This window comes from Halococcus dombrowskii (assembly GCF_022870485.1).
Lineage (GTDB): Archaea > Halobacteriota > Halobacteria > Halobacteriales > Halococcaceae > Halococcus > Halococcus morrhuae.
On the sequence record NZ_CP095005.1, the window covers coordinates 2,173,360 to 2,607,993 of the forward strand.

General features: G+C 65.3%; 481 protein-coding genes, 7 tRNA genes, 1 other RNA gene, 1 pseudogene and 1 riboswitch (2 of these 491 cut by a window edge). Of the genes and pseudogenes, 217 read left to right on the forward strand and 273 right to left on the reverse strand.

The window, feature by feature from the left end; all coding sequences use genetic code 11:
• The 3 genes in view from MUK72_RS11135 to MUK72_RS11145 are tightly spaced (at most 36 nt apart) and all read right to left on the reverse strand, a layout consistent with a single transcriptional unit that may run on beyond the window.
• A protein-coding gene (locus MUK72_RS11135; RefSeq protein ID WP_244700503.1) for an alpha/beta fold hydrolase crosses the window boundary here: on the reverse strand, positions 1-443 show its 5' portion. The gene continues 514 nt to the left of window position 1, outside the view; only the first 443 of its 957 coding nucleotides appear in the window; it begins with the start codon at positions 441-443; its stop codon lies beyond the left edge, outside the window.
• A 24-nt stretch (positions 444-467) separates the two neighbouring features.
• The gene (locus MUK72_RS11140) at positions 468-980 is read right to left on the reverse strand and encodes an NUDIX hydrolase (RefSeq protein ID WP_244700520.1); all 513 of its coding nucleotides are present in this window, start codon (positions 978-980) and stop codon (positions 468-470) included.
• Between the two features lie 36 nt (positions 981-1,016).
• Positions 1,017-1,541, reverse strand: a complete 525-nt coding sequence (locus MUK72_RS11145) for an Rrf2 family transcriptional regulator (RefSeq protein ID WP_004054755.1) — start codon at positions 1,539-1,541, stop codon at positions 1,017-1,019.
• A 135-nt stretch (positions 1,542-1,676) separates the two neighbouring features.
• Between MUK72_RS11145 and MUK72_RS11150 the strand changes: the two genes are divergently transcribed.
• From MUK72_RS11150 to MUK72_RS11160, 3 genes are all read left to right on the forward strand, one after another.
• Positions 1,677-2,594, forward strand: coding sequence for an NAD-dependent epimerase/dehydratase family protein (locus tag MUK72_RS11150; protein ID WP_244700522.1), 918 nt, complete (start codon positions 1,677-1,679; stop codon positions 2,592-2,594).
• Positions 2,595-2,635: 41 nt separating this feature from the next.
• Positions 2,636-3,532 (forward strand): arginase, encoded by an 897-nt coding sequence (gene rocF / locus MUK72_RS11155; protein ID WP_244700540.1) that lies wholly within the window; start codon positions 2,636-2,638, stop codon positions 3,530-3,532.
• A gap of 127 nt (positions 3,533-3,659) precedes the next feature.
• Positions 3,660-4,022: a HesB/IscA family protein gene (locus tag MUK72_RS11160; protein WP_004054761.1), complete on the forward strand. Its 363-nt coding sequence runs from the start codon at positions 3,660-3,662 to the stop codon at positions 4,020-4,022.
• Positions 4,023-4,358: 336 nt separating this feature from the next.
• Here the strand turns inward: MUK72_RS11160 and MUK72_RS11165 are convergent, their stop codons facing one another.
• From MUK72_RS11165 to MUK72_RS11210, 10 genes are all read right to left on the reverse strand, one after another.
• Positions 4,359-5,834, reverse strand: coding sequence for an NADH-quinone oxidoreductase subunit N (locus MUK72_RS11165; RefSeq protein ID WP_244700544.1), 1,476 nt, complete (start codon positions 5,832-5,834; stop codon positions 4,359-4,361).
• Positions 5,835-7,358, reverse strand: coding sequence for a complex I subunit 4 family protein (locus tag MUK72_RS11170; RefSeq protein ID WP_244700547.1), 1,524 nt, complete (start codon positions 7,356-7,358; stop codon positions 5,835-5,837). It lies immediately after the preceding gene.
• Positions 7,359-9,359 carry an NADH-quinone oxidoreductase subunit L gene (nuoL, locus tag MUK72_RS11175; protein WP_244700549.1) on the reverse strand — a complete coding sequence of 667 codons (2,001 nt, stop codon included), beginning with the start codon at positions 9,357-9,359 and terminating at the stop codon, positions 7,359-7,361.
• A 2-nt stretch (positions 9,360-9,361) separates the two neighbouring features.
• Positions 9,362-9,664: an NADH-quinone oxidoreductase subunit NuoK gene (nuoK, locus tag MUK72_RS11180; protein WP_004054770.1), complete on the reverse strand. Its 303-nt coding sequence runs from the start codon at positions 9,662-9,664 to the stop codon at positions 9,362-9,364.
• Complete coding sequence (locus MUK72_RS11185) at positions 9,664-10,080, reverse strand: NADH-quinone oxidoreductase subunit J (RefSeq protein WP_244700554.1); 417 nt, start codon at positions 10,078-10,080, stop codon at positions 9,664-9,666. Before MUK72_RS11185 ends, nuoK begins: the two co-directional genes overlap by 1 nt.
• Positions 10,077-10,349, reverse strand: a complete 273-nt coding sequence (locus MUK72_RS11190; protein WP_004054773.1) for an NADH-quinone oxidoreductase subunit J — start codon at positions 10,347-10,349, stop codon at positions 10,077-10,079. Before MUK72_RS11190 ends, MUK72_RS11185 begins: the two co-directional genes overlap by 4 nt.
• Positions 10,350-10,477: 128 nt before the next feature.
• Complete coding sequence (gene hisD / locus MUK72_RS11195) at positions 10,478-11,758, reverse strand: histidinol dehydrogenase (RefSeq protein WP_244700556.1); 1,281 nt, start codon at positions 11,756-11,758, stop codon at positions 10,478-10,480.
• Between the two features lie 42 nt (positions 11,759-11,800).
• The gene (locus MUK72_RS11200; RefSeq protein WP_244700558.1) at positions 11,801-12,013 is read right to left on the reverse strand and encodes a hypothetical protein; all 213 of its coding nucleotides are present in this window, start codon (positions 12,011-12,013) and stop codon (positions 11,801-11,803) included.
• Positions 12,014-12,270: 257 nt separating this feature from the next.
• Complete coding sequence (locus MUK72_RS11205) at positions 12,271-13,470, reverse strand: transposase (RefSeq protein WP_244700560.1); 1,200 nt, start codon at positions 13,468-13,470, stop codon at positions 12,271-12,273.
• Between the two features lie 860 nt (positions 13,471-14,330).
• Positions 14,331-15,677 (reverse strand): NAD(P)/FAD-dependent oxidoreductase, encoded by a 1,347-nt coding sequence (locus MUK72_RS11210; protein WP_244700562.1) that lies wholly within the window; start codon positions 15,675-15,677, stop codon positions 14,331-14,333.
• A 133-nt stretch (positions 15,678-15,810) separates the two neighbouring features.
• Here MUK72_RS11210 and MUK72_RS11215 point away from each other — a divergent pair, with 133 nt between their 5' ends.
• Positions 15,811-16,773, forward strand: coding sequence for a D-2-hydroxyacid dehydrogenase (locus tag MUK72_RS11215; protein ID WP_244700564.1), 963 nt, complete (start codon positions 15,811-15,813; stop codon positions 16,771-16,773).
• A 4-nt stretch (positions 16,774-16,777) separates the two neighbouring features.
• On the opposite strand, the gene asd is transcribed toward MUK72_RS11215, so the two are convergent.
• Genes asd through cofD form a run of 6 tightly spaced genes read right to left on the reverse strand, consistent with a single transcriptional unit; the run spans position 16,778 to position 21,282 of the window.
• Entirely contained in the window at positions 16,778-17,809 is a 1,032-nt protein-coding gene (asd, locus tag MUK72_RS11220; protein ID WP_244700566.1) for an aspartate-semialdehyde dehydrogenase, read from the reverse strand.
• Between the two features lie 55 nt (positions 17,810-17,864).
• Entirely contained in the window at positions 17,865-18,053 is a 189-nt protein-coding gene (locus tag MUK72_RS11225) for a 30S ribosomal protein S17e (RefSeq protein WP_004054784.1), read from the reverse strand.
• Between the two features lie 43 nt (positions 18,054-18,096).
• Positions 18,097-18,693: a DUF447 domain-containing protein gene (locus tag MUK72_RS11230; protein ID WP_244700569.1), complete on the reverse strand. Its 597-nt coding sequence runs from the start codon at positions 18,691-18,693 to the stop codon at positions 18,097-18,099.
• Complete coding sequence (locus MUK72_RS11235; protein ID WP_244700572.1) at positions 18,690-19,523, reverse strand: triphosphoribosyl-dephospho-CoA synthase; 834 nt, start codon at positions 19,521-19,523, stop codon at positions 18,690-18,692. Before MUK72_RS11235 ends, MUK72_RS11230 begins: the two co-directional genes overlap by 4 nt.
• Positions 19,520-20,284: a tRNA-dihydrouridine synthase gene (locus MUK72_RS11240; protein ID WP_244700575.1), complete on the reverse strand. Its 765-nt coding sequence runs from the start codon at positions 20,282-20,284 to the stop codon at positions 19,520-19,522. The genes MUK72_RS11235 and MUK72_RS11240 overlap by 4 nt, the downstream gene beginning before the upstream one ends.
• Positions 20,284-21,282, reverse strand: coding sequence for a 2-phospho-L-lactate transferase (gene cofD / locus MUK72_RS11245; RefSeq protein ID WP_244700578.1), 999 nt, complete (start codon positions 21,280-21,282; stop codon positions 20,284-20,286). Before cofD ends, MUK72_RS11240 begins: the two co-directional genes overlap by 1 nt.
• A 336-nt stretch (positions 21,283-21,618) precedes the next feature.
• Between cofD and MUK72_RS11250 the strand changes: the two genes are divergently transcribed.
• The 5 genes from MUK72_RS11250 (at position 21,619) to MUK72_RS11270 (ending at position 26,038) form a co-directional block, all read left to right on the forward strand.
• Positions 21,619-22,845, forward strand: a complete 1,227-nt coding sequence (locus MUK72_RS11250) for an HD domain-containing protein (RefSeq protein ID WP_244700581.1) — start codon at positions 21,619-21,621, stop codon at positions 22,843-22,845.
• 117 nt (positions 22,846-22,962) lie between these two features.
• Positions 22,963-23,886, forward strand: a complete 924-nt coding sequence (locus MUK72_RS11255) for a DUF1028 domain-containing protein (protein ID WP_244700584.1) — start codon at positions 22,963-22,965, stop codon at positions 23,884-23,886.
• A gap of 39 nt (positions 23,887-23,925) precedes the next feature.
• Positions 23,926-24,072: a hypothetical protein gene (locus MUK72_RS11260; protein ID WP_004054799.1), complete on the forward strand. Its 147-nt coding sequence runs from the start codon at positions 23,926-23,928 to the stop codon at positions 24,070-24,072.
• Positions 24,073-24,383: 311 nt separating this feature from the next.
• Positions 24,384-24,659: a PadR family transcriptional regulator gene (locus MUK72_RS11265; protein ID WP_004054801.1), complete on the forward strand. Its 276-nt coding sequence runs from the start codon at positions 24,384-24,386 to the stop codon at positions 24,657-24,659.
• A 56-nt stretch (positions 24,660-24,715) separates the two neighbouring features.
• Positions 24,716-26,038: an aminotransferase class III-fold pyridoxal phosphate-dependent enzyme gene (locus MUK72_RS11270; RefSeq protein ID WP_244700587.1), complete on the forward strand. Its 1,323-nt coding sequence runs from the start codon at positions 24,716-24,718 to the stop codon at positions 26,036-26,038.
• A 324-nt stretch (positions 26,039-26,362) separates the two neighbouring features.
• Here the strand turns inward: MUK72_RS11270 and MUK72_RS11275 are convergent, their stop codons facing one another.
• Positions 26,363-26,683, reverse strand: a complete 321-nt coding sequence (locus MUK72_RS11275) for a transcription factor S (RefSeq protein ID WP_004054806.1) — start codon at positions 26,681-26,683, stop codon at positions 26,363-26,365.
• 63 nt (positions 26,684-26,746) lie between these two features.
• Positions 26,747-27,514 (reverse strand): enoyl-CoA hydratase/isomerase family protein, encoded by a 768-nt coding sequence (locus MUK72_RS11280; RefSeq protein ID WP_244700590.1) that lies wholly within the window; start codon positions 27,512-27,514, stop codon positions 26,747-26,749.
• A gap of 82 nt (positions 27,515-27,596) precedes the next feature.
• Here MUK72_RS11280 and MUK72_RS11285 point away from each other — a divergent pair, with 82 nt between their 5' ends.
• Together MUK72_RS11285 and MUK72_RS11290 are read left to right on the forward strand one after the other, a co-directional pair.
• The gene (locus MUK72_RS11285) at positions 27,597-27,986 is read left to right on the forward strand and encodes a MaoC/PaaZ C-terminal domain-containing protein (protein ID WP_244700593.1); all 390 of its coding nucleotides are present in this window, start codon (positions 27,597-27,599) and stop codon (positions 27,984-27,986) included.
• A 31-nt stretch (positions 27,987-28,017) separates the two neighbouring features.
• Positions 28,018-28,239: a DUF8024 family protein gene (locus MUK72_RS11290; protein WP_244700596.1), complete on the forward strand. Its 222-nt coding sequence runs from the start codon at positions 28,018-28,020 to the stop codon at positions 28,237-28,239.
• On the opposite strand, the gene MUK72_RS11295 is transcribed toward MUK72_RS11290, so the two are convergent.
• Positions 28,193-29,173 (reverse strand): 5,10-methylenetetrahydromethanopterin reductase, encoded by a 981-nt coding sequence (locus MUK72_RS11295; protein WP_244700598.1) that lies wholly within the window; start codon positions 29,171-29,173, stop codon positions 28,193-28,195. The two genes, MUK72_RS11290 and MUK72_RS11295, sit on opposite strands and share 47 nt — an antisense overlap.
• Complete coding sequence (locus MUK72_RS11300; RefSeq protein WP_244700601.1) at positions 29,160-29,912, reverse strand: coenzyme F420-0:L-glutamate ligase; 753 nt, start codon at positions 29,910-29,912, stop codon at positions 29,160-29,162. The genes MUK72_RS11295 and MUK72_RS11300 overlap by 14 nt, the downstream gene beginning before the upstream one ends.
• Before the next feature lie 119 nt (positions 29,913-30,031).
• On the opposite strand from MUK72_RS11300, the gene MUK72_RS11305 reads away from it, so the two are divergent.
• Entirely contained in the window at positions 30,032-31,279 is a 1,248-nt protein-coding gene (locus MUK72_RS11305) for an eIF2B alpha/beta/delta subunit family protein (protein ID WP_244700604.1), read from the forward strand.
• Between the two features lie 33 nt (positions 31,280-31,312).
• On the opposite strand, the gene MUK72_RS11310 is transcribed toward MUK72_RS11305, so the two are convergent.
• From MUK72_RS11310 to MUK72_RS11335, 6 genes are all read right to left on the reverse strand, one after another.
• A complete protein-coding gene (locus tag MUK72_RS11310; protein ID WP_244700607.1) occupies positions 31,313-32,077 on the reverse strand; it encodes a TrmB family transcriptional regulator in 765 nt (254 codons plus the stop codon).
• Entirely contained in the window at positions 32,074-34,521 is a 2,448-nt protein-coding gene (locus MUK72_RS11315; protein WP_244700610.1) for an efflux RND transporter permease subunit, read from the reverse strand. Before MUK72_RS11315 ends, MUK72_RS11310 begins: the two co-directional genes overlap by 4 nt.
• Positions 34,522-37,206, reverse strand: a complete 2,685-nt coding sequence (locus MUK72_RS11320) for a hypothetical protein (protein WP_244705361.1) — start codon at positions 37,204-37,206, stop codon at positions 34,522-34,524.
• A 166-nt stretch (positions 37,207-37,372) separates the two neighbouring features.
• Positions 37,373-38,572: a methionine adenosyltransferase gene (locus MUK72_RS11325; RefSeq protein ID WP_244700613.1), complete on the reverse strand. Its 1,200-nt coding sequence runs from the start codon at positions 38,570-38,572 to the stop codon at positions 37,373-37,375.
• A gap of 68 nt (positions 38,573-38,640) precedes the next feature.
• Entirely contained in the window at positions 38,641-39,195 is a 555-nt protein-coding gene (gene cyaB, locus MUK72_RS11330; RefSeq protein WP_244700615.1) for a class IV adenylate cyclase, read from the reverse strand.
• A gap of 25 nt (positions 39,196-39,220) precedes the next feature.
• The gene (locus MUK72_RS11335; RefSeq protein ID WP_244700618.1) at positions 39,221-39,463 is read right to left on the reverse strand and encodes an amphi-Trp domain-containing protein; all 243 of its coding nucleotides are present in this window, start codon (positions 39,461-39,463) and stop codon (positions 39,221-39,223) included.
• A gap of 149 nt (positions 39,464-39,612) precedes the next feature.
• Here MUK72_RS11335 and MUK72_RS11340 point away from each other — a divergent pair, with 149 nt between their 5' ends.
• A complete protein-coding gene (locus MUK72_RS11340) occupies positions 39,613-40,575 on the forward strand; it encodes an FKBP-type peptidyl-prolyl cis-trans isomerase (RefSeq protein ID WP_244700620.1) in 963 nt (320 codons plus the stop codon).
• 17 nt (positions 40,576-40,592) lie between these two features.
• Here the strand turns inward: MUK72_RS11340 and MUK72_RS11345 are convergent, their stop codons facing one another.
• Together MUK72_RS11345 and MUK72_RS11350 are read right to left on the reverse strand one after the other, a co-directional pair.
• The gene (locus tag MUK72_RS11345; RefSeq protein ID WP_244700623.1) at positions 40,593-40,919 is read right to left on the reverse strand and encodes a DUF8064 family membrane protein; all 327 of its coding nucleotides are present in this window, start codon (positions 40,917-40,919) and stop codon (positions 40,593-40,595) included.
• 59 nt (positions 40,920-40,978) lie between these two features.
• On the reverse strand, positions 40,979-41,605 hold the full coding sequence (locus tag MUK72_RS11350; RefSeq protein ID WP_244700626.1) for an RAD55 family ATPase: 627 nt from the start codon (positions 41,603-41,605) through the stop codon (positions 40,979-40,981).
• 91 nt (positions 41,606-41,696) lie between these two features.
• Between MUK72_RS11350 and pyrB the strand changes: the two genes are divergently transcribed.
• From pyrB to MUK72_RS11430, 16 genes are all read left to right on the forward strand, one after another.
• Positions 41,697-42,614, forward strand: a complete 918-nt coding sequence (pyrB, locus tag MUK72_RS11355) for an aspartate carbamoyltransferase (RefSeq protein ID WP_244700629.1) — start codon at positions 41,697-41,699, stop codon at positions 42,612-42,614.
• Positions 42,611-43,123, forward strand: a complete 513-nt coding sequence (gene pyrI, locus MUK72_RS11360) for an aspartate carbamoyltransferase regulatory subunit (protein ID WP_244700632.1) — start codon at positions 42,611-42,613, stop codon at positions 43,121-43,123. Before pyrB ends, pyrI begins: the two co-directional genes overlap by 4 nt.
• Positions 43,124-43,206: 83 nt before the next feature.
• Positions 43,207-43,413 carry a hypothetical protein gene (locus MUK72_RS11365; RefSeq protein WP_244700636.1) on the forward strand — a complete coding sequence of 69 codons (207 nt, stop codon included), beginning with the start codon at positions 43,207-43,209 and terminating at the stop codon, positions 43,411-43,413.
• Between the two features lie 55 nt (positions 43,414-43,468).
• Positions 43,469-44,290: a hypothetical protein gene (locus MUK72_RS11370; RefSeq protein WP_244700639.1), complete on the forward strand. Its 822-nt coding sequence runs from the start codon at positions 43,469-43,471 to the stop codon at positions 44,288-44,290.
• 60 nt (positions 44,291-44,350) lie between these two features.
• On the forward strand, positions 44,351-44,893 hold the full coding sequence (locus MUK72_RS11375) for a DUF6789 family protein (protein WP_004054855.1): 543 nt from the start codon (positions 44,351-44,353) through the stop codon (positions 44,891-44,893).
• A gap of 69 nt (positions 44,894-44,962) precedes the next feature.
• On the forward strand, positions 44,963-45,142 hold the full coding sequence (locus MUK72_RS11380) for a hypothetical protein (protein WP_004054856.1): 180 nt from the start codon (positions 44,963-44,965) through the stop codon (positions 45,140-45,142).
• 31 nt (positions 45,143-45,173) lie between these two features.
• On the forward strand, positions 45,174-45,599 hold the full coding sequence (locus MUK72_RS11385) for an RNA-binding protein (protein ID WP_244700642.1): 426 nt from the start codon (positions 45,174-45,176) through the stop codon (positions 45,597-45,599).
• 1 nt (position 45,600) lies between these two features.
• Entirely contained in the window at positions 45,601-46,308 is a 708-nt protein-coding gene (locus tag MUK72_RS11390; protein ID WP_244700658.1) for an RNase P subunit p30 family protein, read from the forward strand.
• Positions 46,292-46,921 (forward strand): class I SAM-dependent methyltransferase, encoded by a 630-nt coding sequence (locus tag MUK72_RS11395; RefSeq protein WP_244700661.1) that lies wholly within the window; start codon positions 46,292-46,294, stop codon positions 46,919-46,921. Before MUK72_RS11390 ends, MUK72_RS11395 begins: the two co-directional genes overlap by 17 nt.
• 2 nt (positions 46,922-46,923) lie before the next feature.
• Positions 46,924-47,400, forward strand: a complete 477-nt coding sequence (locus MUK72_RS11400) for an Rpp14/Pop5 family protein (RefSeq protein WP_244700664.1) — start codon at positions 46,924-46,926, stop codon at positions 47,398-47,400.
• A gap of 4 nt (positions 47,401-47,404) precedes the next feature.
• Entirely contained in the window at positions 47,405-48,160 is a 756-nt protein-coding gene (gene psmA, locus MUK72_RS11405; RefSeq protein ID WP_244700667.1) for an archaeal proteasome endopeptidase complex subunit alpha, read from the forward strand.
• A gap of 70 nt (positions 48,161-48,230) precedes the next feature.
• The gene (locus tag MUK72_RS11410) at positions 48,231-48,956 is read left to right on the forward strand and encodes a ribosome assembly factor SBDS (protein ID WP_244700670.1); all 726 of its coding nucleotides are present in this window, start codon (positions 48,231-48,233) and stop codon (positions 48,954-48,956) included.
• A gap of 116 nt (positions 48,957-49,072) precedes the next feature.
• The gene (locus MUK72_RS11415) at positions 49,073-49,468 is read left to right on the forward strand and encodes a hypothetical protein (RefSeq protein WP_244700673.1); all 396 of its coding nucleotides are present in this window, start codon (positions 49,073-49,075) and stop codon (positions 49,466-49,468) included.
• 15 nt (positions 49,469-49,483) lie between these two features.
• Positions 49,484-50,404, forward strand: coding sequence for a DUF7972 family membrane protein (locus MUK72_RS11420; protein WP_244700676.1), 921 nt, complete (start codon positions 49,484-49,486; stop codon positions 50,402-50,404).
• Positions 50,405-50,520: 116 nt separating this feature from the next.
• Positions 50,521-51,813 (forward strand): GTPase HflX, encoded by a 1,293-nt coding sequence (gene hflX / locus MUK72_RS11425; RefSeq protein WP_244700679.1) that lies wholly within the window; start codon positions 50,521-50,523, stop codon positions 51,811-51,813.
• A 148-nt stretch (positions 51,814-51,961) separates the two neighbouring features.
• Positions 51,962-52,687, forward strand: coding sequence for an HNH endonuclease (locus tag MUK72_RS11430; protein WP_244700682.1), 726 nt, complete (start codon positions 51,962-51,964; stop codon positions 52,685-52,687).
• Between the two features lie 7 nt (positions 52,688-52,694).
• On the opposite strand, the gene moaC is transcribed toward MUK72_RS11430, so the two are convergent.
• Together moaC and MUK72_RS11440 are read right to left on the reverse strand one after the other, a co-directional pair.
• Positions 52,695-53,195, reverse strand: coding sequence for a cyclic pyranopterin monophosphate synthase MoaC (gene moaC / locus MUK72_RS11435; RefSeq protein ID WP_244700685.1), 501 nt, complete (start codon positions 53,193-53,195; stop codon positions 52,695-52,697).
• Positions 53,192-54,616 (reverse strand): NAD(P)H-hydrate dehydratase, encoded by a 1,425-nt coding sequence (locus MUK72_RS11440; protein ID WP_244700701.1) that lies wholly within the window; start codon positions 54,614-54,616, stop codon positions 53,192-53,194. The genes moaC and MUK72_RS11440 overlap by 4 nt, the downstream gene beginning before the upstream one ends.
• Positions 54,617-54,721: 105 nt before the next feature.
• Between MUK72_RS11440 and MUK72_RS11445 the strand changes: the two genes are divergently transcribed.
• Positions 54,722-55,126, forward strand: coding sequence for a hypothetical protein (locus tag MUK72_RS11445; protein WP_244700704.1), 405 nt, complete (start codon positions 54,722-54,724; stop codon positions 55,124-55,126).
• A gap of 9 nt (positions 55,127-55,135) precedes the next feature.
• Here MUK72_RS11445 and MUK72_RS11450 read toward each other — a convergent pair whose 3' ends face one another.
• Both MUK72_RS11450 and MUK72_RS11455 read right to left on the reverse strand, forming a co-directional pair.
• Positions 55,136-55,411, reverse strand: a complete 276-nt coding sequence (locus tag MUK72_RS11450) for an acylphosphatase (protein ID WP_244700707.1) — start codon at positions 55,409-55,411, stop codon at positions 55,136-55,138.
• A 61-nt stretch (positions 55,412-55,472) separates the two neighbouring features.
• Positions 55,473-56,381, reverse strand: coding sequence for a DNA-3-methyladenine glycosylase family protein (locus MUK72_RS11455; RefSeq protein ID WP_244700710.1), 909 nt, complete (start codon positions 56,379-56,381; stop codon positions 55,473-55,475).
• Positions 56,382-56,465: 84 nt separating this feature from the next.
• Here MUK72_RS11455 and MUK72_RS11460 point away from each other — a divergent pair, with 84 nt between their 5' ends.
• Positions 56,466-56,933 carry a DUF555 domain-containing protein gene (locus MUK72_RS11460; protein WP_244700713.1) on the forward strand — a complete coding sequence of 156 codons (468 nt, stop codon included), beginning with the start codon at positions 56,466-56,468 and terminating at the stop codon, positions 56,931-56,933.
• A gap of 59 nt (positions 56,934-56,992) precedes the next feature.
• On the opposite strand, the gene MUK72_RS11465 is transcribed toward MUK72_RS11460, so the two are convergent.
• From MUK72_RS11465 to MUK72_RS11490, 6 genes are all read right to left on the reverse strand, one after another.
• Positions 56,993-57,232 (reverse strand): UPF0058 family protein, encoded by a 240-nt coding sequence (locus MUK72_RS11465; protein WP_244700730.1) that lies wholly within the window; start codon positions 57,230-57,232, stop codon positions 56,993-56,995.
• 142 nt (positions 57,233-57,374) lie between these two features.
• Positions 57,375-57,554, reverse strand: a complete 180-nt coding sequence (locus MUK72_RS11470; protein WP_244700734.1) for a DUF7836 family putative zinc-binding protein — start codon at positions 57,552-57,554, stop codon at positions 57,375-57,377.
• A 43-nt stretch (positions 57,555-57,597) separates the two neighbouring features.
• Entirely contained in the window at positions 57,598-58,578 is a 981-nt protein-coding gene (locus MUK72_RS11475; RefSeq protein ID WP_004054891.1) for a transcription initiation factor IIB, read from the reverse strand.
• 314 nt (positions 58,579-58,892) lie between these two features.
• Positions 58,893-59,204: a DUF8036 family membrane protein gene (locus MUK72_RS11480; RefSeq protein ID WP_244700737.1), complete on the reverse strand. Its 312-nt coding sequence runs from the start codon at positions 59,202-59,204 to the stop codon at positions 58,893-58,895.
• A gap of 55 nt (positions 59,205-59,259) precedes the next feature.
• Positions 59,260-59,535, reverse strand: coding sequence for an ArsR/SmtB family transcription factor (locus tag MUK72_RS11485; RefSeq protein WP_004054896.1), 276 nt, complete (start codon positions 59,533-59,535; stop codon positions 59,260-59,262).
• A gap of 52 nt (positions 59,536-59,587) precedes the next feature.
• Complete coding sequence (locus MUK72_RS11490) at positions 59,588-59,872, reverse strand: DUF357 domain-containing protein (RefSeq protein ID WP_244700739.1); 285 nt, start codon at positions 59,870-59,872, stop codon at positions 59,588-59,590.
• Between the two features lie 77 nt (positions 59,873-59,949).
• Here MUK72_RS11490 and MUK72_RS11495 point away from each other — a divergent pair, with 77 nt between their 5' ends.
• Complete coding sequence (locus tag MUK72_RS11495) at positions 59,950-60,996, forward strand: NAD(P)/FAD-dependent oxidoreductase (RefSeq protein ID WP_244700742.1); 1,047 nt, start codon at positions 59,950-59,952, stop codon at positions 60,994-60,996.
• On the opposite strand, the gene MUK72_RS11500 is transcribed toward MUK72_RS11495, so the two are convergent.
• Positions 60,997-61,659 carry a 2,5-diamino-6-(ribosylamino)-4(3H)-pyrimidinone 5'-phosphate reductase gene (locus MUK72_RS11500; RefSeq protein WP_244700745.1) on the reverse strand — a complete coding sequence of 221 codons (663 nt, stop codon included), beginning with the start codon at positions 61,657-61,659 and terminating at the stop codon, positions 60,997-60,999.
• A 161-nt stretch (positions 61,660-61,820) separates the two neighbouring features.
• On the opposite strand from MUK72_RS11500, the gene MUK72_RS11505 reads away from it, so the two are divergent.
• The 4 genes from MUK72_RS11505 to MUK72_RS11520 are packed head-to-tail and all read left to right on the forward strand — an operon-like array spanning position 61,821 to position 66,960.
• The gene (locus MUK72_RS11505; RefSeq protein WP_244700749.1) at positions 61,821-63,227 is read left to right on the forward strand and encodes an LVIVD repeat-containing protein; all 1,407 of its coding nucleotides are present in this window, start codon (positions 61,821-61,823) and stop codon (positions 63,225-63,227) included.
• 45 nt (positions 63,228-63,272) lie between these two features.
• Positions 63,273-64,565, forward strand: a complete 1,293-nt coding sequence (locus MUK72_RS11510; protein WP_244700755.1) for a Single-stranded DNA binding protein — start codon at positions 63,273-63,275, stop codon at positions 64,563-64,565.
• Positions 64,562-66,202 (forward strand): hypothetical protein, encoded by a 1,641-nt coding sequence (locus tag MUK72_RS11515; protein WP_244700758.1) that lies wholly within the window; start codon positions 64,562-64,564, stop codon positions 66,200-66,202. Before MUK72_RS11510 ends, MUK72_RS11515 begins: the two co-directional genes overlap by 4 nt.
• Positions 66,202-66,960, forward strand: a complete 759-nt coding sequence (locus tag MUK72_RS11520; RefSeq protein ID WP_244700760.1) for a metallophosphoesterase — start codon at positions 66,202-66,204, stop codon at positions 66,958-66,960. Before MUK72_RS11515 ends, MUK72_RS11520 begins: the two co-directional genes overlap by 1 nt.
• Before the next feature lies 1 nt (position 66,961).
• Here the strand turns inward: MUK72_RS11520 and MUK72_RS11525 are convergent, their stop codons facing one another.
• A complete protein-coding gene (locus MUK72_RS11525; RefSeq protein WP_244700763.1) occupies positions 66,962-67,228 on the reverse strand; it encodes a hypothetical protein in 267 nt (88 codons plus the stop codon).
• Positions 67,229-67,332: 104 nt separating this feature from the next.
• On the reverse strand, positions 67,333-67,503 hold the full coding sequence (locus tag MUK72_RS11530) for a hypothetical protein (protein WP_244700764.1): 171 nt from the start codon (positions 67,501-67,503) through the stop codon (positions 67,333-67,335).
• 196 nt (positions 67,504-67,699) lie between these two features.
• On the opposite strand from MUK72_RS11530, the gene MUK72_RS11535 reads away from it, so the two are divergent.
• The 5 genes from MUK72_RS11535 to MUK72_RS11555 all read left to right on the forward strand — a co-directional run bounded on the left by MUK72_RS11535 (position 67,700) and on the right by MUK72_RS11555 (position 74,018).
• Positions 67,700-68,173, forward strand: a complete 474-nt coding sequence (locus MUK72_RS11535; RefSeq protein WP_244700765.1) for a PH domain-containing protein — start codon at positions 67,700-67,702, stop codon at positions 68,171-68,173.
• Positions 68,174-68,230: 57 nt separating this feature from the next.
• Complete coding sequence (locus MUK72_RS11540; RefSeq protein WP_244700766.1) at positions 68,231-71,068, forward strand: DEAD/DEAH box helicase; 2,838 nt, start codon at positions 68,231-68,233, stop codon at positions 71,066-71,068.
• 262 nt (positions 71,069-71,330) lie between these two features.
• The gene (locus tag MUK72_RS11545; RefSeq protein ID WP_244705328.1) at positions 71,331-72,734 is read left to right on the forward strand and encodes an aryl-sulfate sulfotransferase; all 1,404 of its coding nucleotides are present in this window, start codon (positions 71,331-71,333) and stop codon (positions 72,732-72,734) included.
• Between the two features lie 66 nt (positions 72,735-72,800).
• A complete protein-coding gene (locus MUK72_RS11550) occupies positions 72,801-73,682 on the forward strand; it encodes a winged helix-turn-helix domain-containing protein (RefSeq protein ID WP_244700767.1) in 882 nt (293 codons plus the stop codon).
• A 93-nt stretch (positions 73,683-73,775) separates the two neighbouring features.
• Positions 73,776-74,018 carry a hypothetical protein gene (locus tag MUK72_RS11555; protein ID WP_244700769.1) on the forward strand — a complete coding sequence of 81 codons (243 nt, stop codon included), beginning with the start codon at positions 73,776-73,778 and terminating at the stop codon, positions 74,016-74,018.
• Between the two features lie 32 nt (positions 74,019-74,050).
• Here the strand turns inward: MUK72_RS11555 and MUK72_RS11560 are convergent, their stop codons facing one another.
• Positions 74,051-76,192, reverse strand: coding sequence for a CDC48 family AAA ATPase (locus MUK72_RS11560; RefSeq protein ID WP_244700772.1), 2,142 nt, complete (start codon positions 76,190-76,192; stop codon positions 74,051-74,053).
• Between the two features lie 78 nt (positions 76,193-76,270).
• Here MUK72_RS11560 and MUK72_RS20220 point away from each other — a divergent pair, with 78 nt between their 5' ends.
• Positions 76,271-76,405, forward strand: a complete 135-nt coding sequence (locus tag MUK72_RS20220; protein ID WP_280518304.1) for a DUF7128 family protein — start codon at positions 76,271-76,273, stop codon at positions 76,403-76,405.
• Positions 76,406-76,415: 10 nt separating this feature from the next.
• Here the strand turns inward: MUK72_RS20220 and MUK72_RS11565 are convergent, their stop codons facing one another.
• Together MUK72_RS11565 and MUK72_RS11570 are read right to left on the reverse strand one after the other, a co-directional pair.
• On the reverse strand, positions 76,416-77,180 hold the full coding sequence (locus MUK72_RS11565) for an SOUL family heme-binding protein (RefSeq protein WP_244700775.1): 765 nt from the start codon (positions 77,178-77,180) through the stop codon (positions 76,416-76,418).
• 92 nt (positions 77,181-77,272) lie between these two features.
• Positions 77,273-78,118 carry an SDR family oxidoreductase gene (locus MUK72_RS11570; RefSeq protein WP_244700778.1) on the reverse strand — a complete coding sequence of 282 codons (846 nt, stop codon included), beginning with the start codon at positions 78,116-78,118 and terminating at the stop codon, positions 77,273-77,275.
• Positions 78,119-78,224: 106 nt separating this feature from the next.
• Here MUK72_RS11570 and MUK72_RS11575 point away from each other — a divergent pair, with 106 nt between their 5' ends.
• From MUK72_RS11575 to MUK72_RS11590, 4 genes are all read left to right on the forward strand, one after another.
• Positions 78,225-78,992 carry an SDR family NAD(P)-dependent oxidoreductase gene (locus MUK72_RS11575; protein WP_244700781.1) on the forward strand — a complete coding sequence of 256 codons (768 nt, stop codon included), beginning with the start codon at positions 78,225-78,227 and terminating at the stop codon, positions 78,990-78,992.
• Between the two features lie 77 nt (positions 78,993-79,069).
• Positions 79,070-80,596, forward strand: coding sequence for a class I adenylate-forming enzyme family protein (locus tag MUK72_RS11580; protein WP_244700784.1), 1,527 nt, complete (start codon positions 79,070-79,072; stop codon positions 80,594-80,596).
• A gap of 106 nt (positions 80,597-80,702) precedes the next feature.
• Positions 80,703-81,869: a thiolase C-terminal domain-containing protein gene (locus tag MUK72_RS11585; protein ID WP_244700787.1), complete on the forward strand. Its 1,167-nt coding sequence runs from the start codon at positions 80,703-80,705 to the stop codon at positions 81,867-81,869.
• Positions 81,866-82,219: a Zn-ribbon domain-containing OB-fold protein gene (locus MUK72_RS11590; protein ID WP_244700790.1), complete on the forward strand. Its 354-nt coding sequence runs from the start codon at positions 81,866-81,868 to the stop codon at positions 82,217-82,219. The genes MUK72_RS11585 and MUK72_RS11590 overlap by 4 nt, the downstream gene beginning before the upstream one ends.
• Positions 82,220-82,253: 34 nt before the next feature.
• On the opposite strand, the gene MUK72_RS11595 is transcribed toward MUK72_RS11590, so the two are convergent.
• The 6 genes from MUK72_RS11595 to paaA are packed head-to-tail and all read right to left on the reverse strand — an operon-like array spanning position 82,254 to position 86,503.
• Positions 82,254-83,771 (reverse strand): aldehyde dehydrogenase family protein, encoded by a 1,518-nt coding sequence (locus MUK72_RS11595; RefSeq protein ID WP_244700793.1) that lies wholly within the window; start codon positions 83,769-83,771, stop codon positions 82,254-82,256.
• Between the two features lie 12 nt (positions 83,772-83,783).
• Positions 83,784-83,954 (reverse strand): 1,2-phenylacetyl-CoA epoxidase subunit PaaE, encoded by a 171-nt coding sequence (gene paaE / locus MUK72_RS11600; RefSeq protein ID WP_244700796.1) that lies wholly within the window; start codon positions 83,952-83,954, stop codon positions 83,784-83,786.
• Positions 83,954-84,382: a 1,2-phenylacetyl-CoA epoxidase subunit PaaD gene (paaD, locus tag MUK72_RS11605; RefSeq protein ID WP_244700798.1), complete on the reverse strand. Its 429-nt coding sequence runs from the start codon at positions 84,380-84,382 to the stop codon at positions 83,954-83,956. Before paaD ends, paaE begins: the two co-directional genes overlap by 1 nt.
• A complete protein-coding gene (paaC, locus tag MUK72_RS11610) occupies positions 84,375-85,235 on the reverse strand; it encodes a 1,2-phenylacetyl-CoA epoxidase subunit PaaC (protein ID WP_244700801.1) in 861 nt (286 codons plus the stop codon). The genes paaD and paaC overlap by 8 nt, the downstream gene beginning before the upstream one ends.
• Entirely contained in the window at positions 85,235-85,549 is a 315-nt protein-coding gene (gene paaB, locus MUK72_RS11615) for a 1,2-phenylacetyl-CoA epoxidase subunit PaaB (RefSeq protein ID WP_244700815.1), read from the reverse strand. The genes paaC and paaB overlap by 1 nt, the downstream gene beginning before the upstream one ends.
• A 15-nt stretch (positions 85,550-85,564) precedes the next feature.
• A complete protein-coding gene (gene paaA, locus MUK72_RS11620) occupies positions 85,565-86,503 on the reverse strand; it encodes a 1,2-phenylacetyl-CoA epoxidase subunit PaaA (RefSeq protein WP_244700818.1) in 939 nt (312 codons plus the stop codon).
• Positions 86,504-86,591: 88 nt separating this feature from the next.
• Between paaA and MUK72_RS11625 the strand changes: the two genes are divergently transcribed.
• Positions 86,592-87,230, forward strand: coding sequence for a helix-turn-helix domain-containing protein (locus MUK72_RS11625; RefSeq protein ID WP_343749947.1), 639 nt, complete (start codon positions 86,592-86,594; stop codon positions 87,228-87,230).
• Here MUK72_RS11625 and paaK read toward each other — a convergent pair whose 3' ends face one another.
• Positions 87,231-88,535 (reverse strand): phenylacetate--CoA ligase PaaK, encoded by a 1,305-nt coding sequence (gene paaK / locus MUK72_RS11630; protein WP_244700824.1) that lies wholly within the window; start codon positions 88,533-88,535, stop codon positions 87,231-87,233.
• 253 nt (positions 88,536-88,788) lie between these two features.
• Here paaK and MUK72_RS11635 point away from each other — a divergent pair, with 253 nt between their 5' ends.
• A complete protein-coding gene (locus MUK72_RS11635) occupies positions 88,789-89,994 on the forward strand; it encodes an MFS transporter (RefSeq protein ID WP_244700828.1) in 1,206 nt (401 codons plus the stop codon).
• Between the two features lie 59 nt (positions 89,995-90,053).
• On the opposite strand, the gene ndk is transcribed toward MUK72_RS11635, so the two are convergent.
• The 4 genes from ndk to rpl7ae all read right to left on the reverse strand — a co-directional run bounded on the left by ndk (position 90,054) and on the right by rpl7ae (position 91,731).
• On the reverse strand, positions 90,054-90,491 hold the full coding sequence (ndk, locus tag MUK72_RS11640) for a nucleoside-diphosphate kinase (RefSeq protein WP_425311085.1): 438 nt from the start codon (positions 90,489-90,491) through the stop codon (positions 90,054-90,056).
• A 103-nt stretch (positions 90,492-90,594) separates the two neighbouring features.
• The gene (locus tag MUK72_RS11645) at positions 90,595-91,146 is read right to left on the reverse strand and encodes a 50S ribosomal protein L24e (protein ID WP_004054949.1); all 552 of its coding nucleotides are present in this window, start codon (positions 91,144-91,146) and stop codon (positions 90,595-90,597) included.
• Positions 91,146-91,364, reverse strand: coding sequence for a 30S ribosomal protein S28e (locus MUK72_RS11650; RefSeq protein WP_004054950.1), 219 nt, complete (start codon positions 91,362-91,364; stop codon positions 91,146-91,148). The genes MUK72_RS11645 and MUK72_RS11650 overlap by 1 nt, the downstream gene beginning before the upstream one ends.
• A 4-nt stretch (positions 91,365-91,368) precedes the next feature.
• Positions 91,369-91,731, reverse strand: coding sequence for a 50S ribosomal protein L7Ae (gene rpl7ae / locus MUK72_RS11655; RefSeq protein ID WP_004054951.1), 363 nt, complete (start codon positions 91,729-91,731; stop codon positions 91,369-91,371).
• Between the two features lie 249 nt (positions 91,732-91,980).
• Here rpl7ae and MUK72_RS11660 point away from each other — a divergent pair, with 249 nt between their 5' ends.
• A complete protein-coding gene (locus MUK72_RS11660; protein ID WP_244700835.1) occupies positions 91,981-92,415 on the forward strand; it encodes a hypothetical protein in 435 nt (144 codons plus the stop codon).
• Positions 92,416-92,484: 69 nt separating this feature from the next.
• On the opposite strand, the gene MUK72_RS11665 is transcribed toward MUK72_RS11660, so the two are convergent.
• Positions 92,485-92,811, reverse strand: coding sequence for a hypothetical protein (locus MUK72_RS11665; RefSeq protein ID WP_244700840.1), 327 nt, complete (start codon positions 92,809-92,811; stop codon positions 92,485-92,487).
• A 94-nt stretch (positions 92,812-92,905) separates the two neighbouring features.
• Between MUK72_RS11665 and tmcA the strand changes: the two genes are divergently transcribed.
• Entirely contained in the window at positions 92,906-95,155 is a 2,250-nt protein-coding gene (gene tmcA / locus MUK72_RS11670) for a tRNA(Met) cytidine acetyltransferase TmcA (RefSeq protein WP_244700843.1), read from the forward strand.
• A 12-nt stretch (positions 95,156-95,167) separates the two neighbouring features.
• Here tmcA and MUK72_RS11675 read toward each other — a convergent pair whose 3' ends face one another.
• The 3 genes from MUK72_RS11675 to MUK72_RS11685 all read right to left on the reverse strand — a co-directional run bounded on the left by MUK72_RS11675 (position 95,168) and on the right by MUK72_RS11685 (position 96,402).
• A complete protein-coding gene (locus tag MUK72_RS11675; protein ID WP_244700847.1) occupies positions 95,168-95,554 on the reverse strand; it encodes a MaoC family dehydratase in 387 nt (128 codons plus the stop codon).
• A gap of 102 nt (positions 95,555-95,656) precedes the next feature.
• Positions 95,657-96,016, reverse strand: coding sequence for a fluoride efflux transporter CrcB (crcB, locus tag MUK72_RS11680; RefSeq protein ID WP_244700850.1), 360 nt, complete (start codon positions 96,014-96,016; stop codon positions 95,657-95,659).
• Complete coding sequence (locus MUK72_RS11685; protein WP_244700852.1) at positions 96,013-96,402, reverse strand: CrcB family protein; 390 nt, start codon at positions 96,400-96,402, stop codon at positions 96,013-96,015. The genes crcB and MUK72_RS11685 overlap by 4 nt, the downstream gene beginning before the upstream one ends.
• Before the next feature lie 5 nt (positions 96,403-96,407).
• Positions 96,408-96,475, reverse strand: a riboswitch (Fluoride riboswitch).
• 45 nt (positions 96,476-96,520) lie between these two features.
• Between MUK72_RS11685 and MUK72_RS11690 the strand changes: the two genes are divergently transcribed.
• Both MUK72_RS11690 and MUK72_RS11695 read left to right on the forward strand, forming a co-directional pair.
• Positions 96,521-97,003, forward strand: a complete 483-nt coding sequence (locus tag MUK72_RS11690; RefSeq protein ID WP_244700855.1) for a DUF456 domain-containing protein — start codon at positions 96,521-96,523, stop codon at positions 97,001-97,003.
• 37 nt (positions 97,004-97,040) lie between these two features.
• Positions 97,041-97,205, forward strand: coding sequence for a DUF8014 family protein (locus MUK72_RS11695; protein ID WP_244700858.1), 165 nt, complete (start codon positions 97,041-97,043; stop codon positions 97,203-97,205).
• On the opposite strand, the gene MUK72_RS11700 is transcribed toward MUK72_RS11695, so the two are convergent.
• From MUK72_RS11700 to MUK72_RS11755, 12 genes are all read right to left on the reverse strand, one after another.
• Complete coding sequence (locus MUK72_RS11700) at positions 97,206-97,949, reverse strand: GNAT family N-acetyltransferase (protein WP_004054961.1); 744 nt, start codon at positions 97,947-97,949, stop codon at positions 97,206-97,208.
• Positions 97,950-98,074: 125 nt separating this feature from the next.
• A complete protein-coding gene (locus MUK72_RS11705; protein WP_244700861.1) occupies positions 98,075-98,458 on the reverse strand; it encodes a DUF8055 family protein in 384 nt (127 codons plus the stop codon).
• Positions 98,458-100,131, reverse strand: coding sequence for an FAD-dependent monooxygenase (locus MUK72_RS11710; RefSeq protein WP_244700865.1), 1,674 nt, complete (start codon positions 100,129-100,131; stop codon positions 98,458-98,460). The genes MUK72_RS11705 and MUK72_RS11710 overlap by 1 nt, the downstream gene beginning before the upstream one ends.
• Positions 100,124-102,028: an electron transfer flavoprotein subunit alpha/FixB family protein gene (locus MUK72_RS11715; RefSeq protein WP_244700868.1), complete on the reverse strand. Its 1,905-nt coding sequence runs from the start codon at positions 102,026-102,028 to the stop codon at positions 100,124-100,126. Before MUK72_RS11715 ends, MUK72_RS11710 begins: the two co-directional genes overlap by 8 nt.
• Entirely contained in the window at positions 102,025-102,882 is an 858-nt protein-coding gene (locus MUK72_RS11720; protein ID WP_244700871.1) for an electron transfer flavoprotein subunit beta/FixA family protein, read from the reverse strand. The genes MUK72_RS11715 and MUK72_RS11720 overlap by 4 nt, the downstream gene beginning before the upstream one ends.
• 91 nt (positions 102,883-102,973) lie before the next feature.
• Complete coding sequence (locus MUK72_RS11725; RefSeq protein ID WP_004054966.1) at positions 102,974-103,303, reverse strand: 4Fe-4S dicluster domain-containing protein; 330 nt, start codon at positions 103,301-103,303, stop codon at positions 102,974-102,976.
• A gap of 55 nt (positions 103,304-103,358) precedes the next feature.
• Complete coding sequence (locus MUK72_RS11730; protein WP_244700874.1) at positions 103,359-103,784, reverse strand: dCTP deaminase/dUTPase family protein; 426 nt, start codon at positions 103,782-103,784, stop codon at positions 103,359-103,361.
• A gap of 80 nt (positions 103,785-103,864) precedes the next feature.
• A complete protein-coding gene (locus MUK72_RS11735) occupies positions 103,865-105,577 on the reverse strand; it encodes a glutamate--tRNA ligase (RefSeq protein WP_244700890.1) in 1,713 nt (570 codons plus the stop codon).
• 436 nt (positions 105,578-106,013) lie between these two features.
• Complete coding sequence (gene yciH / locus MUK72_RS11740; protein WP_004054969.1) at positions 106,014-106,307, reverse strand: stress response translation initiation inhibitor YciH; 294 nt, start codon at positions 106,305-106,307, stop codon at positions 106,014-106,016.
• Between the two features lie 27 nt (positions 106,308-106,334).
• On the reverse strand, positions 106,335-108,596 hold the full coding sequence (locus tag MUK72_RS11745) for a transglutaminase TgpA family protein (protein WP_244700893.1): 2,262 nt from the start codon (positions 108,594-108,596) through the stop codon (positions 106,335-106,337).
• On the reverse strand, positions 108,593-109,567 hold the full coding sequence (locus tag MUK72_RS11750; RefSeq protein ID WP_244700896.1) for a DUF58 domain-containing protein: 975 nt from the start codon (positions 109,565-109,567) through the stop codon (positions 108,593-108,595). Before MUK72_RS11750 ends, MUK72_RS11745 begins: the two co-directional genes overlap by 4 nt.
• Entirely contained in the window at positions 109,564-110,556 is a 993-nt protein-coding gene (locus tag MUK72_RS11755; protein WP_244700899.1) for an AAA family ATPase, read from the reverse strand. Before MUK72_RS11755 ends, MUK72_RS11750 begins: the two co-directional genes overlap by 4 nt.
• Positions 110,557-110,748: 192 nt before the next feature.
• On the opposite strand from MUK72_RS11755, the gene MUK72_RS11760 reads away from it, so the two are divergent.
• The 3 genes from MUK72_RS11760 to MUK72_RS11770 all read left to right on the forward strand — a co-directional run bounded on the left by MUK72_RS11760 (position 110,749) and on the right by MUK72_RS11770 (position 112,287).
• Positions 110,749-111,234: a DUF5797 family protein gene (locus MUK72_RS11760; RefSeq protein ID WP_244700902.1), complete on the forward strand. Its 486-nt coding sequence runs from the start codon at positions 110,749-110,751 to the stop codon at positions 111,232-111,234.
• Between the two features lie 451 nt (positions 111,235-111,685).
• On the forward strand, positions 111,686-112,048 hold the full coding sequence (locus tag MUK72_RS11765) for a DUF7718 family protein (RefSeq protein ID WP_244700905.1): 363 nt from the start codon (positions 111,686-111,688) through the stop codon (positions 112,046-112,048).
• On the forward strand, positions 112,021-112,287 hold the full coding sequence (locus tag MUK72_RS11770) for a hypothetical protein (RefSeq protein ID WP_244700908.1): 267 nt from the start codon (positions 112,021-112,023) through the stop codon (positions 112,285-112,287). The genes MUK72_RS11765 and MUK72_RS11770 overlap by 28 nt, the downstream gene beginning before the upstream one ends.
• Before the next feature lie 262 nt (positions 112,288-112,549).
• On the opposite strand, the gene MUK72_RS11775 is transcribed toward MUK72_RS11770, so the two are convergent.
• Both MUK72_RS11775 and MUK72_RS11780 read right to left on the reverse strand, forming a co-directional pair.
• The gene (locus tag MUK72_RS11775; RefSeq protein ID WP_244700911.1) at positions 112,550-113,593 is read right to left on the reverse strand and encodes a DUF5787 family protein; all 1,044 of its coding nucleotides are present in this window, start codon (positions 113,591-113,593) and stop codon (positions 112,550-112,552) included.
• A 21-nt stretch (positions 113,594-113,614) separates the two neighbouring features.
• Entirely contained in the window at positions 113,615-114,040 is a 426-nt protein-coding gene (locus MUK72_RS11780; RefSeq protein WP_244700914.1) for a bis(5'-nucleosyl)-tetraphosphatase, read from the reverse strand.
• 98 nt (positions 114,041-114,138) lie between these two features.
• Between MUK72_RS11780 and MUK72_RS11785 the strand changes: the two genes are divergently transcribed.
• The gene (locus MUK72_RS11785) at positions 114,139-114,453 is read left to right on the forward strand and encodes an uS10/mL48 family ribosomal protein (protein WP_004054976.1); all 315 of its coding nucleotides are present in this window, start codon (positions 114,139-114,141) and stop codon (positions 114,451-114,453) included.
• Between the two features lie 39 nt (positions 114,454-114,492).
• On the forward strand, positions 114,493-115,770 hold the full coding sequence (locus tag MUK72_RS11790) for an amidohydrolase (RefSeq protein WP_244700917.1): 1,278 nt from the start codon (positions 114,493-114,495) through the stop codon (positions 115,768-115,770).
• 38 nt (positions 115,771-115,808) lie between these two features.
• Here MUK72_RS11790 and MUK72_RS11795 read toward each other — a convergent pair whose 3' ends face one another.
• The 11 genes from MUK72_RS11795 to MUK72_RS11845 all read right to left on the reverse strand — a co-directional run bounded on the left by MUK72_RS11795 (position 115,809) and on the right by MUK72_RS11845 (position 127,576).
• Positions 115,809-118,229 (reverse strand): heavy metal translocating P-type ATPase, encoded by a 2,421-nt coding sequence (locus tag MUK72_RS11795; protein WP_244700920.1) that lies wholly within the window; start codon positions 118,227-118,229, stop codon positions 115,809-115,811.
• Positions 118,230-119,075 (reverse strand): sulfite exporter TauE/SafE family protein, encoded by an 846-nt coding sequence (locus tag MUK72_RS11800; RefSeq protein ID WP_244700923.1) that lies wholly within the window; start codon positions 119,073-119,075, stop codon positions 118,230-118,232. It abuts the gene before it with no gap.
• 454 nt (positions 119,076-119,529) lie between these two features.
• Positions 119,530-121,800 carry a CDC48 family AAA ATPase gene (locus MUK72_RS11805; protein WP_244700926.1) on the reverse strand — a complete coding sequence of 757 codons (2,271 nt, stop codon included), beginning with the start codon at positions 121,798-121,800 and terminating at the stop codon, positions 119,530-119,532.
• Positions 121,797-122,042 (reverse strand): DUF7127 family protein, encoded by a 246-nt coding sequence (locus MUK72_RS11810; protein WP_244700929.1) that lies wholly within the window; start codon positions 122,040-122,042, stop codon positions 121,797-121,799. Before MUK72_RS11810 ends, MUK72_RS11805 begins: the two co-directional genes overlap by 4 nt.
• A gap of 222 nt (positions 122,043-122,264) precedes the next feature.
• The gene (locus MUK72_RS11815; RefSeq protein ID WP_004054982.1) at positions 122,265-122,849 is read right to left on the reverse strand and encodes a DUF7110 family protein; all 585 of its coding nucleotides are present in this window, start codon (positions 122,847-122,849) and stop codon (positions 122,265-122,267) included.
• 94 nt (positions 122,850-122,943) lie between these two features.
• On the reverse strand, positions 122,944-123,288 hold the full coding sequence (locus MUK72_RS11820) for a glutaredoxin family protein (RefSeq protein ID WP_244700932.1): 345 nt from the start codon (positions 123,286-123,288) through the stop codon (positions 122,944-122,946).
• A gap of 116 nt (positions 123,289-123,404) precedes the next feature.
• A complete protein-coding gene (locus MUK72_RS11825; RefSeq protein ID WP_244700935.1) occupies positions 123,405-125,099 on the reverse strand; it encodes an AMP-binding protein in 1,695 nt (564 codons plus the stop codon).
• A gap of 54 nt (positions 125,100-125,153) precedes the next feature.
• Positions 125,154-125,645, reverse strand: coding sequence for a SipW-dependent-type signal peptide-containing protein (locus MUK72_RS11830; protein ID WP_244700938.1), 492 nt, complete (start codon positions 125,643-125,645; stop codon positions 125,154-125,156).
• Positions 125,645-126,310 carry a signal peptidase I gene (locus MUK72_RS11835; RefSeq protein WP_244700941.1) on the reverse strand — a complete coding sequence of 222 codons (666 nt, stop codon included), beginning with the start codon at positions 126,308-126,310 and terminating at the stop codon, positions 125,645-125,647. The genes MUK72_RS11830 and MUK72_RS11835 overlap by 1 nt, the downstream gene beginning before the upstream one ends.
• 116 nt (positions 126,311-126,426) lie before the next feature.
• The gene (locus MUK72_RS11840) at positions 126,427-127,005 is read right to left on the reverse strand and encodes a TasA family protein (protein ID WP_244700944.1); all 579 of its coding nucleotides are present in this window, start codon (positions 127,003-127,005) and stop codon (positions 126,427-126,429) included.
• 7 nt (positions 127,006-127,012) lie between these two features.
• Positions 127,013-127,576, reverse strand: a complete 564-nt coding sequence (locus tag MUK72_RS11845; RefSeq protein WP_244700947.1) for a TasA family protein — start codon at positions 127,574-127,576, stop codon at positions 127,013-127,015.
• A 347-nt stretch (positions 127,577-127,923) separates the two neighbouring features.
• Here MUK72_RS11845 and MUK72_RS11850 point away from each other — a divergent pair, with 347 nt between their 5' ends.
• The 3 genes from MUK72_RS11850 (at position 127,924) to MUK72_RS11860 (ending at position 129,716) form a co-directional block, all read left to right on the forward strand.
• The gene (locus MUK72_RS11850) at positions 127,924-128,706 is read left to right on the forward strand and encodes a helix-turn-helix transcriptional regulator (RefSeq protein ID WP_004054989.1); all 783 of its coding nucleotides are present in this window, start codon (positions 127,924-127,926) and stop codon (positions 128,704-128,706) included.
• 72 nt (positions 128,707-128,778) lie between these two features.
• Positions 128,779-129,417, forward strand: a complete 639-nt coding sequence (locus MUK72_RS11855) for a DUF7344 domain-containing protein (protein ID WP_004054990.1) — start codon at positions 128,779-128,781, stop codon at positions 129,415-129,417.
• Complete coding sequence (locus MUK72_RS11860; protein WP_244700950.1) at positions 129,417-129,716, forward strand: hypothetical protein; 300 nt, start codon at positions 129,417-129,419, stop codon at positions 129,714-129,716. Before MUK72_RS11855 ends, MUK72_RS11860 begins: the two co-directional genes overlap by 1 nt.
• 3 nt (positions 129,717-129,719) lie before the next feature.
• Here the strand turns inward: MUK72_RS11860 and MUK72_RS11865 are convergent, their stop codons facing one another.
• Complete coding sequence (locus MUK72_RS11865; RefSeq protein ID WP_004054992.1) at positions 129,720-130,040, reverse strand: 2Fe-2S iron-sulfur cluster-binding protein; 321 nt, start codon at positions 130,038-130,040, stop codon at positions 129,720-129,722.
• A 106-nt stretch (positions 130,041-130,146) separates the two neighbouring features.
• On the opposite strand from MUK72_RS11865, the gene MUK72_RS11870 reads away from it, so the two are divergent.
• The gene (locus MUK72_RS11870) at positions 130,147-131,514 is read left to right on the forward strand and encodes a geranylgeranyl reductase family protein (RefSeq protein WP_244700953.1); all 1,368 of its coding nucleotides are present in this window, start codon (positions 130,147-130,149) and stop codon (positions 131,512-131,514) included.
• Here the strand turns inward: MUK72_RS11870 and MUK72_RS11875 are convergent.
• The 4 genes from MUK72_RS11875 to MUK72_RS11890 all read right to left on the reverse strand — a co-directional run bounded on the left by MUK72_RS11875 (position 131,511) and on the right by MUK72_RS11890 (position 137,448).
• Positions 131,511-132,425: a hypothetical protein gene (locus tag MUK72_RS11875; RefSeq protein ID WP_244700956.1), complete on the reverse strand. Its 915-nt coding sequence runs from the start codon at positions 132,423-132,425 to the stop codon at positions 131,511-131,513. The genes MUK72_RS11870 and MUK72_RS11875 overlap by 4 nt on opposite strands.
• The gene (priS, locus tag MUK72_RS11880) at positions 132,422-133,600 is read right to left on the reverse strand and encodes a DNA primase small subunit PriS (protein ID WP_244700959.1); all 1,179 of its coding nucleotides are present in this window, start codon (positions 133,598-133,600) and stop codon (positions 132,422-132,424) included. The genes MUK72_RS11875 and priS overlap by 4 nt, the downstream gene beginning before the upstream one ends.
• A gap of 257 nt (positions 133,601-133,857) precedes the next feature.
• On the reverse strand, positions 133,858-135,561 hold the full coding sequence (locus MUK72_RS11885; protein ID WP_244700962.1) for a glycosyltransferase family 39 protein: 1,704 nt from the start codon (positions 135,559-135,561) through the stop codon (positions 133,858-133,860).
• A 6-nt stretch (positions 135,562-135,567) separates the two neighbouring features.
• Positions 135,568-137,448 carry a phospholipid carrier-dependent glycosyltransferase gene (locus tag MUK72_RS11890; RefSeq protein WP_244700992.1) on the reverse strand — a complete coding sequence of 627 codons (1,881 nt, stop codon included), beginning with the start codon at positions 137,446-137,448 and terminating at the stop codon, positions 135,568-135,570.
• Between the two features lie 189 nt (positions 137,449-137,637).
• Between MUK72_RS11890 and MUK72_RS11895 the strand changes: the two genes are divergently transcribed.
• From MUK72_RS11895 to MUK72_RS11945, 11 genes are all read left to right on the forward strand, one after another.
• The gene (locus tag MUK72_RS11895) at positions 137,638-138,651 is read left to right on the forward strand and encodes a HEAT repeat domain-containing protein (protein WP_244700997.1); all 1,014 of its coding nucleotides are present in this window, start codon (positions 137,638-137,640) and stop codon (positions 138,649-138,651) included.
• A gap of 63 nt (positions 138,652-138,714) precedes the next feature.
• Positions 138,715-139,395 carry a hypothetical protein gene (locus MUK72_RS11900; protein WP_244701000.1) on the forward strand — a complete coding sequence of 227 codons (681 nt, stop codon included), beginning with the start codon at positions 138,715-138,717 and terminating at the stop codon, positions 139,393-139,395.
• Positions 139,383-139,997, forward strand: coding sequence for a substrate-binding domain-containing protein (locus MUK72_RS11905; protein ID WP_244701003.1), 615 nt, complete (start codon positions 139,383-139,385; stop codon positions 139,995-139,997). Before MUK72_RS11900 ends, MUK72_RS11905 begins: the two co-directional genes overlap by 13 nt.
• A gap of 2 nt (positions 139,998-139,999) precedes the next feature.
• The gene (locus tag MUK72_RS11910) at positions 140,000-140,248 is read left to right on the forward strand and encodes a hypothetical protein (RefSeq protein ID WP_244701006.1); all 249 of its coding nucleotides are present in this window, start codon (positions 140,000-140,002) and stop codon (positions 140,246-140,248) included.
• Complete coding sequence (locus MUK72_RS11915) at positions 140,241-141,131, forward strand: NAD(P)/FAD-dependent oxidoreductase (protein ID WP_244701009.1); 891 nt, start codon at positions 140,241-140,243, stop codon at positions 141,129-141,131. The genes MUK72_RS11910 and MUK72_RS11915 overlap by 8 nt, the downstream gene beginning before the upstream one ends.
• Positions 141,128-141,874 (forward strand): FAD-dependent oxidoreductase, encoded by a 747-nt coding sequence (locus tag MUK72_RS11920; protein ID WP_244701012.1) that lies wholly within the window; start codon positions 141,128-141,130, stop codon positions 141,872-141,874. The genes MUK72_RS11915 and MUK72_RS11920 overlap by 4 nt, the downstream gene beginning before the upstream one ends.
• A gap of 93 nt (positions 141,875-141,967) precedes the next feature.
• Complete coding sequence (locus tag MUK72_RS11925; RefSeq protein WP_244701015.1) at positions 141,968-142,528, forward strand: DUF7552 domain-containing protein; 561 nt, start codon at positions 141,968-141,970, stop codon at positions 142,526-142,528.
• Positions 142,525-143,316, forward strand: a complete 792-nt coding sequence (locus MUK72_RS11930; RefSeq protein ID WP_244701018.1) for a DUF7260 family protein — start codon at positions 142,525-142,527, stop codon at positions 143,314-143,316. Before MUK72_RS11925 ends, MUK72_RS11930 begins: the two co-directional genes overlap by 4 nt.
• A gap of 182 nt (positions 143,317-143,498) precedes the next feature.
• Positions 143,499-144,146: a DUF6517 family protein gene (locus MUK72_RS11935; RefSeq protein ID WP_244701021.1), complete on the forward strand. Its 648-nt coding sequence runs from the start codon at positions 143,499-143,501 to the stop codon at positions 144,144-144,146.
• A gap of 71 nt (positions 144,147-144,217) precedes the next feature.
• Positions 144,218-145,387 (forward strand): NAD-binding protein, encoded by a 1,170-nt coding sequence (locus MUK72_RS11940; protein WP_244701040.1) that lies wholly within the window; start codon positions 144,218-144,220, stop codon positions 145,385-145,387.
• Between the two features lie 61 nt (positions 145,388-145,448).
• Positions 145,449-145,898, forward strand: a complete 450-nt coding sequence (locus tag MUK72_RS11945; RefSeq protein WP_244701043.1) for a universal stress protein — start codon at positions 145,449-145,451, stop codon at positions 145,896-145,898.
• A gap of 4 nt (positions 145,899-145,902) precedes the next feature.
• Here the strand turns inward: MUK72_RS11945 and MUK72_RS11950 are convergent, their stop codons facing one another.
• From MUK72_RS11950 to MUK72_RS11960, 3 genes are all read right to left on the reverse strand, one after another.
• Positions 145,903-146,937: an LLM class flavin-dependent oxidoreductase gene (locus MUK72_RS11950; protein ID WP_244701046.1), complete on the reverse strand. Its 1,035-nt coding sequence runs from the start codon at positions 146,935-146,937 to the stop codon at positions 145,903-145,905.
• 49 nt (positions 146,938-146,986) lie between these two features.
• On the reverse strand, positions 146,987-147,535 hold the full coding sequence (locus MUK72_RS11955) for a DUF5518 domain-containing protein (protein ID WP_244701049.1): 549 nt from the start codon (positions 147,533-147,535) through the stop codon (positions 146,987-146,989).
• Between the two features lie 119 nt (positions 147,536-147,654).
• Positions 147,655-148,377 (reverse strand): AIM24 family protein, encoded by a 723-nt coding sequence (locus MUK72_RS11960; RefSeq protein WP_244701052.1) that lies wholly within the window; start codon positions 148,375-148,377, stop codon positions 147,655-147,657.
• Between the two features lie 212 nt (positions 148,378-148,589).
• Here MUK72_RS11960 and MUK72_RS11965 point away from each other — a divergent pair, with 212 nt between their 5' ends.
• The 3 genes from MUK72_RS11965 to MUK72_RS11975 all read left to right on the forward strand — a co-directional run bounded on the left by MUK72_RS11965 (position 148,590) and on the right by MUK72_RS11975 (position 151,092).
• Positions 148,590-149,024, forward strand: a complete 435-nt coding sequence (locus MUK72_RS11965) for a DUF4870 domain-containing protein (RefSeq protein WP_049916292.1) — start codon at positions 148,590-148,592, stop codon at positions 149,022-149,024.
• 118 nt (positions 149,025-149,142) lie between these two features.
• On the forward strand, positions 149,143-149,589 hold the full coding sequence (locus tag MUK72_RS11970) for a hypothetical protein (RefSeq protein ID WP_244701055.1): 447 nt from the start codon (positions 149,143-149,145) through the stop codon (positions 149,587-149,589).
• A 165-nt stretch (positions 149,590-149,754) separates the two neighbouring features.
• The gene (locus MUK72_RS11975) at positions 149,755-151,092 is read left to right on the forward strand and encodes a tryptophanase (protein WP_244701058.1); all 1,338 of its coding nucleotides are present in this window, start codon (positions 149,755-149,757) and stop codon (positions 151,090-151,092) included.
• Positions 151,093-151,110: 18 nt separating this feature from the next.
• Here MUK72_RS11975 and MUK72_RS11980 read toward each other — a convergent pair whose 3' ends face one another.
• The 4 genes from MUK72_RS11980 to MUK72_RS11995 form a co-directional block, all read right to left on the reverse strand.
• Positions 151,111-152,139 carry a sodium:calcium antiporter gene (locus tag MUK72_RS11980; RefSeq protein WP_244705330.1) on the reverse strand — a complete coding sequence of 343 codons (1,029 nt, stop codon included), beginning with the start codon at positions 152,137-152,139 and terminating at the stop codon, positions 151,111-151,113.
• A 66-nt stretch (positions 152,140-152,205) separates the two neighbouring features.
• Entirely contained in the window at positions 152,206-153,015 is an 810-nt protein-coding gene (speB, locus tag MUK72_RS11985) for an agmatinase (RefSeq protein ID WP_244701060.1), read from the reverse strand.
• Positions 153,016-153,393 (reverse strand): translation initiation factor IF-5A, encoded by a 378-nt coding sequence (locus tag MUK72_RS11990; RefSeq protein ID WP_004055387.1) that lies wholly within the window; start codon positions 153,391-153,393, stop codon positions 153,016-153,018.
• Positions 153,394-153,442: 49 nt separating this feature from the next.
• Complete coding sequence (locus MUK72_RS11995; RefSeq protein ID WP_244701063.1) at positions 153,443-154,510, reverse strand: aminotransferase class I/II-fold pyridoxal phosphate-dependent enzyme; 1,068 nt, start codon at positions 154,508-154,510, stop codon at positions 153,443-153,445.
• Between the two features lie 65 nt (positions 154,511-154,575).
• Between MUK72_RS11995 and MUK72_RS12000 the strand changes: the two genes are divergently transcribed.
• Entirely contained in the window at positions 154,576-154,947 is a 372-nt protein-coding gene (locus MUK72_RS12000; RefSeq protein ID WP_244701066.1) for an ArsR/SmtB family transcription factor, read from the forward strand.
• A 34-nt stretch (positions 154,948-154,981) separates the two neighbouring features.
• Complete coding sequence (locus tag MUK72_RS12005; RefSeq protein ID WP_244701069.1) at positions 154,982-155,707, forward strand: nucleoside phosphorylase; 726 nt, start codon at positions 154,982-154,984, stop codon at positions 155,705-155,707.
• Here MUK72_RS12005 and MUK72_RS12010 read toward each other — a convergent pair.
• The 3 genes from MUK72_RS12010 to dacZ all read right to left on the reverse strand — a co-directional run bounded on the left by MUK72_RS12010 (position 155,704) and on the right by dacZ (position 157,636).
• Positions 155,704-155,979: a ubiquitin-like small modifier protein 1 gene (locus MUK72_RS12010; RefSeq protein WP_244701072.1), complete on the reverse strand. Its 276-nt coding sequence runs from the start codon at positions 155,977-155,979 to the stop codon at positions 155,704-155,706. The genes MUK72_RS12005 and MUK72_RS12010 overlap by 4 nt on opposite strands.
• A gap of 65 nt (positions 155,980-156,044) precedes the next feature.
• Positions 156,045-156,824, reverse strand: a complete 780-nt coding sequence (locus MUK72_RS12015; RefSeq protein WP_004055392.1) for a mechanosensitive ion channel domain-containing protein — start codon at positions 156,822-156,824, stop codon at positions 156,045-156,047.
• The gene (dacZ, locus tag MUK72_RS12020) at positions 156,824-157,636 is read right to left on the reverse strand and encodes a diadenylate cyclase DacZ (protein ID WP_244701075.1); all 813 of its coding nucleotides are present in this window, start codon (positions 157,634-157,636) and stop codon (positions 156,824-156,826) included. The genes MUK72_RS12015 and dacZ overlap by 1 nt, the downstream gene beginning before the upstream one ends.
• Positions 157,637-157,774: 138 nt before the next feature.
• On the opposite strand from dacZ, the gene MUK72_RS12025 reads away from it, so the two are divergent.
• Together MUK72_RS12025 and MUK72_RS12030 are read left to right on the forward strand one after the other, a co-directional pair.
• Positions 157,775-158,257 carry an FxLYD domain-containing protein gene (locus MUK72_RS12025; RefSeq protein ID WP_244701078.1) on the forward strand — a complete coding sequence of 161 codons (483 nt, stop codon included), beginning with the start codon at positions 157,775-157,777 and terminating at the stop codon, positions 158,255-158,257.
• Positions 158,258-158,321: 64 nt separating this feature from the next.
• Positions 158,322-158,891: a hypothetical protein gene (locus MUK72_RS12030; RefSeq protein ID WP_244701081.1), complete on the forward strand. Its 570-nt coding sequence runs from the start codon at positions 158,322-158,324 to the stop codon at positions 158,889-158,891.
• 102 nt (positions 158,892-158,993) lie between these two features.
• On the opposite strand, the gene MUK72_RS12035 is transcribed toward MUK72_RS12030, so the two are convergent.
• Both MUK72_RS12035 and MUK72_RS12040 read right to left on the reverse strand, forming a co-directional pair.
• Positions 158,994-159,503, reverse strand: a complete 510-nt coding sequence (locus MUK72_RS12035; RefSeq protein ID WP_244701084.1) for a hypothetical protein — start codon at positions 159,501-159,503, stop codon at positions 158,994-158,996.
• A 54-nt stretch (positions 159,504-159,557) separates the two neighbouring features.
• Positions 159,558-159,980, reverse strand: a complete 423-nt coding sequence (locus tag MUK72_RS12040) for a DUF7994 family protein (RefSeq protein WP_244701087.1) — start codon at positions 159,978-159,980, stop codon at positions 159,558-159,560.
• Between the two features lie 990 nt (positions 159,981-160,970).
• Between MUK72_RS12040 and MUK72_RS12045 the strand changes: the two genes are divergently transcribed.
• Both MUK72_RS12045 and MUK72_RS12050 read left to right on the forward strand, forming a co-directional pair.
• Positions 160,971-162,308, forward strand: coding sequence for an ISH6 family transposase (locus tag MUK72_RS12045; RefSeq protein ID WP_244701090.1), 1,338 nt, complete (start codon positions 160,971-160,973; stop codon positions 162,306-162,308).
• A 6-nt stretch (positions 162,309-162,314) separates the two neighbouring features.
• Positions 162,315-163,445 (forward strand): hypothetical protein, encoded by a 1,131-nt coding sequence (locus MUK72_RS12050; protein WP_244701094.1) that lies wholly within the window; start codon positions 162,315-162,317, stop codon positions 163,443-163,445.
• 167 nt (positions 163,446-163,612) lie between these two features.
• Here the strand turns inward: MUK72_RS12050 and MUK72_RS12055 are convergent.
• Together MUK72_RS12055 and MUK72_RS12060 are read right to left on the reverse strand one after the other, a co-directional pair.
• A tRNA-Leu gene (locus tag MUK72_RS12055) sits at positions 163,613-163,696 on the reverse strand.
• Between the two features lie 39 nt (positions 163,697-163,735).
• Positions 163,736-164,251 carry an MOSC domain-containing protein gene (locus MUK72_RS12060; protein ID WP_244701097.1) on the reverse strand — a complete coding sequence of 172 codons (516 nt, stop codon included), beginning with the start codon at positions 164,249-164,251 and terminating at the stop codon, positions 163,736-163,738.
• Between the two features lie 125 nt (positions 164,252-164,376).
• On the opposite strand from MUK72_RS12060, the gene MUK72_RS12065 reads away from it, so the two are divergent.
• From MUK72_RS12065 to MUK72_RS12075, 3 genes are all read left to right on the forward strand, one after another.
• On the forward strand, positions 164,377-165,006 hold the full coding sequence (locus MUK72_RS12065) for a DUF8102 family protein (RefSeq protein WP_244701100.1): 630 nt from the start codon (positions 164,377-164,379) through the stop codon (positions 165,004-165,006).
• Between the two features lie 68 nt (positions 165,007-165,074).
• The gene (locus MUK72_RS12070) at positions 165,075-165,377 is read left to right on the forward strand and encodes an antibiotic biosynthesis monooxygenase family protein (RefSeq protein WP_244701103.1); all 303 of its coding nucleotides are present in this window, start codon (positions 165,075-165,077) and stop codon (positions 165,375-165,377) included.
• Between the two features lie 165 nt (positions 165,378-165,542).
• Positions 165,543-166,388, forward strand: coding sequence for an SDR family NAD(P)-dependent oxidoreductase (locus MUK72_RS12075; RefSeq protein WP_244701106.1), 846 nt, complete (start codon positions 165,543-165,545; stop codon positions 166,386-166,388).
• Here MUK72_RS12075 and tbsP (MUK72_RS12080) read toward each other — a convergent pair.
• Both tbsP (MUK72_RS12080) and MUK72_RS12085 read right to left on the reverse strand, forming a co-directional pair.
• Entirely contained in the window at positions 166,382-167,200 is an 819-nt protein-coding gene (gene tbsP / locus MUK72_RS12080; protein ID WP_244701123.1) for a transcriptional regulator TbsP, read from the reverse strand. The two genes, MUK72_RS12075 and tbsP (MUK72_RS12080), sit on opposite strands and share 7 nt — an antisense overlap.
• A gap of 107 nt (positions 167,201-167,307) precedes the next feature.
• Positions 167,308-167,712: a VOC family protein gene (locus MUK72_RS12085; protein WP_244701139.1), complete on the reverse strand. Its 405-nt coding sequence runs from the start codon at positions 167,710-167,712 to the stop codon at positions 167,308-167,310.
• Positions 167,713-167,894: 182 nt separating this feature from the next.
• Here MUK72_RS12085 and MUK72_RS12090 point away from each other — a divergent pair, with 182 nt between their 5' ends.
• The gene (locus tag MUK72_RS12090) at positions 167,895-168,323 is read left to right on the forward strand and encodes a DUF5804 family protein (protein ID WP_244705332.1); all 429 of its coding nucleotides are present in this window, start codon (positions 167,895-167,897) and stop codon (positions 168,321-168,323) included.
• 3 nt (positions 168,324-168,326) lie between these two features.
• On the opposite strand, the gene MUK72_RS12095 is transcribed toward MUK72_RS12090, so the two are convergent.
• The 18 genes from MUK72_RS12095 to MUK72_RS12180 all read right to left on the reverse strand — a co-directional run bounded on the left by MUK72_RS12095 (position 168,327) and on the right by MUK72_RS12180 (position 179,623).
• Complete coding sequence (locus MUK72_RS12095; RefSeq protein ID WP_244701142.1) at positions 168,327-168,962, reverse strand: SDR family oxidoreductase; 636 nt, start codon at positions 168,960-168,962, stop codon at positions 168,327-168,329.
• 47 nt (positions 168,963-169,009) lie between these two features.
• The gene (gene idsA3 / locus MUK72_RS12100; RefSeq protein WP_244701145.1) at positions 169,010-170,053 is read right to left on the reverse strand and encodes a geranylfarnesyl diphosphate synthase; all 1,044 of its coding nucleotides are present in this window, start codon (positions 170,051-170,053) and stop codon (positions 169,010-169,012) included.
• A complete protein-coding gene (locus tag MUK72_RS12105) occupies positions 170,050-171,396 on the reverse strand; it encodes a ribonuclease J (RefSeq protein ID WP_004055407.1) in 1,347 nt (448 codons plus the stop codon). The genes idsA3 and MUK72_RS12105 overlap by 4 nt, the downstream gene beginning before the upstream one ends.
• Positions 171,397-171,564: 168 nt before the next feature.
• A complete protein-coding gene (locus tag MUK72_RS12110) occupies positions 171,565-172,293 on the reverse strand; it encodes an isopentenyl phosphate kinase (protein WP_244701148.1) in 729 nt (242 codons plus the stop codon).
• Positions 172,294-172,462: 169 nt separating this feature from the next.
• The gene (mvk, locus tag MUK72_RS12115; protein WP_244701166.1) at positions 172,463-173,446 is read right to left on the reverse strand and encodes a mevalonate kinase; all 984 of its coding nucleotides are present in this window, start codon (positions 173,444-173,446) and stop codon (positions 172,463-172,465) included.
• 128 nt (positions 173,447-173,574) lie between these two features.
• The gene (gene rpsB, locus MUK72_RS12120) at positions 173,575-174,336 is read right to left on the reverse strand and encodes a 30S ribosomal protein S2 (RefSeq protein ID WP_244701169.1); all 762 of its coding nucleotides are present in this window, start codon (positions 174,334-174,336) and stop codon (positions 173,575-173,577) included.
• Entirely contained in the window at positions 174,333-175,532 is a 1,200-nt protein-coding gene (gene eno, locus MUK72_RS12125) for a phosphopyruvate hydratase (protein ID WP_004055411.1), read from the reverse strand. The genes rpsB and eno overlap by 4 nt, the downstream gene beginning before the upstream one ends.
• Positions 175,529-175,708, reverse strand: coding sequence for a DNA-directed RNA polymerase subunit K (locus MUK72_RS12130; RefSeq protein WP_049916348.1), 180 nt, complete (start codon positions 175,706-175,708; stop codon positions 175,529-175,531). The genes eno and MUK72_RS12130 overlap by 4 nt, the downstream gene beginning before the upstream one ends.
• A 5-nt stretch (positions 175,709-175,713) precedes the next feature.
• Positions 175,714-175,905, reverse strand: a complete 192-nt coding sequence (locus tag MUK72_RS12135) for a DNA-directed RNA polymerase subunit N (protein WP_004055413.1) — start codon at positions 175,903-175,905, stop codon at positions 175,714-175,716.
• 16 nt (positions 175,906-175,921) lie between these two features.
• Complete coding sequence (locus tag MUK72_RS12140) at positions 175,922-176,317, reverse strand: 30S ribosomal protein S9 (RefSeq protein ID WP_004055414.1); 396 nt, start codon at positions 176,315-176,317, stop codon at positions 175,922-175,924.
• Positions 176,318-176,322: 5 nt separating this feature from the next.
• Positions 176,323-176,757, reverse strand: coding sequence for a 50S ribosomal protein L13 (locus tag MUK72_RS12145; protein WP_244701171.1), 435 nt, complete (start codon positions 176,755-176,757; stop codon positions 176,323-176,325).
• A complete protein-coding gene (locus MUK72_RS12150; RefSeq protein WP_004055416.1) occupies positions 176,754-177,104 on the reverse strand; it encodes a 50S ribosomal protein L18e in 351 nt (116 codons plus the stop codon). Before MUK72_RS12150 ends, MUK72_RS12145 begins: the two co-directional genes overlap by 4 nt.
• An 18-nt stretch (positions 177,105-177,122) precedes the next feature.
• Positions 177,123-177,207: transfer RNA gene (locus tag MUK72_RS12155), tRNA-Leu, on the reverse strand.
• Positions 177,208-177,333: 126 nt separating this feature from the next.
• Complete coding sequence (locus MUK72_RS12160; protein WP_004055417.1) at positions 177,334-178,080, reverse strand: DNA-directed RNA polymerase subunit D; 747 nt, start codon at positions 178,078-178,080, stop codon at positions 177,334-177,336.
• A gap of 3 nt (positions 178,081-178,083) precedes the next feature.
• Positions 178,084-178,479, reverse strand: a complete 396-nt coding sequence (locus MUK72_RS12165; RefSeq protein WP_004055418.1) for a 30S ribosomal protein S11 — start codon at positions 178,477-178,479, stop codon at positions 178,084-178,086.
• A complete protein-coding gene (locus MUK72_RS12170) occupies positions 178,476-179,003 on the reverse strand; it encodes a 30S ribosomal protein S4 (protein ID WP_004055419.1) in 528 nt (175 codons plus the stop codon). The genes MUK72_RS12165 and MUK72_RS12170 overlap by 4 nt, the downstream gene beginning before the upstream one ends.
• 1 nt (position 179,004) lies before the next feature.
• Positions 179,005-179,523, reverse strand: coding sequence for a 30S ribosomal protein S13 (locus MUK72_RS12175; protein ID WP_004055420.1), 519 nt, complete (start codon positions 179,521-179,523; stop codon positions 179,005-179,007).
• A 15-nt stretch (positions 179,524-179,538) separates the two neighbouring features.
• Positions 179,539-179,623 (reverse strand) — tRNA-Ser (locus MUK72_RS12180).
• Positions 179,624-179,779: 156 nt separating this feature from the next.
• Here MUK72_RS12180 and MUK72_RS12185 point away from each other — a divergent pair.
• Positions 179,780-180,799 (forward strand): Mrp/NBP35 family ATP-binding protein, encoded by a 1,020-nt coding sequence (locus MUK72_RS12185; protein WP_244701173.1) that lies wholly within the window; start codon positions 179,780-179,782, stop codon positions 180,797-180,799.
• Position 180,800: 1 nt separating this feature from the next.
• Here the strand turns inward: MUK72_RS12185 and MUK72_RS12190 are convergent, their stop codons facing one another.
• Complete coding sequence (locus MUK72_RS12190; RefSeq protein ID WP_244701175.1) at positions 180,801-181,244, reverse strand: DUF7960 family protein; 444 nt, start codon at positions 181,242-181,244, stop codon at positions 180,801-180,803.
• An 85-nt stretch (positions 181,245-181,329) separates the two neighbouring features.
• On the opposite strand from MUK72_RS12190, the gene MUK72_RS12195 reads away from it, so the two are divergent.
• Positions 181,330-182,355, forward strand: a complete 1,026-nt coding sequence (locus MUK72_RS12195) for a tyrosine--tRNA ligase (protein ID WP_244701178.1) — start codon at positions 181,330-181,332, stop codon at positions 182,353-182,355.
• Between the two features lie 142 nt (positions 182,356-182,497).
• Complete coding sequence (locus MUK72_RS12200; RefSeq protein WP_244701181.1) at positions 182,498-182,806, forward strand: transcription initiation factor IIB family protein; 309 nt, start codon at positions 182,498-182,500, stop codon at positions 182,804-182,806.
• On the opposite strand, the gene MUK72_RS12205 is transcribed toward MUK72_RS12200, so the two are convergent.
• The 6 genes from MUK72_RS12205 to MUK72_RS12230 form a co-directional block, all read right to left on the reverse strand.
• Positions 182,807-183,295 (reverse strand): phosphopantetheine adenylyltransferase, encoded by a 489-nt coding sequence (locus MUK72_RS12205; RefSeq protein ID WP_244701184.1) that lies wholly within the window; start codon positions 183,293-183,295, stop codon positions 182,807-182,809.
• 40 nt (positions 183,296-183,335) lie between these two features.
• Positions 183,336-183,791 (reverse strand): helix-turn-helix domain-containing protein, encoded by a 456-nt coding sequence (locus tag MUK72_RS12210; RefSeq protein WP_004055426.1) that lies wholly within the window; start codon positions 183,789-183,791, stop codon positions 183,336-183,338.
• Positions 183,792-183,827: 36 nt separating this feature from the next.
• A complete protein-coding gene (locus tag MUK72_RS12215; RefSeq protein WP_244701187.1) occupies positions 183,828-184,937 on the reverse strand; it encodes a glutamate--cysteine ligase in 1,110 nt (369 codons plus the stop codon).
• Between the two features lie 397 nt (positions 184,938-185,334).
• Positions 185,335-186,102 carry a VOC family protein gene (locus tag MUK72_RS12220; protein ID WP_244701191.1) on the reverse strand — a complete coding sequence of 256 codons (768 nt, stop codon included), beginning with the start codon at positions 186,100-186,102 and terminating at the stop codon, positions 185,335-185,337.
• Positions 186,103-186,133: 31 nt separating this feature from the next.
• Positions 186,134-186,571 (reverse strand): TIGR04206 family protein, encoded by a 438-nt coding sequence (locus MUK72_RS12225; RefSeq protein ID WP_244701193.1) that lies wholly within the window; start codon positions 186,569-186,571, stop codon positions 186,134-186,136.
• Positions 186,571-187,680, reverse strand: coding sequence for an OBG GTPase family GTP-binding protein (locus MUK72_RS12230; protein ID WP_244705334.1), 1,110 nt, complete (start codon positions 187,678-187,680; stop codon positions 186,571-186,573). The genes MUK72_RS12225 and MUK72_RS12230 overlap by 1 nt, the downstream gene beginning before the upstream one ends.
• 186 nt (positions 187,681-187,866) lie before the next feature.
• Here MUK72_RS12230 and MUK72_RS12235 point away from each other — a divergent pair, with 186 nt between their 5' ends.
• The 6 genes from MUK72_RS12235 (at position 187,867) to MUK72_RS12260 (ending at position 192,241) form a co-directional block, all read left to right on the forward strand.
• Positions 187,867-188,346: a 50S ribosomal protein L11 gene (locus MUK72_RS12235; RefSeq protein WP_244701195.1), complete on the forward strand. Its 480-nt coding sequence runs from the start codon at positions 187,867-187,869 to the stop codon at positions 188,344-188,346.
• 145 nt (positions 188,347-188,491) lie between these two features.
• Positions 188,492-188,755: an amphi-Trp domain-containing protein gene (locus tag MUK72_RS12240; protein ID WP_004055435.1), complete on the forward strand. Its 264-nt coding sequence runs from the start codon at positions 188,492-188,494 to the stop codon at positions 188,753-188,755.
• Between the two features lie 110 nt (positions 188,756-188,865).
• Complete coding sequence (locus tag MUK72_RS12245) at positions 188,866-189,504, forward strand: 50S ribosomal protein L1 (protein ID WP_004055436.1); 639 nt, start codon at positions 188,866-188,868, stop codon at positions 189,502-189,504.
• A complete protein-coding gene (locus MUK72_RS12250) occupies positions 189,504-190,544 on the forward strand; it encodes a 50S ribosomal protein L10 (protein WP_244701198.1) in 1,041 nt (346 codons plus the stop codon). The genes MUK72_RS12245 and MUK72_RS12250 overlap by 1 nt, the downstream gene beginning before the upstream one ends.
• Before the next feature lie 20 nt (positions 190,545-190,564).
• Positions 190,565-190,906, forward strand: a complete 342-nt coding sequence (rpl12p, locus tag MUK72_RS12255; protein ID WP_244701215.1) for a 50S ribosomal protein P1 — start codon at positions 190,565-190,567, stop codon at positions 190,904-190,906.
• A gap of 93 nt (positions 190,907-190,999) precedes the next feature.
• Positions 191,000-192,241, forward strand: coding sequence for a tripartite tricarboxylate transporter permease (locus tag MUK72_RS12260; RefSeq protein ID WP_244701219.1), 1,242 nt, complete (start codon positions 191,000-191,002; stop codon positions 192,239-192,241).
• 219 nt (positions 192,242-192,460) lie between these two features.
• Here the strand turns inward: MUK72_RS12260 and MUK72_RS12265 are convergent, their stop codons facing one another.
• The 3 genes from MUK72_RS12265 to gdhB form a co-directional block, all read right to left on the reverse strand.
• A complete protein-coding gene (locus MUK72_RS12265; RefSeq protein WP_244701222.1) occupies positions 192,461-193,714 on the reverse strand; it encodes a Glu/Leu/Phe/Val family dehydrogenase in 1,254 nt (417 codons plus the stop codon).
• A 67-nt stretch (positions 193,715-193,781) separates the two neighbouring features.
• Positions 193,782-194,618, reverse strand: a complete 837-nt coding sequence (locus MUK72_RS12270; RefSeq protein ID WP_244701226.1) for an HpcH/HpaI aldolase/citrate lyase family protein — start codon at positions 194,616-194,618, stop codon at positions 193,782-193,784.
• A gap of 30 nt (positions 194,619-194,648) precedes the next feature.
• Entirely contained in the window at positions 194,649-195,929 is a 1,281-nt protein-coding gene (gene gdhB, locus MUK72_RS12275) for a glutamate dehydrogenase GdhB (protein ID WP_004055442.1), read from the reverse strand.
• A 163-nt stretch (positions 195,930-196,092) separates the two neighbouring features.
• On the opposite strand from gdhB, the gene MUK72_RS12280 reads away from it, so the two are divergent.
• Complete coding sequence (locus MUK72_RS12280) at positions 196,093-196,545, forward strand: MaoC family dehydratase (RefSeq protein WP_244701229.1); 453 nt, start codon at positions 196,093-196,095, stop codon at positions 196,543-196,545.
• Positions 196,546-196,676: 131 nt separating this feature from the next.
• Positions 196,677-198,443 (forward strand): PGF-CTERM sorting domain-containing protein, encoded by a 1,767-nt coding sequence (locus MUK72_RS12285; RefSeq protein ID WP_244701232.1) that lies wholly within the window; start codon positions 196,677-196,679, stop codon positions 198,441-198,443.
• A 65-nt stretch (positions 198,444-198,508) separates the two neighbouring features.
• Here the strand turns inward: MUK72_RS12285 and MUK72_RS12290 are convergent, their stop codons facing one another.
• A complete protein-coding gene (locus MUK72_RS12290) occupies positions 198,509-199,261 on the reverse strand; it encodes a ribonuclease H-like domain-containing protein (protein WP_244701235.1) in 753 nt (250 codons plus the stop codon).
• A gap of 102 nt (positions 199,262-199,363) precedes the next feature.
• Here MUK72_RS12290 and MUK72_RS12295 point away from each other — a divergent pair, with 102 nt between their 5' ends.
• Positions 199,364-199,681, forward strand: a complete 318-nt coding sequence (locus MUK72_RS12295) for a cupin domain-containing protein (protein ID WP_004055445.1) — start codon at positions 199,364-199,366, stop codon at positions 199,679-199,681.
• A gap of 40 nt (positions 199,682-199,721) precedes the next feature.
• A complete protein-coding gene (locus tag MUK72_RS12300) occupies positions 199,722-200,153 on the forward strand; it encodes a PaaI family thioesterase (RefSeq protein ID WP_244701238.1) in 432 nt (143 codons plus the stop codon).
• Positions 200,154-200,180: 27 nt separating this feature from the next.
• On the opposite strand, the gene MUK72_RS12305 is transcribed toward MUK72_RS12300, so the two are convergent.
• Positions 200,181-201,917, reverse strand: coding sequence for an acyl-CoA carboxylase subunit beta (locus MUK72_RS12305; protein WP_244701241.1), 1,737 nt, complete (start codon positions 201,915-201,917; stop codon positions 200,181-200,183).
• Positions 201,918-202,025: 108 nt separating this feature from the next.
• On the opposite strand from MUK72_RS12305, the gene MUK72_RS12310 reads away from it, so the two are divergent.
• Positions 202,026-202,640, forward strand: coding sequence for a class I SAM-dependent methyltransferase (locus MUK72_RS12310; protein ID WP_244701245.1), 615 nt, complete (start codon positions 202,026-202,028; stop codon positions 202,638-202,640).
• On the opposite strand, the gene MUK72_RS12315 is transcribed toward MUK72_RS12310, so the two are convergent.
• Positions 202,637-203,485, reverse strand: coding sequence for a class 1 fructose-bisphosphatase (locus MUK72_RS12315; RefSeq protein WP_244701248.1), 849 nt, complete (start codon positions 203,483-203,485; stop codon positions 202,637-202,639). The genes MUK72_RS12310 and MUK72_RS12315 overlap by 4 nt on opposite strands.
• Positions 203,485-204,279 carry a class I fructose-bisphosphate aldolase gene (locus tag MUK72_RS12320; protein WP_244701251.1) on the reverse strand — a complete coding sequence of 265 codons (795 nt, stop codon included), beginning with the start codon at positions 204,277-204,279 and terminating at the stop codon, positions 203,485-203,487. Before MUK72_RS12320 ends, MUK72_RS12315 begins: the two co-directional genes overlap by 1 nt.
• A gap of 113 nt (positions 204,280-204,392) precedes the next feature.
• On the opposite strand from MUK72_RS12320, the gene MUK72_RS12325 reads away from it, so the two are divergent.
• Positions 204,393-205,832, forward strand: a complete 1,440-nt coding sequence (locus tag MUK72_RS12325; protein WP_004055451.1) for a DHH family phosphoesterase — start codon at positions 204,393-204,395, stop codon at positions 205,830-205,832.
• A 2-nt stretch (positions 205,833-205,834) separates the two neighbouring features.
• On the opposite strand, the gene MUK72_RS12330 is transcribed toward MUK72_RS12325, so the two are convergent.
• Genes MUK72_RS12330 through MUK72_RS12340 form a run of 3 tightly spaced genes read right to left on the reverse strand, consistent with a single transcriptional unit; the run spans position 205,835 to position 206,856 of the window.
• On the reverse strand, positions 205,835-206,131 hold the full coding sequence (locus tag MUK72_RS12330; protein ID WP_004055452.1) for a PRC-barrel domain-containing protein: 297 nt from the start codon (positions 206,129-206,131) through the stop codon (positions 205,835-205,837).
• A 48-nt stretch (positions 206,132-206,179) separates the two neighbouring features.
• Positions 206,180-206,347 (reverse strand): HEWD family protein, encoded by a 168-nt coding sequence (locus MUK72_RS12335; RefSeq protein WP_004055453.1) that lies wholly within the window; start codon positions 206,345-206,347, stop codon positions 206,180-206,182.
• A gap of 53 nt (positions 206,348-206,400) precedes the next feature.
• Entirely contained in the window at positions 206,401-206,856 is a 456-nt protein-coding gene (locus MUK72_RS12340) for a DUF7992 family protein (RefSeq protein ID WP_004055454.1), read from the reverse strand.
• A 104-nt stretch (positions 206,857-206,960) separates the two neighbouring features.
• Between MUK72_RS12340 and MUK72_RS12345 the strand changes: the two genes are divergently transcribed.
• Positions 206,961-207,695: an NAD(+)/NADH kinase gene (locus MUK72_RS12345; protein ID WP_244701267.1), complete on the forward strand. Its 735-nt coding sequence runs from the start codon at positions 206,961-206,963 to the stop codon at positions 207,693-207,695.
• Positions 207,696-207,731: 36 nt separating this feature from the next.
• The gene (locus tag MUK72_RS12350) at positions 207,732-208,181 is read left to right on the forward strand and encodes a DUF7313 family protein (RefSeq protein ID WP_004055456.1); all 450 of its coding nucleotides are present in this window, start codon (positions 207,732-207,734) and stop codon (positions 208,179-208,181) included.
• Positions 208,182-208,608: 427 nt separating this feature from the next.
• On the opposite strand, the gene MUK72_RS12355 is transcribed toward MUK72_RS12350, so the two are convergent.
• The 8 genes from MUK72_RS12355 to MUK72_RS12390 are packed head-to-tail and all read right to left on the reverse strand — an operon-like array spanning position 208,609 to position 213,723.
• The gene (locus tag MUK72_RS12355) at positions 208,609-208,884 is read right to left on the reverse strand and encodes a DUF7314 family protein (protein WP_244701270.1); all 276 of its coding nucleotides are present in this window, start codon (positions 208,882-208,884) and stop codon (positions 208,609-208,611) included.
• Positions 208,877-209,221 carry a DUF7315 family membrane protein gene (locus MUK72_RS12360; protein WP_007742277.1) on the reverse strand — a complete coding sequence of 115 codons (345 nt, stop codon included), beginning with the start codon at positions 209,219-209,221 and terminating at the stop codon, positions 208,877-208,879. The genes MUK72_RS12355 and MUK72_RS12360 overlap by 8 nt, the downstream gene beginning before the upstream one ends.
• The gene (locus MUK72_RS12365) at positions 209,218-210,006 is read right to left on the reverse strand and encodes a cytochrome b family protein (RefSeq protein WP_244701273.1); all 789 of its coding nucleotides are present in this window, start codon (positions 210,004-210,006) and stop codon (positions 209,218-209,220) included. Before MUK72_RS12365 ends, MUK72_RS12360 begins: the two co-directional genes overlap by 4 nt.
• 4 nt (positions 210,007-210,010) lie before the next feature.
• Complete coding sequence (locus MUK72_RS12370; RefSeq protein ID WP_004055460.1) at positions 210,011-210,805, reverse strand: cytochrome b; 795 nt, start codon at positions 210,803-210,805, stop codon at positions 210,011-210,013.
• Positions 210,802-211,713: a hypothetical protein gene (locus MUK72_RS12375; RefSeq protein WP_004055461.1), complete on the reverse strand. Its 912-nt coding sequence runs from the start codon at positions 211,711-211,713 to the stop codon at positions 210,802-210,804. Before MUK72_RS12375 ends, MUK72_RS12370 begins: the two co-directional genes overlap by 4 nt.
• 2 nt (positions 211,714-211,715) lie before the next feature.
• Complete coding sequence (locus MUK72_RS12380) at positions 211,716-212,105, reverse strand: DUF7318 family protein (protein ID WP_004055462.1); 390 nt, start codon at positions 212,103-212,105, stop codon at positions 211,716-211,718.
• Position 212,106: 1 nt separating this feature from the next.
• Entirely contained in the window at positions 212,107-212,760 is a 654-nt protein-coding gene (locus MUK72_RS12385; RefSeq protein ID WP_004055463.1) for a plastocyanin/azurin family copper-binding protein, read from the reverse strand.
• Positions 212,761-212,817: 57 nt separating this feature from the next.
• The gene (locus MUK72_RS12390; RefSeq protein WP_244701278.1) at positions 212,818-213,723 is read right to left on the reverse strand and encodes a DUF7319 domain-containing protein; all 906 of its coding nucleotides are present in this window, start codon (positions 213,721-213,723) and stop codon (positions 212,818-212,820) included.
• Between the two features lie 92 nt (positions 213,724-213,815).
• On the opposite strand from MUK72_RS12390, the gene MUK72_RS12395 reads away from it, so the two are divergent.
• The gene (locus MUK72_RS12395) at positions 213,816-214,304 is read left to right on the forward strand and encodes a DUF7321 family protein (RefSeq protein ID WP_244701281.1); all 489 of its coding nucleotides are present in this window, start codon (positions 213,816-213,818) and stop codon (positions 214,302-214,304) included.
• Between the two features lie 148 nt (positions 214,305-214,452).
• Here the strand turns inward: MUK72_RS12395 and nth are convergent, their stop codons facing one another.
• Complete coding sequence (gene nth / locus MUK72_RS12400) at positions 214,453-215,139, reverse strand: endonuclease III (protein WP_244701284.1); 687 nt, start codon at positions 215,137-215,139, stop codon at positions 214,453-214,455.
• Positions 215,140-215,242: 103 nt separating this feature from the next.
• Here nth and mvaD point away from each other — a divergent pair, with 103 nt between their 5' ends.
• The 3 genes from mvaD (at position 215,243) to MUK72_RS12415 (ending at position 218,455) form a co-directional block, all read left to right on the forward strand.
• Positions 215,243-216,214 carry a phosphomevalonate decarboxylase MvaD gene (mvaD, locus tag MUK72_RS12405; RefSeq protein ID WP_244701287.1) on the forward strand — a complete coding sequence of 324 codons (972 nt, stop codon included), beginning with the start codon at positions 215,243-215,245 and terminating at the stop codon, positions 216,212-216,214.
• A 439-nt stretch (positions 216,215-216,653) separates the two neighbouring features.
• Positions 216,654-217,778: an NAD(P)/FAD-dependent oxidoreductase gene (locus tag MUK72_RS12410; protein ID WP_244701290.1), complete on the forward strand. Its 1,125-nt coding sequence runs from the start codon at positions 216,654-216,656 to the stop codon at positions 217,776-217,778.
• A 47-nt stretch (positions 217,779-217,825) separates the two neighbouring features.
• Positions 217,826-218,455 carry a hypothetical protein gene (locus MUK72_RS12415; RefSeq protein WP_244701293.1) on the forward strand — a complete coding sequence of 210 codons (630 nt, stop codon included), beginning with the start codon at positions 217,826-217,828 and terminating at the stop codon, positions 218,453-218,455.
• A gap of 66 nt (positions 218,456-218,521) precedes the next feature.
• On the opposite strand, the gene ffs is transcribed toward MUK72_RS12415, so the two are convergent.
• An RNA gene (ffs, locus tag MUK72_RS12420) (signal recognition particle sRNA) lies at positions 218,522-218,834 on the reverse strand.
• 226 nt (positions 218,835-219,060) lie between these two features.
• Complete coding sequence (locus MUK72_RS12425; protein ID WP_244701296.1) at positions 219,061-219,471, reverse strand: DUF7548 family protein; 411 nt, start codon at positions 219,469-219,471, stop codon at positions 219,061-219,063.
• Positions 219,472-219,555: 84 nt separating this feature from the next.
• On the opposite strand from MUK72_RS12425, the gene MUK72_RS12430 reads away from it, so the two are divergent.
• Complete coding sequence (locus MUK72_RS12430; RefSeq protein WP_004055472.1) at positions 219,556-219,873, forward strand: DUF5798 family protein; 318 nt, start codon at positions 219,556-219,558, stop codon at positions 219,871-219,873.
• 40 nt (positions 219,874-219,913) lie between these two features.
• Here MUK72_RS12430 and MUK72_RS12435 read toward each other — a convergent pair whose 3' ends face one another.
• Positions 219,914-220,321 (reverse strand): CoA-binding protein, encoded by a 408-nt coding sequence (locus MUK72_RS12435; RefSeq protein WP_244701299.1) that lies wholly within the window; start codon positions 220,319-220,321, stop codon positions 219,914-219,916.
• Positions 220,322-220,359: 38 nt separating this feature from the next.
• Positions 220,360-221,199 carry a geranylgeranylglycerol-phosphate geranylgeranyltransferase gene (locus MUK72_RS12440; RefSeq protein ID WP_244701302.1) on the reverse strand — a complete coding sequence of 280 codons (840 nt, stop codon included), beginning with the start codon at positions 221,197-221,199 and terminating at the stop codon, positions 220,360-220,362.
• 87 nt (positions 221,200-221,286) lie between these two features.
• Between MUK72_RS12440 and MUK72_RS12445 the strand changes: the two genes are divergently transcribed.
• Both MUK72_RS12445 and MUK72_RS12450 read left to right on the forward strand, forming a co-directional pair.
• A tRNA-Arg gene (locus MUK72_RS12445) sits at positions 221,287-221,361 on the forward strand.
• Positions 221,362-221,670: 309 nt separating this feature from the next.
• Positions 221,671-223,209: a glycosyltransferase family 39 protein gene (locus tag MUK72_RS12450; protein WP_244701306.1), complete on the forward strand. Its 1,539-nt coding sequence runs from the start codon at positions 221,671-221,673 to the stop codon at positions 223,207-223,209.
• A gap of 327 nt (positions 223,210-223,536) precedes the next feature.
• Here MUK72_RS12450 and xacF read toward each other — a convergent pair whose 3' ends face one another.
• On the reverse strand, positions 223,537-225,000 hold the full coding sequence (gene xacF / locus MUK72_RS12455; protein WP_244701308.1) for a 2,5-dioxovalerate dehydrogenase: 1,464 nt from the start codon (positions 224,998-225,000) through the stop codon (positions 223,537-223,539).
• Positions 225,001-225,096: 96 nt separating this feature from the next.
• Here xacF and MUK72_RS12460 point away from each other — a divergent pair, with 96 nt between their 5' ends.
• Positions 225,097-225,963 carry a fumarylacetoacetate hydrolase family protein gene (locus tag MUK72_RS12460; protein ID WP_244701322.1) on the forward strand — a complete coding sequence of 289 codons (867 nt, stop codon included), beginning with the start codon at positions 225,097-225,099 and terminating at the stop codon, positions 225,961-225,963.
• A 1-nt stretch (position 225,964) separates the two neighbouring features.
• On the opposite strand, the gene rpiA is transcribed toward MUK72_RS12460, so the two are convergent.
• The 5 genes from rpiA to aceA form a co-directional block, all read right to left on the reverse strand.
• Positions 225,965-226,834 carry a ribose-5-phosphate isomerase RpiA gene (rpiA, locus tag MUK72_RS12465; protein ID WP_244701325.1) on the reverse strand — a complete coding sequence of 290 codons (870 nt, stop codon included), beginning with the start codon at positions 226,832-226,834 and terminating at the stop codon, positions 225,965-225,967.
• A 2-nt stretch (positions 226,835-226,836) separates the two neighbouring features.
• The gene (locus MUK72_RS12470; protein ID WP_244701329.1) at positions 226,837-227,877 is read right to left on the reverse strand and encodes an NADP-dependent phosphogluconate dehydrogenase; all 1,041 of its coding nucleotides are present in this window, start codon (positions 227,875-227,877) and stop codon (positions 226,837-226,839) included.
• A 126-nt stretch (positions 227,878-228,003) separates the two neighbouring features.
• Positions 228,004-229,005: an AIR synthase family protein gene (locus tag MUK72_RS12475; protein ID WP_244701332.1), complete on the reverse strand. Its 1,002-nt coding sequence runs from the start codon at positions 229,003-229,005 to the stop codon at positions 228,004-228,006.
• A 52-nt stretch (positions 229,006-229,057) separates the two neighbouring features.
• Positions 229,058-230,374: a malate synthase AceB gene (gene aceB / locus MUK72_RS12480; RefSeq protein WP_244701336.1), complete on the reverse strand. Its 1,317-nt coding sequence runs from the start codon at positions 230,372-230,374 to the stop codon at positions 229,058-229,060.
• Between the two features lie 141 nt (positions 230,375-230,515).
• Complete coding sequence (gene aceA / locus MUK72_RS12485) at positions 230,516-231,571, reverse strand: isocitrate lyase (RefSeq protein ID WP_244701339.1); 1,056 nt, start codon at positions 231,569-231,571, stop codon at positions 230,516-230,518.
• 175 nt (positions 231,572-231,746) lie between these two features.
• On the opposite strand from aceA, the gene MUK72_RS12490 reads away from it, so the two are divergent.
• Both MUK72_RS12490 and MUK72_RS12495 read left to right on the forward strand, forming a co-directional pair.
• Positions 231,747-232,250, forward strand: coding sequence for a DUF6789 family protein (locus tag MUK72_RS12490; protein ID WP_244701342.1), 504 nt, complete (start codon positions 231,747-231,749; stop codon positions 232,248-232,250).
• A gap of 113 nt (positions 232,251-232,363) precedes the next feature.
• Positions 232,364-234,130 carry a cbb3-type cytochrome c oxidase subunit I gene (locus MUK72_RS12495; RefSeq protein ID WP_244701345.1) on the forward strand — a complete coding sequence of 589 codons (1,767 nt, stop codon included), beginning with the start codon at positions 232,364-232,366 and terminating at the stop codon, positions 234,128-234,130.
• A gap of 1 nt (position 234,131) precedes the next feature.
• On the opposite strand, the gene MUK72_RS12500 is transcribed toward MUK72_RS12495, so the two are convergent.
• From MUK72_RS12500 to MUK72_RS12515, 4 genes are all read right to left on the reverse strand, one after another.
• Complete coding sequence (locus MUK72_RS12500) at positions 234,132-235,307, reverse strand: hypothetical protein (protein ID WP_244701347.1); 1,176 nt, start codon at positions 235,305-235,307, stop codon at positions 234,132-234,134.
• Between the two features lie 54 nt (positions 235,308-235,361).
• Positions 235,362-236,192, reverse strand: coding sequence for an MBL fold metallo-hydrolase (locus MUK72_RS12505; protein WP_244701350.1), 831 nt, complete (start codon positions 236,190-236,192; stop codon positions 235,362-235,364).
• A gap of 49 nt (positions 236,193-236,241) precedes the next feature.
• Positions 236,242-236,865, reverse strand: a complete 624-nt coding sequence (locus MUK72_RS12510; protein ID WP_244701352.1) for an HAD family hydrolase — start codon at positions 236,863-236,865, stop codon at positions 236,242-236,244.
• 61 nt (positions 236,866-236,926) lie between these two features.
• Positions 236,927-237,202, reverse strand: a complete 276-nt coding sequence (locus MUK72_RS12515; RefSeq protein WP_004055486.1) for a 4a-hydroxytetrahydrobiopterin dehydratase — start codon at positions 237,200-237,202, stop codon at positions 236,927-236,929.
• 182 nt (positions 237,203-237,384) lie between these two features.
• Between MUK72_RS12515 and dnaG the strand changes: the two genes are divergently transcribed.
• Positions 237,385-238,806, forward strand: a complete 1,422-nt coding sequence (gene dnaG, locus MUK72_RS12520) for a DNA primase DnaG (protein WP_244701355.1) — start codon at positions 237,385-237,387, stop codon at positions 238,804-238,806.
• Here the strand turns inward: dnaG and MUK72_RS12525 are convergent.
• Positions 238,785-239,201 carry a GNAT family N-acetyltransferase gene (locus tag MUK72_RS12525; RefSeq protein ID WP_244701358.1) on the reverse strand — a complete coding sequence of 139 codons (417 nt, stop codon included), beginning with the start codon at positions 239,199-239,201 and terminating at the stop codon, positions 238,785-238,787. The two genes, dnaG and MUK72_RS12525, sit on opposite strands and share 22 nt — an antisense overlap.
• Positions 239,198-240,562, reverse strand: coding sequence for a DUF92 domain-containing protein (locus MUK72_RS12530; RefSeq protein ID WP_244701361.1), 1,365 nt, complete (start codon positions 240,560-240,562; stop codon positions 239,198-239,200). The genes MUK72_RS12525 and MUK72_RS12530 overlap by 4 nt, the downstream gene beginning before the upstream one ends.
• Before the next feature lie 339 nt (positions 240,563-240,901).
• Here MUK72_RS12530 and MUK72_RS12535 point away from each other — a divergent pair, with 339 nt between their 5' ends.
• Entirely contained in the window at positions 240,902-241,510 is a 609-nt protein-coding gene (locus tag MUK72_RS12535; protein WP_244701364.1) for an undecaprenyl diphosphate synthase family protein, read from the forward strand.
• A 20-nt stretch (positions 241,511-241,530) separates the two neighbouring features.
• Here the strand turns inward: MUK72_RS12535 and uppS are convergent, their stop codons facing one another.
• Positions 241,531-242,460 (reverse strand): polyprenyl diphosphate synthase, encoded by a 930-nt coding sequence (gene uppS / locus MUK72_RS12540; protein ID WP_244701367.1) that lies wholly within the window; start codon positions 242,458-242,460, stop codon positions 241,531-241,533.
• Positions 242,461-242,584: 124 nt separating this feature from the next.
• Between uppS and MUK72_RS12545 the strand changes: the two genes are divergently transcribed.
• The 8 genes from MUK72_RS12545 (at position 242,585) to MUK72_RS12580 (ending at position 248,377) form a co-directional block, all read left to right on the forward strand.
• The gene (locus MUK72_RS12545; RefSeq protein WP_004055492.1) at positions 242,585-242,779 is read left to right on the forward strand and encodes a cold-shock protein; all 195 of its coding nucleotides are present in this window, start codon (positions 242,585-242,587) and stop codon (positions 242,777-242,779) included.
• 2 nt (positions 242,780-242,781) lie between these two features.
• Positions 242,782-242,976 (forward strand): cold-shock protein, encoded by a 195-nt coding sequence (locus MUK72_RS12550; protein ID WP_004055493.1) that lies wholly within the window; start codon positions 242,782-242,784, stop codon positions 242,974-242,976.
• A 75-nt stretch (positions 242,977-243,051) separates the two neighbouring features.
• The gene (locus MUK72_RS12555; protein ID WP_244701370.1) at positions 243,052-243,447 is read left to right on the forward strand and encodes a DUF5778 family protein; all 396 of its coding nucleotides are present in this window, start codon (positions 243,052-243,054) and stop codon (positions 243,445-243,447) included.
• A 36-nt stretch (positions 243,448-243,483) separates the two neighbouring features.
• Entirely contained in the window at positions 243,484-244,614 is a 1,131-nt protein-coding gene (ahbB, locus tag MUK72_RS12560) for a siroheme decarboxylase subunit beta (protein ID WP_244701373.1), read from the forward strand.
• Between the two features lie 154 nt (positions 244,615-244,768).
• Positions 244,769-245,428 (forward strand): precorrin-2 dehydrogenase/sirohydrochlorin ferrochelatase family protein, encoded by a 660-nt coding sequence (locus tag MUK72_RS12565; RefSeq protein WP_244701376.1) that lies wholly within the window; start codon positions 244,769-244,771, stop codon positions 245,426-245,428.
• The gene (hemA, locus tag MUK72_RS12570; protein WP_244701379.1) at positions 245,425-246,759 is read left to right on the forward strand and encodes a glutamyl-tRNA reductase; all 1,335 of its coding nucleotides are present in this window, start codon (positions 245,425-245,427) and stop codon (positions 246,757-246,759) included. The genes MUK72_RS12565 and hemA overlap by 4 nt, the downstream gene beginning before the upstream one ends.
• Before the next feature lie 323 nt (positions 246,760-247,082).
• Complete coding sequence (locus MUK72_RS12575) at positions 247,083-247,424, forward strand: tRNA-binding protein (protein WP_244701382.1); 342 nt, start codon at positions 247,083-247,085, stop codon at positions 247,422-247,424.
• A 68-nt stretch (positions 247,425-247,492) separates the two neighbouring features.
• Positions 247,493-248,377 (forward strand): HFX_2341 family transcriptional regulator, encoded by an 885-nt coding sequence (locus MUK72_RS12580; protein WP_244701385.1) that lies wholly within the window; start codon positions 247,493-247,495, stop codon positions 248,375-248,377.
• 33 nt (positions 248,378-248,410) lie between these two features.
• Here MUK72_RS12580 and MUK72_RS12585 read toward each other — a convergent pair whose 3' ends face one another.
• Positions 248,411-249,460, reverse strand: a complete 1,050-nt coding sequence (locus MUK72_RS12585) for an enolase-like domain-containing protein (RefSeq protein ID WP_244701388.1) — start codon at positions 249,458-249,460, stop codon at positions 248,411-248,413.
• A 66-nt stretch (positions 249,461-249,526) separates the two neighbouring features.
• Positions 249,527-250,246, reverse strand: coding sequence for a DUF1405 domain-containing protein (locus MUK72_RS12590; RefSeq protein ID WP_244701403.1), 720 nt, complete (start codon positions 250,244-250,246; stop codon positions 249,527-249,529).
• 231 nt (positions 250,247-250,477) lie between these two features.
• Here MUK72_RS12590 and pdxS point away from each other — a divergent pair, with 231 nt between their 5' ends.
• The gene (gene pdxS / locus MUK72_RS12595; RefSeq protein WP_004055502.1) at positions 250,478-251,386 is read left to right on the forward strand and encodes a pyridoxal 5'-phosphate synthase lyase subunit PdxS; all 909 of its coding nucleotides are present in this window, start codon (positions 250,478-250,480) and stop codon (positions 251,384-251,386) included.
• A gap of 28 nt (positions 251,387-251,414) precedes the next feature.
• Here the strand turns inward: pdxS and MUK72_RS12600 are convergent, their stop codons facing one another.
• The 3 genes from MUK72_RS12600 to MUK72_RS12610 form a co-directional block, all read right to left on the reverse strand.
• Positions 251,415-252,641 carry an MFS transporter gene (locus MUK72_RS12600; RefSeq protein ID WP_244701406.1) on the reverse strand — a complete coding sequence of 409 codons (1,227 nt, stop codon included), beginning with the start codon at positions 252,639-252,641 and terminating at the stop codon, positions 251,415-251,417.
• 96 nt (positions 252,642-252,737) lie between these two features.
• Positions 252,738-253,730 (reverse strand): radical SAM protein, encoded by a 993-nt coding sequence (locus MUK72_RS12605; protein WP_244701409.1) that lies wholly within the window; start codon positions 253,728-253,730, stop codon positions 252,738-252,740.
• Positions 253,731-253,868: 138 nt separating this feature from the next.
• Positions 253,869-254,009 carry a hypothetical protein gene (locus tag MUK72_RS12610; RefSeq protein WP_244701412.1) on the reverse strand — a complete coding sequence of 47 codons (141 nt, stop codon included), beginning with the start codon at positions 254,007-254,009 and terminating at the stop codon, positions 253,869-253,871.
• Between the two features lie 179 nt (positions 254,010-254,188).
• On the opposite strand from MUK72_RS12610, the gene MUK72_RS12615 reads away from it, so the two are divergent.
• The 3 genes from MUK72_RS12615 (at position 254,189) to MUK72_RS20225 (ending at position 256,510) form a co-directional block, all read left to right on the forward strand.
• A complete protein-coding gene (locus MUK72_RS12615; RefSeq protein ID WP_244701415.1) occupies positions 254,189-255,271 on the forward strand; it encodes a DUF373 family protein in 1,083 nt (360 codons plus the stop codon).
• Between the two features lie 83 nt (positions 255,272-255,354).
• Positions 255,355-256,320 carry a nucleotidyltransferase family protein gene (locus MUK72_RS12620; protein WP_244701418.1) on the forward strand — a complete coding sequence of 322 codons (966 nt, stop codon included), beginning with the start codon at positions 255,355-255,357 and terminating at the stop codon, positions 256,318-256,320.
• Between the two features lie 61 nt (positions 256,321-256,381).
• Positions 256,382-256,510 carry a hypothetical protein gene (locus MUK72_RS20225; RefSeq protein WP_275039133.1) on the forward strand — a complete coding sequence of 43 codons (129 nt, stop codon included), beginning with the start codon at positions 256,382-256,384 and terminating at the stop codon, positions 256,508-256,510.
• A gap of 4 nt (positions 256,511-256,514) precedes the next feature.
• Here the strand turns inward: MUK72_RS20225 and MUK72_RS12625 are convergent, their stop codons facing one another.
• Positions 256,515-257,222: a diphthine--ammonia ligase gene (locus MUK72_RS12625; protein WP_244701424.1), complete on the reverse strand. Its 708-nt coding sequence runs from the start codon at positions 257,220-257,222 to the stop codon at positions 256,515-256,517.
• 94 nt (positions 257,223-257,316) lie between these two features.
• On the opposite strand from MUK72_RS12625, the gene MUK72_RS12630 reads away from it, so the two are divergent.
• Genes MUK72_RS12630 through MUK72_RS12640 form a run of 3 tightly spaced genes read left to right on the forward strand, consistent with a single transcriptional unit; the run spans position 257,317 to position 258,664 of the window.
• Entirely contained in the window at positions 257,317-257,733 is a 417-nt protein-coding gene (locus tag MUK72_RS12630) for a zinc ribbon domain-containing protein (RefSeq protein ID WP_244701427.1), read from the forward strand.
• Between the two features lie 37 nt (positions 257,734-257,770).
• Positions 257,771-258,220 (forward strand): DUF5810 domain-containing protein, encoded by a 450-nt coding sequence (locus MUK72_RS12635; protein ID WP_244701430.1) that lies wholly within the window; start codon positions 257,771-257,773, stop codon positions 258,218-258,220.
• A 24-nt stretch (positions 258,221-258,244) separates the two neighbouring features.
• Positions 258,245-258,664, forward strand: coding sequence for a DUF5809 family protein (locus MUK72_RS12640; protein WP_244701433.1), 420 nt, complete (start codon positions 258,245-258,247; stop codon positions 258,662-258,664).
• 9 nt (positions 258,665-258,673) lie between these two features.
• Here the strand turns inward: MUK72_RS12640 and MUK72_RS12645 are convergent, their stop codons facing one another.
• The 3 genes from MUK72_RS12645 to dnaK all read right to left on the reverse strand — a co-directional run bounded on the left by MUK72_RS12645 (position 258,674) and on the right by dnaK (position 261,571).
• A complete protein-coding gene (locus tag MUK72_RS12645) occupies positions 258,674-259,255 on the reverse strand; it encodes a VIT1/CCC1 transporter family protein (RefSeq protein ID WP_244701436.1) in 582 nt (193 codons plus the stop codon).
• Positions 259,255-259,542, reverse strand: a complete 288-nt coding sequence (locus tag MUK72_RS12650) for a DUF211 domain-containing protein (protein WP_244701439.1) — start codon at positions 259,540-259,542, stop codon at positions 259,255-259,257. Before MUK72_RS12650 ends, MUK72_RS12645 begins: the two co-directional genes overlap by 1 nt.
• Positions 259,543-259,648: 106 nt before the next feature.
• Complete coding sequence (gene dnaK / locus MUK72_RS12655) at positions 259,649-261,571, reverse strand: molecular chaperone DnaK (RefSeq protein ID WP_244701442.1); 1,923 nt, start codon at positions 261,569-261,571, stop codon at positions 259,649-259,651.
• Between the two features lie 196 nt (positions 261,572-261,767).
• On the opposite strand from dnaK, the pseudogene MUK72_RS12660 reads away from it, so the two are divergent.
• Positions 261,768-262,474 (forward strand): annotated as a pseudogene (locus tag MUK72_RS12660) (YqjF family protein).
• Here MUK72_RS12660 and MUK72_RS12665 read toward each other — a convergent pair.
• Complete coding sequence (locus MUK72_RS12665) at positions 262,464-263,090, reverse strand: nucleotide exchange factor GrpE (RefSeq protein ID WP_244701445.1); 627 nt, start codon at positions 263,088-263,090, stop codon at positions 262,464-262,466. The pseudogene MUK72_RS12660 and the gene MUK72_RS12665 overlap by 11 nt on opposite strands.
• A gap of 100 nt (positions 263,091-263,190) precedes the next feature.
• On the opposite strand from MUK72_RS12665, the gene MUK72_RS12670 reads away from it, so the two are divergent.
• Together MUK72_RS12670 and MUK72_RS12675 are read left to right on the forward strand one after the other, a co-directional pair.
• Positions 263,191-264,528 (forward strand): DEAD/DEAH box helicase family protein, encoded by a 1,338-nt coding sequence (locus tag MUK72_RS12670; protein ID WP_244701448.1) that lies wholly within the window; start codon positions 263,191-263,193, stop codon positions 264,526-264,528.
• Between the two features lie 39 nt (positions 264,529-264,567).
• Complete coding sequence (locus MUK72_RS12675) at positions 264,568-266,142, forward strand: DUF790 family protein (RefSeq protein WP_244701451.1); 1,575 nt, start codon at positions 264,568-264,570, stop codon at positions 266,140-266,142.
• Between the two features lie 2 nt (positions 266,143-266,144).
• Here the strand turns inward: MUK72_RS12675 and MUK72_RS12680 are convergent, their stop codons facing one another.
• The 3 genes from MUK72_RS12680 to MUK72_RS12690 form a co-directional block, all read right to left on the reverse strand.
• Complete coding sequence (locus MUK72_RS12680) at positions 266,145-266,954, reverse strand: DUF7847 domain-containing protein (RefSeq protein WP_244701454.1); 810 nt, start codon at positions 266,952-266,954, stop codon at positions 266,145-266,147.
• Positions 266,955-267,123: 169 nt separating this feature from the next.
• Positions 267,124-267,645, reverse strand: a complete 522-nt coding sequence (locus tag MUK72_RS12685) for a DUF7122 family protein (RefSeq protein WP_244701457.1) — start codon at positions 267,643-267,645, stop codon at positions 267,124-267,126.
• Positions 267,642-268,550, reverse strand: coding sequence for an RsmB/NOP family class I SAM-dependent RNA methyltransferase (locus MUK72_RS12690; RefSeq protein ID WP_244701460.1), 909 nt, complete (start codon positions 268,548-268,550; stop codon positions 267,642-267,644). Before MUK72_RS12690 ends, MUK72_RS12685 begins: the two co-directional genes overlap by 4 nt.
• A gap of 80 nt (positions 268,551-268,630) precedes the next feature.
• On the opposite strand from MUK72_RS12690, the gene MUK72_RS12695 reads away from it, so the two are divergent.
• The gene (locus MUK72_RS12695; RefSeq protein WP_244701463.1) at positions 268,631-269,368 is read left to right on the forward strand and encodes a proteasome assembly chaperone family protein; all 738 of its coding nucleotides are present in this window, start codon (positions 268,631-268,633) and stop codon (positions 269,366-269,368) included.
• Positions 269,369-269,660: 292 nt separating this feature from the next.
• Here the strand turns inward: MUK72_RS12695 and map are convergent, their stop codons facing one another.
• Positions 269,661-270,554: a type II methionyl aminopeptidase gene (map, locus tag MUK72_RS12700; RefSeq protein WP_244701466.1), complete on the reverse strand. Its 894-nt coding sequence runs from the start codon at positions 270,552-270,554 to the stop codon at positions 269,661-269,663.
• A 146-nt stretch (positions 270,555-270,700) separates the two neighbouring features.
• Positions 270,701-271,549, reverse strand: a complete 849-nt coding sequence (locus MUK72_RS12705) for an isoaspartyl peptidase/L-asparaginase (RefSeq protein ID WP_244701469.1) — start codon at positions 271,547-271,549, stop codon at positions 270,701-270,703.
• A 101-nt stretch (positions 271,550-271,650) separates the two neighbouring features.
• Between MUK72_RS12705 and icd the strand changes: the two genes are divergently transcribed.
• Positions 271,651-272,904 (forward strand): isocitrate dehydrogenase (NADP(+)), encoded by a 1,254-nt coding sequence (gene icd, locus MUK72_RS12710; RefSeq protein ID WP_244701472.1) that lies wholly within the window; start codon positions 271,651-271,653, stop codon positions 272,902-272,904.
• Between the two features lie 7 nt (positions 272,905-272,911).
• On the opposite strand, the gene MUK72_RS12715 is transcribed toward icd, so the two are convergent.
• Positions 272,912-273,142, reverse strand: a complete 231-nt coding sequence (locus tag MUK72_RS12715; protein ID WP_244701489.1) for a hypothetical protein — start codon at positions 273,140-273,142, stop codon at positions 272,912-272,914.
• A gap of 51 nt (positions 273,143-273,193) precedes the next feature.
• Positions 273,194-273,529 carry a cupin domain-containing protein gene (locus MUK72_RS12720; protein WP_244701492.1) on the reverse strand — a complete coding sequence of 112 codons (336 nt, stop codon included), beginning with the start codon at positions 273,527-273,529 and terminating at the stop codon, positions 273,194-273,196.
• A gap of 60 nt (positions 273,530-273,589) precedes the next feature.
• Between MUK72_RS12720 and MUK72_RS12725 the strand changes: the two genes are divergently transcribed.
• Positions 273,590-274,114 (forward strand): DUF5817 domain-containing protein, encoded by a 525-nt coding sequence (locus tag MUK72_RS12725; protein ID WP_244701495.1) that lies wholly within the window; start codon positions 273,590-273,592, stop codon positions 274,112-274,114.
• 3 nt (positions 274,115-274,117) lie between these two features.
• On the opposite strand, the gene MUK72_RS12730 is transcribed toward MUK72_RS12725, so the two are convergent.
• Positions 274,118-275,284, reverse strand: a complete 1,167-nt coding sequence (locus MUK72_RS12730; protein ID WP_244701498.1) for a hypothetical protein — start codon at positions 275,282-275,284, stop codon at positions 274,118-274,120.
• Positions 275,285-275,400: 116 nt separating this feature from the next.
• Between MUK72_RS12730 and MUK72_RS12735 the strand changes: the two genes are divergently transcribed.
• Together MUK72_RS12735 and MUK72_RS12740 are read left to right on the forward strand one after the other, a co-directional pair.
• Positions 275,401-276,132 (forward strand): ABC transporter ATP-binding protein, encoded by a 732-nt coding sequence (locus MUK72_RS12735; protein WP_244701501.1) that lies wholly within the window; start codon positions 275,401-275,403, stop codon positions 276,130-276,132.
• Positions 276,133-277,380 carry an ABC transporter permease gene (locus MUK72_RS12740; protein WP_244701503.1) on the forward strand — a complete coding sequence of 416 codons (1,248 nt, stop codon included), beginning with the start codon at positions 276,133-276,135 and terminating at the stop codon, positions 277,378-277,380.
• Here MUK72_RS12740 and MUK72_RS12745 read toward each other — a convergent pair whose 3' ends face one another.
• Complete coding sequence (locus MUK72_RS12745) at positions 277,381-277,749, reverse strand: hypothetical protein (RefSeq protein WP_244701506.1); 369 nt, start codon at positions 277,747-277,749, stop codon at positions 277,381-277,383.
• 52 nt (positions 277,750-277,801) lie between these two features.
• Positions 277,802-279,013 carry a hydroxymethylglutaryl-CoA reductase (NADPH) gene (hmgA, locus tag MUK72_RS12750; protein WP_244701509.1) on the reverse strand — a complete coding sequence of 404 codons (1,212 nt, stop codon included), beginning with the start codon at positions 279,011-279,013 and terminating at the stop codon, positions 277,802-277,804.
• A gap of 79 nt (positions 279,014-279,092) precedes the next feature.
• Here hmgA and MUK72_RS12755 point away from each other — a divergent pair, with 79 nt between their 5' ends.
• The 4 genes from MUK72_RS12755 to nadC all read left to right on the forward strand — a co-directional run bounded on the left by MUK72_RS12755 (position 279,093) and on the right by nadC (position 284,280).
• Positions 279,093-280,622 carry an amidohydrolase gene (locus MUK72_RS12755; protein ID WP_244701512.1) on the forward strand — a complete coding sequence of 510 codons (1,530 nt, stop codon included), beginning with the start codon at positions 279,093-279,095 and terminating at the stop codon, positions 280,620-280,622.
• Positions 280,623-280,765: 143 nt separating this feature from the next.
• Positions 280,766-281,899: a quinolinate synthase NadA gene (gene nadA, locus MUK72_RS12760; RefSeq protein WP_244701515.1), complete on the forward strand. Its 1,134-nt coding sequence runs from the start codon at positions 280,766-280,768 to the stop codon at positions 281,897-281,899.
• Between the two features lies 1 nt (position 281,900).
• Positions 281,901-283,430 (forward strand): L-aspartate oxidase, encoded by a 1,530-nt coding sequence (locus tag MUK72_RS12765; RefSeq protein ID WP_244701518.1) that lies wholly within the window; start codon positions 281,901-281,903, stop codon positions 283,428-283,430.
• Positions 283,420-284,280, forward strand: coding sequence for a carboxylating nicotinate-nucleotide diphosphorylase (gene nadC, locus MUK72_RS12770; protein WP_244701521.1), 861 nt, complete (start codon positions 283,420-283,422; stop codon positions 284,278-284,280). The genes MUK72_RS12765 and nadC overlap by 11 nt, the downstream gene beginning before the upstream one ends.
• Before the next feature lie 38 nt (positions 284,281-284,318).
• Here nadC and gpmI read toward each other — a convergent pair whose 3' ends face one another.
• Positions 284,319-285,839: a 2,3-bisphosphoglycerate-independent phosphoglycerate mutase gene (gene gpmI, locus MUK72_RS12775; RefSeq protein WP_244701524.1), complete on the reverse strand. Its 1,521-nt coding sequence runs from the start codon at positions 285,837-285,839 to the stop codon at positions 284,319-284,321.
• Between the two features lie 47 nt (positions 285,840-285,886).
• Positions 285,887-286,228, reverse strand: coding sequence for a DUF7113 family protein (locus MUK72_RS12780; protein ID WP_244701527.1), 342 nt, complete (start codon positions 286,226-286,228; stop codon positions 285,887-285,889).
• Positions 286,229-286,315: 87 nt separating this feature from the next.
• Between MUK72_RS12780 and MUK72_RS12785 the strand changes: the two genes are divergently transcribed.
• Entirely contained in the window at positions 286,316-286,750 is a 435-nt protein-coding gene (locus MUK72_RS12785) for a universal stress protein (RefSeq protein WP_244701530.1), read from the forward strand.
• A gap of 49 nt (positions 286,751-286,799) precedes the next feature.
• Here MUK72_RS12785 and MUK72_RS12790 read toward each other — a convergent pair whose 3' ends face one another.
• From MUK72_RS12790 to MUK72_RS12800, 3 genes are all read right to left on the reverse strand, one after another.
• Positions 286,800-288,323 (reverse strand): glutamate-cysteine ligase family protein, encoded by a 1,524-nt coding sequence (locus MUK72_RS12790; protein ID WP_244701533.1) that lies wholly within the window; start codon positions 288,321-288,323, stop codon positions 286,800-286,802.
• Positions 288,324-288,416: 93 nt separating this feature from the next.
• A complete protein-coding gene (locus MUK72_RS12795) occupies positions 288,417-289,517 on the reverse strand; it encodes a DNA topoisomerase IV subunit A (RefSeq protein ID WP_244701536.1) in 1,101 nt (366 codons plus the stop codon).
• Between the two features lie 10 nt (positions 289,518-289,527).
• Positions 289,528-291,909: a DNA topoisomerase VI subunit B gene (locus MUK72_RS12800; RefSeq protein ID WP_244701539.1), complete on the reverse strand. Its 2,382-nt coding sequence runs from the start codon at positions 291,907-291,909 to the stop codon at positions 289,528-289,530.
• Between the two features lie 195 nt (positions 291,910-292,104).
• Here MUK72_RS12800 and gyrB point away from each other — a divergent pair, with 195 nt between their 5' ends.
• Positions 292,105-294,033: a DNA topoisomerase (ATP-hydrolyzing) subunit B gene (gene gyrB / locus MUK72_RS12805; RefSeq protein WP_049916344.1), complete on the forward strand. Its 1,929-nt coding sequence runs from the start codon at positions 292,105-292,107 to the stop codon at positions 294,031-294,033.
• 295 nt (positions 294,034-294,328) lie between these two features.
• Positions 294,329-296,767, forward strand: a complete 2,439-nt coding sequence (gyrA, locus tag MUK72_RS12810; protein ID WP_244701542.1) for a DNA gyrase subunit A — start codon at positions 294,329-294,331, stop codon at positions 296,765-296,767.
• A gap of 1 nt (position 296,768) precedes the next feature.
• Here the strand turns inward: gyrA and MUK72_RS12815 are convergent, their stop codons facing one another.
• The 3 genes from MUK72_RS12815 to MUK72_RS12825 are packed head-to-tail and all read right to left on the reverse strand — an operon-like array spanning position 296,769 to position 299,204.
• The gene (locus tag MUK72_RS12815; protein WP_244701545.1) at positions 296,769-297,173 is read right to left on the reverse strand and encodes a hypothetical protein; all 405 of its coding nucleotides are present in this window, start codon (positions 297,171-297,173) and stop codon (positions 296,769-296,771) included.
• Positions 297,170-298,657, reverse strand: a complete 1,488-nt coding sequence (gene cysS, locus MUK72_RS12820; protein ID WP_244701548.1) for a cysteine--tRNA ligase — start codon at positions 298,655-298,657, stop codon at positions 297,170-297,172. Before cysS ends, MUK72_RS12815 begins: the two co-directional genes overlap by 4 nt.
• 25 nt (positions 298,658-298,682) lie before the next feature.
• A complete protein-coding gene (locus tag MUK72_RS12825) occupies positions 298,683-299,204 on the reverse strand; it encodes a DUF7523 family protein (protein ID WP_244701552.1) in 522 nt (173 codons plus the stop codon).
• A 336-nt stretch (positions 299,205-299,540) separates the two neighbouring features.
• Between MUK72_RS12825 and MUK72_RS12830 the strand changes: the two genes are divergently transcribed.
• Both MUK72_RS12830 and MUK72_RS12835 read left to right on the forward strand, forming a co-directional pair.
• Positions 299,541-300,413, forward strand: a complete 873-nt coding sequence (locus MUK72_RS12830) for a CbiX/SirB N-terminal domain-containing protein (protein WP_244705336.1) — start codon at positions 299,541-299,543, stop codon at positions 300,411-300,413.
• Positions 300,413-301,471 (forward strand): DR2241 family protein, encoded by a 1,059-nt coding sequence (locus tag MUK72_RS12835; RefSeq protein WP_244701556.1) that lies wholly within the window; start codon positions 300,413-300,415, stop codon positions 301,469-301,471. The genes MUK72_RS12830 and MUK72_RS12835 overlap by 1 nt, the downstream gene beginning before the upstream one ends.
• A 1-nt stretch (position 301,472) precedes the next feature.
• On the opposite strand, the gene MUK72_RS12840 is transcribed toward MUK72_RS12835, so the two are convergent.
• Both MUK72_RS12840 and MUK72_RS12845 read right to left on the reverse strand, forming a co-directional pair.
• Entirely contained in the window at positions 301,473-302,126 is a 654-nt protein-coding gene (locus tag MUK72_RS12840) for a DUF7524 family protein (RefSeq protein ID WP_244701559.1), read from the reverse strand.
• Positions 302,127-302,128: 2 nt separating this feature from the next.
• Positions 302,129-302,323 carry a methytransferase partner Trm112 gene (locus MUK72_RS12845; RefSeq protein ID WP_004055557.1) on the reverse strand — a complete coding sequence of 65 codons (195 nt, stop codon included), beginning with the start codon at positions 302,321-302,323 and terminating at the stop codon, positions 302,129-302,131.
• 40 nt (positions 302,324-302,363) lie between these two features.
• Here MUK72_RS12845 and MUK72_RS12850 point away from each other — a divergent pair, with 40 nt between their 5' ends.
• Positions 302,364-302,651, forward strand: coding sequence for a hypothetical protein (locus MUK72_RS12850; RefSeq protein WP_244701562.1), 288 nt, complete (start codon positions 302,364-302,366; stop codon positions 302,649-302,651).
• On the opposite strand, the gene MUK72_RS12855 is transcribed toward MUK72_RS12850, so the two are convergent.
• Positions 302,588-304,000, reverse strand: coding sequence for an adenylosuccinate synthase (locus MUK72_RS12855; protein ID WP_244701567.1), 1,413 nt, complete (start codon positions 303,998-304,000; stop codon positions 302,588-302,590). The two genes, MUK72_RS12850 and MUK72_RS12855, sit on opposite strands and share 64 nt — an antisense overlap.
• Positions 304,001-304,262: 262 nt before the next feature.
• On the opposite strand from MUK72_RS12855, the gene MUK72_RS12860 reads away from it, so the two are divergent.
• Positions 304,263-304,568, forward strand: coding sequence for a hypothetical protein (locus MUK72_RS12860; RefSeq protein ID WP_004055559.1), 306 nt, complete (start codon positions 304,263-304,265; stop codon positions 304,566-304,568).
• 1 nt (position 304,569) lies between these two features.
• Here MUK72_RS12860 and MUK72_RS12865 read toward each other — a convergent pair whose 3' ends face one another.
• From MUK72_RS12865 to MUK72_RS12905, 9 genes are all read right to left on the reverse strand, one after another.
• The gene (locus MUK72_RS12865; RefSeq protein ID WP_244701570.1) at positions 304,570-305,130 is read right to left on the reverse strand and encodes a GNAT family N-acetyltransferase; all 561 of its coding nucleotides are present in this window, start codon (positions 305,128-305,130) and stop codon (positions 304,570-304,572) included.
• Positions 305,131-305,189: 59 nt separating this feature from the next.
• Positions 305,190-305,894: an acyl-CoA synthetase family protein gene (locus tag MUK72_RS12870; RefSeq protein ID WP_244701573.1), complete on the reverse strand. Its 705-nt coding sequence runs from the start codon at positions 305,892-305,894 to the stop codon at positions 305,190-305,192.
• 495 nt (positions 305,895-306,389) lie between these two features.
• Complete coding sequence (gene lrpA1 / locus MUK72_RS12875) at positions 306,390-306,818, reverse strand: HTH-type transcriptional regulator LrpA1 (RefSeq protein WP_004055562.1); 429 nt, start codon at positions 306,816-306,818, stop codon at positions 306,390-306,392.
• Positions 306,819-306,876: 58 nt separating this feature from the next.
• A complete protein-coding gene (locus tag MUK72_RS12880) occupies positions 306,877-307,824 on the reverse strand; it encodes a thiamine pyrophosphate-dependent enzyme (protein ID WP_244701576.1) in 948 nt (315 codons plus the stop codon).
• A 3-nt stretch (positions 307,825-307,827) separates the two neighbouring features.
• Positions 307,828-309,723: a 2-oxoacid:acceptor oxidoreductase subunit alpha gene (locus MUK72_RS12885; protein WP_244701578.1), complete on the reverse strand. Its 1,896-nt coding sequence runs from the start codon at positions 309,721-309,723 to the stop codon at positions 307,828-307,830.
• Between the two features lie 174 nt (positions 309,724-309,897).
• On the reverse strand, positions 309,898-311,337 hold the full coding sequence (locus MUK72_RS12890; protein WP_244701580.1) for a sugar transferase: 1,440 nt from the start codon (positions 311,335-311,337) through the stop codon (positions 309,898-309,900).
• A gap of 159 nt (positions 311,338-311,496) precedes the next feature.
• Positions 311,497-311,567 (reverse strand) — tRNA-Gly (locus tag MUK72_RS12895).
• A gap of 24 nt (positions 311,568-311,591) precedes the next feature.
• Positions 311,592-312,245, reverse strand: a complete 654-nt coding sequence (locus tag MUK72_RS12900) for a class I SAM-dependent methyltransferase (RefSeq protein ID WP_244701583.1) — start codon at positions 312,243-312,245, stop codon at positions 311,592-311,594.
• Positions 312,246-312,284: 39 nt separating this feature from the next.
• Positions 312,285-312,800 (reverse strand): DUF7549 family protein, encoded by a 516-nt coding sequence (locus MUK72_RS12905; protein ID WP_244701586.1) that lies wholly within the window; start codon positions 312,798-312,800, stop codon positions 312,285-312,287.
• A 138-nt stretch (positions 312,801-312,938) separates the two neighbouring features.
• Here MUK72_RS12905 and MUK72_RS12910 point away from each other — a divergent pair, with 138 nt between their 5' ends.
• From MUK72_RS12910 to MUK72_RS12945, 8 genes are all read left to right on the forward strand, one after another.
• The gene (locus MUK72_RS12910; protein WP_244701587.1) at positions 312,939-313,397 is read left to right on the forward strand and encodes a DUF5793 family protein; all 459 of its coding nucleotides are present in this window, start codon (positions 312,939-312,941) and stop codon (positions 313,395-313,397) included.
• A gap of 38 nt (positions 313,398-313,435) precedes the next feature.
• Positions 313,436-314,788 (forward strand): phosphohexomutase domain-containing protein, encoded by a 1,353-nt coding sequence (locus tag MUK72_RS12915; protein WP_244701588.1) that lies wholly within the window; start codon positions 313,436-313,438, stop codon positions 314,786-314,788.
• Between the two features lie 46 nt (positions 314,789-314,834).
• Complete coding sequence (locus tag MUK72_RS12920; RefSeq protein ID WP_244701590.1) at positions 314,835-315,980, forward strand: BMP family lipoprotein; 1,146 nt, start codon at positions 314,835-314,837, stop codon at positions 315,978-315,980.
• Positions 315,981-316,046: 66 nt separating this feature from the next.
• The gene (locus tag MUK72_RS12925; RefSeq protein ID WP_244701592.1) at positions 316,047-317,603 is read left to right on the forward strand and encodes an ABC transporter ATP-binding protein; all 1,557 of its coding nucleotides are present in this window, start codon (positions 316,047-316,049) and stop codon (positions 317,601-317,603) included.
• Positions 317,600-318,862, forward strand: a complete 1,263-nt coding sequence (locus MUK72_RS12930) for an ABC transporter permease (RefSeq protein ID WP_244701594.1) — start codon at positions 317,600-317,602, stop codon at positions 318,860-318,862. Before MUK72_RS12925 ends, MUK72_RS12930 begins: the two co-directional genes overlap by 4 nt.
• Positions 318,859-319,947, forward strand: a complete 1,089-nt coding sequence (locus tag MUK72_RS12935) for an ABC transporter permease (RefSeq protein WP_244701596.1) — start codon at positions 318,859-318,861, stop codon at positions 319,945-319,947. Before MUK72_RS12930 ends, MUK72_RS12935 begins: the two co-directional genes overlap by 4 nt.
• A gap of 224 nt (positions 319,948-320,171) precedes the next feature.
• The gene (locus MUK72_RS12940) at positions 320,172-320,543 is read left to right on the forward strand and encodes a nuclear transport factor 2 family protein (protein WP_244701598.1); all 372 of its coding nucleotides are present in this window, start codon (positions 320,172-320,174) and stop codon (positions 320,541-320,543) included.
• Positions 320,543-320,752, forward strand: a complete 210-nt coding sequence (locus MUK72_RS12945) for a hypothetical protein (protein WP_004055575.1) — start codon at positions 320,543-320,545, stop codon at positions 320,750-320,752. Before MUK72_RS12940 ends, MUK72_RS12945 begins: the two co-directional genes overlap by 1 nt.
• Here the strand turns inward: MUK72_RS12945 and MUK72_RS12950 are convergent.
• The gene (locus MUK72_RS12950; RefSeq protein ID WP_244701600.1) at positions 320,749-321,702 is read right to left on the reverse strand and encodes a zinc-dependent metalloprotease; all 954 of its coding nucleotides are present in this window, start codon (positions 321,700-321,702) and stop codon (positions 320,749-320,751) included. The two genes, MUK72_RS12945 and MUK72_RS12950, sit on opposite strands and share 4 nt — an antisense overlap.
• A gap of 38 nt (positions 321,703-321,740) precedes the next feature.
• Positions 321,741-322,184, reverse strand: coding sequence for a hypothetical protein (locus MUK72_RS12955; protein ID WP_244701602.1), 444 nt, complete (start codon positions 322,182-322,184; stop codon positions 321,741-321,743).
• 95 nt (positions 322,185-322,279) lie between these two features.
• Between MUK72_RS12955 and MUK72_RS12960 the strand changes: the two genes are divergently transcribed.
• Genes MUK72_RS12960 through purF form a run of 4 tightly spaced genes read left to right on the forward strand, consistent with a single transcriptional unit; the run spans position 322,280 to position 325,217 of the window.
• Positions 322,280-323,338, forward strand: coding sequence for a M20/M25/M40 family metallo-hydrolase (locus MUK72_RS12960; protein WP_244701604.1), 1,059 nt, complete (start codon positions 322,280-322,282; stop codon positions 323,336-323,338).
• Between the two features lie 51 nt (positions 323,339-323,389).
• Positions 323,390-323,626, forward strand: coding sequence for an LSM domain-containing protein (locus MUK72_RS12965; RefSeq protein ID WP_244701606.1), 237 nt, complete (start codon positions 323,390-323,392; stop codon positions 323,624-323,626).
• Entirely contained in the window at positions 323,623-323,796 is a 174-nt protein-coding gene (locus MUK72_RS12970) for a 50S ribosomal protein L37e (RefSeq protein WP_004055580.1), read from the forward strand. The genes MUK72_RS12965 and MUK72_RS12970 overlap by 4 nt, the downstream gene beginning before the upstream one ends.
• Entirely contained in the window at positions 323,796-325,217 is a 1,422-nt protein-coding gene (gene purF, locus MUK72_RS12975) for an amidophosphoribosyltransferase (protein WP_244701608.1), read from the forward strand. Before MUK72_RS12970 ends, purF begins: the two co-directional genes overlap by 1 nt.
• On the opposite strand, the gene MUK72_RS12980 is transcribed toward purF, so the two are convergent.
• Positions 325,218-326,033, reverse strand: a complete 816-nt coding sequence (locus tag MUK72_RS12980) for an alpha/beta fold hydrolase (RefSeq protein WP_244701609.1) — start codon at positions 326,031-326,033, stop codon at positions 325,218-325,220.
• A gap of 123 nt (positions 326,034-326,156) precedes the next feature.
• Here MUK72_RS12980 and MUK72_RS12985 point away from each other — a divergent pair.
• A tRNA-Leu gene (locus MUK72_RS12985) sits at positions 326,157-326,241 on the forward strand.
• A 355-nt stretch (positions 326,242-326,596) separates the two neighbouring features.
• Here the strand turns inward: MUK72_RS12985 and MUK72_RS12990 are convergent.
• On the reverse strand, positions 326,597-327,661 hold the full coding sequence (locus MUK72_RS12990) for a polyprenyl synthetase family protein (RefSeq protein WP_244701611.1): 1,065 nt from the start codon (positions 327,659-327,661) through the stop codon (positions 326,597-326,599).
• Positions 327,662-327,749: 88 nt separating this feature from the next.
• Between MUK72_RS12990 and MUK72_RS12995 the strand changes: the two genes are divergently transcribed.
• The 5 genes from MUK72_RS12995 (at position 327,750) to purM (ending at position 332,746) form a co-directional block, all read left to right on the forward strand.
• A complete protein-coding gene (locus MUK72_RS12995; RefSeq protein WP_244701613.1) occupies positions 327,750-329,051 on the forward strand; it encodes a M28 family peptidase in 1,302 nt (433 codons plus the stop codon).
• Positions 329,052-329,094: 43 nt separating this feature from the next.
• Entirely contained in the window at positions 329,095-329,535 is a 441-nt protein-coding gene (locus tag MUK72_RS13000) for an acyl-CoA thioesterase (RefSeq protein ID WP_244701615.1), read from the forward strand.
• Positions 329,536-329,595: 60 nt separating this feature from the next.
• Positions 329,596-331,089 carry a TraB/GumN family protein gene (locus tag MUK72_RS13005; RefSeq protein WP_244701617.1) on the forward strand — a complete coding sequence of 498 codons (1,494 nt, stop codon included), beginning with the start codon at positions 329,596-329,598 and terminating at the stop codon, positions 331,087-331,089.
• Positions 331,086-331,712, forward strand: coding sequence for a zinc metalloprotease (locus MUK72_RS13010; RefSeq protein ID WP_244701620.1), 627 nt, complete (start codon positions 331,086-331,088; stop codon positions 331,710-331,712). Before MUK72_RS13005 ends, MUK72_RS13010 begins: the two co-directional genes overlap by 4 nt.
• 62 nt (positions 331,713-331,774) lie before the next feature.
• The gene (gene purM / locus MUK72_RS13015) at positions 331,775-332,746 is read left to right on the forward strand and encodes a phosphoribosylformylglycinamidine cyclo-ligase (RefSeq protein WP_244701623.1); all 972 of its coding nucleotides are present in this window, start codon (positions 331,775-331,777) and stop codon (positions 332,744-332,746) included.
• A 30-nt stretch (positions 332,747-332,776) separates the two neighbouring features.
• Here the strand turns inward: purM and MUK72_RS13020 are convergent, their stop codons facing one another.
• From MUK72_RS13020 to MUK72_RS13030, 3 genes are all read right to left on the reverse strand, one after another.
• Positions 332,777-333,319 (reverse strand): CBS domain-containing protein, encoded by a 543-nt coding sequence (locus MUK72_RS13020; RefSeq protein WP_244701637.1) that lies wholly within the window; start codon positions 333,317-333,319, stop codon positions 332,777-332,779.
• Between the two features lie 476 nt (positions 333,320-333,795).
• Positions 333,796-334,509: an archaeal proteasome endopeptidase complex subunit beta gene (psmB, locus tag MUK72_RS13025; protein WP_244701652.1), complete on the reverse strand. Its 714-nt coding sequence runs from the start codon at positions 334,507-334,509 to the stop codon at positions 333,796-333,798.
• A 48-nt stretch (positions 334,510-334,557) separates the two neighbouring features.
• Positions 334,558-334,731, reverse strand: coding sequence for a hypothetical protein (locus MUK72_RS13030; protein WP_004055595.1), 174 nt, complete (start codon positions 334,729-334,731; stop codon positions 334,558-334,560).
• 254 nt (positions 334,732-334,985) lie between these two features.
• Between MUK72_RS13030 and MUK72_RS13035 the strand changes: the two genes are divergently transcribed.
• Entirely contained in the window at positions 334,986-335,348 is a 363-nt protein-coding gene (locus MUK72_RS13035; protein WP_004055597.1) for a DUF555 domain-containing protein, read from the forward strand.
• On the opposite strand, the gene MUK72_RS13040 is transcribed toward MUK72_RS13035, so the two are convergent.
• Genes MUK72_RS13040 through MUK72_RS13060 form a run of 5 tightly spaced genes read right to left on the reverse strand, consistent with a single transcriptional unit; the run spans position 335,345 to position 337,583 of the window.
• Positions 335,345-336,094: a proteasome assembly chaperone family protein gene (locus tag MUK72_RS13040; RefSeq protein WP_244701656.1), complete on the reverse strand. Its 750-nt coding sequence runs from the start codon at positions 336,092-336,094 to the stop codon at positions 335,345-335,347. The two genes, MUK72_RS13035 and MUK72_RS13040, sit on opposite strands and share 4 nt — an antisense overlap.
• A gap of 3 nt (positions 336,095-336,097) precedes the next feature.
• Positions 336,098-336,280 (reverse strand): RNA-protein complex protein Nop10, encoded by a 183-nt coding sequence (locus tag MUK72_RS13045; protein ID WP_004055616.1) that lies wholly within the window; start codon positions 336,278-336,280, stop codon positions 336,098-336,100.
• A gap of 9 nt (positions 336,281-336,289) precedes the next feature.
• Entirely contained in the window at positions 336,290-337,090 is an 801-nt protein-coding gene (locus tag MUK72_RS13050; RefSeq protein ID WP_004055618.1) for a translation initiation factor IF-2 subunit alpha, read from the reverse strand.
• Positions 337,087-337,299, reverse strand: coding sequence for a 30S ribosomal protein S27e (locus MUK72_RS13055; protein WP_244701659.1), 213 nt, complete (start codon positions 337,297-337,299; stop codon positions 337,087-337,089). Before MUK72_RS13055 ends, MUK72_RS13050 begins: the two co-directional genes overlap by 4 nt.
• Before the next feature lie 2 nt (positions 337,300-337,301).
• Positions 337,302-337,583: a 50S ribosomal protein L44e gene (locus tag MUK72_RS13060; protein WP_004055622.1), complete on the reverse strand. Its 282-nt coding sequence runs from the start codon at positions 337,581-337,583 to the stop codon at positions 337,302-337,304.
• Positions 337,584-337,722: 139 nt separating this feature from the next.
• Between MUK72_RS13060 and MUK72_RS13065 the strand changes: the two genes are divergently transcribed.
• Positions 337,723-337,989: an HAH_0734 family protein gene (locus tag MUK72_RS13065; RefSeq protein ID WP_004055624.1), complete on the forward strand. Its 267-nt coding sequence runs from the start codon at positions 337,723-337,725 to the stop codon at positions 337,987-337,989.
• Between the two features lie 21 nt (positions 337,990-338,010).
• Positions 338,011-339,018: a matrixin family metalloprotease gene (locus MUK72_RS13070; RefSeq protein WP_244701662.1), complete on the forward strand. Its 1,008-nt coding sequence runs from the start codon at positions 338,011-338,013 to the stop codon at positions 339,016-339,018.
• Here MUK72_RS13070 and MUK72_RS13075 read toward each other — a convergent pair whose 3' ends face one another.
• The 4 genes from MUK72_RS13075 to MUK72_RS13090 all read right to left on the reverse strand — a co-directional run bounded on the left by MUK72_RS13075 (position 339,019) and on the right by MUK72_RS13090 (position 342,198).
• Positions 339,019-339,183 (reverse strand): FmdB family zinc ribbon protein, encoded by a 165-nt coding sequence (locus MUK72_RS13075; protein WP_004055628.1) that lies wholly within the window; start codon positions 339,181-339,183, stop codon positions 339,019-339,021.
• Positions 339,184-339,671: 488 nt separating this feature from the next.
• Complete coding sequence (thrS, locus tag MUK72_RS13080) at positions 339,672-341,594, reverse strand: threonine--tRNA ligase (protein ID WP_244701665.1); 1,923 nt, start codon at positions 341,592-341,594, stop codon at positions 339,672-339,674.
• A 61-nt stretch (positions 341,595-341,655) separates the two neighbouring features.
• Positions 341,656-342,006, reverse strand: coding sequence for a DUF5802 family protein (locus tag MUK72_RS13085; RefSeq protein ID WP_244701668.1), 351 nt, complete (start codon positions 342,004-342,006; stop codon positions 341,656-341,658).
• Positions 342,007-342,054: 48 nt separating this feature from the next.
• Positions 342,055-342,198 carry a hypothetical protein gene (locus MUK72_RS13090; RefSeq protein ID WP_169316353.1) on the reverse strand — a complete coding sequence of 48 codons (144 nt, stop codon included), beginning with the start codon at positions 342,196-342,198 and terminating at the stop codon, positions 342,055-342,057.
• A gap of 117 nt (positions 342,199-342,315) precedes the next feature.
• Here MUK72_RS13090 and MUK72_RS13095 point away from each other — a divergent pair, with 117 nt between their 5' ends.
• From MUK72_RS13095 to MUK72_RS13115, 5 genes are all read left to right on the forward strand, one after another.
• Positions 342,316-342,885: a hypothetical protein gene (locus tag MUK72_RS13095; RefSeq protein WP_244701671.1), complete on the forward strand. Its 570-nt coding sequence runs from the start codon at positions 342,316-342,318 to the stop codon at positions 342,883-342,885.
• A 37-nt stretch (positions 342,886-342,922) separates the two neighbouring features.
• A complete protein-coding gene (locus MUK72_RS13100) occupies positions 342,923-343,600 on the forward strand; it encodes an ArsR/SmtB family transcription factor (protein ID WP_244701674.1) in 678 nt (225 codons plus the stop codon).
• Between the two features lie 103 nt (positions 343,601-343,703).
• Positions 343,704-344,231: a hypothetical protein gene (locus tag MUK72_RS13105; RefSeq protein ID WP_244701676.1), complete on the forward strand. Its 528-nt coding sequence runs from the start codon at positions 343,704-343,706 to the stop codon at positions 344,229-344,231.
• 193 nt (positions 344,232-344,424) lie between these two features.
• Positions 344,425-344,748, forward strand: a complete 324-nt coding sequence (locus MUK72_RS13110; RefSeq protein ID WP_049916355.1) for a DMT family transporter — start codon at positions 344,425-344,427, stop codon at positions 344,746-344,748.
• 224 nt (positions 344,749-344,972) lie between these two features.
• Positions 344,973-345,140: a hypothetical protein gene (locus MUK72_RS13115; RefSeq protein ID WP_244701679.1), complete on the forward strand. Its 168-nt coding sequence runs from the start codon at positions 344,973-344,975 to the stop codon at positions 345,138-345,140.
• Positions 345,141-345,176: 36 nt separating this feature from the next.
• On the opposite strand, the gene MUK72_RS13120 is transcribed toward MUK72_RS13115, so the two are convergent.
• Together MUK72_RS13120 and MUK72_RS13125 are read right to left on the reverse strand one after the other, a co-directional pair.
• The gene (locus MUK72_RS13120) at positions 345,177-345,659 is read right to left on the reverse strand and encodes a hypothetical protein (RefSeq protein ID WP_244701682.1); all 483 of its coding nucleotides are present in this window, start codon (positions 345,657-345,659) and stop codon (positions 345,177-345,179) included.
• A 62-nt stretch (positions 345,660-345,721) separates the two neighbouring features.
• On the reverse strand, positions 345,722-346,612 hold the full coding sequence (locus MUK72_RS13125; protein WP_244701685.1) for a ribonucleotide-diphosphate reductase subunit beta: 891 nt from the start codon (positions 346,610-346,612) through the stop codon (positions 345,722-345,724).
• A 133-nt stretch (positions 346,613-346,745) separates the two neighbouring features.
• Here MUK72_RS13125 and gatD point away from each other — a divergent pair, with 133 nt between their 5' ends.
• Together gatD and MUK72_RS13135 are read left to right on the forward strand one after the other, a co-directional pair.
• Positions 346,746-348,014 carry a Glu-tRNA(Gln) amidotransferase subunit GatD gene (gatD, locus tag MUK72_RS13130; RefSeq protein ID WP_244701701.1) on the forward strand — a complete coding sequence of 423 codons (1,269 nt, stop codon included), beginning with the start codon at positions 346,746-346,748 and terminating at the stop codon, positions 348,012-348,014.
• A complete protein-coding gene (locus MUK72_RS13135; protein WP_244701704.1) occupies positions 348,011-348,934 on the forward strand; it encodes a GNAT family N-acetyltransferase in 924 nt (307 codons plus the stop codon). The genes gatD and MUK72_RS13135 overlap by 4 nt, the downstream gene beginning before the upstream one ends.
• A gap of 403 nt (positions 348,935-349,337) precedes the next feature.
• On the opposite strand, the gene MUK72_RS13140 is transcribed toward MUK72_RS13135, so the two are convergent.
• Complete coding sequence (locus MUK72_RS13140; RefSeq protein ID WP_244701706.1) at positions 349,338-350,225, reverse strand: 1,4-dihydroxy-2-naphthoyl-CoA synthase; 888 nt, start codon at positions 350,223-350,225, stop codon at positions 349,338-349,340.
• A 284-nt stretch (positions 350,226-350,509) separates the two neighbouring features.
• On the opposite strand from MUK72_RS13140, the gene MUK72_RS13145 reads away from it, so the two are divergent.
• From MUK72_RS13145 to MUK72_RS13160, 4 genes are read left to right on the forward strand one after another with little or no spacing between them, the layout of a single operon-like run.
• On the forward strand, positions 350,510-351,448 hold the full coding sequence (locus tag MUK72_RS13145; protein ID WP_244701709.1) for a glycine betaine ABC transporter substrate-binding protein: 939 nt from the start codon (positions 350,510-350,512) through the stop codon (positions 351,446-351,448).
• Entirely contained in the window at positions 351,445-352,158 is a 714-nt protein-coding gene (locus MUK72_RS13150) for an ABC transporter permease (RefSeq protein ID WP_004055672.1), read from the forward strand. Before MUK72_RS13145 ends, MUK72_RS13150 begins: the two co-directional genes overlap by 4 nt.
• Positions 352,155-353,168 (forward strand): ABC transporter ATP-binding protein, encoded by a 1,014-nt coding sequence (locus tag MUK72_RS13155; RefSeq protein ID WP_244701712.1) that lies wholly within the window; start codon positions 352,155-352,157, stop codon positions 353,166-353,168. The genes MUK72_RS13150 and MUK72_RS13155 overlap by 4 nt, the downstream gene beginning before the upstream one ends.
• The gene (locus MUK72_RS13160) at positions 353,165-353,842 is read left to right on the forward strand and encodes an ABC transporter permease (protein ID WP_004055676.1); all 678 of its coding nucleotides are present in this window, start codon (positions 353,165-353,167) and stop codon (positions 353,840-353,842) included. The genes MUK72_RS13155 and MUK72_RS13160 overlap by 4 nt, the downstream gene beginning before the upstream one ends.
• 2 nt (positions 353,843-353,844) lie before the next feature.
• Here MUK72_RS13160 and menD read toward each other — a convergent pair whose 3' ends face one another.
• Both menD and MUK72_RS13170 read right to left on the reverse strand, forming a co-directional pair.
• Positions 353,845-355,614, reverse strand: coding sequence for a 2-succinyl-5-enolpyruvyl-6-hydroxy-3-cyclohexene-1-carboxylic-acid synthase (menD, locus tag MUK72_RS13165; RefSeq protein ID WP_244701726.1), 1,770 nt, complete (start codon positions 355,612-355,614; stop codon positions 353,845-353,847).
• Complete coding sequence (locus tag MUK72_RS13170) at positions 355,611-356,951, reverse strand: isochorismate synthase (RefSeq protein ID WP_244701728.1); 1,341 nt, start codon at positions 356,949-356,951, stop codon at positions 355,611-355,613. The genes menD and MUK72_RS13170 overlap by 4 nt, the downstream gene beginning before the upstream one ends.
• Before the next feature lie 255 nt (positions 356,952-357,206).
• On the opposite strand from MUK72_RS13170, the gene MUK72_RS13175 reads away from it, so the two are divergent.
• The 5 genes from MUK72_RS13175 to fer all read left to right on the forward strand — a co-directional run bounded on the left by MUK72_RS13175 (position 357,207) and on the right by fer (position 359,879).
• Positions 357,207-357,422: a ribbon-helix-helix domain-containing protein gene (locus MUK72_RS13175; RefSeq protein ID WP_244701731.1), complete on the forward strand. Its 216-nt coding sequence runs from the start codon at positions 357,207-357,209 to the stop codon at positions 357,420-357,422.
• Positions 357,423-357,570: 148 nt separating this feature from the next.
• On the forward strand, positions 357,571-357,849 hold the full coding sequence (locus MUK72_RS13180) for a UPF0058 family protein (protein WP_004055685.1): 279 nt from the start codon (positions 357,571-357,573) through the stop codon (positions 357,847-357,849).
• Between the two features lie 69 nt (positions 357,850-357,918).
• Positions 357,919-358,314: a cytidine deaminase gene (gene cdd, locus MUK72_RS13185; RefSeq protein WP_244701733.1), complete on the forward strand. Its 396-nt coding sequence runs from the start codon at positions 357,919-357,921 to the stop codon at positions 358,312-358,314.
• Positions 358,311-359,138, forward strand: coding sequence for a nucleoside phosphorylase (locus MUK72_RS13190; protein ID WP_244701736.1), 828 nt, complete (start codon positions 358,311-358,313; stop codon positions 359,136-359,138). The genes cdd and MUK72_RS13190 overlap by 4 nt, the downstream gene beginning before the upstream one ends.
• 87 nt (positions 359,139-359,225) lie before the next feature.
• A complete protein-coding gene (gene fer, locus MUK72_RS13195) occupies positions 359,226-359,879 on the forward strand; it encodes a ferredoxin Fer (protein WP_244701739.1) in 654 nt (217 codons plus the stop codon).
• A gap of 47 nt (positions 359,880-359,926) precedes the next feature.
• Here fer and MUK72_RS13200 read toward each other — a convergent pair whose 3' ends face one another.
• On the reverse strand, positions 359,927-360,403 hold the full coding sequence (locus MUK72_RS13200; protein WP_244701742.1) for a GNAT family N-acetyltransferase: 477 nt from the start codon (positions 360,401-360,403) through the stop codon (positions 359,927-359,929).
• Positions 360,404-360,490: 87 nt separating this feature from the next.
• Between MUK72_RS13200 and MUK72_RS13205 the strand changes: the two genes are divergently transcribed.
• The 3 genes from MUK72_RS13205 to MUK72_RS13215 are packed head-to-tail and all read left to right on the forward strand — an operon-like array spanning position 360,491 to position 363,250.
• The gene (locus MUK72_RS13205) at positions 360,491-361,339 is read left to right on the forward strand and encodes a DUF502 domain-containing protein (RefSeq protein ID WP_244701745.1); all 849 of its coding nucleotides are present in this window, start codon (positions 360,491-360,493) and stop codon (positions 361,337-361,339) included.
• On the forward strand, positions 361,336-361,746 hold the full coding sequence (locus MUK72_RS13210; protein WP_244701747.1) for an archease: 411 nt from the start codon (positions 361,336-361,338) through the stop codon (positions 361,744-361,746). The genes MUK72_RS13205 and MUK72_RS13210 overlap by 4 nt, the downstream gene beginning before the upstream one ends.
• A 46-nt stretch (positions 361,747-361,792) precedes the next feature.
• Positions 361,793-363,250 carry an RtcB family protein gene (locus tag MUK72_RS13215; RefSeq protein ID WP_004055701.1) on the forward strand — a complete coding sequence of 486 codons (1,458 nt, stop codon included), beginning with the start codon at positions 361,793-361,795 and terminating at the stop codon, positions 363,248-363,250.
• On the opposite strand, the gene MUK72_RS13220 is transcribed toward MUK72_RS13215, so the two are convergent.
• From MUK72_RS13220 to MUK72_RS13230, 3 genes are read right to left on the reverse strand one after another with little or no spacing between them, the layout of a single operon-like run.
• Positions 363,247-363,540 carry a DUF7969 family protein gene (locus MUK72_RS13220; RefSeq protein ID WP_004055703.1) on the reverse strand — a complete coding sequence of 98 codons (294 nt, stop codon included), beginning with the start codon at positions 363,538-363,540 and terminating at the stop codon, positions 363,247-363,249. The two genes, MUK72_RS13215 and MUK72_RS13220, sit on opposite strands and share 4 nt — an antisense overlap.
• Positions 363,541-363,591: 51 nt before the next feature.
• On the reverse strand, positions 363,592-363,999 hold the full coding sequence (locus MUK72_RS13225) for a YlbF/YmcA family competence regulator (protein ID WP_004055706.1): 408 nt from the start codon (positions 363,997-363,999) through the stop codon (positions 363,592-363,594).
• 39 nt (positions 364,000-364,038) lie between these two features.
• Positions 364,039-364,698: an alpha/beta hydrolase gene (locus MUK72_RS13230; protein WP_244701762.1), complete on the reverse strand. Its 660-nt coding sequence runs from the start codon at positions 364,696-364,698 to the stop codon at positions 364,039-364,041.
• Between the two features lie 131 nt (positions 364,699-364,829).
• Between MUK72_RS13230 and dph2 the strand changes: the two genes are divergently transcribed.
• Both dph2 and MUK72_RS13240 read left to right on the forward strand, forming a co-directional pair.
• Positions 364,830-365,879 carry a diphthamide biosynthesis enzyme Dph2 gene (gene dph2, locus MUK72_RS13235; RefSeq protein WP_244701779.1) on the forward strand — a complete coding sequence of 350 codons (1,050 nt, stop codon included), beginning with the start codon at positions 364,830-364,832 and terminating at the stop codon, positions 365,877-365,879.
• Positions 365,880-365,949: 70 nt separating this feature from the next.
• Positions 365,950-366,501, forward strand: a complete 552-nt coding sequence (locus tag MUK72_RS13240) for a GNAT family N-acetyltransferase (RefSeq protein ID WP_244701782.1) — start codon at positions 365,950-365,952, stop codon at positions 366,499-366,501.
• 245 nt (positions 366,502-366,746) lie between these two features.
• Here MUK72_RS13240 and MUK72_RS13245 read toward each other — a convergent pair whose 3' ends face one another.
• The 4 genes from MUK72_RS13245 to MUK72_RS13260 all read right to left on the reverse strand — a co-directional run bounded on the left by MUK72_RS13245 (position 366,747) and on the right by MUK72_RS13260 (position 370,081).
• Positions 366,747-367,583, reverse strand: coding sequence for an aldo/keto reductase (locus MUK72_RS13245; RefSeq protein ID WP_244701784.1), 837 nt, complete (start codon positions 367,581-367,583; stop codon positions 366,747-366,749).
• Positions 367,584-367,696: 113 nt separating this feature from the next.
• Positions 367,697-368,416: a hypothetical protein gene (locus MUK72_RS13250; RefSeq protein ID WP_244701787.1), complete on the reverse strand. Its 720-nt coding sequence runs from the start codon at positions 368,414-368,416 to the stop codon at positions 367,697-367,699.
• A gap of 177 nt (positions 368,417-368,593) precedes the next feature.
• Positions 368,594-369,691, reverse strand: a complete 1,098-nt coding sequence (locus MUK72_RS13255) for an NADH:flavin oxidoreductase/NADH oxidase (RefSeq protein ID WP_244701790.1) — start codon at positions 369,689-369,691, stop codon at positions 368,594-368,596.
• Between the two features lie 108 nt (positions 369,692-369,799).
• On the reverse strand, positions 369,800-370,081 hold the full coding sequence (locus tag MUK72_RS13260) for a DUF7550 family protein (RefSeq protein WP_244701793.1): 282 nt from the start codon (positions 370,079-370,081) through the stop codon (positions 369,800-369,802).
• A gap of 87 nt (positions 370,082-370,168) precedes the next feature.
• Between MUK72_RS13260 and hisF the strand changes: the two genes are divergently transcribed.
• On the forward strand, positions 370,169-370,984 hold the full coding sequence (gene hisF, locus MUK72_RS13265) for an imidazole glycerol phosphate synthase subunit HisF (RefSeq protein ID WP_244701836.1): 816 nt from the start codon (positions 370,169-370,171) through the stop codon (positions 370,982-370,984).
• A gap of 15 nt (positions 370,985-370,999) precedes the next feature.
• Here the strand turns inward: hisF and MUK72_RS13270 are convergent, their stop codons facing one another.
• Complete coding sequence (locus MUK72_RS13270) at positions 371,000-371,227, reverse strand: DUF7860 family protein (protein ID WP_244701840.1); 228 nt, start codon at positions 371,225-371,227, stop codon at positions 371,000-371,002.
• Positions 371,228-371,314: 87 nt separating this feature from the next.
• Here MUK72_RS13270 and MUK72_RS13275 point away from each other — a divergent pair, with 87 nt between their 5' ends.
• Positions 371,315-371,551, forward strand: a complete 237-nt coding sequence (locus MUK72_RS13275) for a DUF8151 family protein (RefSeq protein ID WP_244701843.1) — start codon at positions 371,315-371,317, stop codon at positions 371,549-371,551.
• A 2-nt stretch (positions 371,552-371,553) separates the two neighbouring features.
• Here the strand turns inward: MUK72_RS13275 and MUK72_RS13280 are convergent, their stop codons facing one another.
• A complete protein-coding gene (locus MUK72_RS13280) occupies positions 371,554-371,835 on the reverse strand; it encodes a DNA-directed RNA polymerase subunit L (RefSeq protein ID WP_004055733.1) in 282 nt (93 codons plus the stop codon).
• Between the two features lie 80 nt (positions 371,836-371,915).
• Here MUK72_RS13280 and MUK72_RS13285 point away from each other — a divergent pair, with 80 nt between their 5' ends.
• The gene (locus MUK72_RS13285; RefSeq protein ID WP_244701846.1) at positions 371,916-373,583 is read left to right on the forward strand and encodes a rhomboid family intramembrane serine protease; all 1,668 of its coding nucleotides are present in this window, start codon (positions 371,916-371,918) and stop codon (positions 373,581-373,583) included.
• Between the two features lie 172 nt (positions 373,584-373,755).
• Entirely contained in the window at positions 373,756-375,000 is a 1,245-nt protein-coding gene (locus MUK72_RS13290) for a divalent metal cation transporter (RefSeq protein ID WP_343749970.1), read from the forward strand.
• Here MUK72_RS13290 and MUK72_RS13295 read toward each other — a convergent pair.
• Positions 374,997-375,620 carry an METTL5 family protein gene (locus MUK72_RS13295; RefSeq protein ID WP_244701866.1) on the reverse strand — a complete coding sequence of 208 codons (624 nt, stop codon included), beginning with the start codon at positions 375,618-375,620 and terminating at the stop codon, positions 374,997-374,999. The genes MUK72_RS13290 and MUK72_RS13295 overlap by 4 nt on opposite strands.
• Positions 375,621-375,717: 97 nt before the next feature.
• Between MUK72_RS13295 and MUK72_RS13300 the strand changes: the two genes are divergently transcribed.
• A complete protein-coding gene (locus MUK72_RS13300) occupies positions 375,718-376,659 on the forward strand; it encodes an alpha/beta hydrolase (RefSeq protein ID WP_244701870.1) in 942 nt (313 codons plus the stop codon).
• Positions 376,660-376,738: 79 nt separating this feature from the next.
• Here MUK72_RS13300 and tbsP (MUK72_RS13305) read toward each other — a convergent pair whose 3' ends face one another.
• Together tbsP (MUK72_RS13305) and MUK72_RS13310 are read right to left on the reverse strand one after the other, a co-directional pair.
• Entirely contained in the window at positions 376,739-377,569 is an 831-nt protein-coding gene (gene tbsP, locus MUK72_RS13305) for a transcriptional regulator TbsP (RefSeq protein ID WP_244701873.1), read from the reverse strand.
• A 377-nt stretch (positions 377,570-377,946) separates the two neighbouring features.
• Positions 377,947-380,010 (reverse strand): hypothetical protein, encoded by a 2,064-nt coding sequence (locus MUK72_RS13310; RefSeq protein ID WP_244701877.1) that lies wholly within the window; start codon positions 380,008-380,010, stop codon positions 377,947-377,949.
• Positions 380,011-380,277: 267 nt separating this feature from the next.
• On the opposite strand from MUK72_RS13310, the gene MUK72_RS13315 reads away from it, so the two are divergent.
• The 3 genes from MUK72_RS13315 to MUK72_RS13325 all read left to right on the forward strand — a co-directional run bounded on the left by MUK72_RS13315 (position 380,278) and on the right by MUK72_RS13325 (position 384,808).
• Positions 380,278-381,702, forward strand: coding sequence for an IS4 family transposase (locus MUK72_RS13315; protein WP_244701882.1), 1,425 nt, complete (start codon positions 380,278-380,280; stop codon positions 381,700-381,702).
• Between the two features lie 310 nt (positions 381,703-382,012).
• A complete protein-coding gene (locus tag MUK72_RS13320) occupies positions 382,013-383,293 on the forward strand; it encodes an RNA-guided endonuclease InsQ/TnpB family protein (RefSeq protein ID WP_244705338.1) in 1,281 nt (426 codons plus the stop codon).
• Between the two features lie 90 nt (positions 383,294-383,383).
• Positions 383,384-384,808: an IS4 family transposase gene (locus MUK72_RS13325; protein WP_244701885.1), complete on the forward strand. Its 1,425-nt coding sequence runs from the start codon at positions 383,384-383,386 to the stop codon at positions 384,806-384,808.
• Between the two features lie 205 nt (positions 384,809-385,013).
• On the opposite strand, the gene MUK72_RS13330 is transcribed toward MUK72_RS13325, so the two are convergent.
• Positions 385,014-385,382 (reverse strand): hypothetical protein, encoded by a 369-nt coding sequence (locus tag MUK72_RS13330; protein WP_244701888.1) that lies wholly within the window; start codon positions 385,380-385,382, stop codon positions 385,014-385,016.
• Positions 385,383-385,487: 105 nt separating this feature from the next.
• On the opposite strand from MUK72_RS13330, the gene MUK72_RS13335 reads away from it, so the two are divergent.
• On the forward strand, positions 385,488-386,219 hold the full coding sequence (locus MUK72_RS13335) for an alanyl-tRNA editing protein (RefSeq protein WP_244701904.1): 732 nt from the start codon (positions 385,488-385,490) through the stop codon (positions 386,217-386,219).
• 193 nt (positions 386,220-386,412) lie between these two features.
• A complete protein-coding gene (locus tag MUK72_RS13340; protein WP_244701907.1) occupies positions 386,413-387,300 on the forward strand; it encodes an NAD(P)H-binding protein in 888 nt (295 codons plus the stop codon).
• Here the strand turns inward: MUK72_RS13340 and purL are convergent, their stop codons facing one another.
• Positions 387,301-389,439 (reverse strand): phosphoribosylformylglycinamidine synthase subunit PurL, encoded by a 2,139-nt coding sequence (gene purL / locus MUK72_RS13345; RefSeq protein WP_244701910.1) that lies wholly within the window; start codon positions 389,437-389,439, stop codon positions 387,301-387,303.
• A 143-nt stretch (positions 389,440-389,582) separates the two neighbouring features.
• Here purL and MUK72_RS13350 point away from each other — a divergent pair, with 143 nt between their 5' ends.
• Both MUK72_RS13350 and MUK72_RS13355 read left to right on the forward strand, forming a co-directional pair.
• On the forward strand, positions 389,583-390,266 hold the full coding sequence (locus MUK72_RS13350; protein WP_244705340.1) for a PHP domain-containing protein: 684 nt from the start codon (positions 389,583-389,585) through the stop codon (positions 390,264-390,266).
• Positions 390,267-390,305: 39 nt separating this feature from the next.
• Positions 390,306-390,680, forward strand: a complete 375-nt coding sequence (locus MUK72_RS13355; protein WP_244701913.1) for a hypothetical protein — start codon at positions 390,306-390,308, stop codon at positions 390,678-390,680.
• On the opposite strand, the gene MUK72_RS13360 is transcribed toward MUK72_RS13355, so the two are convergent.
• On the reverse strand, positions 390,681-391,148 hold the full coding sequence (locus tag MUK72_RS13360; RefSeq protein ID WP_244701915.1) for an NUDIX hydrolase: 468 nt from the start codon (positions 391,146-391,148) through the stop codon (positions 390,681-390,683).
• A gap of 83 nt (positions 391,149-391,231) precedes the next feature.
• On the opposite strand from MUK72_RS13360, the gene gatC reads away from it, so the two are divergent.
• The 3 genes from gatC to MUK72_RS13375 are packed head-to-tail and all read left to right on the forward strand — an operon-like array spanning position 391,232 to position 393,381.
• Positions 391,232-391,510, forward strand: coding sequence for an Asp-tRNA(Asn)/Glu-tRNA(Gln) amidotransferase subunit GatC (gene gatC, locus MUK72_RS13365; RefSeq protein ID WP_244701918.1), 279 nt, complete (start codon positions 391,232-391,234; stop codon positions 391,508-391,510).
• Positions 391,507-392,772 carry an Asp-tRNA(Asn)/Glu-tRNA(Gln) amidotransferase subunit GatA gene (gene gatA / locus MUK72_RS13370; RefSeq protein WP_244701921.1) on the forward strand — a complete coding sequence of 422 codons (1,266 nt, stop codon included), beginning with the start codon at positions 391,507-391,509 and terminating at the stop codon, positions 392,770-392,772. Before gatC ends, gatA begins: the two co-directional genes overlap by 4 nt.
• A 60-nt stretch (positions 392,773-392,832) precedes the next feature.
• Positions 392,833-393,381 (forward strand): plastocyanin/azurin family copper-binding protein, encoded by a 549-nt coding sequence (locus tag MUK72_RS13375; protein WP_244701924.1) that lies wholly within the window; start codon positions 392,833-392,835, stop codon positions 393,379-393,381.
• A gap of 72 nt (positions 393,382-393,453) precedes the next feature.
• On the opposite strand, the gene MUK72_RS13380 is transcribed toward MUK72_RS13375, so the two are convergent.
• From MUK72_RS13380 to MUK72_RS13420, 9 genes are all read right to left on the reverse strand, one after another.
• The gene (locus MUK72_RS13380; protein WP_244701938.1) at positions 393,454-394,062 is read right to left on the reverse strand and encodes a helix-turn-helix domain-containing protein; all 609 of its coding nucleotides are present in this window, start codon (positions 394,060-394,062) and stop codon (positions 393,454-393,456) included.
• A 68-nt stretch (positions 394,063-394,130) separates the two neighbouring features.
• Positions 394,131-394,592 (reverse strand): NuoI/complex I 23 kDa subunit family protein, encoded by a 462-nt coding sequence (locus MUK72_RS13385; RefSeq protein ID WP_007739051.1) that lies wholly within the window; start codon positions 394,590-394,592, stop codon positions 394,131-394,133.
• 10 nt (positions 394,593-394,602) lie between these two features.
• Positions 394,603-395,742: a complex I subunit 1/NuoH family protein gene (locus MUK72_RS13390; RefSeq protein WP_244701942.1), complete on the reverse strand. Its 1,140-nt coding sequence runs from the start codon at positions 395,740-395,742 to the stop codon at positions 394,603-394,605.
• Complete coding sequence (locus MUK72_RS13395; RefSeq protein ID WP_244701946.1) at positions 395,739-397,415, reverse strand: NADH-quinone oxidoreductase subunit D; 1,677 nt, start codon at positions 397,413-397,415, stop codon at positions 395,739-395,741. Before MUK72_RS13395 ends, MUK72_RS13390 begins: the two co-directional genes overlap by 4 nt.
• Complete coding sequence (locus MUK72_RS13400) at positions 397,412-398,104, reverse strand: NADH-quinone oxidoreductase subunit B (RefSeq protein WP_004055795.1); 693 nt, start codon at positions 398,102-398,104, stop codon at positions 397,412-397,414. Before MUK72_RS13400 ends, MUK72_RS13395 begins: the two co-directional genes overlap by 4 nt.
• The gene (locus MUK72_RS13405; RefSeq protein ID WP_004055796.1) at positions 398,101-398,502 is read right to left on the reverse strand and encodes an NADH-quinone oxidoreductase subunit A; all 402 of its coding nucleotides are present in this window, start codon (positions 398,500-398,502) and stop codon (positions 398,101-398,103) included. The genes MUK72_RS13400 and MUK72_RS13405 overlap by 4 nt, the downstream gene beginning before the upstream one ends.
• An 84-nt stretch (positions 398,503-398,586) precedes the next feature.
• Positions 398,587-399,195, reverse strand: coding sequence for a 5-(carboxyamino)imidazole ribonucleotide mutase (gene purE, locus MUK72_RS13410; protein WP_244701949.1), 609 nt, complete (start codon positions 399,193-399,195; stop codon positions 398,587-398,589).
• Positions 399,192-400,343 (reverse strand): 5-(carboxyamino)imidazole ribonucleotide synthase, encoded by a 1,152-nt coding sequence (locus MUK72_RS13415; protein ID WP_244701964.1) that lies wholly within the window; start codon positions 400,341-400,343, stop codon positions 399,192-399,194. Before MUK72_RS13415 ends, purE begins: the two co-directional genes overlap by 4 nt.
• Before the next feature lie 36 nt (positions 400,344-400,379).
• Positions 400,380-402,098, reverse strand: coding sequence for a flippase activity-associated protein Agl23 (locus tag MUK72_RS13420; protein ID WP_244701967.1), 1,719 nt, complete (start codon positions 402,096-402,098; stop codon positions 400,380-400,382).
• Positions 402,099-402,185: 87 nt separating this feature from the next.
• On the opposite strand from MUK72_RS13420, the gene ribH reads away from it, so the two are divergent.
• Both ribH and MUK72_RS13430 read left to right on the forward strand, forming a co-directional pair.
• Positions 402,186-402,590: a 6,7-dimethyl-8-ribityllumazine synthase gene (ribH, locus tag MUK72_RS13425; protein WP_244701970.1), complete on the forward strand. Its 405-nt coding sequence runs from the start codon at positions 402,186-402,188 to the stop codon at positions 402,588-402,590.
• Positions 402,587-403,729, forward strand: coding sequence for a pyridoxal phosphate-dependent aminotransferase (locus MUK72_RS13430; protein WP_244701973.1), 1,143 nt, complete (start codon positions 402,587-402,589; stop codon positions 403,727-403,729). The genes ribH and MUK72_RS13430 overlap by 4 nt, the downstream gene beginning before the upstream one ends.
• Positions 403,730-403,749: 20 nt before the next feature.
• Here MUK72_RS13430 and MUK72_RS13435 read toward each other — a convergent pair whose 3' ends face one another.
• From MUK72_RS13435 to MUK72_RS13445, 3 genes are all read right to left on the reverse strand, one after another.
• Positions 403,750-405,042, reverse strand: coding sequence for an MFS transporter (locus tag MUK72_RS13435; RefSeq protein WP_244701976.1), 1,293 nt, complete (start codon positions 405,040-405,042; stop codon positions 403,750-403,752).
• A 458-nt stretch (positions 405,043-405,500) separates the two neighbouring features.
• On the reverse strand, positions 405,501-406,319 hold the full coding sequence (locus MUK72_RS13440) for an HD domain-containing protein (protein ID WP_244701982.1): 819 nt from the start codon (positions 406,317-406,319) through the stop codon (positions 405,501-405,503).
• A 47-nt stretch (positions 406,320-406,366) separates the two neighbouring features.
• Positions 406,367-406,846, reverse strand: coding sequence for a redoxin domain-containing protein (locus MUK72_RS13445; RefSeq protein ID WP_244701989.1), 480 nt, complete (start codon positions 406,844-406,846; stop codon positions 406,367-406,369).
• A gap of 156 nt (positions 406,847-407,002) precedes the next feature.
• Here MUK72_RS13445 and tatA point away from each other — a divergent pair, with 156 nt between their 5' ends.
• The 4 genes from tatA to MUK72_RS13465 all read left to right on the forward strand — a co-directional run bounded on the left by tatA (position 407,003) and on the right by MUK72_RS13465 (position 409,319).
• The gene (gene tatA / locus MUK72_RS13450; protein ID WP_004055804.1) at positions 407,003-407,335 is read left to right on the forward strand and encodes a twin-arginine translocase TatA/TatE family subunit; all 333 of its coding nucleotides are present in this window, start codon (positions 407,003-407,005) and stop codon (positions 407,333-407,335) included.
• A gap of 38 nt (positions 407,336-407,373) precedes the next feature.
• A tRNA-Arg gene (locus MUK72_RS13455) sits at positions 407,374-407,446 on the forward strand.
• 212 nt (positions 407,447-407,658) lie between these two features.
• The gene (gene tnpA / locus MUK72_RS13460) at positions 407,659-408,027 is read left to right on the forward strand and encodes an IS200/IS605 family transposase (protein WP_244701999.1); all 369 of its coding nucleotides are present in this window, start codon (positions 407,659-407,661) and stop codon (positions 408,025-408,027) included.
• Positions 408,024-409,319 (forward strand): RNA-guided endonuclease InsQ/TnpB family protein, encoded by a 1,296-nt coding sequence (locus tag MUK72_RS13465; protein ID WP_004055808.1) that lies wholly within the window; start codon positions 408,024-408,026, stop codon positions 409,317-409,319. Before tnpA ends, MUK72_RS13465 begins: the two co-directional genes overlap by 4 nt.
• 225 nt (positions 409,320-409,544) lie before the next feature.
• Here MUK72_RS13465 and MUK72_RS13470 read toward each other — a convergent pair whose 3' ends face one another.
• From MUK72_RS13470 to MUK72_RS13485, 4 genes are all read right to left on the reverse strand, one after another.
• Positions 409,545-410,969 carry an IS4 family transposase gene (locus MUK72_RS13470; protein WP_244701882.1) on the reverse strand — a complete coding sequence of 475 codons (1,425 nt, stop codon included), beginning with the start codon at positions 410,967-410,969 and terminating at the stop codon, positions 409,545-409,547.
• Positions 410,970-411,043: 74 nt separating this feature from the next.
• Positions 411,044-412,330 (reverse strand): RNA-guided endonuclease InsQ/TnpB family protein, encoded by a 1,287-nt coding sequence (locus MUK72_RS13475; RefSeq protein ID WP_244702001.1) that lies wholly within the window; start codon positions 412,328-412,330, stop codon positions 411,044-411,046.
• A 465-nt stretch (positions 412,331-412,795) separates the two neighbouring features.
• Positions 412,796-413,776, reverse strand: a complete 981-nt coding sequence (locus tag MUK72_RS13480) for an MBL fold metallo-hydrolase (protein WP_244702003.1) — start codon at positions 413,774-413,776, stop codon at positions 412,796-412,798.
• A gap of 103 nt (positions 413,777-413,879) precedes the next feature.
• Complete coding sequence (locus tag MUK72_RS13485) at positions 413,880-414,902, reverse strand: NAD(P)/FAD-dependent oxidoreductase (RefSeq protein ID WP_244702005.1); 1,023 nt, start codon at positions 414,900-414,902, stop codon at positions 413,880-413,882.
• Between the two features lie 137 nt (positions 414,903-415,039).
• Here MUK72_RS13485 and MUK72_RS13490 point away from each other — a divergent pair, with 137 nt between their 5' ends.
• Complete coding sequence (locus MUK72_RS13490; RefSeq protein ID WP_244702007.1) at positions 415,040-415,987, forward strand: diacylglycerol/lipid kinase family protein; 948 nt, start codon at positions 415,040-415,042, stop codon at positions 415,985-415,987.
• 43 nt (positions 415,988-416,030) lie between these two features.
• Here MUK72_RS13490 and MUK72_RS13495 read toward each other — a convergent pair whose 3' ends face one another.
• From MUK72_RS13495 to MUK72_RS13510, 4 genes are all read right to left on the reverse strand, one after another.
• Complete coding sequence (locus MUK72_RS13495) at positions 416,031-416,594, reverse strand: peroxidase-related enzyme (RefSeq protein WP_244702009.1); 564 nt, start codon at positions 416,592-416,594, stop codon at positions 416,031-416,033.
• Between the two features lie 52 nt (positions 416,595-416,646).
• On the reverse strand, positions 416,647-416,787 hold the full coding sequence (locus MUK72_RS13500) for a hypothetical protein (protein ID WP_244702011.1): 141 nt from the start codon (positions 416,785-416,787) through the stop codon (positions 416,647-416,649).
• Positions 416,788-416,844: 57 nt separating this feature from the next.
• Positions 416,845-417,096, reverse strand: coding sequence for an MTH865 family protein (locus MUK72_RS13505; protein WP_004055813.1), 252 nt, complete (start codon positions 417,094-417,096; stop codon positions 416,845-416,847).
• 81 nt (positions 417,097-417,177) lie between these two features.
• Entirely contained in the window at positions 417,178-417,954 is a 777-nt protein-coding gene (locus MUK72_RS13510) for an HAD-IIA family hydrolase (protein ID WP_244702013.1), read from the reverse strand.
• Positions 417,955-418,330: 376 nt separating this feature from the next.
• Here MUK72_RS13510 and MUK72_RS13515 point away from each other — a divergent pair, with 376 nt between their 5' ends.
• A complete protein-coding gene (locus MUK72_RS13515) occupies positions 418,331-418,624 on the forward strand; it encodes a hypothetical protein (protein ID WP_244702015.1) in 294 nt (97 codons plus the stop codon).
• A gap of 89 nt (positions 418,625-418,713) precedes the next feature.
• On the opposite strand, the gene MUK72_RS13520 is transcribed toward MUK72_RS13515, so the two are convergent.
• Positions 418,714-420,309 (reverse strand): transposase, encoded by a 1,596-nt coding sequence (locus MUK72_RS13520; protein WP_244702029.1) that lies wholly within the window; start codon positions 420,307-420,309, stop codon positions 418,714-418,716.
• 285 nt (positions 420,310-420,594) lie between these two features.
• A complete protein-coding gene (locus tag MUK72_RS13525; RefSeq protein ID WP_244702037.1) occupies positions 420,595-420,822 on the reverse strand; it encodes a hypothetical protein in 228 nt (75 codons plus the stop codon).
• A 288-nt stretch (positions 420,823-421,110) separates the two neighbouring features.
• Between MUK72_RS13525 and MUK72_RS13530 the strand changes: the two genes are divergently transcribed.
• From MUK72_RS13530 to MUK72_RS13540, 3 genes are all read left to right on the forward strand, one after another.
• Positions 421,111-421,278 carry a hypothetical protein gene (locus MUK72_RS13530; protein ID WP_244702039.1) on the forward strand — a complete coding sequence of 56 codons (168 nt, stop codon included), beginning with the start codon at positions 421,111-421,113 and terminating at the stop codon, positions 421,276-421,278.
• On the forward strand, positions 421,275-421,658 hold the full coding sequence (locus MUK72_RS13535; RefSeq protein ID WP_244702041.1) for a DUF8112 family protein: 384 nt from the start codon (positions 421,275-421,277) through the stop codon (positions 421,656-421,658). Before MUK72_RS13530 ends, MUK72_RS13535 begins: the two co-directional genes overlap by 4 nt.
• Positions 421,659-421,733: 75 nt before the next feature.
• Positions 421,734-424,556 carry a plasmid replication protein RepH gene (locus tag MUK72_RS13540; RefSeq protein ID WP_244702058.1) on the forward strand — a complete coding sequence of 941 codons (2,823 nt, stop codon included), beginning with the start codon at positions 421,734-421,736 and terminating at the stop codon, positions 424,554-424,556.
• A 296-nt stretch (positions 424,557-424,852) separates the two neighbouring features.
• Here the strand turns inward: MUK72_RS13540 and MUK72_RS13545 are convergent, their stop codons facing one another.
• Complete coding sequence (locus tag MUK72_RS13545; protein WP_244702060.1) at positions 424,853-425,836, reverse strand: GDP-mannose 4,6-dehydratase; 984 nt, start codon at positions 425,834-425,836, stop codon at positions 424,853-424,855.
• A 104-nt stretch (positions 425,837-425,940) separates the two neighbouring features.
• Here MUK72_RS13545 and MUK72_RS13550 point away from each other — a divergent pair, with 104 nt between their 5' ends.
• On the forward strand, positions 425,941-427,077 hold the full coding sequence (locus MUK72_RS13550) for a glycosyltransferase family 4 protein (RefSeq protein ID WP_244702062.1): 1,137 nt from the start codon (positions 425,941-425,943) through the stop codon (positions 427,075-427,077).
• A gap of 41 nt (positions 427,078-427,118) precedes the next feature.
• Here MUK72_RS13550 and MUK72_RS13555 read toward each other — a convergent pair whose 3' ends face one another.
• The 4 genes from MUK72_RS13555 to MUK72_RS13570 all read right to left on the reverse strand — a co-directional run.
• Positions 427,119-431,444: a S8 family serine peptidase gene (locus MUK72_RS13555; protein WP_244702064.1), complete on the reverse strand. Its 4,326-nt coding sequence runs from the start codon at positions 431,442-431,444 to the stop codon at positions 427,119-427,121.
• Positions 431,445-431,566: 122 nt separating this feature from the next.
• Positions 431,567-433,027: a sulfatase gene (locus tag MUK72_RS13560; RefSeq protein ID WP_244702066.1), complete on the reverse strand. Its 1,461-nt coding sequence runs from the start codon at positions 433,025-433,027 to the stop codon at positions 431,567-431,569.
• The gene (locus tag MUK72_RS13565; RefSeq protein WP_244702068.1) at positions 433,024-434,367 is read right to left on the reverse strand and encodes a sulfatase family protein; all 1,344 of its coding nucleotides are present in this window, start codon (positions 434,365-434,367) and stop codon (positions 433,024-433,026) included. Before MUK72_RS13565 ends, MUK72_RS13560 begins: the two co-directional genes overlap by 4 nt.
• Positions 434,368-434,550: 183 nt before the next feature.
• Positions 434,551-434,634 carry the final stretch of an O-antigen ligase family protein gene (locus MUK72_RS13570; protein ID WP_244702070.1) on the reverse strand. It continues 1,140 nt past the right edge of the window, so only the last 84 of its 1,224 coding nucleotides appear in the window; its start codon lies beyond the right edge, outside the window; its stop codon occupies positions 434,551-434,553.

Sequence of the window (434,634 nt, forward strand, 5' to 3'; positions counted from 1 at the left end):
AGTGTCGCTGCGCAGGCGGCCGCGTAGGGAGCACCGCCCGAGACACCGAGCACCGGAAACGAATCGAGTCCAAGGGCATTGGCGAGATTGGCCACGTCGGCGGGCCAGTCGGCGACCGTCCGTTCCGGCAGCGGATCCGAGAGCCCGAGACCGGGACGCTCGGGCGTGATTATTCGCAGCCCGCGCTCGCGGCCGATCCGATCGAACAGCGCGCCGAACACCCGCGAGTTCGGAAAGCCATGGCAGACGACCACCGGATCGCCGGCCGGGTCGCCACAGTCTGCATAGCCGAGCGCTCGGCCGTCCCGACAGTCGATGGTGCGTGGGGTGTCGCGGATCTCGCGGGCCACGTCGACCATCGTCAGTTCGGCGTCGTCGATCGGCTCGTCAGTACGACGCCCCGTGGAAAGGTGATCGGTGATCGTGGCGAGCGGGTTCTGCATGGGTTCACGTCGTACGTGCAACAATTAATCGTTGTTCCCGAATTCATCCGGCGGGTCGGCGAACCACTGTGCTTCGAGAATCTCTTCGTCCTCTGCGGCGGAGGCCGAGCCCTCACCGCGGGCGACGAACATCACCGTGAGCATCGGATAGGACCGCTGCTCGTCGCGGTGTTCGATGGTCGTGATCCGTGCCGAGCGGATGTCCGTTATCGTACAGCGAACGACAGTTTCCTCTCGAACTTCGCGGATCGCCGTCGCTACGAGTGACCCGTCTCCTGCTTCGTGCCCACCGCCCGGCATCGTCCACGTCTCGGGTGCAGCGGGATGGCGAACGAGCAGTGTTCGATCCCGTCGATCGCGGACGAGCGCTCCGGCGTCGGCGAGCATCCCCGTTCGGTGGACGTGATCGAGACCATGCTCGTAGAAGTCGGGATCGTTCTCGACGATCGTCTCGGTGACGTCGAACGCGCCGAAGCGCTCGTGCAGTCGGCCGAGTTCGGTATCGATCGCTCTGCGGGCGTCGTCCTCGGTCGTCATCCGATCGATTTCGCTGTGTCCGGTTCGGCGGTCGGCTCAGTCCTCGGCGGGCGCTTCCATCGTCCGCGTGTCGAGGATGATCGTGTTGTCGGTATCGACCACACCGTCGACCTTGCCCGTGATGGCGAGGCTCGATTTCGGTGTCGGGCCGACGGTGACGGTATCGCCCTCGTGGAAATCCCGGACGGAGCCCTGGATGTGGATCTCCGCGCGGCATTTCTCGGGGTGGTGGACGCTGTGGAGCTCGATTTCCTGTACGTTGGCGGTCTCGACGATATCGCCGTTGTGGCTGAGTGGGACGGATTCGGGCTCGTCCATCTCCTGGATGTCGAGCGCGCTGTAGGCGTTGGCCGTGGGCTTGTAGCCACCCTTCGGCCCCGGGACGCCCTCGACGAGCTGGAGCGCTTTCAGACTCTGCATCTGGTTGCGGATGGTGCCCGGATTCCGGTCGACCATGTCGGCGATCGCCTCGCCCTTGACCGCACTCTCGCTCTCGCGATAGAGGTCGACGAGTTCCTGCAGGATCTTCTTCTGGCTATCGGTGAGTTCGATAGATGACATCTCGTGTTATTCGGCACACCGCACCTTAAACCCGACGGCTGCCGCTTCCCAGCCCGGACGAGCCGATCGTGACTCACTGCGGGAACGCGTTCGCCTTCCGATACAAACTTGACCTCCCGCACACGCAGTTGACGCATGGATGGACATCGCGTTCTCGTCACCGGCGGGGCGGGCTTCATCGGCTCGAACCTCGCGAACCACCTCGCGGCGGACAACGACGTCATCGCCCTCGACGACGGCTATCTCGGCACGCCCGAAAACCTCGATGCCGACGTCGAGTACGTCGAAGCGAGCGTGCTCGATGACGATCTCCCGACCGACGTCGACGTCGTCTTTCACCTCGCGGCGCTCTCGTCGGGCCCGATGCACGAGGACGACCCCCAGAAGGGCGCACGGGTCAACGTCGAAGGGTTCGTCAACACCGTCGAGCAGGCGCGGAGCGACGGCTGCGAGCGAGTGGTGTACGCCTCGACTTCCTCGATCTACGGCGATCGTACCGAGCCGTCGCCCGAGGCAATGGACGTGAAAGCCCGCACCGGCTACGAGGCCTCGAAGCTCGCCCGCGAGCGCTACGGCGAATACTTCGCCCACTACTACGACATGAACGTGGCCGGCCTGCGCTTCTTCTCGGTCTACCAGGGCTACGGCGGGGCCGAAGAGCACAAAGGCGAGTTCGCCAACCTCATCGCGCAGTTCGCCGACGACATCGCCAACGGCGACTCGCCGGTGATCTACGGCGATGGCACACAGACGCGCGATTTCACCCACGTCGACGACATCGTTCGCGGGCTCGAACGCGCCGCCGAGGAACGACTGACCGGGATCTACAACCTGGGCACGGGCGAGAGCCACACCATCAACACGCTCGTCGATCGCCTCACCGACGAACTCGACGCGGCGATCGAACCGGAGTACATCGAGAACCCGATCCCCGAGCACGCCTACGTCCACGACACGATGGCGGACACTTCGAAGATGACGGAGGCAACCGGCTGGGAGCCCGCGATCGACTTCGAGGAGGGGCTCCGGCGCGTCTGCGCACAGTATCAGTAACCGATACAGCGATTTTTATATCGGCCCCTCGCAGCCCCACCATGACGATTCGGACAATCGGCGTCCCGATGGACCTCGGTGCCGATCGACGCGGCGTCGACATGGGCCCGTCGGCGATCCGCTACGCGGGACTGTCGACGACGCTCGACGACATCGACCGCTCGACGATCGACAGGGGCGACCTCACGGTGCCACACGCCGAGGAGCGCGATCCCGAGCGGGCGGCAACGAACGCCAAATACCTCCCCGAGGTCGAGGCGATCTGTACGCGGCTCGCCGACGAGGTCGACGATACACTCGCCGACGGCGCGCTCCCGCTCGTCCTCGGCGGCGATCACTCGATCGCGATCGGCACGCTCGCCGGGGCCGCCCGCGAAGCCGAAATCGGCGCGGTCTGGTTCGACGCCCACAGCGACATCAACACGCCAGCAACTACCCCCTCGGGCAACGTCCACGGCATGCCGCTGGCGGCCGCGCTCGGCCTCGGCGAGTTCGCCGATACACCGTGGGCAAACGCCCCGAACCTCTCCGAGGAGAACGTCGTGCTCGTCGGCCTGCGCAGCGTCGACGAGCACGAACGCGAGCGCATCCGCGACAGCGACGTGACCGCCTACACGATGTCTGACATCGACGAGCGCGGCGTCGTCGACGTCACCGAGGAAGCGCTCGCGGTCGCCACCGACGGCGTCGACGGCATCCACGTGAGCCTCGACATGGACTGGCTCGACCCCTCCCACGCACCCGGCGTGGGCACCCCTGTCAGAGGGGGCGTCACCTACCGCGAGGCCCACTCGGCGATGGAACTGGTCGCCGACCACGACGACGCGCTGCGCTCGCTCGAAGTCGTCGAAGTGAACCCGATCCTCGACTCGCACAACGAAACCGCCGAGCTCGCCACCGAACTCGCCGCGAGCGCACTCGGCAAACGCGTGCTGTAGCCCACCCACTGCAGTCGCCACCACACGTATCGCAACCACCATCTTCGCCGCAACTACCACACTCACCGTGACCGCCACTCACCGGTGTCGCCGTCACCGTTAACCACCTGGCGACGAATCCATACGCATGAGCACGGCAGAGACCGCCGACGCGACGCCCGAAATCGAGGTCTCGGAAACCGCCGCCGAGCAGGCGCTCGATCTCCTCGACGGTGAGGGGATGGACACCGATATCGCCGGCCTCCGCCTGTTCGTCCAACAGGGTGGCTGCGCCGGTCTCTCCTATGGGATGCGCTTCGACGGCGAACCCGAACCCGACGACGAAGTGTACGAACACCACGAGCTCCGCGTGTTCGTCGACCCCGCGAGCATGAACTACATCGGGGGCAGCCAGCTCGACTTCGAGGGCGGGCTCCAGGGGGCCGGTTTCCACGTCGAAAACCCGAACGTCGTCAGCGAATGCGGCTGCGGGGAATCCTTCCGAACATAAACCACTTTTTTACTCGTCGGGTCGCCTCCCTGCGGTCGGCCACCACTCTCGCAAAAACCTGGACTAAAAACTCCCGCTCGCGCCTGCGGCGCTCGCGGTGAACCGCGCTCACTGCGTTCGCGCGGACACGATCGCTCCACACTGCAACCACCACCGCCACAGCACCGCAGAAGCCCTCACTCGCTCCCTTTGGTCGCTCATTCGCCCTTCATCCACCAGGAGAGCTGTGCTCTCCTGAGCCTCGGCTCGTTTCACTCGCCGAGACACCAGGACCGCACCGTACAGCCGCCGCTGGCGGCAGGGTGAGAAACGAACGAAGCGAAAGCAGCAGGCGAGTTAGAACAGCGCCGCAGCCGCGTCGACCGCCGGATCGGCGACGAGGTTGAACGCCGGAATCAGCAGCACCGTGACGACCGCGGCAGCGATGACGGCGGTGTAGAGACCGAGCGGGTAGCCCTCGATCGTGCGATCGCCGTTCGACTCCTCGAACCACATCGCGCGCACCACGCGCAGATAGTAGTACAGCGAGAGCACGCTGTTGACGATCGCGATGGCCGCGAGCCACCAGAAGCCCGCGCCGACGGCCGCGCCGAACAGGAAGTACTTCGAGAGGAACCCGCCGCCGAGTGGGATGCCGGCGAGGCTCAGCATGAACACCGACATCGCGGCGCAGGCGATCGGTGCCTGCGAGCCGAGCCCGTTGTAGTCGGCGAACGTTCGGCCGATGTCCCAGTATTCGGCGAGCGCGATGAACAGGAAGGCCCCGGTGTTCATGAACCCGTAGACCAGCAGGTGGGTCATGCTCATGCCCAGCACGAGCGCATCCTGCCCGCCGCCGAGGGCGGCCAGTCCGATGAGCACGTAGCCCGCCTGACCGACCGAGGAGTACGCGAGCATCCGCTTGACGTTGTCCTGAGTCGCGGCGGCGAAGTTGCCGAGCGTCATCGTGACGACCGCGAGCACCTGGAAGGCGAGCACCCAGTCGACGCTGGAGACGATGTCGAGCCCGAACGCGACGGTAAAGACGCGGAAGGCGACGACGAACCCGGCAGCCTTCGACGCCGAGGAGAGGAACGCCGAGATGGGTCCCGGTGCGCCCTCGTAGGCTTCCGGTGCCCAGAAGTGGAACGGCACGCTCGCCATCTTGAAGGCGAACCCGCCGAGCACCATCAGCACGCCGATGCCGAGCATGCCCGTGAGACCGCTGTTCTGGATGTTCGCGGCAACCGTCTCGAACGACAAGCCGCCGGTGACGCCGTAGATGAGGCTGATACCGTAGAGCAGGATCGCCGACGACAGCGCGCCGATGAGGAGATATTTCAGACTGGCCTCGACGCTACCGCGGTTGTCTTTCAGGAACGCGACCAGCGCGTAGGAGGGCAGTGAGAGCAGTTCGAAGCTCACGAAGACGAGCGCGAGACTGCCGGCAGAGGCCATCATCGCCATCCCGGTCGTCGCGAGCATCACGAGCGCGTAGTATTCGGCCTGCTCGGTTTCGCCGGCGAGGTAGTCGTAGCTCGCGAGCGTGACGAGCGCCGCAACGCTCGTGAAGATGATCGTGAAGAACAGGCTCATCCCGTCAACGATGATCTGGCCGCCGTAGAGGGAGACGCCGCCGTTCGTTCCCGTCCCGGTGACGAGCAGTCCGACCGCCGCCGCGAGCGCCGCCAGCGTCCCCACGAGCGTCGTGCCCGCGAGCAGGTTCCGGTTCTTCGAGCGCGGGCTGATGCTGTCGATGATCAACAGTGTGATCGCCGTCAGACCGAGCAGGATGGCCGGTGCGGCCGCCGTCCAATCGGGAAGGGGAGCCATCTACAGCCCACCCCCCAGCATCGGACCGACCGCATCCGTGATCATGTCGAAGAAGATGTTCGGCGCGGTGCCGAGCACGATGACGAGCACGACCAGCACTGCCAGCGGCACGATGTCGTGGACGGCCGCCCGCCCGACAGTGTAGTCAGTTTCGAGGCGATATTCGCCGAACAGCGTCCGCTGCATCGCGTAGAGGAAGTAGCCCGCGACGATGACGATGCCGAACATCGCGACCGCCGTGAACACTATCGAGCCGGCGAAGTCGGCGGCGAACGAGCCCTGAAAGATGAAGTATTCGCCCATGAAGCCGGCCATGAACGGCAGACCCATGTAACCGAACGATCCGGCGACGAACATCCCAGTGGTAACGGGCATGCGATCGGCGAGCCCGGACATGTCGCCGACCATCCGCGTGTGCGTCGTGTTATAGATGACGCCGACGCAGGCGAACAGCAGGCCCGAGAGCAGGCCGTGCGAGAGCATCTGGAAGGTCGCCCCGCCGAGGCCGTACTCGGTGTAGGCGACCAGCCCGAGGATGACGAAGCCCATCGACGAGATCGACGAGTAGGCGACGATCCGCTTGAGATCCTGCTGGGCGAGCGCCAACATCGCGCCGTAGATGACCGAGACGACCGCCAGCAGCGCGATGAACGGGGCGAAATCGGCCGCGACGTCCGGCAGCATCGTGAAGTTGAATCGCAGCAGTGCGTAGGTGCCCATCTTCAGGAGTGCGCCAGCCAGCATCACCGAGGCGGGCGTCGGGGCCTCGACGTGAGCGTCGGGCAGCCACGTGTGGACCGGCACGATCGGCACCTTGACCGCGAAGCCGGCGAACATGGCGACGAAGGCCACGCTCTTGATCGTCCCCGGCGCGATGCCGGCGAGCGAACCGAGCTCGCCGGCGCGGATCGCCTGCGTGATCGCCGGCATGTCGAGGGTCGACACCGAGTCGCCGAGCCCGAACACGAGCGCCATGAACCCGAGGAACATCACCAGCGTCGCGAGGTTGGTGTAGACGAAGAACTTCACCGCGGCGTACTTCCGCCGGGGGCCGCCCCAGACGCCGATGAGCATGTACATCGGGACCAGCACGACCTCCCAGAAGACGAGCCACGCGAAGAAGTCGAGCGCGACGAACACGCCGAGCAGGCCCGCTTCGAGCAGCAGCATGAGCCCATAGAACTGCGAGCGTCGCTCGTCGATCGGCGTCCACGCCGTCAGGATGGCGAGCGTCGTCAGCACCGTGGCGAGAACGACCAGCGGCATGCTGATGCCGTCGACGCCGACGTGCCAGTTGATCGCGTACGGTCCCAGGGATATCCACTGGACCATCGTCTCGTAGGCCAGCTGTCCGCCTTCGAGGAAGGCGTTGCCCGAGCCGTCGAAGCCGAACCACATGACGAAACTCGTCACGAGCGGGAACAGGCTCGCGGTGAGCGCGCCGACCGGCGCGTACTCGTCGGGCAGGACGAACACCACGACTGCACCGATGAGACAGAACGCGAGCAGGAGTTCGATGATCATTCAGAACCACCCCCCGATCAGGCCGAAGACCACCAGCAGCGCGACCAGCCCGAGCGAGAGCAGCGCCGCGTAGTTGGTGACGACCCCGGTCTGCACGCGCTTGATGCGACTGCCCGAGAACAGGCTCACGCTCGAAACGCCGTTGACGACGCCGTCGATGACCCCTTGGTCGAACGTGTCGGCCGCACGCGCGACCCGTGTGGTCGCGTCCGCCAGCCAGACTTGATACTCGTCTTGGTAGTAGTTGCTCATGAGTAGCGTTTTGATACTGCCGAGTCGGTCGGTGTGTCGCTCGGGCGAGCCACCGCTATAGAAGACGTACGCCAGTCCCGCACCGGCGAGTGCGAGCCCCAGCGAGACCACAGCGGGGATCAGTGGCGAGAGCTCGGCCGCCTCGTAGCCCGCGAACTCGGAGAGGAGTTCGCCGTAGTGTTCGGAGGTGACGCCCGTGATACCGTGTTCGAGCCACTTGTGGAGGAACTCGATGTTCGCACCCGTGAGCTCGGCCACCGGCACCATGTTGATGAAGCCGGCGACGACCGCGAGCGCCCCCAGCACGGCCAGCGGGAGCTTGACGTTCCAGCCGACGCCGTGGGGGTTCTTGGCCGTCTCGCTACGCGGCTCGCCGTGGAAGGTCAGGAGGACCATCCGGAAGGTGTAGAACCCGGTGAACAGCACGGCGAGCAGCCCCATCGCGTACGCGCCGAGCAGGAGCGGATCGTTGAGGCCGTGGACGAGCGCCTCGTAGAGCACCTCGTCCTTCGACCAGAAGCCGGCGAACGGGAAGATGCCCGCGAGCGCGAGCGAGCCGGCGAGGAAGGTCCAGTAGGTGACGGGCATTTTGTCCTTCAGCCCGCCCATATCCCACATGTCCTCGTTGTGGTGCATCGCGATGATGACCGAGCCCGCACCGAGGAACAGCAGCGCCTTGAAGAAGGCGTGAGTCATCAAGTGGAAGGTCGCGGCGACGTAGCCACCGACGCCGAGCCCGAGCATCATGTAGCCGTACTGGCTGATCGTCGAGTAGGCGAGCACCTGCTTGATCTCGCGTTTGACGACCGCCATCGTCGCGGCGAAGAGGGCAGTGAACCCACCGATGAACGCGATGATCGCGAGCACGGTCGGGAGGAGCGCGTAGAAGCCGTACATCCGCGCAACGAGGTAGACACCGGCGGCGACCATCGTCGCGGCGTGGATGAGCGCCGACACGGGCGTCGGACCCTCCATCGCGTCGGGCAGCCACGTATGCAGCGGGAACTGGGCGGACTTGCCGATGACGCCGCCGAGCACGAGTAGCCCGAGGATCGCGAACCAGGTCTGGGGATCGAAACCGAAGGTGTTGACCGCGCCCACGTTGCCGGCGAGCGCCTCTTCGGCGAGTCTGACGAAGCTCTCAGAGCCGGCGTACGTCGCCGTCGAGAAGGTAACGAAGATCCCGACGACACCGACGAGGAAGAAGTAGTCACCGAAGCGCGTCACCAGGAAGGCCTTCTTCGCGGCGCTCGGCGGTGCGTCGTCGCGGAACCAGAAGCCGATGAGCAGCCACGAGCAGAGGCCGACCATCTCGAAGAACATGAACGCCATGAACAGGTTGTCGGCCAGGACGAAGCCGAGCATGCTCGCCGTGAACAGCCCAAGCCCGGCGTAGTAGCGCGGCAGGCCAGTCTCGCCCTCGTCGTTCATATATCCGAGACTGAATATGTGGACGAGGAAGGCCACGAGCGAGACGATGATGAGCATAAGCGCCGCGAGCGGGTCGACGAGAATGCCGAGATGGAGATCGAACGCTTCCGGCGAGACGAACGTGTAGAGCTCCTCGTTGTAGGTGTCGCCGCCGGCCACCGTCATCGCCATCCAGATCGAGAGCACGAGCGAGCCGCCGGTGGCGAGAATGCCCGCGAACGCACCGCGTTTGGGCATGTATTTGCCCGCAAAGAGCGCGATGACGAACGAGGCGAAGGGCAGGAGCGCGATCGCCGGCGCGTAGTCGAATGCCACCATCGTTACCACCTCATAGTCGCTGCTTCAGTCACGTCCACGCCGCGGAAGTTGCGGTAGAGGACGAGGACGATACCAATGCCGACCGCGACTTCCGCCGCGGCGAGTGCGATCGTGAACAAACTAAACACCTGTCCGGTGAGATTCCCGTGCTGGAACGAAAAGGCAACGAAGTTGATGTTGGCGGCGGTGAGCATGATCTCGACGCTCATCAGGAAGACGAGCGCGTTGCGGCGGGTGAGAATGCCGAACAGGCCGACGCAGAACAGCCCTGCCGACAGGAGGAGATAGTACTGGACGGGGACCATCAGCGACCGTCCTCCTCGACGTCACGGCCACCGTCGGCCCTGGCAGCGGTCTCGGTATCGGTATCGGTTTCGGAGTCGTCGTCGGCGTCGCGATCGGGCGAGACGAACCGCAGCGCACCGGCGATATGACCGTTCTCCTCGGTCTTCGCGAGCATCACTGCAGCCGCGAGCGCCGCCACGAGCGCGAGATCGATGATCTCGAAGGCGATCAGAAAGCCCTCGCTGGGATACGCGCCGCCGTCGAGATTGAACAGAGCGTAGCCGATCGACGCCGTCACCGAGCCGCCGCCGGGAAAGCCCACGGGGGCGTCGAACGAGCTCGTCAGGAAGACGGCGGCGAAGACGACGAACAGCGCGACCGCGATGAGCCCGGGGAGGAGATGACTGCCGAGCCGTAGACGCGGACGGGTGGTCACGACACTGCCTCCTTCGGATCGTCAACCCGTGTCAGCATGACGGCGAAGGTGATGAGGATGAGCACCCCGCCGACGTAGACGAGTATCTGCATCGCGGCGAGAAACTCGGCGCTCATCATCACGTAGTGGATGGCGACGCTCAACAGCGTCACCCCGAGCATGAGCGCCGAGTGCCAGACGTCCTCCATGAGGACGACGCCGAAAGCACCCGCGATTGTGACGAGCGCGAACAGCGCAAACGCGGCCGTCTCGTACGGTAATGCTGCCATTGTCCCCCCTCATATGGGATAGTGTTTGAAGGTTTCGAGACCCGCCCGTTAGCGGACGACGCCCGTACCGGATGCAGCCGCTGTCTCCCGACCCAACAGGGCCGAACGCTCGACGACGAACATGATCGTTATTCGTACTCCGCCCGATCGCGAACCCGAACGCTCTCGGCGTGGGCCTCCAGCCCCTCGGCCTCGGCGAGCGTCGTCACCGTATCGCCGAGCGCGGCGAGCGCGTCCGACGAGAGCCGCTGGACCGTCGTCGATCGCAGGAACGTCTCGACCGACAGCCCACCCGTGATGCGTGCGTGGCCACCGGTCGGCAGGACGTGGTTCGGCCCGGCGGCGTAATCACCCGCCGCCACCGGACTGTACGGACCGAGGAAGACGCTGCCCGCATTGCTGATCCGGTCGAGCAGCGCCTCGTCGTCGTCGGCCTGAATCGAGAGGTGCTCGGCGGCGTACTCCTCGCAGAAAAGGACCGCTTCCGGCATCGAGCGGGCGACGAACACGCCGCTAGCGTCGTTATCGAGCGCTTCCCGGATGGTTTCCTCGCGCTCACGCCCCTCGACCTGTCGATCGACGGCCGCGACGATGTTCTCGGCGAGTTCCTCGTCGTCGGTGACGGCGACGACGGATGCCGCGGGATCGTGTTCGGCCTGTGCGACGAGGTCGGCCGCGACGAACTCCGGCGTGGCGGAGTCGTCGGCGAGTACGCAGATCTCGCTCGGCCCCGCGAGGAAGTCGATCGCGCAGTCGTTTCTGACGGCGGCTTTGGCGGCCGTGACCCATCGGTTGCCCGGGCCGACGATTTTCTCGACCGGTGAGACCGTCTCGGTGCCGTAGGCGAGCGCGGCGATCGCCTGTGCACCCCCCACCTGGTGGATCGCGTCCGCGCCGGCGACGTGCAGCGCCGCGAGCGTCGCGGGACTGAGTTCGTCGGCCGGCGGCGTCGCGACCGCCACCTGCTCGACATCGGCGACGGTGGCCGGAATGACGGTCATCAGCGCACTGGAGGGGTAGGCCGCCCCGCCACCGGGGACGTACGCACCGACGCGCTCGATCGGTCGGTAACGCCGTCCGAGTTCGCGGCCGTCGAACGCTGCCCGCCAGTCCTCGGGCAGCTGGCGCTCGTGAAAGTCTTCGATGTTGTCGGCAGCGGTCTCGATCGCCTCTCCAAGATCGTCGTCGATCTCCTCGTAAGCGCGTTCGGCGGTATCGGTCACGTCGATCGTGCCGACGGTCGTGTCGTCGAACTCCTCGGCGTACTCACGCAGCGCGACGTCACCCTCCTCGCGCACGCGCTCGATGATATCGGCGACATCGCTGGCGATCGCGTCGATCCCGGCATCGCGATGGAACAGCGCTCGCCGCCGGTCGGGTGGGAGATCCGCAACGGTGTTGACATCCATGCGAGCGGCTCGGGGGCCGGTGCGAAAACGGTTTGTGGTCTCTCAGTCCTCGATCTCGACGAGGCGGAGTTTCGATAGTACCGCCCGCACGAGGAGATAACTGACCAACCCGAATCCGATTAGGGTCGTCGGCGCAGCGAGAACGCGCGCCGTGCGGTAGGGGAGGACGAGCCGCGAGAAGCCGAGGATCAGGAAACTCACCAGGATCAGCCCGAAGGCGAGAAGCGAGAGTTTCACGAAACCGTTGCGATCCATTCGGGCAGCGATACGGTGGCTTTCGATATAAATGTGCGATCGTGCGACCCTACCAAGTCTGGTGTTGTTGAGAGGGAAGACAAGGCCGTTACAGCTAGTTAGCTGATACGTGTTGCGGCCGGGAACGATACTATTGACCGATCCAATAGATGAGTAAAGTGGTTTGTGTTCATTTCTATTATTTCTGCGAAGGTATATTTACGTCACGACAGCGCAGCCGCTCCGTATGGAGCGGCTCGCGTACCTCTTCCTATCGATTAGCCTGCCTCAAGATCACGGCTCCACAGATACCGCTTCTTTGTCTCGGTGAGGAGCGGGATCACTGCCTCCATCTCGATGTCTGGAAAGAGCTCGCGCATTCGCGCGAGCGATGCCTCCCGCGAGATGTAGCCGTGTTTGACAGTCCGCACGGTCATTTGGGTCTTGAGGAACGACTGGACGCCCTCATGCGTCCGAAATCGACGCTTTACCTGCGTCGATTTCGTGTGGCTGAAGTAGCGCTCGGCGTTGTTCGATGTGCTCGGGACCCACTCATCCCGAAGATGGATGGCGAATTTGTCGAAGTTCTCCATTACCTCCTCGACATAAGTCCGGACCGCTGGCGGCAGGTGCTCGATTTTATCGAGCACCGCCTCAAACCGCCGGAAAGCCGCTGGATACGACGGAGCCGCGAACACGCTCTTGAATTCACTCCAGACGATCGTGGCGTGAAGCTTCTCCGCGTTCGAGTAGCGAACGCTCCGGAACACCTCGTTCCGGAGCTTCTTCTCGCCGTTCTTCAGGAAATGGTAGTGACACCGGTGGTGGAACGCGCCGAGATCGTCTTCCACGATCTCGGCATAATCCGAGCGTCCGTCCGTGGTCACGACGAAGACGGGTTTGTTTTCGAGAGCGGTGGTGAGAAACTCACGGACGGTGGCCTTCTCGCACCCGTCGACGACTTGTTCGGCGACGGGTGCTCCCATGAGGTCATCGTAGAGCAACAACCGGTATGCGCGCTTCCCATCGATGCGGAGATACTGCTCGTCATAGGTGTAGATGCCCGAATACGTGGGGAGATCGTTTGCGACGATCTCCCCGGTGTCTTCGGTAATCCAGTTGCGAATCTGTTCGTCGGATGGTCGAACGCCGAAATGAACGGTACAGATATCCTGAAGCCGTTCAAGGGACGCGTCGGTGAACGCGTTCACGACGCGTACCAGCCGTCTAACCTCGTCGGGGTACTGGTAGTCATCCTTGATGTAGGACAGACTCGGTGAGAACGTCCCTCCACAGATACGACACCGATACCGCTGCACCCGCACGGGCGAGTGCCCGCGCGGGTGCCTGCCGTAGGTTCCGTGTTTGTTCGCACGCTCTGACCCACACTCACAGACCAGTGTCGAGTCCTCGACGAGTGAAGGTTCATGAGGCGTGGTCTCGAATGATCCGATTGGTGCGGTGGGTCTGTGTGTCATTACAGTCACTACCGCACCAACCTTCTAAGAACATGATGTGTTGCGTCGCTGCGCCGCAGCGACGCCACGGTAATCCGAGACGACCTCTCACTATTCGAGCATAGTTGCGCTCGTCCTCACCAACACTCTACTTGGTAGGACCATCGTGCATGATCGGCAGATTTCGACCACCGTGTTGGAAGACGTCCACCGCTGGTCGGTGGCGGTGCGGTAGCGGTTCCTGGCGTCTGCGGTCGCAGTCTTGGTGGATGAAGGACGAGTAGCGAGGTTTTTCGCTCCCTCGTACCGTACGAGCGGGCCATGCGCGGTGCGTAGCGCCGCGAGTTCGAGGCGGCGAATCCGCCTCGTACGCCCGCGAGCAGACGCCCGAAGGGCGCGAGGGCTTCGGCGGAGGCGGTGCTGTGCGGTTGCGGAAAGTGTCGCATCCGCGCGAACGCAGTGAGCGCGGTTCACCGCGAACGAGCCGAAGGCGAGTGAGCGGAAGTTTTTGGTCCAGATTTTTGCGAGGGGTTGAGCGAGCCGAAGGCGAGCGATTCCCCGAAGTAAAAAGGTGGGTGGTTGTCGCCCGGAACACTAACGGCCGGCCTCATCGCGGGCGGTGTGCCGTCTCGGCCGGTAAACCCTATGCCGGGCGGGTCGTCGGCGACCATCCTTGGCCGGCGTGTGCCGGCCTCGCGTTCGGTTGCGCATGGCGCAACCCGTGTCGCCGGTCGATACCGGCTCCACGTTCGGTCGTGTGTCACACGACCCATGTCGCACGCCGGGGTTCGCCGCGCGTCATCGCGTCCGTGTGGACGTACTCGGGCGAGGACTACGGCGTGCGGTCGCGATACGGACCACGAGTATAAACCGTCCGTGACTCAGACGGCGTACTCCGACTCGCGGAGCTGGACGTAGCCGCCGTTGCGGTAGCCGAACTTCGCCTTGCTGTATCGTGCGAGCACCGAAAGCCCGGCGCGACCGGAAAACGGCATCCGGAGCGCGCTGAGACGACCGTCGTCGAGCATCCGGCCGACCGATCGGAAGGCGTTGTCCCAGTCGTCGGGCTCGAAGCCGGTGACGACGTCGGCCATCGAGACGTTCCGGAGGATCTCGTCGCCGACCGCGCGCTTCCATTCACGATTGTAGGCATCGAGCGCGCCCGCACCCGCCAGCGAGCCGGCGATCTTGCCGGTGCGCACGGCCACGTGATCGCCGCCCTCGTGGAAGGCCGAGGTCGCGCCCATCGCGCCGCCGACGATGGCGATGTTCGCGCCGGTCGGCGAGTCGATCGGGCGCGTCGAGGAGATCGGGTAGGTCTCGGTCCCGCCGCTCTTGCCCCGGTCCTCGACCAGCGGAAAGTCGTCGAGATCGTAGTCTGGATACTCGGCAGCGAGCAGTCGCTCGACGTATTCTTTCCCCGAGGGGACGGTCTCGTCGTCGGGGTCGAGCAGTCGGTAGCGTTCGGGGTTTTGCACTTCGTCGATATCGAGCCCGATGGGCATCGTCAGGCCGACGCGCGCCACGTGGCCGTCGTTCGGGAACACCCACGGATAGGCCGTGTGGCCGGGCATCGATCCCCACCAGAACGTGAGGAGATCGTCGTCGAACAGTTCGGGCGGGAATTCGCGGTACTCCTGATAGGCGATGTGGTTCGCGCGGTTCGAGGCGAGCTCCTCCAGCCGTCGCTCGGCGACGAACTCGGCGAGCACCCTGCGAGTGATCGTCCGCTGTGGCCCGTCGGCGAGGATCAGGTAGTCGGTCTCGATTTCGGTGCCGTCGCGCAGCGTGAGCGTGTGGGTTCCGCGGCGGTCGATAGCGACGTCTCTGACACTCGTACCGACGCGATAGTCCGCGCCAGCGGTCTCGCAGCGCTCGCGCAGCCAGTCGTCGAATCGCGCACGATGGAAGGTGAAGCCGAAATCGGGATACGAACTGCCCATACCTGTCTCCCGAATCGTGAGGCGCTCGGTGGGCCCGGCGAAGGTCGCCCCGTTCAGTCGTTGAAGAATCACGTCGTCGGGGATCGCTTCGGGAAGGTCCATCAGATCGACCCAGTAATCGAGCATCCCCGCAGCGTCGGTCGAGTCCGGCCCCAACTCCGCGCGGTCCTCGCGCGGGACGCCCTTTTCGAGCACGACTGTCTCGGCACCCTGTCGGGCCGCCGCCCGTCCGGCCGAGGTGCCTGCCGGACCGCCGCCGACGACCGCCACGTCAATCCGCTCCATACGGTTCCGGCCAGCGCCGCGAATAAAGGTCTCCCGCTCGGCGGTCGCCGCCCGACAGAGCGAGCGTTCGACGGGTGAAGTTAATGACGGTGGCCGTCGAACCCCCGCCCATGATCCGAGCGAGGGACGGGCGATGAGCGGCGACGAACCGGACATCGTAGTGCGCCAAGAGGGGGTTCACGGCATCCCGACCAGCGAGTACGCGGCGGCGCTGCGCGAACGCCTCCCTGAGTACGACATCCAGCTGGCACGCACGCCTGCCGAGGAGCGAGAGCTCATTCCGTACGCACGCGTCGTCGCCGGCAAGACCATCGACGAGGACCTGCTCGATCGCGCCGAGAACCTCGAACTGCTCGCCTGTTCGTTCGCGGGCTACGGCCATCTCCCGATGGACGCCATCGAGGGCCACGACGTGAGCGTGACGACCGCCTCCGGCGTGCACGGGCCGAACATCGCCGAGGACGTGCTCGGCCACCTACTCACGCTCACCCGTCGCCACCACGAGGGCTGGCGACGCCAGCAGAACCGGGTGTGGCGTGCCTACCCGACCCGTGAGTTCGCCGGCTCCACGGTGACGGTCGCCGGACTGGGCGCACTCGGCAGCGCCGTCGTCGAACGGCTGCAGGGGTTCGACGTCGACACGATCGGCATTCGCCACTCGCCCGAGAAGGGTGGCCCGACCGACGAGGTCGTGGGCCCCGATCGCCTCCACGAGGCGCTCGCCCGCACCGATCACCTCGTGCTCACGGTGCCGCTGACCGACGAGACCGAGGGGATGATCGGCGAGGCCGAGTTCACGACGCTGCCACCCGATGCGACGATCGTCAACGTCGCGCGCGGGCCGGTCGTCGACACCGCGGCGCTCGTCTCGGCAGTGCGCTCGAACGACATCGGCGGGGCGGCCCTCGACGTGACCGACCCCGAACCGCTGCCTGAGGACCACCCGCTTTGGGGATTCGAGAACGTGCTGATCACACCGCACAACGCCGGCAACACACCGAAATACTACGAGCGACTCGCGGACATCCTCGCCGAGAATCTGCGACAAGTTGCCGACACCGGTGAGTACGATGGCCTGAAAAATCAGGTCGCGTAGTCGCTCAGACCCAGCCCTGTTCGACGAGTAGTTCGCCGTTCAGAACGCTCGCACCGGCCGCCCCGCGCAGGGTGTTGTGGGCGAGACAGTTGTACTGCACACCATTGGAGGTCTCGCGGAGGCCACCGGCCGCGACGCCCATCCCGTCGCCGACCATCCGGTCGAGACGGGGCTGCGGACGATCCGGCTCCTCGAAGACCTCGATGAACTGGTCGGGCGAACTGTGCAGATCGAGCGACGGGGCCTCGCGCATGGCCGTTGCGGCGTCCTCCGCGGTGATCGCCTCGCTGGTTTCGGCCCAGACGTTTTCGAGGTGGCCGTCGAGCGTCGGTACGCGATTGCAGGAGGCGGCGACGTCGGCGTCGTGGTGGTCGAGCTCCGCGCCGTCGAAGTTCCCGAGGAGCTTGCGCGATTCGGTCTCGATCTTCTCCTCCTCGCCGCCGATGTGGGGCAGGACGTTGTCGATGATCTCCATCGAAGTCACGCCCGAGTAGCCGCCACCCGAGACCGCCTGAAGCGTGGCGACGTGGGCGGTCTCCAGGCCGAACGTGTCGAGCGCCGCGAGCGTCGGCACCGCGGTGATCGTCGAGCAGTTCGGGTTCTTCACGAGCGCGCCATCCCAACCACGCTCGTCGCGCTGGACTTCGAGCAGGTCAAGGTGGTCGTGGTTGAGCTCGGGGATCGTAAGAGGTACGTCGTCGGCCATCCGCGCGTTCGAGGAGTTCGACGAGACGACGTAGCCCGCTTCGCAGAGATCGGGTTCGACGCGCTCGCCGACCGACGAGGGCAGCGACGAGAACAGCAGGTCGATGTCGTCGGGGATCGCGTCGGGGTCGGTCTCGCGAACTTCGAGATCGGCGACGTCGTCGGGGATCGGGGTCTCGATGCGCCACTTCGCGGCATCGCGGTAGGAGCGGCCCGCGCTGTCGTCGCTCGCCGTGAGACAGGCGATTTCGAACTCGGGGTGGGGATCGAGCAGTTGGATCAGTCGCTGTCCGACGGCACCGGTCGCACCGAGAACGCCAACGTGTGTCATTGCTCGGCGTAGGACAATGCCGATGAAAACTGTTCTGGTCGACGCAATGCCCGATTCAGGCGACTGCGCCCTGCTGCTTTCGCGAGACGTAGCCCGCGATGCGGTTGCGAACGCCCTTCGAGTCGACGTTCGTCAGCGCGGTGACGCTCTCCTTGTTGTGCTCGAAATCGGTCGAGAACGCTTCCGGATACTGTTCGAGCAGCAGATTGCCCGTCTTCTTGATGTAGGCCGGTTTGATCGCCATACCACCTCTTCTTCGCCCGGCCTATAAACGACGCGCTCTTGCCTCACCCTTCTTCAGGGGCCCAGCCAGTGTGTTCGACGATCCGCTCCATCGCCGCGCGCTCGCGCGGACCACCACACGTCTCGACTACCTCGGCAAAGTAGTCGAGTCGCTCGCGGAGTTCGTCGGTGTCGTAGGCCGGGACATCGAGTCGCGATGCCGCGATGGTGGCCTCGATGACCGCGCCGTAGCCACGGTTCGTCGTCGGCACGATCCGATCCTCGATAGCGGCCTCGATCGGCGTGAGTCCCCACTCCTCCCACCTCGTGTCGCCCGATTCACCTTCGTCAATCGATTCGACCGCGACGCGCACCCACGCGTTCGCGGCAGGATGCACGAGAGAATTCCGTTCCTGAATCGTGAGCGCGCACTCGGCGAACACCAGCGGATCGTGCAGGAACTGGACGACACCCTCTCCCTCCTCGTGGAAGTTCCGCCACGTCCGCGTGCGACCCCAGGTGCGTGCCGTGACCGGCTCGCCCGCGTGAAGCCCGAGCGCAGCGAGATTCCACTTCCCGTTCGGGCCGAGCGTCGCCACCAGGGATTCGGTCACGCCACGAAGCTCGACGGGCCAGTCGACCCCGTCCTGCGAGTCGGTCATACTGTAAGTCCGTCTTCGAGCGCGATGAACAGTCCGGCAGCGACGAGATCGGCCGTCGTGCCGGGGTTCACTCCAGCGTCGACGAGCTCCTCGGCGAGCGCGTCGGGATCGGCGTCACCGCGCAGCGCCGCCCGTGCGGCCTCGGTGACTTCGCGGGCGGTCGCCTCGTCGTGGCGCTTCACGACAAACGTGTCCGGTTCGCTGGCGAGCGCTTCGAGGAAGGCGCGGGCAGCGCGATCGGGAACGCTCCCCTCGCCACTCGTGATGCGCTCGGCGATCTCGAAGCTTCGCGAGAACCGCGAGACCCACTCGCGGGCCACGCCGTCGCGCTCGACGCTCGCGGCGAGCACGTCCTCCAGGGTTAACTCGCGCGCTTCGAGCTCGGGAATCGCGTCCGCACCACGGCGCACGTCGAGCGCTTCCATCTCGTCCGGCGGGTCGTCGATGCCGACGTCGACGTGCTCGAAGGCGCGATAGAAGCCGGCGGCGTCCGCGACGGTCGTCTCTTCGACGACCTCGGCCGCGTGCTCGGGCGTCAGTTCGCCGGTCCCGCTCGCCCGGACGAGCGGGACGAGGAGGAGCAGCGCGCCGAACTGCGTGTTGCCGCCGCGCTGGTCGGCCATTCCGTCGACGGCGTGCTCGAACGACTCGCCAATGGGCTCACCCGCAGCGGCCATCCGGAGCCCTTCGCTCGCACCGACCGCGCCAGTCATGAAGTGCTCGAATCGGAGGTCGGGGTATTCGCGATCGCGGTCGACGTTGCCGGGTTTCGGCGTGGCCGTCACTTCGAGCAGTAGTGCCAACTGGGCGTTCTCTGCGGGGGTTCTCATCGACCCGCCCCCGCAGCCGGCTCCGTCTCCGTCTCGAACCAGTCGTCGACCGCTTCGCGCACGCGCTGGAGGATTGCAGGCCGGTCGCTTGGACGACCGATGCTCACCGCATCCGCACCGTATTCGAGATATTCTTGGGCGGTCTCACCATCGCGCACGCCGTTGTTGGCGATGACGAACAGTTCGGTCGCGTCCGCGACGTCCCGGATCACGGGTTCGGAATCCATCGCGTCGACGTGGATCAACTCCGCGCCCGCCGCCTCGATCCAGCGCGCGGTGTCGGCGAGCGAGACGCCGGGCACCTCCGCCCGGACCTTCACGCTCACCGTTGCCCCCGTGTCGGCGGCGGTCTCGACCTGCTCACAGAGACGGTGGGCATCCCGAAGGAGGGTCTCGCCACAGCCGACGGCGCAGAGTTCGTCCTGGCGGCAGTGGGCGTTGAGTTCGAGCATGGCATCGTTCTCGCGGCAGATTTCTGCGACCTCACGGATCGGTGCGCGCGAGCCGCTGCGGACGTTGACGCCGGCGCGGAGCGGGGCGTCGTCGAGTGCGCCGAGTTCTCGCTCGATGAACGCCAGCGGGTCGTCGGGGAGGAACTCGTCGCGATCGCGCTCGGCCATCCGTCGGGCGGCCCGTCGCGACGATTCGTCGATGGCGATGCCACCGAGAAACGCCGCGCCAGCGTGGCTCTCGGCGCTCCGCGCCCATACGGCATCGGACTCGCCGCTCAGGCTCGCCAGCGCGAGTCGTGGCGCGAACATCAGGCTGCCTCCACGAGGGCGAGCGCGTCGGCGATCGCTTCCACGACGCGCTCGGAGTCCTCCGAGCCGTCGATACCGATGTCGGTCGTGATCGTCGGACGACCCATTTCGGTAGGATCGCGCTCGTCGACGACGAACGCGTCGGCGAAGGGGTACGATTCGGCCATCCCTGCAGTGCTCGCCTCGGTATCCGTCGCTCGCATGAGCTTCGCTGCCGGTCCCGAGAAGAGATCGTCGCCGACGAACGGCGAGACGGCGATCACGGTGGTCTCGGCGAGCGCTTCGGGCACGCCGTCGAGCGCGAGCAGCGGCCCGATGCTCGTCACGGGATTCGACGGGCCGATGATCACTGGCTCGGCGAGCGCGTCGAGCACCTCCGCGGTCGGGTCGGCACGCTCGGCACCCCGGAACTCGACGTCCTCGACGACTGGCTCGCCACCGTGGGCGACCCAGAACTCCTGGAAGTGCATCACTCCGTCCGGTGTGTGGATCATCGTCGCCACCGGGTCGTCGCTCATCGGGAGCAGCGAGACGTCGAGCGAGAAGGCGTCGGCGAGCCGGTTCGTGGTCTCGGTGAGTGTGTGACCCTCGGAAAGAAGGCTCGTCCGCAGGAGGTGGACGGCCCTGTCGCGGTCACCGATGGTCATGAACTCGCCCACACCCGAAAAGCGTCGCCAGCGCGCAAGTCGCGGGCCGTCGGTCTGGTGCTCGTCGGCGAGATATCGTGGGTCTCCCTCGAAACCCGCCCGCTCGGAGAGATCGCGGAGTTCCTCGTGGGTGGTCGTGCTATCGCCGTCGATGCCCCACCAGCGATCGCGGTCGAGGACGTCACCGCGCTCGAACAGAACGGTGTCGAGATCCGGACAGATCAGCAGCCCGCCGAGTTCGATGTCGTCGCCAGTGTTTCCGACCACCGTGAGATCAGCCGAATCGAAGACCTCTCTGGCCCCGGCTAGTAGTTTCGGCGTGCCGGTGCCCCCGGAGAGAAACGTCACCATACGCCGACTCCACGACGGGCGGAGTAAACGCTTGTGCTCACCGCAGCCGACGGAATCGGTTCAGAAACAGCCAGCAGCGGTTGGCGCGCGCTTGCGCTCGCGTGCGAACGAAGTGAGCACCGAGCGCAAACACTGCGCGAGGGATGAGCGAGTGAGTGAAACGAACGAGCGAATCGGTTGGGGAGGTATGTGGGCTGTGCGGAGCGTTGTGGTCTCTCATTGTCGTCAGGAGTAGCAGTGGGAATATCGGGACGATAGATATGGAAAATCCATGCTGAGAGCTATCAATACGAGCAGGGCCGAAGTTTTTCACCGAACACGTCGAAGACGGGACCAATGAAGACGATCAAGGACAGCGTCCACGATCACATCGAGATCGCTGGCGTCGCGCAGGCTCTGCTCGACACCCCGGCCGTACAGCGCCTGCGCCACGTCCGCCAGCTCGGCACCGTCGATCTCGTCTATCCCTCGGCCAACCACACCCGATTCGAGCACAGTCTGGGGGTCTATCACCTCGCCGACCATGCCCTCTCACAGCTCGGCATCGAGGGCGTGCGGGCCGAGCGCGTCCGTGCGGCCGCGATCCTCCACGACGTCGGGCACGGGCCCTACAGCCACAACCTGGAAGCGCTGATCCACCGTCGGACGGGCAATTACCACGACGACGTGGGCGAACTCCTCGCCACTGGTGAGGTCGCCAACGTTCTCGCCACCCACGACCTCGATCCGGAACGCATCGCGGGCCTCGTAGCCGGCGAGGGCCGTCTCGGCCAACTGGTCTCGGGCGAACTCGACGTCGACCGGATGGACTACCTGGTGCGCGACGCCCTCCACACGGGCGTTCCCTACGGCACGATCGACCACGGTCGGCTCGTTCGTGAACTTCGCTTTCTCGACGGCGAGCTCGTCCTCGCCGAGGGAAACGTCCAGACGGCCGAGGCGCTGCTGCTCGCCCGCGCGCTGATGAACCCCGTCGTCTACAGCCATCCCGTCGCGCGCATCGGCAAGGCGATGCTCCGACGAGCGACCGAGCGCCTGCTCGACGGCGAGTTGAGCGGGGCAGCACTTCGACAAATGGACGATCACGACCTGCTGGTGACGCTGCGAAACGACGAGCGCACGGCAACGGACGCGGCACGGCTCGGCCGGCGCGATCTCTACAAGCGGGCGGTGTGGGCCGAGCTCCGCGACACGCCGGACGAACTCGTCGACGCCGATCACACGGCCATCCGCGAGTACGAACGTGAGATCGCCGATCGTGCCTCGGTCGCCGCCGAGAGCGTGATCCTCGACGTGCCGGCGCGCCCGCGCATGACCGAATCCTCCTCACGGGTCGTCGTGAGCGGTGAGATCCGCCCGCTCGGCCGGCAGTCGACGCTCGTCGAGGCGCTCAAAACGACTCAGCGCGACCAGTGGCGTTTCGGGATCTACGCACCGGCGGAGGCCACCGAGCAGGTCGGGACGGCGGCCGTCTCGGTGCTCGGGCTCGATATCGACGGTGCGCTCGTCTCGGACGTTCGGGCCGGCGTCAACACGACGCTCGATGATTTCGCCGCCGAGTGAACTGACCGAAACAGTATCGGCGATGGGAGTGCCTCGACGAGGGCGGACCCGGCTCTCGTCGATCGGTCTTTAACGTGGGCGAGGAACGCTTTTTGCCGGCGCGGTGCACTCGGAGGTATGCCACCACGTCCGAGCACGTTCTCCATCGTCGCGCGCGACCCGAAGCAGGACGCGATCGGCGTCGCCGTCCAGTCGAAGTTCGTCAGCGTCGGTTCGGTGGTTCCCTTCGCCAGCGCCGACGCGGGCGCGATCGCCACCCAGAGCTTCGCGAACGTCGCCTACGGCCCCGACGGGCTGGACTTGCTCCGTGAGGGAAAATCGGCGAGCGAAGTCATCGAAGCACTCACCGATGGCGACGATCAGTCGGCGGAACGCCAGGTCGGCATCGTCGGGCGGGACGGCTCGGTCGCGGCGTTCACCGGCGCGGACTGCTTCGAGTTCGCCGGCGACATCCAGGGAGAGAATTATACTGTTCAGGGCAACATCCTCGAAAACCGCGCGACGATCGAGGCGATGGCCGACACGTACGAGTCGACCGCGGGTGGCCTGCCCGAGCGACTCATCGCCGCGCTGCAGGCGGGCAACGAGGCCGGTGGGGACGTTCGTGGCGAGCAGTCGGCGGCGCTCTACGTCGTGAAACCCGAGGGTGGCTACGATGGTGGCAACGATCGCTGGATCGACGTCCGCGTCGACGATCACGAGAGCCCGATCGACGAGCTCGAACGGGTCTTTCGCGTCTACGACGTGACGCTGCTCGAACGCGAACCGCCCGACACGTTTCGAGAGCTGGATGGGGCCACTGCTGAAGCGGTCACGGAAGCGCTCGTCGAGGCGGGATTTTCCGAGGGAGCATCGAACGAATTCGACAAGGACGAACGCGCGGCGCTTGCCGATTTTCGGGACGCGAACAACTTCGAGAACCACGATCTCGATACGCTGGAGGACGCGCTCGCCCGCGGGTGGGACGACGCGGGGGGCAGCGGCGAGACGCGACTGGTCAACGCGATCTGGCACGGGATCGCCGGGCGCGAGCGTGCCTGACGGGTGAAAGTTCTTGAGGGCGCGCCCCGTCGAGCCGGTATGCGTGACGAAGCGGAGATCCGCGAGCAGTACGAGTTCCTCATCGACGAACTGGACGACGAGGAGATGAACCACGAGGGCGTCAGACAGATGTTCACCTACTATCGGCGCGCGCTCGGTTGGGCGCTCGAAGAGGAGCACATGTGACGGTCGGCCGATAAGGTTAAGTGTCACAGTCCACAGGATACGAGTGACGCTTCGCTTGGAGGGCCGAAGCGTCAGCGGGGACCAATTCAGGGCGGCGAGCGCCCAACGCGGGCTTTTCTCCCGCGTCGGGCGCTTTCCTTGATTCACGATCGACAGCCGCGGCCCCGGCTCGTCCGGCGGGCGATCAAACGGATGTTTTCAAGATGATAGCAGCGCGAAAATCACCCACGTTGTCCCGGTGCAACCGTTTCGGCAAGCGGACAGTTTCGATATACTTATACGATTCATCCACTTACCAGTAAGAGAGTACGATGCACGACCTGACAGGATTTCAGCGGGACCTTCTGTACGCCATTGTCGGCAAGGAAGAGCCACACGGGCTTGCGATCAAGGACGAACTCGAAGAGTACTACGAGACCGAAATCCATCACGGACGGCTGTATCCGAACCTCGACACGCTTGTCGACAAGGGGCTCGTCGAGAAAGGTCAGATAGACAGACGAACGAACTACTACAAGATCACTCGCCGCGGCCAGCGCGAGATCGATGCCCGTCGTGAGTGGGAAGACCAGTACGTCGACGTCTGAAAATATTGCACTAACCGAAACGAATTAGTTAAGACACCGGCCCGACGGTTTGGTTCATGGACCGGGATACCACAGCACCCCGTGTCAGCGAGCTACCGGGACCGCGCGCCCGCGAATGGGTCGAGCGCCAGCAGGACGTCGCTGCCCCGAGCACCTACGTCTACGAATTTGTCTGGGATCCGACCGCACCCGCCGAGGGACCGTTCTGTACCGATCCCGACGGCAACGTCTTCCTGGACTTCACCTGCCACGTCGGGGCCGCCCCGCTGGGCTACAACAACCCGAAGATCACCGAACCGATGGCCGAGTTCGACCTCGTCGACCCGCTGAAGACCGCGGGTCACGATTTCTACGTGGGGGCTGGTTCACCCGACGATCCCGATTTCCCCGGCCCGGCGGGGCTGATGGAGCGACTCACGGATCTGACGAGCGCGTACGACATGGACAAAGTGTTCCTCTCGAACTCGGGGGCCGAAGCGATCGAGAACGCCATCAAGATCTGCTACGACGGCGGTGGCTCCTACGGCATCACCTTCCAGGGCGCGTTCCACGGTCGGACGCTCGGCGCGCTCTCGCTCAACCGCTCGAAATCGGTCTATCGCCGGGATTACCCCGAGGTTTCGGGCATTCACGACGTGCCGTTCTGCAGTGATCGAACCTGTGAGGCCGGGGACTGTTCGTGTGGATTCTTCACCGGTGAGGGCTCGCAGCTCCGCCGAATGCTGAGTGACGAGGGATCGGTCGCGCCCGAGGAGGTCGCCTACCTCGTCATGGAGCCGATCCAGGGCGAGGGCGGCTATCGGTTCCCGAGCGACGCCTTCATGCAGGAGATCGCCGACGTCTGCGAGCAGCACGACATCACGCTGATCGCCGACGAGATCCAGGCCGGGATGGGCCGGACGGGCGAGTGGTGGGGTGCCGATCACTACCCGATCGAACCAGACGTCATCACGGCCGCGAAGGGGCTGCGCGTCGGGGCGACGATCTCGCGTTCGGACGTCTTCCCCGAGGAGAAGGGCCGCATCTCCTCGACGTGGGGTGCCGGTGACATCATCGCCTCGATGCAGGGCGCGCTCACGATCGACGCGATCCAGGAGTACGACCTGATGGACAACGCCGTCGCGCGCGGCCGGCAGTTCAAGCAACATCTGCGCGACGGGGCCCCCGAATCGGTCGTCGACGTGCGCGGGAAGGGGCTGATGCTCGCCATCGAGTTCGATACGCCGGATACCCGCGATGCAGTCCTCGAAAACGCCTTCCAGAGCGGGCTGCTCACGCTCGCCTGCGGGAACAAGACGCTCAGAATTCTCCCACCGCTCGACGTCACCGAGCGCGAGATCGACCTCGGCGCGCGCATGCTGCTCGACGCCATGGAGTGACGCCGCCGCGCGGCGGCGGTGCGGTCCCTGGCGGATGAAGGGCGAGCGACCGAACGAATGTGAGGGAGCGAGGGCTTCTGCGGTGCTGTGCGGTCGGCTGTTGCGGTGGTGTATTGAAGGCTGTCCGCGCGAACGGAGTGAGCGCGGTTCACCGCGAGCGCCTGCGGCGCTCGCGGGAGTTTTTAGTCCAGGTTTTTGGTCGGGGGTTGAGCGCGAGCGACCGATGGGAGCGAGCGCGATGTCGTTCGAAAGGCGCGAAGCGCCTTTCGTGATGACGAAACGGCTTCGCCGTTTCGAACCACCCCCGTCTAAAAAAGTGGGTGTTTAGTGATCGTCCTCGCGCCAGCGGTGTTCGCACTCCGTACAGACGAAGAATCGGGTTTCGGATTCGTCGGCCGAGCGGATCTGTTGCATATACCAGTAGGCTTCGTCGTTGCCACATTCCGAGCAGTGGACTTCGGTGGTGGGAAGGCCCCGGTTCTCGGCGTCGCTGACGTCGATGATTTCGGTCTCCTCTTGACCTTGTGTCGTCGTCATCGCCGCCTCCTTCGCATCGTCGCGCGGTTTGGTGTAGCCACAGTTGTCGCAGACCCACACGCCGTCGTCGGTCTTCATCATCGAGCCGCACTCGTCGCAGAACTCCATATCCGGTAGGTAGGCGTGCGGTCGAAGTTAAACGTCGGGATCGACCGCTGTCGGCCCGATCGGTTATTCGAAGTCGGGCTCGCGATCCTCGACGAACGCCGTCATGCCCTCACGCTGGTCGTGCGTGCCGAAGAGGCCGCTCCAGAGGCGGCGCTCGTAGGTCAACCCGGCCGTGAGGTGGGATTCGTGGACCTGATTCAGCGATTCCTTGGCCGCCCGGAGGGCATGTGCGGGCTTCGCCGCGAGGTCGGCGGCCATGCCGGCGACGTGATCGTCGAGAGCGTCGTCGGCGACGACCTCGCCGACGAGACCGATCTCGCGGGCCTCCGCTGCGTCGATGCGCTCGCCGAGGAAGATCAGCCGGCGGGCGCGCTCGTCGCCGATCAGTCGCGAAAGACGCTGCGTACCGCCCCAGCCGGGGACGATGCCCAGATCGATCTCGGTCTGGCCGAGGACGGCGCTCTCGGCAGCGACCCGGAGATCGGCCGCGAGCGCGAGTTCGCAGCCGCCGCCGAAGGCGTAGCCATTCACAGCGGCGATCACCGGCGCGGGAAACGTCTCGATCGTGTCGGTGACGCGATGGCCGAGTTCGGCGTACGCCTGCGCTTCGGCCACCGAGAGCTCCGCCATGTAGCCGATGTCCGCGCCCGCGACGAACGCGTCGTCGCCGGCCCCGGTGAGCACGAGTGTGCGGGCGTCGAGGGCCTCGTCGAGCGCCTCGGAGAGCGCGTCGAGGGTCTCGACGTTCATCGCGTTCAGCGCGTCCGGCCGGTCAATGGTGATGGTCGCTACGCCCTCGTTTCGGTCGAGATCGACGGTCTCCCACGTCATACCGCGACGACGGGCAGCGAGAGTATAATAGCTCGCCTCCGGGTGGCGAGGGAGTTATGCGCGCGGGTCGATACGAGTGATCATGGCGAGCGAGCCCGCGGACGGCGACGTCCACGTCTTCGAGCGTACCTTCACGCACGCGGACGTCGAACAGTTCGGCGAGGTGTCGGGCGACCGGCAGGCGATCCACACCGAGCCCGATTCGGAGGGCCGACTCGTCGTTCAGGGGTTGCTCACGGCGACGCTCCCGACCAAGATCGGGGGCGATCTCGGCGTGCTCGCGCGCTCGATGGAGTTCGAGTTCCTCGAACCGGTCTACACCGGCGAGTCGATCACGTGCGAGGTGACGACCGAGAGCGTCGACGAGCGCGAGGACAGATACGATATCGCCTGTGCGGTCGTCTGTCGCCGTGCGGGCGAGACGGTGCTGAACGGACGATTCGAGGGGCTCGTCTGGAAGGCGGGTCAGTAGGCACAAGTACCCCCGTCGGCAACGTGTGGACATGGCAAACGTCGTCTTCGAACTGCTCGGCAATCTCGCCGAGCTGACGAACATCGTGACCGACGTCGCGCTCGGCGACCCACTCTCGGCAGCACTGATACTGTCGAGCACCCTCATCTGGATCGTCGCGTTCGGTCTGTTCGCCTACCTCGTCATCGGCGGACTGCTCTCGGGGCTCACTCCCGATGGGTTCGGTCGCACACCGCCCCAGCAAGGTCGATAGCGCTCTCGACGTCGGGCCCGAGCGGCGAACCGATCACGATGCTGTCCGCATGTTCCAACACACCCGACAGCCGCTTCTCGACCCTATCCGGCGTGCCGGCCATGCAGAACGCGTCGATCATCGCCTCGCTCACGCGCTCGAACGCGGCGTCGAACTCGCCCGCCGAGATCGCCTCGCCGATCGCGTCCGCGCGCTCGCCGTCGAGTCCGTGGCGCTCGATGACCGGCGGTGGCGCACCGGCGGCGATGAACGCCACCGGCGGGCGGGCAGCCTCACGTGCGGCGTCGCCGTCCTCGGCGATGCTCACGCTCGCGTACGCCGTGAAATCGAACTCTCCATACTCGTCGGGTCGCTCGCCGAGACCCTGCTCGACCTGGTCGGCCGCCCACGCGATGTCGTCGGGATGCGATCCGTTGAACAGCAGTCCGTCGGCGTGTTTGGCCGCCATTCGACACATGTGTGGCCCCTCGCCGCCGACGTAGACCGGGATCTCACCGACCTCGTAGTTCAGGCCGGCGTCGTGTGCGCCGAACGTGCCGTCGTGATCGACGCGCTCGCCCGCCCAGAGCTCCTGTGCAACTTTGAACGATTCGAGGACGGACCGGAGCCCGCGGTGCTCGCCGAGAGCGAGGTTTTCGAGCGTCGAGGGGTCGCCCGGCCCGACACCGAAGACCGCCCGGCCGTCCGAGAGCTCGTCGAGCGTCGCCACGCGCGAGGCGAGCGTCACCGGATGGGTCTCGTAGGGGTTCGTCACGCCAGGGCCGAGTCGGACGTCGTCGGTGCGATCGGCGAGCAGCGTCAGGGCGGCGAAGGGATCGCGGTTGTTGTAGTGATGGCTCGCGAAGATCGTGTCGAATCCCGCCCGTTCGGCCCGCTCGCCGAGATCGACGGTGTGCCGCGTGGGTCGCTCGGGCGTGAGCTCAATGCCCTGCATACGACCACCCCCGGAGCGCCTGCCGAACGAAATCACCGTCGACCGACCGAAAGAGGTTGTCGCTGCCGTCGAACCCATCCATATCGAACCCGTCCACGACGGCGACAGGGTTCCCGCCCGCACCCTCGCCGAGCACGAGGTTCGCCGCCGCCGCGAGTTCGTCCACCACGGACTCGACCGTGACACCGAGTTCGCGGCCGTCGCGGTCGTGTTCGCCGCGCCAGTCGCGACTCGCCGGCAGTCCAGCCCAGCCGATGGCCACGCCGCGTTGGCCGTGTCGGAACGGTCGCCCGCAGGTGTCGGTGACGATCACCGGAACGCCGAGTTCATCGCTGAGCCGGCGCGCGCTCTCGCTCGGGCGTTTCGGCAACAGGAGGATATCGCTGTCGGGGACGTTCGAGCGGTCGATGCCGGCGTTCACCGAGATGTGCCCGAAGCGCGTCTCGGTCAGGAGGAACGGTTCGTCCATCAGGAGCTCGGTGCTCTCCTCCAGGACAGCCTGTGCGAACCGTGGGTCCTTCTCGTCGCCTGAGAGCTCGGCCAGTCGGTCGGCGATCTCGTGTGCGCGCGGGCCGGCCGGGAAGTCGGCGAGATCGCGCGCCCGGCCCTCGGCCTTCGAGACGACGGTGCTCGCCACGCAGACCACGTCGGCGTCGCCGTCGGCCCGCTCGGCGACGAGCGCGGCGAGATCGTCGCCGGCGCTGATTTCGGGGAGATCCGTGACGGGTGAGACGTTCATACACGGCAATCGCCGGGTAGCCACTTCCGTACTTCGGGTCGTGCCAATACTGGCGAGCGATCGAATCGGATTCCTCCTCTCCGCACTATCTTGAAACGCCACGAGTAGCTACTGGTGGTATGGACGAACCTCGTGTCGCCTGTTTCCTCCGTGATCGTGGCAAGATACTCTTGATCAGGGATGGCGACGGAATCGACCCGGATATCGATCGGTGGAGCAGCCTCATCAACAACGCTGACGACGATCCTGACGAAGCCGCACACGCGGCGATTCGTGAACGGACAGTAGACGATGCGATCTCGCTCGTCCGTGCTGGCAAGCCATTCACCGTCGAAATGGATCAGGAAACACGTTGGCGGATCCATCCATATCTGTTCGACTGTGACTCGCGGACTGTCGAGACGAACGATGAGACGACGGAATTCGAATGGACCTCGCCGGCCGAAATCCACCGTCGCGAGACGATCCCCAATCTCTGGAAATCCTACGACCGCGTCGCGCCGACGATCGAGACGATCCGAGAGGACGGCGATCACGGCTCGGCGTGGCTCTCGGTGCGCGCACTGGAGGTGCTCCGGGATCGCGCCGGCGTACTCGCAACGACAGACGGAGACGAGGCGGACGGCTGGGACGACCTCGCGGCGCTCGCACGCGATCTTCGGATGACCCGGCCGAGCATGACTGCCATCGAGAATCGCGTCAATCGAGCGATGGCGGAGGTAAACGCACGGACGCCGGCGGCTATCGAGGAGTCGGCGCGACAGGGAATTCAGCGGGCGCTCGATGCCGATTCGCGGGCCGCCAGCGAAGCGGCAGCTCGGCTCTCGGGCACCGTCCTGACGCTCTCGCGATCGGGGACGGTGCTGGAGGCGCTTCGTGAGGCAACCGTCGAGCGAGTGATCGTCGCCGAGTCGCGGCCCGCACGCGAGGGTGTCGGCGTCGCCGAAACGCTCGCGAGTGACGATGGCTTTCGGGTGACGCTCGCGGTGGATGCGGCCGCTGCGCACGTTCTCGCCGAGCACGCCGTCGATAGCGTGCTCGTCGGGGCAGACACGATCCTCCCGGACGGGAGCGTCATGAACAAGGTCGGCACGCGTGCGGTCGCCATCGCCGCCGCCCGCGAAGAGGTTCCCGTCCACGCCGTCGCCGCGGGCGACAAGATCGCTACCGACGGCGACGCACGCTTCGAGCTGGGTGATCCCGAGGCCGTCTACGACGGTGACGCCGACATCGAGGTGCTGAACCCGACGTTCGACCGCACGCCGGCCGACGTGATCACCGTCGTCACGGAGGACGGAGCGCTCAGCGAGACGATGATCGGTGAGTACGCCGAGCAGTTGGTCGGACTGGCTGCGTGGGACGACTGACGAAAACTCACCGGGCCCGGATCGAGGCTCGGATCAGGCGTCTTCGAGATACTGATCGAACCAGACGTCGAGCAGGCCGACGAGCACCGTCGCGAAGCCCGTGTGGGCGCTCCAGATGGCCGCCTCGTGATCGACGGCCGGCAGTCCGTCACCGCCGGTGACGCTGATGAGCACCGTGTCGGCATCGACGACGAGCACGCGCCCGCTCCGCTCGTCGTTCGGCGCATCGGTCGTCGCACGGAACGAGACGTCGTCGCCGAAGCGCTCGCGTGCTCGGTCGCCGTCGACGACCGTCACCGCGACGCCACGCTCGCCTGCGGCCGTCAGCGCGTCGGCGACGACGTCGTCGAACGTCCCTTCCTCGCGCGCGCCGAAGACGACGCGCTCGTCGGCGTCACCGATGAGCGTGACGACCCGATCGTCGATCGTGCCGGTTCCCTGAACCGTCCAGATGTCCTCCTGGGCCTCGCTCTCGTCGGCGCGCTCGCGGCGGGCGGATTCGAGGTAGTCGAACGCGCGATCCTCCTCCCTGTCGAGGCGCTCGCGGAGGCGCGTACGTGCCTCGTCGAGATCGACCGCGCGATACTGGATCGGGTTCGACTGTTGAATATCGACCAGGCCGCGCTCGGCGAGGTCCTCGGCCGCACCGTAGATCTGCGAACGCGGCACCTCGGTCGTCCGATCGACCTCGCGGACGGTGGCGGTGTCGAGACGCTGGAGTGCGATGAACACCTGTGCCTCGTAGCTCGACAGTCCGAGCCGCTTGAGCGCCGCGACCGCCTCGTCGTGATCGCTCACGTCAGCGCCTCCCATGCGACGAACACCGACGGCGTGACGAGCATCGCCGTGAGATAGGCGAAGAAGATCGAGAGCGCGACGACCAGCCCGAACTGGCCGAGGATCGGCGTGATCGCGAGCGCGAGCACGCCGATGCCCGTGGTGGTCGTGAGCATGCTCCCGGTGAGCGCGCCACCGGTCCCCCGCACCGTCTCTTCGAGTGCGGGGAACAGCTCCTCGTCGAGTTCGTGATATTCGTCGATGAACCGATGGACGAAGTGCGCCGAGTAGTCGACGCCGAGGCCGATGGCGATCGAGAGGATCGTCGCCGTCAGCGCGTTGAACGGGATACCGAGCAGTCGCATCGAACCCGCGAGCAGCGCGACAGAGACAACGATCGGCGCGAGGTTCACCAGACCCAACGACGGACGGCCTTCGATGACGTAGTAGACCGCGACGAGGAAGATCGCCGTGACGACCAGCGCGGCGACGAGACTCCGGATCGCCGAGGTCAGGATGGTGCCCGAAACGGCTTCGAGCACGAGCGTCTGGCCGGTGGCGGTCGCCGAGAACCGATACCGATCGGCGAGCGCCCGTGCATCGCGCGTGATCTCGTCGTTCGAGGCGTCGCTCTCGGTCGAATACACCACTTGAGCGCTGCGGTAATCCTCGGTGATGTACTGGAGCGCCTGCGCGCGGAACGGCGAGTCGAGCAGCGCGTCGTAGATCTCGCCGAGGTTGTCGTCGGGCACGCCGTCGGCGTCGGCGTCGTTGCGCGCGACCAGCTGGGCGAACTCGGGCGACTGTGCAGCGTAGTCGCCGATGACGTCGACGATGCTGTCGGCGTCGGCTGACCGGTTGCTCGCGACGAACGCGTCCGGCGGGTCGTCGTTCGCGCGCTGGATGGATTCGAGCGCGTAGTCGTCACGCAACGGTCCCTCGACGTAGATCGTCACCGAACTCCCCTGCGTCGTCGAGAAGCGATCCTCCAGGAAGTTCGTCGTATCGGTGACGGTGTAGGTGCCGGGCGCGAACGGTTCGGGCAGGTCCTCGACGTAGCCCGGTAGCTCCTCGGGCGGCAGGAAGTCGTCCTGTGAGAACGAGGTGTCGACACCGGTCGCGTACGCCCCCGAGACGACCGTCAGAACGACCGTCAGTGCAAGTATCACGTAGGGCGCACGCCGTGCCGCACCGACGCCGACCATCAGTATCCGCCCCAGGATCGATCCCTCCTCGCCGAGCGGCGAGAGGCCGAACTCCGGGATCCCGTACTCGATGCGGAGCTGGTCGCCCCAGACCTTCGCCGCCGGCAGGAAGATCCCGAAGATCAGGAACGTGAAGACGATGCCGACGGCGGCGATGAGGCCGAACTGCCGGATCGGCCCGAGACCGCTGATGCCGTTGGCGGCAAAGCCCACGACCGTCGTGCCGGTGACGATGAAGAACGCCACCAGCAGCTGGTCGGTCGCGGTCCGCATCGACTGGCTGATGCCGACGTCCTGAACGCGCTCCTCGCGATAGCGGTTGATCGCGTGGATGCCGAAGTCGATACCGACCGCGAGCAACAGCGGCGGCACGGCAATGAGTAGCTGTGAGAACGGCAGTCCCACGAGCCCGGTGAACCCGAACGTCCAGATGATCGCCATCACGAGCGCGAGCACGCCGAGCAGCAGATCGATCGGGTCGCGATAGGCGAAGACGAGGAAGACGAGGATCAACAGCGACGCCGCGGGGACGACGATGACGAGCGAGTCGAAGATGATGTTCGTGAACTCGTCGGAGATGATGCCGCTCCCGAACACACGGATGTCGCTGTCGACGGAGTCGACGATCTCCTGTCCACGCGTCTGGATATCGAGCAGCGGGCTCGATCCACCAGTGCCGGCCGACGACGTCGACACCCCGCCCAGAACGTCGTGCTGGACGGTGCCGATCGTCGCCGAAGCCGACATCGACTGCCGATCGAAGTCGTTGCTCACAAGTCCCGTGAAGCCGGGGCCGGCGGCGGCCGTCCGGATCGCGCTCTCGATCTCCGACTGCGTCGCGTCTTCGAGCGTGCGGATCTGTGCGTCGACGGTCGTCGCGTTCGGATCGATCGTCTGGGCGACGATGCCCGCGGCGCTCGACGCCGACACCACCCGCTGGCTCTCGTGGTCTTCGAGGCGCTGCTGGGCTTCGAGCATCGCCAGCAGTTCGTCCTTCGCGAGCACGTTCGATCCCGACTGGATGAGCTGCGTGCTCCCGTTGCCCTCGGAAAAGGACGGCGAGAACTCCTGATCGATATCGTCGAGGGCGGCCTGTGCGGGGCTGTCCTCGGTGAACTGGCTCGTCCCGGCGTCCGTCGAGATGTTCGCCAACCCGCCGGCGAAGACGATCGTGAGCAGGACGAACGCGATCACCACCGTCCGCGGCCGCTCGGTGATCCACTCGTCGATTCGGTCGATGTAGCGCTGGTAGTCGACCATCTACGACCGTCGCGACCAGACCCAGCCGATGCCGAACACGACGAGCAGCGCGCCGAGCGCCCACATGATCGACAGCGACGAGAGGATGCCGCCGTCTTCGACTTCGACGAGTTCGATCGGCACTTCGTAGGTGTTCGAGAGCTTCGACTCGCCACCCGAATCGTACTGGAAGTCGACCGACAGCGGATACTCGCCGGCGTTCGCGTCGCCGCCAGCGCTCGCTTCGAAGGCGATCTGCTGGGTCTCGTTCGGTTCCAGCCGAGAGATGTACGCCTCGTCGCTCGCGATCGACAGCGGGTCGTCGACGAACGCCTTCGCATTGACGTTGCTGACCGTGCTCTCACGGTTGTTGGTCACGTTGAGCGTCACCGTGTCGGAGCCACCGACATCGAGGCTCGCGTTCGCCCGCTCGACGATGAACGCGTCGCTCTGTGCTCCGATGTCGACCTGCGTGTCGAGCGTACCGCTCCGGCGCGTGTCGCCGTTCCGGTTGTCGTACTCGACGACGAACGAGAACTGCTGCCCGCCGGGTTCAGCGCTATCGGTCACCTCGACGGGGACCGAGAACGACGTCGATCCGTTCGCCGGCAGGCTACCGAGCGCGACCTCCGTCGACTGCGGTTTGACGTTCTGACTCTGCGAGATCAATTTGATGACCGCGTTCCCCGCGTCCTGCGGGCCGCGGTTCGTGATGGTGCCCGTCACGTTACCCTCGTCACCGACGTTGAGCGTGCTGGACGTGTTTCCGAGGGTGAACGACTGCTCGGACTGTGGCGTGATCCCGACCGTGAACGGTCCCGACCGTCCCGGATCGCCGTCGCTGTCCTTGTACGAGATCGAGCTCTGCAGCGGGTAACTTCGGGTTTCGGACTGATTGCTCGCGGTCGCGTTGACCGTGACCGTGCGCTGGGCACCCGCGGGCCACTCGCCGATGAACTGCGTGGCGTTGGCCGTCCGCCCGAACAGGATATCGCCGGTCAGCGACTGCAGCGAGACGGTCGCCTCGGAGACGTTCTCGCCCTGGTTTTCGAGCGTGACGCTCACCGGTCCCTCGTCCCCGACCTGCACGTCGGACGAGGAGGAGACCACCGCGAAGTCATCGCTTTCGGCGTCGATGTCGACCCGCGCGTTGAGCGGCTTGCTCTGGAGCGGGTTCCCGTCCGCGTCGTAATACTGGACGACGAACGAGACCTGGCGCGCGCCGGGTTCGGCGGTGCTGTTGACGAGCACCGGATACTCGAACGCCTCCGATTCGTCGGGATCGAGCCCGCCGATGACGTACTGCGACTGTCGGGGGACGATGGCGCGGCTCCCGTTCGGCGAGAGCGTGATCACCGCGTCGGTGGCCTGCTCGGGCCCCTCGTTGGTGATCGTCCCCGAGATCGTCCCCTCCGACCCGGCCGCGAGATCGCCGTCGACGCTACTCAGGGTGAACTCCTGTTCGCTGGCGGGGCTGACGCCGAAGGTCAGCGGCGCGGACTGCGAGGCGTTGCCGTCGTCATCGTCGTACGAGACCGTCGCCTGGACGGGGTAGTCGTCCGTGTCGGCACCCTGCATCGCGCGCGCCGTCACCTCGACCGTTCGCGATTCACCCTCGTCCCAGTCGCCGACGTACCGACTCGTCTCCGCCGACTGGCCGAAGACCAGATCGCTCGACTGCGACTGGAAACTGACGACCGCGTCGGTCGCGTCCTCGCCGGTGTTCTCGATCGTCACCGAGACGTTGCCCGTCCCGCCGACCGACACGTCGGCGGAGACTCCGGTGACGTTGAACTCGGCGTCCGGCGAGGCACCCGTGGCGCTGCCCGCAGCACCGCCGGCCGCTGCACCGCCTGGCGCACCGCTCGCGCCCGCTGCGCTCGGGGCACCCGCTGCCCCGGCCGCCCCGCTTGGCGCGCTACCGGCCGCCCTACTGGGTGCACCCGCACCGCCGGCCGCCGCACGGGACGCACCGCCAGCGGCCCCGTTCGGCGCGCTACCGGACGGCGCTGCACCGGCGGCTGCGCCACCCGGACGGCCCGCGGCCCCACCTGATCCACCAGAAGGCTGTCCGGCACCGGCCGACGGGGCGTTCGCTCCGCCGCTTCTCGACGGCCCACCGGCATCGCCGGATGCGCTATCTGGCGGCGTGGCGCTTCCGGCATCACCCTGCGGTGCGCCACCCTCACCAGCACCGCTGGACGGGGATTCGCCCTCACTCGGCGCTTCGCCGCCGTTATCTCCTGATGAAGTTTCTTCATCAGTCGGGGACTGCGTCGGTGATTCGGGTTTCGGGGGAGATTTCTCGCCCGAGTCGCCCGATTCGTCCGTCGTATCCGGGGATTCGTTATCGGTCGTGTCCTCGGATTTTTCCGTGGTTGTCGTGTCGTTTTCGGTCGACGTTTCTGATTCAGTACTATTCGACGTCGTCGTATTCTCCGTGGGAGTCGGCGTCGGTGACTCTTCGGAAGAGTTCGTCGTGGCTGCCGACGTCTCGTGGGAGCCCTCGTTGTTGGCCGCCATCACCGAGGTCGAACCCGTCCCTGGCGATTCAACGGTTGTGACTTCCATCGGCTGTTCGACGGTCGTGTTGGATCCGTTGTTCGTGCTCTCGTTCGGCAAGACATCGCCCGTGAGGACGCCGACGACGCTACCCTGGATCGTGAGAAGAACGACGAGAACGGCGGCGAGCGCAGCCCGGTTCATTCACCACTCCTCCGCAGCGACCACCTGCTCGTCGATTTCGGCCCATCGAGAAGGTCCGTCCCTCCTGTGTGTATTCTCCTACTGACGGCACTCATACTACGTCGATACACACAGCTAACAGTTATACGGCTTTCGGAATCCGCAACGCAGCGAGTGAAACGCGGCGTCAGAACGTCGAGATGTCGCCCTCGATGACGCGTTCGGTCAGCCCGGTGATGTCGGCGAGTTCGCGGTCGACGATCGTGCGGATCTCGTCCTCGACGTCGCCGACGGCGATGCCCGCCTCGGTGCTCACGTGGATGTCGGCGACGTGTGGCTGGTCGACGGGGCGGCCGATCTGGCTCAGCAGTCGGACCCGGAGGTCGCGGATGCCGGCCACGTCGTCGACGACGCGCTCGGCGATCTCCGTCGAGAGGAGGTTGTAGATCTTGCCGATGTGGTTGACCGGGTTCTTGCCCGACGTGGCCTCCATACTCATCGAGCGGTTCGGCGTGATGAGCCCGTTCGCGCGGTTGCCCCGCCCGACGGAGCCGTCGTCGCCCTGCTCGGCGGAGGTGCCGGTGGTCGTGAGATAGATCGAGCCCGCATCGTAGTCGTCGGCGGTGTTCACGTCGATCGAGACCGCCCGATCGGTGTACTCGCCCGCGAGCTCGGCGACGTATTCGCGGACTTCCTCGACTGCCGCCGCGTACTCCTCGACGTCCCCGATATACGTATCTACCATTGCGGCCGCCACAGTAATATCGATTGCGTCGCCCTCGCGCTTGCCCATCACCTTCACGTCGGGGCCGAGCTCGGGATGCTCGGCGGCGTACTCGCCGGTGAGTCGTCGTTCGGCGTTCAGGACAATCTCCTCGGTCTCCGAGAGCGGTGCGTGACCCACGCCGTAGCTCGTGTCGTTGGCCATCGCCACGCCGCCCTCGCCGAAGACGTCCCGGAGGTCGCCGCTGCCCTCGCCGAGTTTCACGTCGATCACGACATCGGTTCCGACGTCGAGTTCGGGGACGTGTGCTTCGAGATACTGGCGGGCCGCCCGGAGCGCGATCGGTTCGGTGGGGATCGTCGTCCCTTCGTACTCGCTGGTCGCGCGCCCGACGATGAGCAGGTAGATCGGTTCGACGACCTCGCCGCCGCCGAAGGCGGGGGCGGCGCTGCCGGCGACCAGCTGGGTCTCGTCGGTGTTGTAGTGGAGGATCCGTCCGACGCGATCGAGATAGGCCGCCGCGAGCGCCCGCGAGACGCTCTCGGCGATGCCGTCACACAGCGAGTCGGGATGGCCGATCCCCTTTCGCTCGACGATCTCGACCGGCTCGTCCTCGGCGGCCGGCCGATCGAGCGCCGCCACGCGGATGTTGCGTTCGGTCATGCCGTGGGTTCGCCGCCGCCTGGCCTATAACTTGCGGAAACCTTCGCACGCTCGGAGATAACCAGTAGTTATTCGTTCGGCGGTCGGTCGTCCGTTTCGGCCGCGGACAGCAGTTCGAGATAGGAGGTCCGGATCTGCTCTCCTGGATCGCAGTCGAGCGCCGCCAAGAGGCCGCGCGCGCCATCGCGCACGCGTTCGATCTCGTCTTCGACTTCGGCCTCGCCCTCGACCTCGACGAACGTGCCGAGCCCCGCTACCGAATCGAGCGCGACGGTGTAGTCCCGACAGCGAAATTTCTCACGGGTTTTCTCGACGGTTGCGGCGGGAGTGAACCCGAGCGCATCGAGGACGTTCGCCATCTCCTCGGCGCTTCCGATCACCGTCTCGTGTTCGGTACGGGTTTTCGATCGCGCATCGACCAGCGGCCCCTTGTAGGTGAGTCGCGCCCCATCGTCCTCGCGGCGAATCCTGAGCGCCTCGTCAGTCTCGGGAAAGCTCCGATGTGGCGCGTCGTAGTACGTATCGACCTGCTTGACGGTGCCCGCGGCGTCGGCATCGAGCGTCGATAGCCGCTCGCGGACCGGTTCGTGGGGGCTGGCGACCTTGCACTCGACTTCGTACACGAGGGCCGTTCGTCCGGGGCGGAAACTACTCTTCGGCTTTCCAGTTGAGGTCGATGCTGATCGACTCGCGTTTGTCACCGAGCATCGGTTCGCGTTCGCTCACCTCGATCTCGTAGTCGACGGTATCGCGCGGCGTGAGCGCGACCGACTTGTTGCCGGCGAGGACCGTCATCTCGGCATCCCCGCGCAGTTCGTTCGCGAGCGATTCGAGCGCTTCGGCGGCCTCGTCGCGCGAGAGGGACTGACTCGCTTCGGTCGTGTCTGCCATACTCGACAGAGGATGTTCCGGTTCCTAAACCTGTCCCCTGCACGAACGGCGACGGCGTCGCTCGCTTGTAAGGCATGAGCAGCGCGATCCGTCGTCTGCAGGCGAACGTGAAGCAACGTTCTTAAACGTCGAACGGGAGTTGAGGAGGTATGAGCGACGAAGCAAGCGAACAGTCCGCATCGGACGCCGACGAGGAAGCCGCAAGCGGGATTCAGGAGGGTGATTTCGTCCGTCTCGCCTACACTGCCCGGTCGGTCGAGAACGACCAGCTCGTCGATACGACCGACGAGGAGGTCGCCGAGGAGGAGGGCGTCGACGACCAGCAACAGAGCTTCGAGCCGCGCGTCATCGCGGTCGGCGCAGGCCATCTCTTCGACACCGTCGAGGAGGACTTCACCGGCGGTGAAGCCGGCGATTCGGGCACCGTGACCGTCCCTGCCGACGAGGCCTTCGGCGAGTACGACGAGGGCGAGGTTCGGACCGTGAGCGCCGACCGCATCCCCGAGGACGACCGCTATCCGGGCGGCCACGTCGACATCGACGGCGAGCACGGCCACGTCGAGACGATCATCGGCGGGCGCGCACGCGTGGACTTCAACCACCCGCTCGCTGGCGAGGACGTCGAGTACGACTACGAGGTGCTCGACACGGTCGACGACCGCCTCGAACAGGCCGACGGGATGCTCGGCATGTACTTCGACGCCGACTTCGACATGCGGATCGAGACCGACGAGGTCGAAGAAGAGCAGATGGTCGAGCCCGACGAGGACGAAGCGGACGAAGACGACGAGGAGAGCGAACCCGAATTCGAGACCGATGTCGTCGAGAAGGAGACGCTCTACATCGAGCAGTCGCCCCAGCTCCAGTTCGACCAGCAGTGGATGATGGGCAAACAGCAGATCCTGGGCGATCTCATCGACCGGCTCGATCTCGACCGTGTGGTCGTCGAGGAGGTCATCGACGGCACTGGCGGGATGATGGGCGGCATGGGTGGCATGATGGGCGGTATGGGTGGCGGCGGTGGCGAGGCCGACCTCGACGCCATCGAGGAGGAGCTCGAGGACGCCGACGTGGACGTCGACGACATCACCGACGAACTCGACGAGGAATAACGACCCCGCACCGGACCTTAAACGCGCTCGTACTGCCGATAGCCCCAATCACTGAGGTAGACGAGCCCGCCGAGAACGAGCAGCGCGACGACGAAACCGAGTCCATTGATGACGACGCCGGCGACGCCCGCGAGAACGATGACGACGCCGAACGCGACCGGGTAGAGCGGATGTTCGCGGATCGTATCGACCGCCGCCAACACGAGCAACAGCCCGCTGAGGAAGCCGACGACGGCGAAGACGGGGTTACCGAAGTCGCTGAGCGCGACCGTGACGACCAGTCCGACGAGCACGATCTGGGCGGCGAGGCGTCGGAGGTCGAACGCCGGCTCTGCGGTTGCCATTGCGGGCGCTGTCGGCCGGCGGTCGCATAAACGCTCCGCCGGACACAGCCGCCGTCTCATTACGCGATATCGCGACTAGTGTCGACGGCGACTCGATCGGTCAGGGTGAGTTTGAGCGTCTCGGTGAGTGCGCGCCCGCCGCGGAACTTCGGCACCGCGAGGCGGTTCTCGACCGTCGCGCCGGTCGTATCGGTCGTGAGCCGGAAGATTACGTCCGCCAGGTGTTCGGTACTGTCGCGCAGGGGCGAGACGTCACGCCCGTCGAGGCAGTGCAACACGGCGAGGCTGCCAGTGTTGTCGAGGCGTCGGCGCAGACCGGCCATGAACTCCAGAAACGCCGGGCGCTCGGCGCGCTCGATCGCCGAGTGTGAGTCGACGACGACCGTCGAGCGCTCGGGGAGGTCGTCGAGGACGGTGAGCGCTTCGTCGATCGGCTCGTCAGAATCGACCGCCTGGATCGTCGGTTCGCCGGTATCCACGTTCGTTCGTTCGATATTCGCCGAGACGACCGCTGCGGGTCGCTCGAACGTGAGATAGAGTGTTTCGCGCGGCACCACGAACTCGGCGAGCAGGAGTTCGGCCTGGCTCGCCGGCGGGGCCGAAAGGGCGACGATGCTCCCCGCTGGAACCCCACCCCCGAGTCGGTTGTCGAGAACGTCGATGCCGGTCGGCAGGCGCGTTGACATTGGATTATCTTTCTGATGAGGCTGGATAAAGCTTGCCGGCGGACGGGGCGTGTCGGGGGATTCAAGACGAGTCGGTGCCCGGCTGTATGCAGTGACCCACGACCACGTCATCAGCGCCAAGAGCCTCTCACGGGCGGACATCGAGACGGTGCTCGATCGCGCGGCCGAGATCGATCGAACGCCGCCGGACCGGGATCGCCACGCCGACGATCTGCTCGCGCTCTGTTTTTTCGAGCCGAGCACGCGCACCCACATGAGTTTCGAGACGGCGATCAAACGCTTGGGTGGGGATGCACTCGACATGGGACCGGTCGAGTCCTCCAGCGCGACCAAAGGAGAGAGCCTCGCTGACACCGTGCGCGTCGTCGAGGGCTATGCCGACGCGCTCGTGCTACGCCACCCCAGTGAAGGCGCGGCGCAGATGGCGAGCGAGTTCGTCGATATCCCGCTGATCAACGCCGGCGACGGGGCCGGCCAGCATCCGACCCAGACGCTGCTCGATCTCTACACGATGCGCGAGGCGGCCGGCGATCTCGCCGATCTGACGGTGGGGATCATGGGCGACCTGAAATACGGACGGACCGTCCACTCGCTGGCCTACGCGCTCACGAAGTTCGACGCCCGCCAGCATTTCGTCAGTCCCGAGAGCCTCAGCCTCCCCCGGAGCGTCCGCTACGATCTCCACGAGTCGGGCGCGCGGCTCAAGGAACACACCGATCTCGACGCCGTCATAGAGGAACTCGATGTCCTCTACGTGACTCGCATCCAGCGCGAGCGCTTCCCCGACGAGAACGAGTACCGACAGGTTGCCGGCGAGTACCGCATCGACGCCGCAACGCTCGACGATGCACGCGAGGAGTGCGTGGTGATGCACCCGCTCCCCCGGGTGGACGAGATCGCCCCCGACGTCGACGCGACCCAGCACGCACACTACTTCGAGCAGGCCCACAACGCGGTTCCCGTGCGGATGGCGCTGCTCGATCTGCTGCTCTCGGAGGACGACCGATGAACGATCGCGACGAGAGTGAGGGGCGGAGCGATGACGGAAAAGGTGGCGAGGAGTCGGCACACGAACTCCGGATCAGCAAGATCCGCAACGGCACCGTCATCGACCATATCGCGGGCGGGCACGCGCCGGACGTGCTCGCCATTCTCGGCATCGACAGCGCCACCGACGAGGTCGTCAGCGTCGGAATGAACGTTCCTTCGGACAGGCTCGGTTACAAGGACGTGGTGAAGATCGAGGGGCGCGAACTCAGTCAGGACGAAGTCGAGGTCATCTCGCTCGTCGCACCCGCGGCCTCGATCAACATCATCCGCGAGTACGACGTGATCGAGAAGAATCGCGTCGAACGGCCTGCATCCGTCGAGGGCGTGCTCTCGTGTCCGAACCGCAACTGCATCACCACCGCGGACGAACCGGTCGCCACCCGCTTCGAGGTGCTCGACGACGGCGTGCGCTGTCTGTACTGCGGGACGATCATCCGTCGTCGCCTGACCGACCACATCGACGTCTGAAGGGTAGCTTTTCTGCCGGCGGCTGGCGCACGCTTGCAGCCGCCGGCCGAAGGCCGAAACCCGTTCCATGACTGATGGATGATATGGCCGATCCCGGCGCACGCTTCGGGTTCGACTTCGTGACGACGCTCGTCGGCTCCGGGCTCACCCTGCTGGTGTCGGCGGGCATTCTGCGCTACGGGAGCCGACTCCAGTGGACGACGACCGAACTATACGCCATCGGCGGCGGTGGGCTTCTGGTGATCGGTCTCCTGTTCGGTATCGTCCTCGCCGCGGCCGGATTGAAGTGAATCGATCGGGTGCGCGGAGCGAACCGCTTACCCGCGCCCACACCCCACTTCGGGTATGTTCGGGGTCGTCACGCGCAACGAGAAGGAGCTCGACTGGCCGGAGTTCGACCGCGCGTTCTTCGAGGTCAAATCCGTGAGCGGCCGGACGAACGAACCGGTCGAGGACGCGGTGAGCATGATCTCCTGTCACGCCGACAACGCCATCGCCGACGCCGATCCCGAGATCGTGCCGGTCAACGAGGCGGGCGAACGGGCGACCCGCGAACGTCGCTACTTCGATTGGGCGTACGTCTGTCCGACCCATCCCGGCTACCGCGAGGGGCTGCTCGAAACGATCGCGGACGCCGCCGCGGTCAGCGGGGACGTCCGCCTCGACGACGTGGGCTTTCCCCGTCCGGAGTACTGTTTCTGCGATCGGTGCATGGAGCAGTTCGCCGAAAGCTCGTTCGACGACCGGTTCGAATGGCGTCGCCAGCTCATCACCGATTTCGTCGCCGATGCCGCCGAGCGCGTGCCGGGGCGACTGTATCTCACGCTCCATCCCGACCCGTATCCCGGCCATCTCGTCGAGCGTTCGGGTATCGATTTCGACGAGCTCTCCGAGTACGTCGACGAGTTCGTCGTCCCGCTGTACGACATGGCCTACTCGACGACCTACTGGATCGAGATCATCGCCAAGGGCTTTCTCGATGCGCTCGGCACACCGTTCTCGATCGAGCTCTACGCGCCCGACATCGATCTCGACGAGCTGATCCACGCCGCCGAGGTCGCCGACGCCTACGCCAAGGACGTCCTGTTCGGCTACGACGCGAGCACGGCCTGTGGGGCGATCCGGCGGATGAACGCCGAGCGCAACGAGGGCCAGTCCTACGGCTGAATCGGCTGTCGTCGATCGTTTGCGCGATGGACTTTTATTTTTGGCCCACTATGTGTGCGTATGTCACGGTCCGATTCGGTCATCGCGGCGATCGCGGGCGAGTCACAGAGCGAGGCCGAAAACGACGTCGTCGCCGTGGTCAAGGGCGGCGTCATCGGTGCGATCGCCGGCGGGGTCGGCCTGCTCGCGATGGCACCGATCCTCTGGGCCGGGATCGCCCTCGGCGTCATCGACAGCGCGGCCTTCTCGGAACTCGCCTATCTCGGCCTCGGACGGCCGGACAACGCGCTGCTCGGCTACGTCATCTTCGCCGGCGGCGGCATGACGACGTGGCCGCTGCTGTTCGCCGTGCTCAACGACTATCTCCCCGGTCGGACGATGGTTCAGAGCGGGTTCGTCTTCGCCACCATCATGTGGACCGGCTTCCTCGTCGCCTTCTACAGCTCACAGGCCGGGCTGGCGCTCGTGCTCTACCTCCTGTTGACGCTGCTGGCCCACTGGGCCTACGGGGTCCTGCTCGGACTCGTGTTCTCGGTCGTCGCCCAGCGGACGGAGCTGCTGTTCGTCACGACGGACACGATGAGCGTGAGCAAGGAAACCTGATCGGGCGCGGCGCACGGCCGTTCACGGCGAAACACGGCGCTTTTATCCGCCCGTCCGATAACGCGATCCATGAGCTTCGAGGAAGACGACGAGGTCGTTCTGCACGACGAGCACAGCGAGTACGACGGCGAGACGGGCACCGTGACGCAGGTGATGGAAACGATGTTCGGCGACGCGACCTACACCGTCACCTTCGAGGACGGTCAGGAGGCGGGCGTCCCCGAGGACTCGCTCGAAGCCGAGGAGTAAGGCGTTTGTCGCCCGAGAACGGAGCAAGGGTATGAGCGGCGTTCCGTTCCACTACATCGACCTGCGGACCTTCTGCTATGCGACCGAGGACGAGGCGCGCGTTCAGGGCGCGCTCCGTCAGTTCCTCCCCGACGAGGTCGCGATCGACCGTATCGAAAACGAGGGGTTCAACGGCGATCGCATCGTCGTGCTGTCGGCTCGCGTCGAGAACGCCGACGAGATCCGCCACGTGCTCGACGAACTCGCCGCGATCGACCTCGACGCGATCCGCACCGAACTCGAAGAGCGTGTCGACGAGAACTGCTCGCTATTCTTACGTCTCGACAAACAGGCAGCCTACGGCGGACGAGTCGAGCGCGGTCCAGGGATCGAACTCCGCGCGAAGGTCGAGGCCTACCCCGCGAAGAAGGCGGCGGCCATCGAGAACGCCGCCGACGCACTCGAATCGCGGGCGTAAGATGGACGTATACGAGGCCGTCCGTGCGTATCCCGACGGCAAGAGCACCGCCGCACGGCTCGCGCTGACGGCCGCAGAGTACGATTTCTCGGGTATCGTCGTTCGTAACGGCCCCAATGCGTTCGACGGTGGTCCGAGTAGAAGCGAGATCGCCGACGAGTACGACATCGACGCCGTGGATGCGGTCGAGATCGGCGGTGATAGCCGGTCTGCGGCGAGTTCGCGAGTCAAGGAGCATCGCGAGGAGTACACACTGGTCGTAGTCGAGGGCTCCGACGCGCTGAACCGCTTCGCCTGCGAGGAGCCCCGCGTCGACGTTCTGGCACGGCCGATGGCCGACGGCGACGTCAACCACGTGCTCGCACGAGCGGCAAAGCGAAACGGCGTGCGCTTCGAGTTCGACTTCGGGCGTGTTCTCCGGACGAGCGGCGGCCGGCGCGTCCAGGCGCTCGGCGATCTCCGCAAGCTCCGCGAGATCGTCGCCTACTACGACGCACCCTACGTGGTGAGCGCAAGTCCGGAGAGCCATCTCGAACTGCGCGCGCCACGGGAGCTGCTCGCGCTCGGCGACGTCATCGGCTTCGATCGCGAGGCGGTCGCGCGCGGGCTCGCCGAGTGGGGTCATCTCGCGGCTCGCAATCGCGAGCGCCTAAGCGAGTCGTTCATTGGGCCGGGCGTCCGCAGAGGGAGATATGAAGAAGACGATTGAGGAACACGCCGCGCGCTTCGACGAGCATTCCGGGAGCTACGACGAAGATCAGGACAGCGCCGAATACCGTGCCTGCGCGTCATTGGTCGTCGAACACGCCGCGCCCGACTCCGACGATACCGTGCTCGATCTCGGCACCGGAACGGGGGCCATCGCGCTCGCGCTCTCGGGCGACGCCGAGCGGGTCGTCGGCCGTGATATCTCGGACGGGATGATGGACGAAGCCCGATCGAAGGCAACGGAGGCAGGTATCGAAAACGTCACGTTCGGCGAAGGGAACTTCCGCGAGCCGGCGGTCGACGAGTCGGTCGACGTCGTGGTCTCGAACTTCGCGATGCACCATCTGGACGACGAGGAAAAGCGCGAGGCGATCGAAGCCATCGCGGCTCTCGGCCCCCGCAAATTCGTGCTTGGCGACGTGATGTTCTTCGGCGAGCCCGATCCCGACGAACCCTTCTACTCGCCCGACGTCGACGATCCCGCAACCGTCGGCACGCTCGCCGACGCGCTGACGGATGCAGGCTTCTCGCTCACCGCTGTCGAGCGCGTTCACGATCAGGTCGGCGTGCTGGTCGCCGAACGCGCCGACGGGAGGGGCGCGGCGGACGAGTAAGCGTGAAACACCTGCCGAAACATCTCCGTCCGCGCCGGCGCTATCTCGCGGTCGCGATCGAATCGTGGCCCGATGGCGATTTCGGCACACGCGACTTCCAGCGCGAGTGCTGGTACGCCGCCCAGAACCTCCTCGGCGATCCGGGCAGCGCCGATGCCGACCTCAGCGTCATCGACTTCGACGTGGAGGATGGATCGGGGCTGGCGATCGTCCGGGTGCGCCACGGTGAGGTCGAACGAGCACGGGCCGCGATCGCCTGTGTCGACACCGTCGGCGACGCGCCGGTCGGCATCCGAGTGCTCGGCGTGAGCGGAACGATACGCGCCTGTGAGGAAAGGTATAAAGGTCGCGCGGCCCGAGAATCCGCCGAGAGAAACGTCGCGTTCGCGGATGCACGACGGCCCGCGACCGTGCGGGGCGATCGGGTCGAGATCGACTCGGAGAGTGGGTTCGTGGGAGCGACAACACTCGATATCTAAAACTATGCAGGGACAATCCCAACAGCAGGCCTACGACCGCGGGATAACGATCTTCTCGCCGGACGGGCGACTCTATCAGGTCGAGTACGCCCGCGAGGCCGTCAAGCGTGGCACCGCGAGCATCGGCGTCAAGACCGACGACGGCGTCGTCTTCGCCGTCGACAAGCGCTTCCGCTCGCCGCTGATGGAGCGCGAGAGCGTCGAGAAGATGCACAAGGCCGACGATCACATCGGCATCGCCAGCGCGGGCCACGTCGCCGACGCCCGCCAGCTCATCGACTTCGCGCGCCGCCAGGCCCAAGTCGAGCAGCTCCGCTACGGCGAGCCGATCGGCGTCGAGACGATCACCAAGGAAGTCACCGACCACATCCAACAGTACACGCAGGTCGGTGGCGCACGCCCGTTCGGCGTGGCGCTCATCATCGGCGGCATCGAGGACGGCGAGCCGCGGCTGTTCGAGACCGATCCGTCCGGCACGTCGTCGGAGTGGCAGGCGCTCGCGATCGGCTCCGGCCGCAGCGAGATGATCGAGTATCTCGAAGAGAACTACCAAGAGTCGATGGATCTCCAGGGCGGCATCGGCCTCGCCCTCGAAACGCTCGCCGAATCCGTCGACGGCGGCCTCACGCCGGAGGGCATCGGCGTCGCCACGATCGACGTCGAGACCGAGCGCTTCGCGGAGCTCCCCGACGACGAGGTTGATTCGTATCTCGACGAGTACGAACTCTTCGAGAGCGACGACGAGGACACCGACGAGTAACCACGACGCCGACGGGCCGTGCTTTTTCGCGATGGGAAACGACTTGTAGCTTCGCCCCCCAGAGGGTGGCATGATATCGCTCGACGAGGCGGTGACGGCACGCCTCGAATCGCACGGGGCACGCTTCGAGGTGCTCGTCGATCCCGATGCGGCGCTCTCCATCGACCGCGGCGAGTTCGAGGACGATCTCGAGGACGTGATCGCCGCCGAGGACGTCTTCGAGGACGCCTCCCGCGGGGATCGCCCCGCCGAGGCCGACGTCGAGGAGGTGTTCGGGACGACCGAACCGCTGGAGATCATCCCCGAAGTGATCCGTGAGGGCGAGATCCAGATCACGGCCGAGCAGCGCCGCGAGATGCAGGCCCAAAAGCGCAAACAGCTCATCAACACGATCGCGCGCAACGCGGTCAACCCACAGATGGACGGCGCACCCCACCCGCCCGATCGGATCGAGTCGGCGCTCGAAGAGACCGACTTCCGGATCGACGCGATGGACCCCGTCGAAAGCCAGATCGACGACGCGCTCGACGCGCTGCGCCCCGTGATCCCCATCCGCTTCGAGGAGGTGACGATGGCCGCCCAGATCCCCGCCGAACACGCCGGCAGCGCGCAGGCACAGATCCGCCAGTTCGGCGATCTCGTCAGGGAGGAGTGGCAGAACGACGGCTCCTGGATCGGCGTCGTCGAGTTCCCCGCCGGCCTGCAGAACGACTTCTACGAACTCGTCAGCGAACAGTCGGCGGGCGAAGGCGAGACCAAGAAAGTGCGTGACGAGGAGGACATCCGCACCCGGTGAGCCGGCCACCGAAGGCAGTACGCTCATACCGATGCCGCGTGAGGGAGATTCATGACGAACGAATCGGGAGCGGCGGGCGGTGCCGAACCACCGGTCTACGGCCGACATACTGAGTGATGCGGGGTTCGCGAGTGCGGCTGTTGGCCGTCGTCGCCCTCGTCGCACTTCTCGTGACCAGCGGCTGTCTCACGACCGATCCGGCCGTCGAGCTGAACACGACTGAATCGGCGGTGTTCGCGGAGGCGTCCGCGAGCGGGTCGGTGGCGATCGGGCAGGTGAACGCAAAGCTGAGTCTCGTTCCGAACGCGACGACCGACGAGGGCGTCGATCGACTTCTCGTCGTCGCTCCGAACGGCGAGACGTTCCACCGGACCACGCTCGACAGCGGCCAGTCGAGTGCCGCCATCCTCCTGCCGCCCGACGGGTCCGCGACCATCGTTGCCGCAAACACCGTCAACGGCACGGTCGTCGAGACGCGCAACGCGACGATCACCGGTGATTCGCTGCGCTGACTGGAGACGCTCATCATGAACAAACTCTCGAAGTGGATCCTCATCGACGGCAACCGACTGCTCGTTTCCGTTCTGCTCGCCGCCATGGCCTTCCTGATCACGTTCGGCGCGACGCGGATCGGGCTCGTCACCTTCCAACCGGCGAGCGCGGTCTCGTCGATGTTCGGCAGCGGCGTCGTCTCCGGACTGTTCTCGGTCATCACGATCACGCTCACCGTGAACCAGCTCGTGCTCTCGCGGGTGTTCGGGACGGTCGAAGATCTCACCGATCGCCTCGACGGTACGCGCGAATTCCGGCGATCGGTTGCGGAGCTCACGGGTCGCGCCACGAGTCCGAACGACCCGGCGGCGTTCCTCGCGCTCATCGGCGAGACGATCGGCGAGCGGGTGGAAGCGTTCGCCGCGAACTACGACGGCGAGACGACCGACGAGATCGAGGAATACCGTTCGGCCATCGACTCCTACGCCGAACGCCTCGAAGGGGTCGCTGGCACCGAGGACACGATGGCGATCGTCTCGACGCTGGTCGGGCCGGCCTACGCACAGCGCCTGACCGAAACGGAGGCCATCCGTCGGACGCACGACGACCGCTCGACCGAGGAGCTCGACGCGGTGACGGAGCTGTTAGAAGCGGTCGCGGTCGCCCGACAGTTCTTCAAGACGATCGCGATCCAGCAGGACCTCGCGGGGCTTTCTCGACGGCTGGCCACCCTCGGTATCCCCATCCTGCTCGTCGCGTTTTACGCCACGACTATCTATACGACCGTCCCGAGCGCGACCGTCGCACAGCCGCTGTTGCCCGTCGTCGTCAGCGCCGCCATCGCGATCGTGTTGCTGCCGCTCGCGATCCTTCTCAGCTACATGCTCAGGCTCGCCACGATCGCGCGCTATACGGTCTCGGTCGGTCCGTTCGTTCCGCCCGAGGAACAAACCTGACGACGCATCGATCGGCTCGGTCGATGGCGGGCGACGGACGCGACGGATCGGACCCGGGATTGAAAGGGGATGGAGCCGTATTTCCGACCGATCGACGCCACGCGTCGAGCCACCACATGAAGGTCATCATCGCAAAGCGGGTCGATTCGGGCAGCGCCGACACGGGTGAGATCGCCGATCTCGCGGCGGCGGCCGGCCACGAGGTCGTCGGCACGCTCACCCAGACCAGGACCGAGGACGCCGCGCTCCATCTCGGCGAGGGGAAGGCCAACGAGCTCGCGGCGCTCGTCCGCGATCGGGACGCGGCGGCGGTGATCTTCGACAACCGGCTCGGCCCCTACCAGATCTACAACCTCGGCCAGCGTCTGCCGGGCGACACCGAAGTGCTGGATCGGTTCCGGCTGATCCTCGAGATCTTCGGCCAGCGCGCGGAGACGAAGAAGGCCCAGCTCCAGGTCGAACTCGCCGAACTCAGATACGAACTCCCGCGCGCGGAGGCGAAGACGAGCCTCGCCAAGCGCGACGAGCGCCCGGGGTTCATGGGGCTCGGCGAGTACGACGAATCGCGCGAGCAGGACATCAAGGCACAGATCAGCGCGATCCGCGAGGAGCTCGACGGGATCGAGGAGACCGAAGCCCATCGACGCGAACAGCGCCGCGAGTCCGGCTTCGATCTCGTGGCGCTGGCTGGCTACACGAACGCCGGCAAGTCGACGCTGCTGCGCCGGCTCGCTGCCGACGTCGATATCGACGAGAACGAGGGGCTCCATCCGGATCTCGATTCGACTGCCGAATCCGAGAATCGGCTGTTCACGACGCTCGGGACGACCACGCGCCGGGCGGCGATGGATCGCCCGGTGCTCGTGACCGACACGGTGGGGTTCATCTCCGATCTCCCTCACTGGCTGGTCGAATCGTTCAAGTCGACGCTCGATTCGGTCTACCGCGCCGATCTCGTGCTCCTGGTCGTGGACGCGAGCGAGCCGACCGAGACGATGCGCGAGAAGCTCGTCACCGCCCACGACACGCTCTACGAGCGCAACGAGGCCCCGATCGTCACCGTTCTGAACAAGACCGACCGCGTCGACGCCGACGAGTTGGCCGAAAAGCGCGAGGCGCTGTCGGCGCTCGCGCCCAATCCCGTGCCGGTCAGCGCCGCCGAGGGCGACGACGTCGGGGCGCTGCTCGAACGCGTCGAAGGCGAACTTCCCGATTACGAACGCGAGCGGCTCGTGTTGCCGATGGGCGACGGAACGATGAGCCTCGTGTCCTGGATCCACGATCACGCCCGCGTCGAGGACGTCTCCTACGGCGAGCAGGTCACGGTCACGTTCGCCGCGCGCCCGGCGGTCGTCGAGCGGAGTCGGGATCGTGCCGCAAACCTCACCGTGCCGGCCGAATCGGCCTGAGCGCTCGGTCGGTGTCGGGGTCGTCGACCGTCACTAGTCCGAAGGGGTCGTGTGTCCGGTTCGAATCCGGAGACAGCAAGCAGCCGAACGGACGACGATCCCGGTAGCTTCTTGTCACGGACGAAACGTTCGCCGAACGTCACAGATCATGGCGACGGAGACGAGCTACAACCCCGCGTACGACGACTACACGAGCAACGAGTATCCGCCGGACTGGGACGGCCGACGGAAGGCGGTGCTCACCCGCGACGGCTACACGTGTCAGGGCTGTGGTGTCAAGAGCACGCGCGTCGACGACGTCTACTTCGACGTCGACCACATCGTGGCGAAATCCAATGGCGGTGGCCACGAGCTGTCGAACCTACAGACGCTCTGTCCGACCTGTCATGCCGACAAACACGCCGGTAACGGAAAACTCGCGCAGCGAGCACGGGACTGGGAGCGCCGGAACACGCGGTCGGTGACGTGGCGCGTGCTTCGCGTACTGCTCGTCGTTCCTGTCCTGTTCGATCTGCTCACCGGTAGTTCCAAGAGCATCACCGACGAGTACGGCCGGGAGATCGAACTCACCCCGCTCGGCTCGCTGCCCGCACTCCCGACCGATCACGGCGTCAGCACCGACGTGCGGGTCGCGACGCTGTGGAACAGTTCCTCGTCGTCGGTTCAACAGGTCGGCCTGCTCGCGCCGGCCGACAGCGGTCGTGACGACGACGTGACGCTGATCCGGTTCGTCGTCTGGGCGGACAACGGGCTCCGCCAAATGCGCGAAAACGAACGCTATCGCCTGATCGGCGGGCGCACGAACGAGTACGATGGCGACGTACAGCTCGTGCTCGACGGCCAGAGCGAGATCCGGCCGTTCGGTGACGGCTGAAGGAAGCTCAGTTCTCGTCGAGCGTCTTTTCCTTTTCGAGCACTCGCACGCCCTCGATTTCCGTCGCGGGATACTGGCCGTCCTCGTCCTTCTCGGCGGCCTTCGTCATGTCCCAGACGGTGTTGAGCCCCGTCGTCACACCCTGGAGGGCCTCCATCTCGCAGCCCGTTTTCCCAGTGGTTTCGACGGTGACGGTGAGCGTCACGTGGTCGTCATCGAGGGTGAACTCGGTCTCGACGTTCGTGATGGGGATCTGATGACAGAGCGGGATCGTCTCCCACGTGTGCTTGACGGCACGGATCGCGCCGATGCGCGCGGTCGCGAGGACGTTCCCCTTCTCGATCCCGTCGTCGGCGATCGCCGCGACCGTCGATTCTCGGAGGCGGATCGTGCCGCGGGCGACCGCCCGGCGCGCGCTATCGGGTTTCGCGCCGACGTCGACCATCTGTGCGTCGCCTTCGGTCGTGGTGTGAGTCAATTCACTCGCGTCGCCCGGATCGTCACTCATCGGTCCGCCTCCATCGCGTGCGGGATCCCGTCGAGCAGTTCGGAGGCGAGCAGCCCGCTCTCGGAGAACTGCTCGGCCGCCCGGCCGTTGACGTAGGGTGCGACGCTGGCCGCCTCGAACGGGTTCCGCGTCGCGAGCAGCGCGGCCGTGATCCCGGCGAGCACGTCGCCGGTCCCGCCGACAGTCATCCCGGGCGTTCCGGTCCGGGAGATCCGCGTCCGTTCGCCGTCGGTGATCACGTCGTCCTTCGCCTTCGCCAGCACGACGTGGCCGAGATCGGCGGCGAAGGCCTCGATCTCGTCGACGTGCTCGCTGAGGTCGTCGACGTCGGGGCCGCCCATCGCGGCGAGTTCCTTCCGGTTCGGCGTGCAGACGAGCGTCGCGTCCGTCTCGATCTCGGGGACGACGGCGAGTGCATCGGCATCGACGACCACCCGGCCGTCGAACTGTCGGAGGAACTCCTCGACGGCCGTGTGGGTCTCGTCGGCGCTGCCGAGTCCCGGCCCGAGCACCACGACGTCGTCGTGATCGGTCGCCGTCTCGACCAACCCATCGACGTGGTCGGGACCGAGCCGATCGGCGTCGTAGGGCTGGACGATGAGATCCTCGGCGTAGCTCGCGATCGGCTCGAACACGCGCTCGGGGGCCGCGACGAAGGCGAGATCGGCACCCGCACGGAGCGCAGCCTGCCCCGCGAGTGCCGGTGCGCCGGTGTAGGGACCGCCGCCGACGACGAACACGCGCCCGGCATCGCCCTTCTCGCCGTGTGGATCGCGCTCGACGGTGAGATCGCCCGGCCCAACGAACCGCTCGGCGGCCCGCGGGATTCCGATGTCGGCGACCCGTACGTCCGCGTCGAGCGCGTCGAGTCCGGGCTTCGTGTCGTGGAACGTGACGACGTGGTCGGCATCGACGGCTCCCGCACCTCCCTTGCCGGTGTCGGCATCGACACCCGATGGAACGTCGACCGAGAGAACGGTCGCGTCGGAGTCATTCATCGCACGCGCAGCCGTGGCCTCGGGCTCGCGGAGTTCGCCGGTAATTCCCGTGCCGAGCATCGCGTCCACGACGACATCCGGATTCCCGAGATCGAGATTTCGTGAGTCGCGTACTTCATCGATCTCGTAGCCAGCCTGTTCGAGCGCTGCCCAGTTCTCGCGGGCGATCCCGGTCGTGACCGTTTCGGCGCGCCCGAGTAGCAGCGTGCGCGTGTCGTACGTGTCGAGAAAGCGCGTGGCGACGAACGCGTCACCGCCGTTGTTGCCCCGGCCGGCGACGATCGTCACGCGCGCGTCCGGCTCGGCGACGTCTTGGACCGCACTGGCGACGGCGTTGCCGCTCGACTCCATCAACTGTTTCCTGGGGACGCCGAGCGCCGCCGCGTTCTCGTCGACGGCGGCCATCCGGTCGGTGTCGATCATGGCGCGAGTTCGGTCGGCTCTGGGTTAACTTTGTAGGACCGCCGTGGTGAAACGGGAGAGTCGATTCATCGGTACGCTTTTTGCGAATACCGACCCAGGGCACGCATGCCGATCACCGAAGCCGAGTGGGATGCGGGCACGACGACGGCTGCCGAAACCGGCGACCCCGCGACGACCCCGGTGGGCGAGTACGAGAGCGAGCGCGACCTCATCGTCGCCTTTCTCGGTGAGAACCCGGACAACGCGTACACGCGCGCCGAGATCATCAAAGGCGTCGATTTCGGCGAAACCGAGGACCCAGATCGCGTGAGCCGACGGCTAAGAGGGATCTCGATCGTGACCGAGAACATCGTCGACATCGCCGGCGATATCACCGCGAGCGCGATCGTCATCGACGACGTCGACGGGGCGCTCGACGAACTCGTCGCGGAGGGAATCGTCACCGAAAACGAGATCGATGACGATGGCGAGACGGTTACATACTACCGGCTGGCTGGCGATAGGACCTGAATCGACCGCTCAACGCCGAACCTCGAACCCGGAGAGTCCCTCGGGATCGCCGTATTTGGCATCGACGCTCTCGACCTCCGCGGCCGGACTGCCGTTGTGGCACCACTCGACCATGCGCTCAACGTCTCCTTCCTTGCCCTCGAAAACCGCCTCGACGCGGCCGTCGTCCAGGTTCTGCACCCAGCCATCGACATCGATCTCGCGGGCGGTGTCGCGGGTGTTCGCACGATAGGCGACGCCCTGGACGCGACCGGAGACGAACACGTGGGCACGGGTCTCGCTCATGGACCGGATTTTCGGCGGACGAGCAAAAGCGGTCTGGCTCCGGTAGACGGTTCGCCGACGATCACTCGACCCCGCCACGCAGATAGTGAAACACGTACGTCTGGACGTAGCCCGCGTAGTCGTCGCCGAAGCGCTCGCGGATCGCCCGCGAGGTCTCGGCGTAAGAGCCGCGATCGCAGTCGGGATAGTGTTCGGAAATCGCCTGTCGGATCCAGGTGTCGAGCGGGACGGCTTCGAGGTAATCGAGCGCGAAGAGGAGTACGCAGTCGGCGACCTTGTCCCCGACGCCGACGAACTGCTTGAGATACTCGCGAGCCTCCTCGAAGGCCATCCCGCTGGCCGATTCGGGGTGTGCCTCGCCGCTCGCGACGAGTTCGGCCGTCCGCTCGACGTAGGGCGCTCGATAGCCGAGCGAACACTCGCGCAGTTCCTCCTCGCTGGCGTCGGCCAACTGCACGGGCGTCGGGAAGGCGTGGTAAGTCTCGCCGTCGAACTCGATCGCCGATCCGAACTCGCGGGCGAGCGTGCGCTGCATCCCGTGGATGCGGGACACGCGCATCTGAGCCGAACAGATGAACGAGACGAGCGAGACGAACGGCGGATCGCGGACCACTCGCAGCCCCTCGTAGGCGTCGAACGCCCGCTCGATCAGCGGTTCGGCCGGCGTCGCGTCGCGGATGGCGTCGAGATCGTCATCGAGTCGCAGTCGGTGGGTGAGCAGCTCCGTTGCGTCGGTCGTCGCCTCCCAGTCGAGCCGACCGTCGACTTGGCGGGTGCGGAGCACCTCGCGCTCGCCGGTAACCGTCGCCGGGAGCACCGTCTCGTACCACGCCGACCCGCCGACGGCCGACGGTCGATCGTACATCCGGCCGTCCGCACGCTGCCACGCGTAGCTCTGGCCGCTTTCGAGCGTGGCCTGCAGATCGAAGTCGCCCGCCACTTCGTCGAGGTCGAGGCTGCCGGTCTCCATCACGATGGTGGACGAACGGGTGGTCGTTGGCCCTTTCGACTTCGGCGACCCAACGTTGATACTATCAGCCGATGAACGGCCGACATGGACTGTCGAGTCGTCGTCGAGGCCGCCGTGCCCGTCTACGATGTCGAGACGCCCGACGAGGCCGTCCGCATCGCCATCTCGAAGACCGGCGGAATGCTCAACCCCGATCTGAGCTACGTCGAGATCGAGATGGGTTCGCGCAGCTCGCCCGCCGGCGAGGAGTTGGAACCGGCCTTCATCGTCGCCGACGAAGCGCTCGTCGCACTCGAACTCGAAATGACCGTCTTCAGCGTCGAACGCGAGGAACACGCCGCCCGCATCGCGCGCAAGGAGATCGGTCAACGACTCGAAAACATCCCGCTCGACGTCCTCGAAATCGAGATCCTCGAAAGCGACGACGAAGCCGAGGATGACGACGACATCGTCACCGACGAGGATGACACCAGCGATGAGGACGATGCCAGTGACGAAGACGACGGCGACGAAGATCTACTGCCGGAGTTCGACGAGCTGCTCGAAGAGTGAACCGCGGCGCTACGGAACGTTGCTGACCGGAGAACGCGGTTGTCTGCCGTTCGCTCGTCTCAGTCGGCGGCCGCCGGAACCGTCTCCTCGGTTTCGGTTCGTCGCATATCGGTTGTAATACCGTCAGCGAGCGCGAAGACGGCGGCTTTGTGGTCTGTCTTCGACTGGTGAATCGATGTCGGCCGGACGCCGAGCGATTCGTACGAGTCGTAGTCGGCCGATTTCCCCGTCCGTGCTTCGTGATGCTTACGTACCTCTGCAAGCAGGCCGTGGAGGTGGATAAGCTCCTGCTTTTTCATGGGCACATGTCCCTAGTGACTGGAGGATATTAGTAGTATCCTGACTCTCGTTAACATACGGAGGCGAAAAACGCCGTGAAACGGCCGTTCACGGCGGTGATTGTCATCGATGATAATGCAGTTCCTCACACGGTTCGTCCGACTACTGGAACTGTTTGAACGCGCTGAGATCGCGATCGGTTCGCATAAACTCGCTGATACGATAGCTCGCGTGACAGTTCGGACAGTGGAACGTCGACCCGCCCGCCGGAAGCTCGCGCGGCGTCTCGCGCCAGTGTTTCGTACATTCCGGACACAACAGTTGGACGGCTGCTTCGTCCATGTCACCGTTCAACACGCGACGAGTACAAAAAGGTTCGCGTCGATCAGGCGGCCATCACGTCGCCTTCGGCTTCGAGCAGCTCCTTGTACCGGTTTCGGATGGTGACCTCGGAGATGTCGGCGACCTCGCTGACCGCGCCCTGCGTGACCTTCTCGTTGGTGAGCAGCGCGGCGGCGTAGACCGCGGCAGCAGCGAGCCCGACGGGGCTCTTGCCGCTGATGATCCCCTCGTCCTTGGCGGTTTCGAGGAGCTGTCGCGCGCGCCGCTCGGCCTCCTCCGAGAGTTCGAGATCGGAGGCAAACCGCGGCACGTAGCTCGCGGGGTCGGCCGGCTGGATCTCCAGGCCCAGCTCGCGGACCACGTAGCGGTAGGTCCGGGTGAGCTCCATCTTCCCCACTCTGGAGACGGTGGCGATCTCGTCGAGGCTCCGGGGCGTGCCAGCCTGGCGGGCCGCCGCGTAGAGCGCCGAGGTCGAGACACCCTCGATCGAACGCCCGGGCAGGAGATCCTCGTCGAGCGCGCGGCGGTAGATGACCGACGCCGTCTCGCGGACGCTGTCGGGAAGCCCCAGGGCGCTCGCCATGCGGTCGATCTCGCCGAGCGCTTGTTTCAGATTGCGCTCCTTCGAGTCGCGGGTACGGAAGCGCTCGTTCCAGGTACGCAGGCGCTGCATCTTCTGGCGCTGGCGCGAGGAGAGCGCGTTGCCGTAGGCGTCCTTGTTCTGCCAGCCGATGTTCGTCGACAGCCCCTTGTCGTGCATCATGTTCGTCGTCGGGGCACCGACTCTGGACTTCTGGTCGCGCTCGGCGGAGTCAAATGCTCGCCACTCGGGACCGCGGTCGATCTCGTCGGCCTCGACGACGAGCCCACAGTTCGTACAGACGGTCTCGCCGTGCTCGCTGTCGGCGGCCAGCCGGCCGCCACACTCGGGACAGACGAGCTCGTCTTCGTCGACTTCCTCTTCCTCGACCTCGCTCTCGTCGGTTCGTTCTCGCTCGTTGACTCGTGTTGTTGAATCGCTCATGGGTTTGTGATTCGGATGCGGTTGGCTGCTGGGGATCGGTCGCGCCCACTCCCAGAACTCGGTATCTGACAATACGTTAGCTCGTAAACTACTTAAAGCTACCGGTTACACACCGTCGAAATCGATCGCCTCACGCCCTCTCGACGCCGTCTGTGTGGAGGGGGTTAAACTACCGCTTATCGCGGCGCTTTTCCGGGTAGACGTACCGACGACGCTGCTCACGGCAGGGGGTTGTGCGCGAGCAATGATAGCGATGGGCTTGCAGTTCCTTGCACGTTTTCCGATCGAACACCTTCGACGGCTCCGCGCCACATTCAGTCCCACGTGACCCACGTGAGGAAGGCGACGCCGCCGAACTCGAACAGCCGGAGCGCGAGCATCGCCTCCTGGGCGATCGGCGGGACGAGCTCGGGGTTCGTCACCCAGAGGGTGAGCGTGTTGTGGAAGACGAAGAAGTAGATCGCCAGTGCGTTCTCCGCGAGCAGCAAGACTGCGAAGACCAGCAGGCCGAGGGTGTGCTTCGAGCGGAACTGGAGGAAGTTCCGCCCCCAGACGTAGCCCAGTCCGAGGAGCAGCAGCACGTTCAGCGCGCTGAACACGCGCATCGCGTCGATCAGAGCCGCCATCTATCCCTACATACCTCGTTTGCGTGCATATACTCTTTCCCAAATCGGACCATATTCAGTTCACCTCGTCGATGATTTCCTCGATCGTCTCCCAGTGATGGCGCGCCTGCTCGGTCGGGAGATAGATCGCGCCGTAGTCGTCACCGCTGTTTTCGAGAACGTTGTTCTCCTCCAGTACGTCGAGATGATGACGGACGGTTTTGTAGTCGAGATCGAGCTCCTCGGCGAGACGGTTGGCGTTACGTGGCCGTTCGTCGAGCGCTTGGAGAATACGCACGCGGTTCGTGCCACCGCGTGTCCCGGTCAGCACGTACCACAGAACGGCCTCCATCGAAGGAAACTGACACACCCACCCCTTGTAAGCGCACCGACCGCATCTGTTCTCAAACCGTGAAAAGATCACCTTCGTTCGGCACCGAAAACAGCCCGATGCGCGCACCGGCGTCGAGCCACGCGTGACCGTAGGAAAACGCCGCGAGCGCGTTCACGGGGTCGTCGCTGGCGCGAAAATGTCGTCCGTCCTCTAGATACGAGCGCGCCATCTCCTCGTAGTCGGCGGCGGAATCAGCCAGTGGCGTCCCCGACGGCGGCGCGATCGTCGCCGCGGCGAGCGCGTCGGCGAGCAGCCGTTCGTATCGGTCGGTCTTCTCCGCGAGATCTGCAGGCATGGCCCGACCGAGGGGGACAGCCCCCTAAACTCCCCCGACAGCACAAGGTAGTTATTCGCGGACCGTCAACCGAATGTATGAACGAGGACGCGGAGCCGGTCCATCGTCGGCTCGTCATCACGGGGTCGGGCATCGCAGGACTGACGGCGGCCATCTATGCTGCGCGCGCGAACAACGACCCGCTGGTCCTGGAAGGCGACGAACCGGGCGGCCAGCTCACGCTCACGACCGACGTCGCCAACTACCCTGGATTCCCCGAGGGGATCGGCGGGACGGAGCTCATCAACGAGATGAAAGAGCAGGCGAAGCGCTTCGGCACCGAGATCGAACACGGCGTCGTCGAATCCATCGACGATGCCGAACGTCCATACGAGCTCACGCTCGCGAGCGGCAAGCGCTACACGGCCGACGCCGTCATCGTCGCCAGCGGCGCGAGCGCGCGCACGCTCGGCGTCCCCGGCGAGGACGAACTCATGGGCTACGGCGTCTCGACGTGTGCGACCTGCGACGGCGCGTTCTTCCGCGGCGAGGAGATGCTCGTCGTCGGCGGCGGCGACGCCGCGATGGAGGAAGCGACCTTCCTGACGAAGTTCGCCTCGAAAGTCCACCTCGTTCACCGCCGCGAGGAGTTCCGCGCCGAGGACTACTGGGTCGAACGACTCGAAGAACACGTCGAGGAGGGCGATATCGAAGTGATGCGGAACACCGAGCTCGCCGAGATCCGTGGCTCGCCCGAGGAGGGTGTCGAGGACGTCTCGCTACTCACCAATCCCGAGGGTCATCCGAGCGAGAAGCGCGACGATCCCCAGACCGAAGAGTTCGATTTCGACGTCGGGGCCGTCTTCCTCGCCATCGGTCACACCCCGAACACGGACTATCTCCGCGAGACGGATGTCGAGATGGACGATGCCGGCTATCTCACCACCGCGGGCGATACGGGCGGCGGCCAGACCCACACGGACGTCCCCGGTATCTTCGGCGCTGGCGACGTGGTCGATCACCACTACCAGCAGGCCGTGACCGCCGCCGGGATGGGGAGCAAGGCCGCCCTCGACGCCGACACGTATCTCGAAACCCATGCGGACGAAGCGCAGACGGCACCGCTGGCCGAATCCGACGACTGATCACTCGACGGCGTAGCGACAGAGTACGCCGTCGTCGACGCGCTCGACGTCTTTGAGGTCGAGAGCCGGAAACTCCTCGACGAACCCCGTACCATCGGCGAGCGTCGGCGCATCGCGACCACCGATCAGGAGCGAGCCAACGAAGAGCGACAGTTCGTCGACGAGTCCCGCCTCGAACGCCGAAAAGAGGATCTCGCCACCACCCTCGACGAGCAGTCGGTCGATCCCCTCGGCTTCGAGCGCGGCAAACCCCGCCGCGAGATCGACACGTTCGTCACCGGCGACGAGGAGTTCCGCACCAGCGTCTCGAAGAACACTACGTCGATCTTCGGGTGCCGATTCGCCGACCAGCACGTAGCTCACGGCGGCGTCGTCGAGCACGCGGCCGTCCGGCGGTGTACGAGCACGCGTGTCGACGACCACGCGCGCGGGGTGGGGTGGTTTGCCGGCCTCACGACGCTCCGCGCGCAGGTCGGGATCCTCGACGGTGAGATGGGGATCGTCGGCGCGTACCGTCCCACCGCCGACGAGCACTGCGTCGCAGGACGCCCGAAGCGCGTCGACGCGCGCGAAATCGTCGGGCCCGCTGATGACGACCTGCTCGCGCCGGCGCGAGGAGAGTTTGCCGTCGGCGCTCATCGCCGCGTTGGCCACGACGTGCATGGGGATGATAGCTGACGACCCCGAAAGCCGCTTTCGATGCCATGGGATGTGGACGAGAGTGAATCGTGAGCCGTCAGAAGCGTCGAAATCGGCGTCTGCGGCGCGGATGGACGAACGGGAGGAGATAAGTGCGCGCGTGGCGTTCGACTCTACCGAACAGCATGGCAGGGACGACTCGTCGAGCGGTGCTCAAGGCTCTCGGGGTGGTCGGTATCGGTTCCGGTGCGGCATACGGTGCGCTCCAGATGGAACCGAGCGAGAGCGCCGTCAACGGCTCGAACGAAACTCAAGCGACCACGACCGCCGAGCGGACACGGACGAACGCAGCCGCGACGCCGACACCATCGACCTGGCGGCTCGGAGAGGCGGGCCAGTCACAGCTCTCCTCGTCGGTCGGTGGGTTCGCCGAAGGCTCCGTTCGCCCCGACGGGCGCTACGCGGCCGTCGGGACCCGGTTTTCGGGAACCGGAAGCTATCTCGTCGATCTGAAGGACCCGAGCGCGCCCGAGCTCGTTCATCACTTCCCGGCCGACGACGGCGTGCGCTGTCTCGACGTCAAGTTCGGACCGGAGAAGGGACTATACTGTCGGAGCAACCATCCGGCCGGCGACTCCGGCGTCCAGATCGTCGACTACGGATTTGCCGAGGGAACGCCGGAATCGCCACAGATCATCGGCGAACTCAACGCCAGCGGGACGCACAACCTGTTCGTTCGCTCGAACGAATCGGTCGTCTACGCGGTCAACTACGGCGACGATCCGAACATCGGCGGCATCGACGTCTGGGACGTCACCGATCCACGCTCGCCACAACAGCACGGCACCGCCGGCCCGCCCGGCTTGGCACACGACGTCGTCTACGACGCGAAACGCGAACTGCTCCACTGTGCGTACATGGGCGAGATGGCCGACGGCTACGTGCTGCTCGACGCGAGCGACCCGTTGAAGCCGAACCAGGTGGGCCACTTCGACTACGACAAGCATCCCTCCTACGCCAACAGCGAGGTCGGCGAGGAGGCGTTCGGGAACTGCCACTACGCGCTGCCCGACCCGCGCCGCGACCTCGTGGTCGTCGGCGACGAACGTTCCTACGGGACGCCGGGCGGTAAACACGTCTTCGACATCGGCTGGCGCGACGGCTCGATCGAGAACCCGATCCCCGTCGGGTTCACCGTCTCGCCGAACGCCGAGCGCATGGAATCGGGCGACGACGGGATGGACGATCAGACCGAGCGCTTCGACTGGACCGGCCACCAGTTCGACATCGTTCCCCTGGCGGACGCCACGCTGGTGGTGAGCGGCGACTGGCATGAGGGCACGGTTCTCTACGACATCACCGACCCGACGGACCCACACCCGATTGACAGCCACCGCACCGACGCGTCCGCGGTGCCGAATCCGGCAGAGGATCTCCAGGTGTTCGGCGATCCACCGATGGCCTACAGCGCCACGTACAACGAAGAGCGCGGGTTCGCGCTGACGAGCGATCTCTTCACCGGGATCTACACCTACCGCATCGACGGCGTCGCCGGCACCGAGACGGCGGCGAGCACGACCGAGACCGACTGACTGCGGGCGCGAACGCTTTAGTTCGTTCCGCTCCGAAGACAGGTGATGACACTCGACGATCATGCCGAGGAGCTCGCCTCCGCCCTCGGTGTCGACAAAGAGGAGGTCAAAGCGGATCTGCAGAACCTGGTGGAGTACAGCGTGCCGATGGAGGAGGCCAAAAGCAGCCTCCGGCGGAAGTACGGCGACGACACGGGTGGTGGAGCCCCAGCGAGCAAGGCCATCGCCGATGTCTCGACGGGCGACGGTTCGGTGACGGTTCGCGGGCGAGTGCTCACGGTCGGCAAGCGCTCGATCCGCTATCAGGGCGACGAGCTCGTGATCTTCGAGGGCGAACTCGCCGACGAGTCAGAAAAAATCTCCTACACAGCCTGGGAAGACTTCGAGCTCACACCGGGCGATACGATCGAGGCACACGGGGCCGGCGTCCGCGAGTGGGAGGGCGACCCCGAGCTCAACCTCGGCTCGGAGACGACCGTCGCGTTCGCCGACGAGCCCCTCGATGTCCCGTACGAGATCGGTGGCGAGAGCACGCTTGCGGAGCTCGTGCCGGGCGATCGCGGGCGCACGCTCGCGGTTCGCGTCGCCGAGGTCGAGGGGAAGGTCATCGACGGGCGCGACGGCGAGACGGAGATCCTGAGCGGCGTCGTCGCCGACGAATCGGGACGACTCCCGTTCACCGACTGGAACCCCCACGAGGGGATCGACGAGGACGCCTCGATCGGCATCGAGAACGCCTACGTCCGCGAATTTCGTGGCGTTCCCTCGGTGAACGTCGCCGAGTTCTCGACGATCGAGCCGCTCGACGAGACGATCGAGGGTGGCGAGAGCGCGCCACGGATGAGCGTCCACGAGGCGATCGCCACCGGGGGGCTGTTCGACGTGACGATCACCGGGAGCCTGCTCGCGGTCCGGGACGGCTCCGGACTCATCCAGCGCTGCCCGGAGTGCGGGCGCGTCATCCAGCGGGGTGAGTGCCGCGCACACGGCGACGTCGACGGCGAGGACGATCTGCGCGTGAAGGCCATCGTCGACGACGGAACGGCGTCGCTCACGGCCGTGCTCGACGCCGACCTCACCGCAGAGATCTACGGCGGCGACGTCGACGACGCGCGCGAGGCCGCCCGGGACGCGATGGATCAGGAGGTCGTGGCCGACGAGATACGCGGGTCGATCGTCGGTCACGAGTTCCGCGTGCGGGGCACGCTCTCGATCGACGACTACGGCGCGAACCTGGAAGCGACGGAGTTCGCGCCCCGCGACGACGACCCCGCCGAGTATGCGCGAACGCTGCTCGCCGAGACCGACGAGGCGGGCGGGGCGGAGGTGGCCGAATGAGCAGCCGGCCGAACCGCGAGACCGCCTATCGGGTCTTCGCGGCCGAGTTCGACGATGCGACCCTCTCGTACGCCGAGAGCGACGAGGAGCGCGCACCGAACTACGTCGTGACGCCGACCGGCGCGCGACTCAACCGCCTGTTCGCCGTGGGTGTCCTCACCGAGATCGAGGCAGTCAACGACGAGCAGCTGCGCGCCCGGGTCGTCGACCCCACGGGTGCGTTCGTCGTCTACGCCGGCCAGTACCAGCCCGAAGCGCTCTCCTTTCTCGAACGCGCCGAGACCCCCGCGTTCATCGCCGTCGCGGGCAAGGCGCGGACGTTCCAGCCCGAGGACTCCGATCGGGTGTTCACCTCGATCCGACCGGAAAGCCTGAACGAGGTCGACGCCGCCACGCGCGATCGCTTCGCCGTCGATGCCGCCGAACTGACCCTCGAACGCGTCCGGACGATGCGCGCGGCGCGCGACCGCGACGAGCGCGGCGATGCGCTCCGCGATGCGCTCGAAGACGAGGGTATCGAACGAGGGCTGGCCGCCGGGGTCCCGCGCGCGCTCGCTCACTACGACACGACGCCGGCGTATCTCGACGCCGCCCAGGAACTCGCACTCGACGCGGCGCGAGTGGTCGCTGGCGAGCGCGAGGAAGTCGGCCCGCTCGACGTCGCACCGGAAGGCCGATCGACCGGGGGCGATGCAGCGGTCGAACGTTCCGAACCAGCCGATTCGGAGAACGGTAGCGACCCCGACGCGGCGATCGAGACCGGTGACGAAGCCGACACGGAGCCAGCGGTCGAATCGGGCGAGGAGTCGATCGCAGTCGGGAGCACGGATACGGACGACGGGACCGCATCCGGAACGGATTCGACGGGCGATCCGGGGCCCGAAACGGGTATCGAAGCCGAACCGGATCACGAACCCGGGTCGAGCACCGAGAGCGAAACCGGCATCGAGGACGAGACGGACTTCGAACCGGATTCCGAGGACGAATCCGCCAAGCGTGAACCCGCCGAGACGACGGAGCCAGCGCGATCCGAGGACGAACGCGAAGACGAGAGCGAAACTGACGACTTGTTCGGTGAGGTCGATGGGACTGATGACGGGATCGCAGCCGAAACCGACGACGAGGAGACGATCGAGGCCGACATCGACGATCCGGAGGAGTTCGAGATCGATCCCGACGAGCGCGAGCGAATCGAGGAGGAGTTCGGCACCGACTTCGAGAGCGCCGCCGAGGTGGGTGGGCCGGGCGAAGCCGACATCGAGACGCCGGGACCCGAGGAGATGGACGAAGCGGGTCCCGAATCGACTGATTCCGTTCCCGATACCGAACCTGCGTCAGAGCCCGAGGACGAAGGCGAAAACACCGGAGTCGCTGCTGACGACGGAGCCGACGAAGCCGACGATGTCGGCGAGAGCGACGGGTCGGAGGCGGCCGAGGACGATCCCGACTCCGAAGAGGCGGTCGTCGCGGCGATGGCGGCGCTGAACGAGGGCGACGGCGTCGATCGGGAGGCGGTCGTCGAGCACGCCGTCGCGGAGTACGGGCTCACGCCCGAGGCGGCCGACGACGGGATCCAGGAGGCGCTGATGAGCGGCGAGTGTTACGAACCCGACGACGACAGACTCAAACCGATCTGATGGGCGGGAAGGGTCGCGTCGAGCCGATTCCGGGCGAACCGGCGGCCGTCGTCGAGTGCGGCGAGCGCGTGCTCTGCATCGCGGACTACCATGCCGGGCTCGAAGCCGCGCTCCGCTGGGAGGGTGTCTCGCTGCCGAGCCAGGCCGACGAGCGCCGCGAGCACATGCTCTCGCTCGTCGAGACGACGGCACCCGAACGGGTCGTGTTCCTCGGCGACCTCGCCCACTCGATCGGGGGTTCGCGGGGCGACGAGCGCGAGGAGCTCGAAACGCTGTTGGCCGCACTCACCGAGAGCGTTCCGGTCACGCTGGTCAAGGGCAACCACGACGGCGAGATCGAGTCGCTCGCCGAGGAGTTCGGCGTGGCCGTGACGCCCACCGACGGCATCCGTGTCGGCGGCGTGGGATTCGCCCACGGACACACCTGGCCGAGCGAGCGAGTGCTCGAAGCGGATGTGGTCTGTGTCGGCCACGAACATCCGACCGTCCGGCTCGAAGACGAGGTGGGCGGGAGCCGGGCCGAGCGCGCGTGGCTCCGCGGGTCGCTCGTGCCGGAGCCGTTCGTCGAGCACCACAGCGAGGAGTTGGCCATCGACGGCGAGCTCGTGGTATTTCCGGGGTTCAACCAACTCTCCGGTGGCACGTGGGTGAACGTCGAGGGACAGGAGTTTCTCGCGCCGTTTCTGCCCGATGGGCTCGCCGACGGCGAGGCGTATCTGCTCGACGGAACGCGGCTGGGTGCGTATCGGCAGGTGTGATTCAGAGAAACGGTAGCACGGTTCCCGCAAACGTCAGTACGAAGCCGAGGACAGCGCCCCAGAAAGGGAGGTTCGGTCGTGTCGGACCACCAGCCGCGGCTGGACGACCGACTCCGTAGAGTGCAACAGCAACGACAGTCACGGCACCGACGAGACCGACAACGTTCGAGGTAGCAGCGGTCCCAGCGAGAAGGTCCGGGACGAAGTTGGCGGAGAGGAGGAGTCCGAAGCCGAGGAGGCAGAGCCAGTAGATACGGGTATAGTCCATATAGGAGTTGTATACGACTTGAACAAAAAGGTTCGGACGCTCGTGCGGTCGTCTCGCCTAATGGACCGGTAGGGGTGTACCCGCTCGGCGGGCCGCACTTCGAGCTACGAGTGCGTCCGACCGGCGAATCGCCACGTCGTCCCGAGCGCTACCGCCACAAACCCGGCGACGGTGAGCACGGCGGTCGCCATCGATGGGTTGTCACCTGGGTCCCCACCGGCGTTCAACGCATCCATTCCCACACCGACTAGCAGGGAGATACTGCCGACGAGCATCGCTACGCTGTACCGAAACCGGCGACGGGCGAGAACGTCAGCGAGCGACTGGACGAACAGCAGGCCGCCGGTGCCGAGGAGCGCCGCCCACGAGACGAGCGCGGGGTCATGTTCACAACATGACTAACCGATACAAAAACGCTCGGCCACAAACAGCATCCTTTTGTCACCGCCGGTTGGTGACGAAAACATAGTAATGGTAGGTGATTCGGGAACGACCGGTCACCGGACCGGCGACGCAACGCTTGACGGTCTTCAAGGCATCACGCTGCTCGACGACGAGCGCGTACTCTATGACCTCCAGCCCGCGTGGTCGAACTGGGTGGATATCCTCGCGCTGGGGACGGTGTTACTTCCGGTGTTCGGGGTCGGCCTCATCTTCTACGCGGTTGTCTGGCTCGAACGCCGCCACACCCGGTACGTGGTGACCGATCAGCGACTCATCGCCCAGTATGGTATGCTCTCGGTGCGGACGACGGAGTATCGGATCGCGGCGCTTCAGGCGGTCTACACAGAGACCGGAATGATCGAACGGCTCCGCGGTCTGGGAACCGTTGCGTTCCGGACCGGCGGCAGTTCGGTGCTGAGTTTTTCGGGCATTCCGAACTACGAGGCGGTCGCCGACGCGGTGCGGGAGCGACAGCGCGCCTTCGAGAACTCACGGGTGTGACTGCGCTTCCGGTCGCGAGACGGAGTTCTTAATCGGCTCGCACTCATAGAAAATCCAATGGCAGATAGCGAGGCCGCCGCCGATTTGGCGGCCTTCACACACCTCGGCGAGCAGGTCAGAGCGGCGCTCTCCGAGCGCGGGTTCACCACCCCGACCGAGCCACAGCGCAAGGCGATCCCACCGCTGGCCGACGGACGGGACGGGCTCGTGATCGCACCGACGGGCACAGGAAAAACCGAGACCGCGATGCTCCCGGTGTTCGACGCGCTCGCGGGCCAGGACCGGTTCGGGATGCAGGCGCTCTACATCACCCCACTCAGGGCGCTCAACCGCGACATGCGTGATCGGCTCGACTGGTGGGGCGAACAGTTGGAGCTCGACATCGACGTGCGCCACGGCGATACGACCCAGTATCAGCGCGGAAAGCAGGCCGAAGACCCGCCGGACGTGCTCGTGACGACGCCCGAGACGCTCCAGGCGATGCTCACGGGGAAGAAGCTCCGCAAGGCGCTCGGGGACGTCTCGCACGTCGTGATCGACGAAGTTCACGAGCTCGCGGCGTCGAAACGCGGCGCACAGCTCACGATCGGGCTCGAACGCCTCCGCGAGCTCGCGGGGGAGTTCCAGCGCATCGGCCTGTCGGCGACCGTCGGCGATCCCGGCGAAGTCGGGAAGTTCCTCACCGGCGGGCGCGAGTGCGCGCTCATCGAGGTCGACGTCGGCAGTCGGCTCGACGTCCGGGTGCGAAAACCACGGATCACCGACGAGGACGAGAGCCTGGCGGCGGAGCTCGCGAGCGATCCCGACCTCGCGAGCCACGTACGGGCGATCCGCGATCTCGTCGCCGAGAACGAATCCACGCTGATCTTCGTCAACACGCGCCAGACGGCCGAAGCGCTCGGCTCGCGCTGTAACGCGCTCGATCTGCCCATCGGTGTGCATCACGGCTCGCTCTCGAAGGAGGCCCGGATCGAGGTCGAGGACGACTTCAAAGCCGGCGAACTCGATGGGTTGTTGTGCACTTCGTCGATGGAGCTCGGTATCGACGTGGGCCGTGTCGATCACGTGATCCAGTACCAGAGCCCGCGCGAGGTCGCACGCCTCCTCCAGCGGGTGGGCCGGGCGGGCCATCGCTCGGACCGACTCTCGTCCGGCACCGTGCTGACCACCCGACCGGACGACACGCTCGAAGCGCTCGCCATCTGCCGGCGCGCCCACGAAGGGCTGGTCGAGCCAGCGGAGATCCACCACGGCAGCCTGGACACGGTCGCCAACCAGATCGTCGGGTTCGTCATGGATTTCGGCGAAATCGGCGCACGCCAGGCCTACGAGATCGTCACGCGCGCCTACCCGTTCCGCGATCTCGGCGAGGAGACGTTCCGCGAGATCGTTCGCGAGCTATCGGGCAACCGGATCCTCTGGCTCGACGAGGAGCAGGATCAGCTCGAAAAGTCGGGCGGATCGTGGCAGTATTTCTACGCCAACCTCTCGATGATCCCCGACGAGGAGACGTACACGGTCTCGGACGTCGCCTCCGGGCGGACGATCGGCACGCTCGACGAACGGTTCGTCGTCAACTTCGCCGGCCCGGGCGAGACGTTCATCCAGCGCGGCGAGATGTGGCGGATCGCGGAGGTCAACGACGAGGAGAGCGAGGTGAAGGTCAGCCCGATCGAAGACCCCGCCGGCGAGATCCCCTCGTGGACCGGCCAGGAGATCCCGGTGCCGCGGGCGGTCGCCGGCGAGGTCGGCGAGATCCGGGGAACGGTCGGCGAGTCGTTCACCGACGGCGCGTCGCGGGCCGCGGTGGCCGACGATCTCGCCGAGCGCTATCCGACCGACGAGTACACCGCGAACGAGGCGCTCGACCCGCTCGAAAAGCAGATCGCGGCGGACGGTCCGATGCCAACTGAGAACCGGGTCGTCATCGAATCCGAACCCCGGTCGGTCGTCGTGAATGCCTGTTTCGGCCACACGACCAACGAGACCCTCGGGAGGGTTCTGTCGGCGCTGCTCGGCCAGCGAACCGGCTCCTCGGTGGGTATGGAGATCGACCCCTATCGCATCGAGCTCGACGTGCCGCGCGCGGTGCGCGGAAGCGACGTCGTGGAGATCCTGAACGAGACGGCCGCCGAGCACGTCGCGGGACTCATCGAACTCAGCCTCAAAAATTCGGATGCGCTGAAGTTCAAACTCGCGCAGGTCGCGGCGACGTTCGGCGCGCTCAAATCCTGGCAGAGCGACAGTCGATTCGGCCGCGGACGGCTGCTCGCGGCGCTCGAAGACACGCCGGTCTACGACGAGGCCGTCCGCGAGGTCTTCCACGACGATCTCTCGATCGACGACGCCGGCGACGTACTCTCGGCCATCCAGTCCGAGGGGATCGAGCTCGTGACTCACAGCGGACACACCCCCGTGGGAATTGACGGGCGCTCGTCGGGCAAGGAGCTGCTCGCGCCCGAGAACGCCGACGCGAGCGTCATCGACACGGTGCGAGAGCGGATCCAGGAGGATCGGATGCGGCTGTTCTGTCTGCACTGCCAGGAGTGGGAGCGCACGCAGGAGGTGCGGCGGATCCCCGATCAGCCCGAATGCCCGCTCTGTGGCTCGACGCGCATTGCGGCGCTCAACCCGTGGGCCGAGGAGGTCGTCGAGGCGATCAAAACCGGCGAGAAGGACGACGAGCAGGAAAAGCAGACCGAGCGCGCATACCAGGCCGCGACGCTCGTCCAAAGCCACGGCAAGCAGGCGGTCATCGCGCTCGCCGCCCGCGGCGTCGGTCCGCACAACGCCGCCCGCATCATCGCCAAGCTCCGCGAGAACGAGGACGACTTCTACCGGGATATCCTCTCTCAGGAGCGCCAGTATGCACGCACACAGTCCTTTTGGGGGTAGGCCGTCGCTGGGCGGTCCCGAGGGCCCGAGGGCCCGAGGAATGATCCATCGTGCGGTCGCCGGTAGGCGACCGTTCGCAAGCTCCTACTGCTTCCAGTAGGAGCGACGATTTTTACCGGGATATCCTCTCACAGGAGCACCAGTACGCCCGCACGCAGTCCTGTTGGGGCTGATCCGTGCTTTTGGGCTGATCTATGGCGAAAGATGTACCTCGTGACCGGATTTCCGTAATCGCTATGTGACGGTCCGAACAGATCTCCTCATGGTCGGGATGCCGTCCCGTCGCTGGCTCGTCCGGGGGCTGCTCGGGATCGTCGTGCTCTCGTTGGTGCTCCTCAGCGGCGTGCTGACGCTCTCGTACGACGAACCGACGCTCAAACGCGGCGTCACGAGCACCACGCCCGACAGCGAGACAGTCATTTCGAGTCAGGGCTGGCACGCCCAGGGGATGTCGCTCCAGAGTCGTCCCGCACGGCTCGTCTCGGTCGACGAGAACGGATCGGTGAACTGGACCCACGACGGTCCCGACGACCGGACGAACTGGTTCTACGATGTCGATCCGTTGCCGAACGGCAACCTGCTCGTCGTCAACCCCGTCCGGGGGACGACCGTCGTCTACGAGTTCGACCCCGAGAGTCGCGAGCGGGTCTGGACCGAACGGTTCGACAGTCCGGACATCCACGACGTCGATTTGATCAACGGTGACGAGTTGCTCGTCGCGGGCATCAACTACGACACCGGTCCGACGAGCAACGACAGCGTGTTCGTCTACAACCGGACGACCGAGAACGTGACCTGGGAGTGGCAGTTCAAGAACCACTACCCGGCGACCGCCGACGACGGGATCGGGACGAAGGACTGGACGCACGTCAACGACGTCGACGAGTTCCGGGAGGGCGAGTTCCTCGTCTCGGTGCGCAACATGGACCAGGTCATCGCGATCAACCGCTCGACGAAGGAGATCGACCTGCGCCTCGGCAGCGACGACGATCATTCGGTGATGTTCGAGCAGCACAACCCGTCCTATCTCGACGGCGCGAACGGTACGCCCACGATACTGGTGGCCGATTCCGAGAACGATCGGATCGTCGAGTACGCGCGCACGGGCGGCCCACCGGGCAACGGGAGCTGGGAGCGTACCTGGACGCTCTCGGGGGGACTGAACTGGCCGCGCGACGCCGATCGCCTGCCGAACGGCAACACGCTCGTCGTCGATTCGATGAACCATCGGGTGATCGAGGTCACGCCGGCGGGCGAGATCGTCTGGGAGATGCACGCGCCCTGGGCGACCTACGATGCCGAACGGGTGGCCCACGGCGACGAACCGAGCGGACCGACGATCCGCGAGCAGAACGCCACCGGGACCGTGACTCTCCACGGCGGAAGCCGCGAGACGGTCCTGCCCTCGATACCGGCCGTCGTGGGCGGCGTGGTATCCGCGACACCGCTCCCTGGCGAACTCACCGAGCTCGCCGTGCGCTGGAAACACGTCGCGCCGTGGCTCAAACCGACGTGGCTGCCGACCTGGGCCTTCACGGTTCTCGGCGTGGGCCTGCTCGTTTCGCTCGGCTGGGCGGTCGGCGAGGGCGTCTATCAGCGCCGACGCATCCGCCGACGGCTCGTGCGGACGGTCGGCGGCGTTCGGGATGGTCTGAAACGCCAGTGAGCGGAGTGGTCGAGCCGTCCCGGGTATCGAAAAAACACTTATCGTTCCGGTCGCGGTAGGACAGCCATGAGCACACCGGACATCCAAGAGTGCGTCGACTGCGTCGCGCCGGCCGACGCGTTCGCACTCATCGGGAACGAGACCCGATTGAGCATCCTCGAAGCGCTCTGGCGGGCCGAGGAGGAGCCCGTCCGCTTCTCGACGCTCAACGAGATGGTCGGCATGCGCGACAGCGCGCAGTTCAACTACCATCTGGGGAAGCTCACCGATCAGTACGTGCGGAAGGTCGAGGAGGGCTACGAGCTCCGCACCGCCGGCGCGAAGGTCGTCCGCGCGGTGCTCGCCGGCTCGTTCACCGAACACCCGCGGGTCGAGCCGTTCGTGATCGCGGACGGCTGCACCCGGTGTGGCGAACCGCTCGTCGCGAGCTACGAGGAGGAGATGCTCGCGCTCGACTGTCCCGACTGCGGCCGTGCTCACGGCGAGTACTCCTTCCCGCCGGGCGGGCTCAACGACCGTACGAACGAAGAGGTTCTGGAAGCGTTCGACCAGCGGGTGCGCCATCTCCACTGCCTCGCCAAGGACGGCGTCTGTCCCGAGTGTAGCGGGCGGATGACCACCACGATATCAGACGAGGGCGAGTGCTGTCTCGGGGTCGGCCTCCGCGCCGATCACGTCTGCGAGCAGTGCGATCACAGCCTCTGCTCGGCGATCGGCCTGAGCCTGCTCGATCGCTCGCCGGTCGTCGCCTTCCATCGCGATCACGACGTCGACCTCGGCGCGACGCCCTATTGGAAACTCGACTGGTGCGTGAGCGACGACCTCACTACCGTGCGCTCGACCGATCCCTGGGAGCTCGAACTCGCCATCGACCTCGACGACGAACGGCTCCACGCGACACTCGACGGCGACCTCTCGCTCGTCGAGACCCGCCGCAGCGCGATCTGAACGACCTCCTCCTGAAGCCGATTTCAGTAACACGTGTTACAAAAATGTATTTCAGATTATACTTTTTGCGGGGCGGCCCCTCTCACTACACGTATGAGGGGGCGAACGACGCGACACGGCCGGATCGAGCGGAACCGACGACTGAACGCACGGGCGAGTCTCCGGGACGTGACGCTCGTCTACGCGGCGATGGCGCTCGTTCCCGTTCTCCTCTGGCTGCTCACCAACCCGGCGCTCGCGGCAGGTCTCGCACTGCTCGTCGGGCTGGTGGCCCTGCTGATGCGGCGCGGACGGCGGATCGTTCGGGGTTTCCTGCGGGCACGGCGAGCGGCCTGAACGCGGATTCTCTTACTCGGCTTTTCGATCGATCACTCGAACGTCGGTGTGATCGACTCGCCAGCATCCTCGAAGTGCTCGGCGGTGATGCGCACCTCGTCGGCGTGTGCGGTGGCATCGTCCGGACTGTGCTCGCCGGCGACCTCGCGGATGGCGGCCATCGAGGCCGCCCGACAGAGTGCCTCGATATCGGCCCCGGAGTACCCCTCTGCGTCGGCAGCCAGTCGATCGAGATCGACATCCTCGGCGACGGGTTTGTCGTCGGTGTGGACGGCGAAAATCGCCCTGCGGGCGGCCTCGTCGGGGGCTGGCACCTCGATGTGGGTTTCGATGCGGCCCGGCCGGAGCAGTGCGGGATCGATGGCGTCCATCCGGTTGGTCGCGGCGAGCACCATCAGGTTCGGGTTCTCGGCCAGCCCGTCGATCTCGGTCAGGAGCTGTGAGACGACTCGCTCCGTCACCTCGTGATTTTCGCCGCGCCCGCCCGCGACGGCGTCGATCTCGTCGAAGAAGACGATCGCCGGGGCGGCCTGCCGGGCGCGAGCGAACACCTCCCTGACGGCCTTCTCCGACTCGCCGACGTACCGATCGAGCAGTTCCGGCCCCGCCACGGAGATGAAGTTCACGTCGCTCTCGCCGGCGAGCGCGCGGGCGAGCAGCGTCTTCCCCGTTCCGGGCGGCCCGTGGAGGAGCACGCCCGCCGGCGGGTCGGTCGCGGTCGCCTCGAACAGCGCGCTGTACGAGAGCGGCCACTCGACGGCCTCGGTGAGCGTGGCCTTCGCGTCGTCAAGCCCACCGACATCGTCGAAACCCGCGTTCGGGCTCTCGGCGACGTACTCGCGCATCGCCGAGGGATCGACGGCCGCCATCGCCGTCTCGAAGTCCGCGCGGGTGACGGCGAGCGAGTCGCGTTCGGTGCGGTGTCTGAGCGCCGCCATCGCCGCCTCGACGGCGAGCGATTCGAGGTCGGCGCCGACGAACCCGTGTGTGCGAGCGGCCAGCCGATCGAGATCGACGTCCTCGGCCAGCGGCATCGAACGGGTGTGCACGTCAAGGACCTCCCGCCGGCCCGCCTCGCCGGGCGCGCCGATCTCGATCTCGCGATCGAACCGTCCGCCCCGGCGGAGTGCCGGGTCGATCGCGTCCACCCGGTTGGTCGCACCGATGACGACGACCTGTCCCCTGCTCTCCAGGCCGTCCATGAGGGTGAGTAGCTGGGCGACGACGCGCGTCTCCATGTCGGCGTCGTCGCCGCGCGCGCTCGCGATCGAGTCGATCTCGTCGATGAACACGACCGAGGGCGCGTTCTCCTCGGCTCGATCGAACGCCTCGCGGAGCTTCTCCTCGGATTCGCCCTTGTATTTCGAGACGATCTCCGGGCCCGAGATCGTCGTGAAGAACGCGTCGACCTCGCCGGCGACCGCCCGCGCGATCAGCGTCTTGCCCGTCCCCGGTGGCCCGTAGAGCAACACGCCGGAGGGCGGCTCGATACCGAGCTCTTGGAACAGTTCGGGTTCGGAAAGTGGGAGTTCGATCATCTCCCTCACCTGGTCGAGTTCATCGTCGAGCCCGCCGATGTCCTCGTAGGTGACCCGAGCCGAGCCATCGCTTGCGTCGGTCGTCCCCGTCGTCGGCGTTGCGTCCGTCGTGGTCGTCGTGTCCGTTTCGAGATCGGCCCCGCCACGGAGCGCGATCATCGTCTCCTGCGTGACGCGGACGGTGCCCTCGGGCGTGGTCGATTCGATCGCGAGCGGTGCCGGCCCGAGTCGTTCGATGCGCAGCTGCTCGCCGGCCTTGATCGGGCGATCGAGCAGCGCGCGCGTGACGAGCGCGGTGAGATCGTCGTCCGCGGCGAGCGTCTCGGGGACGTCGACGGTCACGCGCGTCGCCTCGGCGACCGAGACAGGTGACACGGTAACGGAGTCGCCGACGGTCACGCCCGCGTTCGTCCGTGTATCGGCGTCGATACGGACTCGATCGCCGGCGAGGTCGCCGCTCGCGGGCCAGACCTTCGCCACCGTGGCGCGCTCACCGTCGATGACGACCGTGTCGCCGCTCAGCACCCCCAGTGTATGCCGGGCTGCCTCTGGCAGGCGTGCGACGCCCCGGCCCGCATCCCGCTTCTGTGCACCTTCGACAGTAAGTTCGACGCCGTCGGCGTCCCCACCGGCCATACACCGACTGACGGACCGACGGTCTTCAGCGTTCCCACTGGGGACAACACCTTTGGTCGTAGATGGTCCACGTCAAGTATGGTGGTCGAAACCGAGCGTGACGGGACCACGTGGCACGAGTGTGAGCACTGCGGACTCATGTTCGACGACGACCAAGAAGCCGAACAGCACGAGGAGACCTGTGACGCCGAGGAGCCGAGCTATCTCCAGTGATCGCTAGTCGCTAATCGCCACCGATATCCGGTGTGTCCTCACCACCGGACGTCTCCGCCGTCGACGCCCCGTCGGCCCACTCGACATCAACGGCAACTTCGTTGGTTCGGAGGAAGGGCGGGGTGGACGGGTCGTTGTACCCGAGACTGAACGGTTCGCCGACGGGTTCGACATCGCTATCGCCGAGCGAATCCAGGAGCTTCGACGCCTGTCGGCGCGTCCGCCAGTCCGGTCGCCACCACGAGAAGCGCCGCGTCGCCACCGAGCGCGGCGGCTCGACCGCGAGCGATACTTCCGAACCCGTCGGCCGCGGCGCGGTGTTCGGCGTGTAGTTCGAGGGCAAATAGAATCCCATCCGGACGCCATCGTCGTCCGTGTCGGTGCGGACGGGTGCCGTCATCGACACCGATTCGGAATCGGCACCGTTCTCCGTCCGGACGGGTGCGGTCATCTCGATCGATTCGCCTGCTCCCTCGTCCTCACCAGTGTTGTCGGTCCGTACGGGAGCCGTCATCGAGACGTCCGATCGGGACTCGTTCGCCCCCTGGATGTAGTCGAACAGCCGTCCGAACGCCTCGCGCGTCGAGTCGCCGGTGGTCTCGACGCGAACGAGCTCCGGATAGCGCCTGATCTCGGTCCGGTCGTCGATCGTCCGTTCGACGGTGTAGTCGACCCGTTCGGCCGATCGCGAGCGAAGCACTCCGAAGGCACTCCAGACCGCGAGTGCGCCCCCGGCCGTCGCCACGCCGATGGCCCCGAGTCGTGCTCGATTCATGCACAGACGAAACGGCGACGACTGAAGGTAGTGTCGCTCGTTCCAGCTCGACGATCCTACCGTGGGGTGTATCTCCGGGATGAGTCGGAAAGCTACGGCCGTTCGTAGTCGGGATCGAACAGCTGTGCCGAGAGCGGGGTCGGATCGCCCTCGGTGCAGTTGTAGCGCTCGAAATCGGTAACGCCAGCTTCGCGGAGCACGTCCTCGTCGTAGACGGCATTGCCGGTGAACTCCTCGTCGCGATCGAGCAGTTCGAGCACGGTGTCGGCGACGATGGCCGGCGTGCGCCAGTCGTCCTCCGTTCCCATGCCGAAGTAGCGCGTCGCGCGCGTGTCGATGGCCGTCACGGGCCAGAAACTGTTGGCCGAGATCCCCGTACCCCGGAGCTCGCTCGCGAGCGAGAGCGTCACGAACGTCATCCCCATCTTCGACCACGCGTAGGCCGCCTCGCCGGGCGCGCGATCCATCTTCACCGGGGGTGCGTTCGTCAGGATCTGCCCGCCACCGATCTCCTTGAGATGGGGGGCGAACGCCCGACAGGTGAGATAGGTCCCTCGGACGTTCACGTCGGTCAGCAGATCGAATCGGTTGGCCGGCAGCTCCTCGACGGAGGCCATCTGGATGGCGCTCGCGTTGTTGATCACGATGTCGACCTCGCCGAAGACGTCGATCGCCTCGGCGGCGGCCGCCTCGACCTGCTCCTCGTCGCGCAGATTCAGCTGGATGGCGTGAGCGTCGACGCCGTGCTCCTCGCATTCGGCGGCAGTTTTGTGGATCGTCCCGTCGAGATCGCTATCGCTGTCGTCGACGGTCTTGCCCGTCGAGACGACGTTACAGCCGGCTTCGGCGAGCGCGAGCGCGATCCGCTTGCCGATGCCCCGCGTCGTGCCGGTGATGAACGCCGTGTGACCGCTCAGATCCGGAGTCGCCAGTACCATGCGCTGGCTCTGTGGGGGTCTCCCATAACATTGGCTATGGCCGATCGTTCGTGACAGTTCTCAAAGCCAGCTCGACGCTTATGGTCCCCGCTGGCGGAGGAGGGGCATGGAACTCGAACGGTTCTCGCTCGAAGGGAAGACCGCGCTCGTGACGGGTGCCAGCCGCGGCATCGGCGAGGAGATCGCCGGCGCGATGGCCGATGCCGGGGCAGCAGTAGTCGCGCTCGCTCGATCGGAAGAGGATCTCGAAGCGACCGTCGAGCGCATCGAGGCAAACGGGGGCGAGGCCGTCGCCTGCACCGCGGACGTGACCGAGACCGCCCACGTTGAGGCGGCGTTCGATCGAGCCGAGGAGGGGTTCGGCCCGGTCGACGTGCTCGTGAACAACGCCGGTACGAACCCGTATTTCGGCGATGCCCGGGAGCTCGCGATCGAGACGTGGGAAGAGATCATGGACGTGAACGCGACCGGGGCCTTCCGCTGTGCGCGTGAGTTCGCTCGTCGCATCGACGAGCGCGATGACGAGGGAAGCGTCGTGAACGTCGCCAGCGTCGGCGGGGTCGTCGGGCTCCCCCATCAGGTCCCCTACACGGCCTCGAAGCACGCGCTGGTCGGCATGACGCGAACCCTCGCCGTCGAGTGGGCACCCGCCATCCGTGTCAACGCGATCGCCCCGGGCTACGTGAAGACCGAATTCACCGCGGGCGTCAGGGGGAACGAATCCATCCACGAGGAGCTCCTCGCCGAGATCCCGCAGGATCGGTTCGCCGACCCCGAGGAGATCGCCGGCGCGGCGGTCTACCTCGCGGGCCCGGCCGCCTCGTACGCGACCGGCGAGATCCACGTCGTCGACGGCGGCTACGCGGCCCACTGACCGACTGCTCTCCGGTCGAATGGCGGGCCAGTAGTTACAGGACACAAGTATATGTGAACTGCTATCGTATGACTAACATGCGCGGACTCACGTTCGGTCACGTGGCGGAGGCGAACGCGAAACGACACGCCGACGAGGACTGTCTCGTGATGGAGACCGAGACGGATTCCGAATCGATCACGTTCGCCGAGTTCAACGAGCGCGTCGATCGGGTCGCCCATCTGCTCCGCGAGCGCGGCGTCGAGGCGGGCGATCGGATTGCAGTGTACATGCAGAACAACGTCGAAACGCTGGAGACGTACTACGGCGCGATGAAACTCGGCGCGCTGCCGGTCCCGATCAACCATCGGTTCAAAGACGAGGAGGTCGGCTACGTTCTCCGCGACAGCGGGGCACGCCTCTGTGTGTTCGATAGCGACGCTGCATCGACCATCCACGCCGTTCGGGAGAGCGAGACACCGGTCGAAGAGTATCTCTACGTCGGCGCGGACACACCATCGTTCGCGGACGACTTCCGGGCCGCCCGCGACGCCGCAGCGGACGAGCGCATCGACGTGGTGCCGAACCGCTTGGACGATGCAGCGTTGCTGTACACCAGCGGGACGACGGGGCAGCCGAAAGGCTGTATCCTCACCCACGACAACCTACTCCAGAACTCGGTGAACACGGTGTACAGCGCTGGATTCGAGGAAAGCGCCGACAGATTTCTCATCGTCACGCCGCTGTTCCACATCGCGGCGTTCGGAGTGTTCAACAACACCTTCTATGCCGGCTCCACGACCCATCTCGTCGAGGAGTTCGACCCCGTTCGCACCCTCGAAATCATCGACGAGGCGAACATCACCGGCTCGTTTTTCGTTCCGACGATGAGCCGCGCGATGCTCGCCGTCGACGAGTTCGAGGAGTATGATCTCTCGTCGTTCGAATCGTACATGACCGGTGCGGCCCCCTCAAGCGAGGAGCTCAAACGGACCGTGATGAACGCCTTCGATGCAGACCTCTACGAGGTGTTCGGCCAGACGGAGCTGTCACCGGTGACGACCATTCTCCATCCCGAGGACGCGCTCGAAAAACCCGACAGCATCGGCAAGCCCATCATCAACGTCACGCTCAAAATCGTCGACGACGACGGCGCGGAGGTCGAACAGGGAGCGATCGGCCGCGCGGCCTACAAAGGTGCGACCGCGTTCCGCGAGTATCTCGGGATGCCCGAAAAGACCGACGACGTGTTCGATGACGAGGGATATTTCGTCTCCTCGGACCTCGTGCGCCGCGACGAGGAGGGGTTCGTCTATTTCGTCGATAGATACGACGACATGATAATTTCCGGCGGCGAGAACGTCTATCCCACCGAAATCGAGGCCGCCCTCGAAGACCACGAAGACATCGCCGCGGCGGGCGTCGTCGGTGTTCCCGACGAGACGTGGGGCGAGCGCGTCAAAGCCGTGGTGATTCTCCGTGAGGGGATCTCGATGACCACCGATGAGGTTCGATCGATCGTCGGGGATCGTCTCGCGGAGTTCAAACTCCCGCGCGAGGTGGAGTTCCGCGAGAGCCTCCCGCGCAATCCCACCGGGAAAGTCATCAAGAGTCAGCTGTCGTAGTTCGATCTCGATCGTCGTCGATTCGTCAGACGGAAAGCACGCACGGCGCGGTCGCGCTGCACTCCACCTCGGTAGGTCTTTGTACGACCATTCCAAACCATTGTTGATGACACGAGCAAGCGTCGTGGGTGCCGACATGACGACGTTCGGCGTCCACGAGAGCACGCTGTCGGAGCTGTTCGCCGAGGCGGCGCTCGGCGCGTACGACGACGCCGGTGTCGAGCCGGACGAGATCGACGCGCTCTACTTCGGCAACGCGATGGGCGGCCAGACCGAAAACGACACCCACCTCGCCCCGGGGGTCGCCTCCCAGGTCGGTCTCGCGGGCGTGCCCTGCCAGCGCTACGAGGACGCGTGTGCGACCTCCGCGAACGCGTTCAAGAACGCCGTCGAGGCCGTCGAGGCGGGGATCCACGACACCGTGCTGGTGGGTGGCGTCGAGCGCTGCACGCCCGAAACGGGCCTCGGCACCGGCGAGATGACGCGCATCTTCGCCTCCGCCTCGGATCGCCACTACGAGCAGCCGACAGGATTGACCTTCCCCGGCGTGTTCGCACTGCTCACCAAACGCCACATGTACGAGCACGGCACGACCGAAGAACAGCTCGCCCACGTCGCCGTCAAGAACCACGCAAACGGCACTCGCAACCCGAACGCCCACTTCGGCAAGGAAACGACCGTCGAAGAAGTGCTCGACTCGCCGATCGTCGCCGACCCGTTCCATCTGATGGACTGCTGTCCGTTCTCGGACGGCGCGAGCGCCGTGATCGTCACGAACGACGACCGCGCCGACTCGTTCGACGATCCCGTCGATGTGAGCGGTGTCGGCCACGCGACGGACGTCGTCCCGCTGAGCGCGAAACCCGTCCCGCACGCGACGCAGGCCGCTCGCGACGCCGCCGCGCAGGCCTACGAGCAGGCCAGGACGAGCGCCGATGAAATGGCCTTCGCCGAGGTTCACGACTGCTTCACCGGGGCCGAGGTGATGGCGAGCGAAGCCATCGGCTTCTTCGAGGACGGCGAGGGTGGTCCCGCGGCCGCGGAGGGTCGGAGTAGCATGGATGGCGATCGACCGATCAACCCCTCGGGCGGACTGAAGGCCAAGGGCCATCCGATCGGCGCGACCGGGACTGCGCAGATCGTCGAACTCACCGAACAGCTCCGGGGCGACACGGGCGAACGCCAGATCGATGGCGCGGAGAAGGCCGTGGCGCACAACCTGGGTGGCGACGCCGCGACGACAGTCGTTTCCGTCATGGAGGTGCGCGGATGAGCCTCACGCACGACGACTGGACCGCAGCACTCGAAGACGGCGACCTGCTCGGCGTGCGCTGTGGCGACTGCGGCGCGACCTACGGCACGCCGTTCGCCGTCTGTAACGACTGTGGCAGTCGCGATCTGGAGACGACCGAACTCCCCGAAGAGGGCGAGGTCTACACCGAAACGACAGTACAGGTACCGCCGACGGGGTTCGAGGGGCCCTATCAGGTCGGCACCGTCCAGCTCGATGGTGCGCGTGTGACCGCCCGACTGGAGGGCGATGTCGAGATCGGCGATCGCGTGGTCTTCGACGGCGCTATCGACGAATCGGGGGAGATCGCACCGGTCTTTCGCGCCGAGTAATCCTGGCAAAAAGTCGAGTTGGGAGCGCTCGGCGCTACAGGTTCATGTTGATCGTCTTGGTCTGCGAGTAGTGGTCGAGAGTCTCCTCGGCCTGCTCGCGGCCAATACCCGACTGTTTGAACCCGCCGAAGGGCTGGCCGGCCGGGAAGTCGTTGTACTGGTTGACCCAGATGTTGCCCGCCTCGATGTCCCGGGCCGCACGATTGGCCTTCGAGAGGTCGTTCGTGATGATTCCCGCGGCGAGGCCATAATCGACGTCGTTGGCCCGTTCGATCATCTCGTCGTAGTCCGACCACGCGAAGACCTCCTCGACGGGGCCGAAGATCTCCTCCTGCACGGGTTTTGAATCGTGGTCGATATCGTCGATCACCGTGGGGACGACGAAACAGCCGTCGGCGAGCGCCTCGTTCTCCGGCTGGCCGCCACCGGTAACGATCCGTGCGCCGTCCTCTCTGGCCTGCTCGACGCACGAGAGCGTGCGCTCGACCTGCTCCTCGGAGACCTTGGGCCCGAGTCGTGTGTCCTTCGAAAGCGGATCACCCATCTGGAGCCTCTCGGCGCTCTCGACGAACGCGTCCATGAACTCCTCGTAGATCTCCTCGTGGACGAACAGGCGTGTGCCGGCGGTGCAGCACTCGCCGGTGTTGTAGAACATGGCGAGCATCATGACGCGGACGGCCTGCTGGACGTCGGCGTCAGGAAAGACGACGACGGGGCTCTTCCCACCGAGTTCGAGCGTCACATCCGCGACGTTCTCGGCGGCGGCCTTCATGACCTCCTTGCCGACCGCGGTCGATCCCGTAAAGGAGACTTTGCGTACGTCGGAGTGCCCCGTCAGCGGCGCGCCGGCTTCCTCGCCGTAGCCCGTCACGACGTTGACGACGCCGTCGGGCAGCACGTCGTCGATCTCCTCCATGACCCTCAATATCGACAGCGGGGTCTGTTCTGCGGGTTTGAGCACGACGCAGTTGCCGGCGGCGAGCGCCGGCGCGAGTTTCCAGGAGGCGATCAGCAGCGGGAAGTTCCAGGGCACGACCGCGCCGATTACCCCATACGGTTCGCGAAGCGTCTGGATCGACTTGCCGCTCCCGGAGGGGACGGTCTCACCGCCGTGCGTGCGGACCGCGCCCGCGAAGTAGCGGAACTGGTCGGCGACGAGCGCGACGTCGGCGCGCGCCTCGCGGATCGGTTTGCCGTTGTCGAGCGTCTCGATTCGCGCGATTTCGCCGCGGTTCTCCTCGATACGGTCGGCGATTTCGGTAAGCAGGCGCTGGCGTTTCGTCCCGTCGGTGTCGGCCCACTCGCTCTCGTAGGCGTCCCACGCAGCCTCGACCGCGCGATCTATATCGTCGCTGTTGCCGGCCTGTGCTTCCGCGAGCACCTCGCCCGTCGTGGGATCGTGCGTCTCGAAGGTCTCGTCCGAGGCGCTCTCGACCCACTCGCCGCCGATGTAGTGGTCGTACGAGTCGGCGAGCAGTTCGTCGCGCGCCTCACGGTGGCGTTCTCTGATCTCGTCGCGGCTATCGTCGATCTGCTGTGTTTCTGAAGACATCGTAGTGAATGATTATTCGAACTTCTCGAACGGTTGGTTGCAGTCGTGACAGTAGTGCATCGACCGACAGAGCGATGGTCCTTTCGGATGCTCGCGCTCGGTGTTCGTCGACTCGCAGTACGGGCATTCGGCCCGCTCGTCTTGCCCCGTGGTCTCGACGCTCGGGTCGGTGAGTCGGCGCATCAGATGCTCAACCCGAACTCGCGGAGGTCCTCTTTGCCCCGTTCGGTGACCATCTCGACGGTCCACTCGGGCGACCAGACGAGCCGCAGTTCGGCCTCGTCGACGCTCTCGACCGCCGCGACCCGCTTGCGAACGGTCTCCTGGAGCATGTCGCGCGCGGGACAGCCGGTATAGGTCAGGGTCATGTCAACCCGCGCGTGGCCGTCCTCGATGACGACGCCGTAGATCAGCCCCAGATCCACGATGCTGATCGGCATCTCGGGATCGTCGATGTCGTAGAGTGCGTCCCAGACCGCGCGCTCGACGCCCGCACTTCCCTCGCCGGTCGCGGGCAGTTCCTCGACCGCCTCGCCCGATTCGTAGTCGGTGTACGCGCAGTAGTTCGCGTCCGGATCGAACTCGGGATCGATACCCGACTCGCTACTCATCGTCGGGGTCCTCCATCAGCCGTGCCGCGTGATCCCGGCCGAGCTCGCAGTAGGTGTTCGTGATCTCGTCGTAGTGGGTCGCCCAGTGCTCGGTGTGGTCGCCATCCCGCCCGACGTGATCGGGCAGTTCGCCGGTCAACACCTGTCCGTCTTCGTCGGTTTCGGGCGCACGTGCGTCGATTCCGATCTCGGTCAGCGTCCCGGTGACGGTCTCGATCCATTCTTCGCGCATCGCCGAAAGCGTGCGAGTCCGTAGTCCGAGGTCGTCGATCGCTTCGTCGTCTTCCGTTTCCTCGAACAGCGTCAGCGCGTAGGGGAACAGTTCGTCGACGGCCTCCTGTACGCGCTCACGGCCTTCCTCGCCGCTGACGAGCCGACGCAGCCAGTTCTCGGCGTGCTCGCGGTGGTACTCCTCCTCGCCCACGATCTTGCCGACGCGGTCGCGGATGCGCGGATACGACGAGTCGACGAGCGCCGCCAATCGAAGATGCTCGGCTTCGTCGTAGAAGTAGCTCCGTACGATGGCGTCGGCCCAGTCGCCCTCCGCGAACGGGAGTTCACAGAGCGTGCTGTGCCGGAAGGTCCCCGGGTCTCGCTCCCAGATGAGCTCCGGCTCGGAGTGACCGAAGTCCTCCAGCAGGTCGTACCAGAGCCGTGCGTGCCCGAGTTCGTCCTGAGCGATGTTGGCGATCGCGATATCTGATTCGACGGTGGGCGCGCGCACCTGCCAGTCGGTGTAACGGTCGGCGATGACGAACTCGTCGTCAGCCAGTCGGTAGAGCAGGCTTTCGACGGCCGCGCGCTCGCGTTCACCGAGATCGTTCGGGCCGGAGAGGCTCTCGGTGGCCGCCATCAGCGCCGCCCCCGTTCCTTCTCGGCGTCGGCCTGCTCGCTCTCGGAGTCGGCGACCTCCTCGGCGGCGGCCGTGATGTTGTACTGGGTCGCCCAGCGGTAGCCCTTGTCCGTGGTGCCGCCGAAGGTCGCGTCCTCCTCGTTCACCTCACCGATCTCCTGCTGTGGCGTGACCCAGATGCTGTGGGTCGGCTTGCGCCGGCCGTGCTGGATCTGGGCGAACATCAGCGCCATCTCGCGGTCCGGCGCGTGGACGTTCCCGCAGTGGGTGTGATACTTGCCGGCTCCCTCCTGTCGGAACACTTCCCAGATCATCTTATAGTACTCATCTCAGTCGGCCGCCTGCGGCGCGTGGCCGCTCGTCGTTTCGTACTCGTCGAGCGTGTCGCGCACCCACTCGACCGCGTCGTGGGCGCGCTTGCGCGAGTCGATCTGTCCTCGTCCAGGGTCGTACTCGTTTTTGGCGATCTGGAAGAACTCCTCCCAGTCGAGTTCGTCCTCGGCGACCCGATAGTTGCCGTCCTCGTCCTGCTCGATCGTCGGCGTATCCGGGATCTCGAGCCCGTATTTCTCGGCCTTCGGGAGATACTGGTTGAGGAACGACTGCCGGAGCTCGTCGTTGGTCATCTGCTTCAGCCCGACCTCGGCGGAGAAATCGTGATGGGTCGAGTCGTCGTCGGTCGGTCCGAAGAACTGGATGATGCGCGGCCACCAGAGTTCGAAGGCGTCCTGGACCATCTCCTGTTCTTTTTTCGAGCCCGTGGCGAGCTCCTTCAGGATGGACTCGCCGTGTTTGATGTGGAACCCCTCCTCGAAGACGACCTTGTCCATCGCGTGGGCGTAGGGCTCCCAGCTCGTCCGCTTGAGGGTGGCCTGCCGGCGCATCGCCGCGCCGTCGACGAAGAAGGCGATCATCGGCGTCTCGACCCACGACTCCATCGGGTAGTGGAAACAGTTGAGGAACTTGCCGTCCCCGTTGGCGAGCTCGTCGAGCATCTGCTCGCGCGTCTTGATCCCCAGCGACTCGGCCGCCCGATACAGCAGCTGGCCGTGGCCGAGCTCGTCCTGCGTCTTCGCCGAGTAGGCCAGTTTGCGATCGAGGCTGGGGGCTTCGCGGATGAACGGGCGCTCCAGATACGCGCCCATGATCTCCGAGTTCGCGTGGAACTGGATCATCCGCGTCGCCGCCTCGCGGTACTCCCGCGGCATGTCGTCGTCCGGGCTGAACTGGCGCGGCCCGGCGCGCTCTTTCACTGTGTCGAGGTCCATTGGTACACACCCACATCGTCGTTCTATCATCATAGACCTTCACACGTCCATGGACGGGGTTTATACGTGCGCGGCGGCGACGACGGTCGTGATAGACGAGTGTCTCGTCGTCGAGTTCCGCGTGCGCGACGACGACTGCCCGCTGGCCGACGCCACGCGGGCGGCGGGCATCGAGATCGACGCCCAACCGCCACAGCTGCGCGCCGACGGCAACGCCCTCCTGAGCTTCACCGCCCCCGAATCCGAGCGGTTCGCGACAACGCTCGACGCGGACGACCGCATCCGCTATCTCCACCTCGCCAGAGTCGACGGCCGACAGAACGGTCGCTGTCTCTCGAAACAGCCGTGCGTGGTCCACGATCTCGTGAGCGCGGGCCTCATCGTCGAATCGCTGCGCTATCGCGAGGGCAGCGCGACCGTCGCCGGTGCGGTCGTCGGCCACGACGTTCTCAGGGGCGTGCTGAACACTGCCGGCGAGACCGTCGGCGTCGCGCTCGAACGCGCCTATCCGCTCCAGGCCGACGACGAGGAGGCGATCGCGACGCGCTGGAACGTGACCCCCCGACAGGAAGAAGCGCTCAGGGCGGCCGTCGAGCGTGGCTACTTCACCGTTCCGCGGGGCGCGACCGCCGCGGAGGTCGCCGACGATCTCGGGATCAGCAAGTCGGCGTTCATCGAGCGCCTCCATCGCGGCCAGCACGCGCTGTTCTCGCAGCTGTTCGCCTGATCAACGGTGATCGAACACCCGCTTCACCTTCCCGACCTCGGTGCGCTCGATCGTCCCGGGCTCGACCACGTCGATGCCGTCGGGCGAGACATCGAGCTCCTCGCCGAGTCGCTCCTCGATCGTCGCACGGAGCTCCGCCGGGGTGGTCGCCGAGCGCTCGTGTGGTTCGACGGTGATCGCCATCGTGTCGAGGCTGTCCTCACGACGGAGATCGATTCGGTAGTGGGGTGCCACGTCGTCGATCCCGACCATGACTGCCTCGATCTGGCTCGCGTAGACGTTGACGCCGCGAACGATGAGCAGGTCGTCGGTCCGTCCCGTGACGTTGCCCATTCGCCGTTCGACGCGGCCGCAGTCGCACTCCTCCTCGTAGAGGCGGGTGATGTCACCCGTGCGATAGCGGAGTATCGGCTGGGCCTCCTTCGTGAGCGTCGTCAACACCAGTTCGCCCGTCTCACCCGGCGGGAGGGTCTCGCCGGTGTCGGGATCGACGATCTCGGGGTAGAACTGGTCCTCCCAGACGTGGAGGCCGTCTTGGCTCTCCGCGCATTCGATCGCCACGCCCGGCCCGACGATCTCGGAGAGTCCGTAGATGTCGATGGCGGTGACGTCGAGCGCTGCCTCGATCTCCTCACGCATCGGATCGGTGAACGGTTCCGCGCCGATGACCACGGTCTCGAAGGGGAGATCATGCGGGTCGAGACCGCGTTCTTCGGCACAGTCGGCGAGATAGAGACAGTACGAGGGCGTGCACGCGAGCGCGTCGCTACCGAGGTCCTGGGCCATCGTGAGCTGACGGGCCGTGTCCCCACCACCCATCGGGACGACCGTCGCGCCGAGGCGCTCGGTGCCGTCGTGGAGGCCAAGTCCCCCGGTGAAGAGGCCGTAGCCGTAGGCGTTCTGCACCGTATCGCCCGGTTCGACCCCGGCGGCGGCGAGCGAGCGCGCCACGACCGCCGCCCAGCGCTCCAGATCCGCGTCGGTGTAACCGACGATCTTCGACTTGCCGGTCGTTCCCGACGAGGCGTGGATCCGGGCGATCTCGTCGTCGCCGACCGCGAACAGCCCATCGGGATACTCCTCGCGAAAGGCCGTCTTTGTCGTCATCGGCAAGGTTTCGATATCGTCGATACCGTCGATGTCGTCCGGCGAGACTCCGTGTTCGTCGAGCCGATCGCGGTAGAAGGGAACGTTCTCGTATGCGTTCGCAACGGTCTCGACGAGGCGTTCGTCCTGTCGATCGGCGAGTTCCGAACGGCTCAGCTCCGATTCGATGGGTACCGTCATCGCCGATCGTCCATCCATCGCCACGCTTGCCCGTTGTGTGCGGTCATTCCATCCCCCGTGCCGGGCGGTAACATACCATTTGATATCGGTGTGAGCGGATATAGATTTCCCCGCACATGGGGCGGGTTTATCACTGGCGACCGCGGTGCGCAAGTTTCAAACGCGGCGTGGGCGAACGCCACGCAACGCGCGACGCACGCAGCGATCCGTCGAACTCCACGATCCGTGGTGAGTCCGTTTGCTATGGCTGAGCGCCGCGCGAGTGACCACCATGAGAGAGCTGCTATCGACGCGACTCGGAACCGATCGTTCGCCGACGGTGCTCGTCATCTTCGCAAGCACGCTCGTCAGCGTGATGGGTGTCTCGCTCATCAGTCCGGCGCTCCCGACGATCCAGGCGGCATGGAACGTTTCGACCAGCCAGGCGAGCCTGCTAATCTCGGCGTTCACCTTCCCTGGTATCGTTCTCACACCCTTCATCGGACTCGTCTCCGACCGAATCGGGCGCAAGCGCGTGCTCGTCCCCTCGCTGTTCCTGTTCGGCATCAGCGGGTTCGCGGTCGCCTTCGTCGGGGACTTCACGACCGTCCTCGCCCTCCGGGTCGTCCAGGGCACCGCCGGCAGCGCCATCATGAGCCTCACCGTCACCCTGCTCGGCGACATCTTCACCGGCGAGCAGCGCAGCCGGTTCATCGGGCTGAACGCCGCGATCCTCGCGATCGGCGCGGCCGGCTACCCCCTGATCGGCGGTGGGCTCGCGCTCATCTCGTGGACGGTGCCGTTCATCTGCTTCGCGCTGGCCGTCTTCGTCGCGATCGCCGGCTCGGCGATCCTGCCCGATCCCGAGGGTGAGTCGGAATCCGGCGGGCTCTCCTACTTCGTCAAGGCGGCACGGGCGATCCCGACACGAACGGCACTCGTGCTCTACACGGCGATTTTCGGCATCTTCGTCATCCTCTACGGCGCACAGCTCACGGTCATCCCGTTCGTGCTCGACGACTCCTACGGGCTCTCCTCGGGCGCGATCGGCCTCCTGCTCGGACTGCCGGCGGTGGCGATGGGGGTGACCTCCTCGCAGTCCTCGCGCCTGCTCGGCTATTTCTCGCCGCTGCGGCTCATCGCGCTCGGCTTTCTCACCTACGGAGTCGGCCTCAGCGTCGCCGCACTCACCGACTCCATCCTCGTGCTCGCCGGCGCACTCTTCCTGTTCGGCTTCGGTCAGGGTTTCGCCGAACCGATCACCGATACGGCGCTGAACGCGCTCACGCCGGACGCCTTCCGCGGCGGCATCATGAGCATCCGGACGAGCATCCTCCAGCTGGGCACGACCGTCGGCCCGCCGCTGTTCGTCTCCGCCGCCTCGATCGTCGGCTACAGCGAGACGCTGCTCATCGCGGGCGTGGCTGCCTTCGTCGTCGGCGTCGCCGGCATCGGCTATCTCGCGCTGTTCGGCGGCGAACGAACGACGAGCATCTAGAGCATCCGAAAACGACTGTCCTTCCGCAAACGTCCGAAAAACGAATCCGACGGGTCGAGCTACTCGTAGACCCAGGTCGACGCGTCGCGATCCCAATCGAGGAGCTCCTCATCGTCGAAGAAGAGGTCGATCTCGCGCTCGTTCGCGCCCTCGTCCTCGTGATCCGAGCCGTGGATCAGGTTGTGACCGAGATCGTTGCCGAGGTCGCCCCGGATCGTTCCTGGCTGTGCGTCGCGCGCGTCGGTCGCGCCCATCAGCCGGCGGACCTGCCGGGTGGCGTCGTCGCCCTCCCAGACCATCGCGAAGACGGGGCCGGACGTGATGAATTCGACGAGCCCGTCGAAGAACGGCTTGCCCTCGTGTTCGCCGTAGTGTTCGTGGGCGAGCGCCTCGTCGATCCGCATGAACTTGCCCGCGACCAGCTTCAGCCCCTTGCCCTCGAGCCGGGAGACGATCTCGCCGATCAGCCCCCGCTGGACGGCGTCGGGTTTGGCCATCACGAAGGTTCGTTCGTCGTGGCTCACGCGAGACACTCCATGTCGAGTGTGAGGTTGTCAGTCGCAGCCGGCGAGTGGAACGAGCCGGAACGTCTGACTGAACTCACTGGTCGTCCTCGCCATCGTCGTCGGTGTCGCGGACCGTCTCCTCGCCGACGTTCGCCTCGGCCTCGCTCTCGTCGACGTCGGCCGTGTCCTGGTCCTCTTCGATGTCGGGGTCCGAGCCGCCAGCGCTCCGGCCCTCGACTTCGTCGAGTTCGTCGGTGTCGGCCGTGGCGTCGTCATCGACGCGCTCGTCGGTTGCGGCTGCGGGCTCGCCAGAGCGCGAACCGGCGTCGCCAGCTGCCGCCGCGACCGCCTCGGCCTCGCTCTCGCCCGGAACGGTGTCCATCTCGTCGGCGACGGTCTCGTCGCCCTCGCTCGACGGTTCGGCGGCGACCTGTTCGACCTCGTCGGGCGTCCCCGCCTGACTATCGGTGCTGCGCCGGCCGTCGGCGGTCCATTCGAGATCGCGGGCGGCACGACCGAGATCGGCGTTGTTCTCGCACTTCGACGAGCAGTAGTGGATGACCTCGCCGTCGACGCGGACGAACATCGTCCCCGTGCCGGGTTCGATCTCCGACCCGCAGTAGTCGCACGGCCGCGTGTCGACCATCAGCGACCCCCTATCGAGTCGGCCTCGCGGGCGGTCTCCCTGAGCTGGAGCACGTCGCCCTCGCGGACCGGACCGAGGCAGTTGCGCGTGATGATCCGTCCTCTGTTCTCGCCTTCCTGGATCCGACAGTTGACCTGCATCGCCTCGCCGTGCATCCCGGTCTTGCCGACGACCTCGATGACCTCGGCGGGCGTGGAGTCAGTTCCTTCGGCGCTCATCGTCCTATCGGAGGTCCTCGACGGTGGTGGTGATGTCCTCGACGTCCTCGTCGGCGTCGCCGGCGTCGACGATGGCCGCGGCGGCCGAGCCGACTTCGAGGCCTGCCGCGTGGCCGACGTCGTCCTGGGTCTCGACGAAGACGAAGGGAATCTCCTTCTCGTCGGCGAGCTCGGGCAGATGCATCACGATCTCTTCCGGGCTGACGTCCTCGGCGATGTAGACGAGCGATGCGTTGCCCCGCTCGACGGCCTTGGTCGTCTCGTTGGTACCTTTCTTTACCGTGCCGGTGTCCCGGGCGACCTCGAGCGCCTCGATGGCGTCGTCTTCGAGGTCCGCCGGAACGTCATAGGTGACATAAACTGACATTGTGTGGTCCTCCTGTGCGCGAGTTCTGTCTCCCCCGCCGTTGTCAAAAGCCTCGCTTTTGACTGCTCGCCGAGGGTTCCTCGGCGGCGACCGAATCCCTGAGGCTGGGAGCTTCACAACCCCGCACAGGCTGTAGCCAGCGGTAGCGTAGCCCTGCATAAAAGCGCTTTCAAAGCATGCACGCCGTGCGAGGCGAGCGCACGGACGAGTTCACACAAACCTTTTCTTACCGTCAGGTGTGATCCGAACATGGCAACTCGGACGGACGACCTCCCCGATCATCTCTTCGAACAGGGACCGATACTGGTCGTCGGGTTCATCGTACTCTGGGCGTTCTGGGCGATCTTCTTCGTGTACGAGTACGTCGGAGACGACGTTCGACTGTCGGCCTTTTTACTCGCACTCGTCGTCGGAATGCTCATCGGCGTCGGCTTCGGGCACTGGCATCGGCGAACGGAAACGGGGCGACGTGCGGATCGGTGGTATCGAAACGCACCGCTCGGTCGGAAAGTCGCGTTCGTCCTCGTCACTGCGATAGCGATCGTCGGCGTGATCTATCTCACAGTGACCGCTGGAATCTCATCGCTGCTGCTTGAGGCAGGTCTCTTCGGCGCAACTCTGACCAACCATCTCGTCGATATCGGCGTGGTCCATTCACACGCGAGAGCACACGGGTCGGTGTAGTCATCGTCGAACGCATCGGCACCGGCAGCGAGCGAGAACGATCGCGATGGGTCTCGAAAAAGGATCGACTCAGACGTTCCGCACCGAGAGGCCGACGACCACCAAACAGATCACCACCGCAAGCGCTGTGATCCCGAGCAGGATCGGCCAGAGAGTTTCGGCCAGCGCGGGACCACTCGCGCGGGCAATGCTCGTGGTCCGGTCGATGGCCGTCGAGGCGACGCTCACGATGGTGCCGCCAAAGGCCGCGCCGACGACGAGTGCGATCTGGAGCAGCGATCCATAGCGTTTCCACGCCGGTTCGTCGGAATCGTCCGCCGATGCTGAATCCGATTCGCCGCCGAAACGCTCGCGGAGCTGCTCGAACGCCGACGTGGAATCACCGCGCTCGTCCATCCACTCGGCGTTCGTGACGCACGGACTAAGTTTTGTGGGTCGGGGTGAGACAGCGAACCGACGCACCCATGCCGCCCGATATCCGTCCAACGGTATGATCGCCGACCTCGCGGCCGCGCTCGGCGACGAAGCCCGCCGGGCGAACGAGCGCCGTGCGCTGGTGCTCACGGGCGAGCGCGAGGACTGCTACGTCGAGGCGCGCGAAGCGCTCGATGGGGCCGGGATTTCGAGAACGGCGACGACGCTCGTCGCCGGCGGGAGCGGTGACGAACTCGACTGTGAGCGAATCACGCCGAAACACGCCGACGAACTCCTCGGTCGAACCCGCGGCGCGGTGGTTCTCGACTGCCACGACGAGTGTCGGCCGAACGCAATCGGGCGCACGGTGGGAGCCGTCGACGGCGGCGGACTACTCGTTCTACTCGTGCCGCCGCTCGATTCGTGGCCGGATCGTCGGGACGAGTTCGACATGACGCTCGCCGTGCCACCCTACGAACCCGCATCGGTGGCCGGCAACTTCCGGCAGCGACTGGTCGACACGCTCCGGGCGCATCGGGGAATCGCCATCGCGAACGTCGATTCGGGAACCGTCGAGTGCGACGGTCTGACCGATCCACCACCACGCGAGCAGCGGTCCGCACCCGATCTGCCGGACGAACACGGATTTCCGCGAACGACCTACGAGGCCTGTCTGACTCCCGATCAGATGGCGACCGTCCACGCCTTCGAGGACCTTCGCGAGCCGGACGAGGCACTCGTCGTCGAGGCCGATCGTGGGCGGGGAAAATCGAGCGCCGCCGGGCTGGCCGCCGGTGCGCTGGCGGCCGACGGAAAGGACGTCCTCGTGACCGCCCCCGCCTACCGCAGCGCCGCACCGATCTTCGAACGGGCGCGTGAGCTCCTCGCGACGCTCGACGGGCTCGCCGACGTGGACCAAGACGAAACCCCGCACCGACTCGGCGCAATAGGGGGAGGGGAGGTGCGGTTCGCGAAGCCCGCGGTGGCGACCGAGCAGGCCGAACGGGCGGACCTGCTCGTGGTCGACGAGGCCGCCGCGCTCCCGGTCGACCGATTGACCGAATTCCTCGCCGCACCGGCGGTCGCGTTCGTCACGACCGTCCACGGCTACGAGGGGGCCGGCCGCGGGTTCTCGGTGCGCTTTCGCGACCGCCTCGACGACAGCGCGTTCACCGTGCACGAGCAGCGCCTCGACGATCCCATCAGATACGACGCCGGCGATCCGGTCGAGGTCTGGGCCTTCCGCGCGCTCCTGCTCGACGCACGCCCGCCCGTCGTGCCGTTAGTCGAGGGTGCAACGCCTGAAACCGTCGATTACGCACGACTGAACTCCGAGGAGTTGCTCGCCGACGAACACCGTCTGCGCGAGGCGTTCGGACTGCTCGTCGCCGCCCACTACCGCACGGAGCCGAACGACCTCGCGCGCCTGCTCGACGCGCCGAACGTCTCCGTTCACGCGCTCCTCTCCGAGGGTCACGTCGTCTCGGTCGCGCTGCTCGCTCGCGAGGGCGGCCTCTCCGCAGACCTGCGCCACGAGGTGTACGAGGGTAATCGTCTCAAAGGTCATCTCCTCCCAGACGTGCTCACGAGCCAGCTCCGCGACGAACGAGCGGGCGTGCCGACCGGCCAACGCGTGCTCCGCATCGCCACCCATCCAGCCGCCCGCTCGCGCGGGCTCGGCTCGCGACTGCTCGACGAGATACGGGCGAACGCGACGACCGACTGGCTCGGCGTCGGCTACGGCGCGACGCCCGAACTCGTCGAATTCTGGCGACGCAACGACTTTTCGACCGTCTATCTCGCGACGACGCGCAACGAGCGCAGCGGCGAACACTCCGCGCTGATGCTCACACCGCTGTCGGACGCCGGTCGAGAGCTCCGCGATCGCCACGCACGGCGATTCGTCGAGCGCGTCGGCGCGACGCTGTCGGACGCGCTCGCTGCACTCGATCCCGACGTGGTCCGGGCCGCGCTCGGGGCGACCCACGTCACTGCCGAGGTGAATTTTTCCGACCACGAGTGGCGCGTCGCCGCCAGCGCCGCCTACGGTCCCGGACTCGCCGAGATCCATCCGCACGTCTTCCGCGCGCTCGCACTGTGCCATCTCACGGACGCGGACAGCGACCTCTCGGCACGGGAGGAACGCCTGCTCGTCATGCGCGTGTTGCAGACTCGCTCGACAGAAGCGGTGGCCGACGCACTCGACTACGTCTCGGCCGGTGCATGCATGCGCGCGCTCGGTGACGCCTACAAACCGCTCGTCGATCGCTACGGGAACCGTGCGGCCCACGACGAACGCGACCGATACGTCGATGGTGGCGAGTGACCCGATCCGAGGTCAAGCGTTCTTTCGGATGATACCCTCGGTCTCGGTCGTCAACACGGTCTCGCCGTCGCCGTTCTCGCAGACGACATCCGAGACGAACTCGTAGTGGGCGTCACGTTCGACGACAGTTTTGTACGTCGAACGACAGGTTATCGGGTCGCCGGTGTAGACCGGCCGCCGGAAATCGATCTCCATCGTACTGGCCAGCACCTCGCTGTCGCTGCCCATCTTCGTGGGCATCGTCGCCGTCAGCAGTCCCTGTACCATCACGCGCCCGTCCTCGTCCGGTTCGGTGTGGCGAGCCTGATCGTCGCCGGAGAGCTCCCCGAACCGCCGGACGTCCTCGACGGTGAACGTGCGCTCGAAGGTTCGTGTCTCGCCCTCGACTGGCTGGTGCATTGCGTACCCGGAGAACCATCCCACGGTCGAAAAACCTGTCGCGAACCGACGTAGTGACGACCGATCCGTTCACAGGGCGAACGACGACGGAGCCTGCGACGGTCAGCCGACCGCACGAACCGCGAGCCAGGCGAGCCCGATCGCCGCGAGCGATCCGGCGAGGTTCGCGAGCGCGTTGGCCGCCGCCCGGCCGATCTCGTCCTCCTCGATCAGGCGCACCGTCTCGAACGAGAACGAGGAGAAGGTCGTGAAGGAGCCACACGCGCCAGTACCGACCAGGAGAACGACGATCTCGCCCGCACCGGCGAACGTCACCAGCCCGAGCGCGAGGCTGCCGAGGACGTTGACCACGAGCGTGCCGACCGGGTACTCGCCCTCGAAGCGCTGGCTCACGTACACTCGGGCAAGCGCACCGAGCGCGCCGCCCGTGCCGACGAGGTGGGCCGGGTCGATCGCGGTCATCGATCGCCTCCACCGACCCGGCGGGCGAGCGTCCGCCCCGCGAGCACGCCACTGAACCCGAGCGCGTAGGTCGCAAGCACGTTCGCGACCATCCACAGCGGGCGGGCGAGCAGCGTCGTCTGGAGCGCGAAGGTACTGTACGTCGTCAACGAGGAGAGGAAGCCGGTGGCGAGGACCAGCCGTGCCCGCTCGGTGAGGATTCCCGTATAGCGTGCCTCGTAGAGGACGAAGCCAAGCACGAAACTCCCGGCGACGTTGACGAGAAGCGTGCCGCCTGCTCCAGGGAGGACTCGTGCGATGAGAAAGCGGAGGTTCGCACCGGCGAACCCGCCGATGGCGATCAGGGCGACCGTTTCGAGCGCACGAAGTGGATGGGGTCCCGACATGGCTGTCTCCGGGAGGAGTCATCAGCTGGCTGCCCAGCGGTTGTGGTAGGCGGACCCCATCGCCCGACGGATCGGGTTCGGTCCGTCGGTATATAACCGCCGGGATCACACGTGGCGCATGGTCGATTGGCTCGTCGTCGGTTCGCTCGCGCTGCTCGTCGTCGGCGTCGTCGGCAGCGTCGTGCCGCTGGTGCCGGGCACGCTGAGTTCGCTCGTCGGCGTCTATCTCTACTGGTGGACGAGCGGCTACACCGAGCCCGGGCCGCTGTTGCTCGCCGCACTCACTGTGGTCGGCGTGCTCGCGCTCGTTGCCGACTACTTCGGCGGAGCGGTGTCGGCGCGCGCCGGCGGTGCGTCGATGGTCACGACGACGCTCGCGGCAATCGTCGGCATCGCCCTCTTCTTCGTCGTCGGGCCGCTCGGCATCGTCCTCGGCGTCGCCGGCACCGTGTTTGCCGTCGAGTTCTACCGTCACCGTGATCCCGAACGCAGCCTGCGCGCGGCGCTCTACGCCGCCGTCGGGGTGCTCGCCTCGACGGTCGTCCAGCTGCTCGTGACGGTGACGATGCTCGTCGCGCTCGTGGCCGTCATCCTCCTCTGAGGACAATCGTTGTATGCACTCGTGTCGAACGGCGAGTATGGCCGCGTGTGCCGAGGAAGGTTGCGATCGGCCGGCAGCAGTACGACTGCACGTTCCGTGGGCCGCAAATCGTGAGGTCTGTACAGCGCACGGTCGCGCTCTCGTCCAGCAAGAGGGTGTCGTCGCCGAGCCGCTAGAGGGTGCGGGCGAGAACTGGCAGTGATCAGGGTTCGAGCGCCAGCATCACCTCGTCGATGTACTCGCCGTCGTACGTGTAGTGGTTCTCGCGGACGGCCTCGACCTCTCCGCCGTGTGCCTCGAAGAACTCGACTGCCTCCTCGTTGGTTGAGGGGATCGAGTTGTAGAGCTTTTCGTACCCCTTCTCGTCGGCCCAGTCGAGCCCACGATCGAGCAGGTGGCCGCCGATGCCGTGGCCCTGATACTCCTCCAGGACGCCGAGAGTGAGCTCGGCCGTGTGCGAGAGTTTCTCCAGTTCGGGAGTTTCGAGATGGATCCAGCCCACCACCTCGTCGTTGACGGTGGCGACGAAGAACATCCGCGAGTGGACAGGGGAGTTCTGGACGACCGTCTCCTCGTGATCGATGATGTCGGCGACGCTCTCGGCGACTGTGTAGGTCTTGCCGCCGGCGACCTGTCGGATGACTCCAACCAGCCCGGAGCGGTCGGTCTCGATCGCCGGCCGGATGGTGAACGTCAACCCCTCGGCGTCGAACTGCTCCTCGTCGGTCTCGTCGCTGCCCTCGAACGTCGCCCGGAGCTCGCTCCCCTCCTCGGTGACGAGCCCGTCACGCTTCAGGATGGCGACGTGGTGACGAAAGCCGCTCGGATCGAGCCGGAGCGACTCGCGGACGTCGCCGGCGGCGACGGGATCGTCGCTGTCCTCGATATATTTGTAGATGCTCTTCCTATCTTCGTGGCTGAAATCAACTGTTTCCGACACTTGCATGGTCGTAGTTAGCACACCACGTCACTTAACTGTTGACCGAGATTTCGCACGAGTGCCATGACCGCCGAATCACAAAAGTTCGAAGGGATGCCATGCCGAATCGGCGGCCGCTGGCGAGCACAGGACTATCCCGTCGGCCGTGGCGGCACCTGTGTGAGCAACTGCGCTGTCGCCTGAATGTCGTCCGTCTGGATGAGCACCTCGGCGGCCTTTCTGATGGTCGCGTCCGGCTCCATCGCAACGCCATAACAGCGCGCGTACAGCGCGAGCCAGTCGTTGGTCGCGCGGTGGAACTGCGCCAGTTCGTCGCCAGAGAACGCGATATCCCGGTCGGCGGTCCGTGCGTCGAGATAGAGCACCACGAGCGGGCCGAGCCCCTCGCGGAGGAACGCCATTGCGCGCTCCTCGTCCGGCGGGTTTTCGGGCGGCTCGAACGTCGCACGATCATGGGCGGCCCGCGCAGCGAGCTCGTCGATCCGCTCGCGATACTCCGGTTCCGGGTGAGCCATCAGCCCTCCCGGAACTCGACGCCCTTGCCGCCGCGTGGGTGTTCCCACTGGGTGTCGGCGACGATGGCACAGGTGCCACACTCGACGCAGGGCTGGGTGTCGAGGCTCACGACACGCTCCTCGTCGCCGTTCGATTGCACCGTCTCCTCACGATAGCAGCCACCGCCGAACCCCTCGGCACTCACCGGACAGGCCGTCACGGCCGCGCCGCTGGCTTCAACGGAGTCGTCTTCCAGAACGATGTGTGGGTTGCCGACGTCGGTGTCGTAGGTCAGCTCGCCGATGCGCTCGCCGAGACTCGGCGGCTCGATGGTGGTGTCGTCCGCGACACGCGTTCCGAGCTCCTCGGCGATGATCGTCGGCAGTGTCACGTAGGGCGTCTTCGTGTCGGGCATCATCGTCGCCAGATACGGCGAGCCGTAGGCCCGCCCGAGCAGCCCGGCCGTGTCGGCGGCGCGCACGCCGGCGCGCCCGAGGGGCGAATCGAGCAGTCGTTCGGCGAGTCCGGTCGCGGTATCGTTCTCGCCGGCCGCGCTCGCGATCTCGTAGCGCATCGGTCGGAGCTTCGCCATCACGCCCTCGTCGTGGAGGCGCTGCTCGTAGCGCTCGCCGGCAGTATTGGGTTTTCCTCTGGAACGAGCCTCGACGAACGCCTCCGCTGCCAGCGCGCCGGCCGTCACCGCGTGGTTCATCCCCTTGATGATCGGTCCCTGGGCCTGCATCTGGCCGCCCGCATCGCCGACGAGCACGAGCCGTCCCTCGTGGGGCGAGGGATTGGCGGCCTTTTTCGAATCGGGGACGAGTTTGGCCGAATACTCCCGTTCGTTGTACTTCTCACCGAGCCACTGGGCAAGCAGTGGATGCGTGAGCAGCGCATCGAGCAACTCCTGGACCTCGGCTTCCTCCGCGACGATGCTGTCGAGATGGAAGACGTTCCCGATGCACAGCGAGTTCTCGTTGGTGTAGAGGAAGCCACCGCCGCGGACGCCGTCGTAGAGATCGCCGGAGAACAGATGGGCCTCGCCCTCGTCGTCATCGATCCCGAACCGCTCGTTGATCGCATCGCCGGGCATGTCGACGACGGCCTTCACGCCTTGGAACCACTCCTCGGGCTCTTCCCAGTCCATCAGCCCCGCCGCGCGCGCGAGTTCGGAGTTCGCGCCGTCGGCAGCGACGATGAAGTCGGCCTCGATCGGGTCGAGCTCCTCGCAGGTGACGCCGACGATCTCGTTGTTGTCCCGCAGGAGACCGTTCACCTTCACGCCCGTCAACAGTCCGCCGCCGGTCTCACGGGTGAGTTCGTGGACCTGCTCGGCCATCCACGAGTCCATCTTCCGGCGCAGGACCGCGTCGGCCCACTCGGTGTCGCGCTCGTGACCCCGGGTGATGTCGAACGTCTTCACCCTCTCGCCGGCGATGTTGTGGATGTAGTAGTCGGTGACGGGCCGTTCGGTCGCGTGCTCGCGAAATCCCGGCAGGAGTCCGTCGATCGTGTAGGGGGCGGATTCCTCGGCGTAGATGAGGCCCCCGGTGACGTTTTTCGATCCAGCATCGACGCCGCGTTCGAGAACGACCGTTTCGACACCGTTGCGCGCGAGCGTCGCGGCCGCCGCCGCGCCGCCGGGTCCCGCCCCGACCACCACTGCCTCGTAATGTTCGTGTTCGTCAGTCATCGTTGTTGCCTCCATCGGCCGCGAGTTGCTGTGGTTCGAGTTCGCCCGATTCGAGCGCCGCCGTGAGCGTCGGCAGCACCGCGAAGAGATCGCCCTCGATGAAGTAGTCGGAGAAGTCGCGGATGCGCGCGTCGGGATCGGTGTTCACAGCAATGATGGTCTCGGATTCGTCCATGCCGACCTTGTGCTGGACGGCCCCCGAAATCCCGGCGGCAATGTAGAGGTCGGGCTCGACCACCTGCCCGGTCTCGCCGATCTGGCGTTCCTCGGCCGTGTACTCCGTGACGTGGCCCGCGAACTCGTAGGCACCGGTGACGATCCCCCGGGAGACGCCGAGCGCGGCGTCGTCGAAGGCGTCGCGGAGATCGAGCCCGAGTTCCATCCCCTCGGTTGGGCTGTCGTCGATCCCCCGCCCCATCGCCACCACCACGTCGTGACCGGTGAGATCGACACCCTCGTCCAGTCGGTCGTGATCGGTGACCGAAACCCGGAGCCACTCCTCGTCGAGCTCGTCGGCGTGTTCGACGATCTCTCCCTCCCTGTCGTGATCGGGTTCGGGCAGGTCGAAACTCCCCGGGATCACCGACGCGCCCTGTGGGTGGAACTCCCGGGTCGGGTTGTCGAGACAGAGGATAGTCGAATACTCGAACCCCGAGAAATCCGGGCGCTTCATGTGGAGCACGCGCTCGAACTCCTTTTTCGCGCCCGGTCGCCCGGTCTTGGCCGGGTTCGAGATCATCGATTCCTCGATGTAGAGATCCGAACAGTCGGAAGCCAGTCCGGAATCGAGTTCGCCCTGGACGAGCGCCGAGAGATCCCGTCCGTTGTTCGTCGCCGGGAACACCGTATAGCGCGGTTCGTCGTAGTCGCGCCAGCCAGCACCCGTCTCGCGCCCGCGGCTCTCGCCGGGTGTCGCGCCCGCCCGCGCCATATCGCAGAACAGTTCGGTGTAGGGCTTGTGCTGGAACCGCTCCAGCTGATCGTCCTCGTGGTACACGACCACGTCCGCACCGTAGGCGATGACGTCTTCGGCGTGTTTTTCCACATCGCTGCCGACGAGCACCGCCACGACGCGCTCGTCCTCGTCGTACGCGTCGTTGTAGCCGTCCATCAGTTCGCGGGCCTTGCCGAGCATCTCCTTCGAGACGTCGACGAGCTCGCCGGCCTGCGTCTCGCAGTAGACCCACATGTCCCGATAGACACCGTCGTCGAGCGCCTTGACGTACTGTTTGTCCGCCGTCGGATGGTCGAGATCCGGGTGTTTCTCTTCTGGAGGAACGACCTCGATCTCGTCTGGCTCGTCCTCCTCCTGAACCGACGCGATGCGCTTTTCGATGAGATTCGTCGCCGCATCCCGATCCTCGCCGGCCTGTTCGGCGTCGAGGACCGCCTGCAGGCGCTCGATGTCGTCGATCCCCTGGAGGGCGTTGCCGAGCCCGGCCGTCGAGAGTTCGGTGGGATCGATCTCGCCGTCCTCGTCTGCCTCGCTTTCACCCACTTTCTCGATCCGGCTCTCGATCAGCGTCACGACGTTCTCTCGGTCCTCGCCCGCCCGCTCCGCATCGAGGATCGCGTCGAGTTCGTCGATGTCCTCGACGTCCTTGATCGCTGGACCGAACTCGGCGATGTCGTACTCGCCCGGATCGAGCGCGAGATCTTCGATCTCGTCGGCCGACTCGCGATACTCACCTTCGGTTTCGGTATCCTCATCGACTGCTTCGTCCTCGTCGGCGTTCACCGCGCGCATCCGTGCGCGGATCGCCTCCTGAGCACTCTTTCGCTGTTTGCCGTCTTTTTCGGCATCGAGCAACCCTTCGAGTTCGCGCGGACTGTCGATTTTCGCCAGTTCGTCCTGGAGCTGTTCGACGGTGTGCTTGCCGGGGTCGAACTCGCTCATCGCTCGCCTCCCGCGTGGGCCGCCATCGCGTCGAAGACCTCGTTCATGCCCGCTTCGTCGCCCGGATCGATCATCGTCGCCTCGCGCTCGGCAGGCGCTTTCGGGATCGGGTCAACTGATGAAACGATCGTCGGCGAGCCGTCCAACCCGATGTAATCGGGATCGAGGTTCAGGTCAGCGTGATCCCAGGTCGTCAGGTGCTCCTCGTGGTTCTTCGCGCGCTCTTTCGTCTCCGCGCGGAGGTCCTTCAGCGTGAGTCGGTCGCCAGCCGTGCGGTAGGTGGGTTCGAACTCCGGATCGGCGACGACGAACGCCGGCATCGGCGCTTCGACGGTCTCGATCTCCTCGATGTCGCCCTCGACGAGGCGCTTTGCGCGCACCGTTCCCTCATCTTCGTCGACGTCGAGCGCGATCACGTGGGTGATGATCGGCCAGTCGAGACACCAGCACGCCTGCGGGCCGGTGTGGCCGGTCTCGCCGTCGGCGGTTTTGAACCCCGCGAACACGAGGTCCGGCGTCTCGTCGAGTTTCTGCAACCCGGTGGCGATCGTGATCGCCGTCGCCCACGTGTCGGAGGCCGCGAGCTCGCGATCCGAGAGGAGATAGAGCTCGTCGGCGTAGACCGACTCCATCGCCTCGCCGAGCACGTCGCCGTAGCCGGGTGGCCCCATGCTCATCACGCTGAGCCGGCCTCCGTGGCGGACCTTCGTCTGGAGCGCCGTCCGCAGCGCGTGCTTGTCGTTGGGGTTCATCACCGTCGGGGTGTTGCCCCGTTCGAGATGGCCGTCCTCGTCGAACGATACCTGTCCCTCGCGGAAGTCGGGAACGCCCTTCGTCAGCGTGACTGTGTGCATTGCTAGTCGGTCTCCCGTGTGGCTATTCCTAACATACACCTCCGACAACTATTACCGTCCCGGTATTCCGTATAATCTTGCCGCTATCGGGTCAGGTTCGGCCGGCACGGCCCGCGTCGACGTCGATCGCGTCCACGGGACAGACGTCGACACAGAGCATGCAGTCGATGCACTGGGCCTCGTGGGTCGGGTCGGCCTTGATCTCGCTTTCGGGGTGATCGGGCGAGTCGACCCACTCGAAGACGTCGACGGGACAGTCCTCCAGACACGCGCCGTCGGCGATGCAGATGTCGAAATCCACCGCGACGTGCGTACCGTGGATCCCCAACTCCTCGGGCTCGTCGACCGGCCCCCAGACGTCGTGACCCTCGTGTTCGTCCACCGTCTCGCGGTTCTGTTCGAATTCAGGGTCGATAGCCATAACAGACGACACTCACGACAGCCGACTATTTAACTCTTCGACCGAATCGGATCGGTCAGGGTGGGGCGAGCAGCGTCGAGATCCGTGCGTTCTCCTTCAGATGGATCCCGCCGGACGGAACCGACAGCGGGACGCGGTCGATCTCGCTGACGAACAGCGTCGGATGGAACGCGCCGCGCTCGCGCAGTTCGTCCCGTGTCTGGAGGACGAGCGGTTCGTCGGCATCGACTTGTTCGTTGAATTTGACGAGATACTGGCCCGCTTCGAGTCGCCACCAGCCGTAATCGTCCTCGGCGTTTCGCTTCTCCGTTCCACGGGGTGTCGTGCTCGCAGCGTCGAGTTCTCCACCGCCGAAATCCACGCGCCCCGGCGTCTCGATCTCGTGGACGGCCGCGAGCGTCAGATCGAGTCCCACGTCATTGACCTGTGTCTCCTCGTGGACGATCCCCGCGACGTACTCGGTGAGTTCCGCGCCCGTCATGGCGGCGATAGCACGTCCGGGGACGAAAACGTACGGGTCAGAAAGAAAGCCGATGGCTCAGAGAAAGGGAAGCCAACGACTCAGGAGTGGGCGTAGTACGCGACGGTCTCGCCCTCGTTCTGGGCGTCGATGCGCGCGAAGCCGATGCGCTCGAACTGGACCATCTCGTTGGGTTCCCGGTCGGCGATCCCGGGTTCGGCACGACCCTCGACATCGCCCTCCATCGTTCGCAACAGGACCGCGCGGTTGTCGTCGGCCGGCACCCAGTGCACTACGGGAACGCCCTCTTCACGGACGATATCGATGTCGGTGCCGACGAACTCGAAGGCGTCGCGTGTGTGGCGCACACAGCCGTATCCCTTGAGCCAGACGCGCTTGCCGTTGGCCGGCACGTCGTCGGGTTCGACCAGCACTGCTCCCCCGACGGGGATCTCACGAACGCCGCGATCCTCGTGGTTGGGATGGACCGGCGGTTCACCCGTTTCCGGGCCGCCGACGACGGTCTTTTCGACGCCGTCGCGAACGAGGAAGGCACGGTCGGTCTCCTCGTCGATGCGCTCGCGGTTGGCGGCGTAGATCGCGCTCATCGCCAGATCGACGTTGCTCGTCGACGTGCCGAGCGAGACCATCGCCCCGGTGATGGCGTCGCCACGGATACCGCGCCGGCGGAGGCTCGCGACCGTGGGCGCGCGCGGGTCGTCCCAGCCGTCGAGGTCGCCCGCCTCGACGAGTCCCTTGATCGTCGAGGTGCTCATCTTCACGTCGTAGGCGTCGATCTGGACGTGGCCCCAGTGGGTCACGTCGGGATACTCCCAATCGAAGTAGTCGTAGAGGAACCGCTGGCGCTTGGCGGAGTCCTGAAGATCGATGCCCCGGATGATGTGCGTGACCCCGAACAGGTGGTCGTCGATGCCGGATTGGAAATCGAGCAGGGGCCAGCAGCGGTACTCGCTGGCCGCCTCGCGGGGATGTGGCGTGTCGATCATCCGGAAGGCGACCCAGTCGCGGAGCGCCGGGTTCTTGTGCTCGATGTCGGTGCGCACCCGGAGGACCATCTCGCCGGCGTCGTACTCGCCAGCGACCATCGCGTCGAACTCCTCGCGCGTCGTCTCGGGCGCTTTCTCCCGATGTGGACAGGCTTCGCCCGAGTTCTTCAGTTCGGAAAACTCCGCGGCGGGACACGAACAGGTGTACGCGCCGCCGAGATCGATGAGTTCGCGCGCGTGCTCGTAGTAGGTCTCCATCCGGTCGGAGGCCCGGGCCACTTCGTCGGGTTCGAATCCCAGGTAATCGATCGCATCCAGGATGGCGTCGTAGGCCGCGAGATCGGGGCGTTTGGTCTCGGGATCGGTGTCGTCGAATCGGCAGAGCATCCAGCCGTCGTAGCGATCCTTGTAGGTGCCGATGACGGCGGGCATGCGGGCGCTACCGAGATGCCAGGGTCCGTTCGGGTTGGGTGCCAACCGCATTCGGACCCCACCGTCCTCGGCGTTCGGCAGGTCGGGCAGCGGATGGTCGTCGCCCTCGTCATCGGCTTCGAGATCGGCGAGCAGGTCGGGCGCGAGCGCTTCGAGACGCTTCTGGCGACCCTCCTCGTCGAGTTCGTTCACCCGCGAGACAACGGGGGCGACGACGCCCGGCACCTCGTCACCGTGCTCCTGGAAATCAGGGTTCTCGCCCATCAGCGGGCCGATCACCGCGCCGACGTCGGCCTCCTCACCGTGTTTGACCGCGTTGAGCAGGGCGTGGCGCTCGGCCTCGTGCTCGACGCGCTCGCGAAGATCGTCGTCCATTGGGGATGGCTCAGACGCGGGCGATGAAAACCCGTCGGGTTTCGGTGGCCCGCAGCAGTTGTGGTGGCGGTGCAGCCGCGGCGGCTGCGGGGGCGGTGGCGGTGCGGTCGCGGCAGCGGTGCCTGGCGGATGAAGGGCGAGTAGCGAGGGACCGAAGGTCCCTCGTACCGTGCGAGCGGGCCTCCGGCCCGCGAGCAGACGACCGAACGAACGTGAGGGAGCGAGGGCTTCTGCGGTGCTGTGCGAGAGCGGGTGCGGTGCAGTCAACAGTCGCGGTGCTGTGCAGTTTGCGGAAAGCGCAGTGTCCGCGCGAATGAAATGAGCGCGGTTCGCCGCGAGTGAGCGCAGCGAACGAGCGGGACCTTTTTAGCGTAGCTTTTTGCAAGGAGTGGTGCGCGAGCCGCAGGCGAGCGCACCCGACGCAGTAAAAAGGTCCCTAGGCGACGTTGTAGCCCTTGTCGCGGAGGAAATCCTCGATGCGGCCGGTGTGATTGCCCTGGAGTTCGATGGCGTCGTCCTCGATGGTGCCGCCACAGGCGAACTTGGATTTCAGGTCCGAGGACAGACTCGACATGTCGACGTCCTGTGGATCGAACCCTTCGACGATCGTTACCTCCTTTCCGTATCTACGCTCGTCGATGCGGATGGTGATCTGCTGGGACTCTCTGGCGACGTCTTCGCAGACGCAGAGTTCCTCGGGCAGGCCGCACGTCGAGCAGACTTCCGACATTACACCGGGATATATGAGACGGCCATATTAAATACTGTCGGGACCTCGCTCGCGCGAACGCCGAAACCGACCGAGTACGGGGGTGCGCTCGCCGCGGAGCTCCGCGACCAGCGCTCGCGCCTCGGTGGCGTCGGCGTCACTCACTGCCTCGCCGTAGTGGGCACGCTCGAAAATTGCGCCGACCCGGCGGGCGCGGTCGTCGGCGTCGATCGCGGCGAGATATTCTCGCGGCGTCTCGCCGTCGCGGCGTGGGCGGTGCTCGTCGGCAAGCAGGTATTCGAGGCGCTCGAAGGCCGCCTCGACCGTCGACGTCGGCGACCCGCTCGGCCAGTAGCGCAGCCAGAGCGCGCGGTAGAGTCGCTCGGCCAGCCCGGTGCGGTGTGCGCCCGCCGCGAGACCGACGAGCGCGACGAGCGCGAACGCCACCTGCTCGCGCGACGGCGAGGGGAGTTCCGGCAGCGGCGACGAGTCCGCGACGGATGTCGTACCACCCGCCGCACCCCCGCCGGCCGGCGTCGCCGAGCCGTTCGCCGCGTCCGCCTGATCCTGTTCGGCGGCGCGCTGAAGCCCGGCCGGGTTGGCCGAGTCGTTAGCAGCCGAATCCTCCGCGTCGGCGCTTCCGCCGGCGGGCGTCGGCTCGGGCGTCGGCGTCCATTCGCCGTCCTCCGATCGATTGGTGTCGACGTTCGATTCGTTGCCCGCGCGTGCGTTTTCGAGATTGCTACCTTCGACGGCCGAGCGCGGCCCGGCCGGCGTCGGATCGAAGCGCACCCAGCCGGTGTCGGGGAAGTAGACCTCGACCCAGGCGTGGCTGTCGAGCCCGCGGACGACCCACTCGTCGCGCGCGACGCGCTGGCCCGGCGTGTAGCCCGTCACGAACCGTGCTGGGATGTCCTGGGTTCGCAGCATCGTCGCCATCGTCGTCGCGTAGTAGGTGCAGTAGCCGGCGTTCATCTCGAAGAGGTACGAATCGGCGATGGAGCCATCCGGCCGATCCACGTCGAGCGAGTAGTTCTTCGACCCTTCGAGCCAGCGCTCGATGGTACGGGCGGTGTCGTAGGGGTTGTCGGCGTTGCTCGTGAGGCGGTCGGTCCGGTTGGCGACGCGCTCGGGCGTGCTCTCAGGTAGCTGTGTGTATCGGCTCCGAATCCCGTCGGGATAGTCCTCGCCGGCCGAGCGCAGCTCGTCGGCCGTCCAGTTCGGTCGCTGACTCGTGACCGTGTAGCTCGTGCCGTTCGCCAGCGTCCCGTCGGGCTGGAGGCCGGCGAGCGACGTCACACGCGCGTTGTCAGCTGGGTCGCCCGAAACGGTGCTCGGCTTCCACGCCGCCGGCATGATCGAGAGCGACGTCTCGGCCGTATAGTTCTGCGTGAGCTGTGTCGTGTCGCCCGGCGGACCGGCGAGCGAGCCGTTGTATGGTCGGTCGTCGCCGGTTCTGACCCATCCCTGGCCCGTGTAGCGGTCGTAGCTCGCCACGCGCCAATACTCTTGACTACTGCTCTCGACGGTGAACCGGACCTTCGGCGAGAGCGAGATCGAGCCCTGAATCCCCACCTCGTCGCCACCCGTGAGCAGGCCGGCTTCGACCGTCTCCGGACCGCCACCACCGGAGGACACCATCGGATCGGCAGCACCGCCGGGAACGACGCTCACGAGCGGTGCAAGCACGATCATCGCCGCGAGCACGGCCACGAGCGTCTCGACCTGTCCGACGCTCCCTCGGTGGCGTTCGAGCTCGCCGAAACCGACGACGCCGGCGGCACCGACGATGCCGACGAGGGCGACGGTCGGTCCCGCATCACCGGTGAGGACGAAGAAACCGAGCGCCACGCCACCGCTGACCGCACTGGCGACGTAGTGTCGCCGCAGCGCCAGATACCACGTCAGAAACGTCGGCGCGGGCGCGAAACCGATCGCCCAGACGCCCGCCTCGGCGATTCGGAGGATCGAGAGCCCCGTCAGCAGCGCGATCACGTCCGCGCGCACCGCGTCGAACGACCGGAGGAGCAGCTCGCCGTTCGGCACCGCCTGAATGTAGCCCCAGAGTCCGACGGTGAACAGTCCGGCGGCGAGGATGGGTGCGAACGCCGCCGGCAGGAAGCGCGCCAGCACCGTCGCCGCGAGCAGACTACCGGCGACGAACAGCACCAGCCGGTCGGTACCGCCGGCGACGTCGGTGACGTGCGAGAGAACGGCGAGAAAGGAGCCCATCAGCAGCGCCGTCGCGCCGAGGGCGAGCGCGCGCCGCGCGCCGTCGCCGATCCACGAACGCTCGGTCGCGACGCTCACGACTCCGCCCTCCCGGTAGCCACGGCGTTCGCTGCTGTGCCGATCGATTCGAAGGGGAACTCGCGACCATCGACCGTGAGCCGCGTGCCACGATCGTCGGTGAGTATGCGGAGATCGGCCTCGTGCTCGACACGGCCCGTGCCCGCCCGCGCGAGCGCGCCCAGCACCCGCTCGCGCTGTTGCTCGCCGCCGGTCCGTTCGACCTCGCCGCCCGGATACTGGAGTTCGACGGCGAAGCCGGCATCGAGCAGCGAGACGGCGATGCTCGCGGCCGCGCTCGCCATCTCGTCGGCGTGGCCGGCGGTCGCCTCGGCGGCGACCGTGAGGGCGGTCAGCTCGCGCGTCCCGTCGAACTCCATCACGACGAGATCGTCGCGTTTCGCGCTCGATTTCCAGTGGACGTCGCGGAGGCTGTCGCCGCGGACGTACTCGCGAAGCCCGTCGAACCGCTCGCGCTTGTCGGCGCGTTCGGCGAACCCGCCGACGACGCCCATATCGCCGATGTCGTGAAGTTCGGGATAGACGAGAACGGGCGTGCGCCGCGGATACTCGAAGGTACGGGAAAGCAGACCGAACGCATCGGTGACGGTGAGCGTGAGCGGCCCGAGTCGATGTTCGCCGCGCTCTCGAAGCTCGATTTCGTACTCGATCGTCGTCGGTACGCTCAGGGTCGCCCCCTCGAAGCTCGATGCCAGTCCGTCGCCGACCTGCTCGGAGAGCCGTGCGGCGAGCGGGTCGTCGGTCTCGATGGCGAGTTCGATACGGCGCGTCTCACCCGGAAAGCCGGCAGCGGGCGGGCGACGCCGGATGGTTGGGCGGTCGGCGAGCAAGAGCTGGACGGCGGCCGCAACGAGCGCGACGAGCGCCGGGACGACGAGCGCGTTCAGCGAGCGCGCGCCGAACGTGATGGCGAGCCAGACGGCCAGTCCAACCAGCGCGACCAGCCCGAGCGCCCGGCGCGTCGGTCTCATTCGACCCGAACCGACGACAGCGCCGCCCGGATCACGTCACGGCCCGTCTCGTCGCTCTCGCCGACCGGACGGACCCGATGAGCGAGGGTGACGACCGCCTCGTGCTGGATATCGTCTGGAACCACGTACTCGCGCCCATCGAGGGCAGCCCGTGCCTGTGCGGCACGCAGCAGCGATAGCGATCCGCGCGGGCTCACGCCGAGCTGGGCGCGCTCGCGGGTGTGGTTGGCAAGTCGGGTGACGTACTCGCGAACGGGCTCGGCGACGGTGATCGCCGCGACCCGCTCGCGGGCGGCCCGGAGCTGATCGAGGCTGGCGATCGGTTCGAGGGTCTCGATCGGATGGGTGCCGACGACGTTCTCCAGCATCGCCGATTCGTCGTCCGGGGTCGGATAGCCGAGTTCGAGCCGTTTCATGAACCGATCGACCTCGGCCAGCGGGAGTTCGTACGTCCGATTGCGCTCGACGGCGTTCTGCGTCGCGATCACCGTGAAGGGATCGGCGAGCGCGTGCGTCGCGCCGTCGACGGTGACCTGCTGTTCTTCCATCGCTTCGAGTAGCGCGCTCTGGGTCTTCGGCGGCGCGCGATTGATCTCGTCGCCGAGCACGACGTTGGCGAAGATCGGGCCGCGACGGAACTCGAACTCCCGCGTCTTCTGGTTGAAGACGTTCACGCCCGTCACGTCGGAGGGAAGCAGGTCGGGCGTGAACTGCACGCGGTTGAACGAGCTCTCGAACGAGCGCGCGATCGCCCGGGCGAGCATGGTCTTGCCTACACCGGGCACGTCTTCGAGCAGGACGTGGCCGCGCGCGAGCATCGCCGTCACGATATGCTCGATGGCGTCGTGGCTGCCGACGATCACCTCCTCGGTGTTCTCGATGACGGAAGTGGCGAGCTCGCCGGTTTCGGCGATCGAGAGACGGGGTTGGCGGTCGGTCGTGGCAGCCGCGGGCCGCCCGCCATCGGTGTCGGCGTCCGCATCCGTCATGGCTGCGGCGACGTTGGGGCGCTCGGACGGGGGATGAAACACTCGTACCGACGCATTTGCACGTTTGTGGGGCCGAGCGCTTGTAACGTTGCTGCTTCACAGGAATTGTCACGCACACCAGACCGGCGATGGATCGACACTAGCGACGGGATTCCAGAAAGAAGTTATAGCCGCTTTCCATACCGCCGGCCGATGGCCCTCTCCGAGGAGGCACAGGAGCGTCTCGCCGACGTGGTGGCCCTCCAGCCGACGAAGAATGGCGAACTCGAGGAGCACTGGGGGATGGATAGCGGCAGCGAGGTCCACCAGTATCTCGAAAGCGAGCTCAAAGCGTACTACTACCGCGACGAGGACAGTCTGATCCGCGCGACCGCCGACGCCGCCGATCTCGTGGGAGCCGACACCGAAAACGACGGCCCACGAACGGTGACAGTACCCGCATTCCAGGCACAGGTGTTCGCCGTCGTCGCCGACGAGGACGACCGCGCCGAGAGCGTCGTCTCGGTCCTGCACAGCCTCCGCGACGCCCACGACATCGACCCCGCGCCCGAGGACGTGCGCTCGGCACTGCGCGGGCTCGCCCGCCGCGGCGTCGTCGACGTCGTCCAGAAGACAGTGCCGACCTTCCGGCTGGCCGTCGAACGCGAGGACGTGGTCGTCGAACCGCTCGACGAGTAACGAGAGGTGTTATTGGAGCATCAGTGATTTTGTGCGAATCATTTGACAGTTTGGAAATTAACGTACGAGATGCAGGCGCGTATCTTGCATATCGGTCGTCAGAGAGATTCCGCTCGGGTGACTCGTCCCCTGTCCTCTGTTTACTGAAAGCAGTGTTCTATTTCAGTCCCAACGATCGCATTGTGGGACGAAATCAGCGAGCGGCCCGTTCAATTTTGCACATCGAGATCAGGGGACATGGCTGTTTGATGTACGGGATTAGATTATGAATATCTCGACGTGCAACTCCGTCTGTCAACCATTCCGTCACCGAAGTATTGACAGACCAGAATCACACCTAAATTCAGCTCTGCAAGATCGTTTGGTTCGGTAAATCGACGCCTACAACGGCTTCGACGCCCAGTCCGGAGTATGAATCTGCGGTCTGCCACTGTACCGGGAGTGGGGCTGTATGCATGAGCGGTCGTACACGGACTGGATCGAGTATCCGCACGCCCGGCTCCGATTCGACCTCGAAAAAGAACGCGGAACGCCGACGCGATTTCTCGTTCAGCTCGAATATCGCGTCGATGGCGAGTGGCGGCCGGTCGCTCACTTCGACCACAATCCGGAGGGAACCTACGGCCACGACGTGACCGAGGACGGATTGCATATGGACGTCTACCGTGACGGCGAGCAAGTGCGGACGAAACGGAATTTCCCGTCCGTGCCTTTATCCGCCGCGCCGGATTACTGTGTATCGTACTTCAAAACCAACGCTGACCCGCTGCTCCGGAGGTTCGAACAATGGCACAATCTCACGACGGATCGATAATCGACGACGACAGCCTCGAAGCGTCGTTCCACCGCGACGATCTCCCACAGGGAGAGGCACAGCTCGTCATTCGAGAAGATGACGTCACGACCGTCATTCAGGGCGACGCCGAGAAGGTCGAACGGCGGTTCAAGCAGCAGCGCGCCGCCGATCTCGACATGACTGTCGAGGAGTACGAGGCGACTATCGAGGGGTATCCGATGCCTGATCCGCTCGACGACGAACCGATCGACGGGTAGCTGAACAGAGTCGGTCCCTCACCGACTGCGCCCAAACCCTGTTTCCGAAGGGGCCGCATCACGATCTCGACTAAAATAGTACACTTTGGTTGCAGCTACGGAGAGAGGAGGGAACTATCGTGCATCGTAGGCCCCACACCAGCAGAAATCGGCTAGGTGGATTCATCATGGACCCTCCGCAGACAACACACGCTACTCTCACACACGACTTCAACGAGACAGCAACCAGTGATGTGAGAGCTCTGAAAACGGTGTAATCACGCTACTTCGCGTCCGGTCGCTGGCGCTCGCGCCGGTCGGTCAGCAAGCGTCGGATCGCCTTCCCGGGACCGCCCTCGATCGGCCAGTCACGCGAGCGCCACGCGGGCGGTTCGGGCTCGAATTTCGGACAGGAGCCTGCACACTCGGCGGCACTCTGGTGTTTCCCTTTCGCTTCACACCATGGTAGGGCAGTCCGGCCGGACTCGCGCAGTTCGAAATGCCGGCAGTCGGGGCGCATCGTGTCGACGTACGACCGCCAGCCGCGCTCGTAGGCTCGCTCGGCGATGGCGAGTCGTTTCTCGGCCTTCCAGTCCGGATCGGCGAATTCGACGGTCGCCGCGCTCTCGTCGCCGCTGGCCCGATCGGTGATCCGCGTGCCCGCTTCGTCGGCGGCGAGCGTCCGGGGATGCCACGCGACGCTCGCGGCCTCGTCGGCGTCATCCGTGTCGACAACCAGGACGCCCGCCTCGACGGGGAAGTCCTCCAGGAGAACGGGTTCGATCGAGTGCTCGGTGCTGGCGGTGGCGACCCAGACCTCGTCGCAGAGCGCGAGCGCCACGTCGCGTTCGATCTGTCCGGCGAGGGCGCGCGCGGCGCTCGCGTCGAGATCGGGTTTGTTCTCGATGGCGACGATCCGCTCGACCCAGTTCGGATAGAGCCACTTCCGCCGGAGTTCGATGCGATTGTTCTGCCGGCGAGTTTCGACGATGCCGCGGCCGGCGGCTCGATGGACCGCTTCACGGACGTATCGCCAGGGGAAGTCGGGCTCGGGAAGCGCGTCCCGATACCACGTCCACGATTCGGGGGCGTTTCTGACGACGCGGAGCAGGTCGCTATCGAGCGCACGGGTGCCGAAGTGGGCGCGCCGGGCGAGTGCCTCCCTGTCGGCTTCGATTATCACCGTGTCCCAGCGCCGGTGTTTGGTGCCGAGCTGGCGCGCGACGATCGCCGCCGTGTCGGGATCGGGCTCGCCGTCGGGCGGCCAGTTGCGCTCGGCCCAGCCACACACCCCGAGCTCGAAGACGAACTCGCTGTCGGGGCTCACATCCCGTCGGCCGCCGGCCCGTCAGTAGTCCACATCGTCGATGTAGTCGTGAGCCTCCCGGAAGATGTCGCGCGGGCCGTCCTGGGTGATCGTGTTGAGCGCCTGCTCGTAATCGCGCCACTGGTGGTCGCGATGTTCGTGGGAGAGCTCGGCGCTGGCCTCGGCGGACTCGGCGATGAACAGGTGCACCGTCTTGTGGATGGTTTCGCCGCCAGCCTGAAACACGTAGTCGTACTCGCGGCGGAACCCGTCGATGAGCCTGAAATCGCTGATCCCCGATTCCTCCGTTACCTCTCGAATCGCCGTCTGCTGGAGTTCTTCCTCGCCCTCGACGCCGCCTTTGGGGAACTCCCAGTCCCCGGGGCGGCTCTTGAGCAAGAGATACTCGCGGCGGCCTCTCGTGTCGCGAAAGAGGATAGCCCCCGCGCTCGTCGCTTCGACTGCCATTGAAGTGACTATTCGGGCAGCGTTTAATTGGTTGTTGTTTCACCGGGCGACGCGGCCAACCGGGGCCGTTTTGAGCGGTCGGGGACTCACTACCGAGTATGCCTTTCGTCACGAAGCTCGCCCTCACGAGCGGCGACCGGGGCGCGCTCGATCGCACGGTTACGGAGATCAAGGAGAGCGCCGCCCGCAAGGGCGTCGAGTTCGGCGGCCCGCACGCGAGTCAACCCCGCCAGCAACGCGCCCCGCAGTCGAAACGACTCTCGACATCCGGCGGGCGGTTCACCGACTGGACCTACACGATCTACTCGCGTACGATCGAGATCGTCGGCCACGACGAGTTCGCCCGCAGCGTCGCCGATGGTGGGTTCCCCGCCGGCGTCCACGTCGAGATCGACGTCGAACAGGTCCGCTGAGCCGTCCGGATTTAAGATTCGGGGCCCCTCAGTCGGCGTATGCAGGACGCCCGCCACGCCGACCTCGTCGAACTGCGCCGCGACCTCCACCGCCACCCCGAACCCGCGTGGCGGGAGTTCTACACCACGAGCCGCATCGTCGACGAATGCGAGCGCATCGGCGTCGACGAACTCCACGTCGGCCCGGACGCCCTCGCCGACGGCGATCGCACGGCCGTACCCGACGACGCCGAACTCCAGCAGTGGTACGATCGCGCCCGCGAGGCCGGCGCACGTGAGGACATACTCGACCGACTGGAAGGCGGTTACACCGGCGCGGTGGCAGTGCTCGAACGCGGCGAGGGTCCCACCGTCGCACTCCGGGTCGACATCGACGGCTTGCCGCGCGAGGAATCGGAAAGCGAGGAACACACACCGGTCAGGGAAGGGTTTCGCTCCGAGACGGGCGCGATGCACGCCTGCGGGCACGACGCGCACGCGACGATCGGCATCGGGGTGCTCGAAACGATCGCCGAGAGCGATGTCCAGGGCACGTTCAAGCTACTGTTCCAGCCCGGCGAGGAGATGGTCGCCGGCGGGAAGTCGATGGCCGACAGCGGCCATCTCGACGACGTGGACTATCTTTTAGCTGTGCACGTCGGCCTCGACCACCCGACGGGCGAGGTCGTTGCGGGCATCGACGACTTCCTCGCGGTCCATCACTTCCGCGCGGACTTCTCGGGCGCACCCGCCCATGCCGGCAACGAGCCGAATGCAGGCGACAACGCGGTCCAGGCGATGGCGACCGCCGTTCAAAACCTCTACGCGATCCCACGCCACGGTGATGGCCCCACGAGGGTAAATGCAGGGATGGTCGGCGGCGGCAGCGCGACGAACATCGTCCCCGAGGAGGCGTTCATCGAGGGCGAAGTCAGGGGCCAGAGCACGGAGCTGATGGAGTACACCCGCGAGCACGCCGAGCGAATCCTCGACAACGCCGCCGCGATGCACGGCTGTTCGCTCTCGCTCTCGACCGTGGGTGGCGCGCCGAGCGCCGAAAGCGACGGCGCGCTCGTCGACATCGTCCACGAGATCACTACGGGAATGGCGAGCGTCGAGACGGCGACCGAACGCGACGCGCTCGGCGGCAGCGAGGACGCGACCTATCTCATGCGCGAAGTCCAAGAGAACGGCGGGCTGGCGGCCTACGTCTGCGTCGGCACCGATCATCCAGGTGGCCATCACACTGCGACCTTCGACGTCGACGAGGAATCGATCGCCATCGGCGTCGACTCCCTCACCGACTCGATCCGCGAGATCGCCGAGCGACGACCGTAGCGCCGCGATTTCTGACGATGATCAGTGTGAGCGCCAGGTCAGTTCGACTGCGGTCGGGGCTGTACCTGCGGGCGCTCGCTGGACGGTATCGATCGTTCGGCATCGTCCAGAAGCCGACGTTTGGAGTTGTAGACGACGATGAGGCTACTGACGGCCATCATGAGGGCGGCGAGCAGCGGCGTGATGGCACCTGCGATCGCGAGCGGGATCGCCACCGCGTTGTACGCGCCCGCCCAGAGCAGGTTCTGCTTGATGCGCCCGCGCGTCGCCGTCGCCAGCGAGAACAGTTCGGGTACGGCTTCGAGGCGGTCGTCCATCACGACGGCGTCGGCCGCCTCGATGGCGATCTCGGTGCCGCTCGCGACGGCGATGCCGAGATCCGCGCTCGCGAGCGCCGGCGCGTCGTTCGTCCCGTCGCCGACCATCGTCGTCGTTCCACGCTCGCGCAGACCGCGGACGATCGCACCCTTCGACTCGGGGCGCACGCCCGAAAACACCTGGTCGACATCGGGATGGCTCGCGAAGGTGCCGGTCATCCGCTCGTCGTCACCGGTCAGCACGACGATCTCGCGATCGTCGGCCGCGAGGTCCGAGACGACATCGGCCCAGCCCTCGCGGGGCGTGTCGCGGACCGTCACGAGCCCACGTATCTCTCCATCCCACGCGATCGCGGTCGGATGGGTTCCCGACTCGTAGGCTTCGGTGACGGCCTCCTCGATTTCCTCGGGCATCGTCCACTCGTCGCCGAACGAATCGGGATGGCCGACGACCACACGGGTATCGTCGACGAATGCTGAGACGGTGCGATCGGCGCGCTCGAAGGCGGAGACAGAGCGGGTGGTCGGCGGTGCGGCCGCATCGATGGCGGCGGCGATCGGATGGCTCGACCGGCGCTCGACGGCGGCAGCCATCGCGAGCACCTCGTCGCTGTCCTCGTCGTCGCCCACGACATCCGCGAGTTCCATCTCTCCTGTGGTGAGCGTGCCAGTTTTGTCGAAGACGACGATATCCGAGTCGTCGACGCGTTCGAGCACGGTCTCGTTGAGCACGAGCACGCGATCGTCGGCGGCGTCGCGGGTGGCCGCCGCGAGCGCGAGCGGCGTGGCGATACCGAGCGAGCACGGACAGGAGATCACAAGTACTGAAACGCCGGCCAGCATGGCCGTGCTCACGTCGTTGCCGAGCGCGAGCCAGCCGACGGCCGTGAGCGCGGCGATCGAGACCACGAGCGGGACGAACACGACCGCGAAACGGTTGACGAGGCGCTGAACACCGGAGTCCGAACTCTTGACGCTCCAGAGCAGCTCGACGAGCCGGTCGATCGTGCTCGTGGCGTCCGGGCCGACTTCGACGACGATCGCGCTGTCGGTGAGTACCGATCCGCCCAGCACGTCGTCGCCGTCGGATTTGCGCTGTGGGACCGACTCGCCGGTGACGAGCGCCTCGTCGATGGCTGCAGTTCCTTCGACGATGGTTCCGTCGACCGGGATGCGCTCGCCGGGTTTGACGAGCAGGTGATCGCCCGGCTCGCAGGCGTCGATGTCGATCGTCTCGGTGGTGTCGCCGACCATCCGGCGTGCCTCGCTCGCGCGCGAATCGGTGAGTTCGGTCCGATTGCCGAGTGCAGCACGCTTGACGCGTGATTCGATGTGGTTACCGATCGTGACGACGACGAGCACCATCACCGCGACATCGAAGTACGGGTCGCGCCCGCCGGCGAGCAAGGTCACCATCGAGTAGCCGTAGGCCGCGAGCACGGCGATGGCGATGAGCACGTCCATATTTGGCCGGCCAACGCGCAGGCTCACGTAGGCCCCGCGGAAGATCGGATAGCCGAGTCCGATGAGGATCAGCGTGCTCCAGACCGCGAGCGGGCCGAACACCATCGTCTCAATCGTCGGGCCGTAGAGGAAGGTCTCGGGATAGATGCCGAGATAGACGGGATAGATGAACAGGATGTAGGGGACCAACACGGGCATCATCACCACTGCGGCGAGAATGGCCCGATATTTTCCGAACTCGACGCGCGAGCGCAGCGAGTCGTCCTCCTCGTCGGGCCCGCTCGCACGATAGCCGAGCCGACTCACTGCCTCGGCGAGCGCGTCACGATCGGTTTCGTCGGGATCGTAGACGATCCGGAGCATCTCGGTCGCGTAGCTCGCGCGCGCCTCGTGGACGCCCGACTCCTCCTCGGCGAGCAGTTCGATGAACCCCTCACAGGTCTGGCAGTGCATCCCGTCGACCGAGAGATAGGCCGTCTCGGCACCGTCGGGAACCGAGAGTTCGGGATCTTCGTCGGTGGCGCGCTCGCGGATGGCCGTGATCGAGAGTTCGGTCTCCTCGTCTTCGTCGACGAGACGGGCGACTTCGAGGCAGCCACGACAGCAAAAGTCGCCGTCGACGTCCGGATCGGTGATCGGTTCCTCGACGGAGAGTTCACAGAGCGTACACGCCGCCATTCAGGCGCTCCCACCCGGTCCGAGCGGCTGGTAATAGGGGATCTCCGGCAGCGGGAGGGTGATGCCGAAACGCATGAAACCCATCGCCAGCAGTACGTAACCGAGCCCGATAAACAGTACGCCGAGCCCGTAGTGGACGACCTGTCGCTGGCGCGCGCTCACCGACTGGATGACCGTCCCGTAGAGAAAGACGCTCGGGATCGTCCCGAGACCGAGCGCGCCGAGCGCGAGGAGTCCGTGAAGGGGCGAGCCCTGTGCGAACGCGTAGAGGAAGGCGGGATAGAGCAGCATGCACGGGAGGAGGCCGTGGAGCGCGCCCAGACCCATGATCCCGACGCCGTTGACCCAGTGGTCGATGCGCGTCGAGATGGCCGTGTAGCTCCGGGCGAACAGCGAGCCGATCCCCGTGCCGGCGACGATCCCCTCGACCGTGCCCTGTTGATAGCCCGCCACCCGAGTGACACCCATCACGACGATCGCACCACCCATCACGATACCGATCGCGCCCTGAATCGGGCCGAGAACGCCCGCGAGTTCTACCGTGCCGTAGAGAAGCGCGCCGGCGAGTCCGAAGATCCCGCCGATGAGCGCGTAGCTGATCGTGCGCCCGAGGTTGAACAGTGCGTGCTGGCGCACCTCATAGAGCGTGAGCGCGCCCGACCAGCGGTCGTCGGTCTCCATGCGCTCGGCGTAGGTCGCGACCAACGGTCCGCACATTCCGATACAGTGTGCGCCGCCGAACAGTCCAATCAAGAAGAACACCGCCAGCCCGTAACCGCCCGTCGCAGTTCCCGAGAGCTGACCGGAAATCCCCGTCCAGACGGCTGCGAGCGGGCTGGCAACCATTGCAGTCGCTACGGTACGGTCGACGTAATGGGTTCTGGTTCGATGCTCGAACCGCAACCGTGAACGTGGGTTTCTCGGCTCCGGCCCACCCGGCGGCGGCCGCGGTGCGGTGGCGGTGCCTGGCGGATGAAGGGCGAGCGACCGAACAAAGTGAGGGAGCGAGGGCTTCGACAGTGCTGTGCGGTCCGTGGAGAACGAAGTATCCGCGCGAACGTAGCGAGGCCCGACCGAAGGGAGAGCCTCGAAAGCGAACGGCGAACACAGTGAGCCGTGAGCAGTGAGCGCGGTTCACCGCTCGCGCGGTTTGCGAGCGGGAGTTTTTAGTCCAGGTTTTTGCGACCAGCGAGGGACCGAAGGTCCCTCGTGCCGTGCGAACGGGTGCTTCGCGCCCGTGAGCAGAGAGTGGTGCGCGAGCGCAGCGAGCGCACCCGAGGAGTAAAAAGGTGGAGGTTGCCTACTGGAAGGTGCGACCGACCTCGCGCTCCTCGGTGGCGGGTTCGCCGCTGTCGAAGCGGTCCTCGATCTCCTCGTAGCGCTCCTTGGTCTCGGCGGTGACGCTCGGGGTGACGTCGTCGAGCGCCTGATCGAAGTGCTCGTCCTCGATGCGGACGTTGCCGACGCTGCCGTCGAGATCCTCGGGATCCACAGTCTGGATGAGCTCGCGGGTCGCGGCCATCGCGGCCTCGCGGGTGACGGCTTCGATATCCGCGCCGACGTAGCCCTCCGTCCGCCGGGCGAGGTCGGCGAGATCCACGTCGTCGGCGAGCGGTTTGTCGCGCGTGTGGACCTCGAAGATCGCCTCGCGGGCGTCCTCGTCGGGCACCGGAACGTGGACGTGTCTGTCGAGCCGACCCGGGCGCAGGAGTGCGCTGTCGATGAGGTCGGGTCTGTTGGAGGTGGCGATCACCACGACGTCCTCCAGCTCTTCGAGCCCGTCGAGCTCCGTGAGGAGCTGGGAGACGACGCGTTCGCCCACACCGGAGTCGCCCATGTTGCGGCCGCGCTCGCCGGCGATCGCGTCGATCTCGTCGAAGAAGATCACCGTGGGAGCGTTCTCGCGTGCCTTGGAGAACACTTCACGGACGCCCTTCTCCGACTCGCCGACGAACTTGTTGAGCAGCTCGGGCCCCTTGATCGAGATGAAGTTCGACTGGGCCTCGTTGGCGATGGCCTTCGCCAGGAGGGTTTTCCCGGTGCCCGGCGGGCCGTACATCATCACGCCCTTGGCGGCGTTCATGTCCATCGCCTCGAACACCTCGGGGTAGTCGAGCGGCCACTGGACGGTTTCGCGGAGGCGCTCTTTGGTGTCGTCGAGACCGCCGACGCTCTCCCACGTCACATCAGGGACTTCGACGAAGACCTCGCGGAGCGCGCTCGGCTCGATGCCCTTGAGTGCGCTCTTGAGGTCGTCGCGAGTGACCTGCAGCGATTCGAGCACTTCGGCGTCGATCTCCTCCTCGTCGAGATCGAGCTCGGGCCGGATCCGGCGCAGTGCGTTCATCGCCGACTCCTTGGCGAGGCTTTCGATGTCCGAGCCGACGAACCCGTGGGTACTCTCGGCGTAGGTGTCGAGATCGATACCGTCGGCCAGCGGCATCCCGCGCGTGTGAACCTGCAGGATCTCCTTGCGCCCTTCCTTGTCGGGCACGCCGATCTCGATCTCGCGGTCGAAGCGGCCGCCACGGCGCAGCGCAGGATCGATCGCGTCGACACGGTTGGTCGCGGCGATCACCGTCACCTGGCCGCGCTCTTCGAGCCCGTCCATCAGGCTGAGGAGCTGTGCGACGACGCGGCGCTCGACGTCGCCGGAGGTCTCGTCGCGTTTGGGCGCGATCGAGTCGATCTCGTCGATGAAGACGATCGCCGGCTCGTTCTCCTCGGCGTTGTCGAACATCTCGCGGAGCTGTTCCTCGCTTTCACCGTAGTATTTCGACATGATCTCGGGCCCCGAGATCGTCTCGAAGTGGGCGTCGATCTCGTTGGCGACCGCCTTGGCGATGAGCGTCTTGCCGGTGCCGGGCGGGCCGTGGAGCAGCACGCCCTTCGGCGGTTCGATGCCCAACTGCTGGAACAGCTCGGGGTGGCGCATCGGCAGCTCGATCATCTCGCGGACCTGTTCGAGCTCGCGGTCCAGTCCGCCGATGTCCTCGTAGGTCACCGAGGGGGTGGTGGCGCTGTCGCCGCCATCGCCAGCGTCGGAGACGATCTCCTCGGCTGGTTTCTCGCTGATCTCGATGTCGGTGTTCTCGGCGACGATCACCGTGCCGTCGGGGTTCGTTTCGGCGATCCTGAGGGGGATGCGCTGGCCCGAACCACCAGAGAACGGCCCGAAGCCGAGCGAGAACGGGATCGTCTGACCCTGCGTGAGGGCCTGTCCCGAGAGCTTGTCCTGGACGTAGGGGCCGATGTTCCCTCGGATGCGGAGGTTCTGAGGCAGCGCCACCGTGACCGACTGAGCGGGCTTGACCTCGGCCTTCTCGACACTCACGCGGTCGTCGATACCGACCTGAGCCTCGCTACGGAGCTGGCCGTCGATGCGGATCACGCCCTGTCCCTGGTCGTCAGGGTAGCCGGGCCAGACGCGTGCGATGGCGCGGCCCTCGCTGCCCTCGATCAGGATGTAGTCGCCGTTTTCGAGGTCGAGTTCGTCCATCGCCGCGCGGTCGACCGCCGCCAGTCCACGCCCGGCGTCCTTCTGTTTGAGCGGTTTGATCGTGAGGTTCATTGCGTCACCTCGACGGTAAGCACGCCGTTGTTGATGGTTGCTTCGGCCGTTCCCGACTCCGGGATCTCGAAGTCGGCCTGTTCGTCGCCGCTGACGACCATCACGGTGCCGTCGACGACGTCGACCGTCGCCTCGTCGGCGTCGGAGCCGATGTCGGCCGCGTAGACGACCGACGCGTCGTACTCGTACCGGCTCAACGCATCGCCGTCTCGGTCGTCGAACTGCTGGAGAGTTGGTGTCATCCTAACGCTGAGTTAGGGCTACTACTATATAAGTGTTTCTCGAAGTCGGCACCCCCGTACCGAGAAGGGAGACTGAACGATGGGGTTGCGGTTCAGGGTCGTTTGGGGTTCGGAACGAAAGAGGATATCGGTAGGTGGGATCCTGAAGTGGATCGGTCAGTAGAGAAGTGGCCTCGGTCGTTTTCCTACTGCGGAGCCGCGATACTGTCTCGCAGCCGGTCGCTACGAGATGAACTCGTTGTTGCGCCAGTCGACACCCTTGCTCGCGGCCGGCCCCTCGGTGGGGTCCTCGACGACTTCGAGGGAGGCCGGTCGTTCCTCGCCGTCGACGATGCGGGTGGCGGTGAGATCGCCTTCGCAGGCGGTGATCGCCGTCAGGGTGCCCTTCTCGGCGATCCGGGCGATGTCCCGAAGCACCTCGAACATGGCGTACTGGACGGCGGTGTTCTGGAGGACGGTCTCCCGATCGCCCTTGAAACAGGCGTATTCGACGAGTTCGGAGGGCGGCATCTCGTCTTCCTCGCCGGGACCGCCGCCCCAGCGCGGGCCGCCGGCGGGCGGTTTCTGTTCCTCTGGTGGTTCCTCGTAGACCCGGTTTTCGGACACGCTGGCTTTCAGCTGGGCCGTCGGCGTGTATTTACTGAGTGAGTCGTCCTCGGCGACGGCGCTGACGATGAGCGTGTTGTTCCGACGGGTGAGATCGATCGACTCGAGTTCGTCGGGGAGGGGTGGATCGTCCAGAAACTCGTGCAGGTCTTCGAGGGGCAGTTCGAGCGTCGAGTGGAGTTTGAATACACAGTCCTTCATGGTATCACCGGCAGTCGGGCGTGCTGCCGACGCTGCCCGTTCGTCGGTATATCGGTGGTCCGGACGTATATTCCCTGTCTTTCGTCCATCGCCATCACTCGCCGGCCAGCGCCGGTTCGAGATCGTCCTGCTCGTCGAGTTCGGCCAGCACGTCGCTGCCACCGATGAACTCGCCGTCGACGTAGGTCTGGGGCGTCGTCGTCCAGCCGCTGTGGGCTTCGAGCGCCGTTCGATACTCGTCGATCGATTCGAGCACGTCCACCGTCTCGAACTCGTCGCGATACTGGGAGATCAGCCCGAGCGCGCGATCGGAGTAGCCACACTGGGGCATCAGCTCGTTGCCCTTCATGAACAACACCACCTCGTTCTCGTCGATCGCCGCATCGACGCGCTCGGTGACGGTCTCCTGCTCCAGTCCGCTGTCGGGTTGGAACGACATGCGCTGTTTAGGGACCATTCAGTCAAATGCATTGTGCCACCGATGTTCCCCCATCCTTCCCCATTCACCCCCCATCTATTGATATCTCTGGCAGTCGGGTCAGGGAATCTGTCGGGTTACTCGGCGGCCTCGGTCGCCGGATCGGTGCGCTCGCGCAACGCCTTCTTGTCGGTCTTGCCGATATCCGTCAGCGGAACCTGCTCGACGATTTCGACCGCGGCGGGGACGGCATGCTTTGCGACACGACCCTGCAGAAAGTCGACGATCTCGTCTTCGGTGAGATCACCGTCGTAGTCGGGATCGGGCTCGATATAGACCTTCACGCGCTCACTACCCGGACGCTCCGGATCGGGAACCCCGACCGTCGCCGGACGCTTGACGCCCGGATGGCCGAACAGCTCCTCGTCGACCTCCTCGGAGTAGACCTTCAGTCCGGAGACGTTGATCATGTCCTTCACGCGATCGACGACGTAGAACCGGCCGCTCTCGTCGATCTTGGCCACGTCGCCGGTGCTCACGAACCCCTCGTCGTCGAAGGGCTGTTTGTCGGCATCGAGATAGCCTTGCATGCGCTGTGGACCGTTGAGATACAGCTCGCCCTCGCGCTCGTCATCGATGGCCTCGTCGAGCGGGATCGGTTCGCCGGAGTCAACGTCGACGAGCTTGACCTCGGTGTCGGGCACCGGCACGCCGATCGTCGGCTGGTCGAACCCGCCATCGTCGGAGCTACCGCCGGTCATCATGTCGAGCAAGCCACGCGTGTTAAAATGTGTGATCGGCGACATTTCGGAGAGACCGTAGCCCTGTGAAACGCCCGTGCTCTGCTCGGCGAAGGCGTCCTTCGTCTCGCTCGCGAGCGGTGCCGATCCAGAGATGCCGATGATATCCTGGCCCAGCTCCTCGTCGACGATCTCCATGAACTGGGTGGGCACCCCCATCATGATCACCGGGTCGTGCGTCTCGATGAGATCGCGCATCGTCCCCGTATCGCGCGCATCGGGAACCGTGAGCACGTCGAGTCCGAGTTCGATCAGCGAGTGCAGTACCGAGTAGCCGTAGGCGTGATAGAGCGGCAGCGCCATCAGCGCCGTCTCGCCGCCGCGCATCAGCTGTGCCATCCGACTCATGTTCGCCGTCGCCTGCAGCGCGTTCGCGGTGACGTTGCGATGGGTGAGCAGACAACCTTTCGGCCGGCCGGTGGTGCCGCCGGTAAAGAGCAGCGTGTGAACGTCCTCCTCGGGATCGAAGTCGATTTCGGGCGGCGCGTCGTCGGTATCTTCGATCACGTTGGGCAGCCACTCGGCATCAGCGACGTCGTCGTGATCGCTCGGCGGATCGTCGGAGTAGTCGGCGATATCGGTAAGGATCAGATGCTCGATGGCGAGGTCGTCACGGAGCGAACACAGCAGCTCGCGGTGGTCGTCCTGCCCGATGAGCACTTCCGGATCGCCCTGTTCGAGACGATAGCGCAGGTCGTCGTCGGCGTCGAGAACGTCGTTCGGGATGTGGACGCCGCCGGCCCGCGAGATCGCGTAGTCGGCCAACACGAACTGGATCGAGGTCGGCAGGATGGTCGCCACGCGATCACCCTTCCCGACGCCGTGATCCGCGAGCGCGCTCGCCAACCTGTCGACCATCTCGGCGAGCTCAGGGAATGTGACTTTCTCGCCGCGCTGGACCAGCCCCTGCTCGGGATGGGCGTCGGCGCTCTCGTACAGAAACGAGTGTGCTGGTTCGTCGGGATACGGTGCGAGGGTCTCTGGGATGCCGAACTGTTCGTACTCGTCGAACCACGGCGCGGAGTCAGACATAGTTCGTGACGTCTCCCCGTATGTCTAAACCCGTCTGCGGCTATGCCCGGTGATTCAAGTCGCCGTCCCGTTCGTCGTTGTCGTCGAAGACGATGTGGAATCATTCTCCGTGGCCGTCGATGTGTCGCTCTGGGCAACCATTTGAGTCGACGTATCGGTTGCTGTCTCCGCCGTCGTGGTCGGTTCTTCGGTTCCGGTCGTCTCCTCGATTGTCTCGGTCGCTGTCGAAGTGGTCGAGTCAGTCGTCAGTTCCGCCTCGGTGGTCGACTCGACAGTCGTGCCAGTGGGTGTCGCCGTCGATGTCGCGGTCGAGTCGTTCGCATCGGGTTCGGTTGATGTGGTTTCGTCGGATTGCACACCGAGGCTTCCGGTCGATTGATTCTCGGTTGTGGCAGTACCCGCTGGAGTCGTGGTCCACGTTCCAGCCCCGACCGAGACTTCCGCCGTCTCCGTGTCGCTGAATTCGGCGTACGTGGCCCCACCGGCAAAGCCCGCGACGGCGAGGAACACCACCGCGACGATCGCTGTGAGTCGTGTCGTTTGCATCAGTCGTCCTCCGCATCGTTCCCGCCAGTTGGTTCGTCGCCCGTGGCCGTCTCGTCAGGGATCGATCCACCGTCGGGTTCAGCGTCCGCATCGGGTTCGGTCGGTCCATCGCTCGCGTCGCGACCGGTCCGTGCCGCGCGTGCGAGATCGTAGAGTTCGCCGAGAACGAGCAGTCCGAGCGGGAGCGCGACCAGCGCGAGAAATCCCATTTGGGTGCCCGCGAACGCGATGACGTGCCCGATGTACGGTATCGTGAACGCCACGCGGCCGACGAGCGCAGCAGCCGGAACGAGCTTCCGGTCGGCCTCCTCGTTCGCGTCGCCCTTCGTCTCGAACTGTAGTCCGTCCTCGTTCTGGACGACGTTCACGACACGATGGGTGACGAGGTTTGCCCCGGCCTGTCCCTGCCGTATCTCGGCCGTCTTTCCCTGTCGGAAGGTGATGATGTCGCCCTCGCTGACCGCTGCGGCTGAAATCCCGTTCACGATGACCGCATCGCCAGCGCTGATCGTCGGACTCATGCTGGAGGAAAGGACGGCGTAGCTGTGTTCCGCGCCGACGACCTGCGGAACGATGAAGACGGCGAACGGGACGAGAACGGCGATCAACACCACTATCCCCACCACTTCGAGCGTTCTGCGTCGGTTCGGTGTATATTGGTTCATTGTATGAAAAACGGGCAGTCAGATGTCCTGACTACTGGTCTGGTGGAGTGCGAACGTGATCGTCACCGTCAGTTCGTCTCCTTGGTAGTCGTTGTTCGCCGGATCGTCGGCAAACTTCAGCCCAAAAACAGCGATTCGGTACCGCCGTTTGCTGACGGTGGCGGCGTCAGGCCGTCGAGCACGCTATCGTTCGCGCCAGCAGTCAGGTCGGCGATATCCTTCCGACCGTTCCCGTTGGCGTCGGAAATGCTTGGGAAGATGTTCGTGCCGTCGTACGTCAGTTGTGTCACTTCGAACTGTTTCGCCATCCCGTCCGCAGAGTTGGAGAGCGTATCAGCCTCGTTGTTCCCGTTCGGGCTGTCCGCTTCGTTCTCGTCGTACGAAAACGCCAGTTCGACGTGATTGGCGTCGAGCGACCCCGCGTTTTCGAGGGTAATATCCCCATAGAGGGTATCGCCCGGTTTCGCGTTCGACAGCGTGAACTCTCCAGAGACACCGTCAGCCTCGGTCTCGTCCGAGTCGCTGAGTACGAGATCAAGCGTACCCGCCTGCACGGAGTTGTCCGTACTCGACTCCTCGTCACGGAACGTCGCCCACGTACTCACCCCTCCCAGAGCGCTCGCAACCCCAATGGTGGTCACTCCACCGAGGAGCTTGCGGCGCGTCAGTCGGAGTTCGTCGCTCTCGTCGCTCATGGGCCGCCTACTCCAGATAGACGATTACGTCGAAGGTGACCTCATCTCCCTGTGCAGCGTTCGGCGCGTCGTTGACATCGTACCCGACGTACATTGTCCTTGTGTCGCCGGATGGGAGGTCGATATTGCCCTGCTTTTTACCGGCGACGCTGTTGATGTTGCCGTCCAGCACCTTACTCTGGCCGAACCTGACACTGACATTCAGGTGATTATCGAGTTCGCCGCCGTTGTCCGTACTCGTGTCGGTTTCCGGTTCAGAGTCTTGGCCCTCACTACTATTGACGTTTGCCACCTTGGCGGAGAGTGCCCCGCGGAGCGAACCGGCGTTGTTTACCTTGGTAGTGACCTCTTGGGGGCCAGCGTCTGCCCCGACTGCACTGACACTGAGAGTATTCTCCTGATTGAGTTCTAGATCAAGCGTACCCGCTTGCACGCTGTTACCGCTACTCGTTTCCTGATCACTGAACGCGGCCCATGTGCCCGCGCCCACTGCGCCGGCTGCGCCTACCGTTGCCATGCCGCCGAGCACCCGTCGCCGAGTCAGCGGTGATTTGTCGTTGTCGTCTGCCATTGTCTTGGATCTCCGTGTTCCGTTCCCCATCAGCGGGGACCATCGTCCGCCGTCGCCGCACGCCCCGCGAACACCGACATCGATGCAGCGTGGCGCGCTACCCGAGACCATGAACCATACCCCCATTGTATCACGCCGCCTGAACGAATCGCAGGTATCGTTTGAAGCGACGCAAACGCGGCCTGAACGGCGGTAAAGGGAGCCTGAAAGGCAGTACAGACGGCCTGAATCGGCATACCGACAGCCATACTGAATCGACACCGCGCACGGAGCGCTGGCGAATGCGGTCGATGGAATCTAGTCAGCTAGAGTGTACATCTAAGTAAAATCGTGTCCCGGATTAGCATATGAGCGCAATCGAGACCATCGAGCTTCTCGCGCGGTCGGAGCATCGCGTGCGAATCCTCGATCTGCTGTGCGAAAACGGGTCGCTCGAAAAACACGTACTCGGAGATCAGGTCGATGCCTCGCGGACGACGATCGGGCGGAACCTCGACGTACTCGAAGAGCAGGGCTGGATACGGCGAACGAACGCTCACTGTGAGATCACTCGCCAGGGCGAGCTGGTCGCGGAGAAGTTCCGCACCCTCACGGAAACGGTGGCACTCGGATCGAAACTCGACGCGTTCATGCGGTGGGTTCCCGATGGCTCGCTCGATCTCGATCTCGAACTCCTCACGGACGCCGAAATCATCCTCCCGGAGCCCGGCGATCCCTATGCGATGGTGAACCGCCACGTCGAACTGATCCGCGAAACCGCGAACGACCGCGTCATCCTCCCGGTGACGGGTCTACACGCCTTCGAGGCAGTTCATCAAAAGATCGTCGAGGAGAACGCAACGTCGGAACTCGTCGTCGAGCCGACGATCGAAGAGACGTTTCGGACAAATCCGAGCTACGTCGAGCTGTACAAGGAGATGGTGGCCACCGGGCGATTCGACATTCACGTGTACGACGGCGATATCCCGTATTATCTGGGCGTACTCGATGACACCGTTCAGGTCGGCGTCAGCGAGGACGGGGAGCCACGCGCGATACTGGAGACCGAAAGCGAGGCGGTCGCGGACTGGGCAGCGGGCGTCTATGCGGAGTACAAAGACGAATCCAAGCCGCTGCAGGTGGTTCAGTGATCCGGGGCGTGTGCATCCCCCGCACGCTGTGCACAGGGTACCCTGATAGAGCGCCCATCCAAGAGGTATGACATGGGGACGAGTACGAGCGATCCGGCACTTGCGAGCGAGACGGGTCCGGAGAAGCCGGGAGTTGAATCGGCAGCGACCGATGTCGACGCTCGGACTCGCGGAGGCTCGGGCGTTTCGCATGACGACCTGTTCGACGTACTGAGCAACCACCGCCGACGGTACGCGCTGCACTCGCTCAAACAGCACGAGCGAACGGCGAACATCGGTGATCTCGCCGAACAGGTTGCCGCGTGGGAGAACAGCGTCCCGCGGGTCGATCTCAGCGCGGCCGAGCGAAAGCGCGTCTACACCGCCCTCCAGCAGTTCCATCTGCCGAAGATGGATGCGGCAGGCGTCATCGAGTTCGACGACGCACGGGGTATCGTCTCGCTCACCGACGCGGCCGACGGTCTCGACGTCTATCTCGATGTCGTCGGCGAGGACGACATCCCCTGGAGTCGGTACTATCTCGGCCTATCGGCGATGGCGCTCGTGGGCGTCGGAGGCGTCTGGCTCACCGGTTTCGAGCTGGTACCCGATCTGACGTGGGCCGCACTCGTCGCCGGCGTCGTCTTCTTCTCGGCGCTCGTCCACACCTACTACGACCGACGGATGCAGCTCGGTGCGGCCGATACGCCACCGGACGCGCCGGATCGCTGATGCACCTCGTTCGAGTGGCGACGATGACCGCCTGCCGCCGAAGGGATACCGACGGCACGGCTCCCGATCACCCACACGAATCGATCGACGACAGCGATGCCGATCGCACTCCGTCGGTGACGGTCGTTCGTGCGGTCTCGCGACTCCCCGGCATTCGAGAGCGAGCGCCGCGCCGGAACGCGCTCGTCGTGCTCGTGTATCTCTTCCTCGCGGCGTTTCTCGCCGGCCTGTTCGGCTGGATCGTCAATAGCGTTCCTCTTACGATGCAGTATGTCCCGGCAACCGGAGCGCTCACCTGAGAATCAGTCGTCGGCCGGTGCGGGCTGGCCGGTCTCCGGCTCGATGCTCGGCGGGTATTTCCCACGATCGAGCTTCAGATCGGAGAGTGGCCGCGCCATGCAGGTGAGGGCGTACTCCTCGGCTTCGCGCTCGGAGAACCCGCGGGCGGCCGGCTGTGTCACCTCGCCCTCGACGATCTCGGCCGAACAGGCCAGACACATCCCGACCCGACAGGAGTACTCCTGGGCGATCCCCTCTTCGAGACAGCGCGAGAGGATGGTTTCGGTCTCGGCGACGGTGATCGTCTCGCCGGTCGAAACGAACTCGACGGTGTGCTCGGTCATACCCTCCATTCCAGCCGGCCCCGACAAAACCCTTTACCCATGCTGGCCGACGGGATGGCCGCGACGGGTGGGAAGAGTTTTCCACCCGCCCCTCGACCATCGCCCAATGCGAACGCACGAACCCGACGTCACCATCGTCGGCGCGGGGACCGCCGGCTGCTACGCCGCAGCAACCCTCGCGCGAGCGGGCTACGATGTCGTCATCGTCGAGCGCAAAACGGCCGACGAGGCCGGCCATATCGCCTGTGGCGACGCGCTCAAGGGGGCCGACGCCTTCCCCGAGGCGATCCCGAAATCACACATCGCCCCCTCGTTCACCAACACCGCAGTCGACCACGGCCGCTTCGAGATCCCTCAGGAGGACGCCGTCCTCGACATCCCCGTCCCGGGCGAACTCGCCGTCATCGACCGACTCGAATACGGCAAGCTCGTCATCGAGGGGGCCGAGCAGGCCGGAACGGAGTTCCACTACGACACCGTCGTCAACGACGTCCAACAGAACGACGAGCGCGTGACGGGCCTGACTGGCAAGCGACAGGGCGAGCCCGTCGAGTACGAAAGCGAGCTCGTCATCGACGCCGCCGGCGCGCTCTCCGTGCTCCAGGACAAGGCCGATCTCGCGGACGCGACCTTCGACACCAACGTGAACTACTCGCAGTTCTCCTCGGCCTATCGCGAGGTTCTCGAAGTCGACGAACCCGTTGACTGGCAGGACGCACTCGTGCTCAAACCCACCCAGCGCGCGGCCGGCTATCTCTGGTATTTCCCCCGCACGCCGACCGAGATCAACGTCGGGCTCGGCTTCCAGATGAGCGAGGAGCCGATGGAGCTCGTCGAAGCGCTGCGCCGCGATCTCCGCGAGCGCCCGGAGTTCAAAAACGCCACCGTCAAGGACAAACTCGGTGCCGCGCTCCCGACACGTCGGCCGTACGACTCGGGCGTCGCCCCCGGCTTCATGGCCATCGGCGACGCCGCTGCCCACGTGAACCCGACCACCGGCGGGGGAATTGCAGGGGCGGCCTACGCCGGCAAGTACGCCGGCGAGGCGGCCATCGACGCCATCGAGGACGGCGACGTGAGCGAGGACGCGCTCTGGGAGTACAACGAGCGGGTGATGGACCACTTCGGCGGGCGCTACGCGGCGCTCGACGTCTACAACATCTTCGTCATGGCGACCGGCCTCAACAACCTCACCGGTCTGCTGGCCGCCCTCCCCGCGGCGAAGCTCTCCGACGCGCTCTACTCGGGCAGCGCGACGATCGATCTCCCGCTCAAGATCAGGACCGCGATCAAGAGCTTCGGCCACTGGAAGACGGTGTTCGATCTCTACGAGACGAAACAGGAGGCCGACCGCCTGCTCGACCACTACGAGGAGTATCCCGACAGTCCGGACGAATTCGAATCCTGGCAAGCCCAGCGTGACGGGCTGATGGACGTCATCTACGCGACGACGGGCGCGAGCGCGAAATACTAATCGAGTCGTTCGGCCGCATCGCGCTCCAGAAGCGGCGTCACGTTCACGTCGGGGAGCGTCACCACGTCCTCGCTGGCGAGTTCGTACGTTCGCTCGTCCGCCCCGAGGATTTCGCCGACATCGCGCGTGATGCGAACGGTCGTTCGCTCCGTTTCTCGGCCTGCATCGTCGTCAGCCGCAGTATTCGCACCTGATTCCGCAGTCGTGTCGGCCGTATCGGGCGAAGCCTGTGGGGTCTCGGTTGTGGGTTCGTCCGCCGACTCGCTCGTGGTGTCCGGTGTCTCGCCACCCATCACGTCGGCCGCGCTGACGCCGCCCTCTGCCTCGGGTGGGGATTCTCGTCCACTCGTCCCCTCTGTACCCTCCGGTTCGACGGATTCGGGTGCGGTGGGCGGTTCCGTCGCCGCCGGCGAGGGCGCATCGACACCGTCGTGTGCGTTCTCGTCGGATGCGGTGTCGGATGCCGTGACAACCGATTCGGCCGCCATCGAACGCTCGTCACCGCTCGTCACGCCGGCGGAATCGTTGGCGAGAACGCCGTCGAGGACGTGTTCGCGGTTCGACTCGATCGCGTCGACGAGCGTTCCGAACAGGTCGCGCTCCTCGTCGGTGAGGCCGTCTTTCTCCGCGGGCATGCCGGCGGCGGCGAGGCTGGCGAGTTTGACGAGTTTGCCGACGCGGCGCTCGTAGATCGCTTCGACGGTGTCCTCGGCCGTCTCGATATCGTCGGTCAGTCGACGGACCTCGGGTGCGTCGAAGGGATCGTCGGCGGCCTCGGCCGCGCGCTCGCGTTCGGTTCTGAGTTCGGCGACGAACGCGCCCACGTCGCTGTAAAAATCCTCGCGCAGATGCTGGAGGCTGTCCTTCTGGCGCTCCTTGCTCCGGGTCGACTGGAGATCTCCGAGGTTCATTCTTCGCCCTTCTCGGCGCTGCCGCGCGTCATGAGGAACACGCCGACGTACTCCGGAACGTGAGATGTCCCCGCCGGCACCGTAAAGCTATCGCCAGCGAGTTCCGTGGTCGTTTCCCCGTCGCATTCGACGGTGATCTCCTGCCCGCGGAACGTTTCCGGAATCGCGTCGACGAGCGGGTCGAACCCTTCGATCTCATCGCGTGCGAGCCGTTCGACGGAGAGCCCGCTGCCGCCGTGGAGGCTGCCCGGCAGGCGGATCAGTCGGTTCGTATCGGTGGTGACGGGTTCGTCGATCGGCGCGTTGTCCGCCGCGACCACCTCGGGGAACAGTCGCTGGGCGAGCGCGTAGAAGGCCGGATGGACGTCGATGTTCCCTGCCTCGATCTCGTCGCCGTTCGTCCGCGCAGCGCGCAGTGCAGCCGCGGCCTTGCCCTCGCCGATGCCGTCGAACTCCCGAAGGCGAGCGAGCGCGTCGTCCTCGTCCATGTCGAGCAGCTCGTCGACGAAATCGAGGAGGTGGCGGTGTGCGCGCCGGCTCCAGCCGCCGGTCGTATCGAGCGTGCGCTTCTGGGCCGGACTGCTTCGCCCGGCCGTGCCGCCGACCGCTTCGTGGGAGATGAGCGCATCGATGTCGAGTCCGATCCCGCGGACGTAGTCGACGATCTCCCGGCGCGCGTCGCTTTCGAGCGGCTGAACGCCTGCGTCGCGGACGTGGACGTGGTAGCCGCGCCCGCCCGAGAAGACGATCGTGAGATCGTGAAAGCCGAAGTCGTTTTCCAGGAAGTCGAGCAGGCGAAACAGTGCGGCCTTGCACTTTGCGAGCATCTGCTTGTACGAGTCCACGCCGAGCTCCACGCTCGGAAGGTGGTCGGCGTCGAGATCGAAGACCAGATCGGAGCCACGCCAGTCCTTCTCGGCCATCGAGCTCGCGCCGGGGTCGTCGTATCGCCCCGCCGAGAAGTAGACGTGACGGGGGCGCTCGCGCGCGAGGAAATCCGGGAGGGAGCCGAGATCGAGCGTCGAATTGTGTCTGACCATCGTGGTTCCGGGACCGGCGGTCCACGGGATGTGACCCCACTCGCGCGCGTCGGCGTCCGGCGGCAGCGTCGGCTCTGTCCGGCGGTAGTGGTCGCGAAAGCGCCCCCGGAGATACGCGCGCGTGCGCTCTTCCATCGGGCGACTTCTTCGAGAACACCACGCAAAACGTTGCCGTCTCGCCGACGCCGACCGGTCTTCCCGTCCGCTATCGGATCGGACGAGCGGGTGATATCATCTTGTATCAGTTCTGGATAAACGAGTAGTGGGTGGCTCGGTAAAGGGCCTCGTCACACGGGGCTCGGCGGGGGTAACGGTTCGTCATCGCCACCACCGGAACCAAGCGGGTCGGCGGGCAAAAACGCTTCCACACCGCCGGATCGGCCGCTGGTCCGTCAGTTATACCGAAGCCAGATGAGCAGTCGCTCGTTCTCGCGGGTCTTCGTCGAGACGTTCCCCGGAACGCTGTGAAACGACTGCAGGCGGCCGAAGGTGACGCGATTGTCGTGGCCCTGCAGCCGCAGCCACGACCGAACCGAGTGTGGCTGGAGCATCGTCACCTTGTGCGCCTGTCCGAGTCGCTGCGGATGGTAGTCGATTTTCGTGGGAACCCCGGCGATGGCGACGGGCGTACCGGCATCGACCCCGCTCACCGAACGATCGATCTCGGTGAGCGCCGTCCGCGTGACGTCGCTGGTCTCGCCCCAGCCCGAATCGGCGTACAGCAGCGGCGATGCGGCGATCGACGGGAGCAAAAGAACCAGCACGGCGACGACGACCAGCGCGTCGGTGTCCCGATTCGAAAACGTCCGCCATCCGTCGACGGCGGGGAGCGCGGCGTCGAGACAGACCGCGGCCAGCGCGAGCAGCGGAATGGCGAAGAAGTACGCGTCGCGGAAGGCGAACTGTTTGGCGAGGAAGAACAGGGGCAGCGGGGAGAGCAGCCAGACGACGAAAAAACCCATCGAGCGGCCGGCGGCGAACGAGCGAGCAGAAGCGATGGCTGCCAGCAGCGCGCTCGCGGCGGCAATGGCGAAGACGATCCCAGCGGTGTACCAGCCGGCATGATCGACGGCATCGATCGACGCGAGCGGTGACGCTCCCGGAAACCGGGCGACGACGAGCAGAACGGCGAAGCCAACGATGGCGACGACGAGCGGGAGAGCGCGGCGCGGAGTGATCCGGCCGAGCGCGCGATCGCGGGCGAACGAGACGAGTAGTGCCAGCGGGACGGCAGCCACGACGGCGATCACGAGCGGCGTCGAAACGCCGCCGATCGCGGCGAGAACGTCGGCCTGATAGACCAGCGAAAGCACGTACTGCACCGGAAAGAGGAGGGTCTGGGAGAGCGGCGGGTCGTGGGTGTAGCCGCCGATACCGCCGAGCACCGCGAATCGGACGGCGAGATAGCCAACGGCGACGGCCGCCAGCGGGGCCACCGCGACGATGGCCCGGCGATACGTCGAGCGTCGGCGCAGCGAGGGCCCTTCAAGCACCAGCCAGACGAAGGCGAGCGGGCCGACGACGGCCGCAGTCTCCTTGGAGAACAGCGCGAGTCCGTAGGCCACGGCCGCCCCAACGCGCAGCCGTCGGCTGTCGCGGCGGACGCTCTCGACGAACAGCCAGAGCGCGAGCAACCCGAACAGCGCGAGCAACATGTCCTGACGCCGCGAGATCGCCGGCACGACGTCGGTGCCGAGCGGATGGACCGCGAACAGCGCACCCGTGAGCGCGCCGGTGCGGAGCGAGTCGGTCAGCGAGCGGATCGTGAGTACGACGAGCACGCTGACGAACCCGTGCAGCAGCAGGTTCGTGAGGTGGTAGCCGAACGGGTCGACGCCCCAGAGCGCGTACTCGGCGGCGTAGACGAGGTTGACGACCGGCCGGTAGAACCGTCCGGCGTCGAGGTAGGAGGTGCCGTACAGCAGCGGTTTCGTGAAGATCGTTCGGAGATCGGCGAGCGAGGCGATGCGACTCGTCTCGACGAGCGCGATCGAGTCGTAGGAGGTGAACCAGTAGCCAAGCGACTCGACGTGTGCCAGCACGGCCAGCGAGAACGCGAGCAGCGCCGCGAGCGCGACGCCGTGTGATCGCTTCATCGGTGGTTATTCGTCGATGACGCGACCGGGGGTACTCGTCTTTGTGGTCGCCTCGCGATCCATGGCTCTCTGGACCCAGACGAGGGTCGCCCGCTCGCGTGACTCGGCGTGGAAGGCGAGCTCCGGGAGGTCTGAGACGGTCGCCGGCCGGACGAACCGAACCTGTGTGTCGGCCGTGTCGGTGAGCGAGAGCCACGCCTCGACCGAGTACGGCCGCAGCGGCGTCACCGATTGTGCGTGTGGAGCCGACTGCTCGCCGCCGTCGAACGCGTTCGGGAAGCTCGCGACGTAGATCGGCTCGTCGCCGGGCGCGTCGTCGATCGTGTCGGCGAGGCCCGACAGCGAGCGTTCGTTGAGCGCGCCCGCCGAGCACCAGTTGTCGCCAGCGTAGAGAAGCGGCGACGCACCGATCACGGGAACGAGCAGGAGGAAAACGACGGCGACACGGACCACGTCGCCGATGGGCGGCGCGACTGTGCGGTCTGTTTCGAGCGCGCTGCGGGCGGCAGAGATCACTCGCTCCAGGGCGGGAACCACCAGCAGCGCGAGCGCGGCCATCGCGGGCGCGATCGCGAGATAGGCGTTGCGCATCCCGAAGCCGAAGGTGAACGGCTTGCTCGCGACGAACCCCCGCGTACCGAGCAAAACGACCGGCACGAGAATCCAGCAGGCGAAAAACGCCAGCTGGCGGCGTCGCGAACCGTCGATGACGATCCCGTCCGCGAACAGCGCGGTGGCGAGGCCGGCGAGACAGGCACCGACGAACAGCAAGCCGACGAGGTAGCTCCCGAGGGGAGCGCCGACGGCCGGCAGGGCTACCGAACCGAGCGACTCGCCGGCGAGCACGAGCGGGATGCCCGCGAAGCCGACGACGCTCGCGACCGGTGTGAGTGCGCGCAGCGAGCGAAAGCGACCGCGATGGAAGTAACCCCGCCGGAGTAGCATCATCACCGCGATCGCACCGACGACCAGCACGATGGCGACGCCGACGACGAGCGACGGCACCCCGACGGAACGCAACGCCGGCAGCTCGACGGCGACGTTCTGCGGGACGAACAGCCAGAGGAGATACTTCACGCCGAAGAGGAGCCGATCGGCGAGCGTGGCGCTCGTCGGGACCGCGTAGCCGCCGAGACCGCCGAGCACGGCGGTGCGGACGGCGAGATACAGCGCCGTGACGGCGACGAACGGGCCGATCGTTCCGACGAGAGTTCTGACGATCTGCGTTGGGCGGTCGCTGTCGCGGTCGAGTAGCACCCAGACCGCGGCCAGCACGGGAACGACGAGGGCCGTCTCCTTCGCGCCGATCGCGAGCGCGTAGGCGACCAGCGTGCCCACGAGCCCGCGGTGGCTCGTCCACTCCCACGGGAGTCGCTCGTCCGGCGGGGTCGCGCGATACCAGCGGACGAAGAGGGTGAGCGCGGCCAGCAGGAAGATCGTCAGGAGGGTATCCTGTCGCCGTGCGGTCACGGGGACGACCTCGGCCGTGACGGGATGGATCGCGAACAGCGCCCCTGCGAGCGCGCCGACCGCCCGACGGCGCGTGATTCGAGCCGTACAGACGGCGACGAGCGCGGCGGCGATCGTGTGCAGGAGGACGTTCGTGAGATGGTAGCCGACGGGGTTCAGCCCCCAGACGGCGTAGTCGATGGCGTAGCTGAGCGTCGAGATCGGCCGGTAGAACAGCGCAGTGGCGGTGAAATCCGATCCGGCCATCAGCGGCTGAGCGAACAGCGAGACGAGTGCGGCAGGATCGGTTGCACGACTCGTCTCGATCAGCGGTAGCGTGTCGCTCGCGACGAACCAGTAGCCGAGCGTTTCGGCGTGAGCGAGGAACGCGAGCAATACGACCGGCAGGAGCCACCACCGGTCGGACCACGAGCGCATACGTCGAATGGAACTAGTCGGCGCGCATAAGTGGGTCGAAGTCCGCTTCGGCAAGCGATCAGTCCCCACAGCCGTTCGAAAGCGGGTTCCGACCCGTGGGGATCGTCGGCTGTCCCGTGGAGCCGTGGACAACTGTTTTCATGGCCGTTCTCGAACATCGGCCCCTGGAGCAACAGGAGCCGAGCCACGATGGATGACACTGAACCGGCGTCGTCGCTACGGGGAGCGATCGACGACGCACTCGAACGGGGAGACGGAGAAGAGCTCGCGAAACTCGTCGGGAGCCTTTCGTCAGTTTCCGGCGAGACGTGCAAAACGTGCCTTCGCCGGTTGAAAGCCGCGGTGGCCGACGATCCGGACCTCGTAGGGCCAGCGCTGCCGGCGTGTGAGGCCCTGCTCACCGACGACGAGCGATCGGTGCGACTGACGACTGCCAAGCTGTTCGCTGCGGCCGCCGAAATCGACCCGGATTCCGTCGTTCCGATGGTGTCGGTGCTCGCCGGTCGGCTGGCCGACGACGAGGAGTTCTACTACGTGCGTGCCCGCTCGGCCGAGGCGCTTGGCTACGTCGCGCTCGACCATCCCGACACCGTCGCGACACCCGAGCTGCTGGCCGATCTCAGAATCGGGCTGTCGTTTGACGAACCCGAAGTGAAGGAGAAGCTTGCGAAGGCGCTCGAACACGTCGCGCTGGGCGATCCCGAGCGGCTCGCCCACCACAGCTCTGCCCTCGCCGAGCACTGCGACGACGAAAGCGAACTCGTGCGCTATCACCTCTGTACGGCGCTGGTGATCGTCGGCTGCGAGCAGCCCGAGCGCCTGTCAGACATGACGGACGTGCTACAGAATCGACTGACCGACGAAAATCCGTACGTGCGGGGACGGGCTGCGGAGGGCATCGCCCTGCTCGCGCAGTCATCGATGGCGATCGACTCGATGCCCGATCTCGACCGGATCGACTCGGTGGACGACCCACCGTCGTTTCTGGTCGATCGCGTGCGTTTCGCTCGGCGGGCACTGGACGGTGAGCGGCCTGCGACGGCCCCCGGAGCTCTCGGAACCCTCGATTCGGTTCGGGACGGCACGGGGGAGATCGTCGCGGAGATCACGTCGCTCGATGCCGACGGCGAGTGTCCACACTGTGGCCTCGAACTGCCGGAGAGCGGTCCACCGGTCTGTCCGCGCTGTGGAGCGCCCCACTGACCAGCGATTTTGGCATGCCTAAAGTCCGGAACGCTTTTGTCGTGTTAGGCGAGCCTAAACCGTATGGCAGACGACGCTCCCGAACGCGAGGCACCGACGCGGCGCGACTACGTGAAATACGGCGGCGCGGTCATCGGTGGCGGGCTGCTCGCCGGCTGTACCGGTGAGAGTAGCCCGTCCGGCAGCGGCGATACGGCAGGGTCGAACGGATCGGACGACTCGACGCGGACACGAAGCGGATACACGGCGGCGATCGAACCGGTCGGCGAGGTCGAGTTCGATTCGGTCCCCGAGGAGTGGATCACCCACGAGTTCTCCCTGGACATGGCGGTCGTCTGCGGGACGACCGACGGTATCGTCGAAACCGCCTGGCGACCGGGCGAGTACGTCCTCTCGTTCTACCGAATGCTTCCCGATGTCGACGTGCCGAGCGTCGCCGAGATGAACGGAATCCTGGGCAACGGCGAGTCGATGAACAAGGAGTACATCTACGAAGTCGATCCCGACATGATCGGGGTCGATCCGAACTGGCTGCTCCAGTATTCGTCGGGCAAAGGGAAAGACATCGACGAGATCATCGACAACGTCGCCCCGTTCTGTGGGAGCTACAACCAGCGAAAACGGGACGACTCCTGGCCGACGTGGCCCGACGGGAAATACCGGTACTACGACCTCTCCGAGGTGACGAAATACTGGGGCAAGTGTTCAACCAACCAGAGCGCGGCAAGGCGATGGCCGAGCTGAGTCGGTCGATGGCCGAACGCGTCAGATCCCGGGTCCCCGAGACGGACGAAACGATGGGGCTTCTCTGGGCCGGACCGCCGGACAGCGGCGAGATCTACATCTACAAACCGACCCAGGAGACGAGGAAGGTCTACGGTAGGAAACACTTCAGCGATCTCCAGGTGAACGACGCGTTGGCCGGCCAGTACGACGGCAAAACGTCGATCTACGTCGACGCCGAGGTGATCCTGGAGGCCGATCCCGACAGGATAGTGCTCCATCACGGGCTCATGAAGAACCAACTGCCGGCCTCGGACGCGTACAACGGGAACGATACGGACGGCAAAACGATCGCCGAGTACACGCTCGACCTGTACCGGAACGATCCCGTGCTGTCGGAGCTGACCGCCGTCAAGAACGACGAGCTCTACATCGGGACGATGGAAACCACGGGGCCGATACAGGGCCTGTTCAACACCGAAGTGCTCGCCAAACAGCTGTATCCGGGGACGTTCGGCGAGTTTCCCGGGTTCGACGACGACGACAACACGTACGACGTACCGGAGGACGAACGGCTGTTCGACCGCCAGCGCGTCGCGGACATCTGCAACGGAAAGTTCTGACCATGCCCGACGACACACCGACCGCTCATCGAACGGCTCCGCAAGCCGACGACAGCCCGATCCGCCCGCTGCCCGACTACCACTCGTACGGCGACGACCGACTACGCCAGTGTTACCGGCGCAACAGTCGCCTTCTCCGCGAGTACGGGCCGGACTGGCGGACGATACACACGCTATGTGCGGTCGAGGAACGGCTCCGTGCCCGCGATATCGATCCGATCGGCGTCGTCGCGGAGCTGAACGATGACTGACCCCGACGAAGCGACGGATGTCGATGTCGTCATCGTCGGCGGCGGGCCGGCGGGCTGCTCGGCGGGCGTGTTCACCGCCCGCTATGGCCTCAGTACCTCGATTTTCGATCGCGGGCGCTCCTCGATACGGCGGTGTGCCCATCTGGAGAACTACCCTGGCTTCCCTGCCGGCATCGACATCGAGACGTTCCAGGACCTGCTGCACGCCCACGCCACGGAGGCTGGCTGTGAGATCGTTCCGGACGTGGTCGAATCGGTCGAACATGCGGACAACGGCGGGTTCGTCGTCGAACCACAAGAGGGCGACTCTGTCACCGCGGCACGGGTCGTCGCGGCGACGCGTTACGACGGCGAGTATCTCCGCCCGCTCGACGAGGACGCGATGTTCGAAAGCCACGAACACGACGGCGAGATCCACGAACAGTTCGATCGCTCGTACGCCGCGACGGACGGAACGACGCCGATCGACAGTCTCTACGTCGCATCCCCTTCCTCAGAGGCCGACCGACAGGCGATCATCGCCGCCGGACGCGGCGGGCGTGTCGGATCGACGATCGTCGACGAGGTGCGCCGCGAGCAGGGCTATTTCGAGGGGTTCGCCGACCACTACGACTGGGTACGCCACGAGGCCGAACTCACAGGCGAATGGGCCGAGCGCGAGCGCTGGCGCGAGTACGCCGACGCCAGCCGGCCCGACGATCACGACGTGAGCGAGGAGCAGTGGGCCAGCCTGCGCGAGCGGGAGATCGACCGCCGGTTCGCGCAGTACATCGATGCCGAGGAGATCGAGCGTCGTGGCGTGGCGGGTCAGCGAGCACTCTTGGAACACATCGACAACGATCTCATCCGCGAGCACGCAGCATCCCTCGATCAGAAACGATGACAGTCGAACCGGACCATTACAGCGCGTACAGCGTCGTCATCGTCGGCGGTGGCGTGGCAGGCCTGTCAGCAGGGATCTTCACCGCACGACACGGCCTCGACACACTCGTCGTCGACGGCGGCGACCCGATCATGCGACGGAACGCCCATCTGGAGAACTATCCGGGCTTTCCCGCCGGCATCAACGCCCGGCTGCTCCTCGAAATGATGGGGAATCAGGCCGATGGGGCCGGCTGTGATCGCCGCTCGACCGAGGCGACGGCCATCGAGACGAAATCGGATAGCTTCGTGGTCGAGACGGCCAGCGACGACCGCTATCACGCCGAATACGTCGTTGCCGCGACGAAAAACGCCACCGACTACCTCACGGACGTCGACGGAGTCGGGATCGTCGATCGCGGGAAGACGTACGTCGAGACGGACGAACGCGGCCGGACGGGCGTCGAGGGTCTCTACGCGGCGGGCCGCCTCGCCGAGAAACCCCATCAGGCGATCGTGGCCGCCGGCCACGGTGCCGAGGTCGCCGTCACGCTCCTGGAGGACGACGACCGCCCGTTCTACCACGATTGGGTCGCCCCCGAGGGCTATTTCACCGATCGCGGGCGGGAGCTGCCACCCGGTGTCGAGGAGATCGGCGAGGAGGAACGCCGTCGCCGGGAGGATACGTCACGGGAGACGCTGCGCGAGCACATCGCCGAACCACATCCCGACGACCAGCAGACACATACGAGCTTGGAGGACTGATCCCGTCGAGCGCCGAGTGACGATTGCGGATCGGCAATCGATGTGGGTGAGTCTCACGGTAGTTTTACATGTCTTTAGGCCGGCCTAAAACATATGGCCGACACCACAGTCGAGGTTCCAGCGTGCAGCGGAACGGGCACGGGTGCCAGCACGCTCGTTCGCGATGGGGCGCTCGCGGACTGTGCGAGCCGAGTCGATGCCGGTAGCGCGACGAGCGGGTCGAAGATGGCGAACGAAGTCACACCGATCGCCGATTCGCGGATTTCCCTTCGAACGATACGAAACCAACCACCGATGACCGAACCCACGCTCGACGATCTCCGCGCTCGAATCGACTCCCTAGCGGCCGACATCGGCCGATACACCATCGTCTGCGCTCGCACCGGCGCGCGTCCGGTGCCGATCGCCGGGCGACAGTTCCCCGATCGGGAAGCGGCCACGCGAGCCGCCCGTGCCGCCCAGCGCTACCGCGCGCGGCTGCGCCGCTACGACCCCCGAGTGGCCTACCACGACCTCATCGTTCGTGAAGTGATGGCCACCAGCGAAGAACGGAACGCGTGCGCGGCGACGAACCGTGACTGGCAACGCCGGTTTTGGGCACTCGCCGACCGCGAACTCGCACGCCTGCGTGCGGCACACGGGGGAGAGCCATGACTGTCGAGACCCATATTCGACAGGCGATCGATCGCGTACACGAGGAGCAGGCGGCCATCGGCGGGAAACAGGCGGCGTACAAGCGCTTCGTCACCGGCGTCGAAGGGGTTGCCGTCGAGACACCGACTGCCCAGCGGGGCGGGCTCCAAACCGGTCCCGCCGCCACGGTGGCTGCAAGCTCGTCGGGAGGATCGAACAGTCGAAAGCAGGTCCGTGAACGGTTCGCCGAGACGGTTCGCCCGCACAGTACGGCGGACGTCGACGATCCCGAAACGCTGCTCGAAACGATCGGGGTCGAACTCTCCGAGCAGGTCGCGATGGCTCTCGCGCCGCAGAACATGACGGGGTTCACCGCCAACCTCAAGCAGGGCGTGCTCTCCGAGGCGGCACAACGACGCCACGAACTCCGAGCGATGGAGCGCGCGCTCGACCGCGAAGAGGCGTCACTCGTCGCGGCGAACGACGCCATCGACGAACTGCTGGCGTGGATCGTCGACGCGAACGAGACGGCGCTCACCGATTGTGGGTTCGAGGCGCTTCAGGCGCGACACGAGCGGCTGGACGGGTTCCACGACCGATGCGGGACGATCGCTCACGAGCGCCAGTCGCTGCTTCACGCGACCACCAGCGTCGACGCACAGGTCGGCATCACCCAGCAAGAGCTCGTGAACTGTCTCTACGACGGGTTCCCGGTGGCGTATCCCGTTCTCTCGACGATCGTCCGGGTCGAACAGATCTGTGACGAGTGCCAACGAGCGATTCGAGCGCATCTGGTGCGACGGGTGTGAACGGACGATCGACAAAACGGCCGCCATCCCCGTGAATCGCGCACGTTTCGAGGGAGTCGGTCCATCCGAACTGACACACCGCAGGGGACGATCATGCGATAGATGCATCGTCCCCTTACTCGCCGTCATGTTTTGACGTCGTATCACGTTGAAAACCGTTCGATGCTGCCGTGCGATGACTGATGGCCATCGAGGACGTACTGCGACCGATGGCCGACATCCGAGCGCCGAGCGTTCCCGACGACCGCCTCGACGGCTGGACGATGGTCGAGGAGACGACCGAGACGCTGTTCGCGCTGCCGACGATGCGGGTGCGCGGCCACACGCTCGTCTACGAGGACGGCCCGCTCCGTGAGGCTCTGCGGGCGGCCGACGACGCCCTCGACATGCCGTGGCGATTTTTCTTCGCCACCCGTCTCGCCTTCCGTCCGCCGCTCGCACCCGGGATCGGCACGGCATCGGTGCTGCCGACCGTCGCAACTGAGCTCCGGCGATCGTTCGCATCCGACCTCGAAGACAGGGGCTTTCGCGCGGTTGAACGGGGACGGAAGCAGCGCATGCGCACCGACGCCGGCGATCGGGCCCGCCTCACGAAATACACCGCCCGCTACGCCGTCGAGCGCAACGGCAGCGATCGCGACGACGGCGATCACGACATCGCCATCGAGGGCTGGGTCGCCGTCTGGACGCGACGGAGCGGATTCCGCATCGCCGGCGGAGCCTACCCGATCCAGGGGTTCGCCGTATTGTGCGAGAGCGCCGGGATCGACCTCGACGACCCGAACGCATACCGCGAGGAGCTGCTCGGGCTGCTCCGCGCCGTCGAGTGAGACAGGTATTGTCGAGAGCGGCTCGCTGACCAGCATTTTTATCCCCGCGATGGGCGATTGCCCGAGCGCGCATGCGATCCAGGCGCGTTCTCGATGCGGTGCGGACGGCGGCGCGGCGGCGAGTGGGCGCGCGACGGCTGCGCGTGCTGCTCGGCCGGCGAGTAGCCGTCTGGCTGACCGTCGCGGTGGCGCTGCTGTCGATCCTCACCGGCGTTGCCGTGCTCGGCTCGCCGGAGACGTTCGGCCCGCTGACTGGGGTTATCGCCAGCGGCGTCCGGCGAACAGCGGGGTTCTCGGCGGTGATCACGGGCTTTCTCCTGCTCATCAGCGCGCTCGAACTGCGCAGCGGGCGGCGCGCGGCCTGGCTCGCGACCGTCGTCCTGCTCTCGGTGACAGTATTCGAGGCGATCGTCCAGTCGAGCGTCGTCTCGTTTCCGGTCGCCGCCCTCTCGGTGGCGACGCTCGTCGTGCTGGTGCTCACCCGCAACCGCTTCGACAAGGAACTCGATCTCTCGACGACGCAAATCGCGGCGCTCATCGCCGTCAGCGGCGCTCTGCTCTACGGCACCGTCGGCGCGTACACGCTCCGCGAATCCTTCCGCGGCGTCGAGACGCTCACCGACGCCTTCTACTACACGATCATCACCGCGAGCACCGTCGGCTACGGCGACGCGACGCCCGTCACCGGCCAGGCACGGCTGTTCACCGTTTCGGTCATCGTCGTCGGCGTGTCGAGCTTCGGGCTCGCGATCGGTGCCCTCGTCTCCCCGGCGATCGAGGACCGCCTCACGCGCGCGCTCGGAACCATGACAGATACACAGCTCGCCGAACGCGACGATCACGTGCTCGTGCTCGGCTACGGCAGCCTGACCGAATCCGTCCTCGACGAACTCGACGTCGACAATCTGGTGCTCGTCGTCTCCGAGGAGAACGAGTCGAAACTCCCGCCGGTCGCCGAGCGCGAGCTCCCGGTCTTCGTCGCCGATCCGACCGACGACGCGGCGCTCGACCGCGCCGGCATCGACCGTGCCCGCGCAGTGATCGTCGCCAGCGACGACGACGCGACCGACGCGCTGGCGGTGCTCACCGTCCGTGAACGGAACCCCGAAATCACCGTCGTCGCTGCCGCCACCGAGGGCGAGAACGGCCCGAAGCTCGAACGCGCCGGCGCGGATGCCGTCGTCACTCCCGCCGCCATTGGTGGTCGCCGGCTCGTCGAATCGGCGCTCAGCGGGGAGTGAACCGCGTGTCGGCTCCGATCGAACGGCAATTTCTATAGGCGACGCGGCGGTAGTGGGTCGTATGACCGAACACGTCCTCGTCCCCATCGACGGCTCGCCGCGCTCCGAGCGCGCGCTGGAGCACGCACTCGACATGAATGACGTCGAGCTCACCGTCATCACCGTCATCAACCCCTTCGATACCGATCCGAACACGGTCGGGTTGCAGTCGCCGACCGGGATCCCCGGCATGCCCGGCTACTCCGAGGAGTGGTACGAGGGCGCGCGGGCGGAGGTCGAGGAACTCCACGCGGCGGCGAGCGAGCAGGCTGCCGAGACGGGAATCGAACTGTCCAGCGAGATCGAGGTCGGCAAGCCCGCACGGCGCATCCTCCGCTACGTCGAGAACAACGAGATCGATCATGTGGTTGTCGGCAGCCACGACCGTACCGATCTCACGCGCATCCTGCTCGGCAGCGTCGCCGAACGGGTGGTGCGACGCTCGCCGGTGCCGGTGACGGTCGTCCGCTGAGAGCTTAGTTCGAGGAGAGATCGAACGCGTCGGCGAGCAGTTCGTGCGAGCGGAGCACGTCGTCGGGATCGGCGAGCTGGCTCTGGACCATGACGCGCTCGACGCCGGCCTGTGCGGCCATCTCTTCGAGGAGCTCCCGCGCGGTCTCGGGACTGCCCGAGATCTGTCGCGGCCACTCGCCCGGTTCGAGCGGTTGCTCGGTCGGTTCGGGCACGCCGCCGAGCTCCTCGATCGCTTCCTCGGTCGAGCGGATCGGCGGTGCGTCGGCGATGCCGCTCTGGAGTCGCTTGCGAGCGGCTTCGGTCGTCGCGCGCAGCCGTGCGGCCTCCTCGTCGGTCTCCCCGCAGGTGACGTTCACCGCGAGCATTCCCTCAGGGCTGTCGGGACCGGCACCGAACGACGACGGCTGGAACCGTTCGCGATAGGTCTCGAACGCCTCGACGGCGGGGCCAGGCCTGATGAACGACGCGAAACAGTAGGGCAGTCCCAGCTCGCCGGCGATGGCCGCACTCGACGGGCTCGATCCGAGCACCCACACCTCGGGGACCGACTCCGCCGAGCGGGCGATATCGAGCTCGCTGAACTGGTGGTCGTCGGGAAAGCCGTCGTGGAGGTGGGCGGCGGTCTCGTTGATCTTCTCGGCGTGGTCGTCGCTACGCCGGCGCTGGCTGCGATCGGGCTGAAGGGCGTAGTCGCTCACCGGGTTGCCGGTCGCCCGGCCGAGCCCGAGATCGATGCGATCGGGCGCGAGCGAGTCGAGCACGCCGAAGGTCTCGGCCACCTTGTACGGGCTGTAATGATTGAGCAGCACAGTACCGGAACCGACGCGGATGCTGTCGGTCTTGGCCGCGAGATGGGCGATGAGTGCCTCCGGGGTGGTGCTCGCGAGGCGGTCGGGGAAGTCGTGATGCTCGGCCACCCAGAAGCGCGAGTAGCCGAGCTCTTCGGCGTTTCGTGCGCGCTCGACGGTGTTCTCGAACGCCTCGGTCGCCGACCCGTTCTCGGGCACTGGTGCCAGATCGACTATCGATAGTTCCACATGATAGATCGCGGCGGCGGACGAATAAACCGTCCCATCGCCCGAGCAGCTACTGCCGATCGTCGAGGATCGTGTCCGTCAGCCGTGGGCTCGACGATCCGTTCTGGCCAGCATTCGTCGCCGTCTCCCCGGTATCCGAAAAGTGGTCGGCGTCCGCGGAGCGGTCGCGGGGGCTATGCGGGGCGTTGCGGTCGTGAGAGTGCCGTCCACCGTCGTAGTCACGGCTGGTGCCGCCGACGAGGCTGCCGATGGCTCCGCCAAGGGCGCTGTTCGCCCCGAGGACGACGGCGACGACGACCACGAACAGCGTCATCCCGAAGCCAGCGAGCAGGCCGCCGGACTGGCTCAGAACCCCGATCTCGATGCTCGCGATGGAGACCCCGATACCGAGGGGGAGTGCCAGCAGGAAGCCGCCGAGCGAGCCGGCGAGCAGCCCGTGCCAGAGCCCGCCGCCGACGGTGGTGTCGGCGCGATAGCCGGCGACGAACCCGCCGACGAGACCGGCGACGAACTGCCCGATCCCTGGAACGATGAGGCCGACGACGCCGAGCACGAACTCGACGGTCAGACCCAACCCGACCGCACGCCAGTTCGTCATGGTCGAATTCGGAACTCTCCGAACTAAACGGTCACGGGCGCGCTCGTGTCGAAAACGATTGATGAATGGTGGGGAGAGTCCGAAAGAAGGACAGGCTGTTCGGTGGGCGTCAGCAGGGTTCAGAGGAAGTCGCTAACGTTGATTCCCTCCCCCGTGGTGGCGCTTTCACCACCCGATCCGCCCCCATCGGGGTTGGCCTCTTCGTAGGGCTGGACGATGACGAACCCATCTTGGCCGGCGAACTCCAGTTGGAAGCTCTCGCCCGACGAGCGCCCGATGAAGCTCTTGATGTTCAGATCGCGCTTCGCGCTCGGCGAGACGTTCGCGCTCCAGGCGACGGTGGCGTTCGGATCGGTCCGGACGGGCGTCGGCAGCACCAGCGGCTCGCCATGGGTGGTGATCGCGATGTGGCCCGGCCCCTGCAGATAGACGTTGAACATCCCGCCCGAGGAGACCCCGGCGATGGAACTCATCATCTTGATGTCCCAGTTCACCGATTCCTCGAAGGCGAGCACGTCGTTGCCGTTGACGCTCACCTCGTCGTCGGCGTCGAGTTCGAGGATCTGGACCTCCTTGCCGGCATCGGCGAGGTAGAGGTGGCCAACGCCGCTCGCGCGCATCATCACGCCCCCCTCGCCGGTGACGCGCTTTTTCAGCATGCCCTTCAACCCGCCGGAGGATTTGCGCTCGAAGGCAACCTCGCCGGTGTAGCCGATCATCGAGCCGGCCTTGGCCATGACGGCACCGTCGAGGGCGACGTCGAGCAGCTTCGAGCTCTCGCGGTCGAACGTCTTCGTGGTCTCGTCTGGTCCGTGCGATCGGACGAAATCGTCGAAATCCATTGGTGTGCTCCGAGCCACACGGTGGCTCGCTCGAAGAGAGGTCGTTTCGAGCGATATAGCCACCGCGTGCTACCATCCCACAGCGTGAAACGATCCCGCGGTATGCAATGATCCCACACGATGGCTATACCATCTGCACGCGCCTTCGTTCGTCCGTTGGCGGCGTCGCCGCCGGCGCTCGTGCGAACGATCGAACCCACAGGAGACCACAGATGGCAAGCAGCACACAGGACATCGGCATCGACGAGGAATCGACGACAAGCGAAAGCGAATCCGGACTCGACAGCACCACCGCGGGGGCGCTGTCGTATCTGTTCGGCTTCGTCTCGGGACTGCTCTTCTATCTCATCGAGCGCGAGGACCGGTTCGTGCGCTGGCACGCCGCCCAGAGCATGGCCTTCACCGGCGTGCTCGTCGTCGCGTACATCGCGCTCTCCTTTCTCGGAACGGCCGTCTCGATGGCGACGGTGAGCGGGAGTTCGGGCCTGTTCCTCGCCGGAAGTCTCTTCGGACTGATCCTCGGTCTGGTCTGGCTCGTCGTCTCGCTCGGGAGTTTCGTCGCCTGGATCTATCTGATGATCAAGGCCTATCAGGGAAAGGTCGCCAGACTCCCCATCGCCGCGTCGATCGCCGACCGACTCGCGTAATCACGACGCGGCTCTCCCTCTTCTGCACTCACTCACACGACAGACGATACGAACGCCAAACCACGGCGTGACACCAGGAGCCGACGGTGAACACGCCGACGAGAACCGACAGCGAACGATGACACCGATCACGACCGAACGAACGCTGAACGCCTACACCGACGAGGAGCATGGCTACCGTCTCGCTCATCCCGCCGACTGGTCGGTCGCGGTCAACGGCGGCGACACGACGTTCGCGGCCCCCGATGGCGACGTCAGCGCCGTCGTCGAGTGGGACGGACGAACGACGGCGGCGTCGACGACCGCCCTGCTCACCGAACTCGACGTCGACGGATACGTCACCGGATTCGAACTGTTCATGGACGGGACCGTTCGGGTGGCGGACGGACGGACCGGCTGCGTGCTCGAATGCACCTACGTCGCCGACGGTGAGCGCTGGCGACTCTGCTATCTGTTCGTCTCCGCGAACGACACCGACTACAGCCTCGGCATCGACTGGCGCGACGCCATCGCCTTCGCGGGAACTGCCGGTGCGATGGTCGAATCGTTCGCCGTGACGGCGTAGTCGTGTCGCCGTGTGGGGAGCTCACCACGGCGTACCGAAATATCATCGAGAGCTGCCGGTACGTCGGACAGCGATGGCCGAAATCGAACATCGAGGTCCGAAATCGGTTTCCGAGCCACTGATTTCCTCGATTAGCGTTTTCACGCGCTCGACCGTCGATGGGGTATGCGAGCGTACAAGGCGAAGTCGGTCGAGCGTATCGAGCTTCCCGATCGCGAGGCGCGTGAGCGCCATCTCCATGAGGCGGGCTACAACGTTTTCGATCTCGATGCCGAGGCGGTGTTCGTCGATCTGCTGACCGACAGCGGAACGGGCGCGATGAGCGACGAACAGTGGGCCGCGCTCCATCGCGGCGACGAGTCCTACGCCGGCAGCGAGAGCTTCCAGAATCTCGAAGCCGCGGTTGAGGACGTGATGGGGTTCTCGCGGATCGTCCCCGCTCATCAGGGTCGCGGCGCGGAGAACGTCCTCTACGGCGCACTCGTTGCGGAGGGCGAGTACGTCCCGAACAACACCCACTTCGACACGACGCGGGCACATATCGTCAACGCCGGCGGCGAACCCGTCGACTGCCCGATCGAGAGCGACCCCGGCGATCCCTTCCAGGGAAACCTCGACACCGACGCAGTGCGCGAACTCGCGAGCGAAGTCGGTGCCGAGCGGATCCCGGCCGTCGTCGTCACGATCACGAACAATTCCTTGGCTGGTCAGCCCGTCAGCATCGCCAACCTCCGGGAAGCCCGTGCGGTCGCGGACGAGCTCGACGCACGGCTCGTGATCGACGCCTGCCGGTTCGCCGAGAACGCCTACTTCGTCGCCCAGCGCGAGGCCGAATTCGAAGGCGAAAGCGTCGCCAGCGTCGCCCGCGAGCAGCTCTCGATGGCCGACGCGATCGTGATGAGCGGGAAGAAGGACGGCCTCGCCAACGTCGGTGGGTTCGTCGGTGTCCGCGAGAACGACGACGAACTCTACGAACAGGCCCGCCAGCGCGGCATCCTGTTCGAGGGCTTTTCGACCTACGGCGGGATGGCCGGCCGTGATCTCGAAGCGATGGCGGTCGGACTGCGCGAGGCGGTCGAGAAGCCCTATATCGAATCGCGCGTCGAGCAGGTCGCCGAACTCGGGACACTCCTCCAGGAGGTCGGCGTCCCGATCCGCACCCCGACCGGCGGCCACGCGGTCTACGTCGATGCCGGCGAGTTCCTCCCCTCGATTCCACGTGAGGAGTTCCCCGGCCAGGCGCTCGTCTGTGCGCTCTACGAGGAGGGTGGCGTGCGCGCCGTCGAACTCGGCGAGCTCGCCTTCCCCGGCGAGGATCGCCCCCAGCTCGTCCGGCTCTGTCTCCCTCGACGGACCTACTTCCGCGATCACCTCGAACACGTCGCCGAGACGTTCGCGGCGGTCGCCGAACGCCGCGAGGAGCTCCCGGGCTACGAGATCGTCGACGAGCCCGCGATGGCCGAACTCCGTCATTTCAGCGCCGAACTCCGGCCGCTCGACTGAGTCCGGTCGTCGAAGCCATCAGGAACCGCGGAGCAGGTGTGTCACGCCGGCGGTCTCGGCGATGACCCACGCGACGAACAGCCCGTAGCCGACGAGCAGCGCGTACGATTCGAGGGTGGTGATCGAGAGTTCGGTCCGGAGAACCGTAAAGAGGAGCACCGTCGCGAGCGTGAGCACGCCGAGCATCGGTACGGCGACCGCGAAGTCGATCGGCACGCTCCCGACGATCAGGACGCCGATCGGGATCGCCACGAGCAGGTCGAACGTGTTCGAGCCGAGCACGTTGCCGAGGCTGGTGGTGGAGTTGCCCGCACGGGCCGCACGCACGCTCACGAGCAGATCGGGCAGGCTCGTCGCCGCCGCGATGACGGTGACGCCGGCGAGGAACTCGGGCACGCCGAAGGTGGTGCCGAGCGCTTCGACACTGCCGACGAGCTGCTCGACGGCCACGAGGATGACGACCAGTCCGACGGCGAGCTTGCCCCAGGCGCGCCCGATATCGGTCTCGGTCCCGCCGACGGCGTCGTGATCGTTCACGTCCTGCCACTGGATGAACAGGTAGAGCCCGTAGAGCAACAGCGGGATCAGCGCGAGCGGGCGCGTGACCTGGCCGACGAGACCGGTTCCTGTCGGGATGTAGATCACCGCGAGCGAGAACGTGACGACGAGCGTGGCGACCGCGAGCATGTAGAACTGCGCCTCCTTGTAGACGATCTCGCGGTTCGCGTCGAGATCCGAATCGGTGGCGATGCCCGACAGCGCGGGGATCATCAACACGTTGAACACCGCCGAGCCGACGATCGCCCCGACGCCCATGTCGAAGGCACCGGCGAGCGCCGTGAACACGACGCTCGACAGTTCGGGAAAGCTCGATCCGACCGCGACGACGACCGAGCCCTGGACGACCGGCGGCAGACCGTAGTGGGCGGCGAGCCGTTCGGCCGACTCCTCCAGCCAGCCGCTGCCGAACCAGATGAGGCCGGTCGCGGCGACGATCACGAGGCCGTGGACGATCGGGCTGTCGGGGAGCACGCCACCGAGGACCATCGTCGGCCGTTCGCCCACCCGTCGAATCAAGCCGTCGATCGTCCGTGGCGAGCGAGCTACGAGTAGTCAGACGTCCGCTCGCGCCGCGTGCGAATAGACGAACTCGCGGAGGAGTTTCCCACCGAGGGCGGCGGCCTGTCCGTCGTCGCGGTCGTTGACCTCAACGACATCGAAGCCGACAGATCGGGGAGCGACCGCCCGGACGACCCGGCGCAGCCCGCGAGGGGTCAGTCCGAACGGCTCCATCGTCCCCGTGCCCGGCGCGAAGGCGGGATCGGCGGCGTCGATGTCGACGCTCAGATAGGCGTCGCCGTCGAACTCGGGTTCCCAGTCGGGCACGTCCTCGGGCGGTACTACCGTGACGTCGTCGTGGTCGGCGCGCTCCCATTCGGCTTCGCTGCCGGTCCGCGCGCCGAGGACGATTACCTCGTCGACGACGTCGAGGGTGCGCCGGGTGACGGTCGCGTGGCTCAGTTCGTTGCCCGCGAACTCCTCGCGGAGATCGAGATGGGCGTCGAGACAGATGAAGACATCGGGATCGGTCGCACGCACGCCAGCGGCGCTGACGGTGTGTTCGCCGCCGACGAGTAGCGGGAGGCGATCCTCGCTCTCGATATCCGTGACCATCCCCTGGAGGAAGTCGAGATATTCGGCAGCGTCCTCCCAGGCGTCGAGATCGCCGGCGTCGTGGACGCCGAGATCGGTGAAGTGGGTTCCCGTACGGCGGTCGTAGTCGTCGAAGGTGTGTGCGTGGTGGCGCACCTCGCGAGGACCGAATCGGGTGCCGGGCTGAAAGCTCGTCGAGACGTCGAGCGGTGCGCCCAGAAGGACGTAGTCGGCCGTTTCGCGCGCGTCGTTCGCGCCGGGAAAGCCCATTCAGACGATCTTTCGCTGCTCGTCCATCTCCAGATACTCGATCTCGTCGTCCGGCGAGAGCTCCGCGTCGCCGGGCGTCTTGATCGTGAACGTCTCGTAGGTGTCGAGATCCATCACCTGCGCGACGTCGTCGCTCTCGACGCTGACGACCTGGCCCTGTTTGCGCTGGATGATCGGCACCCAGACCTTGGCGTCGACGGGTTGGGTGAAGTTGCGCTTGTTGTCGTCGAAGACGCCCTTGCCCTCGACGCGTGCCTTCGCACTGCCGTGTTTGCCGGGTTTCGCCGTGCTGTAGGCGGTGATCTTGCACGGCGCGTCGTCGATCATCACGTAGCTTCCCTCGTCGAGCTCGCGGACCTGATTCTGTTGCCTAGCCATGTCCGCGATTGCTGACGGGGCTGTATAAACGGTTTGGATAGCCCGGATGCTATCGGGCGTTCTCGATGACCCGACCGACCCGTTTCAGTCCCTCCGCCAGCTCGTCGGTCGGCAGACCGAAACCCAGCCGGAAGCGATCGTCGAAGCCGAACAGGTCGCCGGGCGCGAGCACGACCGATTCCGCTTCGACCACCGTGCGACAGAACTCCCGGGAGTCGTCGAATTCATCCGGAACCGTGGGAAAGGCGTTCACGCCGACGGGTTCGTACCAGTCGAGCCCGTATGCTGCGAGGAACTCGCCGACGCGCTCGCGATGGTCCCGCGCGAGCGCACGGTTCTCGTCGAGAATTGTATCCTCATCGGCGAGGGCCTGTCGGGCGACATGCTGACCGAAGATCGACGGCGAGATCGTCGTGTAATCCTTCCAGCGACGGGCGGTGTCGACGATCTCGGGTGGGCCGGCGAGCCAGCCAAAGCGCAGGCCCGCCAGCCCGTGAGCCTTCGTCAGGCTCGTCGTACTGATCCCACGAGGCCCCAGACTCGCCACCGGCGGGAGGGGATCGTCGGCGAGCAGCCGGTACACCTCGTCACAGAGCAGATAGGCGTCGTTGTCGACCGCGAGATCGGAGAGCGCGTCGATCGTGTCCTGTGAGTGGTATTTTCCGGTCGGGTTGTTCGGGTTGTTCACGACCACGAGCCGCGTGTTCGGCTCGATCGCGTCGGCGACGGCGTCGGGATCGAGGTTCCACCCCGGGGGTGCCAGCTCGACCGTCGAAACGTCCGCGATCGAGCGGGGCAGTGCGTGCAGCGACTGGTAGGTCGGCGTGACGACGACCGCGTGGTCCTCGTCGTCGAGCGTCGCGAGCATGGCGAGGAGATTGGCCTCCTGGGTGCCGCAGGTGAACACCACCTCGTCGGCCGAGCGGCCGTAACGTGCGGCGATCTCCGCCCGAAAATCGGGATCGCCGTCGGTCGGGATCACGTAGCCGAGATCGCCGGGATCGGTGTCGAAGCGCGAGGCAGCTAGGCTTCTGATGCCGCTCTCGGCGAGCATGATATCGGCGTCGTGTTCGTACTTCCCGAACCAGCGTTCGAGCGCGAACGGTTCGATCTCCATAGCTCGGTTACAGCACCGAGAATGATAACGGTGTAGTACGGAGATGACTACAAACTCGTGACTCCATGACCGAATCACACCGCTACGGGGCACCCTATTTGCCCGAAGACAGCGTGCTCTCGCTCGAAGAATACCTCGCCATGCAGCGCGCCATCGGCGAGAAGACACGCTACAGGGTGCTTTCCGAACTCCTCGCCGAAAGCGAACTGAGCGCAACGGAACTCGCCGAGACACTCGAAATCCCCTCGAACCGGCTGCACTACCACCTCGACAAGCTCGAATCCGTGGGGCTGATCGCCAATCGGAAGCGGAAGGAACGCGGCGCGGATGGGCTGTATTCGTACTACGCCGCGACGGCGCTCGGCGAAGCGATCATGACCCACGGCGTGAGCGAGTTGCTGGCCGAGGAACGCGAACTGCTCGAACGATACGGATAGACCGACTTTTCATGCCGGCCATCGAGTTCGGGATATGGCAAAACAGCCACACCTGCTCGTCGAATCGGGCGATCTGAACGACGTCGCGCTGCTGCCGGGCGATCCCGGGCGTGTCGATCGCATCGCGGGCCACTGCGAGGACGCGACCACGGTGGCCGAAAACCGCGAGTACAAGATCGTCAACGCGAGCTACGAGGGTACTCCCGTGACGATCTGTTCGACGGGCATCGGCTGTCCGTCGGCGGCGATCGCCGTCGAGGAACTCTCGAACGTGGGCGTCGAGAGCGTCATTCGCGTTGGGACGACGGGCGCGCTCCAGCAGGAGATCGAAGTCGGTGACGTGGTGGTCGCGACCGGCGCGGCCAAAGACGAGGGGACGACGGGGCGCTACGAGCGCGATACCGTCCCCGCGGTGCCCGACTACGACGTGCTCTCGGGGCTGGTCGAAGCGTCGAAATCACGCGAGGAACCCGTTCACGTGGGCGCGATCGCCTCGGACGACGCCTTCTACGCCGAAACCGACGAGTACATCGAATCGTGGGAGCGAGCGGGCGTGCTCGCTGTCGAGATGGAGGCCGCGGCGATCTTCACGCTCGCGCGCCGGAAGGGCCTCCGCGCGGGCGCGCTCTGTACCGTCGACGGCAACCTCGTCGCGGGCACGCAGAAGGGCGAAACCGACGGTGAAGAACTCCCGGAAAAGGCGAAGGACAACGTCGAGCGCGCCATCGCCATTGCACTCGACGCCGCGGTTGAACTCTAACCGCCGCTGACCGGCGGGAACGCGGCGAGTTCATCGCTCTCGTCGAGTTCCGTATCGAACCCGTCACCGGCGGTGAAGGGATCCTCGCCGTTGTGGAGGAGGTTGATATGTTCGCGCAGTTCGCCGTTCTGGACGATCTCGTCTTCGAGCCCCGGGTGGCGATCGAACAGCGCTGCGAGCGCGTCGTCGAGCGTCGCGTTCGGCTCCGTCTCGATCGCGACCTCGCGCTCGCCGGCGGTCTCGGCGAGCGTGGCGAACAGTTTCCACTGCATACCCACGCCACGGTCGGCGACCACAAAGGGGTTCGCCTGGCCCGGGTCGACAGGCCCGTCCGGCGCTACCGAACGCGGATGATGCCCGAGCGGAAGACGCGGTCGTTCGGGACGATGAACTCCTCGCCGTCGTTCTCGACGTGGGTGACGAGGACGTCCACCTCCTGAACGATGCCCGAGCGCCCGTCGATGCGGACCTCGTCGCCGATGGCGATCGGTTCGGCGAGCAGGAGGTAGAAGCCGGCGGCGCTCGCGGCGAGGAGATCGCGACAGGCGAGTCCACCGAGGAAGACGAGCCCGAAGGCGTAGGCCCCGAGAAGGACCAGCAGGGCGACGTTCGAGATGCCGATCTGGCCGAGCGCGAGCAGCGCCGCGACGTAGATGATGCTGTATTTGACCAGCAGCGCGAGCAGCCCGATCTCGGGAAGCTTGACGCTGCGCAGTCGCTCGGAGACGAACACCTCGGCCTTGTCCGCGACGACGAGCCCGAACACGACCACCAGTGCGGCGACGAACAGCTGCGGGAGGAAGTTGATGAACTGGCGGAGATACACTCGCACGTCGAGCACGGCGGAGATGGTGAGCGCGAGCACGACGAACACGAGGACGACGAACAGCGCGAACAGCCCCGCGAGCATCGACACCGTCGATGTGCCGAGTCGACCGACGGTGCGCTCGAAGGCGGTACCCTCGACGGCCTCGCCGACGCCGGCGGCCACGAGCATCCGCTCGCTCACCTGGCCGACGAGATAGGCGACGACCACGCCGACCACCAGCATGATGACGATCAACACGAGATCGAACCGGCCGTCCAGAAGGCTCTGGAGCAGCGCGCCGAAAGCCATCAGTACTCCTCCGGATCGAGTTCGAGAATCAGCTCGCCGCCCTTGAACGCCCGCACCAGCCGATCGCTCTCGCTCAACACGACCGCCGTCGCGTTCGTATCGCGCGTGATCGACGCCGCCGCCATGTGACGCGTCCCGAGCCCCTTCGGGATGTCGACGCCCTCGGCGTTCGGTTCGAGATAGCGATAGGCCGAGACGATCTTCCCCGAATCGCTGATGACGAACGCGCCGTCGAGCCGCGAGAACTCCTTCAACATGACGTTCACGATGGGATCGCCGACGTGGACGTGGGATTTCTCGAACGGGTTATATGAAAGAGGGCGAGACTTGTTCATCACCTTCCCGGCGTCACCGATGACGAACAGCGCGCCGACCGGCTTTCCTTTCTGTCCTTTCTGGCCGAGTTCGACCGCCACGTCGACGACCGCGCTGATGACCGCCGGATCGGCGCGCGAGGTCGTGAAGAGATCGTAGACGCCCGAGCGGTCGAGATCGCCCACCCGCACCCGACAGACGCTGTCGATGGCGTCGTCGAACAGTTGCAGCGCGCAGACTACCTCGTCACCCTTGGTGAGAAAACCCTCCTCGGTTGCCCCCTCGACGCCGAAGCGGATGCGCTCTTTGGCGGCGACGAATTCGAGCGGGAGTTCGACGAACCGCTCGGACCCGACGCCGTTGTCGCCGGCACAGACGACCACCGAGACGTCCTCGATCTCCCGACAGCGTTCGTAGTAGGCCTCGCTCGGCGAGAACAACAACACCGTCTCGACCCCCTCGACGAGTTCGTCGAGCAGGTCGCGTACGTTCGCCATTCGTATACCATAGCGCCAGCCGAACCCGCAAAAAGGTTGTGACAGCGGCGTTTCTCGGTCCGTGGATGTATCACGATGCTCACCACTAAATTTCATCATCGACCACAGGTTTTTGAGTGCCGCGGCTAACGCATCGGTATGCAACGACGCCGAGTGCTCGTCGGCATGGGCAGCGGCTGCGCCGGGCTTCTGGCCGGCTGTCTCGGCGCTGGCGAGGGCAAATACGCACGGCGCATCGCGATCAACGGCTCTCCCACCGCAGCGGCGACCGAAACGACCGGAGCCACCGAATTCACCGAAACGACCGACGCACCGACGAGTCAGGGGCTCGTCCTGCTCGATCACGAGTTCTATCGGGACGGTTCGGGCGGCGTCCGCGGACGCACCGCAAACCGCGGCGACGTCGATCTCGACTTCATCGCGGCGCACGCCCGGTTTTTCGACCGCTCCGGCACCGACATCGGTCGCGCCTCCGATAGCCAGAGCGACTTCGCGGTCGGCGAGACGTGGGCGTTCGACGCACAGGCACTCGACACCGATCCCGCGAACGTCGCGCGCTATCAGCTCGTACTCATCGACCAGCGCTCCTCAGAAGTCGATCCGTTCGCCAGCACGAGCTGAGTAATATAAGAGACCGTACTGACCCCGCCGAAGGCTTTTGCCTCGATGCACGAGTGCATCGAACATGGCCGTCCGTTCGCGTCTCGCAACGCTTCGCTCGCGGCTCTCGCCGAGCATCGACACCAGCGCGGTCGAGGGCGTCGTCATCGGCGGGCTGTTCGGCGCGCTGCAAGCCGGTCTCGTCATGAGTCTCTATCGCACCGAGATGGTCTACGAGATCGGCGGCATCGTCGGTCTCTACTCGCTCAACGGCGGCTGGTACGTGCTGTTGGCGCTTGGGATCCTGTTCGGCATCCCGTTCGTCGCGTTCGTCTCGGGATCGATCAACTCGTTCGCCAACACGGTCATCATGCTCTCCTCGCGGAGTTCGGTGCTCCAGAAACTGCTCGTCCCGCTGCTCAAGCGCTCGGCGCTCGGCGTCACCTGTGCCGGCGTGGGCCAGCTCTACGGGATCGCCGTCGGCGTGCTCTTCCAGCTGATCGCCATGCCGATCTGGCTCCGACTGGTGATGGGGCTATCGGTGCCGGCACCGTATCTCACCGTCGGCGGGATCGTCGGCGTCGTGGCATGGGCGCTCTACGGCGGGGCGATGGGGCTCGTCTACGGACTGATCCTCGAAAACTCCACGGGATAGGTCATACTGTCGGACGGAACTGATTGGAGATCCATGATGCGAAACATCGCCCATGCGATGGATCTCCACGATCCGGTCTTCACATACTTCCGTCCGACAGTATCAGGCGAGTCGGTCGCGAACCCAGCGGAGCGCGCTGCCGACCACACCGCCGACGGCCCCATCGAAACCGACGAGCATCGGGAGCACCACGAGCGTGGCGACGAGCGCGAACAGCGGCTGCCGGGAGAACACCGCCGAAATCGCCGGCGTGAACGCTCCGATGATCGTCGGTGTCTCGATGAAGACGAATCCCAGGAGCAGCCCCTGGCCCACCCCGAGACCGGCGAGGATGATCCCGCCGATGACTGCCGCGACGACGCCATGAACGATCCCGCGCACCAGCCCGCCCGCAGCGTAGGCCGCGATGAACCCGCCGACGACGCCGCCGGTGATGAAGCCGAAAAACGGAATGATCGGGACGACCAGCGAGAGCAACCCGATCAGAAACGTGGCAGCGATGCCGGCGTAGAGGGCCTTCTTGTCGATGGTGCCCGCGAGTGCCTCGATGCGCTCGGCGACGCCGGTTCGCACCGTCTGCACGCGCTCGCTCGTTCGCGATCGAATGCTCATGTCGATCCTTGCTACGCCCGACGCATAGTCGTCGTGACGGCGTGAAACGGTACTTTAAGTCCGTATCGAGTCGAGGATCGGGCCACGCTCGTACGTCGAGAGATCGAAATGTCGCCCGCCACGGATCCAGTCGAATCCCATGAACGCGAGCGAGCCGCCGCCGGCCACGGCGCAGATAGCGAGGAGAATGCCCTCGGTGCTGCCGTAGGGTGACGTCCCATACACCATCGGCAGCAGGTACGAGGAAGCCATTCCGATACCGATCAGCACGTCACCGGTGCCGACGAACTGATACCACGTGCCCCGAGGCTGCGCGCCGGCACCGCCGATGGCCATCAGAACACCACCGAAGACGAGCACGGTGTTCGTCGCGGCGGTCGCCGGATTTTCGAGAATCGTCGCACGGAAGGCGAAGAGGAATCCCAGATTGGCCACGATCATCCCGAGACCGAGCACCAGAAACCAGCGCCGCTTCATACGATCTATTTCTGCTACGATAACAAGTAGCTTGTGCTGAACGATATCGGATTGATTTCGATGGTCAGCTACACGCAGGTTGATTCGATTTTGCGGTCGGGTTCACCAACCGCGAACGAGCGCAGCGAGTGAGCGGGCCGAGGAACCCCCGAAAGGGGTGACGCCGGCTTTTGGTCCAGATTTTGCTAGCGAGGCGCTACGCGCCTCGGACCATTCGCGCGGCTCCGCCGCGCGAAGACAGCGGAGCGAGCGCCAGCGAGCAGAGCGTGGTTCGAGACGCCTCCGGCGTCTCATTATCCGAAAATCGCGCAGCGATTTTCGAACGACAGCAAAAGGTAGATGCGCGGGACCGGATTTGAACCGGCAGTTCCCTATGAGATAGTATCCTAAGCGCGGATGTCCGTAGGAACGCTAACGCGCCGGTTTTGGAGTGGCATGTCCGTTTTTGATTGTCTACAGATATAATTGATCGTCTTATGTATTAATATTCAACTGAGACAGCGTCAAGTGCGAATCACTTTGGCTGGATCTACCAGGTATATTTGAATCGGGACTCATGGACAATGGCGCTAATTTTTGGCAATCAGTTTGCCGTACAGTCACTATCGGCTATGCTGTCTGCCGCCCGCCTCCCTCTCCCCCTATCACGTCAAAATATGAATGATTCTTAGTATCAAGGTTATGTTTTTGTTCCAAAGATTTATCATGGCCTTTCACCTTTTGTCCGTATGAATGTCCAAGATGTATTTACCCCCGGTGATTTTCCCGAGCATACATACGTGGAACGGGGACAGGGAGAGTTAGAAAACCGAGTTGAACATCAACTTCGGAGGTCTGGCGCAATAGTATCGCTATCAGGTCCATCAAAGTCCGGAAAAAGTGTACTCATAGAGCAAGTTGTTGGTCGTGTCGCAAAGCGGTCTAGACTTCGGTAGCAACTGACTCCCTTCAGGAAGGGGTTGTCTCTGGTGACCAAACCGAGACCACCCCATGCACGCTGAAATCAACGTGCGGTTCGAACTCAGTACCGATGACGACAAAACCATACCGCTCGCCGCACTCGCCGAGTTCGTCACCGACCAGAACATCGAATCGGTACTTCTCGAAGAACTGGTCGAGAGCCTCGACGCGGGCCGCGTCGAGGCGCTCTGTGGCGAAAAATACGCCCACGGCAACGGTGACCAGCGGTTCCAGCGCCGCGGCACCGATCCCCGCACAGCCGTTACGACCGCCGGCGAGCACGAATTCGACCTCCACTACGTCGAAGATACAGCCGCTGACCACGACGAACCGAGCTATCTTCGGCCCGTCGAAGACGTCATCGACTTCGACGGGCAGAATCGCTATCAACAGGACATCGCGGCCAAGAGCGTCGATCTCGCTACCTCTCTCAGCTATCGAGATGCCGCCGATCACGGCGACGGCTTCGTCTCGATGCCGTCGCCAGACACCATCAACCGCCGTGCCAAAGAATACGGCAGCAAGCTCAAGCAGTTCCTTCCTGACTGTGTTGCCGGAACGGACGCTGACGCGATTATTGCCGACGGAACGAAGTGTCACAGCCAAGACGAAGACCGCTCGTACCACTCCGTTCAAGCAACGCTCGGCGAGGATACTGCTGGGGACTCGCGGTCCCTGCTGGATCTGTCGATCAATGCTGACTGGGACGAGACAGCGGCCGCTCTCGATGACATCGGCGCAGTCACTGACGACGCTACGGTCGTCAGTGACGCTGATGACAGTATCGTCACGGCATTTACCGACGAAACACGCGAGCATCAGCTTGATCTCGTCCACGTTGGCCGGACGCTGGGCTACAATCTCTGGGATGACGGCGTGTTCTCCTTGGAGCGGCGAACCGAGATCGTCACAGAAGTGATCGACGAGGTGTTCCATCTGAAGAACTCGGTTGCCAAGCACCGTCCCGAGGAAGAGTTCGCGGCGATCCGCGAACGGATCGCGCGAACAACCGAGCGTATTGAGAAGACAGCGTGGCAACTCTCGCAGTTCGGTTCGAGGAAGGCTGCGGGGTATCTCCGGCGGTGGTTGCCGTCGATAGTGACGTTCGCCGAGCAGGCTCTTGAGGGGTTCGAGGTACCGTGGACCTCGAACCCCGTGGAACGAGCGATGGGAGAGGTGGCGAACCGATGCAAGAACCAATGGATGCGCTGGACAGAGGCCGGGTTAGAGGCATTGCTTCAACTCAGACTCGTGAAGTACGCCAATCCAGGTCACTACCGGACGTTCTTCGACGAACTTCTCAGTCGATCAACCAAAACAACCATGAGCTGTGACCTCTCAGTGGAGGCTACCAGAGGCAAAGTCTAGAGGACTTTGCGACACCACCAAGTTGTTGGTTCAGGAAATTTTGTATCAGTATACGGAGGAGAAATTGACTCAACAGGACATCTCTGGGATTTAGTTCTTGACGAGCTGGGGGCCCCTCAAAGTACTGAATCGGTTTCTGGGACCACGGAAGAGTCACAGGTGTCTGGAACTTTTGGAATACGAGCACATCTGTTCAATGCGGGAGGTAGTGCAAGTGAGACAGAGTCGGTCACTGATGAGACAATTGAAACATACCAACGTAGAGGGTTGGACGATATTCTTGAGGTTAATGAAGTTGAGTCATTTGTTTTGCTGATCGACGATTTCCACTACTTATCCCCTGAACTCCAGAGCGATATTGGGGAGGCTGTAAAGCAGGCAAGTGAGGGTGGGTTGAAAATATGTGTTGCACTAATTCCCCACAGAAGTGATGATTTAACACAGGCCAACCCTGATCTTCAGGGACGTGCCCTGACCCTCGAATTAGAATACTGGAACAAAGAAGACCTGATCAAAATTGGGGAGAAAGGATTTGAATCGCTTAAAGTATCTTTTCCAGAATCTGCAATTGAAATATTTGCCAAAGAATCAGCAGGGTCACCGCATCTGATGCAGCAACTGTGTTATGATGCCTGTGGTCTAAAGGGAATTACAGAACGTAAAGATACAATGACAGATATTAGTATGGATAAAAACCAGATAGAAGATGTGCTGGGATGGACAGGTTCTTCCCTTGATATAGATAAAGTTTTTGATATATTGAATGGAGAAGGAATCAGTGGAAAACAACAGCGGGACTCACACAAGTTTGTGGATGGAACAGAGGGAGATGTATATGAGGCAATTCTCAGAGGAATTGCTGATGATTCGATTCAGGAGGAATTAGACCAATCAGAGGAGGGTCTGAACCGGTCAAAGTTAGTTGAGGGTATAGAAAACCAGTGTATGAACTCTGCTCCACCACTACCCAGTGTAACACAGGCTTTAGAAAGAATGGATGAGAGAATAACTGAAACACACCCAGAGTCTGCAATATTTGAATGGAAAAATGATACTAAGAAGATCCAACTTCCGGACCCCTATTTAATTTTTTATTTGCGATGGTCTAGCAAACTAGAATATAACCCCGCAATCTGAATTTGTAACTTTGTGTTTGTATTGCTACGCCATATGATATTCCGACGGAACTTTTTTATCCCATTCACAGATTTTTTATTCGAGTTTAAACGGAGATAGCGTTCGATCGTATTCAGTTTTCAAGGTTCATTAGTAGCTCCGACAAGCCGAAAACGGAAGGCAGAGAGTGCGCGGGACCGGATTTGAACCGGCGGACCCCTACGGGACAGCGTCCTAAGCGCTGCGCCGTTTCCAAGCTTGGCTACCCGCGCGCAGTCTGCCTTCCGGCGAGTCGAAAAAGAACCTGTCGCTTACTGGCCCATCAGCCGGCTCTTGATCGCGTCGGCCACGTCCTCGCCGTCGGTCTCGCCGAGGGGTTCGAGCTCGTCGCCGACGTGGAGATCACCGCCCTCGACGACGCTGACGCAGATGCCGCCGCGGTGGTTTTTGAGCGCGCGGGCGACGCCGGATTCGTCGGCGACCTGCTCGACGTGGGCACACGGCGGGCGCGGGCGCGTCCCCTCGAAAACCGCCTCACCGATGCGGAACTGCTGATCGAGCAGCTCCTGGACCGAGACGCCGCGTGTGACGATGTTGCGCCGGTGGCGACCGTCCGAGAGATCGATGTCGTACTCCTCGTGGATCTCCTCGATGGCCTCGCTCTCGATGAGCGTCACCTCGCACTCGTCCATTCCCGAGTAGTAGCCCGTTCCCATCATGTAGCGATCGCCGCGCAGCCCCTGGCGTTCGACCGCCTCGATCTCCTCGACGGTCTCCATCGGCGCAGAACCCTCCGGCGTGGTGTAGATCGTCTCGACGGTGGCCATGCCTCCGGTTGGCGAGCGTGCTGGAAAATCCTTCGCTCCGAGTTCAGTGGGGCCGGGAGTGTCGAACGGGAACCGTCACAGAGTGGACCACGAACCCCTTTGTCGTCGGACGACCGAGAGATGGCATGGACCACGACGCCGACAGACCGCGTGGCGTCCTCTCGCCGGCCGATCGAGCGTTCCTCCGCGGCGAGACCGAAATGACACACGACCAGTCGCGCCGGAACGCCGAGGCACGCATCCGCAAGCGCATCGTCAACGCCATCGAGGACTTCACGCTGCTCGTTCACACGCTCAAACCGAAGGACAGAGAGGGGGTTTTCGACACCGTCGACGATCCGGCGTTCGTCGATGGCGTGCTCTCGATGCTCTCCTTTACCTATCTCGGATTGAAGGAAAGCGGGATGGATTTCGAGCGCGTGCTCGTCCCCGCCGTGCGCCGAGCCGAGGAGGTCCACGCCGCCGACACGCTGGGTAGCACCGCCGATGTCGCCGTCGATTTCGACGTCCGCGCTGAGTACGGAACCTCCGTGGCCGACACCGCCGACCGCATCCGCTCGGACACGCCAGTAACCCCCGAGGAGCTGTTCGCCGTCGCGATGGCCGACGATCCCGTCGTCTCCGAAGCGGAGACGATCCTCGTCCGGCTGCCCCACGGCACCGACGCCGACGACGGCGTCCTGAATCGACTCGCGAGCTATCTCGATGCCGAGGTCGCTCACCGACCGCCGAACCGCGTCGAGCTCACTCTATAATCCATTTTGGATTATTGTGTCGTCCATTGTTGCGGTAGATTTATGCCGATTGCGAGACAAGAGGGAGTATGTTCGTTGCAGCGAACCGATTCACGGTCGCGGACGGCTACGGGGACGAGCTCGTCGAGCGCTTCACCGAGAGCTCCGAGGACATCACCGAACAGCCGGGGTTCGTCAGATTCGACTTCTTGACGCCGCCCGGGGACGGCAACACCTACATCGCACAGACCTACTGGGAATCGGAGGACGACTTCGAGGCGTGGACCGAGAGCGAGCAGTTCGCGAACGCCCACGGCGGCGACGCGCCGACGGAGATGTTCGAGGGCCATCCGACACTCGAAACCTACGAGACGGCCATCACACACGAATAGCACACGTCACAACCATCGCTTCTAACGCGACGGCAGCGATGACTGGATCATCCGTTCCAGCGGAAAGCGTTCGCTCCACTCGCTGCCATCGTGCTCCCAGTTCCGCCAGTAGACGCATCCCCCAGAAACGTTATTGGTATCGCCGGAGCAGTTCACATCGCTACCATGACCGACCCCACGGAGCCACCGGAACTCAGACGCGACGACGTACTGACGCTCGACGACGCACGGTTCGTGGGCGACAACGTCGCGCTCGTCACCGGCGCTGGCTCGGGCATCGGCCGGGCGACGGCGCTCGCGCTCGCCCACAACGGGCTGACGGCCGTGGCGACCGACATCGACGAGGACGGACTCGACGAGACGGTCGCCAAACACGACGCACTCGATCTCGACGGGACGGTCGAGACGGTCGCCGGCGACCTGACCGATGACGACGACATCGATCACGTGATCGAGCGGGCAGCCGATTGCGGGCAGATCACCTTCCTCGCGAACATCGCGGGCCTGCAGACCGTGGCACCCATCGAGGAGTTCCCGATGGAGAAATACGACATGATGCAGGAGGCGATGCTCCGCGCGCCGCTCGCGCTGACGAAGGGCTGTCTCCCACACATGCACGAGGGCGACGGCGGCGCAGTCGGCAACATGTGCTCGATCCACGGCCACTACGTCACGCGCGACAAGGTCGCCTACAACATGATGAAGTTCGGGCTCCGGGGGCTCACACAGTCGATCGCCGCCGAGGGCGACGGCGACGTCCGGGCCTTCTCCTTCTCGACGGCCTACGTGAAGACCCCGCTCGTCACGGACCAGATCGCCGACACCGCCGAGGAACGCGGGATCAGCGAACAGGAGGTCGTCGAGGACGTGATGCTCGGCGAGGCCAGAGTGAAGGAGATGATGGATCCGATCGAGGTGGCGAACGTCTTCACGATGGGCTTCTCCGAGCACGCGAGCCATCTCGACGGCGGCGATCTGCTGTTCGACGGCGGCTACACGCTGACCTACTGACGGGCCGCAGCGAGCAGCTCCGCCGCCACGCTCACGACCTCGTCGGCGTCGATTCCTCGGAGGCGATCGTCACCGAGCAGGAGGCGCAGGCGCGGGCGACCGACGTCGATCGGCACTTTCTCCGTTTCGATGAGGCCGCCCTCTTCGAGACGCGTCTTCTTTCGCGAGAACGTCGCCCGGCTGGCGATGCCGACGCCTTCGCCCCAGGTGCTGATGTCGTACAGCAACGCCTCGTTGCGGGCGGCCGCGAGCAGGCTGATGTCCACCTCGTCGAGATGGCCATCCGCTTCGGCGAGTGCGATGCGCATGCGTTCGAAGTCGGCGGCCAGTTCTTCATCGAACTCCCGTTCGAGGCTCTCCTGGACGCGCGACAGCGGCGGCGTGCGGAGCCTGAACGGTTCGGCGTCCGCCCAGCGGTCGGTGTACGCCTCGCGCGCCGCATCGACGAACGCCGCGTCGTCGGTGGCGAGCCCGGCGGTCCGTTCATCGGTGGTGACGAGCGAGACGACGCGCTCGTCGGTGACCAACAGCGGCCCGTCGAGGCGCTCGGCGCTCATCCGCAGCGACAGACTCTCGTCGGCGACCAAATCGGCGATGACGCTCGCGTCGGTGAACTCACTCACCGACGCTTTGAGCACCGATTCGGTGGCCAGCAGGCGGACCGATGGTCCGTTCTCACGGTCGGCGAGCATCGCTACCAGTCCGTCGACGACCGTCGGCGAGGGGCCGACCGCGAGCACGTCCTCGGTGGCGACGTCGAGAACCGTCCGGCAGACATCGGCGACGTTCCTTTCGATCAGGGGTGGCTGCATTGTGAGACTCATCCGGATGGGACAATGAACCGAAGCGACGTAACGAATGACTCTAGCTGTTTAACCCCCACCTCACCGTGGCCGTCGATCAACCGTCCTGCATCCGATCAGTGGAGCTTGAGCTCGATCCGGCGGCCGTCGGGGTCACGGACGTACGCCGCCCAGTCGCGGCCGTAGACGCCGAGGCGCTCGCGCGGCTCGTCGTCTTCGACCTCGATGCCGGCCTCGCGGAGTTCGTCGAGCAGCTGCTCGATCGCGTCGCGCGTGTCGGTCTCGTTCGAGCGCAGGAGGATACAGATGTGCTCGCCATCGACGTCGAACGGTTCGTCGGTCGGGACGAGATGGAGATGTCGCCCACCCGCGGCGACGGCGACGAACGGCAGCTCGTCGCGTTCGAAACGCTCTCGATCGCGGATCGAGAGTCCGAGCAGATCGTGATAGAACCCGAGCGCCTCGTCGATATCGCGGACACGGACCGCGACGTGGTCGAGATCGACCGGTTCGAATGCCATGCAACCGATTGTGGCCACCGGGGCAAAAGCCCGCTGCATGGGGTGGTGAACCGACCACGATCCGGGCGGTCGGGGTCCCGTTTCGCAACGACGTCACCCGGACAGCCGTGTGCCGTCTCGGCGAGCGCTGATCGAAAACGGGCGACGAAACGGCTTTGAGCGCGCCCGTCGTCCTCCCGGCCGTGACGCAGGTCTGTCTCGTCGGCGGGGACTGTGATATCCGCTACGAACTGCTCTCGCGCGAGACCGCCCGCCGCGCGCTCTCGACGTACGATCTCACCGAGCCGTACACGAACACGCTCTCGCTCTCGACGGTGAGCCTCGGCGCAGCCGTCTCGCTGCTCAACGATCTGAACTGGTATCTCGTCCGCTTCGCGAGCGACGCGCTCGTCCGCGACCCATCGATCAGCGACACGGAATGGCTCTCGCGCCCGCTCGCCGAGGCGATCCGCGACGGACGGCTCCAGCCCGACGAGACCGACGATACATACAGGATCTATCCGATCGAGGACGGGGCGCTCGCCGCGCCATCGTTCGCCAGCGGACGCGACGCGTTCGACCACGAAAACGAACTCGTCGTCCGGGTCACCGAGGACGAATACGAGGGCTGAGACTCACTCGCCCGTGGGCGAGCGAAGCGCGCTCTCGATCGGTTCGTCGCCCGCCAGGATCTCGAAGGTCTTGCCGTGAGTGCTCGCCATGTCGATCGCCGTCACGAGCGTCCGCGCGACGTCGGCACGCGTGATCTCGCCGGGGTCGAGTTTCCTCGCCGCCCGGATCTCCCCGGTCGCGGGCTCGTCGGTCAGCGCGCCGGGTCGGACGATGGTGTACGTCAGTTCGCTCTCGTGGAGGTGATCGTCGGCCGCCTGCTTGGCGAGCAGGTAGTCGGTGAGCTCGTCGGGACCGGCCTCGGGATCGTCGGCGTTCATCGAACTGAGCATGACGAACCGCTCGACGCCCTCGGCCTCGGCCTCGGCGGTCTCGATCATTCCGATCGCACCGTCGCGGTCGACACCCTCGACGTCCTCGCCACCCGATCCTGCCGCGAAGACGATCGCGTCGTGGCCGGCGACCGCGTGCGCGACGTCCTCGGTCAGATCCGCGACGACCGTCTCAACGCCGAACGACTCCATCTCGTCGACCTGCGATTCGGCGCGCACCATCGCCGTCGTCTCGTGATCGCTGTCGCTCAGGAGTTCGGTGATGAGCTGGCCGACCTGTCCATGTGCGCCCGCAACGAGAACGTTCATGGGCACCGTACGGCCCGCCGATCCCTAAATCGTCCGCTTCCTCGGGGTCAGTAGCCGCGTTCGATGAGATACTCCGCCAGCCCGGCGAGCAGTTCGTGTGCCTCGTTGTCCGGCAGCACGTCGAGCCGGGATTTGCCGCGCTCGACGAGATCGCGACTCAGCGTTCGCGCGTACTCGATGCTGCCGGCCTCTTCGAGCGTGGCGACGGCAGCGTCGATCTCGTCTTCGGTGACGGCATCGAGGTCGTCGGTCGCGACGAGTGATTCGACGTCGACGCCCTGTTCGCGGGCGTGCAGCGTCACCGCGGTGCGCTTGCCCTCGACGAGATCGCTGCCGCGCTGTTTGCCCAGCTGTTCGCTCGGCACCGTCAGATCGAGCACGTCGTCACGGATCTGGAACGCACGGCCGACGTCGAGCCCGTACGCACCGAGCGCGTCGGCGGTCTCCTGATCCGCGCCGAGCAGGAGCGCCGGGATCCGCGCGGCCGCCGCGTAGAGCACCGCCGTCTTCTGCTCGACCATGTGGATGTACTCGTCGGTCGTGACCGCTCTGCGGCGCTCGAACTCGACGTCGAGCGACTGGCCCTCGCAGATACGCGTACAGGTCTGTGCGAGCTCCGAGAGCGCCTGTACCATGCGCTCGGGTCGGCCGCCGGTTTCGAGCATGAACTCGAAGGCTTTCGAGTAGAGCGTGTCGCCGGCAAGGATCGCCGTCTCGGTGTCGAACGCCCGATGGACGGCCGGAACGCCCCGCCGGAGGTCGTCGTCGTCCATGATGTCGTCGTGGATCAGCGTGAACGACTGGATCGTCTCGATGCTCGCCGCCGCCGCCATCAGATCGATCTCGTCGCTCCCGTCGAGCGTCGACACGGCCTCGTATCGCCCGTCGGCCACGTCATCGTCGACGAGCGCTTCGGCGACCAGCAGCGTCACGACGGGCCGGAGCCGCTTGCCGCCGGCGTCGAGCAGATGACGCGAGGCACGGTAGAGCCGCTCGGGCTCCTCGATCGGCAGTCGCTCGTCGAACGCCGCGTTGACGAGCTCCCGCCGGCTCTCGACGGCCGCTTTCACCGCTGGCGCCGGCGCGCTCATTCCACCAGCGAGATGACGTTGCCGTTGCGCGTCGCGTGGAGGTCACGACCCATCCGGTAGCCCTGACTCTCGGCGAGGTCGACGTAGCGCGCGAGATGCTCCATGTCGTTGTGCGCCGGGATGACGTGCTGGGGCTGGATGGCATCGAGCATCTGGTAGTGACCCTCCTGGGACATGTGGCCCGACACGTGGACGTCGTCGTAGATACGTGCGCCCTGCATTCTGAGGAGCTGTTCGGACTGGTAGCGCTGGCCCTCGTTGGTCGGCTCGGGGATGATCCGTGCCGAGAAGATCACCTTGTCGCCCTCGTCGATCTGGTAGGGTGTCTCGCCACGACCCATCCGAGTGAGCATCGCGCGCGGCTCGCCCTGATGACCAGTTACAATGGGCAGGAAGTTCTCCTTGCCCTCGTTCATGATTCGCTTGAACGTCCGATCGACGGACTGGCGATGGCCGAACATGCCGAGGTCGTCGGGGAAGTCGACGAAGTCGAGGCGTTCGGCAGTGCCGGAGTATTTCTCCATCGACCGGCCGAGCAGCACGGGCTGGCGACCGATGTCCTTGGCGAACTCGACGATGGAGCTGACGCGCGCGATCTGGCTGGAGAAGGTGGTGGCGACGATCCCACCGTCGTAGTCCTCCATGCTGTAGAGGACGTCCTTGACGTGATTGCGCGCGTGTTGCTCGCTCGGGGTGCGGCCCTTGCGGCCCGCGTTCGTGCAGTCCTCGATGTAACAGAGCACGCCCTCGCCCTCGCGACCGATCTCGCGGAAGCGATCCATGTCGATCGGGTCGCCGATGACAGGGGTGTGATCCATCCGCTTGTCCAGCCCGTAGATGATCGAGCCCTCCGGCGTGTGGAGCACGGGGTTGATCGCGTCGATGATCGAGTGGGTGACGTTGACGAACTCGAGTTCGAGCCCGTTGCCGATCGCCATCGAGTCGCCAGTGTCCATCTTGACGAGGTCGTTGTCGACGCTGAACTTCTCCTCCGATTCGACCTGCTGTTTGACCAGTTCGATCGTGAACGGCGTCGCCACAACGGGTGCGTCGTAGCGATGGGCCAGTTTCGAGATGGCCCCGATGTGGTCGAGGTGGCCGTGGGTGGGGACGATGGCCTGGACCTCGCCGTCGAGGTCAGACATGACCCTGTCGTCGGGGATCGCGCCCATGTCGATCAGGTCGAGACTGTGCATTCGCTCGGTCTCGACGTTGTCGTGGATGAGCACCTTCGAGAGGTTGAGCCCCATGTCGAAGACGACGATGTCCTCGCCCGCCCGCACGGCCGTCATCTGCCGGCCCACTTCCTCGTAGCCGCCGATTGTCGCGATATCGATTTCCATAGTTGTTGCTCCCGAGCCGCCCGCGGAGTACATGAAGGACTGGCTGGCCGGTCACGTGACCCGCCCGCCCGCCCCGAACCGCACCCGGGGCGGTCTCTCGGATAGATGGGGCTATGGGCAGGGGTGGTATAAACTCCGTGGGTCGCTACGCAGTATAGAAAACGCCGCTCAGCCGACGCGTGTCCCGGGTGAGTCGCCATCGAGAAATCCTTCCAATCCATCCAGCCCAAACACCGATGCCGGTGTATCCATGTCGAGCAGCGCCCGGATCTTTGCGGCCATTCCTCCGGTGACGTCGGTCGCGTCGCTCCCGCCGAGCGCCGCCTGGACCGTGGCGAACGACTCGATATGATCAATGACTTGGCCCTCTTCGTCGAACACGCCCGGAACGCCCGCACACAGTCCCACACGCTCGGCGTCCAACTGCTCGGCGAGTTCCACGACGAGTTCGTCACCGCTCACGACGGTGACGCCAGCCCCCGTGTGAGCGATGACGTCGGCCTGGATGGTAGGAACGAACCCCTCTGAAAGTATCGTCTCGACCGGTGTCGACAGCGAGAGCTCCCCGTCGCCGTCGCGCGCAGCGGCCGAAAGGGGATGGACCGGCAGCGCAGGAACGTCGCGCTCCTGGAGGGCGGCGAGCACCGCGTCGTTCAGTCGTCGCATCGCGTCGTGGACCGCGAACGCACCGGCGACGTCGTGGCTCCCCGCTTCGCTGCTGATGCCGTGCTCGCTGGCGTGGTGATGGCCGAAACTCCCGCCGCCGTGGACGAGCACCAACTCTCCGTCGTAGTCCGCGATCGCTGCGGCCGCGCGCGCGAGATGTTCCTCGTCGAGCGTCTCCGGGCGCTGCTTGTCGGTGATGACGCTCCCGCCGAGCTTGAGAATCACGGTCATTCCGCTTCGCTCCATTCCCTGCCGTTTGCTCGTGGTTCGAAAGGCGCTTCGCGCCTTTCGTCATCTCGGAAGACCTGCGGTCTTCCGATGACTCTTCGAAGTGCCTTCGGCACTTCGAGATCACGAAACGGGTTCGCCGTTTCGAACGACTTCGCTCGCAAAGACAGCGTCATCCGTCCTCCCGGCGCACGCCCTGGAAGTCGAGTTCGGCGCGGAACGACTCGACGCAGCCCGGCGTGTAGCCGAGCGCCGTCCGACTGGCCTCGCTCTCGTCGAGCGCGACGATACAGCCACCACCGCCCGCACCGGTCAGCTTCGCGCCGCGCGCGCCCGCCTCGCGGGCGGCCCACACCATCGCATCGAGCGAGCGCGACGAGACCCCGAGCGCGCTCAAGAGGCCGTGGTTGACGTCCATCAGCCGCCCGAGTTCGGCGATATCGCCTTCGTCGAGCGCGCGCTCGCCCCGGCGGACGAGATCGCCGATGGCTTCGACCGTATCGGCGGCGAAATCGTACTCCTCACGGAGTGCGCGCACGCCCGCGACCAGTTCGCCGGTGTCGCCCGCACCGCCGTCGTAGCCGATGACGAAGGGGAGATTCGGCGCGTCGAGCCGTCGGCAGTCGTCGCCCTCGACACGGACCGCCCCGCCCATCGCCGAGCAGAACGTGTCCGCGCGCGAGGCCTCGCCGCTCTGGACCTCGCGTTCGACTCGATAGGCGCGCTTGGCGAGCTCCTCCGTCGAGAGTTCGATCCCGAGTTCGCGCGTCGCGGCGTCGATGCCCGCGACCGCGACCGCTGCCGACGAACCGAGTCCCGCGCCGAGCGGGATGGCGCTCTCGATGGCCACGTCGAAGCCAACGTCGGGCGAATCGGCCGCGTCACGAGCCTGTGCGACCGCACCGTCGACGTAGCCCGTCGCAGCCTGGACCAGCGACTGGGGGACGTCCACGTCGGGCGCGCCGTCGCCGCCGTATTCCACGGTGAACCCATCGAGAGTGAGGTCGCCGGCATCGACCCGGAGCCGACCGTCCGAGCGGGCCGACACCTCGACCGTCGCGCGGCGCTCGATGGCACAGGGCACTGCGGGTTCGCCGTAGACCACCGCGTGCTCGCCGAAGAGATAGACCTTCCCGGGGGCGCTTGAAACCGCCATGCGCGTTCTCTGCAGGCGAGCCTAACAGTCGTTGCGAATGCATCGGCTACCGGCCGATCGGTTCTCGGAGCAATGAAAGAGTGCCGTAAGTCGCTATCGTCGAACGACGGTCCGCCCGTGATCGGTTCTCAGATGCCTTCCTCGAAGTCGTCAAGCGCGTAGCCCGGATCGCCACCGGTGCGATCGACGGTTTCGTTGGCGAGCAGCCAGTAGACGACCGAGAGCGCTCGTCGCCCCTTGTTGTTCGTCGGCACGACGAGATCGACGTTGCTCACGGAGTTGTTCGAGTCACACATCGCGATCACCGGGATACCCACGGTGACGGCCTCCGTGACGGCCTGCGAGTCGCCGATCGGGTCGGTCACGACGAGTACGTCGGGCTCGATGTAGCCATCGTAGTCGGGATTCGTCAAGGTGCCCGGGATGAACCGTCCCGTCCGGGCGCGCGCACCGATCGCGTCGGCGAACTTCTCGGCCGGGAACCGACCGTACTGACGCGAGGAGGCGACGAGCACGTTCTCGGCGTCGTAGTTCGACAGGAAATCGGCCGCCGTGCGGACCCGCTCGTCGGTGCGCCCCACGTCGAGGACGTAGAGCCCGTCCGTGCGCACGCGGTGGATGAACCGCTCCATGTCCTGGGTCTTCTGCTGGGTGCCGATGTGAACGCCAGCGCCCAGATAGTCCTCGACGGGGATGAGGAGGTCGGCCTCCTCGTCGGCCATCACGTCCTCGTCGAAGGTTGGACCCGTGTCGGTGTCCGATTGGTCGTCGCTCGATTCGTCTCTGACGTCTGTGTCGGGGTCCTCGGCGGGATTCGCGCCGGCCTCGCCGGTCGGCTCCTCCTCGATCTCCGTTTCGGCCGCTTCGAGACCCTCTTCGTTGTCGCTCATGCGGTTTCCTCGATTCTGATGAGTTCGTTCAGTTTCGCTGTTCGCTCGCCGGCGACCGCGCCCGTCTTGATGAACGGGGCGTCGGTCGCCACGGCGAGGTGTGCGATCGTCGTGTCCTCTGTCTCGCCCGACCGGTGAGAGATCACCGGCGTGAGACCGTTCTCGACGGCGAGTTCGACGGCATCGACGGCGTCCGACAGCGTCCCGATCTGGTTGGGTTTGACGAGAATGGCGCTCGCCGAGTCGACCTCGATGCCGCGTTCGAGGCGCTCGACGTTCGTCACGAACAGATCGTCGCCACAGATCAGCGTCTCGTCGACCCGATCGGTGAGCTCGGCGAAGCCCGCGAAGTCCTCCTCGTCGAGTGGGTCCTCGACGTACGCGAGATCGTACTCGTCGGCGAGCTCGGCGACGTACTCGATCTGCTCGTCGGGCGTGCGCTCGGTGTCGCTGTACTGATACACCCCGTCGTCGGCGTCGTACATCTCCGCCGCGGCCACGTCGAGCCCCATACTGATCGCGAAGCCGACCTCGTCGGCCACCCTGTCGGTCGCTGCGGCGACGACCTCGAACGCCTCCTCGTCGTCGATGCTCGGTGCCCATGCGCCTTCGTCACCCTTCGCAGCGGGCACGCCTCGATCGGCGAGGATCTCGCCGACTGCTTCGTGAACCGCCGCGTTGGCGAAGACCGCATCGGTGGCGCTCGGCGCGCCGATCGGCACGGCGAGGAACTCCTGGATATCTGTCGCGTCGGCCGCGTGCTCGCCGCCGCCGATGACGTTGCCGAGCGGCGTGGGCAGCTCGTCGCCGCGGAACGCGCCGCCGAGATGCTGATACAGCGGCGCGCCGAGCGTGTCGGCGGCCGCCTTCGCTGCGGCCATCGAGATCGAAACGGCGCTGTTCGCGCCGATCGTCGAGAAATCGTCGGTACCGTCGGCGGCGCGCAGCGCCGCGTCGATCGAGCGCTGATCGCCGGCGTAGACCTGCCCCTCGATGCGCGGGACGGCGTGCTCGCGGGCGGCCGCGATCGCCTCGCCGGCGGGCGGCGAAGTCGCCTCGTGAGCGCCCGTACTCGCCCCGCTCGGGGCAGCCGCCCGGCCGAATCCACCGGATTCGGTCGTGATCTCGGCCTCGACGGTCGCGTTGCCGCGCGAGTCGAGTATTTCGCGGAGGCGGATCTCGGTGACGAGCGTCATCGCTCACCCCGCTTGACGGTGAACGGCAACACGTCGGCGTCGTACTCCTCGGCCGCGATGAGGATCGGCTCGGTGCTCTCGGTCCCCACCAGCACGGGCGCGCCGTAGGCGATCTGGAGCGCTCGTGCGCCGATGATGCGTGCCTTCTCGTAGCGGTTGTAGCGTTGGCTTGCCATCGACATCACTGATAGGGAGCCACGATGTCCACGAGGTCGGTGTGCGAGACGAGCATCCGCCGACAGCAGTGGCGGTCCACCCCGAGATCGTCGAGGACGTCGCTCGGATCCTCACCCTCGTCGACGCGGGACTCGAACGCTTCCCAGTGCTCGCCGACGACGTTACCACACGTGAAACACCGGACCGGGACCATCATAACTATCGACCACCCATCAGCGGTAGGATTTCTGGTAGCGTGCCCGTGCGCCCGGACCGCCCCACTTCTTGGATTCGGACTGGCGGACGTCGTTGACCAGCAGCGACCGGTCGAACTCCATGTACGCGTCACGGAGTTCGGCATCGTTCGAGTGCTGCACCAGCGCGCGCGCGATCGCCGTCCGCACCGCGTCGGCCTGTCCGACCGTCCCGCCGCCGCGCACGTCGACCGAGATGTCGACGTCCTCGCGCTGCTCGTCGGCGATGCGGAACGGTTCGAGCATCTTCAACCGCGCGAGTTCGGGTTCGGCGAGTTCGACGGGCTGTGCGTTGACGCGCACGCGACCCTCGCCGTCCGAGACGGTCGCGCGGGCGATGGCAGTCTTCTTCTTGCCGGATGTGTTCGTTACCATGTTAGTTACCACGTGACGTTCGCGCCCAGGTTCTCGCTGACGTCGCCGAGCTGGACGAACTTGATGTTCGAGAGCCGATCCAACGACGTCCCATCCAGAATCTCGGCGTCGGCATCGAAGGGATCGCCGATGTAGACCCGGATCCCCTCGAACGCCTCGCGACCGCGCGGGCGCTTGTAGGGCAGCATGCCGCGGATCGAGCGCTTCATGATGCGATCCGGGCGTTTCGGGTAGTACGGCCCGCTGTCGGAGCCGAGCTCGGCGCGCGTCTCGAAGACGTCCATCACGTCGTCGTCGCTGCCGGTAATGATGGCTTCCTCGGCGTTGACGATCGCGATCGTCTCGCCGTCGAGGGAGCGCTCGGCGACCTGACTGGCGACGCGACCGAGGATGCAGTCGCGCGCGTCGATCACGATGTCGGGCTCGAATTCGGCGCTCATCGGATCACCCGTACGTCGGCTCCCTCGGGATGCCGTTCGAGCGCGTCCTCGAGCGTGAGCGGTTCACCGACCTGTTCGATCTTCGTCTCGGCCGTGCCCGAGAAATCGACCGCCGCCACGGTGACGGGCTTTTCGAGCACGCCGCTGCCCAGCACCTTGCCGGGGACGACGACCGTCTCGTCTTCGTTCGCGTAGCGTTCGATCCGCCCGAGGTTCACCTCGGCGTACGTCCGCCGGGGCTTTTCGAGGCGGTCGGCCACCGTCTGCCAGACGGGGCTATCCCGCTCGCTGGCGGCCGACTGTAACTCGGCGATGAGACTCGTGAGTCTCGGGTTCGTTTTGTTCATAAGTTGTCTGAGAAACCATGCAGGGAGCAGGATTCGAACCTGCGAACTCCTACGAGACAGCGCCCTGAACGCTGCGCCGTTGACCTGACTTGGCTATCCCTGCACGCGAATTCGTTTTTCTCCCGTCCCCACAAACCAGTTTCGGTCGCCGACACACCGCTCGGCGTCGCCACCGCTGGCTCGCCGACCGTCGGCACGCGCGCTCGCGACTGGTTCGTGGGGCGATCGATCACAGTTGGACGGCCTCGCTGAGTTCGGTCGCGCGCGCGTCGAGCGAATCGACCGCCGCGAGCACCAGCTCCTCGACGCTCATCGAGCCGTCTGTCTCGACGTCGAAGACGAACGCGTTCGGCACGTCCTGCACGTCGAGTTCTTTCCCGGGATAGCGCTCGGTGAGGTCGTTGTCGAACTCCTCCGTGGGGATCAGCTCACCGTCGTCCTCGATCACACCACGGAGGATGTTCGGCTCCTCGTCGGCGAACTCCTCGCGGTCGCCGACGACGTCCACAGTTTGAAGATGACGGTAGCCGACGGCCACGGCACCCTGATGTTTGGCGTGGCTCTTCCCGGTGTCGAGAACGGCGTCGGCCTCGACTTCGAGGCGCTGGTCGTCCTTGAGCTCGATGATGGGAACGTTCTGCTCGGCGGGTTCGACCATCGAGTCCATGCTCTGGAGATCGCCCGAGTAGGCCGTGTCGGGCCCCGAAACGTCGAGACCGAGGGTGACGCTCTCGCCCATCTCGAACTCGTCGGGCGGTGTGGCGAGGGGCACCATCCCCAGGCGATGGCCGATCTGCTCGTCGAACATCACCGAGGAGTTCTCGACCACCCGGACGGTGTCGATCGAGAGGGTCGGCACGTCCGCGACCATCGCCCGGCGGATGCCGTTGGCGAACGCGGGCGTGATGCCCCGCACGAGAAAGCGCGCCGCTCGTTCGTCGTGGTCGACGAACTCGACGTCGTACTCGGTGCTCATCGGTCAGAACCCGCTCGATTTGGGGGCGCGTGTCCCGTCGTGCGGGATCGGTGTGACGTCCTCGATACGGCCGATCTCGAGACCGGCGCGCGCGAGCGCTCGGATGGTCGCCTGTGCGCCCGGTCCCGGGCTCTGCTGGAGGTTGCCGCCGGGACCGCGGAGCTTGACGTGGACGCCCTCGATACCCTGTGCGAGCACCTCCTCGGCGACGGTCTCGGCCATCTGCATCGCCGCGTACGGCGATGCCTCGTCACGGTTCTGCTTGACGACCGTACCGCCGCTCGACTTGGCGAGCGTCTCGGCACCGGTCTGATCCGTGACGGAGATGATGGTGTTGTTGAACGACGCGAAGACGTGGGCGACCGCCCAGCGGTCCTCGGTCTCGTTGTCGGCGCTCATTCCTGCCCCTCCGCGCGTTCGGGATGCAGTTCGTCCGCCAGCGAGCTCGTCTCGTCGAAGGCCACGCTGTCTTCCTCGGTGGTGGCGACCTTTCGCGACGGTGCCGTCACCCGGCTCTCGCCGACGACGATGTGTCCGTGCGAGACGAACTGACGGGCCTGTTTCGGCGTGTTCGCCAGCCCTTCGCGGTAGACCACAGTTTGAAGTCGGCGTTCGAGCACGTCGGTGATCTCGAGACTCAGCACGTCGTCGATGCTGTCGGTCTCCGAGAGGATACCGAGCCGTCGGAGCCGGTCGAGGAACGCCTCGCCCTTGCGCTCGGCCTCGTCGGCGTCGCCCTGGGCGTCGCCGAGCAGTCGTCGTGCCTCCTGGCGGAAGCCACGAAGCTCGGACTGGGCGCGCCAGAGTTCCTCCTTGTTCGCCAGGCCGTAGCGGCCGATGAGGTTCGACTCCTCGGCGATGCGCTCGCCCTGGAAGGGGTGGTTCGGCGTCTCGTAGCCTTTGGTGTTGGAGCCGAGGGCCATTCTACTCGCCCTCCGCCTCCTCTTCCATCTCTTCTTGAAGCGCTTCGACGTTCACGCCGATGGTACCCTCCGAGCGGCCGGTGGATTTGGTGCGCTGACCGCGGACCTTCTGGCCGCGCTCGTGGCGCACGCCCTTGTATGAGCTGATCATCTGCATGCGGTTGATGTCCTGCTGCCGAGTGAGCGAGAGATCGTTGCCGACCTCGTGGCTCGACTCGCCCGTGAAGTAGTCGTTCGGGCGGTTGGTGAGCCACGCCGGTACGTCCGACGCGAACCCTTCGACGTGCTCGACGATCGATTCGACATCGTCGTCGTCGAGACGGCCGAGGGTCGCCGTGCGGTCGATCTCTGCCTGTTCGGCGATGATGCGAGCGGTGCGCCGGCCGACGCCGTTCATGCCGGTTAGCGCGCGCTCGACGCTTTTCGTCCCGTCGAGGTCGGTTTGGCCGATGCGGACGAAGTAGCGGATGTCCTCCTCCTCTTCGTCCTCGGCCTGTGTGTCTGGGTCTTCTGCACTCATGGTGGGTGATTCGAGCGTCGTGGCGGGGATTCGAACCCCGGAGGCTGTGCGCCACAGAGTTAGCAACCCTGCGCCTTGGGCCAGACTTGGCTACCACGACCCGTTCGTAGTTCCGCCCTCCCGGACTCGGGGGCGATCCCCCTACAGTACGTCGTATACACCCTATCCCGACCTGGGTATTTAAGAACAACGAACCGCCCCGATTCGGGCCCCACCAGGTCCCAATCCTTATCGCTCGCGCAGGGCAGGATTCAGCATGAACGAATCCGACGTGCGCTCGCTGCTTGAGGAGGTCGAGGACCCCGATCTCGGCACGGACATCGTCTCGGGAAACCTCGTCAACGACGTCCGCATCGAAGACGACGTCGCCCACGTCTCGCTCGCGCTCGGCGCGCCCTACTCGCCCACCGAGAGCGCCATCGCCGCCCGCGTGCGCGAGGTACTCGATGCGGAGGGGATCGAAAGCGAACTCACCGCGAACATCGAGCGCGAGGAGGAGGTGCTGCCGGGCGTGAAGAACGTCATCGCCGTCGCCTCGGGCAAGGGCGGCGTCGGGAAATCCACCGTCGCCGTGAACCTCGCGGCCGGCCTCTCCCAGCTCGGCGCGCGCGTCGGCCTGTTCGACGCCGACATCTACGGCCCGAACGTCCCGCGGATGGTCGGCTCCGACGAACGCCCGAAGGCCACCGCCGAGGAGCAGCTCATCCCGCCCGAAAAGTACGGGATGAAGCTGATGAGCATGGACTTCCTCGTGGGCGAGGACGATCCCGTCATCTGGCGCGGTCCGATGGTCCACAAGGTTCTCACCCAGCTGTTCGAGGACGTCGAATGGGGCGCGCTCGACTACATGGTCGTCGACCTCCCGCCCGGCACTGGCGACACGCAGCTCACCCTCCTCCAGAGCGTGCCGATCGCCGGTGCCGTCATCGTCACGACGCCCCAGGAGGTCGCCGTCGACGATGCCCGCAAGGGGTTGGAGATGTTCGGCAAGCACGAGACACCAGTCCTCGGGATCGTCGAGAACATGAGCGGGTTCGTCTGCCCGGACTGTGGCAGCGAACACGACCTGTTCGGGAAAGGTGGCGGCCGCGAGTTCGCCGCCGACGTCGACATGCCGTTCTTGGGCGAGATACCGCTCGATCCACGCGTTCGCGAGGGTGAGGATGGCGCACCGCTCGTCCTCGGTGACGGCGACACCGCCGACGCACTGCGCTCGTTCACCGAGACCACCGCGAACAACGTCGGCATCGTCCACCGGAACCGGCGGCGCGAATAGCTCAGACCGCCGCGACGCCCAGTTCCTCGAAGCTCCAGAGCCGGATCTTCGCCTCCACCAGATCGCGCTGCTCGCTCAGCTCGTTTTCGTCGAACTCCCGAATGACCCGCCGGCTTTCTCGCTGCATGCGCGCTTCGAGATCGGTTTGGTCGGGCTCGTCGCGTACGTCGTTGAGCAGCGCCTCGAAATCCTCGCGGATATCGAGGGAGGCACGGGCGGCGTTACAGCGCGAGAGCGGGTTGAGACCCATGTCGAGCACCAGCTCGCGGACGAGCTCCCAGTCGCTCGCGCAGAAGTGGATCGACACCTCGCCGACGATGTCGCGCCAGGCGATCGGTCCCGAGTTCTTCAGCAGTTGAACGGCTCGCGGGGGCAGATCGAGGCGCGTAGTGGTGTCGGGATCGCCACAGAGACAGCAGGGTTGCTCGGTCTTGCCGGTGTACACGTAATCGGTAGGGGCTCCGGCGGAATGGGTCTTTCACCGTCGGACGAAGGGAATCGCTTAACAGCGCGCACAGGACACGACAGGTATGAACGACAGCGAGCGCCGACGGCTCGTGACGCGCAACACCGCCGAAGTCGTCACCGACGAGGAGCTCGACGACCTTCTTGAGAACGATCCGACGATCTACGTCGGCTACGCACCGACCGGCGAGATGCATATCGGCCACTTCACGACGATCCGCAAGCTCGCGGACTTCCTCCGGGCAGATCTCGACGTGAAAGTCCTGATCGCCGATCTCCACGCCCACCTCGACGACGAGAAGAGCCCCTTCGAGCTGCTCGACGCGCGCACGGCCTACTACCGCGAAGCGATCGAGGGGATGGTCGCGGCGGCCGGGGCCAGTCCTGATGAAATCGAGTTCGTCGAGGGTCGCGAGTTCGAACTCGATGCCGAATACTCGCTCGAACTGCTCAGAATGGCCGCCGACACCACCATCTCCCGAGTGCAGCGCGCCGGCAGCGAGGTCGTCCGCCAGTCCGAGAACCCCAAACTGGGTGGTCTCATCTACCCGCTGATGCAGACCCTCGACATCGACGCGCTCGACGCCGACATCGCCTACGGGGGGATCGACCAGCGCGGCATCTACATGCTCAGTCGCGAGCTGTTCGCCGACCGAGGCGATGAACCACCGGTCTGTGTGTTCGCGCCGCTGCTGGCGGGACTTTCGGGCGGAAAGATGAGCGCCTCCGACGCGACCTCGAAAGTCAATCTCACCGACGACGCCGACACCGTCGCCGAGAAACTCCAGGGCGCGTACTGCCCACAGGGCGAGGTCGAGGACAACGGCGTGCTCGAATACATGGACTACCTCGTCTTCCCGATCCTCGACGAGCGCGGCGAGCCGTTCGAGATCGAGCGGCCCGACGAGTACGGCGGCGATCTCACCTACGAGAGCTACGACGGGCTCGAAGACGACTTCGTGAGCGGCGATCTCCATCCACAGGACCTGAAAAACGCCGCCGCCGAGTACGTCTCGTCGGTCATCGACCCCGTTCGCGAACGGATCGACACCGATCGGCTGGCGACGGCCTACCCCGAGACGTACGAGTAGCGACCGACTCTCCCCTTCTCCCCTACCTTCCACCCTCCCTCCTCACAACTGATTGACGTCGAGTCCGGGCATGGCTGTCCGTTCCGATCTGCCGAACGACGGCCCACGGACCATTTATCCCCTGTAGACCCTATCCTCGGCCATGTACCGGGCGCGCGACGAACTCGCGAACGAGGAGTGGCTCGCCGAACTCGATACGGCGGCCGACGAGCTCTCGCTCGACGACAGGGCCCGCGAGCGCGCCGCCGACCTGTTCCTCTCGACGGTGCCCGAACGCGAGCGCTCGAAACGGGCGGTGCTGGCGGCGAGCCTCTACGCCGGCGCGCTCATCGCCGGCGATCGGCGTTCCCAGTCGGCCGTCGCCGAGGCGGTCGGTGTCGCGCGGCTCACGGTCCAGAAACGCTGGCGGGACGTCCTCGAAGAAGCAGGTCTCGACCCGCCGGAGTGGTGATCAGCTCGGGTGCGGGCGGCCCTCGCGCTCGGGCGTGAGGCTGCCGTGTTCGTCGATCTCGCCGTTGACGATGCGCGTGCTGGAGACGATGCCGCCGTCCTCGGCGGTGAGATGATCGACGACCGCGATGTCGAGCGGGTCGAGATCGCGCTCGCGGCGGCGCTCGTTCACGCGCTGGCCGCCGGTTTCGGTCTCGGGCGAGACGACGAGCACGTCGAACCCCTCCTCGACGGCGATGCCGGTTGGCTCGCCGAGACGGCGGATCTCGTACGAACGATCGTGTTCGTCAGAGAGAGCAGACAGTTCATCGGCGAGATCCGCCCGTCGCTGCTCGAACGGACGAACGTAGCGTTCCTCGTGGCGGGTTTCTTGAGCCAACTCGTCGCTCGTCAGCCCTACCGTGACGTCGCCACGCTCGAAGGCGTGCTCGAACAGCCGTCGATGGCCGTCGTGTATCGGATCGAACGTGCCGCCGAGCGCGACCTGCATACCCGTCACAGATTCGCCCGTGGCTTAGGGATGTCGCTCCCTACCGCTCGTCGCTATCGGCCGCTTCGACGGGGATCGTCACGGGTTCGGAGCGTCTATCCTCGTTTCGGCGCTCGCGACGACGCGGCGCGAACAGCCCTTCGAGTTCGTCGCGGAACCGATCGATCGCAGCGTCGATCAGTTCGTCCGGTCGCGCGGCGGTGTAGGTCGGCTCCTCGCCGTCGTGGCGCTCGACGACCTGCTCGTCGTCGAACTCGTCGAGAACGCGCCGGACGGCAGCCGGATACAACCCTGTTCCGGTGGCGATCTCCTCGACGGTCGACTCCGGCTGTTGTCGGAGGTAGACGTACACTCGCGTGCGCGTGTCCGTATCGAGCGCCCGCGAGAGCAGATCGACGAGCCCCTCGTCCATCCGGTCGTCGACGACGTCCGCTCGCTGGCGGTCGAGTTCCGCACGGACGTCGTCAGGTTCGATCTCGTCAGTATCGTCGTCCATGTCCCAATGGAGTCGATCGCCGGGCAAAAGCCTTCCTCACAGCACGAGCGACCGACAGAGCGCGTCGAGACCGTCCTCGCGGAGGAGCCGGCGCTGTCTGGCTGCGCCGCTCTCGGCGGCCGCGACCGCACCGATACCGTCGATCCCGAGCCGATCAGACTCGCGCTCGACGAGCGTATCGAGGGTAATCGTTCCCGTCCCTTCGCGATCGACGAACGACGCGTCGTGGCCGTGCCGGAGCGCGCGCCACTTGTTCTCGTCGAGGAACTCCCGACGGAGCCCGTCCGACGACCCACGGCCGTCGGATCGGTAGGCCGCCCAGGGTTTCCTCTGTTCGTCGTACCGTTCGGCGAGATCCATCACGAGCGCGTGGACGTACTCGACGAACGCGAAGACGATCTCGGGATCCGCCTGGCCATCGGGCGCACGCACCTCGACGGTACCGTGGCCGGTGTGTGGGCGGACGTCGTACCAGAGTGCGCCACGGTCGTCGATGGAGCCCAACTCGACCATCCGCCGCTCGAAGCGCTGGAACGCCGCGAAGCTCTCGAAGGGTGTCGGCATCCCCGTATTCGGTAATCCCTCGAAGATCTTCGCGCGCGCAGAGGCGAGTTCGGTGTCGAACCCGTTCCAGAACGGCGAGTTCGCCGACAGCGCCAGGATCACGGGGAGATACCAGCGCAGTTCGTTCGCGATCCACGTCGCCTTCTCCGCGTCGTCGACGCCGACGTGGACGTGGATCCCCGCCGTCGTGTTCCGGAACTGTGGATAGCGGATCCGATCGAGCTGGGCACGATAACGCGGCTTCTCGGCGTGTTCGAGCTCGCGCCACTGGGCAGCGGGATGGAGACCGGCCGCGGCGATACCGTAGCCGTGGGTGGCGGCATGATCGACGAGCGCCTCGCGGACCGCGACGAACTGCTCGCGCGCATCCGCGAGACCCTCACAGATGGGCGTCTGGGTCTCGATGATGAACTTGAACAGTTCGTGGGCGAGCCGATCGTCGAGGATCGCCGGCGGCTCCGTCTCGTAGACGAGTTCGTCGGTGCCCGCCGTGGGCCGCCCCGCATCGTCGACGATATAGAACTCCTCCTCGACGCCCAGCGTTCCCATCCGCGTGAAATTGTCGGCCGAACCCACGTCCATTGCGCCACAGCTACCCGCTCGGGCGGTTAAAAGCCCACCTTTTGCTGCGGTCGGTCGCGCGCGAGGCGCGCTCCCTCCCTGGCAAAATCTGGACCAAAAGCCGTCGTCACCCCCTCGTTTCACTCGGGGGTTCCTCGGCCCGCTCGCTCACTTCGTTCGCTTGCGGTACAATCACTCACCTTCCGCTACCGCAAACCGCACAGCACCGCAGAAGCCCTCACTCGCTCCCTCCGGAAGAGCGAAGCTCTTCCGTGCTCTCGTTCGCTTCGCTCACGAGAACTCCGGTCGCTCGTTCGCCCTTCATCCACCAGGAGAGCAAGCTCTCCTGAGCCTCGGCTCGCTTCGCTCGCTGAGACGCCAGGACCGTACCCCGCTACCGCCGCCGCATCACAGCCGCTTACTGCGTCACAACCTCGATCTCGTGGCCGTCAGTGTCCTTCGTGAAGGCGTACTGGTGGTCACAGGATTCGGGGTCGCGGTAATCCTCCGCACCGCGGGTCATGAGCGTGTCCCAGGCGTCGTCGAGATCGTCGGCGCGCACCGCGACGTGGCCCCAGGCATCGCCCAGCTCGTAGGAGCGGTCGTCGTAGTTGTAGGTGAGTTCGACGCTCATCGCTTCCTCGGGCGCGTCGGTTGGCTCAACGAAGTAGTTCGCGAAGGAATCGGCCTCCCAGCGGCCCTCGGGCCGTTCGTCGTACTCGAACTTCCGGGTCCAGAAGCCGATCTGCTCGTCGGCATCGGTGATGCGCATCATCGTGTGGTCGATGCTCCATTTTGCCCCGTGATCGCGCTGGACGATCTCGATCTCGTGGCCGTCGGGGTCCTCGACGAACGCGTAGCGCCCGCCACAGGATTCGGGATCGCGATAGTCCGCGACACCCTCGTCCATCAGCTCGTCGTAGGCGGCTTCGAGTTCGCCCTCGGGAACTCTGACCGCGATGTGGCCCCACGCATCGCCGAGCTCGTACGAGCGCCCGTCCTGGTTGTAGGTGAGTTCGAGAAGGGCGGCGTCCTCGTGGGCGTCTTCGGGGCCCATGAAGACGTTCGTGAACGTATCGGCCTCCATCCGTCCCTTCTCCTCGTAATCGAAATGCTCCCCGTACCAGTCGATCGATTCGTCGAGGTCTTCGACTCGCATCATCGTGTGATCGAGCAGTGCACCCATGCGCCGCCGTACCCGTCGCGCGGGCAAAAGACTACGGGACCGTCCGCCGCAGCGCGGGCCAATAACACCACCACGCGAGCGCGAGCGCCAGAACCGGCCCGAGCGGGATCGCCAGCCGACCGGTCCGCAGGAAGCCGACGGCGAGGCCCAGATGGCTCACGCCGGCAAGGACGAGCAGCCCACCCGTCACGCGCCGATCCTCGCGACCGAGGACACCACCGACGGCGCTGGCCAGCGCGCCGAGATAGAGCAACACGCTCGTCGGCCACGCGCGCAGGAACCCGGGCAGCGCGGCGAACCCGCCGGCGAACCGGAGGTAGTCGGTGAGCGGCGTGAGATGGATCGGTATCGTGTTCGCGAGCCCGAACGGGAAGACGAACGTGAGCACCGCACCGGTGACGATCGTCCACGGGACGAGCCCGAGCACGATCACGGCGAGCAGTCGTCGCCGGGCGGAGACACGAGCCATCAGCGGCGCGCGACGATACGGAGGACGTCCTCGTCGCGGAGCTGGTGGTCCGTCCCGACCTGCTGGTCGTCGTGTTTCGCGCTCGGACCGGACACGCGCGCGAAGCGGAATCGGTCTTCCAGCTCCCCGCCGAGTTTCTCGCAGGCATCGCCGACGGTCTGACCGGCTTTCAGGATCAGCGGCTCCTCGTAGTCCGTCCCGCGACCGGGCTTGTCCATGTAGATGCGGATGAGCCCCAGAGCCTCCCAGATCCGATCGGTGAGCGCGTCGAGACCTCTCCCTTCTGCGGCGCTGATGAAGATCGCCTCCTCGGGATCGATCTCCTCCGCACGGAGCTCCTCGTTCACGGTATCGAGATAGTCGGGCTCGATGAGATCGGCCTTGTTCACGGTGACCAGCGAGGGGAGATACACCCGGTTGTCGAGGATCCCATCGAGCAACCCGTCGAGATCGACGGATTCGGTGATGGCGACGTCGGCGTTGACGTAGCCACGCTCACGGAGCACTTCGCGGACGGTGTTGTCCGCCAGCGCCACTTCTGGACCGGTCGTGACGTCGATACCGCCCTTACCCTTCGGCGTGATACGGACCTTCGGGGGCCGGCTGTCGAGACGGATCTTGTTCTCGTAGAGTTCGCGCGCGAGCGGTGCGTACCGCTCGATCTCGAACACCGAGAGGACGAACACGACGAGGTCGGCGGTCCGGATCACCGAGAGCACCTCTCGACCGCCACCGCGACCGCCCGCCGCGCCCTCGATCAGCCCGGGCACGTCGAGCAGCTGGATGTTGGCTCCCTTGTGTTTGAGCATGCCGGGGTTCACGTCGAGCGTCGTGAACTCGTAGGAGCCGACCTCGCTTTCGGCGTTCGTGAGCGCGTTGAGAAGCGTGGATTTGCCCGCGCTCGGCATGCCGACGAGTGCCACCGTCGCGTCGCCGGTCTGTTCGACCGAGTAGCCCTGGCCACCGCCGGCGGAGGACTGGTTTTCGAGCTTCTCCTTTTTCTCGGCGAGTTTCGACTTCAGCCGCCCGATGTGGGCCTCCGTGGACTTGTTGTACGGCGTCTCCGCTATCTCTTCACGGAGATCCTCGATCTCGTCTTCAAGCCCCATCACGTAGCCCTGGGTGGCGGGCGTCGAAAAGTCCTTCACATCCGCTCGCCGATACTGTCGGTCGGAACTCGATACGTTTCTTTCGCTACGATCGGGAGACAGCGAAGCACTCGACGACGCGTGGTGGGTATTTCCGGCCGACAGTCGAAAAGCAATCCTTAACCTCGCGGCGACGATTCTCCGGGTATGGCTGGAACCATCGAAGCGCTCGTTCCCGGCGGGGAGGCCGATCCCGGCCCGCCCCTGGGTCCGGAGCTCGGCCCGACGCCGGTGAACGTCCAGGAGGTAGTGGCGGAGATCAACGACCAGACCGACGCGTTCGACGGGATGGAAGTCCCCGTCACCGTCGACTACGAGGACGACGGTGCCTTCTCGATCTCGGTCGGTGTGCCGCCGACCGCGGCGCTCGTCAAGGACACGGCGGGCTTCGAGACGGGCAGCGGCGAACCCCAGAAGGACTTCGTCGCCGACATCAGCGTCGAGGAGGTCAAACAGGTCGCCGAGCAGAAAGGGCCCGATCTGCTGGCCTACGGTACCAAAAGCGCCGCCAAGGAAGTCGCCGGCACCTGCGTCTCGCTCGGCGTGACCATCGACGGCGAGGATGCACGCACCTTCGACGACCGCGTCGACGACGGCCAGTACGACGACGTGCTCGCGGAAGCATAACGACGCGAACACCACGAGGGACGCGCTGGCGTCCCTCGTTGTTCTCTCACAGTCGTAATTCGCACGAACGACCAGCTCGTTCCAGTATCACATATCCGAACGAGACCGGTAGGTTTAGGCATCGTTCCGGAGTAGGCCCGCGGGCATGTCAGAAGAGTACGAAACCGAACGCGAATTGAGCCGTGATGCGGTCGCCGATATCTTCGAGAGCTTCGCCGAGGAGCTGCGGAGCGATGGCGAACTCACCCTCGCCGTCGGCGGCGAGCACGTCCGCATCGATCCGACCGACCCCTGTGAGTTCGAGGTCGAAGTCGAAGAGGAGTCGCCGCGATTCGGCGCGGCCGAGCGAACTGTCGAGTTCGAGCTGGAGTGGACGCGACAGGACGACGAACCCGATCTCGTCGAGTAGTCGGGTTCGCTTCGACGAGTTTAAACGGATACGGCGGTGGTTTTACGACGAGACAGGCGTCGCCTGTTTCACGCCGTAGCAGCCGTGAAGGCGTACTACGGAGGTGGAAAATGGCAGATCAGGACATAGAGGAGGCCGTGACACGCGCACTCGACGAGGCCCCACCGCGGAACTTCGGTGAGACGGTGGACCTTGCTGTCAACCTGCGCGATCTCGACCTCGACGATCCATCGAACCGCGTCGACGAGAGCATCGTTCTTCCGGAAGGCACCGGCCAGGAGACCCACATCGTCGTCTTCGCCGAGGGCGAAACCGCCCTCCGCGCCGAGGAGGTCGCCGACGACGTCCTCGACGGTGACGAGCTCGAAGAGCTCGGGGATGACGACGACGAGGCGAAAGACTTGGCCGGCGAGACGAACTTCTTCATCGCCGAGGCCGACATGATGCAGGACATCGGTCGGTATCTCGGGACGGTGCTGGGCCCACGTGGGAAGATGCCCACGCCGCTCCAGCCCGACGACGACGTCGTCGAGACGATCAATCGGATGAAGAACACTGTGCAGCTCAGAAGCCGCGACCGGCGGACGTTCCACACGCGAGTGGGCGCGGCCGACATGAGCGCCGACGGGATCGCCGACAACATCGACGTCATCGTCCGGCGGCTCGAAGCCAACCTCGAAAAGGGTCCCCTCAACATCGACACGATGTACGTGAAGACGACGATGGGACCGTCCGTGGAGGTGGCCTGATGTCCGCCGAGGGCGACCATCAGACCGAGACGGTTCCCGACTGGAAGCGCGAGGAGGTCGCCGATCTCGCCGAGCTCATCGACACGTACGAGAGCGTTGGCATCGTCTCCATCGCGGGGATCCCGAGCCGGCAGCTTCAGGCGATGCGCCGGGACCTGCACGGCTCGGCCGAGCTCCGCGTCGCGCGCAACACACTACTGGTGCGCGCACTTGATGACGCCGACGACGGCGTCGAGGAGCTGACCGACGAGGTCGACGGACAGGTCGGACTCATCGGTGCCGACGCCAACCCGTTCGGTCTCTACCGGGAGCTCGAAGCCTCGAAGACGCCGGCACCGATCAACGCCGGCGAGGTCGCACCCAACCCGATCGAGATCCCCGAGGGCGACACCGGGATCGACCCGGGGCCGTTCGTCGGCGAGCTCCAGCAGGTCGGCGCGGCCGCGCGGATCATGGACGGTTCGATCCAGGTTACCGAGGACTCGACGGTTCTCGAGGAGGGCGAGGAAGTCTCGCAGACCCTCGCGAACGTGCTCGGCGAGCTCGAGATCGAGCCCAAGGAAGTGGGCCTCGATCTCAGAAGCGTCTACGCCGACGGCATCCTGTTCGAGCCCGACGAGCTGGCCATCGACATCGACGAGTACCGGGCGGACGTCGAGGCGGCCGCCGCCGCCGGGCGGAACCTCTCGGTCAACGCAGCCTACCCGACCGCAGAGACCGCCGGGACGCTGCTCGGCAAGGGCAGAACCGAGGCCAAGAGCCTCGGCCTGGAGGCGGCGATCGCCAGCCCGGCCCTCGCCGACGATCTCGTGAGCCGCGCGGACGCGCAGATGCGTGCGCTCGCGGCCAACATCGACGACGAGGAGGCCCTGCCCGAGGAGCTCCGCGGTGTCACGGCCCCTGCCGAGACGGGCGACGACGAATCGAGCGACGACCAATCGGCCGACACCGAGTCCGAACCCGATGCTGACGCCGATGACGAGGACGATGATGACGACGGCGGCGACGCGAGCGAGGGTCTCGGCGAAATGTTCGGCTGAAAAACACCACTGATACAACAATGGAATACGTTTACGCAGCACTCATCCTGAACGAGACGGACGAAGAGATCAACGAAGCAAACGTCACGGAGATCCTCGACGCGGCCGGTGCGGACGTCGAGGAGTCACGCGTGAAGGCGCTCGTGGCCGCCCTCGAGGACGTCGACATCGAGGATGCCGTCGAGCAGGCCGCCGCAGTGCCCGCGGGCGGCGCTGGCGGTGCCGGTGGCGCAGCGGCCGGCGGCGAGGCCGACACCGACGAGGCCGAGGAGGAAGCCGACGAGGCCGAAGAAGAAGCCGAAGCGGACGACGACGAGGACGACGACGCTGGCGGCGAGGGCCTCGGCGAGCTGTTCGGCTAAGCAGCACTCTCTCGACTCACCCAATTCTCGATTTATTCGTCGTGGATAGCGGTGCGAGCGTTTACGGCGGATGACGCAGCCATCCCGTAGCGGATGGTCTCACTGGCCGAGAGCGTGGTGTTCGCCCCCGAGTCGGGTCTGGTGGCGCTCGGGTTCGTCGCTGGCGGGATCGCGCTCGGGACAGTGAGTGGTCTCGTGCCCGGGCTGCACGCGAACAACTTCGCGCTGCTGTTGGCGGCGGCCGCGCCACAGGTGCCGGGGCCCGCGCTGTTCGTCGGGGCGGCGATGTTGGCTGCCGGCGTCACCCACACGTTTCTCGACGTGGTGCCGACGCTCGCGCTCGGCGTTCCCGATGCGGCGATGGCCGCGTCGGCACTGCCGGGTCATCGGCTCGTGATCGCGGGGCGCGGGCACGAGGCGTTGCGGCTGTCGGCGCTCGGGAGTGCGCTCGCGGTCGTTCTCGCCGTTCCGCTCGCGCTCCCGATGACGGAGCTGATGGTGGCCGTGTATCCGATGGTGCGGGCACGGCTGCCGCTCGTGCTGGCCGGGATCGTGCTCTTTCTCGTCGTCACCGAACGATCGAATCCGGCGCGCATCGGTGGGTTGCTCTCGTTTCTCCTGAGTGCCGGATTGGGGTGGCTGACGCTCGATATCGAGCCGAGTGCGCCGCTCGCGAGCGGTGGGATGTTGATGCCGCTGTTCGCGGGGCTGTTCGGCGCACCGGTGTTGATCGAAGCGATCGACGGGGCTGGGGTGCCCGAGCAGGCCGATGCGGCGGTGACGACGCCCCGGCGGACGATCGGGCTGACGGCGTTCGTCGGTACGGTGTCGGGTGCGATCGTGGGCTATCTGCCGGGTGTGTCGGCGGCCGTTGCGGCGACGGTGACGCTGCCCGCGGTTCCGAACGACGACGGCGCGCGTGGTTTCCTGGTCGCGACGAGCGGAGTCAACACCAGCAACACGATATTCGCCCTGTTCGCGCTCGTTGCGCTCGGATCGCCTCGCACGGGAGTGTTGGTCGCGCTCGATTCGACCGGCGTGCCGCTCGATCTCCCGCTCTTGCTGGCAGGAGTCGGCCTTGCCGCTGGCGTCGGGTTCGTGCTCGTGCCGCTCGTCGGCGATCGGTATCTGCGGACGGTCGGGCGGGTCGATTACACGTATCTCTCGGTCGGCGTGCTCTGTCTGCTGCTCGTGCTCGCATACCTCTTTTCGGGGTTCATCGGCATCGGCGCGTTCTGTGCGAGCGCGCTGATTGGGCTGGTGCCCGCGATGCTCGGTGCGCGTCGGGTGCATCTGATGGGCGTTTTGATGGGGCCGCTGATATTGGGGATCTGAGTGGTGCTGTCGGCTGTTCGACCCCGACTGCGAGGTCTGTGCGGTGCGGTTGCGGGAGGAGTGCCACGCGGCTGCGATGGCGTTCATCGCAGCCGCACGGGGAGGGACGGGGGCTTGAGCGCGTGCCGGGCCATGCGCCCGGCGCGCGCAATGCGTTGCGGTTGCGGCCTGGTGGAAATGAAAAGGGCGAGGCGCGCCGCGAAGGCGCGCCGAGGGCTTTCAGGGGAAGCGTCCGTTCTTCTCGGCGGCGTCGAGCACGCGCTGGATGGCGATGACGTAGGCAGCAGTGCGCAGGGTGGGGAGGTCGCGGTCTTCGTAGGCGTCGATGAGTGCCCCGAAGGCGTTTTCGATGACGGCTTCGAGCTCGTCGTTGACGCGTTCTTCGGTCCAGTGGAAGCGCTGGCGGTTCTGCACCCATTCGAAGTAGGAGACGGTGACGCCGCCGGCGTTGGCGAGGATGTCCGGGAGGACGTAGACGTCGCGGTCGGCGAGCACGTCGTCGGCAGCGGGCGTGAGCGGGCCGTTGGCGGCTTCGATGACGATGTCGGCGGCGAGCTCCTCGGCGGTCTCTTCGTCGATGGCGTTTTCGAGCGCTGCCGGAATGAGGAGATCGACGTCGAGCGTCAGCAGCTCCTCGTTGGTGAGCTCTTTCGTGCTCGGGTAGTCGGCGACGCAGCCGGTTTCGGTCTTGTGGTCGCTGACCGCGTCGGCGTCGAGCCCGTTCGGGTCGTAGATCGCGCCGCTGGAGTCGGAGACCGAGACGATGTTCGCGCCGCAGTCTTCGAGCAGGCTGGCGGCGATCGCGCCGGCGTTGCCGTAGCCCTGGACGGCGACCGATGCGCCGTCCATCTCGATGTCGAGGTAGTCGAAGGCCTCGCGGGCGGTGAGCATGACCGAGCGGCCCGTCGCCTCGACGCGGCCCTCGCTGCCGCCGGCGTCGAGCGATTTGCCGGTGACGACGCCAGGGGCGGTGACGTCTTCGAGCTGTTCGTAGGTGTCCTTGAACCAGTTCATCTCGCGCTGGCCGGTGTTGACGTCCGGTGCGGGGATATCACGATCCGGGCCGACAAGCGGGCGGAGTTCGGTGGCGAACGCGCGCGTGATGCTTTCGAGCTCCGTCTCGGAGTAGTTGTGCGGGTCGATGACGATGCCGCCCTTGCCGCCGCCGAAGGGGACGTCGACGAGCGCGCACTTGTAGGCCATCCAGCCCGAGAGCGCCTTCACTTCGTCGCGCGAGACGTTCGGATGGTAGCGGATCCCACCCTTGTACGGGCCGCGATCGCCGTTGAACTGCGAGCGAAAGGCGGTGAGCGTCGTGAGCGAGCCGTCGTCGCGTTCGACCGAGAGGGTGGTTTCGAGCATGCGCTCGGGCTGTTTGAGCCGTTCGAGCTCGCCATCAGAGAGATCGAGAAAGCCCGCAGCCTCGTCGAGCTGCGTCCGGAAGCTCTCGAAGGGGTTGACTGTCTCTGTCATACATCCGCCTTGCAGAGATAGCTGTTAAGAGCGTCGCATTCCCCCGGAGTTGTCGGTCCAACTATCGTTATGGATCGTCGGTGCGAGCGCGGTCGAGGACGCGCTCGGCCTGGGCGATCAGCGGCGCATCGATCATCTCGCCGTCGACGCGGAAGACGCCCCGATCCTCGGCGTCGGCATCCGCTTTCGCGTCGAGGACGCGCTCGGCCCACGCGATGCGCTCGTCGGCCGGCGTGTAGGCGTCGTTGATGACGGTGACCTGTGCAGGGTGGATGGCGAGCTTGCCGTCGTAGCCGAAATCGAGCGCGAGTTCGGCGTCCTCGCGGAGGCGCTCGGTCGCGTCGATGTCGGTCACGAGCGTATCGATGGCGTCGACGCCGGCCGCGCTCGCCGCGAGTACGGTCCGTTCGCGCGCGTAGAGCACTTCCGTTCCCGCGTCGGTGCGCCGGGCACCGAGATCGGCGGCGAGGTCTTCGGCTCCGAAACAGACCGCCGTCGTGGCGTCGGCCGCGGCGATGGTGTCGGCGGCGAGCACGCCGGCAGCGGTCTCGATCAGCGCGAACACGGGGTAGGTGGCGTCGTGTGCAGCGATCGCGTCGGCGAGCGCCGCGACGTCCTCGCCACGCTCGACTTTCGGAAGCATCAGCGCGTCGAGGCGTGGGTCGCCGTCGAGAAGGACATCGAGATCGGCGTCGTATTCTCCGGTGACTCGGACACAGACCTCGCAGTCGGGATCGAACTCGCTCGTGAGCAGGTCGGCGAGTGCGTCGCGCGCCTCGTCCATCCGAGCGGGCGCGACCGCGTCTTCGAGATCGAAGACGACGACGTCGGCACCGCTGTCGGGGGCCTTTCTGCACATTTCCGGGCGATCGGCCGGTGTGAAGAGGACGCTTCGTCTGGCCATGCCGAACGGAGACGGGCGCGTGGTTTGAATCTACGGCCAGAGACCGCGGACCTCGTGAGCCGCGGCGACGCGCCGGAGACCGACGATGTAGGCTGCCTCGCGCCACGTCACGTCGTCGTGGGCCGTGTATGCCCCGCGAACATCGTTCCAGGCGGTCAGCATCTCGCTTTCCAACTCCTCGTTGACCTCTTCGAGTGTCCACGCGCGACGGTTGATGTCCTGCAGCCACTCGAAGTAGGAGACCGTGACGCCGCCGGCGTTGGCGAGGATATCCGGAATGAGAGGGATCCCGCGCTCGGCGAAGATCTCGTCGGCGCGCGTCGTCGTCGGGCCGTTCGCCCCCTCGACGATGAGGTCGGCTTGGACGTCGTCGGCGTTGTCGACGGTGAGAACGTTGCCGAGGGCGGCGGGAACCACGACGTCGACGTCGAGTTCGAGCAGTTCGTCGTTCGCGAGGCTCTCGGGCGCATCGTAGCCCGAGACCATCCCCGGCTGTTCCTCGTGGGAGATGACGTCGTGCGTGTCGAACCCGTCCGGATCGCGGATGGCCCCGTTGACGTCGGCGAGGGCGACGACGTTCGCGCCGAACTCGTCGAGCAGGCGGGCGGCGTTCGCGCCGACGCTTCCGAAGCCCTGAATCGCGACCGTCGTCTCCTCGATCTCGTTGTCGTAGTGATCGATGGCCTCGCGGGCGATCACGGCGACGCTCCGACCGGGAGCCTCCTCGCGGCCGTAACTCCCGCCGATCACGGGCGGTTTGCCGGTGACGACGCCGGGATGGCTCTCGCCCTCCTGCATCGAGTAGGAGTCCATGAACCACGCCATCGTCTGGGCGTTGGTGCCCATGTCGGGGGCCGGAATGTCTCGCATCGGACCGACGACGTCGCGCAGTTCCTCGGCGAGCCGGCGGGTGAGCCGCTCGTTTTCCCGCTCGCTCAGTGCCTTCGGGTTGGCGACGACGCCCCCCTTGCCGCCGCCGAAGGGGATGTCCATCACCGCGCACTTCCAGGTCATCCACATCGAGAGCCCGACGCACTCCTCGGCGGTCACGTCGGGGTGATAGCGCAGTCCACCCTTGAACGGTCCGCGCGCGCTGTCGTGATGGGCGCGATAGCCCGTGAAGATCCGCATCTCGCCGTCGTCCATCTCGATCGGTACGGAGACCTGATGGACGGATTTCGGGTGTTTGAGCCGCTCGACGACGCCGGGATCGACGTCGATGTGTGACGCCGCACGATCGAGCTGGTGGCGGGCGGTCTCGGCGGCGGTTTCGGGCGGGTCCTCGGACTCGGTTGGAGCTGTCGTCGTCATGATGGAATGGGTGTTCGCCGCCGGCCGATCGGGACGGCATCGGCGACCGTGCCGTAGCCGTTGGACGTCCGGCCCTATAGATATTGGTATAACTGCATCGGCAGCGCCATCATTTGCGAGCGGCGACCGATGGCTTTTGCCCCCGGCGCGCGAGCGTCCGTCCATGACGGGGCGTTACTACGAGGAGTTCATCGAGGGCGAAACGATCGAACACGACAAACGGCGGACGGTGACGGAGGGCGACAACCAGCGGTTCTGCGACATGACGATGAACCAACAGCCGCTCCACCTCGACAGCGAGTTCGCCGCCGAGACGGAGTTCGGCGAGCGGCTCGTCAACGGGCTGTACACACTCTCGCTGGCCGTGGGACTGACGATCCCCGACACCTCCGACGGTACCATCGTCGCCAACCTCTCGTACGACGATGTCGAGCATCCACGACCGGTCTTTCACGGTGATACGATCCACGCGCGCTCGACGGTCGTCGAGAAGCGCGAGACCAGCGACGGCGAGCGCGGAGTCGTCACGATGCACGTCGAGACGTTCAACCAGGACGACGAGCTCGTCTGTGCGTTCGATCGGACCGTGCTCTCGCTGAAACGCCCGACCGAATGAGTTCGGAATCGGCACCACCGAAAAGAATATAGTACGGTGGTGTATCATACCCATCGACGTGAACGGAGCGACGGCGGGCGATTCGATGACCGAATTCACCGGCCGTCCTCGCCGACCATACAAACGAAATCATGACACAGGACAAGCCATATCGAAGCGTGGCTCTCGTCGCGCTGGTGGTGCTCGCCGCGGTCGTCGGCGGCATCGCCACCGCGGGGACGGTCGCCGCCCAAGACGGCGATAACGCCACGAACGCGAGCACGAGCGAGGAGGAGTTCTACAGCCCATCCGGTGGTGAACCGCTGAACGTCCGCTTCAGGGACGGCGCGGCGAACACCGTCGAGTCGATCGCCGAGGGCGTACTCAATCTCAACATCGTCTACGGGCTGTTCGACGGCCCCTACGACGTCGAGATCAGCGCGCCCGGCCTCAGCGACGAGCAGATCGAGGAGGCGACCTTCGACGAGTCGGGATACGACTCGCAGGAGCTCGACCGAACGGACATCGTCGGGATGGATATCTCCGGTCTGCCGGCCGGCAACTACGAGTTCACCGTGAGCGTTGCCGACGGTGAGGCCGAACAGACGGTCCCCCTCGAAGTCACCGGCGACGACGGCGCAGTGGCGAACGAATCGGCCGATGCAGCGAACGAAACGACCGAGACGGCAAACGAGTCGGCCGACGGGGCGAACGCGTCGGCGAACGAGACGACAACCGGCGCGACGAACGAGACGACCGCGAACGCGTCGGCGAACGAAACGGCAAACGCGACGACGGCCAACGCGACGGGCGAGACCGAGATCGGCACCGCGACGGCAACCGGGGCTGACGCCAACACCACGATCACGGCCGTCCCGAGTGCGCCGAACACCAGCGCCAACCACACGGTCTCGACGGTCGTCGGCGCGGATGCGGCGGGCAACCTGAGCGAGCTCACGATCAACTACGGCGAGAGCAACGCCTCGATCGGCCTCGTCGGCGGCAGCATCTCTACCGCCACGCTCGGCGGCCAGAGCGTCGTCAACAACACGACCGCGCCGACGATCGGTGCACAGGGTCAGAACCTCACCATCGGCTTCGACGGCACGGTCGACGCGAACGAGGGCGACCGGCTGAACGTCACCTTCGGCGGCGTCACCAACCCGCCCGAGGCCGGTGACTACACGGTCGGCGTCGCGGTCAACAACGGGAGCAGCCAGAACACGACGTTGACCGTCGGCGAGAACGCGACGGCGGGCGCGGCGACCGAAACCGAGATGGGCAACGGATCGGCGGCCGCGACGAGCGGCAACGCCTCGATCACGGCCGATCCCTCGGCAGCGGGCAACGAGAGCACCAACCATACGGCGTCGATCGTCGCCGGGCCGAACGCGACGGGCAACCTGAGCGAGCTCACGATCGACTACGGCGAGAGCAACGCCTCGATCGGCCTCGTCGGCGGCAGTATCACTACTGCGACGCTCGGCGGTCAGAGCGTCGTCAACAACACGACCGCGCCGACGATCGGTGCTCAGGGCCAGAACCTCACCATCGGCTTCGACGGCACGATCTCCGTCAGCGAGGGCGACCGGCTCAACATGACCTACGGCGGCGTCACCAACCCGCCCGAGGCGGGCAACTACACGGTCTCGATGACACTCAACAACGGCAGCGTCCGGAACGCGACACTCGAAATCACCGAATCGACCGCGCCCGCCACGACCGCCGGCGGTGCCGGAGCCGACACCGCAGCGACCGAGAGCGGAGCGACGACGGCAACCGGCGGCGAGACCGCAGCCGGCACCGCCGGTGAAACGGGCGGCGGACAGGCGACCGAAGCGGGCGGTCCGGGCTTCGGCATCGCCGTCGCGGTCGTCGCGCTGCTCGGTGCGGCGCTACTCGCAACGCGACGTAGCTGATCACAACTTTTCGACGAACGTTTTTCTCGGCGAAAACGGATCGGAGACGGGATCGCTTGGTGAGGTCAGCGCTGTTCGGTATCACTGACGAACACCGACTCGTGAAGGCGGCGCGTAACGGTATCGAGCAGTGATTTGAGGTTTACCGTGTCGGCGCGATTGTACGAAACCAGCGTGTCGAGGGCGTCCTCGTCGCCACGCTCGTATGCGTGCCAGAGCCGGACCGCGTCCCGCCCGGAGATGTCCGGTCGGTCGCGCTCGATGCCGATTTCCTCCTCGATCGCCTTCAGCCCGCCAGTGAGATCGAGCTGCCGGCAGGGGTACATGACGTCGAGATGTGGCTGCGCGATGTCGAGATCGAACGAGCGTTCGAGGAAGGGAACGTCGAAGCGCTTGCCGTTGAACGATACCAGCAGATCGGCGGCGTCGAGTTCGCGTCGGACGGCCTCTCGTGTGAGATCCTCGCCGCGGACGAGCGTGGTCGTCTCGCCGGCACGGTGAAAACTGACGGTCGTCACGTCGTTGTGGCGAGCGTCCAGACCGGTGGTTTCGATATCGAAAAAGCAGGCGTTTGCACGGAAGTTCTCGTAGAGCCGCCAGCGACTGCCTGAGGGGAAAGCACGGTCGAAAAATGCCGTATCGCCGGCCGCGAGGCGGTCGCGGGCGCGGTCGATGTAGTCGATGATGTTGTCGCCCTGCACGTCGCCGACGGACGACGGTTCGAAATCGTCCCAGTGGGTGATCCCCTCGCGCCAGAGGCGGCGCTCGGTCTTCTCGCCGACGCCGCGCACGGGCACGAAGCTGTTCTCGATGCGCACGTGGATACGAGGCGACGGTGACGCCTAAGCGTTGCTCATGGAGCGTGCGGGTGGCGACCGGCCGGCAGTGCGCATTTCCGTCCGGCCCGCCAACCGGGAGTGATGTCACACACGAAAGTGAACTACGGAGAGACCGAGACGACGTACGGAATGCACTTCCTCCGGGAGCCGCTCGACTGCGAGGCTCATGGTGTGACCGTCGTCGACGCCGAACCGGGCTGGGAGGGTCCGGAGCACGAACACGGGGACGAGGACCACGAGGAAGTGTATCTCCTCGTCGAGGGCGAGGCGACCATGACCGTCGAGGGCGAGGAGCTGTCGCTCGAAAGCGGTGACGCGGTTCGGGTCGCACCCGGCGCGACGCGACAGGTGACGAACGGCGACACCGAAAGTCAGTTCGTCATCACCGGCGCGCCGTAATCATCGAAACCGGTATCCACAGTCGGAATCGTTCACGACCGTGAACGAGACGCATTTTCGGAAGTTAGAGCGGATGTATCGGCGTGCGCCCATCAACGCCGACGAGGGGACGAGTCTTACCGTTGCCGAGGGCACGGCGACGCTCGACGTGCCGATATCTTCGGAGAGCCATCATCCGCTCGGTGCCGTTCACGGTGCAGTGTACTTCAAAGCGCTCGACGACGCGGCGTTCTTCGCGGCCAACTCGCTCGTCGAGGACGTCTTCGTGCTCACGACACATTTCGACATCCATCTCGAACGCCCGGTTTCCGACGGCACGATCCACGCCGAGGGGCGCGTCGTCAACGACAATCCCAACCAACTGATCGCCGAAGCGGTCGCCCACGACGACGCCGGCAACGAACTCGCGCGTGGCTCCGGCGTCTTCCAGCGAAGCAACAGCGAACTCACCGCCGACATCGGCTACGAGTGAGCGATCACAGCGCTCGATACCGGTGATTCAGAGGATCGTACCGTGTTTCTTGTCGGGCAGCGATTTGTCGATCCCCTCGTAGAATTCGAACCGGGCGGCGAGCTCCTCGCGAAGCTCGCTTGGCGGCACGATGTCGTCGATGACGACCTCGCTCGCCATCCGGTGAGCGTCGATGTCCTCGCGATACTCCTCACGGAGTTCGGCCTCGCGTGCGGCGCGCTCGTCGTCGTCCTCGATATCGTCGAGGCGATTCCGATAGACGGCGTTGATCGCCGCTTCGGGACCCATGATGGCGATCTCACCCGACGGGAGCGCGAGCGTCGATTCGGGCTCGTAGGCCGGTCCGGACATGGCGTAGATGCCCGCGCCGTAGGCTTTCCGGACGACGACGCACTGTTTGGGGACCGTCGCCGAGGAGGTCGCGTAGATCATCTTCTTGCCCTGTTCGAGGATGCCCTCCTTTTCGACCCCCGAGCCGGCCATGAACCCCGGCGTGTCGCAGAGATAGAGCAGCGGGATGTTGTAGGCGTCACAGGTCCAGATGAACTCGGCGGCCTTCTCGGCGGCGTCGGGGAAGATCGCGCCCGCGCGCTGGGCCGGCTGGTTCGCGACGATCCCCACCGGTCGGCCGTCGATCCGCGAGAACGCCGTGACGATCTCCGGGCCGTACTGCTCGCGGAGTTCGAGCACCGAGCCCTGATCGGCGACGCGATCGATGAGTTCGTGCATGTCGTAGCCGCGGTTCGGCCGCTCGGGCACGACCGAATCGATGCCAGCGGGCGAGCGCGATGGTGGGCGCGAGTCGGATCGCGGGGGTTTCTCGTCGGAGTTGTCGGGGAGGTAGGTGACGAGTTGAGCGACGAGCTCGCGGGCGTGCTCTTCGTCCTCGGCCACGAGATCTGCACTGCCGGATTCGGCGGCGTGGACCTGCGCACCACCCAGCTCCTGGAGGTCGATCTCCTCGCCGGTGACCATCTCCACCATCCGCGGGGAGGCGATGGCCATCGCGCTCATCCCCTCGACCATCACCGTGAAGTCGGCGAACACGGGCGTGTAGGCCGCGCCCGCGATGCAGGGGCCGTAGAGCACGCAGATCTGGGGAACGCGCCCCGAGAGCATCGAGTGGTTGTAGTAGTATTTGCCGATGCCTTCGCGGTTGGCGAAAAAGCCCGTCTGCTGATCGATCCGTCCACCCGACGAATCCATCAGATAGAGAACCGGCTTGCCGGTCTTGAGCGCGCGCTGTTGCATGCGGAGGAACTTCTCGACGCCCTTCTCGGCCATCGAGCCCGCCTTCACGGTGAAGTCGTTGGCCATCGCGTGGAGCGTTCGGCCCTCGAACTCGGCGGCCCCGGTGAGCAGTCCGTCGGCCGGCAGTTGGTCCTCGCTATCGAAGTTGGCGAACTTGCCGTCCTCGAACGAAAACCCGTCGTCGAACCAGAGATCGAGGCGATCGCGGACGAACAGTTTGCCCTGATCGTCCAGGCGGTCCTTGTACTTCTCCGGTCCCCCCTGCTCGATGTCGGCGATCTCCTCGCGAAGGAGTTCCTCGCGCTCGGTCGGCCCGTCCGTGGTCGACGCCCGTGATCCGCCCGCTCCGTTCGTTGCGGATCGGTCGTCGCTCGCCGGCGGGTCGGCGGTCGTCGCGGGCGCGTCGCCGTCGCCGACGTACACCTCGATCGCCGACCCGGTGTGTTCGGCCAGCGCGCTGCCGATGACGCGTGCCTCCTCGTCGCTCGCCCCCTCGCCGATGCGGATCTCCATACCGATACTGTGCAATAATTGCGGAAAGACTTTTCCATGTCGTCGACCCGACCGGATCGAACGCGAACGGCGAAACGGTTTGTCCGTCGGCCGTGTCGATGTCGACGAATGACGGGCGACAAGCGCGCCATCAGGGACGGCTACGACGCGATCGTCGACGAGTATCTGGCCCGTCGCACGAGCGAGCACGCCGATCGACCCCATCTCGACTGGCTCCGCGATCGACTCGCCGACGGCGCACGGGTTCTCGACGCCGGCTGTGGCGCGGGCGTACCGGTCGCCGAACGCTTGGCCGACGATCACGACGTGGTCGGTATCGATCTCTCGCGCGAACAGCTCCGCCGTGCCCGCGAGGACGTCACACAGGCGCGGTTCGTCCAGGGCGACATGAGCACGCTCGGATTCGCCGACGATAGTTTCGACGCGATCTGTTCGTTCTTCTCGTTGATCCACATCCCGCTCGACGAACACGCTCGCGTCGCGGCGGCGTTCCATCGCGTGCTGCGGCCCGGCGGACTGGCCGTGCTCACCGTCGGCGGCGACGAAGGCTGGGACGGCAACAACCCCGACTGGCTGGAGACGGGCGTCGAAATGCGCTGGAGTTTCCCCGACACCGAGACGAGCGCACGCCAGTTCGCCGATGCCGGGTTCGAGATCCTCGAAACACGGTCGATCGAGGACAGTACGTTCGAACTGTTGTTCGCCGAAAATCGCGAGAACTAGTCGTCGAGCGTCGCTTCGAGCCGGTCGATCAGCTCCTCGTTGCCGACGTGAACCGGAACCCGCCCGTGAAGGCCGTCGGGTTCGACGTCGAGCAGCGATTCGTTGCCATCCGAGGAGCGCCCGCCGGCCGATTCGACGATGTACGCGATCGGGTTGCCCTCGAACTGGAGCCGGAGTTTCCCCTCGGGAGCCGAGTCGAGTGCCGGATAGGCGAAAATCCCGCCGTAGGTGAGCACCTGGTTCACGTCGCCGATCATCGCGCCGCCGTAGCGGAGCTTGAGCGACGAATCAGATTCGATCTCGCGGGCGTAGTCGGTGAACTCGTCCGTCCAGTCGGGCACACGTCCACCAAACCCGTAGACGGTCGGCTCGTCCGGCAGCGAGACGTCCTCGCTCACCGTGTGGCGCTCGCCGTCCTCGACGACGGACTCGGTCGCGGTGTCGTCGACGGCGGTCACCATCGTCGTGATCGGGCCGTAGAGCGTGTAGGCCGCCCCGACGAGATCGTGGCCGCCGGCCGGGAGCGCGGCGTCGTAGATCCCGACGATCGTCCCCATCGTGTTGTTCGGCTTGATGTTCGAGGAGCCGTCGAGCGGATCGACCGCGACCGAGAGCCCCGACCCGTCGCCAATGACCTCCTCGCGTTCCTCGCTCGCGTAGCTCCCGACGCCGTCGATCGCGAGCAGGCGCTCTTCCAGGAGCTGATCGGCGTGGACATCCGCCGCGAGCTGTTCCTCGCCGCTCGGGTTCTCACCCTCCTGGTATTCGCGCCGGCCGACGAGCCCCGCGCGGATCTCGGGGGCCGTCTCGGCGATCGTCGTGAAGACCGCCTCGATGGTGTCCATCACGAGAGCGCGGCGTCGACGGACCGTCCCTCGTGGATGACTGCTTCGAGCGCATCGAGCAGTTGGGTCGGGTTCTCGCGCTGCCAGATGTTCCGGCCGACGGCGAGTCCCGCACCGCCGGCGTCCATCACGGCCTTGACGTTCTTGAGGAACGCCTCGTCGGAGACCTTGGAGCCGCCGGACATGACGACCTTCGCGCCGTTCTCCCCGCCGGCGGCCTGGACGGTGTGTTCCATCGCCTCGCGGCTACCGGGGTATTTGACCTTCGCTACGTCGGCACCGAGTTCGAGCGCCTCGCGGGCGGCGTAGGCGATGGTGTCGGCGTCGGAAGCGTTTCTGAGCCCCTGGCCACGGGGGTACGACCACATCACCATCGGGATATCGTGTTCGCGGGCGGCCTCCTGGGCGTCGCGGAACTCCTCGGCCATCTCGATCTCGCTGTTCGAGCCGCCGTAGAGGGTGAACCCCACGGCGTCGGCACCGATGTCGGCGGCGTAGTCGACCGTACAGTTCACGGCGCTGTCGGGCTCGCCCATCCAGAGGTTCGAGGTACCGTTGAGCTTCGTCAACAGCGAGACGTCGTCCTCGTAGGAGGGGTAGTAGCCCTCGGCGAGCCCCTTCTGGACGGCGACCGAGGTGACGGCGTCGTGGGTCGCCACGTCGAAGACGGTCTCGGGGGACATCCGTTCGGGATGCTCGGTGAAGTCCGAGGGGCCGTGTTCGAGGCCGTGATCGTAGGCGAGAATCAGGATCTTGCCGTCGCGTGCGAGCGGCGAGTCTTCGAGCGAGAGCATATCCGAATCATCCACCGACAGCGACAAATAGTTTGCGTGAGAGCAGCGCCCGCCGGGGACGACCGCCGAGAACACGCAGACTATAAACATGGCTCCCCCAGAGCGGACGGACAATGAGCACCGGCATCACGATGGCCTCGATGTCCTCCTATGCGATCTTGGGCTGTGGCAGCGTGGGCTACGCCGTCGCCGAGGAGCTCGTCGACGAGGACAAGGACGTCCTCATCGTCGACGTCGACGAGAGCCGCGTCGAGGCCCTCCGTGACCAGGACATGAACGCCAAGACCGCCGACATCGCCGACGAGGGGGTGCCCGAGGCGGTCGCCGATCGGGACGTACTGCTCGTGCTGTCGACGGATATCGAGGCCAACGAGGCGGCCATCGCCAACGTCCGCGCCCGCGGCGACGAACAGTTCGTCATCGCACGCGCCTCGGATCCGGTCACTGCCGACGAGCTCCGCGAGGCGGGTGCCGACGCCGTCATCAACCCCTCGACGGTGATCGCCGACGCCGCGCTGCGCGCGCTCGAAACCGGCGAGCTCGAACACAAGGCGGGTCTTCTCGCCGACGTGCTCGACGGTACCGAGCATCGTCTGGCCATCCTCGCCAACGACAACCCTGGCCCGGACTCGATCGCCAGCGCGGTCGCGCTCCGGGCGATCGCCGACGCGCGCGGCATCGAAGCGGACATCCTCTACGAGGGCGAGATCGGCCACCAGGAGGACCGCGCGTTCGTCAACCTCATCGGCGTCGACCTGCAGGCGCGCGCCGACGTCGACTTCGAGCAGTACGACACGCTCGCGCTCGTCGATCACGCCCAGTCGATGGAGGAGACGATCGACCGCCCGATCGACGTCCTCATCGACCACCACGAGCCCGACGGCGACTACGAGGCGGCCTTCTCGGACGTGCGCGCGAACGTCTCCTCGACGTCGACGATCATGACGAAATACGTCCAGGAGTTCGATCTCGGCCTCGACGACACCGTCGCGACCGCGCTGCTCTACGGCATCCGCGCCGAAACGCTCGACTTCAAGCGGGACACGACGCCGGCAGATCTGACCGCCGCCTCCTATCTCTACCCGTTCGCCGACCACGACACCTTAGAACAGGTCGAATCGCCGTCGATGTCGCCCGAAACGCTCGACGTGCTCGCCGAGGCGATCGGCAACCGCGAGGTCAACGGCTCGTATCTCGTCTCGAACGCCGGCTACATCCACGATCGCGACGCGCTCGCACAGGCCGCCCAGCAGCTCCTGAACCTGGAAGGGGTGAGCACGACCGCCGTCTTCGCCATCGACGACGAGCGCATCACGCTGTCGGCGCGCTCGAAGGACATCCGCATCAACATCCGCAACGTGCTCGAAAGCGCCTTCGAGGAACACGGCGAGACGGTCGGCCACTCGACGGACGCGACGGTCTCGATCCCGCTGGGCATCTTCACCGGCATCGAGACGACCGACGACAACCGCGAAACGCTGCTCGCGCTCACAAAACAGGCTGTCCGGCGAAAACTCTTCGACGCACTCGGCGTCGACGACAACGGAAATTAGACTCAGACCGCAGCTTCGTTTTCCGTCTCCTCGCTCGGTTCGCGCAGGCGCTCGATTGCCTCGGTGACGAGAACGATATCACCAACCGACCGCACCCACCGGAACGGGACGACGACGCCGCTGGCAGTGCGCGCACGCCCGGCGAGCAGCTCGCGGTTCAGTCCGCCGACCGCCAGCCCGGTGACGATTTCGCGATCGAGATCGAGGCGGACGTCCTCAACCTCTCCGACGAACAGACCGTTGTTCGAGTAGACCTCACGGCCGACGAGCGAGTCGATTTCGGCTTCCGTCGCATCCATACGCGAACGTACGCCGACGGGGACTTAACTGTTGGCGAGTTCGACCGGCTACGACTCGGCGAAGGGGTTGTACGCACCGTTGATATCCCACTCGTGGATGCAGTGGCTGCGACCGCTCTCGACGATCCGCCAGTTGTCGGTCGCCTCGTCCCAGACGTCACGACGACCGCAGCGTTCGCATTCGCGCTCGTCGGGCGGGGTAGCTGTCTCGTTCATGCGAGCCGTTCGCGGCCATGCACATCAACCCCACGAACGGGAGCGGACGGTCGTCAGAAATCGGGCAGATCGTCCGGCGCGTCGTAATCGGCCTCCCAGTCGATGTACTCCTCCTTGAGCACCTCACAGACGAGCTGGCCGAGCTCGGTGAGTCCGGCATTGATCGAGGAGACCGCGCCCCACGAGTCGAGATCCGGATGGAGATCGCGCTCCTTCCAGTCCTCGGGCAGGCCGGGGGCGTGGTAGCCGACCCGATCGGCGAAGTCGTCCCAGAAGAAATCGAAGCGATCGACGAGCCCGAGATCGCGGACGATGGCGAACTCGCGTTCGTCCATCTCGGTGTCGGCCGCCCAGTGCTCGAACGCCTCGTCCCACGCACCCGCGTGGAGGAAGGATTCGAGTTCGTCGCGGCGGTACTCGTCGCCGCCGACGTCGGCGTCCTCGTAGGCGTCGGCGTCGACGCCCGCTTCGAGCGTCGGCGGTGGTGGCGTCTCGACGGCGAGGCTCATACGGAGCGATGGCGGCCGGTGCTGATAAAGCGTTTCCCGTCGCCGTCGCGCGAACGTTGCCACGAGCCCGCAGTCTTTTGACCGGCCGGTCACAACCGACTGCGATGAGTGACGGCGAGGCGGTCGACAGGGACGAACGACCGGACATCGCGGTGCTCGCGTCCACCGACGGGGCGGCCGACGTCGTCGAGACGATCCGGGCCGCCGGCGGCGTCGCCGGAACCGCCACCGCGGAGACGGTCGCCGGAACCGATCTCGTGATAGCGCCCACCGGCGATGCGATCGCCGAGCTCGCTACAGCGGACGTCTCCACACCCGTTCTTCCGATCGCCGACGATCTCCGTCCCGAAACCGCCGAACGGCTTCTCGACGGGCAATACACCGTCACGGAACGGCCGCTCGTCGCCGTCGAGACCGACAGCGGGATCGCTCACGCGCTCTCCGACATCACCCTCACGACGGCGGCCGCGGCGACGATCTCCGAGTTCTCGCTCGACCGGCCGGATCGGAGCACACCGATCGGCCGATTTCGTGCCGACGGTGTGGTCGTCACGACGCCAGCGGGCAGTCGTGGCTACGCTCACACGGTCGGCGGACCGATCGTCGCCCCCGGGAGCGACGTGCTGACTGCCGTGCCGATCTCGCCCTTTGCGACCGACCCCAATCACTGGGTCGTGCCGCTGGCTGGGCTTTCGCTCACCGTCGAGCGCGACGACGCCGACGTGGAGCTGCTAGTCGATGGGCGGACGGTCGAGACGGTCGAGCCGGGAGCGACGGTGGAGCTGGCGCGCGCCGGAACGCTACCGATCGTCTCGCTGCCCGATGGCGACCGGGAATGAGAAACCTTCTAATGGAGTCGCGTTGGACGATACCCTATGAATCCGCTCTCGCTGTTCGGCCCGGTCGATGCCGTGCTCGGTAGCGGCGAGCCACCGCTGATCGTCTACGTGCTCGTCGTCCTCGCCGTGTTGAACCTCGCGACGCGTGCGCTCTCGCACCGCTCGAACGTCTCGCAGGCGGACGAAGGCGGTGCCGACGCCATCGAACAGCATCCCGCCCACATCGCCACCACCATCCTGCTCATCCTCGGCTCGTTCTACCTCGGCACCGTCGAACTCCACTCGGGGATGGTGCTGTCGGTGCTCGTCGTTGGGATGTTCGTCACCGACTTCTTCGAGCTCGAAGCCAGACGCGTCGAGGTGCGCAACGACCGCGAGATCGGCCAGCCGAAGGCAGCCGTCGCCGCCTCCGTGCTCGTCGTGCTCTATGCGGCCTACCTCAGCGTCTTCTTCGTCATCGCCCCGCTGTGGAACGCGGTCGTCTGAGACGGCGCAAGCGATCGAACCACCGGTCGAGAACTGTTTTGCGACGCCGTCGGGATGAGCTGTTTCTACTCTTCGCTTAGCGAGCCGCGGTCAGCACGCGCTCGTGTGTGGCCCAAGCGGGCTCTGGAGCACAGCGAGCGCAGACTCGTTAGAGCTACGCTCTGATAGTGGATGAGCAAGTGGGTGGAACGAGCGGAGCGATTCGGCTGGAGGATATGACTGTCATGGTGTGGTTGGCGGTAGACCGGTTAGCCGAACCATACTGCGTTCTCAATGGATCGAATTGGTTCTATAAGCCAGACGACAAACACTGCAGGACGAACTCAGGTCTGGAAGCTAGTGCGTCGTCCGACCATCGAGAATAGTGAGAGACAGCTGCAATCGCTGCTCGTGGACTGTCGCGGCCGACAGAAGAGACAGTGCCGAATCAGTTCGACGAGCGGCGGTCGCGCAGCGCGGCACGGGCCTGCCGGCCGGCCGGGATGAGCACCCAGAAGGTGATCGCGCCGAAGATGGCGAACCAGAACAGCGCCTCGCGCAGAGTGAGTGCGATGTTGCCGTAGATCGCGGGGTCGGTGGGCACCGACTCAATGAGCTGTTTTTTCGATTCGAAGCTCCCGGTCGCGTACCATCCCGAAAAGACCATCCAGCCGAACAGCCCGCCACAGAGGGTAGCGAGCCCCTTGACGAATTCGTCACTCATTGTCCGATTCTCCACCGCTGTCGTCTTGAGCCTTTCCCATCCCCTCGGTGCGAAAGCGCGTGCCGAGGACGTAGATGCCGGCTCCGAGCGCGATGAACCCGATACCGACGAGCGCGCTCACGAGCGTGAACAGACTCCCGCCGGCGTCCGCGAGCCCGATCGTCTCGAACAACACCGAGAGCGGTCCGGCACCGCCGGTGGCGGCGTCGAGAAAGCCGAACCCCAGAATGACGCAGACGATCGCCAGCAGCGTCGAGAACACCGTCACCGCCTTGTAGGCGCGCAGCGGGACGACGATCTCGCGCGACTCGCTCGCACCCTCGCTGTCGTCGCTCACCGCGGTGGCCGCAGCCGGTAGTACCGTCGGTTGAGCTCGAACATGTAGCCCTCACGCATCGCCTTCAGGATGGCGTAGGTGATGAACCCGGCGACGAACGGCAGCAGGAACGTCAGGTCGAACAGGAGGTCCACACTAAACCAGTCCGGCATGAGGTTCTTGATCGACAGCGCGCTGACCATCATGGCGAAGACGACGCCGAAGACGCCGACGGCCGACCAGAACGGCTGCTCGACGGGTCGGCGCGCGCTCCCCTTGTTCAGGAACGGCACGATGGCGATGAACCCGACGACGACCAGGTTCGCGAGCACGCCGTAGGTGGCGTCCTTCATCAGCTTCTGGCCGCCGAGGATGGCGAGTTCGGGGTTCAGCGGCCCGAGTTTCAGCAGGCCGAACGACCAGTAGAGATACCAGTCGGGCAGGATGATCGCCGGCGTCGTCGACGGATCGGCCGGCGCGCCGAGATGCGGCGGCAGCGCGGCCGCCAGAAAGAGAATCAGGCCGACGAAGAAACTCGTCAGCGAGAGGTTGCGGATCATCTCGTGGGGCCACGTCGGGAACGCGAGCACGTCACGCTCGACGTAGCTCGACTCCGTTCGCAGATCCTGATCCTCGCGCCGTGAGCGCTCGAAATACTCGTAGGTGAGTCGCGAGAGTCCCTGGCGGCGCTCCTTGCGTTCGCGCCACGTCGGCGTCTCGTCGTCCGGCGCGACGATGCCCGCGCCGTCGGCGGCGACCTCCTCGGTGGCGTCGTTTCTCTCGTCGGTGTCGGTAGTGTCTGTCATTGTACTAGTGTGGCTCCGCGATCCCCTGCATCCAAACGATCCCGATGTGGACGGCGATCAGCGACGTCACGACGAACGGCAACAGGAAGACGTGTAACAGATACATCCGCATGAGCGTCGCCTGTCCGAGCGCGAACCCGCCGAAGATCAGCTGGGCGACCCACTCGCCGATCAGCGGGATCGAGAGGCTCATCTCGACGCCGATCTGGCCGGCCCAGTAGGCGAGCTGGTCCCACGTCAGCAGGTAGCCCGTGTAACCGAACACCATCGTCAGGCTGATCAGGACGATGCCGAGGATCCAGTTGAGCTCGCGCGGCTCCTTGTACGCGCCGGTGAAGTAGACCCGCAGCATGTGCAGGAAGACGGCGGCGGTCATCACCTGCGCCGCCCACCGATGGAGACTCCGGAGGAAGAAGCCGAAGTTGAGATCGGTCATGATCATCGTCAGCGCGTTGTAGGCCGCCGACGGATCACCGGCGGTCGATGGGGCGTAATAGAACCCGAGCAGCGCGCCCGAGAGCGCGGCGACGACGTACGCGATCGTCGAGAAGCTCCCGAGTGCATATAACGGGTACCAGTACCAGAACTTGTTGTCGAGGTTGTACTGCTCGGTGTGACTCTTCGGCATCTGGAGGTTGACCTTGTAGTAGAGGTTCTCCAGGACTTCGAGATAGTCGACGATGCGCAGGCGCTTGTCGAGCCACATCAACACCGTGAGATACGTGCTCTCGATCGGTGTCAGCTCCTTCTGTTCCATCCAGCCCGCGTGATCGTGTTCGTCGGGGCGTTCGAGGCTCATGCGCTGCTCTCCCCGCCGCTACTGCCACTACTACCGCCGCTTTCCCCGCTGTCCTCCGGTCGCGGGAGCGAGGTGAACTGAAGCTTCACGGGGTTGAACGGGTCGTACACCGACTGGTGGCAGGGACAGTAGACGTCGTTGGCACCGCCGAACTTCGCACTCTGGGCCGAGGACTTGAACCCCGGCACACAGCAGAAGTGGGTACACTTGTTCAGCCACGCGATGAACCCCTTCTCGGTGCTCGCCTTGACCCACTCGGGGTGGTCGCTCTCCTTCGCGAGATCCTCGATGCGCGTGCTCCTGAGGATCTGTATCGGGGCCGTTTCTTGGGGCGGGAGATCCTCCGATCGCCAGCGACCCATCGCCGGCTTGCCGAGCCCGTCCTTGCCGATGTCGTTGCCCCACGATTCGTAGTCGTCAAAATCGCTGACCTTGAGCTTGTCACCGGCGCTCAGATCGCTCATCCAGTCGTAGCTCGTCGAGGCAGACTCGGAGACGCGGAAGAAGTTGTCCTGATCGGCGTCGGGCGCGATGCCGGCGTACGTCTGGACACCGCAGTACTGGAACCACTCGCTGGAGTAGGTGATGCCGCCGAGCTGCGTCTCCGCGATCTTCACCTCCTCGTTGTCGACCGTCTTCGTCTTCACTTCCGGCCAGACGCCCTTCAGATAGCCGTCCGAGTCGATCTCGATCGGTATCTGTGGCATTCCGCGCGGTGCCGGGCCGGCGATGTTCTCGATACCGAAATACTGCGTCGCCCCGCCACCGGAGCCCGAGGAGGTGGTGGCGTATTTGATCCCGGTCGCACCGGTGATGCCGGTCGCGCCGAGCGCCGATGCACCGACGACGCCCTTCACGAACCGTCTGCGTCCCGATTCAGCCGGATAGCTGTCTTCGTCTTCTGGCATTGTTATTTCTTGTAATACGGATAGACCGCTCGTTTCACACTGTCCCACATCCCGCCACCGGCCATGCTCGTCCCCTCCATCTGCTCCTCGCGGATGTAGAGGTCCTCCCACTTGCGCCGGCGCTTCTTGACGATCATCACGTCCGGGAGGAACTCCTTGCGGTAGAGCAGGAGGACGAACGCGAGGTCGACGAAGACGACCGCCAACACCGCGCCGAGATACATGTTGCCGACCTCCCTGGTCCCCCAGCCGTTGATCAGTCCGTAGGCGAACAGACCGACGAACACCACCTCGACGATGGTGAGCAACACGATGGCGACGGCCGCGGCGGTGCTCTCTCTGGCCGGTTCGTAACGGTGAATATCGCCATATGTACTGCCTGACGTGGACATTTCAGTTCCCTCCCTTCGCGTTCGGTGATTCGCCGTATTTCACGGCGAAGAACGTGTAGACCAGCGACAGCACCATCATCAGGATGGTGGCGATCCCGACGAAGTGCGCCTGGAACGGCACGCCCATCTCCTCGGGGCTCGGCTCCTCCGCCCCGCCGCCACCGCTGCTACCACCGCTCGAACCGACCTGAATGGTGCCGACCATCCCCGCCGACTCGTGCGGTACACAGACGTACTCTTGCGCGCCGGCCTCCTGGAAGGCGGGTGTCGTGTAGCTGAACCCCTTGTCCTCGATCGGCTCGTGGCCCCAGTCGCCGTTGCTCGGGCTCACGTTGTGACCGTCCGACTCCCAGACGAACTTCACCTTGCCACCCGTCGGGAGCGAGAGCGTCTCGGGTTCGAACTTCAGCGAGCCGCCGGGGCCGACCTTCACCGTCTTCGTTGGGCCACCGCCGCCCCCACCGCCCCCGCCGGCACTTTGATTGCCGCCACCGCTTTGGTTGCCACCGCCGCCGGAGGCGTTGCCACCCCCACCGGAAGCGTTCCCGCCGCCTCCGCCGGACGCATTGTCCTGCTGTGCGGCGGCGGTCCCGCTGGCGGCGGCCGAACCACCTGCCGCGGCGCTTGCTGCCAGCAGAAAATCCCGCCTGTTCATGTGTATCCACACTCTGGACTGGCTTCGCATAAGTCCACCGGATGCGGGTATCGCGCCTCAGACGGAGGAGGCCGAATCGTCCAGCTCGTCCGTCTGTGGGTCGTCGTCGGTGCCCTCGACTGCGGAAGCGTCGGCCGGCTCGCGATAGCGCTCGGGGAGGAACTCGGGACGCTCGTCGGAGCCGATGCCGACCGCACGCAGCCGGTCGCGATACTCCTCCGAACGGAACTTGTCGGAGAGCCGCGCGTTCGCGACCTGGACGAACAACAGGAGGGCGAAGAGGACGAACACGATCCCGGCGACCGGCGCGAACAGCGTCTCGACGGGGAAGAACACCCACGCGACGATGAGTCCAAGCCCCGCCAGCAGCTGGGCGACGGCGACGAGCTGGAGCATCCAGTTGCCGAGCTCGCCGCCACCCTCAGGGACCGCCGACGGCTCCGGCAGTAGCTCGCCCTCCGGCGGTTCCGCGACGTCGTAGTCGTCCATCGAGCAGAGCGCGATGGTCGGTTTGACGTCCCGTAACACGGTGCCCCGGCCCTCGACGCTCCCGTCGGGGTAGACGACAGCGTAGCCCTCGTCGGAGTAGGCGAGCAGTCCGTCCTCGACGCCTTCGAGCCTGGCGAAGACGTCCCGTTCGGCGATGCGGTTTCTGAGATCGGCCTCGACGCGCGCGAGGAGTGCATCGCCGGTGATCCAGGAGTCGGCATCGAAGGCCGCCTCCCACTCGTCGGCGCTCATCTGGGCCATGTCGGTCGGCCCGAAATCGTCGAAATCGTACGTCTCATCGACCCGCTGGCGGAGCTGATCGGTCGATTCCGCCGCGTCCGCGTCGGTCGCTGCGGATTCACCCTCGTTCCCGGTGTCGGCTCCCTCACTGACAGCGGCGTGGCTGTCGGCGTCGGTGCCGCTCTCATCTGCACGCTCGTCTCCCTCGTCCGCCGTGGGTCGGGAGTCGGCCATCGTCTCTCGTACGCCACCGACCGGGTTAGGCTTTCCGACCGCCAGCGCACGGGTTTCGGCAGCCTTTAGCGCCCGCGACGGCGATCTTCGCCATGTTCGGGCTGACCGACGCGACGGTGGCGACGATCGTCGCGATACTGGTCACGGCGAGCTTTCCCTGCTTTCTCTACGGCGCGTGGATCATGATCGACACCGAGAAGGTGACGTGGGGCGTGCTCGTCTACCATCTCAAGTTCATCGTCACCGGACTGACGCTCACCACCGTGCCGCTGCTCGTCTGGATGCTCCCCCGCCTGTTCGGCCAGCTCGGCGGTGCATCCGCCCTGCACGCCTTTCTCGGGCTGCAGGCCTACGCGCTGCTCGCCTTCGCCTTCACGGGGATCGTCCGCATCTTCCGGGCGAAACGGAAATACAACCTCTATCACGACTACGACGAGGACGTGCTGCTCTCGGAGATCGGTACCGACCGGATGGACCACTGGCGAAATCGGCTGCGCATCGGCGTCTTCGGCTACGTGATATTCTGGCTGCTGGCCTATCTCGTCGGCATCGCCCGCTTCGCGTTCGCCTATTTCCTCTGACGAACGTCACACCGCCCGATGGAGGTCGGACGGTGGATGCCACGTGCAGCCCCGCCGGCTGCGTCTCGTCGCTCGACCCCCACACAAAAACCACCGTCGATCGTTCGTTCGTTTTGCGACGAAACGACACGGAACCGTCCGAAACGACCTACGTCCACTCCTCGTCGCTGGCGAGATCGGTCGACGAATCCACCTTCGACGACGGACAGATATCTTCGAGCACACAGTCCCCACACTCCGGGTTGCGCGCCGTGCAGGTCGCCCGCCCGTGGTCGATGAACAGATGCGTGAACGCCTGCCAGTGCTCGGCGGGGACGAACTCCATCAGGTCTTCCTCGATGCGTTCGGGTCGCTGCTCCTCGGTGAGTCCGAGCCGGCGCGTCAGCCGCTGGACGTGCGTGTCGACGACGATTCCCTCGACCACGTCGTAACCGTGCTGGAGGACGACGTTCGCTGTCTTCCGGCCGACACCCGGCAGTTCGGTGAGTTCTCCCATCGTATCGGGAACCTCCCCATCGTGTTCGTCAATGACGAGTTGGGCTGACTCGCGGATGTAGCTCGCCTTGTTGTTGTAGTAGGTGATCGAGTTCAGCGCCTCGGCGAGCTCCTCCTGGGGTGCGTTCGCGAACGCTTCCGGCGAGGGGTAGCTCTCGAAGAGGTCCTCCGTGGTCTCGTTGACCCGCGCATCGGTACACTGTGCGGAGAGAACCACCGCGACGAGCAGTTCGAACCGGTTCGAGAAATCGAGCGAGATGGTCGTATCGGGATACTCCGCGTCGAGACGGTCGATGACGGCAGTAGCCTGTGCCTCGCGCGAGTCGAGCGACGTGCCCATGCGCGGCCTCCGACCGAGCGCGGTTTGAGGCGTTCGATTCCGCGGGTGGCACGCTCGCCGTCCGTTCCGGGACGTTTATTCGCACGTCGCTCGCCACACGGGTATGAAAGCCACTGCGCGGGCGCACCCGATCCAGGGGCTCGTGAAGTACCACGGGATGCGCGACGACGAACTCAGACTCCCCTACCACGACTCGATCAGCGTCTGCACTGCGCCGAGCAGCACCACGACGACCGTGGCGTTCGACGAATCGCTCGACGGGGATCGCTACGTCATCGACGGCGAGGCGGTCGACGGGCGGGGCCGCGAACGAATCGAAGCGGTCGTCTCGCACGTGCGCGAGCGCGCGGACGTTGACGATCCCGTGCGCTTCGAGAGCGAGAACGACTTCCCGACGAACGTGGGCTTTGGCTCCTCGTCGTCGGGCTTCGCGGCGGCGGCGCGGGCGCTCTGTACGGCGGCGGAGCTCGACCTCTCGCTGCCCGAAATCTCAACGGTCGCACGGCGCGGATCAGCCTCGGCCGCACGCGCGGTGACGGGTGGGTTTTCGGATCTCCACGCCGGACTGAACGATACCGACTGTCGCTCCGAGCGCATCGAGAGCGGGCTCGAAGACGATCTGCGGATCGTGAGCGCGCTCGTGCCCGCGTACAAGGAAACCGAGGAGGCCCACCGCGAGGCCGCCGACAGCCACATGTTCGAGGCGCGCCTCGCGCACATCCACAGCCAACTGGCCGAGATGCGCGACGCGCTTCGGGGGGGTAATTTCGAGCGGACGTTCGAGCTCGCCGAACACGACTCGCTCTCGCTCGCCGCGACGACGATGACCGGCCCCTCCGGCTGGGTCTACTGGCAGCCCGCGACGCTCGAGATCTTCGACGTGGTGCGCGATCTCCGCGAATCGGGCGTTCCGGCCTACTTCTCCACTGACACCGGCGCGAGCGTCTACGTCAACACGACGGCCGAACACGTCGACCGCGTCGAGAGCGCCGTCGCCGACTGTGGCGTCGACACGCGGATCTGGGAGGTCGGTGGCCCCGCGCACGTGCTCGACGAGTCCGAAGCCTTGTTCTAAATCATCGGCCACAGCTACGTAGTTGCGGTGGCGCGCGGGAGCGCACCGAAGGTGCGCGACTCGTGCGAGGGATGAGCGAGTGAGTGCAGCGAACGAGCGAATCGGCTGGAGAGGCTGTGGTGCGGTGCGATTCGGTGGCGGAAGGTCAGGTGTTGAACCGCGAGCGAGGCCAACGGCCGAGCGAGCGGGAGTTTTTAGTCCAGGTTTTTGCGAACCCGCGAGCGGAGCGAGCGGGTGAAGTAAAAAAGTGGGAGCTGAGTCGGTTGGGAAGGGTGTGGCCTGCGGTCCTCAGTTGCAACGCGTGAGTGCGGAACTTTGGCTATAGCGACCTGTGTGAAAAACGACGTGATGCCGACGAGCGGGAACACGATTCGGGAAAAGGAACACCTGAAGAGCCGCATTCTCAAGCCATTTAACCGACGATCCCCAACGGTCAACGATGCGAATCGCCGTTCTCGGGGCCGGCTACGCCGGTCTCACGCTCGCTCGCCAGCTGGAGAAGGAGCTGCCCGAATCGGCCGAGCTGGTCGTCGTCAACGACCGCCCGGACCACCTCGTCCAGCACGAACTCCATCGGGTCGTGCGTCGGCCGGCACTCGCCGACGAGATCACGGTCGCGCTCGACGACGCCCTCGACCGTGCGACCGTCCGCGTCGCGCGCGTCACGGACGTCGACCACGAACAGGGTGTCGCCGAACTCGACGACGGCCGACTGGAGTACGACGTCGCGGCGGTCTGTCTCGGTGCCGAAACGGCGTTTCACGACCTGCCCGGCGTCGAGGAGCACGCTACCCCACTCAAACGACTGCCCGACGCTGCCCGCATCCGCGAGGCGTTCCTCGATCTCGATGCAGGCGGGCGGGTCGTCGTCGGCGGTGCGGGGCTCTCGGGCGTGCAGGTGGCGGGCGAGCTGACCGCGCTCGCGCGCGAGGAGGAGATCGACCGCGAGGTGCTCCTGCTCGAACGCCTCGACAGCGTCACGCCGAACTTCCCGGCGGCGTTCCAGGAGGCGGTCCGCGAGGAGCTCGAAAGCCGGGACGTGGTCGTGCGGACGGGCCGGGCCGTCGAGCGTGCCACCGACGAGACGATCGAGTGCGAGCACGAGACGATCGACTACGATCAGTTCCTCTGGACCGGCGGCATCCGCGGGCCGGGCGCACTCTCCGGCGAGCGACCGATCGTCTCCGACACGCTCGAACTCGGCGGCGACACGTTCGTCGTTGGCGACGCCGGGCGGGTTACGGACGCCGACGGGGCGGCGGTGCCCGCGAGCGCCGCGGCGGCCGTGCGCGAGGCACACAGCGTCGCCGGGAGCATCGTCGATATCGTCGAACACGACGGGTCGGCCGAGATGTTCGATCCGCGGCCGGAGCGGTTCAGGTTCGACGCGCCGGGCTGGCTCGTCAGCGTCGGCGACGGCGCGGTGGCGCAGGTCGGGCCGACCGTCTTCCGCGGAACGGCGGCGAAAGCGATGAAGACCACCGTCGGCGCGGGCTATCTCTCCTCGGTCGGCGCGATCGCGAACGCCGCCGATCTCGTTCGCGAGGAGCTCGCAGGCGACTGACGACGACTATCGAGGGTATTATAGGCCGCACGCCGGCTGATTGGGATATGACCAGACGCGTCGCGCTGACCGTGGTGCTCGCAGCCATGCTGTTGCTCGCAGGCTGTTCACAGCTCGCAACGGCCCCGAACGAGGCCGGCGAGACGACCACCGTCGAATCGAACGCGACCACGACCGACGTGACCGAGACGACGCAAACGGCGACGGCGACCCGAGCGCCGACGCCGACGATCCAGGGACAGGTGGCGACCACGACGGCGTCGTCGACACCGACCGCGACGGCCACGCCATCGCCGACGGCCACGCGGACCGCGACGCCGACCGCAGCGGCGACGCCGACCGCAGCAGCCACGCCGACGGCCACCGACATGCAGACGACGACCGGCGAGGCGAAGTACGTCGTCATCATCGGCGGCGAACCCGACGACAAGGTGAACTACCGGATGACGGTCACGGGCTCGATCGAGCGTCGCGGGCAGAGCTACGGCGCGCCGATCGACGACAGCGGCGTGACGCAGGACCCCGATCTCGACATCATCTCCGGCTCGACCGTCGCCGGACGGCTCGGTGGCGGCGGCGATGCCTACCGCATCACCGGCGAGATCACGGACTTCGAGAGCGGGGACGACATCGAGGTGTACGTCGATGGTGAGGAGACCGACGTCGGATCGGAGTAGCGACGGCGCGTGCTGTTTTTGCTCTGAGAGCCGTTCGATACGCCGCGCTGATGGGTATGAAACGAGAGACGGACGCCCGGGGTTGCCCGGCGTTCCAGCACGGGGAAGCCCGCGTGCCTCCTCCACCCCGCGACCCGTCGAGCGATGGCTGTCCGGCGGTCCGCTGCTCGCTTCCGCGCCTGACGGACTGCCGCCGACTAACCGCGGCCGGTCGTCCCTGCGGACGAACGCCCGCGGACCGCCGCCCCCGACGGACGAGGCTTCGACGTTGGCTTGCGGGGCCCGTGCCGGTCTGTCCGGACGCGCCCAGGGTTCGGTCCCCGCTGAAGACCGTGGTGCGGGTTGAGAGCAGGGCCTAACTGCCCGACCTAGTCCGGTTTGAAATAGCCAACTCCCGCATAAGGACTTTTCGTTCCACCGTTCGCCGCGCTCGTTCTTTTGGATGGGATTTCCATCGCTATCCGCAACCGCACCGCCGAAGCCCTCGCATCCCTTCGGGATGCTCGCCCTTCATCCACCAGGACGGGTTCTCCCGACCAGCAGCCACAGTGCACAGACACCAGAAGAGGTCACTTCTTCAGCCGGATCGCCAACTGTGACGAACTCTACACGAGCGCGAGTGCACGGGCATACCACGCGCCGCTGGCCGGAACCACGAGCGAGACGAGCGCCAGCAGCCAGCGATGGAACTCGATGAGCGAGGTGGTCGACAGTTGGAAGACGGTGCTCTCGGGCACCGTCAGGCTCCAGACGAGCGAGACGCCGGCGATCACGAGGCCGAACACGAGCGCGACGCCGGCAGCGGTCGCGGGAGCGGTCCGTCCCGAACGCCCGGCGGCGAGGACGATCACCGTCACCGCGGCGAACAGCCCGCCGACGAGCGGGTTGACCACCCCGTCGCCGTAGTAGATGCCGATCGCGCCGGCGTCGGCACCGAGATACGGCGCGAGAAGCGCCAGCAAAACGAGACCACAGCCGATGATGCCGACAAGCGGGGCAACCCGCGACCCGTCCATACCCACGTTTCGACCGGCGGTGTCTTAATCGCCCCGTTCGAGCGCGAACCAAAGAGCCACGTAGCTCCGCGCCAACCGACCGACATGGGACTCGGCAACACGGCGAAGAAGCTCCAGCGGGTGGCCGACATGGCCGAAACGCTCTACGAGAAGGTCGACGAACTCCGCTCGCAGGTCAACGATGTCAAGGCACACGTCGAGACGACGAGCGAGCGCGTCGAGCGCATCGAACGCGATCTCGACGACCAGCGCGCCATCCTGGATGCACTGGCGCGCGAGCAGGACATCGATGTCGATTCGCTGCTCGCCGGGGCGGCCATCGATGAGGCCGAACCCAGTCACGCGACCGACACCGGATCAACGGCCGACGACGCCGACGGAACGACTGCGACTGGAGAATAACACACGTTCGCCGCTATTTCGGATTTTCCGATCGGCCCATTCAGCAGAGTCGCTGGTGTTCGACCTTCATACAGCGATCCTCGACGACCTGCCGACCGTCCGCTTCGGCGCGTTCGGTCGCCTCCTCATCACGAATGCCGAGCTGCGTCCAGATGACGGGCGAATCCTCGCGATCGAGCGCCGCATCGACGATCCCACTTACCTCATCGCTCGGTCGGAACACATCGACGATGTCGATCTCCTCGTCGACATCCGCGAGCGAGTCGGCGGCCTCGCGGTCAAAGATCTCGTCGGCATGAGGGTTCACGGGAATTACCTCGTAGCCGTGCTCGCGGAGGTAGCGGGGAATCTCGTGGGCGTCCTTGCCCGGCGTCGACGAACAGCCGACGACCGCCACGGTCTCGTGATCGAGGATCGCCCGGAGCTCGTCGTCGTCAGTGACTGGCATAGTAGTGATAGGCCGCCGGCGAGGATAAGAACACCGGCCTACAGGGCGACCGCGAGCCGGCCGACGACGAACGCACCGCCCGCGAGGAACATCGCGTAGCTCAGATGCTCCTGGCCTGCAGTGGGGTCGCCGAAGCTCTCGACGGCGGCGACGGCCATGACCAGATCGGCGATCGCGACGACGGCGAGATACGGCCAGCCGAACGTCTCTTGGAGGTAGGGCAGCGGACTGGCGAGCAACGCGACCGCGAGCAGGCCGGCGGCGAGCCAGAGCGCCGGGCGCTTGCCGATGGCGATCGGCAATGTATGGAGCCCCTCGCGGCGATCACCGGCGACGTCCTCGACGTCCTTGACGATTTCGCGGGCGACCGTCGACAGCGCCGCGAGCGCGAACAGCACGATGACCGCCTCGGTGATTCGCCCGACGGCCGCCGCGCCGAACAGGAACGTGCTCCCGCCGAGATAGCCGACGACGAGGTTGCCGACGCCGGGCAGCCCCTTGAACAGTTCCGTGTAGGCGACGAGCGCGATGAGGTTGACGACGGCAATGGCGATGGCGACGAACGGGAGGGCAAGTGCGAACACGACGGCACCGCCGAACAGCAGCACGCTGAACCACAGCGCCGCCCGGGGCGTGACCGCACCCCGAGGAATCGGACGATCGGGCTCGTTGATCCGGTCGATCTCGCGATCGAAGTAGTCGTTCATCGCGTTGCCCGCGGCGGTGGCGAGAACGGTCGCGCCGATGGCCGCCCCGATCGCGAGCGCAGAGTCGAGACCGCCGGCGACGAACGCGCCGATGAACGTGAGCATCCCCGCGGCGACGGCGTTGACGGGTCTGGTGAGTTCGAGCAGGCCGCGAGAACGCTCGCCGGACATGGCCCTTCTCCCGGCGGTGTGCGCATAAATGGCGCGAAACGCGACGACCGGGGGATTTAACTACGACTCGGCGCAACCGATGGCTACGGGCGCTTAGCTCAGTTTGGACAGAGTACTTGGCTTCGGACCAAGCTGTCGCGGGTTCAAATCCTGCAGCGCCCACTCGTCCGACGAACGACAGTGAGTAGTGACGAGTGTAACGCGAAGGATTTGAATCAGGGAGTGTAGTGAGCGAAGCGAGCGGAACGACTGTGGTTCAAATCCTGCAGCGCCCATGGTGTTTCCGAACGGCCTGCATTTGGCCGACGATATACGGATGATTATTGTCGACAAGGGGATACCAATCCCACTCTCTGTAGGCTGTTCGTTCATGGTTGCTTTCTGGCCAGTTTCGCAAGTTTTCCATCTCGGACGGGATGGCAACTACCATATGATTCAGAGGGTATTCAATTCATGAGCTGGGAATAATCTGTGCGCCAACTCAAGGATCAGCCAGTAAATGTGCTCGCCGGGGCTATCGTGCTCTTGGGAGCTGTTCTCAGAGTCTTTCATCTCGGGCATCACGATTTGTGGCTTGACGAGGCGCTTTCGTACCATTTCGTCACCTCACGGACGCTCCCTGAGTTGCTTTTCTCTGTCCCACTTGTTGATCCTCATCCACCCTTGTACTATGCGATTCTGGATATTTGGACGGGCATCGCTGGCACATCGGAGATTGCACTCCGATTTCCCTCCGCCGTGTTCGGAACCGCTGCAGTAGGCGCGTTTTATATCCTTGTGAAGGGGGTTTTCAACAAGACCGTAGGATCGATTGCTGCGTTACTGATGGCTGTATCGCCATTTTACATCAGATATTCACAAGAAGCGAGAAACTATGCATTAGGGGTGCTACTTGTTATTCTGTCAACGCTATTCCTCCATCGGGCGATTAAGCATAAGACACGCCAAGACTACAGTGGATACGTTATAACCGCGGTGTTGCTCGGTTACACTCATGTGTGGGGCCTCTTCGTACTCGCTGCGCACGCCATATACGTATTTAGCGCCTTGGCGTTCTTCCACCCGAAGAGGCGTACTGTATCATGGCGGCCGTGGCTAGTGGAATACGTAGCGATAGGCCTGTTACTTTCGCCATGGGTATCGGTACTCATCTGGAGAACACTATTTTCGGTTAGCGATACTGCTCTTGGCTCCATAGCCCCTCCGTCAGTCGCTATGTTGCTTTTGATGCCGGCTGAATGGATGACGGGGGACAAATTCCACCACGCTCTTGGACTGCTAGTACCAGCAGCCATCATCGCAGGAGGGGCCTGGTTTGGACATGCCGCGGTTCGGTTATACGGCGATCACGTTGAATATTGGCTCGGTAATGTCCTGCCACTTCGAGAGAGATCAGAGGATACTTTCGATTCGAGTGGCCTCTTGTTCGCAGCACTACTCATTGTTCCTATTGCTATTGGCATCACGATATCGTATCTCGTGAGACCCATATACTACACCCGCTCGACTATTTTTGCAGCAGTTGGCTTCTACGCCTTTCTTGCAAAGGGTACGAACATGGCGCGGGAGCTTCGGGGTGGCCAAGTCGTTGCAATCGTCTTGGTTTTGGGATTGGTACTCCCGTTGCCCGGATATTATAATGAGGATTCAGTTGAGCCATGGGGCGAAGTGACCGACCCAATCCAGCAACGCTCCGATGGGGACGATCTCATACTCATCACGGATCAGTACATGCAAGTCCCATTCGAATACTACGCTGCGGATTCGGAGGCCACCATCCGTACTGTCGCAGAAAACCCGAACCGAAACATCGGCATCCGCCCTCTATACCCCTCAACCATACCCACCGAGATACGAGAGATGGCTGCTACCTACGATACCGTCTGGCTCGTTCTTTCGCACACTACGAAGAGACATAACAACCGTATTATCAAACAAGTGAATGCAACCCATCAAGTGGTGAAAACGAATGAAGTACCCGGAGTTCGAATATTGAAGTTTAGCGGCTGAATTGCCCTACCAGGGACAATCAGTTGGTCTGGATGATCTCTAAACGTCTATCAGTTTGTGGTGGTTGACCAGTAGCCATAGACTGTGCGACTTCGGTACGCTGTTCCCGAAGATGTATTTCAAGTGCCTGCTCCGACGCTGTTGCTGTCAATGACATAACTACAGTAGAACACATGACAGGATGCTTGGCTTCGGATCAAGCTGTCGTGGAGGAGCAGCCGACGGCTACTACGCAGTTCAAATCCTGCAGCGCCCATGTTTTACCACAACCGAAGCGAGGAGTGTGAACCGCAGGGAGTTCGTTCGAGACGAAGGAAAATTGCCGATTCAGTAGCTGTCGTAGACGGTTTTGATGATCGTGAAGTAGTCCATCCCCTCCTCGCCCTGCTCGCGGTAGGTCTCGCTAGAGGAGGCGTTCATCCCGCCGAAGGGCACGTGGAGTTCGAGCCCCGTCGTGGCCTCGTTGACCTTCACGATGCCGAAGTCGATCTCGTCGACGAACCGGTTGGCCTCGCTGTGATCGTTGGTGACGATCCCTGCGGCGAGCCCGTACTCGACGTCGTTGGCGAGTTCGATCGCCTCGTCCAGATCGGAAAACGTCATGATCCCGGCGAACGGCCCGAAGACCTCCTCCTGCATCACGGTCGCGTCGGAATCGAGCCCCGTGACGACCGTCGGCTCGACGAAGTGGCCGTCCTCATACTCGCTGCCCTCGGGCTGGCCGCCGCCGTACTCGACCGTTGCACCCTCCTCTTTGGCGGTCTCGATGTAGTCGAGGGTGGTTTCGAGTTCGCTCTCGGAGACCTTCGGTCCCATCCCAGGGTCCTCGACGGAGTGGCCGATCTCGACACCCTCGGCGTAGTCGACGAGCGCGTCGACGAACTCCTCCTCGATCGATTCGTCGACGAGCACGCGCTCGGTCGCGGTACAGGCCTGACCGGTGACGCCGAAGGCACCGCCGCCGACGATTCGGGCGGCCTCCTTGACGTCGGCGCTCTCGGTCACGACCGTCGGGTTCTTCGAGCCGAGCTCGGTCTGGACGCGCTTGTGGGCGTCGGTGGCCTGCTCGTAGATCATGTCGCCGACCTGTCGACTGCCGGTAAAGGAGACCGCATCGACGGCCTCGTGCTGGATGATCGGCTGGCCGACCGCCTCACCGCTCCCGGTGAGGACGTTGACGACGCCGTCGGGCACGCCAGCGGCCTCGGCGGCCTCGTCCATGCACTCGACGACCTTCAGATAGACCGTCGGCGCATCGCCCGAGAGCTTACAGACGACGGTGTTGCCCGTCGCGAGCGCCGGGGCCATCTTCCAGGCGGGGATCGCGATGGGGTAGTTCCAGGGCGTGATCAGCCCGGCGACGCCCATCGGCTCGCGCACGGTGTAGAGGTTCTGGCCCTGTGCGCTCGGGTTGTAGCTCTCGCCGGCGTAGTCCATCGCGCGCTCGGCGTAGTAGTAGAAGATGTTGACCGCACGGCCAACTTCGCCGGAGGCCTCCGAGAGCGTCTTCCCCTCCTCGCTCGCGAGCGTTTCGGCGAGCTCGTCACGACGCTGATCCATCCGCTTGGCCGTCTCGCGCAGGAACTTCCCGCGCGCGGGACCGGGCGTGTCGGCCCACTCGTCCTGCGCGGCCGCAGCCGCCTCGACGGCCCCGTTGGCGTCGGCTTCGCTCGAATCCTGTACCTCGGCGACGACCTGGGTCGTGTCCGACGGGTTGCGCACCTCGAAGGTGCTGCCCGTCTCGCTCGCGCGCCACTCACCGTCGACGTAGTTCTCGTAGGTATCTGCCATCTCCGGATGACTACGGGACCAGGGTATACCGTTCTTTCGGCTTCGATAGCAAGCCCCACCCCGTGAAACTTTGTGGACGGCCCACCACGGTCCGGTATGCGCTACTACCGCACGATCGAGGACGGGGCGGCGCGACTCGTCGCCCGCGACGGCGAGAAGGCCTACGATCTCACGGCCGCGCGCGAGGGACTCGACTCGTTCGCCGCGCTGGCGAACGTCGCCGACGTGCTCGGGACGGGCATCGACGGCGTCGTGGAAGGGCTGACTGCGGACGCGCCGCTGCTCGACGCCGATTCGGTCGCCACGCGCGCGACGATGCCCGCTGTTCCCGACGAGGTGTGGGCCGCCGGCGTCACCTACCAGGTGAGTAGCGACGCCCGCGAGGAGGAGAGCGGTCGCGGCGAGATCTATCAGGGCGTATTCGAGGGCGATCGACCGGAACTGTTCTTCAAAGCCACCGCCTCGCGAACCGTGGGACCGGGCGAGAAAGTGGGAATCCGCGGCGATTCCGACTGGGACGTGCCCGAACCCGAACTCGCGGTGGTCGTCCACCGGGGCGACATCGTCGGCTACACCGTCGGCAACGACATGAGCAGCCGCTCGATCGAGGGCGATAATCCACTGTATCTCCCGCAGGCCAAAATTTACGACCGCTGCTGTGCCATCGGGCCCGCGATCGCCTCGCCCGAAACCGTCGGCGATCCGCAGGACCTCGAACTCTCGATGCGAATCGAACGCGACGACGAGGTCATGTTCGACGACAGCACCTCGACCTCCCAGCTCGTGCGCTCGCCTGAGGAACTCGTCTCGTATCTGAATCGCCACAACACGACGCCCGAGCTCGCCGTTCTCCTCACAGGCACGTCGCTGGTTCCCGAAGAGTTCACGCTCGAAGCCGACGACGAGATCGCCATCGGGATCGAGAACGTCGGTCGGCTCGAAAACGGGGTAACGACGGTTTAGCTCAGAACGAGACCGTGTCGACGTCCTCGCTGGTCCCGAGATAGACGTCGTCGACCATATCGAGGAAGATCCCGTGTTCGAGCACACCGGGGATCTGCTCGATGTCGCGGGCGGTCCCGCTGGTGTCGTCGAGCCCGCCGAAGTCGCAGTCGATGACGAGGTTGCCGTTCGCGGTGAACAGGGGGCCGTCCTTGCGCTCGGCCATTCGGAGTTCGGGGTCGCCGCCGACATCTCGGAGGTCCTCGGCGACGACTTCGCGTGCGTCGGGCATCACCTCTACTGGTACAGGATAGTCGAGCGGGTCGGTGGCTTTCTCCTCGTCGGTGGCGATAACTAGTCGATCTGCCATCGCGTCGATGATCTTCTCGCGGGCGTGTGCGCCACCGCCACCCTTGATGACCGTTGGCTCCTCTTCTGAATACTGGTCCGCGCCGTCGATGGTCACGTCGAGTTCGGTCACTTCGTCGAGATTGACGAGCGGGATGCCTGCCTCCTTGGCGAGCTCGTGGCTCTGGAGCGACGTGGCGACGCCGCGGACGTCCTCCAGCTCACCCTCGCGGAGCAGCCGCCCGATCTCGGCGACCGCCCACGCGGTCGTGCTGCCGGTGCCGAGGCCGACGTCCATCCCGCTCTCGACGACGTCTTGCGTGGTGCGCTCGCCACCCCGTCGCCGGCGCTCGTCGAAGACGCCATCGGTGCCGCTCTTGATGCGCCGTGGCGACGGGATGATGGCGATCTGCTCGCGGATCTCCGAGTCGTCCGTCTCGACGCCCGCCGCGTCGAGCTCCTCGCGGGCGTTTTCGACCACTTCGTCCTCGGTTTCGGCCCAAACGTGGATACCGTTCTCGTCGTCGATGAATTCCTTTGCCATGGTTAGTCCTCCTCGTCGGCGAGCGGTCCGACCGGGTCGACGTCGTCCTCGTCGCGGAGATCGTGGCGTGCCTCGTTGTCGACCCGTCCGTGCAGGCGTTCGCTCCTGATACCCTCGTCCTCGCCGAAGGGGTGCTCACCGAAGCCGTGACGCATCATCGCGATGGCTCGGTAGGCGTGACGTTGGTTGCCACGTGATTTGAACAGTTCGGTGACCGACTGGCTGATGACGGGAATGGGTGTCTCGCCCTTGTACGCCTCGCTCACGAGCCAGTTGACCTCGCCGGTGTCCTCGATGTAGTTCGGAATGTCGTCGAAATCCGGGGCGTCCTCCTGCTGATCCTCCTTGCGTAGCCCCTTCTCCATCAATTCGACGAGCCAGCTCTCGATGACCGCCCCGTTCGACCAGTTGTGGAAGACGTCGGCCATGTCGAGATCGAACTGGCCCGCTTCGAGGAGTTCGACGCCCTCGGCGATCGACTGGAGCATGCCGAACTCGATGCCGTTGTGGACGAGTTTGACGAAGTGGCCGCTACCCGGCGGCCCAGTATGAAGGAGTCCGCCGTCGACCGAGAGCAGGTCGAGATACGGCTCGGCGATCTCGAACCCCTCCTCCCGTCCCCCAACCATGAAGCAGGCCCCCTCGCTCGCGCGCGGCGGGCCACCGCTGGTGCCCGTATCGAGATAGTAGATCCCCTTCTCCCACGCGCGCTCCTCGCGGCGGATCGAGTCGCGCCAGAAGGAGTTGCCGCCGTCCATCACGACGTCGCCCTCCACCAGATGATCGAGCAGGTCGTCGAGTTCGTCGTCGATCATCGGGCCGGCGGGCAGCGAGAGGTAGATCACCCGCGGCGCGTCGAGCTCGTCGACGAGCGTGTCGTACGCGCCCGCGTCGTGGACCTCGACCCCCTCCTCTTCGAGCTCCGGGCGGTCGGCCGTATCGAAACCGACCACCCGAACGTCCTTCTCGACGGCCTGTTTCGCGAGGTTGCCGCCGATCTTTCCCAATCCGACGATGCCGAGTTCAAGGTCAGTGTCTGACATGAATGGGTCCTGCTAAGCCGCTGTCGTTCCATCGCTACGATCCGCTCGATCGCGTGCCGTTCGTCACTCACCTCACAGCACGAGAGTATAGAACTGTCGCCTGCATTCGTCGGCCCGTCTGAGTCACTAAACGTAGTCGGCGTAGACGTCCCACGACGGGTCCGCGGCGGGTGGTTCGATCCGCTCGCCGTCGGCGTACGCCCCGCTTCCTGCGGAAACCTCGCCGACGACGGCCGCGGTCGTCCCGCGGGATTCGAGCGCGTCGAGAACGGGGTCAACTCCGGAAGAATCGACCGCGATCAGGAGCGATCCGGCGCTGGTCGCCGCCCAGGGATCGATGTCGAGATATTCGCAGACGGGTTCGACACCGGGACGCATCGGGACGCGCTCGCGGTCGACGTCGAAGCGCACGCCAGTGCTCGCGGTCATCTCGCAGAGCGCACCGCGGAGCCCACCCTCGGTCACGTCGTGCATCGCCGTCACCGGGCCGGCGGCTGCGGCCGCGAGCGCGTCGCGCACAGCTCGCGCGTCGTCGAGGCGCTCGCGGGCCGTATCGATCGTCGATTCGAGCAGCTCCATCTCGTCGCCGAACAGCGTCGTCAGCAGGCCGACCGCCTCGACCGCGGGACCGGTCGTCAGAAGGAGGGTGTCGCCGGGGCGCGCGCCGTCCGGGCGAACGATCTCGGCCCGATCGCCGACACCCATCACCGTCGCGCCACCGACCCAGGGGAACGAACAGCCCTCGTAGCGGGCGGTGTGGCCCGCGACGACGCTCGCACCCAGATCACTGGCCTCACGGTCGAACGCCTGCCAGAAGGTGGCGAACTCCGCGTCGGTCATTGACGGCGGGAGCGTGAAGTCGAGCGAGAGATAGGCCGGCGGGAGCCCCGAGACCGCGACGTCGGCACAGACGACCTCGAAGGCGAACCGACCCGCGCGCTCGAAGCCGAGCTCCGGGAGAACGGAGATCGGATCGGTGGCGACGACCAGCGATCGGTCGTCGAAATCGATGACCCCGAAGTCGACGCCATGCTGTGGGCCGACGGCGACCTCCTCGCGCTCGGCACCGAGATGCGGGTAGATATGCTCGTCGAAGAAGGCGCTATCGACTTTGCCGTATGCTGGCATGACGGCGTTACTCGCTACCGATAAAAACGGTGTTCGGTTCGGATCGGACCGCTCAGTTGCCGACGTTCGTCGCACGCTCGACGACGTTGGGACTGTAGAGCTCTTCGAGCTCGTCGTGCTGGTCCGGGCGGTGTTCGTAGACGTCCTGGAAGAGGCTGACGGGCGTCATCGACGCCTGATAGGTCGCCTCGTCCCACATCCGATCGTTCGAGACGTCCACCGAGATATCGTCGATCTCGATGGTCGCCGCTCGCTCCATCGCGATCGCACCCGTCCCGGCATCTCTGGCTTCCTCGAACTGCTCCATCGAGTCGACGATGTCGTCCATGCTCGGGACGTACTCGACCATGTCGAGCAGCTCCTCGCTGAGTTCGTCCTCGTCGAGGTTGCGTTCGTCGCTCCCGACCGTCAGCGTGTAGCCGTCACCGTCTTCCGATAGCGAGAGCCGATCGCCCGTGTACACTTCCGTGTCACCGTCGCTTTCGAGGGCGACCTGCTGGCTGCCGTCGTCGAGCAGCCATCGTCCGCTCTCGGGCGGGAGTCCGGACCTGTTGGCCTCGACCACCTGTCCAGGAGTGAGCGACCAGATGCCGAGCATCCCCTTGGCCTGGTTGGCGGTCATGCGCTCGCGGTAGCCCTCGACATCGCGGATGTCGTCGTAGGGCCCGTCGACCGAGATCAACCCTGCCGCGCTCGCACCGCGCGAGGTGTTGTGGCGCAGTTCCGGCCACGCCGGCAGGTTTCCGGTGGGCGTGATCGCGCGCATGTCCTTCGTGTAGTCGACCTCGCCATCCACGAGCATGAACAGCCGCTCCAGATTATTGGTCGGCTTGCCCATCTCCTCTCGGAGGTCGCCCATCGCGAGCTCCGCTGCACCCGACTCGACGATCACCGACATCGCCAGCGAGCCTTCTTCGAGCCCGTGCTCGTGCTCGACGATCGTGATGAACTCGTCGGCTTTCTTCCAGTCGTCGATCCCACCCACTTCCGGGATCACGAACCCGTCGAGGTTCTCGACAGCACCCTTCTCGGGGTCGGCGATCGACAGCATCCGCTTGAGCCCCTGATGGCGTGTCTCGGGGCTGTCGCGGTGCCAGACGACGCGCGGGTGAATCTCGCCGGGGAATTCGTCGCCGTTCTCCGAAACTACCTCGACGATGTTCGCCGCACCCTCGTCGCGCATCGACGGGGCCGTTGCATCTTCGTTGTCCGGCACCCACACGTCCGGTGCCTGCATTCCGCGCAGCCCGCTCGCGCTGCGGATCATCTTCGCCGAGTCCTCCTCGCCCTCGACCGCCGTCGGCGAGGTGAAAAACGTCCTGACGAACTGCCGCTCGTGGAGTCGCTTGTCGTGGTTTTTTGCGTTCATATCAGTAGATGGCTGTATCGCTGCCGGGCGTCGCTGGCTGACTATACATGCATTCGCTGCCACGTCGCATGGACACTCGCCCAGTGGACCGACGGGGTACTGTCTGTTTCGATCCGACGACGCGAACGCCGTTCGTGGCGTTCAGTCGTCGTCGCCGTCGGCCTCGGCGGTGAGCGGATCGCGTTCGTCCTCGGAGAAGCCCTCCGACCCCTCGATGCGCGAGCGCGCCTCGGGATCGAACTCCATCTCGATCTCCTGGAACTTGTCGACGAAGGAGAGCTCGTGATGGCTCTCGGTCTCGTGGCCGAGATACTTCTCCTCCAGGTCGAACTGACCCTGCTCGGCGTTCTCCGCGAGGTTCTTCATGTCCTCGTAGGCGGCGTGCGCCCCCGAGTGCAGCGCGAACAGCGTGATGAACTGGTAACTGTAACCCAGATCGCCCAGCTCCTGGAACGTGAGCGGGTCGTCCTGTTCGGACCACGCGAACGAGCTGGAGTAGTTGAACGCCAGATCGAGCTCCGGGTGGGTTTCGTGGATCGTCTCGGCGTAGTCGACGGCGTCCTCGCGACTGGGATCGGGCATCTCTGGCCAGACGATGTCGACGCCGGCGTCGGCGTACAGCCGGCCGCGTTCGAGATGTTCCTCCCAGTCGCCGTTCGCCGAGCCGTAGGCGTCCGTGCGCGCGATGATCACCGTGTCCTCGGACTGTTTGGCGTCGACGGCCGCCTCGAAGCGCGCCTGTGCGTCCTCGCGCGAGACGATCTGCTTGCCTGCGATGTGGCCACAGCGCTTCGGCGTCACCTGATCCTCGATGTGGATCGCCGCGACGCCGGCCTTCTCGTACTCGCGGACGGCGCGGCGGACGTTGTGGATGCCACCGTAGCCGGTGTCGCAGTCGGCGATCACCGGGAGATTGGTGGCCTCGACCATTCGTTTGGCGTTCTCGACCATCTCGGTCATCGTCACCATCTCCAGGTCGGGGAAGCCGAACTGGCCCAGAACGGTCGAATAGCCGCTCATGTAGGCGGCGTCGTGGTCGGCCATCTCGGCGAGCCGGGCGTCGAGGGCGTGATACATCCCCGGCGCGAAGACGTAGTCCTGTTCGTCCAGCATTTCGCGCAGCTCGCGGGCTGCGGGGTTGTCGACGTCCTTCGTGAAGACGTCCGTGTCTCCGATGAGTTCCGTTGGCGTTGGCATGGTTGGTCTCGTGGCGGCGAGCGGACCCCAGGCGGGGACGGCGCGACCCGCTCGCCGACCGCATCGGCACCGACAGCGAGGAGGGTAAAAACTGTTATGATCTTTCATGATAATATTCATTAGATGCTTTCCCGATGCGGAAGGCATCTAGCGGATATAAATGTCGGACGGTAGCATGGGTGGGATAACGGACGAAGAGACGATCGACGGAGAGGCGCGGCCGGCACGGATGCCCGGACTTTTTCGTCCCGTCGACCGAGAGCCGGACATGCACAGGGCGCTGCGTGCGATCACCGGCGGCCTCGTCGGGACGATGGTGTTGGGCGGATTCCTGCTCGTTCTCGACACGCAGGCGCGGGGCACGCTGTCGGTCGCAGCCGTCGTCGGCCGTTTTCTCGGCATCGATGGCCGGCCACTGATCGCCATCGCGCTGTTCGCGATCGTCACCGTCGTCGTCTGGCCGGCGCTGTTCGTCGCCATCGAGGAGTATCTCCCGTTCGGTCCCGACCCCGCAGCCCGGGCGGTGGCCTTCGCCGCCATCATCGGGATCGTGTTCGTCGTCGTCGGCCGGGGCTCGATCACGGGGCCGATCCTCGTCATCTACGTCGGCTTTTCCGTGCTCGCCCATCTCGCCTACGGCTTCGCGTTCGGCAGCATCTACGGCCGGCTCGCTGGCTGAACGGTTGTCGATGGAACCGGTCAAACCAACGGGTGAACTTACGTTTATACACGGGGGCCGAGTAGGCGAGCCATGGTTCCGGATCGACGACCGGCAGCTGTGGAGGAACGGCCATGATCGGAGGTGGTGTCGTGCTGGCGATCATCGCCGTTCTGCTGGTTGCACTCGGGACACGGTTCCTGCAAACCAAGGGCTGGTCATCGCCGATCCCACGCCCCGACGGCGGCTATCTCTCCGGCGGTGAGACAGATGTCGAACACGCCGAGAAACAGTCGGGCCTGTTGCGCTGGCTGACGACCGTCGATCACAAGGACATCGGCATCCTCTATCTCGTCTTCGGCACCGTGGCGGCGCTGTGGGGCGGTACGGAGGCGATGATGATCCGGACCGAACTGCTGACGCCGACGGCCGATGTCTGGACCGCAGCAACCTACAACGGTCTGTTCACCACCCATGGCATCACGATGCTGTTTTTCTTCGTCACGCCCGTCTTCTTCGGCATCGCCAACTACTTCCTGCCGCTCTTGCTCGACGCCGACGACATGGCGTTCCCGCGGATCAACGCCATCGCCTTCTGGATGCTGCCGCCGTCGCTGCTGCTCTCGCGGGCGGGACTGCCCGCCGACGCGCTCGGCAAACTCCTCTCGACGGTCGGCGTGAAGATCCCGTTTCTCGAAGCGCTCCATCCCCCGGAGACCGGCTGGACGCTGTACGCACCGCTCTCGATTCAGAGCGGAAACCCGCAGGTCGACCTACTCCTCCTGGGCCTGCATCTGAGCGGTATTGCAACCACCCTCGGCGCGATCAACTTCATCATCACCGTCGTCTCCGAGCGCGGTGACGACATCGGCTGGCCCGACATCGACATCTTCAGCTGGACGATGCTCTCGACCAGCGGCATCGTCCTGTTCGCCTTCCCCCTGCTCGGCAGCGCCGTCATCATGATGCTGCTCGATCGCAACTTCGGGACGACGTTCTATCTCGTCGAGGGCGGTGGCCCCATCCTCTGGCAACATCTGTTCTGGTTCTTCGGCCACCCGGAGGTGTACATCATCTTCCTGCCGGCCACGGGGCTGGTGAGCACGATCCTCCCGAAGTTCTCCTCGCGCAAACTGTTCGGCTTCAAGTTCATCGTCTACTCGACGCTGGCCATCGGCGTGCTCTCCTTTGGCGTCTGGGCACACCACATGTTCTCGACCGGGATCGACCCGCGCGTGCGGGCGAGTTTCATGTTCGTCTCGCTCGCGATCGCCGTCCCGAGCGCCGTCAAGGTGTTCAACTGGATCTCGACGATGTACGACGGCCGGATCCGTCTGACCGCGCCGATGATCTTCGCCGTCGGCTCGATCGGGACGTTCATCCTCGGCGGCGTCACGGGCGTCTTCCTGGCGGCGATCCCCATCGATCTCGTGGTGCACGACACCTACTTCGTCGTCGGCCACTTCCACTTCATCGTCATGGGGATCATCCCGATGATGATGTTCGCGGCGAGCTACTACTGGTATCCGATCATCACGGGGCGAATGTACGATACGCTCCTCGCACGGCTGCAGGCGGTTCTCACCATCATCGGCGTCCCGATAACGTTCGGCTCGATGCTCATCATGGGCGCGCTCGGCCTGCCACGGCGATACGCCAACTACCCAGAACAGTTCGCCATGCTCCAACAGGTCGCCTCCGTCGGCGCATTTATCATCGGCATCGGCGTGTTGCTCTGGCTGTGGAACATGGTGCAGTCCTATCGCGTCGGCCCGCGCGTCCGCGACGCCGACGTCTGGAAGCTCAAACGCGACGACGCCTTCACCCGGGAGTGGCAGTGGTTCGAGCAGAAACTCGCCGACCGCTACGGCACCGACGGCGGCGAACCCGACGACGACTGAATCAGGACTCCTCGGAGACGCCGCCGAGCACGCTCGAAATCCGTTCGCGCCATTCCTCGATCTCCTCGACGTCCGCCCGGAGCTCCGCGACCGACTCCTGTGTCGTATCGATGGCACCCTCGGTGTCGTCGATGTTCTCGTCGAGCGCCGCGATGTCGTCGGCGTTCGTCTCGACGGCCGCGTCGAGGCGCTCGATGGCCGCTTCGGTCTCGCTCGTCCGCTCGTCGAGCGCCGCGAGCTCGTCCTCGATCGTCGCGACCTGATCGGTCAGATCCTCGATGAGCTGGCGGGCCGGCCCGTTCTCGTCGATGAACTCCTCCAGCGCATCGGTGTAGGCTTCGAGATCGCTGATCCGCGACTGGAGATGGGTGAGACGCACCTCGCTGCCGGCGTCGTCGGTGTCGAGTTCCTCGGCGAGCAGTTCGCGATCGGCCGCCGCGAGGTCGCCAGCGCGGAGTTCGGCCGCCAGCGCCGCCCCGACGTCGCCCTCGGTAATGCCGTCATCGCCCGTATCGGCCTCGCCGTCGCGTGGCTGGCCATCTGCCGTGTTCGTTCCGCCGGATTCTCCGGCCCCGTCCGCCGCAGCCGCCTCGGCTCCCGAGATGTCGACCTCCTCGATGGCATCGTCGCCATCGGGATCCGCAACGTCGCGATCGCCGGCGATGACGTCGCGGGCGGCCTGACTGCTGTCGCGACCCGACGTGGCGGCCGAATCCTCGGTGTCGTCGCCAGCCGATCCGTCGGTAGCGGGTTCGGGAGCGATGTCGTCGGCATCGGTTCCACCCTCGGCGTCGGGCACATCGGTAGTCGATGCCCCGCCGTCGGAGTCGCCGATCTCGACCGTCGGATCGGTCATGAACCGTTCGGGGTCGTGATCGTCGGTTCGCACGCCGTAGACGGTTCGATACTCCTCGTCGGCCGCGAGGCGGTGCTCGAAGACCGCGCTGTCGCCCTCGACGATCCAGTCGTCGCCACCGTAGTCGGGATGGAAGCCGAGATCCGCCGCCGGAACGCCCTCGGGGATGGAATCGACCAGTCGGACCATCGCCTCGTCGTCGCGCTCCGAACGGAGGCGGAAGTCGACCGTCGGGACGGGGAACTCGTCGGTTTCATACGTTTTCGTGAGCGTGATGCCGTCCTCGGTGATCGTCCGTTCGTCCATGTCAGAACCACTCATGCCGAACGATCGGTCACGAACTCCCTTAAACGTTCAGCGCCGTATCACCGGTCCTCAGAGTTCGATGCGATCGCCGATCTCGGCAATTTCGAGATCCGAGGGATAATCGTAGCTTCGAGCGTGGTGAGACAGCGCCGTCGGGTCGGCCGTCAGCCCCTTCCACATGTCCCAGTGGGTGGGCACGAGGCGGTCGATCCGGAGCTGTCCGGCGGCTTCGACGATCTCGTTTTCGTCGCAGTACCAGCGTTTCTCGGTCAGTTCGCCGGTCTGCTTGTCGGGAAGCAGCCCGGTCGAACCGAACGCGAGCGCACCGAGATCGATATCGTGGCGCTCGCCGACGGGTTCGAGGCTCGTGTCGGGTTTCGTATCGCCGCCGTGGAAGAAGGTCCCCCCCGGGTGGTCGACGACGTAGCTCACCGGCTGGGTGGCGTCGGGGTCGTGTGCCGTCTCGACCGTGACGGTGAATTCACCGAGTTCGACGGTGTCTTCGACCGCCAGTTCGACGAGCTGATCGGCTGCAACGTCCCACTCGTCGGTCCAGGATTCCTCCTCGCGCGCGACCGCGATGCTGTCGGCCGGGCCGTAGAACGTGGCATCGGTGACTTCCAGGATCGGGGCCTGCGAGGGGCCGTGGACGTGATCGGTGTGTTCGTGCGTGGCGAAGATCGCGTCGGCTGTCCTGACGTCGCTCGGCGCGAACGGGACGGGGATCATGCGCACGGTTCGTGGCGGGTCGCCCGTACCGAGATACGGGTCGATGAACAGCGTCGTCGCGCCGTCCGTGATCGCGAAGCCGTTGCAGCCGAGATACCAGAGCGCGACGCCGTCGGGGTCGGCGGCGTCGATCTCGTCGACGAGCCAGTCGTCCCAATCGCTGTGGACCATACCGACACCGGGTGGGCGCGGTGCCTAAAGCCCGCGATCTGCCGCCGGTTCAGACGGGAAACCGTGAGATGCGGTGGTCGCCACGGACGCAGCGCCCGCGGCGCTCGTGGCCGTGGCGTTCGAGATGAATGCCGTCGAGACCGGCGTTCCACGCCGCACCGACGTCGTGAGGCCCATCGCCGACGAGCACGCCGTCGTCGCCGGCGACGCCCATTCGCTCGATCGCCAGACGGACGGGTTCGGGATCGGGTTTCCAGCCCAGGTCGCTCGTACAGCAGACGACCGTCTCGAACCGGCCGTGCAGATCGAGTTTGGAGAGAACCGGCTCGGCGAGATAGCGCTGGCAGTGGGTGACGATCCCGACCGGGACGTCGAGCGACGCGAGGAACGCGGCGGCGTCGTCGTAGACGAAGGTCGCCGCCGCGCGGGCGCTCGGATCCTCGATGGAATGGAGTGTCGACCAGAAGCGCTCGGCGTCGAGACCCCACTCACGGAGCTGTTCGTCGCGGAACCCGCCGAGACCGTTCCAGAGCGTGTGTGCCTCGCGGTCGTCGAAGCTGTAGCCGAGGCGTTCGCCGACGCGGTCGAACAGCCGACGGACGTACGTCCATTCGACGTCGACGAGCGTGCCGTCGAGGTCGCACAGCCAGAAATCGTACTGGGGTAGCTCCATCGGACTTATCGGGTACGCGCGCGATCCTCATAGCTGTTCTGCCGGCAGCACGCGTCGGTTCTCAGCGTGCGTCGTCGAAGTGCTCGGCCATCTGGATGTCCTGATCGGTGACGCCACCCTCCTCGTGGCTCGTCAGCGCGATCGCAACCTCGTCGTAGCGGATCGTGATCTCGGGATGGTGGAACTCCTCGTCGGCGATCTCGGCGGCCTCGCTCGCGAATTCGACCCCGTCGAGATACTCGTCGAACTCGTAGGTACGGACGATCTCGTCGCCCTCGTGATGCCATCCCTCCGGCGCGCGGTCGTCGATCTCCTCGTCGGACAGGACGTCTGCCATGGTCGGAGATGGAAGAGGAGAGGAATAAACGTTGGCCGTCGGGGTGCAACGACCGACATACGTCGGACGGAGAGGGGGCATGGCGGTAGGTATATCCGTTCAGGCGGGCGAGTACGAAACGTATCAGTGTCGCAGTTCATCACGATCACAAACCGACCCCGACAGGGGAACACCACTCAGATATGGAGGATACGGACAAATACCTGATCCATGCGGACGTCACCGCCGACGGGGTCGTCGAGCGCAACGATGTCGTCGGTGCGATCTTCGGCCAGACGGAGGGACTCTTGGGCACCGATCTCGACTTGCGGACGCTCCAGCAGTCCTCGAAGGTCGGCCGCATCGACGTCAGCATCAACTCGCAGAACGGCCAGTCGTTCGGCCGCATCACCATCGCCAGCGGGCTCGACAGGGTCGAGACTGCGATTCTCGCTGCATCGCTCGAAACGATCGATCGCATCGGCCCCTGCCGTTCGACGGTCGACGTCGAGCGCATCGAGGACGTCCGGGCCGCGAAACGCCGCGAGGTCGTCGAGCGTGCGAAAGGTCTCCTGGGAGCCTTCGAGGAGAGCACGATGAGCTCGGCCGAACTCGTCGAACAGGTCCGCGAGAGCGCACGCACCGGCGAGGTCGCCGAGTACGAGGGGTTACCCGCCGGGCCACGGGTGGCCGACGGCGACGCGATCACCGTCGTCGAGGGGCGCGCCGACGTGCTCGTTCTCCTCGAATACGGCATCAAGAACGCCATCGCCGTCGAGGGGACCAACGTGCCCGACGCGGTCGCGACGCTCACGACCGAGCGCACGACGACGGCGTTTCTCGACGGCGACCGCGGCGGCGATCTCATCCTGAAGGAGCTCGCCCAGGTCGGCGAGGTGGAGTACGTCGCGGTCGCACCCGCCGGCAAGAGCGTCGAGGACCTCTCGCGCGAGGAGGTCCACGAGGCGCTGCGCGGGAAGGTCGCCCACGAGCTCGTCGCCGAGGCGGGCAACCCCCGCGAGGCCGTCGCCGCGACCGACGGCAGCGCACGACCCGCACCCGCGACCGACCGCGTCACACCCGCGACGGCCGAGCCAACAGTTTCGGAACCGGGAGAAACGACGACCGCCGAGGGCGAACCGTCACCCGCTCGCCCACCCCCGACGGACGCCGGGAGCGTACCATCCGACACGGCAGCCGTCGAGTCGGCCGTCGAACCGACCGGCGAGCCATCGGTCGAACCGACCGAATCGATCGACGAGGACGAATCGCCGGCCGAGAGCGAACCTTCGTCGGAGGAAGCGATCAAAGAGACCGACGAACCGGCGACGCTCGGCGCACACGTTCGGGACGTCATCGACGACGAAACCGATCAGGCACGACTGCTCGACGGCGATTTTACCGTCATTGCGACCATCGAGGCCGCGGAGACGTTCGACGCGGTCGCGGAGGCGTCGGCGGTGCCCGTGGCAGTGGTGATCGACGGCGAACTCGATCAGCGCGTGCTCGACGTGGCCGCCCAACGCGGCGTCGAGCAGATCGTCGCACGCTCGACCGGCGAGTTCGTCAAGCGACCGACCGACGTGCGAGTGCGGACCGCCGATCAGCTCCGATCGTCGGACTGATACACCATCGCCACGCCGTCGCCGTGTTCGTAGTGGTTGGGGAGGAAACGATCGACTCGGAAGCCGTGACGCTCGTAAAACCGTCGCGCACGCTCGTCGTCCGCGCGTGCGGTGAGCCGGCAGTCGTCGCCATCGTCGAGGACGGCCTTCAGCAGCGCCGAGCCGCGGCCCGCGTTGCGGTGGCCGGGCGCGACGGCGAGTTCGGCGAGATGCGTCGGATCGCTGCCGACCGCGAGCGCGTAGCCGACTGCCGTGTGACCCGAAACGAGCACGCGCCCCGGCCCGGTGATCGCCGTTTCGAGCAGCTCCGGCCAGGTCGATGCGAGCGATGCCGATTGGATGGCGAGCAGGCGGGGGCGGTCGGCGGGCGTCGCCGGCCTGATCCGGTGGCTCATAGCACCGTGAGACCGATGGCCGCGGCGAGCGCTGCACAGACCAGCGCGGCCGCGAGCGTGGCGAGGAAGTTCACCGTCTGATTGCCGATACGGCGGTCGGCGAACGCGAGACCGGCGAGCGCCCCGGCGAACAGCTCGCCGACCGCCCGATTTTCGAAGCGCGCACCGAGCAGGCTGTCGACGACCATGCCGGCGACGCCCGCGAGCGTGATCGTGATCGCGCCTGCTGGCGAGATCGGGAGAAAGAGAAGGCCGAGCACGGCGATGAGCACCGCGCCAAACAGGCCGGCGACGGCACCCTGCCACGTCACGCCGCCGTCGGTGCCCGGTGGGACGGGTTCGAGCGTCGTGATGAGCCGTGGCGTGTCGAACAATCCACCGATCTCGCTCGACAGCGTGTCGGCCATCGCCGCGGCGAGCGAGCCGGCGAAGGCGAACTCGAAGGGGCCGCTCGTGAGCGGCAGCATCGGGCTCGCGGCGTAGGCCAGGACGGCACCGAGCGCGACCGCGGAGTTCGCGAGCACGTTGGCGCTGCCGCGCGCACCGTCGTTGCCCTCGGCGAGCCCGCGCTTTCGCTTCCGATCGTAGCGGAACTTGCCGGCGAGCCCGCCGCCGCCGAAGAAGGTGATGAGCAGCGCGAACCAGCCGAACCCGCCGAGAACGACCATCAGCAGTCCCGCGAGAACGCCCGTCACCATTCCGGTGATCGACGCGGTGTCGAGCGCGTAGGCGAGCGCGCCGAAGCCGGCCGTGACGAGAAGTGCGAGCACGACACCGATCGGGGTGATCGTCGGTTCGAGCGCGGCGAGCAGCCAGAGCAGCAACCCCATCGAGAACAGTACGAGCGGGTCGTCGCGAACGAACAGCGCGAGCCGAACCAGCGCGCCGAGCAACGCTGCGCTCGCGGCGAAAAAGACCGCGAGTGCGGGTGTCGGTGCCGGAGCGGCGAATCCGACGACGAGCTGGCCGAACACGCCGGCGAGCGTCCCGCCGACGATGAACGCGACCGTGGCGGCGACGGGTTCGTGTCGGCGCTGGCGGACCGCCGCCTCGGCGAGGTTGCCGCCCGAGAGCACGAGGACGCTTGCGACGAAGACGAAGACCGGCATCCCGAACAGGGGGGCAAACAGCGCGAGCCCGGCCGCCGCGAGCGCGAAGCCCGCCAGCCCGTAGAGCGCGCGCTCCTCGTGATCGCCGGGCCGGGCGAACAGTTCGAAGGCCGGCCCGTCCTTGACGACGAACGCCGCGAGCGCGGCGACGACCACGAAGGGAGCGGCGGCGGCCGGTCCCAACAGCGGGGCGGCGAGCGAGAGCGCGCCGACGAGCGCGAACGCGCCCGCCCGCCGGAGTGGCCACGTCACTGCCCGTCGTTTCCCCGATAGCTACTTAACGCTCCCGAAGCCGCCAGCGACCGCCCGTCAGCCATCTCCAACCGAAATCAACCACCGTGGCGCGCGATGAATCCGGCCGGAGGCCGGAGAACGCGCGAGGGATGAGCACCACAGCGAGCGAAGCGAGCGAGGAGCGCAGTCGGTTGGGGAGGTATGTGGGCTGTGCGGGGCGGGTGCGGTCCCTCATCGTTGTCTGCATTCCGTCGTCACTGCTGCGATAACTCACTCAAAAACGAATCCCGAGAGCGATCGATAATCGTTCGTCGACGAAACGTGAAGGCTTAGGTGAATCAACCGCTCCGTTCCACCGTGGGACTGTACGACCGCTATCTCGCCACTCGCATTCGCCGCACCGAGGCCCCGCTGCCGGGCTGTGTCGCGGTCGTCATCGCCGAGCGCGATCTGCTCGAAGACGGTGCCTATCGAACGGTCGAGGAGTTCTTCGAGTGGGCCTTCGAGTACGACGCCGACTGCGTGCTGGTCTACGTGAGCGTGCTCGATACGGGCGCGGTGCCGGCCATCCGCCGGGTGTTCGAGCGCTGTGACGCCCCGCGCGAGCTCGCCGTTCGCGGGCCGGACGACGACGAGCGCGCCGACGCACCGATCAACGTGAGCATCGGTCTCGGCGGCAAACACGAGTTCGCGGCGGCCGTTCGCGGCGCGGCCACCGCCGTCGAGGCCGGTACGCTCGCACCCGAGGAGATCGATGCCGAGACGATCGAGGACCGACTCGTCTTTCCGACCGCCCCCGATCTCGTCATCAAGACAGGTGCCGAACGGCTCTCGGATTTCATGATCTGGCAGTCGGTCTACTCGGAGCTGTACTTCACCGACGTGAACTGGCGGGATTTCCGCAAACGCGAGTATCTCCGCGCACTGCGGGACTATCAGAACCGACAGCGCCGCTACGGGCAGTAACTCGGATAGCTGTCGTTGACTCAGTCGGCCGTTGTCGGTTCGGTCTCGTTCGTGTTGCTCTCGACACCGTCGAGTTCGCCGCGCGGGAGATACTCCCGGAAGCGTTCGACGATGGCGCGCGCCTCGTCGAGTTCTGCACCACCCACTGCCCGGACCAGTGCGAGCGCGCGCCGCGCGCGGGTGCGACGCCACGACTGCTCGCGGGATTCGTAGGTGCGGATCGCGCGCAGGAAGTCCTTCTTCGCGAAGGCGGGCCAGTAGGGGGTGCAGAAGAAGACTGCCGCCTCGTTGCCGTTGGCGTGCCACGGCAAGAAGTTCGAGGTGCGCTCGTCGCCCCCCGTGCGGATGATGAGGTCCACGTCGCGAGCGGGACCGGCGTAGAGGCGGCGCTCGATCGTTTCGGCGTCGATGTCGCCCGGGGCAGTATCACCGGTTTCGACCGTCCGTGCGACGTCGCGGGCCGCGCTCAGCAGTTCGGCGCGGCCGCCGTAGGCGAGCGCGATGTTGAGCTGGAGCGCGTCGTAGTCGGCGGTTTTCGTCTCGGCGTAGTCGATGGCGTCGCGGAGATCGTCGGGCAGCCGGTCGGTCTCGCCGATGGCGCGGATCCGCACTTCGCGTTCGTGAACGCGCTCGGCGTCGGCGAACTCGCGGAGTTTCTCTTCGAGTAGCGAGAAGAGGTGGTCGCGCTCGTCGGCCGAGCGGTCGAAGTTCTCCGTCGAGAACGTGTAGAGGGTGAGCTCCTCGACGCCGATCTGTGCACACCAGTCGAGCACCGCCTCGGTGGTTTCGGCACCGGCACGGTGGCCGTCGGCGGCCGCCTTGCCGTGTTCGTTCGCGTAGCGACGGTTGCCGTCCTGGATGACGGCGACGTGTGTGGGTGCGCCGTCGATCTCGCGTTCGAGAAGGCGCTCGTAGGCTCGATTCAGCAGGCTGTGCGTGCGCGAAGCCATTCGTAGCTCATAACTGGGGGGCTGAAATGAATCTTCTGGCACGCGGACGGATCGTGTGACGGCGGGACAGGCCGGGCGACCATTGCGCAGGTTTTTATGTTACCGGTGCATCCCATCGAGTGCAATGGCGTCAGGTACGGTTGACTTCTTCAACGACACGGGCGGCTATGGGTTCATCGAAAGCGACGACGCGGACGAGGACGTCTTCTTCCATATGGAAGACGTCGGCGGCCCCGACTTGGAGGAAGGACAGGAGGTAGAGTTCGACATCGTGCAGGCTGATAAGGGACCGCGGGCGGAGAACCTGGAGCGGCTGTAAACATGGCCGAAGGACAAGTGGACTTCTTCAACGACACGGGCGGCTACGGCTTCATCGAGACCGACGAAGCCGACGAGGACGTCTTCTTCCACATGGAAGACGTCGGCGGCCCCGACCTCGAAGAGGGCCAAGACGTCGAGTTCGACATCGTGCAGGCCGACAAGGGCCCGCGCGCCGAGAACCTCGAACGACTGTAAACGACAGACGACTTTTCGGCTCCTCGGCGCAGCGGCGACCGGGGAGCGTATCTTTATCGGGTGCGAGCGACGGGTATGAGCGAGACGCTCGACGACGAGCTCAGGCGACGGACCGAAGCGCTGCTCGAACCCGGCGAGATCGAGTTACAGGGGCTGATCGTCCACACCGAGTATGATTCGAACGAGGAGAGCATGCTCCACCGTGCAACCATCGAAGTCGGCGACACGATCGCCGCCCACGCCGAGGCCGACGACACCTACGTCTACTCCGGCACCGACGACCCCGATTTCGGCCTCAACCAGCACCAGGGACTCACCATCGAGAACGACGAGTTCGTCTGGGAGTGCCAGCAGCTCCTCCGTGAGGGGACCTACGACGTCGTGTTCTACTACGAGGCGAGCGCCGACCACGAGGCGATCGTCGACGACCTCCAGGCGGAGGGCTACACGGTAACCGGCGTTCCCGAGTAGCGGGGCGTTTATGGCCGCCGCGAGCCGAGGGTCGGCATGACGAACGCGGACGCTACGGTCGCGCTCGACGAGCGCGAGCGCGCCATCATCAACGCTTTCCAGGGGGGTTTTCCCGTCGTCGAACGCCCGTTCGAGCCGGCCGCACGCGCCCTCGCCGAGCGCGGCATCGAGATCACCGCCGACGAACTCCTCGATGAAATCCGACGACTCGACGAGGAGGGGACGCTCTCACGATTTGGCGCACTGATCGACGCCGAGGCGATCGGCGGGACGGCGACCCTGGTGGCGATGCACGCGCCCGAGGAGCGCTTCGACGAGATCGCCGAGCAGGTGAACGCCCACCGCGAGGTCGCGCACAACTACGAGCGCGAGCATCCCCATCTCAATATGTGGTTCGTCGTCTCGGTCGCCGGCGAGGCGCGAAGCGCCTCGGATGCGAGCGGTGGAACCGCGAGCGAGAACGTCGAAGGGGTACTCACGGCCATCGAGAACGAGACCGGACAGGAGACCTACAACCTCCCGAAACAGCGCGAGTTCCGCGTCGAGGCGAAGTTCCTGCTCGACGGGCCGATTTCGGATGGCGATCTCGATCTGTCGGAGCTCGGTCCCGACGTCGAACCCAGTGGACGGGGATCGCTGACGCCGGCCGAGCGCGATCTCGTCATCGAACTCCAGGGCGGGCTGCCGCTCACCGAGACGCCCTACGCGGACGTCGCCGACGCGATCGGCCACGACGTCGAGTGGGTCGTCGAGACGATCAATCGATTCCTTGCGGAGGGGAAACTCCGGCGCGTCGGCGTCGTGCCGAACCACTACGCGCTCGGCTATACTGAGAACGGCATGACCGTCTGGGACGTGCCCGACGAGCTCGTCGCGGAAGTGGGACCGGCGATCGCCGAACTGGAGTTCGTCACCCACTGCTACGAGCGCCCGCGCCACGAGGGCGTCTGGCCGTACGACTTCTTCGCGATGACGCACGGCCGATCAGAGGAGGAGAGCGAGCGCCGGATCGAGCAGGTGCGAGAGCGGATGGGTGACTTCTTCGACGTCGGCGACGAGGACTGGGACACGCTGTTCTCGACGCGCATCCTGAAGAAGACGGGTATCAGGATGGACGAGCGCGCCGCGGCGAACACCGACGCAGCATCCGAGGAAAACGAATTGTGAATCGTCACCGTCCAGTATGCGGTGCGGCCAAAGCATTCCGACCGCGAGCGAGGCCCGGCAGGCCGAGCGAGCGGCCTTTTTTGGACCAGATTTTTTGGCGGGGTTTGAGGCGAGCGCAGCGAGTCGAGGACCCCGTGAAAAAAGGTGGGTGTGGATGATTCCGCTTCTCCACGATTTCAGCGAGGAGGCGGTATTGATCTTCGGTGGCGGGCCGGTCGGCGCGCGTAAGGCCCGCCGGTTCGCGCGCGAAGCACGGGTCGTAGTGGTGAGTCCGGCGTTCGCCGACGTCGAGTTCGGCGGTGCGGAACGCGTGCGTGCCGCGCCGTCGCCCGACGACGTCTCCGAGTGGTTCGAGCAAATCGAGCCAGCGCTCGCGGTCGCGGCGACGAGCGACGAAGCGGTGAACGACGCCGTGGCACGGGTCGCGCGTGAGCGCGGCACCCTCCGCAACCGGGCCGATCGAAGCGGTGGAGCCGTCGAGCGGGGCCAACTCAACGTTACCGTGCCGGCGACGATCCGCGACGATCCCGTCCTCTTGGCGATCGCCACCGGAGGAACGAGTCCGGCGCTCAGTCGATATCTGCGCGAGCGCTTCGAGGAGGAGTTCGCCGGCGCGGGCGCGATGGCGACGCTCACCGGGGAGTTGCGCGAGCAGTTGCGCGAGGACACGCCGGCCGCACAGCGCCGGGCGGCCATCCGGGCGGTCGTGCGCTCCGATCGGGTTTGGAAGGCTTTAGGTGATGGAACCCATACTCCGGCTCAAGAGGCCCAATCGGTGATCAGCGACGTGCTTTCGGAGATGAACGAACGATGACTGTCGCCACGGGGATCATTTCCGGCGTGAGCATCGCCCATCAGCACGCGAGCGTCGAACAGATCGAGACGGCCTGTGCCCGCGACGAGTGCGATCTCGTCGAGGTACTGCTCGATCACGAGGGCGTTCGCGAGGCGTTCTCGCTCCAGACGTGTAATCGTGCGGAGCTGTACGTCGTCGCCGACGATCCCGACCACGGCCGCGAGAGCCTTTCGTCGATCGTCGCCGACAGTCCCGACGAAGTCGTCCGCGAGCTCGGCCACGAGGAGAGCCTCCGCCACCTCATGCGGGTTGCCTGCGGACTGGAATCGCTCGTGCTCGGCGAGGACCAGATCCTCGGCCAGTTGCAGGACGCCTACACGAACGCCCGCGCGGTCGGCGGGATCGGCTCGATGTTCGAGGAAGGCATCCAGAAGGCCATCCACGTCGGCGAGCGCGCACGCACCGAGACCGCCATCGACGAGGGCGTGGTCTCGCTCGGCAGCGCCGCCGCACGGCTCGCCGACGAGGAACGAACGCTCGCCGACGCCACGGGACTGGTCGTCGGCGCGGGCGAGATGGGGACGCTCGCTGCCCAGTCGCTCGGTCGCTCGGTCGAACACCTGTTCGTCGCCAACCGTACCGAGCAAAAGGCCGCTCACGTCGCCGACCAGATCGAGGCCGACGGCGCGGCGCTCGATCTCGACGACCTCCCCGAGGCGCTCTCGCTTGCCGACGTCGTCGTCTCGGCAACGAGCAGTCCCGTTCCCGTGCTCGATCGCGAAGCGCTCGCAACCGCCGGCGAAACCCTGCTCATCGACATCGCCCAGCCCCGCGACGCGACGCAGGCCGCCGCCGAACTCCCGAACGTCACCCACTACGATCTCGACGCGCTCGAATCCGTCACCGAGGCGACGCGCGAGCGCCGACAGGAGGCCGCCGAGCGCGTCGAGGCGATGATCGACCGCGAGTTCGACAACCTGCTCGCCCGCTACAAGCGCCAGCGCGCCGACGCCGTCATCGCCGCGATGTACGAGAACGCCGAACGGATGAAGGAACGCGAGCTCTCGCGGGCGCTCTCGAAGCTCGACACCGACGGGATGACCGACGACCAGCGCGCCGTCGTCGAGTCGCTCGCCGACACGCTCGTGAGCCAGCTGCTCGCCGCCCCCACCAAGAGCCTGCGCGACGCCGCCGAAGTCGACGACTGGGCGACGATCAACAGCGCGCTCCGGCTGTTCGATCCGTCGTTCGACGCCGACGACACGCCGGCAACCCTCGGCGCGAACGACGTTCCCCAGGAGACCCAGTACGCGCTCGCCTCGGCCGTCCGCGAACATCTCGACGACTAACAACCCCCACTTTTTTAGACGGGGTCCTCCCTCGCGCCTGCGGCGCTCGGTCGAACCCCGTCCAAAAACCTGGACTAAAAACGTCTGCTCGCTCACGTTCGTTCGCTCGCAGTGAACCGCGCTCGTTCCACTCGCGCGGAGAGCAACGCCACCTACGACGCACCGCAACCGCCGAAGCCCTCGGCGCGCTCCGCGCGCCTCGCCCTTCATCCACCAGGAAACCGCGGCCGCACCCGCACGGCGGCCGCACCGCACCCGCCCCGTGGCCGCCGGCCGCGCGCCGGTTTCGCTAAAGTGATGCATGCTGCACGTCCAACGATGACATGGGCATCGACGAACCCGATATCGATCCTGAACGCTTTCTCGACGACGTCGAAATGCGCATCGGCGAGATCGTCGCCGTCGAGGAATTTCCCGAAGCCAGAAAGGACGTCTACAAGCTCGACGTGGAGTTCGGCGACGAAACGCTTCAATCTGCCGCTGGACTGACGATGTACGAGCGCGAGGAACTGCTCGGCCGGCAGGTGGTCGCGGTCGTGAACCTCGGCACGGTCTCGATCGCAGGCTTCGAGAGCCAATGTCTCGTGACCGGTGTCGACGGCGACGAGGGCGTGATCCACCTCCAGCCGGAGCGCCCGGTCGAAAACGGCACGCGCGTCTACTGAGGCAAAGCAGGTCGCGCATGGCGATTCGACTCGACAACCCTTATTCGTGGTTCACCGATAGGACGGGTATGCAGACCCACATCGTGCCGGTCGGCTTCGATTACGACCGGCTCATCGCGCCGCTCGTCCGGGACAAACGCGACGTCGACAGGGTAATTCTCCTCGAAGGCGCGGTCGGGAGCGAGGCGAACGTCGAATACTCGCGCAAGCTCGCGGCAAAGCTCGAACAGGATTTCACGAACCTGCTCGGCGCGGAGACCGAGCGGTTCGTCGTCGAGGACGTCTACGACTACGACGGGGCCTTCGAGCAGGCCTACGCGCTCATCAACGACGAGCTCGACGCCGGCCACGGGGTCTGGGCGAACGTCAGCGCGATGCCCCGAACCGTGAGCTTCGCCTTCGCCACCGCCGCCCACTCGATCGGCGTCGAGCGAAGCGAGGACCGCGAACGCATCCACACCTACTACACGATCCCCGAGAAATACCTCGAAACCGAACTCGCCGAGGAACTCCGCCAGCAGATCGACCTGCTCGCCGATCTCGACGATGACGACGAGCGTATCGACGAACGACTCCAAAGCGCTCGGGATTTACTCTCGGAGTTCGACGAGCGTGGGACGACGATCGGCGCGAAGGCGATCGATGGTGAACACATCCTCGAGATCCCCGTGGCGTCGTTCTCGAACGTCAAACCGTTCGAGGAACTCATTCTGTTCAAACTCGGCGAGGACGGCCCCTTCGAGAGCGTCTCGGAGCTCGCCCAGGCGCTCGCGCGCGAACTGAGCGAGGAGTACACCGACAGTTTCCGCTCGAAGGTCATCTACAACGTCGACAGGCTCGGTCCGGGCGGCAAGGGGTACATCGAGCAGGACGCCCACGGGAAATCCCACCGGACGCGCCTTTCGCGTATCGGCGAGCTCTGGGTGCGTTCGCACGCCGACAGGGAGACGTGAGCGGAGTGAGCCGGCGGATCGGACCGTCGTCGATCAGCCCCACTCCAGCCCGCGCGGCGACGACGGCGGGGTGAGTGGGCTCGTCGGGAGGCCTCCACTCGGGTTCGGGTCGTTGTACGCCCGCGGGGCAACGTCGTTCGGACCATCGGGGTAGAACAGTGACGCGAGCGCGTGAATATGCTCGCGACCGACGCCGAGTTCGAACTGTCCACCGCCGTACATCGAAATATTGTTCTCTCGACAGTGATCGATCGTGTCGAGCAGGGATTTCACTGAGCCGAACCGCGAGGGTTTGACGTTGAGCCAGTCCGGTTCCCAAGAGAGCTGTTCGACCGTGTCGACGCCCTGGATCGGGTAGTCCCACGTCACGCGCGCCTCGTGACCCGCGAACAGCTCTCGCGTCTCATCGGTCAGCGCCGGGTCCTCGATGAGCGCCTCCGGGAACCCACGGATGATCCGCTCGTAGAGGTCGGGATCGGGTGGCTGATCGACCATCGTTCCGTGATACTGGCCCTTGAGATCGAGAATCCGAACGGCATCGGTCGCGGCCAGCCGTTCGACGACATCGGCGGACCAGTCCGACGTGGGATCGAGCTTGAATTCGAGCGCCGGGTTCCGATCGAGCCAGTCGGCGACGCGCTCGCCGGTCGGTGGTTCCGCCAGCCGCGTGCTCACGACGAACCGAACGGGATCGTACGAGCGATCGAGGCGCTCGGCGAGGTTCGCCCCGGTCTGTTTCAGCGCGAGATCGAGCGCTGCGCTCTCGAACGCCCACCGCCGGTAGTCGCGGGCGGTCGGCTGGTCGGGCTCGTCGTTGGGAAAGAGGTCGATCCCGACCAGCCGCTCGGAGAACGAGTCAAGCGTGTACTCGCCCGCGACGGGGAACGTCTCCGTCGAGTCACGGAGCGCGTAGTGGGCCTCGTTGTCGTAGATGACGTCCTCACCCTGTCCGGTCTCGCCGTCGCCGTGCAGCGAGACGACGGTCGTCGTGCGGGTGAAGCCGCTCGACGTGTCCCGTTCGCGTTGGGCCAGCTCGTAGCCATCGATGGTGAGATCGAGATCGGCAACCCGGTCGTAGAGCATGGCCGCGGTACGCCCACGGACTATTTAAATCCGCCTCGGGCCGAGCGGTTGCCGGCGACGACGAACTCAGGCCCGTACTTCGAGCTTCTTCACCCGCGTCGCGAGCGCGAGAAAGGTCGCGAGCAGCGTCAGCGCGAGCGCGCCCGCCGCGACGTACTGGTGAGCGGGTACGACGTGCTCGATGACGCCATCGACGATCGGCTGAATGGGGAGGGTCGTGTGGTGGTACGTGCCGACGACGGGAACGAAGTAGTCCACGAGATCGTTGAGGCCGTACCACGCGAGCGCGATGGCGACCGCCCACACGGGAAAGTCGGAGTAGCGATGGATCACGAACCCTTCGAGCGCCATCGCGAGATGGCTGAAAAAGAGGAAGAGATAGAGCCACAACGGGGTGCTCGCGAGGAACGAATCCTGGAAGGCGAGCAGGGTGTAGGGGGTCCAGAGCCCGAGCTTGAGACAGCCGAAGAAGGCGAGCGCGTCGAGCCATTCCCTGGAATGGCCGAGCTTCCAGCCCGCGATCGAGAGCGCGATGAACAGCGTCGCCACCGGGCTATCGGGGACGAACGGCCACGCGAGAGCGGGTTCGAGACCGAACTGGAACCGGTAGTACCAGAAGCCAAAGGCCGTGCCAGCGAGGTTGATCGCGACGACGAGCCAGCCGAGCCGTAGCCCCAGATCCTCGATCGCTTTCGGCACCGGCGCGATGTACCGTGGCAGCGCCTCGCGGTCGGGCACCGCCCCGTCGAGCAGGCGACGGAGTGGGCCGACCCGTCGTTCGGCCATTGACCGAGGGTTGGCCGGCCGCGACAAAACGGTGCTGATCGGTCGAGGAGGGAGAGGGGAACGTGTACGGTGACAATAAGCGAAAACGTTCGGCGTTCGTTCGACTATTGTCTCTTAAATTGATTTTGAATTGATTTTCAAGGACCAAGCTAGTTATTCAGCCATCAACGCCACCATCAGTGAGAGTAGATCAAAGAACGGTGTTAAGTGAGTGGGGATTCAACTCGTGACATGGCCGACGAGACCGATTTGGAGGAGCTGAAGCGGGGTACCGAACTCGTCAAGCGCGGGTTCGCGCGGATGCAGCAGGGCGGGGTCATCATGGACGTCGTCAACGCCGAACAGGCCCGCATCGCCGAGGACGCGGGTGCGGTCGCCGTGATGGCGCTCGAAGCCGTGCCGGCTGACATCAGAAAGCGCGGCGGCGTCGCGCGCATGGCCGATCCCGCCGACATCACCGAGATCATCGAGGAAGTCTCGCTCCCGGTGATGGGGAAATCGCGGATCGGCCACACCAAAGAGGCACAGATCCTCGAAGCCACGGGCGTCGACATGATCGACGAATCCGAAGTGCTGACGCCCGCCGACGACGACTACCACATCGACAAGCGCGAGTTCACCGCGCCGTTCGTCTGTGGCGCGCGCGATCTCGGCGAGGCTCTCAGAAGAATCGGCGAGGGCGCGGCGATGATCCGGACGAAGGGTGAGGCGGGCACCGGTGACGTGAACCAGGCCGTCTTCCACCAGCGCAACATCCGCGGCGCGATCCGCAAGCTGGAGGGGATGACCCACGAGGAGCGCGAGGCCTACGCCCGCGAGATCGAGGCCCCGGCCGAACTGGTCCACGAGACCGCCGACGCCGGCCGTCTCCCGGTCGTGAACTTCGCCGCCGGCGGCATCGCGACGCCTGCCGACGCCGCGCTCATGATGCACCACGACTGTGATGGGATCTTCGTCGGATCGGGCATCTTCGGTGCCGAGAACCCCGAAGCGATGGGCGAGGCGATCGTCGAGGCGACCAACAGCTGGGACGATCCCGAGAAGCTCGCAGCCATCGCGACGAACGCCGGCTCGGGCATGAAGGGCGACGCGAACGCCGACCTGCCAGAAGAAGAGAAGCTCCAGGGTCGCGGCGTCTGAACGGTCGATTTTTCGGATACTCGTTCCTCTACGCGCGCGTTCGTGCCGGAAGGAAGACGTAACAGACGACCGCGAGCGCCGTGAGTGCAGCGAGAACCACGAAGGATTCGTCGGCGAGTCCGGCATCGAAGAAAAGCCCGACTACGGTCGAACCGGTCGCGGCGATCAGGAAGAACGTCGTTCGGAAGAAGCCCCAGGCCGTGCCCTGAACCGCGCTCGGGACGACGGCGATGATGTAGGCGTTACTCACGGGGTTGATCGCGAGCCGTGAGCCGAGCAGGACCGTGAGCAGCGCGACAGGGACGATTCTCTGGACAAACGGCAGCGCGAGCAGCGGGAGCACGCCGAAGCCGGCGGTCGCGAGCAGCACCGTGCGATCGCCGTAGTAGTCGGCGGCGTTGCCGGCGACCGACTGGGCGAGCGCCCCGCCGACGAAGAAGAGCGCGAACAGGGCGGCGGCGCGCTCCTGGGAGAACCCCTTGACCGCGATGAAGTAGGTCGGTAAAAACGAGGTCAGCCCCTGCATCACGAACAGTGAGAGCGTGGCGGCGCTCACCGCCGTCACCGTGCGCCGCGAGACGGCGGTCCCGAGCGCGCGCAGCAGTCCTCGGACCGAGGGGCGACCCGACGGGGTGGCGGTCGGCGTGCGCCGCGAAAGCACTCGTCGGATGGCGATGGCGACAGCGAGGTAGGGGATCGCGAGCAACACGACGGTCGTCTGCCAGCCGAGCGGGCCGACGAGCACGCTGGCGGCGAACGGCAACAGCGCCGAGCCGACGCTGCCCGCCGCGAGCGTGAGGCCGATGGCGGTGCCGTCGTGCTCGCCGAACGTCGCCGAGAGGGCGGTCCCGCGCGCTGGGCCGTACAGTCCAGTCCCAAACCCGAACAGTGCACAGCCGCCGAGAAACAGCAGGAACGTCGGTGCGAGACTCACCGCGACGACCGCGCCCGCCGAAACCACGAGACTCGTCCCGAGCAGCGCGCGCTCGCCGAAGCGGTCGGTCAGCATGCCGGCCGGGAACTGCATCAGCGCGTAGGCCGCCCAGACGGTCGTGACCGCCACGCCCGCCATCGCGTTCGAGACCGCGAAGAACTCCTTGACCTGCGGGAGGATCGCCGGAAAGAGATAGCGCCCGCCGAGCACCGTCAGCCAGCCGGCGGCCACGACTGCGAGCGTCCAGCCGCGCCCGTCGCCGCGCAGCACCCGGCTCGTCCGTCGCACGCGATCTCTGAGCGATTCGAACGACGCCTCCATTCGGTGTGAAATGGAGACGAACGCCGTATGAACGTGGTGATACGACCACGATCTCAACCTATCGGCGGCTCACGTTTGCGAGAACAGGCGCAAAAATCAGGCCAGCGGCGTCCGCTCGACCACGGTGCCGTCGGCGGTCGGATACTGCTCGACGATCTCGCCCCTGTTCACGTCGCCCTCGTCGATCATCTCCTCGAGGAGCCACCAGGCGAGTTCGACGTGTTCGGATTTCTGGCTGTAGAACTGCTCGGGGACGCCGAGCTCCGCCAGTCGGTCGCCGCTCTCCCAGGCCTTGCCGTAGACGAGGGTGCCGTCGTCGGTCACCTCGTCGAACTCGCGCCTGATGACCTTCGCCATCCGCTTCAAGCGGTTGCGGTGCTGGGCGGCATCCTTGAACACGCTCGTACAGAAGTAGACCTTCTCGTGGTCGCCCATCGCGTCGAGGATGTCGTGAGAGCCCTCGACGGCGCTCATGTGGCCCTCGCGACGCTCGAAGCCCTGCTCCTGCATCCGCTCGTAGTTCCCGTCACTCATCTCGAACTCGTTGATGTTGCAGAAGTCGGCCGCGCCCTCGTCGAGGAATTCGATGAACTCCTCCTCGGCGCGGATGCCCGGGATCTCGAACGCCGGGGTGAGTCCTTCCTCGCGCGCGATGTAGAGGATCTCCTCCCACTCGGTGCCGTGCATGTCGCCCCACAGTTCGTAGGGCGGATGGAAGCGGATTTCATCCAATCCGGCCTCGGAGAGTCGGCGCATGTTCTCGCGCCCGCCGGTGATGCCCGTGTAGAGATGGGTGTGGTGGTCTTCGCCGAACTCGTCTTTGAGCATGGAGAGATACCGACAGGTTTTGGCCATCGCCTCCTGGGGCTCGCCGCCGGTGATCGACGTTCCCAGTGCCTCCATCCGGTGGGCCTCCTCGATCACGTCGCTGTCGTCCTCGACGAGGCGCTCGTTGGCGTAGACGTCGGTGACGTTCTTCCGGTTCTCGCCGAGCGGACAGTAAAAGCAGTCGCGCTGGTCGCAGTAGCCGTAGACGAACAGCACCATCTTCCCACCCTTGGCGCACTGTTCACAGCCCTTCGAAATCATTCGTTGAAACGACTGGGGGCGCAGTCCTGAAAAGGCGTACGGCTCGGATCGGCTCTCGGGAGCAGCAGTACCGCACGCACTTTCGGATCGACTGTCGCTACCGTGGCTGCCGAGGGACCCGACAGTCGGGAACGACTGCTACTCCCGAGATCGATCGGGCAGTCGGTGACTCAACACCATCTCTTCACGGAAGCGTCGCGCGTCGGTTCGGTCGTCGGAGTCGTTGCGAGTGATCTCGGGCACCATCGGCGCGCCGGTGTTCTCGATATCCGTGTACATCTGTTGTCCTGCGAACGACGGCGACGGGTGCACCATCGTTCGACACGAACCACTGATCCGGGCCGCCCAATAAATGTAATGATAGAACATGTAATACTACTCCTGTGTGGGTTAGGACGTATTAGGAGCGTGGCGGCCAGCACCGAAAGCAGTTAACGGCGGGTCGCGTAGCCGGCCGCATGCTGCTGGTGCTGTGCATCGATCTCGACGACGACCTCGGACGGAAGGCCGGCGTCGAGACACCCGTCGTGGGCCGAGAGGCCGTCGAGAGCGCCGCCGTCGCGCTCGCCACGACCGATCCGGAGGACTCCGACTCGAACGTACTCTTCGAGGGGTTGCACATCCACGACGACATCACCGACGAGCAGGTCGAAGTCGCGGCCGTCACCGGCGTCGAGAGCGGCGGCGTCGCGGCCAACAGGAAGGTCGGCGAGGAGATCGATCACATCCTCGCGGGGCTGACCACCGGCGAGGACGTTCACGCACTGGTGGTCACCGACGGCGCACAGGACGAGTCGGTGATCCCGGTGATCCGCTCACGGCTCCCAATCGACGGCGTCCAGCGGGTCGTCGTCCGGCAGGCTCAGAACCTGGAGTCGATGTACTACACGATGAAACAGGTGCTCGACGATCCCGAGACGAGGGGCACGATCCTCGTCCCGCTCGGCATTCTCCTGCTCATCTACCCGCTCGCCGAGATCGCCAGCCAGCTCGGCGTGCCCGGTGCGGCGGTGTTCGGCTTCATCTCGGCACTGCTCGGGCTCTACGTGCTCTTCCGCGGGCTCGGTCTCGAACGCGCCATCGACGAGGCGGTCGCGCGGGCGCGACGCGGCCTCTACGCCGGCCGGGTGATGCTCATCACGACGGTGGTCGCGGCGGCGCTACTCGCCATCGGCGGCGTCCGCGGGATGACGACGTTCGACGCCCACAGCGCCGCGGCGGCGCTCAGCCCCGTCGAAACGATCGCCGCCTTCATCGTCGGCGCGACGCCCTGGTTCGCGGCCGCGGGCATCACCAGCAGCGTCGGCCGCATCACCGACACCTATCTCGCCGAGCGCTTTCGCTGGCGGTATCTCAACGCACCGTTCTACGTGCTCGCCATCGCGGCCGTGCTCTACGCCGTCAGCGCGTTCCTCCTCGGCGAGGTTGGGCTGACCTACATGGCGGTCGCGCTCACCGCTGGCACACTGTTGGGGCTCGTCAGCACGCTCGCGTTCGCCATCGTCGAATCACGCTTCCCGAGCACTCCGGAACCGGTCTGAGGGCCGTCCTCGTCGGATGATGGCGACCGTCACCGGAGTGGGCAATGGAAAGGGACTTATCCGGCCGCCGAGAGCGAATTTGCATGGATGCAATCGTACTCGCCGGAGGCTACGCGACACGTCTCTGGCCGATTACGAAACACCGCCCGAAGATGTTCCTGCCGGTCGGCGGGGCTGACGTCATCGACCGTATTTTCGACGAACTGGAGACGGACGACCGTATCGAGGACGTCTACGTGAGCACGAACGAGCGCTTCGCCCCGGAGTTCGAGCGCCACATCGCGGAGAGCGAGTTCACGAAACCGCGCCTCAGCGTCGAGGAGACCACCGACGAGGACGAGAAGTTCGGCGTCGTCGGCGCGCTCGCCCAGCTCGTCGAGCGCGAAGACATCGACGACGACCTGCTGGTGATCGCCGGCGACAACCTCATCAGTTTCTCGCTCAGCGACTTCGTTGACGAGTTCGAGTCCCGTGGCGCGCCGACGATCGCGGCCTACGACGTCGGCTCGAAGGAGCGCGCGAGCTCCTATGGCCTGGTCGAGCTCGACGGCGATCAGGTCGTCGACTTCCAGGAAAAACCCGACGAACCGAACAGCACCCTCGTCTCGATCGCCTGCTACGCCTTCCCCGCCGAGGCGCTCGCCTTCGACGAGTATCTCGCGGGCGACAACAACCCCGACGAGCCGGGCTGGTTCATCCAGTGGCTCCAGGCGACCCGCGCAGTCTACGCCTACACCTTCGACGGCGCGTGGTTCGACATCGGCACGCCCGAGAGCTACCTCGAAACCGTCGCGTGGGCGCTCGACGGCGATGCCGCGATCGACGCCGAGGCCACGGTCGAAAACAGCGAGATCGGCAGCGGCGTCCACGTCATGGACGGTGCAGTCGTGCGGAACTCGACGATCGAGCGCTCGGTCGTCTTCCCGAACACCACCGTCGAGGACTGCACGGTACGGGACTCGATCCTGGACGAGGAAGTCGACGTCGCCGGCACCGAGCTCACGGACGCGCTCGTCGGTGCGCACACGAAACTGCCCGACGGCGACTGACGCTCGCAATACGGACACGGCTGACCGTAGCCCTCTTTTGTACCGCCGTCCTCGCGCGGGTATGGCATCGCGTTCGACGAAACTCGTCACGGGTATCGCACTACTGATCGCCGTCTCGTTCGCCGTCCACTACGCGCTGTTCGGGTCGCTCCCGGTCGGCAAGCCCGCGCTGCTCGACAGCGACGAATAGCTCGTCAGGAATCGCCGAGCCACGCATCGGTGATGCGCAACCGCCCGCGCACGCCGTCCCATTCGGTTTTGTAATCGAGCTTCAGCGGCCGCTCCATCTGCGGGCCATCGGTCACGAGCGTCTCGAACCCGCCACCCTCGCCGAGGAGGTGAACGCCGTAGTCGTCGTTGAGTCCTTCGAGTTCGTCGAAGGCCTCGGCGTCGAGCGTGCGTCCGAGCCAGGACTCGTCGAGGCCGGCAGCCGCCACGGCGATCACACGGATCTCGAAGCCGGCAGCGAGCATCGCGTCGGCGAGCGTTCGGGGATCGCGTTGCCAGAGCGGGGCGAACAGGTCGATGTCGAGGCGTTCGCACATCGCCTCGATCCGGCTAGTCTGGAACTCGCTTTCGATCGCGCCGGCGACGACGCCCGTGAGTCCGTCGTCGATGTCGGCGTCGAGCTCGCGGAGCGCGCGTTCGAGCGGTTCGAGCTCGGCATCACCGCGCGCACTGGAATCGGTTCCCTCGTGGCCGCTCGACTCGATTTCGAGCAGTTCGATGCCGATGCTCTCGGCGGCCAGCCCCGCGATCTCGGTCGCCGGGACGTGATAGAGAAAGGAATCCTCGTCGGGATGGACGGTGACAAGCCGCGCGACCGGCAGTCCGTCGTCGAGCGCGCGATGGAGCGCCCACGCCGAGTCCTTCCCGCCGGAGAACAGGCTCACCCACGCCATGCCAGAGGTATCGTGCCGTCGGCTAAACGCGCTCCGATCCGGGCGGCGTCGCGGACCCGAACGTTCAGGACCCCGCACGAGTTACGTGGGGGCGATGAACGGACATCGTTCGGGGAAACGCCCGCTGCTCGCCGCCGCGCTGGCGCTGCTCTACCCGGGACTCGGCCATCTCTACCTGCGCGAGTGGCTGCGTGCGCTCACCTGGTTCGGGCTGACGTTCGCGACCGTCGCGATCGCACTGCCGGCCTCGGCGATCCCCGAGACCAGTGCGGGGTTCAGCCTCGACGCGGTCATGCAGGCGAGCGAGGCGCTCCCGATGGAGGCCGAGATCGCGATCTTCGTCCTCTTCGTGCTCAACACGGTCGACGCCTACCGTATCGCCCGGGGTTCCCGAACCGAGCAATCGACCGTCGACGACGGGAAATTGCGCTGTCCGAACTGCGGGCGCGAGACCGACGCCGATCTCGAATTCTGCCAGTGGTGTACCGAGCCGCTCGCGGCCGACGAATGAGCGCGGGATAGAAGCACGTCGAGGGGCAAGAACGGGTATGGGCTATGCCTGTCCCGTCTGTGAGACGCCGCAGGCCGACGCGCGCCATCTCGCCAACCACCTCGCGTTCACCGCGCTGCTCGGCGACGACGAGCACGAGTCGTGGCTCGACGAGCACGCACCGGGCTGGGAGCAGTCCGGCGAGGACGAGCTCGCCGAACGAGTCGAGGAGGGTGCTGCGGAGGTCGAGTTCCCCCAGGTTTTCGAGGACACGACCGGTCACGACCATCACCACGGCGACGAGCCGCGATCGGGCGAACTGTTCGACGATCGACCAACGCGCGGGCCGTCGAAGGAGGGGAGCCTCGACGCCGAGACCGCCGCCGCGGTCGAGCAGGCCCGTGCGATGACCGAGGACACACACGACGAGAACGAGACGGCTGGTGGGAATGCAGCGGGCGACAAGAGCGATGAAAGCAACGATGGCGACGCGGACGAAAACGAGTAACCGTCCGCCGAGCAAAGCGCTCGCATGCACACGGTTGGACGGTTCGCGCCCAGTACCGAGGAAGCCGCCCGCGAGCGCTACGAGTCGCTCGGTCCGACGGCCCAGACCGTCGTTCGAGAGGTCGCGACCGCGATGGAGTTCGACAAACCGGAATACGACGAGCGCGTGACGAGCACGGTCGTCGAGCGGGCGCGCAACGCGCTGTTCGCTTCGGAACTCGAAGTCTCGGTCGGCCACCGCGAGGCCTTCGACGACTGGCAGGCCGAGCATCCCGAGTACGAAATCCACGTCATCGGCAACGAGAACGTCCCCCGGGTCGCCTGGCACGCCGCACCCTTCGCCGAACAGGCTGTCGCGGCGACGTTCGCAAACGAAGAGCGCGCGGCCGTCGAAACCCTGCGCCGACAGGCGTTCGGCCGGCTCTATCGCGATCTCGTCGAATAGAATTCCGGGTCAGCCCGGGAGGAAGACGTTGAGAACGGCGACGACGATGCCGGCGAGCCCCATCCGGATGCCGGCGATATACCAGCGCTGGCGGGAGATCGAGGCCATGTACGCCCCGAACGAGAAGAGGATGCCGACGGCCATCGCGACGGAGACGAGCGTCGCCTGGAGCAGCGAGAAAGCCGTGCCCTCGAACAGGAACGGCGTGAGCGGGACGATGAGTCCGAGCAGCGGGCCGAGACCGCTCATGAGTGCGTTGACGACCTGATTGCTCATCTTGTCGCGCTCGATGCGGGTATCGCTCAGATCGGCGAGCATCGCCTCCTCGGTCTCCTGGATCTCGGCACGCATCTCCGCGCGCTCGATCTCCCAGACGCTCCAGACCCCGGAGGTGGTGAGACCGACGGCCGCGGCGAGACCGAGGCTGATCACCGTGAGTCCGTCGGAGATGCCCGAGAGATAGGCCCCGACGGTGACGCCGACGCCGGTGAGCGCGCCGTCGAAACCATTTGAGACGAAATATCGGCGGGCGATCGGGCCCACCATGTCGGTGTCGATCCGGTCGGTCAACGACGCTTCGTCGTCGGCCATCAGTCCTGTGCCGTCGGGCTATCCTCGACGATGTACTCGCCGCAGGCGACCCGATCGACCGAGTGGATTCGTGCGCCGGTGTCCTCGACCGTCGTGTTCACCGTCTCGAAATCGATATCCGTGCCCTCGATGGTGAACTTGATGTTGCGGACCTCCTCGTCCATCTCCAGGAGCACGGCGTTGACGCCATCGACGCCATCCAGATCGGCGATCTCGTCGGCGACCGCAAGCATGGTCGGCTCGTGAGGCTTGAGAACGTCGATAACGAGTTGGCGAATGGTGGCCATCCCGCATTCGTACGATGCAGGGCGGTAAGGGTGTGTTGGTATGTCGTCCGTCCGGTCAACGATCGGTTCGATTCGGTCGAGGATTCGATCGAAGAGGGGCGGTCGCTTAGGCCGACGACGAGTCGTCGGCCTCGTCCTCGCCGTCGATATCGACGTCCTCGAAGTCGGCGTCGACGTACTCATCGTCGTCACCGTCGCCGCCAGCGCCACCCATGTCGCCCATGCCGCCGGGGCCGGCACCCGCCGCGCCTGCCCCGCCAGCGCCGCCGGCGGCCTGCTGGGCGGCCTCCTGCTGTTCGTACATCTGCTTGCCGATCTCCTGAAGCTCCGTCGAGAGCTCCTCGGTGGCGTCTTGGAGCTCCTCGGTCGTCGCGTCCTCGTCCTCCAGGGTTTCCTCAACGTCCTCGATGGCATCCTCGATGTCGGCCCGGAGGTCGTCTTCGACTTCCTCCTTGTTCTCCTCTAGGAGCGAGTTCGCGCGCTGGACCGAGCTCTCGGCCTCGTTGCGCGCCTCGATGCGCTCGCGGCGCTGCTCGTCCTCCTCGGCGTACTCCTCGGCTTCCTCCTGCATCCGGTCGATCTCGTCGTCCGAGAGCCCCGCACCGCCCTCGATGGTGATCTCCTCGGAGTTGCCCGAGCCCTGGTCGTGGGCCTCGACGTTGACGATACCGTTCTCGTCGATGTTGAACGTCACCTCGATCTGGGGCGTTCCGGCGGGCGCGGGCGGGATGCCCGAGAGCTGGAACTCACCCAGTAGCTCGTTCTCGTCGGCGATCTCACGCTCGCCCTGGAACACGCGTACCTGGACCTGAGTCTGGTTCGCGGCCGCGGTCGTGAACACCTTCGACTCCTCGGTCGGGATCGTCGTGTTCTTGTCGATGAGGCGCTCGAAGAGGCCACCCTTGACCTCGATACCCAGCGAGAGCGGCGTCACGTCGAGCAACACGATGTCGTCGACGTCGCCCGCGAGCACGCCACCCTGGATGGCTGCACCGAGGGCGACGGCCTCGTCGGGGTTGACGTTCTTCTGGGGGTCCTGACCGACGATCTCCGAGACCTGTTCTTGGACCTGAGGCATCCGCGTCGACCCGCCGACGAGGATCACCTCGTCGATGTCGTCGGCGTCGTAGTCCGCGTCGTCGAGCGCCTGCTGGGTCGGGTCGACAGTTCTGTCGATCAGGTCGGAGGTAAGCGACTCGAACGTCGCGCGAGTGAGTTTCTCCTCCAGATGGACCGGTCCCGAATCCGTCGCGGTGATGAACGGGAGGTTGATCGTCGTCTCCTTCCGGTTGGAGAGTTCGATCTTGGCCTCCTCGGCGGCGTCCTTGAGCCGCTGGAGTGCCTGGCGGTCCTCGCGGAGATCGAAGCCGTGCTCTGACTCGAACTCCTCGGCGAGGTGGTCGATGATCGCCTCGTCCCAGTCGTCACCACCGAGGTCGTTGTCGCCGTTGGTGGCGACGACCTCGTAGACGCCGCCACCCAGGTCGAGCACGGAGACGTCGAAGGTCCCCCCACCGAGATCGTAGACCATCACGGTCTGGTCGGAGTCGTCGTCGAGCCCGTAGGCCATCGACGCCGCGGTCGGCTCGTTGATGATGCGCTCGACGTCGAAGCCAGCGATCTCGCCGGCGTCCTTCGTCGCCTGGCGCTGGCTGTCGGAGAAGTAGGCGGGGACGGTGATCACGGCTTTCTCGATCTCGTCGCCGAGATATTCCTCGGCGTCGCGCTTGATCTTGCCGAGAATGAGCGCCGAGATCTCTTCGGGCGTGTAGTCCTCACCGTCGATCTCGACGGTGTGGTCCTCGCCGATGAACCGTTTGATCGACTCCACAGTCCTGTCGGGGTTCTGGATGGCCTGATTTTTCGCGGGTTTGCCGACGAGACGCTCGTCGTCGGTGAACGCCACCACGGAGGGTGTGGTGCGGTCGCCCTCGCCGTTGACGATGATCTCAGGATCGCTGCCTTCCATCACTGCGAACGCCGAGTTCGTCGTCCCGAGGTCGATACCGAGGATCTTGTTGCTCGCCATTGTTGGCCCCAACTATCGCTTTGGGCCGGTTAAAAGTTGCTAGATACGCCGACTCATCCCACCGCGCGCTGGTCTCCCCTGCTGCGGTTTTCGGGCCATCCCCGCTTGCGACCCACGGCGTATAAATCGGACCGCAACACGACCGCTCGTCCGCCCCAGCGGAAAGGGCCAAACCGCTCGCCGCCCTCGATCGGGCATGGTCGTCGCGCTCGCGATGGAGTGGCGAGAGCTCCTGTTCGCCAACTGGCCCGTGGATCCCGACGTCGTCTCGGCACACCTCCCCGACACGCTCGCCGTCGATAGCCACGACGGCAGCGCCTGGCTCTCGGTCGTGCCGTTCACCAACGCCGCCGTCCGCCCGCACCGGCTGCCGAGCCGACTCGGCATCGATCTCCCGGAACTCAACCTCCAACCTACGTCACCGTCGACGGCACGCCCAGCGTCTACTTCTTCAGCCTCGACGCCGAGGGACTCCTCGGCGTGATCGGCGCACGACTGTTCCATCACCTCCCGTACTACTACGCACGCATGCGCCACGGGCGCGACGGAAACGGCCGCAACCGCTTCGAGAGCCGACGCCTCCATCCCGGAGCCAGACCCGTGGAGTTCCGGGCGAGCTACGAACCCGCCGGCGAACGGCTCGATCCAGGCCCCGATTCGCTGGCGACGTTTCTCACCGAACGCTACCGGTTCGACACCGAAGCGCCGGACGGGAGCGTTCGCTACTCGAACGTGAACCACGATCCCTGGCCGCTGTATCCCGCCGACGTGACGATCGAGGAGAGTTCTCTCTTTCGAGCAAACGGCTTCGCCGACCCGCCCGGGGAACCGGTCTGTTACTACAGCCCAGGCGTCGACATCACCGCGTCGCCGAGTCGAACACGGGACGACGCTACTCGCTGACGGTGATCTGTGCCGGGCGGAGCACCTTCTCGCCCATCTCGTAGCCCGGGCGGTAGAGTTCGGCGATCGTGTCTTCGGGCTGATCGCTGTCGACGCGCAGCATGACCTCGTGGCGCTGCGGATCGACCGCATCGCCCGCCTCGGGTTCGATCGCCGTGACGTTCTCCTCGTCGAGGATCCGGTCGAACTCCTCCAGCGTGCTCTCGACGCCCGGGCGGATGTCCGCGTCCTCGTCCTGCGAGAGCGCTCGCGAGAGGTTGTCGCGGACGTCGAGCAGACGCCCGACGAGGTCCTCGGTGGCGCGCTCGCGCAGCTCCTCCTGCTGGCGCTCGGTGCGCTGCTTGTAGTTCTGGAAGTCCGCCTGTTTGCGCGTCAGTTTCGATTCGAGCTCGTCGATCTCTTCGTCCCGTTCCTCGACGCTCCGCTCGGCGTCCGCGGCGCGCTCGCGCAGCGTACGCACCTCGTCTGCGAGTTCGTCGGTCGTCGCCTCCTCGATGCGCGCTTCGAGGCTCTCGAACCCCTCTTCGTCCTCGGTCACGCCGTCGGTGCCCGCGTCCTCGTCGTCGACTGGCGCTTCGGCGGCCGACTCGTCGACCCCGACGTCGTTGTCGCTCATGCTCGAACCGAGTCGACACACGGACAAAAGGATTCAGAAAGCCGCTGCGCAGCGGCGAGCGGATGGACAGCGATTAACGACGCGCGCCCGTACGGCGGCCGTGGCGGACGTCACGCTCACCTACGAGGACGGCACCATCCGCGTCGCGGGCGGTGCCGATCTCGATCTCCCCGTCGAACGCGATCCGCGATCGAAGACCGGTCGTGCGCCCGCCGTGCGCTACGCGGCGCTGGTCGCGGCGCTCGACGAGCAGGAGGTCGATTACGACGACCGCGTCCTCGCTGCGCCAGCGCTCGATGTTGCTTCGGCCTACGAACTGCGGGAATATCAGCAAACGGCGCTCGACGCGTGGCGCGCGAACGACGATCAGGGCTGTCTCGAACTTCCGACCGGCAGCGGGAAGACCGTCATCGGCATCGAAGCCATCGAGGAACTGGGGACCGCGGCACTGGTTGTCGTCCCCACGATCGATCTCCTGGAGCAGTGGCGACGCGAGCTCGAAACCGAATTCGGGGTCCCGATCGGCCAGCTCGGCGGCGGCGAGCAGCGCGTCGAGGCGCTCACCGTCGCGACCTACGATTCGGCGTACCTGCGTGCCGAGGACATCGGCGATCGGTTCGGGCTCGTCGTCTTCGACGAAGTCCACCACCTCGGTGGCGCGGGCTATCGCGACATCGCCCGCCTGCTCGCCGCGCCCGCCAGACTGGGCTTGACGGCGACCTTCGAGCGACCCGACGGCGCACACGAGGTCATCGAAGCACTCTGCGGCCCGCTCGTCCATCACATCGCGCCCGACGAGCTCGCCGGCGACCACCTCGCGGCCTACGACATCAAGCGACTCGACGTCGCGCTCTCCGACGAGGAACGGGCGGAGTACGACGAGCATCGCGAGACGTTCACGAACTATCTCGCGCGGTCGAACCTCGACATGCAAAGCGGCAGCGACTACCGAAAACTCGTCATGCGCTCGGGCTCCGATCCGGCGGCGCGCGAGGCGTTGCTCGCGAACCAGCGCGCCCGCGAGGTGATGATGAACGCCGACGCCAAGATCGCGACCCTCGCCGACCTGCTCGATCGCCACCAGGGGGATCGGATCATCGTCTTCACCGCGCACAACGACCTCGTCTACCGCCTCTCGGAACGCTTCCTCCTGCCGGCGATCACCCATCAGACGGGGGCGAGCGAGCGCCGCGAGATCCTCGAAAAGTTCCGAAGCGGGAGTTACTCGCGGGTCGTCACGGCGAACGTCCTGGACGAGGGCGTCGACGTGCCGGACGCGAACGTCGCGATCGTCCTCTCGGGGAGCGGCTCCGAACGGGAGTTCACCCAGCGCCTCGGCCGGGTGTTGCGCCCCACCGCGGACGGCGGGCGGGCGCTGCTCTACGAGGTCGTCACCGAGGCGACCGCCGAGGAGCGCGTCGCCGAGCGCCGACACTGAGGACGAGGGCGTTTTGGCCGTCGCCACCCGAACGATCCTGTGCTCACGAAGGACCTCCTCCGGGTGTCGCGGGCGGGCGGTGGCTACCACCCGCAGTTCACAGCCAGGGAAGATCGCCCGCTCGCGGCACGAGTCATCGGGGTCTATCAGGGCCACGTCGGTCGGTCGCGCGCCGATCTCGACGACGCACTTGGGGCTCTCGAAGGCGAGGCCGACGATTTCAAACTCGTTCGCGGGTTCGCCAAACTCCTGGAGCGCGAGGCGACCTTCGAGACGCGCAGCGATCTGGTTCCCGATCGTGCCCGTAGTGCGGCGTTCGCGGCCGCCGAATCCGTCGGCGTCGTGACCGAAGATGACCGCGAGCGCGCGCTGTCGCGGGCCGCCGATCGGCTCGATGCCACGTCGGGGACGGTTGCGGACTCGCTGTACGCCGATCTCGACGAGCGACAGATTCTCGTCGACCTCGACGTTCCCTGGAATCCCGAGGAGCTCTGCGCCCAGTACGACCTCTCGCAGGCACAGACAGCTCTGTTCGACGCGACCGAACTGCGCGTGCGGAGTTCCGATCCGAAGGCGCTCGTCTCGGCAGTCAAGCGGCTGCGACTGCTCTACGAGATCTGGAAGACGGGCGAGTCGGGAACGGCGCTCTCCGAGCGCGAGGTCCGCGTGACGGGCCCCGACAGCCTCTTTCGCCGGACCAGACGTTACGGCACCCGGTTCGCTCGACTGCTCAGAAGCGTCGCGAAAGCAGGCGAGTGGGAGCTTGTGGCGACGATCGACGACCGCGGCACCGAGCGCGAACTCCGACTCACGCAGGCCGATCTCCAGCCGCCGGGAACCGACCCGGTGGTCGAAATCGACTACGACAGCCAGGTGGAGGCCGACTTCGCCGCCCGGTTCGACGCGCTCGATCTCGACTGGGAGCTCACCCGCGAACCCGAACCGCTCGAAACCGGCGCGCGGGTGATGATCCCCGATTTCGCCTTCGAGTGGCAGCATGGGGTTCCCGATGTCGCCACTGACGACTCGGGAGCAGGGAAGACGGCGTCTTCCCGTGATTTTCGTGTCTTCTTCGAGATCATGGGGTTCTGGACGCCCGAGTACATCGAAAAGAAGCTCGCTCAGATCGAGGAGCTGGAGGCAGTCGAGCTCGTCGTCGCGGTCGACGAGTCGCTCGGCGTCGGCGAGGAGCTCGAAGCCCGCGACGCGCGTGCCATCCCGTATTCGGGATCGGTGCGGGTGCGTGACGTCCGCGATGCACTCCGAGAGTACGAGGAACGACTGAACGCGGAGAGTGCGGCGGCGCTGCCCGACGAGCTCGTCCCGGAGGACGACGCGATCTCGCTGGCGGCGCTCGCCGCCGAGCACGGCGTGAGCGAGAGCGCGATCGAGGGGAAACGGTTTCCCGAACACGAACTGGTCGGCCGGACGCTTGTCCGTCCGTCCGTTCTCTCGGCACTCGACGCCGATATCGAACCGGAGATGGCGTTCTCGACGGTCGAAGAACGGATCGCCGCGGCGGGGGTCGACGACGCGAGCGCGGTGCTCTCGCGGCTCGGCTATCGCGTGGAGTGGGAGGGGTTGAGCGGCGGGACGGTGTGCGAGAAGGGGTGAAACTACGGCGACGTGCTCGATTCGGCCGGACGGATGTCGCGGTAGAACGCGACCCCGTAGGTCATCGAGAACGCGCCGACGACGCCGGTGAGCACGAGGAACACCACTGCGGCCACGGCGATGACGCCGAGCGAGGGCGTCTGCACGCCACCGGTCGCCGGGAACGTCCCGACCAGACCGAGCACTGCACCGAACGCACCGAAAACACCGCTGATGACCATGACGACGAGCATGTAGCCGAGCGTGCTGAGTTTGTGACCGCGAACCGCTCCCACGCTACGCTTGAACCCATCGACAGCGCCGAGATCGTCGATCACGATCGCCTGGCCGAAGAACTGGATGAAAAAGAACAGCACGAAGTACAGCAGGAACGCCACCAGAACGACGGCGGCGATGGCGAGGATCGCGGCTCCACCGACTGCATCACCGCTTGCGGAAACGACGGCAAAACCGCCGATAGCGCCGATGACGAACAGCGCGATGACGTACACCACTCCCAGACACATCATGATGAGAAGGGCACCGAGCATGGAGACGTAGTTCGCCTTGCCGGCACGCACGAACGTCCCGAGGCTCGTCGTTCCCGTGACGGCTTCGTTGCCCATGCCGATGATGCCGCCGAAGAAGAACGGATAGAGCAGTAGCAAGAGCAACGAGAGCAGTCCGGAAGCGATCACGATGGCGGGTGAATCGACCGACTGCATGAATATCTGTGGCAGTTGGACGAGTCCGAGCACCAACGCGACGACGATGAGGATCGGATTGCGGATCACTGCGGCGATCGATCGACGTCCTGCGGATATCGCACCCATGTCAGCATCGAATGTCGAGGGCCGTCAAATACTTTGTTACCGACACCGAGCAACGACAGAAAGTCGCTGCTGAGTCATCGACCTCGAACACCTCTATCTCGAAGCTCCTGCCGAGCCTGCTCATCGTCGTCTCGCTCGTCAGCAGCATGGTGCTGGTGGGGCAGTCAGGTCACTCTCCATCGATCAGTTCGCGACGTCGACCCTTCGGCACCTGTGAGCGGAGCTCGCCGTCGATGAAGAGACCGACACCAAGGGGTTCGCGCTCGCCGGCGAGGTCGTGGGCCGCGATCAGATAGCCCCAGTCGCCGTCCCAGTCGATGGATTGGTCCTCGCCGGCGACGAACCGCCGCGCTTCGGCATCGGCCAACTCGACGACGTTTTTCTCGGCATGCCGCCCGAAGCGCTGGACCGCGTTCGTGGTCGGTTTCCAGTGTTCCTGGCGCGTGCGGAGAAACGTCATCCCAAGTGCCTCGGCTTCGAGCGGGCTCGCTACCGCGCCACGAAACGCCCAGAGCTTTCCCCCACCTTTCTCCCAGAACGAATAGTTCTCGAAGGTCTTGGGGGCGATCGTGTAGCGTTCGTCCCAGAAATCGAGGACTTCCTGGCGCGTGGCTCGGCCCTCGACGACGCGCTCGTCGGCGGTGGCGGGCAGGCGATCGAGCTGCGAACCGTCGTTCGCTCGGTCGCTCATCCGCCGACCTCCACCTTCGCGCAGAAAAAGCCGCCCGTGTCGTTCAGATGGGGGTAGATCCGTTTGGCCTTCTGCACACTCCGATCGAACGCTTCGCCCTGCCACTCGGTGACGCCGGGGCGGGTTTCGAGATCACAGGAGAACTCGACGAGTCGGCAATCCTCGGCCGAAAGAACGCTGTCGAGCACGGCCTCGTTCTCCTCGGGCGCGAACGTACAGGTCGAGTACACCACGCACCCTCCGGAACGGGTCGCCTGCACCGCCCGCCGGAGGATCGATTCCTGCGTTGCGGCGATGGTGTCGATATATTCGAGCGACCACTCGTCGAGCGCGTCCGGGTTCTTCCGGATCGTCCCCTCGCACGAACACGGCGCGTCCACGAGCGCGCGATCGAACTCGTCGAAATCGAACGGCTTGAGCGAGTAGTTCCGTGCATCGCGGTTCGTCACCGCCATCGAGGTGACGCCGAGGCGTTCGGCGTTGAATCGGAGCGCCGAGAGCCGGCCCAAACTCCGATCGTTCGCGACGATCGTCCCCTCGTCATCGGCGAGTGCGGCGAGCTGGGTTGCCTTCCCGCCGGGGGCTGCACAGGCCGCCCAGACGCGCTCACCGGGATCGGGATCACAGACGAGCGCCGGCAGCGTCGAGACCTCCTCCTGGCCGTGCAGCCAGCCGTGATAGGCCCCCCACGTCCGCCCCGGGCTGGTCGAATCGAGTCTGAGAAGTCCCGGATGCCACTCGACGGGCTCGTACTCCACACCCTCGTCGTCGAGTGCGTCCATCGCTCGCTCTGGCATCGCCTTGATCTCGTTCACCCGGACGACCGACGGGAGCGGGCGCTCGCAGGCCGCACGGAACGCCGAGAAATCGTCGACGAGCGGTTCGTACCGTTCGAGAACGTCCATTAGGGAACCATCCGTCCGGGGTCGCTTGTCGATTTCGGAGTCGGGGGAGCCTTAAGGTGCCCCGCGATGAAGATGCCAGCATGGCACACGTCGACGTCGCGGCGGACGATATCGAACTCGACGAACCGACGCTCGTCGAGGGGTTACCGGGCGTCGGACTGGTGGGCAAGATCGTCGCCGACCACCTCGTCGATGCCTTCGAGATGGACTACTACGCCGGCATCCACTGCAGCGGCGTCCCGGAGGTCGGCGTCTATCGCGGCGAGCGCTCCGCCCTCAGACCGCCCGTGCGCCTCCACGCCGACGCCGAACGAGACCTCCTCGTGCTCCAGAGCGACGTCCCGGTCTCACCGAGCGAGGCGACCGAGTTCGCCACCTGCATCACCGGCTGGCTCGCCGACAACGACGTCACCCCGCTCTACCTCAGCGGCCTGCCCGATCAGTCCGACGAGGTACCCGAAGTCTACGGGATATCGACCGGCACGGGCAACGACCTACTCGACGAGGCCGGCATCGTCCCACCTGCCGAGGGCGGTCTCGTGAGCGGCCCGACCGGCGCGCTGCTCTATCACGCCGAGCAAACCAACCTCACGAGCGTCGGCCTCATCGCCGAGACCAACCCGCAGTTCCCCGATCCCGAAGCCGCCCGCGCGATCCTCGAACACGGCATCGAACCGCTCACCGGCATCGGGATCGACACGTCCGATCTCGTCGAACAGGCTGAGGAGATCCAGGAAGCCCGCGAACGCCTCGCCGAACGAATGCACCAGGCCGACGAGGAGAGCTCACAGGCCGAGCCGATCCGGATGTTCCAATAGTACCTTTTTACTGCGGGGGGTCGCGCTCGCTTCGCTCGCTTGATCCCCGCTTGCAAAAAGCTACGCTAAAAACACCCGCTCGTTCGCTTCGCTCACTCGCGGTGAACCGCGCTCGCTACGCTCGCGCGGACACTTTGTTCTCCGCAAACCGTACCGCACAGCACCGCTGAAGCCCTCGGCGCGCTCACTACGTTCGCTACTCGCTCCCTTCGGTCGCTCGCGCCTCGCCCTTCATCCGCCAGGAACTGCACCGCAACCGCACCGCTACCGCCGGCGGCTGGCGGCCGCCGTTTCAGCGTTCGGTCGTCACTTCACAGCCGTCTTCGGTGACGATGACGGTGTGCTCTTTCTGGCTGACGAGATTGCCCGCGCTCTCCTTGAGTACGGGATAGCTGTGGACGACGTTCTGGCGTTCGAGCCGGCGCAGCGCCATTTCCGGCCGATCGACGTCGAGCCAGCGCGTCGCGAACGGGAGGGTACGGAATTGGTCGGTGATCTGATCGAGTGCCTCGCGCGCGTCGCGGTTTCTGACCGAGCGTTCGTTTTCGAGCGCGAAGATCTCGGCCTCGTTGCCCTCGCCGACCTTGCCGCTGCCGTCGGTGGCGAACGGCTCGATGGCGACCACGTCGCCGGCTTCGAGCTCGACGCTCTGGCTCACCGCGCGGTTCGGGATGTTTGGCGGCGTATGCTGCTCCCAGTGGGCGAGCCCGTGCCCAGTGAGATTGACGACCGGGTTGTAGCCGTAGTCGTCGATGACCTCCTCGATGCGTGCACCGATCTCGCCCGTGCTAACACCGTCCTCGACGAGTTCGAGTGCGGCCTCCAGCGCGGCCTCGGGCGCTTCGGCGAGGTCGGGATTGCCCGAGAGATCGACGGTGACGGCGGTATCGGCGAGCCAGCCATCGACGTGGACGCCGATGTCGAGGTTCACCATCTCCTCGCCGAAGGTGGTATCCTCGTCGATGCTCGGCGTCGCGTGGGCGGCCTCCTCGTCGATCGAGATGTTGACCGGGAAGGCCGGCTCGCCGCCCAGTTCGCGCGTGCGCTCCTCGGCCCACTGGGCGATTTCGAGATGGCTCACGCCGACCTCGACGCGCTCTGCGGCTTCGTCGCGCACCTGCGCGAGGATCTCGCCCGCCTCGCGGCATTTCTCGTGCTCCTCGTCCGAGAGGTCCACGTCGCTCATACCGTATGATGGGGCGTTCGGGCCAAAGGTCTGCCGTTCTCGGGAGAACTGCCGTAGTGATTCCAACGGTCATCGAACGTGAACCAGCGTTCCACGGATCGATCGGTTTTGGACAGTACAAATCACGAAAGCCCCCCCCCCTCCTCTCAGAGATCGGTGCTCGTCTGCATCGCTGCCGAGTTGTACGCACTGCCTGCTTGTCCTGACTCGTCGAGGACGATGACGCCGGCCGTGGAGCCGGTCAGCTCCTCGTACTCGTCGATGGCGTTCGCCGCGGCGTTCGTGGGCTGCTCGCCGTCTTCGAGCCGTCGCACCGCCTCCCGCGCGAGCGTCGTCCGAGCGATGTCCTCGCCGGCACCGGTCGCGCTCGCCCCGCCGGCTGGCGAGGCGTAGAACCCACAGCCGATCTGTGGCACGTCGCCGACTCGGCCAGCGAGGGCGAACCACCGCCCGCCAGTCGAGGTCGCGGCCGCGACGCGCCCCTCGTCGACGGCGACCGCACCGACCGTGTCCGCCCCGCCGAACCGCTCGCGCACCCACTCGATGCGGTCTCCGATCTCGTCCGTCTCGGGTGGGTCGGCGGCCGCGAACCGCTCGCGTGTGTGGTCGGTCGTGAGCTCTTCCGGCACGATGTCGAACCCCTCGGCGAGCGCGACGGCGTGCTCGCCCGCGAGAAGCACGTGTGGCGTCTCCTCCATGACACGATGAGCGACGCCGATCGCGTGGCGAACCCCGGGCATCGAACAGGCTGCACCCGCCCTCCGCTCGTCGGTCATGATCCCGGCATCGGTTCTGACGACCCCGTCGGCCTGGATCGCCCCGCCGACGCCGGCGTTGAATCGTGGGTCCGCTTCGAGGATATCGATCGCGCTCACGACGGCGTCGACCGGCGTCGTCGCGTCCGCCCCGATGGCGGCGGCCTCGTCGAGAACCGACTGTCGTCGATCGGGTTCGTCCGGTTCGTCGCCCGCACCGCCGTGAACGATGAGCTGCATGGTCCGTGACGCGGCAGCAACCGGCATAACGCTCCCGAACCCGTCCTCAACGGACGTTTGCGAAAGACAGGCCTTTTGGCACGGCCGGGCAAATCTTCGGTATGTCTTATGAACGGGTCGACGTTCCGAGCGCGGGCGAGCAGATAACCAGCGACGACAGCGAGCTCAACGTGCCCGACGATCCCGTCGTTCCCATCATCCACGGCGACGGCATCGGAACGGACGTCGCCCCGGCCGCCCAGCGGGTACTCGGTGCGGCCGCCGAAGCTACCGGTCGAGAGATCCACTGGATGCGCATCTACGCCGGCGAATCCGCCCGCGAGCGCTACGACGAGAACCTTCCCGACGACACGCTCGACGCGCTGCGTGAGTTCAAGGTCGGCATCAAGGGCCCGCTGACGACGCCCGTCGGTGCGGGCTACCGAAGCCTCAACGTCGCGCTCCGCAAACGACTCGATCTCTACACGAACATGCGGCCGACCTACCACATCAAGGGCGTCCCCTCCCCCGTGAAGGACCCCGACGCGATGGACATGGTCAACTTCCGGGAGAACACCGAGGACGTCTACGCCGGCATCGAGTGGGAGGCCGGCACCGACGAGGCCGAGCGAGTGCGGGAGTTCGTCGAGGAGGAGATGGGCTTCACCGAGTCGATCCACGAGGGACCCGTCGGTATCGGCATCAAGCCCATCTCGGAGTTCGGTACGAAACGCCTCGTCCGCCAGGCCATCGACTACGCGCTCGAAAACGGCCGCGAATCGGTGACCTTGGTCCACAAGGGCAACATCATGAAGTTCACCGAGGGCACCTTCCGCGACTGGGGCTACGAGGTCGCCCGTGAGGAGTACGGCGAGAACGTGATCACCGAGGACACCCTCTGGGACGAGCGCGACGGCGAAGCGCCCGACGCCGACGTGGTCGTTAACGACCGCATCGCCGACAACATGCTCCAGCAGATCCTCACCCGAACGGGCGAGTACGACGTCCTCGCCATGCCGAACCTCAACGGGGACTACCTCTCGGACGCCGCCGGCGCACAGATCGGCGGTCTCGGCATCGCCCCCGGCGCGAACATCGGCGACGGCCGCCTCCTCGCCGAACCCGTCCACGGCAGCGCGCCGAAATACGCCGGCCAGGACAAGGTCAACCCGACCGCGATGATCCTCTCGGGTCGCATCATGCTCGACCAGCTCGGCTGGAACGACGCCGCCGACCTGATCTACGACGGCGTCGAGGACGCAATCTCCTCGAAGAAGGTCACCTACGACATCCACCGCCAGATCGACGGCGGGGAGAAACTCGCCACCAGCGAGTTCGCCGACGTCGTCGTCGACAGCATCGAAGACAACGCCTGAATCGGCGCTACGACAGCCATCCCCGGATTTTTGCGACGTACTGCGGCGTTCGATAGATGATTCGTCCGAGCCCGACGACGAACCCCACCACCGCTCCTGCAACGACCACCCACTCGACGGTCGTCGGGACCGCTCCGGGAAGGAGCTGTGTGACGATCAGTACGACGACGGCGAGCAGCCAGATGGCGTAGAGCACGAGGCCGACCGTCGTACCGGTGCGCCTGAGCGTTCGGTTCATACGTCCCACCGGAGAACGAACGAAATAATCGTTTCGTAGAGCCGTCGTTTCTCACTCCGCCCAGTCGGGGTTTTCCCTTGGCGGACTGAAAACGTCGATGCCGCGGACGATGTCCTTGCCACGATTTTCGACGCCGTGGGACTCCCCGCCGGCGAGCACGTAGCTGTCGCCCGGGCCGAGTTCGCGCTCCTCGTCGTCGAGGAGGAAGGTCAGCGTTCCCGCGACGAGATAGCCGGCCTGCTCGTTGGGGTGGCTGTGTGCCGGGACGGTCGCACCCGGTTCGACCGCGAACCGCTGAACGCTCATTGCCTCGCCGCTGGCCAGCATCGCGAGGTGGACGCCGTCGATCGCTTCGGTCGATTCACGTTCGGTGCCGATGAGTTCCATGACCCTCCCTCGTTCCGTGGCTACCTAAAGGTTCAACAGGGTCGATATGCAAATTCGAGCATGTACGCGGTCGTCGGCTGCAGTGACTGCGGGAGCTTCTGGGTCGTCGAGGGTCGCCCGGAGACGACGAGCTGTCCCGGCTGTCGCACCCGCCATCGCTTCGAGCGGCTCACGAAGTTCGCCGAGACCGACACCGCCGACGCCGCCCGCCAGGCTCGCACCACACTGTTGGCCGATCGCAGCGAGCACGCACCCGACGAGCTTGACTCGTTCGCCGCGCTCGAATCGCGTGCCGAGAACGGTGGGATGAGCGACGACGAGTATCTCGAACGGTCGGGACTCGACGCCGAGGCGGTGCGCGAGGCGGGCGAGCGCGCGACCGAGGGTGGCGAGGGGAGTGGAAGTCAGAGCCGGATGGATATCGTCCGTGCGGCGCTCGCCGATCTCGATCGCCCGACCGAGGAGGAGATCGTCACGTATGCGTGCGAGCGTGATGTCCCCACGGAGTTCACCGAGCGCGCACTCGAAAAACTCGTCCGTCGGGGTGCGGCAAGCGAACATCAGGGACGGTACCGCTCGCTCTGAGAATTATTCGACCGCTTCGGCGAGCGCGACCGCCTCGTCGGTCGAACCCTCGGTCACGAGCGCGTGGGTAGTCTCCCCGTCGGTCCAGACGACCACCGTCCGGCCGTCCATCGTCGCCGCGGTCGCGTCCGTGCCGTCGACTGTGACGCTCGTCCCGTTCAACTGCTCGTAGGGGACCTGCTCGTCGTCGGTCGTGACGAGCGTGGCGTTCGTCGCGCCGTCCGCGTACTGCTGGGCGACGATCGTTCCGTCGCCGGTCCCCGCGACGGTCGCTTCCTGAAACTCGAACCCGTCGGCGGCGAGCGTCGGGAGATTACCGTCGACGGCCTCGTTCGTGGCGTCGAACGCGTCGTAGCTCTCGGTCGTGCTCGCGGCGCGGTCGGCCGGCGGCGCGAACGTGCTCTCGTGGACGCTCGCGTTGAAGCGCTGGTCGTCGTAGCGCACGGTCGTCGTGTTCGCCCCGTCGGTGACACGCGCCTTGAGTAGTCGCGAGTCGTTCGTCGCGATCCAGGCCGTTCCCTCGGCGTCGACGCTCTCGTTGTCGTGGCTGAGCGAAACGACGTACGCCTCGGTTCCGTCGATGGTTTCGGTGCCGGTCCGGGTCGCGCTGAGGTTCGCCTCGGAGAGGTTCGTCGGGAGCGAGCTTTTCGTCTCATCCCACTCCGCCGGCAGCGACTCGCAGTCGACGGTCGAGAGGTTCACCGCGGCCGCCTCCATCTTCTCGGCTCCTGGAGCCGAGTCGTTGGCGTCGAACGTCGCCGCGCGCTCGCGGACCGCCTCACAGAGTTCGCTCGCGTTCTCCGAGCCGTTCTCGACGGTCCACGCACGCTGGAGCGTGGGCGAATCGACCCAGGCGACGCTGCCGTTGGTGCCCATCGCCACCGTTCGGCCGTCCGTCGTGAGCGCGACGCGCGCGCCCTCGTCGTCGGCGAGCGCGTACTCGACGGTACCGGTGTGGTTCGCGCTCGCGTTCGACACCGTGACGTCGGCGCTGCCGGTGAGCGTCTCGGCGCTCTCGTACTTCTCGTGGGCATCGTCGAGAATCGCCTCGCCGGACGGGCCGTCGGTCGACTGGGCGAACGCCACGCCACCGACGACTGCCCCCACGACGCAGAGCAGCACGAGGGCGATGGCGGGCGAGACGCGCCCACGGGTTCCGGAATCGTCCATTGCCAATCTTTCGCACTGGACGAGTAAATACCCACGGTCGCGGCCCAACTCGTCCGTCTCCCCGCTCGGTGTCGAGCGACGATATCTTCATTGGGCCGAGTCCGCTATCGTTCCCAGTGAGTTCCACAGCCGAGACGCCGTCGGCCGACGACCGGGTGGTCCGACTCGCGGACGTGCGGAAGACCTACGACCTCGGCGGCACGGTCGAGGCGCTCGCCGGCGTCTCGCTCGCGCTCGCTGCGGGCTCGTACACCGCTGTGATGGGACCGAGCGGTTCGGGCAAGAGCACGTTGTTGAACCTCGTCGGCGCGCTCGACACACCGACCGAGGGTCGGGTCATGGTCGCCGGCCACGACGTCGGGACGGATTCGGAAGCCGAACGCGCCGGGATCCGCGGCACGGAGATCGGCTTCGTCTTCCAGACGTTCAACCTCATGCCGCGCCTGGACGCGATCGAGAACGTCGCCCTCCCTCTCCTGTTCGACGACTGGCCGCGCGAGCGCCGCCGCGAGCGCGCCCGCGAACTGCTCTCACTCGTGGGGCTCGGCGACCGTCGCGACCACCGCCCGAACGAACTCTCGGGCGGTCAGCGCCAGCGCGTCGCCATCGCCCGCGCGCTCGCCCCCGATCCCGCGGTGGTACTCGCCGACGAACCGACCGGCAACATCGACACCGAGACCGGAGCGGAGATCATGGGGCTGCTCGACGACGTGAACGCCCGCGGCAACACCGTTCTCCTGGTGACCCACGAACGAGCCATCGCCGAGCACGCCGACCGGATCATCCACATCCGTGATGGGCTCATCGAGTCGATCGAACAGCTCGACAGGGCGGGACGGGACGCGTAGATGGACGCCAGCGAGACGCTGCGGATGGCCGGACGGTCGATCCGCTCGCACAAACTCCGCTCGGCGCTTACGGTGATCGGCGTGGTCATCGGCATCGCGTCGGTCGTGACCTTCGCCTCGGTCGGTGCGAGCGTCGAGGCCGACATCGTGAGCGAGGTCGGCTCGTCGAGTGCGAGCAACGTCTACGTGCTCCCGACGCCCGCCGGCGATGACGACGACGGCGGACCGGGCTTCGGCGGAGTCAGTCAGCCCGTGTTCACCGAACACGACATCGATCAGTTGGAGAACACACAGGGTGTGCGGCAGGTCCTGCCGCGTGGGAACGTCCGCACGAGCGCGATCACCCACGCCAACGACACGGTTTCGAGAAACCAGATCACTGCCACGACGCCCGCCTCGTTCCCCCAGGACGCGATCGTCGACGGCCGGTCCTTTCGTCCGGGCGCTGAGGAGGCCGTCGTCAGCCGCTCGGCCAGACAGGCCTTCGAGGAGAACCTCTCGGTCGGCGATCGACTCTCGATCGAATCGGAGGACGGCAACGAGACGACCGTCGACGTCGTCGGCGTCGTCAACCGGACGGCCGGCCAGCTGCCCTTTGCCTCCTTCGCCGGCCAGCCGCGGTTCTACGTGCCGACCGACCCGTTCTACGAGCGCACCCTCGAAAGCCCGGCCGTCGGCGCGAGCCAGCGCGCCTATCCCCAGCTCACGGTCGTCGCCGACCCCGCGCGGGTGAGCACCGTGAAGGGAAGCGTCCAGAGCTATCTCGCGGGGTCGGATGCTGCCGAACTGAAGCCCGAATCGGTCGAGCTGACGGCGCAGACGAGCGGCGACTTCGTCGAGGAGATCCAGGAGATCGTCGGCCAGGTCACGCGGTTCGTCACGGCGATCGCGGTGATCGCGCTCGTCGTCGCCGCCATCGGCATCGCCAATATCATGCTCGTCAGCGTCGCCGAGCGCACCCGCGAGATCGGGATCATGAAGGCCGTCGGCGCGCGCAACCGCGACGTGATGGGACTCTTTCTCGCCGAGGCCACGATCCTGGGCGCTGTGGGGGCCGTCGTCGGGCTCCCGCTCGGGATCGCGGTGAGCTACGGCGCGACGATCTACGCCGAGGTGGCGTTCACGCCGGCCTACGGCTGGTTCGCGATCGCCGTGGCCGTTGGGATCCTCGTCGGCGTCGTTGCCGGGCTCTACCCGGCGTGGCGCGCGGCACGCGTCGATCCGATCGACGCGCTTCGCTACGAGTAGTCAGGGATCGTTTTTGTGGTACTCGACCGGGACGCGGTTTTCGGCTCCATCGCGGTCGGCGTTCAGATCGACCTCGTCTTTCAGTTCCGGACGCACCTCCGAGCCGAGGCGCTCGCCGAGTTTCTCGATCTCTTCATCATCGAGCTCCGCGTCGGGATCGGGTAGATCGAGGTCGCCGACGAACCGCTCGGGCCGCAACGCGACGCCCGATTCGGGCTGTGTGAATGCGTCGTCGTAGATGACCATCTCCGTCTCGCCGTCCGGCGTGACGCGGATCGCTGGCTCGCCGGGAATCGAATCGACGTACTTCTGCTGGAGCGCCGTGACGACCAGATCCGGGTCGAGGACGACGCGTTCGATCTCGGTCATGGCGTCCCCGTTTCTCGCTCCTGATTTATGTCGTCACCGGCCGCGGCCCGACCTACCGCCCGAGTTCGGCGTGCGCGCTGGAGAGATGGCGGGAGGCGAGCGCCCCCAGGAGGGACAGTTCGCCCGCGAGCGCGCCCGCGGCGATCACCTCGGCGAGACGGTCGGCGTTCGCGCCCGGCGGGTCGCCGCCGCCGCGCAGGCCGAGCACGGAGAGCCCCTCGGACTGGGTCGGCAGTTTCGTTCCGCCGCCCACGGTACCGACCTCCAGACTCGCGAGCGAGACGCTCGCGTACAGTTCGTCCTCGCGGGCCTCGACGGTCGTGATGGCGTTCGCTCCCTCGACGACCTGTGCGGCGTCCTGGCCGGTCGCCAGGAACGCGGCGGCGACGACGTTCGCGGCGTGGGCATTGAACCCCAGACTCCCTGCCTTGGCCGATCCAATGAGGTTCTTCCTGGTGTTGAGTTCCGCGATCGCCTCGGGAGTGGCGTGCAGGTGCTCCTCGACGACGTCGTTCGGAATTCGGACGTCGGCAGTCACGCTCCTACCCCGCCCTTCGACGGCGTTGATCGCGGCGGGTTTCTTGTCGGTACAGAGGTTGCCGGAGAGCGCGACGAGTTCGGCGCTCGTCTCGCTCTCGACGACCTCGCAGGCCTCGCCGGTGGCGATCGTCGCCATGTTCATCCCCATCGCGTCCTTCGTGTCGTAGCCGAAGCGGAGGAAGACCGAGTCGCCGACCGCGTAGGGCGTGACGTCGACGAGTTCGCCGTGGCTCGTCGTCGCTTCGGCGGCGTCGGCGAGCGCGTCGCGGTTGTCGCGCACCCACTCGACGACCGCCTCGGCCTCGACGATATCGGTTACTCGAAAGACCGGCGCGCGCGTCATCGCCCGCTTGGTGACTCTGGCGTTCGCACCGTCGGCCGCCCGGAGCACCGCACAGCCGCGGTTGACCGAGGCGACGAGCGCGCCCTCGGTGGTCGCGAGCGGGAGGTATTTCTCGCTGTCCGCGCGCTCGCCAGCGACCGGTAGCGGGCCGGCGACGCCGAGCGGGATCTGTACCGTGCCGATCATGTTCTCGATGTTCGGTTCGGCGTCGGCGGCGTCGATGGCGTACTCGCCGACCGTACCGAGGGTCGTTCCCGTATCGTCCGCCACCAGTCGCCGGCGTGCGGTGGCGGCGGTGTCGGCATCGGCGTGCGCTTCCAGTTCGTGCAGGGCGATCTCGCCGTCCCTGACGCGGTCGACGAGCTCCGCGGCGTCGCTCATGGCTCACCCCTCGGCGGGACGGTTCTAACCAGTTCCGCTATCCCGAAGCGTTTTCGCGCCCGCCGTGCCTCCCAAAATCATGACCGACCCTGCCGATCTCGTGCTCACGAACGCGGAGATCCACACGCTCGCCGCCCCCGACACGACCGCCGAGGCGCTCGCGGTGCGCGACGGCGAGATCGTCCGCGTGGACTCGGCCTACGAGATCGACTTCCTCGACGGCGTCGATACGACCACGATCGATCTCGACGGCCGCGTCCTCCTCCCGGGGTTCATCGACGCACACACCCACATGACGGCGGTCGGCAAGCGTCTCGTCCACGCCGATCTCGCGGACGCCGATTCCCGCGATGAAGCGGTCTCGCTGCTCGCCGAGCGCGCCGACGCAACCGACCGCGAGTGGATCCTCGGCTACGGCTACGACGAGAGCGACTGGGGGAGTTCACGCTATCTCGATCGGCCGGATTTGGACGACGTGAGCACCGATCGCCCAGTGGTGGCGTTCCGCGAGGACATGCACACCGCCGGCGTCAACAGTGTCGTCCTGGATCGACTCGGTGGACGGCTGCCCGATGACGATGTCCGAACCGAGAACGGCGATCCCACGGGCGTGGTCGTCGAGGACGCGCTCGGCCCAGTCCGTGACGCCATCGCTCCCGATCGAGCGGAGACGCGCGAACTGCTACTCGCAGCCCAGGAATACGCCACCGAGCGTGGCGTCACGGGCGTCCACGACATGGTTCGGCAGTCACACGCACCGCGAGCCTACCGCGATCTCGACTTGGAGAACGAACTGGCCGTGCGCGTGCGCCTCAACTACTGGTCGGATCACCTCGACGCTCTCCGTGAAGTCGGACTGGCGACCGATCACGGCAGCGAGTTCGTCCGCACGGGCGCGATCAAGACGTTCACCGACGGCAGCTTCGGCGGGCGAACGGCGAAACTCACTGAGCCGTACGCCGACGCGCCCGACACGACGGGCCAGTGGGTCGTCCCGCCTGCCGATCTCGACGACCTCACCGAGCGCGTCGACGACGCCGGTCTCCAGATGACCGCCCACGCCATCGGCGACGCGGCCATCGACGCCGTGCTCGACGCCTACGAGCGGACCGACGCCGACGACGCACGCCACCGCATCGAACATCTCGAACTCCCTTCCGAGGAGGCGATCGAGCGCCTCGCCGAGCTGGGTGCCGTCGCGTCGGTCCAGCCGAACTTCCTGAAGTGGGCCGGTGAGGATGGCCTCTACGACGCCCGCCTCGGCACCGAGCGGCGGGCGCGCTCGAACCCCGTTCGGGAACTGCTCGACGCCGGCATCCCCCTCGCCTTCGGCAGCGACTGCATGCCGCTCGACCCGCTGTTCGGGATCGAGCAGGTCGTCGCTGCGCCGGACGAGCGCCAGCGTCTCACCGTGACCGAGGCACTGCGCGCGTACACCGCGGGTGCGGCGTACGCCGGGTTCGACGAGGATCGGCTCGGAACGATCGCACCGGGCAAAAAGGCCGATTTCGTCGTGCTCGATCGCTCGCCGTGGGAAGCTTCGGACATCGCGTCCATCGACGTGGCGATGACGGTCGTCGATGGCGCGATCGTTCACGACGCGCGCTGATCGTCGATCGCCGGTTATCGATTAACTAACTATTTTCGATTGTGTGTCCTGCCGGACAGTCAAAAGTATGCTGAACGCCATTTGAAGTGAAAATCTTTTCAAAGACGGGTACTGGTGGCTAGCGCTGACGGAGAACGGGAACCATGCCAGAACTCGAAACCACATCCCTCGAAACGGAACTCAGCCTCTTCAAATACGACAATCTGGAGCGGCTGCCGTCACAGTACCGCGACTTGTCGGAACACGAGCGCTCGAAGCGGATCGCCGCGGCGCGCGACGAGCTCGGCGACGACGTGTTGGTGCTCGGTCACAACTATCAGCGCCGGGAGATCGTCGAGCACGCCGATTTCATCGGCGATTCCTACGCGCTCTCGCAGCGCGCCGCCGAGTCGGACGCCGACTACGTCGTCTTCTGTGGCGTGACCTTCATGGCCGAGTCCGCGGACATCATCACTGACGACGACCAGACGGTGTTGCTCCCGTCGATGGAGGCGTCGTGCCCGATGGCCGGAATGGCCGAGGCACTCCAGGTCGATGCCGCGTGGGCCGAGATCACCGCGGCCGCGCCCGACGAGACCATCATCCCGGTGACGTACATGAACTCCTACGCCGACCTGAAGGCCTTCTGCGCCGATCAGGGCGGGTTGGTCTGTACCTCCTCGAACGCCCACCACGCCTTCGAGTGGGCCTTCGGGCGCGGCGATAAGGTGCTCTTTCTCCCGGACAAACACCTCGGCGAGAACACCGCCCACCGGTTGGGAATGGAAGACAGCACTGCCGTCTGGGACCCCTGGGATCCCGAGGGGAAGGACGCCGACGAGGTGGCCGACACAGACATCGTGCTCTGGGAGGGCTACTGCCAGGTTCACGAGCGATTCCGCGAAGACCACGTCACGCAGGTGCGCGACGAGCATCCCGACGCAAACGTGGTCGTCCATCCCGAATGCCGGCGCGAGGTCGTCGAGGCCGCCGACGTCGTGGGATCGACGAGTACGATCACCGACACGGTGGCCGACGCCGACGCGGGCGAGACGTGGGCCATCGGCACCGAGATCCACCTCGCGAACCACCTCGCACGATGGCATCCCGAAGTGGAGGTCGTCCCGCTCTGTGGCGACGCGTGCATGGATTGCAACGCGATGCGCCAGATCGATCCCAACTACCTGACGTGGGTGCTCGACGGGCTCCGCGAGGGCCAGGAGCGAAACGTCATCGAGGTCGCTCCCGGGGAGAAAGAGCGCGCCGCCGTGGCGCTCGACAGGATGCTGGAGATCTGAGATGGCTAACGAATCCGATCCGACGACGGCCGACGTGCTGGTGGTCGGCAGCGGCGTCGCGGGCTGTGCGGCGGCGCTCGGGGCGGCGCGTGCGGGCAAGGACGTGCTGGTGGCGACGAAGGCCGAACGGCCGAAGGACGCGACGAGCTGGTGGGCGCAGGGCGGCGTCGCCGTCTCGCGGAGTGATGCCGAGGGGTTCAAACAGGATATCATCGCGGCGAGCGACGACACGGCCGACCCCGACGCGGTCGACGTCTTGGTCGAGAACGCGAACGAAGCAGTGCGCGACGTGCTGATCGAGACGCTCGACGTGCCGTTCGACACCACCGGAGACGATCCCGACGCGTTCGACTACGGCCGGGAGGCCGCCCACGAGGAGCGTCGGATCCTCCACGTGAACGCGAGCACCGGCCGGCACGTCCTCGGTCCCTTCCTCTCCCATCTCGACGACCACCCGAACGTCTCCATCCGAGACGACACCGCGGCGCTCGATCTCCTCACGCGCGAGGGCCGCGTCCACGGCGCGCTCTGCGAGCACGACGGCGATTGCGAGCCGATCTACGCCGGATCGACCGTGCTCGCGACGGGCGGCGTCGGGGCGCTCTACGGGCGCTCGACCAACCCCGATGGTGCGACCGGCGACGGGATCGCGATGGCCGCGCTCGCCGGTGCGGACGTGGCCGACATGGAGTACGTCCAGTTCCATCCGACGGCCTACGCCGGCGAAGCCGCGAAGCCATTTCTGTTGAGCGAGGCGCTCCGCGGTGAGGGTGCGGTCCTGAGAAACACCGACGGGGGACGGTTCATGCCCGAGCACCATCCCGACGCCGAGCTCGCACCGCGCGACGTGGTCGCCCGCGCCGTCGCTGCCGAACGCGAGCGGACGGGCGAAGTTCTGCTCGACGTTTCGCCGCTCGATTTCGAAACCGAATTCCCGGATCTCGCGGCGAACTGCGACGAGCGCGACGTCGACTACCGAACGGGGATCCCGGTCGCGCCGGCCGAGCACTTCCTCTGTGGCGGCATCACGGTCGACTCCCGTGGGCGGACGAGCCTCGACCGACTGTTCGCGGCCGGGGAGTGCTCCAGAACGGGCGTCCATGGTGCGAACCGGCTGGCCTCGACGAGCCTGCTCGAAGGGCTGGTCTGGGGGCTGCGCGCCGGACGAACCGCGGCTGCGAGCGAGGCTGACCCCGAAATCGTCGACGCGCCCGACCTGCGCGACAGCGATCCCGCGCTCCCGACAGCGTTCGCGGCGGAGAAGTTCACCCGCCTTCGAGAGGTGATGGACGAATTCGTCGGCCTCTCGCGCACTCCCGATGGGCTCCGCCGAGCGAGCGCGGCCATCCGGCGGCTCAAGGGCGAGGTCGATGCCTACGTCCGCACCCGTACCTCGCGGGAGCTCTATGAACTCCGTGCGTCGACCGTGACGGCGCTGCTGATCGTCCGGGCTGCACGCGAGAACACCGACTCCCGTGGCTGTCATCATCTCGTCGACACCGCCGACGAGCCCGAGGTCCATGCCGATTGATCGCAGCCGCATCGAGCGCTGGCTGCGCGAGGACCTCGGCCATCACGACGTGACCAACCACGTCCCGGGCGAGACCGCTGGGAGATTGGTCGCCACGGAGGACGGCGTCGCTGCGGGCATCGAAACGGCCGCGGCCGTTTTCGATCATCTCGACGTCGAAACGGAGACGCTCGTCGACACTGGCGAGCGCATCGAGGCGGGCCAGCGAGTGCTGGCGGTCGACGGGCCGGCGCGGGCCGTCCTCCGCGGCGAGCGCGTCGCGGTCAACGTCGCGGGCCACGCCTCGGGGATCGCGACCCGAACTTGTGCGGCCGTCGACGCTGCCCGCGAGGCGAGCGAGGCTCGACGAGCCACGGGCGATCGAACGGCGAACAGCCGGGAGATCGGCGACGGGGTACGGATCGCCGGCACGCGCAAGACGACGCCCGGTCTCAGAGGGATCGAAAAGCGCGCCATCGTCGCGGGCGGTGGCGACACGCACCGCCTCGACTGCTCGCAGATGGTGATGGTGAAGGAAAACCACATCGCCGAGATGGGGTTCGAGAGCGCCATCGCACACTTCCGCGAGCGCGCGTCGTTCGCCACGAAGATCGAAGTCGAGGTCGAACGCCCCGCGGACGGTCGCCGGGCCGCCGACGCTGGTGCTGACATCGTTCTCTTCGATAACCTCGCACCGGACGCGGTCGCCGAGGGCGTCGCGGAATTACCCGACGACACGCTCGCGGAGGCCAGCGGCGGCATCACGATCGAGACGGTGCCCGAGTACGCCGCCACCGGCGTCGACGTCATTTCACTGGGCTCGATCACCCACTCGGCCCCGGCGCTCGATTACTCGTTTCGGACGGGCTGAGGCCCGATCCTTTCCGCCGAGTGGGGCCGGGACGGGCCTCAGTCGAGCAACGAACGGCCGGTCATCGCCGCGGGAACCTCGATCCCACAGCGTTCGAGCACGGTCGGCGCGAGGTCGGATAGCTCGCCGCCGTCCCGAATGTGCTTCCCGCCGTCGCTGCCGTCGGCAGCGAGGAAGACGATCGGCACGGGGTTTTTCGTGTGCGTGGTATCCGGATCGTCGGGCGTGCCCATGTCGTCGGCGTTGCCGTGATCGGCGGTCACGAGCACGTCGGCCCCCGCCTCGTGGCAGATTTCGACCAGTCTGGCCAGTTGTGTGTCGACGGTCTCGACGGCCTCGACGGCCGCCGTGAAATCGCCCGTGTGGCCCACCATGTCCGCGTTCGCGTAGTTGAGCACGAGCACATCCGGGTCCTCGGCCTCGATGACGCCGATGGCCGTGTCGGTCACTTCGACGGCACTCATCGACGGCTGCTGGTCGTAGGTCGGCACGTCGGGGCTCGCGACGATTTCGCGTCGCTCGCCGTCGAACTCGACCTCGCGTCCGCCGTTCAGGAAGTAGGTCACGTGGGGATACTTCTCGGATTCGGCGATTCGCAGTTGGGTCTTCCCGTGTGCCGCGAGCACCTCACCGAGCGTGTCGGCGGGCTCGTGCGGTGCGAACGCGACCGGGAACGAGAAGGTCTCGTCGTACTCCGTCAGCGTCACGAGCTCGATCTTGGGTGGGGTCGTTCCATCGCCCCACTCCGGGCGAATATCGGTGAGCATGCGGACGAGCTGGCGCGCGCGGTCGGCGCGGAAGTTGAAGAAGAGGACGCTGTCGCCGTCTCGAACCATGCGTTGTGCTGCACCCTCGATCAGCGTCGGCTCGACGAACTCGTCGGTGTCGCCGCGCTCGTAGGACTCTTCGACCGCTTCGACGGCCGTCGGAGCCGTGTGATCGGCCTCGCGCTCGACGATGGCGTCGTAGGATCGCTTCGTGCGCGCCCAGTTCTCGTCGCGATCCATCGCGTAGTAGCGCCCCGAGACGGTGGCCACGTCGCCCGTCCCGCATCGCTCGATCACTCCTTCCAGGTCCGTGAGATACTCGACGGCGCTTTTGGGGGGTGTGTCCCGCCCGTCGGTGAACGCGTGCGTGACCGCCTCGACACCCCGCTCGGCGGCGATCTCGATGAGCGCGTGGAGATGGCGCTGGTCGGAGTGGACGCCGCCGTCGCTCACCAGTCCCATCAGGTGGACGCGCCCGTCGTTCGCCGCGGCGTGGCCGAACGCCTCCTCGATGGCGTCATTACCACTGAGTTCGCCGTTCTCGACCGCCCGCGTGATGCGGGTGTAGCTCTGGTCGATGACCCGACCCGCGCCGATCGTGAGATGGCCGACCTCGCTGTTGCCCATCTGTCCCGCTGGGAGGCCGACCGCCCGCCCCGAGGTGTCGAGGGTGCCGCTCGCGCCGCGGTCGGTGAGATCGTCCATCGTCGGCGTGTCGGCCTCACGAACTGCGTCGAGTCGGTCGTGATCGCCGAGTCCCCAGCCGTCGAGCACGACGAGTGCCGCCTGCATACCTCGATTTTCGCCAGCGATGCGTAACTACCCTTCGCACTCGCTGGTCACTCGGCCGCCGAATCGGCCTTCTGCATCTCGACGTCCACGTCCGATTCGGCGACACCGACACGGGCGAACTGCGTCCGGAGGTGTTCTTTCGCGCCATCGATGGCCTGCTCGCGCGTCTCGAAGCCGTGGGCGACGGGCGATTCGAAGGCGACGTTCACGGTCGCGCCGTCGATCTGCTGGCGCTGGCCGCCGGATTCGACCTCGTAGAAGGAATCGCAGACCCAGACGTACGGCGCGTCCTCGTCGGGCGCACCGCTGAAGGCGGGAGCTTCCTCCCCGCGCTCGTAGAGCGTGCCGGTGAGTGCCGTGCCGCCGGCACGGCCCCGGATCAAGAGCATACTGTCGCTACCCACCCGGCGACCAAAACCTCGGTGTTCGCCGCCCGCGGCGGAGCACTTAACAACTCACCCGTGGTAATTTTTCACATGGAGAAACGGCTGCTCGTCCCGATCGACGGCTCCGAGCAGGCGTGGACCGCGCTCGACCACGCCACGACCGAGCACCCTGGGGCAGCGCTCACGCTGCTCTACGTCATCAATCCCGTCGGGGGCACCGCCGGCGTGAGCGCGGGCGCGCAGATCGCCGACGTGGGCTACGGCGAGGAGTGGTACGAGGCCGCGGAACAGCGCGCCGAATCCCTGTTCGAGCGTGCCCGCGAACGCATCGGCGAGCGCGAGATCGAGACCGAGACGACCGTCGGTCGGCCCGCCCGCGCCATCGCCGCGTTCGCCGAGGAGAACCCCATCGACGCGATCGTGATGGGGAGCCACGGCCGCGACGGCGTCTCGCGGATCGTCCTCGGGAGCGTCGCCGAGACCGTCGTCCGGCGCTCGCCGGTACCAGTGACGGTCGTCCGCTGACCGACATCGGTCGTCTCTTCCCCACTTCCACAAGCACTCGTCTGGACGATCAGTCGGCGAGCCAGTCGGCGAAGCTGCTGTCACCGATGATCGTCTCCGATTGGCGGTCGATGTACGCCTGCTGCATGCCGTGGACGGCCGCTTCGAAACTGTCGCCGTCGTCGAGGCGTTCCCTGACCTCGTGGCGTTTCCAGCGCGCCGGCGTCACCTCGTGGCGGGCGCGCTGGCGCAGCGGCCAGAGATATTTCGCGGCCTCGCTCTCGGAGAGCCCGCGCGATTCGAGCCCGTCCTTCGCGTGGGCGAAGAGGTCGGAATAGAGTTCGTCGTACGACCGCGTCTCGCGGCCGTCGTTGGTGATCCAGACGAGATCGGCGTCGAGCCCGTCGTGCATCGCCGCGTAGAAGTTGCCGTGGGCGTCCTGCCAGTCGAGGTTCGCCACCGGATGCTCGCGCCGGGTCAGACTCTCCATCAGCCCGGCGAAGATCGCCTGAAAGGCGATGGTGTCTCGCACCGTGGGCTGGCCACCGATCGGCCGGAACTCGATGCGGGCGTTCGCCGAGGACTTGCTCGCGCCCTCGAAGACCGGTCGCACCCAGCGCCAGTAGGTGCCGTGTTTCTGGCGGAAGGTGGCGAAGGCGTCGTCGAACCGGTTCGACTCCTCGATCGGCATCGGCACGATCGTGTCGTCGGCCGCGATGCGGTCGACGGCCTCTTCGGCCGAATCGAAGTCGTGCGGGAAGCGGACCTTTCCGGTGCCGCCGTCAGGGTTGAGAATGGCCTCGAAGACGTGGATGCGGTGGCTCATCCAGCCGTCGTCGAGGATCGCCTCGGGGGCGGCGTCGTCGTAGAGGCTCGGCGGGAAAAACGGCGAGTTGACGCCGAGGGCGAGCAGCGGTCCCGCGATCCGCAGCGCGTAGGTGAAATATTCGGGCAGGTCCGCGGCGTGGGCGACCTGATAGTGGGGCTGGATCGAGGTGATCAGACTTTCGGGCATCACCGTGTTCGCCGACAGCGAGACGTGTGGCGCGTCGACGTTCATCCCGACAGCATCCGCGCCGGCGGTGTTGGCCATCGCGTGATAGCGGACCGAGTCGCTCATGTTCGAGGCGATGCGCACCTCGCGGTCGGTGATCGAGCCGGTGAGATAGTCGCGTGCCTGCTCGCCCTCCGAGGGGATCGTCCACATGCCGTCGCTGACGAGTCGCAGGTCCGCCGATGCGACGCAGTCGAGGGCCGTGCGGAGGCGGGCGCTGACTTCGGCCTCCTGGGCGGCGAGCCCGTGTGGATTGAGCGGCTGCGGGCTCGTGCGCATCTCGGCGTTGTGCAGCCCGAGCTCCTTCTCGAAACCGATATATTCGAGCAGGCGACGTGGCACCCGCGCCAGCGCGCTCGTCTCGCGATCCACCCCATAGAACTCGTATTCGAGCCCGATGATCGCCTGCGGGTTGTCGAACGTGCCGGCGTCGAGTTCGCGCTTGATCACCTCGGCTTCGTCCTCGGCGCGAGCGTGGAACTCCTCGCCATCGACGGCGAGCACGTCCTCGACCCGCCCCGCGAGATCCGAGCCAGACATGCCTCGCCGTGTGCGAGCGAACGACTTTAACTTCGCGACTGAGGGAAAGCGTTCTCGACGATTGCGGTGGGAAACGTATCGAAGAACCCGTGGCTACAGTACGCCCATTTCGGTCAGTCGCTCCGGAAGATAGGTGTCGGTAACGAAGTCCAGCCCCCGGGAGGCGAGCGCCTGCTGTTCGGCCTTCTTCCCGATGTCGAGCTGGAGTTCGATCTGCTCGCGCCAGTAGTCGGTCTGGAAGCGGGGATCGCTGAGCTCGCTTTCGAGGGCGTTGATGTCCGAATCCGCCAGCGGATCGGTCGGCAGGTCGTACTCGACGATGTCGGTCGGTTGAATCCCGACGAACTGCGCTTCGGGCGTGGCGAGATAGTCCGAGAGATGGGCCGATTTGATCGAGCCGTAGGCCACCGAGCCGTAGATCCGATAGGACCACGGGTCGCCGTCAGTGAACACCACAACAGGGAGATCAAGCTCGTTGTGGAGGCGTTTGGTGATCCGCCGGGTCGCGCGGGCGGGCTGGCCCTTCAGATGGACGACGATCGTGCCGTAGTCGTCGTCGAACCCGTTCTCGACGAGTCTGTCGCGCATCCCACCCGTCTCGACGCAGAGGATGAACTCGGCGTCGTGATCCAGGAACTCGATCGTGTCCGGGTTGTTCGGGATCTGGTAGCCACCCTCGCCGACGTCCTTCTGGCAATGGATCTCGCGCTCGCCGCGGCGCGTCTGTTCGCGGAGATAGAGCGGCCCCATCAGCGTCGCACCCGACTCCTCCGGGCGCATGTGGAAGTCCTCGCGGGTCACCTCCGAGACGATTTCGAGGTCCTCGACGAGCTGGTTCGACTCGTCCTGATCCGAGAACTGCGCCTCCTCGTTGTCCCAGCTCTCCGAGAGATAGTAGAGTTCACGCAGCGTCGACGAGCGATCCTCGCCGAGCTGGTCGGCGAGGAAGTCGATCGTGTAGATCGCCTTGAGGAGCTTACGCGCGCCGCGAACCGAGTTCGCGCTGCGCGTGCTCGTGCGGTCGCCGTAGACCCAGACGTCACTGTTCTCGTCGTACTCGATGTTGGATTTCGTCCGCGTCGGCAGCTCCATCTCCGGGATCTGGCCGGCGGCGAACTGGTCGTAGAAGTCGGCGGCGAGATCGATGAGTCGCTCGCGCGCCGAGTCGTCGCTGTCGGATCTGTCGGTGCTCATTGTGATGCAGCTATGTGTTGACGGTGAGTTTCGCGCTCTCGATGCCGGTCACGTCGAGATCGTAGTCGCTCTCGTCGGCGAGCTCGTACTGCAGGACGCTGTCGTCGTCGCTGCCGACCTCCGGCGACCACTTGATGAACCACTCGCCGTCCATCTCGACGACGCGTGCGCCATCGGAGACGCTCGTCGGTTCGGCCGAGACGATCTCGGTCAGTTCGGGCGACTCGCTGGTCCCGCTGTTGTTCTCGACGACGAGCTCGACGTGGGAGTTCTCGATGCGACGCTCGACGAGGACGTTGTTCATGATGCGCGCGAGCGAGTCGTCGATCTTCAGCTCCTCGCGCTCGGTGACGGTCGCGAGCTTGTCGGCCATCTCGGGGAGGATCGAGCCGAGGACGTCCTGTTTCTCCTGACGCTGTTGCATCGAACGGCGCTTGTTCAGATAGCTCTTCAGCTCGCGGGCGGCCTCGCGGACGGCGAGTTCGATCTCGTCCTCGATCGCCGGGATGTTGGCGATGGCGTCCTTCGACTCGCTCGTGAAGGGCACGTTCGTCGAGGCGACGTGGATCATGATCACCGCCGGTCCGTTGGGCATGCCCGAGCCGCCGGGCTGGTCGAGCCCGTAGTTGCGCCAGCCGATCCCCTTGAGAACGTCCGTGGTCGCACAGGCCCCGCGCTGGTAGACCAGCGGAACCCGGTTCGCAAAGCGGAGCAGCTCGACGCTCCCCTCGGCGGGGAGATCGCCGCCGTAGGCGATGCCGGCCTCGACGATGAACGGGTCGCCGCCGTGGACGCCCGCGTCGCGCGTCGCCGAGGCGTAGAAGTCAGCGTCGAACTCCTTTTCGAGCCCCGAGCGCACGAGATCGGCGGTGATCGGCGAGAGACAGTCCGTCGGCGGCGCGATGATGTCCGTCTCGCTCATCGCGCTCAGGAGAGCACTCGCGGTGTCACGATCGTCGGCGACGGCGGCGACGTTCGGCGGGTCGTCGGGCACCGTCCGCGCGACGCTCCAGAGCGCGTCCGTGACGTTCTCGCGTGCGGTCTCGCCGAAGGAGACGTCCTCACGCTCGGCGGTCATCGCGGCGGCGCGCTCGACGTATTCTTCGAGTGTCTCCCGTCGCAGTCGGTCGCGCACTTGACCCTCGCCGTCGAACTTCGCCGCCAGCCGCTCGGCGAACGACTCGATGACGCCGTCGTCCTTGCGCGTGCTCGTCGCCTCGTCAGTTAGCGTGTAGAGATCGGCCGTCCGATCGTCGCGGACGATCGCCCAGGCCGCGGCGACGGCCTTCTCCTGGACCGTGTCGCCGAACGTCGTTCCCGTCTCGTCGGTCGTCGCCACGGCAGCGTGCTCGACGAGCGTCGCGAGTTCGTGATGCGCGATCCGGTCGTGTTCACGGATGGCGTCGGCGACGCGCCCGGCGAACTCGTCGGTGGCCGCTTGTCCCTTGTTCGCCACCGCTTCCGTGACAGCCGACTCGATGTCAGCTTCGTGGGTCGCCGGCGTTCGCCACGCCATCTCGCGGCCGTAGTGGCGGTCGGTGAACGCCGCGATGACGTTCGTCGCCGTCTTCGTGCCGACGCGGGTGAACTCCCCCTGGAGGAACCCCGAGACGCTGTAGGAGTCGGTCGCTTCGAGCATCTTGAGCAGCGTGCCGAGCTCGACGCCGTGGGGATGGGGCCGGATCTCCTCGGTCTCGGCGGGGAGCTGATCGGTCGCGCGCTCGGCCTTGTACTCGCCGTTTGGCTCGCGGAGCTCGATGCGGGCGTGGGGGTTGACGACCGCGGTGTGTTTCACGTAGTCCCTGAGCTGGCCGCGTGCGCGCATGTTCGCCTCCATCTCCAGTTCGATGCGCGTGCCGTGGGTCCGATCCCAGGTCGTCGTCTCGTCGACGGAGACCTCGGGCTCGTTCGAGTCGGTGTCGATGATGAGTTCGAAGTATTTCGCCTCGCCACCCTGCGTCCGGCTGGTGATCTTCGCCGGCTTGCCGCTGGTGAGCTGTGAGTAGAGCACCGCCGCCGAGATACCGATCCCCTGCTGACCGCGGGCCTGCTCACGTTTGTGAAAGCGGGAACCATAGAGCAGTTTCCCGAACACCTTGGGGAGTTCCTCGCTCGTGATGCCGGGACCGTTGTCCTCGACGACGAGCCGGTAGTAGTCGCCGACCTCCTCGATCTCGATGTAGATGTCGGGGAGATGGCCGGCTTCCTCGGCGGCGTCGAGCGCGTTGTCGACGGCCTCCTTGACGGCCGTGACGAGCCCTCGGGCCCCGCTGTCGAACCCGAGCATGTGCTTGTTCTTCTCGAAGAACTCGGCGATGGAGATCGAACGCTGGCTCGCCGCCAGCTCGTCGGCGACCCCCTCGTCGTCGAGCGTCGACTGGAGGGATGGCATTACCCGGCGTATTCGAGCGACGGTTAAAACGACCGCGGTAGCAGGGTGGAAGTGGAGGTGTCGCTCGGGGAGCCGAACCGAAACCGTGCCGTCGGCCATCGTGTCGGACGAATCCGTTCGCCTCCACCGTGCTCCCGGCCGCGCGCGTGCGGGAGACTTATCACCGCGGGACCGCTAGGAATCGATAGCTTATATATGCCCCAGGACGAGTACGGAGCCGGACAGATACAGGTCTTAGAAGGGCTACAGGCGGTACGGAAACGCCCGGCGATGTATATCGGTTCGACGGACGCGCGTGGTCTCCATCATCTGGTGTACGAGGTCGTCGACAACGCCATCGACGAGGCGCTCGCCGGCCACTGCGATTCGATCTCGGTCACGGTCCACGACGACGAGCACCCCTCGGTGAGCGTGACCGACGACGGCCGTGGGATCCCGGTCGACGAGCACGAGGACGGCAAGTCCGCCCTCGAAGTGATCATGACCGTCCTCCACGCCGGCGGGAAATTCGACAAGGAGTCCTACCAGGTCTCCGGTGGCCTGCACGGCGTCGGCATCTCGGTGGTGAACGCGCTCTCGAAGTGGGTCGAGGTGACCGTCAAGCGCGACGGCGCGGTCTGGGAGCAGCGCTTCGACCACGGCGAGCCCGACGGCGATCTCGAACGGGTTCGGGATCTCCGCGAGGACGAATCGACCGGCACGAAACTCCAGTTCTGGCCCGACGAGGCGGTCTTCACCGATACGACGTTCGACGCCTCGACGCTCGCCAACCGGCTGCGCGAACTCGCCTTCCTCAACTCTGGCGTCGAGATCGAACTCGACGACGAACGCGACGGGAGCCGCGAACGGTTCCGCTACGATGGCGGCATCCGCGAGTTCGTCGTCTATCTCAACGAGACCAAGAGCGCCCTCCACGAGGACGTCATCTACTTCGACGACGCCGCCACCGTCGAGGACGGCGAGATATCCGTCGAGATCGCGCTTCAGGCGACCGACGAGCTCCAAGGCTCGATCCACGCCTTCGCCAACAACATCAACACCCGCGAGGGCGGCACCCATCTCACCGGGTTCAAGACCGCGCTCACGCGGGTCGTCAACGACTACGCGAGCGAGCACGGGCTCCTGAAACCGCTCGACGACGAGAACCTCACGGGCAGCGACATCCGTGAGGGGCTCACGGCGGTGATCTCGATCAAACACCCCGACCCGCAGTTCGAGGGCCAGACCAAGACCAAGCTCGGCAACAGCGAGGTCCGCGGCGTCGTCGAGAGCGCCGTCCACGAACAGCTGAACACCTACTTCGAGGAACATCCCGACACCGCCGAGGCGGTCATCGGTAAAGCAGTCGAAGCGGCCAAAGCCCGCCGCGCGGCCAAGAAGGCCGAGGAGCTCACTCGCCGGAAGTCGGCGCTCGAATCCACGGCGCTTCCGGGCAAGCTCGCCGACTGTCAGAGCCGCGATCCGAAGGACTCCGAACTGTTCATCGTCGAGGGCGACTCGGCCGGCGGCAGCGCCAAACAGGGCCGCGACCGCGAGTTCCAGGCCATCCTTCCCCTGTTCGGCAAAGTGCTGAACGTCGAGAAGCACCGGTTGGATCGCATTCTCGAAAACGAGAAGATTCGCAACCTCATCACCGCCATCGGCGCGGGCGTCGACGAGGAGTTCGACGTCGAGGAGACGCGGTATCACAAGATCATCATCATGACCGATGCGGACGTCGACGGCGCTCACATCCGCACGCTCTATCTCACCCTGCTCTACCGGTATCTCACGCCGCTGATCGAGGCTGGCTACGTCTATGCCGCCCAACCACCGCTCTACCGGGTCCGCAACGGCGGCGAAACCTACGACGCGATGACCGAGGCCGAGCGCGACGAGATTGTCGAGGAGCAATGCGGTGGCACGCCCGACCAAGTCCAGCGGTTCAAAGGACTGGGTGAGATGAACCCCGAGCAGCTCTGGGAGACGACGATGAACCCCGAAAACCGTATCCTGAAGCAGATCACCCTGGAGGACGCCGCCGCCGCGGACAAGATGTTCAACGTCCTGATGGGTGACGCCGTCGAACCCCGCCGGGAGTTCATCAAGAGCCACGCGACCGATGCCGACTGGGTAGACATCTAACCGTGTACCGTTCCAGTTCGGGCTGCTCGGAAACGCTTCGCTCTCGCGCTACTCACAAAAAACGACGCCAAGAACACCCGCTCGCTCCCTGCGGTCGCTCGCGATACGGTTGCTGGTGCGGCCGCAACCGCTCCGCACAGCACCGCAGAAGCCCTCGGCCCGCTACGCGGGCCTCGCCCTTCATCCACCAGGAACAGTCCCACAACCACATCGACACGGCCACACCGCAGCCGCACCGCCACAGCGCAGCCGCCGCGCTGTAACCCCGTTTCAGTATCACCGATAGCTACACCACATGAGTTCAGACATCCCCCAACCAGGATCGAACGCGGCCGCGAACGTCGATTCGGTCCGAATCGAAGACGAGATGGAACAGTCGTACATCGACTACGCGATGAGCGTCATCGCCGGGCGCGCGCTGCCCGACGTCCGTGACGGTCTCAAACCCGTCCACCGGCGCATCCTCTACGCGATGCACGAGGAGGGCGTCACCAGCGGATCGGGCCATCGGAAGTCCTCCTCGGTCGTGGGCGATACGATGGGTGACTACCACCCGCACGGCGATTCGGCGATCTACGACGCGCTCGCCAGGCTGGCCCAGGACTTCTCGATGCGCGCGCCGCTGGTCGACGGCCAGGGTAACTTCGGCTCCGTCGACGGCGATCCGCCGGCCGCGATGCGCTACACCGAGGCGCGGATGAGCTCCATCGCCGAGGAGCTGCTCTCCGATATCGAGAAGGACACCGTCGATTTCACGCCGAACTACGACGACCGCCTCGAAGAGCCGGACGTCCTCCCGTCGGCGTTCCCGAACCTGCTCGTCAACGGCTCCTCGGGCATCGCGGTCGGGATGAGTACGAACGTCCCACCCCACAATTTGGGAGAGGTGATCGATGCGACGGTCCACCTGATCGAGAACCCCGACTGCACTGTCGAGGATCTGATGGAGCACGTGAAGGGGCCGGATTTCCCCACCGGAGCCGAAATCGTCGGCCGCGAGGCGATCCACTCGGCGTACACCACCGGTCGCGGTCGCGTGCGGATGCGCGCGAGCTACGAGATCGAGGAGATGGGCAATCGTGAGCGCATCGTTATCACCGAACTCCCCTACCAGCAGAACAAGGCCAAACTCGTCGAGCACATCGCCGAGCTCGTCAACGACGGGACGCTCGACGGCGTGAGCGATCTCCGCGACGAGTCCGACCGCGACGGCATCCGCATCGTCGTCGAACTCAAGCGCGGCGCACTCACGGACGTCGTCGAGAACCAGCTGCTCGAACACTGCCTCGAAAAGACGTTCGGCGTCATCAATCTCGCGCTGGTCGACGGCGAACCACAGGTGCTCGACCTGAAGGAACTCATCAGCCACTACCTGAAGCACCGCCGCGAGGTCGTTCGGCGACGTTCCCAGCACGACCTCGACGAGGCCGAGGAGCGCGCTCACATCCTCTCCGGGCGGCTGACGGCGCTCGAAAATGCCGACGATGTCGTCGAATTGATCCGCGAGGCCGACGACCGCGACGGGGCCAAGAGCGCTCTCAGGGAGGTCTACGAGTTCTCCGAGCGACAGGCCGACCACATCGTCCGGATGCAGTTGGGCAGCCTGACGGCGCTCGAAGCCGAGGAGATCGAAACCGAGTACGAGAACGTCGAGAGCGAGATCGACCGCCTCGAAACCATCCTCGCGAGCGACGCCGAGCTCGATCGCGTCATCACCGACGAACTGCGCGCGGTCCAGGACGAGTACGCCGACGACCGCCGGACGCGGATCGTCGAGGACTACGGCACCGTCACGCACGAGGACCTCATCCCCGACGAGGAGGTCGTCGTCGTGATGACCGAGAACGACTACATCAAGCGGATGCCGGCCGGCCAGTTCGATCCCCAGGGTCGCGGCGGCAAGGGGATCATCGGCACGAAACTGAAGGACGGCGACCGCGTCTCGGCGGTGTTCCGGGCGAACACTCACGACTACCTCCTCACGTTCACCAACCAGGGCTACGTCTACCGCCTCAAGGTCTACGAGGTGCCCGAGATGGGCCGGACCGCCCGCGGGAAATCCGCGATCAACCTCGTCGATCTCGACGATGACGAAGCCATCACCGCCGTCGTGGCGACCGACGACCTCACCGACGAGGAGTGTCTCACGATGGTCACGCGCGATGGCTACGTCAAGCGGACCTGTGCGAGCGAGTTCGAGAACATCCACTCGGGCGGGCTGATCGCCACCCGACTGGAGGACGGCGACGAACTCGTTGACGTCGCAGTCACCGACGACGACGGCGACCTGCTGATCGGCACCCAACGGGGGATGGCGATCCGCTTCCCCAAGGAGGAAGCCCGAGAGATGGGGCGGAGCGCCCGCGGTGTCAACGGTGTCGATCTCCAGGAAGGCGATGCTGTCGCGGGGGTCGTCACTGCCACCGACGACGCCGACCTCCTCACCGTCACCGAGAACGGCTACGGCAAGCGCACGCCGATGAGCGAGTACAGCACCCAGTCGCGCTACGGCAAGGGGCTCAAGGACATCAAAACGAACGAGCGCAACGGCCGCGTCACCGCCATCGAGAGCGCGACCGCCGACGACGATCTCGTGGCGATGAGCGACACCGGACAGATCATGCGCACGCCCGTCGGCGATATCTCGACCGTCGGCCGGAACACGATGGGCGTGACGATCATGGCGCTCGAAGACGGCGACGGTATCGCCTGTATCGACGTGCTCGAAACGTAGCTCAGACGATCTCGTTGTCTCGCAGCAGGTCCGCGAGCACGTGTACGAAGAGAACGGATTCGGTGAGTCTCTCGACCGGGCGGCTCACCCGCCGCGCGAGCGCGATCAGCGCGCCGCCGATGAGGACGTGACTCAGCAGTCGGAAGCTGGCCATCTCGCCCGTTCCCTCGAAGAGGTTTTCTTGATCGACGAACACGCGCTTCGGATCCCGGAGACAGTCCGTGAAGTGATGCCAGTCGCCGACGCGCAGTCGGGCGAGCACGAAGTGATCGAGATCGATGAGCACCCCGAGTCCCAGACCATACGCCGCGAGCGCCGCCAGCTGTCGGGGCGAGCGCCCGTCGGTGCGTGCGAGAACCCACCCGACGACGGGGATGCTGAGCAGGAAATGCTCGCCGGATTTCATTCGCCCGCCTCCAGGCGATAGGTCGGGCCGTCGTCGGTGTCCTGGATCTCGACGCCGAGCGCCTCCAGTTCGGTCCGGAGCTCGTCGGCACGGTCGTAGTTGCCGACCTCGCGGGCCGACTCGCGCACGTCGAGCAGGAGTTCAATCATCTCGTCGGCGATGCCGACCTCGCCCGTCGTCTCCTCGGTGAAGCTCAGGCCGAGTATTCCCTCGCCGAACTCCTCGAACGTCTCGACCGCCCGCTTGAGCGCCCGATAGTCGTGTTCGTCCTCGGCGTCGAGCCGGGAGTTGATCACCGTCGCGAGTTCGAGCAGCGCCGCGAGCGCGCCCCTGGTGTTGAAATCGTCGTTCATCGCGGTCGTGAACGCCTCTCGTGTGTCGTCGACGGCATCGCGCAGTCGGCCATCCTCGACGTTCGTCCGTGCGTCGGGCCCGTCGAGCGCCGCGACCGCCCGCTCGTGCGTGCGTTCGAGCCGTTCGGCACGCTCGACGGCCTCCTCGATGGCCGCCTCGCTGTATGTCTGGGTGCTGTTGTAGCTGCCCGACAGCAGGAAGGTGCGGATCGCGTTCAGGCCGTAGTCGGCGAGCGCCTCGTCGACGGTGATGAAGTTGCCGAGGCTCGAACTCATCTTCTCGTCGTCCATCGCGAAGAGGTCGGCGTGGAGCCAGTATTTGCTGAACTCCTTTCCAGTACTGGCCTCGCTCTGGGCACGCTCGTTCTCGTGGTGGGGGAAGACGAGATCGCGCCCGCCGACGTGGATGTCGATGGTCTCGTCGAGATGGGCCATGCTCATCGCCGAGCACTCGATATGCCAGCCCGGTCGGCCCTCGCCCCACGGCGATTCCCAGGTTTGCCCGGACGACGGCTCGACGCTCTCGTCGTGGCGATGCTCGGAAACGGCATCGGACGAGACGCCGCCGGCCTTCCAGAGCGCGAAGTCCGCTGGACTGCGCTTCTCGCTTCGCTCGTCGGGCTCGCCCTGCGCTTCGATCTCGTCGAGGCGCTGGTTCGAAAGTTCGCCGTACGATTCGAAGCTTCCCACGTCGAAATAGACGGAGCCGTTCGATTCGTAGGCGTGCCCGCCCTCGACGAGTCGCTCGACGAGGTCGATGATCTCGGGGATATGTTCGGAAACCCGCGGGTAGACCTCCGCACGCTTCAGATTGAGCGCGCGCATATCGTCGAGCGTCTTCTCGACGAACCCGCGCGCGACCGCGCTCTCGGAGTCGCCGAGGTCGTCCTCGCCCACGCGGGCGACGATCTTCTCGTTTACATCAGTGAAATTCTCGACGTGGCGCACCGCGTAGCCCAGGTGTTCGAGCCAGCGGTGCATCACGTCGACGTGGACCCAGCTGCGCGCGTGGCCGAGATGAGCGCGATCCGAGACCGTCAGGCCACAGTAGTAGAGCAGTACGGAGTCGGGGTCCTGTGGCTCGAACGGTTCGCGCTCGCCGGTGAGGGTGTTCGCCACGCGCAGCGTCATCGTCCCATCTACGCGGGCCAGCGCTTCAATCCGTCGGAGTCGTCACAACTCCTGCGAGCGCGTCCTCGATGATCCGCACCGCATCGGGACCCGCTCGTCGATCCACCACGACCACGAGTCCGTCGCCGGCGACACCCGCGGCCATCACGTCGATTCCCTCGACGGCCAGCCGATCCAGGACGTGCGCGAGCGCCTGGGCATCGACTTCCCCGGTGGCGAGCACGCCCGTCAGCGACCCGGCATCGGGCACGAGCGCGTGGCTGCCGACCGCGAGTAGCGCCTCGTTTTCGTCGCTCGTCCCGCTTTCCATTTCGGCCATATCCACCGCACCGAGACCGCTCTGCATCGTCACGCGGGCGTCGCGCGCATCGGATTCGTGATCGGGCAGCTCCTCGGCGTAGCGCCGCAGCGCAGCGGCCACCGGATCGAGGTCACCGACGTCGAGGAATCGTGCGGCGGCGGTGTAGTTGAGCACGCCCGCTCGGAGCGCCTCGAACACGAACGGGGTTCGACGCACCGCGCGTCTGGTGTCGGCGGCGAGGGTCATGCTTCGGAGTGAACTGTCGAGCACGAAAAACTCGACGTACCGAATCGTGGACGATGTATCGCACCGAGACCGCGAGTCCTGATACAAATGAGAAGCCGCAACCGCACCGCCACCGCCCACATGCCTCCCCAGCCGATTGCGCTCCTCGCTCGCTCCGCTCGCTGCGGTGCTCATCCCTCGCACGCCGATCCGCGCTCGGTGCTCGCTTGGCTCGCACACGAGCGCGAGCGCGCGCCGACCGCAACCGTCCTGTTCGTCGACTCTGAAGCGATCTGGTTCGGACCCCGAGAGCGGGGAGGCGAAGCCACTAAACCGGTCGCACTCCTCGATTTCAGTATGCCGGCACTGGTCATCGTCGCCCACGGCTCGCACCTGAATCCCGGCTCGCACGATCCGACCTTCGCCCACGCCGACACCGTGCGCGCGGCGGGGGCCTTCGACGAGGTGCGCGAGGCGTTCTGGAAGGAGGAACCCTCCTTCCGGGAGGTCCTCAGAACCGTCGAGAGCGAGGAGGTCTACGTCGTGCCGCTGTTCGTGAGCGAGGGCTACTTCACCGAGGAAGTCATCCCGCGCGAGCTCCGCCTGGAGGACTGGGACGTCTCGCTGTGGAATTCCAACGGGACGGACGCCGACACGGCCACTCTCACGGCCGCCGACGTCGACAAGACCATCCACTACTGTGGTCCGGTCGGCACCCATCCCGCCATGTCCGACGTCATCGTCCAACGCGCCGAATCCGTGACGAGTGATCCGGACGTGGGCGAGGGGTTCGGCCTCGCGGTCGTCGGCCACGGCACGAATCGCAACGAGAACTCGGCGAAGGCGATCGAGTATCACGCCGATCGCGTCCGCGAGATGGACCGGTTCGACGAGGTCAATGCGCTGTTCATGGACGAAGAGCCCGAGGTCGACGACGTGACCGACTACTTCGAGAGCGAGGACGTCGTCGTCGTGCCGCTGTTCGTCGCCGATGGCTACCACACCCAGGAGGACATCCCCGAAGACATGGGGCTGACCGACGACTACCGCGAGGGCTACGAGGTCCCCACCGAGGTCGAGGGCCACCGCATCTGGTACGCCGGTGCGGTCGGGACCGAACCGCTCATGGCCGACGTGCTGCTCGAACGCGCCGCCGACGCCGGTGCGGACGTCGACGAGGCGCTCGACATCGTCCGCAAACGGACCGCCACGCCGGCGGCCGGTGATTGATGGACGACTCCCAACTACGGGCGCTCCGCGAGGCCGCCGCCGACGGCGTGACCTGCGACGGGCTGTCGGCCTCGCGGGACGACGCGGGCTACGCCTTCGCGACGCCGGAAGTGAGCCACGACGGCCTCAGTGAGAACGAGTTCGACGCGCTCGCGACGGAGAACCCCTGGTTCGTCTCGAACTGGCACTACTGGCGCGCGACGAGCGAGACGAACGAGGCGTTCCTCCGCTGGGTCGAGCACGCGAGCGAACTCGGCGTGCGCGAACGCTACGAGACGCTCGTCGACGGTCTCACGCGCGAGTGGGGCCAACTGCTCGTCACTGCGACGCTCGGTACCGACGGCGAGCGCAGCTACGAACTCCGCCATACGACCGACGTGGCCACTGCCGTCGCGGAGCTCGACAGCTACCACGATCCGCGCGAGGCACGCGAGATCAGCACGCTCGACGACGACGGCGACTATCGCCCGCTGAAGACCGCACCCACCCTTCGAGCGGGCTGGCGCTTCGCCGATCTCGACGGTCGCGATCTCGTGCGCACGGTGGAGTTCTTCTATCCGGCGACGGTCGCGAACTGGTATCGCGAGCGGACCGGCGAGCTGGACGTCAGCCACTTCCGCGAGACCGCCGAGCGCCAGACGGGGATCTACGGCGTGATCGACGATCTCGATGTCGATAGCGTCGAAAACCTGGCCGAGGCCTGCTGTGTCGACTCGCAGTGCCTCAAACGCCGCGAGTGGGACGAGGACGAAGAGACACCCCTCGACGCACCCCGTGGCGACGGCGAGTTCCCCTGTCGGGAGCCGTGTTCGCTCGTCGTCGCCGCCGCCCGACAGTTCGCCGTCCTCGAAGGCGAGGAGACGCGCACCTACGAGCTCGAACTGACGCCCAGCGAGCGCTCGCAGTTGGGGGACCTGGTCGATGCGGTCGCCGACGGACGCGTCGACGAGATCCGCGAGGCCGACGTCGGCGACGGCGCGAATCGATATCGAGCGCGCTACCTCCGGGCGAAGCGACTCGCTGACGGCGAGTTCGAGAGTCTGCGCGAGAAAAACTGAGTCAGGAGAGCAGGAGATAGCCAGCGACGACGAGCCCGGCGAGAACGGCGACTGCGCCGATATACATGGCAACACCCTCGACGAACAGCAGCGCGATCCCCAGCAGGATCACCACCGCCGTGGCACCGAGCAGTCCCGAACTGTCGAGACCGCCCGCATTGCTCGATCGTGACATGTCCCCGGTGCTCGATCGCGTTCTCCCGGTCGATCGCGATCGTGTCGCGCCGCCCGACGACCGTGTCGGGGAGCTCGTCGGGCCGGCATCGACGGTACCATCGGTGCGCTCGATGAGCGATTCGTCGATCTCGACGCGCTGCTTTCCGGCGGCCGGCTCGATCGCGACCTCGACCTCCTCGGTCTGGCTGCCGTAGGCGGTGGCGACGGTGAGGTAGCCCGTGACCGGGCCGCTCTCGTGGACGCGGATCGGAACGCGCACCGTCGCGCCCGGACGGACGTAGTGGTTACTCGTCGGGATCGAGGCGATCTCCGAGAGCGCATCGTCGAGACGGAGGTGGACGTGGGTCGCCTCGCCGTGGTTATCGAGCTCGACGACGAACGAATCCGAACTCGCGAACGTCGTCGGCAGCTCGACGGCGTGGAGCTCCGCACGGTTGAGATGAACCGAGAGCGTCCCCGAAGCGGTCGACTCAGCCATATTCAGGCCGGCGCGTCCTCGCGCATGTCCGGTGGGAGCAGGTTCGGAATCCCCTCCTCGATCGGATACTCCTCGCCACACTCAGAACAGACGAGTCGGCCTTCGAGCACCTCGTCATCGGTTCGCTGGATGACTTCGAGTTCGAGCTCCTGCTTGTCCATCGGACATCGCACGATCTCCATCAGCGACTCCTTCATCGTCGCTCGCCCCAATTCATGCGCGAGACGACGACCGGCGGTGATAAAAGCGTGGCGCTCGCCCAGCGGCGGTCGCGGGGTGGCACGGTTGCGGGCGGCCGCGCCGCGGCCCGCGGGCGGTGCGGTCCGTGGCCGCGGCTGGCGGTTCGGTAGCGGTGCCTGGTGGATGAAGGGCGAGGCGCGCGAGCGACCGGAGGGAGCGAGTAGCGAACGAAGTGAGCGCGCGCCGAGGGCTTCGGCGGAGGCGGTACTGTGCGGTGTCGTCTACGCGAGCGGGTCCTCGCGGACGACCGTCTGCTCACGGCCCGGTCCGACGCCGACGGCGTAGATCGGGACGTCGAGTTCCTCGCTGATGTAATCCAGATACGCGCGTGCGTTCTCGGGGAGTGCGTCGTAGCCCTCATCGGCGATCGCATCCCAGTCGGCGTCGTCCCAGCCGTCGAAGCGACGGAAGGACGCTTCGCAGTCGGCCCATCGTTCGGTCGTCGCCGGCAGCGTGAGTCGCTCCTCGCTATCATCGGGACTGGTGTCCCGATTGCTCGGTGAGCTTCGCTCATCGGTGTCGAGCGTGTAGGCGTGACCCACCCGCACCTCGTCGAGCCCGGCGAGCGTGTCGATATGGTTGACGACGAGTCCCGTGAACCCGTTCGCGCGCGTCGAATGGCGGAGCATCGGCATGTCGAGCCAGCCGATGCGTCGCGGTCGACCCGTGACGGTGCCATATTCACCGCCGGCCTCGCGGAGTTCCGTGGCGAGTGCCTCGTCGCCGCGCTCGGTGTCCTCGTCGTAGTCGGGTGTCTGGCCGACCACGCCACCGAGTTCGGTGGGGAGGGGACCGGTGCCGACTCGCGAGAGGTAGGCCTTGGCGATCCCGACGATTTCGCCGTCGCCGACGATCCCCGGTCCGAGTCCCGTGCCGGTGCAGGTCCCGCCGGCCGTCGGGTTCGAGGAGGTCACGTAGGGGTAGTTGCCGTGGTCGATGTCGAGGATCGTCCCCTGTGCACCCTCGAAGAGCACGTCCTCGCCATCGTCGATGTGGTCGGCGAGGAAGGTCCCGGCGTCGACGGTCATGTTCTCCTCGGCGAGGCGCTCGCCGAAACTCGAATACTGGTCGTAGAGCGCGTCGACATCGAACGCCTCGCCCGTCTCGACGCCGAAAACCTCCTCGGCGAGCGCGCGCTTCTGCGGGACGACGTATTCGAGGCGTTCGCGCAGCACGTCGGTGTCGAGCAGGTCGCCGATCCGGATGCCGCGCCGGCCAGCCTTGTCCTCGTAGGTCGGGCCGATGCCGCGACCGGTGGTGGCGACGTCGAAGTCGCTCTCGCTTTTGACGTCCTCCTCAATGCCGTCGAGAACGCGATGATAGGGGAAGATGACGTGCGCGCGGCGGGCGACCCGGACGTCGGGATCGACGCCACGCTCCTGTAGCGCGTCGAGCTCCTCGAACAGCGTCTCGGGATTGACGACGCAGCCGTTGCCCAACACGTTCGTCGTCCCGCGGATGGCACCGCTCGGTACCAGCGAGAGCTTGTACTCCTCGCCGTCGTGGACGACGGTGTGGCCGGCGTTGTCGCCGCCCTGATACCGACAGACCACGCTGGCCGATTCGCTCCAGCGGTCGGCCATTCCGCCCTTGCCCTCGTCGCCGAGCTGTGCGCCGACGATGGTGACTGTCATGTCCTTCGGTTCCGACCTTCCGGATAAACCGATTTCGATGTGCCGGCAGCCACGGCGGTGACGTCGAACACCACTCGATGGTATTCATCGTCATTCGGTGTCGAGGGCCAGAAAGTATATGATACATGGCCACTAACTCCCGGAATAGCGAATCCGGTGACGACGGGCCGACCAACCGCAATCGTCCCACTGTGGCTGAATTTTTCGACCGGAATCCGGAGGAGTAACGTTTAAACCCCTCACGCACGAGTTAACAAATGCCATGATAGACCGACTTGAGAAAGAGGTCGATATGCTGGAACGCCATCTGCAGGTGCTGCGGATGGTCATCGAGAGCGAACCGATCGGCATCGTGAAGATGTCCAACGAGACGGGCTACCCCCATCACAAGGTGCGCTACTCGCTGCGCGTTCTCGAAGAGGAATCGCTCATCGAGCCGTCGAGCCAGGGTGCGATCACGACCGAACGTACCGAGGAGTTCGTCGACGAGCTCGACGGGAAGGTCGACGCAATCGTCGAGAAACTCTCGGGGATGAAGATCAGCGATACGGCCGAAGCCACCTCGTAGCTCACTGCTCGCGCCACTCGCGGCGCAACAGTCCGTACTGAAACGAATCGCGGTACTCGCCATCGATGAATCGATTCTCGCGCGCACGACCCTCCTCGACGAAACCGAGCGATTCGAGCAGCCCGCGCGAGGCCGCGTTGAAATCGAAGGCGTGCGCGCCGAGGCTGTGGACGTCGAACGTCCGGAAGACGTACTCGACGACGAGCGAGACCGCCTCTTTGCCGTAGCCCTTTTGGTGATGGTCAGGGACGAGCCAGTAGGCCAGGCTGGGTCGATCCCAGTCGACGCGCCTGACAGTGACGACGCCGATCGGCTCGCTTTCGTCCTCCTCGGGGTGGTCCGGCCCTGCATCGTCGAGACAGACGACGAAACCGACGTTGTGTTCGTCCTCGATGAACTCCTCGAAGTAGTCGTCCATCTCGCTGTCGTTCATGTGCGTGATGGTGCCGAGCGGGTAGCGGATCTCGGGGTTTGCGTGTGCACGCTGGAGGAACTCGCTGTCCTCGCGCTCGACGGTCCGCAGCGTGACCCGCTCACCCTGCTCGATGCGCGTTCCTGGCATGGCCGATGCGCGAACGCCACATGGATGTTTCTTTCGAATCGATTCGACAAGTCGAGAACTCAAAAGCAGTCCGCCGGATCGAGCAATCGCGGTTCGGGTGCGTCGTCGCTCGCGATCGCCACATCGGCGACGGTATCGCCGTTCGGGAGCGTGATGATCGCATCGGCGAGCAGTGGGGCGACGATGCCGGCCGCGACGGTCCCGGGTCGAGAGAGCGGTGCGCGCACGGCGATCGTCTCGCTCTCCTGCATGGCCACCGATTCGATCGCGCTCTCGGCGGCAGTGAGCATCTCGGCGTGCGTAACCCGTGCTCCATCGGTGGCGAGAACCGGATCGGTGGGATCGATCGTCGCCGGGACGAGCGTCGGATTCTCGCTCCAGACGTCGCGCTCAAAGTATTCGACGTGGGCGTCGTCCGGAGGGTCGCCGTAGGCGATCTTCGTGCCGCCGGGCGGAAGCTCGAACCCGTCGATCTCGTCGGTCGGCGCGATCACCGCACGCGCGTCGGTCGTCGTGGACGGCTCGAAGCAGGTGATGGCCCCGAGCGACACCGCACCGAGAAAGCCGAGGAGTGCTTCGGGAGTCCGACCGACGACGGCGACCGTGTGACCGCTTCGGACACCGCAGTGGTGCAGGAAGTTGCCCGTCTTCCAGGCGTTCGTGAGGAGTCGGCGGGCGTCGTACTCGCGGCCGGTGGTGGCGTCGTTGAGGACGATCTCCTCGTCCCGACGCTCACGTGCGAGGAGTCCGCGCAGCGTGTCCATGCCGTCGTTTCGCGCCCGTGGCGTGAAAACCCGCCGGCCGATGGCTACCGGAGACGGTGCGGTTACAGTCGTTGCCCTGCCGTCTGTGGCCGCGTCACGACCGCAGACTCTGCGGAGTCCGAAAGACAACATGAAGCGTCGTTCGTCTTGTCGAACAGCGCTCGACGTGCGCCAGAACGGCCCGTGTTCTGACGACATCGGAGGAGGGGGGGGAGCTTCGCTCTCGAACGACAACGCGCTCCTGGTGGATGAAGGGTGAGCGCGACCGCCGGAGAACGCTTCGCGCGCTCCGAGCACCCGTTCGCCTGTGGCTCACGGGAACGCAGGGAGCGTGAGCTTCTGCGGGGCAATACTGTGCAGCGGGGCGGGTACGACGCTATGCCGATGGAATGACGCGAACGAAATCCAGTTGATAACTGGCGAACACAGTGGATCGTGAACGGCGAGTGCGACCGAGCAACGCGAGAGTACAGCCCGCCCGCAGAGAACGGAGCTCTATTTGAGTCGTTCCTGCAAGAAGGAGGGGTGGGCGGCGGTGACGCCCTCGATCGAGAGGATGTCGTCGGCGATGACGTTACCGACGGCGTTGCCGTCAGGCGCGCGGATCTCGGCCATCAGCATGTGGTCGCCGCTGGAGCTGTAGAGCGTCTCGATCTCGTCGAGCTCCGTGATGGTGCGCGTCGTCTCGACGTAGCGGCCGCTCTCGACCTCGATACCGACGAGCGCGATCGAGCGCCCGGAGAGCTTCTTCGGATCGATATCGGCCGAATAGCCCGTGATAACGCCGTCGCGTTCGAGTTTGTCGATGTACTTGCGAACGGTGGGCTTCGAGACGTCCGCTCGGTTCGCGATGTCGGCGTACGAGGCCTGCGCATCCTCCTCCAGAACGGAGAGAATGCGGTCCTCGGTGGAGTCCGCGCTCATGTCGACTAGTTGGTGTCCATGAAAAAAGATCTTCCGAATCAGAAAACGCGCTGGCGACTTACTTGTGGGCGTCAAGGAGATCGTAGCTGCGCTCCCAGTCGGCCTCCTCGTCGAAGTAGCGCTCGGCCAGCGGCTCCTCGGGCATCTCACCCGTCGAGCGTTTCTCCTCGCCGTACGAGCGACGATCCTCGTCGACGTAGAAGCGCCCAGTGAGCACCTCGCCCTCGTAGAGTTTGTCCTCGGTCTCGTGCATCATCTCGGCGGCCTCCTGACGGTCGTGGACGTCGAAGTCGAAGTCCTCGGAGTCCTGAACGTCCGTGTACGGAACGTACTGCTTTGCGTCCTTGTTCCAGGTCGGACACTGCGTCAGGAAGTCGACGTGGGCGAACCCGTCGTGTTCGATCGCCTCGGTCAGGATCTCCGTCGCCTGCCGCGGGTTCACCGCCGCCGTCCGCGCGACGTACGACGCACCCGACGTCAGCGCCAGCGACAGCGGTCGGATCGGGTCCTTCGCCGAGCCGTGGGGCTGGGTCTTCGATTCGTGACCCTTCGGGCTGGTGGGCGACGTCTGGCCCTTCGTGAGCCCGAAGATCTCGTTGTTGAACACGATGTAGGTCATGTCGTGGTTCTCGCGGGCGGTGTGCATGAAGTGGTTGCCGCCGATGCCGTACCCATCGCCGTCGCCACCCGCCGCGATCACCTCTAATCCTGGGTTCGCGAGTTTCGCCGCACGGGCGATCGGCAGCGAACGCCCGTGGATCGAGTGCATCGCGTAGGACTCGAAGTAGCTGTTCAGTTTGCCCGAGCAGCCGATTCCGGTGACGAGAAGCGTCTCATCGGGCGTGCGCCCGACTTCGGGCATCGCACCCTTGAGCGCCTTCAACACGCTGAAGTCACCACAGCCCGGACACCACGTCGCCTGCGGCTCGATGCCCGGCGTGAACGCCTCCCGGTCGATCTCCTCGCCCTGTTCCGCCTGTCCGATCGCGCTGAATGATTTGCTCATGTCTTAATCACCTGCTGCCGGTTCGATCCGCGTCTGTGCCGTCGGCGGTTCGTCGCCGCCGTTCACCTGGATGTCGAACCCTTCGACGACTTCGGCCGGCTCGAACGGGTTGCCGTTGTACTTCAGCAGGCTCGACATCTTCTCGCCGAATCTCCCCAACTCCTTCTGGGTGAGCCCACGGAACTGGGCGGTGATGTTCATCTCGACGACGAGACACTCGTCGACCGATTCGAGGAACTCCGTCACGTCCTCTTTCGGGTAGGGCATCAGGTCGCTCACGCCGAGCATCTTCACCGATTCGCCCTGCTCGTTCAGGCGGTCGACGGCCTCCTCGACGCTGCCCTGCTGGCTTCCCCAGACCATAATGCCGTGTTCGGCGTCCTCCGGCCCGTAGTACGTCTGGTTCGAGTGCTCTTTGTCGTCCAGGTCGCTACGGATGGATTCGAGTTTGCGCGTGCGCCGGTCGACCTGCGCGACGCGATTGTCCGGACTCTCCTCGATGTGGCCCTGCGGGGTGTGCTCGTTGCCCGTCGCCAGGAATCGGCCATCCTTCTGGCCGGGAATGCTTCGCGGGCTCACGCCGTCTTCGGGGTCGTGACGGAACCGGTTGAACGTCCCCGATGCGTGATGGGGTGCCTCTTGGATCTCCTCTTCGGAAAGGACGCTGCCGAGATCCGGATTGGGCTCGCGATCGAAGTGGCTCGCCGGCACGCTTGCGAGTTCACCCGAAAGCTTCTGGTCGATCACGATCACGACCGGAATCTGGTACTCGTAGGCGACTCGGAACGCTTCTCTGGACTGTTCGTAAGCCTCCGCGACCGTTCCGGGAGCGAAGACCACACGATTGGAGTCGCCCTGACTCGTGTAGAGGATGTGTTCGAGATCGCCCTGTTCGGGTTTGGTCGGCATCCCCGTCGAGGGACCAGCCCGCATCGCTTCCACGAGCACGAGCGGCGTCTCGGTCATCTCCGCCAGTCCCAGCGGTTCGCTCATCAGTGCGAACCCGCCACCGGACGAGCCACTCATGGCTTTGACGCCCGCGTGGGAAGCACCGATCGCCAGCGACGCCGCCGCGATCTCGTCTTCGACCTGCTCGGAGATCCCGCCGATCGAGGGGAGGTGCTGAGTCATGATCGTGAACACGTCCGTCCACGGCGTCATCGGATAGCCCGCGATGAACCGACAGCCCTCGTCGATCGCGCCGTATGCGACCGCGTGGCTCCCGTTCAGCAGCACCTGCTCTTCGTCGTGGCTGCCCGTCGGGACTTCGAGATCGTGCGTGAACTCCATCTCGCTGACCGCCGCGTGGGCCTCTTCGAGCACCTCGACGTTGGTCTCGAGCATCTCGCCGCTCATCGTGTCGGCCATCAGCTCCTCGAAGATCCCCGTATCCATGTCGATCAACGCGGCCGTTGCTGCAACACCCGCGGTGTTGCGCATGATCTCGCGGCCGTGCTCGCGTGCGAGGCTTCGGAGATCGAGCGGGTAGACGTGCCAGTCGTTTGCCTCGACGCGCTCGTCGAAGTTCTCGACCTCGTCGGTGTCGAGCAGCCCCTCGTCGTAGACGATCACCCCGCCCTCGCGCAGCTCGTCGAGGTTCTCCGTGAGCGGTTTGACCTCTTCATTCCCATAGTAGGCCTCGCCGTCCTGGGGGTTCCGGGCGAAACTATCGCCCAGCGCCAGCAGGAAATCGTAGCCGTCGCCGCGCGATTTCACTGCGTGATCGGCCGCCCGCACTTCCACATACGTGTGGCCGCCGCGGATCCGCGATGGGTAATGTCTGTGTGTGAATACGTCCAGCCCCGTGCGCATCAGCGCCTTCGTGAAGTTCTGGCTCGTCGAGTCGATCCCGTCACCGGAACCGCCCGCGATCCGCCAGATGAGTTCATCTCCTGTCATAGTTTCCCTCGCCGACTTCCTGGTTCGTCCTTTGCGAGGGCGTTATAAAAGGGTTTCCGGTATATCAAGACTCATCAATCATGTGGGTTTGGTATATATTCTCAGTCGATGATGACGTTCCGGTGGTCGAGACGGCCGCTGACGGCCTCGCCGAAATTCGTGATCGGGAGCCGATCAACGGCTACTGACGGTCTCGGCGAGGTCGCTCAGAACGAGCCAGACCTGTCTGACGACGATCTGGAGATCGAACCAAAACGACCGTTCATTGATATATTTCACGTCGTACTGGAGCTTTCGTTCCGGATCGTAACCTGTAACCTCGTTGATCTGTGCGAGACCCGTCAGTCCCGGTTTCACGAACCAGCGTCGACGCCACTCGATGAGGTTCGTCTCGATGTCGTCATCGAGTTCGGGACGTTCCGGACGCGGACCGACGACGCTCATGTCGCCGGCGAAAATCGACCAGAGCTGCGGGATCTCGTCGAGATGTGTCCGCCGGAGCAGTCGCCCGATGCGCGTGACACGCGGATCGACGCCGCCGGCGTCCTCCTCGCTGAGTTTCGCGCCGGTCGCCGCCTCCGCGTCGGGGATCATGCTCCGGAACTTGTAAACCTGGAACGTCTCGCCGAACTCGGCGGTTCGCTCCTGGCCATAGAAGAGCGGCCCGCCGTCATCGAGTTTGATCGCGGCGGCGATGGCGATGATGATCGGCGAGAGCGCCACCAGCCCCGCGAGCGCGAAGGCGATGTCGAACCCCCGCTTGATGATGCGATCCTGCCAGTCCCACGGGACGAGCTCGGTGTCGATGAGTTCGCCGACGCCCGTACCGCTCGTGAGCACGCTATCGGCGTGCTTGCGGTGGACCTTTGCGGTGACACCGTGGTTGTAGCAGGTGGCGAGCGCACCGAAAAAGGCCGCGCGATCCGAGCGCTCGAAGGCGAGCACCGCCGTATCGATGTCGTGCTCGATCAGCAGATCGTCGAGTCGCGAGAGACCACCCAGATGATCGATCTCGTCGAGCCGCCCGTCGAGCGCTTGCCCGCCGTCGGCGACGCCCATCGACGGACGGTTCCGATCGGCGTCGTAGCGGATCGCTGGCGCGATGTAGCCGACGATCGGGAGGTCGGTCGTCGCGAGCAGTTCACCCATCGCGTCCGGGTCGTCGCCGACCAACACCGCGCGCTCGGCGGTCGGCTCCGGCCGGCGGCGGATGGCGACGAACCACGCCGGCAGCGCGACCGAAAGCAACAGCGTCGTCACCACCAACGTCGTCCGCGGGAGTCGATAGGTGTAATCGAAATAACCGATCGCCGCGAGCGCGAGCGCGCCCATGAAAAGCCGCCGGAGCGTGAGCGAGATCGTATCGAGAATGCGCCGCGGATGGGGTTTGAACAGCGTCAACAGCGCGGCGGCCAACACCGCCAGCGCCGTCGCCATCGCCACCACCAGCGCCCCACCGGACAGTACCGTCACAGGGAGCCGATCGAGCAGTGGGATCGTCGTCACCAGTCTCTGGACGAACGGATAGTTCGCCACGGCGATCGCACAGACGACGAGAACGCTTGCGCCGAAACTGCTCGCGACGCGATATCGCCATCCGGTGTTGGGGTCCATGCTGAACGAGCGAATCGAATAAACGAGTGCCAGCAGCGGGCATAAGTATTGTGGAATGGCTGATGCAAGCGCAAACGCCATCGGTCAAAAAAGCCATCGTAGCGCCGAGAGAGCACGATTACCGAGGAAAGAATCGAGCGCCGATCCGATTGGCTCGGATGCGCCAGCGGGGAATCGAACCCCGACCGAGGGCTTGGAAGGCCCTTGTCCTACCATTAGACCACTGGCGCTCACGGGACGTATCGCCGCACCGATTAAGTTCGTTTCCCTTCGGCACGCACCACGCCGTAGCAGTTGCCCCGCTCCTCGAAGATCCGATCGGCGGCGAGCGTGCTCTCGCGCAGATCGTCCGCGAACGCCGCCGGATCGTAGATGTGGTAGTAGCGGGAGACAGTCTCGCCGCCGGGCAGTGTCCAGTCGACCGTCGTGTCGAACGCCTCGTTCTTTTCGAATCGGTCGTGTGTCGTGCTCCACGCGCTCACGAGTGCACGCCTGCCAGGAGCGAGAACACGTGCGAGTTCGTCGAGACTCGCGATACGTGCTTCGTGGGTCGGAAGGTGATGGATCGTGGCGACGTACACCGCCAATCCAACGGTCTCGGACGCGATCGGCAGGCGAGTCGCGTCGCCCTGACAGAGATCGACGGAGAATCCTTCGCGCTCGCGGCGTTCGCGTGCCGCCTCGACGACCGTCCGGCTCGCGTCGAGCCCGACGACCCGGTCGGCACGATCGGCAAGTACCGCGGCATGGCGGGCGTTGCCACAGCCGAGATCGAGACCGAGCGCGACACCGTCGCTCCGATCGACGAACCGCTCGACGGCCGGCCACGCGTGTGCGCGGGTCTTCGCGAAGTGGCCGCCGATACGGTCGTAGGTCTCGCGCACGTCGCGCCGGCTCGGATCGCCCATTGCTGAACTGGGTTCGCCGCTGGGCGGTTCAACCCATCGCTATCCGCTCGCGCCGGTGCTCGTGCGAGTATCACGCGTGTGATCGACGGTGAGTAGTCCCACACCGAACAGGAACAGCGCGATCACGCCGATCGGGATCGGCACGGGAGATGTCCGCTGCCAGAGCAGCCAGATCGCGCCCGAGAGGACGAGCGCCATGCCGAGACAGAGCGCACCCATCGCTCGCACCGGATCGAACGCCCCCACGAGCAGGCGGTCGCCAGCGACGACGAGCGCGAGCGCCAGCACAAGCGCGATGACGAGCAGCGCCGCCGCGACGAGCCAGAGCGTTTCCAGCCGAGCGAGATCGCCGCCATACTGCGAGCCGACGTCGGTGACGGGGACCGCGGTCCGCGTCATGTCGAGCGAGCGCGCGCCGAAGGAGAGCTCGACCGCGCCGAAGACGAACCGGACGACGATCGACTGGGCGAACGCGCCGTCGGAAACCGACACCGACCACGGGATCAGCGCGGCGACGAAGGCCGCGAACGCCGCGAGTTCGGGTGCACGATCCATGATATCGAATCACAGTGGTGCTACCGGTGGAGGTGGGTAAAACCCATCGGTAGTTGTGGCGAGCGAACCCATGGCGGGGAGCGAGGACACCCGGCGTTACGTTCATGACGACAGGGGACATAGGCCGAACAGAACCGAATGAGGCGCGAGAACTTCGACATTCACGTCACAAACACCGAGTGGGTTGCGGCCGGGGGTGAACCCGGCAAGCCGACGGTCGCCATCGAGTTCGATGGGCCGAACGAGGTGCTCCAGTCGCGTCTCGCCGGCACGGACGATGCCGTCGTCGATGCCGAGGAGACCGACGTCAACTACCGCTTTCATTCCGCGGAGAACGAGGGCGTGCTCTCGATCACCAACCGCATCACCGGCGATTTCGTGCTCGAACTGAACGCCGACGCGGACGGCGTCCTCGATTTCATCCGTGCGGCGCGGGCCTATGGCGAGCACACCGACGACGACGGTCGCTATCGCATCACCGTCGAGCAGGACGGCGAGCGGCTGCTTGCCCACGAGAAATCGACGTTTCTCGTCTACAACGAGGACGGCAACCTCGTCCGCCAGCACAGCCTGATCCCCGGCGGCGTCGAACTCTAAACCGCCCGACTAAATAGCCCTCCGTCCGAAAACCGTCCATGAACCTCTTCGGCACCGCGGGCATCCGCGGTAGTGCCACCGAGCGCGTCACGCCGAGCCTCGCGCTTGCGGTCGGTCGCGCAGCCGGCACGGACGCCCCGCACACCGAGTTCGTCATCGCCCGCGACGGTCGCGAGACCGGTTCGGCGCTGCTCGCGGCGCTCGAAGCCGGTCTCGAAAGCGCCGGTGCGGACGTTCGCCGCGCCGGCGTGCTCCCGACGCCGGCGCTGGCGTTCGCCTCGCGCGGGCGGCGCGGCATCATGGTCACGGCGAGTCACAACCCGCCGACGGACAACGGGCTCAAACTGTTCGCCGACGGCCAGGAGTACGGCGACGACGCCGAGGCGCGCATCGAGGAGCGCGTCGACGCCAGGGACGCACCGGCGAACTGGGACGAGTGGGGACACACCGAGCACGTCGAACCGCTCGTGGCCTATCGCACCGAGGTCGCGGACTACGCTCGCGAACACGGTGGCGGCCTCGGCGGGATGACCATCAGCGTGGACTGTGGCAACGGGATGGCCAGCCGGGCGACCCCGCAGGTGCTCTCGGCGCTCGGGGCCAACGTGACGGGCGTCAACGCGAACGTCGACGGCCACTTCCCCGCCCGCGGATCGAAGCCGACGCCGGAAACGCTCGCGGAGTTTCGGGGGTTCGTTGCCGATAGCGAGACGGAGCTCGGGTTCGCCCACGACGGCGACGCCGATCGGGTCGTCGTGCTCGACGGCGACGGCGAGATCGTCCACGAGGACACGATCGTGGCGATCCTCGCCGAGCGGTACACCCGTGCGAGCGACGTCGGCGATCCCGTCGTCGTGACGACGCCGAACGCCTCCTCGCGCATCGACGAGCGCGTCGCGGAAGCGGGTGGGCGCGTCGAACGCGTGCGACTCGGCGCGCTCCACGAGGGGATCGCGGCAGCGCGCGCAGCCGGCGACGAGGAAACGGCGGTCGTCTTCGCGGCCGAACCCTGGAAACACATCCATCCCGCACTCGGGCCCTGGATCGACGGCGTGGCGAGCGCCGCGACACTCGCCCGACTGGTCGCCGAATCGGGGCTCGACACGCTTCGCGAACCGGTCGCCGAGCGTCCCTACCGGAAGGTGAGCGTGGACTGTCCCGACGAACGCAAAGAGGCGGTGATGGACGAGCTGGCGCACAGCCTCGGCGAGACGTTCCCCGACGGCGAGCGCTCGACCGCCCACGGGGTTCGTATCGAACTCGACGACGGCTGGGTGCTCGTCCGACCCAGCGGCACCGAACCCAAGGTCAGGGTCTACGCCGAGAGCGAGCGGGTCGATGCGCTCGTCGAGCGGACGGTCGGGGCGATCGAGGCGGCACTTCCGGCGTAAACCTCCGATAGATTTAAATCATCATCGTCATTGATATGGGTAGAGTATGTCCTCTGACAGACGGCAGTTCCTCCGGGTCGCGGGTGCGGCAGGTATCGCTGGCCTTGCTGGCTGTACGAGCGGCGGTGGCGGCGGGTCAGGTGGATCGAACGATAGCGGCGGGAGCAACGGCACCGGCTCGGGCAACGGAACGAGCGGTGGCTCGGGCGGCTCCGGTGGCTCGGGCGGAAACATCGGCATGGTCTACGCCAAGGGCGGATTGGGCGACAAGTCGTTCAACGACATGGCCAACCGGGGCGTCAAACGCGCGAAGAAGGAGCTCGGCATCAGCTTCAACCAGGCCCAGCCCGAGCAGAACTCCGACTTCCCGACGTTCCAGCGCCGCTACGCACAGTCGACCGATCCGAACTACGATCTCGTCTCGTGTATCGGGTTCGCACAGGTCAGCGCGCTCTCCGACGTCGCGCCGAACTTCCCCGACCAGAGCTTCCTGCTGGTCGACGGCGTCGTCGAGGAGTCGAACGTCGCCAACTACGTCTTCAAGGAGCACCAGGGCTCCTTCCAGGTCGGCCATCTCGCCGGGCTGCTAACGACCAAGGAGATGAGCGCCGGCGGCGGCAAGACCGATCCCAGCAACGCGAAACTCGGCTTCGTCGGCGGCGAGGAGGCCCCGCTGATCAAGAAGTTCCAGGCCGGCTTCGAGAAGGGCGTCAAGCACGCGAACAGCGACGCAAGCGTCAACGTCGCCTACACCGGTTCGTTCTCCGATCCCGGTGCGGGCAAGGAGGCGGCGGTCTCGATGTACAACGACGGTGCGGACATCGTCTATCACTCCGCCGGCGCGACCGGCATCGGCGTGTTTCAGGCGGCCAGCGAGCAGAACCGCTACGCCATCGGCGTCGACTCCGACCAGTCGAAGAGCTCACCGAAGTTCTCCGACGTGATCCTCGCGAGCATGGTCAAACAGGTCGACAACGCCGTGTTCACCGCCGTCGAGAACGTCGTCAACGGGAATTTCAAGGGCGGGAGCACGAAGACGCTCGGTCTCGAAAAGGACGGCGTCGAGGTCGTCTACGGCAAACAGCTCGGCCCCGAGATCCCCAAGGAGGTCAAAGACGCACTCAAGCAATCCCGGAAGAAGATCGTCTCGGGCGATATCGAAGTGCCGAAGAAACCCGGTTCGGGCTCGTAATCGACAAGCCGTGTTCGACCACGACAGAACCCACGAGAGGGACGGACCGCAGGGCGTGGGTGACGCATGACCGACGCGGTCGTCCTGGACGATATCACCAAGCGCTTTCCGGGCGTCGTCGCCAACGACGCCGTCGACTTGACCGTGGAGACGGGCAGCGTTCACGCACTGCTCGGCGAGAACGGTGCTGGCAAATCCACGCTGATGAACGTCCTCTACGGACTCTACCAGCCCGAGGGAGGAACGATCGAACTCGACGGGGAGGTCCGGGAGTTCGACGCGCCACGCGACGCCATCGACGCCGGCGTCGGCATGATCCACCAGCACTTCATGCTCGTACCGCCGATGACCGTCGGCGAGAACGTCGTGCTCGGCAACGAACCCACCAAATGGGGCGGACTCGCGACTGACCGCTCGCGGGCGCGTGAAGCGGTCCGCGATCTCTCCGAACGCTACGGGTTCGCCGTCGATCCCGACGAACGAGTGGAGGAGATCAGCGTCGGCGAGCGCCAGCGTGTCGAGATCCTGAAGGCGCTCTACCGCGGTGCCGACCTGTTGATCCTCGACGAGCCGACGGCGGTGCTCACCCCACAGGAGGTCGAGGAGCTGTTCGACGTCTTCGAGGAACTCACCGCCGAGGGGAAGACGGTCCTGTTCATCACGCACAAACTCGGCGAAGCGATGACTGTCGCCGACGACATCACCGTCCTCCGCGACGGCGAGAACGTCGGTACCGTCGACGCCGACGAGACCAGTCGCGAACAGCTCGCCGAGATGATGGTCGGCCGCGAGGTCGTGCTCGATATCGAAACCGAGTCCGTCGAGACCGGCGGGACGGTGCTCGATGTCGACGAACTCACGGTCACCGAAGAGGGAACCGATCAGGTCCGGAACGTCGACTTCGAGATACGCGAGGGCGAGATCCTCGGCGTCGCCGGCGTCGACGGCAACGGCCAGGCCGAACTGGTCGAGGCGCTCACCGGGCTCCGATCGCCGAATGAGGGAACGGTGACGCTCGACGGCGAAAATTTGGCGGGTGTCTCGCGGCGTGGCCACATCGAGCGCGGGATGGCCTACGTGCCCGAAGATCGCCAGGAGCGTGGGCTCGTCATGGAGTTCGATCTCACCGAGAACGGCGTGCTCGGCAGTCAGCACACCCCGCCCGTCGGCGGGACACGCATCGACTGGCCGAGCGCGCGCGAGCACGCGAGCGACGTCATCGAGACCTACGACGTGCGCCCGCCGAACCCCGAGGCGGGAGCGAAGTCACTATCGGGGGGGAACCAGCAGAAGTTCCTCGTCGGCCGTGAACTGGAGCGCGATCCCGGAATGGTTGTGGCGACCCACCCGACCAGGGGCGTCGACGTCGGTTCGACGGAGTTCGTCCACGACCGGCTGCTCGCGCTCCGTGCGGCCGGCGTCGCGGTGCTTCTCATCTCGGCGAATCTCGCGGAGGTGCGCGGACTCTCCGACCGGCTCGCGGTGATGCACGACGGTGAGTTCGTCGATGTCGTCGACCCCGATACGGTGACCGAAGAGGAGCTCGGACTGCTGATGGCCGGCGAACACCTCGACGAGTCGGCGACAGCCGAGAGCGTCAGCGCCGACGGGGGTGAGCGATGAGCGCGCGCGATCGCATCGAAAGCGGGCTTCGGCGACTCGTAGCGGCGTCGTGGGCCGAGCGACTCGGACTCAGTCTCGCGGCGCTCGTGGCGTCGGTGCTCGTCGGCGGGCTGATCGTCTTCGTCTCGGGGACGGCCGCGACCTGCGAGGAACCGGCCTACGGCGTGTTCGGTCTCACATCCTGTTACAACCCGATCTCGGTCTATACCGTGCTCGTGTCGGGCGCGTTCGGCAACCTCCTCTCCGATCCGTTCAACTTCAACGTGGCGCTCACGCTCAAGGAGACCACGCTGTTGATCTTCACGGGACTGTCGGTGGCGGTGGCCTTCCGAGCCGGGCTGTTCAACATCGGTTCGCAGGGACAGTTGGTCATCGGCGGGCTAACGAGCGCCATCGCGGTGCTGGTCGCTGGACCGTTCCTGACGGGTATCGGCGGATTCTTGCTGGTACCGCTCGGCATCCTCGCCGGCGCACTCGGCGGCGCGCTCTACGGGGCGATCCCCGGCGTTCTCAAGGCCTACGCCGATGCGAACGAGGTGATCACGACGATCATGCTCAACTTCGTCGCCGCACAGTTCGCCTTCTTCATCGTGTCGGCGTATTTCGCCGCACCCGACAGCCAGTCGGTCGAAACGAGCGAGATCCCATCGGCTGCGGTGCTCGAATCGGCGCTGTTCGGCTCCGGGAGCGACTTCTCGATCGTCGCGTTCGTGGGCGGGCTGGTGCTCGTTGCCGGCCTCTACTACCTGATCAAGTACACCGCCTTCGGCTTCGATCTCCGGACGAGCGGGCTCCAGCCCGAGGCCGCACGGTTCGGCGGCGTCGACGCCAAGCGCACGATCGTGTCGAGCATGGCGCTGTCGGGAGCGTTCGCGGGCATCGGCGGCGCGGTCTGGGTGCTGATGGTGCTCGGTCGGTTCCAGACGGGCGTGCCCGCGCTCGGCTTCGACGGCATCACCGTCTCCATTCTCGCCGGCAACAACCCGCTGGGCGTGGTGCCCGCGGCGCTGCTGTTCGGCGTGCTCAAGAGCGGCTCGCTGGCCGTCCAGCTATCGACCGGAGTCCCGATCCAGCTGGTCGGCGTGCTCCGCGGGCTGATCATCCTGTTCGTGGCGATGCCGGAGTTCTTCCGGCTGCTCGGCAAGCGGTTCGTCACGACCGATCGCGAGCCGGCCGTCGCCACCGATGGCGGCGAGCGGACCCCCACAGAGCCACCATCGACCGGTGGCGACGCGGGCGACTCAGGGGGTGAACGATGAGCGTCGGACGGTTGCGATCGGCGCTAGACGGCGGCGATCTCCGGCGCGGGCTCGCCTACGGGCTGGCCGCGCTGGTGGTGCTCGCCGCCCTCTACGGTCTGGTCTTTCCCGAGACGCTCGCGGGCGACCTGCTGCGGCTGGCGACCAGCGAGAGCACGCTCGGCGCGGCGCTCCGGCTCGCGGTGCCGATCGCCTGTGCGGCCGTCGGCGGTATCTTCGCCGAGAAGGCCGGCGTGATCAACATCGGACTGGAAGGACTGTTGATCATCTCGGCGTTCACCGGCGTGTTCGTCACCGACGCGGTCGGCTCGGTGTTCTCGATTCCGGGCATCTGGGTCGGCTTCGTCGCTGGCGTGCTCGCGAGCACGCTGCTCTCGCTGCTGTTCGCGGTGGTCTGCATCAAATTCCGCGCCGATCAGATCATCGCCGGGCTCGCGGTCTGGCTCATCGCGCTCGGGCTCGCACCGTTCGCGGCGACGGTCGTCTACGGCAGCGTCAACACCGACAGCGTGGGTACACTCGGCACGTGGACGATCCCCGTGCTCTCGGAGCTGCCGTTCGTCGGCCCGGTGCTGTTCGACGCCAGCCCGACGGTCTATCTGATGTTCCTCGTCGTCGGCGGCGGCTGGTACGTGCTCAATCGGACCGCCTTCGGCCGGCACGTGCGTGCGAGCGGCGAGAACCCGAAGGCGCTCGATACCGCCGGCGTCGACGTGACGCGGGTGCGCTATCTGGCGATCACGCTCTCGGGCGTGCTCTCGGGCATCGGCGGCGTCGGCCTCTCGCTCGGCCAGGTCGGACAGTTCATCGGCAACGGCCAGACGATGGTCAACGGCAAGGGGTTCATCGCCATCGTCGCCTACCTGTTCGGCAACTACAACCCACTCGGTGCCTTCGGGGCCTCCGTCCTGTTCGCAGGGCTCGACGCGCTCCAGCTCCGCCTCCAGCAGATCCCGGCCTACGCGGTGCCGAGCTCGCTCGTCCAGACGATCCCCTACGTCACGGTGATCGTCGTCCTCGCGCTCGTCGGCCACACGCGCGTTCCCTCGGCCGCCGGCGATCACTACGAGTCCGGCGAGGACTGAACCCTCTTTTTCAGTATCGAGATCCGTTCGACGATCGGTCCCGAACGAGTGCCACGAACAGTGAGTTGATGACGACCACACCGGTACGTGAGCGATGCGCGTTCGCGACTGGCAGGACGAGGCAGAGCGTCTGCTTGACACCAATCTCAACGAGCTCGTCGCGGAAGACGGAACGGATCGCGGCTTCCAGTAAGTGTAAACCGGATCGCCGCCACCGCCCGACAATGAGCGCCGAAGCCACGATCGAGGAGTACTACGATGCGCTCCGTGCCGGCGAGCCGCTCGCAGCCTTCTTCGCCGCCGACGCACTCGTCAAGTTCGGTATCGGCGAGCGTCTGGAGGGCTCCGACGGGATCGCCGCGGGACTCCGCGAGCAGACGCGCACGACCGAGGACTGGACCGTCGAAAGCCACGATCTGCGGGTCACGGAGGAAGAGGAGTGGGCCTGGTTCGCCGACGACGTGCGGATGGCGTGGGACGACATCGAGAGCGACGAACACCACGACCATCGAACGCGGTGGAGCGGTGGACTCCGCCGGACGGACGACGACTGGCGGTTCGTCGGGATGCACGTCAGCGCGCCCGGGGACAGCTGATGGTCGGGCCGACCACGCGCGAGGAGCGACGGACGGCTTCGCGCCGGTTCAAACTCGCGTTCGTCTGCCTCGTCGGCCTCTCGGGCGGTCTCATCGCGTTGCAGGGCGGTGGGTCGCTTCTCGCCGTGTTGCTCGCGGTGCTCGCCGGTCTCGTCGTCGGGATCGTCATGGTCGCATTCGCCTTTCCGACCGGTCTTCGCGAGGATTAGTCGACACGCGCGAGCCACGTCTCGGGCGCATCGAGTTCGTCGTCGCTCGGGAGGTTTTCGGGAGCCTCCCAGACGAGGCTCGCCGTCTCGATGTCGCGCGCCTCGACGACGTGTTCGAAGAAGGCCTTGCCGCGCTCGTACTGACGGCGCTTCATGCCGAGCCCGAGCAGGCGGCGGACGAGGGCGGCGATCGGACCGCGACCGCGCCGGCGCGCCTCGACTTTCTCGCGCAGGTCCTCGTATTCGTCGTCGAACGCGCGATCCATCAGCAGTTCGGCGTAGCCCTCGACGGCGGTCATCGCGGCGTTCAGCTCGCGCATCGACTGGCGGTCGACCCGGCCGTCGCCGAGCGCGTCGACGCTTTGCTCCATTCTGGCTTCGAGGTGATCGGGCAGCCACGGTGCCGCGCCGAACTCGGCGGCGTGTGTCACCTCGTGGAAGGCGATCCAGCGGCGGAAGCGCTCCTCGGCAACGTCGAGTTCGTCGGCGACGCGGGCGATGTTCGGCTGGACGAAATACAGCGCGTGCGACTCGGTCGGCGATTCGGCGAGCAGGAGGGGATCGTACTGGCCGAGCACGTTGTTGGCGAGGAAGGCGAGCGCGACGCTCATCGAACCGGTGTTGAGCACGCGTGCGAATCCGGCCAGCCCGGGGCCGGTCGTTTCGAGCGTTCCCAGTACGCGCTCGAAGGTGGCCGTGTTGGCGTCGATCCAATGGTGGCGGTTCTGCACCTCGATGGTGTCCGGCACGTCGAAGTCGACGCCCGCGACCTCGCTGACGCGTGTGCGCGCGTCGCGGACGTCCCGTGCGTAGCCGTCGCGTTCCGCCGCCGAAAGCGAGAGTTCGCCAGGATCGACGGCGGCCGTTGCGGCCTCGGTGACGGCTCTCCAGTCGATGAGGCCGTCGCCGGAGGCCGTCGTGATTGCACGAACGCTATCGGAGAGGGTCACGGGAGAAACGACGTACCGACCGGTCAAAGCGCTTTGCCTTACAGCTCTTCGAACTCGTTCTCGAACTCGTCGTCACCGCCGAGATAGCGCCGGACGAGCATGACGACGCCGGCGAGCACGAGCAGTTTGAGCAACGTCCGCGTCTTGCTGCGACCGCCCGACTCGTCGTCCTCGTCGGCGACGGTCTCGTCGATCTCGACGACGGCACCGTGCTCGTCCTCGTCTCCTTCGCCGACCTGTACCGTGTTGCCGCCGTCGGCGCTGGCCTCGGTCGAACTCGCCTCCGTCGAACCCACCTCGGACGAATCCGATTCGCTGCCGAAGTCGGTCTCGGCGAACGACGACTGCTCGTCGTCGGTTTCGCCGAAGCCGAGTCGGTCGCGGACGAGATCGCCGACGTCCGACGTGAGCTCCAGATCGCTCGTGAACTCGTTGTCCTCGGCGTGCAGGTGGAGTTCGAGCAGGGTCAAGTTGTCTGCCATGCCGACGAGTTCGCTGCGAGCCACCTTATTCGTTTGGGCTTCGAGTGCCGGCAGCGTGGCGGGAACTTCATCAGCCTCGAAGCAGTACGGCGACCGTGAACGACCGACAACGTACGTTTCTGGATGAACTGCTCACGACGCCGAGCCCGTCGGGTTTCGAGACCCGCGGCCAGCGCGTCTGGATCGACTACGTGAGCGAGTTCGCGGATGAAGTGCGAACCGATTCGTACGGCAACGCCATCGCCGTCCTGGAAGGAGCGAGCGATGCACCGACCGTCGCGCTGACCGGCCACGCCGACGAGATCGGGTTCGTCGTGCGCGACATCGACGGTGAGGGGTTCATCAGGATCGGAGCCATCGGCGGTGCCGACAAGACCGTCTCGCGCGGCCAACACGTCACGATCCACGCCGCCGACGACCCGATCGAGGGCGTCATCGGCCAGACGGCGATCCACCTCCGCGATGACCACGAGACTGCCGAGATCGAGGACCAACACGTCGACATCGGCGTCGCGGACGAGGAGCGCGCACGAGAACTGATCGCGGTCGGCGATCCGATCACGATCGAGAGCACGATCAGCGAGCTCGACGACAGCCGGCTCGCCGCCCGTGGCATGGACAACCGTATCGGCACGTGGGCCGCCGCCGAGGGGCTACGCCGCGCAAGCGAGGCCGATGTCGACGCGACGGTCTACGCCGTGAGCACCGTCCAGGAGGAAGTCGGCCTGCAGGGGGCGAAGATGATCGGTTTCGAGCTCGCGCCCGACGCGGCGATCGTCGTCGACGTCACCCACGCGACCGACGATCCAGGGACGCCCGGCAACCGCAGTACGGGCGTCGAACTCGGCGACGGACCGGTCATTGCCCGCGGTGGGGCGAACCACCTCGCTCTGGTCGACGCGCTGCGCGAGAGCGCGGACGCGGCCGACATCGCGACCCAGCTCCAGGCGACGGGTTCGCGGACGGGCACCGACGCCGACGCCATCTTCACCGAGCGCGGCGGCATTCCGTCGCTCAATCTCGGCTTGCCGAACCGCTACATGCACACCCCCGTCGAGGTCATCGACACCGACGATCTCGACGCGCTTGCCGACCTGCTCGGCGCGTTCGCGGCCGATGTCGAGGCCGACGACACGTTCGCCGTCGAGATATAGGGCCGTACGCCGGTCGGTACGTTTAAGAGCGCAACCCGGCGAGTGGGCCGTATGAGTGGACGCCCCCTCGACGTACTCGAAGCGAACCTCGGCGACGGCGTCGCCGTCCGGCTGAAGGACGGCGCGACCTACACGGGCGAGCTCGGCGGCTACGACCAGCATCTGAACGTCGTGCTCGAGCCCACCGGTGACGACTCCGATTCGGGGACCAGCGAGGACGGAACGACGGAGACGGTCGAGAGCACAACGATTATCCGCGGCGACAACGTCGTCTCGATAACACCATGACATCCGGCGGAACGTCGTCCCAAGGGAAGAAGAACAAGACCGTTCACGTGAAATGTCGCCGCTGTGGCGAGGCCTCCTACCACAAGACGAAGAAGGTCTGTTCGTCCTGTGGCTTCGGGAAGTCCGCCAAACGGCGCGACTACGAGTGGCAGGAGAAAGCCGGCGAGTAATGGACGAGAAGTGCGGCGTCGTCGGCGTCTCACTTTCCGACCGCGCCGCCGCCCGCCCCCTTTACTACGCGCTGTACGCCCTCCAGCACCGCGGTCAGGAGTCGGCGGGCATCATCACCCACGACGGCTTCCAGCAGCACTCCCACGTCGAGATGGGGCTGGTCGGCGACGCCTTCGATCCCGACGACATCGCCGAACTCAACGGGTCGAACGGGATCGGTCACGTCCGCTATCCGACCGCCGGCAGCGTCGATACCGCCTGCGCACAGCCGTTCTCGGTCTCGTTCAAGAGCGGCTCGCTCGGCCTCTCGCACAACGGCAACCTCGTCAATGCGGGTGCGCTCCGCGATGAGCTCGCCGGAATGGGCCACGCCTTCACCTCCGATGGCGACACCGAGGTCATCGCCCACGACCTCGCGCGCAACCTCCTCGACGCGGATCTCGTGACCGCCGTCGAGGAGACGATGGCCACGGTCCACGGCTCGTACTCGCTGGCGGTGATGCACGACGACCGCGTGCTCGGGCTCAGGGATCCGCAAGGGAATCGACCGCTCTGTCTCGGCGAGCTCGACGACGGCTACGTGCTCGCCAGCGAGAGCGCCGCCATCGATGCGCTCGACGGCGAGCTCATCAGGGACGTGGAACCGGGCGAACTGGTCGTGCTCGATCCCGACGGCACGGGCTACGAGAGCCACCGACTCACCGACCCCGACAACACCGCGCGCTGTTTCTTCGAACACGTCTACTTCGCCAGACCCGACTCGACCGTCGACGGCAAGCTCGTTTACGAGGCGCGCCGCGAGCTCGGCCGCGGACTCTGGGCCGAGAACGGCATCGACACCGACGTCGTGATGCCCGTCCCCGACTCGGGACGGGCCTTCGCCTCGGGCTACGCCGAGGCCGCCAACGAGGACGACGGCAGCGTCGAGTTCGCCGAGGGACTGATGAAAAACCGGTACGTCGGCCGTACGTTCATCATGCCGAGCCAGGACGAGCGCGAGCGCGCCGTCCGGCTCAAACTCAACCCGATCAAATCGACCGTCGAGGGCAAGACCGTCACGCTCATCGACGATTCGATCGTCCGCGGGACGACCTCGACACAACTGGTCGAACTGCTCCACGACGTCGGTGCCGCGGAGGTCCATCTCCGCATCGGCTCGCCGCCAATCGTCGCGCCCTGCTACATGGGCATCGACATGGCGAGTCGCGACGAGCTCATCGCCGCCGGGAAGACCGTCGAGGAGGTCCGGGAGGTGATCGGTGCCGACAGCCTCGGCTATCTCTCGCCCGCATCGATCGCCGACGCGCTCGACACGGCGCGCGAGGACCTCTGTATGGGCTGTGTAACCGGCGAGTACCCCTACGATATCGACGGCGAGGAAACCGACCGCGCCGTCAGCCGACCGGTCATCGGCGACTGATCAGTAGACGTCTTCGAGAAACGACCGGATGGCCGCGGTCGCCGCCTCCGGGTTTTCCGTGTTCGAGCTGTGGCCAGCCTTGGGAATCAGTTCCTGGCGAGCGTTCGGAAGTGCGTCGAGCATCGATTCGGTGCGTTCGGGTTCGAGCGAGACGTCCTCCGCGCCGTGGACCGAGAGCACGGGCACGTCGATGGCCGACAGTTCGCCGGTGAAATCCGGCCGATCGAGCCACGAGTGCATCTCCCGATAGAACCCCTCCGGCGGGTAGGTCCGCCAGCGCTCGGTCCAGTGCTCGACGAGACCGGGATTTTCCTCCAGCGTCGTCGCGCCGAACAGCTGGTTTTTCGCGACGTCGACCAGATGATCGGCGAACGCACCGTCCGCGCGGATCTGTGCGGCCATCTGTCGGTACTGCTCGCGCTCCTCGTCAGTGTGGGGTTCGGCGATGGCGTCGATGAGGACGACACCCGCCAACTGCTCGGGATAGCGCTTGGCAAAGCGCAGCGCCATGAACCCGCCCATCGACATCCCACAGAGGACGAACGTGTCGATATCGAGCGCGTCGGTCAGGGCGTCGGCGTCATCGGCCAGATCGTAGAGATCGTACTCGGTCGCGCACTGGTCGGTGCGCGCCCGGAGATCGTAGGCCACCGTCCGGTAATCGTCGCTGAGGGCGTCGATCTGCGGGTCGTACATCGTCCGATCCATCAGTGTCCCGTGCGCGAAGACGATCGCCGGCCCTTCGCCACGATCGGTCACGACCGTCTCCGGGCGCAGTCGGTATCGCTCGGTCGCCGTCTCGCTCGATTCAGGCATGACAATGACACGGCTGCGGGCGGCTTATAGCTAGGCGCGTGTGCTCCGGGGACGTGCAATCGTCCGACAGGGAGCGGTGAGATGGAAGCGCTTTTATTGGGCCGGGCGATACCAACGACTCGCGCGTGGGTAGCCAAGCTAGGCCAACGGCGCAGCGTTGAGGGCGCTGTCCTGTAGAGGTCCGCCGGTTCAAATCCGGTCCCACGCATCCACCTTTTGCTGCGCTTCGCTCGCTAGCGCTCGCTTCGCTGGCAAAATCTGGACCAAAAGCCAGCGTCACCCCCTTCGGGGGTTCCTCGGCCCGCTCACTCGCTGCGCTCGTTCGCGGTTCGATACCTATAGCAACCGCAGACCGCACAGCACCACAGAAGCCCTCATTCGCTCCCTCCGGAAGAGCGAAGCTCTTCCGTGCTCTCGTTCGCCTTCGGCTCACGAGAACTCCGGTCCGCTCGTTCGCCCTTCATCCGCCAGGAGAGCATACTCGCCTGAGCCTCGGCTCGTTCCACTCGCCGAGACACCAAGACCGCAAGCCGCACAGCACCACCACAGCCGCAGCAGCCGTCTCAAACATCGCGTTCGACGACAAATCGGGTGAAATCGGCGAGGTTTTCGGCGGGTTCGTCGGCGAGATCGAGTTCGGCGAGATGGTCGCGTGCCTCGGCGGCGATATCGAGGGCGCACTCGCGGGCGTAGGCGACGCTGTCGGTTTCCTCGAAGATGGCGATGACCTCGGCGATTTCCTCGGTGCTGTTCTCGTCGGCCCAGAGCAGTTCTTCGAGTCTGGCGGCACGCTCGGGGTCGGCCTCGCGGGCGGCGTGGATCGCCATCAGCGTCTTCTTGCCTTCGCGGACGTCGTTGCCGACCCCTTTGCCGAACGCGCCGCCGGCCTCGGTGGCGGTCTCGACGTCCAGGATGTCGTCGCCGATCTGGAAGGCGATCGACATCAGTTCGGCGTAGCGTGCGGCGTGATGTTCGACCTCCTCGGGCTGGTCGGTGAGGATCGTGGCCAGCCGGGCGACGATGCGCCCGAGACAGCCGGTCTTGCACGCACACATTTCGAGATACTGTTTCTCGGAGATCTCGATTGCCTGCTGGTTGTGCCAGTGGATGTCCATCCCCTGACCGAGATGCGTCCGATTCAGCTCGTGCATCAGCATCTCGTAGATCGCGAGGCGCGTCTCGGCCGCGAGGTCGGCGGGATCGCGCGAGACGATTTTGAGCGGAAAGAAGTACATCGCGTTGCCGGCGTTGAGTGCGACGTCGGTTCCGAACTCGTGGTGGAGCGCCGATTCGCCGCGGCGCATCGTCGCACCGTCCTCGACGTCGTCGACGATGATCGTCCCGTTGTGGAGAATTTCCGGAATGCAGGCGTAGGGCAGATAGTCGTGCGGGTCGGCACCGAACCCCTCGATGAGCAGACAGCAGACGACCGCACGCCAGCGCTTGCCACCGCGATCGAGCAGCGCCCAGACGGGATCGGAGAGTGCGTGCTGGATCGCCGTCGCGTCGTAGTCGTAGGTCGGTGGGCCGAAGAACGACGTCGCGTAGTCGGCACCGGTCTCGCGTGGCAGCAGCCGCTCGATCTCCTCGTCGATGACCGGCCGCCACGCCGCGAGCACGTCGCGCATACACCGAACGGGTCGGGGACGAGCTAAAAAGGCTCGCTCTCACCCGCGAAGACGAAACGCTTAGCACGCGCTCGCCGGCAGCTATCCCATGCACGACTGGATCGGCGAGACGTTCACGAGCGACGCTGGTTGGAACCACCTCGAAACGCTCGTCGACATCGGCAACCGCATGGCCGGCAGCGAGGGCGAGCGCTGGGCCGCCGAAGCCACTCGCGACGCACTCGCCGACGCCGGCGCGCGGAACGCACGACTGGAGCAGTTCGATATCCAGGGCTGGACGCGCGGCGAGAGCACGATCCGCACAAATGATGCCGACGCCGCCTGCATCGCACTCCCGCGAAGCCCGAGCGCGGACGTGACGGGTGAACTCGTCGATCTCGGCTACGGTCTCCCCGAGGATTTCACTGATCACGACATCGAGGGCGAGATCGTGATGGTCGCGAGCGACGTGCCCGACCACCACGACCGGTTCGTCCATCGCAGCGAGAAGTACCACCGCGCGGTCGCTGGCGGGGCAGCGGCGTTCGTCTTCCGCAATCACGTTCCCGGCCAGCTCCCACCCACGGGGAGCGTCGCTGGTGCCGACGGCCCGATCGGCGAGATCCCGGCCGTCGGCGTCTCGAAGGAGATCGGCACGCGCCTCGGTCGGCGATACGACCGAAAGCAGGTGAGCGTCGAAGTCGAGGCCGATATTCACGACGCGACGAGTCAGAACGTTCACGCCGAGCTCGGATCGCAGAGCGACGAACGAGTACTCGTGACGAGCCACGTCGACGCCCACGACATCGCTGAGGGCGCGATGGACAACGGCGCGGGCACGGCGATTGTCGTCGAACTCGCCCGTGCGCTCGCCGAGCGGGAGGACGAGCTCGATACCACGGTAGAATTTGTCGCGTTCGGTGCCGAGGAGGTCGGGCTGTGTGGCTCGGAGTATCTGGCCGCGGAGACCGATCTCGATTCGGTGAAGGCGATCCTCAACAACGACGGCGTCGTCGCTGGGCGCACGCTGGCGCTGCTGACGCACGGTTTCGACAAACTGGCGACGGTCGCCGAGGGGGTCGGCGAGCGCTTCGATCACCCGATGAAGACGGTGCCGAAACAGGGCCCCCACAGCGATCACTGGCCGTTCGTCCGCTGGGGCGTGCCGAGCTATCACGTCAAAAGCGACACAGGGCCGGACCGCGGCTGGGGCCACACCCACGCCGACACGCTCGACAAACTCGACTCGCGCACGTTCCGCGAGCAGGCGATCCTCCTCACCGAACTCGCCGTCTCGCTCGCCGACGACGAATTCACGGTTTCCCGCGCCGACCCCGACGAGATCGCGGCCGCGCTCGAAGCCGAAGGCGAGGCCGCCGGGATGAAAGTCACCGGCGAGTGGCCGTACTGAGGGAGATACAGCAGGCTCATTCCGCTGCGCGCGAAGAACCGATATGACTGATCTGCGATCGACCTACATCGAGAACCGGGAGATGGTCCAGCCCAACCACGCGAACAACCTCCAGAGCGTCCACGGTGGCAACGTGATGAAGTGGATGGACGAGATCGGCGCGATGAGCGCGATGCGGTTCGCGGGCAACTCCTGTGTCACAGCACGGATCAATCAGGTCGACTTCGAGCGCCCCATCCGTGTGGGCGACGTCGCGCTCATCGAATCCTACGTCTATCAGGCCGGCCGGACGAGCGTCCACGTGCGCCTCCAGACCTACCGCGAGGACATCACCAGCGGGGAGCGCGAGAAGACCACCGACTCGTACTTCGTCTACGTCGCCATCGACGAGGACGGAAATCCGACGCCGGTGCCCGAGCTCACCGTCGATTCCGAGGAAGGAAAGCGCCTCCAGGACGCCGCGCTCGACGAGAAGGACGGATAGCACGGGAACCCGGCGGTCCATCCCGACAGGGGTAAGGAAGGCCAGTTCGTCCACGTCGTAATGAGCGATTCGACGGCGACGACGGACGAGGGAAGCGTCCGCGTCGTCGGGACGGCCCACGTCTCCCCCGAGAGCGTCGGCGAGGTCGAGCGCACCATCGCCGAGGAGCGCCCGGACGTCGTGGCGGTCGAACTCGACGAGGGTCGCTTTCGCCAGCTCAAGGGCGAACAGCCCGACGATCTGTCTGCGGGCGATCTCCTCCGCGGCAACACGGTCTTTCAGTTTCTCGCCTACTGGATGCTCTCCTATGTGCAGACCCGCCTCGGCGACGAGTTCGACATCAATCCCGGGGCGGACATGCTCGCAGCCGTCGAAACCGCAGAGGAGTTCGGCTCGAACGTCGCGCTCGTCGATCGCGACATCCAGATGACGATCCAGCGGTTCTGGGCACGGATGACCGCCGGCGAGAAACTCAGCATGCTGTTGAGCCTCCCGCTCGGGTTCGCCTCGCCGCTTGCGGTCGGCATGGGGATCGGGATCGCGCTCGGAGCCTTCCTCGCCATCCCGATCGAGGCGTTCGTCGGCCCGCTCGTACTGCCGGCGACGGCCGCCGTTCCCGGACTCGTCGTCGCGGTGGCTGACTTCCTGGCGGTGGCGATCCTCTCCGGGCTCGTCCTCGGAACAATCCTCACCGCGGCGTTCGTCTGGAGCGTCCCCGAGGAAGAGGAGGCCGAGGAGTTCGACATCGAGGACATGACCGATACCGATGTTGTGAGCACCATGCTCGAAGAATTTCGTGCCTTCTCGCCAGGCGGCGCGGAGGCACTTATCGACGAACGGGACGCGTTCATCGCCCACCGGCTGGTGGCGCTCCGCGAGCAGGGCCATCGGGTCGTCGCGGTCGTCGGTGCCGGCCATCGCGAGGGCATCGAACGCTACCTCCGCGAGCCGGGGGCGCTCCCGCCGATGGACTCGCTGGTCGGCCACGAGAGCGGCCGACGGTTCTCGCCGTACAAACTCGTCGGCTACCTGTTCACGCTCGGCTTTCTCGTCTTCTTCATCCTGCTGGCGATGGCCGGCGCGCGCAACGGCTTCCTTCTCAAACTGTTCGGCGCGTGGTTTCTCGTCAACGGCGTCTTCGCCACCGTGCTCGCCAGACTCGGCGGCGCACACTGGACGAGCGCGCTCGTCGGCGGCGCGGTCGCGTGGCTCACGAGCGTCAACCCACTGCTGGCCCCGGGCTGGTTCGCCGGCTACGTCGAACTCCGCTATCTCGACGTCAACGTCGGCGACATCAACACCCTGAACGAGATCCTGAGCGACGAGGAAAGCCCGCTCGGCGAACTCTGGGAGCGTCTCCGTGAGGTCGCCCTCTTCCGACTCATCGCGATCGTCGCGCTCACCAACGTCGGCTCCATCGTGGCGAGCTTCCTGTTCGCGGCCATCGTCCTCCCGATACTCGCGGCGGGCGTCGGCGGCGTCGACGGCGTCGTCGACCTGATGATACAGGGAGCCGAGAACAGCGCCGACCTCATCTGGGGGGCGCTCACGTGAGATTCGGCCGGCGCGAACTCGCCGATCTCGCGATCGCGTGGATCGCATTGGGGGTAGCGTTCGCGCTCTTTTTCACCCCGCCGCTTCGGCAGATCCTTCTCGCCGGCGACGTCGATCTGCTGCTGTCGGGACCCGTCTTCCGCTCGTTCGCGCTCAGCATGCTCACCGCCGGCATCGGCTTTCTCCTCCACGAACTCGCGCACAAACTCGTCGCCCAGCGGTTCGGCCAGGTCGCCCAGTTCCGGGCCGACTACGGCATGCTCTTCCTGGCCGTGGCGAGCGCTTTCGCCGGCTTCCTGTTCGCCGCACCCGGCGCGGTCTACCACCGCGGGCGCATCACGAAGCGACAGAACGGGCTCATCGCGCTCGCCGGCCCGGTGACGAACCTCGCTCTCGCGCTCGGGTTCGCGGCGCTCGCGCTGTTCGCCACCGGCTTCCTCGGCACGGTCGGCACGTTCGGCGTCGGCATCAACCTTCTCCTGGCCGGATTCAACATGCTCCCGTTCGGACCACTCGACGGGCGCACGGTGCTCTCCTGGAGCGTCGTCGTCTTCGCGATCGCCTTCGTCGTGAGCGCCGGTTCGGCGGTCGCGGTCTTCCTGACGTTCGGTATCGGCCTCTGAGCCGACGAGCCGCTCGCCCCCTCACCGACGGGCTTTTGTCCGCCTCCGCCGGCGCTTTCGCCATGACCGACGACGCGGACGAGGGACTCACGTACGCTGGGGCGGGCGTCGATATCGGCGCGAGCGAGGCCGCGACGGCGGCGCTCGTGGGGGCGGTTGACGACGAGGACGGCGAGGGTGACTACGCCGGACTGATCGACATCGGTGGCCAGTATCTCGCGCTCGCGACCGACGGCGTCGGCACCAAACTGCTCGTCGCCGAGGCCGTCGACGACTACTCCACGGTGGGCATCGACTGCATCGCGATGAACGCCAACGACCTCGTGGCCGCCGGAGTCGAGCCGGTGGCGTTCGTCGACTACCTCGCAGTCGACGAGCCCGACGAAGGGACCGCCGCCGAACTCGGTGCAGGGCTCGCGACGGGGGCCGAACGCGCGGACGTGGCGCTGGTCGGCGGCGAGACCGCAGTTATGCCGGAGGTGATCCGCGGGCTCGACATCGCCGGAACCTGTGCGGGGCTCGCCGACGAAAGCGATCTCTTCGCAGAGGCAGAGGTTGGCGACGCACTCGTCGGCATCCCCTCCTCGGGTATCCACTCGAACGGGCTGACGCTCGCGCGCGAGGCCGCGACACGCGCGGGAAGCTACGACGACCCGTTCCCCGATTCCGAGAAGACGGTCGGCGAGGTCCTTCTCGAACCCACCAGAATCTACACCGGGCTCCCACTGCACGCCCACGACACGCACGCTGCGGCTCACGTCACCGGCGGTGGCTGGACCAATCTTGAGCGAATGGGTCCCCACCGCTACGAGATCACGGACCCGCTCCCCATCCCATCGGTCTTCGAGTTCGTCGCCGACCAGGGAGGAGTGGCGGACGAGGAGCTCTATCGAACCTTCAACATGGGGATGGGGTTCGTCGCGGCGCTCGCCCCCGACGACGCCGCCGCGCTCGCCGACGCGACGGACGGGGAAGTCGTCGGTCGCGTCACCGAGGGGACGGGCGTCGCCATCAACGGACTAGAACTCGACTGAACGACGGAGTAGCGTGGGTAGCAGTAATCGTTAGGACAGGTGAGCCGCCACGTCGGCTTCGGTGATGATACCGAGCATCTGTCCGCTCTCGACGACGATGACGGCGTCGTGGTGGTCGAGATGTGTATCGACCGTATCGAGCGTCGCTTCCGGAGCCACGGTCGTGATCGACTCGCGCATCACGTCCGCGACGGGGAGTTCGGCCGCGTTCTCGGAGGACGCTCGCCGGACGTCACCGTTCGAGATGACCCCCACCGGATAGCCGTCGTGGACCACCGGCAGCTGCGAATAGCCCTCCTCACCCATCCGATCGATCGCCTCCCGAACGCTGTCGTCGGGCGCGATGGCGATCACCGACGTGTGCATCAGATCGTGCGCACGCCGAATCCCACCCTCGGCAGCGTCGAGCGACGTCACGATACGCCGCAGCGTCGACAGCCGCGGATCGACGTCGCCGCTCTCGATGCGCGCGATGAGCGGCTGTGAGACCTCGGCGCGGTCGGCGAGCGCACTCTGTGTGAGTCCGACGCGATTCCGATGCTCGCGCAGATCCTCCGGCGTCGGCAGCTCCATGCACGCTGATAACCGTGGGTAATCAAAAGGATTGCGGACCCCACCTTTTTAGACGGCGTCCTCGGCTCGCTCACTTCGTTCGCTCGCCTCAAACCCCGTCCAAAAATCTGGACCAAAAACTCCCGCTCACTCGGCCTGCGGCCTCGTTCGCGGCGAACCACGCTCACTGCCACGGTTCACTCCGTTCACCGTTCGCTTCCGAGGTTCTCCCTCTGGTCGAACCTCGCTTCGTTCGCGCGGACACGATTCCTACCGCGACCGCTCCGCAGGACCGCACAGCACCGCAGAAGCCCTCAACTGTTCGCTTCGCTCACAGTCTCGCACTTCATCCGCCAGGAGAGCAGCTCTCCTGAGCCTCGGCTCGTTTCACTCGCCGAGACGCCAGGAACCACAACCGCACCGCCACTGTTCCGCAACCGCAGCCACAATCGCTACAGCGACCGCTCGGCAGTTGCGACCGGCAAAAAGCTGTGGCCTCAGAGAAGCTGCTCGATGTCGTCGTGCTCTTCGATCTCGACGCCGTCCTCGGTGATCTCGGAGATGATGATGCCGTTGCCGCTAGCGGTATCGCGCTCGACGGCGCTTTTGACTGCGCGCGCGGCGACGGTTATGGCCTCGTCGTTGCTCAGACCGTCCTCGTACTGCTGTTCGAGCACACCATAGGCGAACGGCGAGCCGGAGCCGGTCGCGTCATACTCTTCTTCCATGACGCTGCCAGCGGGGTCGATGCTGTAGATGTGAGACCCCTCCTCGTCGACGCCGCCGAGGATCGGCTGGACGATGTAGAAGGCACCACTGCGCAGGAAGTTCGAGGTGAGCGTCGAGAGCGCCTGCATGCTCATCTCCTCGCCACGACGGGCCTCGTAGAGATCGACCTCCGCCTGGAGGTTGCTGATGAGCGCCTGTGCCGCGCTCACCGCCCCCGAGATCGTGAGCGCACCACGGGGGTGGATCTCGGCGATCTTCTTGGCGCGCTTGCTTGCGACGAGGTTGCCCGCGCTCGCCCGACGATCGGTGGCGAGCACGACGCCGTCGGTGGTCGTGATCCCGACGGTCGTCGTCCCGGTCTTGGTGATCTCGGCGTCGTCCATGTCGGGACTCGGCAGCGAGCCAAGCTCCGGACCGTAGATGTCGTCGGTCGCCTGTCGCCCGGGTTGCTCCAACTCCGGACCGTCTGGTAGGTCAGGCATTGCTCCGTGTACTCGCCGGATGCTTAAAAGACCAGTCCTTCAGAACTCCTACTCCTCGCTCGCGCGCTCGTACGCCTCGCCGAGACGCTCGACGAGCCGGCCGATCGGCAGCGAGAGGCCGGCGCGTTCGGCGGCCAGCGCGAGCGGGAACGTGACGATACCCAACAGCAGCACAGTCTGATACGCGGCGAACAGGGACGCGCGGTGCAGTCGTGCTTTCATGTCCTCGACGAGGGGTACTCGACCGAGTATATAACTGTATCGCACCAGAATCGTGAACGACAAACGAACACACACCGCCGCAGTCGTGCGATTAAACCGTATTTGAGTCGGATGCAACTCGGAGCGCGAACGCGCCGATAGAGGGCGGGGCGATCGACGACCCAGAACGTTCGTCGGCATAACCTATCGATGAGTTCGCGTTCACGTGCGCGGGAAACCACAAGGTACGACACGTTGGGGACCCAGCGTAACGCATGGCAGATTATCTCGTTGCGATGGAGGCGGCGTGGTTGGTCCGTGACGTCGAAAGCATCGACGACGCCATCGGCGTCGCGGTCAGCGAGGCCGGCAAGCGACTGAACGACGAGGACAAGTCCTACGTCGAGGTCGACGTCGGCGCGACCGGCTGTCCGGCCTGTGGCGAACCGTTCGACTCGGCGTTCGTCGCCGCGGGCACGGCACTCGTGGGTCTGGTACTCGAAATCGAGGTGTTCAACGCCGACGGCCGCGAACACGCCCAGCGCATCGCCAAAAGCGAGGTCGGCGGCGCGCTCAGAGACGTGCCCCTCGATATCGTCGAGGTCATCGAACACGACGTCGAAGACGAAGAGAACTAACCGATATACCGGAGGTCGTCGTCGGTGGCCTGCTGGCCCTGTTCCATCTGTTGGATCTTCTGGACGACCTCCTCCATCTCGTCGGCACGCTCTTCGAGCGACTCGAAGCCGACCTCGAAGCCGACGAGTTCCTCGAGGACTTCGAGTACTGCCCGCGCGCTCTTGGGATCGACGAGATAGCCACTGGTTTCGCCCATCAGACACGCCGCCGGCAGGTCGCGGCGCTCGCCCAGCCCGAGCAGCAGGCCGGAGACGCCGACGATCCCACCGGCGGGTTCGCCCTCGCGGAACTCCACGCCGTCGGCTTCGAGCTCCTCGGCGAGATCGTCGGTCGTCGCGGCTCCGATGACGCCGTACTCGTCGATCAACTCGCCCGTCGGCACGCCGCCGAGCGCGAACACCCGCTCGGCCCCGTGATCGGTCGCGAGGTCGAGGAAGAGATCCGTCATCCGGTAGTGGCCGGCGGCGTCCTGGGCCTGATGATCGCCGGTGAGCACGAGCAGATCCCGCCCATCGGCCTCGATGGCGTGAAGCTCGGCCGACGCGAGTTTCGCACGACCGTCCTCGATGTTCACCTGCGGCGGGAAGTGTTCCGAATAGACCCGTGCGACGAGCTCGCTGTCGAGCTCCTCCAGAAGGTGTTCGGCGACGAGCTTGCCGACGTGACCCACGCCGGGCAACCCTTCGACGAGCACCGGATCGGTCAGCGCCGGCTCCGCGAGCGTCTCGACGTCGAATTCGTCCATGGCTCAATCCGCGTCGCGGCGCTTAAGAGCGCGTCGGTACTCGCCATATGGGTCCTCAGGGTTGTAGGGCGCTGGCGCGCTGTTGACCGCCGGACCGCCGCAGTCGGGACAGGTAGCACTGAGGGTGTAGATCGGTCGGTCGTGGGTCGACTCCCACGCTTCACAGAGACGAATAGCCGCCTTCATCGCGACGGGTTACTCGTCGTCGCTACGGCGTTCGCGGTGGAACTCGGCGGTGCCACCGTGATCGCCGATGTTGGCCGCCGCGCGGTCGGCGCTGGCTTCGAGCTCCCGCTCGGCGATCTTGTAATCGGGTGCCTGCACGCGGATGCGATACTCGGGCGAGCCGACGTAGGTGACGTCGAGGTCGACCTCCTCGGGGAGATCGCCGTTGCCCTCGGCGGCGTGGAGCGCGTCACGGATGACGTCGACGCCGGCGCTATCGGGACTTTCCAGATCGACGTAGCCAGAGACCGTCACGTACGGCACCGAGACGTTCTCGCGGGCGGTCTGGACGATGGCGTCGATCTCCTCGTCCGAGAGATCGGTGTCGGTGAGCGCCTCCGTGCCGTGGATGGCGGCCTCCTCGAACCCGTCGTACAGCGAGCCGAACGCAGCGAGGAACTCGTTGGCCACGGTGGCGTACTGCTCGTCGGAGATCTCCTCGCCGAAGGCGATCGTCATCCAGTTGTCGGCCTTCTGTTCGGATTTCCACTCGCGGACTTTCTCCGAGCGCTGGTGATCGTTGACGTCCTTGAGCGAGAGATCGATCTGCTGGGAGCCCTCGTCGACGTCGAGCACCTTGGCGACCACAGTTTGACCGACGCTCACGTGATCGCGGACGTTCTTGATCCAGCCCGAGGCGACCTCGGAGATGTGGACGAGCCCGCGTTTGTCCTCGTATTCGGAGAGATCGACGAACACGCCGAAGTCGGCGATCTCGTCGACCTTTCCGACCACCAGTTCGCTCGGATCCGGCCAGCCGCTGTATTTCATTGGGCCTCTGATTCACCCGCAATGGTGTCGGTCCGTTCGCGGCGCTCGACGGTGTCGAGGACTTCGCCCTCGAAGACGGCCTTGCCGCTCGTGGGCGTGGCGAGCGTCGTCCCACAGACCGCACACGGGACCGTGCTCGCGGCCTTGCCGAAGACGGCCTGTTCGTTCTCGCAATCCGGACAGCGGACGGTGTAGAAGTTCCCGGGCATGATTACTCCTGAAATTCGACGCGGCCGGCACGCCAGCCCTCGCGCAGGTGGGCGTTGCCGCACTCGCCACAGCGGTATTTGAGGTTCGTCTTCTTCGTGGGTTTGTCCCCACCCGGCACCTTCGAGAACTTGCCGGCGTTGCCGATGACCGACGTGCCCCGCTCGCGCTGTCGATCGATCCACTTCATCCCGGTCTCGCGACCGCTGCGAACCTTCTCGACCTCGTGTTCGTGATGTTCGTGACAGTTCGGACAGTACGTGTTGAACCGGCGTGGTATCTGCATAGCTACTGCGCGTCGATAACGGGCGGGCGGATAAAACCCGTTTGGTCTGGCGGGCGGTCGAACGTGCGGCCGTCGCATCCGCAGGAAATCGTTCGCGGCCGTCCGAAGCGCTTAGGTTCGTGTCGGCTGACGTTCAGCCATGAAGCGGCTCATCATCCACGGCGACCCCGACGTCCGGAAAGGGGGTATCATCGAACACGACGGCGAGGAGCTCGTCTGTTTCGGCATCAGCAAGCAGGGCGAGTGGCACGGCCCCGACCGCCCGCAGCTGTGGTGTACCGTCGGCACGGAAGACGAGACCGAAGCCTACGAGCGCCGCCAGTTCATCCCGATGCATCTCGACGTCGAGGCCGTCGACGCCGAATCCGTCGAGGTGCTCCAGCGCAAGGGCGAACTCACCATCTGAGCGCGCGCCCGTGAACCAAGCGTGAGAGGGACGAACCGCCGGACGACCGTTCTGTCGGTGCTCGTCGTCGCCACGCTCGTCCTCTCGGCCGGCTGTATCGGTCTCAGCGAGCGCTCGCTGCCCGACGGCCTCGCCGGCTACGCGGGCGATCCCGACAACCCCTACGGCGACCGAAACATCACCGTGGCCGTCACGGCCACCGACTCCGAGCGATCGTTCGCGCCGCTGGTCGCCGACGCCGCCGACTACTGGGAGACACGGGGCGAGCGCTATCTGAACTACTCGGTGAACGTCACGTTCGTCGCGAACGAGAGCGATCCCGACATCCGTGTGTCGTTCGTACCGCGGATCGACCGCTGTGGCGAGGTCGAGAGCGCCGCCGGCTGCGCGCCCGAGATCACGTCGCCGTCACAGACCGGCGAGACGGTCGGGGTGCGCGCGCTCGACAACCTCTCGGCGAACTCGACGGTGCGCGTGCTCGAACACGAGTTCGGTCACGCGCTCGGACTCGGCCACGGCGACCCGCCGCGCGAGCTGATGGCGACGCACACGACGCTGACGAGCCTGCCGAAACCGAACGCCAGCGAGCGCGCGCTCGCGTGGAACGATTCGACCCTCTCCGTCTTCGTCACCGACGACGTCTCGGCGGCCGAGCGCGAGGGGATCGATCACGCGCTCGACTACTACGACCGCGGTGCGGAGGGCCACGTCCCGAAAAACGTCTCCTTTCGCGTCGTCTCTCGCTTCGAGAACGCCGACGTCGTGATCCGTCCCGCCGAGCGCTCGCCCTGTGGCCCCGGCGCGGGCTCGTGTGGCTCGGTCTTCGGTAGCGACAGCGACGGCGACGGCGCGCTCGAAACGTACACGCGCCTGGAGATCGTCTACAGCGGTCTCGATGCCGACGCCGTCGGCTGGCACGTCGCGCGCTGGCTCGCGCTCGGCTTCGGCATCGAAAACGAATCGGCCTACCCGCCGGTGCTGCGCGAAACGACGGGTCACGACGAGCGTCGGGGCGACTGGTGGCGCTAGCTACCGCAACGAGCCCCACTCGCGCCGCCGAACCGAGTAGCTCCCGCACTCCGGACAGACCTGCCAGCGTTCGTCGAAGCCCGAAGCACAGTCGCGGCAGACGTATTCGGTCGCCTCGCCGTCCTCCCGTCCGATGTACCGGTTGAGTCGATCGAAATAGCTCATCCGCAGGCCACTCCCGTTCGACCATCGGCCACAAGCGGTAAATACTTTGTCTGATTCGTCACATCACTTGTCCAATTGATATAGATCGTCATTCCCTCGTCATCGAGCCGTTCGTGGCCGTTATCGTGGCTTCCCACTCCCCGCTCCCTACACCCTCTTTCTTTCCCCCGTCACCACTCACACGAGGCAGCCGCGATGGCTACCCGCGCCAGTCACGGACGTGTTTCGATTCGTCGACGTGGACGGCGTCCTTGTTCGTCTTCCGAATCCAGGACGCGAACTTCTGCATCTCCTCGCTTTCCTTGAGGTCGGCGACGGTGTTGAACCGCTGTTTCAGTTCGTGGTTGGTGAAGACGGCGTGGATCTGGCGGTGGCAGGGATCACAGATCCTGGCGACCGGGCTTTCCTTGCGGTTCTGCGGCGTCAGATGGTGTCGCGTCGTCTCGACGGAGCGCTCGCTCTTGACCCTTCGGCGAAGGGGAACGAACTCAGTCGAGAAACGCCGGCGACGTCAGTTTCTCGTCGCGTTCGTGTTCGAGATGGTCGCCGAACGCCTCGATCGAGACCCCGTCGCGCTCGCGCTCGGCACGGTCGCGGACCGACACCGTGCCGTCCGCCTCCTCGGTGTCGCCGACGATGAGCATGTACGGCACCCGGTCGTCGTGGCCCGCACGGATCTTGCGCCCGACCGTCCACGAGCGCGTCTCGACTTCGGTACGGAAGCCATCGAGTTCGTCGGCGATCGACTGCGCGTAGGCGATGTTGTCGTCGCTCACCGGGAGGATTCGGACCTGTTCGGGCGCGAGCCAGAGCGGGAAGTCGCCGCCGAAGTGCTCGATGAGCACCATGAAGAAGCGCTCGTAGCTGCCGTAGAGCGCGCGGTGGATCATCACCGGGCGGTGCTCCTCGTTGTCCTCGCCGGCGTAGCTCAGGTCGAGGCGCTCGGGCATGTTGAAGTCGAGCTGCACGGTCGGCCCGTCCCAGACCCGGCCGAGCGCGTCCTCGAAGGCGAAATCGATCTTCGGGCCGTAGAACGCGCCGTCGCCCTCTTCGATGCCGTACTCGTACCCACCCTCGTCGAGAACGGTGCGGAGCTGGGATTCGGCCTGTTCCCAAAGCTCGTCGCTGCCGACGGATTTCTCCGGTCGTGTCGCGAGAACGAGCTCGGTCTCCAGGCCGATCGTCTCCATCACCTCGAAGACGGTGTTCATTATCGTCTCGATCTCGGTCGCGATCTGGTCGGGTCGGACGAACAGGTGGCCGTCGTCGATCGTGAACGACCACGTTCGCGAGAGCCCCGAGAGTTCGCCGTGCTGTTCCTTGCGGTAGACCTTCCCGTCCTCGAAGTATCGCACGGGCAGATCGCGGTAGCTCCAGGAGTGCTGATCGAAGATCGTCGCGTGGCCCGGGCAGTTCATCGGCTTCAGGCCGTACTCCTCGTCGTCCACATCGAGCAGGAACATGTCGTCGACGTAGTTCTCGTAGTGGCCCGACTGCTTCCAGAGCTCGGTCCGAAAGAGATGTGGCGTCTCGACGGGTTCGTAGCCGGCGTCGAGGTTGAGCGAGCGTGCGTAGTCCGAGAGTTCGTCGAGTACGCGCTTGCCGTTCGGGTGGTAGAGCGGCAGCCCCGGCCCCGTCGTCTCGTCGATCGAAAACAGGTCCATCTCCTGACCGATCTTGCGATGATCACGCTCCTTGGCCTGCTCGCGCCGTTCGAGGAACTCCGCCAACCCGTCTTCAGTCGGGAACGCCGTCCCGTACACCCGCGTGAGCGTCTCGTTGTCCTCGTCGCCGCGCCAGTACGCCGCCGAGGTTTCGAGCAGCGAGAAACCGCCGATCTCGCCCGTCGACTCGACGTGTGGGCCCTGGCAGAGATCGAAGAAGTCGCCCTGCTCGTAGAAGCTCACGGGATCCTCGCCGGCGGCCTCGGTTTCGAGGATCTCGCTCTTGAACGGGTTGTCGTCGTAGAGTTCGATCGCCTCCGCGCGCGGGCGCTCGACGCGCTCGATGGGGAGATCGGCCGCGATGATCTCCTCGGCTTCGGCCTCGATCGCGTCCAGGTCGTCCTCGTCGAGATCGACGTTCGCGATGTCGTAGTAGAAGCCGTCGTCGGTCCACGGGCCGATGGTGAGTTCGGCCTCGGGATGGAGACGGCCGAGCGCCTGCGCGAAGACGTGTGCCGCCGAGTGGCGGAGCACGTCGAGATACTCGTCGGACTGGTCGGTGACGATTTCGAGATCGATATCCGTCTCGATCGGTTCGGCGGCGGCGACGAGATCGCCATCGACCACGCCCGCGACCGTATCGCGGCCGAGTCCGGGGCCGATCTCGTGGGCCACGTCCTCGACCGTCGAGCCACGCTCGACCTGCAGTTCGGAGCCGTCCGGCAGCGTCACGACGACATCGCTCATGGCACCGATAGGTTCCACGCGGGGGATAAGCCTGTTGAGACGGTGCCTCCCTCGCAGCGCCTCAGACCGCTTGCCCGGAGAGGCGCAACAGCTGTGCGGCGCGGTCGGCCTTGGCGAGGAACACCTCTCGAAGGGTGGGCGGCGTCTCGATGCGGGTCTCGGCGAGCAGCGATTCGGGCACCCAGAGCGTGTCCTGGGGCACGCCGCTGTCGCCGTCGACGGCGAAGTGGCTCGTTTCGAGCTTCATCACCAGCGGCAGATCGGTCCGTTCGATCCCCTCGCCGGCGGCGTACAGCTGCTCGTTGAGCCGCTCGTGAGTGGCACGCTGGATGAACGCGCCCGCAGCCTTGTCGGGAGTGGGTTCGATGGAGAGCCGGCCGACGTAGTAGCCGCGCGAGAACCGTTCGAACATGCTATGTGTATCACTACCACACACCCAGGGATAAGCGTTTCCGCGGCCTCAGTCGTGCCCCCAATCGGAGATGCCGAGCACGACATCGCACTCGGGACAGGTCCAGACCTTCGGCGTGCTCGCGGCGCTGGCCTGCTGGAGTCGCTCCGTCCAGGTGCTGATATCGGTCTCACAGTGTGGGCAACGAGCCATGTCTTGTCGTACCACAGGAAACCACTTGTAGTTTCGGGCGGCCCAGCCGATGGATACAGTCGTCCGAGGCACGAACGGCCAGCGCGCTTTTACTGCTCGACCCCCGAACGACAGTCAGTGAATACGAACGCCGTCGCGGTCGTTCTCGCTTCGATACTGTTCTGTGGACTCGTGGGCGTCGGTGTCGGGCCACAGCTCGGAGCGACCGAAACGACCACTCACACCGCGACCGAGGACGTTGGCCGCGACGTCTCGGTGTTCATGCAGCGCGGCGTCGCCACGGCCAACGGCTCGGTCGATTCGGGCATGTGGGTTGCAGCCTTCGAGACCGCCGAGAACCAATCACGCAGGGAGGCGCTCGTCGCCAAGCGCGCGGCGACACTCAGCGTGCGCCTCGACAGGCTTGCGACACGTATCGAGGCGTTCCGGACGCAAGCGAACGGCTCCGCCAGTCACCGAGCCCGGAGAGGGCGCCTCACCGCCGATCACGACGCCCTCAGTACCGCCATCAGCGAGGCGAAGACGACCGCGACGAGCGAGGGCGTAAACGCATCGTCGCTCGACCGGCTCGGCCAGCGCGTCGAGAACCTCTCGGCGGTTCCGACGGCGAGCAACGGGAGCGCGCAAACCCCCGGACGAACCCCCGGAACGGTGGACACACGAACGAACGATCGGACCGACCGCTAAGACAACGTTTTACGCCTCGGGCACTAACCGTAAGTGAATGGATTCCGCGGCGCTGCTCGACCTTCTCGGCAACGAGAACCGCCGACGCATCCTCCGATTACTCGCCCAGCGGCCGTTCTACGTCACCGAGATCAGCGACTCGCTCGGCGTGAGCCCGAAGGCCGTCATCGACCACCTCCGGAAGCTGGAGGAGGCGGGGTTGGTCGAGAGCCACGTCGACGACGGCCGTCGGAAATACTTCCGCATCGCGCGCAACCTCAGACTGGAGGTGAACGTCTCGCCGTACGAGTTCGGTGCCAAAAGCGCCTATCCGGCGAGCTCGAGCCTCGATCTCACGACCTGTCGGTACGTCTCCATCGACGTCTCGCGGACGGAAACGAGCGATCTCGCCGAACTCGCCGCCGATCTCCGTCGGTTCGAACAGTTGGAGGACGAGCTCTCGCTGGCCCAGCGCTGGGTCCAAGGCCGGCTGGCGGCGCTGCATGACACGCTCACCGACCGCCTCCAGGACCGACTGAACAGCGACGGGATCGCCGACCACGGCGACGCGCGCTTCTGTGCGGAGGTGCTCGGTGCCATCGAGACCGGCACCGATACCGCCGACGCGATCGCCGAACGGCTGGGCGTCCCGCTGGCGATCGTCGAGGACGCGCTCGATCTGCTGGCGTCGAACGATCTCATCCAGTGTGAGGACGGACAGTGGACCGTCGAATGACGGATCGATGGGAAGAACCTCAGGTAGAGGAGTAGCTGCGTACAGGAGGCCAATTCATAAAACCGTCACTAGGATTTATTACAGAAGGAACGGTAGTTCTGTTATGGGGAGCAAACGTATTGCTGTACTTGCTGGGGTTATTGGAGTCATCAGTGCGGTCATCAAGATTGTACCGGGGATTCTTCTAGGTAGCCTGTTCGAGCAGGGGCTACCGGGCTGGCTACCCACGTTCGGAACGATTGGAGGGACAGCAACACTGTACAACTATGGGATAGATGTCATCGGAGCGCTGCTGATGGTAGTCCTCGCGATCGGATTCGGTTATTCCGTGAGCCGACAACTCGATCTCAGCAACGAGTATCGGCAGTTCTGTGGTGCAGTCGTCGCCGGAACGACGGTTCCGTTCATTGTGCTATGGACAGTAGGGTTTGGAGCCTTCCTTCTCGGAAATTTCAGCGCTTTCACTGTTCTTGTGACGACCGCGATGGCTTTGCGCCTATTTGCTACCGTCTCACTGCCTGTTATCGTCAGTGTATTCGCTGGTGCAGCGTTCGGTCACTTCTCAAGGGGTGAATCCTCGCCGCCTGAGCCAGACGAAATGAATACTGACGCGATATCTACGACGAGCTAAATCAACTCTCCGTTGTACTAGCGACGAACAGTCCGTCCGTCGTGAGGGCGGACAGTGGACCGTCGAATGACGAATCGGTGGTGAGAGTCTGCAAGCAGGAGACTGGCGGTTATCGAGAGCCATCAGTTCTCCCGATCCAATCGATGGATCCGATTCCGCAACCGCTATGCGCCCTGGTTCGCATGCCTCTATGATGGTCTCAGCGTGGCTGTACCTCGTCGTTGCAGCGGTCTTCGAAACCGGCTGGGCGCTCGGCCTCGAACTCTCGGACGGCTTCACGAAACTCGTCCCCAGCGTCGCGACGGTGATTTCGATGGCCATCAGCGTCGTGTTGCTGGCCAGAGCCGTACAGTCGCTCCCGATCGGAACGGCCTACGCCGTCTGGACGGGCATTGGAGCCGCCCTGACAGCCATTCTGGGCGTCGTTTTGTTCGACGAGGCCTCGAGCATCGCCCGCTTCGGGTTCATCGGTCTCATCGTCGCTGGCGTCGTCGGACTGGAGGTTACGGGCCATTGAGGCTGTCCCACAGCCACGATGGAGCCAGCCGGTTTGCACGTGGGAAGTGAATTACTCGCGAATCTTACGAAAGATGGTCACTGGTGTCGAAGATGTGTTCGATCCACCGACGGCGAACGGTCTCGTCGATCGCGCGGCCGGACACTAGATTGAGTAACCCGCTTTCGGTAGCAGCTGGGCACTATTTCATACGAATTATATATTTGAATGCGTAAGACTCAGTAATGAGCAGTTTGCTTTCGAGGATCGGCTGGGCAGGAGTCGGGCTCATGACTGCAGGAATGGTTCCGTTCATTCTCGAAACTCCCGCGGCTGCTGTCGCAGTATCGCTGCTCGCCCTCGGCTCGTTCTACATTGCAGTAAAGGGGTCGGATCTTCAGGTGATTCCGTAGAAGCCGTGAGGGAGATGATTGCAGCCGAGGGACGATTTACAGTTCGCGCGTCAGCCCGTCGCGTAGATCGCGCCCGAAGTAGTGCCCGACGAGTCCGGCGAGCAGTCCGACGCCGGCAGCGACCGCGATGACCGGAGCCCCGACTCCGCCGATCGTCAGTGCGAAGTAATCGAGCAGCGTGCCGAGGGCGGGCACGAGCGCACCCGCCAGGCCAGCTTCGACGTAGTGGCGGCGCTCGCTCGCCGCGCCGAGTGCAAAGGTTGCGAGAAAGACGCCGACGTATCTGAGTATCGCGCCGAGGATCGGCACGAGGCCACCGAGAGCGACGCCGACGGCGGTGAGCGCGAGCGCGACGACGAACGTTCGCACCGAGAAGACGTCGCCCGCTCGCTCGCGCAGCGTCGGCCCGTCGCTCGCCGTCGCCGGTTCGTCGTCGACCGCCTCGGCCGTGGTCTCGACCTCCGCGAGCAGCTCGTCGGTGTCGCGGGTCGTCGTTTGTTCGCCGGCGCGGTCGGCCATACGGGAACGTGTGCCCCGAACGACATGGACCTTTCCCTGTCGATCGGTTCGATCGTGACCCCTCAGTCGCCGAGCGCGGTCAGTTCGTCGACGTCGGGGATGGCATCGCTCGCGGCGGTGATCTGTTGCATGCGCTGGCCGTGTTTGCTGGTGGCGTATTCGACGAGTTCGTTCGGCTCGATCCCCGGTTCGTCGCTCTCGTAGTCGGGGATCGACGCCTGCACCAGCGGGAGCAACTCGCCGACGGTGTCCTCGATGACCGACGCATCGACCCGTTCGCTCTCGACGAGCTCCTTGAGTTTCGCCATGCCGAAGCCGACGTGGCGGCCCTCGTCGCTGCGAATCGAGGTGAGCCCCTCGACGAGCCCCGGCAGATGCGGCACGTCGGGATAGCTGTCGGTGTCGAACTGGCGGGTAAGTCCGTAGTAGCCAGTTTGAGCGAGGATTCCCTCGACGGTCATGTGGTAATGTGAGTACGCCTTCGCACGGTTTTCCGGCGTGTCGTCGTCGAGCAGCCGTGCCATCGCACGCTCGTTGCGTTCGAACAGTTCGTCGTATTCGTCGGAGAACCACCGTTCGTCAGCCGGTGAGCTGCGCTCCGCACCGCGGTCGTCCTCGGCCGGATGAATGACCTCGCGCCAGTATCGATCGAAGAAGTCCGCGTGTTTTGCTTCCTCGTAGAGTTGGGTCGTAATGAACAGCTGATCCTCGAAATCGTCGAGGACGACCGACAGCGGCGCGAGGTCCTCGGCGACGGCGTCCTCGCCAGCGCCGAACAGCGCGAGCGCGCGCTTGAGCCCCTCGAAACCGACCTCGTCGAGATCGGCCAACGCCTCGCGATCGACCGCGAGATCGATCTCGTGGGGATCCCAGTGTTTCTCGACGGCGTGACGGTAGTAGCGGTACGTTCGTGCGTCGGTATCGATCTGCATCGACGGTTCGGTCCCCGACATCTCGTGCGGGCTACGCACCACCGGCCCATGAAGCCCCTGCCAGCTCGACGGGGATATTTATATATCGGCATGCGGTTCAGCGGTGCGATCGACGGAAGGACGAATTGAAGTCCGCGAGGGCGGTAGTCGTGGTATGAATCCGGGCGATCGCGTCCGTCTCACGCGCGAGGGACGGACCCACGAGGGCGTTCTCATGCCCGCCACGACCGCGGAGCGCGCCGTGCTCAAACTCGACGGCGGCTACAACGTCGGTATCGACAGAGAGGGGGCCGAGTTGGAGGTCGTCGAGACGGGCGTCCACGACGTCGGCGGTGCGGACGCGAGCGAGTCCTCACAGGTGGCGTTCGACGAGGAACTGCCGACGATCGCGCTCGTTTCGACCGGCGGCACGATCGCTTCCACCGTGGATTATCGGACGGGAGCCGTGACGGCGCGGTTCGACGCCGAGGACGTGCTCCAGGCGGTGCCCGACCTCGCGGGGCGGGCGAACTACCGCGGACGGGTCGTGGCGAACATCCTCTCGGAGAACATGACGCCCGATGTCTGGCAGGAGCTGGCCCAGGCGGTCCACGAGGAGATCGAGCAGGGTGCCGACGGCGTGGTCGTGATGCACGGTACGGACACGATGCAGTTCTCGGCGAGCGCGCTCGCGTTCATGCTCGATACGCCGGTGCCGGTGGTGTTCACGGGGAGCCAGCGCTCGGCCGATCGACCCTCCTCGGACAACGTGATGAACGCCGTCTGTGCGGTCGAGGCGGCCAAGAGTGACTGCGCCGAGGTCATGGTCTGCATGCACGCGAGCGATTCCGACGGCCGATGTGCGCTCCACCGGGGGACCCAGGTACGGAAGAACCACACCTCGCGCCGCGACGCCTTCGAGACCATCGGCGGGACACCGCTCGGTCACGTCGACTACGGGAACGGGGAGATAAAATTCCACGAGGAGCATCGCGAGCGCGACGCAGCCGACCTCGCCCTCGCGTCGGCACTCGAAACCGACGTCGAGCTGGTGAAGTTCACGCCCGGCACGAGCGAGCGATTTCTCGATGTTGCCGAGGGTAGTGCTGGACTCGTTCTCGAAGGCACGGGGCTGGGCCATGTCCACACCGACTGGATACCGCGGATCGAGGAGCTGATCGACGGGGGGACGACGGTCGTGATGACGAGCCAGTGTCTTTCGGGGCGGGTCTGCGATCGGGTCTACGACACCGGTCGTGACCTGCTCGATGCGGGTGTGATCGAGGCCGAGGACACCCTGCCCGGCACCGCGAAGGTGAAACTGATGTGGGCGCTGGCGAACGAGGACGACGTCGCCGGGGCGATGAGCACGTCGCTGGCCGGCGAGTGCACCGAGCGGTCGGTGCCCGCCGAGAGCCTCGTCGACGGAGGTCGTATGCAGTGAGTACGGGTATTCACATCCGCCAGGCTCGCCGGGAGGATTACGAGGCGGTCGTGGAGTTCACCCGCGGGACGTGGGCCGATCGCGAGGCGAGTGATTACATCCCGGGCGTCTATCACGAGTGGGTCGCGAGCGACGGCGATCGCCAGCGGACGTTCGTCGCCGACGCCGGCGACGACATCGCGGGCATCTGTCAGGGCGTGCTGCTCTCCGGCCACGAGGCGTGGGCCCAGGGGATGCGCGTCAACCCCGACTACCGCGGCGCAGGTCTCAGCACGAAACTGAACGACGCGTTGTTCGCGTGGGCGCGCGAGCACGGGGCGAGCCTCTGCCGGAACATGGTCTTCTCGTGGAACGTGGCCGGGCTAGGCGGGTCGCGCGCCGCCGGGTTCGACCCACGGACGGAGTTCCGCTGGGCGCATCCCGAGCCCGAATCAGAGTCGAATCGCAGCAGCGGCGGGAAATCGGGCTACGACGTCGTCGACGCACCCGACGATGCCTGGGGCTACTGGCAGCGCTCGGCGGCACGGGACGCTCTGGACGGCCTCGTACTCGACGAGGACGAGTCGTGGGCCGTCTCGGAGCTCACCCGCGAGCGTTTGCGTCGGGCGGCCGACGAAACGCGTGTGTTCGCCGTCCAGGGGGCCGATGGCATCCAGGGGATGGCCCACCGGGTGCGCGACTACGAGCGCGAGCAGGACGGCGAACGCGAACACTGGGCCGAGTACGGCGTCGGTGCATGGGACGATCTCGACGCCGCACGGGCGCTGTTCGATGCGATCAGCGCTGATGCCGCCGAATTGGATGCCGACCGCACGCGAGTGCTGATCCCCGAGACGCCACGGCACGTCTCGGACGCTGCGGCCGCCCGCGTCGCGGTGAGTGGCGAGCCGGATTTCGTGCTCGAAGCCGATCTCTCCTGAAGCCGCCACGTCAGTATGCTTGCAAAAATGCCGCGAGCGAGCCGCAGGCGAGCGAGCAGCCCCTCGATTTGCCTGGCGTCTCGGCGAGCGACGCGAGCTGAGGCTCAGGAGAGCTTGCTCTCCTGGTGGATGAAGGGCGAGGGGCGTCAGGTGCGAACGGAGTGAGCACCGCGACTGCGAGCGGGGAGCGCAGCGACTCGCGAGCACGCGAGTGAAACGAGCGCCCGAGGGCTTCGGCGGTGCGGAGGCGGAGAGTGGTAGCATCCGCGCGAGCGCAGCGAGCGCGGTTCGCCGTGAGTGACCGAGCGTAGCGAGGGAACGAGCGGGAGTTTTTAGTCCAGGTTTTTGCGACGAGTGGTCGGCGAACGAAGTGAGCCGACCCGAGGAGTAAAAAAGTGGAGGTCTAATAGTACCAGGGAGCGTCCTCGAACTCGGGATCGCGGCCGTCCATGAACGCTTCGCGTCCTTCTTGTGCCTCGTCGGTCATGTAGGCCAGGCGGGTGGCTTCGCCGGCGAAGACCTGCTGGCCGACCATGCCGTCGTCGGTGGCGTTGAAGCCGTATTTGAGCATGCGAATGGCCGTCGGCGATTTGCCGTTGATCCGGTCAGCCCACTCCAGAGCCGTGGCTTCGAGCTCGTCGTGCGGGACCGCCTCGTTGACCATGCCCATTTCAGCAGCCTCGTCGGCGTCGTAGGTCTTCCCGAGGAAGAACACCTCGCGAGCCTTCTTCTGGCCGATCTGTTTGGCGAGGTAGGCGGAGCCGAAGCCGCCGTCGAAGCTCGCGACGTCGGGATCGGTCTGGAGGAACTTCGCGTGGTCTTGGCTGGCGATGGTGAGATCGCAGACGACGTGGAGGGAGTGGCCGCCGCCGACCGCCCAGCCGGGGACGACCGCGACGACGGGTTTCGGGAGGTGGCGGATCGCACGCTGGACTTCGAGGATGTGGAGCCGGCCGGTGTTTTCGCTGTCACCCTCGTCGCCGTCGTACTCGTAGCCGGAGCCGCCACGGACCGACTGATCGCCGCCCGAGCAGAAGGCCCAGCCGTCGTCTTTCGGTGAGGGGCCGTTGCCGGTCAGCAGCACGCAGCCGACGTCGGTCTGGCGTTTGGCATGGTCGAGCGCCGTCGCGAGCTCGTCGACGGTTTTGGGGCGAAAGGCGTTACGTACCGCGGGGCGATCGAAGGCGATGCGGACGGCTCCCGAATCGGTAGCCCGGTGATAGGTGATGTCCGCGAAGTCGAACCGATCGATCGAGCGCCAACGGTCGGGATCGAACAGTGCCGAAACCATACTCACACTGTGCCCGGATGAGCGAAAAACCTTGGTAGTCGGGCGGTGGCGGCGGTAACGTTACGTGAGCGGCCGTGTCGCTCGTGGCGCATCGTCATCGCCGGCGTCGTTCGGCAACGCTCGTTTGTGTGGCACATATGCGCACTGGCAAGCCCAGAGATTAAGTGTCCGACTCCGTGTTATCTCAGCGCCACAGCGATGCAGCACTTGATGCACTCAAGCGACTCAGAGAACCGTCCATCCAGCGCACGGGCGCTGTCGAGACGGATCGGGGAGGATAGAACGTGACCACACGACGCGACTTTCTCAAATACGGGGGCGCGACAGCCGCGACAGCCGGCATGGGTGCGACAGCGGGCTGTACGGCCGTTCTCGGTGCCGACACCGATGCCGTGACGGTGAGTTCACAGCGGTTCCCGGAGGGGGTCCTGTTGAGCTACATGGCCATCGAATCGCTCCGGAAGAACACCGACCTCTCCGTGGTCGACGAGACCTCCCTCGGTGGGGACCCGATGAACTTCCGGGCGGTCAGAAGCGACGAGACCGATCTGTTCTGGCTGTACACCGGGACGGCGTGGGCGCTCTTCCCGCCGAAACGGGACAAGATCATCTCAAAACCGAGGAAACTCTACCGGAAGGTCAAGCAGTCGATGCAGCGCAACTACGGACTGACGATGCTGAATCCGGCCCCGTTCAACAACACCTACGCCCTCATCGCCGAACCGAAATGGATGGAGAAAACGGGCGTGAAAACCATCAGCGATTTCGCAAAATACGTCAAGAACAACCAGCTGAGCGGGCCGGTCGTGCTCGGCATATCGTTCTCCCAACGCGATGATGGCTGGCCGGGAATGGTCAAACGGTACGGGTTCGAGAAGGCCGCCTCGAGTCTCGACACCCGTACCGCCAGCTCGTCGCTCACCTACCAGATAATCAATAGTACACAGGCTACGATCGGGATGGGGTTCACCACGAACCCACAGCTCCGCCAGTACGACCTGAAGGTTCTCGAAGACGACAAGAGCTTCTTCCCGACGTACAACCCGGCACCGATCACCAACGACATCGTCGAACGGAAACCCCAGATCCGCGAACCGCTGAACGCCATCGGGCCGACGCTGACCTACGAGAAGATCGTTCGGCTCAACAAGAAGGTGCAGATCGAAAAGAAAGACCCCCAGAAGGTCGCGCGGCAGTATCTTCGCTCGGAGGGGTTGATATGAGCGGCATCGTTTCGTTTTTCGATTCGCTCGTCCAGTTCACGGCCGACAACAGTGATCGTCTGTTGCGGCTGTTCGGCGAGCACATCGTCCTCGCGATCGAGACGCTGGTGATCGCGTTGCCGATCGCGATCGTCCTCGGTATCGCCATCAGCTACAACGAGCGCGCGGCGACGGTCGTGCTCTGGATCGCCAGCGTGTTGCTCACGATCCCCTCGATCGCCTTCTTCGGGATGCTCGTCCCCATCTTGGGTATCGGGACGCCGCCGGTGATCGTCGCGTTGGTGGCGTACTCACAGCTGCCGGTCATCAGAAACACCTACCTCGGCGTCACGGGGGTCGACCCCGCCGCCGTCGAAGCCGGCACGGGCCTCGGGATGACCCGGTTCGAACGCCTCTGGCGCGTCCGCCTCCCTGTAGCCTTGCCCGTGGTGATGGCCGGCGTCAGAAACGCGGTCGTCTTGCTGGTGGGGCTTGCGGCCATCGGCGCGTTCATCGGCGGCCCCGGACTCGGCTTTTTCATCTTCTACGGCATCAATCAGGGCAACACGGCGATGATCGTCGTCGCCACGGTGGCAGTCTCGGTGCTCGCGCTGGCGTTCGATTACCTGTTTGCCGTGACCGAACGTGGTCTCCGCCTGCGTAACGGCGAGGACCTCGAACCGACCTACACGACGCGGCTGTTCGACGCGATCCGCACCCAGTTCCAATGATTCAGTTCGACAACGTTCACAAACAGTACAGCGATGGCACGCAAGCGGTCAACGGTCTCAGCTTCGAGGTCGAGGAAGGGACGACCACGGTCCTCGTGGGTCCCTCCGGCTGCGGGAAGACGACGACGATGCAGCTGGTCAACCGCCTCGAAGAGCCGACCGAGGGGACGGTCTACTACGACGGGACCGACATCCAAGAGCTGCCGGCGACCGAACTCCGCCGGCAGATCGGCTACGTCATCCAGGATATCGGACTGTTCGACCACATGACGATCGCCGAGAACGTCGCCACGGTGCCCGAGCTCAAGGGCTGGGACGACGATCGCACCGACGAACGGGTGGACGAACTGCTCGATCTGATGGGGCTGCCGCCGGAGGAGTATCGGGAGAGCTATCCGGGCGAGCTCTCGGGCGGCCAACAGCAGCGCGTCGGCGTCGCCCGCGCGCTCGCGGCCGGTCCCGACGTAATGTTGATGGACGAGCCGTTCGGCGCGCTCGACCCCATCACCCGCGAGAACCTCCAGGACGAGTTCCTCGATATCCAGGAGGAGATCGAGACGACGATCATCTTCGTCACCCACGACATCAACGAGGCGTTGAAGATGGGCGACAAGATCGCCATGATGAACGACGGCGAGCTCGTCCAGTACGACACGCCGGCGGCGATGCTCGAAACGCCGGCGACGAAGTTCGTCGAGGACTTCATCGGGCCGGATCGTACGCTGAAACAGCTGCGCGTGCTTCAGGTCAGCGAGATCATGCGGACGGAGGTGCCCGACGAACACCGCGACGTCGTCGATGCGTTCGACCCCGCCGACACCGTGATGGCCGACGGCGGCGAGCTCATCCCGGTCACGCCGACCGATAGCGCACAGGTCGCGCTCTCGCGGTGTATCCAGGCCGGCGTGCGGGCGCTCCCGGTCGTCGAGGACGCCACGGTCATCGGCGTCGTCACCGAGGAGGACATCAGGGGCTATCACGCCAGCGAGATCGAGGCGGCGAGCGAATGAGCGATCTCATCAGCCTGCTCGCGGAGACGTGGGCGTATCTGCTGGCGAACTCGGCTCGGTTCTTCGAGCTGCTGCGCGAGCATCTCACGCTCGTGTTCGTCTCGGAGGCGCTCGCGATCATCGTCGCCGTCCCCCTGGGAATCGCCGCGACGCGCAACGATCGGGTGAACTCGATCGTCTCCGGGTTCGGTAACGTCGCCCAGACGGTGCCGACGCTCGCGGTCATCGCGCTCGCCTTCCCGATACTCGGACTGGGCTTTCTCCCCTCGGTCGTCGGTCTGTTCGCCTACTCGCTGTTGCCGATTCTCACGAACACGATCGCGGGCATCGAGAGCGTCAGCGACAGTACCGTCGACGCCGCCCGCGGGATGGGGATGACCGACTGGGAGATCCTCCGGAAGGTCCGCCTGCCGCTCGCCCTCCCCGTGATCTTCGCCGGCATCCGCACGAGCGTCGTGCTCAACGTCGGCTCGGCCTATCTCGCCTTCTTCATCGGCGGCGGCGGGCTCGGCGTCTGGGTCATCGGCGGCATCAAACTGTTCAGCACCACGCAGCTGCTCGCGGGTGCGATCCCGGGCGCGCTGCTGGCGATCACGCTCGACGGACTGCTCGGGCTGGCTCAACGGCGACTCGGTACCGAGACGGCGAGTGACCGGACCGCCGCGGCGGCCTGAGACTACTTCTCGTCGAATTCGTCGAGAACGCGTTTCTGGACGTCATCACGAAAGCGGTGGCTCCGTTCGGCGTCGAACGGGACCTCGATGACCTGCGTGCCGGCGCTGTCGAGTGAAGCCCGGTAGGCATCACGGAACGACTCACGACCGTCGGCGCGGACGAACTCGAACCCGTACAGCTCTCCTGTGGGTGCGAAGTCGAGTCCATGGGGAGTGGCGAACTGTTCGAACACCGAGTCGAACTCGGCGATCGGGAGCAGTCGGAAGATGCCGCCGCCGTCGTTGTTGAGAAGGACGATCGTGGCGTCGACGTCGCAGCGCGAGAGCGCGAGCAGGCCGTTCATGTCGTGGTAGTAGGCCACGTCGCCGATGACGACGACGAGCGGCTCGTCGGTCGCGCTGCCAGCACCCAGCCCCGAGGAGAGAACTCCGTCGATACCGCTCGCGCCGCGATTACCGAGCACCGTGAGCCCGGCATCGCGCGGTTCACCGAAGCGGTCGGCGTCGCGGACGGGCATCGAGTTCGAGAGGAACACCGTCGCGGGATCGGAGGCGTCGGCGAAGACGTCTCTCAGGACCGTGCCCTCGAAGAATTCTTCACTACTCGCGTCGTCCACGAGTCGCCAGTAGCGTCGCTCGGCCGCGGCGAAGCGATCACGCCACTCGTTGCTCGCGCTCATCTCGGCGTTCTCGGCGAGTGTGCGCGCGAGCCGGTTCGGATCGGCGACGAGCAGATCGCTCGCCACGAAGGTCGCCTCGCGCCACTCGCCGGCGGGATCAACGACGAACTGGCGGGTATCCGACTCGCGGACCGAACGGCGGAGATACTGCCTGAGAACCTTCGATGTCGGCGATGCACCCACACGGATCACGACCTCCGGCGCGGGCCACGCGTCCGCATCGAGATAGGAGTCGTAGCCGCCACAGACGAGGGCGTCGGCACGGTGTGGGCCGAAGCGCAGCCCCGACAGCGGATCGGCACAGACCGGAAAGCCGGTCGCCTCGGCGAGGGCGGCGATCGCCGACGCATCGAAGGTCGTGCTCGGACCGGCGACGACGAGACCGCGGTCGGTCGCGAGCGCGTCAGCGACCCGATCGACCGTGGAATCGTTGAGCACGGAACGACCCTGTGCGGTGTGGACGAACGGGCCGTCGCGCCCCGTCGCGCCGAGCGGCTCCGAATCGGCGATGTCATCGGGTACGTCACCCGGTACGGGGGTAGGTTCGAGTGGTTTGCGGAACGGGACGTTCAGATGGACGGGCCCGAGCGGCGTGCCGGTGCTGGCGGCGAGCGCGCGGGCGACCGTCACCCGCAGCGAGCGGAGTTTGCGACCGTTCGCCTCGGGTTCGGGCAGCTCGCGATACCAGCGGACCGCCGACCCGTACAGCTTCTGCTGATCGATCGTCTGGTTCGCGCCGCTGTCGCGCAGTTCAGGCGGGCGGTCGGCGGTCAACACCAGAAGCGGGACGCGTGCCTGATTCGCCTCGATGACGGCGGGATGGAAATTGGCGGTCGCGGTGCCGGACGTCGAGAGAACGGGGACGGGCTCCCCAGTACGTTTGGCACGCCCGAGTGCGAAGAAGCCCATCGAGCGCTCGTCGAGATGGGAAAGAACGTCGATTTCGGGATGCTCGGCGAAGGCGACCGTCAGCGGCGTCGAGCGGCTCCCGGGCGCGATACAGACCGTCGAGACGTCCTGTGCGACGAGTTCGGCAACGAAGACCTCGGCCCAGAGCGTGTTCCGGTTCGGCCAGCGCGAGTCCCGGTTCATTCGTCGAGTTCGTCGAGCACCGGCTGGAACTTCGGTCCGAGCTCGGCCCACTCCTCGTCGGGGTCCGAGTCGCCGACGATGCCGTCGCCCGCGAACAGCGTCGCGTCGTCGCCGCTGGCGACCGCCGATCGGATGCCGACGACGAACTCGCCGTCGCCGGCGGCATCGAACCAGCCGACTGGAGAGGCATACCAGCCACGGTCGAACGGTTCCGTCTCGCGGATCACCGACCGGGCGCGCTCGGGTGGGAGACCACCGACCGCCGGCGTCGGATGGAGCGCCTCGACGACGTCGAGAACGTGGCTGTCGTCGTCGAGCGTCGCCGTGATCGGCGTTCGAAGGTGTTGGATGTTGGAAAGGCGCTTGATCCCGCGCTCGCCGACGCAGACGGTACCGAACGGGGCGAGGCGCTCGCGGATGGTGTCGGTGACGAGCGCCTGCTCGTGGCCGAGTTTGTCGCTTGCTTCGAGCGAACGCGCGAGTTCGGCGTCCTCCTCGGGCGTGTCGCCACGCTCGACCGAGCCCGCGAGCGCCTCGGTGGCGACGTGGTCGCCGTCCATCCTGACGAGTCGCTCCGGCGGTGGGCCGAAGAACCCCCGCTCGTCGGTCGGTTGGATGAGAAATCGATAGCATTCGGGATAGGTCCGTCGGAACCGTTCGAGCGTATCGGGAACGTCGATCGGCGCATCGAGCGTCACGTCGAGCGCGGTGGCGAGGACGACCTTGCGGAGATCGCCGTTCCGGATCGACGCGACGGCGCGCTCGACGCTTTCGGTCCACTCGGCGTTGGTGGTCAGTCGACGGGTGGTGGCGATCCCCGGTCGCTGCCCGCTCGGGCGCAGCATCGGCAGATCGGCGATCGTCTCGTGGACGGTGTCGAGACGCTCGGCGACGCTCTCGGAGGTGGCGTCGGTGTCGTAGGACGCGACGCTCAGCCACGTGCGATCGTTCGCACGCGTGAGCTGGACGCGCGGCAGGACGAACAGCGCCGCCGGAAACCCCTCCCACGGCGGAGCAGGCGTGTGGTCGGCCTCGAAGGCGAGCCCGCCGAGAAGGCGCGGACGGGCGGCGGGCGGGCCGTCGGCATCGACGTCGTCGAACAGCGTTGCGGCGTCCGCACGGAGCGTATCGAAACGATCGGTCCCATCGGCACGGACGACCGCCGCCGCGCCGCCGCCGACGAGTTCGAGCCCATCGGGTGTCGCCCACGCGACCCGCGGGGCCGACTGCGCCGAGAGGAACGCACGGAACGAGCAGTCGTCGATCTCGCGGGTGCGACTCACCAGCCGTCCGTCGCCGATGCCCGGCGGCTGCTCCTCACGTCCTGCCTGTGCCATCACGGATGGTTGGAACGGGAGGCCCTTGAGCGTGTCCTTCCCGTTTCGGGCGCGCTCGCGCCGTGATTCGCCCGATGTGTGTTTCCGCGGGTCGTTCGCCGCGATCCGCGAGACGGGGTCTTGCTATTCATCGATCGAAAGATATGTTTTGTATCTCGAAATCGCGAGTTGTATTTCATGAGAGAGTGTTTTCCCAGCACAAATTGATTTCCCCGTCAGAATTAAATACCCCTCTACCGAAGCCCCGGTGTTCCGATGGCTAAAGTAGAGATCACGATCCCGGAGCAGCTCGAAATGCAGATCGCGCGCATGGTCGAGGAAGGGGAGTTCCTCAACCGTCAGGAAGCGGTCGAAGAGCTTCTCTCGTCGGGAATGCGGGCATATCAGACGAACGGACCGATGGACGACGAGGACGGCGCAGGCCTCGAAGACGACGGGATGATGGGCCACGAAGACGAGTACGTCTTCTGATACTATCGGGGGAGCCGATCGGGAACCCGTGACGCGACGATCTATTGAAACGGTATCGAACGCCGATCGTTCCGTACTGCTGTCCGACGGTGTGAGACCGCTCGTGAGGACAACCGTTAAACCGGCCGAACTCCTCTAGTTACCCAATATGCACAAGGAGGAACTCCTCGAACTCCACGAGGAGATGGTGACGATCACCGAATTCGTCAACAACCGCGAGGACGTTGATCCGGAGCTGTTCGAGACCTACGAGAAACTCGACGTCACGCCCGACGACGTCCATAAATCGAAAAACGAGCACAAACACGCCGTCTTCATCCTCGGCAACGCCCTCGCCGAGGCGATGAGCGACGACGAGTTCTCCGACGCCGGCCGCATCGGCAAGCGTATGCGCGAGCTCGCCACCGACGCCGAAGGCAAGCTCTGAGCGGGAGCTTCCGTCACGCTCCGTCGAGTCCCGGTGGGTATTTGACGCCACGCGAGTGACTCCACGGGCATGGACGACGACGAACTCATCGACCACGCCCGTGAAGCGACGGCAAGCGCCCACGTCCCCTACTCGGAGTACCGGGTCGGGGCAGCGCTCGAAACGGCGGACGGGACGGTCTTTCTCGGCTGCAACATCGAGAACGCCAACTACTCGAACAGCCTCCACGCTGAGGAAGTCGCTCTCGCCGAGGCAGTCAAGAACGGCCATCACGACTTCGCACGCCTCGCGGTCGCCTCCTCCGAGCGCGACGGCGTCCTCCCCTGCGGGATGTGCCGCCAGAGCCTCTCGGAGTTCTGCGACGACGACCTCCGGGTGCTCTGTGACGAGGAAGACTCCAAAAGCGAATACCGACTCGGCGAACTGCTGCCGGACGCCATTTCGGCGGAGACGTTGGGACGATGACCGGCGATAGCGAGGATCCGAACGACGAGACGCAGTATCACCTCGGGGTCGCCCCCGACGACGTCGCCGACACCGTACTGCTGCCGGGCGATCCCGAGCGCATCGAGAAGATCACGAATCAGTGGGACGAGTCGGAGATCGTCGCCGAACACCGCGAGTTCCGCACTGCGACGGGCGCGTACGACGGCGCGCCGATCAGCACGACCTCGACGGGCATCGGCAGCCCCTCGGCGGCGATCGCGGTCGAGGAGCTCGCGCGCGTCGGCTGCGAGACGTTCCTCCGGGTCGGCTCCTGTGGGGCGATCCAGCCCGAGATGGACGTCGGCGATCTCGTCATCACCTCAGGGGCGGTCAGACAGGAGGGAACCAGCGACGAGTACGTCCGCGAGGGGTTCCCCGCGAGCGCCGACGACCGCGTCGTGGCGGCGCTGGTCGCCGCAGCTGAGGAACTGGGCCACGACTACCACGTCGGCGTGACCGCGAGCACCGACAGTTTCTACGCGGGTCAGAGCCGGCCGGGGTTCGAGGGGTTCGAGGCCGCCGGCAGCGAGAAGCGCTTCGAGGAGCTGCGCGAGGCCGGCGTGCTCAACTTCGAGATGGAATCGAGCGCGATCCTCAGTCTCGCGAACCTCTACGGGCTGCGGGCGGGTGCGGTCTGTACGGTCTATGCCAACCGGACGACCGGCGAGTTCCGCACCGAAGGCGAGAACCGAGCGGCCGAGACGGCGAGCCTCGCGACGGCGCTGCTCGCCCGGATGGACGAGCGAGCGCGCGAGGCCGGTGCCGATCGCTGGTATCCCGGACTCGGCCTCGGTGACGACTGATCACGCGAGTGCTCGATGGCCGGCAGAGCGGCCACAGCGCCGTTCCGCATCGGGAATCCTTTTCAGTCGGGGCACGGTATATCCGGTGTGGCGTCCCCGTTCGAGGTTTTGGATATCGACCCCGACGCGAGCGAGGCCGACCTCCGGAGAGCCTACCGCGAACGCATCATCGAGGCCCATCCCGACCACGGGGGATCGGCCGCGGAGTTCCAGCGCGTCCGGGCGGCCTACGAGGCGGCCAAGGCCGGCCGCGAGCTCGAAGCGCCGCCCGAGGAAGAGGAGATCGAGGAGGAGCCCGAGCCGGACGACGGCCCGGAGGGCGCACACGTCGAATATCTGAACTACGCCGTGCTCGACGATCACGGCTGGGACGTCGGCGACAGCGATCTCTTCGGGAAGGCGGGCGACGCGGATCTTGACCCGGTCAACCACGGCAAGTTCGTCGTCGAACCGGGCGAGTCGCTGCTCGAAGCCGCCGAGAACCGCGGGTTCGCGTGGCCCTACGCCTGTCGCGGCGGGGCGTGCGCGAACTGTGCGGTCGCGGTCGTCGAAGGCGAACTGGAGATGCCCGCCGACACGATCCTCCCACCGGAGATGAAGGCCCACGGAATTCGCCTCTCCTGTAACGGCATCCCTGTCACCGACGAGATGAAGGTGATCTACAACATCAAACATCTCCCTGGGCTCGACGAACTCAGGCTGCCGCCCAGACCGTTCGAGCAGGCCCACGCCAGCGATTGAGCGGGTGCTGTAGGGACGAGGCTTTTTCCACGGACCGGAGATGACAGTCAGCCGCGGAAGAACGACGAGATGCGATCGGCGAGACCGCCGTCACCGAGTTTGAGGTAGTAGGCCGCGCCGCCGTCCTCGTAGTAGTGATCGATGTGGCGCTGGACCTCGAAGCCGATGTGTTCGTAGAAGCCGACGGCGTCCTGATTGCTCGCGCGGGCGTGACAGCTCACGGAGCCGTGCTCGTCGGCGACGGTGGCGATGAGGCGCTCGCCGAACCCCTCGCCACGATGGGGCATGTCGACGGCCAGAAAGAGCACGTAGCCGTCGCGGCGGACGGCCGCGAAGCCAATGAGCTCCTCCTCACCGGCGAAGACGAGATTGACGGTCGCTCGGCGATAGGCGTCGGCGAAGAAGCCGCGGCGCTGTTTGAGCACCCCCTCCTCGCTGCGGATGCGCTCTTTCAGCTCCCACGCGGCGTCGAGATGCTCGTCATTGCCGGGCTCGACGACACGATTCGTGACATCGATACTCACCGTCGGGCGTTACGTGTAGGGAACTATAACTCCACCGCCCGCAATCGAAGGCACAACGCTTTCGACGCGGCACCCGCTGGCGAGGGTATGGCTTCGGCGTCGGACTCGCGAGAATCGTCGGGACTGCTCTATCGGGTGCGTGAATGGTTGATCACGGGTGCCGCGCTCACGATCCCGTTTCTCATCACCGTGATGATACTCGGGTTCGTGCTCAACTTCCTCAGCAACGTGCTTACGCCGGTCGTCGCCGCCGCGCGCGTGCTCGGCCTCGTCAGCCCGGTCGTCGGCTTCGCCCGCGCGATCGGCCTCGGCCCCGAGTTCGGCTCCGTGTTCATCGAGTTCGGGACCGTGTTCGCGCTCGTGGCGATCGTGCTCGCCGTCGGCTTCGTCGCGCACGCGACCTCCTCGGACCGAAAGCTCTCGGCGTGGTTTCACACCGCGATGGAGGCGATCCCCGGCGTCGGTTCGGTCTACACCAGCTTTCGGCGCATGAGCGACGTGCTGCTCGAAAGCGACACCAGCAGCTTCCAGGACGTAAAGCTCGTCGAGTTCCCCAACGAAGGGACCTACTCCTTCGCGTTCGTCACCGCGAAACCGCCGGCGACCGTCGACGAGGCGGCGAGCCACGACGATCTCAGAACGCTGTTCATGCCGCTCGCGCCGAACCCCGTGATGGGTGGGTTCCTGATCCACGTCCCCGCAGCGAAGGTCTACGACGTCGATCTCACCGTCGAGCAGGCCGTCAGCGCCATCGTCACGAGCGGCGTGGCGATCGGCGACACGGAGGGTGCGGCGAGCCTCTCGGCCGACGAGATGGCGGCGCTCGGCGAGTACGACGCCGAACGGACGACCGTCGCGGAGGGGGTCGTCGGCGGACCGGGCGAGCCCACCGAGCGGCCCGATGAAACCGACCGACCGGGACGGGGCGAGTCGTGAGCTTCGAACTCCGCGAGCACACCGCCGACGTGGCCGTCGCCGCCGACGGGAAGACTCTCGACGAGGCGTTCGGCGCGGTCGCCGACGGGCTGGCGGCGGCGATGTGCGAGGCGATCCCCGACGACGGCGACCGGTTCTCGTTCGCGGTGCAGGCCGAAAACCGCGAGGCGCTGCTCTACGAGTATCTCGCCGACTGCATCTACCAGCGCGACGTGCGCGGCGTGCTTCCCGTCGAGAACCGGGCGACGGTAGATCGGACGGACGACGGGTGGCGACTCGACGCAAGCGCACGGGGCGTTCCGCTCAGCGCGATCGACGCGCGCGAGGTGAAGGCCGTGACGTACTCCGAAATGCGCATCGAACAGGATAGTGACGGCTGGAACGCCTACGTCGTCTTCGACGTCTGACCCGGGGAGACGAAACCTATTCCGGTAGTGCTCGAATACGATTCGTATGGACACGTACGACGCCGACGGGGTCACGCTCGAACGAGTCGAGGAGTACGTTTGGGAGATCCCACAGGAGGGGGAGATGAACGCGCCGGCGCGGGTGCTCGCCAGCGAGGAACTGCTCGATCAGATCGCCGACGACAAGACGCTCCAGCAGCTGAAGAACTCGACACAGCTCCCGGGCGTACAGAAGTACGCGATCTGCATGCCCGACGGTCATCAGGGGTATGGCTTCCCGGTGGGTGGCGTCGCCGGCATCGACGCCGAGGACGGCTGCATCTCGCCCGGAGCCGTGGGCTTCGACATCAACTGCGGCGTGCGAATGATGACGACGAACCTCACCTACGAGGACGTTCAGGGCCACGAGGAGGAGCTGGTCGAGTCGCTCTTTGCGAACATCCCTTCGGGACTCGGCGGCGGTGGCGTCGTCGAGTCGGGCGTCGAAACGGTCGAGGAGATCCTCGATCGGGGCGTCGAGTGGGCGCTCGACGAGGGCTACGCCGTCGAGGACGATCTCGCCCACTGTGAGGACGAGGGTCGCCGTCCGGACGCCGACCCCGACGCCGTCTCGCAGAAGTCAAAGGACAGGGGCAAAAACCAGATCGGCAGCCTGGGGTCGGGCAACCACTTCCTCGAAGTCCAGCGCGTGACCGACGTGTTCCGCGAGGGCGTGGCCGATTCCTACGGGCTCTCTGAGGATCAGATCGTCGTCCTCATCCACTGTGGCTCGCGCGGGCTCGGCCACCAGGTCTGTACCGAGTACACCCGCGAGGTCGAGCAGGCCCATCCGGAGCTTCTGGAGCAGCTGCCGGACAAGGAGCTCGCGGCCGCGCCCGCCGGGAGTCAGCTCGCCGAGGAGTACTACGGCGCGATGTGTGCGGCGATCAACTACGCGTGGGTCAACCGCCAGCTCATCATGCATCGCACGCGAAAGGTGTTCGAGCGGGTGTTCGACCGCTCGTGGGAGGAGATGGAGATGGACCTGCTCTACGACGTGGCCCACAACATCGCGAAGAAGGAGGCCCACGAGGTCGACGGCGAGGAGCGCGAACTCTACGTCCACCGCAAGGGCGCGACGCGGGCGTTTCCGGCCGGGCGCGAGGAAGTGCCGAGCGCCTATCGCGACGTCGGCCAGCCGGTCATCATCCCGGGGAGCATGGGCGCTGGCTCGTACGTCCTGCGCGGTGGCGAGAGTTCGATGGAAACCACCTTCGGCTCGACGGCCCACGGTGCCGGCCGGACGATGAGTCGCACGCAGGCCAAAGACGAGTTCTGGGGCGAGGACATCCAGGACGACCTCCGTGAGCAGAAAGTGTACGTGAAGGCCCAGAGCGGCGCGACGGTCGCCGAGGAGGCCCCCGGGGTCTACAAGGACGTCGACGAGGTCGTGCGCGTCTCCGACGAGCTGGGCATCGGCGATACCGTGGCCCGGACCTTCCCGGTCTGCAACATCAAGGGCTAGCGCAGGAAGTCGAACGAGACGTCCGCCGGCGTCGTGCGCGCCTCGACCGCACGACCCTCGTCGTAGTTGACGAAGTTCAGATAGAACAGCTCGCCACAGCCCTCGCCGTCGGTTTCGGCCGCACCACAGACGATCTCGACGCCGTCGGCGCTCTCGAATTTCTCGTGTGGAGCGGCGTACTCCCAGCCGTCGAGGGCGAAGGGCGTCACCGACTTGTCGGCGAGTTCGGCCGCGCGATCGAGCGTAACGAGCGCGTCGCAGCGCGGGCAGGTGTAGCGGACGGCGACCATACGGAAAACAGGTACTGGACGGCTATATACTGCCGGACGGCAGCCGGAAGACTAGTCGTTACAGCAGCCGCCGATGCGATCACCGAAGTCGATGTCGAGGTCGGCGGTGATCTCCTGATTGAGTCGTTCGAGGCGTGCATCGAGTTCGTCCTGTGCCTGCAGGAACTCGGCCATCTCGGGGACCTTGTGCAGCTCCTGCTGAGCGTTCTGGAGGGTTTCGAGGTCGTCCTGCGTGGCCTCGCCGGTCTGGCGAGCCTGGACGAACTGATCACGGAGGCGCTCGAACTCCTGGACCTTCTGCTGGGCCTCGGGGTTGCGCTCGACGGCGGCTTTCGTCTCGACGAACCGCTCGTACTCGGGCATGTCGGCGATGGCCGCACCGAGGTCGTCCGCGACCGTCTCCGGCTGGCTGCCCGTGGTGGCGTCGATCTCCGGCTCGACTTCCGATTCGGTGCTCATCGCCACAGGGTTGGGTCGTGAGCGTCTTCAACGTGGCGGTTAAGCGAGTCGATCCTCGACCCACGCCACCAGATCGGCGAGCTCGTCCGGGCCGATGCCGTGGGCGCTCTCGTAGCGGTTGAATTCGACATCGCAGCCCCACTCGCGGAGGCGATCCGCGGCGCGCTCGGCGCGTTCGGCCGGGATCATCCGATCAGCGGTGCCCGAGCCGACGAACACCGGCGTGTCGGCGATCCCCACCGGCTCGCCATCGGTGTGTGTTGCGGCCAGATAGCCGTGTGAACAGACGACCCACGCGAATCGTTCGGGTTCCTCGCAGAGCAGCGAGAGGCTGGTGATGGCTCCCTGGCTGAACCCCAGGAGACCGATGCGATCGCCGTCGAGGTCGTAGCGCTCGATCGCTGCCGCGATGCTCTCGTCGACGAGATCGAGACACCGATCGAAATCCTCGGGTTCGGGCTGGCTGCGCCCGATGTCGCCATCGGGAAGCTCCATCTCGAACCACGTGTAGCCCTGCATGAGCCGATCGGGCGCGCGCAGGCTGACGACGTGGAGTTCGTCGGGGAGACGCTTGGCGACCGGGAGGAGGTCCTGCTCGTCCGCGCCGCGGCCGTGGAGAACGAACACCGCCGGCGCGGGGCCGTCGGTCGGACTATCGGGTTCGACGTGGATGTGTTCGAGCGGGAGATCGGCGGGCATGGACCGGCGTAGACGCGCGGGCGGTTTCAACCCCCCGGGCGGTGGTGAATCGAAGACATTGACGGCGCACCGCCTGATCGGTCGCTCGGCAAAACGCCGGGACTAAACGGCAGGAGGCGATAAACCGGCCAATGAGCCACACGTCGGAGTCGAAATCGGGCGACCTCACCAAGACGGGGATGGCGCTCAAACACGACCGGGAGTGGGACTACGAGCTCGACAGGATCGTCGAGGCGGTCGACGAGCGCGACGCGAAGAAGGTCGGGTTGCAGTTCCCCGAGGGGCTGAAACGCCGCGGTCCGGCGGTCACGGACGACCTGCGCGAGCGCCTGCCCGATGACGTTCGGGTACTCCTGTCGGGCCAACCCTGCTACGGGGCCTGTGACCTCGACACCTACATGATGCGCCGGACGGACGTCTTCGTCCACTTCGGCCACTCGCCGATGAAGGAGTCGGACAAGATCATCTACGTGCCGCTGTTCTCGAACGTCGACGTGGAGCCGATCCTGGAGGACTCCCTGAACGAACTCGCCGATCCCGACGAGAACCCCGACGTCGGCCTCGTGACGACCGCCCAGCACATGAACAAGTTCGAGGAGATGCGTGCGTGGCTCGAAGAGCGTGATTTCGACGTTCACACCCGCCGCGGCGACGAACGGCTCACCCACGAAGGACAGGTGCTTGGCTGCAACTACGCCTCGGCGGACATCGACGCCGATCAGGTGCTCTACGTCGGCGGCGGGAAGTTCCATCCCCTCGGACTGGCGATGGAACACCCAGACAAGCGGGTCGTCATCGCCGATCCCGTCAACAACGCCGTCTCGATCGCCGACACCGAGAAGTTCCTCAAACAGCGCTACGGCGCTGTCCACCGCGCGATGGATGCACAGAAGTGGGGCGTCATCTTCTGTACGAAGATCGGGCAAGGGCGCTACGACCAGGCCGAGAAGATCGTCGAGGAGAACGACAACGCCTATCTCATCACGATGGACGAGGTGACGCCCGATCGTCTCCGGAACTTCGACATGGACGCGTTCGTCAACACCGGTTGTCCACGCATCACGACCGACGACGGCCCGCGATTCCACAAGCCGATGCTCACACCGGGCGAGTACGAGATCGCCGTCGGCAACGAGCCGCTCGATTCGCTCTCGTTCGATACCTTCCACGGCACCTGGTAGATGACGGAGTTCTGACGATAGGAATGGATTGAGTCGGAACGCATATCCTGGTTATCCGGGTTGTACGATCATGCCCGGCGCACGTATCGAGCGCGGCGAGCGCGTCACGCTCCGCACCGTCGAAGAGGAGGACGTCCCGTTCACTCAGCGCGCATCTGCCAATCCCGAAATTCGCTACCCGCTCGGTTCTCCGCTCAGAAATCAAGAGCAAGTCGAGGAGTGGGATACCGAAGAGACCGATCGCTTTCTCGTCTGTCTCGACGACGCGGGTCCCGGCCAGCCCGACGAGGGCGCGGTGCGACGGATCGGCGTCGTCTCGGTCGAGGATGCCGACTGGAAGCGCCCGGAACTCGGCTACTGGCTCGTGCCGGAAGTCCACGGCGAGGGCTACGGCACCGAGGCAGTCGCGCTCGTCGTCGAGTACGTCTTTCGGAGCTACGAGACGCCCGCCATCGGTGCGGGTGCGTTCGACTTCAACGACGCTTCCCAGGGACTGCTCGAATCGCTCGGCTTCAGCGAGGAGGGTCGCCGGCGCAAATACATGTTCATCGACGGCGAGCACCGCGACATGCTCCAGTACGGACTGTTGCGAGAGGAGTGGCTCGAACAGCGCAATTCGTGAACTCATTCAGTGAATACAATCGGCAAACCCTCTCTATATTCTATCCGGCCAAGTAGCTTCTACCGGCGAATTCTGACACAAATGAGGACCACAATCCACACCCTCCCCAGCCGATTCGCTCGCTCCTTACGGTCGCTCGCTCATCCCTCGCGCGTTCTCCGGCCTTCGGCCGGATTCATTGCGCGCCACCGCTACCAAAAATGGTTGGTCGGTAAAATCAGGTGCGATCAATTCGTTCGCCCGGTTCAGCCCTCGATCGTCTCGATTTCCTCGTCGGTGAGTTCGATATCGCTGGCGGCGATGTTCTCCTCGACGTGCTCGACGCTCGATGTGCCGGGGATCGGGAGCATCACGGGTGAGTGCTGGAGCAGCCAGGCGAGTCCGACCTGGTAGGGTGTGGCGTCGTGGTTGTCGGCCACCTCGTCGAGCCCGTCGAGGTCGCCCGAGCCGAGCGGTGCCCACGGGATGAAGCCGATGTCGTGCTCCTCGCAGTAGTCGAGGACTGCCTCGTGCTCGCGATCGCCGATGTTGTACTGGTTCTGGACGGTGGCGATCTCGACTACGTCGCGGGCCGTTTCGAGCTGCTCGACCGAGACATTCGAGACACCGACGTGGTTGACCTTCCCCTCGTCCTTGAGGTCGGCGAAGGTCTCGACCGCCTCGGCGTAGTCCATGTCGGGGTCCGGGCGGTGATACTGATAGAGATCGATCGTGTCCGTCTTGAGCCGATCGAGACTGCCCAGGATCGAGTTGCGGATGTAGCCCGGTTGGCCACAGCGCGGCCAGGAGCCGTCGCGGTCGTCGCGCCAGAGCCCGCCTTTGGTCGCAACGAACACGTCCTCGTAGGGTGCGAGCGCCTCGCCGATCAGACGCTCCGAGACGGCCGGCCCGTAGGAGTCGGCAGTATCGATGAAGTCCACGCCGAGTTCGGTCGCCCGGTGGAGGACCTCTTTTGCCTCCTCCTCGTCGTCCGGCGGGCCGATGATCTCCTCGCCGGTGAGTCGCATCGCGCCGTAGCCCAGTCGGTGGACGGTGTCCTCGCCGCCGATGTCGAACGTATCGCTTCGGTTTTCGGTTGCCATCGAGTGGAGAACGACCACCAGACGGGTGCCTCTTTCGGCCCCGGCAGTCGCCGTGCGTTTCCCGGACTCGATAACGTCGAGAACGATCGAGACACGACTTCAACGCCGAGATTTCAGTCGGATGCGAGCTTTTCGGCTTGCTGTCGGGCGAGCCCGATGAGTTCAGTCAGCCGTGCAGCGCGGGACGGGAGGCGAGCCGTGTTCTCGTCCGCCTGCTCCGCGAGCGGCGTATGGCTCATACGGAACACGTGATCGGCCGCGACGACCTCGATGTCGGTCCGCGGCCCCGACCACCACGCGAACGCAGTCTCGCCGATCGTGGGACTCGCCGTCTCGATGTCGTCCCGCGAACGATATCGGCTGGGGAGAGTCCCGAGCGAACACGTTCCGCCGAGCGCGTCGAGCGTCCGACCCTCGCATCGCCAGAGCCGTGTTCGAAGGGTCCGCGTGTACGGCTGCGTGCCACGATACAGCGCCGTTATCGTGCCGTTGTCCCGAATCCGAGGCGTTGAATCGCTGGCGTACCCCCAGCCCGTACCGAGTGCCGGCGCGAGCAACAGCCTGTTCGCGGGCGGCTCCGGTGTCGGGATCGGCGTCGGCGTCGCTGTGGTCGTCGGTTGGGCCGTCGGGTCGGCGGTCGGTTCGTCGGCGGTCCGGCTGAGCCTCGATCCCGGCGCAGTGCGTTCGGTGCGTGGCTCGTCAGGCGCGTTTCCTGCTGGCTCCTGGGCTGTCGGACCCGCGGCCGGTTCCTCGGAGGCACTCGACGAACAGCCCGCGACACCGACGATGCCGGCGATCGCGCCCAGCCCGCGAAGATAGTCCCGTCTCCGCATCACTCGGGCCTATCTCGGGGCGATACGTGCCGACAGTCACCAGAAGCAGTTCCATCCATCGGCTGTACCGATCGTTCGAGACCAGTGATAGTGAGATTGACGGTTCAATTCGAGGGGAGTTCGACGTTCTGGCGCTGTCGCGCGTGCCGGTCGGGAGCTCGACGACGACCGGTCGACTCAGAACCCGCGTCGGTACTGGATGGGTGGCTCGGCGGCCTCGGGACGGTCGAGTTCGTGCGCGGCGTGCAGCGAGAAGTACGGATCGTGGAGGTGTTCGCGCCCGACGATGGCCATGTCGGCCCGGCCGTTGCGGACGAGTGCATCGGCTTGCTCCGGCGAAGAGATGCCCCCGACCGCACCGACAGCGATCTCCGAGTCGCGCTCGCGGGTGATGCGATCGGCGTAGGGAAGCTGGTAGCCTGGTCCCCGGTAGGGGATCTGCGGGTCGGGGTCGTTGCCGCCGGCGCTCACGTCGATGAGGTCAGCACCCGCCGCGGCGAGATCATCGGCCAGTCGCACCGAATCGTCGACCGTCCAGGACTCGCGATCCGGCAGCCAGTCGGTCGCCGAGATCCGGACGAAGACGGGCTTGTCGTCGGGCCAGACCTCCCGCACCGCGGCGGTCACTTCACGGACCAGCCGGCTCCGGCCCTCGTAATCGCCGCCGTAGTCGTCCGTCCGGTGGTTGGTGACCGGCGAGAGGAACTCGTGGAGGAGGTAGCCGTGAGCGGCGTGGATCTCGGCGACGTCGAAGCCCGCCTCGTCGGCGCGCTCGGCGGCGGCTCTGAAAGAGTCGATGACGTCCTCGATATCGTCTTGGTCCATCTTCGCGGTCGCCGTCGCGCCGTTCTCGTAGGGCCACGGCTGGTCGCTCGGCGCGATCGTCTCCCAACCACCCTCGTCGGGCTGGAGCGGCTCGCCGCCGTCCCACGGCCGGGCTTTCGATGCCTTCCGGCCGGCGTGGGCGAGCTGGATCGCCGGCACCGAGCCCTGGGATTTGACGAATTCGGCGATCGGAGCGAGCGCCTCGGTGTGTGCATCGCTCCAGATGCCGAGGTCCTCCGGGGAAATGCGTCCACGGGCCTCGACGGCAGTCGCCTCGGTCATCACGACGCCAGCCCCGCCGGACGCCCGACTGCCGAGATGGACGAGATGCCAGTCGGTCGCCAGCCCGTCGCGGTCGTCACAGGAATACTGACACATCGGCGAGACCATCACCCGGTTCGGGATCGTCGTCTCGCGCAGTTCGAGCGGTGCAAAGAGATCTGCTGTCATCGACCCTGCCTACTCGCTCACCGGGAAAGACGGTGACGGAAACGGCCGCTCCGGCGTGAAAACGGACGAACACGAATCGGGCGGTGCGGGCGGTGCGGACGCCCCGACTCAGCCGAGCGTGAGCACGAGCGGGATCGCAAACGTGACGACGAGTCCGACGACCGCCACGAGCGCGCCGATACCGGCCTGTCGCCCCGTGAACTCGCTCATCGGCGACGTCTCGCGGGTGGCGACCGGTTCGACCGATCCGTGGGTTCCCTCGCCCGTGTCGTCGGGGTGGCTCTCACGGTGCTCGCGATCGCCCTCGACCATCGTCTCGTCTTCGGTGTCGGTCGCCTGCTCTTGGCCGGATGCTGACTCGCGCGGTTCGGTCGGCGCGTCGTCGCTCATGGGCGGGCCGACGGTCGGGGGCTACTAAAGCCTCCCTGTCGGGGGCGACCGGACGGTTTTTTGCCCGGAGCGCAGTAGTCCGCGTGAATGGCGTTGACGAAGCGCGTTATCCCCTGTATCGACGTCGATCTCGACGACGACGGCGAGCCGGCGGTCTACACCGGCGTGAACTTCGAGAACCTCGAACACACCGGCGACCCCGTCGAGATGGCGCGTCGGTACAACGAGGCGGGTGCCGACGAGTTCGTCTTCCTCGACATCACCGCCTCCGCCGACGGCCGCGAGACGATGCTCGACGTCGTCTCGCGCGTGGCCGACGAGGTGTTCATTCCCCTGACTGTGGGCGGCGGCATCCGTACGCGCACGGACATCAGGGAAACCCTACGAGCGGGCGCGGACAAGGTCTCGATCAACACGGGCGCGCTCGATCGACCAGCACTCATCACGGAGGGTGCCGAGAGCTTCGGCAGCCAGTGTATCGTCATCTCGGTCGATGCGCGCCGTCGCTACGACGAGGAGGGAGAACACTTCTTTACTACTGATGGCGAATCCTGCTGGTTCGAGTGCACGGTGAAGGGCGGCCGCGAGGGCACGGGCATCGACGTGGTCGAATGGGCGCGCGAGGCCCAAAGTCGAGGTGCCGGCGAGCTGTTCGTCAACTCGATCGACGCCGATGGCACGAAGGAGGGCTACGACGTCCCGCTGACGCGCGCGGTCTGTGAGAGCGTCTCGACGCCGGTCATCGCCTCCTCGGGCTGTGGCGGCCCCGCCGACATGGAGGAGGTGTTCACCGCAGCGAATGCAGACGCAGCGCTCGCCGCTTCGATCTTCCACTTCGACGAATATTCGATCGAGGACGTGAAGGAATACCTCGACGAACACGGGGTTCCGGTGCGGCGCTGATCTAGGGGTTCGTCTTTATTCGGTGAGCGGCAGGACGATCCCGAAGAACATCACCGAGAAGAAGGCGATGACGATGCCGGCGACTTCGCTGTCGGTGAACAGGGTCGCCTCCCAGCCGGGGAGCGGGCCGAACAGCGCCGGACCGGCGATCGAGCCCAGCGCGCCGAGAACGAACAGGGCGACGCCGAGCCCGAAGCCGTGTTTCGTGAGCCAACCGTAGTTGAGATCGCCGTAGCGGGCCATACCGCCGGTTCCCACCGAGTTCCCTCAAGGATTACGTTTCGTCGGCGAATCACAAGCGCTTTGACAGTCCACGGGTGAGCGGACGCCATGATCGAACCAGTTCTAGAGATAGCAGCGGAGTTCGGATCGGCCGCCGTGCGCGCCGTCGGGGCGACGCTCGCGGCCGTCGCCGGCGCGCTCGTCGAACTCAACGGTATCGAGACGCTCGGTGCGGGCGAGCAGACGATCGGGATCTGGATGGCGGTGTTCGGCGGCGTGTTGCTCGTCGCGGGCTTCGTGCTCGCCCGCGAAGCCGTCGGCCTGTACAGACAGCCCGCGAACTGATCTCAGGCAGCGCTTTCGAAGGCCGTCCGGAACGCCGCCGTCATGTCGTTCACCCGTCCTGCGCCGTCTTCGAGCGCGTCGAGCGGGTCCGTCCCCTCGGTACGGATGGTGAGAATCGGTTCGGTCTGCCCACCGGACTGCTCCGGATTGACGTCGTAGGTGGCCGTCGTGACACCCTCGGTTTCGAGCAGTGCTCCCTTGAGCACGTTCATGAACGTGTGCCCCTCGTCGGCGACCTCGATCGAGAGCTCGTTCTCGTCGCTTTCGATGACCCGCAGTTCCATACACTACTGTTCGGTCTCGCGCGCTTGAACCTGACGACTGGCCGCGACAGAGTGAAACCCACGCATACCCACGATCGGCCATGAGTTCGCCGTGGCTGGCGCTCACCCGCATCGCCGTCGCCCTCGCGGTCGTCCTCTCGGCGCTCGTGGCATTGCGGCTCGACGATCGCGATCGGACCACGGCGCTGCGAGCGCGCTTTCTCGCCGGCATCCCCTGGGGAACGCTGCTCACGATGCTCGGCGTGCTCGCCGTCTATCTGTTCGTGCAGGGCGGATTCCAGCATTGGTACGGCCCGCTCGTGCTCCCCTTCCGCGCGTGGTCGTACGGCTCCCCGCTCGGCATCGCCCTCTCCTCGTTCGCCCACGTCGGCCCGGGGCATCTGATCGGGAACCTGATCGGAACGCTCGCGCTCGCCCCGCTGGCCGAGTACGCCTGGGGCCACTATCCGGACGAACAGGGTCCGAAATCGTCACTCGTGAGGAAGCCGCTCGCCCGCGTGCTCGCGATCCCGGCCGCGGCGCTGCTCGTCGGGCTGTTCGTCGCGCTGTTCGCGATCGGCCCGGTCATCGGCTTCTCGGGCGTGCTGTTCGCCATCGCCGGGGTCGCGCTCATCCACTACCCGCTGGCGACAGTGGTCGCGCTCGCGGCCAGCGACGCCGTCCGACAGGTCTACGCCGCCGTCCGGAACCCGGTCGTCCAGGCCAGCGCCGACCCGTCGTTCGGCGCGCCCTGGTGGGCCGGCATCGCCATCCAGGCCCACGCGATCGGCCTGCTCGTCGGCGTGCTCGCCGGGATCGTGCTCGTCCGGCGGCGCGAGACGGGACCCACGGCCGGCCGTCTCTGGCTCGGAACCGTACTGTTCGCCATCTCACAGTCGCTGTGGGCGGTCTATTGGTTTCGCGGCAACGGCGGGTTCGTGCTCTATCGCGCGCTCGGCGTGGTGCTCGTCTTCGGGCTCGCCCTGCTGGTCGTTGCGGGCGTCGTCGCCACCGGGCGCGTCCCGTCCGCAGTCCCGCTCGTCGGCGGTACCGAGCGATGGGCTGGGACGGCCGTGGTCGTGTTGCTCGCGCTCGCGGCGCTGTCGGCACCTGCGATCCCGGTGAACCTCACGACCGTCGAATCGTCGACGGCGCGGGCGGCCACCACACCCAACGCGGCACCCGCCAACGCGACGGCCGGCCAATCAGAGGCGATCGCCGTCAGGGATTACACCGTGCGATACGCCGAGAACATCACCAACCGACAGGTGTCGGTCGTCGACGTCGCGGCGTTCGGCGAGAGTACGACTGTCAACGCCAGCGGCGTCATCGTGACGAGCGAGCGCCGTCACCTCTGGACGACCGCCGTCCAGGCATCGCGGCTCGCGTTCACAGGACGAGCGACCGTCCGCCTCGGCGGCCTTGGCTGGGACGAGCGGATACGGGTCTCGCGCAGCGGCTGGCAGGCGGGCGACGACCGTGCCTACAAGATCTGGCTCAATCGGAGCAACCAAACTCGGGTCGGCTACCGCTCCGCACCGGCGACCGCCGACGCGACGATCCGGGGGAAGAACGTCTCGATCGTCCCCCGAACGAGGGGATTCGGAATCGTCGTCTCACGGGCCAACGAGACGCTCGGACGCGCGCCACTCCCGAACAACGGCACGACGCGCGCCGCGAATCTCACCTTCAGCCGCGAGGGACGAACGCTGTTCGCCGCAACCGGCGCGACGCGCGTCCCGATCGCCGAACGCGAGCGCTATCGGTGATCGGTGTCGCGGAGCCATACGACCGATCCCCGCCGGCGAACAGCCCTGATTCAGACTGTCGCGGTTAAAGGAGCCGTCCTCTGCAGGCGACCGATCCAACTAGCTATACGTTGTGTGCTATCTATAGTCATGGATGGTGGATACAAATGATACGATCATGGGTGAATCGACGATGAGTTCGGCGGACAGTTACGTCCCCTCCTGGCTCCCGGTGGAGGGACCGAAACGGTTCGTGGAGGCGTACGGTCTGGGCCTGCTGTTCTCGGCGAACGTGTTCGGGGCCGGCTCGGTGTACATCCTCGCCAACACGGGGGCGAACTGGGGGTTCCTCCTGCTGTGGGCGCTACCGGTCGCGCTCGTCGTCGATCTGGCGATGCACGAGATGTCCGGCCGGCTCGCGACCATCGACGAACCCGTCGTGAGCTACATCCGCGGGGCGATCGGTGCGGGACCGACCAAGGCAATGGCGCTGTTCATCGCCTTCATCATGCAGTTCTGGGCGATCTCGAACTACGCGGTCGCCGGCGCTGCGCTGGCCTATCTGACGCCGTTCGACAACGTCTACGTCGGTGCGATCCTCGCTGGCGGCATCGGCATCGCGCTGGTCGAACTCCGCGTCTACGACCGCGTCGAGGCCGCCATCGCGGCGATCATCCTGACCGTGTTTGCCATCTACATCGTTCTCACGCTCGGGCTCGATCTCCCGATCGGGCAGGTCATGTCGGGGTTCGTGCCGTACCTGCAGAGCGATATCGGCTTCCTGACCAGCCTCATCGCGCTGTTCGGCACCACGGTCTACTACCCGAACTTCATCATTCAATCGAGCATCCAGCCCTCGAAGAACTGGACCGAGATGGGGCCGTACCGCCGGGACAACTTCGTCGGCATCGCCTTCATCGTGCTGCTCAGCGCGGCCGTCATCGTCGTCTCGGCGCTGACGATGGAGCCGGGAACGCCGACGCTCACCAGCCCCGGCGTCCCGTTGCAGGCCATCTTCGGCGGCTGGGCGCTGCCGGTGTTCGTGCTGGCGGTGTTGCTGGCAACGTTTTCCTCCGCGACCGGAACACTGTTCGGGGCCGGCTTTCTCGTGCCGCAGGCCTGGGATCGGACGACCGTCTTCGGCGATCGGGGTTTCCGGCGCACCGTCGAGATACTCATCGTAATGGCGGTGGGCTTTGCCGTTCTCCTCATGGAGTTCACCGACATCACGCCGGTGCGACTCGGCATCGTGATGCCCGCCGTCAACGGCCTCATCGGACTGCCGATCTTCGCGCTCGCGCTCTTCTTCGCCAATCGGAAGTTCTTCGACCATCCACGGTGGTTGAACGCCGTCTTCGCCGTCGTCACCGTGCTGATGTTCGTCTTCACGTTTCTGACGGCGCGCAGCCTCTACAGTCAGATTGTGACGTGGCTCTAGGCCCACTCGATACGGAAGAGCTCGGTCTCGACGGTGTGGGAGTCCTCGTCGTGGAAGTCGAACTGTCGGGGGAGATCGAGTTCGGCGCGAAAGGAGCGCGTGACCGTCCCGCCGTTGTCGGCGGCAAACGATTCGACGAACTCCTGGCTACCGGCGTTGTGAACCGAGTACGAGACGTCGCCTAGGCGGGCGGCCGTCGCGAGGAACGCGCGGTCGGCGTGTTCGTTGCCGTCCTGTGCGCCGAACGGCGGGTTCATCACGACGGTCGTCTCGCCATCCGTGTCGAGCGGCGCGTCGGTCGCGTCGGCGCGCAGCCACGAGATGTCGGCGGCCGTGCCGACCCGCCCCTCGTTGTCGCGTGCCGTCGAGAGCGGATCGGGGTCGATATCGACACCCACCACGCCGCGCGGGCCACGGAGCGCGGCCGCGAGCGCGAGCATCCCCGTCCCGGTTCCGAGATCGACGACGAACCGCTCCTCGATGTCGCCCTGCAGGTCGGCGTCGTGGACCAGCCTGGCCGCCAGTCCCGGCGGCGTCCGGTACTGCTCCAGGCTCGTCCGTGGGTTCTCGAAGCCAGCGACGACGGCGAGTCGCTGGGCCAGCGCGCTCACGGAGCTCATCGACGGCGATACCCAGCGGGCATACGAAAACCTTTCCACATACCTCGGAGTTATTCGAGGGGTAGAACTACGTCAATCGTCGCCGTCGGTCCGGGGAATGGACGACCCCGATCCACAGGTCGAACGGCTGCTCGAACGGATCAACCGCCAGCGCACGCCGCCGACCCACGGCATGTCGGTCCCGACCGCCCGCGACCGCCTCGACGAGCTGTTCACGACGCCCGATCCGGAGCCCGTCGGCGAGATCGAGGAGTTCTCGATCGAGGGGCCGGGCGGACCGCTGCCGGTGCGCGTCTACGCCCCCGAGACGGGGACGGAGCCCTACGGCGTGTTCGTCACCTTCCACGGCGGTGGATGGGTCGTCGGTGGGCTCGACACCCACGACCCGGTCTGTCGCGCGCTCGCCAACGCGGCCGACTGTCTCGTCGTCTCGGTCGACTACCGGCTCGCGCCCGAGCACCCCTTCCCGGCGGCCGTCGAGGACTGCTACGCGGCCACCGAGTGGGCCGTCGACTACGCCGACGAGCTCGGCGGCGACGGGGATCGAGTCGCGGTCGGCGGCGACAGTGCGGGCGGCAACTTGGCCGCCGCCGTCACGCTCGTCGCCCGCGACCGTGACGGGCCGGAGCTCTGCCATCAGTCGCTCGTCTATCCGTCGGTCAACTCGCCGTCGTTCCAGGAGTTCGATTCCTACGAGGAGAACGCCGAGGGCTATCTCCTCGAACGGGCAAGCGCCGAGTGGTACTACGAACGCTATCTCTCACATCCGACCGACGCACGCAACGCGTACGCCGCACCACTCATGGCACGCGATCTCTCCGATCTCCCGCCGGCGACCGTCGTCACCGCGGGGTTCGATCCGCTGCGCGACGAGGGAATCGCCTACGCCGATCGCCTCGACGCGGCGGGCGTGCCGGTCACCCACGAGTGTTTCGAGGGGATGATCCACGGCTTCCTCAATCTGGTCGACACGATCGACCGCAGTCGCGACGCGATCGCGGTGCTTGCGGACGATCTCAGGGACGCGTTCGCCCAGTAGGTCGGAGAGGACGAAGTGATCGGAACAAATCGGCAGTGAGAACGGTGGTTCCGGTCCCGATCTCTCGGGTCCGTCTGAATCAGGATGCGTCGGTCGAGAGGATGCCGGTGGCGACGGCCGCCAGCTCGTCGGCGTCGGCCTCGCTGAGGCGCTCGTCGCCGAGCAGCAGCCGAAGTCGTGGGCGGCCGACGTCGATGGGCACCTTCGTCGTGTCGAGCAGTCCCATCTCTTCGAGGCGAGTCTTCGTCCGCGAGAAGGTGGCCTTGCTCGCGACGCCAGTGTCCTCACCCCACTTCGAGATGTCGTAGAGCAGCTCCTCGTTTTTCGCCGCGACGAGCAGGCTGATCGTCACCTCGTCGAGACCGTTGCCGTCGCCGCGGGCGGTGTCGAGCGAGGCGAGCACGGCGTCGAAGTCGTCGCGGACGCCGGGATCGAACGCCTCGGCCATCGTCTCGCGGATCCGCGAGAGCGGCGGGGTTCTGAGGCTGTACGACGAGCTCGCTTCCCAGCGCTCCTCGGAGCGCTCGTTGGCGTTCGCGACGAACTCCTCGTCGTCGGTCCCGAGGGCGGCCACCCGCTGGCCCGCCGTGACAAGCGAGACGACCGTTTCGTCGGTGACGATCAGTTGGCCGGTGCCGGCCTCCTCGATCGTCCCCAACGAGAGCGTGCCCTCGTCGATGAGATCGGCGGCGGTGCTGGCAACCAGGAAATCGTCGAGAACGTCCTTGAGCGTACTGTCGAACGCGAGCAGGCGTACTGTCGGCGGGCTGTCGAGACCGTCGAGCACCGTCACGAGCCGCTCGACCGACGCCGCCGCGGGCACGACGACGAACGCGTCGTCGGTCGTTTCCGAAAGCACGGCGCGGTAGACGTCGGCAACGTCCGTTTCGATTCGGTTCGTGAAACTCATAGCAACTAAACGGAGGTTTTCCATCTATTTAATTTTATTGGCCAACTGAACCTGAAACGCACAAAGTAAAAGGATATTGCAACTTCCAGGGTCGATATCCGCAACGATATGCATGTCGTGGAGACAGAAGGAGACGACAGATAGTTCGACGTCGGTTGACCGTTCGGTTGACGAGGGTCTTCGCACGAAACGGTTTTTGGCCGTATACGTTGCTGTTGGAAACGATACGATAGGTTCATCCCAGCCACGGGTGAATATCGATCAGTTGTGAGTGATAGTCAACAACAGTCATCCGAAGCGGAATCGCTAAGCGAGAGCATTCAGTTCACGGTGGCGTGTTGTGGCGTCACGGACGTGAGTGGTGCCAGCGCCTGCACTTACTCCGGTCCCTGAAGCACGCCGAAATCCATCCGGTCGCTCCAGTGGAGCTGGCCGTCGATCTTCACCGGCATCGCTTCGAGCGCGAGAAACGCCCAGAGTTCGTGTGCCGAGAGATCGAGCCGGCGGACGCGACCCGAGGAGAGATAGCAGTCACGGTCGCCCGACGCAGCGGGGATGAAGAGGCTGCCGAGACCGCGCTCGCGCGTCGGATACGTGATCTGGTCGACCCGAAAGCCGTCCTCGGTGCGCTCGATCTCGCAAAGCGTCGGCGTGCCGCCCGTAGCGTCAGCGATGGCAAAGCCGCCGTCGCCAACGACGAGATACTGCCCGCCGACGATGCTCTCGCCGCGGGCGATCTCGAGGGCGGGCCCCAGCGGAAAACCGGCATCGAGCAGGCAGGCGAGCGCGCGACCCATCTTGACGCCCTCACTGTTCAAAATATCCGAGATCGTGACGATCCCGCCGATGGCACCGGCCTCGATCAGCGCCATCCCCTGCCGATATGACTGGCAGGCATTCAGGAGAAACGCATCGACGCCCACCGAGTCGATTTCTCGGGCGTCGAGACGGCCGTCCGCGCACGCGAACCCCTCGTCGTCGACGTGGCCGATGTAGTGGAGGAAATCCGTCCGGGCGGCGAGTACATCCGCCAGCTCGTCGGTGGTGAGATCGTGGGCGACGGTCACGTCGAAGGGGAGATCCGCTCGTTCGCCGTAACTCGCCTCGACGGCGCGCTCGTCGTCCATCGCCGCGTCGTTACAGACGACCGTGATCTCGATATCCCCCTCCGCCGGCGTCCGCTCCAACCGATTGCGATAGGCCGCCAGCGACGCCTTGCTCGCCCCCAGCGGCGTCCCTTCACCGATCCACGTCTGCTCCAGAGACTCCGATCGGAGCGGTTTGACGTACGTGTTCTCGCCGCCCGTCTGGGTGCCCGTACTCCGCGTGTCGTCGCGCAGGAACGTATCGAGCGCGGCCGATCGGACGTTCGGCACCGAGACCTCGTGTGTCCGTGCGGACCGAACGACGGCGAGGTCGGACACGACGAACGGTAGGTGTTCGATGCTGTCGGCCGTCGCCGTGACGGTGGCCGTGAGCTTCCACGCCGGCACGTGCTCGGCGATCGTCCGGTAGGGAATCGAGAGATACGTTTCGAGCTGGGTGGCCAGGGATTGCTCGTAGAGCGCCGGGAAATCGAATCCCAGCTCGTCCTCCAACAGCCGCCGTTCGTGGAGGTCCATCGGCGTCCAGCCCTCGGTCCGGGTGAGACAGTCCAAAAAGAAGGTCTGCTTGAGCGTCCGCGCGACCGTTTGCTCGAACCCCTGCGGACCGTCAAGCGACTGCTCGAACCCGCGATCGGTCCGCAACAGCGGTTCCGTACCCGGCTCGATCGTCGCACCAAGATAGTACGCGAGCGGCGCAACCGTGTAGATCGATTCGTATTCGGGGGGTATCTCGATGGTCACACCCGTCTCAGGCGGTTCGAGTCCCGACAGCTCCAACGAATCACCGAGTTCGATCGTCGGCGGATGACCTCGAAGGGTCGGATACGACCGTTCCGGACTGGTCGTCTTCAACGCTGATCCGAACGTCGAGATCGCCTTCATCATCGCCTCGGGGTCGGCCGGCGTTTGTACCGTCGTCGCCGGTCGCTCGTGGTGCGAGCGCGCGCCGATCAACACCTCGCGCTCGCCGTCGAACTCGATCGTCATTCCCGCCGCGTCGGCGCTGATCCGGAGCGGGCTTTCGACTCGCAGATAGAGCTTGATCGGCGCGCTCACCTCCAAGATGTATTCGCCGGCCGGGAATCGTTCGTCGGCGTGATGCTCGGCGCGGTCGATCACCACACCCGATCCGTCACGGACGTGGACCGAAACGACGCTCGGCAACGCTATCCCATCGGTCCGGATCGACACCGCGCTCCCGATCGGAAAGCGAAAGCGCGATAGCTCGACAGACGTCGGTCGTACCGCGCTCGTCGCCAGCTCGTACTGGCGGCGCTCGATCGGGTCCACGACCGCCAGCCCGTCCGTCGACCGTTCGAAGAACACCGCAGCCATTACTCGCCGACCTGTCTCGTCGCATTCATCCTTTATCGTCGATCAGGTTCGTCCTGTATGTGACGTCACGGCAAGCCACAAAAGTCTATCCGTTCGACTCGCCGCAGCTGTGAGCGAAGCGAAAACGAACCGTCGAACACCGATCGGGGCCGATGAATGGTCGATGTCGTGCGGAGTTACGTGAAACACAGGCGCAAAGCCTCGCCCTTCAGGGCTGTCTTTTACCCACAAATGCTATCGCGGTAGCTGACGAACTGAGACCGAAAGATGGAGCGTCGTTCGAGGGGGTGGCGACCGAAACTGGATGAGAATGGCGAACTGTATGATATGGATGTATCAGATTGGATTCGTACGGAGTTTCGGGCGGCTGATCTTGGCGATAAGCGTCTCACGGATCGATTAGTCCAGATCGGTGATGAACTCGGCAGTTCACCTGCCGAGTCCATCCCAGCCGCCTGCGAAGACTGGGCCTCCACAAAGGCTACATACCGATTCTGCGATAATGACAGTGTGGAACCCAACGAGGTTCTCTCTGCTCACAAGCAAACACAGCACTCACGGTTGGGTGACGGAGACGAGCTGTTGGTCGTCTCCGACACCACCTATCTCACCTTTCCTCGCCACCCAGCTAAAGAGGGCCTTGGTGACATTAGCTCTGCTGACATCGATGTTGAAGGCGTCAAAGTCCATACCTCGGTTGGAATTCTCCCGGAAACACAGCGTATGACTGGGATCATCGATCAGCAGGTGCTGATCGAAGACCAACAATCAGGCAATACGTACGACACGAATGGGAAAGATGAGTCAATTCTCCTTGAGAATGGACAGGAGAAATGGATTCGTGGTGACAGGGAAGCCACCGAGTGGCTTCCCGAAGACGTGCGGCCGATTTTCGTCCACGACCGAGGCGGAGACGCATTCTCGTTGTACACTGAACTCAACAAAACGATGGACAACACTGGCTTTGTTGTCCGAGCCAATCAAAATCGACGGATACACACGGACGACGGTGAGTTAGACAAACTCTTCGACTGGAGTGGCGACCTTCCTCAGGAGGGTCGCACGACCATCGAGATCCAGCAAGGTGGCGGAAGACAGGCACGGCAAGCAGAGTTGTCGATTGCAACAGGAACATGTGACCTTCTTCCACCCCGGAACGATTCTGCTGGTAAAGATCCGGTCACGGTGAACGTCGTGAGAATCGACGAGATCAGCGAGAGCGACGACCCGATTCAGTGGGTGTTACTCACCACTGAATCGGTCGAAGACTTCGACGATGCTCTAACCATCATTGAGTATTACCGTGCTCGCTGGCGAATCGAAGATTGGCATAAAGCGTTGAAGACTGGCTGTGGGTTCGAAGAACGTCAACTTCAGACGTGGGAGCGTATGGAGGTGTTACTGAGTGTGTACTCAGTGATCGCGTGGAAGGTACTGGAGTTACGAGAACTAGCTCGTGGAGAACCATCGGTTGCTCCAGAAGTCTTGTTGAGCGAGGCCGAGCGCGCAGTTCTGGAAACGAAATTTCCAGAACTGAGCGGTCAAAACGGCAAAGCCTACGCTGTAAGTGTAGCGAAGCTTGGCGGATATCTGGACCGTGGCTCTGATCCTCCACCAGGATGGCAGACGATGTGGAAAGGGCTTCAGAAGCTCCGGATGTGGGCTGAAGGCTACGAACTCGGTGCTGAATGAGCGCCAGCGGCCGCTCATTCAGCTGAACTCACTGTGAACTCAGACGATTCCCCGTTTTGCAGACCGATTCCTGTTCGAAACCGTGAGTCTGTCTTAATCGTGATAGTATCTTGACCAATTTCATATTTTCAAACCAGAATAGGGTGGTTTACCTTGATAACGCTGAGTTATGGGTAAGAGACAGCCCTTCAGGGCGGGGATACAGCGCCGTAAGCTGTGTCTTGCATCTGTTCAACCACCGTCTACCCGTCGATGGTTGGCCGGATATTCTACCGGAACGTTTAGGTCTATTCTATATCATAGGTTACGTATAGCGAATAAAGTCGTCACACGCACATATCGGGCGAGGGTGCGGAACCACTCGCAAGTGCGTGACGGCCTCGATTCGCTCGGGTTCGCCGCCAGCAAGCTCTGGAACGTCGCCCGCTACACTGTGGGCCGCGTTTGGGACGCTTGCGGCCAGATTCCCTCGGCCTTCGATCTGCAAAAGTACCTCAAAGACCACGAACGCTACGCGGACCTCCATTCTCAGTCCAGTCAGCGAGTTCTTGCCGAACTCGGTGAAGCGTTCACGGCATGGTACGGGCATCGGAGTAACGGGAACACGAAAGCGAACCCGCCCGGCTACCGCAAACACAACGGCGAACACCCGCGTTCGACGGTCACGTTCAAGCAGAAGGGGTTCAGGCACGACGCCGCGAACGACCGTATTCGTCTCTCGAAGGGGTCAAATCTCAAAGACGGATGGAGCGATTTCATCCTCTGCGAGTACGACGTTATCGGTCCCCGGGATACGACCGTCGAAAACGTTCAGCAGGTCCGCGCCGTGTATGAACACGGCGTCTGGCGACTACACATCGTCTGTCGCGTCGAAGTGGGAGTCGCCGAACCGCCCGGCGACCGCACGGCGGGTGTGGACCTCGGGATATGCAACGTCGCCGCCGTATCGTTCGGCGACGAGTCGTTGCTCTACCCCGGTGGTTCCCTCAAGGAGAACGAATACTACTTCGCCAAGAAGCGTGCGGAGTGCGACGATTCGCTCTCACGAGAGGCCCGGCGTTTGGATCAAAAACGTACCGACCGCCGCACACACTTCTTCCACACACTCTCGAAGGAGATCGTGGAACGATGCGCTGAACGCGGTGTCGGCACGGTGTTCGTTGGCGACCTCGGCGGCATCCGCGACGACGAGAACGGCGATCCGAAGAATTGGGGCAAGCACGGCAACCTCGATTTGCACGGGTGGGCGTTCGACCGCTTCACGACGATGCTTGAATACAAAGCTGAGATGCAGGGCATCGCCGTCGAAACGGTGTCTGAACGGGACACGTCGAAGACCTGCTCCGTGTGCGGAACGAAAGCAGACAGCCAGCGCGTTGAGCGTGGCCTGTACGACTGTGACGAATGCGGGACCGTGGCGAACGCGGATGTGAACGGTGCGGAGAACATCCGGCTGAAGAATGAAAGTACCTCCGAGTCCACTGACGCGGTGGATAGGAGTAACGGCTGGTTGGCACAGCCAGCGGCTCGTCTGTTCGACAAAACGCGAGGAGCGTTCTTCCCGCGTGAACAGGCGGTCCGCGAACCCTAATATCCCAACTGCGATCGGGAATCCTCGCCCTTCAGGGCTGTCTCTTACCCACAAATGCTATCGCGGTAGCTGACGAACTGAGACCGAAAGATGGAGCGTCGTTCGAGGGGGTGGCGACCGAAACTGGATGAGAATGGCGAACTGTATGATATGGATGTATCAGATTGGATTCGTACGGAGTTTCGGGCGGCTGATCTCGGCGATAAGCGTCTCACGGATCGATTAGTCCAGATCGGTGATGAACTCGGCAGTTCACCTGCCGAGTCCATCCCAGCCGCCTGCGAAGACTGGGCCTCCACAAAGGCTACATACCGATTCTGCGATAATGACAGTGTGGAACCCAACGAGGTTCTCTCTGCTCACAAGCAAACACAGCACTCACGGTTGGGTGACGGAGACGAGCTGTTGGTCGTCTCCGACACCACCTATCTCACCTTTCCTCGCCACCCAGCTAAAGAGGGCCTTGGTGACATTAGCTCTGCTGACATCGATGTTGAAGGCGTCAAAGTCCATACCTCGGTTGGAATTCTCCCGGAAACACAGCGTATGACTGGGATCATCGATCAGCAGGTGCTGATCGAAGACCAACAATCAGGCAATACGTACGACACGAATGGGAAAGATGAGTCAATTCTCCTTGAGAATGAACAGGAGAAATGGATTCGTGGTGACAGGGAAGCCACCGAGTGGCTTCCCGAAGACGTGCGGCCGATTTTCGTCCACGACCGAGGCGGAGACGCATTCTCGTTGTACACTGAACTCAACAAAACGATGGACAACACTGGCTTTGTTGTCCGAGCCAATCAAAATCGACGGATACACACGGACGACGGTGAGTTAGACAAACTCTTCGACTGGAGTGGCGACCTTCCTCAGGAAGGTCGCACGACCATCGAGATCCAGCAAGGTGGCGGAAGACAGGCACGGCAAGCAGAGTTGTCGATTGCAACAGGAACATGTGACCTTCTTCCACCCCGGAACGATTCTGCTGGTAAAGATCCGGTCACGGTGAACGTCGTGAGAATCGACGAGATCAGCGAGAGCGATGACCCGATTCAGTGGGTGTTACTCACCACTGAATCGGTCGAAGACTTCGACGATGCTCTAACCATCATTGAGTATTACCGTGCTCGCTGGCGAATCGAAGATTGGCATAAAGCGTTGAAGACTGGCTGTGGGTTCGAAGAACGTCAACTTCAGACGTGGGAGCGTATGGAGGTGTTACTGAGTGTGTACTCAGTGATCGCGTGGAAGGTACTGGAGTTACGAGAACTAGCTCGTGGAGAACCATCGGTTGCTCCAGAAGTCTTGTTGAGCGAGGCCGAGCGCGCAGTTCTGGAAACGAAATTTCCAGAACTGAGCGGTCAAAACGGCAAAGCCTACGCTGTAAGTGTAGCGAAGCTTGGCGGATATCTGGACCGTGGCTCTGATCCTCCACCAGGATGGCAGACGATGTGGAAAGGGCTTCAGAAGCTCCGGATGTGGGCTGAAGGCTACGAACTCGGTGCTGAATGAGCGCCAGCGGCCGCTCATTCAGCTGAACTCACTGTGAACTCAGATAATTCCCCGTTTTGCAGACTGATTCCTGTTCGAAACCGTGAGTCTGTCTTACTCGTGAGAGTATATTGACTAATTTCATATCTTCAAACCAGAATTAGATGATTTATCTTGAGAACGCTGAGTTATGGGTAAGAGACAGCCCTTCAGGGCGGGGAGGATGTCAAAGAACTGCGCCGAGGACGACGCCGGTGAGCAGCGAGAGCAGCATGACGCCGCCGGCCGTCTCGAACGGGATCCGTTCGACGTGCTGGGTGGAACGGCCCAGTCCGGAGTCGGTTTCGGTCGAGGCGAGCACGACGATGCCGGCGGTGGCGAAGGCGAGACCGATGACCAGTCCCCAGAGGAAGGTGATTCCGGACGCACCGGCGAGAACGATGGCGACCGCGCGGCTCAACACGAACCCCGTGCCGGCGATGATCGGTGCGCTGCCGACGACGCTGGCGCGGTCGACCGCGTCCATGCGCTCGCGTAGACGATTCACACCGGCAAGTGTCCCCGAGGAGTCGAGGCGGCGGTGGCGACGCGACATAGTTCCGGATATGAATCCAGCTATATAATACCCCGTCAGACGCTCGTCAGCGACCGGCGTCGTCCGGCGAACAGATCCATAGTCGTGCGTGCCGTTGACACTCCTGTGACCGAACAGCTCTATCTGCCGGACGACGACTATCGCCGCGAGTTCGACGCCCGCGTCGAGGACGTCGACGAATCGAACGGAACGGTCGTGCTCGACCGAACGCTGTTCTACAAGGAAGGCGGCGGACAGCCACCCGACCACGGTCGCCTCTCGTTCGAGGGCGGTGAGGGCCGCGTCGTCGACGTCAGGAAGGATCACGGCGAGATCCGACATACGATCGAGGGCGATCTCCCGGAAGCAGGCGTGACCATCCACGGCGAAATCGACTGGGAACGTCGCCACGCGCACATGCGCTATCACACCGCCCAGCACGTCGTCTCGAAGGTCGTCCTCGACGAGTACGGCGCGAGCACCGCCGGCAATCGGATCCACGCCGACCGCGCACGGATCGATTTCGCGCCGGCGGAATTCGACGAGAGCGATCTCCGCGCCATCGAGGAGCGCGCGAACGCCCTGATCGAACAGGACCTCCCGGTCGAGAAGGAGAACCGCCCGCGAGCAGCCCTCGAAGCCGAAACGCCCGACGGCCGGTCGAATCTCGATCTGATCCCCGACGATGTCGACCCGCTGCGGGCGGTCACGATCGGCGACGTCGACGTCTGTCCCTGCGGCGGGACGCACGTCGATCGGCTCGGCGAACTCGGCGAGCTGACGATCGTCGATCGGAGCTCGAAGGGTGCCGACACCGAGCGCATCGAGTTCGTGCTCGACGGGCCGGAGCGAGCGTGATCGGGTTCGTATGCACACAAAACTTATTACAACACCCGAACCAGTTCGGATCGGAGCCGGAATGGCTCCGCGCCAGCGGGGGCGACTCCGTTGCCTGGCATCATCACACCCCTCTCCACCTTCGTCCCCGCTTTCCGTTTCCGCTAGCACCGCGAGTGAGAGGAGCTATGCGGACGGACGTGCTCGGTGAGACATGCGCGTTCTGGTGACCGGTGCGACGGGGTTCGTCGGCGGACGGCTGCTCCCCGCTCTCGCCGCGGCCGGTCACGACCTCACCGTGCTCACCCGCGACGCCGAGCGCTACGACGGTCCGCCGGCGCGCGTCGTCGAGGGTGATCTGCTCGATGCGGGCAGTTTCGAGGCGGCGTTCGAGGGCTGCGAAGCGGCGTACTATCTCGTCCACTCGATGGACGCGGCCGATTTCGTCGCGCGCGACCGGCGGGCGGCACACAACTTCGCCCGCGCGGCGGATGCCGCCGACTGTTCGCAGGTGATCTATCTCGGCGGTCTCGGCCGTGATTCCGACGCGCTCTCGCCACATCTCCGCTCGCGCCACGAGGTCGAGCGGCTGCTCGCCGCCGGCGACTACGATCTCACCGTGCTCCGAGCGGCGGTCATCGTCGGTGCTGGCGGGGCGAGCTTCGAGATGGTGCGCCGGTTCGTCGCCCATCTCCCGCGCGTGTTCGTCCTCCCGCTCCCGACGGCAGCACGGACGAACTGTCAGCCGATCGCGATCGACGACGTCGTCGGCTATCTCGCCGCGGTGCTCGACGCACCGGAAACCCGCGGGCGATCGTTCGATATCGGCGGGCCGGCGGTGCTCAGTTACGCCGATCTGCTGCGGCGCATGGCGCGGGCGTACGGCCACCGGCTGTTCGTCGCCGCCGTTCCGTGGCTGAGCGAACGCCTCGCAGCACATTGGCTCGCCCTGTTCACCGGCATTCCCGAGACCGTCGTCGCGCCGCTGATGGCCGGGCTCGACAACACGGTCGTCGTCAGAAACGGCGGGATCGACGAGCTCGTCTCGGTCGCGCACACGCCGCTCGATGCGGCCATCGAACGGGCGATCGCCGGCGACTGATCAGTCCATCGCGCGGTCGAGCACCGCCCGTCGCTCGGCGATCGTTCCGGCCGCGATCGACAGTTCGCCATCGTCGGTCGTGAGAGCGAGCCGGCCCGTATCGGTCGCCGTGCCGATCTCGTGGACGGGAGCGACGCCCGCGAACGCCTCTCGGACCGCGTCGGGGCTCGTCGTCTCGACGACGGCCCGCCCCGGCTGCTCGTGAAAGAGCTGTTCGGCGGTGCTTGCCGGGCCGTCGAGTTCCACGTCCGCGCCCGCAGCCGGCGAAACCATCTCGGCGAGCGTCACCGCGAGACCGCCGTGGCTCGCGTCGTGGACCGCGCGCGTTCCCTCCTGGTTCGCCACGTCGGCGAGCGTCTCGACGAGCGCGTGCGGCTCCTCGGGCAACGTCGGGAAACGATCCGTGCCGCCGGTGGTGTCGAGATACGCCGAACCGCCGAGCCCCGCCTCGTGGCCAGCGAGCACACGATCACCAATCACCAGAAGCGTTCCGTCGCCCGTGAGGTCGGTCGGCGGCGCGTCGTAGCCGTCGCGCGCGCCAAGCATCGCGATCGTCGGGGTCGGCGGGATCGCGCCCGCCGCCGAGTCGTTGTAGAGCGAGACGTTGCCGCCGACGACCGGCACCGAGAGCGTCTCGCACATCCCCGCGAGTCCGTCGACGATGGCCGAGAACCCGCCGTAGACGTCCTGCTTTTCGGGATTGCCACCGTTGAGGCAGTCGACCGCCGCGAGCGGTGTTGCGCCCTTCGCGGCGAGGTTGGTGGCGTTTTCGAGCGCGATCGCACGTGCACCCGCATGGGGATCGGTGGCCGTCCAGTTCGGCTCAGCACCCGCCGACAGCGCGAGCCCCGTTCCCGTCTCCTGGATCGCCAGCACGGCACTATCGTCGCCGGGACCGCGGGCGGTACGGAGGCCGACCTCGTGGTCGTACTGGCGATAGACCCACTCGCGGCTCGCGGTGTTCGGATCGCCGATGACGCGCTCGAACGCTGTGTCGAGTGCCGTCTCGGGGAGGTCGCGGGTCGGCTCCACGGGTCGTTCGGTAGGGAGATCGTTCGCCGGCGCGCCGTCGGCGAGGAACTCGGCGGGAACGTCGACGACGGTCTCCCCGTCGAAGGTGCAACTGTAATTCCCGTCGGTGATCTCGCCGATGACCGAACAGCCGAGATCGAAGCGGGCGGCGATCGCGGCGACGCGCTCGGTGTTCTCGGGGGCGACCTCGTAGCACATCCGCTCCTGCGATTCGGCGAGCAGGATTTCGAGCGCGTTCATCTCCGGTTCGCGCTGATGGACGGCTTCGAGGTCGATCCGCGCGCCGAACTCGCCCTTGGCGACGAGTTCCGAGGAGGCTCCGCCGAGTCCCGCCGCACCGAGATCGCGCGCCGACTCGACGAGGGATTCGTCGATGAGGGCCTCGTTCGCCTCGATCAGTCGTTTTTCGGCGTAGGGATCGCCGACCTGGACCGCCGGGCGGTCCTCGGTCGCGGCGTCCTCGCCGAGATCCTCGCTCGCGAAGCTCGCTCCGCCCAATCCATCGCGTCCCGTCGCGTTGCCGACGAGGACGAGCTCGTTGCCCGTGCGCTGGGCCTCGGCGGTGAGCAGTCGATCGGGCGGGAGAAGGCCAACGCAGGCGACGTTGACGAGCGGGTTGCCCTCGTAGCCCTCGTGGAAGGCGAGGCTGCCGCCGACCGTCGGCACGCCGATCGCGTTGCCGTAGTCGGCGATCCCCTCGACGACGCCGTCGAAAAGGTACTGTGAGTGTTCGCGGTCGAATTCGCCGAAATACAGCGAATCGAGCAGCGCGATCGGGTACGCGCCCATCGAGAGCGTGTCGCGAACGATGCCGCCGACGCCCGTGGCCGCGCCGTCGTAGGGATCGACGTAGGAAGGGTGGTTGTGGCTCTCGATGCCGAACGTGACGTACAGTTCGTCGTCCGGCAGCGCGACCACGGCGGCGTCGTCGCCCGGACCGATGACGACCTGTTCGCCTTCGCTCTCGAACGCCGACAGCAGCGGGCGCGAGGAGCGATAGGCACAGTGTTCGCTCCAGAGGTTTTCGAACAGCGCGGCCTCGGCGCGCGTCGGTTCGCGGCCGAGCTCCTCGACGACGCGTTCGCGATCGGGCGCGGAGAGGGACATATCTCCCCGTTCGGGACCCCAGCCAAATCGCTTGCGATGAGTCGGGCGGCTCCGGGGGGCGTCGGCGACACGGGCTATGCGATCGACTCGTCCACGACGGCGATACCGGGGGGCTTTTCGTGCCAGCGCCCGGAGCCCGCGCCGTGCTGTCGGCCGAGCTTCACTGCCACTCCGAACTGTCCTTCGACGGCCGTGATCCCGTCGAACTGCTGCTCTCGCAGGCCGACGCCGTCGGGCTCGACGCGCTCGCGGTGACCGACCACGACGAGATCGACGCGAGCCTCGCGGCCGCCGACCGCGCCGCCGACTACGGACTCGTCGGCATCCCCGGCTCCGAGGTGACGAGCGCCGCCGGCCACGTCCTCGCGCTCGGCATCCACGAGCGCGTGCCGGCCGGGCTCCCCTTTACCGAGACGATCGACCACATCCATGACCAGGGTGGCATCGCGGTCGTTCCCCACCCCTTCCAGCGCTCGCGCAGCGGCGTCGCCCCGCATATCACGAGCGAGGAGCTGGCCAGCGCCGACGCCATCGAGATCTACAACTCCCGGCTGCTGACCGGCCGCTCGAACCGCCGCGCTGGACGGTTCGCCCGCTCGCACGATCTCCCGATGACAGCGGGCAGCGATGCCCACATCGCCGAGATGGTCGGCCAGGCCGTGACGAAAGTCGACACGACCGACCACACGGTCGCCGGGATTCTCGACGGGATACGGGACGGACGCACCGAAACCACCGGCAAGCGCACGCCGTGGCATATCAGCTTCCGACAGGCCGCCGGCGGCGTCAAACGCCGTATCAAGAACCGACTCGCGAGCCTGCTGTAGGCCCGAGCAGTTATTTCGATGACGGTCGTATAGACGGGCATGGAGTGGCTCGGCGCGTTCGGCAGGCGGCTCCTTACGGCCGGCGTCCTCTTCCTGTTTTTCTGGACGCTCGTCGGCCAGTACGCCTATCGGGAGGCCAAAACGGAGGGGCGCTCGATGCCGAAACGACGAGGACTCTGCTGGGGAGTGCTCGGCATCGTCGGCGTGATCGACTACCTCCGTGATATCCGGAACCGCGACGAGAGTCGCCTGAGATGGATCGGGTTTGCGGCGTTGCTGTTCGCGTTCTGGGCGATCGATCCAGTCGTTCGTCAGAAGCCAGCCGGATGGTACGCGTGGGCTGGGGTGTATGCCGGCTTGTTCGTGCTGTACTGGCAGTTCGATCTCGAAGCGCCCGCGGACGCCAGGCGGTGACTATTCGGCCGCCGCGATCGCCTCACAGCCGATCGCCACCGTGTCGGCGTCGATATCGCTCGCACGGAGGTCCGCTGGCGTGTACCATTGCCACGCGTTCGATCCCGGTTCGTTGTCACCGTCGGGAGCGATGGTCCGACTCCCGACGCGCGCGAAGTAGACGAAGTCGATGTGCTGGTGGCTCACCTGGCCATCCGGATGGACGTCGATGTCGTAGAGCATCTGATAGCGCGGTTGCGGGAGCGCGCGGCCGGCCGGCGCGTCGATCGCTGGCGCGCTCCCGAGGAGGTCGGCGTCCAGTCCCGTCTCCTCGCGCACCTCGCGCAGGCCGGCCTCGTGGGGCAGCTCGTCGCGGTCGACGTGCCCGCCGGGCGGAAGGCGAATGCCCAGTTTCGGATGCTGGTGGAGCGCCGTCGCTCCCTCGTTGACGAGATAGACCGTCGCAGTGAAATGCCGGGTCGTCTCCATGCGGAACGAAAACGGCCGGTGGCTTTCGGTATTGCGGAGTCCGCTTTCGAAACGCTTAGTGGTGGCGCTCACCCCCTCTCCGTATGAGCGATGCGAGCGTCGACCCGGCGACGGTGGCCCACGTCGCCGACCTCGCACGGGTCGACCTCGACGAGGACGAAGCCGAGGCGTTCGCCGCGCAGTTCGCCGACGTGCTCGACTACTTCGAGACGCTCGACGAGGTTCCGGAAGTCGATGCCGATCCGGAGCTCGTCAACGTCCTGCGGACCGACGAGGCACGCGAGAGTCTCTCCCAGGACGAAGCGCTTCGAAACGCACCGGAAACCGAGGACGGCTACTTCGAGGGGCCGCCGGTCGGATGAGCGACGCCTTCATCACCCGAACGGAGATCGAAAGCGACGGCGACGGCTCACTCGACGGCCAGCGGATCGCCGTCAAGGACAACATCAGCACAGCGGGCACCCGCACGACCTGCGGCTCGGCAATGCTTGCCGAGTACGTCCCGCCCTACGACGCGACCGTGATCGAGCGCCTCAAAGCGTCGGGGGCGACGGTCGTCGGGAAGACGAACATGGACGAGTTCGGGATGGGGACGACGACCGAGAGCTCCCATTTCGGCCCGACCACGAACCCCGTCGACGAGGAGCGGGTTCCGGGTGGCTCCTCGGGCGGGAGCGCGGCCGCCGTCGCCGCCGGCGAGGCCGATCTCGCGCTCGGTACCGATACCGGTGGCTCGGTGCGCTGTCCGGCCGCCTTCTGCGGCGTCGTCGGCATCAAACCGACCTACGGGCTGGTCTCGCGGTACGGGCTCGTCGCCTACGCCAACTCGCTCGAACAGGTCGGTCCGCTCGCGCCCACGGTCGAAAAAGCGGCCGAACTGCTCGACGTCATCGCCGGCCCGGACGAGCGCGACGCGACGACCCGCTCGGAGGGCGCGGACACGGACTACGCGAGCGCCGCCGACGGCGATATCGACGGGACGACGATCGGCGTTCTCACCGATCTCGTCGACGGGGCCGACGAGCGCGTCGCGGCGGTCTTCGAGGAGCGCATCGCGGAACTCGAAGAGAGAGGGGCGGAGATCCGAGAGATCGAACTCGACTCGCTCGCCCACGCCGTGCGGGCGTACTACGTCATCGCCATGTCCGAGGCCTCCTCGAACCTCGCACGGTTCGACGGCGTTCGCTACGGGATCTCGGGCGGGTTCGACGGCGACTGGAACGACGCGTTCGCGCGAGCGCGCGAAGCGGGGTTCGGCCCCGAAGTGAAACGCCGGGTCCTGCTCGGCACGTACGCGCTATCGGCGGGCTATCACGACAAATACTACGAGAAGGCCCAGGACACGCGCGCGTGGATCAAGCAGGAGTTCGATGCCGCCTTCGAGCAAGCGGACGTGCTCGCATCGCCGACGATGCCCGTCCTGCCGCCGAAACTCGGCGAGAGTCTGGACGACCCGCTCCAGCACTACCTCATGGACGCCAACACCGTCCCCGTGAACCTCGCCGACCTCCCGGCGATCTCGGTGCCGGCCGGCACCGCCGACGGCCTGCCCGTCGGCGCACAGTTCGTCGGCCCGGCCTTCGGCGAACGCGCCGTGATTCGGGCCGCGAGCGCACTCGAATAGCCCGCTTCTCGACCGACGGCCATCGTAATGTTCAGTAGCGTCGCCCCGTGAGAGTGAAGCATGGACGATACCGACGCCGATGGCAGCGTGAGTCGACGGGGCTTCCTCAGGACGGCCGCGGGAACGGCGGCCGTCGCCGGCGCGAGCGGGACGGCCGCGGCCCAGGAGGACTCGGAGGGATCAGGCGGCGGCTCGGCGAAAACGGTGAAGGTCGGACCCGGTGGCTCGCTCTCGTTCGAGCCCGCCGAACTGACGATCGCGCCCGGCACGCCCGTGAAGTTCTCCTGGGAGTCCGATGGACACAACGTCCATCCCGACGACGGCGATTGGGGCCATCAGCCGATCGAGGACAAGGGATTCAGCTTCACCACGTCACCGTTTCAGGAGACCGGCGAACACAGCTACGTCTGTGATCCCCACGAGTCGGCCGGCATGACCGGAACCATCATCGTTCAGGAGGGTGGTGGCAGTAGCGGTTCTTCCGAACCCGCGATCCCCGGGTTCGCCAAACAGCTCGGCGTCGCCGCGTCGACGTTCCTGCTCTCGACGCTCGGGCTCGCCTACTTCTTCATGCGCTACGGCGGCGATTTCGAAGGCAGCGCCGAGTAGCGCTGCCGGCGGCGCTCGGTTGCAGTGATCGAGAGAGTCGTGAAAACCGCAGCGACGATAGGCGAGCGTCGTTCAGCCGTCGTCCCGCTCGATCTCGAACAGTATCCGCTCGCCCTTGGCAGTGAGACTGTAGATGGGCGTTTCGCCATCGACGAGCAGTTCGACCAGCCCGCGATCACGGAGTGTCTCGATCGAGGATCGGGTTTTACTGACGCTCAGCTTGCCCGTGATGCCGCGCATGTCCTCGACGTTCGGCGGGTCACGCGTGGCGATATCGCCGGCGTTCGCCGGCCCGGTGACGAGTCGTTCGAGCACCGCCGTCCGTGTCGACGATTGCCCGGCGAACGCGGCCAGCTCCGCGTCGGCGTCGCTCTCCGTGTCCGTGGTCTCGGTCGTCGTCTCCGTCTCGGTCGCTGTAGTAGTGCTCTCAGTTGTCGTGGTCTCGGTTCCGGTCGTCGTGTTCGTCGTTTCGGTTGCCGTTTCCGTGGTTTCAGCCGTCGTCCCCGTCTCGGTCGCTGTCCCTGTGGTTTCGGTCGCTGTTGCAGTACCGTTGGTCGTGGACTCGTTCGTTGCAGTCGCTTGCGCCGTGCCGTTCTCCGTGGTCTCGGTCGTCGTCCCTGTCGTTTCACTCTCTGTGTCCGTCGTCTCGGTCGCCGTGTCTGTGGTGTCGGTCGTTGGCATCTCGTTTCACACGCTCCGCTTATCGGTGAAATGAACCGCCATCATATAAATATTCCTGCAGCCGACGGCTACTGGTAGTCGAGTTCGCCCTCGCCCTCGCCGACCCACCCGCCGCGATCGGGCTCGCGGGCTTCGAGCGGGTCGATATCCTTGTACCAGGGAACGTTCTTCAGCTCTTCTTTGTTGAGTGCGAACTCGTCCTTCGTGTCGGCCGTGAACTCGAAGTTCTGGGTCAGGAGGATCGCGTCGACGGGGCAGACCTCCTCACAGAGCCGGCAGTAGATACACTGCCCGATGTGGAGGTTGTACTGCTCGCCGTTGCGCTGTTCGTCCATCACGATCTGGATGGTGTCGTTCGGGCAGACGTTCTCACACTGCCGACACCAGATACAGCGCTCCTGGCTGAACTTGTGCACCCCACGGAAACGGGGGCTGACTTCGGGTGCGGTATCGGGATATTCGACGGTGAACGTCGAGCCGTCGAGTGCGTGTCTCATCGTCGTCGCCATCGATTTGAGGAGTCCGATCATGGGTTTGTAGTTAGGCGATCACGCCCACGAGGATCGCCGTGAGCACGAGGTTGGCAAAGCTCATCACGAGCAGGCCTTTCCAACCGATCTCGATCATCTGGTCGATACGAACGCGCGGCATCGCCGAGCGCATCCACTGGGTGAACAGATACACCGCGAGGATCTTGATGACCATCCAGACGAGCCCCGGCAGCACCGGTCCGGCCGGGCCGCCGAGGAACAGCGTCGCGATGATTGCACCACCGAGGAAGATGTGGAGGAACTCGCCGAGATAGAGCAGCACGAAGTACGCGCCCGAATACTCGGTCATGTAGCCCGCCACCAGCTCGCCCGGCGCTTCCGGCGTGTCGAACGGGTTACGGCCGACCTCCGCGAGGTTCGCGATCAGGAACAGCACGAACGCGAACGGGTTGACGAACGCGAACCACGAGGGGATCGTCAGCCCGCCGATCGTCAGCAGCGGCTGACTCTGGACGGCGACGACCTCACTCAGCTTGAGCGTACCGGTAAAGAGGACGACCGACGCGCCCGTCACCACCAGCGGGATCTCGTAGGCGAGGTTCTGTGCGAGCGCGCGCAGCCCGCCGAGGAACGAGTACTTGTTGTTCGACGAGTAGCCGGACATCAGGAGTCCGAGCGAGGCGAGCGAGGAGGCCGCGAAGACGAACACGAAGCCCGTCTCCGGGTCGGCCAGCTGCAGCCCGCTGCCCAGCGGGATCACCGCGAAGCCCAACAGCGCCGAAAACGGCAGCACCATCGGCGCGATGTCGAACGCCGGACGATCGACGCTGTCGGGGATGATGACTTCCTTCGAGAGCAGTCGCACCGCGTCGGCGACGATGATCAGCAGGCCGAACGGGCCGACCCGGTTGACCGCGATCCGGTCGGTGAACGCGGCCGTGATCTTCCGCTTGCCCCAGATACCGCCGACGGCGGCGATCGTCAGGAAGAGCACGGCGATCAACGTCGCGCCGACGACCGCGAACAGGAACTGTAGTCCGGGATCGGGGTTGGGACCGAGACCGAGCAGCCCGCTCAGGATCTCGGGGAACGTCTGTCCGCCGCCGGCCGCCGAGGCGTTCGTCGCGTTCGCCGCCCCGGAGCCGTTCGTGGCGTTGCCCGCCTGGAAGACGATCTCCGAGACGCTCATCGATCGACCTCACCCAAGACGATATCGAGGCTCGCGAGCGACGCGATCAGATCCGGCACGTACTCGCCGACGGCGAGCTCCGGCAGCGTCTGCAGGTTCGAGAACGCCGGGCTGCGGATCTTGAACCGGGCCGGCTTGTCGGTGCCGTCGCTCCGGATGTAGATGCCGAGCTCGCCCTTCGCGCCCTCGACGGCACGGTAGATCTCCGCATCGTCGTCCGGGCGGAGCGTCCGCGGCACGTTCGACTGGATCTCGCGGTCGTCTTCCGGCCAGTCTTCGAGCAGGTCGACACACTGGTCGATGATGCGTGCGGACTCCTCGACCTCCTGGAGGCGACAGAGCACGCGTGCGTAGTTGTCGCCCTCGTCGGCGGTCACGACGTCCCAGTCGAGTTCGGGGTAGTAGCCGTAGGGGTCGTCGCGCCGGATGTCGTAGTCGACGCCCGACGCGCGGGCGACGGGGCCGGTCGCACCGTACTGTTTGGCCGTCTCGGCGTCGAGCACGCCGGTGTTCGCACAGCGCAGCTGGAAGATTTCGTTCGAGGTCAGCAGATCGTGATACTCGTCGAGCTTGTGGGGGAGCCCGTCGAGGAAGTCCCGGATCTTCTCGAAGAACGCCTCGCGCGGTTCGGGCAGGTCCCAGGCCACGCCACCGAGCCGGAGGTAGTTGAACATCAGCCGCTGGCCCGTCAGGTCTTCGAGGATGTTCTCGACGACCTCGCGGTCGCGGAACGCGTACATGAACGTCGCGGTGAACTCCCCGTAGACGTCGAGCGCGAACGTGCCGACCGCGAGCATGTGCGCGGCGATCCGGCAGAGCTCGGCGCTCATCGTTCGGATGACCTGTGCGTAGTCGGGTACGTCGAGGTCGGTCAGTTCCTCGGCGGTGCGGGCGTACGCCCACTCGTTCAGGATGCCGGCCGAAACGTAGTCCCAGCGATCGGGATAGGGCATGATCTCGTGGCGGTAGGTGCCCTGCTGTGCCATCTGCTCCTCGCAGCGGTGGAGATAGCCGATGTCGGGTTCGACGTGGGCGACCTGCTCGCCGTCGAGCACCGTCTCGATGTGGAGCACGCCGTGTGTCGCCGGGTGGTGGGGCCCGATGTTCAGATACATCGTGTCCGCGCCGGCATCGTGCTCGTCGTCTTCGAGCGGGTTGGCGTGCGCTTCGAGCGTGACGATCTGGGGCTTCTCCTGGTTGTAGTCGAGCCCCATCGGGTGGCCTTTCCACGTCTCGGGCAGGAGGATCCGACGCATATCGGGGTGGCCCTCGTACTGGATACCCACCAGATCGTAGGCCTCGCGCTCGTGCCAGTCGGCCGTCCGATAGACCGGCTCCGCGCTCTCGCTCACGGGGTTGTCCTTCGACGTCGGCACGACGACGGAGAGCTCCTGGGTCGGATCGGCGTATTTCTTCAGGTGATAGATCGTCTCGAAGCGGTTCTCGTACTCCTGAGCGGTGACGTTCGAGCAGTGATCGAAGCCCGCCTGATCGCGCAGCGCGAACAGCACGTCCTGGACCTCGTCGGGCCGGATGGTGAAGGCCTCCGTGTGGTGGTGCTGTTCACGGCTCACCACGCGATCGCCGAGCAGATCGGCGAGCGCGTCGTAGTCGAGTCCCTCTTCGGTGACGCCGACGGTGTCGGTCCGGTCGGTCGGTCGTTCCAGACTCATGGCGAATCGTTCCAGTTGTACCGCATGACGAGCGTGTCCCGATCGATCTCGTCGGCGAGCTCGTCGACGAGCTCGTCGCTCTCCAGATCGCCGAACTGTTGGAGTTCGTACGGCTTGACCGTCACCGGAGCCGACTCACCCTCGGAGATGCGCTCCTGAAGCTTCGCGACGCCGTAGATGAGCGCCTCCGGTCGCGGCGGACAGCCCGGCACGTGGATGTCGACCGGGATGACCTCCTCGGCACCCTTGACGACGTTGTACCCCTTCTGGAACGGGCCGCCCGAGATGGTGCACGAGCCCATCGAGACGACGAACTTCGGCTCGGGCATCTGGTCGTAGACCCGCTTCATCCGCGGGGCGAACTTCGAGACGATGGTGCCCGGCACGATGATCACGTCGGCCTGTCGCGGTGAGGCTCTCGGCACGCCGGAGCCGAAGCGATCGAGGTCGTGTTTCACCGCGTAGGTGTGCATCATCTCGATCGAACAGCAGGCGATGCCGAACTGGAGCATGAACATCGAGGAGCCACGCACCCAGTTCATGAACGAGTCGAACTTCGTGAGGATGAACGGCGAGGAACCGAAGGCGTTCCTGAGCTTGGAGTTGAACCGGTTGTCCGTCCCGCCACCCATCCGGGCCTCCTGGGTCGTCTGTGCGTCCGCGGTCTGAGGTTGATTGTCGCTACTCATTGTCGTGTCGTACTGTTCGAATTTTGGCTGTGGATCCACTGCACCGCACCGTTACGCCACGCCCACGCGAGCCCGACGACGAGCACGCCGATGAAGATCAACATCGGCACGAGCGCCGCGGCCAGCCCCGCGCTCTGTACGGCGTCGCGGTAGATGACCGTCCACGGGAAAATGAGCACCGTCTCGATGTCGAAGACGAGGAACAACAGCGCGACCATGTAGTACTGGATGTTGAACCGGATGCGCGTGTTGCCCGTCGGGACCTCACCCGACTCGTAGACGGCCGTTTTTCCCTGTTCGGGCACGCTGGGTCGCAACAGGAACGATACGCCCAGCAACGAGAGCGGGACTGCGATGGCGACGAACGCCAGCGCCCCGACAGCTATCCATTCATTCATGTGCTTGGTTGCTCGTGGCGACGCTTTGGAGCGCACTCACATAAGGATTGATTCTTTCCGCCCGCGAGCGACCTGACACGCCGTTCAGGGGTCCTCACGGAACACCTCGATTCCCTGCTCGTGGAGCTCGCGCGAGACCGTCCCGACCTCGCTTTCGAGTTCCTCGTGATAGTCGACAAGTCGCTCGGCGAGCTCCTCGTGATCGCTCGCGAGCAGCTGGGCCGCCGACAGCCCGGCGTTGAACGACTTGCCCGCGTCGACCGCGACGATCGGTGCGCCGGTCGGCATCCCGATGACCGAATCGACCGACTTCTCCTGAACCGGAACGCCGATAACGGGCACCGGAAAGGCGATCGAGGCGGTCATGTTCGGCAGATCGGCCGATTTGCCGCCCGCACCCGCGATGATGACCGAGAGCCCGCGCTCGCGGGCGGTTTCGGCGTAGGCGTACATGAGATCGGGCGTCCGGTGAGCCGACACCACGTAGCTCTCGTAAGAAAAGCGGCTCTCCGCCCCCTCGCCCGTGTCTTCCTCGAACCCGAGCTCCGAGAGCGCCTCGTAGGCCCCCGCCATCGTGTCGAGATCCGAATCCGAGCCCATGATGATTCCCACGTCTGGCGTCTCTGCTGGCGGGCGATCCGCTGCGGCCTCGGTCCGTAGCTCGTCGATCAGGTCGTCGATCTCGGTGCTCATGAATCGAAGCTCCAGCGACTGCGTAGCTCGCGCGCGTCGGCGAGCAGTTCGCCGGGCTCGGCACGGGCGTCGGTGAGCGTGACGTGACCCATCTTCCGGAGCGGGCGCGCCTCGCGCTTGCCATACCAGTGGAGGTTCGCCGTCGGCGACGAGAGGATCGCATCGACGCCGTCCAGAGCGGCGGGTCGCGGCTCCGGAACGTCGCCGAGCAGGTTCTTCGTCACCGTCCGGCCGCGCCGGTCGGTCGCACCGAGCGGCCAGCCGAGCACGGCGCGGATGTGCTGTTCGAACTGCGAGGTCCGCGCGCCCTCGATCGTCCAGTGGCCCGAGTTGTGGGGTCGGGGTGCGATCTCGTTGACCGAGATCTCGCCATCGGTTTCGAACAGCTCGATACCGAAGACGCCGCGCCCGGAGAGCAGATCGAGCACCTCACGGGCGACGCTTTTGGCGCGCTCCCGGACGTCTTCGGGCACGCGCGCCGGCACGACCGTCTCGCGGAGGATCTCCTCCTCGTGGACGTTCTCGCCGGGCGTGAACACCCGTCTTTCACTATCGCCGCGAACGCCGATGACCGAGAGCTCGCGCTCGAACGGGACGAACGCTTCGATCATCGCTTTTCCCTCGATCTGCTCGAAGGCCGCCTCGACGCCGCCCGGCGACTCGATTGGAACGTTCCCACGGCCGTCGTAGCCGCCCTCGCGGGCTTTGAGCATCGCTGGATAGCCGAGCTCCTGGAGCGCCTCCCGGAGTTCGGCCGTGTCGTCGACGGCGCGGAACTCGGGCACCGGGATCCCGGCCTCGCGGAGATGGCGCTTCTGGACGAGTTTGTCCTGAATCATCCGGAGCGTGTCGGGGGCGGGATGCACGGGGACGTCGTGGGCCTCGCTCGCACGTTCGAGCGCGTCGGGATCGGCGAGTTCGATCTCGTAGGTCAACACGTCCGCGCGTGCGGCGAGGGCGTCGATCGTGTCGGGATCGTCGAAATCACCGTGCAGCGTGTCGGTCACGACCGGTGCGGCCGGCGGCTCCGGCGTCGGATCGCTTGCGACGATATCGACGCCGAGCGGTGCGGCGGCCTCGCCGAGCATCCGCCCGAGCTGGCCGCCGCCGACCACCCCCACGACCGGGCCGTCTGTGGTGAGTTGCATATCGGGCGGTTTCCGACTCGCGCGCTTAAGCGTTGTTTACTGGGTCGCGTTCCTCGGCAGCCGGCTCTCGTCGACGAAGAACGTCGTGTTGGTCTTCGCCGTGTCCTGGGTCCGCAACACGTACGCCCGCTCGTCGTAGCCCTCCAGATTGGCCGCGAGGAACTCACTATCCGTTGTCAGCCCGATCACGATCGGTGGACTGCTCTCGTTGACGCGCTGCTCGAAGCCCGATGGCTCCGTCGCACACGAGACGTTCATGTCGTGCGCTTCCATATACCACGGCAACGGGAGGATGTTGAACCAATCGGAGCAGCCCGGTGCCCGACTGCCTGGGGAATCGGCGACGAGGTGATCACCGTAGAGCAGCACGTCCGTTCCTCGATTGCTCGCACTCACGGCGGCCATCTCCTCGATCGTGGGTCGGAGGTCGTCGGCGGGCTGAGCGTACTGGACGAGCGCGTTCGACTCCGACTGGTCGTCGAGATAGACGTTCTGGACCCCGATGTAGCCGACCTGGCCGACGACGAGCAGGACGATGACGAGCGCCGCGGCGACCCCCGGGCGGTCGTCGTGAGCGAGTGCTGCCTTCCCTCGCGTATAGAGCACGCCCGCACCGACCGCTGCCGGCAGCATGAGGAAGACGACGGCGTGGACGGCCGCCCACGGAGCCATGATGTCGGTGATGATCGGGTAGCCGAGAACGCTCACGAACCCACAGTAAAAGGCGAACGCGACGAGGTCCCGCGGACCGTCGTCGGCGTAGCGATCGGCAAGGAAACCGATGACCGCGAGCACGACGAGCGCGCCCGAGCCGACGACGAGCGTCTCGACGAGATCGCCCAGATAGGGCAGGTAGGCGTGGCTCTGGCTATCGCCGCTGATCCACTGTGAGACGAAGGCGTTCCACGAGCCGAGCGTCGCCTCGCCGACCACCGCCGGTAGCGCCGTCGGCTCCGAGACGAGCGTGTCGAACCCCGGCGTCTCACCGTTCGTCCGCGGCGCGTAGAAATACACGACGATGACGAGAAACTCGACGACGGCGAGGAGCAAGTGGGGGATCCATGTGCGAAGGGTCGTGCCGAAGGCCCCGATGCGCTCGCGTGTGGCTTCGAGATCGAACGAGAGATCGCGGTCGGCGAACAGTCGGTGATCGACGAGCAGACGGCGGTCGACGAGCAGGACGAGCGCGCCGAGCCACGTCACGAGGTAGACGAGGACGTTCTCCTTCGTCGTGAAGGCGAGCGCGAGCGCGACGACGCCCGCGTGGATGTACCGGGGGCGGCGACTGTCGAGCGCGCGGAGGAAAAAGCCGAGCGCGAACAGCATGAACGCCGCCAGCGGCAGGTCACTGCGCATGAACCGCGAGTAGTAGAGCAGGACAGGATCGACGGCGAGAAACAGGGCGAAAGCGACCGTTTCGACGTCCGAAAGTCGCTTTCGAAAGAGCAGCGCCGCCAGCGGCAGCGCCGCCCCGAGTGCCGCGACCACCAGCCGCATCGTGAAATCGTTCGCGCCGAACAGCTCGAAGACGACCCGGTTGACCTGCTGGAGGAAGGGCCCGTGGATGATCGGTTGATACTCGAAGACACCGGTGTCGGCGTAGTCGAGGATCCAGTAGGCGACGCGCGCCTCGTCCCAGTGGGCGATGCGGTCGCCGAGCAAGAGGAGACGGGCGACGAGCGCGAACAGCGCGATGGCGACGACGGCGAGCGTGACGCGGCGGCCGCGTCCGACACTGCCGTCGGTCGATGCCATACGGGTGAGGGTGGCGGGGTAGTTAGGAGCGTTTCGTTTGTGCTCGCGGAGCGGTAGGCCTTTGACGTGCGCTCTGCATCCGCACGTATGCCCAGTTTGGGATTGGTGGTCGCGCAGTTCTACGGTGAACTGGCGGCCGAAATGGAGCAGCACGCACGCGATGCCGCCGCCGAACACGGCGCGGAGATCGCCGAGACCATCCCGGTGCCCGGCGCGTACGACACGCCGCTGGCGGCCGATCGCCTCGCGCGCCGCGACGGCATCGACGCCGTCGCCGCCCTCGGCGCGATCGTGTCCGGCGATACCGACCACGACCAGGTGATCGCCGACGCGGCCGCACAGGGACTGACCGACGTGAGCCTCGACCGCGACAAACCCGTGGCCTTCGGCGTTCTCGGACCCGGGATGAGCGGTGCCGAAGCACGCGAGCGCGTCGACTACGGGGCGCGCGCCGTCGAGAGCGCGCTCGCCCAGCTGGAGGCGCTCGCATGAAGTTCACCGAACGCGTCGAGCGCGTCGAACCGAGCGCGACGCTCGCGATCAGCACGCTCGCCGGCGAGCTCGAAGCCGACGGCGCGGACGTGGTCGATCTGAGTGTCGGCGAGCCCGACTTCCCCACGCCAGAGAACATCGTCGAGGCCGGGAAGGACGCGATGGACGCCGGCCATACGGGCTACACCGCATCGAACGGCATCGTCGAACTCCGGGAGGCGATCGCCGCGAAGCTCGACGACGACGGGCTCGACTACTCGCCCGAGGAGATCATCGTCACGCCGGGCGGCAAGCAGGCCCTCTACGAGACGTTCCAGACGCTGATCGAGGACGGCGACGAGGTCTGTCTGCTCGATCCGGCCTGGGTTTCCTACGAGGCGATGGCGAAACTCGCCGGCGGCTCGCTGACGCGTGTGGACCTCGCGGCCCACGACTTCCAGCTCGAACCCGCACTCGACGAACTCGCCGAGAGCGTCTCGGACGACACGGAGCTGCTGGTGGTGAACTCGCCGTCGAACCCGACTGGTGCCGTCTACTCGGACGCGGCACTCGAAGGCATCCGTGATCTCGCGGTCGAACACGACATCGCCGTGATCTCCGACGAGATCTACAAGGAGATCACCTACGGCGTCGAGCCGACGAGTCTGGGCACCCTCGACGGGATGGCCGATCGAACGATCACGATCAACGGCTTCTCGAAGGCCTACTCGATGACCGGCTGGCGGCTCGGCTATCTCGCCGCGCCCAAGGCGATGGTCGACCAGAGCAGCAAGCTCCAGTCACATTCGGTCTCCTCGGCGACGAATTTCGTCCAGCACGCCGGCATCGAGGCGCTCGAAAACACCGACGAAACGGTCGTCGAGATGACCGAGGCCTTCGAGGAGCGGCGCGACCTCCTGGCCGACCTGCTGGCCGACCACGGCATCGAGGTCTCGAAACCCGAAGGAGCCTTCTACATGATGGTCCCGGTCGACGAGGACGATCAGGGATGGTGTGAGGACGCACTCGAAGGACCGCACGTGGCGACGACGCCCGGCAGCGCGTTCGGTACGCCCGGCTACGCACGTGTCTCCTACGCGAACAGCCAGGAACGGATCCGTGAAGCGGTCGACCGGCTTGCGGACGACGGGTTCCTCTAACGGAGGACGGATTTTTCGGGTCAATCGCCCGGCGTCGGCGTCGCGCTCGGTGCGGGTTCGGTCCGGTAGAGCAGGACGAACACGCCCGTCGAGAGCACGATGAAGCCGGCGGCGGTGAAGAAGGCGGTGAACACCGAGGTGGCGTCCCAGAGTGCGCCGACGGTGAGCGGGCCGACCACCTCGCCGACCTTCCAGACGACCGAACGCAGCGAGAGGCTCGCGGCGACGGCGTCGAAGCGCTCGCCCTCCTCGACGAACAGCGCCATGCTCGCGGGCAGGCGGAGGCTGTCGGCGACGCCGATGACCGCGTAGGCCGCGAAGAGAACGAAGAAGGCCGGCTGGAGCGTCACCGACCCGCCGAGCGCCGACAGCGAGACTTCGGGGAGGAACCCGGCAGCGGTATCCGCGAAGGGGACCATCGCCGTCCCGAGCGCGTAGGTGAGCGCACCCGCGATGACGAACTGGTGTTTGTGACCCACCCGGTCGGTGTAGCTACCGACCACGCCCTGGAGAAGGGTCTTCGTGAGTTTCCCGCCCGCGAGGATGCCGCCGACCATCAGCGGGTTCATGCCGAACTCGGTGTGGGCGTAGATCGGCAGGAAGATGATCACGGCCATCTTGCCGAAGCCGAAACCGAGGCGGAAGACGACGAGCGCGCGCACCGCCGCCCGGTCGAGCAGCGTCCGGAGCGTCTCGATGCCCGTCGCTTCCTCGGGATCAGTCGTGCCACCGGGATTGTCACGGAGGAAGGCGAGCACGGCGAGCGTCGCCAGGATCGTCACCAGCGAGAGCACCGCGTAGGTGAGCGTGAAGCCGTAGGCGAAGAGGAGGAAGCCACCGACGAGGTCGCCCGCGAGGCTCGAAAACGCCGTCACCTGGTTGTAGGTGCCGAGCCAGCGGCCGCGCTCGTCGCCGGGGCTGAGTTCGCCGACGACCGCCGAGCCCGTGATCCAGAGCACGCTCGCGCCGGCCCCCTGCAGGATACGGACGAGGATCACGTCGGTGGCGCTGCCGACGAGCGCGAACCCGATGAACGCGAGGACGTTGATCCCCAGCCCGACGACGAGAAAGCGCTTGGCGTTGTGCGTGTCGACGGCGCGACCGAGCGGCAGGACGATGAGCAACTGGGCGAGCGCGAAGGCCGTACCGAACAGGCCCTCGACGGTACTAGAGGTCCCGAAGATATCGGCGTACAGTCCGAGCGCGATCAGGATGGTCGAGAACGCCTGCGAGCGGGCGAAAGCGGTGCTGGCGAGGGCGACGAACTCACGGTTTTTGAAGAGGCCCAGCGAGCCTCCGGCTGATTCCGACACTGCTAGAACGACCGCCGTGAAGCTTCAAAAAGCCATCCGTTCGCACCCTCTGCGGACAGTCTTGTCACGAGAATAAAACACACGGAAAGCCGCCGCTGACGGTCACTGTGGAGGATTTGCGGCCCGCGGCTGTGGCGTGGTTGCGGTCGCGGTGTGGTTACGATCCACCGCCGCGGTAGCGGTCCGCGGTTGCGGTCGCGGTGCCTGGCGGATGAAGGGCGAGGCGCGCGAGCGACCGGAGGGAGCGAGTAGCGAACGAAGTGAGCGCGCGCCGAGGGCTTCGATGGAGGGCGGTGCTGTGCTGTGGAGGGAGTGTCCGCGCGAGCGCAGCGAGCGCGGTTCACCGTGAACGAGGCCGTAGGCCGAGTGAGCGGAGGTTTTTAGTCCAGGTTTTTGCGACGAGTGGTGGCCGACCGTCGGGAGGCCACCCGAGGAGTAAAAAAGTGGAAGTGCGGTTTTTAGAGTTCGACGCGTTCGACGAGGCGTTCGTCCGGTTCGCGGGTCGTGACGGCGACGATGCGGACGTCGTCTTCGAGGCCCGAATCGGTGAGTTTCGCCTTGAGAAGGGTGTCGACCTGATAGACGCCGGCGGCGTCGGTCATCTCGATTTCGACGACGACGGGGACGTCGTCGCCTGCTCTGAGAGTTACCTCGCGGATGGCCTGACTGGAGACGGTGTTGATGCCGCGCCCACCCTGTTCGTACGGGCGGCGCGAGCGGCCGTGTTCCATGTCGAGGGCGTCGGAAACCCTGACGACACCGGCTTCGAGACTGAGCGGCATTTCGGCGGTGTGATGGCAGAGGATCGCGTGGAGCACCTCGCCCTTGAGACGGACGCGTTCCTCGACGTCGTACCAGCCGAAATCGGGGAGGAGGCGGTCGAGCACGTCGGCGGCGAGCGGGATCGAGTAGTAGGGATGGTCGGTCCGGTGGACGACGTGGCCGATGTCGTGTAGCGTCGCGGCCAGCGCGATGATCACCGACTCGTCGGCCTCGGCAAGCCCCTGATCGCCCGCACCGTTGAACGTGACGCCGCCGGCTTTCAGCAGGTCGTAGAGACAGAGCGCGCGGTTGCGGACGATGGAGATGTGTTTCGATCCGTGATCGTTGTAGCGCTTTCTCGTGACCGGGTTCACGTTCTGGGCGTCGAGATAGGCCTGAATCTCGGCGTCGTTCTCGACCGTTTCGAGCACCTCGTTGAGTCGCTCGTCGGGAAACGCATGCTCGACATCGGGGTCGTACACTCGGCCCTTGCGGACGCTATCGGTGTCGCTCATGGCACGGACTAGGTGGCCGCCGGGAAAACCGATTGGGTTCGATCAGTTCAGGCCGCGTTTCGGGCTTCGCTCACGACCTCGTCGTAGTCCGGCTCGACGCCGGGGTCCGCGGAGCGCCATGCGTAGGTGATCTCGCCGTCACCGTCGACGACGAACACCGCGCGCTGGGCGACCTCGTCGATGCCCAGCTCGTCGAAGCTCATCGTCGCGTCGTAGGCGTCGACGATCCCGTGGTTCGCGTCGCTGATGAGAGCGTATTTCAGGTCGTTCTCCTCACGGAAGGCGTTGAGCGCGAACGGCGAATCGACGCTGACGCCGTAGATCCGCGCGCCCGCATCCGCGAAGTCGTCGAGGCGCTCCTGGAAGGTGCGCATCTCGCCGGTGCAGACGCTCGAAAACGCGCCGGGGAAGAAGGCGAGCACGAGCGGCGCGTCGTCGAGGCGCTCCGAAAGCGTGAAGGTCTCGCCGAGGTCGCCGTTCGCGAGCGGTGCGGTGAACGCCGGTGCCGAGTCGCCAGCAGAGACCATTGCATTCGCCAACGGTGTGGCTGGAGCAAGACGCTTGTGCTCGACTCGGGGATCGGTTGGTGATCGGGTGGCCGGCGAGCGCATGCCTGCCAGCCCACAGCGGTCGTTTCGATGAGCAAAAAGCCTATAATGGATACATCGTAAGCTACAGCCACGATGACTGGACTATCGCTGCTGCAGATCCCGGGTATTCCCGGCGGACCGGAGGTGCTGATCATCCTCGTGATCATCGTCCTCCTGTTCGGCGCGAACAAGATTCCCCAGCTCGCTGGCGCGCTCGGTCAGGCCCGCGGCGAGTTCGACAAGGGACGGCAGGAAATCGAGGAGGAACTCGACGAGATGCAGGAGGGCGACGTCGAGGGTGGCTCCAACGCCGACGAAACGACCACGACGACCGAGTCGACCGCGACCGACACGCAGAGCGAAACGGTCGATCACAATCCACCCGAAGTCGAAGAGCGCAACACCGAAGTCGAAAGCAACCAGTAACGCAACGGTTTTTCGGTCCGCCGCCCCAGACCTCGCCGGGGCGTGTGGCCTAGCGGATAGGGCGAGAGGTTCCTAACCTCTAGACCGCGGGTTCGAATCCCGTCACGCCCGAATGACATCCTCCCCGGCGTGAACGCCAGGGTTTCCTCGCGCTGGGGGTCGGGTCCGTTACGTGAAAGACAGGCGCAAAGCCTCGCCGTTCACGGCGGGGATACGCGCCGTAAGCTCTGTCGTGGTAGTGTTCAACCGCCAACTACCCGGCAGTAGCCGGACTGGGGTTCGATCGGAGCGTTTAAGCGTCCGGCCACCCATAGTATGTATAGATGCCAAAGAGTACCCGTCATGCGGTCTACGAACTCTACTACCACATAGTGTTCGTGCCGAAGTACCGGCAGCCGGTACTGACGGGGAAGGCAGAACCCCTCGAAAGCATCTTCGCCGAGATTTGCGACGACAAGGACATCGAACTGGTCGAAGCCAAAATCATGGACGACCACGTTCACCTGTTCGTCGGCAGTCCGCCGAAAAACGCGCCGTCGCTGCTGGTCAACTGGCTCAAGGGCATATCCGCCCGGTACTACAATGACCGTCACGACGACCGTATCAAGTGGACTCGCTCGTACTACGTCGGGACTGCCGGAAGCGTCTCGAAGGACGCCATCGAGCAGTACATTTGGGAGCAGTACGAATGAGGCGCGTCAACGTCTTCCGGGTCGTTCCCCGCTCCGAATCGGATGCGGAGTGCCTTCAGCGGCTGTTGGACGCCTCCGCTTCCCTGTGGAACGAAACCAACTACGGGCGACGGCAGTATCTCACCGACCCGGACATCGACGCCCCGATTTGGGAAGCCGACGACCACTACGGCGAGTACAAGGGTGTTGTCGGTTCCGCAACCGCTCAACAGGTCGTTCGGAAGAACGACCAAGCGTGGCGTTCGTTCTTCAAGCTCAAGGAATCTGGCGAAGCGAACGGGCTTCCCGGCTACTGGGGCAACGAGGACGAAGGCCGGGCGTTGCGAACGTACATCCGCAAAGACCAGTACACGCTTCGGTGGGCGTCGGGAAGCCGCGAACAGTCTATCCTCGATGTCCCGGTCGGGAAGCAACTGAAAGAAGAGTACGACATCGGCTACCGCGAACGTCTTCGTCTCGACGTTCAAGGAAACCCGAAGTGGGACGGCGAAGCCGGGCAACTCGAACTGTACTACGACGAGATGAGCGACCAATTCAGAGCAATTCAACCAGTCACCGTCGAAGATTCTCGACTGGATTCACCACTGGCGGACGAATCCGCCGCTCTGGATGTGGGCGCAAACAACCTCGTTGCGTGCAGTACGACCACCGGAACGCAACTGCTGTACGAGGGGCGCGACCTGTTCGACCGCTTCCGCGAGACGACCCACGACATCGCCGAGTACCAGTCAAAGCTCCGCGAAGGACGGTATTCGAGCGACAGGATACGGCGGTTGTATCGGCGTCGAACACGGCGGCGCGACCACGCACAGGACGCCCTCGCACGCGACCTGATGGAGCGCCTTCACGCCGAATGCGTCTCGACGGTGTACGTCGGTGCTCTCAAGGGCGTTCTCGGCAAGCACTGGTCGGTCGAAGTGAACGCGAAAACGCACAACTTCTGGGCGTTCCGCGCGTTCATCGACCGTCTCGCGTACACCGCTGCCGAGTTCGGTATCACGGTCGAAGTGAAACCCGAAGCGAACACCACGCGGGAATGTCCCGAATGTGGCGAACGCGAGGACACCGTTCGGTCGGGCGATTCGTTCTGGTGTCCGTGCGGCTACGAGGGGCACGCCGATTTGGACGCTTCGGCGAAGTTCCTCGCACAAGAAACGAGCGGCGAAGTTGGGTCGATGGCACGGCCCGCGCGCCTCAAGTGGGACGACCACCGATGGTCAGAGTTGTCACGCTCTCGTCCCAACGAGGTTCGCGCGCACCAGCAAAAGACTTCCGTAGGTTCGACGGCGTAGGCCGTCCGAACCCCCACCGGAGGAATCCTCGCCCTTCAGGGCTGTCTCTTACCCATAACTCAGCGTTATCAAGGTAAACCACCCTATTCTGGTTTGAAAATATGAAATTGGTCAAGATACTATCACGATTAAGACAGACTCACGGTTTCGAACAGGAATCGGTCTGCAAAACGGGGAATCGTCTGAGTTCACAGTGAGTTCAGCTGAATGAGCGGCCGCTGGCGCTCATTCAGCACCGAGTTCGTAGCCTTCAGCCCACATCCGGAGCTTCTGAAGCCCTTTCCACATCGTCTGCCATCCTGGTGGAGGATCAGAGCCACGGTCCAGATATCCGCCAAGCTTCGCTACACTTACAGCGTAGGCTTTGCCGTTTTGACCGCTCAGTTCTGGAAATTTCGTTTCCAGAACTGCGCGCTCGGCCTCGCTCAACAAGACTTCTGGAGCAACCGATGGTTCTCCACGAGCTAGTTCTCGTAACTCCAGTACCTTCCACGCGATCACTGAGTACACACTCAGTAACACCTCCATACGCTCCCACGTCTGAAGTTGACGTTCTTCGAACCCACAGCCAGTCTTCAACGCTTTATGCCAATCTTCGATTCGCCAGCGAGCACGGTAATACTCAATGATGGTTAGAGCATCGTCGAAGTCTTCGACCGATTCAGTGGTGAGTAACACCCACTGAATCGGGTCGTCGCTCTCGCTGATCTCGTCGATTCTCACGACGTTCACCGTGACCGGATCTTTACCAGCAGAATCGTTCCGGGGTGGAAGAAGGTCACATGTTCCTGTTGCAATCGACAACTCTGCTTGCCGTGCCTGTCTTCCGCCACCTTGCTGGATCTCGATGGTCGTGCGACCCTCCTGAGGAAGGTCGCCACTCCAGTCGAAGAGTTTGTCTAACTCACCGTCGTCCGTGTGTATCCGTCGATTTTGATTGGCTCGGACAACAAAGCCAGTGTTGTCCATCGTTTTGTTGAGTTCAGTGTACAACGAGAATGCGTCTCCGCCTCGGTCGTGGACGAAAATCGGCCGCACGTCTTCGGGAAGCCACTCGGTGGCTTCCCTGTCACCACGAATCCATTTCTCCTGTCCATTCTCAAGGAGAATTGACTCATCTTTCCCATTCGTGTCGTACGTATTGCCTGATTGTTGGTCTTCGATCAGCACCTGCTGATCGATGATCCCAGTCATACGCTGTGTTTCCGGGAGAATTCCAACCGAGGTATGGACTTTGACGCCTTCAACATCGATGTCAGCAGAGCTAATGTCACCAAGGCCCTCTTTAGCTGGGTGGCGAGGAAAGGTGAGATAGGTGGTGTCGGAGACGACCAACAGCTCGTCTCCGTCACCCAACCGTGAGTGCTGTGTTTGCTTGTGAGCAGAGAGAACCTCGTTGGGTTCCACACTGTCATTATCGCAGAATCGGTATGTAGCCTTTGTGGAGGCCCAGTCTTCGCAGGCGGCTGGGATGGACTCGGCAGGTGAACTGCCGAGTTCATCACCGATCTGGACTAATCGATCCGTGAGACGCTTATCGCCAAGATCAGCCGCCCGAAACTCCGTACGAATCCAATCTGATACATCCATATCATACAGTTCGCCATTCTCATCCAGTTTCGGTCGCCACCCCCTCGAACGACGCTCCATCTTTCGGTCTCAGTTCGTCAGCTACCGCGATAGCATTTGTGGGTAAAAGACAGCCCTTCAGGGCGGGGAGGATGTCAACGTCCGCCCACGGAGGCAACTTGCGGGTTCGTGCGCGCTTCTTTGGGACGGAGAGAGCGTGGTGACTCCGACCATTCGTGGTCGTCCCACTCGAATCGCACGGGCCGTGCCATCGGCCGTGATACTGCTGTGTCGCTGTGCCGTCTCAGGAACGTTTCGCTCGCCGTTAAATCGGCATGGCCGTCGAAACCACACTCGCAAGTGAGCGTGTCCTTGTGCCGAGTGGTTCGGTCGGTCGAGCCGCAGTTCGGACACTCCCGCGAGGTCCACGCCTCGGAGCGGACTTCGACTGTGATCCCGAACTCCTCGGCGGTGCAAGCGAGTCGGTCGACGAACCGTCGGAACGCCCAGAAGTTGTGCGTCTTCGCGTTCGCTCGCACCGACCACGACGCTTCGAGTACGTCGGTGAGTGCGCCGACGTACACCGTCGAAACCCCCTCGGCGTGAAGGCGTTCCATCAGGTCGCGGGCGAGAGCATCCTGTGCGTGGTCGCGGCGTTTGGTCCGCCGCCGATATAGCCGCCGTATCCGGTTGCTCGAATACCGGCCTTCGTGGAGTTTCGACTGCAACCGCGCGATTTCTCGTGTGGTTTCGCGGAAGCGGTCGAACAGGTCGCGCCCTCCGTACAGCAGTTGTTTGCCGGTCGAAGTGGTTGCTGCGACGATGTTGTTCGCACCGACGTCCAGAGCGGCGGTTTCGTCCGCCAGTGGTGATGCCAGTCGAGAACTATCGATTGTGACTGGCTGAAAGGCTCTGAATCGGTCGCGTTCGTCATCGTAGAACACTTCAAGGCGGCCTTGTTTGTCGTACTCCGGCCAGTTCGGCTCGCCACGCACTTCGAGGCGAAGGCGCTCCCGTGCACCGAGTCCGAACTCATCCTTGAGGTCCGACCCGACGAGCACTTCGAGACGGGAGTATTCGCCCCACTGAACCGAGTATGACGTGTTGCGGATGAACGTGCGAAGTTCGCGCCCGTCCTCGCGGTTGCCCCAGAATCCGGGTTTGCCGGCGGCTTCGCCTTTCTTTTTCAGGGCGAGGAACGACCGCCACGCTTCGCGGTTCTTTCGTTCGACCTGCTGAACGGTCGAAGCACCGAGTACGCCGCCGTACCTGCCTCGGTACTCCGATATGTCGAACACGTCGGCGTCCGGGTCGGCGAAGCTCTCGTGGCGCTCGTAGTTGATTTCGTTCCAGAGAGCGGCTGAAGCGTCCAACAAGCGTCGAAGCAACTCCTCGTCCTCGGTGGACTGCGGAACGACCTCGAAGGTGTTGGTACGCTTCATCGCCGTACCGTATATCAGACCCCAGAGGGACTAAGTCCTGCGGTTTCGGTGATTGCGAAAGCTCTCTGAATAGCTTACGCGATTCACGCCCGCCCTTCGGCCTTCGGCCTCAGGACGGGACTCTCGCTGTTGAAAGGTAGTACCTTTTTACTGCGGGGATCGCGATCGCTCATGGTTCGAAACGGCTTCGCCGTTTCGTCATCACGAAAGGCGCGAAGCGCCTTTCGAACGACTCCGTTCGCTCGCTGCGCTCGCTCAGGGTCCTTGCAAAAAGCTACGCTAAAAACTCCCCGCTCGCTCGGCCTCCGGCCTCGCTCACGGTGAACCGCGCTCGTTCCATTCGCACGGATACTCTACCACTACAGCACTACCGAAGCCCTCGCGCTCCCTTGGGTCGCGCTCGCCCTTCATCCACCGAGGAACCGCTCCCGCACCGCTCCACGCGGCCGCGCCGCCACCGCGCCCTCACGCCTCGACCGCCGGAAACAGTTCGTCGAGATCGGGATCGCTGTCGAGCAGTCGGTAGCCGTCGTCGGTTCGTTCGGTCACGCCGTGGGCGCTGAGATGTTCCAGATGGGCGTAGGCCTCGCCCGGCCCGTGGAGGATGTGGATCGCCGAGAGATCGCCGAACAGATGCGCACTCACGGTCCATGCGGACGCCGGCCCGTGCTCGCGGAGCACGTCGAGCACGTTGCCGGTCCGTTCGCGATGGTGGACGATGATCTCACGTGCACGACCGGCCGGATCGTCGATGGGATCGCGATGACCGGGCCACGCACGGGCGAACTCCGCATTGACGATGTCGGATAGCGTGTCGAGATAGTTCGCGAGCGGGCGCTCGACACGCACGTCGGCCCCGCCAACGTTCGGCGTGTAATGTGGGAGTAGTGCATCGCCCGAGAACAGTTCGCGACCGTCGGTGCCGTCGAAGGCAAAGCCCGCGAGCCCAGCGGCGTGACCCGGCAGATGCAGCGCTTCGAGTGTTCCTTCGGGCGTGTCGAAGCGCGCGCCGTCCTCGAACGGCTCGACGGTCGGCGGCGTTCCCTGCAGACTCCCGTCGAGAAAGCCGAGCAGTTCCGCACGCGGGTCGGCGGGCATTCCCCACTCGTCGAGTAAGTCGCGCTGGCGCTCGTCCATCGCCTCCCACGCATCCTCCTCGCCGCCGATGAGCGGCGCGTCGGCAGTATGGGCACGGACCGTCGCGCCGCTCTCCTCTTGGAGTTCGCCCGCCAGCCCCGCGTGATCGCCGTGCCAGTGGGTGAGCAGGATCTGCTCGATATCCGCGATCGCCACGCCCGCGTCGGCGAGCCCGTCTTCCAACTGCTCGCGCGTCTCGGGCATCGCCACGCCGGTGTCGATCAGCGTCGGCGCGTCCGATGCCGCACCGAAGACGTAGACGTTGTTCAGTCCCTCGAAGACGGTGTTTTCGAGCGTGATGCGCTCCATCTACCGGTACTCACCGTGCATACCACATCGAGCGGGCTGACGATACATACCACTCGCGGTCGGCGAACGCATACGTGTCGATCACGCCAAAAAAAAACCGTCCTCAGTCGTCGCCCGCGGCGCGTGCGGCCGAGCGCTCGCGCAACTCGTCGGAGATCGCGGGGACGTCGTCGGCCGCGATCTCGCCTTCCGCTTCGAGCTCGTCGAGGCTCATCGGGAACTGCCGGAGGTCGTAGTGGATGTCGATGCCGGCCTTGGCTCCCTGGCCCATCGCGACGGGGATCTGGTTGTGGCCGGGGACGATATCGCCCACGGCGTAGACACCGTCGGCGGAGGTGTTGCCGTGGTCGTCGACCGCCACGGTACCGTCGTCGTTGATCTCGCAACCGAGGTCGCGCGCGAGGTCGTTGTTGTACTCGGAGCCGTACATCCCGAACCCGCCCGTGTACTCGCGGCGCTCGCCGTTCGCGAACTCGAAGCCGCCGAGCCACTCCGGATCGTCCTCGTCGGCGAACTTGCTCTCGACGTTGCTGTCGACGATGTCGACCGGATGGGCGCGCAACTGGCGGTCGGTGTCCTCGGACCACTCGGGGTCGTGCCCGCGCAACAGGAGATCCACCTCGTCGGTGAAGTTGAGCATGATCATCGCGACGTGGGCGGCCGACTCGCCGTGGCCCATCACGTAGACGGGCTCGTCGACGAACATGTACGCATCACAGTGCAGACAGTAGTGCAGGCCGCGTCCAGTACGGGGGAGCGGCGGATCGGGATGGACGTCCGAAAAGCCGGTCGCGAGCACCACGCGGTCGGCGAACAGTTCGGCGTCGTTCGTTGTGAGCCGGAACGCGCGCTCGTCGTCGACCCGTTCGGCGTCCGTCACGAACGTCTGGCGGTAGTCGGTACCGTACCCTTCGAGCTGCTCGATCGCGGCCTGGAGGAACTCGTTGCCGCTGGTCTCTTCGGTGACGCCGATGACGTTGTGCGTATCGCGCATCATCGCGGCACGACCGCCACCCCGATTGAGCACGACCGTATCGTGACCGAGCCGCGTCGTATACAGTGCTGCGGTCAGACCCGCCGGCCCACCGCCGATAACCGCGACGTCGTAGCCTGCGCTGTCGTCCATATACTCAGTAGTAGGGCCGCGAGACTCATAACGAATGTGGTCGACGCGCACAACACTACTCGGAAACGACCCGCAACCGGTGCGGTGAGCAGTCCGATGGCCTATCCCTCTCGGCGTGCAATCCGGCACACGAAACGATGGCCCGGGACCCGGAACGGACAGTAACTGCAGCGGGACCGCCCGACGGGGCGAAGCGCCGCATCATCGTGAACCCGACGAGCGGTGACGGCGAGCACGTCCCGTCGGTCCGGCGACTGGCCGACCGCCACGGCTACTCGGTCGTCGAAACCACGGGGCAGGGCGACGGGGCGGCGCTCGCACGCGAGGCCATCGCCGACGGCGTGACGGTCCTCGGGGCGTGTGGCGGCGACGGCACCGTCCAGGAGATCGTCCAGGGGCTCGCCGACGCCGACGCGCTCGGGGCGGTGCGGTTCGGAGTACTCCCCGCCGGCACGGCGAACATCTTCGCCGACGATATCGGCGTCCGGAGCATCGAACACGGCGTCGAGCTGCTCGAAGCGGGGCAAGCACGAGCGATCGATATCGGGTTCGCCGACGACACGCCGTTCGTCAAATCCTGCATCGCCGGGCTGACCGCCGACACGAGCGCGGCGACCACCTCGGACATGAAAGAGCGGTTCGGGCCGCTCGCGTTCGTCATCACGGGCGTCCAGCAGGCGACGAGCTTCGAGGGGCTCGCCCTCGATATCGACGCCGTCACCGACGAAGGCGAGCACGCCTGGTCGGGTGAAGCGCTCTCGGTGCTCATCGGCAACGCCCGCCGGTTCGCCAAGGGGCTCGGCCAGGCGAACGTCGAGGACGGGCTGTTCGACGTGACGCTCATCGAGCAGATGCCGCCGAGCGAGGCGGTCGCGGAAGCCATCGCCCAGCAGCTGTTGGGCCGCGACACCGAACACGTGACCCAACTCAAAGCCGAACGCATCGCCATCGAGAGCCGTACGGATGCCGTGGATTTCAGCCTCGACGGCGAGATCTACCGCCGTGATCGCCTCACGCTCACCGTGCGACCGGCGGCGCTGTCGGTCTGTGTCGGCCCGGAGTACGAGCCCGCGCCGACGGTCTGAGTTCGGTACTGCTCCGACGCGTTCGAGAGAGGTTCGAAGTCGATCAGCGCCCGAGCGTGTGGAACTCCTCGTTGGGACGCATGTCGGCGAAGTTCGCCATCCGGTTCGAGAGGTTGTAGTAGGCGGTGACGCTGGCGATATCCCACGCTGCCTCGTCGGAAAAGCCGACCTCGCGCAGACGCTCGATGTCTGCGGAATCCACGTCGCCGGGCGAGTCGGTGAGTTTGACCGCGACGTCGAGCATCGTTCGGTGGGATTCGGCGAGATCGGCCGCGCGATGGTTGGCCGCGAGCTGGTCGGCGAGATACGGATCGTCGGCGTAGATGCGAAGCAACGCACCGTGGGCGACCGTACAGTAATAACAGTCGTTGACGCCGCTGACGGTGACGATGAGCATCTCGATCTCCTCGCGTTCGAGGGCCGTCTGCTCGACCAGCGCGTCGTGATAGGCGAAAAACGCCCGGAAATGCGAGGGGCGGTAGGCAAAGGCCGCGAAGACGTTCGGCGTAAAGCCCGCGTCCTCAGTTTCGGCCTCGATGCGTGCGCGCACGTCGTCGGGCAGCTCCTCGATATCGGGCACTGGGAACTCACCCATCGCGTCGCTCATGGTTGATGGGCGATAGGCGCGCGCTTAGGCTTTGTGGCGATCGTGGAGTAGTCTACGACCGGCTATCGAGCCAATGGTTGAGCACGAACAGGAGTCCGTAGCCGGCAAGACCGATGACGAACACCGTCGCGGGGATGACGAACGGCCCGAACGTCCGCACCAACGCTTCGACGAGCGCCGCCACCCCATCCATGCGCGGCGTTCGACCGCCGGCGAGTTAACTTCGACCATTCCGGGCGAGAGCGCCGCCTCAGATCTCGTCCTGTTCGTTGAGCTTCTCGATGACGTCGTCGACGAAGCTCTCTGGGCTCTCGTAGGGGAACTCCGCACCCGAGAGCTTCGTGTTGAGCTCCATCGCCGTCATCGAGAAATCGCCCGATTCGAATTTCGTCGACGGTCCGTTCGGCAGGGCCGGCACGAGATCCATCGGACTCGAAATCGGGTAGTCGGCCTCTTCGAACGCGTCGATCATCTGGCTTCTGAGTTCGTCTTCGTCTGCCATAGCCACCGATTGTTCAGCGACTGTCAGTAAAAGCGTTCGGGAACCGCGAACGGGTTGGTCGAGATTGCAACGAGCGCTTCGCTACAGCACCGTCTCGATATCGCCCAGTGAATCGAGGATGTGATCGGGCGTGACGTCGCTCGTGGCGAGCGTGTCGTCGTCGGTCGTGCCGGTACGGACGAGCACGGTCTCTAAGCCACCGTGTGCGCCCATCGCGATGTCGGTGTCGAGACGATCGCCGACGATGAGACAGTCCTCAGGGGCGGCGTCGAATGTTGAGAGCGCAGCCGTGAGTGCGTGGTCTGCGGGTTTGCCAACGATGACGTCGGGCTCGCGCTCGGCGACGCCCGCGATGGCACGGATGATGGCTCCCGACCCGGGGACGGCCCCGTTTGCGGTCGGGATCGTCACGTCGGGATCGGTGCCGACGAAGGTCGCACCCGTTTCGAGCGCCCGCAGGCCGTCGGTCATGTCGTCGTACTCGAAGTCACGGGCGTAGGAGGCGACGAGGACGTCGGCAATTTCGGGCTCGTCGGTCAGCGTGAGGTCGGCTTCGTCGAGCTGTCTGTGCAATCCCGGTGCTCCGACGAGGAACAGTCGATCGGTGGCGTGTTCGGCAGCGAGATAGTCAGCGGTGACGGTGCCCGCCGACTCGATTTCGTCGGGTGATACGGTGAGATCCATCTCGGCGAGGCGGTCGGCGAACTCGACTTGGGATTTGGTGGGGTTGTTCGAGAAGAAGCAAAGGTCGAGGCCGGCCGTTCGAAGCGTTTGGATGCCCTGACGAGCACCCGGGATCGGCGCGTCGCCGCGATAGACGGTACCATCGAGATCGACGATCGCGCCACGAGAAGGCATGCAGTCGGTAGGACCGCGAGTGGGTAAATCCCGTTGATTTTGGGCTGGACAGCGGTCGTTAGTCGTCGCAATCACGCGGTTTGTCGCGTGGTGGTAGTGAGAAGGTGTGGCCGAAGCAGTCTTCGCAGGCAGATACATACACACTCGTAGTTCCGCTGGATGCAACATTGCGTTCCTCGTCGGTCAGCACTAACTTCGGTGATTGCTGTGATGATATCGTTCCTGGCAAAAATATCATTATCGATATTGAAGTTCTTGATTTGGTGATCCTTCTTTGGGTAGAATTGCGTTTTAGTCCCTCCGAGACGATTCTGTCGCTTACGATTCTGTGAGGCAGTGCAGCGATTACTGTTCATGTGACTGCGGAGGTCGTTGAATGCGTGAACTGCAAGTGATGTCGAATCTCGGCGATCGCCGAAATCTGTCTCATTCCGACTGGCAAGAAAAACGCAGTTTGACGAGTATCGCAGAGATATTGTCGAAGACAGTGGACTCAGGACGACTACCTCATATGGACGGTGCTCATTGCAATCGATACCCTGTTGCACGTTCAAAATCAAATCGCCAGACAGAACGATCGGGCCTGAATCCGGACTCCATCAGTAGAGTTGGTGAAACGATGGAACAATTTTTGATAGAAATGGCTGAATCGGCCGGTAGATTAGCCTGATTGGTCGAGCTTCTTTCAGAAAAAACAGCCGCCTGAGAGCGATGCCTCTCAGGCGGCGACACCTGTTTTTTGGACAGATGGCGCGACCGTCAGATGAGCCGACTCGGTGACCGTATCAACCCTGGTTTGTTCTGCCGTTGTGCAGTGAGAGACGCTGCAACCAGCGCTACTGCCGAGAGAACGACGTGAGTCTCAACGTTGTTCTTCTTGCGTGCGCGGACGCGATCAAGGCCGGTAAAGGACTTCAGACGCGAGAATACGCGCTCGACACCTGCCCGCAGGTGTCGATGCATCCGTTCTTTGATTGCCTGAAAAATGTACGTCTCCTCAACGTTTCCGACGGAAACACCGTACTCCGAGAGTTGCTTCTGTGGCAGCCGCTCCAGAGCGTCGTAGGGACTGTCGATCTCCTCGCCGTGTTCCTTGAACAGTTCCTTGATTTCGTCCTTGATCGTCGCTAACGGCGACGATCGGCGAGGATTGATCGCCGTCAGCAACGGACAATCGAGCTGATCCTGACAGAAGTCGCGGTTATCCTGACTGTCAAAGCCGGCATCGGCGAGGGCTGCCTGGAGATCGTCAGTGTCGTACCGCTCGTTGAACTCCTCAACGAGCGGTTCGAACGCCGCACTGTCGTTCCTCTTGCCGGTCTCCATCGTGATGGCGACCGGCAGCTCCGTTGCCGCATCCACCACGAGAAACACCTTGTACCCGTAGAACGATCCTTCGTGTTTCCCCCAGCTCGCACCTTCAACTTCGCCATTTTCGATCTCATCACGCGTATTCGCCCACGCCGCGATGTGCGTTCCATCGATCACGACGAACTCACCGGCATGTTCGTGATCGGCAAGCAACTCGCTACACATCGACTGGAGGCAGTCTCGGAGTTCATCGGGATGAAGTTCGTCGAAGGCCCGCCAGAGCGACGTCCCATCCGGGACGTCCTCTGGCTCGGTGTAGTCGAGAGCCTCTCGAAATGAGTGATTGCGCTGAAGACGGCGTTCGAGGGCGTCGAAGGAGTCGCCCTCGAACTGCCGCAGGACAAGTGCGGCAGCTCGTTCGGGAGAGATTGACTGAAGTTCCGAGACAGCGACCGAGAGGAAGGTTGCAACGAGTTCGTCACGGTAGAGGTAGCCGTCGTCAGCAGGATCGTCGGGAGTGACATCGGCTGGCTGGTCGGTTTCACGCTGAGCCAGCTGGTCGTCCCTGCGGGACGGCCAGCTGTGGGTGTAGACGGTGGTGTCTAGCCACTCCGTGGCGTGTACTTCCTGTTGGTCAGCGAGCTTCTGGAGTGGGCGGTAGGAGCGACGACCGAGAAGGTCGTTTGCTTCGGGTGCGGTCAGCCCGGATGGACGGCGGAACGCGAGGTGTTTGAGCGTCGGCTTGGCGTCTTCCTTGCGGTGGAAGACGGCGACGCCGTCATCCACCTCGGGCCGCCAGAACCCGTCGTGAGTGGATCGGTGGCCGACGATGTTCTTGCTGGCGACGTACTCGTTGTTGTGGTTCAAGGAAGTGTAGAAAGGGGCTTGGGAAGCGATGTTAGTGATGTACCACGCCGGCACGTCGGTGCCGGCGCGGAGATCGTCCTTGGAGGCGACCTCGCCGTGGGTTCGGAGGTATTCACGAACGGTGATCTTATGCGAATAGGCGGTGTTGTCGCAGGCGTCGGATCGGTTGGTGGCCATACCACTGATCCGACTTCTAGTCTAGTGAAAGTGACTATTCCTGCAATTAGTGACTGCTGTACGATATTTCCGAACTGATTTCGAAACCGTGCAACGGGCTAATCGAGATTGATTACAGCAACCACGATTCGAATTGCGATCCAAAATTCTTTGCGTAATATATTTATCGTAATAATCGTTGCAGAATTCGACCATCGACTGAGAAGTTTGCTATCGACGCTTCTAAATAGCAGTAATATTGGCTACCTATGAGATTCATGTGCTAAATACTCGACATCATCGAATCTATTCATCACAGACTACATTACGAATCTCAGATACAAGATCGGGGCGATGTTCTTTGAGAATTTCTATGTCGTGCGCTAGTTCTTCGTTAATACGTTGTCGCGCCCGATAGACTGATTGATCGACCTCACGAGATGAGGGATCACCTTCGCCAGCGATATTCTGGCGGTCAGTATCGGTCAAAATGGCTCGATAGCGTCCCATCCCTTGACCCGTATTCGCCACCATTGCGTTTCAATCTATTCACTCATGCAGTATAACACTATGCATCACAGCATAGTATGCATCAATGCATGGTTTTATTGGTCAAGCACACGTGTCTTCGACTAAGAAGCGCGAAGAGCCGACAAAGGAAATCGGCCGGGCGATGCAACGCCCGACCCAGCGCTTCTCAGAGAGAAGCATGACGCAATGGGAACCCGCCACTCTTGAATCCAGTGGCAACGATCGACGTATCGTTACGGCAATAAACGACGGATTGGCGCTCCAGATATCATCCAATCGGAGGAGTAGCCAATGACGGTCCTTCGCTGCCAGTGCGGTGCCCTCGATCTCACGATCACGAGCCAATCCTACGACGACAGTAGTGCGTTCGAGGCCTACGAATGCCAGTGTTGTGGACGCACGGGCACGCTCGTCCACGAGGAGACGACGGGCACGACGCTGTCGGGGTGTCTGCGATGACCGCCCGCAACGGTGACCACGTCGTTACGACCATCTCGACCACCCCACAGCAGGCGTTGTCAGGGACCGCGATCGGCACCGGTTCATTCGCACAGTGTGCGTCGTGTCAGTGCTCGATCGGCGAAGGGAGTACCGTCGCACTCCGTGCCCATCGGTTCACCGACGAAGCCCGCTGGACCACCGCCGCGATCCACTGTTCGCACTGTCTATCCGAGCACGGCACGATCACCACGCCCACCACGGGCGCTGCCGAGATCGTCATCACCGGCCGACTGATACTGCGGGGTGACGCCGCCACCCAGAGCCATCGCCTCGTCTTTACCGCCGATGAAGGCCCCGAAGCCGTGCTCGATTACAGCAGCCCCGACGACGCCCACTAACCGGTGGGCGTCTCGCTCGTCGCGCCCGGCAGGAGCCCCAGCCACCGCCCATCAGCAGCGCCCACTGTTCACGCTATGGGACCACAGGCCAGCGAGTGGCTGCCCGAGATCGAAAAAGCACTACTCCCGACGGTCGTCCGGACGGTGCGCGAGCTCGCACACGACTACGACCCACGAATTCTGCGCGACGAGCGCCCACGACTGTTCGCCCGCGAAGCACTCCACCAACGCTACGACATCGGCACCTGGCGCAGTAGCTACCCCGAAGCGATCACGCGATACACGCTACGGTACAGTGACCACGATCCCGACACGCTCGCCGAACGCGAGCGAGAGAAACGCGATGCGCTCAAAGACGAACTCACTACCGTCGGGACCGGCCGGGACGCACTGAACTCCGGGCTCGACATGGTGGAAGAGACGATCATCCCGCTGCTACAACACGCCCGTCCCCAGCCCACGGTCGTACTCGTCCTCAACGGGCCGGCATGGACGGATGTCGCCGACGAGCGCACCGCCGCCCGCGCACTCGACACGATCGCGCTGTTCGGGACGGTCTGTGAACTGCGCCTCGTCTGTTCGCCACGCCTCAAACAGCATCTCGACCGCCACCATCCCGAATGGTGTGACGAGCATCTCGATCTTACTCGCTCACGGGACGGGTGGGGCCAGACAGTCCCCGGCGAGACGAGCAAGCAGACACGCAACGAAGCGTGGGCAACGATCGCCCAGTTCGATCCCGACGGTGGCCGACTTGCCGTCCTCGAAACATTATCGTCCGACAGCGATCGTACAGTCCACGAGCTCAAAGCCGACCCGGATCTCGCACTTGCAGACGGCACGATCGATCGGTACGTCCGCGAACTCGCCGACGACCACGATCTCGTCGCCATAGACAGCCGACCGACGTCGAACCACCTCACGCTCACTGAGACGGGCGCGGCCGCCACGGCACTGCTCGGGCCTAACGGACGCCCCCACCATCCCGACCAGTCCCAGTTCACAAGCGATCGTACGCGCACCCATCACGGCTCAACAAGTATAGTGTGTCGTGCCGACCGCGACGAGGAGTCCCCCACCCCGACCGACGACAGCACCGCCGACACGGACCCGTCTATCCACTCATCGTCGGCGTCGGCGGTCCCTGCGAGTACACCCACCGCCGAAGAATGGCTCGCAGACACCGGCAGAGCCGACGAGGACGGCTACGTCCAGTGGCTCGACGGGCCCGACGACCGTCTCGATGCATGGGCGATGCACGAACGACTCCGTGCCGGACAGCGCTGTGCGGGCGTCACGGTCGTCGACGACCCGACTCAGCCCTTCGACGACGGCGAGGTGAGCTATATCAGCTGTTTCGACGATCACGCACAGGTCGTCGTCCAGTGGGGTGGGGCCCTGCCCACCCTGGTACGGATCACGAGCGCCTTACTGAGCGAGCGAATGTTCGAGACGGTACTGACGCCAGCCACCGTCGGCGACGATCTCGACGCGCTGTATGATGGCACGCTTGAGAGTGCTATCGACGACGTACTGCTCCTCGGCGCACAGGTCGGCTGGTTCAGCGAGGACGAACACGACTACGAGAGCCTACGTGAACGCTACAGCGCGGTCCGTCGTCGACTCCTCGCACGGCTGGGTGATCTCGACCGTGACGACACCGACGCCTGGCGCGAACTCTGTCGGGACGCCCATGGCCTGCTCGCGTCGGCGACCCAGCTCTACCACGCCAGCGATATCGATCTCACGATCCACGTTCGCGTCCCCGACACCGCACAACTACGAGCGGGCACACAGCGCTACCGCGAGTTCTGTGACTTCTTCAAACACACGGTGCCGAAAAACGCCGCCTACGGCGTCCATTCGGCCTACCGCTTGCTCTACGAACAGCGCGTCGACAAGCTCAAACATCGTCTTGGCTATGCGTTCGACGACGACCCGACAGCGGAACTCACCGCCTCGTGGGTGGTCTCCGGGCCGACCGCGACCACGTTCCGCGAGGATATCGAGTCGGCCATCGCAACGAACGCGAGCGACGTTCGCGAGGTCATCCAAGAGGGCACCAGACGCGGTGTCGGCTTCGAGATTCCGGTCGTCGAGGGCAACAGCTACGCCGCCCTCCGAGGGGTACTCGACCAGCAAGCGGAGCGGAAAGGATTCACCCTCGACCCCGCCGACCGACGCGAGAGCATCCGCCTAGCCACGGCAACGCTCGGAACGGAGCCCAGGCGCTGTTCGCCGTATGCACTCGCCGAGGCGCTGCTCGCGATCGCACGTCCCCGCACGCCGTCGCCAGCACTGTCGCCGACAGACGTCGCGTACGGACTCACACAGCTGCCTGCCGACCGACTCATGCCCACGCTCCCACCGACGATGCAGAAGGTGCTCAAGACGCTGCTCGTCGCCGACGACCCGCTCGGCCGAGCGACAATCATCGAGCGCGCAGGCATCTCTGCAGCCTCGTACGACCGCAACATCGACGAACTGGCCGCACTCGGGATGGTCGAAGCCACGGGCAACGGCGGGCACAGAAAATGGCGAGCATGGATCATCCCATGGTGGTCGACACTTACCGATGACAAGCAACCGCGAACGACTGACGAAGAGCGGACGATTGCTCGCATGATCCGCTGGGACGATGTCTGCTACGAGATCGCAACGGAACTCGATATCGACCCCGACTATGAGTTGTTTGCTACCCCAGTCGACAGAGATGAAGTGTTTGCGGCACTGCCGGCACTAGATCGGTGGCGTGGTTTCATCCTCGCCCACAGTGACGCTGGCGACACCATCCCAGCGCCCGCGACTACTTCAGATACGGCCGAGCACACCAAGACTCACTCGCTGGATTCCACCGCCGTCGAAATCGGAGCGCCGTCGGACGACGCGACAACCTGAGAGCAACCACACCCATCCAATAGCGAACACGGTATTTCACCGGTGAACAATCAACATAAACACCCACTCAAACGGTCGCTGAGAGTACCTGCGCCAGACCGAACTCGAACATCAACGATCAGCGAGAAGTCATGATGTTGAAAGACAGCCGTCTCGATCTCCTATATCTTGAAACTTGTTCGACCGTCGTGTTGTCCGGTGGATGGGTCTACTGCTGGACACATCAGACCCGCCCTGCCATAACCATGTGAGGACATCTGCACCACTGCCTGCTATCGGATAATGTTCGAATAGTGCTACGAAGAGCGAACGAGCGGTTCGTACCACTCGCGGTTCTTTCGATACCAGTCGATGAACTCCCCGACGCCGCTACGGATGTCTTCGGTCGGTTCATAGCCGAGCACGTCGCCGGCCTTGCTCACGTCGGCGTGGGTGTGTTCGGCGTCGCCGGCCTGGCGCTCGCCGTGTTCGATGGAGAGATCGGGAGCGATCTCGTCACGGATAACTTCCGCGAGCGTCCGGATGTCGACGTTGTCCGTGCTACCGATGTTCAGCACCTCGCCATCGGCGGCGTCGGTTTCGAGGAGTTTCGCGTTCGCGCGAACGATGTCGGCGATATAGGTGAAATCCCGAGTCTGTGAGCCATCGCCGTAGACAACGGGTGGTTCGTCGTTCATACACCGCGAGACGAAATTCGAGATAGCCATGTTCGGACGCATCCGCGGCCCATAGACGGTGAAATAGCGAAGTGCGACCGTCGGAACGTCGTAGAGATCACCGTAGACACGAACGTAGTTCTCGGCGGCGAGTTTCGAGACGCCATAGGGACTTACCGGCGTCGTCGGATGTTCCTCGTCGTAGGGGAGATAGCTTGGTTTGCCATAGACCGACGACGAGCTCGCGAAGACGACGCGTTCAGTAGGCGAGTCCCGGGCGGCATCGAGCACGTTGAGCGTGCCCTCGACGTTGATGTCGTCGACCCGGCGAGGATTCTTGACGCTGGTGCGAACGCCGGCCTGTGCGGCCTGATGGAAGACGAACTGCGCGTCGGCCACGAGATCGGCCACGAGATCGGCATCCCGGACATCGCCCTCGACGAGTTCATAGCTCCCGTCACCGTTGTCGGCCGCCTGACGCGCGACATCGATGGTCCGGCGTTTGATGTCGGTATCGTAGAACGGATCGAGATTATCGAGTACGACGACATCGCGACCCGCGCTGACGAACGAGGCTGCGAGGTGGCCGCCGATGAAGCCCGCGCCACCGGTGACGAGTATCATTTACTCGAAGAAATCGGAGGATTGGGTAAAGCGTACCGGAATCGTCCGGTTGCATCGGTTGCGCATCGAATCGCTTTTGAGCCGTCTGATTGCAGGGCCGGTAGATGCGTATCTTGCGAATCGCCCAGAAGACCTACCCGGAGGTCGTCGGCGGCGGCACCTACCACGTCCACGCGATGAGTCGCGACCAGGCCGCGATGGGCCACGACGTGACGGTGCTCACGGTCGGCAACGGAACGCGACCGCGCCGCGAGGAACGTGCCGGCTACACCGTGGTCCGCAGACCCGCGACTGCCGAAGCATTTGGTAACAGTCTCTCGGCGGGCGTCGCACGTTTTCTCCATGGAGTCGACGACTACGACGTGATGCACGCCCACTCGCATCTCTATTTCTCCACCAATCTTGCAGCGCTCAAACGACGGTTCGATTCGATCCCGCTCGCGATCACGAATCACGGCCTCTACTCGCAGTCGGCCCCCGAGTGGGTCTTTCGCTGGTATCTCCGCACATTCGGGCGTGTGACGTTCAACAGCGCCGATGCGGTCTTCTGCTATACTGAGACCGATGCCGACCGGCTCGGCGATTTCGGTGTCGATGTTCCTCTTCACGTAGTACCGAACGGCATCGATACCGAGCGCTTCTCGCCCGAGGGCGAGGAGAGTAATCGTATTACGGGTGATCCTGCGGTGCTGTTCGTCGGTCGATTGGTCGAGGGCAAACGACCGGGCGATGCGTTGTCGGCGATTGAACGAGTCCGAGAGACCCATCCCGAGGCTCGGCTTCACTTCGCCGGCAAGGGATCACTGCGGGCGGACCTCGAACAACGTGTCGCCGAGCGCGGACTCGACGATGCGGTGGCGTTTCTCGGCGAGGTTCCCCACGAGGAGATGCCGGAGCTCTACCGCGGGGCCGATCTCTTCGTTCTTCCCAGTCGCGCGGAGGGACTTCCCCGAACGGTGTTGGAGGCGCTTGCGTCGGGAACACCGGCTGTCACGAGCAATCTCGCACAATTGGTCCCGATGGTCGAGAAAGCAGGGATCACCGTCTCCGTCGGAGACTGGAAGGGGTTCGCCGACGCGCTCGACGAACTGGCCTCGTCACCGGAACATCGTGAAGCGTACGGCAAACGTGGACGGGAGTTGGTCGTTACTGAGCATGCATGGAGCGATACGGTGGCACGGACGACGGAGCAGCTGGAAGCGCTCTGTGAGGAGCACCGGCAACCCGTTCGGATCGATTGACCGCCTCTCCGAAATAACGACATCAACCGTCTGTAGCCGACTCAATCGTCACTGACGGCCTGTTCTGTGGTACTCGACTCCGCTGTCGCCGAACCGCTGATAGTGGCGTACGTATCGATCGCCTCGCGATAGGCACTGTATGCATTGACCCACCTTCCGTTGTGTCTGACTCGTTCAGTACCACGCTTCCCATTGAACACCGCCCAATCAGTCTCTTTGTCCTCGTTGAACCAACACCACATATCGACGCCGCGGTTCTCGAAGTACGCGAGCGCGTCACGAATCCACTGTCCCTTACGCCGTGGGTCGTGACCGACACTCACCTTCGAAGATGAGGCGAACTCCGCGACGCAGATCGGCTTGTTCGAGAGATTCGAAAGACGATCGAGCATGCCGCCGTAGATACTCTCGGGCGAATCCCAACTCGACCAGTTCTTGCTGCGACCCCAGTTGTAGCCATCGAGGCCCAGCCAGTCGACATATCGGTTACCCGGATACAGCTGTTCAGCCTTGTGGGAGCCGACGTCTTCAGCGTTCACACACCACATCCACTGGAGATCGTCACCGATGCCCTGCCGATTGAATCGATTGTGGACGCGTCGCCACATCTTGACGTAGCTCCAAGAGTTGGAGTTGCCAACGGTCGGTGACCACGGATACCAATCGCCGTTCATCTCGTGTGCGAGTCGGAGATACGCCCGTCGGTCGCCAGATTTCGACAGAGCGCTCCGCAGTCGGTCCGCCCAGCGATCGATATATCGGTCGTAGTTACCGTTGCCGATGCGGATTTCGATGTCGTTCGGCGTGGTGTCCGCGAGACCCTCAAGGTAGGCATCGTACTCGTTTTTCTCGACGAGCGACTGGGTATCGATCGATGCAGCCTGTGCACCGGGCGTGTACGGTTCCCACGTGATCAACGGTGTTCGACCGGCGTTCCAGATCTTCGGGAGGATATGGTCGAACAGCCAGTTCATATGTCCCTTATCGGAGTTCCACGGGACGAACAGGTTCTGGACGGCGTAATCGGTGTTCTGCCACTCATCCATGCGATTGATTGTGTCGAAGTTCGCATCGCTGAGTCCGTTGTGGATACCGATGGCCGGTGAATTACCACCGATAACGTTTCCGTTGAGATAGACTGTGGCATCACCATCCACACTAATGTTGCGTAATTTTCCGGAAAAGGTGTAGCTGTCAGTGCCACCGCCACCACCTTGCCCATTAGCTGTATTGCCAGATATGGAATCGTTGTCGTCAATCGACGCATCTCTCGCAGTGCTCTTTTCGAGATTACTTTCAACAGTAAACTCATACCAGAACCGGCCACCGTTACTTTCGATCGAAAGGACACTGTGCGAATAATCAGCAGGATCGATCTGGTTATCATTTAGAAGAACGTCAGCACTGCCATCAACAGTAATATCGCGTAGCTTTCCGGAGAAGGTGTAACTATCAAGGCCCGACGAGACGTGACCGGACGCCGTTTGTCCCGAAATCGTATCTGCACCGTTACGATCCGCACCGTTGGCCGTACTCTTTTCGAGTCCACTCTCGACGGTGAATCGATAGTTCGCTCGGTCCGTACCGGCGTTGCTTCGGATTGAAATGACGTTGTCAGGATATTCAGAAGGATCGATCTTATCCCCATTCAACAAGACGTCAGCTGATCCATCCATGGAGAAACGTTTGAGACCGCCGGAGAACGCATAGCTGTCGAGACCTGTGGAGATATGACCTGCAGCGGTCTGGCCTGAGATCGTATCCGCGGAGTTGCGATCTGCACCGTTGGCGGTGCTTTTCACGAGGTTGCGTTCGACGGTGAGCTGGTACTCCGCCCGATCAGTCCCCGAATTACTCTGGATCGAGAGGACATCGCTAGGATAGTTTGCGGGGTCGATCCGATCACCATTCAAGAAAACATCAGCAGTACCGTCGAGATCGAATCGTTCGATCTTCCCGACAAACGAATAGCTATCGAGGCCCGACGAGACGTGACCGGACGCCGTTTGTCCCGAAATCGTGTCCGCGGAGTTTCGATCCGCGCCATTTGCCGTGCTTTTTGTGAGGTCGCGCTCAACAGTAAGTCGATATTCTGCCCGGTCAGTATCATCAGTGCTCTCGATCGAGAGTACGTTGTCCGAGTAATTTTCGGGGTCGATCCGATCGCCATTCAGGAAGACATCGGCAGTACCGTCGAGGTCGAATCGTTCGATTTTCCCTGAGAAGGTATAGCTATCGAGGCCCGACGAGACGTGACCGGACACCGTTTGTCCCGAAATCGTGTCCGCGGAATTCCGATCCGCACCGTTGGCCGTACTCTTTTCGAGTTCACTCTCGACGGAAAGACGGTACTCCGCCCGATCGGTCGCTTCAGTGCTCTCGATCGAGAGTACATTGCCAGAGTAGTTTGCAGGATCGATCCAATCGCCATTCAAGAGGACATCAGCAGTACCATCAAGATCGAATCGTTCGATCTTCCCTGAGAAGGTGTAACTATCGAGGCCCGACGAGACGTGACCGGACGCCGTTTGTTCCGAGATCGTGTCCGCGGAGTTCCGATCCGCACCGTTGGCCGTACTCTTTTCGAGTCCACTCTCGACGGTGAATCGATAGTTCGCTCGGTCCGTACCGGCGTTGCTTCGGATTGAAATGACGTTGTCAGGATATTCAGAAGGATCGATCTTATCCCCATTCAACAAGACGTCAGCAGTGCCGTCGAGAGAAAGCTGCTCGATATTTCCGGAGAAGACGTAACTGTCGAGACCCGATGAAACGTGACCGGACGCCGTTTGTTCCGAGATCGTATCCGCGGAGTTGCGATCAGCACCGTTGGCGGTACTTTTCGCGAGGTCTTTCTCGACAGTGAGCTGGTACTCCGCTCGATCAGTCCCCGAATTACTCCGAATCGAGAGGACGTCGCTAGGATAGTTTGCGGGGTCGATCCGATCCCCGTTCAAGAAGACATCAGCAGTACCGTCGAGACCGAACCGTTCGATCTTCCCGACAAACGAATAGCTATCAAGACCTGTTGAGACGTGACCGGACGCTGTTTGTCCCGAAATCGTGTCCGCGGAGTTTCGATCCGCTCCATTTGCCGTACTTTTTGTGAGGTCGCGCTCAACAGTAAGCCGATATTCCGCACGGTTAGTACTTCCAGTACTTTGAATCGAAAGTATGTTCCCACCACTAACCGCTGTCCCACTGACCTGACCAGTTCCTTGTTTATCATCAGAGAGACCGACGTCGACGGCAGTGTTCTTCAACCGTGAACGGACCTCTTCGTTGGAGAGATCATCGCGTGAAAGCGTCAGTGCTGCGATACCCGATACGACTGGTGCTGCCATCGAAGTGCCCGAAAGCGTCTCGTAACCGTCGTCGGTCCACGTCGAGAGCAAGTTCGTTCCGGGCGCAGCGAGTTCGATTTCCGGGCCCTTACTCGAATAGGAGGCGAGACTGTCATCAGGATCGAGCGCCGAGACGGCCAGACATTCGTCATAGGCCGCAGGATAGTTGACCGGGCCACCATCGTTACCTGCCGCAGCGACGAGCAATGCACCCTTTTCGTGGGCATAGGAGACTGCTTTCTGGAGCGTCTCGGTGAACCCACCACCGAGCGAGAGATTGATGATATCTGCACCGTTGTCTGCAGCCCACTGAATACCATCGGCAATATCGGCAGTAGACCCCGTTTCGGATTTGTCGAGTGTGCGGACGCTGAGCAATGTTGCGTTGCTGATGCCTGCGATACCAGTATTGTTATCGGTCCCAGAAGCCACGATACCAGCGACGTGCGTGCCGTGCTGTTCGTCCGAAAGCGTGTCGGGATACGGATCGTCATCGTTATCGACGAAATCGTGCCCATACCCATCCGCAACGTTTGTTTCGAGATCCGGGTGATCGTATTTGATACCCTGATCGACAACCGCAACGGTCACGTCGCTCTCACCAAACGTTGTCTCCCACGCTGCTGGCGCGTTCACCATCTCTGGGGCATACTGGTCGCCAAAGCGCGGATCGTTCGGAACGGCGAGCATCTCGTAGACGGCGTTCCGCTCGGCGTACTCGACACCTCGACGTGAGGCGACAGAACTGGCAACGCTAGCCGTTGCACTTGCTGAAGATCGATCGGGCAGCTCGGCTCTGACGTAGCCGAGCGTATCGTTCTCGTCGATGATCCGGGCCTCGGACGGCAGTGCTTGCTGGGCAGTTTGGCGTGCATTCGCGGACGGTGCAACGCCGACGAGCAGTTCGTTTTGTTTCTCGTTCGATTGTTGAGCGAGCGCGTTTTCCGCCGATCCGGATAAGATTCCTACGGTCCCCGCGACTTTCAAGAATTCTCGCCTGTCGAAAGACGATGTCCCTGGCATAGTTTAAGCGAACAGGCATGCACAATAGCTGTTTTCATTTTTAGAATTAACACTAACAAGACAGATGGTGTATCGAGAGCAAGGGAGTGGTACTGTCGAGAATCGAACCGGCTTGATAAAGGCTATTGTATGTAGCCGAGATCTTCGAGGCGGGCTTCCGTCGCGTCAGTCATCGAAACCTCACCTGACGTATCGGCGTGTTCAAACGTATCGAGCCACTCATCGAGCGTAGTTTCAAGCGTGTCAACTCGTTCAGAGCGTTCGGTCGCGAGATTCGTGACCTCCTCAGGATCAGTTTGCAGTTCGTAGAACTTCTGTGTGCCGTCCGATCCGCGAATCAGTTTCTCATCGTCGGTCCGAATGGCACGGAGCGAGCGGTCAAATCGTTCGACATCGTCCGTGAGTGTCCCGACCCGTTCTCGGAGTGCATCCATCGAAGGTTGCGGAGCCATGTACTCAGCAATAGCATACTCGCGTGAGGAAGTCTCTACTTCAGGATGGAACGACTGACCTTGAGAAGCATCACGCAGCGTAGGAGCATCAATGTCGGCAGCGTCGAGTAGTGTCGGTGCAAGGTCAGTGAGCTGTACGAGGTCGTCGACCTGTCCGGTCTCGAACCCCGGACCATGAACGATGAGCGGTACGTGAAGCAGAGTCTCGTAGAGAGAATACTGGTGGTCCATCAGCCCGTGATCGCCGATGTTCTCGCCGTGGTCGCCTGTCACGACAAACACGGTATCGTCGAACTTACCGGCGGCTTCGAGATGACGTCTGAGCTCACCGAGGCGTCGGTCGAGATAGGCCAGTTCCGCCCGGTAAAGCGCGCGAAGAATATCGAGCTGTCGGTCCGTGAGGTCGACAGTGCCGGCGATATAACCCCACGCGTCCTGTGGGACAGCCATCGCCTCTTCGTAGGAAACGCCCTCGGGCAGAAAGCGCTCGACGATGGGCTCTGGTGGGCGGTATTCGAGATGGGGTTCGAGGTAGTTGACGAAGCAGAAAAACGGCTCGTCGTCATTGCGGTCGGCAAGCCACTCTCGAATCCACTCGTTGGTTCGTTTGGCCCCATCGTCGGTTCGCTTGCGAAAGAACTGGCCGTAGATCGCGTTGGCGACGTTGATCACGGGATTGCCTTCGGCGAGACGGGTAGCGAGCGCGCGCATCATCTCCATACCCTGTTCCGTGCGCGCGATCTCGCCGAGGTCGATATCGGTCTGGACGTACTGCCACGTCTTGTAGAGGGTGTCGAATCCACGGGCAAAACCGAATTCTTCGGAAATCCACGTGTTGTTCGAGACAGCGACCGTCTCGTAACCCCCATCCTGGAAGGCTTCAGCAAGGGTTGGCAGTCCCTTATCGAGGTGTTTGTGGCCCGCATGTGCACCGTGTTTCGAGGGGTAGGTTCCGGTGAACAGCGAGGCATGGGAGGGGAGTGTCCACGGTGCGCTGGCGATGGTTTCTGTGTATTCAGTACCTGTCTGGGCGAGGCGATCGAGCTCGGGAAGGAAGTCGTAGCGCTCGTGGACGGTCTCGCAAGCACGGGCAGTGTCCATTACGACGAGGACGACGTTTGGCCGGCTCATTCCTGGTAGCCGAGAGCCTGAAGCCGCTCCTCGACGCCGGGTTGGGCTTCGATATCTGGGATTGTGATATCCGCGGAAGTGTTCTCGATCGTCTCGAATCGTGCCTCAAGCTGGCGCTCAAATTCCGCAACAACGTCGGAATTGGCATCGGCAACGTTCTCGATCTCTCCGGAGTCACTGTCGAGATCATACAGTAATTTCCGATCCGTTTTGCCGTCGTAGAGGAACTTCCAGCGCTCAGTCCGGAATCCGAAGCGAAGCGCTGACTCGCCACGGATTTCCTTTTCAGTGACTATCGAATCGAATTCGGGTGAGTCATCGTTTCGGAGCAGTGGAAGAAGCGACTCACCAGCCATGCGGCGTTCCATCTCCTCGGAGAGGGTTGCGTCAGCGAGATCAAGTGCCGTCGGTAGGATATCGACACAGCGAACGAGATCATCCACTCGTCGAGGCTGGTCGATCCCGGCCCCATCAGGGAAGGACATCATGAGCGGGACGTGTGTGAGTTCGTCGTAGGGGAGATTGCTGTGGCCGTAGTCGTCGTGTTCGTAGAACTCGTCGCCGTGATCGCCGACGACGACGACGAGCGTATCGTCAAGCTGACCGCGCCAATCGAGCCGAGCGAGGAACTTCCCGAGTTCGGTATCGAAGTATTCGACCTCCTTTCGGTAGTTCGCGTGTAGTTCGTCGTGTTCGTCCGTGGTAATCTCGTGTGGAGAGTTGACCGCTGCCTTTCGCCAGAGCTGTTCGGCGCGGAACTTGTTGCGGTAGGTGAACTCTCCACCGGGGAGATACGGTCCGTGGACGTCCATGTACTGCGTCCAGAGGAACCACGGCTCTGGAGCTGCGTCGGTCCATTTCGCGAGCCGATCGTTCACCCGTGGGGAGGGCATGTACGGCGTGCGTCGTAGCACGCGAACGAGCTTGTTCGCATACCGAAGGGCGTCGTCGGGTGCGTGTTCGAGCAACCCGTCGCTTTCGAAGGGAAGGATGTTTTCCTCGAAAGTGTCGAAGCCCTTGTCGAAGTTCCGTAGCCGCGAGACGTTCGGATTCGAGTGGATTGCACCGGTAGCGTAACCGTTATCGTGAAACTGCTCGGCGATGGTCGGTTGTTCGTCCTCAATATACCAGTGACCGCCGTATTCGAGCGGATAGCGCCCGGTAAGCATCGCCGTCATCGCTGGAGCCGTGCTGATACCCTGTGAGTAGCAATTCTCAAAGACGACCGATTCGTCAGCGAGTCGGTCGAGTGTCGGCGTGTCGTACGAATCGTCGCCGAAGACGGCATCATAGCGGAGCGAATCGACCACTAAAAAGAGGACGTTTGGGGACTGGTTCATGGATATTACTCTAAGTCAGAGGTTATAGGACTTGCTGAGTCGGTCAGATCAAATCTGTATGCAGCCGTATTCTCAAGTGAAATATTATTGGCCATACCCATACGACTACAGAAATGTGCTGAGATTAGATCTAGAGAATTGGCTATAGTGATAGAATTTTCGCGTCATGGTTTCTCGATCGATTTATCCGACAGTATCACCAGAAGAAACGGTAGGTTGTGCATAGCCGATAACGAATGCCCAAAGAATCGAAGAAATAGCAGTTCC

What these genes read in the sequence shown, in the direction of transcription:
- MUK72_RS13065 (WP_004055624.1), top strand. Translation starts at nt 337,723, where the DNA reads ATGAAGCGGCTCATCATCCACGGCGACCCCGACGTCCGGAAAGGGGGT.
- MUK72_RS12000 (WP_244701066.1), top strand. Translation starts at nt 154,576, where the DNA reads ATGACCGAATCACACCGCTACGGGGCACCCTATTTGCCCGAAGACAGC.
- hemA (WP_244701379.1), top strand. Translation starts at nt 245,425, where the DNA reads ATGACTGTCGCCACGGGGATCATTTCCGGCGTGAGCATCGCCCATCAG.
- MUK72_RS12755 (WP_244701512.1), top strand. Translation starts at nt 279,093, where the DNA reads ATGACCGACCCTGCCGATCTCGTGCTCACGAACGCGGAGATCCACACG.
- MUK72_RS12885 (WP_244701578.1), bottom strand. Translation starts at nt 309,723, where the DNA reads ATGACAGGAGATGAACTCATCTGGCGGATCGCGGGCGGTTCCGGTGAC.
- MUK72_RS12745 (WP_244701506.1), bottom strand. Translation starts at nt 277,749, where the DNA reads ATGACCGAGATCGAACGCGTCGTCCTCGACCCGGATCTGGTCGTCACG.
- MUK72_RS11280 (WP_244700590.1), bottom strand. Translation starts at nt 27,514, where the DNA reads ATGACGTGGGAGACCGTCGATCTCGACCGAAACGAGGGCGTAGCGACC.
- tnpA (WP_244701999.1), top strand. Translation starts at nt 407,659, where the DNA reads ATGCCAAAGAGTACCCGTCATGCGGTCTACGAACTCTACTACCACATA.
- MUK72_RS11965 (WP_049916292.1), top strand. Translation starts at nt 148,590, where the DNA reads ATGGCAAGCAGCACACAGGACATCGGCATCGACGAGGAATCGACGACA.
- MUK72_RS11190 (WP_004054773.1), bottom strand. Translation starts at nt 10,349, where the DNA reads ATGGCAGCATTACCGTACGAGACGGCCGCGTTTGCGCTGTTCGCGCTC.
- MUK72_RS12600 (WP_244701406.1), bottom strand. Translation starts at nt 252,641, where the DNA reads ATGGAGGCGTCGTTCGAATCGCTCAGAGATCGCGTGCGACGGACGAGC.
- moaC (WP_244700685.1), bottom strand. Translation starts at nt 53,195, where the DNA reads ATGAGTGACGATCCGGGCGACGCGAGTGAATTGACTCACACCACGACC.
- dnaK (WP_244701442.1), bottom strand. Translation starts at nt 261,571, where the DNA reads ATGGCGAGCAACAAGATCCTCGGTATCGACCTCGGGACGACGAACTCG.
- MUK72_RS13045 (WP_004055616.1), bottom strand. Translation starts at nt 336,280, where the DNA reads ATGAAGGCGGCTATTCGTCTCTGTGAAGCGTGGGAGTCGACCCACGAC.
- aceA (WP_244701339.1), bottom strand. Translation starts at nt 231,571, where the DNA reads ATGCCAACGCCAACGGAACTCATCGGAGACACGGACGTCTTCACGAAG.
- MUK72_RS11455 (WP_244700710.1), bottom strand. Translation starts at nt 56,381, where the DNA reads ATGGAGACCGGCAGCCTCGACCTCGACGAAGTGGCGGGCGACTTCGAT.
- paaA (WP_244700818.1), bottom strand. Translation starts at nt 86,503, where the DNA reads ATGGACCTCGACACAGTGAAAGAGCGCGCCGGGCCGCGCCAGTTCAGC.
- asd (WP_244700566.1), bottom strand. Translation starts at nt 17,809, where the DNA reads ATGACACACGTTGGCGTTCTCGGTGCGACCGGTGCCGTCGGACAGCGA.
- MUK72_RS11825 (WP_244700935.1), bottom strand. Translation starts at nt 125,099, where the DNA reads ATGTCTGACTCCGCGCCGTGGTTCGACGAGTACGAACAGTTCGGCATC.
- MUK72_RS13155 (WP_244701712.1), top strand. Translation starts at nt 352,155, where the DNA reads ATGATTCAGTTCGACAACGTTCACAAACAGTACAGCGATGGCACGCAA.
- MUK72_RS12235 (WP_244701195.1), top strand. Translation starts at nt 187,867, where the DNA reads ATGGCTGGAACCATCGAAGCGCTCGTTCCCGGCGGGGAGGCCGATCCC.
- MUK72_RS11545 (WP_244705328.1), top strand. Translation starts at nt 71,331, where the DNA reads ATGGTCGGGATGCCGTCCCGTCGCTGGCTCGTCCGGGGGCTGCTCGGG.
- MUK72_RS12640 (WP_244701433.1), top strand. Translation starts at nt 258,245, where the DNA reads ATGCACACGGTTGGACGGTTCGCGCCCAGTACCGAGGAAGCCGCCCGC.
- MUK72_RS12240 (WP_004055435.1), top strand. Translation starts at nt 188,492, where the DNA reads ATGTCAGAAGAGTACGAAACCGAACGCGAATTGAGCCGTGATGCGGTC.
- paaC (WP_244700801.1), bottom strand. Translation starts at nt 85,235, where the DNA reads ATGGCGGCCACCGAGAGCCTCTCCGGCCCGAACGATCTCGGTGAACGC.
- MUK72_RS11300 (WP_244700601.1), bottom strand. Translation starts at nt 29,912, where the DNA reads ATGAACGTCTCACCCGTCACGGATCTCCCCGAAATCAGCGCCGGCGAC.
- MUK72_RS11800 (WP_244700923.1), bottom strand. Translation starts at nt 119,075, where the DNA reads ATGGTTGCCAGCCCGCTCGCAGCCGTCTGGACGGGGATTTCCGGTCAG.
- MUK72_RS12685 (WP_244701457.1), bottom strand. Translation starts at nt 267,645, where the DNA reads ATGAGCGACCGAGCGAACGACGGTTCGCAGCTCGATCGCCTGCCCGCC.
- MUK72_RS13250 (WP_244701787.1), bottom strand. Translation starts at nt 368,416, where the DNA reads ATGCGGAGACGGGACTATCTTCGCGGGCTGGGCGCGATCGCCGGCATC.
- MUK72_RS13405 (WP_004055796.1), bottom strand. Translation starts at nt 398,502, where the DNA reads ATGAATGAATGGATAGCTGTCGGGGCGCTGGCGTTCGTCGCCATCGCA.
- MUK72_RS12140 (WP_004055414.1), bottom strand. Translation starts at nt 176,317, where the DNA reads ATGGTAACGAACACATCCGGCAAGAAGAAGACTGCCATCGCCCGCGCG.
- MUK72_RS13040 (WP_244701656.1), bottom strand. Translation starts at nt 336,094, where the DNA reads ATGGACGAATTCGACGTCGAGACGCTCGCGGAGCCGGCGCTGACCGAT.
- MUK72_RS12315 (WP_244701248.1), bottom strand. Translation starts at nt 203,485, where the DNA reads ATGGACACCATCGAGGCGGTCTTCACGACGATCGCCGAGACGGCCCCC.
- gyrA (WP_244701542.1), top strand. Translation starts at nt 294,329, where the DNA reads ATGAGTTCAGACATCCCCCAACCAGGATCGAACGCGGCCGCGAACGTC.
- MUK72_RS12955 (WP_244701602.1), bottom strand. Translation starts at nt 322,184, where the DNA reads ATGGCAGACAACTTGACCCTGCTCGAACTCCACCTGCACGCCGAGGAC.
- MUK72_RS12550 (WP_004055493.1), top strand. Translation starts at nt 242,782, where the DNA reads ATGGCCGAAGGACAAGTGGACTTCTTCAACGACACGGGCGGCTACGGC.
- MUK72_RS11540 (WP_244700766.1), top strand. Translation starts at nt 68,231, where the DNA reads ATGGCAGATAGCGAGGCCGCCGCCGATTTGGCGGCCTTCACACACCTC.
- MUK72_RS11755 (WP_244700899.1), bottom strand. Translation starts at nt 110,556, where the DNA reads ATGACGGATGCGGACGCCGACACCGATGGCGGGCGGCCCGCGGCTGCC.
- paaB (WP_244700815.1), bottom strand. Translation starts at nt 85,549, where the DNA reads ATGATCTGGGAAGTGTTCCGACAGGAGGGAGCCGGCAAGTATCACACC.
- MUK72_RS11395 (WP_244700661.1), top strand. Translation starts at nt 46,292, where the DNA reads ATGAAGAAGACGATTGAGGAACACGCCGCGCGCTTCGACGAGCATTCC.
- MUK72_RS12915 (WP_244701588.1), top strand. Translation starts at nt 313,436, where the DNA reads ATGAACCTCTTCGGCACCGCGGGCATCCGCGGTAGTGCCACCGAGCGC.
- MUK72_RS20220 (WP_280518304.1), top strand. Translation starts at nt 76,271, where the DNA reads ATGGTGGTCGAAACCGAGCGTGACGGGACCACGTGGCACGAGTGTGAG.
- MUK72_RS12845 (WP_004055557.1), bottom strand. Translation starts at nt 302,323, where the DNA reads ATGAAGGAGTCGCTGATGGAGATCGTGCGATGTCCGATGGACAAGCAG.
- MUK72_RS13475 (WP_244702001.1), bottom strand. Translation starts at nt 412,330, where the DNA reads ATGAAGCGTACCAACACCTTCGAGGTCGTTCCGCAGTCCACCGAGGAC.
- MUK72_RS12680 (WP_244701454.1), bottom strand. Translation starts at nt 266,954, where the DNA reads ATGGGTGCGATATCCGCAGGACGTCGATCGATCGCCGCAGTGATCCGC.
- MUK72_RS13230 (WP_244701762.1), bottom strand. Translation starts at nt 364,698, where the DNA reads ATGCCCGCCGATCTCCCGCTCGAACACATCCACGTCGAACCCGATAGT.
- MUK72_RS13120 (WP_244701682.1), bottom strand. Translation starts at nt 345,659, where the DNA reads ATGGCCGACCGCGCCGGCGAACAAACGACGACCCGCGACACCGACGAG.
- purE (WP_244701949.1), bottom strand. Translation starts at nt 399,195, where the DNA reads ATGAGCACCGAGATCGACGACCTGATCGACGAGCTACGGACCGAGGCC.
- MUK72_RS11565 (WP_244700775.1), bottom strand. Translation starts at nt 77,180, where the DNA reads ATGAATCGAGCACGACTCGGGGCCATCGGCGTGGCGACGGCCGGGGGC.
- MUK72_RS11890 (WP_244700992.1), bottom strand. Translation starts at nt 137,448, where the DNA reads ATGCGCTCGTGGTCCGACCGGTGGTGGCTCCTGCCGGTCGTATTGCTC.
- MUK72_RS12095 (WP_244701142.1), bottom strand. Translation starts at nt 168,962, where the DNA reads ATGAACGTTCTCGTTGCGGGCGCACATGGACAGGTCGGCCAGCTCATC.
- MUK72_RS13465 (WP_004055808.1), top strand. Translation starts at nt 408,024, where the DNA reads ATGAGGCGCGTCAACGTCTTCCGGGTCGTTCCCCGCTCCGAATCGGAT.
- MUK72_RS12355 (WP_244701270.1), bottom strand. Translation starts at nt 208,884, where the DNA reads ATGAGTGACGAATTCGTCAAGGGGCTCGCTACCCTCTGTGGCGGGCTG.
- tmcA (WP_244700843.1), top strand. Translation starts at nt 92,906, where the DNA reads ATGATCGCCGACCTCGCGGCCGCGCTCGGCGACGAAGCCCGCCGGGCG.
- MUK72_RS13375 (WP_244701924.1), top strand. Translation starts at nt 392,833, where the DNA reads ATGGACGATACCGACGCCGATGGCAGCGTGAGTCGACGGGGCTTCCTC.
- MUK72_RS11200 (WP_244700558.1), bottom strand. Translation starts at nt 12,013, where the DNA reads ATGGATCGCAACGGTTTCGTGAAACTCTCGCTTCTCGCCTTCGGGCTG.
- MUK72_RS12995 (WP_244701613.1), top strand. Translation starts at nt 327,750, where the DNA reads ATGCACGACTGGATCGGCGAGACGTTCACGAGCGACGCTGGTTGGAAC.
- MUK72_RS11820 (WP_244700932.1), bottom strand. Translation starts at nt 123,288, where the DNA reads ATGTCGTTCCAACCCGACAGCGGACTGGAGCAGGAGACCGTCACCGAG.
- MUK72_RS13255 (WP_244701790.1), bottom strand. Translation starts at nt 369,691, where the DNA reads ATGACAGCAGATCTCTTTGCACCGCTCGAACTGCGCGAGACGACGATC.
- MUK72_RS13430 (WP_244701973.1), top strand. Translation starts at nt 402,587, where the DNA reads ATGAAGTTCACCGAACGCGTCGAGCGCGTCGAACCGAGCGCGACGCTC.
- MUK72_RS12765 (WP_244701518.1), top strand. Translation starts at nt 281,901, where the DNA reads ATGGCTAACGAATCCGATCCGACGACGGCCGACGTGCTGGTGGTCGGC.
- MUK72_RS12035 (WP_244701084.1), bottom strand. Translation starts at nt 159,503, where the DNA reads ATGAGCATTCGATCGCGAACGAGCGAGCGCGTGCAGACGGTGCGAACC.
- MUK72_RS13125 (WP_244701685.1), bottom strand. Translation starts at nt 346,612, where the DNA reads ATGTCGGGGACCGAACCGTCGATGCAGATCGATACCGACGCACGAACG.
- MUK72_RS12370 (WP_004055460.1), bottom strand. Translation starts at nt 210,805, where the DNA reads ATGAGCCTCGAACGCCCCGACGAACACGATCACGCGGGCTGGATGGAA.
- MUK72_RS11840 (WP_244700944.1), bottom strand. Translation starts at nt 127,005, where the DNA reads ATGAGCGACGAGAGCGACGAACTCCGACTGACGCGCCGCAAGCTCCTC.
- MUK72_RS12335 (WP_004055453.1), bottom strand. Translation starts at nt 206,347, where the DNA reads ATGAACGAGACAGCTACCCCGCCCGACGAGCGCGAATGCGAACGCTGC.
- MUK72_RS12440 (WP_244701302.1), bottom strand. Translation starts at nt 221,199, where the DNA reads ATGTCCGGCGAGCGTTCTCGCGGCCTGCTCGAACTCACCAGACCCGTC.
- cysS (WP_244701548.1), bottom strand. Translation starts at nt 298,657, where the DNA reads ATGACGCTGCGCGTGGCGAACACCCTCACCGGCGAGCGCGAACCGTTC.
- MUK72_RS11830 (WP_244700938.1), bottom strand. Translation starts at nt 125,645, where the DNA reads ATGCAAACGACACGACTCACAGCGATCGTCGCGGTGGTGTTCCTCGCC.
- paaE (WP_244700796.1), bottom strand. Translation starts at nt 83,954, where the DNA reads ATGCGCCGACTCACCGACCCGAGCGTCGAGACCACGGGGCAAGACGAG.
- MUK72_RS13110 (WP_049916355.1), top strand. Translation starts at nt 344,425, where the DNA reads ATGGTCTCAGCGTGGCTGTACCTCGTCGTTGCAGCGGTCTTCGAAACC.
- MUK72_RS12575 (WP_244701382.1), top strand. Translation starts at nt 247,083, where the DNA reads ATGGGCATCGACGAACCCGATATCGATCCTGAACGCTTTCTCGACGAC.
- cofD (WP_244700578.1), bottom strand. Translation starts at nt 21,282, where the DNA reads ATGGTGACGTTTCTCTCCGGGGGCACCGGCACGCCGAAACTACTAGCC.
- MUK72_RS13415 (WP_244701964.1), bottom strand. Translation starts at nt 400,343, where the DNA reads ATGCAACTCACCACAGACGGCCCGGTCGTGGGGGTGGTCGGCGGCGGC.
- MUK72_RS13055 (WP_244701659.1), bottom strand. Translation starts at nt 337,299, where the DNA reads ATGCCCGGGAACTTCTACACCGTCCGCTGTCCGGATTGCGAGAACGAA.
- MUK72_RS12070 (WP_244701103.1), top strand. Translation starts at nt 165,075, where the DNA reads ATGTTCGTTGCAGCGAACCGATTCACGGTCGCGGACGGCTACGGGGAC.
- MUK72_RS12940 (WP_244701598.1), top strand. Translation starts at nt 320,172, where the DNA reads ATGAGCGCCGAAGCCACGATCGAGGAGTACTACGATGCGCTCCGTGCC.
- MUK72_RS12075 (WP_244701106.1), top strand. Translation starts at nt 165,543, where the DNA reads ATGACCGACCCCACGGAGCCACCGGAACTCAGACGCGACGACGTACTG.
- hisD (WP_244700556.1), bottom strand. Translation starts at nt 11,758, where the DNA reads ATGGATGTCAACACCGTTGCGGATCTCCCACCCGACCGGCGGCGAGCG.
- MUK72_RS12715 (WP_244701489.1), bottom strand. Translation starts at nt 273,142, where the DNA reads ATGAACCGAACGCTCAGGCGCACCGGTACGACGGTCGGCCTCGTGCTC.
- MUK72_RS11450 (WP_244700707.1), bottom strand. Translation starts at nt 55,411, where the DNA reads ATGAGCGAGACCCGTGCCCACGTGTTCGTCTCCGGTCGCGTCCAGGGC.
- MUK72_RS12510 (WP_244701352.1), bottom strand. Translation starts at nt 236,865, where the DNA reads ATGGAGCTACCCCAGTACGATTTCTGGCTGTGCGACCTCGACGGCACG.
- MUK72_RS13325 (WP_244701885.1), top strand. Translation starts at nt 383,384, where the DNA reads ATGGAGCGTCGTTCGAGGGGGTGGCGACCGAAACTGGATGAGAATGGC.
- MUK72_RS12855 (WP_244701567.1), bottom strand. Translation starts at nt 304,000, where the DNA reads ATGACAGTCACCATCGTCGGCGCACAGCTCGGCGACGAGGGCAAGGGC.
- MUK72_RS11500 (WP_244700745.1), bottom strand. Translation starts at nt 61,659, where the DNA reads ATGCACGTCGTGGCCAACGCGGCGATGAGCGCCGACGGCAAACTCTCC.
- MUK72_RS11735 (WP_244700890.1), bottom strand. Translation starts at nt 105,577, where the DNA reads ATGGACGACGATCTTCGCGAGCGCGTCGAGCACGAGGCCGAGCGCCAC.
- MUK72_RS12350 (WP_004055456.1), top strand. Translation starts at nt 207,732, where the DNA reads ATGAATCCGCTCTCGCTGTTCGGCCCGGTCGATGCCGTGCTCGGTAGC.
- MUK72_RS11140 (WP_244700520.1), bottom strand. Translation starts at nt 980, where the DNA reads ATGACGACCGAGGACGACGCCCGCAGAGCGATCGATACCGAACTCGGC.
- MUK72_RS12990 (WP_244701611.1), bottom strand. Translation starts at nt 327,661, where the DNA reads ATGCGCGACGTGCTCGCGGCGTGGCGGCCGGTCATCGACGAGGAGATC.
- MUK72_RS12965 (WP_244701606.1), top strand. Translation starts at nt 323,390, where the DNA reads ATGAGTGGACGCCCCCTCGACGTACTCGAAGCGAACCTCGGCGACGGC.
- MUK72_RS11990 (WP_004055387.1), bottom strand. Translation starts at nt 153,393, where the DNA reads ATGGCTAGGCAACAGAATCAGGTCCGCGAGCTCGACGAGGGAAGCTAC.
- paaK (WP_244700824.1), bottom strand. Translation starts at nt 88,535, where the DNA reads ATGGATGGACGATCGGCGATGACGGTACCCATCGAATCGGAGCTGAGC.
- MUK72_RS11970 (WP_244701055.1), top strand. Translation starts at nt 149,143, where the DNA reads ATGACACCGATCACGACCGAACGAACGCTGAACGCCTACACCGACGAG.
- MUK72_RS11700 (WP_004054961.1), bottom strand. Translation starts at nt 97,949, where the DNA reads ATGCAAGTGTCGGAAACAGTTGATTTCAGCCACGAAGATAGGAAGAGC.
- MUK72_RS13315 (WP_244701882.1), top strand. Translation starts at nt 380,278, where the DNA reads ATGGAGCGTCGTTCGAGGGGGTGGCGACCGAAACTGGATGAGAATGGC.
- MUK72_RS12935 (WP_244701596.1), top strand. Translation starts at nt 318,859, where the DNA reads ATGAGCGTCGGACGGTTGCGATCGGCGCTAGACGGCGGCGATCTCCGG.
- MUK72_RS11685 (WP_244700852.1), bottom strand. Translation starts at nt 96,402, where the DNA reads ATGTCGGGACCCCATCCACTTCGTGCGCTCGAAACGGTCGCCCTGATC.
- MUK72_RS12415 (WP_244701293.1), top strand. Translation starts at nt 217,826, where the DNA reads ATGACCAGACGCGTCGCGCTGACCGTGGTGCTCGCAGCCATGCTGTTG.
- MUK72_RS11225 (WP_004054784.1), bottom strand. Translation starts at nt 18,053, where the DNA reads ATGGCGATCAAACCGGCCTACATCAAGAAGACGGGCAATCTGCTGCTC.
- nuoK (WP_004054770.1), bottom strand. Translation starts at nt 9,664, where the DNA reads ATGGTCCCCGTCCAGTACTATCTCCTCCTGTCGGCAGGGCTGTTCTGC.
- hmgA (WP_244701509.1), bottom strand. Translation starts at nt 279,013, where the DNA reads ATGAGCGACGCCGCGGAGCTCGTCGACCGCGTCAGGGACGGCGAGATC.
- MUK72_RS13105 (WP_244701676.1), top strand. Translation starts at nt 343,704, where the DNA reads ATGGGGAGCAAACGTATTGCTGTACTTGCTGGGGTTATTGGAGTCATC.
- MUK72_RS11770 (WP_244700908.1), top strand. Translation starts at nt 112,021, where the DNA reads ATGGCACAATCTCACGACGGATCGATAATCGACGACGACAGCCTCGAA.
- gatC (WP_244701918.1), top strand. Translation starts at nt 391,232, where the DNA reads ATGAGCGATGCGAGCGTCGACCCGGCGACGGTGGCCCACGTCGCCGAC.
- MUK72_RS12585 (WP_244701388.1), bottom strand. Translation starts at nt 249,460, where the DNA reads ATGCTCTACGACCGGGTTGCCGATCTCGATCTCACCATCGATGGCTAC.
- MUK72_RS11925 (WP_244701015.1), top strand. Translation starts at nt 141,968, where the DNA reads ATGGCCGACACCACAGTCGAGGTTCCAGCGTGCAGCGGAACGGGCACG.
- MUK72_RS11490 (WP_244700739.1), bottom strand. Translation starts at nt 59,872, where the DNA reads ATGCCTGCAGATCTCGCGGAGAAGACCGACCGATACGAACGGCTGCTC.
- MUK72_RS11855 (WP_004054990.1), top strand. Translation starts at nt 128,779, where the DNA reads ATGGGGACGAGTACGAGCGATCCGGCACTTGCGAGCGAGACGGGTCCG.
- MUK72_RS11475 (WP_004054891.1), bottom strand. Translation starts at nt 58,578, where the DNA reads ATGAGCGATTCAACAACACGAGTCAACGAGCGAGAACGAACCGACGAG.
- pyrI (WP_244700632.1), top strand. Translation starts at nt 42,611, where the DNA reads ATGAACGATCGCGACGAGAGTGAGGGGCGGAGCGATGACGGAAAAGGT.
- MUK72_RS13485 (WP_244702005.1), bottom strand. Translation starts at nt 414,902, where the DNA reads ATGGACGACAGCGCAGGCTACGACGTCGCGGTTATCGGCGGTGGGCCG.
- MUK72_RS11255 (WP_244700584.1), top strand. Translation starts at nt 22,963, where the DNA reads ATGCCACCACGTCCGAGCACGTTCTCCATCGTCGCGCGCGACCCGAAG.
- MUK72_RS11470 (WP_244700734.1), bottom strand. Translation starts at nt 57,554, where the DNA reads ATGGACGAAGCAGCCGTCCAACTGTTGTGTCCGGAATGTACGAAACAC.
- MUK72_RS12145 (WP_244701171.1), bottom strand. Translation starts at nt 176,757, where the DNA reads ATGAGCGCCGAATTCGAGCCCGACATCGTGATCGACGCGCGCGACTGC.
- MUK72_RS12695 (WP_244701463.1), top strand. Translation starts at nt 268,631, where the DNA reads ATGGCACACGTCGACGTCGCGGCGGACGATATCGAACTCGACGAACCG.
- rpiA (WP_244701325.1), bottom strand. Translation starts at nt 226,834, where the DNA reads ATGGCAAAGGAATTCATCGACGACGAGAACGGTATCCACGTTTGGGCC.
- MUK72_RS11910 (WP_244701006.1), top strand. Translation starts at nt 140,000, where the DNA reads ATGCCCGACGACACACCGACCGCTCATCGAACGGCTCCGCAAGCCGAC.
- MUK72_RS13525 (WP_244702037.1), bottom strand. Translation starts at nt 420,822, where the DNA reads ATGGTGGCGAATACGGGTCAAGGGATGGGACGCTATCGAGCCATTTTG.
- MUK72_RS11370 (WP_244700639.1), top strand. Translation starts at nt 43,469, where the DNA reads ATGTTCGGGGTCGTCACGCGCAACGAGAAGGAGCTCGACTGGCCGGAG.
- MUK72_RS12840 (WP_244701559.1), bottom strand. Translation starts at nt 302,126, where the DNA reads ATGGCTGAGTCGACCGCTTCGGGGACGCTCTCGGTTCATCTCAACCGT.
- rpl12p (WP_244701215.1), top strand. Translation starts at nt 190,565, where the DNA reads ATGGAATACGTTTACGCAGCACTCATCCTGAACGAGACGGACGAAGAG.
- MUK72_RS12525 (WP_244701358.1), bottom strand. Translation starts at nt 239,201, where the DNA reads ATGAGCCACCGGATCAGGCCGGCGACGCCCGCCGACCGCCCCCGCCTG.
- MUK72_RS11305 (WP_244700604.1), top strand. Translation starts at nt 30,032, where the DNA reads ATGGACGAACCTCGTGTCGCCTGTTTCCTCCGTGATCGTGGCAAGATA.
- MUK72_RS11170 (WP_244700547.1), bottom strand. Translation starts at nt 7,358, where the DNA reads ATGATCATCGAACTCCTGCTCGCGTTCTGTCTCATCGGTGCAGTCGTG.
- MUK72_RS11835 (WP_244700941.1), bottom strand. Translation starts at nt 126,310, where the DNA reads ATGAACCAATATACACCGAACCGACGCAGAACGCTCGAAGTGGTGGGG.
- xacF (WP_244701308.1), bottom strand. Translation starts at nt 225,000, where the DNA reads ATGGCAGATACCTACGAGAACTACGTCGACGGTGAGTGGCGCGCGAGC.
- MUK72_RS11860 (WP_244700950.1), top strand. Translation starts at nt 129,417, where the DNA reads ATGCACCTCGTTCGAGTGGCGACGATGACCGCCTGCCGCCGAAGGGAT.
- MUK72_RS12475 (WP_244701332.1), bottom strand. Translation starts at nt 229,005, where the DNA reads ATGCCAGCATACGGCAAAGTCGATAGCGCCTTCTTCGACGAGCATATC.
- MUK72_RS12620 (WP_244701418.1), top strand. Translation starts at nt 255,355, where the DNA reads ATGGATGCAATCGTACTCGCCGGAGGCTACGCGACACGTCTCTGGCCG.
- MUK72_RS11270 (WP_244700587.1), top strand. Translation starts at nt 24,716, where the DNA reads ATGGACCGGGATACCACAGCACCCCGTGTCAGCGAGCTACCGGGACCG.
- MUK72_RS12030 (WP_244701081.1), top strand. Translation starts at nt 158,322, where the DNA reads ATGGCCGTCCGTTCGCGTCTCGCAACGCTTCGCTCGCGGCTCTCGCCG.
- MUK72_RS12430 (WP_004055472.1), top strand. Translation starts at nt 219,556, where the DNA reads ATGGGACTCGGCAACACGGCGAAGAAGCTCCAGCGGGTGGCCGACATG.
- MUK72_RS11715 (WP_244700868.1), bottom strand. Translation starts at nt 102,028, where the DNA reads ATGAGCGAGTTCGACCCCGGCAAGCACACCGTCGAACAGCTCCAGGAC.
- MUK72_RS13035 (WP_004055597.1), top strand. Translation starts at nt 334,986, where the DNA reads ATGGCAGATTATCTCGTTGCGATGGAGGCGGCGTGGTTGGTCCGTGAC.
- MUK72_RS11235 (WP_244700572.1), bottom strand. Translation starts at nt 19,523, where the DNA reads ATGAGAACCCCCGCAGAGAACGCCCAGTTGGCACTACTGCTCGAAGTG.
- MUK72_RS11865 (WP_004054992.1), bottom strand. Translation starts at nt 130,040, where the DNA reads ATGACCGAGCACACCGTCGAGTTCGTTTCGACCGGCGAGACGATCACC.
- MUK72_RS12195 (WP_244701178.1), top strand. Translation starts at nt 181,330, where the DNA reads ATGAACGACAGCGAGCGCCGACGGCTCGTGACGCGCAACACCGCCGAA.
- rpl7ae (WP_004054951.1), bottom strand. Translation starts at nt 91,731, where the DNA reads ATGTCAGTTTATGTCACCTATGACGTTCCGGCGGACCTCGAAGACGAC.
- MUK72_RS11340 (WP_244700620.1), top strand. Translation starts at nt 39,613, where the DNA reads ATGAGCGACGAAGCAAGCGAACAGTCCGCATCGGACGCCGACGAGGAA.
- MUK72_RS12270 (WP_244701226.1), bottom strand. Translation starts at nt 194,618, where the DNA reads ATGGCCAGACGAAGCGTCCTCTTCACACCGGCCGATCGCCCGGAAATG.
- MUK72_RS13290 (WP_343749970.1), top strand. Translation starts at nt 373,756, where the DNA reads ATGAGTTCGGCGGACAGTTACGTCCCCTCCTGGCTCCCGGTGGAGGGA.
- MUK72_RS12200 (WP_244701181.1), top strand. Translation starts at nt 182,498, where the DNA reads ATGTACCGGGCGCGCGACGAACTCGCGAACGAGGAGTGGCTCGCCGAA.
- menD (WP_244701726.1), bottom strand. Translation starts at nt 355,614, where the DNA reads ATGAACCGGGACTCGCGCTGGCCGAACCGGAACACGCTCTGGGCCGAG.
- MUK72_RS11750 (WP_244700896.1), bottom strand. Translation starts at nt 109,567, where the DNA reads ATGAGACCGACGCGCCGGGCGCTCGGGCTGGTCGCGCTGGTTGGACTG.
- MUK72_RS11930 (WP_244701018.1), top strand. Translation starts at nt 142,525, where the DNA reads ATGACTGTCGAGACCCATATTCGACAGGCGATCGATCGCGTACACGAG.
- MUK72_RS11690 (WP_244700855.1), top strand. Translation starts at nt 96,521, where the DNA reads ATGGTCGATTGGCTCGTCGTCGGTTCGCTCGCGCTGCTCGTCGTCGGC.
- MUK72_RS13150 (WP_004055672.1), top strand. Translation starts at nt 351,445, where the DNA reads ATGAGCGGCATCGTTTCGTTTTTCGATTCGCTCGTCCAGTTCACGGCC.
- MUK72_RS13490 (WP_244702007.1), top strand. Translation starts at nt 415,040, where the DNA reads ATGGCCCGGGACCCGGAACGGACAGTAACTGCAGCGGGACCGCCCGAC.
- MUK72_RS13505 (WP_004055813.1), bottom strand. Translation starts at nt 417,096, where the DNA reads ATGGCAGACGAAGACGAACTCAGAAGCCAGATGATCGACGCGTTCGAA.
- MUK72_RS11560 (WP_244700772.1), bottom strand. Translation starts at nt 76,192, where the DNA reads ATGGCCGGTGGGGACGCCGACGGCGTCGAACTTACTGTCGAAGGTGCA.
- MUK72_RS11510 (WP_244700755.1), top strand. Translation starts at nt 63,273, where the DNA reads ATGACACTCGACGATCATGCCGAGGAGCTCGCCTCCGCCCTCGGTGTC.
- MUK72_RS12815 (WP_244701545.1), bottom strand. Translation starts at nt 297,173, where the DNA reads ATGAAATCCGGCGAGCATTTCCTGCTCAGCATCCCCGTCGTCGGGTGG.
- MUK72_RS11635 (WP_244700828.1), top strand. Translation starts at nt 88,789, where the DNA reads ATGAGAGAGCTGCTATCGACGCGACTCGGAACCGATCGTTCGCCGACG.
- MUK72_RS11915 (WP_244701009.1), top strand. Translation starts at nt 140,241, where the DNA reads ATGACTGACCCCGACGAAGCGACGGATGTCGATGTCGTCATCGTCGGC.
- MUK72_RS12150 (WP_004055416.1), bottom strand. Translation starts at nt 177,104, where the DNA reads ATGAACAAAACGAACCCGAGACTCACGAGTCTCATCGCCGAGTTACAG.
- MUK72_RS12230 (WP_244705334.1), bottom strand. Translation starts at nt 187,680, where the DNA reads ATGGGGCTTGAAGACGAGATCGAGGATCTCCGTGAAGAGATAGCGGAG.
- MUK72_RS12015 (WP_004055392.1), bottom strand. Translation starts at nt 156,824, where the DNA reads ATGGCTTTCGGCGCGCTGCTCCAGAGCCTTCTGGACGGCCGGTTCGAT.
- MUK72_RS11725 (WP_004054966.1), bottom strand. Translation starts at nt 103,303, where the DNA reads ATGGCTATCGACCCTGAATTCGAACAGAACCGCGAGACGGTGGACGAA.
- MUK72_RS11480 (WP_244700737.1), bottom strand. Translation starts at nt 59,204, where the DNA reads ATGGCGGCTCTGATCGACGCGATGCGCGTGTTCAGCGCGCTGAACGTG.
- tbsP (WP_244701123.1), bottom strand. Translation starts at nt 167,200, where the DNA reads ATGCAGCCACCCCTGATCGAAAGGAACGTCGCCGATGTCTGCCGGACG.
- MUK72_RS11385 (WP_244700642.1), top strand. Translation starts at nt 45,174, where the DNA reads ATGAGCGGCGTTCCGTTCCACTACATCGACCTGCGGACCTTCTGCTAT.
- MUK72_RS11315 (WP_244700610.1), bottom strand. Translation starts at nt 34,521, where the DNA reads ATGGTCGACTACCAGCGCTACATCGACCGAATCGACGAGTGGATCACC.
- MUK72_RS11780 (WP_244700914.1), bottom strand. Translation starts at nt 114,040, where the DNA reads ATGGCAGTCGAAGCGACGAGCGCGGGGGCTATCCTCTTTCGCGACACG.
- MUK72_RS13160 (WP_004055676.1), top strand. Translation starts at nt 353,165, where the DNA reads ATGAGCGATCTCATCAGCCTGCTCGCGGAGACGTGGGCGTATCTGCTG.
- MUK72_RS11760 (WP_244700902.1), top strand. Translation starts at nt 110,749, where the DNA reads ATGGCCCTCTCCGAGGAGGCACAGGAGCGTCTCGCCGACGTGGTGGCC.
- MUK72_RS12830 (WP_244705336.1), top strand. Translation starts at nt 299,541, where the DNA reads ATGCCGGCACTGGTCATCGTCGCCCACGGCTCGCACCTGAATCCCGGC.
- lrpA1 (WP_004055562.1), bottom strand. Translation starts at nt 306,818, where the DNA reads ATGAGCGCGGACTCCACCGAGGACCGCATTCTCTCCGTTCTGGAGGAG.
- MUK72_RS12470 (WP_244701329.1), bottom strand. Translation starts at nt 227,877, where the DNA reads ATGTCAGACACTGACCTTGAACTCGGCATCGTCGGATTGGGAAAGATC.
- MUK72_RS13075 (WP_004055628.1), bottom strand. Translation starts at nt 339,183, where the DNA reads ATGAGCTATTTCGATCGACTCAACCGGTACATCGGACGGGAGGACGGC.
- MUK72_RS12890 (WP_244701580.1), bottom strand. Translation starts at nt 311,337, where the DNA reads ATGGACCCCAACACCGGATGGCGATATCGCGTCGCGAGCAGTTTCGGC.
- MUK72_RS12545 (WP_004055492.1), top strand. Translation starts at nt 242,585, where the DNA reads ATGGCGTCAGGTACGGTTGACTTCTTCAACGACACGGGCGGCTATGGG.
- ahbB (WP_244701373.1), top strand. Translation starts at nt 243,484, where the DNA reads ATGACGAACGCGGACGCTACGGTCGCGCTCGACGAGCGCGAGCGCGCC.
- MUK72_RS13420 (WP_244701967.1), bottom strand. Translation starts at nt 402,098, where the DNA reads ATGGCATCGACCGACGGCAGTGTCGGACGCGGCCGCCGCGTCACGCTC.
- MUK72_RS12160 (WP_004055417.1), bottom strand. Translation starts at nt 178,080, where the DNA reads ATGAGCACCGAGTACGACGTCGAGTTCGTCGACCACGACGAACGAGCG.
- MUK72_RS13220 (WP_004055703.1), bottom strand. Translation starts at nt 363,540, where the DNA reads ATGGTCGCCGTCCGCTACACCTGCCCGCGCTGCGACGCGCTCGTTACG.
- dacZ (WP_244701075.1), bottom strand. Translation starts at nt 157,636, where the DNA reads ATGGCGAACGTACGCGACCTGCTCGACGAACTCGTCGAGGGGGTCGAG.
- gyrB (WP_049916344.1), top strand. Translation starts at nt 292,105, where the DNA reads ATGCCCCAGGACGAGTACGGAGCCGGACAGATACAGGTCTTAGAAGGG.
- MUK72_RS12170 (WP_004055419.1), bottom strand. Translation starts at nt 179,003, where the DNA reads ATGGCCCTCGGCTCCAACACCAAAGGCTACGAGACGCCGAACCACCCC.
- MUK72_RS13060 (WP_004055622.1), bottom strand. Translation starts at nt 337,583, where the DNA reads ATGCAGATACCACGCCGGTTCAACACGTACTGTCCGAACTGTCACGAA.
- MUK72_RS13545 (WP_244702060.1), bottom strand. Translation starts at nt 425,836, where the DNA reads ATGATACTCGTCACCGGTGGCGCGGGCTTCATCGGCGGCCACCTCGCA.
- MUK72_RS11260 (WP_004054799.1), top strand. Translation starts at nt 23,926, where the DNA reads ATGCGTGACGAAGCGGAGATCCGCGAGCAGTACGAGTTCCTCATCGAC.
- MUK72_RS11785 (WP_004054976.1), top strand. Translation starts at nt 114,139, where the DNA reads ATGCCTTTCGTCACGAAGCTCGCCCTCACGAGCGGCGACCGGGGCGCG.
- MUK72_RS12515 (WP_004055486.1), bottom strand. Translation starts at nt 237,202, where the DNA reads ATGGCAGACGTCCTGTCCGACGAGGAGATCGACGACCGCGCGCCGGAG.
- MUK72_RS12565 (WP_244701376.1), top strand. Translation starts at nt 244,769, where the DNA reads ATGATTCCGCTTCTCCACGATTTCAGCGAGGAGGCGGTATTGATCTTC.
- MUK72_RS11250 (WP_244700581.1), top strand. Translation starts at nt 21,619, where the DNA reads ATGAAGACGATCAAGGACAGCGTCCACGATCACATCGAGATCGCTGGC.
- MUK72_RS11460 (WP_244700713.1), top strand. Translation starts at nt 56,466, where the DNA reads ATGGACTGTCGAGTCGTCGTCGAGGCCGCCGTGCCCGTCTACGATGTC.
- MUK72_RS12310 (WP_244701245.1), top strand. Translation starts at nt 202,026, where the DNA reads ATGACGGGCGACAAGCGCGCCATCAGGGACGGCTACGACGCGATCGTC.
- MUK72_RS12295 (WP_004055445.1), top strand. Translation starts at nt 199,364, where the DNA reads ATGTCACACACGAAAGTGAACTACGGAGAGACCGAGACGACGTACGGA.
- MUK72_RS13310 (WP_244701877.1), bottom strand. Translation starts at nt 380,010, where the DNA reads ATGGCTGCGGTGTTCTTCGAACGGTCGACGGACGGGCTGGCGGTCGTG.
- MUK72_RS11810 (WP_244700929.1), bottom strand. Translation starts at nt 122,042, where the DNA reads ATGACACCAACTCTCCAGCAGTTCGACGACCGAGACGGCGATGCGTTG.
- MUK72_RS13175 (WP_244701731.1), top strand. Translation starts at nt 357,207, where the DNA reads ATGGCTAAAGTAGAGATCACGATCCCGGAGCAGCTCGAAATGCAGATC.
- gdhB (WP_004055442.1), bottom strand. Translation starts at nt 195,929, where the DNA reads ATGACGACGACAGCTCCAACCGAGTCCGAGGACCCGCCCGAAACCGCC.
- MUK72_RS11945 (WP_244701043.1), top strand. Translation starts at nt 145,449, where the DNA reads ATGACCGAACACGTCCTCGTCCCCATCGACGGCTCGCCGCGCTCCGAG.
- aceB (WP_244701336.1), bottom strand. Translation starts at nt 230,374, where the DNA reads ATGAACGCAAAAAACCACGACAAGCGACTCCACGAGCGGCAGTTCGTC.
- MUK72_RS13495 (WP_244702009.1), bottom strand. Translation starts at nt 416,594, where the DNA reads ATGAGCGACGCGATGGGTGAGTTCCCAGTGCCCGATATCGAGGAGCTG.
- uppS (WP_244701367.1), bottom strand. Translation starts at nt 242,460, where the DNA reads ATGGCTTCGCGCACGCACAGCCTGCTGAATCGAGCCTACGAGCGCCTT.
- MUK72_RS11145 (WP_004054755.1), bottom strand. Translation starts at nt 1,541, where the DNA reads ATGTCATCTATCGAACTCACCGATAGCCAGAAGAAGATCCTGCAGGAA.
- MUK72_RS12500 (WP_244701347.1), bottom strand. Translation starts at nt 235,307, where the DNA reads ATGAGTGGTTCTGACATGGACGAACGGACGATCACCGAGGACGGCATC.
- MUK72_RS13030 (WP_004055595.1), bottom strand. Translation starts at nt 334,731, where the DNA reads ATGAAAGCACGACTGCACCGCGCGTCCCTGTTCGCCGCGTATCAGACT.
- MUK72_RS13480 (WP_244702003.1), bottom strand. Translation starts at nt 413,776, where the DNA reads ATGGAGCGCATCACGCTCGAAAACACCGTCTTCGAGGGACTGAACAAC.
- MUK72_RS13240 (WP_244701782.1), top strand. Translation starts at nt 365,950, where the DNA reads ATGCCCGGCGCACGTATCGAGCGCGGCGAGCGCGTCACGCTCCGCACC.
- MUK72_RS12060 (WP_244701097.1), bottom strand. Translation starts at nt 164,251, where the DNA reads ATGGCCACCGTCGAGACGATCTACACCACGCCGGAGGGTTCTGCGCCG.
- MUK72_RS11900 (WP_244701000.1), top strand. Translation starts at nt 138,715, where the DNA reads ATGGCAGACGACGCTCCCGAACGCGAGGCACCGACGCGGCGCGACTAC.
- MUK72_RS11380 (WP_004054856.1), top strand. Translation starts at nt 44,963, where the DNA reads ATGAGCTTCGAGGAAGACGACGAGGTCGTTCTGCACGACGAGCACAGC.
- MUK72_RS11805 (WP_244700926.1), bottom strand. Translation starts at nt 121,800, where the DNA reads ATGAACCTCACGATCAAACCGCTCAAACAGAAGGACGCCGGGCGTGGA.
- MUK72_RS11345 (WP_244700623.1), bottom strand. Translation starts at nt 40,919, where the DNA reads ATGGCAACCGCAGAGCCGGCGTTCGACCTCCGACGCCTCGCCGCCCAG.
- MUK72_RS12590 (WP_244701403.1), bottom strand. Translation starts at nt 250,246, where the DNA reads ATGGCCGAACGACGGGTCGGCCCACTCCGTCGCCTGCTCGACGGGGCG.
- MUK72_RS13560 (WP_244702066.1), bottom strand. Translation starts at nt 433,027, where the DNA reads ATGAGCCGGCCAAACGTCGTCCTCGTCGTAATGGACACTGCCCGTGCT.
- icd (WP_244701472.1), top strand. Translation starts at nt 271,651, where the DNA reads ATGTCTTATGAACGGGTCGACGTTCCGAGCGCGGGCGAGCAGATAACC.
- purF (WP_244701608.1), top strand. Translation starts at nt 323,796, where the DNA reads ATGGACGAGAAGTGCGGCGTCGTCGGCGTCTCACTTTCCGACCGCGCC.
- MUK72_RS11150 (WP_244700522.1), top strand. Translation starts at nt 1,677, where the DNA reads ATGGATGGACATCGCGTTCTCGTCACCGGCGGGGCGGGCTTCATCGGC.
- MUK72_RS11290 (WP_244700596.1), top strand. Translation starts at nt 28,018, where the DNA reads ATGGCAAACGTCGTCTTCGAACTGCTCGGCAATCTCGCCGAGCTGACG.
- purM (WP_244701623.1), top strand. Translation starts at nt 331,775, where the DNA reads ATGACCGACGACGCGGACGAGGGACTCACGTACGCTGGGGCGGGCGTC.
- MUK72_RS11705 (WP_244700861.1), bottom strand. Translation starts at nt 98,458, where the DNA reads ATGGCTCACCCGGAACCGGAGTATCGCGAGCGGATCGACGAGCTCGCT.
- MUK72_RS11960 (WP_244701052.1), bottom strand. Translation starts at nt 148,377, where the DNA reads ATGGATTTCGACGATTTCGTCCGATCGCACGGACCAGACGAGACCACG.
- MUK72_RS12260 (WP_244701219.1), top strand. Translation starts at nt 191,000, where the DNA reads ATGGTCTCACTGGCCGAGAGCGTGGTGTTCGCCCCCGAGTCGGGTCTG.
- MUK72_RS12730 (WP_244701498.1), bottom strand. Translation starts at nt 275,284, where the DNA reads ATGGACGATTCCGGAACCCGTGGGCGCGTCTCGCCCGCCATCGCCCTC.
- map (WP_244701466.1), bottom strand. Translation starts at nt 270,554, where the DNA reads ATGAGCGACGTGGACCTCTCGGACGAGGAGCACGAGAAATGCCGCGAG.
- MUK72_RS12280 (WP_244701229.1), top strand. Translation starts at nt 196,093, where the DNA reads ATGACGGGGCGTTACTACGAGGAGTTCATCGAGGGCGAAACGATCGAA.
- MUK72_RS11505 (WP_244700749.1), top strand. Translation starts at nt 61,821, where the DNA reads ATGGCAGGGACGACTCGTCGAGCGGTGCTCAAGGCTCTCGGGGTGGTC.
- MUK72_RS12580 (WP_244701385.1), top strand. Translation starts at nt 247,493, where the DNA reads ATGCAGACCCACATCGTGCCGGTCGGCTTCGATTACGACCGGCTCATC.
- MUK72_RS12505 (WP_244701350.1), bottom strand. Translation starts at nt 236,192, where the DNA reads ATGGTCCACAGCGATTGGGACGACTGGCTCGTCGACGAGATCGACGCC.
- MUK72_RS12025 (WP_244701078.1), top strand. Translation starts at nt 157,775, where the DNA reads ATGCAACGACGCCGAGTGCTCGTCGGCATGGGCAGCGGCTGCGCCGGG.
- MUK72_RS12340 (WP_004055454.1), bottom strand. Translation starts at nt 206,856, where the DNA reads ATGAGCCTCGCCGTCGAGACGCCACCACCGCCGACGCTCGAAGCGGGC.
- MUK72_RS12880 (WP_244701576.1), bottom strand. Translation starts at nt 307,824, where the DNA reads ATGAGCAAATCATTCAGCGCGATCGGACAGGCGGAACAGGGCGAGGAG.
- MUK72_RS12105 (WP_004055407.1), bottom strand. Translation starts at nt 171,396, where the DNA reads ATGGAAATCGATATCGCGACAATCGGCGGCTACGAGGAAGTGGGCCGG.
- MUK72_RS11550 (WP_244700767.1), top strand. Translation starts at nt 72,801, where the DNA reads ATGAGCACACCGGACATCCAAGAGTGCGTCGACTGCGTCGCGCCGGCC.
- MUK72_RS12870 (WP_244701573.1), bottom strand. Translation starts at nt 305,894, where the DNA reads ATGGACACGCTGCGCGGACTCCTCGCACGTGAGCGTCGGGACGAGGAG.
- MUK72_RS11585 (WP_244700787.1), top strand. Translation starts at nt 80,703, where the DNA reads ATGACACGAGCAAGCGTCGTGGGTGCCGACATGACGACGTTCGGCGTC.
- MUK72_RS11720 (WP_244700871.1), bottom strand. Translation starts at nt 102,882, where the DNA reads ATGCACACAGTCACGCTGACGAAGGGCGTTCCCGACTTCCGCGAGGGA.
- MUK72_RS13535 (WP_244702041.1), top strand. Translation starts at nt 421,275, where the DNA reads ATGACCGCCCGCAACGGTGACCACGTCGTTACGACCATCTCGACCACC.
- MUK72_RS11905 (WP_244701003.1), top strand. Translation starts at nt 139,383, where the DNA reads ATGGCCGAGCTGAGTCGGTCGATGGCCGAACGCGTCAGATCCCGGGTC.
- MUK72_RS12865 (WP_244701570.1), bottom strand. Translation starts at nt 305,130, where the DNA reads ATGCCAGGAACGCGCATCGAGCAGGGTGAGCGGGTCACGCTGCGGACC.
- MUK72_RS12215 (WP_244701187.1), bottom strand. Translation starts at nt 184,937, where the DNA reads ATGGACGTGGGTTCGGCCGACAATTTCACGCGGATGGGAACGCTGGGC.
- MUK72_RS11645 (WP_004054949.1), bottom strand. Translation starts at nt 91,146, where the DNA reads ATGGTCGACACGCGGCCGTGCGACTACTGCGGGTCGGAGATCGAACCC.
- MUK72_RS11895 (WP_244700997.1), top strand. Translation starts at nt 137,638, where the DNA reads ATGGATGACACTGAACCGGCGTCGTCGCTACGGGGAGCGATCGACGAC.
- MUK72_RS11885 (WP_244700962.1), bottom strand. Translation starts at nt 135,561, where the DNA reads ATGAAGCGATCACACGGCGTCGCGCTCGCGGCGCTGCTCGCGTTCTCG.
- MUK72_RS13530 (WP_244702039.1), top strand. Translation starts at nt 421,111, where the DNA reads ATGACGGTCCTTCGCTGCCAGTGCGGTGCCCTCGATCTCACGATCACG.
- MUK72_RS12265 (WP_244701222.1), bottom strand. Translation starts at nt 193,714, where the DNA reads ATGACAGAGACAGTCAACCCCTTCGAGAGCTTCCGGACGCAGCTCGAC.
- MUK72_RS11205 (WP_244700560.1), bottom strand. Translation starts at nt 13,470, where the DNA reads ATGACACACAGACCCACCGCACCAATCGGATCATTCGAGACCACGCCT.
- MUK72_RS12220 (WP_244701191.1), bottom strand. Translation starts at nt 186,102, where the DNA reads ATGGGTGCACTGCTCGATCACACGATGATGCGAGTCGAAGACCTCGAC.
- MUK72_RS12825 (WP_244701552.1), bottom strand. Translation starts at nt 299,204, where the DNA reads ATGACCCTCGCCGCCGACACCAGACGCGCGGTGCGTCGAACCCCGTTC.
- MUK72_RS13205 (WP_244701745.1), top strand. Translation starts at nt 360,491, where the DNA reads ATGGCTTCGGCGTCGGACTCGCGAGAATCGTCGGGACTGCTCTATCGG.
- MUK72_RS11920 (WP_244701012.1), top strand. Translation starts at nt 141,128, where the DNA reads ATGACAGTCGAACCGGACCATTACAGCGCGTACAGCGTCGTCATCGTC.
- hflX (WP_244700679.1), top strand. Translation starts at nt 50,521, where the DNA reads ATGAAGGTCATCATCGCAAAGCGGGTCGATTCGGGCAGCGCCGACACG.
- MUK72_RS13005 (WP_244701617.1), top strand. Translation starts at nt 329,596, where the DNA reads ATGAGCGATTCGACGGCGACGACGGACGAGGGAAGCGTCCGCGTCGTC.
- MUK72_RS12305 (WP_244701241.1), bottom strand. Translation starts at nt 201,917, where the DNA reads ATGGAGATCCGCATCGGCGAGGGGGCGAGCGACGAGGAGGCACGCGTC.
- ribH (WP_244701970.1), top strand. Translation starts at nt 402,186, where the DNA reads ATGCCCAGTTTGGGATTGGTGGTCGCGCAGTTCTACGGTGAACTGGCG.
- MUK72_RS13140 (WP_244701706.1), bottom strand. Translation starts at nt 350,225, where the DNA reads ATGGTTTCGGCACTGTTCGATCCCGACCGTTGGCGCTCGATCGATCGG.
- MUK72_RS12110 (WP_244701148.1), bottom strand. Translation starts at nt 172,293, where the DNA reads ATGACCGTGATTCTCAAGCTCGGCGGGAGCGTCATCACCGACAAGCAG.
- MUK72_RS12375 (WP_004055461.1), bottom strand. Translation starts at nt 211,713, where the DNA reads ATGCCAGAAGACGAAGACAGCTATCCGGCTGAATCGGGACGCAGACGG.
- MUK72_RS13380 (WP_244701938.1), bottom strand. Translation starts at nt 394,062, where the DNA reads ATGCCAACGACCGACACCACAGACACGGCGACCGAGACGACGGACACA.
- MUK72_RS11675 (WP_244700847.1), bottom strand. Translation starts at nt 95,554, where the DNA reads ATGCACCAGCCAGTCGAGGGCGAGACACGAACCTTCGAGCGCACGTTC.
- MUK72_RS12740 (WP_244701503.1), top strand. Translation starts at nt 276,133, where the DNA reads ATGGACGCCAGCGAGACGCTGCGGATGGCCGGACGGTCGATCCGCTCG.
- MUK72_RS13555 (WP_244702064.1), bottom strand. Translation starts at nt 431,444, where the DNA reads ATGCCAGGGACATCGTCTTTCGACAGGCGAGAATTCTTGAAAGTCGCG.
- MUK72_RS11530 (WP_244700764.1), bottom strand. Translation starts at nt 67,503, where the DNA reads ATGCTCGTCGGCAGTATCTCCCTGCTAGTCGGTGTGGGAATGGATGCG.
- MUK72_RS11410 (WP_244700670.1), top strand. Translation starts at nt 48,231, where the DNA reads ATGATATCGCTCGACGAGGCGGTGACGGCACGCCTCGAATCGCACGGG.
- MUK72_RS13085 (WP_244701668.1), bottom strand. Translation starts at nt 342,006, where the DNA reads ATGTTCGAACGGTTCTCGCGCGGCTACTACGTCGGCCGGCTCTCCATC.
- MUK72_RS11955 (WP_244701049.1), bottom strand. Translation starts at nt 147,535, where the DNA reads ATGACGAACTGGCGTGCGGTCGGGTTGGGTCTGACCGTCGAGTTCGTG.
- MUK72_RS12390 (WP_244701278.1), bottom strand. Translation starts at nt 213,723, where the DNA reads ATGGCCGACTCCCGACCCACGGCGGACGAGGGAGACGAGCGTGCAGAT.
- MUK72_RS12435 (WP_244701299.1), bottom strand. Translation starts at nt 220,321, where the DNA reads ATGCCAGTCACTGACGACGACGAGCTCCGGGCGATCCTCGATCACGAG.
- MUK72_RS13090 (WP_169316353.1), bottom strand. Translation starts at nt 342,198, where the DNA reads ATGGCTCGTTGCCCACACTGTGAGACCGATATCAGCACCTGGACGGAG.
- MUK72_RS12460 (WP_244701322.1), top strand. Translation starts at nt 225,097, where the DNA reads ATGCGCTACTACCGCACGATCGAGGACGGGGCGGCGCGACTCGTCGCC.
- MUK72_RS12175 (WP_004055420.1), bottom strand. Translation starts at nt 179,523, where the DNA reads ATGAGTGCAGAAGACCCAGACACACAGGCCGAGGACGAAGAGGAGGAG.
- MUK72_RS13190 (WP_244701736.1), top strand. Translation starts at nt 358,311, where the DNA reads ATGACCGGCGATAGCGAGGATCCGAACGACGAGACGCAGTATCACCTC.
- MUK72_RS12705 (WP_244701469.1), bottom strand. Translation starts at nt 271,549, where the DNA reads ATGCAGCTCATCGTTCACGGCGGTGCGGGCGACGAACCGGACGAACCC.
- MUK72_RS12425 (WP_244701296.1), bottom strand. Translation starts at nt 219,471, where the DNA reads ATGGACGGGTCGCGGGTTGCCCCGCTTGTCGGCATCATCGGCTGTGGT.
- pdxS (WP_004055502.1), top strand. Translation starts at nt 250,478, where the DNA reads ATGGCCGACGAGACCGATTTGGAGGAGCTGAAGCGGGGTACCGAACTC.
- speB (WP_244701060.1), bottom strand. Translation starts at nt 153,015, where the DNA reads ATGGGCTTTCCCGGCGCGAACGACGCGCGCGAAACGGCCGACTACGTC.
- MUK72_RS13510 (WP_244702013.1), bottom strand. Translation starts at nt 417,954, where the DNA reads ATGCCTTCTCGTGGCGCGATCGTCGATCTCGATGGTACCGTCTATCGC.
- MUK72_RS13270 (WP_244701840.1), bottom strand. Translation starts at nt 371,227, where the DNA reads ATGGCCCGCTACGGCGATCTCAACTACGGTTGGCTCACGAAACACGGC.
- MUK72_RS12635 (WP_244701430.1), top strand. Translation starts at nt 257,771, where the DNA reads ATGGGCTATGCCTGTCCCGTCTGTGAGACGCCGCAGGCCGACGCGCGC.
- MUK72_RS13245 (WP_244701784.1), bottom strand. Translation starts at nt 367,583, where the DNA reads ATGGCAACCGAAAACCGAAGCGATACGTTCGACATCGGCGGCGAGGAC.
- gpmI (WP_244701524.1), bottom strand. Translation starts at nt 285,839, where the DNA reads ATGCAGGCGGCACTCGTCGTGCTCGACGGCTGGGGACTCGGCGATCAC.
- MUK72_RS11980 (WP_244705330.1), bottom strand. Translation starts at nt 152,139, where the DNA reads ATGGTCCTCGGTGGCGTGCTCCCCGACAGCCCGATCGTCCACGGCCTC.
- MUK72_RS13355 (WP_244701913.1), top strand. Translation starts at nt 390,306, where the DNA reads ATGGAGTGGCTCGGCGCGTTCGGCAGGCGGCTCCTTACGGCCGGCGTC.
- MUK72_RS12245 (WP_004055436.1), top strand. Translation starts at nt 188,866, where the DNA reads ATGGCAGATCAGGACATAGAGGAGGCCGTGACACGCGCACTCGACGAG.
- MUK72_RS11940 (WP_244701040.1), top strand. Translation starts at nt 144,218, where the DNA reads ATGCGATCCAGGCGCGTTCTCGATGCGGTGCGGACGGCGGCGCGGCGG.
- MUK72_RS12665 (WP_244701445.1), bottom strand. Translation starts at nt 263,090, where the DNA reads ATGAGCGACAACGACGTCGGGGTCGACGAGTCGGCCGCCGAAGCGCCA.
- ndk (WP_425311085.1), bottom strand. Translation starts at nt 90,491, where the DNA reads ATGGCCAAACCCGACGCCGTCCAGCGGGGGCTGATCGGCGAGATCGTC.
- MUK72_RS11595 (WP_244700793.1), bottom strand. Translation starts at nt 83,771, where the DNA reads ATGTCTTCAGAAACACAGCAGATCGACGATAGCCGCGACGAGATCAGA.
- MUK72_RS11320 (WP_244705361.1), bottom strand. Translation starts at nt 37,206, where the DNA reads ATGAACCGGGCTGCGCTCGCCGCCGTTCTCGTCGTTCTTCTCACGATC.
- MUK72_RS12010 (WP_244701072.1), bottom strand. Translation starts at nt 155,979, where the DNA reads ATGCAGTGGAAACTGTTCGCCACGCTCGCCGAGACCGCCGGCGAGCGC.
- MUK72_RS12925 (WP_244701592.1), top strand. Translation starts at nt 316,047, where the DNA reads ATGACCGACGCGGTCGTCCTGGACGATATCACCAAGCGCTTTCCGGGC.
- MUK72_RS12780 (WP_244701527.1), bottom strand. Translation starts at nt 286,228, where the DNA reads ATGCTCTTGATCCGGGGCCGTGCCGGCGGCACGGCACTCACCGGCACG.
- MUK72_RS13100 (WP_244701674.1), top strand. Translation starts at nt 342,923, where the DNA reads ATGGATTCCGCGGCGCTGCTCGACCTTCTCGGCAACGAGAACCGCCGA.
- MUK72_RS13340 (WP_244701907.1), top strand. Translation starts at nt 386,413, where the DNA reads ATGCGCGTTCTGGTGACCGGTGCGACGGGGTTCGTCGGCGGACGGCTG.
- MUK72_RS13285 (WP_244701846.1), top strand. Translation starts at nt 371,916, where the DNA reads ATGAGTTCGCCGTGGCTGGCGCTCACCCGCATCGCCGTCGCCCTCGCG.
- MUK72_RS12555 (WP_244701370.1), top strand. Translation starts at nt 243,052, where the DNA reads ATGAGCGAGACGCTCGACGACGAGCTCAGGCGACGGACCGAAGCGCTG.
- MUK72_RS12650 (WP_244701439.1), bottom strand. Translation starts at nt 259,542, where the DNA reads ATGGCCACCATTCGCCAACTCGTTATCGACGTTCTCAAGCCTCACGAG.
- MUK72_RS11535 (WP_244700765.1), top strand. Translation starts at nt 67,700, where the DNA reads ATGGTAGGTGATTCGGGAACGACCGGTCACCGGACCGGCGACGCAACG.
- MUK72_RS12785 (WP_244701530.1), top strand. Translation starts at nt 286,316, where the DNA reads ATGGAGAAACGGCTGCTCGTCCCGATCGACGGCTCCGAGCAGGCGTGG.
- MUK72_RS13115 (WP_244701679.1), top strand. Translation starts at nt 344,973, where the DNA reads ATGAGCAGTTTGCTTTCGAGGATCGGCTGGGCAGGAGTCGGGCTCATG.
- MUK72_RS12395 (WP_244701281.1), top strand. Translation starts at nt 213,816, where the DNA reads ATGTTCGGGCTGACCGACGCGACGGTGGCGACGATCGTCGCGATACTG.
- MUK72_RS12250 (WP_244701198.1), top strand. Translation starts at nt 189,504, where the DNA reads ATGTCCGCCGAGGGCGACCATCAGACCGAGACGGTTCCCGACTGGAAG.
- nadC (WP_244701521.1), top strand. Translation starts at nt 283,420, where the DNA reads ATGCCGATTGATCGCAGCCGCATCGAGCGCTGGCTGCGCGAGGACCTC.
- MUK72_RS11590 (WP_244700790.1), top strand. Translation starts at nt 81,866, where the DNA reads ATGAGCCTCACGCACGACGACTGGACCGCAGCACTCGAAGACGGCGAC.
- rocF (WP_244700540.1), top strand. Translation starts at nt 2,636, where the DNA reads ATGACGATTCGGACAATCGGCGTCCCGATGGACCTCGGTGCCGATCGA.
- MUK72_RS12325 (WP_004055451.1), top strand. Translation starts at nt 204,393, where the DNA reads ATGAGCACCGGCATCACGATGGCCTCGATGTCCTCCTATGCGATCTTG.
- cdd (WP_244701733.1), top strand. Translation starts at nt 357,919, where the DNA reads ATGGACGACGACGAACTCATCGACCACGCCCGTGAAGCGACGGCAAGC.
- idsA3 (WP_244701145.1), bottom strand. Translation starts at nt 170,053, where the DNA reads ATGAGCGCGCCGGCGCCAGCGGTGAAAGCGGCCGTCGAGAGCCGGCGG.
- MUK72_RS11430 (WP_244700682.1), top strand. Translation starts at nt 51,962, where the DNA reads ATGGCGACGGAGACGAGCTACAACCCCGCGTACGACGACTACACGAGC.
- MUK72_RS11285 (WP_244700593.1), top strand. Translation starts at nt 27,597, where the DNA reads ATGGCGAGCGAGCCCGCGGACGGCGACGTCCACGTCTTCGAGCGTACC.
- eno (WP_004055411.1), bottom strand. Translation starts at nt 175,532, where the DNA reads ATGACGCTCGTCACCGAGATCCGCCTCCGCGAAATACTCGACTCGCGC.
- gatA (WP_244701921.1), top strand. Translation starts at nt 391,507, where the DNA reads ATGAGCGACGCCTTCATCACCCGAACGGAGATCGAAAGCGACGGCGAC.
- MUK72_RS11790 (WP_244700917.1), top strand. Translation starts at nt 114,493, where the DNA reads ATGCAGGACGCCCGCCACGCCGACCTCGTCGAACTGCGCCGCGACCTC.
- MUK72_RS11495 (WP_244700742.1), top strand. Translation starts at nt 59,950, where the DNA reads ATGAACGAGGACGCGGAGCCGGTCCATCGTCGGCTCGTCATCACGGGG.
- MUK72_RS11580 (WP_244700784.1), top strand. Translation starts at nt 79,070, where the DNA reads ATGCGCGGACTCACGTTCGGTCACGTGGCGGAGGCGAACGCGAAACGA.
- MUK72_RS12720 (WP_244701492.1), bottom strand. Translation starts at nt 273,529, where the DNA reads ATGGAACTCATCGGCACCGAACGTGAATCGACCGAAGCGATCGACGGC.
- MUK72_RS12615 (WP_244701415.1), top strand. Translation starts at nt 254,189, where the DNA reads ATGCTGCTGGTGCTGTGCATCGATCTCGACGACGACCTCGGACGGAAG.
- tbsP (WP_244701873.1), bottom strand. Translation starts at nt 377,569, where the DNA reads ATGAGTTTCACGAACCGAATCGAAACGGACGTTGCCGACGTCTACCGC.
- MUK72_RS12920 (WP_244701590.1), top strand. Translation starts at nt 314,835, where the DNA reads ATGTCCTCTGACAGACGGCAGTTCCTCCGGGTCGCGGGTGCGGCAGGT.
- MUK72_RS11215 (WP_244700564.1), top strand. Translation starts at nt 15,811, where the DNA reads ATGAGCGGCGACGAACCGGACATCGTAGTGCGCCAAGAGGGGGTTCAC.
- MUK72_RS12365 (WP_244701273.1), bottom strand. Translation starts at nt 210,006, where the DNA reads ATGACAGACACTACCGACACCGACGAGAGAAACGACGCCACCGAGGAG.
- hisF (WP_244701836.1), top strand. Translation starts at nt 370,169, where the DNA reads ATGGCGTTGACGAAGCGCGTTATCCCCTGTATCGACGTCGATCTCGAC.
- MUK72_RS13225 (WP_004055706.1), bottom strand. Translation starts at nt 363,999, where the DNA reads ATGAGCACCGAATCGGAAGTCGAGCCGGAGATCGACGCCACCACGGGC.
- MUK72_RS13180 (WP_004055685.1), top strand. Translation starts at nt 357,571, where the DNA reads ATGCACAAGGAGGAACTCCTCGAACTCCACGAGGAGATGGTGACGATC.
- MUK72_RS12040 (WP_244701087.1), bottom strand. Translation starts at nt 159,980, where the DNA reads ATGAAGCGGCGCTGGTTTCTGGTGCTCGGTCTCGGGATGATCGTGGCC.
- MUK72_RS11975 (WP_244701058.1), top strand. Translation starts at nt 149,755, where the DNA reads ATGCGAGCGTACAAGGCGAAGTCGGTCGAGCGTATCGAGCTTCCCGAT.
- MUK72_RS12285 (WP_244701232.1), top strand. Translation starts at nt 196,677, where the DNA reads ATGACACAGGACAAGCCATATCGAAGCGTGGCTCTCGTCGCGCTGGTG.
- MUK72_RS12330 (WP_004055452.1), bottom strand. Translation starts at nt 206,131, where the DNA reads ATGGATGCGACGGAAGCCGAAATCGACTCGCTCGTCGGCCGTGAGGTC.
- MUK72_RS13275 (WP_244701843.1), top strand. Translation starts at nt 371,315, where the DNA reads ATGATCGAACCAGTTCTAGAGATAGCAGCGGAGTTCGGATCGGCCGCC.
- MUK72_RS11350 (WP_244700626.1), bottom strand. Translation starts at nt 41,605, where the DNA reads ATGTCAACGCGCCTGCCGACCGGCATCGACGTTCTCGACAACCGACTC.
- MUK72_RS11165 (WP_244700544.1), bottom strand. Translation starts at nt 5,834, where the DNA reads ATGGCTCCCCTTCCCGATTGGACGGCGGCCGCACCGGCCATCCTGCTC.
- paaD (WP_244700798.1), bottom strand. Translation starts at nt 84,382, where the DNA reads ATGAGTAGCGAGTCGGGTATCGATCCCGAGTTCGATCCGGACGCGAAC.
- MUK72_RS13440 (WP_244701982.1), bottom strand. Translation starts at nt 406,319, where the DNA reads ATGAGCGACACCGATAGCGTCCGCAAGGGCCGAGTGTACGACCCCGAT.
- MUK72_RS11445 (WP_244700704.1), top strand. Translation starts at nt 54,722, where the DNA reads ATGCCGATCACCGAAGCCGAGTGGGATGCGGGCACGACGACGGCTGCC.
- MUK72_RS12930 (WP_244701594.1), top strand. Translation starts at nt 317,600, where the DNA reads ATGAGCGCGCGCGATCGCATCGAAAGCGGGCTTCGGCGACTCGTAGCG.
- gatD (WP_244701701.1), top strand. Translation starts at nt 346,746, where the DNA reads ATGAATCCGGGCGATCGCGTCCGTCTCACGCGCGAGGGACGGACCCAC.
- MUK72_RS11710 (WP_244700865.1), bottom strand. Translation starts at nt 100,131, where the DNA reads ATGACTGACGAACACGAACATTACGAGGCAGTGGTGGTCGGGGCGGGA.
- MUK72_RS12900 (WP_244701583.1), bottom strand. Translation starts at nt 312,245, where the DNA reads ATGGGCGATCCGAGCCGGCGCGACGTGCGCGAGACCTACGACCGTATC.
- MUK72_RS12725 (WP_244701495.1), top strand. Translation starts at nt 273,590, where the DNA reads ATGTACGCGGTCGTCGGCTGCAGTGACTGCGGGAGCTTCTGGGTCGTC.
- MUK72_RS13565 (WP_244702068.1), bottom strand. Translation starts at nt 434,367, where the DNA reads ATGAACCAGTCCCCAAACGTCCTCTTTTTAGTGGTCGATTCGCTCCGC.
- MUK72_RS11160 (WP_004054761.1), top strand. Translation starts at nt 3,660, where the DNA reads ATGAGCACGGCAGAGACCGCCGACGCGACGCCCGAAATCGAGGTCTCG.
- MUK72_RS13385 (WP_007739051.1), bottom strand. Translation starts at nt 394,592, where the DNA reads ATGATCGGACTCCTCAAATCGATGGCGACGACGATGAGACACGCACTC.
- MUK72_RS13215 (WP_004055701.1), top strand. Translation starts at nt 361,793, where the DNA reads ATGGACACGTACGACGCCGACGGGGTCACGCTCGAACGAGTCGAGGAG.
- MUK72_RS12085 (WP_244701139.1), bottom strand. Translation starts at nt 167,712, where the DNA reads ATGGCATTCGAACCGGTCGATCTCGACCACGTCGCGGTCCGTGTCCGC.
- MUK72_RS13550 (WP_244702062.1), top strand. Translation starts at nt 425,941, where the DNA reads ATGCGTATCTTGCGAATCGCCCAGAAGACCTACCCGGAGGTCGTCGGC.
- MUK72_RS11650 (WP_004054950.1), bottom strand. Translation starts at nt 91,364, where the DNA reads ATGAGCGCCGAAGGAACTGACTCCACGCCCGCCGAGGTCATCGAGGTC.
- MUK72_RS12380 (WP_004055462.1), bottom strand. Translation starts at nt 212,105, where the DNA reads ATGTCCACGTCAGGCAGTACATATGGCGATATTCACCGTTACGAACCG.
- dph2 (WP_244701779.1), top strand. Translation starts at nt 364,830, where the DNA reads ATGAGCCACACGTCGGAGTCGAAATCGGGCGACCTCACCAAGACGGGG.
- mvk (WP_244701166.1), bottom strand. Translation starts at nt 173,446, where the DNA reads ATGGCGGTTTCAAGCGCCCCCGGGAAGGTCTATCTCTTCGGCGAGCAC.
- MUK72_RS12320 (WP_244701251.1), bottom strand. Translation starts at nt 204,279, where the DNA reads ATGCTCTCGCTCGAAGACTCGCCGCTCGCACGCGACGGCAAGATCCTG.
- MUK72_RS12860 (WP_004055559.1), top strand. Translation starts at nt 304,263, where the DNA reads ATGATAGACCGACTTGAGAAAGAGGTCGATATGCTGGAACGCCATCTG.
- MUK72_RS11420 (WP_244700676.1), top strand. Translation starts at nt 49,484, where the DNA reads ATGAACAAACTCTCGAAGTGGATCCTCATCGACGGCAACCGACTGCTC.
- MUK72_RS12135 (WP_004055413.1), bottom strand. Translation starts at nt 175,905, where the DNA reads ATGATGGTCCCGGTCCGGTGTTTCACGTGTGGTAACGTCGTCGGCGAG.
- MUK72_RS11440 (WP_244700701.1), bottom strand. Translation starts at nt 54,616, where the DNA reads ATGATCGACACCGACCGGATGGCCGCCGTCGACGAGAACGCGGCGGCG.
- MUK72_RS13295 (WP_244701866.1), bottom strand. Translation starts at nt 375,620, where the DNA reads ATGAGCTCCGTGAGCGCGCTGGCCCAGCGACTCGCCGTCGTCGCTGGC.
- MUK72_RS11695 (WP_244700858.1), top strand. Translation starts at nt 97,041, where the DNA reads ATGGCCGCGTGTGCCGAGGAAGGTTGCGATCGGCCGGCAGCAGTACGA.
- MUK72_RS11570 (WP_244700778.1), bottom strand. Translation starts at nt 78,118, where the DNA reads ATGGTACTGGCGACTCCGGATCTGAGCGGTCACACGGCGTTCATCACC.
- MUK72_RS13395 (WP_244701946.1), bottom strand. Translation starts at nt 397,415, where the DNA reads ATGAGTCTGGAACGACCGACCGACCGGACCGACACCGTCGGCGTCACC.
- MUK72_RS13500 (WP_244702011.1), bottom strand. Translation starts at nt 416,787, where the DNA reads ATGGATGGGGTGGCGGCGCTCGTCGAAGCGTTGGTGCGGACGTTCGGG.
- MUK72_RS12970 (WP_004055580.1), top strand. Translation starts at nt 323,623, where the DNA reads ATGACATCCGGCGGAACGTCGTCCCAAGGGAAGAAGAACAAGACCGTT.
- MUK72_RS11525 (WP_244700763.1), bottom strand. Translation starts at nt 67,228, where the DNA reads ATGGACTATACCCGTATCTACTGGCTCTGCCTCCTCGGCTTCGGACTC.
- MUK72_RS11665 (WP_244700840.1), bottom strand. Translation starts at nt 92,811, where the DNA reads ATGGACGAGCGCGGTGATTCCACGTCGGCGTTCGAGCAGCTCCGCGAG.
- MUK72_RS11935 (WP_244701021.1), top strand. Translation starts at nt 143,499, where the DNA reads ATGGCCATCGAGGACGTACTGCGACCGATGGCCGACATCCGAGCGCCG.
- MUK72_RS13400 (WP_004055795.1), bottom strand. Translation starts at nt 398,104, where the DNA reads ATGAGTAGCGACAATCAACCTCAGACCGCGGACGCACAGACGACCCAG.
- MUK72_RS11465 (WP_244700730.1), bottom strand. Translation starts at nt 57,232, where the DNA reads ATGAAAAAGCAGGAGCTTATCCACCTCCACGGCCTGCTTGCAGAGGTA.
- MUK72_RS11365 (WP_244700636.1), top strand. Translation starts at nt 43,207, where the DNA reads ATGGCCGATCCCGGCGCACGCTTCGGGTTCGACTTCGTGACGACGCTC.
- MUK72_RS11240 (WP_244700575.1), bottom strand. Translation starts at nt 20,284, where the DNA reads ATGTTCGCGCCACGACTCGCGCTGGCGAGCCTGAGCGGCGAGTCCGAT.
- yciH (WP_004054969.1), bottom strand. Translation starts at nt 106,307, where the DNA reads ATGTCGGAAGTCTGCTCGACGTGCGGCCTGCCCGAGGAACTCTGCGTC.
- MUK72_RS12130 (WP_049916348.1), bottom strand. Translation starts at nt 175,708, where the DNA reads ATGGCAAGCCAACGCTACAACCGCTACGAGAAGGCACGCATCATCGGC.
- MUK72_RS13050 (WP_004055618.1), bottom strand. Translation starts at nt 337,090, where the DNA reads ATGAAATACAGCGGCTGGCCGGATCCGAGCGAACTGGTGGTCGGAAAG.
- MUK72_RS11815 (WP_004054982.1), bottom strand. Translation starts at nt 122,849, where the DNA reads ATGAAGGACTGTGTATTCAAACTCCACTCGACGCTCGAACTGCCCCTC.
- MUK72_RS11850 (WP_004054989.1), top strand. Translation starts at nt 127,924, where the DNA reads ATGAGCGCAATCGAGACCATCGAGCTTCTCGCGCGGTCGGAGCATCGC.
- MUK72_RS11210 (WP_244700562.1), bottom strand. Translation starts at nt 15,677, where the DNA reads ATGGAGCGGATTGACGTGGCGGTCGTCGGCGGCGGTCCGGCAGGCACC.
- MUK72_RS12495 (WP_244701345.1), top strand. Translation starts at nt 232,364, where the DNA reads ATGATCGGAGGTGGTGTCGTGCTGGCGATCATCGCCGTTCTGCTGGTT.
- MUK72_RS12225 (WP_244701193.1), bottom strand. Translation starts at nt 186,571, where the DNA reads ATGGCTCGTGTCTCCGCCCGGCGACGACTGCTCGCCGTGATCGTGCTC.
- MUK72_RS13330 (WP_244701888.1), bottom strand. Translation starts at nt 385,382, where the DNA reads ATGTCGCGTCGCCACCGCCGCCTCGACTCCTCGGGGACACTTGCCGGT.
- MUK72_RS12045 (WP_244701090.1), top strand. Translation starts at nt 160,971, where the DNA reads ATGCACGCTGAAATCAACGTGCGGTTCGAACTCAGTACCGATGACGAC.
- MUK72_RS11765 (WP_244700905.1), top strand. Translation starts at nt 111,686, where the DNA reads ATGCATGAGCGGTCGTACACGGACTGGATCGAGTATCCGCACGCCCGG.
- MUK72_RS11390 (WP_244700658.1), top strand. Translation starts at nt 45,601, where the DNA reads ATGGACGTATACGAGGCCGTCCGTGCGTATCCCGACGGCAAGAGCACC.
- nth (WP_244701284.1), bottom strand. Translation starts at nt 215,139, where the DNA reads ATGGGCACGTCGCTCGACTCGCGCGAGGCACAGGCTACTGCCGTCATC.
- MUK72_RS13470 (WP_244701882.1), bottom strand. Translation starts at nt 410,969, where the DNA reads ATGGAGCGTCGTTCGAGGGGGTGGCGACCGAAACTGGATGAGAATGGC.
- MUK72_RS13360 (WP_244701915.1), bottom strand. Translation starts at nt 391,148, where the DNA reads ATGGAGACGACCCGGCATTTCACTGCGACGGTCTATCTCGTCAACGAG.
- MUK72_RS11845 (WP_244700947.1), bottom strand. Translation starts at nt 127,576, where the DNA reads ATGGCAGACGACAACGACAAATCACCGCTGACTCGGCGACGGGTGCTC.
- MUK72_RS13020 (WP_244701637.1), bottom strand. Translation starts at nt 333,319, where the DNA reads ATGGAGCTGCCGACGCCGGAGGATCTGCGCGAGCATCGGAATCGCGTC.
- MUK72_RS11520 (WP_244700760.1), top strand. Translation starts at nt 66,202, where the DNA reads ATGGGCGGGAAGGGTCGCGTCGAGCCGATTCCGGGCGAACCGGCGGCC.
- MUK72_RS12185 (WP_244701173.1), top strand. Translation starts at nt 179,780, where the DNA reads ATGAACGAATCCGACGTGCGCTCGCTGCTTGAGGAGGTCGAGGACCCC.
- MUK72_RS12625 (WP_244701424.1), bottom strand. Translation starts at nt 257,222, where the DNA reads ATGGCGTGGGTGAGCCTGTTCTCCGGCGGGAAGGACTCGGCGTGGGCG.
- nuoL (WP_244700549.1), bottom strand. Translation starts at nt 9,359, where the DNA reads ATGGTGGCATTCGACTACGCGCCGGCGATCGCGCTCCTGCCCTTCGCC.
- MUK72_RS13520 (WP_244702029.1), bottom strand. Translation starts at nt 420,309, where the DNA reads ATGGCCACCAACCGATCCGACGCCTGCGACAACACCGCCTATTCGCAT.
- MUK72_RS20225 (WP_275039133.1), top strand. Translation starts at nt 256,382, where the DNA reads ATGGCATCGCGTTCGACGAAACTCGTCACGGGTATCGCACTACTGATC.
- MUK72_RS12690 (WP_244701460.1), bottom strand. Translation starts at nt 268,550, where the DNA reads ATGGACGTTCTCGAACGGTACGAACCGCTCGTCGACGATTTCTCGGCG.
- MUK72_RS12795 (WP_244701536.1), bottom strand. Translation starts at nt 289,517, where the DNA reads ATGAGCACCGACAGATCCGACAGCGACGACTCGGCGCGCGAGCGACTC.
- MUK72_RS11575 (WP_244700781.1), top strand. Translation starts at nt 78,225, where the DNA reads ATGGAACTCGAACGGTTCTCGCTCGAAGGGAAGACCGCGCTCGTGACG.
- MUK72_RS11730 (WP_244700874.1), bottom strand. Translation starts at nt 103,784, where the DNA reads ATGACGGGCGCGGAACTCACCGAGTACGTCGCGGGGATCGTCCACGAG.
- MUK72_RS12790 (WP_244701533.1), bottom strand. Translation starts at nt 288,323, where the DNA reads ATGTCTGGCTCGGATCTCGCGGGGCGGGTCGAGGACGTGCTCGCCGTC.
- MUK72_RS12065 (WP_244701100.1), top strand. Translation starts at nt 164,377, where the DNA reads ATGGACCACGACGCCGACAGACCGCGTGGCGTCCTCTCGCCGGCCGAT.
- MUK72_RS12205 (WP_244701184.1), bottom strand. Translation starts at nt 183,295, where the DNA reads ATGCAGGTCGCGCTCGGCGGCACGTTCGATCCGATACACGACGGCCAT.
- MUK72_RS11295 (WP_244700598.1), bottom strand. Translation starts at nt 29,173, where the DNA reads ATGCAGGGCATTGAGCTCACGCCCGAGCGACCCACGCGGCACACCGTC.
- MUK72_RS11995 (WP_244701063.1), bottom strand. Translation starts at nt 154,510, where the DNA reads ATGGAGATCGAACCGTTCGCGCTCGAACGCTGGTTCGGGAAGTACGAA.
- MUK72_RS11275 (WP_004054806.1), bottom strand. Translation starts at nt 26,683, where the DNA reads ATGGAGTTCTGCGACGAGTGCGGCTCGATGATGAAGACCGACGACGGC.
- psmA (WP_244700667.1), top strand. Translation starts at nt 47,405, where the DNA reads ATGCAGGGACAATCCCAACAGCAGGCCTACGACCGCGGGATAACGATC.
- nadA (WP_244701515.1), top strand. Translation starts at nt 280,766, where the DNA reads ATGCCAGAACTCGAAACCACATCCCTCGAAACGGAACTCAGCCTCTTC.
- MUK72_RS12610 (WP_244701412.1), bottom strand. Translation starts at nt 254,009, where the DNA reads ATGTACACGGATATCGAGAACACCGGCGCGCCGATGGTGCCCGAGATC.
- MUK72_RS11325 (WP_244700613.1), bottom strand. Translation starts at nt 38,572, where the DNA reads ATGACCGAACGCAACATCCGCGTGGCGGCGCTCGATCGGCCGGCCGCC.
- MUK72_RS12385 (WP_004055463.1), bottom strand. Translation starts at nt 212,760, where the DNA reads ATGAACAGGCGGGATTTTCTGCTGGCAGCAAGCGCCGCGGCAGGTGGT.
- dnaG (WP_244701355.1), top strand. Translation starts at nt 237,385, where the DNA reads ATGGAGGATACGGACAAATACCTGATCCATGCGGACGTCACCGCCGAC.
- MUK72_RS11870 (WP_244700953.1), top strand. Translation starts at nt 130,147, where the DNA reads ATGCGAACGCACGAACCCGACGTCACCATCGTCGGCGCGGGGACCGCC.
- thrS (WP_244701665.1), bottom strand. Translation starts at nt 341,594, where the DNA reads ATGAGCGATGTCGTCGTGACGCTGCCGGACGGCTCCGAACTGCAGGTC.
- MUK72_RS11335 (WP_244700618.1), bottom strand. Translation starts at nt 39,463, where the DNA reads ATGGCAGACACGACCGAAGCGAGTCAGTCCCTCTCGCGCGACGAGGCC.
- MUK72_RS11515 (WP_244700758.1), top strand. Translation starts at nt 64,562, where the DNA reads ATGAGCAGCCGGCCGAACCGCGAGACCGCCTATCGGGTCTTCGCGGCC.
- MUK72_RS11660 (WP_244700835.1), top strand. Translation starts at nt 91,981, where the DNA reads ATGGCAACTCGGACGGACGACCTCCCCGATCATCTCTTCGAACAGGGA.
- MUK72_RS11795 (WP_244700920.1), bottom strand. Translation starts at nt 118,229, where the DNA reads ATGGCGGCGTGTACGCTCTGTGAACTCTCCGTCGAGGAACCGATCACC.
- MUK72_RS11230 (WP_244700569.1), bottom strand. Translation starts at nt 18,693, where the DNA reads ATGACCGACTCGCAGGACGGGGTCGACTGGCCCGTCGAGCTTCGTGGC.
- MUK72_RS12910 (WP_244701587.1), top strand. Translation starts at nt 312,939, where the DNA reads ATGAGGCGCGAGAACTTCGACATTCACGTCACAAACACCGAGTGGGTT.
- MUK72_RS12645 (WP_244701436.1), bottom strand. Translation starts at nt 259,255, where the DNA reads ATGGCCGACGACGAAGCGTCGTTGACCGACCGGATCGACACCGACATG.
- MUK72_RS13445 (WP_244701989.1), bottom strand. Translation starts at nt 406,846, where the DNA reads ATGGTCTCTGCTGGCGACTCGGCACCGGCGTTCACCGCACCGCTCGCG.
- MUK72_RS12210 (WP_004055426.1), bottom strand. Translation starts at nt 183,791, where the DNA reads ATGGACGACGATACTGACGAGATCGAACCTGACGACGTCCGTGCGGAA.
- MUK72_RS12005 (WP_244701069.1), top strand. Translation starts at nt 154,982, where the DNA reads ATGGCAAAACAGCCACACCTGCTCGTCGAATCGGGCGATCTGAACGAC.
- MUK72_RS11415 (WP_244700673.1), top strand. Translation starts at nt 49,073, where the DNA reads ATGCGGGGTTCGCGAGTGCGGCTGTTGGCCGTCGTCGCCCTCGTCGCA.
- MUK72_RS13170 (WP_244701728.1), bottom strand. Translation starts at nt 356,951, where the DNA reads ATGGCACAGGCAGGACGTGAGGAGCAGCCGCCGGGCATCGGCGACGGA.
- psmB (WP_244701652.1), bottom strand. Translation starts at nt 334,509, where the DNA reads ATGCCTGACCTACCAGACGGTCCGGAGTTGGAGCAACCCGGGCGACAG.
- MUK72_RS11555 (WP_244700769.1), top strand. Translation starts at nt 73,776, where the DNA reads ATGAGGGGGCGAACGACGCGACACGGCCGGATCGAGCGGAACCGACGA.
- tatA (WP_004055804.1), top strand. Translation starts at nt 407,003, where the DNA reads ATGACTGGACTATCGCTGCTGCAGATCCCGGGTATTCCCGGCGGACCG.
- MUK72_RS11875 (WP_244700956.1), bottom strand. Translation starts at nt 132,425, where the DNA reads ATGAACCTCGGAGATCTCCAGTCGACCCGGAGCAAGGAGCGCCAGAAG.
- priS (WP_244700959.1), bottom strand. Translation starts at nt 133,600, where the DNA reads ATGGAAGAGCGCACGCGCGCGTATCTCCGGGGGCGCTTTCGCGACCAC.
- MUK72_RS13280 (WP_004055733.1), bottom strand. Translation starts at nt 371,835, where the DNA reads ATGGAACTGCGGGTCATCGAAAGCGACGAGAACGAGCTCTCGATCGAG.
- MUK72_RS11375 (WP_004054855.1), top strand. Translation starts at nt 44,351, where the DNA reads ATGTCACGGTCCGATTCGGTCATCGCGGCGATCGCGGGCGAGTCACAG.
- MUK72_RS13515 (WP_244702015.1), top strand. Translation starts at nt 418,331, where the DNA reads ATGCGTGAACTGCAAGTGATGTCGAATCTCGGCGATCGCCGAAATCTG.
- MUK72_RS13540 (WP_244702058.1), top strand. Translation starts at nt 421,734, where the DNA reads ATGGGACCACAGGCCAGCGAGTGGCTGCCCGAGATCGAAAAAGCACTA.
- MUK72_RS12835 (WP_244701556.1), top strand. Translation starts at nt 300,413, where the DNA reads ATGGACGACTCCCAACTACGGGCGCTCCGCGAGGCCGCCGCCGACGGC.
- MUK72_RS12605 (WP_244701409.1), bottom strand. Translation starts at nt 253,730, where the DNA reads ATGATTTCGAAGGGCTGTGAACAGTGCGCCAAGGGTGGGAAGATGGTG.
- MUK72_RS11485 (WP_004054896.1), bottom strand. Translation starts at nt 59,535, where the DNA reads ATGGAGGCCGTTCTGTGGTACGTGCTGACCGGGACACGCGGTGGCACG.
- MUK72_RS12410 (WP_244701290.1), top strand. Translation starts at nt 216,654, where the DNA reads ATGCGAATCGCCGTTCTCGGGGCCGGCTACGCCGGTCTCACGCTCGCT.
- MUK72_RS12165 (WP_004055418.1), bottom strand. Translation starts at nt 178,479, where the DNA reads ATGAGCGCCGACAACGAGACCGAGGACCGCTGGGCGGTCGCCCACGTC.
- MUK72_RS12490 (WP_244701342.1), top strand. Translation starts at nt 231,747, where the DNA reads ATGGGTGGGATAACGGACGAAGAGACGATCGACGGAGAGGCGCGGCCG.
- rpsB (WP_244701169.1), bottom strand. Translation starts at nt 174,336, where the DNA reads ATGAGCGACAACGAAGAGGGTCTCGAAGCGGCCGAAACGGAGATCGAG.
- MUK72_RS13000 (WP_244701615.1), top strand. Translation starts at nt 329,095, where the DNA reads ATGACTGATCTGCGATCGACCTACATCGAGAACCGGGAGATGGTCCAG.
- MUK72_RS12800 (WP_244701539.1), bottom strand. Translation starts at nt 291,909, where the DNA reads ATGCCATCCCTCCAGTCGACGCTCGACGACGAGGGGGTCGCCGACGAG.
- purL (WP_244701910.1), bottom strand. Translation starts at nt 389,439, where the DNA reads ATGTCCCTCTCCGCGCCCGATCGCGAACGCGTCGTCGAGGAGCTCGGC.
- crcB (WP_244700850.1), bottom strand. Translation starts at nt 96,016, where the DNA reads ATGACCGCGATCGACCCGGCCCACCTCGTCGGCACGGGCGGCGCGCTC.
- MUK72_RS12945 (WP_004055575.1), top strand. Translation starts at nt 320,543, where the DNA reads ATGGTCGGGCCGACCACGCGCGAGGAGCGACGGACGGCTTCGCGCCGG.
- MUK72_RS11265 (WP_004054801.1), top strand. Translation starts at nt 24,384, where the DNA reads ATGCACGACCTGACAGGATTTCAGCGGGACCTTCTGTACGCCATTGTC.
- MUK72_RS13390 (WP_244701942.1), bottom strand. Translation starts at nt 395,742, where the DNA reads ATGAGCGTCTCGGAGATCGTCTTCCAGGCGGGCAACGCCACGAACGGC.
- MUK72_RS12905 (WP_244701586.1), bottom strand. Translation starts at nt 312,800, where the DNA reads ATGGATCGTGCACCCGAACTCGCGGCGTTCGCGGCCTTCGTCGCCGCG.
- MUK72_RS12345 (WP_244701267.1), top strand. Translation starts at nt 206,961, where the DNA reads ATGAGTGACGGCGAGGCGGTCGACAGGGACGAACGACCGGACATCGCG.
- mvaD (WP_244701287.1), top strand. Translation starts at nt 215,243, where the DNA reads ATGAAAGCCACTGCGCGGGCGCACCCGATCCAGGGGCTCGTGAAGTAC.
- MUK72_RS13260 (WP_244701793.1), bottom strand. Translation starts at nt 370,081, where the DNA reads ATGAGCGACGACGCGCCGACCGAACCGCGCGAGTCAGCATCCGGCCAA.
- MUK72_RS13300 (WP_244701870.1), top strand. Translation starts at nt 375,718, where the DNA reads ATGGACGACCCCGATCCACAGGTCGAACGGCTGCTCGAACGGATCAAC.
- MUK72_RS12630 (WP_244701427.1), top strand. Translation starts at nt 257,317, where the DNA reads ATGAACGGACATCGTTCGGGGAAACGCCCGCTGCTCGCCGCCGCGCTG.
- MUK72_RS12980 (WP_244701609.1), bottom strand. Translation starts at nt 326,033, where the DNA reads ATGCCTGAATCGAGCGAGACGGCGACCGAGCGATACCGACTGCGCCCG.